Source organism: Paraburkholderia sp. GAS448 (assembly GCF_050435685.1).
GTDB lineage: Bacteria > Pseudomonadota > Gammaproteobacteria > Burkholderiales > Burkholderiaceae > Paraburkholderia.
Map to the genome: position 1 here is coordinate 56,462 of NZ_JBNDKT010000002.1, position 461,373 is coordinate 517,834.

Below are 461,373 nucleotides of genomic sequence, written 5' to 3' on the forward strand. Positions count from 1 at the left end.
CTGAAAGTGGCCCGGGAAGCGGGGCCTAGAACTTCGCGCGGATACCGACGCCAAACGTGTCGCCGCTCGACTGACGGCTGATGTGGTCGTACAGGTAGGCCGCGTAGACATCGGTGCGTTTGGAGAGCGGGTAGTCGTAGCCGACCGCCGCCGTTTGACGCGTCTGGTCGAGACCGCCCGAGTCACGCGAGTAAGCATACGACGCCATGATCGTGCCCGGCCCCGCCGGCACGGTCACGCCGCCCTGCGCGGTATTGACGTGCCAGCCGCTGATCTGCTGGTTGTTCGACGTGTACATGTACTGGCCGTAAAGCTTCACGAACTTGAAGTCATACGACAGGCCAAGCTGGCCGACGCCCTGGCTCTTCATCCCCGTCACGAGACTGTCCAGGTCCCCCGGGCTGTTGTTGAAGTTCACGTATTGATAGACGCCCGTCGCCGCGAACGCACCATGGAAGTACAGGAACTGCGCGCTGTACTTCTTCGCACCGTTCTGGCCGGCCGTGTTGCCGAGCGCGTACATTACGTTGCCGCTCAGGCCGTTGAAGTTCGGCGTCGAATACTGCACCGCGTTGTTCCAGCCCGAATCACCGACGACGCCCTGGTCCGTCGTGTATGTCGGGAACGTGCCGAGTCCGAGGTACACGTGGTACACCATCGGCGAGAAGACGTACGAGTCGATGAACGGATTGAAGAGGATCGTCGAGACGAACAGGTCCGTCGTCAGGCGGCCTGCCGTCAGCGTGCCGTAGGGCGACTCGATGCCGACGTACGCGTTGCGGGAGAACATCGTGTCGCCTGTGAAGCGTCCATATTGACCGTTCTGCGCGCGGAAGAACCCTTCGAGGGTGAAGATCGCCTTATAGCCGCCACCTAGATCTTCTGCGCCTTTCATGCCCCAGTACGACGTCGACATCCCGCCGCCGGACACCTGCCACGCACGCTCGCCGCCAGGGAATTTCTGCGCACCAACCCATTCGTCGACCTGACCGTAAAGCTGAACGCTCGACTGCGCAAAAGCGGTCGATGCGCCTGCCAGGAGGCCGGCAATGACACTTGCCTTGAGCGTTGTTCTCAGCGCGCGGCTGACGTTTGTATTCATGAATTCTCCAGTCTTGTCAAAAGTGTGCGTGGCTGGCGCGATGGGTGGCTCGCGCGAACTGTTGTAGTTGTCCGTCAGGTCGTCGAGCTGATCTGGGTCAGTGAGCGGAGACCATCTTTGCGGACCATTTTTATGAAAAGAAATATGGCTGGTTATTGCCGGTATATGAGCCGGGTTAGTTTCGTCGAATAACGTCCTGCTAAAGCACGCTCGTACGATTGGCGGGCCGCAAGTCTACATGCCGTCCAGCGCCTGCGGACGCGGCCGGGGTGACTGGAAACGGCTACGGGTGGTTGAATGCGCGGCTCCAGTCGCATCGCCGCAACAGGAGGCGCGGTCTCGTGCGCGAGGCGTCCGCACTGCCCGATTTTTCACAAAAGTGTGGCGCGCGCGCGTCAATCCAGCGGCCGGGTGCCGACATGAAGGCGCGGCGAGACGGTTAGATCGACAGAGATGACGACGTCAGCTAACAGGAACGCGCAATCGGCATTGCCGTCAGGTTGGGAGGAAGCGAGACTGGAAGGACGAAACTGGCGGGGCGGCTAACCTGGCGGCAGCCTGAGTGGAAGCAGCAGCGGAGTAGCGAAGTGGTGAGTTGTCCGACGGCGAACCGCCTGGGCTGGCAGGATCAGACGAATCAGTTGCTTCAGTTGCGATAGGTCGAAGGCGCTGGCGGCCTTTGAACGTCATCTGGCGGATGCGGGATCGGGCGGGCCGCGCCTCGCTCCTCGTTGTAGCGGGCAACGTCTGCCCGGATCGAACCCGCGCGGACGATGGGTGCATTGGCCGGCGGCCGCGGCACAGGGCGTCCTTCGGTGCTTACAGGCGTGATCGCGCCGGCGTAACGCATGCCGTCATCCGGGTGCCACGATCGATCCTGACCGGCCATTCGCGGCGGCGAGCCATGACCCGCGCCATAAGCGGGGCCGTTGAGAGCGCGTTGCCCGTGTACATTCCGATCCGCCGGTGCGCCGCGATCAGACGGCATGCCGTACCAGCGTCCACCTGCCCGGGCATCCTGATGTGACCGCGCATAGTTGCCGGAGCCACCGCCATGCATGCCGTCAGCGGCATGCGGCACCGGCGCAGGTTTCGCATGGGCGAACGAGACCAGGGCTGCGACAAGCGCGCCCAACACCCAGTGCCTCCTGTTCGAATACCCTGCTTCCACGATAGTCAACCTGCCCGACGATGCGCCACGGATTCGCCTTCGAGCGTCGACGAAACCGTTTTGAAACTAGCGCGACCGGCGCGCAACAATTACGCCGTCCGATATTCCAATAGCCGTTGTGCAGTAATTTATGGGCGGCTCCAAATCGTGTCGAGCCAAAAAGTGTTATGCCTGGGGAAGGGTTGTAACACCGTGTTACCGCTAGGTTTTTTCGGGAAAATGCCCGCCATTCATCGATAAGGACTACCGGAAGATGCGCGCGCAGCGACCGCAAATGACGCTCGGTAAATCCGACCGGCGCGATTGCACAGACCGAAATCGGAACAATTGAGCAGACTAAAAGCGTGGCACGGCCGCATGCGCATTCCGCATTAATCGATTCTTCAAATGAATTTGCATATTTAATCGACTTCGCCGGACAATAGATGTTTTCATAACACCCACTGGCCGCACGGCCTGCGCGCACGGCAGCCGCGCATGTCAGCGTTTGCAGGCCGCACTGAACACACCGCTTCGAGATTTCCAGATGGCTCGCCCAAAACTGCTTCCCGACAACTTCACCCTGTGCCTCGTGGGCACCGTCATCCTGGCGAGCCTCTTGCCCGTTCAGGGCGAGGCCGCCGTTGGGTTCAACTGGCTGACGAACATTGCCGTCGGTCTGCTGTTTTTCCTGCATGGCGCGAAGCTGTCACGCGAAGCGATCGTGGCGGGCGCGACGCACTGGCGATTGCATCTGGTTGTGCTGCTCAGCACGTTCGCGTTGTTTCCGCTGCTCGGCCTCGCGCTTAAACCGCTCCTTTCGCCGCTCGTCACGCCGGCGCTCTACGCGGGGATTCTCTTCCTCTGCACCCTGCCATCGACGGTCCAGTCGTCCATCGCGTTCACGTCGATTGCCAAAGGCAACGTGCCCGCCGCCGTATGCAGCGCGTCGGCATCGAGCCTGCTCGGCATCTTCATCACTCCGGCACTCGTGAGCCTCGTGGTCACGAATCAGGCTGCGGGGGGCACCTCGGCCTGGCATACGGTATGGAACATCGTGCTGCAACTGCTGGTGCCGTTCGTGGCCGGGCAATTGCTGCGCCCGGTGATCGGCGGGTGGATCGAACGCAATCGCGGCGTGCTGAAATTCGTCGACCAGGGGTCGATCCTGCTGGTGGTCTATGCGGCGTTCAGCGAGGCAGTCAACGAAGGCCTGTGGCATCACATCCCGCTCGCCGCGTTGGCCGGCCTGCTCGTGGTCTGCGCGGTGCTGCTGGCGCTCGCGCTCGGCATCACCATGTTCGTGAGCAAACGGCTCGGCTTCAATCGCGCTGACCAGATCACCATCATCTTCTGCGGTTCGAAAAAAAGCCTCGCGGCGGGCGTGCCGATGGCGAAGGTGATCTTCGCGTCGCACGCGGTCGGTGCGGTGGTGCTGCCGCTGATGCTGTTCCATCAGATCCAGCTGATGGTATGCGCCGCACTCGCGCAACGCTGGGGCGCGCGCGACATGGGTAACGAACAACGCACCACCAGCAAGGAACGCGCACCCGCTGCGGTTGCGCGCCGCTGAATGCGCGGATGCATCGAACGACAGATCCATAGCCTCTCCTCCGCGTGATCAGACAAAAGCCGCCTCGTGCGGCTTTTTTTGCTATTTCACGCTGGAACGCGCGCGCCGTCTGCCTGGCCAGGTGGCATAGTCGCACGCACCATATCAGGGCAACGCGTCATTAAATATTCATTTAATTTGTGCGCATCACGGCCGATAAGGCGGCCACTTCCCTCGTTTTCGGCAGCCGCTCATGTCCGTCCGCCCGTCCCCCGACTCATCCGCACCGAGCATCGAAGATCTGATCGCCCGGCGTAGCCTGTCGGCGGTGTTTCAGCCGATCGTCGACTTCGACAACGGCGCGATTCTCGGCTACGAGGGGCTGATTCGCGGGCCGGCAGGCACGTCGGTCGAAACGCCCTACGCGCTTTTTGCACAGGCGGCCATCGAAGGCTGCGGGATTGCACTGGAGCGGGCCGCCGCGCGCACCTGCCTCGAAGCCTTCGCGCTCCTGAAGTGCGAAGGCAAGCTGTTTCTCAACTTCAGCGCAGGCGCCATGCGGGACCTCGCGGCTGCGCGCGACAGCACGCTCGCGCTGCTGCATCATGCGGGCGTCAACCCGGGGCGGATCGTGATCGAGCTGACCGAGCAGAGCGCGATTCCCGACTTCAGCAATTTTCTGCCTGTGATCGCGGCGTTACGCACGGCCGGCGCACAGTTCGCGCTCGACGACTACGGCACCGCGAACGCCAGCATGAACCTGTGGGTCCGCCTGCAGCCGGACGTCGTGAAGATCGACCGCTTCTTCATCCATGACATCGCCAGCGATCCGCTCAAGTTCGAAGCCGTGCGGGCCATGCAGCACTTCGCAAACGCGAGCGGCGCGAAGCTCGTCGCGGAAGGCATCGAGAACGAGGCCGACCTGATCGTCGTGCGCGACATGGGCATCGGCTGTGGACAGGGCTATTTCTTCGGTAGGCCCAACGCGCAGCCGGCGCGCCTCATCGCCGACGAGGCCAGTCAGGCCATCCGCGCCCACCACATCGCCGTGTTCCCGGAAACGACGCGCACGCTGGGCGCGTCGCCTTCAGGCGGCATGGCGTCGGAAAAAATGCTAGTGCATGCGCCCGCGCTGCCGCGCCAGGCGACGAACAACGACGTGCTCGAACTCTTCAACCGTCTTCCGGCTCTGCACGCCGTCGCGGTCGTGGAGCGCGACGAGCCAATCGCCCTGATCAACCGCCGTTCGTTCATGGACCGCTACGCGCTGCCGTATCATCGTGAGCTCTTCGGCAAGCGCCCGTGCCTGCTGTTTGCGAACGCGTCGCCGGTCGTCATCGAGAAATCGATGACCGTCGAGCAGATGGCGAAGCTCCTGGCCAGCGACGACCAGCGCTATCTCGCCGATGGTTTCGTCATCACGGACAACGGCCGATACGCCGGCCTCGGCACCGGAGAAAAGCTCGTGCGCGCCGTCACCGAGGTGCGCATCGAAGCGGCGCGCTACGCGAACCCGCTGACGTTCCTGCCGGGCAACATTCCGATCAGCTCGCATATCGCGCGGCTCGTCAGCAATGACGCGGTGTTCTACGCGTGTTACGTCGACCTGAACGACTTCAAGCCATTCAACGACGAATACGGCTACTGGCAGGGCGACGAAGTCCTGAAGTTCGCGGCCGCCGTACTCGCCGAGGTGTGCGATCCGACGCGCGACTTTCTCGGTCACGTCGGAGGCGACGACTTCCTGATCCTGTTCCAGAGCGACGACTGGCGCGAACGCGCGTTGCGCGCGATTCACGCTTTCAACGAAGGCGCCCGGCGTTTCTACGCACCGGCCGACCGGCTAGCCGGCGGCATTCACGGCGAAGACCGGCGCGGCAATGCGACGTTCTTCAGCTTCGTCACGATGGCGGTCGGCGGCGTGTGCGTGAACCCCAGGAACAACACGGCGCACTGCACGAGCGAAGAGATCGCTTCGGTTGCGGCGCTCGCGAAGCGCCGCGCCAAGCAGGATCCGTCGGGTTTCGTACTGATCGACGAAAGCGAAAGCGATGCCTTGCTGCGCGGACGCATCGACGCTGCCGACGTGCTGATCGATTGATACGCACAGGCGTTCGCCGCAGGTTCACGCGCTATCGCTGAGCCGAGCGCATCGGGCCGACAGAACAACATCAAGCTGACACGACTTTCCTGCATCGTAGGGGTCCGGTCGTGGACATCCACTTTCCTGTGCCCCATGCGCGGCTACCGCACGGCATTGCGCGAGGCGGTGGCGATTTTCCGGATAGCGGCGGCGCAGGCAATGCGCGAGGAGTCGCTCCAGTCGCGACAAAGCGGGTTCCGATGCGCAGTTTAGTTTATTTTACTAAACAAATAATAATGGAACGCAGCCACTAAGTACGGGTATTTACGCGTATCAAACAGGCGTACCGAGGGTTTTGCCCGGTCCTTTTTACTATACAATCACCGGACTCGGAAACACCTGCGGCCTCCCTCGGTGGCCGACGCGAATACATGGGGACAACCATCCGTGACGTCGCGCGCGCGGCCAGCGTGTCGATCGGCACCGTCTCACGAGCACTGAAAAACCAGCCCGGTCTGTCGGACGCCACGCGTCTGCGCGTCGTCGAGACCGCGCGCCGGCTCGGCTACGACGCGGCGCAACTGCGCCCGCGCATCCGCCGGCTCACGTTTCTCCTGCATCGCCAGCACAACAACTTTGCGGTCAGCCCGTTCTTCTCGCACGTGCTCCACGGCGTCGAGGATGCCTGCCGCGAACGCGGCATCGTGCCGTCTGTCCTGACCGCCGGGCCGACCGAAGACGTCGTCCAGCAGATGCGGCTGCACGCGCCCGACGCAGTGGCCGTCGCCGGTTTCGTCGAGCCGGAAACGCTCGCGACGCTCGTCGCGATGCAGCGCCCGCTGGTGCTGATCGACCTGTGGGCACCCGGCCTGCGGTCGGTGAACCTCGACAACGTCGGCGGCGCCGCGCTCGCCATGCAGCATCTGTTCGCGCAGAAGCGCACGCGTATTGCCTTCATCGGCGGCTCGCTCGCGCACTTCAGCATCGCCCAGCGCGCGCTCGGTTACCGGCGTGCGTTCTTCGAAGCGGGGCTGCTGTTCGACCCGTCGCTCGAAGTGCCGATCGACGCCGGCCTCGACCCCGACGCCGGCGCCGCACTCGCGATGGCGCGTCTGCTCGACGCCCCCGGGCCGCGCCCGGATGCCGTGTTCGCCTACAACGACGCCGCCGCGCTCGCCGCCATGCGCGTGTGCCTCGCGCGCGGCGTGCGCGTCCCTGAAGACATCGCCATCATCGGCTTCGACGATATTCCCGCCGCAAGCCACTCCGTGCCGCCGCTGTCGACCATCTCCATCGACAAGGAAGCGCTTGGCCGGCGCGGCGTCGAGCTGCTGCTCGAAGACGCACCTGCCGAAACAGAAGTCCGCCTGCCTGTCCATCTCATTGTCCGTGCCAGCACCTCGGTGAAAAAGCCATGAAGCAGCCCGACCTGAATCACGCCAATCCGCATGCGGGAGAACCTGTACCCGTGCCGCCCGTCGCCAGTTACCGCGAGCGCAACTTCCTGCTCTCGCACATCCAGGACACCCTGCGCTTCTATGCGCCGAACGTGCTGGACCCGAGCGGCGGCTTCTTCCACTTCTTCCGCGACGACGGTTCGGTCTACAACCGCACGACGCGCCACCTCGTCAGCAGTTGCCGCTACGTGTTCAACTATGCGATGGCGTATCGTCAGTTCGGCGACCCGCAGCATCTCGAATACGCACGCCACGGCCTGCGCTTCCTGCACGATGCGCACTGGGATGCGCACCACGAAGGCTATGACTGGGAAGTCGACTGGCGCGACGGCCACAAGCGCGCGCTCGATTCGACGCGCCACTGCTACGGCCTGGCATTCGTGCTGCTCGCGTATTCGCATGCGGCGATGGCCGGCATCGAAGAAGCGAGGCCAATGATCGGCGCGACCTTCGAGCTGATGGAGCATCGCTTCTGGGACGCCGCCGCGGGCTTATACGCCGACGAGGCAAGCGCCGACTGGCGCGTGTCCAGCTATCGTGGCCAGAACGCGAACATGCACACCACCGAGGCGCTCCTCGCCGCGTATGAAGCGACCGGCCACCTCGTGTATCTGGATCGCGCGGAGCGGGTCGCGTCGAACATCACGTTGCGGCAGGCGAAGCTGTCGCAAGGGCTCGTGTGGGAACACTTTCACGCGGACTGGTCCGTCGACTGGCACTACAACGAAGAGGACAGTTCGAACATCTTCCGTCCGTGGGGCTTCCAGCCAGGCCACCAGACCGAATGGGCGAAGCTGCTGCTGATCCTGGAGCGCCACCGTCCGTTGCCGTGGCTGTTGCCGCGCGCGATCGAACTGTTCGACGCCGCGATGGCGCACGCATGGGACGAGGACCACGGCGGCCTCTACTACGGCTTCGGCCCGGACCGCACCGTGTGCGACCACGACAAGTATTTCTGGGTGCAGGCCGAAACCTTCGCGACAGCGGCGCTGCTCGGCAAACGCACCGGCAACGAACGCTTCTGGGACTGGTACGACGAGATCTGGCGTTATAGCTGGGCGCATTTCGTCGACCACAGGTACGGCGCGTGGTATCGCATCCTCACCTGCGACAACCGCAAGTACAGCGATGAGAAAAGCCCCGCCGGCAAGACCGACTATCACACCATGGGCGCATGCTACGAAGTGCTGATGCATGCACTGCCGGGCACGGACGCCCCTTCTGACTCCGCACGGTGACCAACATGACCGCAAGCACGGAATTCCCGCTTTTCGTTTCGGCCGGCGACATCCTCACCGACCTTGTGCGTACCGACGATTCGCGCTGGCTATCGGTGCCAGGCGGCGCCGGCTGGAACGTCGCACGCGCCGTCGCGCGGCTCGGGCTGCGCACGGCTTCGGTCGGCGCGCTCGGCAAGGACTACTTCTCCGATGCAATCTGGAACGCCAGCGTCGCGGCCGATCTCGACATGCGCTTCATGCAGCGCGTCGAACGTTCGCCGCTTCTCGCCGTGGTTCACGAGACACATCCGCCGACCTACTTCTTCATGGGCGACAACAGCGCCGATCTCGCCTTCGATCCGTCGCTGCTGCCGGCCGGGTGGATGGACCAGGTCAGGTGGGCGCACTTCGGCTGTATCAGCCTCGTGCGCCAGCCGCTCGGCGATACGCTTGCAAAACTCGCCGCCGATCTGCGCGCGCGTGGCGTGAAGATCAGCTTCGACCCGAATTACCGCAACCTGATGGAGCACGGCTACGAGCCGATCCTGCGCAGGATGGCCGCGCTCGCCGATCTCATCAAGGTATCCGACGAAGACCTGCGGCTCCTGTTCAAGACCAGCGGCGAAGCCAGCGCGCTCGCGCAACTGCGCACGCTGAATCCCGCCGCGAACGTGCTCGTCACGCGCGGCCCGGAGACGGCGACGCTATACGTCGGCGACAGCACCTTCGAAGGCCGCCCGCCGCGCGTCGAGGTGGTGGACACGGTCGGCGCGGGTGATGCGTCGATCGGCGGCCTGCTGTTCAGTCTGATGAGCGCGCCGCAACGCAAGTGGCCCGAGCATCTCGCGTTTGCGCTGGCGGCGGGGGCGGCGGCATGCCGTCATTCGGGCGCGCATTCGCCGACGCTCGATGAGGTCGTCGCGTTGCTGGAAGGGTGAAGCCGGCGTCACTTCGCACAGCGGGAAGCGGTCAGGGCGCCGCGTGATTTCCTGCCCCTGATGACGGTGAAGGACGCGCCTCCCGCGCGTCCTTGAACACAAGTCATGAAACGTTCTTTATTGCACGACGGTAGGCCGTCAATCTGCGTGCTACGATGGAATCTCCCCCTTGCAGGAGTTGCATCATGGAGGACGTCACCTACACGAAAGGAATCTACACCGCGACCGCGGCGGTCCGGCCGGTAGATGACGGCCTGTACCGGGGCGTGGTTTCTCTCGCGCGCGACGACGGCGACGAGCAGGAGAACACCCTCTACGAGGTCGAAGCCACCTCGGCCACTCCGGAGGAAGCGCTCGAAGAAGCCAAGGCGCTCGCGCATCGCATCCTCGGCGAAATCGAATTCTAGGCGCGAACTCCACGCGCCAGTACCGGTCACAAATTCATGCAGACACGGCGCCGCGGCTAACGTCAACATGCGGCGCCATCCCCGGACGAAACCGGCTGGAGGCGAAGATGGCTGAACAGCTCTTCCTCTACGGCGTATATGCGATCCATGTGCGCCCGCTCGAACTACAGGGCGCGCGCTGGGACGCGGAATACGAAATACGGCATCGCGACAAGCCGGTGCAACCGTGGACCACGGTCGGCGGCGACGACGGTTACGGCGATGCGACCGAAGCGGTCGAGTCCGCACACCGCCAGGCTGTCGCCGACATCGATCACGGCGCCGGCATTCCCAAACCTCGCGCGTTTCCCTGAGCGTCTGTTTCGCCACGTGTCTGGCTGAGCGGCTCACTGATAGCTGTTGACGGCTAAACCGCCACACCTGCATCGCGCTCGCCCGATCGGCGCGGACCCTGGCGTGCTACGCTTTGCGCGTTTGCCACCCCACCGTCCACCCCACCGAAACGCGATGGCCCTCGATACGTCAGACCGCCCACGCAGCCCGGAGTCCACCGCCGCCGCACAACCGCGCCCAGGGCGCGAACGTATTCGCAGGCTGCAAACCGGCTCACGGGTCGTCATCGCGCATGGTCTGCCGATGCCGCTCTGGCAGGATCTCTATCACCGTGCGCTGGTGATCAGCTGGCCGGTATTCTTTGCGTCGCTGGCCTGCCTGTTCCTGCTGCTCAATACCGTCTTCGCGACGCTCTACCTGCTCGGCCACGCGGCCATCGCCAACCAGGCGCCGCAAGGCTTCGCCGGCGCGTTCTTCTTCAGCGTCGAAACGCTGGCGACGGTTGGATACGGCGACATGCATCCGCAAACCGTCTACGGGCACCTCATTGCCACGCTGGAGATTTTCATCGGGATGTCGGGCATCGCGCTCGCCACGGGCCTGATATTCGCCCGCTTCTCGCGGCCGCGCGCGAAAATCATCTTCGCCCGCTATGCCATCGTGCGGCCAATCGACGGTCGCATGACGCTGATGGTGCGCGCCGCCAACGCCCGTCAGAATGTGATCGCGGAAGCGCAGGCCAAGCTGCGGCTGATGCGCCATGAGACGACGTTCGAAGGCTTTTCGATGCGCAAGATTCACGACCTGAAGCTCGTGCGCGACCAGCATCCAATGTTTCTGCTGGGCTGGAACCTGATGCACATCATCGACGAAGAAAGCCCGTTATTCGGCGAAACCGCCGAGACGCTCGAAAAATGCGACGCATCGCTGCTCATCACCATCGAAGGCACGGACGAAACCACGTCGCAGACGATGGCCGCGCGGCATTCCTGGTCCAACAGCGAGATCCGCTGGCAGCATCGCTACGTGGACGTGCTGCTCGAAAAGGATGGCGTGAGCCACATCGACTACTCGCATTTCGATGAAGTCGTGCCCCTCGAACCGCACGAAATGCACACAGCGGACGAGTCGCAGGCAATGCACCCCTGAGGCCACACCCGCCGCGCCTGCCGCTCTTTGCCGCTACTTCTTGAGCGCGGCAATTTCTCTTTGTTCGACCGCCAGCGCCCGCGCATGTCCATCGCGCGATACCGCGCGTTCCACATAGTCGCCGAAGCGGCCCTTCGGCTCCAGCAGCTTCGCCATGAAGGCGATCTGCAGCGTGCCGGCGAGCAGCAGGTCGGCGGCGCTGAAACGCTCGCCCAGCAACCACTCGCCTTCTTCGAGCGCGGTTTCGATCGCCTGCTGCACGCGATCGAAATCACCCCAGCCGAAGCTGAACGTATTACCGGGCGACCCGGTCATTTTCTCGGCCATCGCCGGTTCGAGACAGCCAGGCGTGAAAAAGAGCCACTGCAGGAAACGGCCGCGCAACGGATCGTCGAGCGTCGCGCCGAGACCGGCCGCCGGGAATTTGTCGGCGAGATACAGCAGCACCGCACCGGATTCCGAGACGTGCACGCCGTTGTCGTCGAGCGCGGGCAGCTTGGTCATCGGATTGAGGTGACGGAATGCCGGGGAGCCCTGTTCGCCCGCACGGATGTTGACGTGCTCGATGTGGTACGGCGCGCCGATCTCCTCCAGCATCCACAGCGCACGGAAGGCACGCGTTTTCGGCCAGTAATAGAGTTTCATGGTCGGCTCCCAATGCGTTAGGACGCCCTCAGCGTAACGCAACCCCGGCACCCGCGGTAGAACTCACTCAAAACCCCACCGAAAACGCAGGGCGGCTCGCGCGATCAGTGACTTGCCCCCTTCAGTTAGCAATAAATTTCTCCTATCGGCGCTGAAAAATAGAGGCTCTTTCGTTGCGAAGCCGCTGTGGCGTTGCCCCGTTCGCGCGAGACCAAAACAAGGAGACTTCCCCGATGACCGCACGACTGCCTGTCGACGGCACCCCCGCCCTCGCCGATTACCGTCTTTCCGACAATCTGACCGCCACCCGCGGCCGCATCTTCCTGACCGGCACCCAGGCGCTCGTGCGCCTCGCGCTGATGCAGCGCGCGCTCGACCGTGAGCATGGCCTGAACACCGCCGGTTTCATCAGCGGCTATCGCGGCTCGCCGCTCGGCATGGTCGACCAGCAGTTGTGGAAGGCGACGAAACTGCTCGCCGCCAGCGACATCCGCTTCCTGCCCGCGATCAACGAAGAACTCGGCGGCACCGCCGTGCTCGGCACACAGCGGGTCGAGTCGGACCCGGAGCGCACCGTCGAAGGCGTGTTTGCGATGTGGTACGGCAAAGGCCCGGGCGTCGACCGCGCGGGCGACGCGCTGAAGCACGGCAACGCGTACGGCTCATCGCAGCATGGCGGCGTACTGGTGGTAGCGGGCGACGACCACGGCTGCGTGTCTTCGTCGATGCCGCATCAGAGCGACTTCGCCTTGATGGCGTGGCACATGCCGGTGGTGAATCCGTCGAACATCGCGGACATGCTCGAATTCGGCCTCTACGGCTGGGCGCTGTCGCGCTTCTCCGGCGCATGGGTCGGCTACAAGGCGATTTCGGAGACGGTCGAATCGGGTTCGACCGTCGACCTGGACGCGCTGCAAACCGAATGGACCATTCCAGCGGATTTCCAGCCGCCCGCCGATGGTCTGCACAACCGCTGGCCCGACCTGCCGAGCCTGTCGATCGAAGCGCGGCTCGAAGCCAAGCTGAATGCCGTGCGGCACTTTGCGCGCACCAACAGCATCGACAAATGGATCGCACCGAGCCCGCATGCGAATGTCGGCATCGTGACCTGCGGCAAGGCCCACCTCGACCTGATGGAAGCGCTGCGGCGGCTCGACGTCACCGTCGCCGATCTGGAAGCGGCGGGCGTGCGGATCTACAAGGTCGGCCTGTCGTTCCCGCTCGAAATGACGCGCATCGACAGGTTCGTCGAAGGTCTGTCGGAAGTGCTGGTGATCGAGGAGAAAGGCCCCGTCATCGAACAGCAGATCAAGGACTATCTGTACAACCGCCGCGAAGGCGCACGTCCCGCCGTGCTCGGCAAGTATGCCGAAGACGGCTCGTTGCTGCTGTCGTCGCTAGGCGAACTGCGGCCATCGCGCGTCCTGCCGGTGTTCGCGAACTGGCTCGCGCGGCACAAGCCCGCGCTCGACCGTCGTGAGCGCGTGGTCGATCTGGTGGCGCCGCAGATTCTGTCGAACGCGGCCGACGCCGTAAAGCGCACGCCGTACTTCTGCTCGGGTTGCCCGCACAACACATCGACGAAGGTGCCCGAAGGCTCGATCGCACAGGCCGGCATCGGCTGCCACTTCATGGCGTCGTGGATGGAGCGCGATACGACAGGACTCATCCAGATGGGCGGCGAGGGCGTCGACTGGGCGTCGCATTCGATGTTCACGAAGACGCGCCACGTGTTCCAGAACCTCGGCGACGGCACGTACTTCCATTCAGGCATCCTTGCGATCCGTCAGGCGGTCGCGGCCAGGACCACGATCACCTACAAGATTCTCTACAACGATGCGGTCGCGATGACGGGCGGCCAGCCGGTGGACGGCAGCATCTCGGTGCCGCAGATTGCTCGGCAGGTGGAAGCCGAAGGCGTGTCGAAATTCGTCGTCGTAAGCGACGAGCCGGAAAAGTATGACGGCCACCACGACCTCTTTCCGAAGGGCACGACGTTCCACCATCGCAGCGAGCTCGACGCGGTGCAGCGCCAGTTACGCGACATCGACGGCGTGACGGTCCTCATCTACGACCAGACCTGCGCGGCAGAAAAGCGTCGCCGCAGGAAGAAAGGCGAATTCCCCGATCCGGACAAGCGTCTCTTCATCAACGAGGCCGTCTGTGAAGGCTGTGGCGATTGCGGCGTGCAATCGAACTGCCTGTCGGTCGAGCCGCTCGAGACGACGCTCGGCCGCAAGCGCCGCATCGATCAGTCGTCGTGCAACAAGGATTACTCGTGCGTGAACGGCTTCTGCCCGAGTTTCGTGACGGTCGAAGGCGGCAAGCTGAAGAAGGCCGCAGGCGCCGCATTCGACCCGGCCGCGCTCGCGAAGAAGATCGCGGCACTGCCCACGCCGGCGACGCATCTCGACGCCGCCCCGTACGACATCCTCGTGACGGGCGTCGGCGGCACGGGGGTTGTGACGGTCGGTGCGCTGATCAGCATGGCTGCGCACCTCGAAGGCAAGAGCGCTTCCGTGCTGGACTTCATGGGCTTCGCGCAGAAGGGGGGCTCGGTGCTGTCGTTCGTGCGTTTCGCCGCGCGCGACGAGTGGCTCAACCAGGTGCGTATCGATACGCAGCAGGCCGACGTGCTGCTCGCGTGCGACATGGTGGTCGGCGCGAGCGGCGATGCGCTGCAGACCGTGCGCCACGGCCGCACGCGCATCGTCGTGAACACGCATGCGATTCCGAACGCGTCGTTCGTGCAGAATCCCGATGCGAACCTGCACGCGGACGCCCTGATCGACAAGATGCGTCATGCAGCAGGGGATGAACGTCTGTCGACGTGCGATGCGCAGGCGCTCGCCAGCCGCTTCCTCGGCGACACGATCGGCGCGAACATCCTGATGCTCGGTTTCGCGTGGCAACTCGGCCTCGTGCCGGTGTCGTTCGAGGCGCTGACGCGGGCGATCGAACTGAACAACGTCGCGGTCGAAGCGAACAAGCTGGCGTTCGCGATCGGCCGCGTCGCGGCGGCGGATCCTGCGGCGCTCGATGCGCTGCTGCAAACGCGTGCCGATGCGATTGCATTACCGTTCTCGGTCCCCAGCGACTCGGCGCGCGATGTCGATGCCGTGATCGCCGATCGTGAAACACGTCTGGCGGCTTACGGTGGCGCAGCATACGTCAAGCGCTTCCGCGCGCTGGTCGACAAGGTACGCGCGGCGGAGCAGCGGGCTTCGGGCGCCGCAGACAAACCGGCCAGCGAACCGCTGACGCGCGCAGTCGCTACAACGTTCTTCAAGCTGCTCGCGGTCAAGGACGAGTACGAAGTCGCGCGTCTTTATGCGGACGGCTCGTTCAGGCGCGCAATCGAAGCGCAGTTCGAAGGCGTTGCTGGCCGCGACTTCCGCATCGGCTTCAACATGGCGCCGCCGACCGTGACGCGCGCCGCCCACGGCGAGCGTCCGAAGAAGGTGAAGTTCGGCCAGTGGATGTGGCCGGTGCTCGGCGGCCTCGCGAAGGTCCGCGCGCTGCGCGGCACGCCGCTCGATCCGTTCGGCCGCTCGCTGGAACGCCGGATGGAACGTGCGCTGGCGACAGACTACGAAGCAACGACCGAAGCCCTGCTGCGCGTGCTGACGCCCGCCACGATGGACGAAGCAGTCGAGTTCGCGCAGGTCATGCAGCGCGTGCGCGGCTATGGTCCGGTGAAGCTGAACAGTCTGGTCGCTGCGAAAGCACGTGAGCGTTCGGCGAGCCGTGCGCTGAACATCGAGCCCGCAACGTCCGCAGTCGTGCAGGCAGCGCTCGCGCAGATGCGTGGCAGCGGTGCGTTGAGCGGCATTCCGGTGGTGGTAACGAAGTGAGCCAGCGTTTATGGACCGCGCGCAGACCGGGTTGCCGGATTCAGGAGCTCTCGCGTACAACGAGTTCAAAACCCAGGTCGACCACCGGTTCGGCCACCGGCTCGCCCCTGATCATCGCAAGTAGCATGAGCGCGGCGCGGCGACCGACTTCGGCGCGAGGCGTGCGGATCGTCGTCAGGCGCGGGAACGAATGGGCCGATCCGGGCAGGTCGTTGAAGCCAACCATCGCGACGTTGCCCGGCACGGACACGCCGCGGCGCAGCGCCTCGAGTAGCGCGCCTTGCGCCAGGTCGTCGTTGCCAAAGAAAATGCCGTCGACGTCCGGGCGCCGCTCCATGATCTGCGCGAACAGGTCGCAGCCGAGTCCGATCGAGGACGGTGCCGGCGACAGAAACTCGAGCGCGGGGTCGTACAACCCCGCCTTTTGCAGCGTCCGGCGAAAGCCCTCGCCACGCTGCATGATCCGCGGGTCAAGTTGCGCCGCGACGAACGCGTTGCGGGTGCGGCCGCGCGCGATCAGGTGTTCGGCGGCGGTCTGGCCGGCGCTCACCTGCGCGAAGCCAACGCAATACACGCCGGGGCCGCGTGAGAGTTCCATGATATGAACACAGGGCACGCCACTCGCATCGATCATGCGCCACGCCGCTTCGGTGCATTCGGACCCGGTCACGATCATGCCGCTTGGCGGGGAGGCGAGATAATGGCGGATCAGGTCTTCCTGGTCCTCGCGCGCGTAATGCGAGTTGCCGATCAGGATCTCGAAACCGTGCGGCCTGAGCACGCGGTGAATCGACTCGAGCACATCGACGAAAACGAGATTGGACAGCGATGGGACAAGCACCGCGACCACCTCGCTGCGCGCGGACGCGAGTGCCCGTGCCGCCGCATTGGTCACATAGCCCAGTTCCTGCGCCGCGTCCCGGACGCGTTGCACGAGTTCCTGCGCGACCGTGTTGACGCCGCGCAATGCGCGCGACGCGGTGATTGTGCTCACCCCGGCGCGGCGCGCAACCTCTTCAAGCGTCGGGCGACCAGTACCTCGGGTTTTCCTGCGTGTCGAATTTGCCATAAGACGTCTAGGATAGCGCTACCTCTGCTGTTATACAAAGGTTCGACGCAAGAAGTAGAAAAAGCCTGCTGCAGAGCTGTCGACAACTGGATCGGCCGTGAACGGCCGGTTTCTTCGGGCAGCAAAGATAGCGCTGTCTTAAGACATGGATGAGGTTGAATTGAACGAGATGATGTCTGCAATGGTGGTGATGGGCGTGGCCGGCTGTGGCAAAAGCAGCGTTGCAGCGGCGCTGGCGAAGCAAATCGGCGGGTACCTGATCGAAGGCGACGAGTTCCATCCGGCAGCGAACGTTGCGAAGATGCGCGCCGGCATCCCGCTTGGTGACGTTGACAGGGCCGGCTGGCTGGAGCGGCTCGCGAGCGAACTCAGCCGTGCGCTCATGGCGCATGAGCGGCCTGTATTGGCATGCTCAGCGCTCAAGCGCCGCTATCGCGAGCGGCTCCGCCAGGCTGTGCCGGGGCTCGGTTTTCTGTTCCTGAATCTGCCGCGTGAGGTTGCTGCAAGGCGCGTTGCCGGGCGCGGCAATCATTTCATGCCGGCCACGCTGGTCGCCAGCCAGTTTGCCGACCTCGAAGCGCCACTTGATGAACCCTTGACACTCACGGTCGACGCCACGTTGCCGCTCACCGGAATTACCCGGGTGGCGACTGCCTGGTGCGAGACTCGCAATCCGTTCCAGATTGCTTCGGTCGCTTGAGATAGCGCTATCTTATTTTTGCCTGCCCGCACCATACCGAAATCGGGAAACAGCGGACCTCTAACCTCGGGGATCACTATGTCTGGCTTGCCCAGCAACATTTCTTTACTGCTCGACGCGCTGATTGCGATCGTCGGGCTCATCCTGCTGATTACGCGCTTCAGGATTCATCCCTTTATCGCGCTCACGCTGGCGGCCGGCTTCGTCGGCCTGACATCCGGCATGCCGGTCGCGAAGATCATGCAGTCGTTCCAGGACGGGTTCGGCGGCGTACTGGGCTTTGTCGGCATTGTTCTCGGGCTTGGCACCATGCTGGGCAAGATGATGGCCGAGTCCGGCGGAGCGGACCAGATTGCGCGCACCCTGGTGGGCGCGTTCGGCCGGGAGCGGGTGCAATGGGCGATGATGTGCGCCGCCTTTCTGGTCGGCATTCCGCTGTTCTTCGAGATCGGCTTCGTGCTGCTGATTCCGCTGGTCTTCATTGTGGCGAGGCGTACCGGCGTGCCGTTGATCAAGGTCGGCGTGCCGTTGCTCGCGGGGCTCTCGGTCGTCCACGGACTGGTGCCGCCTCACCCCGGGCCGCTGCTGGCAATCGGCGTATTTGGCGCCGACATCGGCAAGACCATCTTTTATGGCCTGATCGTCGGCCTGCCGACGGCAATCATCGCTGGCCCGCTGTTCGGTTCGTTCATCGCCAGATACGTTCCGGGTTCGCCGTCGCAGGAATTGCTCGACCAGTTGGCGCACGAGTCCGAAGCCCGGGATCTGCCGGGTTTCACCGTGACGCTGGCGACAGTGCTGCTGCCCGTCTTCCTGATGCTGCTCAAGACGTTTGCGGATATCGTCCTCGACCAACACAGCACCTTGCGTGTCTGGATGGACATGATCGGCCATCCGATCACCGCCTTGCTCGTCGCGCTGCTGCTTTCCCTGTACACCTTCGGCGCCGCGCGCGGTTTCGACGCGAAACAGGTGCTGAAGTTTGTCGACGCCAGCCTCGCACCGGTGGCCGCGATCATTCTGATCATCGGCGCCGGTGGTGGCTTCAAGCAGATGCTCGTAGCAAGCGGTGTGGGTGACGCGATTGGCCAGATGGCGGTGCACGCGCACATTTCGCCGATCCTGCTTGCGTGGCTTGTCGCGGCAGTGATCCGGGTGGCGACGGGATCCGCAACCGTAGCGACAATCACCGGCGCCGGCATCGTTGCCCCGGTGGTGGCCATGGTGCCGGGCGTCAACCGCGAACTGCTGGTGCTTGCAACCGGCGCAGGTTCGCTGATTCTGTCGCATGTCAACGATGCAGGCTTCTGGCTCGTCAAGCAGTACTTCAACATGACGGTCGCCGAAACCTTCAAGACGTGGACGGTGATGGAAACCATCGTCTCCATCGTCGCGATCATTCTGATCATGACCCTGTCAGTGTTCGTCTGAGTTTCCTGTTTGCCTCCGCCCAGAGACCGAAAGAACAGTAAAGCGGAGCTTTTTTTACCAACCGGATTAGAACCAGGAGGAGACGCACTCTTGAAAAAATCCAACAAATCCATATCATCAGCTATGCTAAATAAATCACTTAAAACAGGTTTGGCGCGAGCAGGGGCAAACTTTTCCGACGTGCGATGGCCGGCCAAGGTCGCAGGCATTTCCCTGCTTGCGCTCGTCGGTGTCGGACCGGGCATGGCGCACGCACAGAGCAGCGTGACGATCTATGGGATCGTCGACAGTGGCTTCACCTACACCAGCAATCAGGGCGGCAAGAGTCTGATTCAGGCGACGGCGGGCAATCAGCAGGGCTCGCGCTGGGGCTTCAAGGGCACCGAGGATCTGGGTGACGGCCTGCACGCGATTTTCCGGCTCGAAAACGGCTTTGACACCTACAGCGGCGCGCTGAAACAGGGCGGTCGCCTGTTCGGTCGTGGCGCATGGGTCGGCCTCAGCAGTGACACCTGGGGTGCTGTCACCGCCGGTCGCCAGTTCAATCCGGTCCAGGACTACCTGTCCAACGACGGCGTCGGCAACTTTACGCAGTTCGGCAACATCCTGTATGACAACGATGACCTGAACAATACTTTCCGCTCCGACAATTCAGTCAAATACACCTCGCCACGGATCAAGGGGCTGCAGGCCGAGGCGCTCTACGCATTCTCGAACGACACGAGCGCGGCGAACAACCGTAGCTGGAGCGTCGGAGCCCAGTACGCGAACGGTCCGCTGCGCATCGATGCAGCCTACGCACTGCTGGACCACCCCGGCCTGAACACCACCGGCGCGATTCCGTCGGATAACTACTACCCGACCTCGGTGGTCTCGAACGTGCAGCGTCAGGAGATCTGGGGCGTCGGCGGCGCATACACGATCGGCGCACTGACCGTTGCGCTGCTCCACACGCAGTCGAACTTCGAGATGCCGACCGGCAACAAAGACTTTTCGAACTACGAGGCGAGTGCCCAATACTGGGCGACGCCCGCCTGGCAACTCGGTGTGGGCTACGACTTTACGACCGTGCACCAGTCGGCCAGTGGCAACGCGAAGTATCACCAGATTGGCGGCAACGCGAGCTACTACCTGTCCAAGCGCACTGACCTGTATCTGAACGTGATCTACATGCATGGCAGTGGCGGGGCCGCGTGGATCAACGGCCTGTCGAATCCTTCGTCAACCGGCATCCAGACCGCCGCGATCGCGGGCATCCTGCACCGGTTCTGATGCGCCCGTCCTCAATCTGCAAAGAAGAGTCTCATCATGAAAATTGAACGAACCAAACCGGCTGCGACGGCCGGCAAACTGAAAGCGATCGCGTTACTGGTCCAGGCGCTCTGTGCAACCGTTGCCTATGCAGCCGTTCCGCCGCCCGTCGACGCCCCAACGGTGGCGGACCAGCGCGCGGATGCCTTGATCCAGCAGATGACTCAGGACGAACTGATTCAACTGGTGCATGGCCTCTATGGGCGGTATGCGAAGAGCCCGCTGATGCCGTCGGGCATCATCGCCGGCATTCCGCGCCTCGGTATTCCGGACCAGGTGGAGTCGGATGCGGGTCTGGGCATCCGGTCTCTGCTCGACAAGACCAATGGGCTGCCGGTTCGCGGCGTGGACACCGGAGCGGCAACACCGTTGCCGTCGGGGCTGGCGACTGCCTCGACCTGGAATCCGCAGCGTGCCTTCGATGGTGGCGCGATGATCGGCGAGGAAGCACACAGGCTCGGCTCCAATGTTCTGCTGGGCGGCGGGACAGACCTGGCGCGTGACCCGCGCAATGGTCGCAACTTCGAATATGCCGGTGAAGATCCGTTGCTCGCTGGCACGATGGTCGGCGCGGCGATTGCCGGCATCCAGAGCCGCCACGTGATCGCGACCATCAAGCATTACGCGCTCAACGATCAGGAGGCGAACCGCTTCAACGTCAGTTCGAACATCGACTGGACCGCCGCGCGCGAATCGGACCTGCTTGCGTTCGAGCTCGCGATCGAAAAAGGCGATCCCGGTTCGGTGATGTGCTCGTACAACAAGGTCAACACGGTCTGGGCGTGCTCGAGCGATATGCTGCTGAACCGGATCCTGAAGGACGACTGGCATTTCAAGGGCTATGTGATGTCGGACTGGGGCGCGGTTCACGATGTCAAGGATGCGTTGAACGGCCTCGACCAGGAGTCCGGAGAATCGTTCGACAAGGACAACGGTGGTCCGTTCTTCGGCGACAAGCTGAAGCAGGCACTGGCAGACGGCACCGTGCCGGAGAGCCGCCTGAAGGACATGGCGCATCGGATCCTGCGCACCATGTACGCCAAGGGTGTATTCGACAACCCGCCGTCGCTGCGCCCGATCGATGTCGCCGCGGATGCCACGATTGCTCAGGCCGACGAGGAGGAAGGGATCGTACTGCTGAAAAATGCCGCACAGCAACTGCCGCTCGCCCCCGGCCATACGATTGCGGTGATCGGTTCGCACGCGGACGCAGGCGTGCTGTCGGGCGGCGGTTCATCGCAGGTCTGGCCGGTCGGTGGTCCCGCCGTTGGACAGGGCGGCTATTCGTTCCCGAATCCGGTGATCTACGATCCGTCGTCGCCGCTCAAGGCTATCGGGGCGAAGGCTGGCAGCGAGACCACGGTGCGTTACGACGACGGCGCGGACCCCGCGAGAGCGGCTGAACTGGCGAAGCGTGCCGACGTTGCGATCGTATTCGCCCACCAGTGGAGCGCCGAAACACTGGACAATGCGACCGACCTGTTGTTGCCTGATCAGCAAAACGAACTGATTGCGCAGGTGGCCGCCGCGAATCCGCATACGGTCGTCGTGCTGGAAACCGGCAATCCGGTACTGATGCCGTGGCTGTCGAAGGTGAGCGCGGTTATCGAGGCATGGTATCCGGGCGCGAAAGGCGGCGAGGCGATTGCGAACGTACTGTATGGCGACGTCAATCCATCCGGGCGTCTGCCGGTCACATTCCCAGCCAGCGTCGCCCAGTTGCCGCGCCCCGCAATCGCGCCTGACGCGGCCGTCGACTACAACATCGAGGGCGCAGCAGTTGGCTACAGGTGGCATGAGCAAACCACCCAGAAGCCACTGTTTCCGTTCGGCTTCGGCCTGTCGTATTCGACCTTTGGGTATTCGAAAGCCAGTATGCACGGCGACTCGCGCGGATTGACGGTCAGCTTCAACGTGACCAACACGGGCAAGCGCGACGGCAAGGAAACCGCGCAGGTCTACATGGGCCTGCCGGCTGCAGCCCACGCGCCAGGGCGGCTTGCCGGGTTCCAGAAGATCGACTTGAAGGCGGGAGAAACGAAGCGGGTGTCCGTCGACATCGACCCGCGCCTGTTCGCATCGTTTGACAAGAACGCGGGGCAATGGCGAGTCCGGGCAGGCACTTATCCGGTCTATCTCGGTTCGTCTTCCGGCGACCTGAAGCTCGTCCAGTCGGTCAGTCTGACCGACCGCCGCTTCGGTCCTTGACGACCTGGTCACGTCGAAGGGTTCTCGGGCGGCCGCTGCGGGTAACTTGCGGGTAACTAGATCAACGCGCCGGCGGTAACGACTTCATCGGTTTCGTGATGCCAGTCGATATCGCCGCATAGCACGCACGCCTTGTCGCCGACCCGCGTCGCGATCGACAGCGTCACGCACAGCGTCGCTTCATTGATCGACAGATACGGCCGCGTGACCTGTACGCGCTGCGGCTCGCGGATCGCCGCGCGGAAGTAAGGCCGTCGCAGCCAGCTCGCCCCCTTCGCATCCGACAGCGGAAGAAAGCGCGACATCTGCACGGCACGGTCGGCCCGCAGCACGACGTTGCGCTCCGACTGCCGGCCGTTCTCGTCGAGCAGGAAGCAGCGTGCAGCATGGTCGAGAGACAGGAAATTCCAGCACACCTCGTCGAGCGGTTCGCCCGCAGACAGGCGGTCGGCCGCGCGCTCGAAGGCCCGCACATACGGCGCAAGACGTGACGCGTCACGCTTTTCGCGCATTTCGGTCAGCGCCCGGTTGCGTTCGGTGAGCCCGCCAATCAGCGCGGCGCTCGTCGAGGCGTCGGCCATTGCTGCGCTTGGCCTGCCGAAGAAGAAGCCCTGCACGAAGTCCGCATCGCACGAGAGCGCCATGTGCGCCTCGCTCTCGGTCTCGATGCCTTCGATCAGCACGAGCTTGCCCGCCTCATGCAGCAACGACACGAGCCCCGGCAGGATCGACGAACCCTGCGGCCTGATCGCACCGGGCGCGAGCAGCGAACGGTCGAGCTTTACGATATCCGGATTCAGTTGCCAGACGCGCTCGACGTTCGAATGACCCGCGCCGAAATCGTCGAGCGCGATCAGGAAGCCGCGGTCGCGGAACTGGCGCACCGCTTCGGCGAGACGTTCGAGATCGTCCGCACGCTGCTCGAGCACTTCGAGCACGATGCGCCGCGGCGGCAGATCGAGGCGGCGCAGGTTCGCGAGCAGCGCGGCGGCGTGATACGGATCGGTCAGCGCGCCCGGATGCACGTTCAGGAACAGCCATTCCTTTTCCGCGCCAAGCGCCTTGAAGTTCTCGAGATGCAGCGCCTGCGCAAGCCGGTCGACCTGCAGCACGTCGCCCAGACGCGCGGCCTGGCCGAACACATCGAGCGGCGAAACCGGCCGGTCGAGCGAATCGTGCGCGCGCAGCAAGCCTTCGTAGCCAATCGCACGCATGTGCGACAGACTAAAGACAGGCTGGAAGACACTGGTGAGTTCCAGATCCCCGTGTTGCGTCGAATAACGTTGCAGGCCCGAGGTAAAACTCACCTCAAACCCGTGCGGCGCGGCGGCCGACCTGTCCTGCTGGGCAATGCTCATGCAATCCTCTCACGCGAGAGCGAGGCTTCCAGTCGAGGAACGACCGGGGAGGCTCCTTTCTCAAAATGTGCGTCATCGATATCACTTAAGCAAGCTCCATGCGCACGGTCGACCACGTATCGCGTTAATTCGCGCGCCAGCTTGCAGCGACGGTAAACGGCATGCGTCGAGCAGGGGCGCAAAACGCACCATGCCGGTGCAGCATGGCGCGCCGACGGGCAGCGGCCCATGTGCATCCGATGCGCGCTTCGCCCCGGATTGCTTGCACGTCGGGCTACACTTCGGACTTGTGCCTTCCTGTCGGACGAGCCTCCGCGCGCGCCTGCGGCGCTGCCAGCGAACGTCGCGCGGCTTCTTCCGAACCAAGCCTGATGGAAATCGTTTTCACCGTCCTCATCCTGCTGCTCGCGGTTGCCAGTTCGGGCATCCTGATCCGGCTCCTGCCTGTCAAAGCGCCGCTGCCGCTCGTGCAGATCGCCATCGGCGCACTGCTGGCGTGGCCGGAACTCGGGCTGCATGTCACCTTCGACCCGGGCATCTTCATGGTGCTGTTCATCCCGCCGCTGCTGTTCGCGGACGGCTGGCGCATCCCGAAGCGCGAGTTCTTCATGCAACGCCGCGCGATCCTGATGCTCGCGCTCGGTCTTGTGTTCATGACGGTGCTCGCCATCGGCTACTTCGTTCATGCGCTGGTGCCGTCGATCTCGCTGCCGGTCGCATTCGCGCTCGCCGCCGTCCTGTCGCCCACCGACGCGGTTGCGCTGACCGGCATCGCTGGCAAGGGCAGGATTGCGCCGCAGCTGATGCATATCCTCGAAGGCGAGGCGCTGATGAACGACGCGTCCGGCCTCGTCGCGCTCAAGTTCGCGATTGCCGCGGCGTTGACCGGCGTGTTCTCGCTGCGCGACGCGTCGATCAGCTTCGTCATCATCGCGGCCGGCGGCCTCGCGACGGGCGCAGCGGTCAGCTGGCTCTTCAGCGTCGTGTCGGCGCGCTTCCTGAATGTTACGAGCGAAGGGGACCCCGCACCCGGTGTCGTGATGACGCTGCTGATTCCCTTCGCCGCCTACCTGTTCGCCGAGCATCTGGGCTGCTCGGGCATTCTCGCGGCCGTCGCCGCCGGCATGATGATGAACTACGCGAGCATCGCGCACGCGGGGCCCGTCGCGTCGCGTGTGCGTGGCGCCAGTACGTGGACGATGATCGAGTTCGTCTTCAACGGGATGGTCTTCATCCTGCTCGGCCTGCAGTTTCCGCACATTCTTGGCGAGGCGCTGCTCGACGCGCATCACACCAGCGACGTGCAGGCCTTGCGACTCATCGGCTATGTCGCGACGGTGCTGCTCGCGCTGTATGCGCTGCGCTTCGTGTGGGTGTGGTTGTTACGCTGGTTCGCGAGCCGTGGCGCGGCACGCCAGGGCGTCACCAACGCGGTGCCTGGGTTGCGGACGGTCGCAATCATGACCGTCGCCGGCGTGCGCGGCGCGGTGACGCTCGCAGGCGTGCTGTCATTGCCGGTCGCGTTACCGGATGGTCAGGCGCTGCCGGGTCGGGAGGTGGCGATCTTCATCGCGTCGGGGGTGATTCTCGCGTCGCTGCTGGTGGCGGTCGTCGCGCTGCCGCTGCTTACGCGTGGCTCGCGCCGTGGCCGCGATCCGCACGCCGCCGAAGAGAAGCATGCGCGCACGCTCGCCGCCCAGGCCGCCATTCGCGCGGTCGACAACCTGCATGAAACAGCCGGCGCCGATCTCGACGAATCGGCGTCCGCGTACGCCGCAGATGTGACCGCGCGCGTGATGGATATTTACCGCCGGCGTCTCGCCACGCTCGATGACAACGAGAAACCCAGCGAACTCGCACGCCGCGCCGAAGCGCTGGAATTGCAGATGCGGCTCGCCGCAATGCGCGCGGAACGTGCGGTATTCCTGTCGTTGCGCACCGAGCAGAAAATCAACGATGAAACGCTGACGCGGCTGATGCGGGAAGTGGATCTGTCGGAGATGGCGTTGACGAACCGTGGGCGGGCGCGAACCTGAGGTGACGTGAGAGGCACCAACGCTCAGACAGCTGCCTGTTGCGCCGGCTTGCGCCGCAGCAGCGCGTAAAGAATGATCGCGCCGAACGTCGCGGTACCGATGCCGCCCAGCCCAAAACCACCCAGCTTCAGTGAAAAGTCGCCCGCGCCCAGCACGAGCGTGACGGCCGCGACAATGAGGTTGCGGTTATCGGAGAAATCGACCCGGTTGACGACCCAGATGCGCGCGCCCGTCACCGCAATCAACCCGAACACCACGATCGACACGCCGCCAAGCACAGGGCCCGGAATCGTCTGGATCACCGCGCCGAACTTCGGCGAGAAGCCGAGCACGAGCGCAATCACCGCAGCGATCACGAACACGAGCGTCGAGTAGATTTTCGTGACCGCCATCACGCCGATGTTTTCCGCGTAGGTGGTGACGCCAGTGCCGCCCGCGAGACCGGAGACGATCGTCGCGAGGCCGTCGCCAATGAACGCGCGGCCAATATAACGATCGAGGTTCTGCCCCGTCATCGCGCTCACGGCCTTGATGTGGCCGAGGTTTTCCGCGACGAGGATGACGGCGACCGGTGCGAGCAGCGTCATCGCCTGCGCGTTGAAAACCGGTGCCGTGAAGTGCGGCATGCCGAGCCACGCCGCGTTCGCGACAATCGTGAAATCGATCGGTTTGCCCATGCCCAGACCGTTCGTCACGATGGCATAGATCACGTAGGCAATCAGCAAACCGACGAGAATCAGGAGACGCTGCAACATGCCGCGCGCGAACACCGCCACCGCTCCGACGCACAGCACCGTCAACAGCGCCATCCACGAATCGAAGGCACTCCCGCTGACACCCTTTACCGCGATCGGCGCAAGGTTCAGCCCGATCACCGCGACGATGGCGCCGGTGACGACGGGCGGCATCAGCGTCTCGATCCACTTCGTGCCGACCGCCGACACGATCAGGCCGATGATCGAGTACACGACACCGCACGCGATGATCCCGCCAAGCGCGACCGGAATATTCATGTTCGGCCCATGCCCGCTGTAGCCGGTCACGGCGATGACGAGGCCGATGAACGAGAAGCTCGAACCGAGATAGCTCGGCACCCGGCCGCCGACGAGCACGAAGAACAGCAGCGTGCCGATACCCGACATGAAAATGCAAAGGTTCGGATCGAAACCCATCAGAAGCGGGGCAAGCACAGTCGAGCCGAACATTGCGACGACGTGCTGGATACCGAGCGCGAACATCTGCGGCCAGGCGAGCCGCTCCTCTGTGCCGACCACGCGGCCTTCGATCGCTTGTGACTGGACACGCCAGCGGGGAAAGTAGGAATCGGCCATAGCAGGAGGTCTCCTTTGTCGACGTATATCTGGGACGCGCCGCTGACGGCGCTGTTCTGGAATTACGCGCGAGTGTACGGAGAGGGGCGCACGCTGACAAGCCGGAGCGTCGGGTTCGCCCCTGTGAAGCTCATGCCGCGCGCTCCACCAGCCTGAAGCGCCGGTCCTGGCGGCCGCGGGCGCGCGGCCGGGCCGAGGCCGCTATCGTTTCACGCCGGATTTCGACTGAGTCACTGGTTGCTCGCCGCGCGTGCCGCAGATCAGCGCCACGCCGGCCGCGGCGGTGGCGCGCAGCGACGCTCGCGTATCGCCGGCGCGCGAGCGCAGCGCAAGGCTGTGCAGGATCGCCGAGGCCACTCTGGCGAGCACCGCTGGATCAGCGGCTGGGTCGAGTTCGCCCTGCGCCTGCGCGAGCTTGAGACGCTTCTCAAACGCACGATCGAAGGTGCGCAGCCCATCTGCCAGTCTGGCGCGAACATCGGCATCGAGCTTCGACTCCACCGTCGCGGTGCCGATCAGGAAGCAGCCGCGTGGCGCCTCGCCTGCCGGCAGATAGAGCGCGAGCGCGGTGTCATAGACGCGCTGCAGCGCCCGCGGCAGCGGCCGATCGCCGCCGAGTGCAGCTTCCATCGCGTGCAGGCCGGCTTCGACATAGCGATCCAGCGTGCTCAGGTAGAGCGCGTGCTTGTCGCCGAAAGCGCCGTACAGGCTCGGCCGGTTCATGCCGGTCGCCTCGCTCAGCGCGTCGAGTGACGTTCCTGAGTAGCCGCCCTGCCAGAACGCATCCCTCGCACTCGCGATGGCCTCGTCCGGATCGTACGCACGGGGACGGCCGCGCGTTCTCCTTTCAGTTTTTGTACCGCTATGCATAAAAATAGTCTGGCGCCGTTGATTTTTGTTCACTATAGTACAAAAACAATCGAAACAGACTGGAGACGTCCAAATGGATCTGTATTTCGCCCCGCTCGCCTGCTCGCTCGCCACCCGGATTGCCCTGTACGAAGCCGGTGCGCAAGCCGGATTCATCCAGGTGGACACGAAGCGCAAGCGGCTGCGCGACGGCTCCGATTTCTATCCCGTCAATGCGTTGGGACAGGTGCCCGCTTTGCGCACTGACGAAGGCTGGCTGCTTACCGAAAACACGGCGATCATGCCGTACGTCGCCGATCAGTTTCCGTCCGCGCAACTCGCGCCGCCCGCGGGTACGGCGGAGCGTGCGAAGCTGCAGCAGTGGCTAGGCTTTATCAGCACGGAATTGCACAAGGCGGTGTTTGTGCCGTTGCTCGATCCGCAGGCACCCGCCGATGTCGGGGACTACACGCGCCGCAAGGTTGCATTGCGCCTCGGCGTCCTGCAGAAACATCTCGACAAACGGGAGTTTCTGCTCGACAGTTTCACGGTGGCGGACGGCTATCTGTTCACCGTGCTGAACTGGGCGCAGTATTCCGGCGTGGACCTGTCGCAATGGCCGGCTGTCGATGCGTACTACAGACGAGTCGCGCAACGTCCAGTCGTAGCCAGTGCACTGGCCGAAGAAGTCGCCCTGCATCGCGAAGAACTTGCCCGGCAGAGCGCCGAAGCTTGACGATGTCATACCGGCCGGCGATGACGGCAAGACGTCATCGCCAGGCCGACATGCCCACCCGTCAGCCGTCACGTCGCGCCAGCGAAAATACCGCGACGGCCGTTTTCAGTTGCCTCGCCTGATCGGCCATCGATCCCGCGGCTGCAGCCGCCTGTTCCACCAGTGCGGCATTTTGCTGGGTGACTTCGTCCATCTGCGCCACGGCGCGGTTCACCTGGTCGATGCCCGTGCTCTGCTCATTCGACGCCGCCGAAATCTCACCCATGATGTCCGTCACGCGCTGCACGGCGTGCGTCACTTCGGCCATCGTCGCGCCCGCGCGCTCGGCAAGGATCGCGCCGCTGTCGACGCGCGCCGTCGAAGTTTCGATCAACGCCTTGATCTCCTTCGCCGATACCGCGCTGCGTTGTGCAAGCGAGCGAACCTCGCCCGCAACCACTGCGAAGCCGCGCCCTTGTTCACCCGCGCGCGCCGCTTCTACGGCTGCGTTGAGCGCAAGAATATTCGTCTGGAATGCGATGCTTTCGATCACGGCGATGATATCCGTCATCCGCTTCGAACCGGTGGCCAGCTCGCGCATCGTCGCGACGACGTCGCCGACGAGACCGCTACCGCGCACAGCCACTTCAGATGCGTCATGTGCAACGCCGCTTGCCTGCTGCGCGTTGTCCGCGTTCTGCCGCACGGTCGCGGTGAGCTGTTCCATGCTCGATGCCGTTTCTTCGAGCGAGGCTGCCTGCTCTTCGGTGCGCTGTGAAAGGTCCGCATTGCCCTGCGCGATCTCACCCGACGCGAGCAGGATCGACTCACTCGATTCGCTGATGCCCCCGACAATGCCCGCCAGCCGTTCGCGCATATTCGCGAGCGCGAACAGCAGACTCGCGTTGTCGCCCGCACGGGTCGCGACACCCACCGTCAGGTCACCGGCGGCGATGCGGTTCGCGATGTCCACCGCGTGGTCGGGCTCGCCGCCCAACTGCCGCGACAGACGCCGCGCGATCAGCCACGCGAGCAGAATGCCCGCGGCCATCGAAGCGAACACCAGCAAGCTCATCACGACAAGCATCCGGCGATATCCGGCCGACGCCTGGTCCTGCGCGTCACTGGCCTCCCTGCGGCGATAGTCGATCACCGCAACGATACGTTCGCGCATCGCGACGCTCGCGGCGATCGCACGGCGCACCAGCTCCGCGTTATCGACGCCCACGGGTATCGGCTCGATCCCGATCTGCTGATGCACGACTGCCTCCCACGCGGCGCTCTTCCTGAGGACTTCGTCCTGAAGCTTGCGGCCTTCTTCGGTAGTGACGGTCACGCGATAGTGATCGAACGCTTCATGCATATTCTTCAGCGAAGCAACGATCTCTTCCTTCAGATGCTGGCGACCGGCGTCATCAGCCGCGTAGCCGAGATTGGCCGCCGCGAGGTCCGCGTCGATCTTGTTGCGATTCGCTTCTTCCATCCAGTAGAGACCATCCATGTGCTGGTCGCAGATGGCCTCGGTGACGGCGTGCATCGACGACAGCGTCGTCAGTCCGGTTACGCCCACCACGACGCCAAAGGCGATCACGATGGCAAACGCCAGCATCAACTTTCTCAACACGGTCATGCGGTCGAACCACTTCATGTCGCCATCCTTTGTCGGGCCGGAATCGGAAAATGTCTCGCGACGCTGCGTGCCAGGTGATGGCGCGCGCATCGGTTCGGACAGCTCGTTTACGGCGTCGTCCTGACGTGGCTTGACGTACTGATGGTGGGAATAAGCTGGGCTGGATGGGCGTTGAATGCGCAATGAAAGCGGAGATACTGGCGCGCGCTATGTCTCGCTCACTTCGGAATCGTCTGATGTATAAGCATTCTGAAAGTACCTACACTGTTCCGCAGGCTGCTTAGTCCATTAGTAGCGCTAGCAAATGCTGTAACTCTCCGACTCGCCGTTCACGTTCCCCGACGTGAACGGCTTTTTTTGTGCCAATTGATAGGCACGGCATGGTCATCAAACCACCCTCGCTCGCCGCCAGCCGTGGATATCCGCCGATGTCCGTTAGTGTTCAGGATTGTCCGGCAGTAACGGCGTCGATGCCGGGATCGCGGCCGCCCCTACCCAGTCGGCTGATCGACGGCTTGCGGTTCCTCGGCGCGCGCTTCCACCGGCCACACGACTACGCGGTTACGTCCGGCATCCTTTGCTTCGTAGAGCGCCGTATCGGCTGCATTGACGAACGCACGACACGTACTGAAGCGCTGACGCTCGGTGCTGGCGATGCCGATGCTGATCGTCAGCACGTGGTGCGCGCTCGCGACATGCCGCATGTCGAGCGACTGCACGGCCGCGCGGATCTGCTCGGCGATGCGCATGGCGCCTGCCTCGCCGGTGTTCGGCAGCAGTGCCACAAACTCCTCGCCGCCGTAGCGCGCCGCACTATCCCCCGGACGGCGCACATGGCCCGCGATGCAGCGCGCCACGGCAACCAGGGCATCGTCGCCGGCGGAGTGGCCGTAGAGGTCGTTGAAGCCCTTGAAGTTGTCGACGTCGATCAACAACATCGAAAGCGGTCGTGCGCTGCGTTGCGTACGCCGCCATTCGGCTTCGACGATCTCCTCGAATGCGCGCCGGTTATTCAGGCCTGTCAGACCGTCGGTGCGCGCCAGCATGCGCAGCTCCTCTTCCACCGCGATGCGCCTGCGCAATTGCTGCGCGAACAGCACGGCAAGCGCGACCAGCGCGACATCGACCGCCGCGATCAGCGAACCGATAATCCAGGCGCGGCGCCGCCATTCGGTATAGATATCCCGCGTCGCGATCGCCACGTCGAGAATCATCGGGTAGCCCGCGATGTGACGGAACGCATACCAGCGCGCCACGCCGTCGAGGGCGGCCGTGCCAAAGAAGTCGCCGTTCGGAGCCTCGGTAAAGCGCGTGTAGTTCGCCGTGCCGTGCAGGCTGCGGCCCGGGATTTTCGCGTCGTACGGACGGCGCATCAGCATCGTGCCGTCGGCAAGCATCAACGCCATCGAGCCGCCTTCGCCCAGATTCACGCCGTCGAACAGCTTGCGGAAGTAATTCAGCCGCATCGTACCCACGACGACACCTGCGAAACTGCCATCCGGATGCGACAGCCGACGGCTCAACGCGATGCTGATTGTGCCGCTGGAGACCCTCGGCATGAACGGATGACTGACATACAGCCCGACCGTGGGCGACGCGCGCTGGACCTGGAAGTAATCGCGATCGGCGACGTTGACGTGGCGCGGCGGCACCGCCTGCGAATCGACGATGATGTCGCCCTTCTCGTTCACCACCAGCAGCGACCCCAGGTCCTTGGCGGTCGCCGAGCGGTCGAACAGAACCATCTGCCGGATCGGCGGCGGCAACTCCATCACACCGGGCTGCCGGAGCCCTTCGATCACCGCCTGCAGCGACAGGTCATAGATGTCCAGATTGCGCGACGTGTCGCGCTCGACCAGCAGCGACACGTTGAACGCAGACTCCTGCGCGCGGCGCAACGCATCCTTGCGCATCTCGAACAGCACCCACACCGAAATCGCGAGGATGGCGGCAGCAAGCACGAGACTGATGACGATCACAGCGTTCGGTCGGCGGGTCACCATGTTTAGATCTGTTAGGGAAACCGCGGGACGGCGGGCTCGTTGTAGGGGCGTCGGTTTCGACTGCGCCCGATACCAGGACATCCGGCAAGCCGGAAGCGAGCGACGCGTGCCATGCTGCAATCCGACAGCCTACCGGTAGCCGGCGTCCGCCAATTGGCCGGATAGAGCCGTCTTTTTCAGGTTCTTCGCTGTTTAACGGCATGTTCGCGACTTTTCTTGATCCACCGTGATTTTCGTCAGGGGATTGCGGAACCCGGCGCGCGGACTCGCCTTGCACGCCGTGCCCAGCCTTCGGCGCATGTTGCGCAACGCCAGCTAATCTGATGGCGAACGTGCGGTGCATCGGCCTCGCCAACACCGTGCCCTGAAACCCTGCCTTGCTTTTCCGGTTCGAGTCGCGGCACGATACGCCGACATCCCTGTTGCCTTTACGGCGCCCGCACGCGGGCTATCTCGAGGAAAAATACAATGCGGTTTGACCTGTTGAAGGGCGTTCTTCCGCTCAATCGCGCCGGGGCTTGGCGCGATGCCCTCGCTGGCGTGACCCTGGCGTCAATGAACATCCCGCAAGTGCTGGGTTATGCGCGCATCGCGGGGATGCCCGCGGTGACCGGTCTTTACACCGTGTTTCTGCCACTCGTGGCGTTCGCCATTTTCGGAGCATCCCGCCACCTTGTCGTGGCCGCCGACTCGGCGACAGCGACCATCGTCGCGAGCCGGCTCGCAACGATGGCGCCAACCGGAAGCGCCAGCTACGTCGTGCTCGCCGGCACGGTCGCGCTTCTGACAGCCGCGCTTCTGCTGCTGGCGCGAATCTTCAGGCTGGGGTTCCTCGCCGACTTCCTTTCCCGCACCGTGCTGCTCGGCTTTCTTGCCGGTGTGGGCGTGCAGGTCGGCATCGCGATGATGGGCGACATGCTGGGCCTCGCGGTGCACTCGTCCCGCACCCTGGACCAGATCGGACTGATCGTCCGGCAACTGGACCATGTACAGCTCGCCACACTCGCGATTTCAGTCGTGGTGGTGAGCTGCATTCTGGGTTTCAGGCATTACCTGCCGCGCCTGCCCGTGTCGCTCTTTGCCGTCGTCGGCGGGATCGCTGCGAGCTATGCCTACGATTTTGCCGGCCACGGCATCGCTGTCATCGGACCCGTAGCGGGCGGCCTGCCGTCCCTGCACGTGCCGCTTCCCGGCTGGCAGGAAACGCTGGACCTCGTGCCGGTAGCGGCTTCCTGCTTCGTGATGATCATCGCGCAGAGCGCAGCTGCAGGCCGCGTCTTCGCGGAGCGCTATCACGAGCGCTTCGATGGGGACGCCGACATCATGGGTCTGGCGGCGGCCAATGCGGCTGCCGCGCTAAGCGGGGCGTTCGTCGTCAACGGCAGTCCGACGCAGACTGCGATGGCCGAACGCGCGGGTGCACGCAGCCAGTTCGCGCAACTTACTTTCGCCGGCGTCGTGGTGGTGGTGCTGCTGTTTCTGAGCGGATCGCTGCAGTACCTGCCGCATTGCTTGCTTGCCGCCATCGTCTTCACGATCGCGGTGGGGCTCGTCAACGTGAAAAGCCTTTGGGCTATTCGCCACGAGAGTCCAGGCGAATTCACGCTGGCGCTCGTCACGGCTGCCGCTGTCGTGTTCATGGGCGTCGAGCACGGGATCCTGCTGGCGGTCGCGCTATCGCTCATGCGACATGTGCGGCATAGCTACCGCCCGCACACCATGATGCTCGCACCTGGCTCCGACGGACGCTGGCTGCCGGTCCCCGCCATAGCCGGCACCGAGACCGCGTCGGGATTGATCGTCTACCGGTTCGGGGCGGATCTGTTCTTCGCGAATGACCATCTGTTCGTCGACGAAGTGCGACAGCTCATCGACCGTGCGCCAGCTCCCGTGCGCTGGTTCCTGGTCGATGCGGGCGCCGTTACGGATCTGGATTATTCGGCGGCCCGGTCGGTGGGCGACCTGTGCAACGAGCTGACGCAACGCGGCATCGTCGTGATTTTTGCGCGGGTCAACGTGTACCTGCGCGCCGACATGGACCGGCATGGCATCACGGGGACGATCGGCGAGAAGCATATCTTCCAGACACTGCACGAGGCACTCGCCGCAGTGGACGCGGCCCCTGCGATGCAGCACGCGGGTGAGGCGTAGGACCACCCGCGACCACCCGCGACGGATTTTTCCCGCTCACGCGTTTAACGAGAAACGGAGCCGGTTGTGTCGTCGTGCCGGCGCGGCCCGCTCACTATCGCCCGGCTGTCGTCGTGTATTGACCGCGAAACCGCTGGTTACCCCCACGCGTAAGACCGGTAGCTCGCACAACGCATTGGACAGGATTGAAGCAGGCGTGAAAACGCACTCAGGGAGCCGCGCGAAGTGAAGAAGATTTGTGTCGCCCGTCAATCGTACAGGGCGTCGCGGCGTGAGTTGGTCACGCGGCGAATGCTGCGGGACCGCGCGTCTTGAGCGAACGGGATCCCGATGCGGAACTGATGGCGCGGGTTGGTACACAGGACCCGGTCGCGGTTCGCACGCTCGTCGCGCGCAAGCTGCCGCGCCTGCTCGCGCTCGCCACGCGCATGTTGGGAGATCGTATGGAAGCTGAAGACGTCGCGCAGGAGGCCTTCGTGCGAATCTGGAAACAGGCGCCGAGCTGGCGCGAAGGCGAAGCCAGATTCGATACGTGGCTGCACCGTGTTGCGCTGAATCTCTGTTACGACCGGTTGCGCGGACAACGTGAAGAGCCGGTCGCCGAAATGCCGGATCAAGCCGATCCAGCCGCATCCCCCGAGGTTCAGTTCGAAAACCGCGCCCGCGACGAACAGATTCGCGTTGCGCTGGCAGCATTGCCCGCAAGGCAGCGCGAAGCGCTCGTGCTGAACTACTACCAGGAACTGTCGAACATCGAAGCAGCCGCCTTGATGGGCATCACCGTCGATGCGCTGGAAAGCCTGCTCGCGCGCGCCCGTCGCAACCTGCGCGCCCAGCTGGCGGGGAGCGGCTTTCGCGAGGACAAATCATGACACCCGAAAGATTCCACACCATCGTCGAAGCCTACGGCGCCGATCCACGTCGCTGGCCGGAACAGGAGCGCGCGGCAGCGCAGGCGTGGGCGGCCGCGCATCGCGCCGAGGCTGACGCGGCGCTCGCCGAATCGGCGAGCGTCGACGCGTGGCTTGCCTGTGACGAAATCGCGCCGCCGGATCGCGCACTTCAGCAGCGCATCGTTGCCGGCGCGCCGGCGCGGCGTGCGCCGTGGTACCGCCACAGGATGTGGTGGTCGGGCGCGGCGCTCGCGGGCGTAGGGTTGACGGGCGGTCTCGCCGGTGCGTTTGCAGTGTCGTTCTTCTTACTGGCTGGCGCGACGTCGCCGGTGCACGACTCGTCTTATCTAACCACGGGCTTCGGCGGATCGACCGCCGACTGGAGCGGCGAATGAACGGCGGACGATGGAAGTTCCTGCTGGTGGGCTCGCTGGTGCTCAATGTGTTTCTGCTTGGCGCGATTGCCGGCGGGGCATACCAGTGGTTCGCCGCACACCGGCCGTCGGGCGTGGCGGTGGCCCAGCAACGGGCGCTGCGCTTCGCCGCCGGGGATCTGTCGGCTGAGCGCCAGGAGGCGTTCATCGACGGTCTGACGGAAGCACGACGGGAGGGGCGGCAGTTCGCGCGCGAGGGCCGTGAGGGCCGTCGCGAGGTGCTGCGCCTGCTCGCCGCACCGCAACTCGACCGCGCGGCGCTGGATGCCGCGCTGGCCCGCACGCGGGCCGCCGACAGCGCGCTGCGGGCGCAGGTCGAAAGCAGCGTCGCGGATTTCGCCGCCTCGCTTACGCCGGAGGAGCGGGTCAAATTCGCCGACAGCCTCAAACAGCGCGGGCAATGGCGCGAGCCGCAACCGGCCGTCGCTGCGAGCCAGCCCGCCGGCCAGTAAATCTTTTCGCCTGGCGCGACGGAATTTTCGGCGCGTGTCGTTTAAAGGAATATCCAACGCCTGAAGAGAACGGCATGGCCATTTCATCAAACGACAATGCCGCGGCTATCGCGCTGAACCGCTTCGGTCTCGGCGCGCGCCCGGACGACGCGCCGCCTCGCGAGCCAAAGGCGTGGCTGCTCGCGCAGTTCGACCAGTATCAACCGCGGTCTGCCGCATGGGCGAACCAGCCGACTGCGGCGTCACTTGCAACCGGACTTGCCCAGCAACGTCAGCAGAAGCTGCAAAGCTCGCAGAGCTCGCAAACCCCGCAGACTCCGCCGGATCAGCAAAACGCCAGCACCGGCCAGGCGGCTGACGCGACTGCAAGGCAGGCCGCCAACAAGGCCCTTCGCGAGGAAGTGCGCGACGTGTATCGCTCGGCAGTGAACGCACGCGTCAACAGCGCGCTGACCACGCCTGCGCCGTTCGTCGAGCGGCTCGTGCACTTCTGGGCGAATCACTTCGCGGTATCCGGCGACAAGCCCGCCGTCGCCGCGCTGGCGGGTGCGTTCGAGGCAGAGGCCATTCGTCCGCATGTGCTGGGCCGGTTCGAAGACATGCTCGTCGCAGTGGAACGCCATCCGGCCATGCAGGTGTTTCTGGATCAGACACGCTCGGTCGGCCCCGACAGCATGGCGGCGATGCGTGCCGCAGAGCGTAACCCGGAGCGCAAGCGCGGTCTGAACGAGAACCTCGCGCGCGAAATCATGGAACTGCACACGCTCGGCGTGCGCAGCGGCTACACGCAGGACGATGTGACGGAGTTCGCCCGCGCGTTGACCGGCTGGAGTGTTGCCGGCGTTCAAGGGCCGCAGCCGCCTGGCGCCACGCCAGGCGAATACGTATTCCGTGCGGCGCTGCACGAACCCGGTTCGCGGACCATCATGGACCGGCGCTACGACCAGTCTGGCGAGAATCAGGCGCTGGCGATCCTGCACGACCTCGCTGCGTCGCCTTCGACCGCGCAGCATATCGGCGGCAAGCTCGCGCGCCACTTCGCGGCCGACAATCCGCCCGCCGGTTTGAGCGACCGACTCGCGGACGCGTTCAGGCGCAGCGGCGGCGATCTGCCGACCGTCTATCGGGCGCTGCTCGATGCGCCGGAAGCCTGGACCCCGGTTGCCGTGAAGTTCAAAACCCCGTGGGAGTGGGCGATTTCGTCGCTGCGCGGCCTCGGCTGGCAAGACACCGGCAACCTTCAGGCCGCGCCGCTCCTGACGCAACTTGGCCAGCCCGTCTGGCGACCGGGATCGCCCGCCGGCTACGACGACATCGCGGCAAGCTGGGCCGCGCCCGACGCCCTCGTGCGCCGCGTCGAAGTCGCCCAGCGCCTCGCCGCGCGTGTCGGCGACCAGCTCGATGCGCGCGCGCTTGGACAGATGCTGCTGTGCGGTTCGCTCAGCCCGGCGACCGGAGCCGCGGTGTCGCGCGCGGAAAGCGCGTCGACCGCGATTGCGCTGTTGCTGGTCTCGCCGGACTTTCAACGGAGATGAACGTCATGCTGTCACGCCGCAGATTCTTGAGCTTTGCCGCTGCCGGCGCGGGGGCCATCCTCGCGTCTTCGCACATCGCGTTCGCCAGCGTTCAGACCGAACGCCGCTTCGTCTTCGTGATCCAGCGCGGCGCAGCCGACGGGCTGAACATCGTCGTGCCGTACGCCGAACCGGACTACGCGAAACTGCGCGGCGCGCTTGCTATCGATGCGTCAACCGCGACGAGACTCGACGGCACGTTTGCGCTGCATCCTTCGCTCGCGCAGACCGCGAAGATGTATGCGGATGGCGAGGCGCTGTTCGTGCACGCGGTGGCGTCGCCGTATCGCGACCGTTCGCACTTCGACGGACAGAACGTGCTGGAAACGGGCGGCGCATCGCCTTATCAGGTGAAGGACGGCTGGCTGAACCGGCTGGTCGCGCTGATGCCAGCCAGCCGCGAAAGCGCCATTGCGTTCGCGCCCACCGTACCGATGGCCTTGCGCGGCAAGGCGGAAGTGACGTCTTATGCGCCCTCCGCGTTACCTCCGGCGCCCGACGATCTGCTCATGCGGGTGTCCCAACTCTACGAACAGGATGCGCAATTGCGCCCCCTGTGGGAATCGGCGATGACCGCGCGCGGGCTGGCGGGTGACGCCGGTGCACGCCAGGATCCAGCGAGCCTTGGCAAGCTCGCAGCCAGCTTTCTTGCGCGCGACGACGGTCCGCGCATCGCGATGATCGAGACCGGTGGCTGGGACACCCATAGCGCGCAGAATGCGCGCCTCGCGAATCAGCTGAAAGCGCTCGACACGATGCTCGCGGCACTGCGCGACGGCATGGGTCCGTTGTGGAACAAAACCACCGTGCTGGTCGCCACCGAGTTCGGCAGAACCGCCGCGGCCAATGGCACAGGCGGCACTGATCACGGCACGGGTTCGGTTGCGATGTTGATCGGTGGCGCGGTCGCTGGTGGACGTGTGCTTGCCGACTGGCCTGGCCTGAAACCTGGCGAACTCTACGAAGCGCGTGACCTCAAGCCTACGACGTCACTCGACGCACTGATCTCCGGCGCAGCGGGCGAGAGCCTCGGGATCGATCCTCATCGAACTGCGGCGGCGCTCTTTGGACAGGCAGGGGCGACGCGTCCGTTGACTGGGCTGGTGCGCGCGTGAAGTCTGGTTGGCCTATCGAGCGTACGTCGTCTACATAAAACATCAACGGGAGTGGCAATGAAAATCAGAGGTGCTTTCAGCACTGTCTTTCTTTGGAGTTTGTGTGCGGGGTCGCTGAGCGCGTGCGTAGTTGAGCCCGCGCGACCGCCTCAACCGGAGCCCGTTGTCGAAGTCGTGCCGGTCGCGCCCGCCCCCGGCTATCACTGGGTCAAAGGACACTACCGCTGGGAAGGCAATCATTGGGCGTGGATTCGCGGGCACTGGGCGCCAGACTGGCGACGCGCCTTAGCGCATTGCCCGGGGAGACAGCGGAACGTCGTGCGAGCTGCAAACCAGGCTCAGAGCCGGGTCCGCAGAGCCGCCCAGCCTAGAGGCGTCGGTTGATGAAATCAGCGCCGCAGGAGCGAGCAGGTTGTTGCCGCTTGCGGCAACAACCTTGAAGAGCACAGCTCTGTTCGGTCAGAGCTAACAGGTGCTCTGCAATGTGTTTGCTGAAATGGGACTTCATTTTTCAAAGCGCGGCCTAAAACCTCATTCAACGAGCGACGGCGAAATTAATTTCCTTTGCTTTCAGACTGTTACGTCATCATCCAGAGCGCTGGGGCGAGACTGGCACGCCCCGTGCATATGTAGCTGCGAGCGCAAACAAATCGTGCTCTTCCCAACCCGAACCGAAGCAAATCAAGGAGATTTATCATGACCTCGCTGATGATCAAAGACCTGTCCCTCGACAAAGAACTTAGCCGCAAGGAAATGACCGCAGTAAGCGGCGGCAGCGTGTTCCAGAACAACGGCGTCAACGCTATCGCCAATGGCGGCGGCTTCTCGTTCGCCAGCCCCAACGTCATTACGGCGCCCGTCACCCAGGTCGATGCATCGACAAAGACGTACGTCGATCTGACCAACGTTTCCAATACGATCAATAATCTCGGCGGCCAGGTTCTGGCGAAGCAGTTTTAAGCTTCGTCAATACTTTCCGAAGGAGAACGCGTCACAGGGGTATGGGTTCCGTTGCAGCGGTTCCCATCAACGTAAGTTCTCCTCACGGGCATGTCAGGTGCTCGTCCAGGCCCGTCCCTCGCAGGGGCGGGCTTTTCTTATTTCTTATTGCACGCTTTTCGGTGTGTGCGGGACCGAAACGGAGCCGTGCAACCACGTGACGATGGTGGCATGACCGTGGTCTCTCATCGCAAATCCCACTCTCGCCCGCGCACATCTGCGACGTTCTGCATTCGGCCTGACGCATGCCGATAATGTTCGCCTGGCCCCTCCCACCCGTTTTCTGAAGCGCGTATGCACGCTCGGCTTCGGTCAGGGCAAAACGCCCGCTTGCCATGTCACAGCCTTACTCGCATCGGCCGCGCTCAAGTCTTATGGCACGACGACTGAAGAGCACGAGTTCTGTTCGGTCAGAGCTAACAGGTGCTCTGCAATGTGTTTGCTGAAACATGACTTCATTTTTCAAAGCGCGTCCTGAAACCTCACTCAAAGAGTTCCAGCGAAATTAATTTCCTTTGTTTTCAGTCTGTTACGTCACCCATGAGGCCACTGGGTCGCGCCTGGCACGCCCCGTGCATATGTAGCTGCGAGCGCAAACAAATCGTGCTCTTCCCGAACCCAAGCAAATCACGGAGATTTATCATGACCTCGCTGATGATCAAAGACCTGTCCCTCGACAAAGAACTTAGCCGCAAGGAAATGACCGCAGTAAGCGGCGGCAGCGTATTCCAGAACAACGGCGTCAACGCTATTGCCAATGGCGCCGGCTTCTCGTTCGCCAGCCCGAATGTCATTACGGCGCCCGTCACCCAGGTCGACGCATCGACAAAGACGTACGTCGATCTGACCACGCTTAACAATTCGATCAATAACCTCGGCGGCCAGGTTCTGGCGAAGCAGTTTTAAGCTTCGTCAATCATTTCCGAAGGAGAAGGCGTCACAGGGGTATGGGTTCCGTTGCGACGGTTCCCATCAACGTCAGTTCTCCTCATGGGCATGTCAGGTGCTCGTCCAGGCCCGTCCCTCGCAGGGACGGGCTTTTCTTATTGCACGCTTTTCGGCGTGTTCGAAGCCGAACCGGGGTTGTGCAACCGCGTGACGATGGTGGGATGACCATATTCTGTCAACGACGTGTGTGTTGTCGGATGCTCGTGCCTGGTGGGAATCTGTCGGACAACGGGCGAGAGGCGCGACGAAAGCTCCTTCTGCCATCTTCTGAAACGCTTCTGCACGCATGGCATCGGTCAGGGCAATACGTCTGCGAGCCACGTCACAGCCTTATTCACATCGGCGGCGCTCAATCCTGCCGCCGCGACGACCGGTTGGTACGGCCCTGTTCGATCAACGCAAACAGTTGCCCAGCAATGTGTTTGCTCAAACAAGACTTCATTTTTTCCCGACGCAGCCTGAAACCTGATTCCGAGAGCGCCGGCGAAATTAATCTCCCTTGTTTTCAGTCTCTTACGTCATTTATCGGGCCACTGGGTCGCGTCTGGCACACCCCGTGCATATGTACCTGCGAGCGCAAACAAATCGTGCTCTTCCCAACCTGAACCGAAGCAAATCAAGGAGATTTATCATGACCTCGCTGATGATCAAAGACCTGTCCCTCGACAAAGAACTTAGCCGCAAGGAAATGACCGCCGTCAGCGGCGGCAGCGTATTCCAGAACAATGGCGTCAACGCTATTGCCAATGGCGGCGGCTTCTCATTCGCCAGCCCCAACGTCATTACGGCGCCCGTGACCCAGGTCGATGCATCGACGAAGACGTACCTCGATCTGACCACCGTTTCCAATTCGATCAATAACCTCGGCGGCCAGGTTCTGGCGAAGCAGATTTAACTTTCGTCAATCATTTCCGAAGGAGAACGCGTTACGGGGGGATGGGTTCCGTTGCAGTGGTTCCCACAAACGTCAGTTTTCCTCATGAGTATGTCAGGTACTCGTCAAAGCCCGTCCTTCTCAAGGACGGGCTTTTTTATCGCACGCGCTCTTTTGGCGTGTACGAGGGTACGGTTGAGCAGTCTTTCGGGCTTGGGACTCGACAATGTCGATGATCGTGGTGATCTGCCCTGGAATTTTCGGACCAGGCGAAACTTTAGGTGAGATGGGTGAAAAGCGAAAAAACGGGGTGTGGCGAGGGCTACACGACGCGGGTTAGAGGCAAATCACCTGTAACCCTTTGAATTTCCTAGTGCGGAGGGCTACTGAACTGTTGTAAAAACGCAAATCAGATACGCCGACTTTTCTACGATGGCTTTCTAGCGTGCCCCGTTCGCTGCCCCCAACACCTCAACGCTGCGAAAGCGACCGCGTCGCCGGACCATCGGGATTCGAACAGAATCATCAGTTGACTGCTTTCGGGTGCATGCTTACACGCATAGCGCGAGCGTCCCACAGGGCGTGATGCTGATGGCCATGCTCGGAAAAATACTCGTCTAGTCGAGCTGAGCTTAGCTTAGTCCAGATGTTCTCGTGCCGCCACCCCAGAGGAAGTCCGCCCCCAATCAAGCTTTCCAGCAATTGCAGGTCGCCTTCGAAGTCATAGCAGACAACGGGACGGTCTTGACGGGAGAAGCGTCCCAGCCACTCTTGCACCTCTCGCCGCAGCTCCAGATATGGCATGGACCGCCCCGCCGGCGTACCGAGTTGCGGCATCACGACTTCCCGCACAAAGTCGCTGCAGCGGGACTGGTCGAACTCACTCGATTCGCCGTAGAACTCGGCACCATTTTCGGCAACAAGTGCGATGCTAATCAGCTCTCGGTGTTGCAAGTGAGTGAATTCGGTGTCTACAAATACGCGCATGTTCAGCTCTGTTAAATGAATGGTCGTCACTGCACAGGTTCGTCATCGACGACATCGGCATTGATACGTACCAACGCCCCCCGATAGTCGGCCGCGTGAAGTTTGGGTGCAATGGCGTGCAGTTTTCGTGTGCCAGACGGGCCAGCCGTCTTGATACGTATCAAGATGGCCTCCATCCAGTCATCGCGCCGCCCGATAACGTCGACGCTGATACGCATCGACGTCCAGTCGATAGCCGACCGCTGAAACCCGCGTGTCGCAGCGGGCAGTTCTCGGCGGCCAGTCTGGGATTCGAACGTCCTTACCCGCCAAAAGCAGCCCTTCCACCACTGGGACATTTCTCCTAGCGCCGTCTTTCATGGACCGCACACGCTGCAGTCCTCAGTCGACACAATCGACGCTAGCAAAAGTCCGATTCGTGGGTCGTTATGCTGCAACCGCCAACCCGAAATCAGGAATACCACGCTCGAGACGCTTCCGTCCGCCGCCCGTGAGCCCAAAGGTTTTGCCCTCGTCAGTGGTCTCTACGAATTCGCATTGCGCGAGCAGTAACAGCGCCTGGCGCAGCCGGAACCGGGCAAGCCCCAGGTCTACCTCCGGGATAGCACCCTTCGCAGTGACCCGCTCCAGGCCGTTCTCGCCGATAGTGAAGACGAACCGGTTGCGCCCGTCGCGCGCCTGAATGGTCCGGTCGCGTGCGACCGTGAAATGCAGAAGCACGACATAGAACTGGACGATGTGCGCGAGAAACGCGGCCGGCCGCTCATCCTCGAAGCGTTCGAGCACGCCCCGCAGCGCCTCGAACGACAGCCGGTCGACGGGCGGTACAGTCTGCAGGACATACGGATTGGACAAAAGCTGTCGAGCCTCCACCGCGCAGTACACAAGCGCCTTGTAGGCCTCGACCAGAGCTTCGTCTTCCTGTGGCGTGCGCTGGCCGAAATTGCACACCCTCAGCAGTCGGCCGAGCACCTCCTCGACGCGCAATTCAGGCACCTTGAGCCCCGCCTCGTAAAAAGTCTTTGCGGTGCCTCGCAGCTTGTCGAGATGCGCAACGTAGCTGCTCGCACGCGTCCGGTGCTCTTCGGGCAGCGAGCGCTCCATGCGCTCGCCAAGGCCTTCGGCACACGCCACGATGTCGCGGCGCGGGCGCTCATCCACCACGGCGTCATGAATCCAGCTCGCGACGTTGCGCGAGAGGCTGTCGAGGGCCAGCCGGGACAGTTCCTTCAGCTGCACGTTCATCCACCAGCCGTGAACCTCGTCGAGGCCTTCGAGATTCACTGGCACGCCTTGAAGCGTCGCGCCGCGCGCCATCGTGTACCGAATCGCGTCGACTTCGATGCCTCGCTGTAGCCCGGGCTCGCTCGGGCTGCTCTGTTCCGCTTCCAGCGCTCGCAGCACCAGCGCGATGCCGTTACACCGGTACTGCACCTTTGCGCCCGTGATGTCCTCGCTCACCTCCGGGTAATAGGCTCTCGCAAACACCTGCCGTTCCTGCTGCGACGGCGTGCGCACGTCCAGGAGGTCGCCCATCTCCGCGACCTCGTCGCGGCACGTCGTCACCTTGTTGAGATTGGCGAGCCAGTCGTACCATTTCGACCCGGCGATGGCCGTATCGTATGCGTCTGCGAGCTTCTCCCCGGCATCGGTCAGGATGTACGTGCCACGCTCGGCACGGCTTCCCCTGATGAAAGCCAGACCACCCTCGAGACTCGGACGGTACTGTACCGGCGTCAGATAGTGCGCGCCCGGGTCCGCGACCTCGGCCGTAGGGTCCGCCTCAAGCAGCTTGGCGACTCGCTCGCTCGGAATCTTTTCAAAGCTCAGGGTCACCCGACTGTTGTCAGCCGGAAAGCGTCGGTTCCTGCCGGCGAGTCCCCGGACATCCTTCATCCTGTTGTACCAGGTGAGAAGCAGCTGGATTTTTTCCAGACCGGCTTTCGACAGCGCCGGGATATCCGGATTCGGTGTCGACCTGGCCGTGTCTTCAATGCGGCGAATCATCCAGCAGATGGCCGAATAGATGCGCACGAACTCGACCACATTGTTGATGCCGGGAAACACGCTGCGGTAAAAGGCTTCGATGAGCGCACCCGTGCCGAGCGGGTCGGCAGCGTCCGTGTCGTCCACCAATTGTGTGTAATGCGGCGCGGTGAGCATCGAGTTACCCCTTGTATCGGCCTGCGAGGCCTTTCTTTGCCAGTTCAGCCTTGTCCAGCCCCGAAAACAGCGCGCGCTGGCAGTTGGTGCACAGCGCCGCGCGGCGCGAAACGATGTCATTCAGCTCACTCGGCTTGATGGCGACATAGCAGCACGGGCACGCCGTCGACTTTGCCTGCAGGTTGCCGAATACTTTGTCCCGTGAGGTCCTGTGCTGCCGAACCGCGCGAAATACGCTCTCGAACTCGCGGGGGATATACGGCTTTTCGGCGGGCTTGTTGACCACAATCTCGATGAGGTCCTCGAGCTGCTTCGTGAGCGTCAGACACATAGCGATGACCTGACCGCTCGTCGCGACATTCTCATGGTCCGCCGACGGCACCCGCTCGAACCACCGGGAATGGAGTGCCATGCGCGCCAGTTCCTCGATTTCGTCCGCTGGCACAGCACGGCGCGCGACCCGCTCCAGGGCTTCCTTGACGGCCTGAAGCGACGAATCCTGGTGGTAATGGGCGGCACAGCACGCCATTGCGCAGAAAAATGGCAGCAGCTTCTCGCGGTTTTGCGTGCTGTAGTCGAACTTCGAGTAGCGCGCGAGCCAGCCGTCGATGACGAGCAGCTCCCACGGCACATTCGGGTCAGCCTTGCGCGGCTGATTGTGCGCCAGCGCGCGCTTGAGCACCGCGCAGCCTGCCAGTTCCACAATCATCGGCACGATGGCCGACTGGGCATCCAGCTCAAGCGCGCGCGGCAGGCTTGCGACGAACTTCTGGAACAGCGCATTGCCCGCTTCTTCCACGCGCGCCTGGTCGGAATCCGCATCGTCGTCGTCGTCGTACTCGGCCCGGTCGCTCATGAGCAACTTCAGCCGCGGCGTGCCCCCAGCAGCGGCGTCTTTCGGCTTGCTTTCTTTCCGCGCGTCGCCGGAGGATGCATCGCCAATCGGCAGCTCGCCCGTCAGGTCAGAATTCACCCAGCGCAACGCAGCCTCGAGCGACACCCGAGTCACCGAGGCCGAAGCGCCCAGTGGCGTGAGGTCTTCGAATCCGCGCCGCCACTCCTCGTAGCTCAGGGACTGGCGAGGAATGCCTGAATCGTCATCATGCGCGCCCCCCCTGGTGCGCCCTTCCGGCGTGGACTGCGGCTGCTTCATGCCAAGCGTCTGCACCCACGTGAAAATCGCGCCCATGTCGGCGATGTTGAATTCGCCGGCACGCATGCGGTTCGCCGCTCGAAGGAGCTTGCGTTCTGCATCCGTTGCCGTGAGCTGCAGTTCGACGTTCAGCCACCCGGACGCACTGAACTCCCCGCCCGTCAGCACCACGCGCAAAGCGCGCGTACTCTCAAGGTCGTCGGTCACCCTGACGTCGAACGCGCCCCGTCCAGCCAGCCGAACGTTGGGGACGGTCTTGAGGCACTGCTCCGCCTCCCAGATGGCCAAGGTGACCTGCATCTCGCCGGGCGCAGGTGTGACCGTCCCCACGATGTGCTGCGACGCACGCCACGTCGCCTGCACAGCGGGATGGCGCGCGGTGAGCGACATCGACCTGAAGTCGCACGGCACGTATGCTTTCGGTTCGATGGCTGTCCATGTAAAAGGCGTTTCGGCGAGGCGACGCACGAGCGCCAATTCGACGTTGGTCGTGCTCTCGAGGCTCTGCGAAGTCGCGTTGACCGAACCCGTCATGACCAGCACGCCGTCTCCGGCCTGCAGCTCGAAGCACTTTGCATGCGGGAATCGGTAGCTATCCTCCGTCTCAGCGACGACGTATTCGACGGGCTCGACGAAGCAGGTCAACGACTCTTCGAACGGCGCATGCGCCGTGACGCGGCTGATGCCCACCCGGATGTTGAACGCACGGACGGCGGCAGCGAGGTTCTGTACGGGCTCGCCGGACGGCGAGTGATAGGGAGACAGCACCGTCAGCGTCTCGGGCCGCTTCAGCCTGTCTGCGAGCACTGCAAACTGGTCGGCGGCCGGCTGGTTCAGCGTGTGGACTAGCCAGGTGGTGCGCGCGTACTCGTCGATATCGCCGGCGGCCGTATGCAGTGCCCGCGCGCGGCGCTCATAGGCGCGCAGAATCGCCGCATTCTCCGGCGCGAACTCGTACTTGCCGAGAAGCGCCTCGACGAACCCCGCGAACTCGCCGAAGACGGCGGGCTCGCGATACGACGACACCGCGTCGACCACCTCCAGATTCTTGCCGTGCCCCGAAAGCGTGAGGTTCGCGCTCGACACCATCAGGTGGTCGTGCTGCCCGTCCTCCATGTACACGAGCTTCGGGTGGAAGACCGCGGAGCCTTCCATGTTGACGGGGATGACCCGGTAGGCGTTGCCCGCATGGAGGCACGTGGCCTCCTCCGTCGACTTGCACGCCTCGCGCGCGTCGACCAGCACGTCTATCTGTTCGCACCCGCAATTGCGCAGGGCTGGCAGGACGAATGTCTCGAACCAGGAAATGCTGAAGGTGTAAGTGGTGAAAAGCGCGCGGCGAGGCTTCGCCTCATGGATAAGCGACAACAATGTCTTCTGCATAACCCCGGTCCCCGGGCGGCTCCTCTGTCGGAAGCAGTCCACGTTTACTTAAATAGCAGCTTCTCGCATAGCCACTCGTAATGTAACGCAAACAGGCTACCTACGGTCGTGGCTGACGCCGACCGAATTCGTCAAGACCCACCCAATTGCGCCATCATCGTCACGACTCCGGTCGTCCTCTTCGTCCAGCGGCTCGACCCGCCACGCGACCGGGCTGTGCTCCTAGTGAGAACACGACTCCCGTTACCCTCTGCATTTGGTGGTTAGGCACCTTTTGCCGGGTGATTCATTCCCGCTGGTCGCGCCGAAAACTTGCACCAGCCCCCATGGCCGGCAACTGGCAGAGGAGAAAAACTGGTACGTATTCGAATTAGGAACTTCCGGTCTGTTTGCTGCGTATTCGACGGACATCGTACACATCGCCCCAAACGCGCTTTCGTTCAAATACCCGTCCTCCGGGTTGAGGGTAAGGAACACGACGGAACACAACCTCCAGAAATCCATCGCTTCCTGAACGATTGCGACGACAGCGAAGTACCGTTATATGCGGGGCGGTGCACCTGTGTCGTGAAGAACAGGATGCGCACGTCCACCGGTCTGGGTCCGTTTCAAAAGCGACGCGTCGCAGTAGCCGCGCTTTCGTTCCGCCCTGGAGGAATTGTCGCTCGCGAGTTTCGACAATTGTGCTCCTCTTTGCGAATCTTATCGAGATGCCGCAAGTCGCCGAGAGGGAATGATTGGTCGCCCACGTCTCGGCTCGCGCAGGACTGCGGCATGTGACGTCACCCTGGTGGCTTCATTTCTCACGGCCACCCGTCGCGCCGACGGAATGCGGATGATTGTCCAGTTTTGCGACGATTTTCGCATGGCTGTCGAAAACTAAAACACGCGACCAAAGCATGTACACACTCCGGATGACGGGCTATCTTCCACTGGATTTAGCGGGAAAGCGGTTTTGCCCGCTTATATGTAAAAGGAGGATTCGTACTATGCCGCGGAGCACCCTGCTGCCATCAAACAGAGCCGTCGCGCTAGCCGATATCATCAAAATGACACGAGAAGCCACGGCGCTCATCCCCGAACTCCGCAGGAACCTCAGAATCCGCGAGCCGAGAAAAATGGCGCCCAGCTTCACGTGCTCGGACATCGCGGACCTATCCGGGATAGCAAAGGTCGATGAGCTTAACCTACGCCGGGTCCATTACCTGGCCAAACATCCCGACAGAGAATATCCCTCCGGCACCATCGCTGAGCCGGAGGGCCACCGGGTATTCACCGTGAAGGAGGTCGGCGACTGGGTCCAACAGCTATCTGCCGATTACCAAAAGCGCCGGACCCATCGGGCTGCGCATACTAGTGGACCTCTCGGAAATGTACTTGCGGTGTCCAGGCATCGAGGCGACGCGTCGCAAACCACCACCGCGATGTGTCTTGCCCAAGGCCTGACCCTGCTCGGTCGCGAAGTCCTCGTTGTGGACCTCGACCCAGAGCAGTCGCTCACCGAAATGTGCGGACTGTATCCGGAACTCATCGACGCAAAGGACACTGTATCGCGCTTCATTGACGACCCTGCGATGGACGGTGGGCTTGCCTGCGTGATTCGCGGGAAGACCTACTGGGATAGGCTCCACGTCATTCCAGCGCACCCGGGACTCCAGTGTGCTGAGTGGCGACTCGCGAGGATACGGATGGAGGTGCCCGGTTCTTCTGGCTATGCAACTCTTCTGCGTGAGGGTTTGGCAACCCTTCGAAAGCGGTACGACTACATTATCGTGGGCACGGCACCGGGGCTGACTTACCTGAATCTGAATGCGCTGGTGGCTGCCGACGCCTACGTCATCTCCCTCGTTCCGGAAAATCTCCACCGCTTGAGCGCGAGTTCATTTTCGCCATTGTTTTACCCCGTTGGCAGGTCAGCACTGAAGCAGGCGCGGAAAACGCGCCCGTTCAAACTTGAGACGGTGCTGTTGTCCAATGTTAGCGACAGGCCCGACGAAACAGAACTGCGAAATCGCGCGCTGGTACAAGATATGTTTGGTAGCAGGCTGAAAGTAATCGAAGGCCCTGCAAGGCCTCACCAGGGCAGGGACGAATTCTATGAATCGACCGTATTCGACCTCCGTCAAACCTACGCCGAGTATGACTCCGTATTCAATTGGGCGACCAGATTACGCAGAAATTGCCGGATCAAGGCCTCACTGGCATATACAGAAATATCTTTTCGCCAGCACAACAATGACGTCGGATTGACTTCGCGGTACGATCAGTTGCCAGCCCAGCGATTGACCGGGAAGTACGTCGGGTTCAGCGCAACCCAGTCCGGCTTGCCCTGGCTTTTAACGATGCGCGTACGGTCGTTCGAGCAAAGCACGATCAGGGCACGTTGCACAGCAGCCTTGGTCATTCCAAAGTTCGGCGCGAAACTCAGCAGATCCTTCAGCTTGACCATGCCTTCGCCAGTACGGCGTGCCGCATCGAACAGAACTCCTTCCAGGTACGTCGCATCCTCGTGCTCGCGCGGTACCTGCGGGGTTTCCGGCTTCGGCAGAAATCGCAATTTATATTGCTCCGTGTACCAGCGGCCGATGGCGGCAGCACGCTCCACGGTTTCATCCGAGATATCACCTGGCAACTGCTCGAATACGTGCATGCCAGCGGCCATGCGCTGGATGTTCTCCGGCTGGCGCGCAGCGTGTTCCGGCAGATACTGCAAATCACCGCCAGGCAGCCCCCGGACTCGGTATTCTTCACGGATGACCTTCAGGCCGAATGTCGCTTTCGGCGAGAAACGAACCGACGCGCGCGACATGCGACCGTGTATGATTTCCCACCACACGTAGAGCAGGTGGTTCGCTTGGTCATCCCACTGGCTCGTATCGATCGGCACGAGATTGAGGTCCACCGGATCGCCGGCATACTCAGCGAACTGGGTGCGCGTGGCGAGACCCACAGTACGCATACGGGTACCGTACTTTTCGTCGACTTGCTGACGAACGTGCGGTTGCGTCAGCACCAAGCTCATGAAGCGCGGTTCGTGCAGGACATGGCGACCCGTCGTCGTACGCTCAACGGAGAAGGTCTGACCGTCGTACAGTTGATTACGGACGTTTGCGTAGCGAGTCATGGAGCCCGTTTGCGCCGACGAAAATTCATCGTCGATTTCATTTGCGATCGAGTATTTCGCCATGCACTTGATGATGACCGGCATAGTCGCGTTGTGCACCACATGCGTTTCGATTCGATCATCACTCTCGGGCTTTTCGAGCTGGTCACGCTGGAACTGAAGCATCCGCGCGAATGCCGCATTCTTTACCTCGGTCTTACCGCAACCGGAATTGCCGCTCACCATCGTGTTGATGCCGAACACACCCATGTGGCCATTCGGCGAGATCATGCTCGCGACCGGGTTCGCGTATGCAATACCAGCATGCAGTACGACCGGACCGGCAACATTGGACGGGATGCGGACAACCGAATGCTGTGCATCGTAGAGCGAGCGCATCTTGGTTTCGAGAGCGTCACTCGGGAAACGGTTGACGTCGGGCAGATGGAAGCCGTGCATATAACGATTCATGCCGCCTCCAGCATCGAACGGACGTCGGAAGCGCGGAAGTACCAGCGGCGACCGAAGCGGTGCGGCTTTAGGCCGTGAAAGTCGCCTTTCTGCGAAATCGCTTTGCGGATAGTCTGTGCTTGGCAGCGCAGATAGTCGGCGGTTTCGTCAACAGTCCAATTCGGCATGGACAGGAACGCCGGCGGGTTAGCCGGCGGCGACGGGAAGACTACGGCCGTGTGATCGACGGGGAGGGCGCGAGGGCGATCAGCCCCCATTACCGGATTGAAGAGATTCATTTTCCTTCTCCAGGTCGCGAACGAGAGACGGTTCGCTGGACGTCGGGTCACTCATGTCGATCTAGCTGGATCGGCGATGACCTGGATACGGAAGATATTTGCCCTTGCGCAGAAAATCGCGCCGATGTCGCTTAGCGACTGTTAGCGACGTTAGGCGACGTCGCCACCAGCTCTTTTTCTAGATGTAGCTCCGTCCTTGCGCCGGCGTAGCCGGGCACCAAGCGCGTCTTTGCTGATCGAATTGATACAGGGACGACCTGACGAATCATGGTCGTTGTATTCAAGGCCACCATTTTTCGAGATGGTGGTTGTAAATGGCGGAAACTCATCGAGTGCGAGTTGCTTGAGCCGTAGCCACACATCTGCCGTTTCCATGCTGCCGTTTGCATCCGTGATGGCCTGGTCGATGGCGGGCTCCAGCAGGTCACGACGCTGCTTTATCCGCCTGACTTTGGGCCCGGGGTCACCGTCAGATTGCAAATCCGTCCCAGCAGTGACGGGGTGCAATGAGTCCTCTGGCAAACGAAGCAAATCGTGCGCGATGCCTTCGCGATTCAGAAAAGCGAAGAGCTCGTTGCGCTCGAACCCCAGATGCTTGACCCATTGAGCCTCTGCTGGATCGAACAGCGGCGGCATACCAGCAGGCTCTTTAAGATTTGGCTCCAACCGTCCTTCAAGATGCGCCAGTAAAAAACCTTCGTCATCGCATGCGATCCGTTCGACAACCATCATTGCCCGATGCTGGTCTTCCGCATCTAAACGTACGGCCATGCCAGTGGCTAACCAGTTACGCCACTTCGGCGCTTTGCTGCCCGCCTCAAGCAAATGAAAGTGTAAGGTCGATGCAGCTCGCCATCGACAACCCGTTTCTTTCAGAAAACTCTCCAAGAAATCAAGCGGGATGTTCATGAGGTGATCGCTTTGATTCTCGCTTTCCCGACATGGACGGAAAGAGGAAACATATGCTTCGATAGCTGTCGTCAACTGATCTGGGATAATGCATCGCCTAGCTATTGCATCTATCGCCTCGTACAACTTGACGCACCGAGGAGGAACATTCGACTCCGCGCCTCTCTCTCGCTGTGGTGTTTTCATGAGCTTCATGTTCAAACTATTCCTGATGTACTAATAGCGAGATTGCCACATACAGCATCTATACGACGGCATTGGCAACCTCGGCATGGTGGGCATCCTCGCTTGTAAGCCGCATCATCGCCGCGCGGACTGCCGCCAAATTTTGCGCGAGTCGGATCAGATGTAATCCGCTCGGGCCTCTCACTGCCGACAGCCAATTCTGAACGGTTCTCTCGCTTGCCCCGGTCATGCGCGCCAGCTTCTTCGCAGCGTGTCTCGAATCCCCCACTTCCTGTTTCAGTGTAACCGCGATAGCAAACGCGTATTCGCTGTCATTGATCCTTTTCAGCTCGCCCGGCAACTCTTTGGGTGTTTCCCGCAACATCTTTCCGCCCCCCGAAAGTATATTGTTTCCGACCTCAATGTGAATGGCGACGGGGCGCGCGGAACTTGAAGAGCAACGGTCTCCAGAGAAGCGGGGAATGCGGTGATCCGACGGGTGCGGACAAATCGTGCGGTAGATGCCGGCGGCAGGGAACGTGCTGCTGCCTACGTCCGTATGTCCACTGCGGTCGAAAAAAGCGTCGTGCCGATCTGGTCGTCGTCGAAATCTCGCGGACGTCGAGCGAGGACATCCAGAGCGGCCTGCTGGAAGCCTACGAGCAAGGTACATTCAGGGGCGAAGAACTGCTGCGTGTGCGCACGCGGATCAGCAAGCGAGCCACAAGCGATCTACACACTCAGCAATTCGCCCACTCGTCACGTCCGAGAGCTTCAGCGGGCGCAGTTCGGCCAGAGCGCCGGGCCGGGTCATGCCCTTGCCATGCTTTTTGGGGCGGCATGCTGCGGGTGATCGTGGTAATGGCGCTCGCTCCAGAACAGTTTGCGGCTGTCGACGTACTCATCCCAAGCCTCGCCGGACGTGACGTCGCGTCGCTGTAGCGGGAGAAGAGCCCTGCCATCGCAACGTCCACGTAGCTCGAAAAAATCCGCAACCCCTCGCGCAGCATAGAGCTTACTGGGCCCCCTATCTGTGAACTTCGTTGACAGCCGGGGCTCTCGGATTCAGCTTTAGGGGCGTCGGGCCGCTTTCTCGCATCGCCGAAAATCCGTGCCCGCTACGCCAGGGGAGGTGCCCATGCCGCTCACCGATCTGGAAGTTCGCCGGGCTACACCACGAACGAAGACGTATCGGATTTCGGACGGTCGCGGAATGTATCTCGAGATCGCACCCACCGGGGGAAAGTACTGGCGCCTCAAATACCGTTTCCTCGACCGCGAGAAGCGGCTGGCGCTTGGCGTCTACCCTGACGTCACACTCGCCCATGCTCGCCGCAAGCGCGACGAGGCGCGTGCGATGTTGGCAGACGGTGTTGATCCAGGACAGGCTAAGAAAGAAAAGAAGCGCTTGGCCCGGCTGAACGCGGCGACGACCTTCGAGGCGGTCGCGCTGGAGTGGTTCGACAGACAGGCTCCAGGTTGGGCGGCAAGCCATTCCGAGAAGATCATGGGGCGCCTGACGAAGGACTTGTTCCCGTGGCTTGGCTCGCGGCCCATTGCGGACATCACTCCGCCGGAAGTATTCGAAGTGCTACGTCGGGCCGAGTCGCGAGGGGCTCACGATACCGCGCATCGGCTCCATCAGAACTGCGGTCAGGTCTTCCGCTACGCCGTTGCGACCGGGCGTGCGACCCGCGATGTCAGCGCCGACCTACGCGGCGCGCTGCGACCGAATCGGCATACTCATTTCGCGTCGATCACGGATCCCGTAAAGGTCGGTGAGATGCTCCGCGCCTTTGATGGCTTTTCGGGCACGCTTGTCGTACGCGCTGCCCTGCGGTTAGCGCCGTTGTTGTTCGTGCGGCCCGGCGAGCTGAGGCTGGCCCAATGGGCGGAGATTGACCTCGAGCAGGGCCAATGGCGCTATACCGTTTCCAAGACGAAGACTGAGCATCTGGTGCCGCTTGCTACCCAGGCAGTCCAGATGCTGAGAGAATTGCAGGCGCTCACCTGCCAATGGCGCTACGTTTTCCCGGGCCGCGATCGCAAAAAGCCGATGAGCGGTGCGGCGATCAATGCCGCGCTTCAACGACTCGGTTACGACACGAAAACGGAAATCACCGGCCATGGTTTTCGCGCAATGGCGCGCACGATTCTGCATGAGCGTCTCCGCTTCGCTGCCGACGTCATCGAGCACCAACTGGCCCACCGCGTACCCGGTGCGCTTGGTAACGCCTACAACCGCACCCGCTTTATCGAGGATCGGATCGCGATGATGCAGGCTTGGGCAGATTACCTGGATCGGCTTAAAGTGGGTGGATATAGGGCCGAAGCGGCCGAGAAACGTTCGAGGCGGGCGAATTTTTGCGTCACCATGTGACGGCAATTGGTGGAGGCGATGCCATGAGCACGCTAACTGTCACCGCGCGGGGCCGCGTGACGCTTACGAAAGAGGTATTGCAGCGCCTGGGCATCGAGCCCGGCGGGAAGGTGGAGCTGCATCTGCTGCCGAATGGCCGCGCCGAGTTGCGGGCCCGCACGCACGAAGAGCTCCTTCCGGGATCTGCGGGGCATCCTGAAGAGCAGGACAAACGGCGCTCGATTGAGCATTCGGCAAATCAACGAGGCGATAGCCGAAGCCGGCCTTGCATTGCCGGACAACGACAACAAGCGTGACAACAGCGCATCTGACCCGCGCGAACCGTAAGCGGTCCCACAGCTCGCCCGGCAGAGCGATCTATATGGATTGGCGTGTACCAAATCCGGTTACATGGCGGTTACACGGACCGCAGAAACAGAAAAGGGTTACAGGAAAAACACCTGTAACCCTTTGATTTCACTGGTGGAGCGGATGAGGATCGAACTCACGACCTTCGCATTGCGAACGCGACGCTCTCCCAGCTGAGCTACCGCCCCACGACGCGTCGATTCTAGCACAAGGTTTTTTTCTTTTGCGACGCTCAGCTACGCCGCCAGAAGTCACTTCAACGGCGCGCCGGCGAGCACCCAGTCCACCACCGTGCGGATATCCGCATCGCTCATTGCCGGGTGCGACGGCATCGGAATCGCGCCCCAGACGCCTGAGCCGCCGTCCTTCACCTTCTTCGACAGTTTTCCCGGCGCCTGCGGATCGCCCTTGTACTTGCCGGCGATCTGCTGGAACGATGGCCCGACGAGCTTGCGGTCGACCGCGTGGCATCCCATGCACGCGTTGCTGCGGGCGATGGTCATCCCGCGCGGAGCATCGGCAGCAAAAGCGGCCGTCGATGCCGCGACGTACAGCCCCAATCCGATACACGCGGCCGGCACGCCGCGCTTCAAACGAACCACCCCCTTCATTGGCTCGCCTTCGGATTGCCCGGCTGCACGGAATTAGAATTCGTGACCGGCGCGGGCGCCTGCGTCTCGAGCGGATGCGAACTCACCGACGAATCCGGCACCGCGCCGGTCGTGGCTTCTTCAGATGGCGGCTGCGAGGCGCCCGGCGCACTCGCCGACGAAGCTGCCGCAGCGTTCGCCGCCGCGGCTTCCTGTGGCTGAATGTACTGGAACACCTTCACCACCTGCGCGACCCCCATCACACGGCTCGCGACATCGGAGCCGCGATTGCCTTCGTCGACGGTCACAAGCCCCATCAGATAGATATTGCTGCGTTCGCTGACCACCTTGAAGTTGTTCGCCGAGATGCCCTTCTCCGCGATCAGTGCCGATTTGACCCGGCCTTCAAGATACGTATCGTTGGTGCGCGACGAGAACGAACTTGCCGGCGCCACGGCCAGTTCGTTGACGATCGCGTTCACGTTGTTGATATTGCGCACGACCGCCTCGGCCTTCTGCTTGTACGTGTCGCTCGGCACTTCACCGGTGATGAGGACGCGCCGGTTGAATACCGCGACGTTGACGTGCGATGCGTCTGGCACGTTATCGTTGATCTGCGACAACGCCTTGACCTGGATTTCCCGATCTTCGGTCTGCGCGCCAAGCGTGCGCCGGTCGGTCGCGACCATCGCGCCGCCGCCCGCTGCGCCCGCCAGGGCCAGCACGCAACCCTGCAATGTCGCCGCCAGTCCGGCAGCCAGGCCAACCACCAGCGTGGTCCTCGCAAGCGTGTTCTTGACGCGGTTTGCGCTCATCAACCTGTTCCCCTTCGAAATTAGTCTTCACCCAGCAACATGGCATCGATGCCGTCGCACAGGCAATGGATGGTTAGCAAATGCACTTCCTGAATGCGCGCCGTACGATCGGAAGGTACGCAGATTTGAATATCGGTATCTGTCAGCACTTCGTTCATCCGTCCGCCGCCCTTGCCGGTCAGCGCGACGACGATCATCTCGCGTTCATGCGCGTCTTCGATCGCGGCCAGCACGTTCGCCGAATTACCCGACGTAGTGATCGCGAGCAACACGTCGCCGGGCTGGCCGAGCGCACGCACCTGCTTCGAAAAAATCTGCTCAAACGAATAGTCGTTGGCAATTGCGGTGAGAACCGACGAATCGGTGCTCAGCGCAATCGCCGGCAGACCAGGGCGCTCACGCTCAAAGCGGCCAATCAGTTCGGCCGCGAAGTGTTGCGCGTCCGCTGCCGAACCGCCGTTACCGCACGCGAGAATGCGATTGCCATTGGCAAGCGCGGCGAACATCGTGTCGACCGCTGCGGCGATCGGCATCGACAGGGTTTCAAGTGCTTCGAGTTTGACTGCCGCACTGTCGCGGAAGTGCTGTTGAATGCGTTCGACTGACATCGAGTCTCTATCTTGTGCCGCAAGGTTGGTACTGCGACGAGGCCGCAGCGCACGCGGCGTGTGTGTAACGACCTAAAGGGCTTCGGACGTGCAGGCAGCCCCGTTGCGTGTCCGGCGTCGCACGACCCCGTAACGGCCAGCACGCGTCCGCAAGTTTAGCGTACTCACGCGAGCGTCCGGAACGTACGTTCACACTTCATCGGCACGAAACGCGTCGCGCAGCCATACGAGCCTGCCCGCTTCGAACGCGACGACGTCGAAGCGGCACGCGGCCGTACCCGCTGTTCGCGTCATCAGGTAGTGCTGTGCGGCATGCACGATCTTCCGGCGCTTCTGCCAGCCGATACTCGACGCCGCACCACCGTAGCCACGCCGACTGCGGGCACGCACCTCGACGAAGACCAGCGTGCCGTCGCGCTCGCGCATCACGAGATCGAGTTCGCCGCCCCGGCACAACACATTGCGAGCGACGAAGCGCAGACGTTGACGCCGCAGGAACTCCAGCGCACGCGCCTCGAACGCCGCTCCGACGTCATTGGACCTGCCGTATCCCGAAAAGTTGTCAGGAGCTGGGCCACTGGCAGTGGCGACCGATGTGCCGCGCGCCGGCTCCGGTGCGCGGACCGCTGCGTGGCACAATGTCGGCCTTGTTCTGTCTGTCTGCGTCTTCTGCCTCATGACTCCTCTCTTCGAACTCGCGCAAGGGCAGCAATATCCCGCGGCCGCGCTGTATGTAGTGGCGACGCCGATCGGCAACGTCGCCGACATCACGGTGCGCGCATTGCACGTGCTCGGACTGGTGGACCGGATCGCCGCCGAAGACACGCGCAACACAGGACAACTGCTCGCGCGTTATGGCATCTCGAAGCCGCTTGTGGCTGTGCATCAGCATAACGAGCGGGCAGCCGCGCAGCGTGTAATCGAGCATCTGCAGGCGGGCGAACGCGTGGCGTATGTCTCTGACGCAGGCACGCCCGGCATTTCGGATCCTGGCGCGAAACTCGTCGACGCCGTGCGCGACGCTGGCCTGCCTGTCATTCCGCTGCCCGGGCCGAGCGCGCTCGCAACCGCACTGAGCGCCGCCGGCGACTGGGTCGAGACGTTTTCGTTTCTTGGCTTCCTGCCTTCGAAAGCCAGGCAACGAGCGGCCACGCTTCAGCAACTCGCCGCTCACCCGCACGCGATGGTGTTCTATGAAGCACCGCATCGCATCATAGAAACCGTGCGGGCCCTCGCCGACGCATTGGGTGGCGAACGCAGGCTGCTGATTGCACGCGAGTTGACGAAGTTACACGAGGCGCTGCACCGGTGCACCCTGGCCGAAGGGCCAACGTGGCTCGAGGCCGATCCCAACCGTCAGCGCGGCGAATTTGTGCTGGTAGTGGAAGGCGCCAGACCTGAGACGGCGGGCGAAACGGATCACGATGCGCTGCTTGGCATCCTGATGGAGGAAATGTCGGTGAGCAGTGCAGCGAAGGTGGCCGCGGCTATCACGGGTGCATCGCGCAACGCGCTTTACACGCGCGCTCTCGCGCTCAGAAAAGACTAAGGGCCGCACGCAGCGGCCCTTCCCCAGTCACAACCGGTTGGCGGACGGATCGTTTAGATCTCGCCATCGGCTATCAATGCATCCGGCAGACAACGCGCCGCCGGTCTTCCCTTACTTATCTGAGTTCGAATTCGACGCCAGCGTCTCGTTGATTTCGGTCTTCGCTTCCTGCTGCGAAAGCCCTTCGATTTTCACGCGCGCCGTGCCGAGATGCTGCATGCCAATGGCCTTGGCGGCCGCATACGACAGGTCGATCACGCGACTGCGGACGTACGGGCCACGGTCGTTGATCCGCACGACAACCGAGCGCGAAGTGTCAGGATTCGTTACGCGGACGTACGAGCCGAGCGGCAGCGTCTTGTGTGCCGCCGTGAGGGCGTGCATGTCGTAGCGTTCGCCGTTCGCAGTGCGGCGGCCATGGAAGAACCGGCCGTACCAGGAAGCGCGGCCCGTCTGTTGGAAATCGGAAACGTCGGGGCCCTTGTCGGAGAGCGGTTCGGCGTTGGCAAGCAACGTGCCGTTCGCGTCGCCCGACGTGCCCGTACCCGCGCCGTACGCCTGAGGCGCACCGGTGCCCACCAGACGTGCACCCTTTGTGGGCAGCGACGCGCCGCCGGTCTGTTCGGCCGGGCCAGGGGGCATCGCGCACCCTGTCAGCACTAAAAAGGCAAAAAGACTCCCGATACGTCGAGTTAGTCGAACATTCATAAGACGTTTTTTCGTTGTCGAGCCGCATCTCGCAGCCAGTGGCTACGGATTGCATGCGACTCCGGCGGCCAAGGCAAAGCAAAACGCTGCGCTATGCGCAGAGCTTCGAAAGCCCGGATGCGACACACTCTGCCGCTACCGCACGGTTAGTTTTCACGTCTGGCGCAACCTGTCCCCGGCAGCCTGACCAGACCCCACAAGCCGCCATCGAACGTGGCAATCACATTCTTGCGCCCCGAACACAGGACGCAGGAACAGCGGCGTAGGCCCCATCCAGCAGCACGGCAGCAAGGCCGTTGCAGACGCGTTGCGCCTGGCTGGACAAGACGTGCGCATCGACCGCAGTCGATGCGTGATCTGCCGTCGAACACCGACGGCACTTACTTGATGGCGATCAATTCAGCCACCCCAAAAAAGGGTGACACATCGCCTGTTGACAGCACGATTTCCGTGCACGATGAGGCCATTATACCCAAAACAGTTTTTCGGGATGGCGAGCGACCCAAAACCTTGATTCATTTTCACTATTGATGCAAAAATGAGCATTACCTATCCGCCATTCGGCACATGGGCGGCGGGCGACGGCGGCCGGTACAATCAGGACTTTTGCAGCGTTGCGTCGTCCTCATGAAAGTCACTCTCATCCCTGTTACCCCGTTCCAGCAGAACAGTTCGCTGCTCGTCTGCGAGTCGAGCGGGCGCGCCGCGATCGTCGACCCCGGCGGTGACCTCGACGTGATCCAGGCTGAGGTTGCGCGCCAGAACGTGACCGTCGAGAAGGTGCTGCTCACGCACGGTCACATCGACCATTGCGCTGGCGCGAAGACACTCGCCGCGCACTACGGCGTGCAGATCGAGGGCCCGCATGAAGACGAGCGCTTCTGGATCGATCAGCTGCCGGCGCAAAGCGCGCGCTTTGGCTTTCCGGCCGCGGAGGCTTTCGAGCCGGACCGGTGGCTCCAGGATGGCGAATCGGTCCAGTTCGGCCACGAGATGCTCGAGGTCTACCATTGCCCCGGCCACACGCCCGGCCACGTGATCTTCTTTAGCCGCGCGCATCGGCTTGCGCTGGTCGGCGATGTGCTGTTTGCCGGCTCGATCGGACGTACCGATTTCCCACGGGGCAATCACGGCGACCTGGTCCGCGCGATCCGCGAAAAGCTCTGGCCCCTCGGCGACGATGTGACCTTCGTGCCCGGCCACGGGCCAACGTCGACCTTCGGCGCCGAGCGGCGCACGAACCCTTACGTCGCAGACGGAGCCGGCGCATGACCGATGAAATCTATGTGAGCACTGACGTCGAAGCGGACGGCCCGATTCCGGGCCCGCACTCGATGCTCAGCTTCGCGTCGGCGGCTTACACCGCTGACAAAAAGCTCGTCGCCACGTTCTCCGCCAATCTCGAATTGCTGGACGGCGCTGCGCCGCATCCGGTACAGGCCGCGTGGTGGCAAACGCAACCCGATGCGTGGGCCGCCTGCCGCAAGGACCTTCAGAAACCCGACGCGGCGCTCAATACCTACGTCGAATGGGTCGAGGCGCTGCCCGGCAAGCCGGTGTTCGTTGCGATGCCGGCCGGCTTCGATTTCACCTTCATGTTCTGGTACATGATGCGCTTTACCGGCCGCTGCCCGTTTTCCTGGTCCGCGCTCGACATCAAGACGCTCGCGTTCGCCATGACCGGCCTGCCGTACCGGAAGTGCATCAAGCCGCGCCTTCCGAAGCACTGGTTCGACGATCACCCCCACACCCACGTCGCGCTCGACGACGCAATCGAGCAGGGCGCGCTCTTCTGCAACATGCTGGCGGAATTGCGGACCACGCAACAAGCGCGCGTGATCGACGAAGATGGGGACGGCTCAGGACAAAAAGCCGCCGGCGAACCGGCAAATTAGGGAATCTCGCTCGTCGGGAGCGTTTTACATTGCGTTTCGTTTTCGCGACCTCTACCATTCAGCTTCAGGAACCTGGCGAAGCAAACGGAGGCGCAGTTGACACTCGATACGTTCTCTCAAAAAATCCTGCGCCTTTTGCAGCTCGACGCACGCCGTTCCGTGCAGGAGATCTCCGACCAGGTCGGCCTGTCCAGCACGCCCTGCTGGCGGCGCATCAAGGACATGGAGCAGTCCGGCGTGATCCAGCGGTACACGGCTTTGCTGGATCGCGAAAAGCTCGGGCTGCACGTCTGCGCGCTTGCGCATATCCATCTGACACGGCACACCGAAGGCGGGGTCGAGCAGTTCGAACGGGAAATCGCGACGTGTCCGGAGGTGACGGAGTGCTACAGCACCACCGGCGAATCCGACTACATCCTCAAGATCGTCGCCCCGGACATCAAGGCTTACGACACGTTCCTGCACGATCGCATCTTCAAGATTCCCGCTGTGGCGCAGGTTCGCACAAGCGTCGTGCTGCGCGAAATCAAGTTCGATACGCAACTGCCGCTCTAGTCCGCCTGGCGTAACCGCTCCGCCCGAAACAACCGAAACCCGCCCGGCACGCGGACGCCCCCTACGCTCAGTCTGCCTCGTGCCGTTCCTGTACAGGCAGGCTCGCGCCCGACGCGCCTGAGATACCCGACTCGCTGGCGGCGCCGGACGCTCCTGGCGGCGCCAGCGCCCGGACCACGCTCAGCCGGCGCGCACCCAGTTCGCGCTTTAGTCCGGCCACATCGAGACGCGCCAGTAGTTGCGCATCCGTTTCCCGAACATCGCCTGTTGGCGGCTGCAGGGTGACCTCTACGTCGAGACCGGTGCTCAGATAATGCAGATTGACCGCTAGCGGCTTTGCACCGTGGGCAGCAAGTGCCGCCTCAACATTCGCGACAATCCGCTCGCGCGGCGGCAAATTGACCGGAGGTCGCGCCAACGCGTCGTTCTCTGGATCCACGTGAATCAACGCATCCAGTACGCGGTTGTCGGTCAGAACACGCGCCCTTGCCGACTCGGCAATGTAATGCCCTTCCGACACCGAGATCATCGGATCGACCAGGATATGCGCATCGATCAGCGCAAGGTCGCCGGTCTTGCGGGTTCGCAGTTCATGCACGTCGCGCACGCCGGGAGTTGCCATCAGGAGGGCACGCACGTCGGCGGCTGAAGTCTCGTCCAGCGCGCGGTCGGACAGATCCTGTAGCGCATCCCAGCCGAAGGTCCATCCCATGCGCGCGACCATGAAGCCGACGATCGCTGCCGCAATCGGATCGAGCAGGCGTACGCCAGCCAGGCTGCCGACGATCCCGAGCGCGACCACCAGCGACGAAGCCGCGTCCGAGCGCGCGTGCCACGCGTTGGCAATCAGCATGGCGGAGCGCACGCGCTGCGCTTCGCGCAGCATGTAACGAAAGAGGCCCTCTTTAGAGACAAGCACCAGCACTGCCACCGCGAGCGCACTCACATGGACGGCAGGAATATCGCCGAGATTGGCGAGCCGCGTACCGGCGCGCCACAACATTCCGACGCCAACCGAGATCAGCAGTCCACCAAGGAATAGCGAGGCCACCGTTTCGTACCGACTGTGCCCGTAATTGTGATCGGCGTCGGGCTTCGCCCCGCTGTGACGGTTCGCAAATAGAACGACAAAATCGGAAACGAGATCGGCAAGCGAATGGATCCCGTCGGCGACAAGTGCCTGCGAGTGCGCAAACACGCCGATGATGACTTGCAGCGCCATCAATATCGCGTTCAACACGATACTGACCCACGTGGTCCGGCGCGCGACTTGATGTTTTTCTGTGGAAGGTTCGGCGGCAACGAAAGACATACGAGGGCAAATGGGTTATTCGATGCTGTCATTCTACCGGGCTGAAGGTTGAAATGCCGGTCGCCCTCGAAAAATTCCCTTTTAAATCAGCCTGTTATAAAAACACGAAGCATTCGCATTCCACTTTCCAGGAAACCGCGCTGCTCGTCGGGAAATCCTGGCCCGTCCGGCGAATAATAAAAAACCGCGCTCCTTGTGGTAGCGCGGTTCTTTGCAGCGGTTGCGGCTTTCCGGTTCTCAGGCGAAACGGCAACCCCTGAATATTCTTTATTTCGAGATCAGAAACTTTTCCCGATCCTTGCCCGCAATCCAGCGGGGCGGTTTGCCACGGCCGGACCATGTGCTGCCGCTGTCCGGATCGCGATATTTCGGCGCCACGCCAGCGCGCGGACGACCCGCCTTCGCAGCCTTGCCACGGCCGCCACCGAGTTCGGTAAGCGTAATGCCGTAGTCGGCCATTTTCTGCTTGATTTCGTTCAGCACTTCCGCATATTCGCGCGACTTTGCTTCTTCGATCTGCTTTTCCAGCTTCTCTCGCTGCGCGAGTAGTTCCTTGTAGGAAGACATAGGTTCCCTTGTGGTTCGGTTAAATGACTGCTGGTCTCAGTGCCGGCTTGCCATTTGAAGATGTTCATGCCTCGGAATTTGCTGGCGAGATTAACACAAAATCGAAACTGGAGAAAAGCCGCAACCAAAAATTATTATGTCCCGTTTCAAAAGAGTTCGCGCACCGCCTTCTCAGGCAAGCACTTTTCATTTCGCGGGAATTCATCGTTTTCCGAAAAACCCTTACCGACTCTTATAAATATCTCGTTAGAATTATCAAATCATGAAAATTAATCTGTTTTTTTAACAAAAACATTTCACGGCATGAGAGTTTTCTCATTTCATCCACGCGTGGAGCGCTACTATCGAGATACATCGCGGCACAAATCAGTGTTTTCCCGATGCAACAGAGTTAATCCGCGTGACGCTCGATGCAATCAGCCAGCGCCTCATGCAAGGATGACGAATCCATTTTCGGCGCATCAAAGATGAAGCGCGCCCGCTGACCGCCGATTTTCAGATCGGCTCCATAACGGTCGATGCCCGCCAGGTCCAGCTCCCCGCCGCGCCGGGGATGCCGATCAAAGAATTCAGTGAGCACCCCTTCTTCTTCGAAGGAAAGCGGTTCGAGGGGATCGAGTTCATCCGCGTCGAGCCAGCCCATCGCCCCAAAGCCACCGATATAGCGCATGCGCTCCAGCGAAAGAACCCAGAAAGTGAAATCGCCGAGCATGAGATAGCGTTCAGCATCCGGGTGATAGCGCAGATAGCGCCGCGCGATTTCCAGCGCCGGCTCGACCGGTTCGAACGAACCCAGCAGCGTGACCCGCTGACCGCTCAGCACATCGCCATCCGGCGCATGCACGATCAGAAAACCGGAGCGCGGATCCGCCTGCAGATTGCGCGTGTGCTCGGCAAGCCGGCTGACGAGGATGGTGGGCCGATGCCGTGCATCCGGTGCGAACGGCAGCACCGACGGATACGGATAACCCTCCGGCTGGCGCGAGTGCGTGGCAAGCGTACCGGCGGCAGCCTGATGCAACAGATGCAGCGGAGCGTGAGCGGGGAGTTTCAAGCGGAAGGCCTCGACGGTGGACGGTAGCGAACAACGGCATCGCACGGCACGGCGTCGTGAGGCGGCCGCACGGCATCGTCGCGTTCATGTAGAAGTAGATATTAGTTCAGGGCCTTCCAGCATGGGATCGATCGGTTCGATAGAATCGACATTTCGCTTTCAGCGCGCTTTCTTTTTCAGCGAGATTTCAGTGTCCGATCGCCCCTCCGATTTCGCTACGCTTCCCGCCGCCCACGCCAGTCTGCCAGTCGCCGCGCGTCGGCGCGCCCGCTACGCGACGATGGCGCTCTTTTTCGTTGCCGGCATGATGTACGCATCGTGGGGGGTGCACGTCCCTACAGTGCGCGACCGCTTTCATCTCAATCCGGCGTTGTTGTCGTTCGCGCTGCTTGCGGTCGCGGTCGGCTCGATTGCCGCGATGGCGCTCAATGCGAAGTGGATTGCACGCGTCGGCACGCGGCGCGCGTGCCTCGCGGGCGGCCTGACCATGGCCGTCTGCGGCGCGCTGATCCTGGTCGTGCCGGCTTACTGGCTGTTGCTCGTCGTGCTTGCCGTGTTCGGCGCCGCCATGGCGACGCTCGATGTCGCGATGAACGCCGAGGCAAGCGCCGTCGAGGAGGCACTCGGGCGGCCCATCATGTCGGCCCTGCACGGCATGTTCAGCATCGGCGGGATGGCCGGGGCGGCGGTCGGCGGCGCGCTGCTTTCGCGCGGGATGGCGCCCGCTGTGCATCTGCTGCTCGCCGCGCTGCTCAGTGCGCTGGTTCTGCTGATTGCCTGCCCCTCAGTGCTGCCGCACGTGCCGCACCACGAACGTCCGGATGCCGGCATGCCGCGCGCGAACCGCTGGCGCTCGCCTGCGCTGTGGGCACTTGGCGGGATCGCGCTCATTGCGCTCATCGCCGAAGGTGCGATGTACGACTGGGCCACCGTCTATATGCGCGATGTCGTCGTCTCGACGCCTGCTCTCGCGAGCGCCGCGTACGCGGCGTTTTCGGGCGGCATGGCCGCGGCCCGTTTCGCCGGCGACGCGGTGCGCGCCCGCTTCGGCGCGCCGCAACTGATCATGGCGAGCGCATCGCTCGCCTGCGCGGGGATGATCGGCGCACTGCTGCTGCCGTATCCGGTCGCGGCGCTGACCGGATTCACGCTGATGGGTCTCGGTCTCGCGAACATGATGCCGGTGCTGTTCGCAGCCGCGGCGCGCGTCGACGGCATTCATGCGGCTGAAGGCCTCGCGCACGTCGCGGGGCTCGCCTACTTCGGGCTGATGCTCGGGCCAGTGATTATCGGCGGCGTCGCGCAGGTGACGAACCTGTCCATCGGCCTGTCGGTTGTCGCGGCGTGCTCAGCGCTGATCGCAGTCACGGGGCCGAAGGTGCTGCGGTGGCTGAAGCTTTGATGTGATTGTCGCGCCGAACGCTTTGCCGGCACATGACGAGTCGGGTGCCGAAAGTCATTGGCCGGCTTTGCAGACTGCCTCAAGCGGCACGGGGTTGCGGATGAAATCGCGATGATCGGTGTCTTCATACGCGCGATCATCGCGAGACTGTTTCGGAAGTAGTACTGCTCAACAAACAGCAATGTTGCGTGCGTGTCCACCACCGGCAACGCCAGATCAAACCGGCGCAAACGATTGCGCCTGCACTTCCCGCGTAAAAGCGCCGACACCCGCGTGTTACGCAGACAGACCATGCCAGACAGGCAATACATCCAGGTTTCTGCAATCCAGCCGCCCTGCATGTAGCGTGAGCGTCCTGCCCGCAGAACAAAAAGGCACGCGAAGCTTGCGCCTCGCGTGCCCTTGATGACTTTGCGAAGACCAGGCGAACCCGGTCTCCCCGCTAGCCGGTATTACATCTTCACTACGTCGAGCAGCGTCTTCTTGCCTGCCTTGTAGTTGTACAGCGAGATCACGCCGTGCTGAAGGTCACCCTTCGAGTCGAACGTGGTTTCACCGATCACGCCCTTGTAGTCCGTGCTCGGCATTGCTGCCAGGATCTTCGCCGGATCGGTCGAGTTCGCACGCTTCATGGCGTCGACGATGATGTACACAGCGTCATACGTGAACGGAGCGTAAATCTGGATCGGCTGACCGAAACGCTTCTGATACTTCGCGAGGAACGCTGCGCCGCCCGACATCTTCTCGAGCGCCATACCGGCTTCCGAGCAGACGATGTTGTCGGTTGCGTCGCCAGCGAGGTCCGACAGCTTGTCGGTACACACGCCGTCGCCTGCCAGCACCTTCGCGCGCAGGCCGAGCTGCTTGGCCTGCTTGGCGAACGGGCCGCCGGTGGCGTCCATGCCGCCGTACATGATCGCGTCCGGGTTTTCGCCCTTGATCTTCGTCAGAATTGCGCGGAAGTCGACTGCCTTGTCGTTCGTCGCGTCATGCGACACCACGTTCAGGCCGAGCGACTTGGCGGTCTTCTCGAATTCGTTTGCCAGACCCTGGCCGTAAGCGGTCGAGTCGTCGACGATCGCGACGCTCTTCACCTTCATGGTCTTGGACGCGTAGTTAGCGAGTGCCGGACCTTGTTGCGCATCGGTCGCCACGACGCGGTACGTCGTCTTGAAGCCCTGTTGCGTGTAAGCCGGGTTCGTTGCCGACGGCGAGATCTGCACGATGCCTGCATCGCTATAGATCTTCGAAGCCGGGATTGACGTGCCCGAGTTCAGGTGGCCAACCACTGCCACGACCTTGTCGTCAACCAGCTTCTGTGCAACCTGCGTAGCCGTACGCGGGTCGGCCGCATCGTCCTGCGCGTCCAGTTCCAGCGTGACCTTCTGGCCGCCGATCGTCAGGCCCTTCGCGTTGATTTCTTCAACGGCGAGGCGGGCGCCGTTTTCATTGTCCTTACCCAGGTGGGCGATACCGCCAGTCAGCGGCGCAACGTGACCGATCTTGACGACCGTGTCCGCCGCAGCCGATGTTGCCAACGTCGCGAACAGCATCGCCGCAGCGGCGATCGGCAACAGCTTTTGAATCTTGATGTTCATGTAAGTCTCCAGTTTCGGTCCCAAAAACAACGTAATCGCCCTGTGTCCCCGCTTCCTGCACGTGTCGTTACATCCCGTGGACGATCACGCCGGCTGCATCGTTCATGCACTTGGCAAGTACGTCAGCCAGTCTGTTTTTGGCAGGCGGCTAGCCGTACTTGCGCGCAAGTGTAGGCCATCAAATTAATTTGTGGGATTTTTTTGAGAAAGTGGGAACACTACTAATAGCGTTTATCCCACGAGCCCGTATCCAGGCCCGGTCTGTCACGCGGAAACCGCCAGCCCATGCGGGTTTCCGCTAAGTGAAGGTTTCTTCTAAAAGGGCTGCCGGAAGATGCCTAAGGGTCTGTATTTTCAATATCTTTATTGATTTGAACGAGCATGAAATGGCCGCTGTTAGTCTGCAGCAACGGCGAATTTCCCTGCTGCCGCACGCCATTCGTCGTGCCGTTGATCGACCAGCCCGGCAGCGGTCAGACCGTCACCGCGCTGCCGTTCGCGCGTTGCCCCACCCACAACGGCAGATTGATGCCGTCGGCAGGCGTCGACCCACCCTGCCGAAGCGACCTGCGGCGGAAAAATGAAAAGTTGTTTCAATCCGCTTGCGGGAAGCGCCAGGCCACGGCGGACTCGCACGCAAGGTCGAACGCCACTGCAACGCCGGACGTTTGGTGGCAAACTGACCGGCTGCATTTCGCATCAACCGCTTCATCATTCGTTCAAGGAGATCGACGTGAGCGTAACTTCCCGATGGATCGACATCGCCGCTGGCAATGACAGCTTCGAGGGCTACCTGGCGCTGCCGAAGGGCGGCAAAGGGCCGGCCGTCATCATCATTCAGGAGATCTTCGGTGTGAACAGCCATATCCGCTCGGTCGCCGACCAGTACGCTCAGGATGGCTATATCGCCCTTGCACCGGATATCTTCTGGCGCACGCAGCCGCGTGTCGAACTGACCTACGCGGGCGCCGACCGCGACAAGGGTATCGAGATCCTGCAAAAGACCAACGTGGACCTCGCCGTTGCAGACATCGGCGCGAGCGCGCAGGCGTTGCGCGCCCTGCCCGAGGTAGCCGGCAAGGTGGCGGCGATCGGCTACTGCTTCGGTGGCCGCCTTGCGTATCTGGCGGCGGCACAGGGCACGGTCGACGGCGCAGTGGCCTACTACGGCGGCGGCATCCAGAACCACCTCGATCTGGCCGCGCAAATCAAGGTACCGATGCAGTTCCATTACGCTGAACTCGATCACGGCATTCCGCTCGACGCAGTGGGTCAGGTGAAAGAACGTTTCGCCGGTCGCGACGACGCCGAATTCCATCTGTATCCGAATGCCGATCATGGCTTCAATTGTCCGGACCGCGCTTCATACAATCAGCACGCCGCTGCGCTCGCACACGGCCGCACGCTGACGTTCCTCGGCGAACGCCTGTAAGCTGCAATCCATCAGCACGCGGCGTGCGCACACGGCGCCGCGTGTATCCGGGGATGCGTCTGGTCTTACGCGTCGCCGGAACAATGACACAAAAAATGCGGCCGGTGCTCATCTGGCTGTCACGGCGACGTCACACGCATTGCATCTAACGTGTCGGCAAAAACACTCAACCGCGGGGGCGCATCCGTCGTGCAATCAGACTATCTGTCCCATGACGCCATCGGCCTTGCCGAACTCTTGCGAAAAGGCGAAGTCAGCGCGCGCGAATTGCTGGACACTGCGATCTCGCGCGCCGAAGCGGTCAACCCCGCGATCAATGCACTGATATTGAAGGACTACGATGCGGCCCGTCAGCGCGCATCGAACCACGGCGCGAACGGTGCAGATGGTGCGAACGGTGCGGAACATGGGCCGTTCGCTGGCGTGCCGTATCTGATGAAGGATCTCGGCGCACCGGTTGCCGGCTTGCGAATGACCATGGGCAGCCGTCACTACCGCTACTATGTTCCCACGGAAGACGCGCCTATCGTCACGCTGACGAAGGCGGCCGGCTTCAACATCTTCGGCAAGACGAGCACGCCGGAAATCGGGCAGATGCCCTACACCGAGCCCGAACTGTTCGGTCCGTGCCGTAATCCATGGAGCCTCGATCACACGCCGGGCGGCTCGAGCGGCGGTGCAGCGGCAGCCGTCGCGGCAGGCATCGTGCCGATCGCGCACGCGTCCGACGGCGGCGGCTCGATCCGCATTCCCGCCTCATGCTGCGGCCTGTTCGGACTCAAGCCGTCGCGCAGCCGGCAACCGCCAGCAGCCGTGAAAATGCCAGGCGAACTCGGCGTCGACCACGCGGTGTCGCGCAGCGTGCGCGATAGCGCGTTGCTGCTCGATCTCACCGGCGGCAACGCAGCACTCCCGCATGGCGCGCCCGGCACGTTTCTCAGCGCAACCGGCGAGCCGTGCAAACCGTTGCACATCGCCTACGTAACCGATCCCATGCTGGCACCAACCCTGTCGGCCGATGTACGCGCCGCGCTCGAAGATGCCGCGCAGCTCGCGACATCGCTCGGGCATCGCGTCGAACCTGTTTCGCTCGGCATCGACTTCGAAGCCGTCCGGCAGCCGTTCCTCACGATCTGGTCGGTTGTGGCGGAAGACATCGTGCTGAATGCCGAACGTGTGACGGGCCGCAAGCCGCTGCGAACCGAGTTCGAGATTTCGACGTGGGCGATGGCGCATATCGGCCGCAAGCTCGGCGAGCGCGCACTGCCCGCGGCACTTGAAGAGCAACGCCGCGTCACGGTCAAGGTGGCCGATCTGCTGACGCGCTATGACGTGATCCTGTGTGCAACGCTCGCCGGCGCGCCGATCAAGATCGGCGAAATGCTGCCCACCCAGTTCGAACGGATGCAGATGCGCGCGGTCACCGCCATGCCGATCGAAGCGCTGATGAAGAAGATGCTGGAAGAAGCGTCGAACAAGGCGTTCGCATGGGCGGGCTGCACCGAGCTGTTCAATCTGACCGGGCAGCCGGCGATGTCGGTGCCGCTCTACTGGAACGCGCGCGGCCTGCCGGTCGGCGTGCAGTTTGCGACTCGCGACGGTGGCGAGGCCACGCTATTTCGCCTCGCCGCGCAGCTCGAGGCGGCACGTCCGTGGTTCGACCGGCGGCCGCCGCTCATGCAGGCTCGCGCGTGATCAGGCTGGCTTGCGCCGCGCGTCGAGATCGACGTGGCGCATCGCCGGAATGCAGGCCACCGCGATGATCGACAGCGTAAGGCCAGCCATCACGTAGTACGTCGGCGCAAGCGGTGAACCGGTCGTTTTGATGAGCCACGTGACGAAGAATGGACCGAAGCCGCCGAACAGCATGACCGCGAGGTTGTACGCGATCGAGAGCCCTGTCGAGCGCACGTTTGCCGGATACAGTTCGGCGATCATCGCGCCGAACGGGCCGTAATACCCCGCCAGCGTGACCGACAGGATCGCCTCCACGAGAATCAGCTTCGACACGCTCGGCGCGCCAGCGAGCCATGAAAAGAGTGGATAGATCAACACCAGCGTAATGATCAGCGACCACAGCGAAAGCCCCTTGCGCCCCCTGCGGTCCGACCATGCGCCCGCGATCGGCGAAAGCACCATCAACAGCAGATTGCCGACGATCACCGCGTAGAACGACTGCGCGTAGGGCAGTTTCAGCTCCTTGACGGCGAAGGTGGGCAGATAGCTGATCAGCACGTAGATCGTCACAGTCAGCGCGATCACGGAACCGAGCCCGCAGAAGATTTCGCGGCTATGGCCAGTGAAGACCTCCCTGAGCGTCGCACGGCGTGCGGTCTGCCTCGCGTGCAGAAATGCCTCCGAGTCAGCGAGATTGCGCCGGATATAGAAGCCGATCGGTCCAATGATCAGACCGACGATGAAGGGCACCCGCCAGCCCCACCATCTGAGCGCCTCGGGTGAGAGACCTCGCGTCACCAGCGCACCGACCACCGCGCCAAGCAGCAGTGCCGCCGCCTGGCTTGCCATCTGGAAGCTGCCGTAAAAGCCGCGCCTCGAGAACGGTGCGGCTTCGATCAAAAGGGCGGTCGCACTGCCGAACTCGCCGCCCGCCGAGAAACCCTGCAGCAAACGGCCTAGCACGATCAGGATCGGCGCGGCGATGCCGATTGCCGAATAAGGCGGCGCAAGTGCGAGCACGAGGATGCCAAGGGTCATCAACGCAATGACGAGGGACAAGGCCGCCTTGCGCCCGGCTCGATCGGCATAAAGCCCGAGGACAATGCCGCCGACCGGCCGCATGAAAAACGCGACCCCGAAGGTCGCGGTTGCGCGGAGCAACGACGAATAATCGTTGTCGGAGGGGAAGAACAGTTCGGCGATGACAACCGTCAGAAAGCCGAATACCGTGAAGTCGTACCACTCGAGCGCGTTGCCGATGACGGCCGCGATGACCGCCTTTGTATTAAGGCTTCTGGACGCTGCTGACATCAGGATCTCCGGCCTGTGTAACGTGTCCCGGCATGGACGAACGGCGGCCATCAGGGCAACCCGGCAATGCGCGCCTCGTCCGGGTGCCATGCGAGTTTAGAGATCGTTGTAACCGTTTTCAAGACACAAAAAAGCGCCGGACGCATTCCGCGACCGGCGCTTTCGTGACGAACGGAAGAGGGCAGCATGTCATGCTGCACCGCCTTTTCGGACGAGACGCAGCATGAATGCGCTTCTTCGGACTATCAGGCCTTCTTGTTATATGCGCTGCACCATCCCGTGCTGGCAACCTGCTTGCCGGGGAACATCGGGCATCCGGCATAGGCGTCGGTAGGCTTGCCCTGAAAGAAGCTGCAGTTGCCACAGCTCTGGCCTGGGACGAATTTCGTGAACTTCGCCTTGTCGACCTTGCTTGCGTCGCTCTTGTAGCCGAGCGCCACAGCGGTCGGATCGGTTTCGGCTACCTTGGGTGCGTCGGCGAACGCCTGGCGGGACAGAGCGAGCGTCGACGCAACGCCGATGCTCGTAATCAAAAACGCACGACGGGATGACTTCATGGGGACTCACTCCATGTTATTGAACTGAACGCCGTTGGAACGACAGCGGTTCCCCAAGAATAACAATGAAGCGGCCGCCCGGGTTCCTTCAAATGCCTGGAATAAGCGAATCCGCACGGAAGCGCCTGCGCGCGGAACTCGCGCCCGGCGCAGCAGGGGACGCGCCCTCAGCCGCGTCCCGCCACTTCGCAGACGCGCTGCGCAATCGCGAGACACGCCGTCAATCCCGGCGATTCGATGCCGAAAAGGTTGACGAGACCGCGCACACCGTGCGCAGCCGCCCCCTGGATCAGAAAGTCCGCGGGCGGCTCACCGGGCCCGGAGAGCTTTGGACGAATACCGGCATAGGCGGGCTGCAGCGCATCGTCCGGGAGTTGCGGCCAGTAGGCCCGGATTGCGGCGTAAAAGGCTTCAGCGCGACGCGGATCGACATCGTAGTTGAGACTGTCGACCCATTCGACGTCCGGACCAAAGCGCGCCTGGCCGCCGAGATCGATGGTCAGATGAACACCAAGCCCCGCGTCGTTCGGCATCGGATAGATCAGGCGGCTAAACGGCGCGCGGCCGGACACGCTGAAGTAATTGCCGCGCGCGAGATAGAGCGGTGGAACGTGACGGGCGTCGAGCCCACGGATCCGGCACGCCAGCGCATTTGCCTGCAGACCGGCACTGTTGATGACGCAGGCGGCGCTGATCGTGGTAGGCGCCGCGCCGCCGACTTTCACGACGAAGCGTCCGTTGTTCGCCTCGATCGCTTCGACGGGCGCGTGGAACGCGCACACTGCGCCATCGCGCTCGGCGTCGCCCTGGATGGCGAGCATCAGTTGATGACTGTCGACGATACCCGTCTGCGGCGAGTACACCGCCTCGACGCATTGCAGCGCAGGTTCGAGCGCCTGCGCTTCTTCGCCGCTGATCCGTATCAGGTCGAGCACGCCGTTTTCCTTGCCGCGCGCCAGAATGCCCTCGAGTTGCGGAATCTGGTTGCGCGCCGTCGCGACAAGAAGTTTGCCGCAGCGCTGGTGGGGCACGCCGTGTGCCGCGCAGTATTCGTAGAGCATTTCGCGACCGCGCACGCAAAGCGTTGCCTTCAACGAGCCACGTGGGTAGTAGAGTCCCGCGTGTATCACTTCGCTGTTGCGAGAACTGGTGCCGACGCCAATCGCTTCGGCCGACTCCAGTACGATCACCTCACGGCCGCGCGCCGCCAGCGCGCGTGCCACGGCGAGTCCGACGACTCCTGCGCCGATCACTACACATTCGATCTGATCCATGTCCCTTGACGCGGTCTGAAGCCCCGCGCACTGCCTCGTCGACCCGCTGAGTTTTAAAAACAGGATGCCGCCGTTTTGCGCTGCATACCGCTCGTTGTCGTACGTATCTGCTCCACTTAAGCAAATTGTACGACGCCGCTCCGGAGCAGAATGCCCGCAGTCTCCCGGCTGCGGGCATTCTTTTTACGAGGCCCTTTCGGCCGGACTGCGGTGCGGCGTCAGTTCCGGGCTGTGCCTTCGTCAATCGGGCGGTGACGTTGCGTACTGACGATGTCCGACGTGGCATCGGCGCGCGCAGCCGGGCCGGGCTGCTGCGGCGCGGCTGCTGCGGGGCGATACGACGGTTCAGCGCCATCGCCGCCTGCGAAAGCAGGCGCAGCAACAACAGCCGAAAACAGCAGGGCAAAAGAAGTGGTTCTCATGGGGACTCCTGAAGTCGTTGAATGAGCGCCTGATGCGCGAACGCATCGGCATTGCATGGAGAGTTAGTGTATTCACTGACTATTAAAATTCCATCCCGATTGAGGCAACTTACTATTGTTATTCAAGCAACAATGACGAGTCGATTCACCTCGTTTTGAGGACGCAATCGGCTTTCATAGACGAAAAAAAACCGCCCGCAGGCGGTTTCCAGGGAATGACGGCCTTAAGCGGAGGCAAAATCCACGGAAATACTCAAAATCCGATGGGTTTGCGTCGTGCGGCATGATCGAGCCGGATATCATCCGCCGCGATATGGTCACGTCCGCTGATGCGTGCGGCGCCAAAACCATTCAGGATCGCGCGCCGCATTTCGCGGGGTGAGGCGCGGGCGAGCGCATCGAGCGTCAAATCGCCAAGCTCGGCCGGAAACCGCTGCCCCCAGGCGTGCGCCGAACGGATTTCATCGTAAATCGACTGCGCGATGCGTCGCGCACCTTCACGGTCAGGCGGCGGGATCTCGTACACATTCATCCGGTTCAGAATCGGCTCCGGAATGCTGCGCTCGTCGTTGGCTGTCGCGATCCAGATCACGTGGCCGGCGTTGATCGGCACCTCGGCGAATTCGTCGATGAAGGTCTGCGCGGTGTCGTGTTCCAGCAGCGCGTAGAGCGCCCCGAGCGGATCGTATTGCGAGTCGCCGGTGGCCTTGTCGATTTCGTCGACCGCGATCACCGGGTTGGCGTAACTGCCATGCACCAGCGCGTCGAACACCTTGCCAGGCTTCGCGTTCTTCCATTGCGACGACGCACCCGACAGGATCCATCCTGCCGTCAGCGAACTCATCGCGACGTAGTGATACGACGTGCCGAGGAGCCGCGACAACTGCTTCGCAAAGTGCGTCTTGCCGATGCCCGGATCGCCGAGCAGCAGGATCGGCATCAGCTCGAGCCGGTCTTCCGTTTCGAGGCACAGCGCGACCTGGCGGCGCACATCGTCGAGTGGCTCGGAGAAGTTGGGGAGCGCGCCGATCAGGTCGTCGATCGACGGCATCCGGTTCGGCTTCACGCAAAAACGCAGATTGCCGACCTTCAGCATCTTTTCATAGGTGGCGCGCAAGGCATCGCTTGCCCCTTCGCCCAGATCGTTCAGCGCCGTCTCGACCCGATCGAGGTCGTACACCTGGCTGAACGACGCCACCGCGATTTCCTGTCTGACCATGGCTGTCGTCATAGCTCACCCCGTTTTTTTTTGATGTGCCGGATTTACCCGCGAGTCCTGTGTGCGCCTGCATCTTCCTGCCCGTTCCCGCCGAAGCGACATTGGCAAAACATCGCTTCCGAATTCAGTGTATCGATGCAATATTCACTTGCAAGCGAGCAGCCATGCGGGTCTGCTGCTAACACCGCGCGGCCCCGCGAAACGACCCGCGACGGTCCGTTTTCACCCGCGGACCGGCCGCCGCTGAACGTCGGAATGCTTGAACCGGCGCGGCTGTATCCCCTTCTGGGATGGAGCATGGCTGAACCCGCCCCCCACTCCGGTGTCAGAAATCTTTTGCCCGTTCCAGCGTAAGATGGGCTTCAGCCCGACCAGGTGGATGAAGCCGCCTCCGGAGACACGATATGTGGAAAACCAGCGTCGTTGCCGTGCTTTTCGGCACCTCGGCACTGTTGGCTCATGCACAGCAGCGCCCCGCGCAGCAGGCGGTGCATTGGGAGTTGCAGGTGATGAACGACGGCCAGCAGGTCGACGCTTTCGACGGTACGACAACCGTAGGCCAGGCGCGCACGGACACGCATCATCATGTCGTCACGCACAACGTCGGCTGCAAGGATGCGCCCGGCGGCAGCATTGACCTGTCGCGCACGCTGACCGTTTCGCCGACACAGGCTAGCGCCACCGACATCACACTCGCCATCGACGCTCAGGAAACGCTCGAGGACCCCAGAGCGAGGCAGACCGACACGGGCTGCAAGTTGCCGCCGCAGCCGCGCCTGGTGTCGGCGAGTCATCCGGGCCTGACGGTGCCGGCCGGCCAGTGGGTCAGCTGGACGATCGTCGACAAAGATCCGACGCTGGTCTACCAGGTGCGCGCGAGTCTCGCCACCAATCCATGACATCGATGAAGAAAGACCTGGACAACCCGGCATGCGAAACCCCGAAGAACTGATCCTCGATCGCGCACACCCCAAAGATTTCATCGCAGTGAGCTGGAACCTGCACAAGGGCCGCTCACCACTCGGTTTTCAGGCGTGGCAGGCGATGCAGCGTTGGGTCCAGTCGACCCACGCCGACGCCTACTTCCTTCAGGAAGCGATGGCGCGACGCATGCCTTCACCGGTGCTGTCATCGACCTTTGGCGCGCCGCTCGGCGACCCCGCCGACGACATCTGGCATTGTCAGGCGACCGAAATCGCGCGAGCGCTGGAGCTGGAAATCGCGCTCGGGCCGAACGTGTTCAAGCCGTCGTGGCGGCACGGCAATGCCATCCTGTCGCCGCACCCGCTGGACCTGGGCGGTCGGTGGGACATTTCCGCACACCGTTTCGAGCGGCGCGGGTTGCTCGTCGCGCGCGCGACGTTTGGCGGGCACTCCGTCACCTTGCTGTGCGCCCATCTCGCACTGACGCGCGCCGCGCGGTTGCGTCAGATGAACTGGATCGCGCACTGGATCGCGAAGGAAGCGCCGCAGGGTCCGCTGGTACTCGCGGGCGACTTCAACGACTGGCGCAACGACTCGGTGCCCCTCTTCGGCGAACATGGCTTGCACGAAGTGGCCACGTTGCTGGGCGAACCCGCCCGTACGTTTCCCGCGTTTTCGCCGGCACTCGCGCTCGACAAGATGTTCGTGCGCGACATGAAGCCGATCGAGTGGATTCAGCCCACCCAGGAAACGGCGTGGCTGTCGGATCATTTGCCGTATATGGCGCGGCTGCAGGTGGGATAGGGCAGGGTCGTCCGATGGACGTCCACGGTTCCGACGGCGTGTCGACGTCGACGTGAGCCGTAGAGGCCCTCAATCAAAACCTTGCTGGCACCCACTTCAGGACACCCGAGATTTCCTCGCCGGGCATCAGCACGCAACCGCCTACGTGCTCCCGCGTTTCGCTCGACAGGTTGAAGCAGTCGGTCGTGTTGGACACGGGCTCGACACACAGCAACGCCTCGCTCGCAGGCGCAAACACCACCATCTGCCCAAACTTCGCGTCAGCGATCAGCGTCACCTCGCGCCGTTCCTCCGGCCACGCGATCACCGCCTCGCGCCCCCAGCCAGTGAAGTTGTTATCCAGATCGAAGGCATCCGCCAACATCCCTTCGCGTAGCGCTTCGACGGCAGGATGGGCGCCGAGATGCGTCGGCAGCACGGCCGGATCGGCATGCCACATCGCAGCGACGGAAGCCGTCACGCGCGTGTCCCGTGTTCGCGGATAGTAGGGGTGATGGCCCATGCCGAATGGCATCGGCCCGTCGTCGAGATTGCGCGCCGATAGCGTCACATGCAGTGCGTCTCCGATCAGTTCTATCTGCTGCCGCGCGCTATAGCGGAACGGCCAGTCGCCCGTGACCCTGGGATCCGGCGTGTGATCCAGATCCAGTTGAACCGATGACGCCGTGCGGGCACCGACTTGCCAGGCGCGCCGCCAGGCATGACCGTGCAGCGCGTGAGCGAACGTGTTTCCGTCGCCCGCCAGATCGATCGGGCGGCCGTCGAACTCGAAGCGCGCGTTGCGGATGCGGTTGCAATAGGGAAAGAGGGGAAAGCTCGCCATCTGCAAGGGGTCGCGCGCGGCGAGCGCCGCGCGAGTGGCCGGGCGCAGCCAGTGAAGGAGCCCCTCGCCGGTTCGCTCGTAGTACGCCGCAATCGAGCCGCCCACCTGCGGCGCCACCCGCAATTCGGTTCGGCCGCTGCGAAGCGCGATCAGCGAAGGATCGTCGAGCCACGCATCGTTCGATGCATCCGGCCGGACCGGATTGAGGGAAACATTGCGCATGGTGATATCGAAGGCTGTTGAGGCGCCCTGGTCGTCTCCGGTGACGTGCTGCGCGTCGCGCGCAGGCGGCGCACTCTGAAAGTCCGCGCCCGAGAATCGCACGCTGAAGCGTATCCCGTCAATATTATTAGTAATAATCAGAATCAATAGTGGTCCATAGAACACGGCTTCGAAGCCCACAATTGCCGGGTTAGCGCGCGTTGCCCGGTGCATATTATTAGTGGTACCGTCAGAGCGCCGGCGCCCTCCGCGCCCTCTGCTTTCGCCGCGCGTTCGACGCGGCCTCCTCAATGAAAAAATCGACTCAACGCCGTCCCACGATGACCGACATCGCCAAGCTCACCGGCGTGTCGCAATCAACTGTCTCGCTCGTCCTGAACAACGCCACCGGCGCCAAATTCTCCGAAGCCACCCGCGACAAGGTGCTGAAGGCCGCGCACGACCTCGGCTACCGGCTGTCGGCCCGTGAAACATTGCCCGCCTCGAAGGACGAACGCCGCCTGATCGTCTATCTGGCCGACGAAATCTCGACCAGCCCGCACCCGGTGGTCAACATCGACGGCGCGCGCGACGCCGCCTTCGCGAGCGGCAAGATGCTCGCCGTCTACTCGACGCACGGCAATGCCGAGATCGAGCAGCAGGTGCTCGAGGCGGCGCTCGCCAGCCCCAACGTGTTCGGCGTGATCTACGCGACGGTCTACACCCGCAAGGTCACGCTGCCGGCGGCGCTGTCGAAGGTCCCGACCGTGCTGCTGAACTGCTACACGAGCGAAGGCGGGCTGTCGTCGGTCGTACCGGCCGAAGTGGCGGGCGGTCACGTCGCAACCGAATATCTGCTGCGCGCCGGTCACCGCCGCATCGGGTACATCAATGGCGAACCGTGGCAGGACGCCGCGAAGGATCGCCTGAAGGGCTACCGCACCGCGCTCGCCACCGCTGACCTGCCGTTCGCAGCGGAGCTCGTGCGCGACGGCGACTGGAGTTCCGGCACCGGCTTCGAGCAGACGCTGTCGCTGATGCGCGAAGCCAATCCGCCGACCGCCATCTTCTGCGCGAACGACCTGATGGCGCTAGGCGCCATCGAGGCGCTGAAACAACTCGGCCACCGCGTGCCGGAGGACGTTTCGGTGCTCGGCTACGACGACCAGGAAATCGCCCGCCACACCCATCCGCCGCTTTCCACGGTCGTGCTCCCGAACTACGAACTGGGCCGCTGGGCGGTGGAAACGTTATTGCAGGAAGAACACAACCGCGCGGCGGGCGCTCCGGTGCGCCACCGCATGGTGAAGCTCGACGGACCGCTCGTCGAACGCGCGTCGGTTAGGGTAATTACTGAAGCAAAACAGCCAGCAACTAATATTATTAGTGATTGACCAATAATAATTTGTGATGAAATAATCGCCACACCCGGTCGACGTGGCGCCGACCTCGACGGCCGGCGCAGGCAACACAAAAGCTACTAAACCTGGTACTGGAGGAAGACATGACGTCGCTTGAATTGCAGGCGCGTTCGCAGCGGGTTCGTCCGCTCGCCGGAACGCTTTTGGCACTGGCACTCGGCTTTGGCATCGCAACGGCGCACGCCGACGATGCACTGCCCAAACTCCCCACCAAAACCCCACTGAAGGTCGGCTTCGCGCAGACCGAAAGCAATAACCCGTGGCGTCTCGCGGAAACGAAAAGCTTCAAGGAAATCGCCGCCAAGTGCGGCTGGCAGGTGGTGATGACGGATGCCAACGGCTCGAACTCGAAGCAGGTATCGGACATCCAGAACATGATTGCGCAGCACGTCGATCTGCTCGTGTTCCCGCCGCGTGAAGAAAAGCCGCTCGCACCGGTTGTCCTGCAGGCGAAAAAGGCCGGCATTCCGGTGATTCTGGTCGACCGCAACGTCGATCAGTCGGTCGCGAAGGCAGGCCGCGACTACATCACGTTCATCGGCTCGGACTTCATCGACCAGGGTCATCGCGCCGCTGACTGGCTCGTCAAGGCAACCGGCGGCAAGGCGAAGATCATCGAGCTGGAAGGCACCACCGGCGCGTCGGCGGCGAACGACCGCAAGAAGGGCTTCGACGAGATCATCGCGAAGAACCCAGGCATGGAGATCATCGCCTCGCAAAGCGGCGATTTCGCGCGCGACAAGGGTCGTCAGGTGATGGAAACGCTGCTGCAGGCGCATCCGGACGTCACGGCCGTGTACGCGCACAACGACGAAATGGCGCTGGGCGCGATCGCGGCGATCAAGGCTGCGGGCAAGCAGCCGGGCAAGGACATCCAGATCGTGACGATCGACGGCACGAAGGGCGGCATGGATGCTATCGCCGCCGGCGAACTGGGTGCAAGCGTGCAGTCGAGCCCGTTCTTCGGCCCGCTCGCCTGCGATGTGGCGCAGCGCTATGCGAAGGGCGAAACGATCCCGGTCTGGGTGAAGGTGTCGGACCGCTTCTACGACAAGAGCAACGTCAAGGAAAACATGCAGTACGGGTATTGAGCAGGTGCCGGGCCGCCGCATGCGGTTCGGGCAGGGGCTGAATCCGGGCGCTGTCGCACCCGGTTGACGTGAAGGGTTCGAAGCGGCGTGCCCGTCTGGCGCGTGCCGTCGCTTCGCTTTGTCATGTCGATCCAGGGTGATACCCGCTCCCATGCATCAGGAGGACATACGTGACCCACACCGGCAGCCAGATGCCAGCGTCCAGCCTCATCCGCCCGCCGCTGCTGGAGATGCAGGACATCCAGATCAGCTTCGGCGGCGTCCCCGCATTGCGTCACGCCCAGCTGAGTGTCGCGGCGGGCGAAGTGCATGCGCTGATCGGCCAGAACGGCGCAGGCAAGTCGACGATGATCAAGATCCTGACGGGCGCCTACCGGCGCTCGGGTGGGATCATCCGTTTCGAAGGGCGCGAGATCGACTTCCGCACGCCCAAGGAAGCGCGCGAAGCGGGCATCAGCACGATCTATCAGGAGATCAATCTGGTGCCGTTCCGCTCGGTCGCGGAGAACATCTTTCTCGGACGCGAGCCGCGCCGCTTCGGACTGATCGACTGGCGCGCCGTGCAGCAACGCGCCGCCGCGCTGCTCGAGTCGTTCGGCTTGCAGATCGATGTGAAGAAACCCGTCGGCAGCTATTCGACTGCGATCCAGCAGATGGTGGCGCTCGCGCGCGCGGTGTCGTCGGACGCGAAGATGGTGATCATGGACGAATCCACCTCGTCGCTCGACGAGCGCGAAGTGGAGTTGCTCTTTAACGTCGTGCGCAAGCTGCGCGACGACGGCCGCGCGGTGATTTTCGTCTCGCACCGGCTCGATGAACTGTATGCGCTGTGCGATCGCGTCACCGTGATGCGCGACGGTCAGACGGTCGCGCAAAGCGCGATGGCCGACATGGGCAAGCTGCAACTCGTCACGACGATGCTCGGCCGCACGCTCGCCGCCGTCGTACAGGACGACAGCGCCGCCCGCGAGGCCAATCTCGCGCGCCGCGGCTCGCAGACCCTCTCGGCGCACCATCTCGCCCTGCATCCCAAGGTCAGCGACGTATCGCTCGACGTGCACGCGGGCGAAGCGGTCGGCCTCGCCGGCCTGCTCGGCTCCGGTCGCACGGAGACGATGCGGCTGCTGTTCGGCGCCGACCCTGTGGCGCAAGGCACACTGGAAATCGACGGCAAGCCCGTGGCGCTGAAGTCGCCGCAGGACGCAATCGCGCGCGGCCTCGCTTATCTGACCGAAGACCGCAAGGCCGAGGGCATCGTTCCGGAACTGTCGGTGCGCGACAACCTCACGCTCGTCTGCCTGCGCACGCTGTCGAAGCACGGCATCGTCGACGTGAAGCGTCAGCAGGCGATCGTCGAGCGCTTCATCGCGTCGCTTGGCATCAAGCTGCGCTCGCCGGATCAACCGATCCGCGAACTGTCCGGCGGCAATCAGCAGAAGGTGCTGCTCGCGCGCTGGCTCGCCACGCAACCGAAGCTGCTGTTGCTCGACGAACCCACGCGCGGCATCGACGTCGGCGCGAAAGCCGATGTTGCGAAAATCGTGCGCGAGCTGCGCGATTCGGGGCTGGCGGTCTTGCTGTCCGCCTCGGAACTGGAAGAACTGACCGCCGTGGCCGATCGCGCCGTCGTGATCCGCGACGGCCGCACGGTTGCCCAACTGAACGGTACCGAAATGAGCGAGGCTTCGATCATGGATGCCATTGCGTACGGCAGCGAAGGCCACTCGCAACTGGCCGAAGCGGTGAACGCGGCACACCTCGATGACGCGCCGGAGGGCGGTCGCCATGGCTCATGAGTCGCTGCGCAACGTCGCCGCACCGCTGCCCGCACCCGCCACGGCCACGGTGTCCGCATCCGACGGCAAGACGCGCGCGCGTCGACGCATCGCGATCCAGCGCGAGATCATCGTGCTGCTCGCGATGCTCGTCTTCAACCTGATTTTCACACCGCACTTCTGGTCGCTGCAGACCTTCAACGTCAACCTGACTCAGGTGGTGACGATCGTGATCGTCGGCATCGGCATGACGCTGGTGGTCGCGACGGGTGGGATCGATCTGTCGGTGGGCGCATCGATGGCGATTTCGGGTGCACTCGCGCCGATGCTGTTCATGAACATCGCGGGGCCGACGGGCGTGGCGCTCGCCTTTGTGCTGCCGGTACTGGCCGCTGCGGTTTGCGGCGTGTTCAACGGCCTGCTGGTCACGCGATTATCGGTGCAGCCAATCGTCGCGACGCTGGTGCTGTTCATTGCGGGACGCGGAATCGCGCAGGTGGTCACCGACGGCAGCCTGCAGGCGTTCGACAACCCGGCCTTCCAGTGGATCGCGCTCGGCAAGGTCGGCGGCGTGCCGTTTCAGGTGCTGCTGATGTTCGCGCTGGTGAGTCTTTTCGTGTGGATCGTGCGCAAGACGCTGTTCGGCCAGTATCTGCTCGTCACCGGCGGCAACGAGAAGGCCGCGTACCTGTGCGGCGTGCCGACCGCACGCGTGAAGCTGATTGCCTACACGGTGTGCGCGGCGCTGGCGGGCCTCGCCGGCCTGATCTCGATTTCGGTGAATTCGTCTTCGGACGCGAACGTAGTCGGGCTCGGCATCGAACTCGATGCGATCGCCGCGGTGGCCGTCGGCGGCACGGCGCTGACGGGCGGCAAGGCGTACATCGGCGGCACGCTGATCGGTGCCCTGATCATCCAGTTGCTGCGTTATACCCTGCTCGCGCATGGCATTCCCGATGCGGCGGCGCTCGTCGTGAAGGCGGCCATCATCATTGCCGCCGTGTATGTGCAGCGGCGCTCGCGCTGACCTCCCACGAGATTCGATTGCGATGAAAAAGAACCTTCCGATCCTGCTCGCACTCATTGCCCTCATTGTGCTTGGGCTCGTGCGCTACGAGCATTTCGCGTCCGCGTACAACATCACTTCGTTCTGGCGGTACAACTCGATGTTCGCGCTGATTTCCGTCGGCATGGCGTTCGTCATCATCACGGGCGGCATCGATCTGTCGGTAGGCACGGTGGCCGCCCTTTCCAGCGTCGTCGCGGCGCTGGTGAGCCCGTATGGCGGCTGGATCGCGGTGCTCGCAGGCGCAGCAGCCGGGCTTGCGGTGGGCGTGCTGAACGGACTCGTGATCACAAGGCTCAAGATCCTGCCGTTCATCACGACGCTCGCGACGAGCCTGGGTGCACACGGCGTCGCGCTCCTGCTCGGGCGCAACGACGCGGTGTCGATTTCGGCGGAGTCGAATTTCGGCAACTTCGGCCAGGGCGATCTGTTCGGCTTGCCCATTCCGGGGCTCGTCGCGCTCGCCGCTGCGGTGATCGGCTGGCTCGCGCTGCGCAGCACACGCTTCGGACGGCATTCGCTCGCGATCGGCGGCAGCGAGGAAGCCGCACGCCTGATGGGGTTGAACGTCGACCGCACGCTCGTCGCCGCGTATGCGGCGAGCGGGCTGCTGGCCGGACTCGCCGGGGTGATACTCGCCGCCCAGTTCGGCGCGGGACAGCCTAACGAGGGCGTCGGCTGGGAGCTGTTCGCGATCTCGGCCGTGGTGCTCGGCGGTACGCTGCTCACGGGAGGCGAAGGGTCGATCGCGATGACCATCGCAGGCGTGCTGCTGCTCGGACTGGTGTTCAACCTGCTCAACTTCGAGAACGGGCTGGGGTTTATCAGCCTGTCGGCGTACTGGCAGTCGGTGATTCGCGGCGTGTTTCTGCTGCTCGTGATCGTGCTGCAGGCGCGCGTGCTGAAGCAGCGCGGCGGCAAGCGGAGTGCGGCGGCGAGTTGAACGAGCGTCGCCTCGTTCCTGTCGAGGCGACGCCTGCAGGGAAAATCCGCAGCAAGCACAGTAAAATTGCGCTTTCCTTCCCGCGCGCCCGATGACCCTCGGGCTTCGTCCTGCGAAACGACATGTCCTATCACTATCTCCCGATCCTGCTGCAGATCGCCGTCGTCTACCTGGTCGCGGCAATGAGTCCGGGGCCGAACTTCTTCATGATCACCCAGTTGTCGCTCGCGGGCCGGCGGCGGCTGGGCGCGGCGTCGGCGCTCGGCGTCGGCACCGCATCGACAATCTGGGCGGCCCTCGCGATGCTCGGTCTTGCCACCGTTCTGCAAAAGATCGACTGGCTGTACAACGGCATCCGCATCGGGGGCGCCGTGTACCTGATCTATTTTGGCTTCAAGCTGCTGCGAGCCAGCGCGCAGCGCGGCGAAACACCGGTCATCGCGGACACGCCGCCGCCTGCGGCCGATTCCGCCGCCCACTTCCGCGCGTGGCGCACGGGCCTCGTCACCTGCCTCACGAATCCGAAATCGTGCGTGTTCTGGACCAGCGTCTTCGCGACGACGTTTCCGCAGCACGCGCCGCTGTGGTTCTACGGCGTGGTGCTGGCGATGATCTCAACGCTCTCGGCGGGCTGGTACGGCAGCGTCGCGCTGATGTTCGCCACCGAGCGCACGCAGCGCGGCTATCGCCGCCTGCGTCGGCCGATCGACGGGCTGTGCGGTGCGGTGCTCGTCGGCCTGGGGGCAAAGCTGGCGGCTGAAAGCTGAGCCGGCCGCGGCGGTGGACACGTTGACCTGCCGTCAGCAGGGTCAATGCTGCGGCGCATCGCGGGATTCGGTATCATCGACGCGTCGCTGTACGAGCGAGCGCCCCGTCAGCGCTGGCTCCAGACGCCGGATGGCCGCCTCCGCTGCGCGGTTTGCGCGCCTCCCTCGCACTTTTGCTGCACTCCTGGCCGCACCTTGCTGCGCTTGCGTTCCAGACCTCCGCACCTGCCGTACCCGGTGCCGGAAAAGCCTACGAAACCTGTTTGAAACCTGTTTGACCGCGCGCAAAACGCCGCGCCGCCACCCTTCGGAAGCAGGCGCGGTAAAATGGCGGATTGCGCATCGTTCGCAGCAGGCGGCTTTGCGCTCTTTCGCCCTTGCTGTGCTGGCCGGCGCGTTTGTCCAGCAGCCCCTGTTTTCGCACTATCCCAGAAGCCATGAGCAACCTGAATCCACAAACCGTCCTGAGCGTCCATCACTGGACCGATACGCTTTTCAGCTTCACCTGCACGCGCGATGCGTCCTTCCGCTTCGAAAACGGCCAGTTCACGATGGTGGGCCTCGAAGTCGAAGGCAAGCCGCTGATCCGTGCGTACAGCATGGCGAGCGCGAACTACGAAGAAAACCTCGAATTCCTGAGCATCAAGGTGCAGGACGGCCCGCTGACGTCGCGGCTGCAGCATCTGAAGGTCGGCGACCAGGTCCTGATCGGCAAGAAGCCCACCGGCACGCTGATGGCCGACAACCTTCTGCCCGGCAAGACGCTGTGGCTGCTGTCGACCGGCACCGGCCTCGCGCCGTTCATGTCGATCATCAAGGACCCGGACGTCTACGACCGCTACGAGAAAGTGGTGCTCACGCACACCTGCCGTTTCGTCGACGAACTCGCGTACAAGGAATACATCACTGACCACCTGCCGGAGCACGAGCATCTGGGCGACCTGATCCAGGAAAAGCTGGTGTACTACCCGACGGTGACGCGTGAGGTATTCCAGAACCGCGGCCGTATCACCGAACTGATCGAAACGAAGAAATTGTTCGAAGACCTCGATCTGCCGCATTTCTCGCTCGAAAACGACCGCGTGATGCTCTGCGGCAGCCCGCACATGCTGCGCGACACGCGCGAACTGCTGGACAGCCTGGGTTTCCAGGAAGGCAGCAATAACAAGCCTGGCCACTACGTCATCGAGAAGGCGTTCGTGGGCTAACCTGGCCTCACGCTGGCCTCCCATTAGTTGCCAGCCTGCAACACACAAAACCGGAGCGCGATGCTCCGGTTTTTGTTTTCCGGACGTGAATGTCTTCCGGAAACTACAACTGACGCCATTTTCCACCTGGCGCTCCTGCCTTTATTTGCGCCTGTTTTTCGCACTCCGCCCCTAAAACCTGCAGGCAATGTGCATATATCCGCGCCAGCCGGTTTTACGTTACAAATTCGCGCCTGACACTTACCTTGATCTGTCAGCATTCTTCCTACACGCCTCGCCGGCACACTTGTCAACCATTGCGTGAAAAAGCAGCGCTAACCCTTGGTGGGCCTGCATTTTTTCTTTTTTTTGAGATATCATCGCCGCGCAGCATCGAGAGCAGAACAAAGGTGCCAGAACACCGGCTTTCTTGTTACCGAATGTAAATTTCGTTACGTCTGAGCGTAGCGATTATCCGTCGCGCGGACGTCGCGCCGGACCCATCGAGAGGTCGGAGGCTCGCACCAGCGCCTCTGTTTCCGGGTGGTCGACGCGCGCACGGTTAGCTGTCGAAGCCGCTTCCTGAGAGGGAGAGTCATGGATACGTCGATTGTCATACCGATTAACGCGAATACGCCCCTTCCCGTCGCGCGGGACGCCTTCGGCATGGCCGCGCCCGACCTTCCTGACGTTTCCTCCCCCGCTGTTTCCCTCACCGCTCCCCTGTATCGGTCAAACGACGATGCGCCGCCCGCCGCCGGGCGCGAACTCGCGCGCCTGCGAGCCCGTGTCCGCGAACTCGCCGGCGAGCTGGCCCACGCGCAGGAGGCGGCGCGCCGCCATCTGGCGCGCGAACTGCATGACGGCGTCGGCGCGGAGCTGACCGCCACGCGCTTTGCGCTGGCAAGCGTCGACACCTGGCTGCCCGCCGATGCCCCCGCCCAATGCGCAGCCGCGCTCGACGTGGCGAACCGTTCGCTCGATGCGGTGTGCGACGCGACCCGGCGCGCCGTGGCGGAACTGCACGGTCCGCAGTTGGATGCAGGCATCGTCGGCGCCTTGTCGCAATGGGTCGAGGACTTCGCCGGGCGCACCGGGCTGCGCACCAGTCTCATCTGCGCGGCCGATGTGCGGCTGACCTATTTATCGGCCGATGCCGCACTGGCCGTCTTCCGCGTCGCACAGGAGGCGCTGAACAACGTCGCGAAACACGCGCAGGCGTCGGGCGCGAATGTGCGCCTCGAAACCAGCCGCCGGTATCTGACACTCGTGATCAGCGACGACGGCTCCGGCCTGCCGTCCCGTGGACGGCAACGCCCGGGTCACCGTGGCTGCTTCGGGATTACCGGCATGCGCGCTCGCTGCGAGACATTCGATGGCAAGCTGCGCGTCTCGGGCGGTGGGACCGGACGCAGCGGCAGATCGAAACACGCTCGCGGCACCACCGTGAGCGCCCGCTTTGCGTGGGACGCGATGCTGACGGCCGTGCCGTCGGCCACGCGCCGTGTCCAGTCATCCTGAGCCGTCAACCATGAGCCTGCGCATCCTGATCGCTGAAGACCATATCGTGGTCCGCCAGGGCGTCCGCCAGTTGCTGATCGATCGCAAAGTTGCGCATGAAGTCGCCGAGGCTGAAAGCGGCGGCGAGGCGCTCATGAGCGTCGCGAAACATGCATACGACGTGGTCCTGCTGGACATCTCGCTGCCCGACATGAACGGTGTCGAGGTGCTCAAGCGCATCAAGCGCAAGGTGCCGCGCCTGCCGGTGCTGATGTTCTCGATGTACCGCGAGGATCAGTACGCGGTCCGGGCGCTCAAGGCTGGCGCATCGGGTTATCTGTCGAAGACGGTCGATGCTGCGCAGATGATCGCCGCGATCCAGCAGGTCGCGGCGGGCCGGAAGTACGTGAGCCCGGCGATGGCCGAGGCGCTTGCCGATTACGTCTCGTTCGACGGCGAACAGCTGCCGCATGAGAAACTCTCCGACCGCGAGTACCAGACGCTGTGCATGCTCGCGTCCGGCAAGCGCCTGACCGACATCGCGAATACGCTGTCGCTGTCGGTGAAGACGGTCAGCGTGTACCGGACGCGTCTGCTCGAAAAGATGAAGCTCAGCAATAATGCCGAGCTGACGTTCTATGTGATGAGCAACCGGCTCGTCGACCTTAATCCGACAATGGCCGGCTAACGGTCCGGTTCAGCCCGTCAAGATCGCGTAGTCGATCGCGCAATCGATGACGCAATCAAATGTGCGCGGATCCTGACCCGTCAGCCAGATTACTTCCCACCGATCTGCAAAGCGCCTTGAGCGGAATCTGTTTTCGCCGCGGCTTGTCTCGAAAGCACATGCCCCAGAATCGGGGCGATCCGGCAGTTTCCAGTTCCGCGCATAGCAGCTTCTGCTGCGCAGTTCCAGAGGAATCCGTATACGCATCCGCTAGAATCGAGGGTTTTCCCGGCATTCGGTGCGCAAATACGCGTGCTTCACAGAGACCTCGCCAATGTCCCTCTTTCGCAAGAAAAACGTCGAACACATGCTCGCCGGCGCGCAAAGCGCTGGACTCAAAAAGGCGCTGGGCGCGCTCGATCTGACTTTCCTCGGTGTTGGCGCCATCATCGGCACCGGTATCTTCGTGTTGACCGGCACCGGTGCAGTAGAGGCCGGCCCGGCGCTGATGGTTTCCTTCCTGATTGCGGCTGTTGCCTGCGGCTTTGCCGCGCTGGCTTATGCCGAGTTCGCCTCGACGATTCCGGTCGCCGGCTCGATCTACACCTATTCGTACGCGACGCTCGGCGAACTGGCCGCGTGGATCATCGGCTGGGACCTGATGCTCGAGTACGGGCTCGCGACGTCGGCGGTGTCGGTGGGCTGGTCGGGCTATCTGCAATCGTTGCTGGAGGGGTTCGGGCTGTCGCTGCCGGTCGCGCTGACGGCGGCCCCGGGCGCGCTGCCGGGACACGAAACGCTCTTCAACCTGCCTGCGTTTCTAGTGATGATGGCCATTACGACGCTGCTGTCGATTGGCGTGCGGGAGTCGACGCGCGTGAACAACATCATGGTTGCCATCAAGGTGGTGGTCGTGTTGCTGGTGATCGCGGTTGGGGTGTTCCACGTCACGCCGGCGAACTGGCATCCGTTTATGCCGAACGGCTGGCATGGCGTTTTCGGCGCGGCGGCGGTGATGTTCTTTGCGTTTATCGGCTTCGACTCGGTGTCGTCGGCAGCAGAGGAAGTGAAGAATCCGAAACGCGATCTGCCGATCGGCATCATCGCTTCACTGGGTGTTTGCGCCGTGCTGTATGTGGCGGTAGCCGCGGTGGTGACGGGCATCGTGCCGTCGGCGCAGTTCGCCAATATTTCGCACCCCGTGTCATATGCGTTGCAGGTTGCAGGACAGAAGTGGGTTGCCGGATTCATCGATCTCGGCGCCGTGCTGGGCATGCTGACCGTGATTCTCGTGATGGGCTATGGGCAGACGCGGGTGATTTTCGCGATGTCGCGGGATGGGTTGCTGCCTGCGGCACTGTCGCGCGTGCATCCACGGTTTGCTACGCCGTTCCTGACGACGTGGATCGTCGGGATCTTTTTCGGGCTGATCGGCGCCCTCGTGCCACTGAATGTGCTCGCTGAACTGATCAATATCGGTACGCTCGCGGCATTCTCGATGGTTTCCATTGCTGTGCTGATCTTGCGGCGGACGCATCCGGATTTGCCACGGGCGTTTCGCTGTCCCGGTGTCCCGGTTGTGCCTGTGCTTGCTGTTGCTTCCTGTCTTTTTCTTATGGCTAACCTCCAGCTCATTACCTGGGTCGCGTTCCTGATCTGGTTGCTGATCGGGATGGTTGTCTATTTTGGTTATTCAAGGCGGTATTCCAGGCTCGCGCATGGAGGGAAGTAAGGGAGTTTTTTGTCCTTCGGACGAGGGGTAAAAAGAAAGCAGCGACCCCTAATAGCCCCTGCCCCCGATTTGTGCTTTACTTTTCGCTGCAAGCATAAAAAACAACCAGAACCGTACGAACCTCACAGCAGGGCAGTCGGAACAGGTAGTGGAAAAATGTGAGCTTCGTGCTGGTCTCGATCCCCCCAAAGGAGACAGTCCATGGCGATCAGCATCAGTCTGACGGTGAACGGCACACCCGTGACCACCGAAGTCGAGCCTCACATCCTGCTTGTCCAGTTTCTCCGCGATCAGCTACGCCTCACCGGCACCCACATCGGCTGCGACACCGCCCAGTGCGGTGCCTGCACCGTCCACCTGAACGGCCGCGCGATCAAGTCGTGCAACATGCTCGCCGTGCAGGCCGACGGCGCCGATGTCACCACGATCGAAGGCCTCGCCGTCAACGGCGAACTCCATCCGATGCAGGCCGCGTTTCGCAACTGCCACGGCCTCCAGTGCGGCTTCTGCACGCCAGGTATGGTGATGAGCGCAACCGCGCTGGTCCAGAGTCACCCCGATGCCACCGAGGCCGACGTGCGTCAGCAACTCGACGGCAACCTCTGCCGCTGCACGGGCTATCACAACATCGTGAAGGCTGTGCTCGAAGGCGCCGCCGGCATGAAGTCGGGCGCGAGCGCAAACGCGACCGCCAAAGCCACCGCCTGAGGAGCCCACGATGAACGCACCCGATTCGCACAGCCTCATCGGCGCCTCCGTCAAGCGTAAGGAAGATTATCGCTTCCTCACCGGCAACGGCCAGTACACCGATGACATCGTTCTGCCGCAGCAGACTTACGCCGTGTTCCTGCGCTCGCCGCATGCCCACGCGCGCATCAAGAGCATCGACACCGCCGCCGCGAAGAAATCGCCCGGCGTCGTCGCCATCTTCACCGGCGCAGACCTCGCAACGGACAACGTCGGCGGCCTGCCGTGCGGCTGGTTGATCCACAGCATCGACGGCAAGCCGATGAACGAGCCGCCGCATCCTGTGATTGCGCATACGAAGGTCCGCCATGTCGGCGACCAGGTCGCGCTCGTGATCGCGGATTCGGTGAAAGCGGCCAAAGATGCCCTCGAACTGATCGACGTCGACTACGACGTGCTGCCCGCGGCCGTCGACACGGCGCACGCCGCCGACCCCGGCCAGCCGGCCGTCCACGACGAAGTGCCCGACAACGTCTGCTACAACTGGGGCCATGGCGACAAGGCCGCCACCGACGCCGCCTTCGCCAAAGCCGCCCACGTCACCGCCCTCGACATCATCAATAACCGTCTGATCCCGAACGCGATCGAGCCGCGCGCCGTCAATGCGAACTGGTCGCCGCAGGACGACAGCTACACGGTCTACGTCGCGAACCAGAACCCGCACGTCGAGCGGCTCCTGATGGCGGCGTTCGTGCTCGCGCTGCCGGAATCGAAGGTGCGGGTCATCGCACCCGATGTCGGTGGCGGCTTCGGCTCCAAGATATTTCTCTATGCCGAGGATGTCGCACTGACGTGGGCCTCGAAAAAGATCCGGCGTCCCATCAAGTGGACCGCGGAGCGTTCGGAAGCCTTCGTTTCCGACGCGCACGGCCGGGATCACGTGACGAAGGCCGAACTCGCGATGGACGCCGACGGCAAATTCCTCGCGATGCGCGTCCACACGATCGCGAACATGGGTGCTTACCTGTCGACGTTCGCCTCCAGCGTACCGACGATCCTGTACGCGACGCTGCTCGCCGGCCAGTACGCGACGCCCGCGATCTACGCCGAGGTCAAGGCGGTGTTCACGAACACGGTGCCCGTCGATGCCTATCGCGGCGCGGGCCGTCCGGAAGCGACGTACGTGGTCGAGCGGCTCGTCGAAACCGCCGCGCGCGAGATGAAGCTCGATCCGGCCGAAATCCGCCGGCGCAACTTCATCCGCACGTTCCCGCACGCAACGCCCGTGGGTCTCACCTACGACACCGGAGACTACGAAACCTGCCTCGCCCGTGCGCTCGAACTTGCGGACGTCAAAGGCTTCGAGGCGCGCAAACAGGAATCGCAGAAGAATGGCAAGCTGCGCGGACTGGGCTACTCGTGCTACATCGAGGCTTGCGGCCTCGCGCCATCGAACATCGCAGGTGCGCTGGGTGCGCGGGCAGGGCTCTTCGAAGTCGGCGAGATCCGCGTGCATCCGACCGGCTCGGTCACGGTTTTCACCGGCTCGCACAGTCACGGTCAGGGACATGAAACGACCTTCGCACAGGTCGTCGCGGACCGGCTCGGCATTCCGCTCGAAAACGTCGAGGTCGTGCACGGCGACACCGGACGCATTCCGTTCGGCATGGGCACGTATGGCTCACGCTCGATTGCGGTGGGCGGTTCGGCGATCATGAAGGCGCTCGACAAGATCGAGTCGAAAGCCAAAAAGATCGCCGCGCATCTGCTCGAAGCCGCGGCCGAGGACATTGAATTCAAGGACGGCGTATTCCGCGTCGCAGGCACGGACCGCACCAAGGCGTTCGCCGATATCTCGCTTGCCGCATACGTGCCGCATAACTATCCGCTCGACAAGCTCGAACCGGGCCTCGACGAAAGCGCGTTCTACGATCCGACCAACTTCACCTACCCGGCCGGCGCGTACATCTGCGAAGTCGAAGTCGATCCGGATACCGGCGAGAGCCAGATCCAGAAATTCACCGCCGTCGACGACTTCGGCAATGTGATCAATCCGATGATCGTCGAAGGCCAGGTGCATGGCGGCCTTGGGCAGGGCATCGGCCAGGCGATGCTCGAGCGCTGCGTGTACGACAACGAAAGCGGCCAGTTGCTCTCCGGTTCCTACATGGATTACGCGATGCCACGCGCATCCGATCTGCCGGACTTCACCGTCGAAACCGCCAAAGGCACGCCGTGCACGCACAACCCGCTCGGCGTGAAAGGCTGCGGCGAAGCGGGCGCGATCGGCTCGCCGCCGGCGGTGATCAACTCGATCATCGACGCGCTCGCGCCGCTTGGCGTGACCGACCTGCAAATGCCGGCGACACCGCATCGCGTGTGGTCCGCGATCCGCGCCGCGCAAAACCCGAAGACGTAAGCGGAGGAAGCCGACATGTATGCATTCGACTATCAACGCGCGGCCGATGCGAAGGCCGCCGTCGCGGCGCGCAACGCGGACAGCGACGCGAGGTACCTCGCGGGCGGCCAGAGCCTGCTGCCCACCATGCGCCTGCGTCTCGCGCAACCCTCGCAGCTGATCGACGTCACGCGAATCGCCGCGCTGAAAGAGATCAAGGTGGACGCGAAGACGGTGACCGTGGGTGCCGCTGTTTGCCACGCCGATGTCGGCAGCCATGCCGACATCCGGCGCGTGCTACCGGGGCTCGCGGGCCTTGCCGCAGGTATCGGCGACCGGCAGGTGCGCGCGCTCGGCACGATCGGCGGATCGCTCGCCAACAACGATCCGGCGGCATGCTATCCGGCCGCCGCGCTCGGACTCGGCGCAACGATCGTGACCGACCGGCGACGCATCACCGCCGACGATTTCTTCGTCGGCATGTACGAAACGGCGCTGGAGCCTGACGAACTGATCACCGCAGTCGAGTTCCCGATACCCGAGCGTAGCGCGTACGAGAAATTCAACAATCCAGCGTCGCACTTCGCACTGGTCGGCGTTTTCGTCGCTAAAGGCGCGGACGGCGTGCGGGTGGCCGTGACGGGCGCGGCGGCGTCGGTGTTCCGCGCGACGGAGCTGGAGACTGCGCTCGCCGCGAACTTCGCGCCGGCGGCAGCGCGGGCCGTAACCGTTTCCGCCGATGACCTCAACACCGACATGCACGCGAGCGCCGAATATCGCGCGCATCTGATTCCGGTGCTTGCGGCGCGGGCCGTAGCGAAGGCGAACGGCGCCTGACGACGCGGATTGCCGCGCGACGATCGACGTTCACTTCACGTCACACGTCGATCGCCGCGCGTCATTCGCCATGCGCCGCCGGCGCAATGACTGTGGCCCGGCGTATCCGGGCCATTCGCCTTACCGCTGTGCAGGAACACCATGCAGCCTGATTCAATCGACGCCACCCTCCACCAGCTCACCGCGCAGGGCTACTTTGCGAGCCGGGAACTCGCGACCGCGCTCTACCTCGCGTTGCGCATGGAGCGGCCGCTCTTCGTCGAAGGCGAACCTGGGGTTGGCAAGACCGAACTCGCGAAGGCCGCAGCCGGCATGCTTGGCACGACGATGCTTCGGCTGCAATGCTATGAAGGCCTCGATACCGCAAGCGCGCTGTATGAATGGGACTACCCGCGCCAGATCATGGCGCTGCGCCTCGCCGAAGCCGCCGGCGAGCGCCCCGATAACGACACGCTCTACCGCGGTGAATTCCTCCTGAAGCGGCCGCTATTGCAGGCGCTGATGCCCGACGAGCACAACCCCGGCGCGCGCCGCGTGCTGCTGATCGACGAGATCGACCGCGCCGACGAACCGTTCGAAGCGTTCCTGCTCGAACTGCTTTCGGATTTTCAGGTGTCGATTCCCGAATACGGCACGGTGCGCGCGGAACGGCCGCCGCTTGTCGTGATGACGTCGAACCGCACGCGCGAAGTCCACGACGCGCTGAAACGCCGCTGCCTGTATCAGTGGATCGGCTATCCGGACCGTGACCGCGAACTGGCGATCGTCGCGGCGCGCGCCCCGGAAACCTCCACCGACCTGCAGCGGCGCGCGGTCGACTTCGTGCATCGTCTGCGCGGCATGGACCTGTTCAAGGCGCCGGGAATCGCTGAAACGATCGACTGGTGCCGCGCGCTCGCGGTGTTGTCAGTCACCGAACTTGATCCGCAATCGGTGCAGAACACGCTAGGCGTGCTGCTCAAGTACCAGGACGACCTGGCGCGCATCGACGCTGAACAGATCGCCCAATGCCTCGCGGTGCCGGAATGACGACAATGCCCCGCAAGCCAGAACCTGGCATGCCCACGGCAGCCACCTCGCGCGATCTTGCAGCCGCCGTGGCCGCGATTGCCACACCCGGCGCCTCGTCCGCCTCGTCCGCCGATACGCCGACGCTCGCACGCAACGTCGTGCACTTCGTACGCGTGCTGCGTGGCGCCGGTTTGCCGATGTCCCCCGCCCAGGCGGTGGACGCGCTCGCGGCGCTGCGCTGGATCGACCTCGGCCGCCGCGACGATGTGCGCGCCGCGCTCGCCGCGCTGCTCGTCTGTGCCCCCGACGAGCGCGAACTGTTCGACGCCGCGTTCGACCTCTTCTGGCGCGATCCCGACTGGGAAGGCAAGCTGCGCGCCTTGCTGCTGCCGAAGGTACTCAACGGCATGCCGCCTCCGCGCCGCAACAACCGGCTCGCCGACGCGCTCGCCGTACGTTCGCCGCTGTCGAAGCAAGGCCACAGGAACCAGGAGACCGAACAGCAGGAACTGCACGCGCACATCACCTTCAGCGCGGAAGAGCGTCTGCGCCATCGCGACTTCGACACGCTCACCGCCGACGAATGGCGCACCCTTCGCCATGTGATTCGCGGCCAGCGCCTGCCGCTCGCGACTGAGCCGACGCGCCGCCTGAAGGCGTCGTCACGCGGCACTCACGCGGACCTGCGCGCAAGCGCGCGCCACGCCGTGCGGGCAGGCGGCGACTGGACTGTCTGGAAATACCGCAAAGCCGTCGAGCGCAAACCGCCGCTCGTGTTGCTGCTCGATATCTCCGGCTCGATGAGCAGCTACTCGCGCGCCGTGCTGTATTTCTGCCACGCGTTGCTGCAGTCACGCGAACGCCTGCAGGTGTTTCTGTTTGGCACACGTCTCACCAACGTGACCCGCACGCTGCGCGAACGCGATCCTGACGTCGCGATTGCGGCGATCGCCGGGCAGGTTGTGGACTGGTCTGGCGGCACGCGCATCGGCGCGGCGCTCGCCGAATTCAACCGGCGCTGGGCACGGCGTGTGCTGACCGGCAGGGCAACCGCTTTGCTCGTGACCGACGGCCTCGATCACGAAGCCATCGATGTGCTCGACACCGAAATGGCCCGCCTGCATCGCTTCGCACACCGCGTGGTCTGGCTCAATCCGCTCCTGCGCTACAGCGGTTTCGCGCCGAAGGCGCGTGGCGTGCAGGCGATGCTGCCGCATGTCGACGCGCATCGCCCGGTCCATAATCTGGAGAGCCTCGCTGCATTCGGCCGCGATCTTGCGCTGTTGACGAGCGCGCCCCGCGCCACCAGAACGGCCACGATACAAGGAGAAGGCTGCCGATGGAACTGACCGAAAGTTATACGCTGCCCGTTTCGCAACTGCGAGCGTGGGAGGCGCTGAACGACACGGCGATCCTGCGGGCGTCGATTCCGGGCTGCGACAGCATCGACCCCGATGGCGAAAACGGCTACGCAGTGGTGCTGAGCGCATCGGTCGGGCCGGTAAAGGCGCGCTTCAAGGGCCGCATGGAGCTGAAGGACATCGACGCGCCGCACACCTACACGATCGTCTTCGAAGGTCAGGGCGGCGTGGCCGGCTTCGGCAAGGGCACGACACATGTCACGCTCGAACCCGACGGCGACGACGCGACGAAGCTGTCGTACACCGCGACCGCGCAGGTCGGCGGCAAGCTCGCGCAGATCGGCTCGCGCCTCGTCGATGGCGCGGCCCGCAAGCTCGCCGGAGAGTTTTTCAAACGCTTCACCGCGCAGGTAACGGGCGAAGGAGCCGCGGACAGCACGGCCGCCGATACCCCTACCGCAGTTGCGGCCACAGCCGAACCGCTAGAATCGTCTGTTACGCCGGATACCGCGTCCGGCGAAGATCAGACGAAAAGGAAGAAATCATGGACAGCGTGGATCTCGAAGTCCTGAAATCCAGTGCACGCTGGCTCGAGCAGGGACATCGCGCACTGCTGGTGACGGTGGTGAAAACATGGGGCTCGTCGCCGCGTCCCGAGGGTGCGATGCTCGCCGTGCGCGACGACGGTCTCGTGGTCGGCTCGGTTTCGGGCGGCTGCATCGAAGACGACCTGATCGACCGCGTACGCCAGAGCGGCATCGAGCAGACCCTACCCGAAGCGGTCAAATACGGCATCACGGCGGAAGAGGCGCATCGCTTCGGCCTGCCCTGCGGCGGCACGATCCAGCTCGTGCTCGAACCGCTCTCGAAGGACAGCGGCATCGCCGAACTGTGCGAGGCGGTGGAAAACGGGCAACTGGTTGCGCGCACCGTGGACATGACGACGGGTGCTGCGCGCCTCGACCCGGCGCTCGCCACCGACGGTGTCGATTTCGACGAAAAGCGTCTCCTGACGATTCACGGTCCGCGCTACCGCATGCTCGTGATCGGCGCAGGACAGTTGTCGCGCTATCTGTGCCAGATCGCAGTCGGGCTCGATTATCAGGTGACAGTCTGCGATCCGCGCGAGGAATACACCGACGAGTGGAATATCCCCGGTACCAGGATCGTCCGCACGATGCCCGACGACACCGTGCTCGACATGAAGCTCGACGAGCGCTGCGCCGTGATTGCGCTGACGCACGATCCGAAGCTCGATGACCTCGCGCTGATGGAAGCATTGAAAACGCCGGCGTTCTACGTGGGCGCGCTGGGCTCGCGGCGCAATAATGCGGCGCGGCGCGAACGGCTCAAGGAGTTCGATCTGAACGACGCCGAACTGGCGCGGCTGCACGGGCCGGTGGGCATCTACATCGGCAGCCGCACGCCGCCGGAGATCGCCGTGTCGATTCTGGCCGAGGTTACCGCGGCAAAGAACGGCGTCTCGCTGCCGACGCTGCTGCAGGTAGAAGGCGCGAAGGCCGCACGGGAAGTGGCCGCGAGCGGCGGTGCTGCCTGCAGCGTCTGACGGAAGCAACAGCAGACAGGAAAACGGCGCGATCACGCGTCGCGCCGTTCAGCGAGCGTTCATCCATGTGGCCCGCGATAACAGAGGGGGCCTACATCAGCCCGGCCACCACCGCCGCCGCGACCGACCCGAGCACCAGTACGACGCCGACCGTGCGTCGCCTGTTCAATTCGGTCCACAGCAGCACGCCCGTCAGCGACAGCAGGACCAGGCTGCCCGCGATTGTATCGATGAACAGCACCCAGCCGATACTGAGCCCAACCCCGCGGTGAAGGTTGGTCAACACGCCGAGAAACGAGTTCTCCGAGCGCTTGACCGCCACGTAGCCGTTGCCGACCCAGTATTCGGCCTGCACACTCTGTTTCGGGCCCAGGATACCCACCTGCCAGAATTCAGGCTGCACGACGCTGTGGTCGCCCCACGCGACAGGATGCGACGGCTCGCGGCGCGGCCTGCCCGGTTTGCCATCGATCTTCAGCTCACCTTTGAGCCAGTTGGCCATGTCCATTGGCGACTTGAAGCTGCCACCCGCCGGCAGCGCGATCTGCAACTGCTCGACCTGCGGCTCACCCGTCGACACCTTCAACGGCCCCGCACGGTGGTTCAGCAAAAAGCCGCTGGACCCGAACATCAGCCCGAGCACGGCGCCCCACAGCCCGACCCAGCCGTGCACCTTGCGCAGCCATTTGATGAACGTCGCGCGCCGCGACCGCTGCTTGCGGGTCGCCTGCTGTGCATCGTCCATCAGTGGGTGAGGTAGCTCTGCGGCCAATCCGCTGTAGCCCGTCGCGCGCGCATCCGCGGCAGATTGTCGGTCGAAAGTTTCAGGCGCGTTCACATCGGGCTCCAGATGCAGTTTGTTAATGACACACAGCCAGCACGCGCACGTCATCGCATGACGCGTCGCTGGCATTGAATGGGATGAATTGGGTTGACGGGCGGGCGGAAACGGTACGGCGGCCACATCCGGCAAAGGCGGGCGGGCTGGCTGTCACAGAGAAGAAATGCGACAGTGGCTGGCGATGCCCTTCAAATGAGAATGGATATCATTACACAAGCAGGCGATTTTCTCAATCGACCGCTCTTGCGCAACGGTGCACGCGAATTACGATTGATGACAGGGAGCGACAGGGACACCGACCGCAGGTTGAATGCCACTTCTATCGCAATGCGCGATGGCCGCTTGACATTGGGTCGGGCGCACCTTTAATTATCAGGAACCCTCAATGAAGTTCGTCTGGATGCCTGAACACGCCATGCGCTACTTCCTGCCCCTCTGCATCATGACACTCGGTTGTTGCTTCAGCGCCGGCGCCGCGGCCTCCAGCCAGCCGGCCCAACCGCTCGAGCCATACGTCAACGAGGGCGAAACGCAGACTTTCACCGTCAACGACGACGGCTCTTTCACCAAACTCGATTCGATGACGCTGCTGGTGAACAACGAGGCGGGTGTGGCACGGGTCGCACAGCAGTACATCTGGTTCAACCGCAACATGGCCAACGTCGAGATCGTCGAGGCGTACACGACCGGCGCGGATGGTGCGCGCCACGACGTGCGCTCGGACCAGATCCGTGACGTGCAGGAAGCCCGCTCATTCGACGCACCGATGTTTCAGGACATCCAGGAAAAGGTGATTGTGTTCCCGGCGGTCGAACCCGGCACCCGTGTTCATTTGACGTACAGAAAAACGCAGAAGGTACCGATCGTACCGGGCCATTTCAGCGACTTCACGCCGCCCGATCTCGCGCCGACGCACAACTTCAAACTGATCTACAACCTGCCCGCGGGCAAACCGCTTTACGCCGACGCGCGCGGCTTCTCGACAATCGCGCCGGTGACGGAAGATGGCCGCACGCGCTACGAATTCCGTTATGAAAAGGCCCATTTCAGCCGGCTCGAATACGGCTCGGTTGCGTACGTGACGTACGGCGACCGGCTGATGGTGTCGACGTTTCCCGACTATGCGTCATTCGCTGCAACCTACCGCGCGTCGGCAGTCGACCCGAGCGCGACCGACCCATCCGTCGTCCGGCTCGCCCGCACGCTCACCGCGAACGACGCCACGCCGCACGCCAAAGCGAAGACGCTCTACGACTGGGTGCGCAAGAACGTGCGCTACGTGGCGGTGAACGTCGGTCGCGGCGCGGTCGTGCCGCATCGGGCAAGCGACGTCCTGGCGTATCGCTATGGCGACTGCAAGGATCACGTCTCACTGTATGGCGCGCTACTGGATGCGGTCGGCATCCCCAACGAACCGGCGCTGATCAGCAGCGGCACGATCTATTCGCTGCCGTCCGTGCCCGGCTACGGCGTCATCAATCACGTCATTAACTGGTTGCCCGGCGAGCAGTTGTACGCCGACTCGACAGCGCCGAATGTCGAATTCGGCTTCCTGCCGTCGACCGACATGAACCGGCCCGCGTTGCTCGTCAACCAAGGCGTGCTCGCGCGCACGCCGCCGACGGCGCCCATGACGCGCAGCACGGATCTCGCGATCACCGTGCAGCCGGACGGCTCCGCGACCTTCGTCTACACGCTGGAAACCGCCGGCTGGGCCGCGGAGCAGGGCCGCACGCTGCTGCGCCTGCAGACGCCCGCGCAGCGCGAGGAATCGCTGCAGGCGGAATTGCGCAACGCCAACCTGCGCGGCGCGGCGACGCTCTCCACCAGCAACCTCGCAGCAACCGACGGCCCGCTGTCGATCACGATGCGCGGCACGCTGGAGGGCCTCGTCGTTCCGGGCGCGGCGGCGTCGATTCCTGCATTGACGAGCTTTGCCGGCGGCTTCGAATCCGATACGCGCTACTGGCTCGGCGAGCGGCAGCGAACCCAGCCATTCGTCTGCCGCAACATCGAACTGCACGAACGCGCGCAGATCACCTTGCCGCCGAATTTCCGCGTGCTCGACGTGCCGGGACCCGCGCAGACGCAGGACCGCTTCCTCGACTTCCGCTCCCAGTACACGTTCGATGCGCAGACCAACATCATCAACGTGTCGCGCGACGGCAGCACGCATTTCGACAGCGACGTCTGTTCACCCGAAGAATTCGCGCAGATGCGCCCCGCGATGGAAGCGGTCGGACGCGACGTGCGGGCGGAGGTGATCGTGCGGTCCAGTCTCGATGGCGCGAGCGTCGCATCCCGCTTGCCATAAGCTGGATGCGGTGGGCGTGACGGCGACGGTCGCCGAAGCCAGCAAAGCCAACGCGGCCACCGATGCCGCCGCCGTGTGTTCCGACGCCGGCAGATCGCCTACACCAGCCAGAGCGGTCCTTCCTGCATCGCACCGAGTTGCTCGCGCAGTTCGAGGATCCGGTCTTCCCAGTAGCGCTGCGTGTTGAACCACGGAAACGCAGCCGGAAATGCCGGATCGTCCCAACGGCGCGCGAGCCACGCCGAGTAGTGAATGAGCCGCAACGTACGCAGCGCCTCGATCAGATGCAGTTCGCGCGGCTCGAATTCGCAGAAGTCTTCGTAGCCCGCGAGCAGATCGGTCAGCGCCCGCGAGGCCTCCGCACGCTCTCCCGGCAGCAGCAGCCAGAGATCCTGCACGGCCGGTCCCATGCGGCTGTCGTCGAAGTCGACGAAATGCGGGCCCGCGTCGGTCCACAGCATGTTGCTCGGATGACAGTCGCCGTGCATGCGCAGCGCGCGCACGTCCCCGGCGCGCTCGAAAGCGCGCTCGACACCTTCCAGCGCCAGATTCACCACCGTTTCCCATGCCGTGCGAACGTCGTCCGGAACAAAGCGATGCGAGAGCAGATAGTCGCGCGGTTCGAAGCCGAAGGTATGGATGTCGAGCGTAGGCCGCGCGATGTAGTTTTGCGTCTGGCCCACCGCGTGAATGCGTCCGATAAAGCGCCCGAGCCACTCGAGCGTGTCACGCCGGTCCAGATCGGGTGCACGCCCGCCGCGCCGCTCGAAAATGGCGAGGCGAAAGCCACCGAACGTATGCAGCGTCCTGCCTTCGAATGCGCGAGCCGGCACGGCAGGAATCTCGCGCGCGGCAAGGTCCGCCACGAACGCGTGCTCTTCGAGTATCGCCTCGTCGGTCCAGCGCTCGGGCCGGTAGAACTTCGCGACAACCGGCGGGCCGTCTTCGACGCCCACCTGAAAGACGCGGTTTTCGTAGCTGTTGAGGGCCAGCATGCGGCCATCGGTGCGCTGGCCAGCGGTGCTCAGTACGCCGTCGATGGCGTCGAGCACGCATTCCGGTGTGAGCCGGGCGAAAGGCGCGGTGCTTGAAGCAGCGCCCTCTTGATCAGGAGTGTCGTCGTTCATGCCCGCATTGTGCGCCGCCCCGTCCACAATGACGAGAGCGTGACGAGAGCGGCCGCACCCCGCCCGGCCCTCAGGTGGGCAGCGGTGCGCGCACAACCCGCGTTCAGTGCATCTGCGCACTCGCCGGGCGCACCTGCTCGCCCGTATCGATCAGATCTTCAAGAAAGAAGGGTTCAGTATTCAACTGGAGCGACGCACCGGGTTCGCCGGCGTACCACGCCACCATGGCCATGTCGCCGAGAATGCGCATGACGATGCCGCGCGCGCCTTGTGGCACGGCGATGTGCACGGATCGGACAATAGAACCGATTTGCATGATATTTCCCCGTTCTCTCTTTGCCGGCTTGGATAGAGCGCCGGTCATGTGGCGATAAAACGCGCCGCCTCGCCGCAAACGTTGCGCGCGCACCTAAACCTGAATCGCGTGATACGCGTAGAGGATGTAGCCATTGTTCCCGTTTTGGACAGCGCGGGAAAGCGAAAAAAAAGGGCAAAACGCCCTTCGCTTCGGTCAATCCACTTACGAAACGTCAACTTGTAACACCTCGTAACAGCCCCATCATAAACCCTGCGGCCAATGATCCCAAAATTGCGCATCGGGACTACGATACGCGCTATATTCCTGTCGCGCATGCCGGGCCCAGCCAACGTCCGCGCGAAGTCCGCCGCGCAGGCGGCAGAGCCAGCCCGGCCCCCACCGACCCGACAAAAAAAGCAGCGCCGTTCCATGTGGATCGTTCGACTTGCGCTCCGGCGCCCGTACACGTTCGTCGTGCTTGCCCTGCTGTTGATGATCGTCGGTCCGCTGACGATCCTGCGCACGCCTACCGACATCTTCCCCAATATCGACATTCCGGTTCTGTCGGTCATCTGGACGTACACCGGCCTGCCCGCCGACGAGATGGAAAAGCGCATCGTGCTGAACTACGAGCGCGGGCTGTCGGTGGCGGTGAACGATATCGAGCACGTCGAATCAACATCACTGAACGGTATCGCGGTCGTCAAGATCTTCTTTCAGCCGCACGCGAATATCGACGAAGCGCTCGCTGAAGTCACCGCGCTGTCGCAAACGCAGTTGCGCTCGCTGCCCCCGGGCATCACGCCGCCGTTCATCCTGCGCTACAACGCGTCGACGGTGCCGATCCTGCGATTGTCGCTGTCGTCGCCGTCACTGACCGAGCAGGAGCTGTTCGACTTCGGCAACAACTTCCTGAAGACGCAGCTCGCCACGGTGCCGGGCGCGTCGGCGCCGCTGCCGTACGGTGGCAAGCAGCGCCAGATCATGGTCGACATCGACTCGCGCAAGCTGCAGGAGCGCAACCTGTCGCCAATGGACGTGGTCAACGCGATCACCGCGCAGAACCTGATCCTGCCGTCGGGCACGGCAAAAATCGGCTCCACGGAATATTCGATTCAGATGAACGCGAGCCCCGATTCGCTCGCCGGCCTGAACAACATCCCGATCAAGTCCACCGCCAACGGCACCGTGTATGTCCGCGACGTCGCGCACGTACGCGACGGCTACCAGCCGCAGACCAACATCGTGCGCGTCAACGGCCAGCGCGCGTCGCTGCTGACGATCAACAAGAGCGGCAATACGTCGACGCTGGAGATCGTCGACCGCATCAAGACCATGATGCCGGTGCTGCGCAATCTCGTGCCCGAATCGCTGAACATCGATCCGGTGGCGGACCAGTCGCTGTTCGTGCGCGCCTCGGTGCAGGGCGTACTGCGCGAGGCGCTGATCGCGGCCGGGCTGACCGGGCTCATGATCCTGCTGTTCCTCGGCAACTGGCGCGCCACGCTGATCATTGCGGTATCGATTCCGCTGTCGATGATCACGTCGATCATTGCGCTCTCCGCGCTCGGCGAAACGATCAACATCATGACGCTCGGCGGCCTCGCCCTCGCGGTCGGGATCCTGGTGGACGACGCCACCGTTGCGATCGAAAACATCAGCCATCAGCTGGAGCAGGGCAAGAACCTGGAGCAGGCGATTCTCGATGGCGCGCATCAGATCGCGATCCCGACTCTCGTCTCCACGCTGTCGATCTGTATCGTGTTCGTACCGATGTTCCTGCTGACGGGGGTCGCACACTACCTGTTCATTCCGCTTGCCGAAGCCGTCGTGTTTGCGATGCTGGCTTCGTATTTCTTTTCGCGCACGCTCGTGCCGACGCTCGCGAAGTACCTGCTGCGCAATCACCACCGTCCGCAGGACATGCACGCGAGCGCGGCCACCCGCAATCCGTTCATGCGCGTGCATCTCGCGTTTGAACGCGGATTTGCGCGGCTGCGCGAGCGCTATCGTCTGTTTCTGGAAGCCCGGGTCGCCAAGCCCGGCGTGTTCGTCATCGCGTTTCTGGCGTGCTGCGGGGCGTCGATGCTGCTGATGCCGTTCCTCGGCCGCGACTTCTTTCCGCAGGTGGACGCGGGCGTGATCGCCCTGCATCTGCGCGCGAAAACCGGCATGCGGGTGGAGGAAACAGCCGTCGTCACCGATCGCGTCGATACGCGTATCCGTCAGCTGATTGCGCCCGGCGAGCTGCATTCGATCATCGACAACATTGGCCTGCCGGTATCCGGGATCAACCTGTCGTACAGCAACACGGGCGTGATCGGTTCATCGGACGCCGACGTGCTGATCACGCTGAACGAAGATCATCACCCGACCGCCGACTACGTCCGCACGCTGCGCCGCACGCTTTCCGACGAGTTCCCGGGCGTCCAGTTCGCCTTCCTGCCGGCCGACATCGTCAGTCAGACGCTCAACTTCGGTATGCCTTCACCGATCGATATCCAGATCGTCGGGCGCGACGTCGAAGGCAACCGCGCGTTCGCCGCGCACCTCCTGAGCCGGCTGCGCAGCGTGCCAGGTCTCGCCGATGCACGCATCCAGCAGCCATCCGACCTGCCGCGCATCTTCATCGACGTCGACCGCACACGCGCACAGCAGGCCGGCTTCACGCAGAAGGACGTCGCAAGCGACCTGCTGATCACCCTGTCCGGCAGCCAGCAGACCACGCCGACGTTCTGGCTGAATCCGAAGAACGGAGTCAGCTACAACGTGATTACCGAAGCGCCTCAATACACGATCGACTCGCTGCAGGCGCTCGCCAATATTCCGCTGAACGCGAACGGCAAGACCAACATCCTCGGCTCGCTCGCGACGATGCGCCGCGAATCCGGCAACGCGGTCATCAACCACTACAACGCGCAGACCACGATCGATATCTACGGCACCCCCGACGGCCGCGATCTCGGCGCAATCTCCGACGACATCAACAAGATCGTCGGCGAAACAAAGGCGGATCTGCCGCGAGGCTCGACGATCCAGGTGCGCGGCCAGGTGCAGACGATGAACGACTCGTTCTCCGGCCTCTTCACGGGCCTCGTCTTCGCGATCGTGCTGGTGTATCTGCTGATTGTGGTGAATTTTCAGTCATGGCTCGATCCGTTCATCATCATCACCGCGCTGCCTGGTGCGCTGGCGGGAATCGTCTGGATGCTGTTTCTCACCCACACCACACTGTCGATTCCAGCGCTCACCGGCGCGATCATGTGTATCGGCATCGCGACGGCCAACTCGATTCTGGTGATCAGCTTCGCGCGCGAGCAGTTGCTCGAACACGGCGATGCGGCGCGCGCGGCCATCGAGGCGGGCTTCACGCGTTTCCGTCCGGTGCTGATGACGGCGCTCGCGATGATGATCGGCATGGTGCCGATGGCGATCGGTCTCGGTGAAGGCGGCGAACAGAACGCGCCGCTCGGCCGCGCCGTGATCGGCGGTCTGGCGATCGGCACGCTCGCGACGCTGATTTTCGTGCCGGTGGTGTTTTCGCTGATCTATCGCAGGCTCGCGGCGCGCCGCCTGCGCGCTGCTGAACACGTAGTACAAAAACATCCTGATGTGGGGCACTGATGGAAGGGGAGCGGGAAGGAATGCAGGAAGTGAAACATCCTGAGCGTCCTGACGATTCCGCGCCGGTAGCGGCAAAGCCGCAACGCGCGCGCTGGGCAATCGTGGTGGCGGTCATCGTCGTGCTGGGGCTGGCGGTGCAGGGCATCTGGTCGCGCCACAGCGCGCACGCCGCGCTCGAACGCGATGCCGAGCATGCGGGCCAGACGAGCGTCGAAGTCGTGCGTCCGCAGAAGTCGAACGCGGCGCTCGATCTGGTATTGCCCGGCAATGTGCAGGCCTTTCTCGACACGCCGATCTACGCGCGTACCAACGGCTATCTGAAGAAGTGGTACGCCGATATCGGCGCGCATGTGAAAGCGGGTCAGTTGCTTGCTGAAATCGATACGCCCGAAGTCGACGACCAGTTGCGCGCCGCGCGCGCCGACCTCGAGAATGCGCAGGCGAACTACGCGCTGTCGAAAACGACCGCGGACCGCTGGACCGACATGCTGAAAAGCAATTCGGTGTCCAAACAGGAAACCGACGAAAAGGTCGGCGACATGCTCGCGAAGAAGGCGACGCTCGATGCCGCGCGCTTCAACGTCGCGCGCCTCGAAAAGACCCAGTCGTTCCAGAAAGTCTTTGCGCCGTTCGACGGCATCGTGACGGCGCGTAATGTCGACGTCGGTGCGTTGATCGATGCGGGCAGCGCGGGCGGGCCGGCGAAGGAGCTGTTTCATGTGGCGCAGGCGGACCGGCTGCGGGTCTACGTCAGTGTGCCGCAGGCCTATGCACAGCAGGTTCAGGTCCAGCAGGGCGCATTTCTGACCCTGCCGGAAACGCCTGCAAGGCACTACCCGGGCAAGGTCGCGCGCACCGCGGGCTCGGTCGATCTGCAGCAACGGACGATGCTCGTCGAGGTCGACGTCGACAACCGCAACGGCGATCTGTTGCCGGGCGCTTATGCGCAGGTGCATTTCGCGCTTGGTGCGGGTGCCGCGCCGTTCACGCTGCCGGGCAACACGTTCCTGTTCCGTCCGGATGGCGTGAAGGTCGCGACGGTCAACGCGGCAAATCGTGTGAAGCTCGTGCCCGTTTCGCTCGGGACCGATTTCGGCACGCGGGTCGCCGTCACGTCCGGTCTGCATGGCGACGAACAGGTCATCCTGAATCCGCAGGATTCGATCGTCGATGGTGCGCCGGTGCGTATCGTTGCGTCGAAAGCGGGGGCCGCGAACGTCGCAAGTAGCGCGAGCGCCGCAGCCATGGCGAACGGGGCCGGCGCATCCGCCGCGCAGGAATCGGCAACCGGCGACACATCGTCAGGGAAGGCCGCGCAGTGAGTACGCGATTTCACCGTTCACGGGCTCTGCCGCGCTTTTCGTTATCGGCGATGGCGGTTGCATGCCTGCTCGCGGGCTGCACTGTCGGTCCGGACTACGTGCACCCGAAGGACACCATCGCCGCGACGTTCAAGGAACTCGACGGCACTGGCTGGAAGCCCGCGCAACCGGCCGACCTTGGCTCCCGCGGCGCGTGGTGGGAGGTCTACGGCGACAGCGAACTGAACGCGCTCGAAGCGCGCGTCGGCAGCGAGAACCAGAACGTGCAGGCTGCGCAGGCACGTTTTCGTGCCGCGCGTGCCAGCGTCGCGCAGTTCCGCTCGAGCTTCTTCCCCGTCGTTTCCGCAGCCGCCGATTATTCGCGGGCGCGCACGTCCCAAAATGTTCGCTTCAAGTCGACCGCGGGCTTCACGCTGAACGACTACCTCGTGCAGGCGGATGCGTCATGGGAACCCGATCTGTGGGGCCGCGTATCGCGCAGCGTCGAAGGCGCGAAAGCCGGCGCGCAGGCCAGTGCCGCCGATGCGCAGTCCGCGTTGCTGTCGATGCAGGCAGAACTTGCAACCGACTACTTCGAACTGCGCGGCATCGATCAGGAACATCAACTGCTCGACAACACGATCGCGGCCTACCGCGATGCGCTCGATCTGACGCAGCATCGGCGCGCAGGCGGCATCGCCACCGATGCCGACGTCGCCCAGGCGGAGACCCAGCTACGCACGACCGAAGCTCAGGCGATCGATCTGGACGCGCAGCGTGCGCAGCTGGAGCATGCCATCGCGATCCTCACCGGTCAGAGCCCGTCCACATTCGCGCTGCCGGTCGCGCCGCTCGTGGCGGTGCCGGTCGTCGCACCCGCGGGCGTACCCTCGGCGCTGCTCGAACGCCGGCCGGACATTGCTGCCGCCGAACGCACGATGGCCCAGACGAACGCGCAGATAGGCGTCGCCACAGCGGCGTTCTTTCCGAACCTGATCCTTTCGGTGACAGGCGGCCTCGAAGCCACCGATTACAGCCAGTGGCTGCTCGCGCCGGCACGTTTCTGGTCCCTGGGGCCGTCGATCGCGTACACGCTCCTCGACTTCGGCGGACGTGCGGCGGTCAAGGAAGAAGCGAAGGCGCATTACGACGAAAGCGTCGCGAACTATCGTCAGACCGTGCTGACTGCATTCGGCGACGTCGAGGACAATCTAGCCGCGCTGCGCGTGCTGGAACAGGAAGCACACGCGCAGGACGAAGCGGTGAAAGCGGCCGAGCGCGCGCTCGCCGTCATATCCAACCGCTACAAGAACGGCGCCATCACGTACCTCGACGTGGTCGTCGCGCAGACGACCGCGCTCTCCAACGAACGTCAGGCCGTGACGCTCGCGCGCCGGCGGATGGCTGCGAGCGTCGCGCTGATCAAGGCACTGGGAGGCGGCTGGGACGCGTCGCAACTGCCCACCGACGAGCAGCTCGTGCACCCCGAAGCGCCCGTCAGCACGCCGGCCACGCACGGCTAGCGAAGCGCTGATGGAGCGTCCAGGGATTCGACCTGGGCCCGGTTGAACGACGCCTTGGCCCCAAACGGCGTATCGTAAGGGTTTTTACTTATCGGGAGCCCCGTTTGTGAGCGCATCGCCGGAACCCGGCCGGAAGGATTCTCCGGATGTTCCTTCGCCTGACACTTCGTCCGTCTCCTCTTCGTCCCGCGCGGCGCCTGGCGCCAGTATTCCTTACCTCGAACGCGGCACTCGCGCTTACTGGCGCGCCAGCCTCGCGCTGCTGTTCGCCGGCTACGCAACGTTCTCGCTGCTTTACTGCGTACAACCGCTCTTGCCCGCCTTCTCGGCGACCTTCGGCGTCAGCCCCGCGCAAAGCAGCTTCTCGCTCTCGCTTACCACCGCCGCGCTTGCTCTCGCGATCTTCGTGGCGGGTTTCGTGTCGGAAGGCTGGAGCCGCCATCGGCTGATGACGGCCTCGCTCACCGCATCGTCGGTGCTGACGCTGGCCGTCGCGTTCGCGCCGCACTGGCACCAGCTGCTGGTATTGCGCGCGCTCGAAGGGCTCGCGCTCGGCGGTGTCCCGGCCGTCGCGATGGCCTATCTCGCGGAAGAAGTCCATCCCGATGGGCTGGGGCTCGCGATGGGTCTGTACGTCGGCGGCACGGCGATCGGCGGGATGGCGGGACGCGTGATCACCGGCATCGTCGCTGATCTGTTCGGCTGGCGCGCGTCGATTGCGACGATCGGCGTGCTCGGCATTCTGTCGATGCTCGCGTTTCGCGCGCTGCTGCCGCCGTCGCGCCATTTCGTGCCGCGCCGCGGGCTTGGCTTCGCGCATCACCGTTCCGCGCTGGCCAGGCATCTGGCCACTCCCGGCCTGCCGGTCCTGTTCCTGATGGCGTTCGTACTGATGGGCAGCTTCGTCACGCTGTACAACTATATTGGCTACCGGCTCCTCGCGCCGCCCTACCAGCTGAGCCAGACGGCGATCGGCGCGATTTTCGTCGTGTACCTGACGGGCGTGGTCGCTTCCCCGCTGTCGGGTCGCATGGCCGATACGTTCGGTCGCGCACGCGTGCTGATCGCGAGCCTCGTCCTTATGCTGACTGGACTCGCGCTGACGATGCTGCATCCGATTGCAGCCATTGCCGGTGGTATTGCGTGCGTGACCTTTGGATTTTTTGCGGGACATGCGGTGGCAAGCGGCTGGGTCGGCCGGATGGCCAGGGTGGCCAAGGGCCAGGCCGCTGCGCTATATCTGCTTGCGTACTACCTCGGGTCGAGCATCGTCGGGTCGTACGGCGGGCATGTCTGGGCAGCGCATGGCTGGAACGGCGTCGCCTCGCTGGTCGCACTGCTCCTCCTGTGCGGAATCGTGGCGGCCTGGTGGCTGCGTGTCCAGGAACGCGCAGCGGCGGCGTGAAGCTGATTCAGATGCGCACAGGTAGATTGGGCCGGTGAATCGCCTTTCGCTACCCGCCGATGTTCATTTCGAAAGAACTCCGTAAGCAGCCGTCAGACTTTTTTGTGGTCGCTTCAAACAGCTGCCGGATGCGCCAAGCCTCGCCCAGCAAAGCTGCAGCTATGCGCAATGCACCGCTGCAGCGCCGCATTGCGGCATCACGCCCGTCGAACCGTCGCCTATACTCGAATCAAACCTCATAGCCGCGCCACATCAGAAATACAGCGGCTTGCTGCGTGAGTGATATCCATGGAGACGAGCATGACGACCTACTTCACGATCGCCGATTTCATTCTGGTCATTCCAATGGCTCTTGCTGGCGCTCTCTTTCTTGGCGCCTGCCCCTGCGCAACTGAATTCAGGCACAACGTCCTGCGCGTGATTGGGGCATTGCTGGGAGTGGGCGTGGCGATCCTGCTCGTCGAAGGCTTGCCCGCCCTGGTGTAGCGAAGCAGGTGCGATGAGGCGGCAGGCCTTGGTCCGTTGCCTCAACGTGTATTTTTCACCGTCACCGGTCCGCTGAACTGGCGCACGACGCTGCGGAAGTAGGCGGCTTCACGCGCTTCGTCGGCGGGTGTAGCCGCCTCGCGTGCAAGCGCGGGGAGGGCGGTCCACGGAAGCGTCGGATGCTGATGGTGCATTCGATGCAGGTGATGGTTCATCAGTATCCCTTGCCACACTCGCGCGACGCGGAAGTTACGCGCTCGCCCGGGTTCGTCCAGTGCAACGTCGTAATGCGGCAGATTGTCCGCCAGCGACAGCCATACGCCCCGCAAATACATCGTCGCCGCGAGCACCGGCCACCAGACTCCGTACAGATAGAACGCGCACGCATATAGCGCGAGGGTCACCAGCCAGTCGCGCCGCGTGCGCTGCCGACGCGCGGGATCGGTCGCAAAGCAGGTAAAGAGCCGCTCTACATCGGCGCCCACCGGCCCTTGCGCACCGACCGTCCGGGCGACCAGCGCGCGGGCGGATTTCACGGGCAGGAAGGCCAACAGCGGAAGCAGGAGTTCACCGACGTAGAAACCGCCGAGCAGACGGAAGTAGTACGTGAGCCGCGTGCGCCAGCGCGGCCCGTCGCCCTCGTGAACGTCGGGGCGGTCGTACGGTTCACGCGTGAAGCGATGGTGCATCAGATGGCCAAAGCGCACTGCATCGAACGGTAATGACAGCACGATCGCCAGCGTGCGTGCGACGTTCTCGTTGAGACGGCGATCCGCGAAAAGCTGTCCGTGAATCGCTTCGTGAATCAGCCCCCAGTGAGTAGGTGTCAACACGACGATGGGCGCGATCAGCCATAGCGCCGGCGCGCCCCACAGACGCAGCAAAAACGGCAGCCCCGCCAGCTCCACTGCCGCCGCCAGCGAAACGGCGACGATCAGCATGAGATTCGTGCGCGAGCTGATCGCGGCTCGCCTTGCCGTGCGGCGCACAGGCGGCGCGACAGGTCCTTCCGGTTCCGCATTGGCGGCGCCACGTGATTCCATCTTCCCTCCGTCGATACGACACTGGCAGCGAACTTATCAGTGCCTCATGACAGCGGGAAGAATGAAGCTGCCGAACGCCTCCAAAGAAAAAAGCCGCCTTACGGCGACTTTCCTTGCGTGCACACCAACCGCAACGCAACGCTCAAACGTGCTGGTCGGTCGACGGCTTTTCCCACAGGTTGATGCCGCCCTCCGTCGCGTGGCGATCGATCTCGGCCAGTTCCTCTTTCGAGAATTCGAGATTCTTCAGCGCACCGACGTTCTCGCGCACCTGCTCCGGCTTGCTCGCACCGATCAGGGCCGACGTCACGCGGCCACCCCGCAGCGCCCATGCAAGCGCCATCTGCGCAAGGCTCTGGCCGCGCCGCTGCGCAATGTCGTTCAGCTTGCGCACGTGCTCGATGTTTTGCGCGCTCAGATGCTCCGCCTTCAGCGATCCGCCGCCCGGCTTGTTGACGCGCGCATCGTCCGGCACGCCGTTCAGATACTTGCCGGTGAGAAGTCCCTGCGCGAGCGGCGTGAAGGCGATGCTGCCCGTGCCGAGTTCGTCGAGCGTATCGAGCAGTTCATGCTCCACCCAGCGGTTCAGCATGTTGTACGCCGGTTGGTGGATCAGGAGCGGCACCTTGTATTCACCCAGCAGCTTCGCCATCTCGCGCGTCTTTGCCGCCGAGTACGACGAAATGCCGATGTACAGCGCCTTACCCTGCTGCACGGCGATAGCGAGCGCGCCGGCGGTTTCTTCGAGCGGCGTGTCGGCATCGAAGCGATGCGAATAGAAGATGTCGACGTAATCGAGCCCCATGCGCTGCAGGCTCTGATCGAGACTCGCAAGCACATACTTGCGCGAGCCGCCGCCCTGGCCGTAGGGACCGGGCCACATGTCCCAGCCGGCCTTCGACGAAATCAGCAGTTCGTCGCGATAGGGTTTGAAATCGTCCTTGAAGTGGCGCCCGAAGTTCGTTTCGGCGCTGCCGTACGGCGGCCCGTAGTTGTTCGCCAGATCGAAGTGCGTGATGCCGAGATCGAAGGCTGTGCGCAGGATGTCGCGCTGCGTCGACAGCGGCGTCGTGTCGCCGAAGTTGTGCCACAGGCCGAGCGACAGTGCCGGCAGCTTGAGCCCCGACTTGCCGCAAACGCGGTATTGCATGTCCGAATAGCGTTCAGAAGCTGCTTCGTAGGCCATTGCGTAATTTCCTTGATAGATGCACGAGAAAAGGTCATCGACGATTGTTGCGCGATGACATCGCCGCACCACGCCGCCCAGCCATAAGCGGGACGTTGTGGTGCGGCGCAAAATGCTGAACTGTCTATGTTAGCCAATCGACGGGCGGCATGCAGCGGCCCAGAATGCGGGACGAAGCATGGACGCGACTGCGTCGCTCCAATACACTCCGGCGACCAGCTTTAATGATGAGGGATTTTCATGACCAGAGCGATTTCGTTCGCATTGATCGTCGGGGGCGTTGTGCTGCTGTATTTTGGCGGCCAGTCGTTTCATTCGTTCAGTAACGAGGTCTCGCGCGTGTTCACCGGTGCGCCGACCAACAAGACCATCTACCTGATCGCAGGCGGCGTGGTCGCGACACTGGCCGGGCTCACCGGTCTCGTGGTGTCCGGCAAGCGCTAGACGAGGCACGAAGGCGCCCGATCCGCGCTGAAACGCATCGCGACTTCCCGGCGCTACCCGCAACGCCACTTCAGAACGCCACTTCAGGCATCGATGCAGAACGTGAACCCGGCAGCGGCACGTTGCTCGCACCGTGGTACGTGAACACGAGCGAAAACTTGATGTCGTCGGTGATGTTTTTGCCCGCCGAATGCAGTGTGTTGCAGTGGAAGAACACGACGTCGCCCGTCTGCAGTTCCGGTGAAATCGCGGTCTGGATGAGTGCCTGATTTTCAGGCAGATCGGCGCGAAAAAATTTCGCCTGGTCGAAGCGATCGGACGTGAACGGCACGGTGTGCGACTGCGGCACTAACCAAAGCGCTCCGTTGTCGACGGTTTCCGGTCCCAGCGCAAGCCATACCGACACCAGATCGTCCCGCTCAAACGACCAGTAACGCACATCGCGATGCCAGCCGGTCAGGCTACCGTACGCCGGGTGCTTGCTCATCATGCAGTTGTGGTGGGCACGCGAAAGCCGCGGCTCTTCGCCGAAATACAGTTCCATCCAGCCGCGGATTTCCGGCGCCGTCGCCCATTCGCGATACATCTGATCGCGGGAATACGCATCCAGCAGACGGCGCACCGTGTGGCCGCCCGGTGCATGTTTCGAGTCCGGCGCGCCGGGATAACGCAGATCCGCCTCGAACTCGAGCGGCGCGGCGGCTTCCTCCAACTGCTGCTGCGCAGTGGCCTTCATCGCGGCACAACGTTCGGGCGAAACGAGTCCCGGCACGACGACGAAGCCACGTTCCCGCAGCATCTGGACCTGTTCCTTTTTTGAATGGACTGACATGGATGTTCCGTTTCGACTGGCTAATACCGGATTGTAAAACGTACCTGATCGTGCTGGGCTTCGTTTCGGGTGCCGGGCTCCGGTGCATTGCACGCCAAATGGGCAATTCGTGCACGGAAAGCGACCGCAAAGGGATCGATCAATGCCTTGGGCGACGATTGCCGCGAGGGTAAAACCGACTTTCGGGCGTCACGAATCGCGTGTAGCCTGACCGCATGTTGATCGCGATTCCCGCAATTCCCTTGCGCGCAAGGCCTCTTCGGGCCACAGCCGCCGCATCCCGCCTGTTTTCCGGCTTCCCTGTCGTCCACGCTGGCACATTTGGTGCTGCTTACAGCGCACTCTCCCGTCGGACGCCCTCATACCTTTCGCTGAAGCCATGCACACCCTGTTAAGCACCCGCCTCACCCACGCGGCGCTCAAAGCGGCGCGTCCAGCGCGGCGCCACGTTGTCCGCGCACTGCGTCACCACTCGGCGCGCACGCGCGCGCTGGCCGAACAATGGCGCGACGCAAAGCCGGTCGACGGCATTCGCACGTGGTTTCATTCGTTTTTTGCGGCACTGCGTGTGAAGAGTGGTTCGCACCGCTTCTCGCTGCGAACGCTGTTGAGAAAGCCGACTACGCTGCGTACCCTGAACGCGCGCCCGACGGCTGTCCCGCACAGCACCAGCCGCCGTCCACGCAGGATCTCGGTCACCAGCACGGGCTGGTTCGCGTTTGCCACTCGCTGAGCTCCCATCGCATCGGGCCGTGTGAGCGGGCCGTAGCCCCCGCACCAGGCCCGTTGCTCATGCGCAATCGCAAATAATGCGGGCCGCCTCTTCATCGAGTTGCGAAGTCAGCGCGGCGTCGATCTGCGAATGCGCGGCCGCGGGCGTCTGCGATTGACACGCCGCCTCGCGCAGCAAAGGGAGGTGTGGTTGTTGTAACTCCCCCAACAGCAAGAAAAAACCCCGCACGGCGCAAGGCCGGCGGGGTTTGTTTTTACATGAAACGGGAACGGGGCGTACTCAGGCGAGCGCGACGACCGGTTCTGTCCCTGCAGCTTCGGCAAGGGCAAGCGCCTTGTCGGTTGCTTCCCACGAGAATTCCGGCTCTTCACGGCCGAAGTGACCATAGGCGGCGGTCTTTTCGTAGACCGGGCGCAGCAGGTCGAGCATCTGGATGATGCCCTTCGGGCGCAGGTCGAAGTGTTCCTGCACGAGACGCGTGATCGTCGCATCCGACACGCGGCCAGTGCCAAACGTGTTGACCATCACCGAGGTCGGTTGCGCAACGCCGATCGCGTAGGACACCTGGATCAGGCAGCGCGTTGCCAGGCCGGCGGCCACGATGTTTTTCGCGACATAACGGCCGGCGTAAGCTGCCGAACGGTCGACCTTCGACGGATCCTTGCCCGAGAACGCGCCGCCGCCGTGCGGCGCGGCGCCGCCGTACGTATCGACGATGATCTTGCGGCCCGTCAGACCGCAGTCGCCTTGCGGGCCGCCGATCACAAACCGGCCGGTCGGGTTCACGAGGAACTTGATGTCGCCCTTGATCAGTTCGGCCGGCAGCGTCGGCTTGATGACTTCTTCGATCACCGCCTCGCGCAGCGTCGACAGTTCGATGTCCGGCGAATGTTGCGTCGACAGCACGACGGTGTCGATCGAATGCGGCTTGCCGTCGACGTAGCGCACGGTGACCTGCGACTTCGCGTCCGGACGCAGCCACGGCAGACGGCCGTCGCGGCGCAGGTTCGCCTGGCGCTCGACCAGACGGTGCGACAGGTGGATCGGCAGCGGCATCAGTTCGGGCGTTTCATCGCACGCGTAGCCGAACATCAGGCCCTGGTCGCCAGCGCCCTGATCGAGGTTGTTGTCGTGTGCGCGGTCCACGCCCTGAGCGATGTCCGGCGACTGCTTGTCGTAAGCGACGAGCACCGCGCAGCCGCGGTAGTCGATGCCGTAGTCGGTGTTGTCGTAGCCGATGCGCTTGATCGTTTCGCGCGCGACCTGGATGTAGTCGACGTTGGCCGTGGTGGTGATTTCACCTGCAAGCACGACGAGACCCGTGTTGCACAGCGTTTCAGCCGCAACACGCGAGTATTTGTCCTGCTTCAGGATGGCGTCGAGGATAGCGTCCGAGATCTGGTCAGCGACCTTGTCGGGATGGCCTTCGGAAACGGATTCGGAGGTAAAGAGGTAATCGTTTGCCACGTTGCAGACTCCTGTTGTGTGGTTACGGTTGAGTTTCACGTAGCCAGCTTCGGGAGCCTGAAGCGGCGACGCTTTAGCGGATTTCCTGACCGCCGGGCCCCACCACACATGGTTGGCGCCCACCGGCTTCGCCCCGCAAGTTGTCTATTAACTCGGCGAAGCCCTTATTATAGCGACTTCCTTCAAAAGTCACAGAGTATCTACGAGTGCGGTATTACGTCATGTTCCCCGGGTTTCTGAAGATCGCACTGTGCGGCGCCGCCCACCGGGAGGCGGCATGCTGAGCCACCTCGGCGCGAAGTTCGCCATCGGGCTCCTGAAACTGTTCGCATTGTTGCCTTACGGCCTTGTCGCGCGGTTCGGCGACGGCCTCGGCTGGCTGCTCTATCAGATCCCGAGCCGGCGCAAACGTGTTGTTCACATCAATCTGAAGCTGTGTTTCCCGGAGTGGAACGACGAGCGCCGCGAAGACGTTGCACAGAAGCACTTCCGGCATGCGATCCGCAGCTACCTGGAGCGGAGCGTACAGTGGTTCGGCTCAGCGAAGAAGCTCGAGAAGCTGGTGCAGGTCGACAGTGCGATCGATCTTGACGATCCTGATCTGCCGCCGACGCTCTTTCTCGGCTTCCACTTTGTTGGCATCGAGGCCGGCTCGATCTTCCTGAACTACTCGTTGCACCGGACCTGCGGCTCGCTGTACCAGCCGATGTCGAATCCGGAATTCGAAGCGATCGCAAAGGCCGCGCGCGGACGTTTCGGCGCCGAAATGGCGAGCCGCGCCGACAGCGCCCGCATCGTGCTGCGCTGGCTGCGCGACCGCAAGCCGGTGATGCTCGGCGCGGACATGGACTACGGCACGCGCAACTCGACGTTCGTACCCTTCTTCGGCGTACCGACCTGCACGCTAACCGCAGTCGGCCGGCTCGCGAAAGTCGGTCACGCGCAGGTGGTGCCGTTCATCGGCGAGGTGCTGCCGAACTACAAGGGCTATCGTCTCAAGGTGTTCAAGCCGTGGGACAACTATCCGACCGGCGACGACGACCTCGACGCGCGTCGCATGAACGCCTTCCTTGAAGAGCAGATTCCGCACATGCCTGAGCAGTATTACTGGGTGCACAAACGCTTCAAGACGCGCCCACCTGGCGAGTCCGGCTTTTATTGAGCCGTGGTTGCTACTGATCGAACGCTTCTGCCGGGCCCGGTTGACGGGCTCATCCAACAGGCCATCGACGCGCGCGCCCGCGCGTCCCTTACAATAGTGGGATGAAACTCAAATTCACCAAAATGCACGGCGCGGGCAACGACTTTGTCGTGCTCGATGGCTACACGCAGCCCGTCTCGCTGACGGCGGCGCAAGTGCGCGCGCTCGCTGACCGGCATTTCGGCATCGGCGCCGATCAGTTGTTGCTGGTCGAACGACCGACCATCGATGGTGTCGATTTCCGCTATCGCATCTTTAACTGCGACGGCGGTGAAGTCGAACATTGCGGCAACGGTGCGCGTTGCTTCGTGAAATTCGTGCGCGACGCGCGCCTGACCGATCTGAGCACCGTGCGCGTCCAGGTGCAGAACGGCATCGCCACACTGACGATGCAGGACAATGGTGAAGTGGTCGTCGACATGGGCAGCCCGGTGTTCGAACCGGCGCGCGTGCCATTCGCCAGGAACGGCCTCGAAGGACGCCGTGAAGGCAACGACACACTCTGGCCGCTCGAGGTGAACGGCGCGACGCGCTGGATTTCGGCCGTCTCGATGGGCAATCCGCACGCGGTGCAGGTCGTCGAGGACGTCGAGTCGTTTCCGGTTCTGGTCGACGGCCCGGTCATCGAGAAGCACGCGCGCTTCCCACAGAAGGTGAATGCCGGCTTCATGCAGATCGTCGGGCGCAGCGAGATCAAGCTCCGTGTCTTCGAGCGCGGCGCAGGCGAGACGCTCGCGTGCGGTACCGGTGCGTGCGCAGCGGTCGCCGCCGGGATTCGCCGCGGGCTGCTCGATTCGCCGGTCACGGTGCACACGCACGGCGGCGCACTGACGATTTCGTGGGACGGCGCACGCAACGAAGCCGCACCGCTTCTGATGGCCGGCCCCGCTACGACCGTCTTCGAAGGCGAGATCGAACTCGCGAAACCGGCCGCAATCTGACCTTGTTTACCGACACACCCAAGCCCCCGCGCATCTCCCAAGCCGAAACCATGAACGATCGCGAAGTTGCAGAATATCTGCTCGCCAACCCCGAATTCTTTGCTGAACACGCGGAAATGCTCGCCACCATCCGGCTCGCCAACCCGCACGGGAAGGCGGCTGTCTCGCTGCAGGAGCGGCAGATGGACATGTTGCGCGACAAGAACAAGCATCTCGAACGGCGTCTTGCCGAACTGCTGCGCTACGGTCACGAAAACGACAGCATCGCCGCGAAATTCAGCCGCTGGACGACCCGCGTGATGTCCGAGCGCGATCCGCACGCCCTGCCGCGGACCATTTCGAACGGCCTGCGCGAAGTGTTCGACGTGCCCCAGGCGGCACTGCGCGTGTGGGACGTCGCCGAGGCTTATGCGCACGCTGATTTCGCCCGTCACGTCGGTGAAGAAGTGCGGATTTTCGCCAACAGTCTCGCCACGCCGTACTGCGGCGCGAATACCGGCTTCGAAGCGGCGCAGTGGCTCGCGCCTGTCGTGAGCGCGGTACCGGACGGCGCGTCTTCGGACGAAGAACCGCCGGCTGGCACCGACGGTTCGATCGCGCTCCTCGCGCTGCGCGACCCGGAAGCAACCGAAGACGCCGGCGCGTTCGGCCTGCTTGTCATGGGCTCGCCGGATCCGCGCCGCTTTCACGACGGCATGGCCACCGATTTCCTGACGCAGATCGGCGCGCTCGCGAGCGCCGCGCTCAGCCGTCTGTTGCCGCGCTAATCCGGTCTCACCCTCACGTGACCCTCGCCGACCCCATCGCCGCTTACCTGTCGAGCCTCGAGCACGAACGGCGGTTGTCGGCGCACACGCTGCGCGGCTACACACACGAACTCGACGAACTGAAGAAGCTTGCCAACGGCCGGCCCCTCGACATGCTCACCGCAACGGACATCCGCGGCGCGGTTTCGCGTGCGCATGCGGGCGGCCTGTCGGCGCGCTCCATCAGTCACCGCCTGTCGTCGTGGCGAGCTTTTTACCGCTGGCTGGCCGGCCGGATCGATCTGCCAGTAAATCCGGTCGCAACCGTACGCGCACCGAAGCAGGCAAAAACGCTGCCGAAAGCGCTTTCGGTCGACGACGCCCACACGCTGATGGAAGCGCCCTCCGGCGCGACCGCCGAAGGCCTGCGCGATCACGCCATGCTGGAGTTGTTCTACTCGTCCGGTTTACGTCTGTCGGAGCTTGTGGGACTCGACGTCGCGTTCGCCGATGCCGACGGGTACCGTTCGGCGGGATGGCTCAAGCTCGATGCCACTGAAGTCGAAGTGCTCGGCAAAGGTAACCGGCGTCGCGTCGTGCCGGTTGGCAGCAAGGCGCTCGACGCGTTACGCGCGTGGCTCGACGCGCGCCTCGAGTTTGTGAAGCATGATCCGCATCCGCTGTTTCTGTCGGTACGCGGCAACCGGATGTCGCCGAACGTGGTGCGGGATCGCGTGAAGCGTGCCGCCATGAAGGCGGGCATTCCCGCGAACGTACACCCGCACGTGTTGCGTCACTCGTTCGCGACGCACGTACTGCAATCGAGTGGCGACCTGCGCGCCGTGCAGGAGTTGCTCGGCCACGCCAGCATCACGGCGACCCAGGTTTATACGGCGCTCGATTTCCAGCATCTGGCGCGCGTCTACGATCAGGCGCATCCGCGCGCAAAAAAGCGCGACTAATACAGTTTTCATCACGACGGCGCCAAAGCGGTCGCCGCCCAGGGAATCTCACACGCCGCAGACCCAACGGACTTTCCGTGCTGTGCGGCCTTTGGCTCCCCTTTTGATTCCCGATATCCCGAATCCCTCGCGAAGTTAAACCATGAATACCGTTACGCTGAAACCGTCGAAAGAGAAATCGCTGCTGCGCCGCCATCCGTGGATCTATGCGAACGCGATCGAGCGCATCGACGGCAAGCCGGAAGCCGGTGTCACCGTCATCGTCCGGGCGCACGACGGCCGCTTTCTGGCGCGCGCGGCGTACAGTCCGCATTCGCAGATTCGCTCGCGCGTCTGGAGCTTCGACGAAGCTGAACCCATCGATCACGCGTTCTTCAAGCGTCGCGTGCAACGCGCGCTTGCCCACCGCCGCGCGATGGTGCACAACACCGGCGCCGTGCGGCTCATCTTCGGCGAAGCGGATGGCCTGCCGGGCCTGATCGTCGACTACTACATCGCCGACGACGCCACACAGCGCGGCCAGCTGGTCTGCCAGTTCATGGCGGCGGGCGTCGAAGCGTGGAAGGAGGCGATTGTCGGCGCGCTCACCGGCGCGACCGGTTGCCCGAACGTGTATGAGCGCTCGGACGTGTCGATCCGCGAGAAGGAAGGCCTCGAACAGACGACCGGCGTGCTGGCCGGCGACGTACCGTCGGGCACGCTGATCGCCAGCGAAAACGGCGTGCGCTATCACGTCGACGTGCACAACGGCCACAAGACCGGCTTCTACGTCGACCAGCGCGATAACCGCGCGCTGGTCCAGGAACTCGCGCAGGACCGCGACGTGCTCAACTGCTTCTGCTACACCGGCGGCTTTTCGCTTGCCGCACTCAAGGGCGGCGCGAAGCGGGTGGTCTCGATCGATTCGTCGGGCGAAGCGCTGGCGCTGGCGCAGCAGAACGTCGTGGCCAACGGTTTTGACGCTGCTCGCGCCACGTGGCTCGACGCCGACGCATTCAAGACGCTGCGGCGGCTCTACGACGAAGGTGAGCGTTTCGACCTGATCGTGCTCGATCCGCCGAAATTCGCGCCGTCGCGTGAACACGTGGACCGCGCGGCGCGCGCCTACAAGGACATCAACCTGACCGGCCTCAAGCTGTTGCGCCCGGGCGGCCTGCTGTTCACCTATTCGTGTTCCGGCGCGATCGATGCCGAACTGTTCCAGAACATCGTCGCGAGCGCGGCGTCCGACGCGCGCGTCGACGCCCGGATCCTGAAACGCCTCGGCGCGGGCGTCGATCATCCGCTGCTGACGGCGTTCCCCGAAGGCGAGTATCTGAAAGGCCTATTGTTGCAAATCGCCTGATCGCCCATAGTTTCGGTTTATTTCCCGCTCTCGCGGCAGGGCTTCAGGCCTGTCCCGAGCGGCGGCTCGACAGATATGTTTCAATAGCTGACCCGATTGAGCGGCCGCCTGAAGCGGCCCCGCACCCGATTCCCGCATTTAAACAGGCGATAAACATGATTCCCGTCACCATCCTGACCGGCTTTCTCGGCAGCGGCAAAACCACGCTGCTCAAGCGCATCCTGAACGAAAAGCACGGCATGAAAATCGCCGTGATCGAAAACGAGTTCGGCGAAGAAAACATCGACAACGAAATTCTCGTGCAGGACGTCAACGAACAGATCATCCAGATGAGCAATGGCTGCATCTGCTGCACGATCCGCGGGGATCTGGCGCGCGTGCTGGGCGATCTGGCCGCGAAAAAGCAGGCCGGCGAGCTGGATTTCGACCGCGTCGTGATCGAAACGACGGGTCTCGCGAACCCGGGCCCGGTGGCGCAGACGTTCTTCATGGATAACCAGATCGCCGACGAATTCCTGCTCGACGCAATTATCACGCTGGTCGACGCGAAGCACGCCGACCAGCAGCTCGATGAGCACGAAGTCGTGCAGCGCCAGGTGGGTTTCGCCGATCGTCTGTTCATTACGAAGGCCGATCTGGTCGACGAACAGGCGATTGGCGATCTGCGCCATCGCCTGCTGCACATGAACCCGAAGGCGGCGATCAGGGTCGTCAATTTCGGCGAAGCCGAAATCAAGGAAATCTTCGACCTGCGCGGCTTCAACCTGAACGCGAAGCTCGAGATCGATCCGGACTTCCTCGCCGAAGACGACCATGACCACGCGCACCACGATCATGACCATGATCACGATCACGAGAATTGCGATCATGAAGGGCATGACCACGGCAATCACCATCACGCGCACCACGACGACAAGATCAAGTCGTTCGTCTACCGCAGCGAACGCCCGTTCGACCCGAACCGCCTCGAAGATTTCCTCGGCGGCATCCTGCAGATATACGGCGAGCGCCTGCTACGCTACAAGGGCGTGCTGTACATGAAGGGCGTCGACCGCAAGGTGGTGTTCCAGGGTGTGCACCAGATGATGGGCAGCGATCTGGCATCGAAGTGGCAGCCGATCGAAAAGAAGAACAGCAAGATGGTGTTCATCGGCATCGAACTGCCGCAGGACCTGATCACCGACGGCCTGGACGCCTGCCTCGCCTGAGCCTCGAGGCGAAATGCGGCCCGATTCTGGCGATCGGGCCCGCTGAATAGTCGGCACCTGTGAAAAGCACGTGAAAACCCTGCTGCGAGAATACGTGCACGACCATCGCTTTTTGGTCGTCGGCGCGTTATATTTTCACGATAACGATGAATGCAGCAGGGTTTTACCCCGGTTGCCGTGCCGGATTGTGATTCAGTTACAATACGTGCCCACTGGAGAATGACAACGAATTGCCCGGACCGCGCAGCCCGTGCCGGGTATGCCGGGTGTGAAACGAGGCGCCGGAAAATCTCATCCGGAAATGACGCCGACACGCCGGTATCGGGGAGCGCGTTGCCGGTAGAAGTAATGCCTCAGGAGCATCTGAAGACCGGTTTCCAGAGGAGTTCGGCCCCGCATCGGCGCCTTCGGCGTCACGACAGCCCACCGTCCGTGTTCGCCGGCGCTCAGTTGAGCGTCAATCGAGGCGTCGTTGCGGGCAACACGAAAGAGCGGGCAATACGTACGAGTTTTGCCTCACATTGAAGAAGCAAGCCAGATGACGACGAAACGACTCTTGACCGAAGCCGAAATCCTGAAGATGAGCGACAAGGATTACATGAATGAGGATCAGCTCGCTTTCTTCAAGAACAAGCTCGAACAGCTGCAGGCGGAAATTCTCCGCAATGCGGGCCAGACAACCGAAAACCTGCGCGAAACCGTGATCGTGCCCGACCCGGCCGATCGCGCGACGATCGAGGAAGAGCATGCGCTCGAACTGCGCACGCGCGACCGCGAACGCAAGCTGCTGAAGAAGGTCCAGCAGTCGCTCGCACGGATCGAATCGGGCGATTACGGCTGGTGCGAAGAAACCGGCGAGCCGATCGGCATTCCGCGTATGCTCGCACGACCCACGGCTACCCTGTCGCTCGAAGCGCAGGAGCGCCGCGAACTGCGCCAGAAGCTGTTCGGCGACTGACCGCCCCGCGGCGCGGCTTCGGCCTGCGCCCCAAAACGCTGCTTCGTCGCGAGGCGCACGGTGTTCCGTGCGCTTTTTTCTTTTGAAGCGTGCACGCTTCCTGTTTTGACCCCACCTCTTCTGCGTTTTTTCCGCGCCTGCCCGTTCGGCCGACTCTTGATATGCCGACGCACGCCCTAAAATAAACTCGACATGCGTTGCACGAGCGCGCGCCGTGTCGTTTCTGCTGCGGCGTCGCGCCCCGTCCGCTTACCCGGATTCAAGTGGTGGCGCAGTAGCGCTACTGCGTCCTTCCCGTTTTGCAAAAGGAACGCATATGGAGCAATTTCACGGCACGACGATCGTTTCCGTGCGGCGCGGCGACAAGGTCGCGCTAGGCGGTGACGGCCAGGTAACGCTTGGCAATATCGTCATGAAGGGCGGCGCGAAAAAAGTCCGGCGCATCTATAACGGCAAGGTGCTGGTCGGTTTCGCCGGCGGCACAGCCGACGCCTTCTCGCTGCTCGACCGGTTCGAGGCAAAACTCGAAAAGCACCAGGGCAACCTCACGCGCGCCGCCGTCGAACTCGCCAAAGACTGGCGCACCGACCGCATGCTGCGTCGCCTCGAAGCCATGCTGATCGCGGCCGACGCCAGCACCACGCTCGTCATCACCGGTAACGGCGACGTCCTCGATCCCGAAGGCGGCATCTGCGCAATCGGCTCGGGCGGCGCATACGCACAGGCCGCGGCGAAGGCGCTCGCTGACAACACGGATCTTTCGCCGCGCGAGATCGTCGAAAAGTCGCTGGAGATTGCTGGCGACATGTGTATCTACACGAACCACAACCGCGTCATCGAGACGATCGAGTAAGGACCCACGATGAGCACAATGACCCCCGCCGAGATCGTCTCGGAGCTGGATAAACACATTATTGGCCAGGACCGGGCGAAAAAGGCAGTCGCGGTGGCACTGCGCAACCGCTGGCGCCGTCAGCAGGTCGGCGAGCCGCTGCGCCAGGAAATCACGCCCAAGAACATCCTGATGATCGGGCCGACGGGCGTCGGCAAAACGGAAATCGCGCGTCGTCTGGCAAAGCTTGCCGACGCGCCGTTCATCAAGATCGAGGCCACCAAGTTCACCGAAGTCGGCTATGTGGGCCGCGACGTGGACAGCATCGTGCGCGACCTGATGGAAATCTCCATCAAGCAGACGCGCGAAACCGAAATGCGCAAGGTCCGCACGAAGGCCGAAGATCAGGCCGAAGACCGCATTCTCGACATCCTGCTGCCCACCGCGCGTCCGGTCGGTTTCGGCGCGAGTTCGAGCGCCGCCGATACGGCCGACGAAGGCAGCACCACGCGCCAGACGTTCCGCAAGCGTCTGCGCGAGGGGCTCCTCGACGACAAGGAAATCGAACTCGACGTCGAGCAGCCGCAGATCGGCATGGACATCATGGGGCCACCGGGCATGGAAGACATGACCGAACAGATCCGGTCGATGTTCGCGAACCTGGGCGGCGGCAAGAAGACGCGTCGCAAGCTGAAGGTCAAGGAAGCGTTGAAGCTGCTCACCGACGAGGAAGCAGGCAAGATGCTGAACGACGAAGAGGTGAAGGCGAAGGCCGTGCAGAACGTCGAGCAGAACGGCATCGTGTTCCTGGACGAAATCGACAAGATCGCGTCGCGCAATGAAGCGGGCGGTGGTGAAGTGTCGCGTCAGGGTGTGCAGCGCGACCTGCTGCCGCTCGTCGAAGGCACGACAATCAACACGAAGTACGGGATGGTGAAAACCGATCACGTCCTGTTCATCGCGAGCGGTGCGTTCCATCTGGCGAAGCCGAGCGATCTGATTCCCGAACTGCAGGGGCGTTTTCCGATTCGCGTCGAACTGGATTCGTTGTCGGTGAAGGATTTCGAATCGATCCTCGTCGCGACCGACGCAAGCCTCGTCAAGCAGTATCAGGCCCTGCTCGCCACTGAAGACGTGCATCTGGACTTCGCCGACGACGGCATCCGCCGGCTCGCCGAAATTGCCTTTTCGGTCAACGAGAAAACGGAAAACATCGGCGCGCGGCGCCTGTACACGGTAATCGAAAAACTGCTCGAAGAAGTCTCGTTCGCAGCCGGCAATCATGCCGGCACGAGGGTCATGATCGATGCGGCGTATGTCGATCGCGCGCTAAACGAAGTCGCTGGCGATGAAGACCTGTCGCGCTACGTGCTGTGACCTGACCACGTTGAAGCACTGATTGCCTCGCCAGTTCACCGGGTGAAACGAAACAGGCGGCCTCTTGTGGGGCCGCCTGTTTTCACATCAACCGTCAGTTCCCGACCGACTGCCTCACTGCCTCACTGTCGCACAGGCCGCTTCGCCAGCTTGCGCTGCAGCGTGCGGCGATGCATGTTCAGTGCGCGTGCGGTCGCGGAAATGTTGCCGCCGTTGTCCGCCAGCACCCGCTGGATGTGCTCCCACTCAAGCCGGGCAACCGACAGCGGCGTCGGATTCTCGAGCGCCTCTTCCGCCTGCGACGCGCTCGCTTCGCTTTGGAGCGCTGCCAGAATGGTCTCGACGTTCGCCGGCTTGGCCAGATAGTTATCGGCGCCATCCTTGACCGCCTGCACCGCGGTCGCGATGCTCGCATAGCCCGTCAGCACCAGCATTCGCGCATCAGGCTGCAGGTCGCGCAACGGCGCCACCAGGTTCAGGCCTGAGTCGTTGCCGAGATGCAGGTCGACGGTGATCTGGCCGAATTTCTGCTGGTTCGCCAGCTTGATCGCCTCGTCGGCGTTGTGCGCTTCGGCAACGGTGTAGCCGCGGCGGGTCAGGCCGCGCGCGAGGATGCCGGAGAACACTTCGTCGTCGTCGATGACCAGAAAATTCATGTCGCTCATGCCTGTTTCTCCGTATTGGAAGACGCCAAACCGGTCCGGTTCGCGCCCGATTGACCGGCGGCCGCAAGCGGCAGCCGCAGCACCGCGCGGGTGCCGCGCGGTTTTGTATCGGTGACATCGTTCAGTTCGATCGATCCGCCCAGTCGCGCGGCGGCCGAAAACGCCAGATATAGCCCGACGCCGTGCCCGCCCTGCGTGCTGTCGACCGGCATCGCGCCCAGCGAGTGGCGCAACGACGCCGGGATGCCCGGTCCGGCATCGCACACCTCGAACTCGATCTGCTCGCCGGACGCCGTGAGCTTCGCCGCAAGCGTCACATGATCACGGCTTGCGCGCGCAGCATTGTCGAGCAGGATCGTCAGAATCTGGCTGACCGCGACGGTATCGTCAAGGCTGACATGGTCGGGCGGTGTGCCGACGCGCTCGAACCTGACGTGCGGATGGCGCAGACGCCATTGCTCGGCGAACGACGCGAGCCACTCGCCCACTGTCTGCCGGTCTGCCGGCGCCGACGCACGGCTACGCAGTCGCGCGAGCGCCGACGTGCATAGCGTCATCTGCTGCTCGAGCAGTGCAATATCGGCGGAATAGGGGGCAAGGCCCTTGTCGGTGCTGGCGGCATCGCGCAACTCCTCGGCGAGCATCGCGATTGTCGACAACGGCGTGCCGATTTCATGCGCGACCGTGGCCGCCTGCACGCCGAGCGCGACAGCCCGCTCGTCGCGCAAAAGACGCTGCTGCGCTTCGCCCAGCGCCGCGTCGCGCAGGCGCAACGCACGCGACATTCGCGCGACGAACCACGCGATCAACCCCACGCTCACCATGAAGTTCACCCACATGCCAGCGCGGTAATAGTCGAACAGGTTCGCCGGATTGTCGAGATTGAGCGGCACCGAATCGAAGCTGAGTACCGCGTAACAGGCGACGGCGAACGCCGCAAGCCATGCCATCAGGTACCAGGGCAACACCGCCGCGGCAATCGCCAACGACGGCAGATAGAGCGTGACGAACGGGTTGGTCGTGCCGCCCGACAGAAACAGCAGCGCCGACAACGCGCCGAGGTCCACCCAGATCTGCCCGAACAGTTCGAGATTGGATTCCGGTTTCTGGCGCGACACGCGAATCCATGTCAGGGCGTTGAACACCACCTCCAGCCCGATGACGAGCAGCATCGCGGGCAGCGGCAAGAGCACGCCGAAAAAGATCTGCACGGCCGCGATCGTGCCGAGCTGGCCGATGATGGCGAAGCTGCGCAGCCAGAAGAGATGTCCGAGGTTGACCCGGCCAGTAGTGGTGATGCGTTGCATCCCGCCAGTTTACCCGTTGAAGGCCGTCTGATTCGCGTTGCGTTCAGTCTCGGACGGTGTCCGGGCTCCGTCCGGCCAGTTGCGCGCGGGCGATTTCCTCCGCGAGGCATTCCGGGCACAGGCAGCCGCGGCCGGCTTCCAGCCGTTCTGCGGGCAGGGCCGGCATCGACCGGCACCAGCATTCGGACGCTTGATCGCCCCTGCCGCAATCGAACGAGCGGCCGCAGCGCGGGCACCGCGCGCGACCTACCCCCTGCGAAGAGGAACCAGACAGGTTCATGGCGAAAATGTGAAACCGGTTTCGGGGATGCTGACCATATTGCCACGTCTCGCGCGTCGGCAGAAGGCGGCAGCCCAATCACCCTGAACTTCGGACAAAATCGCCGGCCCAAAGCACCTGAACCTCGACTGCCGTCCGCGCTCTGGACCGTCGTTTGCGCGGTGCGGGAAGACGTCTGCGCCGGCCGCGAGGGCACATGTCGAAATCCCTGTTGCAGCGCGCCAGTCCTGTACAATTCGCCCTTGTTTCAACTGTCCTGTGCCTGATCTTGCCGCCATGTCCGAGCTCCCAGACCTTTCGCAGATTGCGCCCACCCTGAAGGCCGAAATTCTGGCCGAGGCGCTGCCCTACATTCGCCAGTATCACGGCAAGACCGTGGTCATCAAATACGGCGGCAACGCAATGACCGAGGAGCGCCTGAAGCAAGGCTTCGCGCGCGACGTCATTCTGCTGAAGCTGGTCGGCATCAACCCGGTGATCGTGCACGGCGGCGGCCCGCAGATCGACCAGGCGCTCAAGAAGATCGGCAAGCAGGGCACCTTCATTCAGGGCATGCGCGTCACCGACGAAGAGACGATGGAAGTCGTCGAATGGGTGCTCGGCGGCGAAGTGCAGCAGGACATCGTCACGCTGATCAATCACTTCGGCGGCCATGCGGTCGGTCTGACGGGCAAGGACGGCGGCCTCATCCATGCACGCAAGATGCTGATGCCGGATCGCGACAACCCCGGCCAGTATGTCGACATCGGTCAGGTCGGCGAAGTCGAGGCGATCAACCCGGCGGTTGTGAAAGCACTGCAGGACGACGCGTTCATCCCGGTCATCTCGCCAATCGGCTTCGGTGAAGACGGTCTGTCGTACAACATCAACGCGGATCTGGTCGCGGGCAAGCTGGCGGTCGTGCTGAACGCCGAAAAGCTCGTCATGATGACCAACATCCCGGGTGTGATGGACAAGGCGGGCAATCTGCTGACCGATCTGTCGGCGCGCGAAATCGATTCGCTGTTTGCCGATGGCACGATCTCGGGCGGCATGCTGCCGAAGATCTCGTCGGCGCTCGACGCGGCCAAGAGCGGTGTGCGTTCGGTGCACATCATCGACGGCCGCATTGAACATTCTGTGCTGCTCGAAATCCTCACCGAACAGCCGTTCGGTACGATGATCCGTTCGCATTGAGCGCATCATGAAACACGGTGCGCGTCACGCGCGCGCCGTGCAGCGCCTCGCGCCGCCGCTCGATGGATGCGGCGCGAGCGCAATCCACCACCGGCCCGCGGTGCGGCCCCACTTCCCTGCATGATGCGCTCTCCCCGTTCCAGACGCCGCCGGCCGCATATCGATGCGGGCACGCCGGTCTGGCTGTTCGACCTCGACAACACGCTGCACCACGCGTCGCACGCGATTTTCCCGGCCATCAATCAGGCGATGACGCAGTACATCATCGATGCATTGCAGGTCGATCGCGACAAGGCGAACCTGCTGCGCACCGGCTACACGCAGCGCTACGGCGCGGCGCTACTCGGCCTCACGCGTCACCATCCGGTCGATCCGCACGACTTTCTGAAGGTCGTGCACACGTTTGCCGACCTGCGCGCGATGCTGCGGGCCGAACGCGGTCTTGCGCGGCTCATCGCCGCGCTGCCTGGCCGCAAGATCGTGCTGACCAACGCGCCTGAAGCGTATGCGCGTGCGGTGCTCGAAGAGCTGCACATCGAGCGGCTGTTCGAGCGCGTGATCGCAATCGAACATATGCGCGACCGGCGCGGCTGGCGTGCGAAGCCCGATCCGACCATGCTGCGCCGGGCGATGCGCGAGGCGCACGTGAAACTCGCCGACGCCATCCTCGTCGAAGACACGCGCGGGCATCTGAAGCGCTACCGGCGACTCGGCATCCGCACGGTATGGATCACCGGCCATCTGCCGACGCCGGTCCGGGTGGACGGCATGCGCGCACGTCGACCGGGCACTGGCCGTCCGCACTATGTCGACAGAAGCATTCGTTCGTTAAAATCATTGCGATCGGGCACCCGCTCGGGGCGACTGAAGAGGCGACAGACATGCAGCCGATTGACAGGCATGACCCGGCAGTAGAAGACCAGCCACACGCCAGCAGCACCCGTGCGCCGCGCCTGAAACCCGGTGAACGGCGCATCCATATCCTCCAGACACTCGCCACGATGCTGGAGGCGCCGAAGAACGAAAAGATCACGACAGCGGCGCTGGCTGCGCGGCTCGGCGTATCGGAGGCCGCGCTTTACCGGCATTTCGCCAGCAAGGCGCAGATGTTCGAAGGGCTGATCGAGTTCATCGAACAGTCGATCTTCGGCCTCGTCAACCAGATCGTCGACAAGGAGCCGAACGGCATCCTTCAGGCCCGAGCCATCGCGTTGATGTTGCTCAACTTTTCTGCAAAAAATCCCGGCATGACCCGCGTGCTCACGTGTGAGGCGCTTGTCGGCGAGCACGAGCGGCTGACCGAACGCGTCCACCAGATGCTAGAGCGCGTCGAGGCGTCGCTCAAGCAGTGTCTGCGGCTCGGCATGATGGACGCCAACACGCAGACCGATAACGCCGCCGTCCCCCTGCCGGCGGACTACGACCCTGTGATCCGCGCGAGTCTCCTGATCAGCTATATCATCGGTCGATGGCATCGCTACGTGCGTAGCGGCTTTGGCCGTCAACCCGGCGAACATGCCGATGCGCAATTGCGGTTGATTCTTCAGTAGGCCGTTCAGTATTTCGGGATCTGAGTGTGCAGTCTTTTGCAACGATGCGATGCGATGCAGGGCACCCGCCCCGGCACGCATTCAACATGGTGGAGAAGAAACACTATGAACCGTACTATCCTGTCTGCCCTGCCGCCTGGCCTTTCGTCGCTGTCCGCCCACTGGGGATGGCTTTTGATCCGTGGCATCTCGGCCATCCTGTTCGGTATTCTCGCCTTCACGTGGCCCGGCTTCACTATTACGTCGCTGGCGATTGTCTGGGGCGCCTACGCGATCGTCGACGGACTCTTCGCGCTCGCCTACGGCATACGCGGCAAGACGCGGCGCTGGACCTACGCCTTCCTCGGCCTGATCGGCATCGCCGCCGGGTTGATCGCGATGCTCTGGCCTAACGAGACGGCCATCATCCTCGTGCTGATCATCGGCTGGTGGGCGGTCGTCGCGGGTATCTTCGAGATCATCTATGCGATTCAGAACCGCCGCGCAAATGCACATCCCTGGCTCGTCGGGCTCTCGGGGCTGCTGTCGCTCGTGTTCGGCCTGTTTGTCGTCAGCCACCCGGGCGCCGGCGCGGTGTCGCTGGTCTGGCTGATCGGCACCTATGCGATCTTCTACGGCGTTTTGATGATCGTTGCGGCGATCCAGCTGCGGCGTTTCCGCAACCGGACCTGACGCTCGCGAGCGGCGTGCGTCGGACATCTTCAGGAAAGCTGCCCTGTCGCCCGCACGGGCAATGGGACAGTCGCGCACGCCGCTGTCCCGGAAACTTTTCCGCTATACTTTGCCCCTGATTGCAACATTCGATGCTGCAATCCACTGCTGTAACCGAATGCAGTGACCCACGCGCCGATTTGCTGACTCGATTGCGGGCGCGCGAACCTGCCGGGAATCATCCCCGGGTTCACTATAAATGCGGCTAAAGAGGTCGTCAGCCGCGCAACGCTTCGTCTCTCCGCGCATCGCCGACGCCGTTTTAGCCGCCCAGTTGTCGTTGACAGGCGGAATGAATGGAATCGATCGGGATCGTCGCTCCACAAAAAATGCATTTCTCTGAGCCGCTGCTCATGCAGAACGGCAGCTCGCTTGCCGGTTACGATCTGATGGTCGAAACCTACGGCACGCTCAATGCCGCGCGCAGCAATGCCGTGCTGGTGTGTCACGCGCTCAACGCGTCGCATCACGTTGCGGGTGTCTATGAGGACGATCCGAAGAACGTCGGCTGGTGGGACAACATGGTGGGCCCAGGCAAACCGCTCGATACGAACCGCTTCTTCGTGATCGGCGTGAACAACCTCGGCTCGTGCTTCGGCTCGACCGGCCCGATGAGTATCAATCCGACGACGCAACAGCCGTATGGCGCAAGCTTTCCGGTCGTCACCGTCGAAGACTGGGTGAACGCTCAGGCGCGGGTTGCCGACGCGTTCGGCATCGAGCGCTTCGCGGCCGTGATGGGCGGCAGCCTTGGCGGCATGCAGGCGCTCGCGTGGAGCCTGATGTATCCAGAGCGCGTCGACCATTGCATCGTGGTCGCCTCCACACCCAAGCTGTCTGCGCAGAACATCGCGTTCAATGAAGTGGCGCGCTCGGCGATCCTGTCGGATCCGGACTTCCACGGCGGCAACTACTACGCGCACGGCGTGAAACCGAAGCGGGGCCTGCGCGTGGCGCGGATGATCGGCCACATCACCTATCTGTCGGACGACGACATGGCCGCGAAGTTCGGCCGGGCGCTGCGCCGTGCGGAAGGCGCGCTTGACGCCTACAACTTCAACTTCGACGTCGAGTTCGAAGTGGAGTCGTACCTGCGCTATCAGGGCGACAAGTTCGCCGACTACTTCGACGCCAACACCTACCTGCTGATCACCCGCGCGCTGGACTATTTCGATCCTGCGAAAGCCTTCGATGGCGACCTCACCGCAGCACTCGCGCATACGACGGCGAAATACCTCATCGCCAGCTTTTCGACCGACTGGCGTTTCGCGCCGGCCCGCTCCCGCGAACTGGTGAAGGCGCTGCTCGATCACAAGCGCACGGTGACCTACGCGGAAATCGACGCGCCGCACGGCCACGACGCCTTCCTGCTCGACGACGCGCGCTATCACAATCTGATGCGTGCCTACTACGAACGCATTGCCACCGAGGTGAACGCATGAACCAGCGCGCTCTCGATTATCTTGCGACGCGCCCCGACTTCCGCGCGATCGCCCGCTGGGTCGAGCCGCGCTCGACCGTGCTCGATCTCGGTTGCGGCGACGGCTCGCTGCTGTCGCTCCTGACCGAAGAACTCGAAGTGTCGGGCTATGGCATCGAGATCAACGATGCCGGCGTACTCGCGTCGACAAAAAACGGCGTCAACGTGATCCAGCAGAATCTGGAAGACGGCCTGCGCCTCTTCGAAGACGGGAGCTTCGATTTCGCAATCCTGTCGCAGACGCTGCAGACCATTCATCAGACGGCCGCGATCCTGCGTGAGACCGTGCGGGTCGGCAAGGAATGCATCGTGTCGTTTCCGAATTTCGGCTACTGGCCGCACCGGCTGTCGGTGCTGCAGGGTCGGATGCCCGTATCGAAATCGCTGCCGTTCCAGTGGCACAACACGCCGAACGTGCGCGTGCTGACGATCAAGGATTTCGAGGCCCTCGCGCCGGAAGTCGGCATCGAGATTCTCGACCGCGTCGTGCTGCACGGCGGCCAGGCAGTGCGGTGGGGCGAGAACTGGCGTGGTAGTCTTGCGGTCTATCGCGTCAAGAAAAGCTAACGCAAGCCATACACATGTCGAACCCGCCACACGAGGCGCCTGCACTTACCGCTCACGAAGAACATCCCGGCTGGCGCGCGTTTCTCAACGCGCACATGCTGATCTGCGTCTTCCTCGGCTTCACGTCGGGGTTGCCGCTATTCACGCTCGTCTACCTGGTGCAGGCGTGGCTGCGCTCCGAAGGCGTCAATCTGAAGGAGATCGGCCTCTTTGCGCTGATCCAGTTCCCCTACACCTGGAAATTCGTCTGGGCACCGCTGATGGACCGCTATATCCCGCGTCTGCCAGGCTGGCAGCCGGGGCGACGGCGTGGCTGGATGCTCGTCACGCAGATTCTCGTCGCGGGTGCGATCGCGGCGCTGGGCTTCGTGTCGCCGCGTGATTCAATCTGGACCGTCGCGGCGCTGACCGCGCTCGTCGCGTTCTTCGGCGCGAGCCAGGACATCGTGATCGACGCCTACCGGCGCGAACTGCTCACCGATACGCAGCAGGGTCTCGGCAACGCGGTCCATGTGAACGCCTACAAGATCGCGGCGCTGATACCGGGATCGCTCGCCTTGATCCTGTCGGATCATCTGCCATGGACCACCGTCTTCATCGTGACGGGTGCGTTCATGCTGCCGGGGATGATCATGACGCTCGTCGTCAGCGAACCCGAAGTGCACGGCGCGCCGCCCAAAAACCTGCGCGATGCGATCGTGCTGCCGTTCCGCGAATTCATCCTGCGCGACGGTTGGCGCGGCGCGCTGTTCGTGCTCGGTTTCATCTTCCTGTACAAGCTCGGCGACACGATGGCCACCACCCTGTCGACCTCGTTCTTTCTCGACATCGGCTTTTCGCGCACGGAGATCGGCGTCATCGCGAAGACGACGGCGTTCGGCGCGAGTCTCGCGGGCGGCATCGTCGGCGGGATCTGGATGATGCGCATCGGCATTGGTCGCGGGCTGTGGATTTTTGGCATCCTGCAGATGCTGTCGACGCTTGGCTTCGCGTGGCTCGCGCAACTTGGGCCGGCTTCGCCGTCGCTGGGCGTGATCTACGATTTTGCGGTCGCGGCGAGTCAGGGCGTGACGACGCTGCTGTCGTGGATCGGAGTCGACTGGACCGTGCAACTCGATCCGCGCGCAGTCGCGCTGGCGCTTGTCTACGGGCTCGAGACCTTCGCGACCGGCCTGACGATGGCGGCCTTCACCGCATACATCGCGAGCACGACCGATCCGCGTTACACGGCTACGCAGTTCGCGCTGTTCACGAGCCTCGCTTCCGTGCCACGAACATTGGCGTCGGCGGCAAGCGGGTATGTGGTCGCCCAGATCGGCTGGTTCGAATACTTCCTGGCGTGTACCGCGCTTGCGCTGCCCGGCATGCTGCTTCTGTTCAGGATCGCACCGTGGAGAAGCCAGTCGTGACGGCGCTCGCACCGCTTTGCGCGGCGGCGCGAGGCCGGCCGCGCGTGAATCAACCAGCGCTGCGTGCAATCATGTACCGCCGGGTGTGCGCCGCGCTCGCGCTAGCCTGGGCCTGTGTCGGCGGCACGCTCGCTCTGCAAGGAACCGCCCGCGCGACCGAAACACTTGCACCGGCCCCCGCGAACACCAACGCGACCGTGAGCGCGCCTGAAAGCGGTGGCGCTCCTGCTGCCAGACCTGGAATCGCCGTGTCCGGCACGTTGCCCGCATCCGGCGCGGCGCCGGCCTCGACACCCACGCCGGCCCAGCAGACCCCATACGGCCCCAGTCCGACGATTCGTTATGGCGGCCTCGCGGTGTTCCGCAACCTGATCCCGTCGCCAATGCTCGAATCGCAGGCCACCGCCGAATTCGACGAAATCGTGCGAGGCGCGGATCACGCGAACAGTCTTTATCCTGCCACCGACGCGCGCGTGAAACGCGTCCGCTCAACCACCGACGCGCTGATTCCCTATTCGCTGAAGTGGAACGAACGCGCGAAGAACTGGAAGTGGGATGTCGCCGTGGTCCGCTCACCGGACATCCGGATGTACTGCCTGCCCGGCGGCAAGATCGTCGTGTACAGCGGCCTGCTGGACCGCGTGCGCCTGAACGACAACGAACTCGGGATGCTGCTCGGCCACGAGATCGCACACGCGCTGCGCGAGCATGCACGCGAACGCCTGGGTGAGCAGCAGGCCGCGCAACTCGGATCTGGATCGATTCCGCAATTGTTCGGCCTGGCCGATCTGGGTGCGGCGCCGCTCGGCATCGGTTCGCAGCTGCTTGAAATGAAATATGAGAGCACCGACGAAACCGAAGCCGACGTGATCGGCAGCGATATCGCGTCGCGCGCGGGCTTCGATCCGCGCGCGGCAGTCACGCTGTGGGACAAGCTCGCGGCAGCGACGCACAGCAATCGCAACCAGGGCTTCATCTACGTTCACCCGTACACGCCAGTACGTCGCGCCGACATCGTGAAGCGTCTGCCGGACATGCTGCCGCTCTACGCCAAGGCCACCGGCAGGACGGTCGACGCGCTACCAGACTACGCCGGCATCGGCCGTCCGCGGCGCAAGCTGGCGGGCGACTAGAGCGCCAGCTTGCGCCCTGACGCGGGTCAAGGCAGGTTGCAGCGACCCGCGCGTGTCGACTTGCGCGTGTCGACTTTAACGGCCTGCCGGATGATCGTAGTCGACGGTCAGTGGTGCGTGGTCGCTGAACTTGATATCGCGGAAGATGTCGGTGCGCTTCGCCTTGCTGGCGATGCCCGGCGTCGCGATCTGATAATCGATCCGCCACCCGACGTTCTTCGCATACGCCTGGCCGCGATTGCTCCACCACGTGTACTGCTCCGGGCGTGGATCGAGCGTGCGGAATACGTCGACGTAACCGACGTCGTCGAACAGCTTCGTCAGCCACGCGCGCTCTTCCGGCAGACAACCTGAGTTCTTCTGGTTGCCCTTCCAGTTCTTGATGTCGATTTCCTTGTGGACGATGTTCACATCGCCGCACACAATCACTTCGCGCTCCTTGCGCAGCGCGTCGAGGTGCGGCATAAAGATGTCCATGAAGCGGTACTTCGCCTGTTGCCGCTCGTCGCCGCTCGACCCCGAAGGCACGTACACTGACACCACCGACAGATTCCCGAAGCGCGCTTCGACATAGCGCCCTTCCGCATCGAACTCCTCGCTGCCGAAGCCGATCACGACTTCGTCCGGCTCGCCGCGCGTGTAGACGCCCGCGCCGCTGTAACCCTTTTTCACCGCATGCTGAAAGTAGCCGGTGTAGCCGTGCGGCGCCAGGAACTCAGGCGTCATGTCGTCCTGAGAGCACTTGATTTCCTGCACACAGAGCACGTCCGCGTTCTGTTCGCGGAACCAGTCGAAGAAGCCTTTCTTTGCAGCCGAACGGATGCCGTTCAGATTGGCGGTAATCACACGCAACATATCGTTCCCTTCCTGTTTGATTGATCTGATCCGGTGGCCGGCACTCCGGTGGCCGGCACTCCGGTGGCCGGCACTCCGGCTGACGGCAGTCCGGTGGCCGGCATCAGGAACACAGTTTTATTCGACTTTCACACCCTTGAGCGATTCCTTCGCCGCAGGAAACTCCAGCTTCAACGATTCGAACGTTCGCAGCAGCAGTTCGGCAACCATCAGGTTGCGGTGCGTCTTTGAATCCGCCGGGATCACATACCATGGCGCATATTCGGTCGACGTCGCCGCCAGAGCGTCCTGATACGCGCCTTGATACGCGTCCCAATGCTTGCGCGCATCCAGATCGGCGACGTCGAACTTCCAGTGCTTCGTCGGATCGTCGATGCGTGCCTGCAGACGGCTGCGCTGCTCGTCCTTCGAAATGTGCAGCATGCATTTGACGATCGTCGTGCCCGTGTCCGCAAGCAATGCCTCGAACTCGCGGATGTGGCGATGACGTCTCGTACGCTCGTTGGCGTCGATGGTGCCCAGCACCGTCGGCACGAGGACGTCTTCGTAGTGACTGCGGTTGAAGATCGTCAACTCACCGGCGGCCGGTGCCTGTGAATGAACGCGCCACAGAAAATCATGCGCGGCTTCGACAGGTGTCGGCGCCTTGAACGCCACGATGCGCAAGCCGAGCGGGTCGACGTCGTGAAAGACCGCGCGAATCGTCCCATCCTTGCCACTCGTATCCATTCCCTGCAGCACCAGCAGCACGCGCTGCACGCGCTGCGCATGCAGACGCTCCTGCAAACCGTCGAGCTGTGTGCCGATAGTCGCGAGGCGCTCCCGGTCGGACTCCTTCGAACCGGTCGAAAACGGCTTCACAGCCGGATCGAAATCGCTCAGCGCGAACTTCGCTGCCTTTTTCCCCTCGTCGAAATACGGCACGCGGAAGTCGTCGAGCTCAGGTTTCTTCGCCATGCTTGTTCTCCTCGCGTTGTGCATCAAACGGTCGCCAGCAAGCGCGCCGGTAGAAACGAATTCAGAAACGAAACGGGCCGCTGCCTCACCTTCGCTCCGGCAACAGCCCGTCATGGCCGAAGGCATGCCACGGTGGCACACCTGCGGAAACGGCTTCGACTTCCGACTTCTATCAGGACAGCTTCTTCTTCAGCAGTTCGTTGACCTGCTGCGGATTGGCCTTGCCCCTGGTCGCCTTCATCGCCTGACCGATCAGCGCGTTGAACGCCTTTTCCTTGCCGGCGCGGAATTCCTCAACCGACTTCGGGTTCGCCGCAAGTACTTCGTCGATGATCGCCTCGAGCGCGCCCGTATCCGAGATCTGCTTCAGACCCTTGGCTTCGATGATGCGATCGGCAGCGGCTTCGTCGGTGGCCTTCTCTTCCCAGATCGCGAGGAAGATCTCCTTCGCGATCTTGTTCGAAATCGTGCTGTCTGCGATGCGTTGCAGCAGCAGCGCGAGTTGCGCGGCCGAGACCGGGCTTTGTGCGATGTCCAGACCTTCGCGATTCAGTTGCGACGACACTTCGCCCATCAGCCAGTTTGCTGCCACCTTCGCCTGCGCCGCGCCGACCTTCGAGACCACGGCCTCGTAATACTCGGCCGTTGCCTTGCTCGACGTCAGCACGCCAGCGTCGTACGGCGTGAGGCCATACTGCTCGACAAAGCGCGCCTGGATCGCCGCCGGCAGTTCCGGCATCTCGCCCTTCACGCGCTCGATCCACGCCGCGTCGATCACGAGCGGCATCAGATCCGGATCGGGGAAATAGCGGTAGTCGTGCGCGTCTTCCTTGCTGCGCATCGAACGTGTTTCGCGCTTGTCCGGATCGTACAGACGCGTTTCCTGGACCACCGTGCCACCGTCTTCGATCAGCTCGATCTGGCGGCGCACTTCGTACTGGATCGCCTCTTCGAGGAAGCGGAACGAGTTCAGGTTCTTGATCTCGGCGCGCGTGCCGAACTCTTTCTGACCGACCGGCCGCACCGACACGTTCGCGTCGCAGCGAAACGACCCTTCCTGCATGTTGCCGTCGCAGATACCGAGCCACACGACGAGCGCATGCAACGACTTCGCATACGCGACCGCCTCGGCGGCGCTGCGCATTTCCGGCTCGGTAACGATCTCGAGCAGCGGCGTGCCGGCGCGATTCAGGTCGATGCCGGTCATGCCGGCGAAGTCTTCGTGCAAGGACTTGCCCGCATCCTCTTCGAGGTGCGCGCGGGTGAGATTGACGGTCTTTTCGTACGCTTCCTTACCGGCCTTTTCGTTGGCAGGCACCTGAATCGTGATCTGCCCGCCCTGCACGACCGGGATCTCGTACTGGCTGATCTGATAGCCCTTCGGCAGGTCAGGGTAGAAATAATTCTTGCGCGCGAAAATGCTGCGCGGCGCGACCTTTGCGCCAATCGCGAGGCCAAAACGGATGGCGCGCTCAACCGCGCCACGATTCATCACCGGCAGCGTGCCCGGTAGCGCGAGATCGACCGGGCTCGCCTGCGTGTTCGGCGCGGCGCCGAACTGCGTCGCGGTACCGGAGAAAATCTTGGAGACCGTCGACAGCTGCGCGTGCGTCTCAAGACCGATTACGACTTCCCACTGCATGTTCATACTCCCGCCGGTGCCTTGCGATGCCAGTCGGTCGCGCGCTGGAACGCGTCCGCGACCTGCAGCATCCGGGCTTCATTGAAATAGTTGCCGATGATCTGCAGACCGACCGGACGCTGCGCATTCGCGCCCGCGCCGAAGCCGCACGGCACGCTCATGCCCGGCAGCCCCGCGAGGCTCACCGACAGCGTGTAGATATCCGCGAGATACATCTGCACCGGGTCGTCGCCCTTGGCGCCGATATCCCACGCGACCGACGGCGACACCGGCCCCATGATCACGTCGCACTGTTTGAACGCTTCCTGGAAATCCTGCGCGATGATGCGGCGAATCTTCTGCGCCTGCAGGTAGTAGGCGTCGTAGTAGCCGTGCGACAGCACGTACGCGCCGACCAGAATGCGGCGCTTCACTTCCGGACCGAAGCCTTCCGCGCGCGACTTCTTGTACATGTCGAGCAGATCGCGATACTCAGCCGCGCGATGGCCGTAGCGCACGCCATCGAAACGCGACAGGTTCGACGACGCTTCGGCCGGGGCGATCACATAGTAGACGGGAATCGACAGCTCGGTTTTCGGCAGCGACACTTCGACGAGACTGGCGCCGAGCGCCTCGTATTGCTTAAGTGCAGCGTCGATCGAGGCGCGCACGTCGTCGGCGAGGCCCGCGCCGAAATACTCCTTCGGCAGACCGATACGCAGACCGGCGAGCGGCCTGCCGGCGGCATCGGCCGACCACGGCTGGCCAAGATAACGCGTGTAGTCTTCGTCGTCGCGCGTGAGGCTCGTCGAATCGCGTTCGTCGAAGCCCGCCATCGCGTTCAGGAGCGTCGCGCAATCGGTGGCCGTCTGCGCGAACGGGCCTCCCTGATCGAGCGACGAAGCAAACGCGATCATGCCGTAGCGCGACACGCGGCCGTACGTCGGCTTGATGCCGGTCACGCCGCTGAATGCTGCCGGCTGACGGATCGAGCCACCGGTGTCCGTGCCGGTCGCGGCAGGCGCGAGACGGGCAGCCACGGCCGCGGCCGATCCACCCGACGAGCCGCCCGGCACCGCCTTGCGATCCCACGGATTCTGCACCGGGCCGAAGTACGAATTTTCGTTCGACGAACCCATCGCGAATTCGTCCATGTTTGTCTTGCCAAGGCACACCATGCCGGCGCGCTCCAGCCGGTCGACGACAGTCGCATCGAACGGGCTTTCGTAATTTGCGAGCATCTTCGAGCCGGCGGTCGAGCGCCAGCCGCGCGTGACGAACACGTCCTTGTGCGCCACTGGCAGGCCGGTCAACGGGCCGGCGTTGCCGTTGGCGAGGCGCACGTCGGCAGCTTTCGCCTGCGCGAGCGTGAGTTCAGGGTCGACCTGAATGAACGCGTTCAGGCCCTTGTCTGCGTCGATGCGGCGCAAATACGCCTGCGCAAGTTCGACGGCGGAGCATTCCTTCGCATCGAGCGCAGCGCGCAGTTCGGTCAAGCTTTTTTCATGCATTGCGTTATTCCTGGAGAGCGCGACAGCGCGCTCTGGCGCTGTCGTGGAGGCGGTCGGCTGCCCGCCGGCGGCCGCGCCACAAGTACTGGTACTGGCGAAAAGCACGCACGCGGAGTTCGCCGCAGCGGCTTATTCAATGACCTTCGGCACCAGATACAGACCTTCCTGCACGGCCGGCGCCGGGCGCTGGAATTCCTCCCGGCGCACCGTTTCGGTCACCGCGTCGTCGCGCAGGCGCAGCGCGACGTCTTCAATCTGCTCGATGGGATGCGCGAGCGGCGCAATGCCGGTGGTATCGATCGCCTGCATCTGCTCGACAAGGCCGAAGAAATCGTTGAGTTGGGCAAGCGTGTGCTCCGCGTCGGCGTCGGGCAATTCGAGCCGGGCGAGATGTGCGATGCGTTTCACATCGGTCAGGGTCAGGGCCATGCAGTCACCGGAAAAAAGACGTGGGCTGCTGCAGCGCGAAAAAACAGTGCTGCGACAGCAGGTTACAACAGTGGAGCGAACCTTCGAAAAGGGGGTGGCAATGGCAAAAAGTGCCATCTGTTTCCTTCAAATCCAGCAAAATTATAAGGTATCATTACGCGTTCGACCCAAACCCGGACCGACTTGGCAAGGCCTTTCTGGACATTTTCCAGAGTGAACTGAGCGGCCTTGCCCGGCCTCCGGTAGATTCCCTCGCAGCTTCAGCCCCTGTGGTGAGCCTTTGTGGCACGTTCCCGCACGATCTGAAGCTGTTATTTTTCCGCTGCCCACCTGCGCGTACCGCGCGAGGCGCGGCCCCCAGCGAGACAGGATTTTTGAATGTTCGGTTTTTTGCGTAGCTACTTTTCCAACGATCTGGCCATTGACCTCGGCACCGCCAACACGCTCATCTACATGCGCGGCAAAGGCATCGTCCTCGACGAACCTTCGGTCGTTTCCATCCGCCAGGAAGGCGGTCCCAACGGCAAGAAGACCATCCAGGCGGTCGGTAAGGAAGCCAAGCAGATGCTGGGCAAGGTGCCGGGCAACATCGAGGCGATCCGCCCGATGAAAGACGGCGTGATCGCCGACTTCACCGTCACCGAACAGATGATCAAGCAGTTCATCAAGACCGCTCACGAATCCCGCATGTTCTCCCCGTCGCCCCGCATCATCATCTGCGTGCCGTGCGGTTCGACCCAGGTGGAACGCCGCGCGATCAAGGAAGCCGCCCATGGCGCAGGCGCCTCGCAGGTCTATCTCATCGAAGAGCCGATGGCGGCCGCGATCGGCGCCGGCCTGCCGGTGTCGGAAGCGACGGGCTCGATGGTCGTCGACATCGGCGGCGGCACGACGGAAGTCGGCGTGATCTCGCTGGGCGGCATCGTGTACAAGGGCTCGGTGCGCGTCGGCGGCGACAAGTTTGACGAAGCCATCGTCAACTATATCCGCCGCAACTACGGCATGCTGATCGGCGAACAGACCGCCGAAGCAATCAAGAAGGAAATCGGCTCCGCTTTCCCGGGCTCGGAAGTCAAGGAAATGGAAGTGAAGGGCCGCAATCTGTCGGAAGGCATTCCGCGCAGCTTCACGATCTCCAGCAACGAAATCCTCGAAGCCCTTACCGATCCGCTGAACCAGATCGTGTCGTCGGTGAAAATCGCGCTTGAACAGACGCCGCCGGAACTAGGCGCCGACATCGCCGAACGCGGCATGATGCTGACGGGCGGCGGTGCGCTTCTGCGCGATCTGGACCGCCTGCTCGCAGAAGAAACCGGCCTGCCGGTGCTCGTCGCCGAAGACCCGCTGACCTGCGTCGTGCGCGGTTCGGGCATGGCGCTCGAACGCATGGACAAGCTCGGCAGCATCTTCTCGTACGAGTGAGCGAGTCCACCTTGCGAGTTCATCTTGATTAAAGCGGCGCGGATCAACCGGCTGGCCAACCCAGCCGCCGCCGCCCGCCAGGCGCTCATCTGACGCGCCGCAGCCTCACCCACCACGCTCACACCCCCGGCGCCGACCATGGAATACAGTCCGCCGCCCCTGTTCAGGCAAGGCCCCTCGGCACTCGCACGACTGATCTTCTTCGTCGTGCTGGCGCTTGCCCTGCTGATTTCCGACGCACGCTTCCGAACGCTCGAGATCGTTCGCGGCGTCCTCGGCGCGGGCCTTTATCCGTTGCAGCGCGCCGCGCTCGTGCCGCGCGATCTCGTCATTGACGCCGCCGATCTTGCCGTCACCAGCACGACGCTGCGTCGCGAGAATGACAAGCTGCGTGCGCGCAATCTCCAGCTTTCGCTGCAAGCCAACCAGGTCGCGGCATTGGGTGCTGAAAACGGGCATCTGCGTGCGCTGCTTGAGCTGTCGCAGCGCGCCACGACGCAATCGATCCCCGCCGAAATCCAGTACGACACCCGCGATCCGTTCACGCAGAAGGTTGTCATCGGTCGCGGTTCGCAGCACGGCATCATGAACGGCTCGCCGGTCGTCAACGAAGACGGCGTGATCGGTCAGGTCACGCGTGTTTTCCCGCTGCAATCGGAAGTCACCTTGCTGACCGACAAGGATCAGGCGGTGCCCGTACAGATCGTGCGAACCGGCTTGCGCAGCGTGATCTACGGCACGCCGAAGGGCGACTCGCTCGACCTGCGCTTCGTGCCGATCAGCGCCGACGTGCTGGCCGGCGACGAACTCGTGACGAGCGGTCTCGATGGCGTCTATCCGCCGGGCCTGCCGGTGGCGAAGGTCGTGCGGGTCGACAAGCAGGCGGATACCGCGTTTGCACGGGTTATCTGCGTGCCGGTCGCCCAGGTGCGCGGTGCGCGCCATTTGCTGGTGCTGCACTATGTGAGCGACGTGCCGCCGCGGCCCGCCGAGCCCGATCCTGTCGCCACAGCGAAAGACGCGAAGGCGAAGAAGAGCGCCAAACCGGCGGCAGAGAAGGGTGGCGACAAGGCTGCCGACAAAGGCACCGACAAGGGCGGCGCAAAACCGGCGGAAAAACCCGCTGAAAAGAACGCTGCGAAAGCCACAGAGAAAAGCGCGAAGGCTCAGCCGGCCACGCCGGCGTCAGCTGGCGCAAAGGCGAAGAGCGCCCAGGGGGCGAAGCCATGAACCGCCCGCAATACATCCTGCAGCCGGTCAATCCATACTTCATCGCGTTTAGCCTTGCGGCTGCGTTCCTGCTGAACATGATGCCGTGGGGCCGGCTCATCGGCGTGCCGGATTTCGTCGCGCTGGTGTTGCTGTTCTGGAATGTGCACCAGCCGCGCAAGGTCGGCATGGGCATCGCATTTTTACTCGGCCTGCTGATGGACGTGCACAACGCGAGCCTGCTCGGCGAGCACGCACTGGCCTACACGCTGCTGTCGTACGGCGCGATCACGATCCACCGTCGCGTGCTGTGGATGTCGCTCGGTGTGCAGGCTTTCGCCGTGATGCCGCTCCTGGTCGGCGCGCAGCTCGTGCCGTTCGTCACCCGTCTGCTGACGGGCGCCGCGTTCCCAGGATGGGGTTATCTGATCGACGGTTTCGTCGAAGCTGCCCTGTGGCCCGTCGCGAGCGTATTGTTGCTGATGCCGCAGCGCCGTCCGGCCGATCCGGACGATACCCGGCCCATCTAGGCCGAACCACGCGTCGGGGGCTCGATTGAACACGTTCTCCTCCTGCCGGCTCGACGCGCAACGCTTACGCTTTCCGCCCGCAGCCATTCGCGGGCACGCATCACCTGACGGCCGCTGCGCGACCATTTGTATAGAAGCATGACCGAATTCAAGGACACACAGCAGCAGCTTACGAAGTTCCGACTGCGGGTCGCCGCGGCGGGCCTGTTCGTGTTCGTCTGCTTTGGGCTGATTGGTTTTCGTTTCCTGTTCCTGCAGGTCTGGCACTACAGCAAATATTCGCTGCAGGCCGACGAAAACCGCATTTCAGTCGCACCGATCGTACCGAACCGCGGCATCATCACCGACCGTAACGGCGTCGTGCTCGCGAAGAACTATTCGGCATATACGCTCGAAATCACCCCGTCGAAGCTGAATGACTCGCTCGAAAACGTGATCGACAATCTGGCAACCGTCATCTCGATCGACGCGCGCGACCGTCGCCGTTTCAAGAAGCTGCAGGAAGACTCCAAGAACTTCGAGAGCCTGCCGATCCGAACGCGCCTCACCGACGACGAAGTCGCGCGTTTCACTGCGCAGCGCTTCCGCTTCCCGGGCGTCGAAGTGCGCGCGCGCCTGTTCCGTCAATACCCCCTCGGTCCGACGGCGGCGCACGTGATTGGTTACATCGGGCGCATTTCGCAGCGCGACCAGGAGCGCATCGACGATGCGAGCGACCAGAACGACAGCGATTCGGATCACTACGATCCGCGTCTGGACGCGAACAACTACAAGGGCACCGACTACATCGGCAAGATCGGCGTCGAGCAGAGCTACGAGACCGAACTGCACGGGCTGACCGGCTTCGAAGAAGTCGAGGTGACCGCCGGTGGACGCCCGGTGCGCACACTGTCGCGCACCCAGGCGACGCCGGGCAACAATCTGGTGCTGTCGCTCGACATCGGGCTGCAGCAGGTCGCCGAGCAGGCATTTGCAGGCCGGCGCGGTGCGCTGGTCGCAATCGAGCCCGCGACGGGCGACGTGCTCGCGTTCGTCTCGGCGCCGAGCTTCGACCCGAATTCGTTCGTCGACGGCATCGACCAGCAGACCTGGGACGATCTCAACAATTCGCCGGACCACCCACTGCTGAATCGTCCGCTGCACGGTACGTATCCGCCGGGCTCCACCTACAAGCCGTTCATGGCGCTCGCCGCGCTGTCGCTGCACAAGCGCACGCCTGGCTGGGGTTTTCAGGATCCGGGCTCCTATACGTTCGGCGGCCACACGTTCCGCAACGACGTGCCGCAGGGTCAGGGCTGGATCGACATGAACCGCGCGATCATGGTGTCGAACGACACCTATTTCTACATGCTCGCGCACGATCTCGGCGTCAACGCAATCGCGAACTTCATGAAGCCGTGGGGCTTCGGCCAGATCACCGGCATCGACATTGCCGGCGAAGCGCGCGGTATCCTGCCATCGACCGACTGGAAGAAAAAAGCGTATCGCAAGCCGGAGCAGCAGCGTTGGTACGAGGGCGAGACGATCAGTCTCGGGATCGGCCAGGGCTACAACTCGTACACGATCCTGCAGCTTGCGCACGCAACGGCCACGCTCGCCAACAACGGGGTCGTAATGAAGCCCCACCTCGTGAAGGAAGTCGAGAATCCGATCAACCACGACACCCGCCTGACCGTGCCGAAGGACGACGGCCGGATCAACGTGGCGCAGCAGGACATCGACGTCATCAAGCGCGGGATGGAAAACGTCACGTCAAACCCGTCCGGCACGGCGTACCAGGTATTCCGCAATGCGGCGTACACGGTGGCAGGCAAGACTGGGACGGCGCAGGTCTTTTCGCTGCAGGGTGCGAAGTACCATGGCCACGCGCTGGCCGAACATCTGCGCGACCACGCGCTCTTCATCGCGTTCGCGCCTGCCGAGAATCCGAAGATCGCGGTCGCGCTGATCGTCGAAAACGGCGGCTGGGGCGCACAGGCAGCGGGGCCGATCGCACGACGTGTGCTCGACTACTATCTGCTCGAGCGGCAGAAGCCGGGCGCCGAAGCGGCGGCAGTGGAGGCAGCCGCCTCGGCGACGGAAGACGCATCTGCACCCGTGATCGGCGCGGCACCGGCAGCGCAGGAATCCATTATGCCGGTCACCGTGGCAGCAGGTTTCAAGGCGTTGCCGCCCCCTCCGGGCGCGCCGGTGAAGCCAAAGCCTGATGCCGCCGCTTCTTCAACGGATGCAACAGCCGCGTCCGGCGCCGCCGCTGCGTCGGCACCGGGCGCAGGCGGCCCTGTGGCCCGTGCAGTGGGTGCTTCGGCTACTCCGGCAAGCGGCCGTGCCGCAAAGGGCGCGTCCGCTGTGGCCACTGCATCGGCACCAGTCGTAACCAAAGCACCCCACAAGCCGCCGCGCGCGCCCCGTCCGGCCAGCGACGAATCCCCGACGGCCGCCGCGCCGTCACGCGACAACGGCATCGCGCCGACGTCGCCAAAACTGCCGGTTTCCGGCGGCATCGACGAGTAAGGAGAAAGGCATGCAATTCGACAAGCGCGCCTGGCTCGACCGCATCAAGAGTCTGTTTCTGGGCTTCGACCGGCCGCTGGCGCTGATCGTTTTTCTGCTCCTGTGCGTCGGTATCGTGACACTTTATAGCGCGACGCTCGATATGCCCGGCAAGGTCGAGGATCAGCTGCGCAACATCATGCTGACCTTCGCGCTGATGTGGGCGCTCGCCAATGTGCCACCGACGACGCTGATGCGCTTCGCCGTGCCGCTCTACACGTTCGGCATTGCGCTACTGATCGCAGTGGCGCTATTCGGCCTCACGCGCAAAGGGGCAAAACGCTGGATCAATGTAGGCGTCGTCATCCAGCCGTCCGAGATCATGAAGATCGCCACGCCGCTGATGCTCGCGTGGTACTACCAGCGACGCGAGGGCGTGGTGCGCTGGTACGACTACATAGTCGGCCTTCTGATTCTCGCAGTGCCCGTCGGACTGATCGCGAAGCAGCCGGACCTCGGTACCGCGGTGCTGGTGTTCGCGGCCGGCTTTTTCGTGATCTACTTCGCCGGACTGAGTTTCAAGCTGATCGTGCCGGTACTGATTGCGGGGGTGATCGCGGTGACTTCGATCGCCGCGTTCCAGGACAAGATCTGCCAGCCGGAAGTCAACTGGCCGCTGATGCATGATTACCAGAAGCACCGCATCTGTACGCTCCTCGATCCGACCTCGGATCCGCTAGGCAAGGGCTTCCATACGATTCAGGCGGTCATTGCCATCGGCTCGGGTGGGCCGATCGGCAAGGGCTGGATGAAGGGCACGCAAGCTCACCTCGAGTTCATCCCCGAAAAACACACCGACTTCATTTTCGCGGTGTTCTCGGAGGAGTTCGGTCTGGCGGGGGGGATCGTGTTGCTTACCCTGTACATGTTGCTGATCGCGCGGGGCCTCTACATCGCAGCGAATGGCGCAACGCTGTTCGGCCGATTGCTGGCAGGCTCGCTCACGATGGCGTTTTTCACCTACGCGTTCGTGAACATCGGAATGGTGAGCGGGATCCTGCCGGTGGTCGGCGTCCCGCTGCCCTTCATGAGCTACGGCGGCACGGCCCTCATCACACTGGGCGTCGCGATCGGCCTCATCATGAGTGTCGCGCGACAGAAGCGGCTCATGCAAAGCTGAAGCCGCATCGCACAGCGGAGTTCCGGCCTGAGCGCCGGAACCGCGCACGTGGCGCTGGTCACTGCGGCTTCGCCTCGTGTTGCTGCTGCAATTGCGAGGTGAGCTGCTGGTACTTGAGACGCGCCGCCGGATCGCCCTGCGCCGCAGCGGCGGCATAGTAAGCCCGCGCAACATTGAGATTGCGCGCGACCCCGTCGCCTCCGCGCTCGTAGAACGAGCCCGTCACATACTGCGCCGTCATGTCGCCACCTTCAGCCGCTTTCTTGTACCAGTAAAACGCCTGCTGGTTGTCGCGCGATGTGCCGCGACCGTCGAGGAACTGGTTCGCAAGCGCCAGTTCGGCCTGCACATGGCCCTGCTTCGCAGCCTTCAGGAACCACATGTGCGCCTCCGCCGGATCGCGGCCGACGAACTCACCATCGTCATACATCCTGCCGTACACATACTGCGCGTGCGACATGTCCGCGTCGGCGGCCTTGCGCAGCCACTTCTTGCCTTCGTCGACGTTGGCAGTAGTGCCTTCTCCGTTCAGCAGCATCATCGCGTAATTGAACTCAGCGAGCCGGCTGCCGTGCTCGGCGGCCTTACGGAACTCCGACAGCGCGGCGCCCAGGTTGCCGGCGTTGTAGTCGGCGACCGCGGTCTGCGTTTCAGCGTCGACGGCTTTCGGCGACTGCAGGGTCTGGGCGTGCACCAGTGCCGGTGCTGCGACGCTCGCCGCCACGGCTACGCAGGCTGCGGCACGCGCAAGTGAAAGTGAAATGCGTGTCATGACCGTACCTCCTGCAGCGCCTGCCGGGTTGCGCGCAGCATCCACATGACGTCGGCCGCGAGCGCGATGAAGCTGAAACCTTCCGTGCGATGTTGCCGTGCACTGGCGACATCCATCGCGAATATGCCGGCAGCGACATGCGCGCGACGCGCCACGTCCGCGATGCGTGCGATCGCGGCCACCACGTCCGGGTGCTTCGGATCGCCCAGATGCCCCAGGCTCGCAGCCAGATCGGCGGGACCGATGAACAGGCAGTCGATACCCGGCGTCGCGGCGATCTGGTCGATGTTCTCCAGCGCGTGCGCCGACTCGATCTGCACGATCGTCGCAATCTGCGCATTGGCGTTCTGCACATAGTCGCGCCGCATCCCATATGCCGCCGCGCGGACCGCGCCGGCGACACCGCGCATGCCATCGCCCGCAGCGGTCGGATACTGCGTCAGACGGACCGCATGCGCCGCTTCGTCAGCGGACTCGATATTGGGGAACATCAACGTGCGCGCGCCTGCGTCCAGCACGCGCTTGACGAGCCAGGACTCGCTGGCGGGCAGCCTCACGACCGGCTCGGTCGGCAGATGCGCCGCGGCGATCGCGCGCAGCTGGCCGGTGACGTCGACGCTGTCATTCGGCGAGTGCTCCATGTCGATCAGCAGCCAGTCGAAACCGGCGTGCGCGAGCGCCTCGGCAGCCGTGTCGCTGCCAAGCGACAGCCACAGCCCGAACAGCGGATCAGGATCCTTCAGTCGTTGCTTGAGGGGATTGGTGAAGGTGCTCATCGCCGCGCCCCCCGATGGCGCGGCGCGCCGCCTGAAGTGCGGATGGAAGCATGGGCGGTGCGGCGGGCACGGCGCGCGCTTCGCAGTACGGTGAACGGCATGTCTCGCTCCGTTTGGTTGTCGAAACGATCATACCGTGACAATAACGCGTTCGTTCAGTCGCGAACGACGTCGGCCCAGCAGTTCGGCGTTTCGTACAGGCGCACGCGGTGAAGACGCAGGTTCACCCCGTAGTGGGCATCGTAGACGTTCGCGAGAATGTCGAACGCGACGGCAGCCAGATTTTCGACGGTCGGGATGCGGTCGAGCACAACCGTCTTGTGACCCGGCATCGACTCCAGGAAGCCGCGCACCGGCGCATCGCCTTCATAGACGAGAAATGCGTGATCCCACAGGTCGACGAGGTGTTCGTTGGCGAGCGACTTCACGTCGGCAAAATCCATCACCATGCCGCGATCCGGCGCACCTTCGGTCTCGACGAGGTCGCCCTGCAGCGTGATTTCGAGCACGTAGCGATGCCCGTGCAGATTACGGCACTGGCTGCGGTGATCGGGAATGCGGTGGCCCGCGTCGAATTCGAGTTTTCGGGTAATCGTCAGCACGGCGGATCAGGGAATGTTCAGGTACTTGTGGGTCTGCATCGACAGACGCCATTGCGGATGGCGTTTGCACCAGTCGATCGCGAGCTTCGTGTTGATGTCGCGCGATGGGCCATCCATCGGTTGCACGAGGAAATATTCGAAGTCGAGCTTCGCGTAGTCGGACAGGCGCTGGTTGTCCTGCGGGATCACGACTTTCAGCTCGTTGCCTTTCGTCACGACGAGCGGCGCGTCGGCCTTCGGGCTCACGCAGATCCAGTCGATGGTTTCCAGCACGGGCAGCGAGCCGTTGGTTTCGATGGCGATTTCGAAGCCGGCAGCGTGCAACGCGTCGACGAACGGCGGGTCGATCTGCAGCATCGGTTCGCCACCGGTGCACACGACAAAACGCTCGCCTTCGCCTTCCGGCCATAGCGACGCGATCTTCGCGACGAGTTCTTCGGCGGTACGGTACTTGCCGCCGTTCTCGCCATCGGTGCCGACGAAGTCGGTATCGCAGAAGCGACAGACGGCCTCAGCGCGATCTTCCTCCCGGCCCGACCACAGGTTGCAGCCGGCAAAGCGGCAAAACACGGCCGGACGCCCGGCGTTCGCGCCTTCGCCCTGCAATGTGTAGAAGATTTCCTTGACCGCGTACGTCATGCTGCTTTCTGCCTGAGGTTTCCTGGATAGGTGTATCACGAAGCGGGTTCATTTGTGCGCCGCCTTCGTCTGTTGCCTTTATACGGGTTCCGTCACTTTCTCGCCGGCGAGATACGCTTCGTAGCCACGCTTGCGCAGCTTGCACGCCGGACATTCGCCGCAGCCGAAACCCCAGGCGTGCAATTCGGCTCGCTCGCCGACATAGCATGTATGTGTTTCGACGCGAATCAGCTCAACCAGCTCGTCGCCACCCAGTTGCTGCGCGAGACGCCACGTGTCGGCCTTGTCGAGCCACATCAGCGGTGTCTCGAGCAGGAAGCGGCTGTCCATGCCGAGATTCAACGCAACCTGCAGCGCTTTCATCGTATCGTCGCGGCAATCGGGATAGCCCGAAAAGTCCGTCTCGCACATGCCGCCCACCAGCACCTGAAGCCCGCGCCGATAGGCAATCGCGGCGGCGATCGTCATGAACATCAGGTTACGGCCCGGCACGAACGTGTTCGGCAAACCGCTTGCGGCGGCTTCGATCTGGATTTCGCGCGTCATCGCCGTATCGCTGATCGAGCCAAGCACCGAAAGATCGATCATGTGATCGTCGCCGAGGCGCTCGCCCCATACCGGAAATGTCCGCGCGATCGCGCTGCGAAAGCCCTCGCGGCATTCGAGTTCGACTCGATGTCGCTGACCGTAGTCGAAACCGAGTGTCTCAACCGTTTCATATCGTTCGAGCGCCCACGCGAGGCAGGTGGCCGAGTCCTGACCACCGGAGAACAGCACGAGCGCGCTACGTTTAGCGTCTGTCCGGGTCACCGTGAAACTCCGTGAATGATGAGTGCCCGCGTGGGGCCGCGCGGTGTGAGCCATGCGGCGACAGGACGTGGGGCGGCACTGAGCCCGCATCGAGCCAGCTCAGGCAGTATAGGCCGCGCCATCCGCATGCAGAGTCGCCGGGCACTTATACCGCTGATCGTCAGGCAGAGCGTGTCGCGCAACGCGCGGCACCGACACCGAAGACGAAAAAGGACTTGTCGTTAGAACGTGGCAAGTCCTTGAACTAACGTGATTTTATCATGCGACGCAGCATGCCGCCGACCGCCCGGATCACGGTGAATCCCGTACCGCAAAGCACCACAAAAACAGAAAGCCCCAGGAATCTTGCGATTTCCTGGGGCTAAATTCTGGTGGCCTGGGACGGAATCGAACCATCGACACGCGGATTTTCAATCCGCTGCTCTACCAACTGAGCTACCGGGCCAACGAAGAAGCGAAAGTATATCAAAGTGAACCGCTCGCCTCAAGCCCCCTCGTCAAAATTTATCGACAACCGCCTCGGGGACTCATTGCGCGCGGCCTTCGCGCCACCTGCATATCGCCGTTCATTCACCCTTGTTCTTGCCGAGATCGACGCCGAGCTGCTTCAGCTTGCGATACAGGTGCGTGCGCTCAAGCCCGGTCTTTTCGGCGACGCGCGTCATGCTGCCGTTCTCGCGTGCGAGGTGATATTCGAAGTAGGCGCGTTCGAACGCATCGCGCGCGTCGCGCAACGGGATATCGAACGAGATCGATGCGGTTTGCGCAGACAGCGCGCCACCGAGCATGCCTTCGGCCGGCATCATCGGCAACGCGGCAGCCGAGGCCACCGCCGACGCGCCCACTGGCAAGACCGGCTTTGCCGCGACACCACCCGCTGGCGGCGCCGCATTGCCGCGTGCGAGCCCCTGCTCGACCGCCTTCAGCAGTTTCTGCAATGCAATCGGCTTCTCGAGGAAGTTGAGCGCACCGATCTTCGTCGCTTCGACGGCCGTATCGATCGTCGCGTGACCGGACATCATGATGACCGGCATCGTCAGTTGCCCTTGCGCGGCCCACTCTTTCAACAAGGTGACGCCATCGGTGTCCGGCATCCAGATGTCGAGCAGCACCAGATCAGGGGCCTGACGCAAACGGAAGTCGCGCGCTTCCTGCGCGTTTTCCGCGGCCTCTACGACGTGTCCTTCGTCGCTCAGGATCTCCGAGAGCAATTCCCGGATGCCCATTTCATCATCTACTACCAGGATGGTTGCCATTTAAGCTGCCCTTGTCTGCACTGTTGCTTTTGTTCCGTGCGATGCACCACCGCGTGTTGCCCGCGGCTCAGTTCCGGGTGCCGCCTCATCGTCTGCCAGTTGGAGGAAGAGGATCGAAATCTGCGCACCTTCGATCACATCGCCCGCCTTCATGCGGTTGCGAATGTCGATGCGCGCGCCATGTTCGTCGACGATCTTCTTGACCATGGCCAGACCGAGGCCTGTTCCTTTGGCCTTGGTCGTCACGTAAGGTTCGAATGCACGCGTCAGGATACGTGCGGGGAAGCCCGGTCCGTTGTCCGATATGGTCAGGCGGACTGCAACGCGCGCTTTGCCTTCCGCGTCAGGATCGCCATATTCTACTGTCCTCGTCTCGAGCACCACGCGCTGATGTTCGACTTCCGAGACGGCATCCTGCGCATTCTGCAGCAGGTTGTGGATCACCTGGCGCAATTGCGTCGCATCACCGCGAATCACCGGCAGGTTCGGCGCCAGTTCCACCGCAATCGCGCTCTTGCCTTCCTCGATACCGTAGAGCGTGAGCACCTCGCTCACCAGGTCGTTGAGTTGCAGATTCGCGAGCACCGCCGGCGGCGTGCGCGCATAGTCGCGGAAACTGTCAACCATCTGCTTCATCGCTGCGACCTGGTTGACGATCGTGGTCGCGCCGCGCTTCAGCACATCGGCGTCCGACGGTGCGAGCTTGTCGGAGAGTTTCATCTGCAGACGTTCAGCCGACAGCTGGATCGGCGTAAGCGGATTCTTGATCTCGTGCGCAAGACGACGTGCAACCTCACCCCAGGCGATCGAGCGCTGTGCCGAGATCACGTCGGAGATATCGTCGAACACGACGACGTGACCCGACGTCTGAACATCCTCCGCATCGCTGTCGGTCGCTGCGACGAGCCGCGCGCCGCGCACGAGCAGCGTCAGCGGTTCGGGTTCGCCGGCTACCTGCACCGAGACCTGCTGCTGCCAGTGACCACGGTCGTCGTGGCCTTCGCCGCTTGCCGCTTCGCGGTCGGCGAAGGCCTTGCGCACCATCACGCCGAACTCGGCGAGCACGCCAATGTTATCCAGCGACGAGCCAAGCATCGCCTGGAAGGGCTGGCGGAAGATGCGCTCCGCACCGCGATTCGCAGTGGTCAGCCGGAACTGCCGGTCGAACACGAACACGCCCGCGGTCAGGTTGGCAAGAATGCTTTCCAGATACGCCTTCGAGTGTTCAAGTGCGATGCGATTATTCTCGACCGCCGCACGCGCCTCGGAGAGCTGGCGCGTCATCGCATTAAACGACTGCGTGAGGAAGCCGAGTTCGTCGCGCGACTTGATTTCGCGCTTCGGCGTGTAGTCGCCTTCAGTTACTTCCTTGGTACCCTGCGCGAGCAGGAAGAGCGGCCGCGCAAGCTGATTGCCGAGCGCGAGCGCAAGCATCATCGCGATGAACGTCGCGAGGAACAGCGCGAGCGTCAGCGTGCCGATATACATCTTGCGCAGCCCCGTGCGGCCGAGCGCCTTCTCCTGATATTCGCGATAGGCGCGCTGCACCGCGTCCGCGTTACGCGCAAGCGTTGGCGAAACAGGTTGCGAGAGTTGCAGGAAACGTTCAGCCGGCTGCAGCAGCGACGCGTTCGAATCGGGAATGCGCTGCACGATGCGCAATCGCAATGCGCCTTTCGCCCCGCGCGCTTGCGGATCGCCATCCACTTCACCTTCGATTGCTGCGAAGCCACGCCCGCGCGCCTGTTCGATCATCAAGGGAGTGGGCAGGTCGGTCGGCACGAGCGACGCGTAGTTGCTCGCGGCCTGCGCGACGACGTGCATCTCAGGCGTCGCGCCGGACATGCTGCGCACAGGTTCGACGATGGTCGCGTCCTGCACACCGAACTGGTCGCGCAGACGCAGCAACGTAAGCGTCGTGCCGGATGAATCAGCGCTCGCGAGCTGCTCGGCCATCAGACGGCCCTTGGTCTGCAGATCCGAGAGCGACGCGTCAAGCATGCCACGCCCGAGATTCAGCCCTGAGGTGAGCGCGGTTTCGACGTTCACGTCGAACCACGATTCGATACTGCGCGACACGAACTGATACGACACAATGTAAATGATCCCGCCCGGCACGACGCCGACGAGCGCAAAGAAAAACGCGAGCTTCGCGAGTAGCCGTGTGCCGAACTTGCCCTTGCGCAATCGCGAGATGATGACCACGACGAGCACCGCCACGATCAGCATGAAGATCAGCGCGACCGCAACGTTGGCCGCGTAAAGCCACTGATAGTAGCGATCGAAGAACTCGGTGTTCGCGCTCGCGGCGGCGAGCAGCACGAGCAGCAGAACGGCGGTGACGGCCACCGTCGACACCATCACGCGCACGATGATGCCGGTCAAGCTCGGAGCCTGGCGCACTCTATTTAGCACGTTCGGTCACCGTGAAGGTAAAGCGCTTCCAGTCGGAAGAGAGGTTCCAGTCGCGGTTGTTGACCGCGTCGATCTGGAACGGCTTGGGCATCAGCGCGACATCGAGTTGCATGCGCACGGAAGCGTTATACGTTTCACCGGCACGCACCTGGCTGCGATCGATCACATGCCACGACGTGACGTGCTTGATCACCGACAACGCGTCTTTCAACGTGCTGAAGCCAAGTTGCAGGCCGCCGCTCGACACGCGGTATTCGCGCGTCAGCGGCTGGAACGACAGACGGATGCTTTGGGAGACGCTCACGGGTTGCTCGTCGAACCAGTACCACCGCGGACGACTGAGTTCGAAATCGGTGGTGAAATAAAGCGGAATGCCCTTATTGACGGCATCTTCGAGGCTACTGTTCAGTTCGAAGTCAAAGCGGGCGTCGAGGCTCCAGCCGTTGTTATCCGATTCCAGCGACGCGCGCTGCACGGCAATCGAGTCGGCCCACGCGGGCCCGGCTGCGCTCAGGCAAACGGCCAGCGCAATCCAGAGCACGGCCGCAAGCCGAAGCGGAAAGAAGCGTTTGATGGTCACCGTTTCTGAAAGCGCGCGTAGAAAAATCCGTCGTGGTCTGAATTCGAGGCGGTGTCCTGCCCGGCACGCAGTTCGGCCGATGCTCCAGCTGGCGCGCGGGCGGCCGTGGGCAACAGTTGCCCCGGCGCGTCCAATCGTACCGCATCTTGGTGCGTGCTTCCAAACCACGTCGCCTGCAACTCACCTTCTTCCGGAAAGATCGAGCACGTAACGTAGAGCAACTCGCCGCCTGTTTCCACGAGGGGCCAGAGCGCTTCGAGAATGCGCCGCTGCTCTGCGACGAGCGCGGGGATATCGGCCGCACGACGCAGCCAGCGGATATCCGGATGGCGACGGACGATACCCGATGCAGAACACGGTACGTCCGCCAGAATGCGGTCGAACGGCTGGCCGTCGTACCACTTTTCAGGGTTGCCGGCGTCGCCGATGCGCACATCGGCGACAAGACCCAGGCGCTGCAGATTCTCGCCAATACGCCGTGCACGCGACGCATCGCTTTCGAGCGCAATGAGCTCGATGTCGGCCAGCTCCAGCAGGTGGCCGGTCTTGCCGCCGGGCGCGGCGCAGGCATCCAGCACGCGCATACCGTCGCGCACGCCGATACATTGGGCAGCGATTTGTGCGCCGGCATCCTGCACCGACACGACGCCCTCGCTAAAGCCGGGGATACGATCGACCGACATCGGCACATCGAGCCGCACTGCGTGTTCGCCGGTCTGGGTCGCGGCGATGTGATGGCCCTGCAGCACTCGCAGATAATCCGCGACGGTCGAGCGACGCGCGTTGACGCGCAGCGTAAGCGGCCCTTGCTCGTTGCCTGAAGCAAGGATGGCCTGCCAGTTTTCCGGCCACGCCCGCTGAACCGAATCGATCCACCACTGCGGATAATTCCAGTGAGCGACATCATCCGTGTGGACAGTGGCCAGCAAGCCCTCGCGTTCGCGCAAAAAACGTCGCAGCACGGCGTTGACAAGGCCCTTTGCAAAGGCGAACTCGCGTCGTGCGCCGATCGCATTGACCGCCTGGTCGACGACCGTGAACGGCGTATAAGCCGCCGATTCATCTTCATCGACGAGCAAGGCAAGCGCGCATGCGAGCACATGGCCGACGTGCGGCGGTGGTGCCTTGCGCACCAGTTGCACGACGAGCGCTTCAGCGGTAGCCAGACGCCGCATGGTCCGGTAGGCAATGTCCTGCACCGCGCCGCGCGCCGCTGCAGCGGCGCCCTCGGGTGCGGACATGAATACGCTCTGCAGCGCAGCGGGCAATGCAGCGCCAAGGCGCACCGCGCCGACAGCCTGCGCGGCGCAGTCAAGCGCAAAGCCCAGCGACTCCGGCGCGAGATGCAGGGTCGACAAACGGGGCCCGCGCGCATGCGGCGGTTTCGAAACAGGGCGCTCAGAAGGCTTTGAAGTCATGTACAAGACAAAGGCAGGCCTCGCAGGTCGCGTGGCACAAACGAGACATTGTAGCTTGGGCCGCCGGGTGGCCCTGCGCTTCGCGTCGAGCCCGGGTCGGCGCCCCCTCGTACGAACGAAAAAGGGCGAACCTCGCGGCTCGCCCTTGGGCAGACAGGAGGAGGCGCCGGCGACGGCACCCCGGGGCACCCCGGGCACCCGCCGTTAGTCGAAACGTCCGGTGCGCGCCATCTCCATCAGACGTGCGATGCGCTCCTCGGTCGCCGGGTGGGTCGAGAACAGGTTCGCGATCCCGCCGCCCGAAAGCGGATTCATGATCATCATCTGCGCTGTCGCGGGATGCGCTTCAGCCGCTGCAAACGGGATACCGGCTGCGTAACGGTGAATCTTGTCGAGTGCCGACGCAAGCGCCTGCGGGTCGCCCGAAATCTTCGCGCCACCCCGATCCGCCTCGAACTCGCGGGCGCGGGAAATCGCCATCTGGATCAGCGCACCGGCGATCGGCGCCAGAATCGCAACCGCGATGCTTGCGATCGGATTGGCCCGCCGGCCGCTTTCATCGCGACCGCCGAAGAATATCGCGAAATTGGCCAGCGCGGAGATCGCACCCGCCATCGTCGCCGAGACCGTAGAGATCAGGATGTCGCGATGCTTCACATGGGACAGTTCATGCGCCATCACGCCACGCATTTCCCGCTCGGAGAGCACGCGAAGAATACCCGTGGTGGCTGCAACAGCCGCGTGTTCCGGATTCCGGCCGGTGGCAAATGCATTCGGCGCGTCCTCGTTGATCAGGTAGACCTTCGGCATTGGCAGTTCGGCGCGTGTGGCAAGCTCACGCACCATCCTGTAAAACTGTGGCGCGCTCGTCTCGTCGACTTCCTGCGCGTTGTACATGCGTAGGACCATCTTGTCCGAGAACCAGTAGGAGAAGAAATTCATCCCGAGCGCCACGAGGAATGCGAGCATCATGCCCCGCGATCCGCCGATCATGCCGCCAATCACGACGAAAAGGGCCGTAATCGCGGCCATTAGCATCGCGGTTTTCACCCAGTTGAACATGTCCGTTTGCTCCTTGCCCCTAATGTGAGTTCGCTCTTGACGTCACCTGTTGGTGACGGTCAATTGTAAGCATTTTGTTAGATAGGGGCGAACATGGAAAATTCAATCACCGTGACGCGGTGGCAAGTTTGACGCCCAGACCGACAAAAGCGCTACCGACACCGCGGTCGAGCCACTTTTTGACAGCCGGCTTGCCGGAGAAGCGCTGCGTGACGCTGCCCGCGATCCACGCGACAAAGCTGTTCCACACCGTGCTCATCACGACGAACACCGCGCCGAGCGTCAGGAATGCAAGCGCCTTGTGCTCGCTGCCTGTGGTGACGAACTGCGGGAAAAACGACACGAAGAACAGCACGACCTTTGGATTCAGCACGTTGGTCCAGAAACCTTGCAGGAACAGCTGACGCAAGGATTTCGGTGCACCTGCGGCGCGCGAGGGCGCACCTGACGCAGCGACTGGCTCAGTCGCCGGTTTCGCGAAGATCAGGCGCACGCCAAGGTAAATCAGGTAGATCGCGCCCACAAACTTGATCACTGTGAACGCCGCCGCCGATGCCGCGAGCAAGGCTGTCAGGCCGAACGCGCAAGCCAGAGAATGCACGCAGCAGCCCGCGGAAATACCGAGCGCCGACATCAGCCCTGCACGGCGCCCCTGCGCGACACTACGCCCGACGATATAGGCTGTATCGGGTCCCGGCGTCACGTTCAGCAGAAAAACCGCAACGACGAAGAAGGCGAAATGGGTGATGCCGAACATTTGAAATCCTCAGGCGCACAGTCGATTCACAGACGATTCTAACGCGCCGCGAGGCTGCAGCGGCAGTTGGCCGAACGGTCTATGGCGCAGTCGTGCCCACCGTTTTACGATGCTTCGGGCAGTTTGAACCGCTGACCAGCGGAAAGCGGCGCGCCAGCCAGAAATTCGCGCGCAGGGAGACGCTTGCCACCGGGCTTCTGCAATTGCACGAGGCGCAGCGCGCCTTCGCCACTTGCGACCACGACGCCCTCCGCAGACACATCGAGGATCGTGCCAGGCGCGGCCTCACGCGGTGTATCGACCACTTCGGCGCCCCAGATCTTGAGCGCGGTGCCGTCGTCGAGCGTCACTACGCCGCCGGGGAACGGGTCGAACGCGCGGATCCGGCGAGCCAGTTCGACCGCTGGACGCCGCCAGTCGAGCGCGGCTTCGTGCTTGCCGATTTTCTCGGCGTAAGTGGCGCCTTCAGCCGGTTGAGGCGTCGCGGCAAGGCTGCCCGTGCGCTCCAGTTCGATCAGTGCATCGACGATCAGCTTCGCGCCCGCCTGCGCGAGGCGGTCGTGAAGCGTGGCGGTGGTGTCGTCAGGACGGATCGGCGTGCGGGCTTCGGAGATCATCGCGCCGGTGTCGAGGCCGACATCCATTTGCATCAGCGTGATGCCGGTTTCCGCGTCGCCGGCTTCGATCGCTCGGTGGATCGGCGCGGCGCCGCGCCAACGCGGCAGCAACGAAGCGTGGATGTTGATGCAGCCATGGGGGGGAATATCGAGCACTTCCTGCGGCAGCAGCAACCCGTACGCGGCGACCACCATGACGTCGTGGGGTGTCGTATGCAACTGTTCCATCGCGGCAGCAGCTTCAACCGGGTATTTGCCGTTGCGGCGCAGCGACGGCGGCTGCGCGACGGTCAGGCCGTGTTCCTGCGCGAAGCGTTTGACCGGACTTGCCTGTAGTTTCATGCCGCGGCCGGCTGGCCGGTCGGGTTGGGTGAGCACGAGCGGAACCGGGAAACCGGCCGCGTGAATTGCCGCCAGCGCCTCGGCGGCGAACTCAGGCGTGCCGGCAAAAATAACGCGCAACGAATGGGTCATGAACGGGAGAGTTAGCAGGAAGGACGCGCGTTACATCGCATGCGCGAGCTTCTTCATCTTGCTCTTGATGCGCGTCTGCTTGAGCGGTGACAGGTACTCGACGAACACGCGGCCCATCAGGTGATCCATTTCGTGCTGAACGCAGACGGCGAGAAGGCCTTCACAGTCGAGCTCGAAGGTCTCGCCCTTCTCGTTGAGCGCCCGCACGCGCACCTTCTCGGCACGTTCCACATTGTCGTAGATGCCCGGCACCGACAGACAGCCTTCTTCGGAGAGCTTTCTCTCGTCGCTCGACCAGATGATTTCCGGGTTGATAAACGCGCGAAGTTCGTCGTGTGTTTCCGAAATGTCGATCACGATCACGCGCACATGCTCGTCGACCTGCGTTGCAGCCAGTCCGACGCCCGGGGCGGCGTACATCGTTTCGGCCATGTCGGCGACAAGCTTGCGAATGCGATCGTTGACCACATCCACGGGCTTCGCAATCTTGTGCAGCCGCTTGTCCGGGTAATTGAGGATGTTCAGTAAAGCCATGGTCCTGAGTTGAATGAGTGAGCGCTGCGCACTCCGGCGCGCCATGCTGCTGGCCGCCTGGCCAGCTTGTGGGCCCATCGCGTTATGCGGAGGATATGCGGTCGAACCGGTTCGATTCAACGCGCCGCCGGCACACAGACGGAAGGCGCGCGGGCAGACGCAGCGCTGCTTATTTCGGATGATGAAAATTTTAGCATGGCGACCGCCTCCCCGCTGGCCGCAAAAGGACTGATACGCGATGCACACATTGCCAATGACCGATGATGAACTCGCCGCGTGGCTGCGGCTATCGATGGCGCGAGGGCTGAAGCCCGCCCCATTGCGCTCGCTGCTTGACGCGTTTGGCCTGCCGGCCGCGCTTCTTGGCCAGACGTTCGCGGCGATAGCGGCAATCACCAATGAGGCCACCGCACGCGCTGTACTCGCCGCTCCAGATCCCGGTTTCGACAACCACCTCGCTAACGTCCTCAGATGGCGCGACGAGCGTGGCAATGAAGTACTGACACTGGGTGATCCGGCTTATCCGCCCGCCCTGCTCACGATGACCGATCCGCCGCCGCTGCTTTATGCGAAAGGATGCCTCGATTTGCTCCACACCCGCAGCGTTGCCATCGTAGGAAGCCGCAGCGCCACACCGCAAGGTGTCGAAGACGCTCGCCGGTTCGCGCGGGCGCTGTCGGACGCGGGGCTCGCAGTGGTCTCCGGGCTTGCGCTCGGCATCGACGCCGCTGCGCATCGTGGCGCGCTGTGCGGTGCAGGCAGCACGATTGCGGTAATAGGCACCGGCGCCGACGTCGTTTATCCGGCCGTCCATCATCAGCTTGCCCATGAGATCGCTGCAGCAGGCGCGATCGTGTCGGAGTGGCCGCTCGGCACGTCTGCCCGCTCCGCGCATTTCCCACAACGCAACCGGCTGATCGCCGGCCTGTCGAGCGGTGTGCTGATCGTGGAAGCCGCGATGCGATCGGGCTCGCTCATCACGGCTCGTCTCGCGAATGAAATGGGGCGGGATGTGTTCGCCATCCCCGGTTCCATCCATGCACCGCTTGCGCGCGGATGTCACCGGATGATCAAACAGGGCGCAAAGCTCGTCGAAACACCGGAAGAGGTGCTCGAAGAACTGGGCTGGGCTGTCCGGTCCGTCGCACCGGCGCCTGGAGAAGTGGTGTCACCCGCCTCGTCGTTGACGCCGGATGCGAAGCGCCTGCTGGACGCGTTGGGTCATTCGCCTGCCACGCTTGAAATCCTCGCTGTCCGCACCGAGATGGAAGAGGCAGCGCTTCAGGGCACATTGCTGCAGCTTGAACTGGGCGGCCATCTCACCGCATTACCGGGCGGCCGATTCGTGCGGGCGAACCGCAATTGACGGCGCGCCATGCTACATTCGCGCCAAAGCACCTGATAAAAGTACGCAAGGAACCACCATGCCCGCGCTGAATCTCGACACCGACGCAGACCGGATCGCCGAGCGCGTCAATAACCACGACACGCTGTTCGTTGCCTGTCTGTGCGCGGAATGGTGCGGCACCTGCAGGGAATATAGAGAAGCTTTCGACCGCCTTGCGGACCGGCATCCGGATATCTGCTTCGCGTGGATAGACATCGAAACGCACGCCGACCGCTTCGACGATCTCGACGTGGAGAATTTTCCGACGGTCCTGATCGAAGATGCCGTCACCACGCGCTTTTTTGGCACGGTGTTGCCGCAAGCTGCCATCGTCGAACGCATGCTTTCCGATCTCTACGGCCTGCCGGGCATGACCGGAGCGCCGAAGCTGCGGCCGGCTCTGACTGTTGCCTGACGCTCCGGTGGTAAGCAGCGGGCACGTAGCGTCATCACGCATTTACGGGAGCCGGCGGAGGTCCGGCGAGTATCGCCGGACAGGCGGCACTGGCCTTGCTTGCGGCAGGGCTGCGCGCTTGCCGGACACACAGGCACCCACTTATGATGAGCCGCTTTTTTACGCACACGAGTCGACGTTTCCGCGCTGTGTGCTATAAAGCGGTCGTTAAAGGGTCATAAACCCGGATCCACATACCCACATCCAGTCATGTCCAAAGCATTGATCATCGCCGAAAAGCCTTCCGTCGCGAACGACATCGCGCGGGCTTTGGGCGGGTTTACCAAGCATGACGAATACTACGAAAGCGACGCGTACGTCCTTTCGTCGGCGGTCGGCCACCTGCTCGAAATCGCAGCGCCCGAAGAATACGAGGTCAAGCGCGGCAAATGGAGTTTCGCCAATCTGCCCGTCATCCCCCCACATTTCGACCTGAACCCGATCGCAAAAAGCGAATCGCGGCTCAAGGTGCTCACAAAGCTGCTAAAGCGCAAAGACATCGACCGCCTGATTAACGCATGTGACGCGGGGCGCGAGGGCGAGCTGATTTTCCGTTTGATTGCACAGCACGCGAAAGCCAAACAGCCGGTCCAGCGCCTCTGGCTGCAGTCGATGACGCCCGCCGCGATCCGCGAAGGGTTTGCCCGTCTGCGTAGCGACGAGGAAATGCAGCCGCTCGCCGACGCCGCGCGCTGCCGTTCCGAGGCCGACTGGCTGGTCGGCATCAACGGCACGCGAGCGATGACAGCCTTCAATAGCAAGGGCGGCGGCTTCTTCCTGACCACTGTCGGGCGGGTGCAGACGCCGACGCTGTCGATCGTCGTTGAGCGCGAAGAAAAGATTCGCCGGTTCGTGCCGCGCGACTACTGGGAAGTGAAAGCAGAGTTCGTCTGCGCGAGCGGCTTCTACGAAGGCCGCTGGTTCGACCCGAAGTTCAAGCGCGACGAGTTCGATCCGGAGAAACGCGATTCGCGCCTCTGGAGCCTGCCGGCCGCCGAAACGATTGTCGCCGCCTGTCGCGGCCAGATCGGCAGGGTGTCGGAAGAATCGAAGCCGTCCACACAGCTGTCCCCGGCGCTGTTCGACCTGACGAGCCTGCAGCGCGAGGCCAACGGCCGCTTCGGCTTTTCGGCGAAAAATACGCTCGGGCTCGCCCAGGCGCTGTATGAAAAGCACAAGGTGCTTACGTATCCGCGTACCGACGCCCGCGCCCTGCCGGAAGACTATATCGAGACGGTGAAGAGCACGCTCGACATGCTGAAGGAGAGCAACAATTACCTGCCGTTCGCGAAGCAGGTGCTCGACAAGGGCTGGGTGAAGCCGAACAAGCGCATCTTCGACAATTCGAAGATCAGCGACCACTTCGCAATCATCCCGACGCTACAGGCGCCGAAGTCGCTGTCCGAGCCCGAGCAGAAGCTGTATGACCTGGTCGTGAAGCGCTTCCTCGCCGTGTTCTTCCCGGCCGCCGAATACAAAGTGACGACGCGGATCACGGAAGTGGTCGGCCATCACTTCAAGACCGAGGGCAAGGTACTGGTTGAACCGGGCTGGCTGCAGGTCTACGGCCGCGAGATTAGCGGTGAAGACGCGAACCTCGTACCGGTTCAGAAAGACGAAAAGGTCAAGACCGACAAGATCGCCGCCCAGCAACTGGTGACCAAACCGCCCGCACGCTACAACGAAGCGACTTTACTGTCGGCGATGGAAGGCGCAGGCAAGCTGGTCGAAGACGACGAGTTGCGCGAGGCGATGGCAGCCAAGGGTCTGGGCACGCCAGCCACGCGCGCCGCCATTATCGAAGGGCTTCTTGGCGAAAAGTACCTGATCCGCGAAGGGCGCGATCTGATTCCGACCGCCAAGGCATTCCAGCTGACGACGCTGCTGCGCGGACTCGGCGTCGAGGAACTTACGGCCCCCGAACTCACGGGCGAATGGGAGCACAAGCTGGCACAGATGGAGCGCGGCCACCTCAAGCGCGACGCTTTCATGCAGGAAATCGCTCGCATGACGCAGACCATCGTCAAGCGCGCGAAGGAATACGACTCCGACACGATCCCAGGCGATTACGCAACGCTCGAAACGCCTTGCCCCAACTGCGGCGGCCAGGTGAAGGAAAACTATCGGCGCTTTGCATGTTCGAAGTGCGAGTTCTCGATCTCGAAGATTCCGGGCGGCCGCCAGTTCGAAATCGCGGAAGTTGAAGAGTTGCTGCAAAACAAGACGATCGGTCCGCTGTCGGGTTTCCGCAGCAAGATGGGCCGGCCGTTCTCAGCGATCCTTAAACTTGCTTTCGACGACGAGACGAAGAACTACAAGCTCGAATTCGACTTCGGTCAGGATCAGGGTGGCGAAGACGGCGAACCGCCTGACTTCTCCGAGCAGGAACCGGTTGGTGCATGCCCGAAGTGCAAAGGGCGCGTATTCGAGCACGGCATGAGTTACGTTTGCGAGAACTCAGTGGCCAATCCGAAGACGTGCGACTTCCGCTCGGGCAAAGTGATCCTGCAACAGGAAATTGGTCGCGATCAGATGGCGAAGCTGTTGGAAGAAGGACGTACGGATCTGTTGACGAACTTCAAGTCGTCGCGCACCGGCCGCAACTTCAAGGCGTTCCTCGTCAAGCAGAGCGACGGCAAGATCGGTTTCGAATTCGAGAAGAAGGAGCCGTCGGCGAAAACCGCTGCGAAGACCGCAGCCAAAACAGCGGGGAAAACCAAGGTCGAACTGGAAACGGAAGAAGTCGGCGCAACGGCGAAGACCGCTCCAGCCAAAAAGGCGGCGGCGAAAACCGCTGCAAGTAAAACGACCGCAACCAAAACCGCTGCGGCCAGGAAGGCTCCGGCGAAGAAAGCGGCCGTGCGCAAGACTGGTTCGTAATACACGTTACCGGTCCTCGCTCCTGGCAGGTGATAAAAAAGGCGCAGCCGTGGGACTCACGGCTGCGCCTTTTTCTTTGCGCCCACTTTCACTTTGCCACCATCGACAGGCGTGCAGGCCGCACAACGTGCACGGCAGCGCCTGGCGCTTCCCGCCCGGGCGTTACAGCGGCGACAGAGCCGTCGGCCTGGGTCGCACCGCTGTCTTGGGTGGCTTGGGCGCTGGCAGTTCGCTATCGAGCAGGCTCGACCGCGGCTCGGCACCGTCAAACGCTTCCGGCGCCATCGACTCCGACGACGGTGCGATGGCGAGCGCAGAAGGCTGGACCAGACCGTCCTTGATCCACTGTTCGCCCAGTTTGCTATTCGGCGTCTGGCTGAAATGCTCGACGAGGTGATCGATGAACGTACGCACCTTCGCCGGCAGATGGCGACGGCTCGGGTAGGCGATATTGATCTCGACCTGCGGCAGCCGGTAATCGCCGAGAAGGCGCACAAGCTTGCCGCGCGTCGTATCACGTCCAATCAGATAGCTTGGCAGGATCGCGATGCCCATACCGAGCAGCGCGAACTGGCGCAGCATTTCCGTATTGTTCGCGACGATCACGTTCGTCGGACGCACACGCACCTCGCCGTCTGGCCCCGTGAAGACCCGTTCATCGCCCCAGTATTCGGACGGCAGACTCAGGCAGGGATGCTCCAGCAGTTGCTCAGGACGCGTCGGCGTGCCGTGCTTCTCGAGATAGGCGGGGGTCGCGCAGACCGTCATGCAACCGGTTGTCAGGCGCCGCGTGACAATGCTCGCGCTGCGCATGTGCCGCGCGATCACGACGCCGACGTCGAAGCCTTCCTCGACGAGGTCGACCTGCCGGTCGACGAGCGTCACGTCCGGCACGACCTTCGGATAGCGCTCGGCGTACGTCTGCAGCACGGGCGCCAGGTTGTGCAGACCGAATACGACTGGCGCTACGATACGCAGCGTGCCGACAGGCTCGTGATTTCGCGCCACCACCATCTGCTCGACGTCTTCCAGCTCGTCGAGAATCTGGCGGGCGCGTTCCAGGTAGACCTGACCCGATTCAGTCAGAGACAGGCTGCGGGTTGTACGGTTGAGCAGTCGCGTGCCGAGGCGACCCTCGAGGTCGGCAACGTGCCGGGTTGCGACTGCATTGGAGATATCCATCGCGCTGGCTGCGCGGGCAAAACTACCGAGATCCGCCACCCGGACGAAAACTCGCATCGACTGCAAATGATCCATAAGACAACTCCTGCCGTGTTACAGCTTCTATCTACCCAGTAAGAGGCGAAGCGAACTGCGAATTCTCCTCCGACTCTGAAGATCGTGCAGAAGTTGCCTTGAAACGCCCCATTTTCATAAAAATTGTGCGACTGTGCCTTTCAGCGTAAGTGACGCTCAGCTATTGTTCCGCATAAGGAAACAATATGCTGCACCGCAGCTACGACTGTCTACGAGCAGGAAACAGAGAAAGATAACCTCTGCCTATCGCAGTGCCAGGAGAAGGGGGCCAAACCAGTCCGGAAATGCTGCGTAAACGTAAAAAGACCGCCTTCCGGCGGTCTTTTTACGAAGCGAGTACTCACGTCATCAGGCGGCGAGGCGTTCTTCCAGAGTCGCGCGTGTCTCGCCCAGCGCCTGCGGCAACCCGTGCTGCAGCGTGTCAAAGAGTTCCGCATGCAGGGCGAGTTCATCACGCCATGCCGCGTCGTCAACCGAGATGACTTCTTCGAACTGCTCGCGGCTGAAATTCAGACCGCGCCAGTCGATATCGTCATACCCGGGCGACACACCGAATGCATGCTCATCCCCTTGCGCCGAACCTTCGATGCGCCCGACCATCCAGCGCAGCACGCGCATGTTCTCGCCGAAGCCCGGCCACGCGAACTTGCCATCCGCGCCCTTGCGGAACCAGTTCACGCAGAAAATCTTCGGCAGCTTCGCGTTCAGTTGCCCGAGCCGCTCGCCCACCTTGAGCCAGTGGCCGAAATAGTCGCTCATGTTGTAGCCGCAGAACGGCAGCATCGCAAACGGGTCGCGTCGCACGACGCCCTGCTGGCCCGCTGCGGCAGCCGTTGTCTCCGAACCCATAGTCGCGGCCATGTACACACCTTCGACCCAGTTGCGCGCCTCGGTGACGAGTGGCACGGTCGTCGAGCGGCGGCCACCGAAGATGAATGCGTCGATCGGCACGCCGGCCGGATTCTCCCAATCGGCGTCGATCGACGGGCATTGCGATGCCGGTGCCGTGAAACGCGCATTCGGGTGCGCCGCCTTACGGCCGCTTTCCTTTGCGATGGCGGGCGTCCAGTCCTTGCCCTGCCAGTCGATCAGGTGTGCCGGCGGCTCGTCGGTCATGCCTTCCCACCAGACATCCCCATCGTCGGTCAGCGCAACGTTCGTGAAAATCACGTTTTTCTTCAGTGTCGCCATCGCGTTGAAGTTCGTCTTCTCGCTCGTACCCGGCGCGACGCCAAAGTAGCCGGCTTCCGGGTTGATCGCGTACAGGCGCCCGTCCTTGCCCGGCTTGATCCACGCGATGTCATCGCCGATCGTCGAGATGCTCCAGCCGCTCATTCCTTCCGGCGGAATCAACATCGCGAAGTTGGTCTTGCCGCAGGCCGACGGGAACGCCGCCGCAACGTGATACTTGCGCCCTTCCGGCGACGTCACGCCGAGAATCAGCATGTGCTCGGCAAGCCAGCCTTCATCGCGGCCCATCGTCGACGCGATGCGCAGCGCAAAGCACTTCTTGCCAAGCAGCGCGTTGCCGCCATAGCCCGAGCCGTAGCTCCAGATCTCGCGCGCCTCAGGAAAATGGACGATATATTTGGTGCTGTTGCACGGCCACGGCACGTCCTTCGCGCCGGCGGCGAGGGGCGCCCCGACCGAGTGCACGCACGGCACAAACTCACCATCCTCACCCAGCACGTCGTACACCTTGCGACCCATACGGGTCATGATGCGCATGTTAGTCACCACGTACGGGCTGTCGCTCAGCTCGACGCCGATATGCGCGATCGGCGAGCCCAGCGGGCCCATCGAGAACGGCACGACGTACATCGTGCGGCCACGCATCGCGCCTTCAAAGAGACCGTCGAGCGTCGAGCGCATCTCGGCCGGCGCGATCCAGTTGTTGGTCGGGCCAGCATCTTCGCGGCGCTCCGAGCAGATGAAGGTGCGGTCCTCGACCCGTGCGACGTCCGATGGATCCGAGCAGGCCAGGTACGAATTCGGCCGCTTCGCCGGATTGAGCTTTTTCAGCGTGCCCGCTTCGACCATCTGCGCGCACAGCTGGTCGTACTCCTCTTGCGAGCCGTCGCACCACACGACGCGCTCCGGCTTCGTCAGTGCAGCGACGCGCTGAACCCATTCGATCAATTTTCGGTGTTTGACCCAGGCCGGCGCCTCTACGGCCGGGTTACCCGTAAATGCTGGATGATTCATCGAGCTGTCTCCGTCGTGTTATTGAAAGAAAAACGGTACCAGCCCATCGACGCTGCTTGCGAGAGGCGTCCAATCCTCGCGTGCCACCTTCGCGGCGCGCCCGATTGTGCATGTCGTCGCGGGCCAACCAGCTTGCTGTTCGAAACCGTCTGTAAAGCGGCTTGCATCGATTGGCAACAAACTGTTAAAAACGAGGTAAATCTTGTCTGCAGTTCGCGGGGCCGTTCTGGCCCCTTGTTTTGCAGGGCATCCAACCAAACCAGCATGGACGTTCATTCACATGTTGGGACTTTAAGCTTATCACTCCGTTCCGCACCGACACGTGCGCCGCAAAACACAAAAGCCATGAAGATTGCCATCCTCGACGATTACCAGGACGCCGTTCGCAAACTCGATTGTTTCCAGATGCTGGCCGACCATGAGGTCAAGGTTTTCAACAATACCGTCCGCGGTCTCGGGCAACTGGCAAGCCGCCTTTCCGAAGTCGATGCTCTTGTCCTGATTCGCGAACGCACCCGCATCAGCTCCCAACTCCTCGACAAGCTGCCGCATCTGCGCATGATCAGCCAGACCGGCAAAGCGTCGAGCCACATCGAAATGGCGGCGTGTACCGAGCGCGGCATTGCCGTGCTGGAAGGCACCGGCTCGCCGATCGCGCCCGCCGAACTGACGTGGGCCCTCATCATGGCCGCGCAACGACGCATTCCGCAATACGTGGCAAACCTTAAGCAAGGGGCCTGGCAGCAGTCGGGGCTGAAGACGTCGGCGCTGCCGCCGAACTTCGGTCTGGGCACCGTGCTGCGCGGCCAGACGCTGGGCATCTGGGGCTATGGCAAGATCGGCCGCCTGGTCGCCGGTTATGGCAAGGCATTCGGCATGAATGTAATGGTCTGGGGCCGCGAACATTCGCGGGAAGCGGCAAAGGCGGACGGTTATGGCGTTGCGGAAAGCCGCGAAGCGCTTTTCGAGCAAAGCGACGTGCTGTCGCTGCATCTGCGCCTGCACGACGATACGCGTGGCATCGTCACGCAGGAAGATCTGATGCGCATGAAACCCACTGCGTTGTTCGTCAACACGAGCCGGGCGGAACTGCTGGAAGAAAACGCGCTGATGGGCGCGCTGTCGCACAACCGGCCTGGCATGGTCGCCATCGACGTGTACGAAAGCGAGCCGATCCTCCAGGGATACAGCCTGTTGCGCATGGAGAACGTGATCTGCACGCCGCACATCGGCTATGTGGAGCGCGAAAGCTACGAGCTGTATTTCGGCGCGGCGTTCAGGAACATCCTCGCGTTCGACAACGGCGACATGTCCAGCGTCGCGAACCCGGAAGCCATGCAGGGCGGACGGCGGCGCTAGAGATCATCGCCGAATCCTTGTCGCGCGGCGCGTGGGTGTGTACGTGCGCCCGCGTCAATCGTGTGCTGCAGCCACCAGCACGTCCGGCATGCGCTGCAGGAATTGCTCGGCGTCTGCGCGTCCGAGGTTGTAGGCATGCTGCATCTGCGACGGGCTCGTGTAGTCCCAGCTCGAGATCGGCACCTTGCGGGACGGTTGAACATAGAGACGCTGTTGCGTCCCGTGCGGCACGACGAACATCTGCGGCCGCGGGTAGAGCCGCGTGACCATCACGAGCACCGTGCCAGGCGTTTCGTCGAGCGCACCGACCGGCACATTGTCGACCATCCCGCCATCGAGCACCGGCCGGCCATTGCGGCGCAAAACCGGTGTGAAAGGCGGGGTGCTCGACGATTGCAGAATCAGGTCGGCGAGCTCCTCGACAGTCGAACAATCCTGCGCACGGACGAATTCCGGATGGAAACCGAGTGTCTGACCGAGCGTCGGGTGCAGCGTCTTGCGGACGTATTTCTCGATGTTGTACGCGATCAGGCCCGCCGCAACCGCACTGCGCGCACCCAGCCAGCGCGGCAGATGCGAAACGCCGACGCGGATCTCCGGCGCGTGCGAGAGCTTCGAGAACTTTTCGCCGTAGATATCGAGGAGCGCCTGACGGTAGATCCGATAGTGCGGAAACACCGACTGGCCGCGCAACAGGTTGCCCCAGTAGGCGTTTTTCGTGTTCGCGCGTAGCGCGTTCTCGTAGTAGCGCATCACCCAGTCGGAATCACGCGTGTAGAGCATGCACGCGGTTGCGGCGCCCGCCGATATGCCTGCGATGACGCGCGGCCGGATGTCCAGCTCCGGCTGGATGACATCCCAGAAGCCCGCCTGCCACCAGCAGCGATTGCCGCCGCCTGCGAATACGACCTGATCGAACATTGTTGCTGTTTCCTTCGGATGCGGCACGCCGGACGCGCCCGGCGGCAAAGTGCGCGGTGGCTGTCGTCAGTCGAGCAGCGCGTAGGTGGTGGTGGCGTGGACGGCCATCCGGCCGTCATCGTCGAACAGCTCGACTTCACCAAAGACAAGATTGCGCCCGAGGCGCAGCACACGCGCCGTGATCAGCACATCTCCCTTGCGGACGGCGCGCATGAAACTGATGTTGAGCGACACGGTGGTCATCGGCTTGAAGCCGCCAAGGGCGGCGCAAATGGCGACGACCATCGCCGTATCGGCGGCCGCCATGAAGACCTGGCCGCAAATGACACCGCCCGAGTGACGCAGCTCGCCAGAGAACGGCAGGCGCAGTGTTGCGCTCGCTTCGTCGACTTTTACTGGTGTGAGCGTGAGCGAGCGAACCCATGGCGCGAGCACGCGGTCGAGAAGTTCGCGAATTGCGTTGTCGTCCATCGTTTGCCCCCAAGTTCGGGCCGCGCGATGCGATGCGCGACGTGTTGTGGCGTCATGATACCGGGAGCGCGTGGAGGGTGCGTTTCGGGTATACGTCGAAGGGCTGGGCGTCGGCGCTTCTCGCTTCTACTACCTGGCGGAGATGTCGAATCTTTTAAGAAATCTGCGAAAGGGGCTTGGCAAGTCTCAAAAACTTCTGCATAATTCGCAGTCTGTTGGGGGCGTTAGCTCAGTTGGTAGAGCAGCGGACTCTTAATCCGTAGGTCGAGTGTTCGAGTCACTCACGCCCCACCAAAGAATCTGAAAGGCCGGTCAGCGAAAGCTGACCGGCCTTTTTCTTTTCCGCCGCCGACGCCCATTCCCGCCCACGCCTAGGTCAACGCCAGAAACCGCCCAAGACAAGGATTGCGGTTCCCCAGCGACCACACCAGCACCTCCTCGATCATCGGCGCATCGACAAACGGGCGGAACACCACACCAGCGAGCCGCGCCTTGCGCATCGACGCCGGCACCAGCGCGACTCCGACGCCTTCATCGACAAGGCTCAGCACCGTCTGCTGCAACTGCACCTCGAAGCGGATATCCGGCTCGAAGCCACCCAACTGGCAATGGTCGACGATCGCGGCGCGCGGCGTCGGCGCCACTTCAGCGGAAGCCATCACAAATGAGTCCGACGCCAGCTGCGCAATCTTCAACAGACGCGCACGGGCACCCGCGTCTGTCACGCGGCGGTGAATCGACTTCACTGCCTCCAGACGGTCGCATTCGGCAGAACACCGATGCCGCACGCGACGATGGCCGTGCCACCCCTCTCGATGCCGTCGAAGCACTCATCGACCGCGACAGGGTACATAGGCGGGATTCGCTCGCGACACCGGCATCCTTGCCACATTTCAAATTATAGTTATATTATGACTAGATACATTTGTACTAGCCAACACTCATGGTCCGTCACTCCCCGCTGGCGCTGGCTATCCTCGCGATGCTCACCGAAGCGCCAATGCATCCGTACCGCATGCAGCAGCTCATCAAGGCCCGCGGCGATGACGAGGTCATTAACGTCCGGCAGCGCAACAGCCTCTATCAGACGATCGATCGCCTGCTGCGCGGCGACCTGATCGCAGTCCGCGAAACGGGGCGCGATGGCGCGTTTCCCGAACGGACGGTCTACGAAATCACCGATGCCGGCCGCGACACCAGCCGTCTGTGGCTGCGCGAACAGCTCGCGCAGCCCGCCCGCGAGTTTCCCGCCTTCCCTGCGGCACTGGCTTTCCTGCCGCTGCTGTCGCCTGAAGACGTCTGCCGGCAGCTCGATACCCGCATCGGATCGCTTGAACGGGAACTGGCGCGCGTCCGCGCCGCGCGGGACGGCGCCCTCGCCCGACAGGTGCCGCGCCTCTTCCTGCTGGAAGTGGAATTGATCATCGCGACGCTCGCGGCCGAACTCGAGTGGGTACGTGGCATCGTCGCGGATCTGAAGACGGGGAACATCACATGGAGCGAGGCGTGGCTCAACGAAGTCGCTGCACGCTTTGCGCTACCGGCAGAGGATGCCTCCTGCAATCCCGACAAGGTTGCGCCACCCACCTGATACATGGAGAACGAAGGCATGCGCCGCTCATCACTCAAGATCATCATCATCGGCGCTGGAACGGGCGGGCTGTGCCTCGCGCACGGTCTGCGCCAGGCTGGCATCGACGTGGAGGTGTACGAGCGCGACCGCACGAGGGTCGACGGCCTGCAGGGTTACCGGGTCGGCATCGATGAACGGGGTGTCGCGTCGCTCAAGTCTTGCCTGCCGCCGGAGCTGTTCGAGACGTTTCTGGCAACGTGTGCACGCACGCCGGGTCACTTCAACATCCTGACCGAGCGAATGACAGAACTCCTCTCAGTACCGCTGAACGGCGAGGCGATGAGCGGCGGGAAGTCGGTAAGCCGCATGACGTTGCGTCAGGTGCTGTTGACGGGCCTCGAAGAACACGTCCATTTCGACCGAACGTTCAGTGCGTACGAACAGCACGCGGACGGTCGCGTGACCGCGCATTTCGCCGACGGCACGCACGCCACGGCCGATCTCCTGATCGGCGCGGATGGCGCACGCTCGAAAGTGCGCCGGCAATTGCTGCCTCACGCCAGACTCGAAAATACCGGCATCGTCGGCATGGCCGCCAAAGTGCCGATGACTCAGGCGTCGCGTGCGTTGCTGCCGCCTAAGGTGCTGGACGGCATCACGCTGGTCAACGCACCAAAGGGCATCGGAGCGATCCTGCACGTGATGGAATTCCCGTGGAGTGTGAACGGCGAGAAGCGTCAGCCGAACGAGAAGAACGGCATCGGCGGCAACGACGCCGAATTGATCGCGCGCTGGCCAGGTCTTCTCTACGACAACACCCGCGACTATCTGATGTGGGCCGTGTGGGGCGCGCTGCGCAATCTGCCGGCGAATCCGAAGAAGCTCGAACAGCCTGCGCTGCTCGCACTGGCCACCGAGATCACCGACGGCTGGCATCCGAACCTGCGCGCGTTGATTCGCGCGTCCGATCCGGCGACTGCGTTCGCAATCGATATCCGCACTTCATTACCCGTCGCGCCGTGGGCGACCTCGAACGTGACCGTGCTGGGCGACGCGGTGCACCTGATGACGCCAGGACGCGGCGTGGGTGCGAACACCGCTTTGCGCGACGCAGCGTTGCTTGCGTCGCGGGTACACGATGCCGCCAGGGGGACGATGTCACTGCACGAGGCGGTCGCCGGGTACGAAGCGGAAATGCGCCGTTACGGCTTCCACGCGGTAGCGGAATCGCGCAAGCAGTTCGACGAACGCGATCCGATCCATCGGCCGGTGGTCGGGCGCGTGGCGCTCGGCGCGATGCGCACCGGCCTGCGAGTGGTGAACAACGTGCCGCTGCTCAAGCGCCGCATGATCGCCGCGGAACACCGGTTCCGCGGAATCGACCAGACGCCGCAAGGGCACTAGCGAGCGCTAGAGCAGATGTTACTTCGGCGAGACGTCGATGTTGCCGAAGTACTTCTGGGCCAGCGTCTTCACGGTGCCATCGGCCTGCACCCTGGCGATCGCCGTATCCAGCTGCTTCTTCAATTCGGCGTCACCCTTGCGGATACCGAACGCGATACCACTGCCCAGGATCTTGTCGTCACGCACGGGCTGGCCAACGAACGCAAAGTCCTTGCCGTCCGGACGCGACAGGAAACCCGTCTGTCCTGCCGGCGCAAGCACGAGCGTCGCGTCGAGGCGACCGGCAACGAGGTCGGCATAGACCTGGTTCTGATCCTGATACGGCACGACGGTGACGCCCGCCGGTTCCCAATGCGCCTTAGCGAACGTCTCCTGAATCGAAGCCTGCAGCACGCCTACGCGCTTGCCCTTCAGCGATTCGGGCGTCGGCAGCAGGCCGCTGCCGTTGTGCGCGATCAGCTGGGTCGGCACGCGGTAAATGATGTTGGTGAAATCGATCGCCTGACGACGCTTCTCCGTCGCGTTCATCGCCGAATTGATCGCGTCGAACTTGCGGCCCTGCAGCGCAGGGATCAAACCGTCGAACGACGTCTCGACCCACGAGCACTTCAGATGCGCACTCGCGCAGACAGCGTTGCCGATGTCGATATCGAAGCCCTGCAACTCGCCGTTAGCGCCCTTCGATTCGAACGGCGGATATTGGGCTTCAAGGCCGAAGCGCAGCGTCGATGCATCGGCTGCGATGGCCGACACCGATGCGAAAGCGCATGCCAGCGCCAGCAGGTTCCTGAGCAACTTCATGGATGATCTCCTTCCCGTTGATAGCGTTAGTTTGTTGTGACGTCTGACGGCGTCGCAATGCGTTTATGCGTCAGCACCGGCAGACGTTCGCGCACGGCATCCAGCACCGACGATCCAAGGGTCGCGGTGGCGAAGCCGGGTTCGTCGTCGAGTCGCGCGAGGACTTCGCCCCACGGTCCGACGATCATACTGTGACCAAAAGTGCGCCAGCCATTCGGGTGTGTACCGCATTGGCCCGATGCCAGCACATACGCCTGATTCTCGACGGCCCGCGCGCGCAGCAGCAGTTCCCAGTGCGCGAGGCCCGTCGTGTGAGTAAAAGCGGCAGGCACTGCGATGACATCGGCAGCCGGTCCCGCGCGATACAGTTCAGGAAAGCGCAGGTCGTAGCAGACCGACAGGCGCAGATTGCCGAACGGTCCATGCGCCGTGCCGACGCTGTCACCGCCCACCATCGTGTCGCCTTCCGCATGTTGCTCGGTGCCCTGGCTGAAGCTGAACAGATGGATCTTGTCGTAACGGGCGCGGCACTCGCCCGAGGGGTCGAATAGCAACGCGGTGTTGTACGCATGCGTGCCGACCTGAGGACCGTGGTCCGGCCGGATCGGCACGGTGCCGCCGATCAGCCACGTGCCCGTTTCGTGCGCCAGTTGCGCGAGTGCCTGCTGGATCGGCCCGTCGCCGAACGGTTCTGCAAGCGCGACGCGTTGTGCTTCGTCGTTGCCGATCCAGCAGAAGTATTCCGGCAGGCTCACGAGCGTCGCGCCCGCGCGCGCCGCCTCCGTCACCCAGTGACGCGCCTCTTCCAGATTGCGTGCGACATCGTCGGTGCTGCTCATCTGCACGACGGCGGCGGTGAGGGTCTTGTCCATCTGCGTCATCGCGCGCTCCTCAGATCGAGCACAGCCGGCGCGCGCCTTCGATCAGCGTCGCGTCGTCCTTCGAAAAGCTCAGGCGGATCAGGCCGGAATCTGTGCCGTCGGTATAGAAGGCCGAGAGCGGAATCGTCGCGACCTGCGCGTCACGGATCAGGCGCAGCACGAAATCGCTTTCGCTTTCGTCGGAGAAACTGCGGAAACGCGCGAGCAGGAAGAAGCTGCCTTCGCTCGGCAGCAGTTCGAAGCGCGACTCGCGCAATGCGTGTGTCAACAGGTCCCGCTTCTGCTGATAGAACGCGGAAAGACCCAGATAGCTTTCCGGGTTTTTCAGCGCGTCAGCGAACGCGTATTGCATCGGCGTATCGGCGGAAAACACCATGAACTGGTGGACCTTGCGGATCTCGTCCATCAGCGCGGCGGGGGCGAGGCAGTAGCCTACGCGCCAGCCGGTCACGTGATACGACTTGCCGAACGACGACACGATCACGCTGCGCTCCGCGAGTTCGCGGTGGCACGCCATGCTCTGATGCTTCGCGCCGTCGAACACGACGTGTTCGTACACTTCGTCGGACAGAATCACGATATCCGTATTGCGCGTGACGGCTTTCAGGCGCTCGATGTCGGCATCGCTGAAAATCGTCGCGGTTGGATTGTGCGGGGTGTTGATGATGATCATGCGGGTCTTCGGCGTGATGGCCGCGGAGACCTCATCCCAGTTCACACGGAAGTCCGTCAGCGAGAGCTTGATCGGCACCGGGGTCGCGCCCTGCAGCCGCACGATCGGGGCATAGCTGTCGAACGACGGCTCGAAGTAGATCACCTCATCGCCCGGATGAACCAGCGCGCTGATCGTCGAATACAGGCCTTCGCTCGCGCTCGCAATCACGGTCACTTCGCTCGACGCGTCGTAGCGCACGCCGTACAGCGCTTCCACCTTGTTCGCGAGCGCCTCACGCAATGCGCGGATGCCGGCCATTGGCGCGTACTGGTTATGACCTGCGCGCATGGCTTCTGCCACGCCGTCGACGAGCTTCGCGTCCGGCGCGAAATTCGGCGCGCCTTGCGACAGGTTCAGCGCATCGTGTTCGGCGGCGAGCTGGCCGATGACGGTGAAGATTGTCGTGCCCACGTCGGGCAGTTTCGAGCGTGCTTGCATGGCGCTCTGCATGAGGGTTCCTCCATCGGGCTGCATGTCGATGGGGCGCTCTTTTGATAACGGCCCCATCCTGTTATGCGGATTAGGCATCAGCCAATACGCAGCCACAATCGAAAGTTTGTCATGCGCAGCATGCGTTTACGTCATGCCGGGCGTCGCGCGTGCGCTGGGGCGGGGCGGAGAAGGCGCTGCGCGGCTTGAGAAACTGAGGGGGTCAGATTGCACCCGACAGGCAAGTTGCAGCAGACAGCTTTCGATAAGCCGACGCGCGCGAGGCGCACCGGCCAGACCTCACTCGTCCATCAAGCGGACTTTCACCTTCTTGCCCTTCACCTTGCCGGCGCTGAGCTTGCGCAGCGCATCGCGCGCGATACCGCGCTCGACCGCCACGTAGGTCGAGAATTCCGTCACGTTGATCTTGCCGATCTGCGTGCCGGCAAAGCCCGCTTCACCGGTCAGTGCGCCGAGCACATCGCCGGGACGGATCTTTTCCTTGCGGCCGCCAAGAATCTGTAGCGTCTCCATCGGCGGCAAAAGGGGTTCGTTGCTGGCGGCCGTCAATTCCGAAACCGGATGCCATTCGACTTCGCGGCCCTTCGACTGCTCGATGCTGCCCACGCGTCCCATCTCGTTCATGCTCGCGAGACTCAGTGCCCAGCCGTCCTGATCGGCGCGTCCGGTACGGCCGATGCGGTGCACATGCACCTCCGGATCCGGCGTGACGTCCACGTTGATCACGGCTTCCAGCTGCGCGATGTCGAGGCCGCGCGCCGCAACGTCGGTTGCAACGAGCACCGAGCAGCTACGGTTCGCGAACTGGATCAGCACCTGATCGCGTTCGCGCTGGTCGAGTTCGCCGTGCAGCGCGAGCGCGTGAAAGCCCTGCGCGACCAGCACGTCGAGCAGATCGCGGCACTGCTGTTTCGTATTGCAGAACGCGATGGTGCTGACCGGCCGGAAGTGGTTCAGCAAAAGACCGACGGTATGCAGACGATCGTTCTCCGTCACTTCGTAGAAGCGCTGGCGGATCTTGCTGTCGTCGTGACGCTCTTCGAGCTTGACGTCCTTTGGATTGCGCAGGAACTGCTGGCTGAGCTTGCCGATACCGTCCGGATACGTCGCGGAAAAGAGCAGCGTCTGACGCTCTTTCGGGCACTGGCGCGCAACCGTCGCGATGTCGTCGAAGAAACCCATGTCGAGCATGCGATCGGCTTCATCGAGGACGAGCGTGTTCAGCGCCTTCAGATCGAGGCTGCCGCGCTCCAGGTGATCCATGATCCGTCCCGGCGTGCCGACAATGATATGCGCGCCGTGTTCGAGGCTCGCGGTCTGCGGACGCATCGGCGTACCGCCGCACAGCGTCAGCACCTTGATGTTTTCCTCGGCGCGCGCGAGACGGCGGATTTCCTGCGTCACCTGATCGGCCAGTTCGCGCGTCGGGCACAGCACCATCGACTGCACGGCGAAGTTGCGCACGTCGAGGCGCGCCAGCAACGCCAGCGCGAACGCGGCGGTCTTGCCACTGCCGGTTTTCGCCTGCGCGATCAGATCCTGGCCGGCGAGCGCGACTGGCAGGCTGGCGGCCTGGATCGGCGTCATCTCGAGGTAGCCGAGCTGCGTGAGGTTGGCCAGCATCGCTGGGGGCAGCGGCAGCTGACTGAATGGGGCGGGGGTCGGTTTGGTCATGGTGTCTTTCGATGTCGGTGAGCGTTCGATGGATTACTGGAGCGGACGGCCTTCGATCTGCTCGTAGACGATCGTGCCGTCGTCCGCATCGAAACGTTCGACATAATTGCGCGCGCCGCACATCGGGCAGCGAAACAGGAGCCCCTGCCCTTCATTTTTGATCACGACGTCCGACTGTTCCCACTGCGCGCCGCACGACTGGTTTCTACACGTAAACATCATTGATTCTCCTGCCCGATCCGGTTGTCTGTTGAGCCTCGCCACGCGTGCGAAGCTGAAGCCGCGCGCGGATTTCGTGGTGCGTCATCCTGAAAGCCCGGCAGTTTCGCACGAATCGCTTCCGCGAAACCGGTTTTGGCGGGTTTTGCGCGGATTTGCCATGCATTGCCGGAAATCTGGCAGCGGTTGCGCTCTTCATTTGTCTGCGACTGGCTCGATGCACGTACTAGACCACAAATCGTCGGCCGAAGTGCCATCGTCGAAAGACAGGCACCTCGCGGGTCACCTGGGAAATCGAACAGATCGCCGATTCGTGCCGTCTGACGGTCATCCATGATCAGTTGCGCGACGAAGCCAATCCCGAGCTGTACGGCGGCTGGCCGATGGTGCTCTCCGGTCTCAAGACGCTCCTCGAGACGGGCGAAACGCTGACTACGCCAGGATCGTTGCAATACGCGCCGCACCAGAAATAGGCCGCCTGAGGTCCAGGTGGGAAAACCGGAGTCTGGTGATGATGACGAGCGTCAACGCACGCGACGCGCTGCGCTGCGTTCGTCAATCACTCGATGGTGATCTGTCAGTGCGTCACGCGCAGGTCGGATTCCAGCGGGCTGAGAGCGTGCCGGTTGGTCATCGACTCCTTCAACGTCTCCGAGGGACGCTTGCCGAAAAGCTTGCGGTAATCCGTCGCGAACTGGCTCAGATGCCAGAAACCCCAGGCTGCCGCCACATCCTGCACCGACCGCGCCGCCTCGCACAGTTCGCGTCGTGCGCCGTTCAGGCGGATCGTACGCAGATAGGTCGCCGGTGCCATGCCGAGCACGTCCTGAAAGCAGTATTGCAGCGTCCTGCGGCTCACGTGCAGTTTCTCGCATAACTCCGGCACGCCAACCGGCCGCTCGCGATTCGCCAACACATATTCGCGCGCTTCGGAGACGATCCAGTGCCGACGCGGCTTCGTCGGTATTGCGCCCGCTTCCGCGTGAGGCTGGGCGTAGAGATCGAACAGCGAAGCCAGCACCGACGACTGCAGACTGTCGCGTGCAAAGCCCGTCAACGGCGCCCTGCTGTTCGCGCCGTCATCGAGGATCTGGCGCAAGGATGCGCACAGGCGCGCCTTGTGCACCTCACCGATCTGGACAACCTCTGTTTCCGGAAGAGGGTGGATCAACTCCGGATGCTCGACCTCGGCCGCATACCGGCGAAGTACCTCGCCCGTCACCACCACGCCGAAAATCTCATAGCCCGCCGGCGTGATCAGTTCGAATTCGATGCCCCCCGGACGGAAGGCAATCGCGCCGTCGTCGATGACATTCGCGTCGATGCGCCCCGGCACATCGCGACGCACGGGAACGCCAAACCAGTATGCGTCCGACGGCACCTCGCAGCTTTGCCGCAGCGTGTGGCTCGTCGTCTCGCAGAAAACATGCATGTGATCCAGCGACAACTCCGTCAGCGTGCCGATGAAAGCGCCCGCGGTGAGTTGATCGTAGGTCTGGCTCCAGCCTTGCAGGTTGCGGGCCTGTTCGTCGGCATCGTGCGCGACGCAGGTCTGCACGCGTGTGCTGTCGCCGCGCGTCGTTTGCGCGGATGAAGTATCGACGACAGGAAGATGACTCGTCATGCCTGAAGTGCCTGGAAACTCAATCGCGACCTGAAACGCAAATCCCATGCCGTGCGCCTGGACGCTCGTCTGCGAGCGCCCGCGCTCAGGTGCTGTTCCAGTCCTGAACAGTTAAACGCGCGCTGTTCAGAAACGGCGCGCTCCTTGTGAGCAGCTTGAACACTCGTGGCGGCATGCGCCATGAAGGTGCCTGCCGCACCCGCATGATTCACGCCGGAAAGCTCACTGGCACGCTTCTGGCGTATGCGGTTCGCGGCCAGCGATTCAAGCGCCGACGACAAATCATCACACACATGTGAGGAGCACACAGATGAACCATGCAGAGATGCAGTTCCTGAACGTCGAATTCCCGTACAAAAAGCAGTATGGCAATTTCATCGGCGGCGAATGGGTAGCGCCCGTCGGTGGCGAATACTTCGACAACATCTCGCCGATCACCGGCGAGCCGTTCACGTCGATCCCCCGTTCACGCGAAGCCGATATCGAACTCGCGCTCGACGCCGCGCATCGTGCGAAGGTCGCCTGGGGCAAGACCTCGACCACCGATCGCGCGAACATCCTGAACCGCATCGCCGATCGCATGGAAGCGAACCTGCAGCGTATCGCCGTCGCTGAAACCATCGACAACGGCAAGCCGCTGCGTGAAACGATGGCCGCCGACATCCCGCTCGCCATCGATCACTTCCGCTACTTCGCGGGCTGTGTGCGTGCGCAGGAAGGTTCGATCTCCGAGATCGATGGCGACACGGTGGCGTATCACTTCCATGAACCGCTTGGCGTGGTCGGCCAGATCATTCCGTGGAATTTCCCGATCCTGATGGCGGTATGGAAGCTCGCGCCCGCGCTGGCCGCCGGCAACTGCGTCGTGCTCAAGCCCGCCGAGCAGACTCCGGCGTCGATTCTCGTGCTGATGGAGTTGATCCATGACCTGCTGCCGCCGGGCGTGTTGAACATCGTCAACGGCTTTGGTCTGGAAGCCGGCAAGCCGCTCGCGTCGAACAGGCGCATCGCCAAGATCGCCTTCACCGGTGAAACGACGACCGGCCGGCTGATCATGCAGTACGCGAGCCAGAACATCATTCCGGTGACGCTCGAACTCGGCGGCAAGAGCCCGAACATCTTCTTCGCCGATGTGATCGACCACGACGACAGCTACTTCGACAAGGCGCTCGAAGGCTTCGCGATGTTCGCGCTGAATCAGGGTGAAGTGTGCACGTGCCCGTCACGCGTGCTGATCGACGAACAGATCTACGACCGCTTCATGGAACGCGCGCTCAAGCGTGTTGCCGCCATCACGCAGGGGCATCCGCTCGACACAAAGACGATGATCGGCGCGCAGGCTTCACAGGAGCAGCTCGAGAAGATCCTGTCGTATGTCGATCTTGGCCGGCAGGAAGGCGCGGAATGCCTGATCGGCGGGGAGCGCAACACGCTCCCCGGTGAGCTGAGCAAGGGCTACTACGTGAAGCCGACCGTGTTCCGTGGCCACAACAAGATGCGCATCTTCCAGGAAGAGATCTTCGGACCGGTCGTTTCCGTGACGACGTTCAGGACCGAGGAAGAAGCGCTGGAGATCGCCAACGACACGCTCTACGGTCTCGGTGCCGGCGTCTGGACCCGCGACGGCACGCGCGCCTATCGCTTCGGCCGGCAGATCCAGGCCGGGCGTGTGTGGACCAACTGCTATCACGCGTATCCGGCGCACGCGGCGTTTGGCGGCTACAAGCAGTCGGGCATCGGTCGCGAGAACCACAAGATGATGCTCGACCACTACCAGCAAACGAAGAACCTCCTCGTCAGCTACAGCGAGAAGCCGCTCGGCTTCTTCTAAAGCAGTGCTCCTGTTGGGCGGCCCGCTTCAAGCGGTCCGCCCTTTTTTCGAGGAAACATCATGCCAGACGAAGTCGAAGTTGCGCGCGTGGTCGCGACGCCCGCAGCTGTCGCGCTGATTCAGTCACTGGGCGCCCAGCACGGGGCGCTCATCTTTCATCAATCCGGCGGGTGTTGCGACGGCAGCGCGCCGATGTGCTTTCCGTCGACGGAGTTCATGGTCGGCAGCTCAGACGTACGACTCGGGACGATTGCCGGCGTGCCGTTCTACATGAGCGAATCGCAGTTCGAGTACTGGCAGCACACGCAATTGATCATTGATGTCGTTCCCGGGACCGGCGGCATGTTTTCACTGGAGCGGCCTACAGGGATGCGCTTTCTCACCCGCTCCCGCCTGTTCGAGGATGCGGAGAACGCATGGCTTGAGAAGCACCCTGTTGAACATGCGGGGGCTTGAGCCTGTCAGTCTGATGGCGGCGCCGGAATCTCCGCGGCTTCCGGCTCTGCGTGCCCCAGCAGCGCGTCGCTGTCATCCTTCAGACCAACACCGGTAAGACCGAGCTGGCGTGCATGCGTCAGCAGATAGTGGAGCTTGTGGGCGGCCGCGTCGTAGTTCAAACCTTCGGGACGCACGTTGGAAATGCAGTTGCGCTGCGCGTCGCTGCAACCGACTTTCGGCGCATACGTCAGGTAGATTCCGAGACTGTCCGGCGAACTGAGGCCCGGCCGCTCGCCGATCAGCATCACGACAAGCTTCGTCTTCAGAATTTCGCCGATCTCGTCGCCGAGTGCCACGCGAGCTTGCCGTGCCACGACGACGGGTCCGATCGTCCAGTCCGTGAGGCGCAAACGTACGGCGTTCAAAAGCGGAATCGATTGTTTCGACGCAGCGAATGCCGACAAACCATCGGCAATGACAAAGACCACTTCGGGCGGCTCTAGCGTCACCTGCATGAGTGCTTCGCGGCTCTCCTCTGACAGACGTCGCCCCAGATCCGGCCGCCTCAGATAGTGCTCGCGATCGGGCGCCGCGCTATGGACGTCGAGTGTAGTGAAGGCGTGGGTGCGCAACTGTTCATGCAGCATGTCGGCGTCAAGCGGATGATGCACGGCGTCACGCGCCTGTGCATGCGACAGGTTGAACGCGAGCAACGGCGCAGTCGGCAGACTGTTTCCCGCGCGGCCCAACGCGATGCGTGCGTTCGTGAACTGGCGCAACGCATTCCATGGATTCTTTTCGAGGAAGTCGCTCATGCGATGTCCGCTCCTATCCATTCGCGTGCGCCTTCGAGCAGCGGCTGACGCGGCGACGCACTCAGCAATACGCCGTGCGCATCGGTGATCTGCATCGATTCCAGCCATTCTTCGAACTCGGGCGCACGTCGCAGACCGAGTACATCACGCACGTACAGCGCGTCATGGAACGACGTGCTCTGGTAGTTGAGCATCACATCGTCCGCGCCCGGGATGCCCATGATGAAGTTGATGCCCGCGACACCGAGCAGCGTCAGGAGGTTATCCATATCGTCCTGATCGGCTTCTGCGTGATTCGTGTAACAGATGTCGCAGCCCATCGGCACGCCGAGCAGCTTGCCGCAGAAGTGATCTTCGAGCCCTGCGCGCGTGATCTGCTTGCCGTCGTACAGATACTCCGGGCCGATAAAGCCGACCACCGTATTCACCAGAAACGGATTGAACTTGCGCGCAACCGCATACGCGCGCACTTCGCACGTCTGCTGGTCGACGCCATGATGCGCATTTGCCGACAGCGCACTGCCCTGCCCCGTTTCGAAATACATCAGGTTTTCGCCGACCGTGCCGCGCTTGAGCGATAACCCTGCTTCGTACGCTTCCTGCAACAGCGCGAGCGTGATGCCGAAGCCCGCGTTGGCTTTCTCCGTTCCTGCAATCGACTGGAACACCAGATCCACCGGCGCGCCCTTTTCGATGGCGGAAATGGTGTTGGTGACGTGCGTCAGCACGCATGCCTGAGTCGGCACCTGATAGCGTTCGCGGAACCCGTCCACCATGCGCAGCAGCGTCATGATCGCGGCCAGACTGTCGGTAGCGGGATTGATGCCGATCATCGCGTCGCCGCAGCCGTACATCAGACCGTCGAGCATCGATGCGGCGATACCTTTGACGTCATCCGTCGGATGATTGGGTTGCAGGCGCACCGACATGTGGCCCGCTAAGCCGACCGTATTGCGAAAGCGCGTGATCACCGGCCGCTTGCGCGCTGTCGCGATCAGATCCTGATTGCGCATCAACTTCGATACAGCCGCGACCATTTCAGGCGTCAGGCCCGCCGTGATCCGTGTCAGCGCGGCTGTATCAGTCGTGCTCGACAGCAACCAGTTGCGGAAATCCCCGACCGTCAGATGCGCGATTTCGGCGAAGGCTTCCGGCGAATGGTCGTCAACGATCAGCCTTGTGACCTCGTCGCTCTCATACGGGATCAGCGCCTGATTGAGGAACGTGCGCAGCGGCACTTCCGCAAGCGCCATTTTCGCGGCGACGCGTTCTTCTTCACTAGCCGCCGCCACCCCGGCGAGCTGATCGCCAGACCTCAGCGGGCTCGCCTTCGCCATCAGTGTTTTCAGATCGGCGAACCGGTAGGTGCGGCTGCCGATCGTCTCTGTATAGCTCATATCGGATGCTCCATCGCCACTACCAGGGTAGCGGCTTCGCCTGTGGCGTCAGTCCTCTAGCAGAACGTCGGCCTGCGCCACTTCGCGCTGCTGCCGCGTCAACAGGAAGTAGACGTAGCCGAGCGCAAGAAAGATCGCGAACACGATCGCCACCAGGAAGTTGAAGTACACCATCGTTGCCAGCGAGATCACCGCCGCCACCAGCGCGAACGCCGGGAAGAACGGGAACAGGGGCGCGCGGAACGGCCGCTCCATGTCCGGCTGCGTGCGGCGCAGCTTGAACAGCGACAACATGCTGATGATGTACATCACAATAGCGCCAAAAACCGACATCGTCACGATGTTCGCAGTCAGCGTCTGGCCGCCGAACTGGATCAGTTCGTCGCTATAGATCGCCGCGATGCCGACCACGCCGCCCGCCAGAATCGCGCGATGCGGCGTCTTGAAGCGCGGATGCACCTTCGACAGAAACTCGGGTAGATAGCCCGCACGGGCGAGCGCGAAGATCTGCCGCGAATAGCCGAGAATAATGCCGTGGAACGACGCGACAAGGCCGAACAGACCGAGCCACACGAGCATGTGCATCCAGCCGCTGTTCGCACCGACGATGAATTTCATCGCCTGCGGTAGCGGGTCGTTGATGTTGGCGAGTTTGGTCCAGTCGCCTGCCGCACCGGCGAATACCATCACGCCGACCGCCAGCGCGACGAGCGTCAGGATGCCCGCGATGTAGGCGATCGGGATCGAGCGTTTTGGGTCTTTCGCTTCCTCGGCGGCCATCGCGACACCTTCGATCGCGAGGAAAAACCAGATTGCAAATGGAATGGCCGCCAGCATGCCGCTGAATGAGCCGAGGCTGAAGTGTTCCGCGCCCGACCAGCCGCCCTTCGTGAAGTTCGACCACTCGAAGCCCGGTGACACGACGCCCATGAAGACCACCAGCTCGAAGATTGCCAGCAACGTGACGCACAATTCGAACGCCGCCGCGATCTGCACCCCGACGATATTGAGCGCCATGAAGACGAGATAGGCGCCCATGGCCGCGTGTTTCGGATCGAGGCCGGAGAACTGGACGTGCAGATAGGCGCCGATCGCGAGTGCGATGGCGGGCGGTGCGAACACGAATTCGACGAGCGTCGCCGCACCGGCGAGATAGCCGCCAGTCGGGCCGAATGCCTGGCGCGCGTAGGCGAACGGGCCGCCGGCGTGCGGAATCGACGTGGTGAGTTCGGTGAAGCTGAAGATGAACGTGGTGTACATCGCGGCGATAAAGAGCGCCGTGATGATGAAGCCGAGCGTGCCGGCGCTGGCCCAGCCGTAACTCCAGCCGAAGTATTCTCCGGAAATGACGAGGCCGACGGCGATGCCCCAGAGCTGCCAGGTGCCCAGGGTCTGCTTCAGTTCGTGATGGATCGCTTTGCTCATTTGCGGGCCTTTTGAGGTTGGTTCCATCGGGTTCCGCGGGTTTTCGCTGTTTTCCGCGGGGTCACCCCGTGCGACCCGTTGCGAACAGGGTTCAGCCGATCGTAGCGAGTCATTAATCCAGGCGTTATCGAAAATCGGCAAATGTGGGGGTCGTCGCCAGACAACATGAGCGAAGACTCCGTGAATTCCGGCTTTTCTGGCAGCGAGGCTCCACGCCGATTTGCGCGCTTTGGTGCGGAAGAGCCTCCGCGACTCGACCTCTACGCGGGCGTTGCGCCCGTGAGAAAATCCACGACTTGCGAAAACGACGGGCGACGGGCACATGGCAGCGATAGGTGAATTCGAACTTATTCCCCCGGACCAATGGCTTTTCCCCGGGCATGCCGACGTGGTGGGCGCCATGCGTCGGGCGGAGGCGTGGTTTCAGGCTCACGAGACCTACGAAGGTGCCGAGCGGAGCATCGAGGAATTCGTCCGGCAGTGGGCGTTGCGGCGCCTGCTTGACGCTTACCGATATCCCGCGGAATGGATCGGCGAGCGCATCGTCATCGACGAGCCGGTCAGGATGGGCTCGACCCAAAAGGAAGCCGATATCTCGATCAGGAATTCCAGTCGACGCACCTTCCTGTATGTCGGGACCAAAAAGCGCGGAGTACCCAACGACGAATTCAAGGAGGCTGAACGCCAGCTGGAAACGTATCTGGCGTCCACTCATACAGCCACCATCGGCCTGATCACCGATGGCGATCGAGTGAGGACGTTGCGGAAGAAAATCGATCCAGGCGGCTTTGAACTTATCGCCGATCTTCCTTCATACGGGCTCGAGACGCGCTACAAGGTTCAACTGGTACGAGAGATGCCGGAGCAGGGCGAGGGACGAAGCACGGGACTGAAGCTTCTCAATGCTGACTTCGAACGCGTTCTATTCGATTGCCACAGCGCAGCCCGCGATGTCGACGGGTTGCATGCGGATGAGGCGTTAGACGAGATCTGCAAGATCATTTATACGAAAGTCTATGACGAACGGCAGACCGCGAAACAGCCGGTCGGTACCCCTTTCGCGTTTCAGGCTTATGGCGCCAGCAACGCGTCCGAAGTTGCCTCCGATATTCGAGTCCTCTATGACGAGGCTCGCGCAGCCGATCTGGACATCAACACCGAACGCATCCCAGGATATGAGCGGTCAAGAGGTGTCTTCAGGTCACAGATAAGGCTGTCGGATTCAGCCTTGTATCGCGTGGTTGAGCGGCTGCAAGAGTTTTCTCTCGTGGACAGTCAAGCCGACATCAAAGGCCGCGCATTCCAGAAAGTGCTGGGGCCCGCGATCCGGGCTGGCATGGGTCAGTATTTCACGCCTGATCCGATCGTGGAGCTTGCCGTCGGGTTAATTCAACCCAAGGCCGATGAATTGATCCTTGATCCGTTCTGTGGGTCAGGCCATTTCTTGACGAAAGCGTCGCAATACGTAGTCCGCGAGCAAGGAAGAACATTGGCTCCGCATGATCTGCATGAGTTCAAGTGCTTTCACTTGCACGGTATTGAGAAATCGGATCGCATGGTCCGCATCGCGATGACCGACATGATGCTCAACGATGACGGGCACACCAACATCCGGAACCAGGACGCGCTCCTGAGTTTCGACAACTATCCGGACATTACCGCTCTGCGTCGCAACGGGCGCGCCGATCCAGCGGTTTTCGATGTGATACTGACCAATCCTCCTTTCGGCAGCATCATGCGGCAAGAGACGATGGAGATGATGGGAAGATTCGAGCTTGGACATAAAAAGAAGTCGCTTCCGCTGGAAATTCTCGGCCTGGAGCGCAGCCTGCAATTCTTGCGACCGGGCGGACGGATGGCAATCGTATTGCCTGAACATCTGATGAAGGGGAAAAGCGCCTTGTTTGTCCGAAAATGGCTTGAGGGCGTCGCACGATTGAAGGGGATCTTTTTCTTCCCGGAGGAGGCTTTTACTCCTTATGGGGCGCTGGTAAAGACCTGCCTCTGTATCGTGCAGCGATTGAAAGAGGATGAGCGACCCTCCGGTTCGGATAAGACATTCCTCTGTGAGATTGAGAATCTGGGCTACGACGCCACGGGCCGGCCCGAGGCTGGATCGGAAATTCAGGCCGCCATGTTGGCCTTCCATCAAGAGGTGCCCTGGCAATGAAACGACTCGTCAAATCACTTCGTGAGTTGCAGGCCGCCGGCCGATGGGATATTGACTTCCACTTACCGCCGGAGGGCATCAAGTCTTTTCCTGCGGATACCCTGTGCCGCGTCGACGAAGTCGCCGATGTAGCGAAAGACAAAAGAGATCCGACCAGGCTGCCAGACGTTCCATTTCAGTATCTGGACATTTCAAGCGTAGATGTCGCAACGGGATCTGTAGCAAATCCTCAAGACCTGGAAGGGGCAGAGGCGCCGTCTCGTGCGAGAAAGGTCGTGCGAGCGTTCGATATATTGATCTCGACATGTCGCCCTACGCGGGGTGCGATTGCCGTCGTGCCCCGAAAATATCACGACCAGATTGCGTCCACTGGTTTTTCAGTCGTTCGAGCTCACGACGATGTCAATCCGTTTTATCTGCATTTTGCGCTTCGGTTGCCCAGTACTCTTGAGCAATTCCGAAAGTGGAGTACCGGGTCGAGTTATCCTGCAATTCTTGACGAGGACGTTGCAAAGACATTGATTCCTGTCCCGTCGGCTGAAGAACAGGACAGGATAGCGCTGTTGGTAGTCCAGGCTTTGGACGCACGCGACCAGGCCATTCGAAAAGCCAACTATGCCTGGAATCGGACACTGGGCGAAATTACGTCCCGCCTGAGCGGCAGTGCGGTTATGCCAGACGCCATGGAAAAAGCGGAGTCCGGGAGCGTACCGATCACCACTGCCGATATTCAGGAGACGATTCGATCGCTACCCGAGCTGACGATCGATGGCCGCAACACGAGCACGGAAGCGCAGGCAGTTTTGATCTGACAGATTCGATTTTTGAAGGGAAGTCGAATTCGTCGTCAGGGAGTTGAGGAATTTAAGTGCTTATGTGATTTGCGTCGGCGAGCGCGTGCGAATTCCGCAGGATTTGGAATCTGTTTTCGCTGAGATGCGGATGATGGGCATTTTTTATGATGATCCGGGGATTGTGGCGGAGGCGAAGTTGAGGTCGAGGGCGGGGGTTGTGTTGCCCAGGCCGGTGGAGGTGGTGGCGCCGGTTGGTTTGACGTCGATTGCCGGCGGGCAGTACGCGGTTTTGAGGCACAAGGGACCGTATGGAGATATGCGCGCGGCGTATCAGTGGCTTTATGGGGAGTGGCTTGTGCAGTCGGGCAGGGAGGCGGCGGATGCGCCTTGCTTTGAGGAATATTTGAATAATCCGAAGGAGACTGCGCCTGGCGAGCTGTTGACGGATATTTGTTTGCCGTTGCTGTAGGCGATGGCCAGGACCGATTGGAAGCGTCCACGATTTTCATCGACCGTGTAGGGATCTCCCGCGCGCTCCATGGATTCGCCTCTCAGGCCGATGACTCGAAAAGCGCGATTCGCGATTGATCGTCGCATCCGGGTTGAAGTGCGCATAGGAGAGCTTACCATCACACTTGCCTGAACTGATCAAACAAAAAACCCGGCCTGAGCCGGGTCTTTTTGCGTGGACGCAGATGATCGCTTTTGCCGTGTCGCCTTCCACGGACAACTGTAGATGGATACAAAAGGTGAGAAAGAGGGCCTTGCTGGCAAAGGACTTGCGGGGGATGCGCACCCATAAAGCGAGAAAGCGGGACGCATAAAATGAGAAATTTCGCCCGCGGCCATCTCGAACCGGGTGCAAAGCGAGTGGCTGATTGAACCTGTCCCATCAGCGGACGGTGGTCGCGCACGCGCGCAGATTTCGAAAAACTGCGCTTAAAGTAAGCAAATTCTAGCGATTTTCGCGGGTGATGGGAATCTGCTGGATGTGCGCCGACGACCCTTCCCTATCCCCTCTGAGGCCAGCGATTTCGATGGTGGGTCAAGGCGGCCGCGGGCGCCCGTCTCGACCCGACATGGAGGGCACCCATGAAATCGACCCGCCTTTGTCTTGCCTGCGGCAACGCGTTCGTGCCGCTGCGGCATGTTCCCCATCAGCGATATTGCTCCTCGAAGGTTTGTCAGCGCGCCCGTCGTCGCGACTGGCAGCGCAACCAGCTCCGTAACGACAGCGACTATCGCGACAACCAGGCCCGCGCCCAAGCGAAATGGCGTGCGGACCACTCGAGCTACTGGCGCGAATATCGAGCTGCGCATCCCGCGTATCGTGAGCGCAACCGCAGTATGCAGCGGTCGCGCAATGCGCGACGGGGCTCCAGGCCAGTTGCAAAGATGGACGTCATCAGGCTCCCGCAGCCGCTGGACTCTGGCTTCTATCTGCTATCGCACGCGAACAATTCCGGCGTTGCCAAAATGAACGCGTGGACCGTTCACATCGCCGTGCTGTCTGCGCCGACAGCGCCACCGACGTGATTGCAAAGAGATGACCTGATACGCATCGGTGTACGGCCTGCTACCTTTGCCATGTCGCCGTTCGCTTTCGAACGCGACCTTCTGATGTGAAGCCGCGACGCTTGCATCCGGCGCACCCTTGCGCCCGGTGCCTGCCGCGTGTCCGTCTCTGAGTTGCGGGGTGGAGCATGTCATTCAATAACGCGGATGCACCGGTCGTCGCCAGTTCGTCTGCCGGGCGCGCAGCGGAGTATGTCCGCATGTCGACCGAACACCAGCAGTATTCGACCGAGAATCAGCGCGACCGGATTCGGGACTACGCTGCCCGCCGCGGATTCCAAATCGTCCGCACATATGCCGATGAGGGTAAAAGCGGTCTTCGAATTGACGGCCGGCAGGCACTGCAGAATCTCATTGCCGATGTGGTCAATGGCAACGCCGACTTCAGCGTCATCCTCGTCTATGACGTGAGTCGTTGGGGGCGGTTCCAGGACGCCGACGAGAGCGCGTATTACGAGTACATCTGCCGCCGCGCTGGCATCCAGGTTGCGTACTGCGCCGAGCAGTTCGAGAACGACGGCTCACCTGTCTCGACTATTGTTAAAGGGGTAAAACGGGCCATGGCCGGCGAATACAGCCGTGAGCTGTCGGCGAAGGTGTTTGCCGGCCAGTGCCGTTTGATTGAGATGGGTTTCCGGCAAGGAGGGCCGGCTGGCTATGGACTGCGCCGCGTGCTGGTCGACGACCACGGTCTCATGAAAGCAGAATTGCGGCGCGGTGAGCATAAAAGCCTGCAGACGGACCGGGTAATTCTCATGCCGGGACCGGAAAGCGAGGTGCGAACCGTCAACCTAATCTACGACTGGTTTATCGACGGGTCGCTCGATGAATACGAAATTGCCGCGCGTCTGAACGGCATGCGCGTGCGGACTGACCTTGACCGGGAATGGACTCGAGCCACGGTACGGGAGGTATTGACCAACGAGAAGTACATCGGCAACAACGTGTACAACCGTGTGTCGTTCAAACTCAAGAAGATGCGCGTGACCAACACACCTGACATGTGGATTCGAAAGGAAGGCGCATTTCAGGCCATCGTGCCGAGCGAGACGTTCTACACCGCTCAGGGCATCATGCGAGCACGAGCGCGTCGCTATTCGAACGAGGAGCTAATCGAGCGGCTGCGCAACCTGTACCGAAGTCGTGGGTTTCTGTCGGGTGTTGTGATTGATGAAACCGACGGCATGCCATCTACGTCGGTTTATGTGTATCGTTTCGGAAGCCTGATTCGTGCCTATCAGACCGTCGGTTTTACACCTGGCCGGGACTATCGTTACATCGAAACCAACCGCTTCCTCCGGCAACTGCATCCAGAAATCGTCGCGCAAACGGAAACAAAAATCGCGGATTTGGGCGGCACGGTAATGCGCGACGCCGCAACCGACCTGCTGACGGTCAACGACGAGTTCACAACCTGCATCGTGCTCGCGCGCTGTCAGGCGCATGACAATGGTCGCAATCACTGGAAGGTGCGCTTCGATACCAGCCTCTTGCCGGACATCACGGTTGCCGTGCGGCTCGACCAGACGAATGAATCGACCCTCGACTACTACCTGCTGCCACACCTGGATTTTTGCCAACAGCGCATCCATCTGGCAGACCAGAATCCCATCGAGTTTGAGAGCTATCGCTTCGATACGCTGGATTACCTCTATGGCATGGCCGAACGCGCCCGTCTCAGGAGAGTAGCGTGAATACGCGGCAGCAGACCGGAGAAATCCGGATGGTCCCCGTCTCCCAGATTGAAGTTCTCAATCCGCGAGAACGGAATGGTCGCGTTTTCAAGGAAATCGTCGACAACATCAAGACCATCGGTCTCAAAAAGCCTATCGTCGTCACGCCGCGAGCCACGGCTAGCGGCATAGAAAAATATCTGCTTGTGTGCGGCGAGGGGCGACTGAAAGCGTTCCGCACGCTCGGGGAAACGACTATTCCCGCACTCGTGGTGAGCGTCAGCGATGAGGACGCGTTCGTCATGAGTCTGACGGAAAACATTGCGCGCAGACAGTGTCGTCCCATCGAACGGCTTGCCGGCATCCGGCTATTGCAGCAGCAAGGGTATGCGCCGAAGGTCATAGCCGAAAAAACAGGTCTCACGTCGACTTACGTTCACGGCATCCTGACGCTGCTGCATCAAGGGGAAGAGAGACTGGTGGTTGCGGTGGAGAAAGGCCTCGTTCCTCTGAACGCCGCCCTCACGATTGTCGGCGCCGGTGACGACGACGCTGAAATACAGGCGGCACTCCAGGAGGCCTACGAGTCAGGCAAATTGCGGGGCAAGCAGCTGATGAACGCTCGCCGTGTTATCGAGCGCAGAAAGACGCTCGGGAGAAGCGCCACGCGCAATATGACCCGCAAGTCAGCGGCCGTCACGACATCGAGTCTCGTACGTACATATGAGCGCGAGGTAGAGCGTCAGAAATCCATGGTCAGGAAGGCCGAATTCACACAACAGCGTCTGCTGTTTGTCGTCGGTGCACTGAGACAACTGTTTGCCGATGAGAACTTCATCAACCTGCTGCGCGCAGAGGGACTGGCCAGCCTGCCGAAATATCTTGCCGAACGCGTCTGGCCGAACGGGAGTGTTACATGACTGGCGTCACTCTTGGATTCATCCCCGAGCCGTTGTCAGTGCCAGTCTGCAACATCCTGCCTTCGCGCAGGATACCGGCGCCCGTGGTCGAATCGCGAAAATACAAACAGATAAGAACCTCCATTGAGGAGGTAGGCCTCATCGAACCGCTCTCCGTAACGGCTGCGGACCAGTCTTCCGGGCAACATGTTCTCCTGGACGGCCATCTACGCTTACACGCTATCCAGGACCTGGGGCAAGAGCGCGTCGCTTGTCTTGTCGCGACCGATGACGAAAGCTACACCTATAACAACCGTGTCAATCGCCTTTCGACAATTCAGGAGCACTATATGATACGGCGCGTAGTCGATAAAGGCGTATCGCCTGAACGATTGGCGAAGGCTCTTTCTGTGGATGTATCGCTGATTATAAAGAAGATGTCGCTCCTCGACGGTGTATGCCCAGAGGCGGCCGAACTTCTCGGCGACCGGCAGTTCTCGCCGGAGCTGGTTCGCGCAATTCGCAAAATGAAGCCGACGCGGCAGGTGGAATGCGTCGAGCTGATGGTGGCCGCGAATAATGTGACCGTCTCCTACGCCGAGGCATTGTTGGTGGCCACGCCTGCGGCGCTCCTTGTAGAAGGCAAGAAGCCAAGCAAACTGACCGGCGTTAGCCCGGAGCAAATGGCAAAAATGGAGCGGGAGATGAGCAATCTGCAGGTCCAGTACAAGCTCGTGGAGCAGACTTACGGGCAGGACGTGCTGAATCTGGTTCTTGCGAAAGGTTATCTCGCCAAACTTCTCGAAAATGAATCTGCACGACAATATGTTGCCCAGCGCCATCCGGACTTGATGAGTGAGTTCGAGTCCATCATTGCAACCGTTTCACTGGACCAGCAGCAATTCAGCGCGGCACTCTAGCCGAGCACCGATGTTGAGGCTGGATACCTCAGCTCGCGCTTTCGATACCATCGAGGTGCGTAAGCAGCGAACAGTGCCAAACAGTCATTTTCTGTTATTCGGGAAAAAGCCATTTCCGAGTTTCAGCCTCAATTGCAGCCTTTTTTTCCGAATCTGCGGTGGTGGTAAGGAAGCAGCCGTCAATGTTTATTCGATGTGCAGTAGTGCAGGCGCTCTGCAGACATCATGTCCAACGCAATGGTGCATGCTCGAATCTTGCGCGTATCAGCAATTTCCCCTTGTGCGTCTGCCACCTTTAGGGCCTCGTACTGCAGGTCGTGAATTTGTTCGAAAGATTGAGTTATCTGGCGAGCCGCTCCGTCAAGTTTCTGCGATGCGGCTACGCCGCCGATGAAACCCCAACCGGCAGCTATGACTGATAGCGCCGTTAAGACGGACGTGACTACGACGGTCAATCCGTCTCGGTACTCTTCGAAAGCAGTTTTGACAAGCCAAAGGACGGTTAGAACAACCACTATCCAAGGTGCAGTTAAATCGGGGGTATTGTGCTCAATCGAATGGACGGCCGACATGGTCTGAGCAGCGGTTTCGCTCATCCGCTGAATCCCATAAAGGTTCGTCATCAGCGGATTGTCGATGTTGCAAACAATCGTCTTCGGAGGACGCGCGCCTATTATCGTGTCGCATAAGCAGTAGATGGCCGCCGCAAGATTGGCAACAGCTAAAGAGCGCCAATCCCATACGAAGTGCCATGCATTCGCAACAGCTTTGCAGACGACTTTAATCGACATCTTTCAGGAGCCTGTAAGCAAAACCGTTATATCGGCCCCTATCGCGGAAAATTGAGGATTTGACCAACTACAGACCTTGGCGAACCCCTGCCGTTGCAGTCGCAGGCTGCGCTGCGAATGTCGATATTCGCTCTGGTTGACTGGAACCGACGCTCATACGACTCGCCGCGGATGCAGCTCGAACACGCGATGGCGACGCTGGCCGAACGCGACGGAGATGTCGGCGCGCTCACCTGCATCAGCTCGAAGGACCTATCGGGCACGTGCCGCTTTCTGCTGGTTGCGGAGCTTTGTGTGAAGCACGGTCGTCCGGAACACGGGCTCGCATGGGCCGAGCGCGGCATCACGGAGTCAGGCCAAAGCATTGGCCAGCGTCTGCTCGACTTCTGCATCGACGCGTATCTGCGGTGCAGCGAATTCGACAAGGCCGATGCCTATGCGTGGCGACGTTTCGAGATGCGTCCGACCCTTGATGAGCTCTTTCGCTGGCACCCCATAGATGCGGCCGAGGTCGCCCGCGACCGAGGCCTTTGCAAACGCGTTGCCGGCAGCAAACGACGAAACCCAACCTGTCTAACCACTTGCTATAAAAACAGCCCCTCTAAACGTGAAACTTGACAAAACTTGACAGCAGCCGAGTCTCCGCATATTCTTTGTTCACCATGCTAAACATCCCCTTCATCGAGAGCCGTATGCGCCGCCTAGGTCTTACTCAGACCCAGTTGGCGGTCAATTGCGAGGTAAGCCGTGAGGCAGTATCTGGCTGGTTGGCCGGTCGCTATGGCCCGCGGCCATCCCTACTTCAGCGGATGGCCGATGCTCTGCAGGCGACTGTGGACGAAGTGCTTCTCCCGGTTGAACTGCCCGCGAGCCCGGTGATTGCGTACCGGACTGTCAAGAACCAAGAGGTATCCGCGGACGCGATGAAGTCTGCGCATTCTGTCGCCAAGCACCTGCGCCAGCTCCTACCGTACATGGCAAAAGGTCCGCGCTTTGAGCCGCCCACGTTGCGTGTTCCTTCGAGCGATTATGCTTTCGTCCAACGATGCGTTCGTCGTCTTCGCCATTCCATCAAGCTGAACGAGAAGCAGCCAGTCACCATCGAAGACTTGGTGCTGCTGCATGAGAACTTCGGTTCCTTCATCGTTCCGGTGCTGTGGGGCGGGGACATGCACGGACACGAGAATGCCCTTAATGTCTATCTGCCGGATTCCAAGACGTCGTGGGTGCTACTGAATCTCAACTGTAAGACTGACGACGCTAGATTTTGGCTTGCGCACGAACTCGGCCATTGCTACAGCCTTCCGACGTTGCAGGGAAATGACGGGGAAAAGTTTGCAGAGCGCTTCGCTGCTGCACTGCTGTTCCCGGAAGCTGTCGCGCGTGAAATTCTTGCAGAAGTGCGAGCGTCGGACGCGCCCATGCGCATTGTTGAGACAGTGGCCAAGGAACGGCGCATTTCGGTAATCACGGTCGTTCGAGAGTTGGACCGCGCGGCTTCAGCGTCTGGCGACGAACCAACCGGGCTCGACACACCTAAGTTTTACGAAGGATGGAATGCACAACGCTGCGAATTTGCATCGTTGGCCCAAGACCTGTTCGGCAACGACGAGCCATCCGCATTGCAATACGTCGAGGTCGCGGAAAAGTTTTTCCGCACGGATGTCTTCTCAGCTCTGCGAGGCTTACAAGCCGCGGAGGGTAAAGCGTCGGCATCGTTCGTCGCTGGCGCGCTGAACATGAATGTCATCGACGCGATTGATTTGGCTCGTGCGTTGGCTTCTCGCGATGCGGTCTAGTTGAGATTGGACACCGCTCGCTCGTCGAAGTGGACGAAATACCGGTCTTCCCAACCCCTCGGCAGTTCTTCTTCGTAGTTGAGCCAGTCTTTTACCAGTGCTAGCCGATGTTCGCGCTTGATACGCCCACAGCGCTCGAGTTCTGCAACGATATCGACGGTACTGAAGACGTCAAATTGCAGAGTTCGAGCGACGTGGGTCAGTGGCCATTCGTCGGTAGCAATTGCTGCGTTCAGCACATCGGCCGTCGCCAGTGCTGTCAAGTCCGCATCTGAAAGCTCTCGAAGGCCGATGTTCTCTCTCGCGCAATAAGCCGTGAGGAGAGAGTAAGCCTGTGCTTCGAGGGTCTTGCGAGCTCTATTCACAAGCGTGGAGTTTTTCGCGTCCAACGTAATAGTGGCCGCATTCATCTCCTCCTTGTGCGCGGCAGTATCAATCCACGTATACTTTCTGCGAAGCTTCTTGCTCCGCCAGAACTCGTCGTTGAGTTCTTGGCAGATGAGCAATTCAGGACCATCGTCGTGAGGGCCGAGCATCGGGCGTACGTCCGTGAAGTACAGCCGTAAATAGCAGTTCGTGTCAACGATGACTCGGGGACGGTTTGTGGTCATAGAACTTCGATATTTCTCGCTTTCAGTAATGCGCTGATTAAAAGGGCTGTCAATTCTAACCTACCAGTCGAGAAGTCGGAGTCCAACTCCGGTACGCAAACTTTTACCGCGGAACTAGCACATCTCCGGTGAAAATCGCCGCAAATCGAACTGACCAACTTGCGAGGCTGAAGACATTGCCGAAGAGGTGAATAGGCTTGTGCTGTCTCCAGTCCGGCAGATTGAATGCTCGCTGAACCGCCGATACACATTGAGTTTTGCCGGCGCGCCAGAAACTGGCCTGTCAACAGGTGTTCGGGCATTCAGCAGAAGGCGGGAGTCGCGTCGCCCGCCCGGAAGCGTGGTGAGGGTGGGACGGTTGGAGGGTTCTTCAGAAACGCGAGGCGCCACGCCCATCGGGCGGTAGCGGGACTCAAGACGCGCAGTGTGGCACCACCCGCCCTGGTCAGCAAGACCTCGACCAAGGATTCAGTTCCGGTTCTGGTAGTGGATGACGTAAGCGATGAACGTCCGTTTGCCATCGAACGGGGGCGTGACAAGAGCCTCGCGTGAGGCACGCCTTGCTGACCAGGGCGGGTGACTGGCGCTTGCATTCACGAGGAGGCGCGTCGCATCGCCGGCTTCCTTGTACATCGGGAGATGTCGCCCGACTAAACAATGTAAGCCGACTCGGCTGGAGACATCCGCGCCGCCCCGGGGCGCCGGAAGTCCGCTGACGAAGAAGCTTGCCAGTCTTGGGCTGCACTCGCCCGGCTATCTCAATTACAGAGTCTATAGATATTAGGTCATGCTGCGGCCGGAGATAATTTCCTGCCTCCAGTGGTTGTTCTTCGCGTCGGTCAAGCGGAATGCGATGCAGAGTACAAGTTGCGGTGATGTAGGGTATGCGTGCCGGCGACGCAGGGTACAAGCTGCGCCGATGCGGAGTACAAGTCGCACAATCCGCGTCCGAAGCGAATACCCATGATGGAGACTTGCCGTATCGAATCCCAACTGCTCTAGCTTGATGAGTTCAATAGGACCGACCTTCACGCCGACGGCATCTCCCAGTGCGCTTAGGTTGTCTGCGAGGTCAAGGAGTTGCGCAGCGAGCCGGTTAGCTTTACTGAGAAGTGGCTGTTCTTTCGCGCCCTTTCTTCGAGCAACACCGAACGCTCGGGTTCAAAGAAGATGAGAAAACCTTACCAGTTGTCATACGGTTCCTATCGAGCGCCCTACTTGTCAATTTTCGTGTGCAAACGACGCAAAGAGCCCGACCATACGACGCCGTTCAAAAATCACCTTGGATTGCTTCATTATCTCAGGCTGGTGTGTACCGACCCGAGAGTGCATGGTCTGAGCGTGTTCAAGCCGGAGCCAATGGGGGACTATCGCGCGAAATCTCCGAAGCTCGATTGGCTGCTCAAGCAGCTCTCCGAAATCAGGGCGAAGGGCGAGAAGGCAATCGTCTTTTGCGAGTTCCGAGAGATTCAGCGACTTCTGCAGCACTACATCGAAGCCGAGTTCACCTATCGTCCCGACATCATTAACGGGGACACGAGTGCATCGTCGACTCACGTCGCCAGTCGGCAAAAGCGAATCAAAGCCTTTCAAGACGCGCCAGGCTTCGGTGTCCTAGTGCTTTCGCCCGTCGCCGTCGGGTTCGGAGTCAACATCCAGGCGGCAAACCACGTTGTTCACTACTCGCGTACCTGGAATCCGGCCAAGGAGGACCAGGCGACCGACCGCGCGTACCGCATCAATCAGAAGAAGCCGGTCTACGTCTACTATCCAACTGTTTGGGCGGACGATTTCACGACGTTCGATGTCAGGCTTGACCAGCTGCTTGCCCACAAGAGAGGGCTATCAGAGGACATGCTCAACGGCGCGGGGGACGTGGCACCGGGCGATTTCAATATCGCAGACGTTGTGCCGCACTCACAGAGCGACGGCTTGGATGAACGCATCACTCTGGACATGGCACTTCGCATGGGCTGGCAGCATTTCGAGTGTCTTGTTGGCGCGCTTTGGAGCAAACGTGGGCCCGACTGCTATCGGACGCCGGGCACAAATGACAACGGCGTCGACGTCGTCGCCATTGACGACAATCGAGGTCAGCTTATTCAAGCCAAGACCAGCGGAATTGACGGGACGAAACTGGGATGGGACGCCGTCAAGGAGGTCGTGGCGGGCGAAGCGTTCTACCGGCGTCGGCACCCGAACGTGTCGTTTGAAAAGGTCTGCGTCACAAATCAGTTCTTCAATACGCAGGCACATGAGAGCGCGAATTTGAACTCGGTCGAGCTGCTTGACCAGACGCATCTCGGGGACCTGCTTCGAGCGCATGAAACGACCATGCTCGAGGTAGAGCGGATGCTGTTCGCCGAATGGGAATCAGCGGACGCCCTGAGTTGAATTGCGGGACGACACGGTTGCGTTCGAAAGCGCGTCAGCTCGCAATCCAGCAGACCCCGCACAATCTGGTGTCAGGTGCTATCACGTGGCAGGTGATGATGACTTGCCGCGAGGTTTGCTGGTGCGCTGTCTCGGATAAGAGTGCCGAAGCTTCAGGTCCGGCAAAACTGCATCAGGCTACGGTCGCCGCCAGCCTGGGTCGCAGCGCATTGACCATGGCGTTGGCCATCTTCAGGAGCCAAGTCATCTGTTCTGCGTCCGTTTCTGGGCCTCCGTGCGGCTTGTACTCCACAACCAGTACACCAACGACGCGGTCGCTGTCTTCCGTTACATCCTTGATGTCAAACCGGACGGAGTGACCGAGTTCACTCTCCAGGGCGGATTGGTCCTCGAGGAGCGTCTGCATGAAAGCCCGCCCTTCGGGGCCCTTGAACTTCACCATGACTGCGGCACGGCGATTCTCGCGGAAAGCGACCAGACCACTTGCAACCGGGCCCGGGAGGTCCATGCGAACCCAGTTGTTGCCGCCGTGCCGAGGCGGTGTCTGGTCCGGGTGGTCGAAGCGAACCTCGTTGATAAACATGTTCCAGAATGCCTTGTTCTGCTCGCGCGAGGCACTTCCGGCTGCGCCCGAGTCCGCGCCATCCCTTTCGATTACTCTATCGTCGACAGGTGACGGGACGACCGGTTCGACGGCGGACGCCTCACGGCCGCCATTCACAAACACCTCACGTCGAACGAGCTCCGTCTGCACTGGCACATTGGGGACAATGAGTGTGCGTCCGCGGGCGTCGCGGTAAAGGCGGATTTCGAGAAGCGCGAGCCGCGCGAGCACGCCGCCCTGGTTCGCCAGCAGATTCTTCAGCGCATGCAGGTCGCTTCGAATCCCGTCGCCGGCGATGGCGAGCAGAAAGTCGCCACGGCGCAGTGACTCATTAACCGCGTCGACGAACCGGGCTTCATCGAGCTCAGGAAAAGCTTCGCTGGCAGCCTTGAATATCGGATTCTCCCCGGTCAAACCGCGCGTGTGCTTGAGCTTGGCTTCGAGGTCCGAGTAAGTCAGCCGGGACATCAGCGATGCATATTCAAAGAGTTGCGCCACAACTTCGCGTCGTGAACCCGGGTTTCGCCAGAGCTTGCACTCAATCAGGACGAGACGCCCGGTCGGGGACACACCCAGCAGGTCGACAAAGACGTTGGATGCGCCATACCGGAGAGGATACTCACGGCACAGCGGGATAAATGCTTCACCATGGCCGAACATTTCGGCCATCGGAAACAAGGCTGCATGTTGAAACAGCTTTTGCTGCAACCAGTCCTCGTCGTGGCCGGCTGACAGCGAAACGCGTTTAAATCCGATGAAGCCGGTGGCCTCGTGCTCTTCGAGAAACACTGTCATGCTAACCTGCTCCCGTCAGTGGGGCCAAGGAGCTTCTAACAAAGTCCAAGTCCCTCTAAACCAGCTCCTGGAAAACGGCAGGAGTATCCGTGGTTGTCCGATGTTTCGCTGCAAACCCTGCTGGCGCGAAATAGCTCAGTGCTCTGTGCCTCAGGACGGGACAAGTGAGATGTTGAGCAGACAGCGTGGCTGCTGAAGACGGCCAATGCCTTAGTCGACGCTCTACATATTCGTCTCGGTAACCTCGCATGCTAATAGCATGTTGAGAGACGCGCCCGTACTGCAGTCACAACGCCCTACTCGATGCGGGCATCCGTGCCGAGAAGCACTAATGCCCGTTTCAGCCCGTCAATCTCCTCCGATAACGACCGAACGGTAGTTTCTTTCGCTTGTTCGCTTTTCTGAGCCCTAATTAGGGACCGAAGGACCGGTGTGATGTGCTGCGCGACCTGCTCATCTCGAGTAAGCGGCTTTCGCGCAATAGGCGCGAGCTGCGGCGGTTGGGACTCATACAGCGGTGCGCTGGGTGCCTGCTCCAGAAATGCCGCAGCTTCCCGAAGCACAGTAAGAATGGCCTCCCGATTACCTGACCGCGTGTTGATTACTTTGGGACTTGGATGCGCGCACGCAAAGAGACGCAAATCTGGCCGCAAGGCGGCGACCTGTGGCTGCGCCTGCTGAGCGTTTTTCCCCATGAAGACAACGGCACGCAGCTTTGGCAACATCTGAATGAGCCGTGGAAGCGGCTTCAATCCTTGCTCTAGGTCGTGTGGCGTTGCTGCGCGAATGCGTGCGCCATCCCCTATGTACCAAGGCACTACGTTCCAAAGTAGTGTGCGGGTTCGCGGAATGCACGCATCCTGGTGAAGCAGGAACATGTTCTTCGCCGTCTCGTCCGGATTATTGCGCGAGACGAACGTCGAAGCGACAGCGCGAGCGCCCGGTGCCTCCAGAAGAAATAGCATCTCTGCGTCGATGCCGGCGTCCCACGGGTCGAAATCTGGAATCTCTGCGCCAGGGCCAGCCTCAAGACGTAGCTCTTCCACGTATGCCGTCAGCGGAGCGACGTGAGGTTCATACAGTTGCCGAATGCGTGTTGCTTTCACGGTCACATCGCCAAGCGACTTCGGTCGGTCGACGTTCTCCTGGCGATGCTCCATCGCTCCTTCCTCGTTGTATCGTTGGTCACAGCTCGCCTGCTATTAGGCCACAGCACCGGCAGCCAAGTCATCTAACATCGGTACTGGCAGGCTTTCGCCCATTGCTGCGGTTAGGGCGGCGCTGTGGACGCGCTCACGCAATACGACGTTCCAGCTCTCATCACGATGTTGCACCATGGCGAACCACGAGACAGGAGTCAACTGGCCCTCGAAGCGTAAATCCCGAAATTAGAATGCGGCAACGTGAGATTGGCCGTCTCGCGATGGCAGTCACCTAGTCACCGGATACCTTCCCGATGGACCTCATCCATCACCATCGCTCATCAAGGCACGCATAAAACCTGCCCCGCAAAGCAAACCATTTTTGCAGATTTGCGGATATCGGGAAATAGCTCTGAGACGTACCCGGTCAGCGATGTTGTACGCGTTGTACTGGTCATCGGTCATGCTCTACGGCGTTACAGGCGCCACATACGAGCGCACGGCTTGAAAGCCTTATTCTCTTTCCTGAGTCCGTTGCTACGAGCGCAAAAGACCGGTCAGTCGGCTCATAGCTTTCGACCGATTTCGCCAGCATCGAAAGCGTCGCGCAACCCCGCGATTGGTGTTAGTTCAGGCCGCAATGAAGCTAAACAGCCCAGGTTTAGAGGGCTTTCAGGCTGCCTTGCCGAGCAGAGGGTCGTCTCGGCCGCACGGTGTGCCGCTCTTAAGCAGGCCTTGCAGACGCGCGATACGGGCGTGTTGTGTTGGCGCCAATGCCAGACTTGCGGCGAGCTGCTCAACTCGCGCGCGCCAGTAGTCAATGCCAAGGACGCCCGTAACGCCAGGCACGCGCAACACATGTTCAAGATGCGTGATGGCGTCGTCAACAGTCTTTCCAGTGTATGGGCTGGTAACGCGTGGCACCTGCTCGATGCGGTTCGCATTCGGAGATTTCGATGCACTGAGGTTTTTTCGCTTCATCATTCGCCTGTAGTGGGGCAACGATTGCGATTCTCAGACGGAAAAGGGACACTCCCTGTCCCTGCTGTACGCGCATCACTTCGCAGCCCGGCTGTACCGTTTTGCCAGTTTCCGGTATTCAGCTGCGAACTCATCTCGCAGGTACGCGGGCTCGAGGATTTCGACGCATGCGCCCAGCGAGCGCAGCCACCAGCGGAGCTTCAGACTCGGAACAACGGTGCCCGATATGACCGTGCGGCCGTCTTCCAGCGCGCCGACCTCCTGGTCAGCCGACATCCTCGATTCGAGCAGCTGATTGCCCGAGTTCCCGTCGAATGCGAGCCGCAGCCATACCTTTGGCTCGGTCAGGAAATTGAACGCCTGCTCGTTATCAATGTACCCGCGCAGTTTGAAGTCGTCCGGATACCTGAATCCCTGACCTGACTCACGTGCCGACTGCATCCGGTCAAGCCGGTACAAGGTCCGCAGCGCATTGAGTTTGCCCTTGAGCGGGTCGGGTGCGAAATCAGGCTGCTGCGCAACGAGATACATCACGCCCGCTGATTCAACCAGGGCAAGTGGCCAAAGGCGCTTTTCGTTGAGTTCACCTTTCCCGGGATAGGCTGGCTGATAGCGAACGAACAGCTCACGCTCGAAGAACGTCGCAGTTGTGATGGCGGTGAAGATGTCGTCGCGCACCTTTGGGCGCTGCAGTGCGAATGCGCCGTCGACAGAGTCGACCTTGTCTGGCCACGCGCGATACAGGCGATTCTCGGCCTTTTCCTGTGACAGCCGAACCTCGGCTGCGCGAAAGAGCGGGTCTATGTCCTTTACGATGGCTTTGGGCAGCTTGCTGGCTGCCATGCGCTCGAGCATGTGGAAAGCGACCGCTTCGGACGCGGCCATGAGCGCGACAGTGTCGTGCGCGCCGGCTAGCCAGGGCGTACGCTGCCATCTGATTTCCCGCTCACCAGGGTTTTGCATCGAGATGGCCATGCGGCTCGCTTCGAGGGCCTCTAGCCGACGGCGGACTTTCCTTGCGTACTCGATGACGTGGCCGCGCTCTGTGAGCTGGCGAATGACCTCAGGCGTCGACATCCACTGGTTTTTGTGTTGGGACGTGGGCAATATCTTCAGGATGGCCTCGTCCAGGCTGTTGGTCATGTTGCTCTCCCCGTTGGAAATACTTGTGCAGTTTAGTGGATGCAGGGACAAAAAATGTCCCTATCTGCAGGCATAATCCTGGAAATAGTTGTATCCGCAACATAAACATAAACTAGGGACGAAATGACCAGAGACCGCGAAATGACCACCAGTCTTAGCGAGCGCTTTCCGATTGGTAGCCTGGAATATCGACTTAGCCGGTTCAACGCAAAGGAGCGTTTCGCGCTCATCCAGCGCGTGCTTGGCGTCACGTTTGTGCCGCACGCCGACTTCATGGCCGAGGTGCTGGCGAAGTGCAATATCACCACCAGGCCTGAGAACGTTTTCTGCGCGATGGATTTTCATTTGGACTGGCTATACGCCGCCTTGATGAACGAGAACCTGGTCGAAGGCGAACCGATGCCTCTGGCTGCGGGTGAGAGCGACTACTTTCCCGTTACTGGAAAGCAGCAGGACGCGGATTTCGTCATGTGTTTCACCGATAAGGCCTGTAACGGTGCTCCGCCGGTCACACATCTGCTACTCATCGAGGCCAAAGGCGTCGGAAGCTGGGACACGCAGCAGATTTCCAGCAAGTTCAACCAGTACCGGGCCATGCGTCCTGCGTTCGCGCGCAATCCGAACGTCACGCCGCGGCTCATCCTGATGTCACAGAAGGACCCGGAACAAAATCGGACTCGCCAGAATAGTGAATTTCTGGGAGAGCTACAGGGGTTCAGGGATTTCGGCATGCCAGTCTGGGTTCACCTTCCCATGGAAAAGACGCTAAGCGTCGTCCGGTGCAATGATGACGGCACGCCGAACGGAAAGACGCCGACGCACTGGAAGCTGGAGAGCCGGTGAACACGGGCCGTGCCGCACCTGATGGCACCAAGGAGCCGGAGAAACGCTTGGAACCTGAGAACAAGTTGACGCGTACTTTCCGTCTGTCGAAGTCGAAAATCATGGCGGGGCTGCAATGCCACAAGCGCCTCTGGCTTCAGACACACAGGCCGGAACTCTGCAAGGTTTCCGAAGAGAGCGAGCATATTTTCCGCATGGGGCATCTATTCGGTGACCTGGCACGCTCACTCATGGGGCAAGGAGAGCTTATCGGACACGAGCGGGATATCGCCCGCGCACTCGATGAAACGCCCGCCGCCCTGGCGCGCGCCCAGCTTCAGGGAACGCTCGTGTTCGAGCCAGCCTTCGCACACTATGAGGTGTGCGCGCGTGCCGATGGCTTTGAGCCCTACGGTGACGGCTGGCATATGCGGGAGGTCAAGGCTGCGACTTCGGACAAGGACTATTTCTATGTCGACTGCGCCGTTCAGGTCTGGGTTGCCGAGGGCGCGGGGTATCCGGTCAGGCAGGTCTCTCTCGGCATTGTGAACAATCGGTTCGTGTATCCGGGAAGTGGGCTGTATGACGGGCTCCTGCGGGAACTGGACGCGACGGAGCCCGTCGCGAGGCTCAAACCTTCTATCGGGCGCATCGTTGTTCAGTTGCAGGCCATGCTCGCCGGCGACGAGCCGGACATCCGGACGGGTGAGCACTGCACGAATCCATACGAGTGCCCCTTCATCGAGCACTGTCGCAGCCAGGAGCCGCCGCAGCTGGAGTATCCGGTCGAAATCTTCCACTTCGCCACGGCTCGCAGGCTGCGAAGGGCGGGCTACACGGATGCTCTCACGGTCCCCGTTGCCGAAGTGAAGCAGCCGCGAGACCTCCGCATCCTGCACGCGACACGCACCGGGATACCATTCCTCGACAAGGAATTCATGCAGGAGCTGGTAGCGCTTCCTTATCCGCGCCACTTTCTCGACTTCGAGACGCTGCAGTCGTCTGTACCGCTCTGGGCAGGCACGCGACCGTTCCAGCAGATTCCCTTCCAGTGGTCCTGCCACACTGAGACTGCTCCCGGCGTTTTCACGCATGAAGAATTTCTTGATGTCTCAGGCGAGTTGCCAGTCAGGGCATTTGCTGAAACGCTTCTGCGGGTGCTGGGCACCCACGGGGCTGTCCTCGTGTACTCGGCATTCGAGCGCACGCAACTGAAGGGGCTATACGAGCTGTTGCCGCACTTGCGGCCTGCGCTGAGCGCCCTAGTACCGCGGCTGGTCGACCTGCTGCCCTATGCACGACTGGGCTACTACCATCCAGAGATGAAAGGCTCCTGGTCCATCAAGCAGGTCTTGCCCACGGTATGCCCCGACCTCGGCTACTCCGACCTGCAGGAGGTCGCCGACGGCCGGGCCGCGCAACGCGCATGGTGGGAAGCGTCGGACCCGGCGACGCCTGAGACCCGGCGAGATGAGTTGCGCAACAAGATGCTGCGTTACTGTCACCGGGACACGCTGGCGATGGTTGCCGTTTATCGTGCATTTACGCTCGCGCGGCAGGTGAGCGCAGCCGAGTTAGGCGAAACAACAGGCGCAATCGCGCAGTGAAAGGACCTCAGATGGTTGATGAGTCGAAGTATGAGCAGGCGGTGCAATGGCTTCGCGAAGCAGATGGCCTGCTCATTACCGCCGGCGCGGGCATGGGCGTCGATTCCGGGCTGCCGGATTTTCGGGGGACAGAAGGTTTCTGGCGAGCGTACCCGGCGCTACAGCAGCGGGGTATTACCTTCGAAGAGATGGCTAACCCGGCGCACTTCGAGCAATTGCCTGAGCTAGCGTGGGGCTTCTATGGCCATCGGCTCAAGCTGTATCGTGAGACGCAGCCACACGAGGGTTTTGCCATTTTGCGTCGCTGGGCCGCTCGCGTGTCGCGCGGCGCATTCGTCTTCACAAGCAATGTGGACGGCCAATTCCAGAAGGCCCGATTCCCAGATGACCGCATCGAGGAGTGTCACGGAACCATTCATTCACTGCAGTGCGTCACGCCGTGCCGAAATGTGACGTGGCCCGCCGATGGGTTTGCCCCCCACATCGACCCGGCAACATCGACACTGCAGAACGCGCTGCCGCGGTGTCCTGCATGCGGAGCGCTCGCGCGGCCAAACATACTGATGTTCAGCGACTATGGCTGGATAGAGGAGCCGTCGCAGGCTCAACGCGCACGGCTACAGGCCTGGTATGCCTCGGTGCCGCGCGTCGTGGTGGTAGAGCTAGGCGCAGGCAAGGCGCTGCCGACGGTGCGCAGGTTCGGAGAGCGCATGGCCCGCCATCGGCTGGTTCGCATTAACGCGCGGGAGGCCGGCACGGCGTCGCAGCACGGTTTCGGATTCGAGGGAGGCGCACTCGAAGTGCTAAAGCAACTCGACGCCCGGCTGGCGGGGTGCTGACCACGTCAGGCGCAGACGCCAATGCGGCATTTGCCGTGTCTATTGTTGCGCGCTAGCCGACTCAAAAATGTCGCTTCTACCGCCGCGCTGGCGCCGAAAGCAATCGGAACAGACTAGGTCGCATGCTGGTCGAAAAGCGCGCCGGTGGGTGGCGTTGCCGGCCACTACGCCGCGCTTCACGCAGTCGCCGGCGCCGTCGGAGCCCGTATCCAGGAGGCCGCCGATGGTCGAGTCTCAGTTTCCCGGCTCCACGTCAAGCTAAAAGTGAACGCGCAGCATAAGCCCGGTCGAAGATGTCTTCCAGAACCGGGTGAACTCCTCGCAGCCCCTCGACCACGGCGCTAGCCCACTCAAAATACTCCCGCTTGCGCTCGACGGCCCAGTCTGCCGGCGGGCTAGCCGCGATGTCCCGCAGGTTGCAAATCTTGTCGGCTAGCTTGACCAATTTGGCCCTCGCGCTAACGTGCGGCGCGTGCTCGACCTGACGACGCTTTCGCTCCTCCTTCGGCAGCGACTTGTCGTCCGTTACCTCGGCGACGATGTCCGCGACATCTTGCCCGAACATCTCCGCCAGCTCTCGTAACGACGTCTCCGTGTCTTCGATAGTATCGTGAAGCACGGCGGCAACCAAAACGCTTTCGTCGTCGACGTCCCCTTCATTTGCAAGCACATTCGCCAATGCGATTGGGTGGTTGATGTAGGGCGATGCATCACCGTCTTTACGCCGCTGATTGCGGTGTTTATCGGCAGCGAAAGCCATTGCCTTAATGACATTGTTCAAGAGGGACCTCTCTACTATGAAAGACCCGGTGAGCCGCGCATCTGGAACGGCCCTTTTACCCGGTGTGTGGTATTAGTCTCGCCCCTTGCGAGGCAATATCCTAGTCCGCGCCGCCATAGGCCCAAACCGGCCATCGGGCAACGCAAAGGCGCGCAAGGTCAGCGGAGCGCGTGTCGATATCTGCACGAGTGAAAGCCGGCGCCTTGGTAGCTCCTGCTGCAGCCAACGATTTAGTCATCTCGTAGCCTGAGGAACGATAGAGTTTTTCGTCTTTCATCTTGGTTTCTACCGCCTGATTGTTGCATGAGGAGTTCAGTGCGCTCTCGAGGAGCGTTAAGTTACCAAGTCGATGGATGTGGCCGACATACGCTTCTGCCGTCGCAAACCCATGCGCACGCACCCCGAACGAAGGCTCCTGCGGAAGGACATGCTCTACGGTCTGCCCTGAACGGACAAGGTCCACCAACTGCTGCAATTCGACCCCCCCGCTGCCAATCGCAACCCGCTGCTCCTCTTCTGCGGCACTAAGAATGCGTAGCACCCCGGGATTTCGGTAGATATCTTCCGTCGCCAGACGAGACTCGAACATTCCATCATCCATGAATTTGGCTACGAACCACTGTAGGTAGTCCGCGATTTGCGTCAATGGCAAATCAGCCGAATCACGGGTGAGGTTGAGGATGTCCGCTTGCGGATTTGTGCCTCGCAACTTGAAAACACGAAGGTCCGCGATTTCAATCATCTGAAGCAGCGACAGGTTAATATTCTCGTATGCGCACTCTCTCAAAACGCCTCGCATTGCAAGACGTGTCGTCAGTGGGTAGAGCGTTGCGGCGACGTCACCGACGACAAATAGCATATAAAGCTCTTTGTCAACACGGGTTTGTTCAATTAAAGCGCGCAACGCAGCGAAGAAGTCCGCCAAATCTGCAACGTAATGCCGGATAAATGCATCGAGCTTTGCAGTGTCGTTTCGGAGAAGCTTCAGTGTCGGCTTAAGGAAAGATTCGAGTACGGTTTCCGAGGACGCGTTGTAGTCGAATCCAATCGAACTCGCGTGCCCGTCTACGTTGAAAGCAAAGTAGTGATATCGAAAAACATCGTCTTCCCGGAACGTATTTCGATTCACAAGGCGAATTTGGTAGCCATCTTGCGCTGCCAAGCCCTTGATAAGGCTATAGTCGCGAAATGCTGCCCCGAAACGCTCGGCCACAAACTCGTCAAGCTCCCCGACGAGGAATCGATTTGAATAGTAAATGAGAAGGCTTTTTGCAATGTCCATCTTAGACAGCGGCACTCCACGGTCATTCACTGACTGGAACATGCGGATTGCCTTACCCTCTTCGGCTTCGATGAACTCAAGCACTTCAAGCTGCCCGATGTTCACCAACCACTTTTGTATCGCGCTCTCACCTCCGGCGTCTTTGATAGCCTTGACTCGTTGCCGAATCCAGCCATGAGCGTCTTTCAGCCGGACCTGGCCCTCGGTGGCAGGAGGCGGATTTTCGTCTTCGAGCATTCCGGAAAAGTAGGCCTGGTTGTCGCCGAGGACTGTAAATTTCGGACCATGCACCGGATGGCGAAGAAACGTCGACCGATAGTAAGTCTTGACCTCTCCCTCGGGAAGAGCGCCTACCATGGCATCCAGCAACATCGTCAACGTAGTTAGCCGCTGTTGCCCGTCCACGACCTTGAAGCGGTCCTTGGCCGCGCCTGCCGACAAGATGAACGTCCCGAGGTAATGGCTCCCACCCATCTCCATTGCTTCCAGGATGTCGTCGAAGAGGTCATCTACGTTTGTGGTACTCCACGCATAGTCTCGCTGATACGGAGGAATTTCTAAGCTCTTGCCAGTGAAAAAATGCTCAATTGTTCTCGTACTCACATTTGCCTCTGGATTTTCTTTTGACGTTCACACTTACTCAAAAAAGCGAATTCTGGCAACGCCCGCCGTACGTTGCGCGCCTACTTGTGCGGCGAAGAAGTGGTGCGCTAACTGCGTGTGCGGTGGATACCGCTAATGCATTTTGACCGCATTGCTGGAAGCACGACCTTACTGGTCCCATCGCCGTCGCAGCGTTGCAATCCTGGCGTCTGACCGAAGGGGTTTACCATCCGGTCCGCACAATGCCACTGAGCCATCCGGGAGACCGAAAACGGATTCAATTTGCCGTTTGATGCTACCAATACTCGCATCAGCACGTGCCGCGCGGTAACGCGCCGGAGATTCGATTCTGAACCCCTTAAGGTCCACGTCGTCTCCCTCGGGCAAGGCCTCTTCGGTATCTTCAATAACTACGGCCGCCGCCTCCGAATCGTCTTCATCGAAGGACTGGAGAGAACTGACGTCACCCTCTGACTGAGCTTCGACAATAGACCAGGTGCGTGCGTCCTCAGGAACCCACAGGTTTCCGTTCTCAAGGTGATATACCATCGCCGATTCGCGGGTCGAAATATAGTCGCTCAGTCGCGACCGAGCGCCCGGCAGGCGAGACAGTTCCGCTTGAAGCGCCTGAAGAATCGAAATTGGACCGACCACGCCGATGAAGTCCGAGTTAGTCATCTCGTGGAAGTTGAAACTTACTGTCGCGTGAACGTAAATAGTGGCGCGCATGCCCGGGTTGTTGCCTGCGAGCGAGGCTAGCGTGCGCCGTATGGTTCGCATCCGCTCAAGGTCGGAGACGCTATCGGTGTCAATCTCGACGGTCGGAATGGCTTCCGAACTCTTCTTGAAATTAAGTTCACTGGCCGCCTTCGTGGTCATGGTCTCTCTCGCAAATATATGCACGGCGCGTAAGAAGTCGCCGCTAGCACTCTGTGGTTTTTACATTACCGTTGAATTAACGGCATAACCGTCGATTCCTTTAGACTCGCGACACAATTGGTCCCGTCTGCAGGAGAACAACAACGCGACGTGTTCATTTGGCAGCACCGACGCGTAGCCGCCGAACTACATCAGCAAGGACTTCACGTTGCGTTCAGTGAACAGCGAGAACGCGCTTGATGCGTTATCAACCTTTGGAATTGCAACCTAATTGTCGATGCGTCAAGCGCACAGTGTGAAGGTCAAGCTCCCTTCGGCAGTGCGGCAATGTGGTAATGACGAGCCTGCCACTACTGTGAAAGGGCGCTCCAGCGCCCTTGGTCCTTTCTGCGCCGACCCACTTTGGATGTATGTCCATTCAAGACGTGGTGGCACGGTATTTTCATACCGTCCCCTCACACTCTCGGCAACAACGTCATCTTTCGCTGGCTCTTCTTCAAGTCTCATTTCCCTCGCCATCTCACCCTCATCAGCCGGCGGCTGACAATCAGGGCATAGCACCGCAATTTCCCTGTCCTTGACCACGCGCACTGACGCCAGCCATGGCTTGCTGACGTCCTCCAACTCGCCGATATAAAGCGCGTAGTGTGGTAGCGTCCGCTCTACTGGGCTCTGACACTGCGAGCAGGTCGCGACCATGTGAAACGGCTGATAGACCGGGTTCAATCCCTTAACTATGCGCGGCTCCAACTTTTGCCAGCATTGCTGGCTGCAGAACTGCAGTTCCTGGAGTTCGTACAAGACCGAGATGGTAATCTGGCCATCAACCTTGGCGACTTTCTGGGTGCGGCTGTAGAACGCGTGATAGGTCGAGCTCAGGGATTCACCGCATGCATAGCACTTGACCATCACCGCCTCACTGCCCTGCAGCAGTCATTCCCAAAGAGTACAGTCATCATTCTGGCCGCTCTGTTTGACTTCCTCATGGACGTGCAAGCAGTTCCAGCAATGCGCAAACAATGCGCGGTGCACCCCTGAAGCCTTCGTAGCCTTCGCGTTCACGAACCGAGACCATGGCATCCATCGCCTTGTACGCCAGGCCGTCTCCATTGAGGATGAGATTTTCAAGCCTATCGAGGTCGATGGTGAGTTCGCGCGTGCCGCTTTCCCGAAGCTTTACATAGCGGTCGAGCGCTTCCGTCCAATACGAATCATCGGCCCAATGGTACTCGCGGCTCTTGGTTGTCTCGCGCTGTACGGCAACCTTGATGGGCTCAATCAGGTGCGCGTCGTTTGGATGATTCAGCACCTCATCGAGTTTCTCGACTGGCACCAGATGCACAGCCTGGGATTCCCACCCCATGTCGGCGGGCGTTCCATCTACGCGCCTCGCCAGGTAGTAGCGTGTATAGGTCAGTGAACGGGATGAATCTGCAAGAAATCCCGTGATTTCCACTTTCAGGCCAGATTCTTCGTAGGCCTCCCGGATAGCGTTCGCCTGCCTCGGGAGCACTTTCTCGACTCGTCCCTTGGGAAATGTCGCCGTGTAGCCTGCGTAGCCATTGGACGGCGTCACCACCCAGACGCGACCGTCTGGTTCAATGGTGACGACACCGGCTGCTTCTTTCTTGCCAGCGGGGCATACGAACGCGGGCTCATCGAACTCCAGTTGCCCCGGAACCGGCGCCCATCCTTCTGACGTCTGGGGCGCCGACCACGAACTGAGGGCTACGCCGTTCAGTACACAAGGCATCGGCCCGCCGGGCGTGACAGTCGCGACGGCTTTGGCGTCCAACCAGGTGCCCAGCGTCGTAGGCTTACTCGGGCTCTTGAGCACTACAGGCTTGCCATGTTCATCGGGGTGCGGGTGGTAAGTTGTGGTCATAGATAGCGCTGTTCAGTGTGTGAGGCCGAGCGGCTCAAGCTGATTCAACTGCAACGCGCGACCTGAGACCGGCAGGTAGAGCCAGCGCTCCTTAACCGCTCTACCCGAGCATTGCTCAATGGCCTGAGCATAGGCGGATAGCTGTGGGCCGTGCTCCAGAGCGAGCGCGTCATCATGACTTGTGCCGCCTGGATTCGACTTGTGGTCTATGAGGACCCATCCATCGGGTGTATCCAGCAGCATATCGATACGGCCTCTCAGTCGTGTTCCGTCCGGCCGGTTGGCCTCGACGGGCACCTCCACGCGAATCGTGCCACCTGGCCAGCGCTCTTGCAGCCAGTCGAAGAATGCTTGTAGCTGGGCGATGACCGCGGTCTTGTCGACCACGTGTGCCATTCCCCACGCGCTGAGGATGCGCTCGACATCAGCGTCTTGGACTATTCCTGTCACACCCGCGCGAGCGATACAGAGGTGCATTGCGCTTCCGAGTACGTCCATTTCGACGTTGGCAGTAATTGCGACGCGCACGCCAACCGGTTCGGACTTGAGGACTTGATAAAGTCCACCTTCGGCATCACTCGGTCGATACCAGAGAGGCGGTGCATCGCTAACTGGCGCCGCCACGTACCAGCTACATATCGACTCGTCCCGCGCAAGTGGCACGACAATTTCAGCGGCCTTCCAGGCTCCAGATTTTCGGAGAATGGTCCGCTCGTCTGGAAGCACGACTGGACCAGTATCACCGAAGAGCAGGTCACCCGCCCCAACTTCATCAACCCAGTCTCGATTGACGCCTCGACTCCGCTGGCACGTGACAACTACGTTTACGTCGCGTGCACGTGTCATGCTGACATACAGCAGGCGCTTGTTCTCGGCGAGCGCATCCGCAACCATCATCTGGCCGATAGCGCTTGCCTCGGCATTGACGGCTGACTGGGGTTGCGTCCGCCTGCCCCAGGTCTTCGGCCAGAAATGCACGAAGCGATTTTCCAGTGGGCGCTCGGGATTGAACTCGCCGTCGGTGCGCGCGCGAACGCCCCAGAGCGCACTTCTCGCTGCTGTTCCGAGGGATGTGAGAATGACGACGGGCCACTCAAGCCCTTTTGCTCCATGGTGGGTCATCACGCTGACGGCATCGTCGGCGGTTGCGGCGCGGTCGTCGGCCTGACCGTCGGCTAGTGTGTCGAGCCAGAGCAACAGCCCGCTAACGGTAGCTGGACGTCTGGCGGCGATGCACTCGTCTTCATAGGCAGCACCGAGGTCCATCAAGGCTTCGACGTTGCCGATTCGGCTCCTTGCCTGATGGGGCGAGGTCGACCATTGGCTTGCAACACGGGCGACGTGCGACTCGGCCTTCGCGAGTCGCAGCGCCTCCCGCGGCGTCAGGGCGGCGAGGCTTGGCCGCAATGTCTCCAGACGAACGAGAAGCGGATGCGCGTCGTGCCCCACGGCTTTCCACTGGGCTGGGCTTGCGTCCTCCCTGGATAGATACTCGAGCCGGTCGCCGAGCCACTCCTGGGCCGGGACACCATCAGCGAGGGACAATATCAGCGCAGACGCGACAGTGTCCCCCGCGTCGAGCAGGCGTCGGAGGCACGCAAGGACGAAAATGGCTTCGGCCGTGCCAAGAAGTCCGGCTCTTGGACTCGCGGACGGCACTCCCCATTGCGTCAGCGAAGTTACTGCAAGTTCAACCTGGTCGTTCGTGCGGCACAGGACCGCGATATCGCCCGGGCGAACGGGCCGTTCCTGTTGGGTTTGCCGGTCGACGACTTTCAGCTCCGACTGGAGCAGCTCGCTGACCGCCTGTCCCAGCGCGAGATAGTCAGACTCGTTGTTCCCGCTTTCGAAGTTCCAGTAAAAGAGCGCCGGTTGCCCTGCGATGTCATCCCGGGATGGCTGCAGGTGCACTTGTTGTGGTTGCAATTCCGGAAGAAACGTGGAGCCGAAGACGGCATTCGTGAGGGATACGAGCGACGGGGTTGAGCGCCGGGAGGTGGTCAATGGCTCTCCCAGCTTTCCGCCCCAACCCTCAATAGCCGCCAGAATGCCTGCGATGAGCCGGGCGTCGGTGCCACGGAATCCGTAGATGGCCTGCTTCGGGTCGCCAACCCAGACCGAGCGCCTGGCCAGTTTGGCGAGTTCCACGAAAAGCGCCAGCTGCAGCGGACTCGTATCCTGAAATTCGTCGACCATCACAAGGTCGAGCTCGTCGGCCAACGCCTTGCGGACGTCCTCGTTCTTGCGGATGGCCTCAAGCAGCAGAACCTCCTGGTCGCCAAAGTCCACTGCGCCCATCACGCGCTTGGTTTCGGCATAGGTGTCGAGCGTCATGGCCGCCAGGTCGAACACCAGTTCAAGATAGGAGCGCACGTCCTCGTGGAATTCAGGATGCGATTCGTGAGCCTGGGCAGCTTCCGAGACGGGGGTGATGGCCGCACGAACTGCCGCACCGGCATTCAACTTGCAAGCCGCAATCCAGTCCGGCCAGCTCCAGCGCCCGTCACGAAAGCACCGCTCGAGACGCTCCAGCTCCCGGTGACCGTTCAGGAGGTTTTGGGCGATATTTCCGCCCGCGGCCTCAGTCGTTGCTATATGCAGCGACACGTCCTGCAGCGCCTTCGTCAAGGCGCCAGAGAGTGCTTTTGTCGGGTCGCTGCTGGTCGAAGGCGCCGGCCAGTTCGCCAGCATCAGGTCGGCGTTCCGACGACCCATTTTTCTCAACTCGTCCGCGGAAATATCGTTATTCCTCGCGGCGTTAACCACTTCCTCAATCTGCGCAGACCACTCCGCATGGTCGATTCCGAACCTGGTGGTCAGCGTCACGAGCCTTTCCCGCCCGGATTCGTCGAGCGTCTCCGCAAGTGATGTCGCCAGCAGACGACTGGCCTGACCTTCACTCAGGACGGTCTGGTCTGGGGATAGCCCTATCTCGAAGCAGAAGCGCTTCAGCAACTGGCCGCACACGCTATTGACCGTACCGAGCTTTGCCTGTCCGATGGCAGTGGCAAGTCCGATTTCGCCTTTGTTCAAGAGCCATGAGCGGGCGCGTTCGCGCAACTCAGTTGCCGCCTTGACCGTGAACGTGGTTGCGAGGACGGCGTGCGGCCGTGCTTCCCCTGACCCGAGTGCCTCGGCGAGCGTCGACGTGAGCTTGTAGGTCTTGCCGCTACCGGCGCCTGCACTTATGAATTCGATGTTATTCATTACTCCCAGCCCCCGAGCAGCACCATATAGTCCTTGTCCCACGTATTCGGCCCGTTCACCGGCAGCGTGCCCTCCGGTCCCTTGAAATCTTCCCCGCTGCCAACCGGAACGACGTCGATGTGACCAGCAGCCCATTGGTTGGCGCGCCAGGCCCAACTTGCCTTTGCCTGCTCAATGAGACTTGCGGTTGCGCCCAGAGGTGGCGTCCGAACCTGGGCGGTTGGCATAACGTCGGAGGCACTGACGTACATCGCGCCAGTCTCCAGAATGAAATAACCCAGCGCCGCCGGCGCCACGCCGTCTTGCCGCTGGTACAGCGACGAGTAGAGCGCCAGCTGAAGATGCTGCCCATCGAGCAGTGCTTGGGCATAACGCTTGTCACCGCGCCATTTCATATCCAGCGCTACTGTCTTGCCTCCCGCAAGTTCGACGAGGAGGTCGATTTTGCCGACAAGCGACACGTGGCTGAGCTGCCCCGCGACAGGCAGCTCGGTGTGGACACGGATAGCGTTCGCCGCGCGCAGATGGCGCATCATCGAACGGATTGCATGCTCGCATACACTCCTGAATCGTTGCAGGCCGACCCCGGCACCGTGCATCAGCAAGACCGCGCCCTCAGTCCGCAGGAGGGAATCGACGTTGTCCCGGAACCACGTCACTGCCTGCTCGTCGGTCCAGTTCAGGCTGTGCGCCTGCTGAAAAAGCTTCTCGAAAACCCGATGCGCGAGCGTGCCGAGGAGATTGTTGCCGTCTCTTGCCTCAAGTATCGAGGCCGGACGCATACGTGCGATGCGCTTGAACGCGTAGAGCGCGGGAACATTGAACAGCTCCGACATGGACGTGTACGACTGGTCCGTCGTCGGCAGCGGAATCGGTTCATCGAGGTCGAGCGCCTGAGGTGCTGGAGGCAACGCGGTGTGTCGGAGGTTCTTCGAGAGCGTCCCGACGAACTCACGCGCCACTTGCACGTCAAGGTCGAAAAGGTGCTGCTTCAGGTCGGGCCAAAGTTTCAGCAGCAGTTGCCGAACGGGGTGCTCCTCAGCCCCTGGCGGCGGCAGAACCATGATAAACCGCCGCCTCGCGGCCAGCAGTGGACGAAGCCACTGCCGGGACAATAGCTCCAGTTCACGCTGCGGGTTTCGCACCTCTACGCCGAGGTTGTTGAGTGTATCGAGTTCCAACTTCGTCCATTGAAGCGGTAGCGGTAACTGCGGCGTCGACGGCATCCACCAGATGACCTCGTCGGCCGACTCGATGCACGCTGCAGTGTCCGACTCGGCCCGAAGGCAGCCCACCTGCGTCGGCGCAAACGGATTTCCTGCACTCGCTGGCGTTGCGTGCTCCAGAAGCTGTTCAACCATGCGCGGTGCGATGGTAGGAGCGCCCTGGTTCTTCAGTTCAAGCAGGCCATCCCGAACTGCCGCGCATTGCTTTATTGCAGCGCCGAGCGTTGCGTTCAGCGGGCCATTGTCCGCGAGTCTTTTGCGCAGCGCGTCGGCCAGCTTCTCGACCCGCACCAGCAGCGCATCGACTGGCGCGCCAGCAGCACGATTCCAGCGCTCCCCCTCGAGCCAGAAAGCGATGTCCTCGAGTATGGCATCGCCGTTTTCCGTGACGCGGATTTCCTGCTTCGCTGACTCCCACGCCCCACCGCCGATACCCGGCTGCTCTGCCACAGCTTTCGCGAGCCGGACGCGTGCCTTCCGTTGGAAGGGACCGATGGGATGAGAAAGAAACTCGACAAGGCGTCCGACATCAACCGGGTCCCAGCACATTTCAAGCGCCAACCCCAGAGCCTGCAAGGCGGGACGCAGGCTACTGACGTCCCGAAAGCCGCTGCTGGTGCCACCCGTCGCCATCATCGTCGCGTCTACCGAGTCACCGTCTGACTCGCACACGAGAAGCCGGTCGGTCGGCGTGTGGCGGCAATATGCACTGAGCCAATGCTCAGCGGCCTCTCGGGTCGACGCCTGAACAAGCACGACACTGCCGTCAGCAATCGGGCTCACGAGAGGCCGAAAGTCCCCCTGCGTAACTGCGTCGAGTGCGCATTTTTGAAGTTCGCGAAGCAATCCCTCGCCCTGAGGCTCGGGCTGCCACTCCCTGACGTCCGGCAGGCGCGAGAGGACCTCGCGCCAGACACGCGGGAAGCTGTCCAGCGGGTCGATGAGCAGCACCGATTCGATTGGCGTCTGCCCGGTTTCGAGCACCGCCAGTACGGCAGCGAGGCGCTCCGCTGGCCCGGGTGGGATGTTGCCACTGGCAATCTGCTCGACCTCCGCCATGTCCAGCAGTCTTCGGGGACTGCCTGCGGGTGCGGTCCCATCCCAGCCCCCGAGGCGCCACTCGTCGCGCCAGGAAACAAGTTTGGCGCTCGCGCCGACGCCATCTGCTTCGAGCGAACGACTGTAGAACCGGGCCTGCCCGCTTTGCCTGCGCAGATGCCCAAGGTAGCTCGTAACGCGCTGCGCGGTGCTCACCTCCGGACGGCTCAGCCCCAGCCAGGTTTCGAGAAGCCCGAGCAGGCCCATGGGTCCGACGACCGGACGGTCCAGGGCGTCCTGACGGGAGGGACCCAGTCGACTGTCCAGGTTCAGTCCAAGAGTGATATGCATGAGTGGTCTCGAGTAAGACAGTTTTTGAACAACGCTCGTTATAGCATCGTCATCAGCGCATGGACGCGAATTTCGAGGTTGCGCAGGCCGACAGTTGCAGACTCTGGTTCCACGCATCCGAAAAACTCCGCTCGACGCGGTTCCGGGTCAATCAGAAAATTCCTTTCATACTGACGCCATCGCTCCTGGGGCAGCATGCTTTCCGGTGAAACGACCTGAAACGCGGTCCCAATCGCGATGAACACATCGTCGCCGGTCATCTCGTGTTGCATACGATGCAGGTTGACGTACTCCGGTGCCGCTTCGTGGAAGAACACCACACCCGGTTTGACTGTTTCCGCCGCTCCACATTGTGGGCAGGCGGTGTCGAGGCGGTACTCCTCCCCGCTTTTAGGGAAGCGGAGGTCGCACAACGTACAAAGCATTGAATGCATGTCACCGTGAAGGTGGATGACGTGCTGCGCGCCAGCCTGCTCAAGCAAATCGTCGATGTTCTGCGTGATGAGTCGGACCCGCTCAGTTCCCCACATGCTCTGCCAGGCAGCGAGAATGCGGTGCGCATCGTTTGGGCGCGCATCTCGCTTCTCGGAGATTCTCTGGTTGTAGAAGCGGAAGACCGCCTCCCGGTTCCGGCGCCAAGTCAGGAAGTTGCAAACCTCGTCGATGCTCTCCTGACTCCAGATACCGTCGCCGGTACGGAATGTCGGAATGCCGCTCTCAGCGGACAGCCCTGCTCCTGAAAACACATACAGACGCGGACCAGCGAAGTGCTGCACAGATGACACTGTTCATCCTCCGAGGGGAATGCAGTTTGGCGCGGGACGCGCCCGGGAGTATATCGATTCACGTACGAACGTTTTGGGGCCGGGGCGTGACATACGCTGCGTCACCCTGGCGTGCACACCTCTGTCGTCATTTGTGTCCATTCCAGATGGGGTCCGGGTCGTCGTCCCATGAGGGAGCGAATTCCACGTCTTTCCATTTCGGGTGGCTTCTGTCGAATGGCGTGCCAGGGCCTTCTCGAGGGCGGTCGTGGCGATATATCCATCCTGGCAGCCTGGAATTCAACATTTCCTCGTAGCGCGCCATAAATTCAGCGGTCGACATGCGCGGCGCATAACGAAGGAACTCACGACCCTCAAGCTCGCAGTCTGGCGTCCATATCTGCCACGTGTACTTGTAGAACCTCGGTGGCGTTCTGGGCAGGTCGCCCAGACAAAACCACAGTGCGTCGGGGCGGGTTCGCTCCCAGTTTTCTCGGGTGGGTGGTCGCATGGCAGGTCAGTTGTTTGATTCGGACTTTAGCGCACAAGAAGCTTAAGGCTCAATGACATTAATCGTCATCGGCGCATCGGATGAGAGCCATCAATTGATTGCCCTTTCCGAATACCTGAAGGTGAGAGTCGAATGTCCTGTCCAATTGGGGATTGTAGATTCCGACCATTCTGCCGCCCACGTAGGCGAACTGTTTCCCCTGACCGAGGGTCTGGATACGGCCAACAATTCTCGACGAACCGTCACGAATATAGGTTGTGCTCACAACGCCTCCAGCCTGTTGTCTTGCTGATTAGAAGTTGTCCGCCCAGCGGCCCCAGAAGCCGGATTCATCGTGGTGCGCGTTCTTCATGGCAATCTGCAGCGTGACGACATAGAACCGGACGTCGTGGAAGCGCATCGTGCCGTCCGGATACTCGAGAAACGCCTGAACCTTGCGATACTGGTTATCGGCTTCGTCGAACGGAACATTGATGAAAATTTCCCCGGCATACGAACGCATTACTGTCTCGGACGCGACCTGTCCACACTCACGCCACTCAATGCTTTCGTTGTCGAGCCAATGGATGATGCGCGAGCGACTATCCAGATTCCGGTAGTCTGCACGGTGAGGACGCTGCGTTTTCAGGAACTCGAGATAAAGCACGTCCCGCTTTAGCTTCCGGGCAATTGCATCAATATGTTCAAGGAGTTGTGGCATGGCATTTCATCCGTGGGTCGCTGGCGGAAGGGTTTGTCCTTGCGGCGTCATTCACTCGAGGACGTAGTTCATCGCCGCGGCACACGTTGGGCATAGCGTGCGTATCCCGCCGCCATCCTTGTGTCTGCGCAGCATCGCCGCCTGACTACACCGTTCGCATGTGTTTCGACTCAGGCCTTCTGCTGTGGCAACCCACTCCTGGACCCTGTCCGCAACAGAGCCCCGGAGATAGACACGCAAACTACCCAGCTTCTCTTTCACGCATACGACTTGAAGGTCGGATATCCGCGCTTCAGTCTCAAGCTTGCCCGACAGCTCGTCGATGATTCGGTACCAGCCATCATCACATTCGAACCGGCACGCGCCCGAATAACGGGGCTCCAGCGAACGGTAGAGAGCCGGGTAGCTCGCGACGAGCATGTTCTCGAGTTTTGGGTTCATTGCTGTACGATTGGTCAATGGAGGACTGGCCGTGCTTCGTTATTGACGCCGTACGGCACGTGGCCGGTGGCCACGAGCTGCGAGGCTGACTCACAGTTGCGTACGTGGTCGTCGAAGAAGATGTCGGGCCTGAACTTGGCCAGAAAACGTGCCTTGTCCTTGCCTCCGAGGAACATGGCTTCGTCCACCGTGACACCCCATGCCATCAACGTGCGAATCGCCCGCTCATGCGCCGGCGAGCTACGGGCAGTCACCAGAGCCGTCCGTACTCGGCCCCGTGACCCGCGGCGGCTTCGCAGCTCACACAGGGCAGCAAGAAATGGCTTCAGCGGACCGGGAGAGAGCGGCGAGCGCGCATGACGCGCCTCGTGGTCGTTGAACTCCTGTAGCTGCCGCTGCCTGAAAACGCGCTCGGCTTCGTCACTGAACAGGACCGAATCTCCGTCGAACGCGATGCGCAGCTCCCCGTCGTCCTGCGTGGGAGGCACGCCCGGAGCCGGATAGACCCGGGCAGCCGGGAACCCGGCTGCCATCGCGTCGTTAACATCCGGCGCATGGGCCGAAAGAAACAGACTGGCCTCGAGCGGTGCGAGGTAACCGTGGGGCTTTGCACCGCCCGTGAAAATGGCCCGGCAGATTGCCAGTCCATGATGCCGAGCCGACGCAACCACCCTGAGGCCGGTGACCGGGTCATTGCGCGACAGGATGGCAACCTCGACTTCGTTGCTGTCACCGCTATTGAAGCCCAGGAGCTTGCGTACCAGCGCAAAGGCGACACCGGGGCTTGCGGGGATATCCAGGCGCGCGGCCTGAAGCGCGCAATACGCCGAGTGGTCGTCCTCCCTGAATACCTGGTTTTCTGCCTCAAAGTCGAAGAGCGCTCGTGCGGAAACAGCGATGGTGATTTTTGTGCTCGAAGTCATAGGTCTCTCCTGTGGCTGAACACCATGATGCAGGGCAATTGGGACAAAAAGCGTCCGCATCGGCAGATAGAATCATCGCTACAGAGACGCCGGACAACCCCTCCTCAACCGAAGCCCAGCATGACGACCTCAAGCCTTGATGAAGCGATTCTTCGCATCCTGCCAACTGACAGGGACCTGGAACCGTGGATGGACGTCGACGATGAAGCACGGAGCCTTCGTGTTCACCAGTAACGTCGATGGTCAGTTCCAGAAGGCGGGCTTTGATGCGCGATGCATTGTGGAATGCCATGGAACCATCCACCGTCTTCAATGCGTCGAAGCATGTACCGATGAGACCTGGCCAGCTGACGACTTCACGCCCATCGTCAACGAGACGACCTGTCTGCTCGAAAACGAAATGCCGAGGTGTCCGCATTGCAATGGTCTCGCGCGGCCGAACATTCTGATGTTTGGGGACTGGCAATGGGTGGAGAAGCACGCGGACAGGCAGGAGAGACGGCTTGCAACCTGGCTTGAGTCCGTTGACCGACTTGTCGTTGTGGAAATGGGGGCTGGCCGGGCTTTACCGACCGTCAGGCGCTTTAGCGAGCGCCACGGACCCCGCGTCATCCGCATCAATCCGCGTGAATACGCGATACCGAAAGCCGTGGGTTTGGGTATCTCGGCAGGTGCGTCAGAAGCACTTCAGTTACTTGACAACGTGCTCGGTGGCAACGCGTAACTCAAGCGAGTAAAGAAACAAAGAAGTTGGTCGTTAATAGCAATCGTTGACGGAGTAGTGAGGCATATCGAAAGTATGTCGAGGCACAAGAGACGACCGGCGGGTAGTGACCGGGCTCACGGTTTCCACGAAAGATATCGGAGAACTGCAATTGGGAACGAGAGAAGGCAGGAAACGCATTAGCACCGCGAGTGGCAGGGCACAGTTTGAGTATTGTGGAGACACAAACACCGGAATCGAAGTGTTCTACGGGGAGAGGCTGCAGTTTTCTGGTCGCGCAAGCTCAGAGACTATCCATGCGCTTGTGGCTGAGTTCGCGTCGAGACCTGGTCCGGTCTATGTTGGGACTAGCTTCGATACCCCCGCACTTGGCACTATTGGTGACTGGTTGCTATCACGTGAAAAGCAGAACCTCGCGTGCTATCTAATTCCAGTGCTGGCAGACCTTGGATTGGGAGCATATGAAACGGGCAATCGTCGGTTCTCGTTCAGCAGGCCCGATGACCACGCACATGCAAATACTTCAGACACAAAGACACCGTTGATACCGACTGAGAGTTTCGACGGTGGGTCGCTGGCAACAGAGGCCGGAAAAATGATGTCGCGTATTGCCGAAGAAGTGACTAGGCTTGTGCTGTCTCCAGTCCAGCAGATTGAATGCTCGCTGTCTCACTTCGCCAGCGCCGAAGCATTGCGTTGCCGATTGGGTGAATGGAGTCTCCCCGAAAAAGGCGAGTTCGTTGTGTATCGTTTCCAGACCGAAGCACCAGAAGCATTCCACACTGCATTTCCCGAGAGCACAGCTCGCACCTTCAATCTTAGCCGCAAGAATGAACTGATGGATGATAGCGACACGCTCTATGTCGGAAGTTCAAGAGACTTCGCGAGCAGGCTTCAGCAGCATTTCGGCTTTGGGCACGAGGGGACATATGCACTTCATCTGAAGCGCTGGGTTCCGGAATCGCTGTGCCATACGCCGCTGGTACTCGAGTATTGGACAGTTCGGGATAGCAAACAGGTGCGTTCCGACGTGCTCCAAACTTTAGAGGACTACCTGTGGGACCATAGTCGACCTATATTCGGACGGCGCGGCTCGAGATAGCGGCGCTGGATAACTGGATAGCGCCGCGTGACCTGCCCCCATGGTGGCCAACCGGCTCTGCCGACAATTGAGAGCGCCGTCGCCAGGTCTTTCGACTGCGGCACGGCATCAGGAAAGCAGCTCCACGGGAGCCGGAATTGCTGGTCCGCTGGCCAGAGTCGTGCGACGCCTGGCCAGCTTCACCCTGCGAGGATACGGCCCGGCAAGCGGACCTGCATGCCCGCGGCACGCATCACCCCGGGAGCGAGTAGTGCCGTCGCTCGGTAACGGCACCGACGTGACGGAAGGTCATCCATTCGGACAAAGCTGCACCAAGCCGTTCCGTCAGTTACGAGCGTTCCAGCCTTTCGCGACTCTGACGTACACACTTGCGACGAGGACAGTCACTGCGCCTGCCACAAAAGCGATAGCGTGTGACTTGAGATATTCCATCGGGCCGGGAAACATATCACGCTCCTTGAAATGCTTGTCCGCACTCGGCACAAAACCGGGACGCGCGTTCATTCCGCGCGCCGCAGGATGGGCACGCCTTGGTGTGAGCCTCGACGATGGCCTTCTGGCGCATGTAGGCGAGTTGAATGACACATGGCACAGTGACCCGATAGGCCGGACTGGCCATGTCTGCCAACGTCCATACGCCAGTCACAACCCAGCCGATGGGGCCGAGCAGCACGCCGATGGTACGCGCGACCGTTGCATTCACGGCAAGGGGAAGTCCCCGACCAAGCAGCGCCTTCGATACGGCATTGGCCACAATTAGTGAGAGCTTGTAGGTGGCGAACCCGCCCATGCGGCCCGCGGCAATGAACGCAGCACCCGCCGCAGGTTTAAGCATCGAAAGGTCCGACACGTTCAGTTCTTTCAACACCGCAGCCCGTTCCTCCGGGGACATCTTCTCGAACGAGTCGCGGAGAATTTTGCGAAGAATGCCGTCCTCGACAACGAGGAGGTCATCCTTCTTGTCGAACGCGACCTTCAGGTGCGAGGCCACATCCTTGACAACTTCGTCGTAAGCGATGGTCGTACCCGCGTCAGGAAGAACCTTGTCCAGTAGCGTGCCGAAGGGAATGCTGTTGCGAACATCGCGGTAAACGTTGGTCAGCGTGTTGCCACCGAACGAGCAAATTTCCTGCCCGATGAGACCCCGGTCGAACTCTGAATAGACCCTACGCTCCTTGCACTTGACCAGTCTCGCGCAAGCGTCTTTAGTCAAAGATATACGGCCCTTGCCGCTATCGGTGATGTAGTCGACAAGAATGTCCAGGTCGGCGATGTCCGACTGTGCGAGCAACAGTGCGAGGTTGCCGGGGTTCTTGATGAAGTCGTCGCTCATTGGGTTAGCCTGGCGTTTGTAGTTCCGAGAATGCTGCAGATGGTCAGCAGCGCGGGTAAATGAGAGTTGGTGACGCCGTCAATTCGAAATGGAATCGATGCAGCGGTCGTCGATATCGACATTTTTGTCGCGTGCCGGAAATCCCTCACCTCCTGAGAAACCTTGGGGTCCCGTTCGTCTTCGACAGTATTGAGCAGTCTGCCAACGCGCAAGGCCGCTTCCGCGACGCGCTGAGAAGTAGTCGAATCCATGCCCTGGAGCTCCGCTGCCAACGCGGTAAACGTCGAATCCCTCAGAGCCTGCTGAAACGTCAACATTCCGCTTCCCAGGCTGGCCCAGTCTTGAGGCCTCATCAGCAAGATTGCTGGTGGGACTCCGACTGCGTCCGCGAGTCGGCAGATAATGTCCAGGTCAGGATTCGCTGGCGTTTCGTCAACTCTTCCACCAAGGTACTTTGCCAAGGTTGACCTGCCCATTCCGGCGCGCTCGGCCAGCTGCGTTTGCGACAGTGCATCCAGCGCCCCGTCTTCATCTTCGGACGCAACCCGCATGCTGCGTCGCAGAGCTTCCACGAAGCATCGCGAGACGTCGCGGAAGGTGGTGCTTTCTTCTATTTCTTCGGTCACAGCGTCCTCCGTCTTGTTGGATGAGAGTCTAGGGGAAAGCGGTTGCTTGCTCCAACAAAACTTGTCTGCGGCGGTGAACACCATTAGGTTGCATAACGCCATTCGGAGTGGTAGAACGCGGGCGCAAACCCGGCATGGCCAGAAACGCCGCAGGTGTGGACTACACATGTCTATGCAGATAGACAAGGTTTCAGAATCGGCGTGGTGAGCGAAAGGTTGTCGTGTCATAGTACGCTGGCTATCCGGGGACGAGCCTGTTCGACGCCTTGCATACGCAACGTTGGCGAGCATCTGTACGCACAGGCAACGCGCGGAAAAAATCGTGACCATTCACTACATCTCGTGGTTCGGCGTTACTGTAGCTCTGGCGGGTGGAGGTATGGCGCTTTTCACCAGGAGTTTGCGTCGCAGGCCTGGCCAAGCACGCTCGAATACCCTTCGTTTTAAGGACACGCTAATGTTTCAAGACTCCCAAAGCAAACTGCCTGAAGCAAAGCAGTCGTTACCCCATGCCATCGTGCTTGGCGATGATGTCCAGCGGCCCGGCGTCCGCATTGCTCCCCTTACGGACGAAGAGCGATATCGGCAGGCGAAGGCATTGCCAGGTGATTCAATGTTGATTTCCAGGCTGAGCGCAGGACTGCAGGCCGCTCCCTCGTTGCTCGTCGAGGAGGGGCATCGCGGCAAACGCCTGATGGAAGTTGTCATCAACGGCGACCTCGTTCGGGCCAAAGACGGTATCGGTCTCCGGGCATGGACTGTGGACGCGAACAACCAAATCTCGGAACACGCAAAGCTTTTCGAAGCCGATAAGTTGCAGACGATGGTCAATGCTGCTGCGGTCTGGCAAGTGGCATCGGTCGTCGTAGCTCAGAAGCACCTGGCTGATATCTCCGCCAAGTTGGACGACATTCGCAAGGGTGTTCAGGACGTCTCGGATTTCCTCAACGAGGAGCGCCGCGCCAAGGTCACAGGAACTTACGAATATCTCGCGCAGGCCGCATCAACCATCAGCAAGGGCGAGCTATCACCAGCAATTCGTACAGAACTCGAGAGCTGCGACCGTGAACTGATTCAGGTCCAGCACCATCTGCAGCAGGAATTGCTTCGGCGGTGCGAGCAACCCGTCGAGCACAAGGAGACGTTCGGAACCGAGGACCTCCAAAAGGACACTGTGACCAAGTATGAGCAGCTCAAAGACCTTGCGAAGGACCTGCGTCTCACCCTGAAGACGCGTGCGCTGGCTTGGTATGTGCTGTCGCTTTACCCCGGGGAACCGGCGCTGAAGCTGGCTCGCATGGAGCGTCTGCTGCACACTGCTGAAGAGGTCGAGGCTCACCTGCGAACCATTGAAGCGAGTGCTGAGCGTGACTGCCGGAACTTCTCCTCTATCTGGAATAACGGCACCACGTTGGCCATTCGCAAGACCAATGTGCGCGAAGCGGCTCAGGCGCTGTCTGACGACCTGGTTACCGGTGCCCACGAGGCAAAGAAGGACGTTCTGGCATCTGACGCGCTCCTTTTGACGCACGACAAACCTACATACCTTGTGTTCGAGGTAGAGGATGGATGCATCGGCGAGCTTCGGATGTGTGCGAGCTAACGCGGACGCGAACCACCAGAGCTAACCCGCCCTTATTGACGCACATCGCGATTGAGGAAGCGCTGGACGAAATAACGACCGGTCACCGACGAGCGGTACCGCGGGACCGGCTCACATACATGGGCCTCTAGCTCGAATAGTCGCGGCGAGAGTGGGCACGCTGACTGAAGCATCAGTCAGCTCATGGTTATCGTTGATGCGACCCGCCGATTCACATCGAGGCTCAGCGGCGCGCCGGGGACTGGCTCATCGGCGCGCATTCGGGCATACGCCGCTATACGGGAGTTGCGCAGTCCGCTTCGGGACCCCAATGAGGCCGGACTGTTTGTGGAGGGCAATTCAGAAACATGGAGCGATATGCCAATCGGGCGGTAGCGGGACTCAAGACGTCCGGTGCAGCACCGCCCGCCCTGGTCAGCCAAATGTCGACTGCGGATTCAGTCCCGGTGGCATTCGCAACGACCGTCCGGTTGCCATCGCACGGGAGGGTGAGAACAGACCCGCGTGAGGCGCGCCTGGCTGACCAGGACCGGTGACTGCCGTTCGCATTCTCCAGCAAATACGCCGCGTCGCGGTTTTCCTCGAACCTCCGGCGATGTCGCGCGACAAAACAATGCAGGCAGACTCGGTCGGAGGTATCCGCGCGGTCTTGGAGCACCGGGAGTCAGCTGACGGAGAAGTTCGCCGGCCCTGGGCTGCACTCGCCCGGCTATCTCGATTACTGAGTCTATAGATATTAGGCAACGCGGCAGCCCGCAATAACTCCGTGAGCCCCCTGGTTGTTTTTCGCGTCAGCTACGCGGAATGCGATGCAGAGTACAAGCTGCCGCGATGCGCGGTACAAGTGCCAGCGATGTACGGTACAAGCGACGCCGATGCACAGTGCAAGTCGCGCAATCTGTAGCCGGTGCGAATATCTACCCTGCTTTTCCGGGATATTTCAGAAAGTAGCGCTGCGAGGCTCATTTACATGGTTTCGTGGCCGTGCTGCGCGCATATACACAGGTATCACCAACCTGCATGTGTTCGCCATGACCAGACCAGATTCGCGCTGCCAGCATTCCCCGGCTTACCGTCCGAGCCGCCTGTGCATTTCGCGGCGCGCGCCTTCCAGATTACATGAAGCCCGCTTCGCTGACGCCGCGGTGTCGTGGACAACGATGATAGACATCGTCCAGCTCACGGAGCAACAAAATGACTAGGTTGCAGCCGACAAGGCATCCAGGGGGCAAAGTCGCTGAACTGCGCGCTCTAGGGAAGCGCACGGCCGACGCGGCACTTACTGCTGCTCCCGACCAGCAGATGACTGTAATCGGTGCGGCGAAGCAGCTCCTGGACATCGCCGACGGACTCGAACGTCGGAAAAAGAAAGCGCTCGAGCAACCGGCGGTCGCCGAACTTCCCGCGAATGCCACTGCGGACGAAATTCACCATTCGCGGCGGCGACAGGCTACCCGCATGGGCTCGGACGTCTATTTGCCGGGCTGGTCCGCATCGGCGCGGGCGCTGCCGAACGCGTTTCTCCGTTCTGCCCTGTTTTCGGCGGGGCGAAGCGTGCAGACCGACAACGCGAACCTGCTCGCGGGTCGCTCGACATGTCTGGCGGCTGAAGAGAAAATTGCCACGTTCAAGAACACGACCGTGATGTCCAGCGGGTACGGCCTTTGTCAGTTCGACAGGTTGGTCTACTCAACCTGCCTCGATTACTACCGCGAGGTACCTCTTTGCCCAGAAGAGAGCCTCCTGTATGAGCGAACCACTTTTTACGAGTTCGCACGCCGGATGGGAAACAAATACAGCGCAAAGACGCACAGGGCCATTCGGGCGAGCCTGCTTCGCCTGAGCTTTGCCCAGGTGCGCGTTCGCCACGAGCGCATGGACATCGAGGTGCCGAAGCTGCTGTCAGTGAAATTCGAGGACGGCGGGTCTGTTGAGGATTTCAAAGGCAGTGATGTGCTGCTGCTTCGGGTCACCGCATCCGTGGCGGAACTATTCGGGGCGGGCTCGTGGACAGCCGTCGACAATGAAGCTGCGAGATATGATGGACTGAGAGGATGGCTCGCAAACTTCTATGCGGGGCACGCTCATCCGAAGCCGCTGTCAGTTGAGCTGTTGCATCGGCTCTCCGGATACGAGTCCAACAAGAGGAATTTCAGGGTCGGTCTGGTTCGCGCGCTGGAAAGGCTCAAGGACCTAGACACACCCGCATGCAGCCGGGTGGCGAGCTATCATTTCTCCGAAGACGGTACGACGATTTACGTCGTCCGTTCCGCATGGGTGGCATGACGCAGTGATTGGCGACGTAAGGATTATTGCTCGCGCCATGACCCGCCGGCGACGCACGTAGTCGCGACGTCAAAGTCATCATGTCGTGTCTGACTATGAGGCCGGATACTGGGGAGGGATTGCAGTGGAGTCGAGAATTAACGCGAGAGGCCAGACTACTGTGCCGGCTGCAGTCAGAAAGGCACTCGGTGCAAAGCCCGGTGCACGACTGACCTAGGTGCTCATGCCAGACGGATGTGTCCTGGTTCGTGCGAAGTCGAGGTCCATTCTCGAACTGGCCGGAATCCTGAAGTCGGGCTCCACAGTCGATATCGAACAGATGAGTCCGTGGCGCGATTGAAAGCAGCGCCATCGACGGCCAGCCCGGCTATGAGGGACCACAGCGCTGCCTCGTCAAACCACGAGATGGAGTCCGAGCTATCCACTGCAGCCCCGCCGGATGCACAGGAAGTCGTCGTTCCCGGCATAGCTCATCTGAGCAGCAGCATGACAATGACTGCGACGGCGAACGCAGCTGCCAGAATTGAGACGCTCCCACCGAACCATATAGCGACGCGGTCCTTCTCGTCTTACCTCCTTGTGGTCCGGACGGCGGTCGGCTAGCTGAACCATGGCGCCACGCTGGCGTTCGCCTTGACCGCGTGGCGTCACAAAGCGGTGAAGCCACGTGCTGCGTGGTCATCATCTGCTCCCGGTTTGCTACATATCGTCAACATCGCGCCGGCCTAGGATACGTCCCGGATATTCTGGAACTGCCGCTGCGCCAGCTCGCTAGTGTTCCGGCGCAGCCCAGACTCCCGGCGGCGCCGCAGCCGAAATGTCGAAGTCGATGTCGAGCGGGTAGTGTCGAAGTAGTGTTACAGCGAGTTCTCGAATTTCGCGGCGGCTGGCTGCGTCGTCGGAAGACGCGAGCATCTGCAACAGCTCTCGGGTATCAGTAACGGCTTTCGTGCGCTCATGTGGAGTCGTCATCATCAGCTCCCTCAAGCAGACGTTCGGTGACGTCGGTATACGACGTCACCTCGTACAGTTCGCACCACCGCATCCAGACGTACTCCACATTCAATGACGAGCCTTTCCTGCCGACCAGCTCATAAATTCGGCCCGTCTGAGTCGTACCCTGCATGGCGACCGGGTCGAACGTCACTATCGGGGAACTGACGCGCCCCGACCAATCAAACATGTCTACGCCAACAAAATGCCGGCTCCCATCCTCCGTTTCGAATATGCGCCATCGAGACAACGGAATCCTCGGCAATTCGGAAGCGGGGCGTGGTTTCCAGATAGGCATCACAGTCTCCTGGTGGTGGAAAGTCATACCCTTCGGTTCTGTCGTATGGGCCGGGCGGCACTATGCGCGAGCCCAACCATGTCCCGAGCGGCGCATACATCGCCGGTCGGAACACGCAGGGAGTTCGACGTATCGCTCGCCCTCTCATGGCGTCAACGATGCGGGCACAAACAGGTCGTGCCCTGCTCTCGCTCCGATAACTGCCAGTCGCCCCAGGTCTACGATGCGGACCAGGCCGCCACGCGCATTTCCGCCTGGAAGCTGCAGGGCGCCGACAAGCTCAATGCCGGACAGCAACTTCGACAATGCCGACGACTTCGTGCCCATGCCGCGCGCCAGGTCCGCAAGAGGCACATACGTTTGCCGGAAGGCGAGCAGTTGATGAGGCAGCACAACACGGCATGACTGGCCGCGGAGCACAATCGACTGTGAATCGAGCAGGCCGCGTTCTATCCAATGCGAGATGCTTTCCCACTTCCAGCCGGTGAACTTGGACAACTGCTGAATCGACATACCCGCTTCGAGTAGCGGTGTGCCGAAGTACGCCGCGACGTCGTCGCGGCGAAAGGCCATGTCGCCGAGTCGTCGGCCGCGAACGACCGCTTTTATCTTGCCTTCATCGATTGCCCGCATCAGGTTCTGGATGGCCTGGCGGTCGCCCATGCGTCGACTGGTGAATGCTGACCACAGGACTCTCTCGTCCTCGGCTGCTGCAGCCGGCTCGGCTGCGTCGCGAATGCGCTCGAACAGTCCCACCACCGAGCCGCGTTCGACCTGGCCTCCCTTGAGGATGTCCTGGCGCCAGTTGACGTCAGAACGAATGACGCCGGCGGCCATCATGTGTTCCAGCACGGACGATGGCGCTCCGGCCAGTTCGCACGCCTGCGCGCACGTCATCCATTCACCGCGCCACGCCTGGACACGGGATACTTCGGCGCGCGGAATTTCATAGAGCTGGCCGCGGGTTCCGGCGCGACGCGTGCGGTATCCACACTCGCCAACCTGGACGGCCTTGTGAAGCCGCGATACGCTGACGCCGATGGCGCTAGCCGCGTCTGGAGCACGCATGTATTCGGTCGCGTCCTCCGCGATGGCTTTCGCCGAGTCGAGCCCGAGGATACCGTCGAACCGTGCGGCAGCGACTTCGATGATGATTTTGAGAAACGGCTCGAGGGCTGTGCCCTGACAGAGCTTGCGCAGGTCGATGTACCAGCGGCCGAGCAGCGTGTTGAGCGTTCGTGCCTCGGGCTTGCCTGTTGCGATACGCGTCTCGACGTGGGCACTGAAGCCCGCTGGCCAGTCAGCGAGCAAAGCTTCGAGGGGTTCCAGAAAATCGACAGCCTCGGCAATGGATTTCGGTAGCGCAACGCTCCGGCGAGGTGCCGGCATTGTCGGGTCGGCGTACAGACAGAGCGTGCCGACGACCTGAACCAGAGTATTGATGTCCGCGCCACGCAGGTCTGGCTCGATGCCCCCCGACTGTTTGCCTGCACTCGCAATCAACGTCGACAACCACTGCTGGGAGCGGGTTGCCGGAATACGAGGAAGCATACGCAGTTCGTGACCGCAATCGCACCGGTCGATGTGATACCGATGCGGCGACAGCGACTCACCGCAATCGCTGCATCTGTCGACCAGCTGAATACGGTGATGAGGACACGCTGTGGCATACGTGTGCTCCCAGTAATGACGCAGCCAGGGCTCGTCCGCGAGGCAGTCCGGACAGACAGCGTCGTTCTGGGCGCGATGCAGGCGACCCCAGCTACGGCAGACCGCTTCCTGCCCGCTCGCCAGATGCGCCCATTCGCTTTCGAGGCCAAGCTGTCCGGCGACAAAATCAGCATGTCCCAGCAGCGCGCTGCGAGTGCGCTGGACGCCGGCAATTCCTGCCAGTTCACGCCAGTTGGACAGCACGTTGTCGGCCGTGAGGCTGCGGTAGTAGCCGAATCCCGATTCGCCTTCCCGCGGCGCGTATGTTACGACAAGGCTCATTGGGCACCTCCGGAGTGTTCATGGATGACGGGAACAGCGAGGTCGTTGTCGTTCATCACCTGCACAAAGGCCTGGTGAAGCGCAGCAGGCGCGACACCTGACTGCATGGCATCCGGATTTTCGAACGCCCGGAAGTGGCGCGAGCCTGCGGACTCGATTGCATTCGCTGCTGCCTGGCAGTCGGCGAACGTGAGTGTTCGCGGCGATTCGTACGCCATCTGGCTCGCCAGCTCCTGCATGAAACGGCTCAGCACGCCAATCAGTCCGCCGGTCAGGAGGTAGCACTGGTACCCGAGCGCTCGCACCGGCAGGTCTATTGGATAGCCGGATTCGCGAAACTGATTCTCGTAGGTCGCTACGCAGCTTTGGAATGCCGCCATGTTTTCCGGGATGCGGGAGTCATAAGGCAAAAGCAGACGGCGAGCCGACGTGCGCGTACGTAGCTGCTCGTTGTGCTCGAACAGACGCTCGAGGCGCGGCACGCCGAACAGAAAGACCGTCAGGTTGTGCGAGTCGGCCAATGTCTTGAACCAATCTCCAGCCGAACGCGGCGGCACGCGCGCACCCGGTTCGACAAGGTGACTCGCTTCCTCGAACATCACGACCCGTGTGCTGGCAAGTTTCAGTTGCTCCAGCATGCGGTTCCCCATCGCGCCGGACGTGATGCTGCGCTGCACCGGCAAGCCGAGTGCAGTGAGTACGCTCGAAGGCAGCAGCAGTGGTGACACGGGCGTCGGCACGGGGACGACGAGTACCGGCACATGGCGCCGCCCGTCGACCTTCGTTTCCGGAAAGGCCAGCTTAAGTGCATTGATGAGCATTGACTTGCCGACGCGCGACGGTCCCATGACGCGCTCGATTCGGCTCGCCGCTCCGTCCATGGCGTCCTCGATGCGCCGCTTGAGCGGTTTGAATTGTTCGAGGAAAAGCGGGTGCGGAAGTACGCAGCTTTCGATAGCTTTGCGCAGTTGCTTCGCGGGCGTCATCAAAGTAAATCTCCGCTGTTACGGTCCAGGAAGGGAAGCAGGGGCACGTCGTCGAGCATCGGACTGACGGGTGGCATGGCAGCCGGCGGTGCATCCGAACCTGCGTTTGACCTACCCTTTGTTGGCGGAGGCGCCGGGCGCGGCTGCCGGGCTGCGCGCCCGATGGCTTGGGCCTCTTTCTCCCGGCGCGCGGTTTCGCGATTGCGCTCGTATTTGCCTGGCTTTTTGCGCTTGGGTGCAAGAGAGTCGGCCACGACGGCTTCATGCATGTCCTGGTCAAACTTCTCGGCCTGGGGCACCGGTTTGAAACCAGACTTGTGGCTTGCGAACTGCTCCTTCGCTTCCTTGAAGGACCAGGCCGGAGTCTCCGGTCTCAGGTGCTCAAACGGCAACGCAATAAGCGGAAGGTCGTCACCCTCGTAGATGTAGACATGTCGAAAATCGTCGGGGTTGAAAAGCACGTGAAGCATCCGTTCTTCCCCATACTTTCCAATCAAGGCCTCAATTTCGTCATCCTTGTAGTGCAGCCCATCTATGGTGATGCCTGTCTTTCGGCTCAGCCGGCGCTCCGTGTGTTCGTAAAGCGCCGCCAGCCATTCAGCACGCGATGGCGGAAGGGAAATGGCGAAGCATGAGTCCTCGAAATATTTCCAACGCTCGGCTGGCGTGTCCCCCTTTGGCAACCCCGTGAGGACGACGTCCCACTGCAGACGCTCAAGCGGGTTGTGAATCCACTTTTCGTAGTACCAGCGGACAATCCGGCGCTCAAGCTCGTCGAGCGTCGGGAGATTGTCACCCAGCGCAATCGGGTCACGCTGTCCGTCCTTACCGTCCATGCGAGTGCATCCCGCCAGCCCTTCCAGCGCTTCCTTAAGCGAGCGGTTCAGACGCTCAATGAAGGGCTTCTCGTGTCCGGCTCTTGCCCTGCAGTGCTTGACATCAACACCGAGCTTTTCCAGGTTCTGGATGCGACTTCTTTTGTTCTCCGGGCCGTTATCGAAGACAAGCTGCCCAGGCGTGCCGCACACGTTCATGTCGCGGTCAACACCCATTTCCTTGAAGCGCTTCAGCTTGATGGGCGCCATGTACATCTCCACGCACGCGAGTGTGTCGGCATCGACAGGAGCACCCACAACCAGACGCCACCCGAGCGGATAGCTTGTGCAGCAGTCAATGGCGTGCACGAGATAAACCACGCTCGTTATTCCACTCGGCGTCTGGCAGACGAACGGCAGGTGCACGGCATCCTGTTCAACCCGCTCGAAAGGGGCTTCGGCACGGATGCGCTTCTTGGCGAATGATTTGCCGGCAACGGCGTCCTCCGGCAGCATCCGGTTGTGCTCGGGGTCGGGGCTAAGGCGCAGGACGGTCTTTTTCACGTACTGGACGCTTATCGGAGCAGCGTCCGCAGAGAGGACGGTGCCGTGTACGGTGCGGTTGACATAGTCGGCCAACCCTCTCAGAGACCACCGGGACATTGGCACCAGGTAATGTTGCTCGGCTGCGATGCTTATCGTGCTATCAACTTCCTGGGGGTACCGCGGCACACGATTACCCTTGTTTTTGTCGCCCCGAAGAACCGGCAGGCCGGCCATATCGGACTTTCTGTAGCGGTACATCGTCGTCAGCGGCGGAAACGGATGCGGATGCGAGGCCGCTTCCTGACCGTGCTCATCTGCCGCGAGCCGGTACGCCTGCCGAAAGCTGAGGCCGCGCTGCTTCTGGATAGCCTGGATGCGACGAAGCGCCTCGCGGATGAGCCGGCTTCGTTCATGAAGCGCCTTGTCGTCCGGTTGTGCCGCTAGACTGAAACGGGGCTTGCCGGCGCGAAGCACAGCCAGCTTGCCGTCGTGAATGTCTGCAAGGATGTCCGTCATCTCGACGTACCTATCCTTGCGCTCCGCGACGTCGAATACCTTGATGCATCCACCCCGCGGATTCGGGTCAAGGACTTCCAGGTAAGCATTGTGATTCCTGGGCGGAGCGAGCCGGTCGTGAAGGAGCAGCGCGCGGTTCATTTTTCTACTCCTTCGAGCAGGCAGAGATGGCCCAGGTCGCCATACGCGAGGGATAGCTCGAGCGTGCCGCAGATGGTGTGGTGTACGAGGTCGCCAGCGAGCACGCCACTGACCAGCAGGACTGGAACCAGACCGGGTGAAAGTGCGAGGTCTGAGCAGAGCGTGCGCAACGAGAGAGCACTGTCCTGGCAACGGCGTGTGACGCGTTCGACGAGTTCGTCTGTCAGGTAGAAGCTGACCTGGTGCGCGGCCTGCTTGAGCGCCCGGGAATTCATCCGTACGGGATGCGCCGTGTTCGCCGGAAGGACCACGGTGCGAAGCGGATAGCCGTTCGCGGCGAGAATTGGACGGGCGCGGGCGACCTTGTCCCAATAGACATCATCTCCCTCGTAACCCTCAGCCTTGACCTCCACGGCGTGACGCAGACCGTCCTGCCAGTCGACACTGAAGTCGACCGTGTAGAACTTCGGGCCAGGTACATCGCGATGTCTGAGCCAGGCGCTGCGCACGGCCTCTTTCGTGAACAGCAGGCGCTGGTCAATCAGGTCAACGGAAAAAGGCTGTGGCTGAAAGGCCCTGACGCGCGGGTCAATCGCCAGAAGATGCGCGACGAATCGTTCGGCATCGGATTCGACGATGAGGTGGCCGTCTGCTTTCTCGCAGTACGTGCCGAACTTCGCCTTGCCGTATGTTGAGGCCGTGTGACGGATACCGGTGTTGGCTGTGCTCAGGTGGCCGCGACGGCCATAGGATGCGGGCGGGCGGCTCATGGTGTGCCTCCGTCCGCGGCGGGCGGTAATTGCGCGTCCTGACCACGCGTCGTGAAGCGCGCGAGGATTCGGGCGAAGGTGAGCCAGTCTGGGAAATCTGTAGTGCGGTTTCTGTTCAGCATCATGCAGTCACTTGAGCTATCGACTGCATCACTTACGGCGGGATTTTCGGGAAATTTAGCAGGCTTTTTGCCGACATTACACGCAAAAAACGGGAAGGCGACTGATGCGTGAAGAATTTTTCCAGTGAAATTTTTTTTTGCGTTACGCGCGTGTAACGCCAGCGTTACACGGTGTAGTAGCGGCATCACAAGACATCGAAAGACGATGCCGCGGCGGTGGAGATAAGGCGCATAGTAACGGGGATTTGCGTTGCTGAACGGCGGGCCAACACGGCGAAAAGAACCAGATTTCTGGTCGTGAGGGACGGGGAAAAGTCGGGTGTCCGAACCCGAGCGCCGCAACGGGTCACCGGCGACAGCTGACCACCCAGGACAAGGGGCACCGATGTCCATCAAGGTGACGAAGGCACAAATACACTCCCTCACCTTCCACCGGACTCCACCCAACTGCGTTCTACAGAAGATGACCTGTCTCATCGCCCGCTCCTGCGTCGTCCCCCTCATCCCTTGCGCGGGTCAAGACGGCGATGACAGGTTCATTCTCTTCAGCTGCAAACATGAACAGCAGCGGCATCCGGCTGAACCAATGGGTGCATAACTGCGCATTCTCACGGAGGTTGAGAATTCTCAAATGCCATGAGAATTCGGATGCCCCAAAGTTCGCGGTCCCGCGGCACGCAACGCTTTTGCAGCATTTCCAGCATCTCCTCGGACGTGCCCACACGCAGGAGAGCCAGTCGGTCGCCTGGCGGCACGTACTGAAGACGTGACAGCACACATTGCCGACAAGTGTGTGTTCGAACACTTCGCGTTAGGGCTATCCTCCGTTTCATCGCCGGCGAAAACGTGGAGTCGGCGCGACCATCGCCACTTGCGGCTAAACGTATTTCTCGCCATACTGCAAGTTACTGACTGGTACTCGGTTGCAGTGGTATCCGATGCTGTCATTGCAAGTACCCACCACTGCGACATTGCTCACACTGGGTGCATCGCTTGGCATTCAGTCGCCAAATCCGAAGCAGGATAAACGACATCGGCACGCCCCGGTGTCCGACTTCCCACGCTAGCAAAATCCTCCCCGGTGTCTATCGTTCCGCGGCTTTTGGATTGGTATGGCGCAACGATGCAGCGAATCCTATTGAGAACCCGCGTGACATAGGCTCGTTGCGAACACGTCGCTGTTTTTGGATGTTACAGGCGCGACATTTGTCACATCGACTTTAGCTCATCCCACCCAAAAGACAAGGGACTTTTTGTGAGCGAGGCAGATACGCTGTGGGCGGAGTTGGCTTCTCGAGTTATCCGCGTCGCGCTTGAACGCAAGGGCGTCAGCTATGCGGAGCTTGCCGATACGTTGACTTCCATCGGAGTGCAGGAAACTGAGCGCTCGCTCATCTCCCGCGTCTCACGCGGGACCGTCAAATTGACTCTGCTCTTACAAATCATCGACGTGACCCGCGCTCTTCCTCCGCGCTTGTGGATTGATGCGGTCAGAATCCGCGGCACGTGGGAAGACCGTGCACAGGCCGTCGTCGCAGCAGAATTGGCTCAGAAACCATGGGTCACGCCGCAAAAATTGCTGAGGCTTCTTGCGGACATTGGCGCCGACATCAACGAGAAAGCGCTCATTCCGCAGATGTCATCAGGCGCAATACCTCTCTCCCGCTTTCTCCAGTGCATTGTCGCACTCGGAAGTTCGAGTCTCGACCGGTATATCGACTTTCCCGACCTCGTGTCAGCAGTCCGCCCACCCCCAGATGACGGCATGGCCGAGTGAGGCTACCGTCGGTTGCGCTTGCCTTTCCGCCATCGTCTACTAGACTTATAGCGTGATACATTTGTAGCGAATCTAGCCGCCGATTCCGCACGTACCCATTGTGGCTGCAAGGACGGCTCCCGCTGCGCGATGCGTTTGGTCGGGCGACTGCGACCTCGGCGTCAACGAGCTACGACGGCCGTCTGGAAAGCTGCGCCCATAAACGCGCTCGATTTGGCAACACTGTCCGCGACTACCACAACGGGGCGAGCTTGTAGCCTGGTTGACCCGGTTCAGTGGGACAAGGATGCGCATTACACGTTGTTCGAATGGTGCGCGACGTACCGAGTGGAAGCTTGTCTTAACGTTGCGACCGAAGTCCTCGCTGCACATATGGCGATTGTCCAGCACTCGGAACAAGCGAGCCGAACTGAAATCTCGATACGGGAGACGTAGCGATGCCTATCTGGAAAATCGCACCGGTCAGCGAAGAACCAGAGGTCTCACTATTGCAATGGTGCATCCTCGAAACCTCAGACGGGTCCAGACATTTCGTCGGGCAAGACCAGCGTGACTGTACAGGCCGTGTTAGCTCGGCGGTTTTTCTGTTCGACCCGATTGCCCTCCGAGGCACGACGCGCTCCGGCCGTGTCTACCAGCTGGTTGGGACGAAGGGGTGGGAGAATCACGCGCAGTACGTCTGGAGCAGATGGTGCGAAGTCAACAACGTGACGTCATACACCGACGTCACTGAGCGGATGCTATCGGGAGCACAGACATGACGACGCCTGATGAGCGCACCAAAGCAGTCGTGGAGACTCGGAGCTTCCTGCAATTGCTCGCAGCGGAGGATGAAGTCACTATCCCGGGGCTCGTCCGGACAGTCGCGACCGGCCTACTCAGACACTATCCACTGGATGTGGACCTGGACGTGTCTGCTTCGGCGCTGCCGGAAGTTTGGGCTAATCCAAAGTGTAGATGAGCACGACTGAAAACAGATTAATGTCGTATCTTGAGGATGCACCAATGGAACATCCGACGCACAGTCAATGCCGGACCTCTCCGATGCTAAAGACGGCCGGGTTGACAAGATTTATTACCCCGCCGCTGGCGGCCAATCGCTTGGCTGGAACGAAGCGACCGACCAACAATGGAATGAGCTTGTTGTCATCCTGTCGAGCTCGACGCTGGACCTGCGAAACGGAAGCGAACGGCCTGTATAGCTTGGAGCCAAGGCACACACTATCCGCGGGTGACCATGAAACCGCAACTGACACTTGGCGAACGCATTGCGCAGCAGGCGCTTGAAAGCAGGTGCGAGATGGTCGCATCCGGTGAACTGCTGCCAGAGGCAGACTTCAAACGATGTCTCGGCGTCAGCCAAAAGCGCCTCGCCCGCATGCTGGCAGATGGCAGCGTCTTTGGCATAGACGTCGAGGGCACCACCTATTTCCCGGCTCTTCTCGGCGACGTGCGGTTGAACCGCAAGCGATTGCAGGTAGTCTGCAAAATTATTGTGCCAGCCCCACCAGAGTGCCGACTAGATTACCTGTCGTCACCACGAGGCTCCTTCGGCAGCCGAAGCCCGCTACAGATGCTCGATGGCGACAACGACTTCAAACGTCTGCGACAGGCGGCTGCGGCGTGGGCAGCCGAGTACTCGCGCACTGCCGTCAAAATGTATGAGGGTGAACACGAAACCGAGCCAAAGGATGTTGGCCCGCTGTACACGGCGGCTGCAGAGATTGACCCGCGGAGACCACTGTGGGACCGCGCCTCTGAAGCGCTTCACGCGCACGGATACGAGTGGCCACTTGGCCCGTATCCGTGCGCCCGGAAATTTTCCCTATTCGTTGAACGCCAAACGGCGGGATATTCCACGCCGATTCCGGAAGCTTGCGTGCAAATTACCACGCACAGTGAATTCATTCGGGTCCGAATCATAGCTGCTCCCGGGACTTCGCTCGACTCAGAAACGGTGCGGGTCAGCAAGCACACGACATTTATTGACGTAGCGAAACGAGTCATCACCTATCTTCGCAAGCGCTAAGCGCAGGCCGTGCGCTTGGATTTCCTTCCCATTCCAGGAGGTCCTCACCATGTTGCGAGTTACAGTTGAACTGTGGCCATTTGGCGACCTCGGCCTCCTTCAGGATGCCAATCATCTGTTCTTCGTTGAATCGCTTTTTCATTGCCGTTCCCCTTTGGAACGGACTCTACACCGTCATCGTACTAATCCCGGGGGCAGGTCAGCATCGGGAAGCCCCTACGACGCGGCCGCTCCTGTGCAATTTGCGGCTGACGCTCCCTCGGGCGTCTTAAGGCAGCGAAGACGGCGCTTAGTGCGCTGCTGCTAATTGCACTGTGGGGCGGGTACGCGGCGCGCCGGGCTCGGTCCGGCACGGCACGCAGTCAGCCTCTCGATTTCAATATTGGCTACGTCCACCCCAGCTTGGGCACCGTCGCGCATCGATACATCCTGTGCCTGCACCTGTAAGACGCTGATGACTCGCTCGAGGGCCCCTCTAGCTTCCTTGAGAGCTTTCAGGTCATCTTTGCGGATTCCAATGTCGACCAGCACAGTGCCGAGACAATATTGAGCCTTCGCCCAGTCCAACGGTGTTCGCTCTCTGCTCAGGGCTGTGAGCGCCGCTCGGCAGGCATCTGCGGCCTGAACACGCTGCGCCATGTCGTCATCCAATCGGGCGAGCGTCGCGAGGGTGATGCCGAGATTGCTTTGGATTCTTGCCCAGACAACCGGTGTTCGAGCCTGCGTGTACTCATCGAGGGCGGCGTGGAATGCGGTCGCGGCCTCACGTAGGCGGTCGGCGTCGCCATCTCGTTCCCCAAGACGAAGCAGGGCGATGCCCAGGTTCTGTTGTGCCTGTGCTGAAGTCAACGGTACCCCTTTGTCTGCATACTCCGTAACGGCCTCCCGACAGACATCAACGGCTTCGACCATGTGCGCCGTGCCGCTTTCCCGTTGGCCAAGAACGCTAAGGGCGTTGCAAAGATTTTCCTCAGCGTCAGAGCTCAGGAGTGGCCTTCCGTGTGATTCGCTCGTCCACTCCTTACGGGCAGCCCGGAAGGCCGCAACGGCTTCCTCCGCTCGCTTTGTTCCTGATTCACGCTCGGCGAGCGTGAGCAGCGCTATTCCTAGCCCGTTTAGCATCAACGCAGAGGTAAAAGGGTTCTGTTGGACGGCGCTTTGGTTCAGAGTCTCACTGAAGATTCCAACCGCTTCCTCCAGCAATGCCGTTCCCGCCTGGGCCGCTCCGAGCATCACGAGGGCGTCGGCGAGTTTTCCGCGAAGTTGCGCACGTTCGAGCTGTTCACGTTCAAGGGGCGCTTCCGTCCGAACTTCAACCAAGAGAGCTTCCCGGTAGTTCGCAATAGCCTCGGCGAGGTCTTCACTATTTCCACTCTGCTCTGCCAAGAGGACTAGGGAATCCGCGAGTATCACTCGGACGGCGGCTAATGTTTCGGGCTTCCACTGGCCGGCATGTCCTGTTCGTTCGTCGACTAGCGTTCGTAGTGTCACGATGAAGGGCTCGAGCTTGTCGGCATCGTAGGCGCCCGACTGAGCCACGAACTGCGCAAGTTGTTTCGCGATTAGGAGCCTGAGCACGACTGCAAGGTCTTCCCAGAAGAGTTTGGGAAGCGCGCCACCTCCCTCTGCTTGGTACATTACCTTCGCGTATGCCGGCTTGAGGTTCGGCGCCACCGCCCAGTTCAGCATCGGAGAGTCTTTGCCGTCCAACCTGGGCACCACCTTTCCCCATAAGAGAATCTGCGCGCCCGTTTTGCGCAGGTAGTCTTGCGCCTGCGTTTCGCCAGCCGTGGCATCGACTCCTTTCTGGCTGATGCGTCTCCCGAGTACGTACACATGCACCGCTGGGATTTCCTCTAGCGACGCTTCCACAAGCCGTTCCGCTCGCCTGTCATTGTCGTCGGACAGCCTTGCGATAACAATGCTGTACTCGCCTGGTTTGGCATGAGGGAGCGTGGGCTGGCTGACCCAGTCCACGAACTCGTTCAAGACCGGCCACTCACGAACCCTCGCCCAATTTGACCAGACGAACGGAACGACTACCACGAGAAGAATCAAGGCCACCTTGGCTCCCGCCGACCCGATGCGGGCGCGCAGCATGGCGTAGAGTTGCTCTTTCCAATCTGAGAGTCCGACAGCCTCTGGACGCGCGGGCAAAGGCGCCGGTGCCGCTTCCGGAGTCGACGCTACTGGTTTCTTCTCCGGCTTGGTTCTAGGATTCCGTGGAACGGCCTTTCTGCCGTCCTTTCGGGGAGCACCTCGTTGTATGGGTCGCTTGTCCATGCAGTCACCGTCAGTCCGGTTTTCCGTCTGAGCACCAGCTTTCAAGCTAGCACTTCGACCCCTCGAATGCCATCTAGGTGACCGCCGGGGTTTTCCAGCAGACGCTCGCAATCAGAAGAAATGCCCGGCGGGAACGGACTGGGTGTCGCTGCATTCAGTCTCCGAAAACGGTTGCGACAACGGATATGGTGGCGGTCTCAAATGTGAAGTGCAACACGATGTCTCGTATAAGCTGCCATGCAGCGTGGACCGCCTCAATGCTTGGCGAGGAGGTCCGCCACCACGCGCAGCACTTCCGGATGATGCACCATGCCCAGATGGCTCACGTCCGCGACCTCGATGTTGCGGTGATACGTTGACTCGGTCGAGACGCATCCCTCCCACGCAACAATTCCGTCCGTTTTCGAGTAGACCGAAGCGCACGGGACAGACGTAGCAGCATCGGAGCGCAGCGTCGATGTGTGGCTCATTGGCGATATACCGCTGCTCAGCATGTTCAGCAGCCATCCGGCGTGAGTGGCGTCTGAGTTGTCGGCAACAGGTGTCGCCAGCGTGATGACCTGACGCACCAGTTCCGGATATTTCGCGGCCAGCTGACGGGCATAGATACCGCCAAAGCTCCAGCCGACCAGAGAAACCGAACGCCGATGCAACGCATGTATTTGTTTCAGATGGTCACTCAGGAGTTCGAGCATCAGGTCATGGTCGGCACTCGGTCCCAAATTGACGCCCTGCTCCCAATCGTGGACTTCGTAGCCCAGTTGCTGCAGGCGCCTGCGCAGGTCCGACGTCGCGGCCCCGCTGGCACCCAGGCCGGGAAATACGAGTACTGGATGGCCGTCACCTGGCGGCAGCGGGACAGCCAGCGGGGCCATACCGGCGACGTAGTCAACCGCCGCGCGGAGCGGTTCGAGAACGAGAAGTGTTGCAGACGGTGGCGTGAGTTCAACGCTTTTCATTGCATCTCCAAGGGCGCACGTATGCGCGGCACCTTAAGTATGCGCCATTATTGATGCGTTGCAGCATAAATATAAGATGTCAGAGCCCAAACGCCACTGTTGTAGTTCAAGCACACCGCTTCATACTGGGTGGGAGCCAGCAGCGTGTGTAGGGCTGCAAGTGCGTGAAATTTGTATTTGACTTCCCCGAAACTGCAGCTATGATGGAACCCATATTGCTGCGGTGCAGCATGTTAATTGGGCGACATACGGCCCTATTTTTTTGGAGTCGACCATGACCACCCTCGTCCCGGAACAAACGATTAGTGCAACCAAAGCGAGCTTCGACACAGCCTTCGGTCTTGCGACCACGGCTTTTAAGGCGTTCGAAAAACTCGTCGAACTCAATGCGCAGACGGTCAAGACGACGCTCGCCGAGGCGCAAGAATTCGCTGCCAAGTCCGTTATTGGCAAAGAGCCGCAAGCAGTTTTTGCAGTTCAGACAAACCAGCTGCAGACCGGCGTTCAAAAGGCGCAGGCCTACTGGACGCACGTGAACGAAATCGTGTCGAGCACCCAGGCTGAATTCAAGGCGGCGGCCAAAACGGTCTTCAAACAGCCCTCATTTGACGCGAAGGCGTGGTTCGACAACCTGTCGAAAAATGCACTGCCGGGCGGTGACGCGATTGCGGCCATCTGGAAGTCGAGTTTCGGCGCGGTGGGCGAGAAAGCGAGCACGGCGGTTACGGTCGTCACGAAGCCGACTAAGAAGGTTGCTGAAAACGCTGCTGGCGACGCGTAGTGCTCGCTGGCGCGTGGAGACCTTAGCACTGTGCCGAAAAAGCTTGCGACGAGCGCGACGACGTACGTTCCAGGTTGAGTAGAAGAGAGGGGAAGTCTCAATTTTTTGCAAGTTGCAAGCGAGAGACATAGGGTTTATACTTAGTTCGTCTCCTCCATGTCTCCTCCTGATATGGATTCAACCCGCCGCCTGGCGGGTTTCTTTTTGGTGCGCGGAGCGTGCGCAACGGCTTGGGCACCCGCAGTCCAACGCGGCGACTCGTTCATACGAATGCCTGGCGCAACCATCGTTCGACGAAGCCGTTGACCGGGCGTGAAATTGGCTGCGGTGAAGCGACGACCGGCTGCCCAGGTATTCGCGGAATCGATGCCGCTCAATTGTAGGGTCCAAGCTGCTTCAGCGTTTCCCACTGCGCCAGGCCACTGCAGCGATGCCGGCCCGCGAACGTATCGCCCCCCGCGCAGTCCCTATTGGTAACGACGAAAGCCTCCCGCTGACTCATCCATTTCATGCGGCTCACCATGCGTTCCACGTTCATCAAATGGCTGTTTATCGTCTACCTGCCCGGCAGCGGGACGTTGTACTCGATAGGGATACTGGCGCTATTCCCCTTTGTCGCGAGGTCCGGCCGCTACCGGCTTGCGGCGCAGTGGTGTCGTGCACTGGTTGTTGTGATGCGCTGGCTACCCGGCACTACTTGTTCCACGGACAGAGGTTCGGCGGCCTCCCGCGCCGCAGTCACCATGTAGGGGGTTGCATGACAGGGCGACGGGCAGGGATTCGATAGCCGGGGCGGTCGAAATTTGCACCGGTGTTGATTCTTGTGCCCACGCCCACATGTGTTGGTGTTGAGTAACGACAGCAGGCAAGCTGATAAGCATGACAAAACCTGAATTTATTGAGCCCGACAGTGCGCGTCCAGACTTGCTGTGTTACCTCGTCGCGATTGCAGCGGCATCGTACGCTCTAACTCAAGAATGGCGCGTGGACCATGTTGTTGAATGCTGCCGCGGGTGGCTAGCGAAGAACCAGCTGGCCATGCACTGGCTCGACCGGGTCCGAATTGGCCAACTTGCTCTGAAGATTGCAGATAAAGACTTGCTAGAGGCCGGGGTCGCGGTTCGTCTGTCTAGTGTTAACGCGCTCTTCACCAGTGAGATGGAACTCAACGGCTCGAGCACGATGGTGCAGAGGATGATGACGCTTTGCCACGACGCACTTTGAGCACATCGCAGCTGCAGCTTGTAGCAGCGGCTTTCATGTAGCGGGCAAAAGCGACCGGGTCTGCTTGAGAAGCGCGTGCGACGCGGCAAACTCATTACGTCCAGCCATGGTAAGTGCGGCGTGGCCGGTGCGCGCGAACAGCTCGTCATCGGACGTTGCGACCGCATTCAAACCGAGACCAGGATGGTCGTATCGGCGAAAGGACGCGAGCATTTCGAACGCATCGAATCGCCAGTCCTGAGGACCTGCCCAGGCTAGAATCTCGGCGGCGGCTGCCAGTTGTCGGGTGGCTGCGATGAATTCAGAGCGTTCCATGACATCTGTCTCCTTGCAAGTCGCCGTCGGCGATTGTTCTGGGAGTTTAGCGTAGGTCTTTGACGGCGCCAGGGATGCAGAGCACGTGCCCTAAAAGGGGCGCGGTTGGGTTGGTCTGGGATGCTCAATGCCCGCGCGCGACGCGCATGTTACGGCATCGGACCCTTCGGTGGTCTTGCTGCTAACCACCGGGCAGCCCTCGCGGGCCCATGGCGCGCGTGGGAGGAACCGGACGGAGTACATCGCTCATCCTACGGAAGTGTGGCTCTATGGCCGCACACCAGCCCACCTACCAGTTTGAATCGCGAACGCCGCGATTCAACGCGGCGAACTCGCGACCGCCGTCAAAATGTGGCTAACCATGCTGTTCGGCCTGATGCCGCTATACCCTGGTGTGTCGTGGCGAAGCCATCCCGGCGGTGCGCAGGGTGGCATGCTTGCAGCGCGCGCAGCGGCCCGCAGTGCACGACTTTCATGACGCAGGAATCCCGGTCGCATTCACACATTGCGCGCACCCCGGTGCTCGGCTGTATCGCCCAGCCCATCTTGAGAAGCCAGATTGAATGAAGGCCCGTGCGTCTCAGGCATAGAAGCAAAAAAGCCCCTCAGACTTCCGTCGCGAGGGGCTTTCTTTTCAGTGGTCCGGTTTAGAGCGCGGCGTCCTTCAGCTTCTTGAGCGGGCGTACTTTCAGACGCACCGAAGCAGGCTTCGCGGCAAACCACTTGTCTTCACCCGTGAACGGGTCCTTGCCGAAGCGCTTCTTCTTTGCCGGCACGTCCTGAGCAACAACCTTCAGCAGACCCGGCAGCGTGAACTCCTTCGCGCCCTTCTTGTGGACCGACGCGAGCACCGTTTCTTCCAGAGCGGCCATCAAAGCCTTCGCCGCTTTCGGCTCGACACCTGCGCGCTCGGCAAGATGGGTGGTGAGCGAAGCCTTCGTGAACGAATCCTTGATGGGCTTCAGCGGGGTGGCAGCAACCGCCTTCTTCGTGGCAGGAGTCGCCGCCTTCTTCACCGTCGGCGCCTTCGCCTTTTTCTCGACCGGAGTCACCGCTTTCTTCGGAGCCGGCTTTGCTGCAGCTTTCGTTGCACTCGGTGTTGCCATAGATTCCTCGTCATTGGTCAAAGGTTGGCCTGAGACCCTTGCCTTTGCGTAGTCACCGACAATACGCAAAGGTCTAAATCCTCAGGCTGGCGCTAGCGTAGCAACTCGGATTTGAATCTGCAACGGGCGAGGCCCTAAAACAAGGGGTTTGGTGCCGAGTTGACGCGAAAACAACGACCTGTACCCCTCCGCGGAAGACTGCGCCCGCGTAAGCGACTATGCGAAAGGGTTTGAAGCACGGGCAAGAGGAGCTAACCTCTCGCGCGAGCCCAGCGTCGGGTGTGCTAGTGTTTCTCGTGTCGGACGTGGGAACCATGCTCGGCGTGTGTATCGCCGGCGCTGGCATCGCCCAGGTGATGGAGATTGGCGTCGAGCAGGTAATGCGTGACGGCTTGCTCGAGGGGCTCTTCCCGGACTGGTCGGACGAAAGATTCGCTGTATGCGCTCTTTCCCTTCCGGCGCCATCGAGCTGGGAAAGTTGAGGCTTCGTTAATTTCTGCCTCGAGTCATCGTCGTCAGCGGCACCTGCTGCGCACCGTCAGATAAGCCTCCGAGCGCAAAAGCTTAGACGCGCACGTCATAGCGACCATGACGATTAATATCAAAGGTGCACACGGGAGCTCAGGGCGGACGCGAAGGCGAGTACAGTTCTCCGTGAGGTCGAGGGCGCACTGCTTGCAGGTGCCGGCATTCTAAAACTGGCAGGCGACGACACCGAGGCTCACTATTGACGCTGACCGCGTGCAAGCGGGGTGCCCGCAAACGGGTCATCACGCCAATCCACGCCGGCCCCGGGGGACCGAGTTGTGGGCGCCACCTTTGGGGACAATTCAAAGTGTTCGATGGATTGCCCCGCGCTCCTAGCCTGCATAAGCCATTGAGGCATTTCCCCTTCGCCGGACCAAGTGTTTCCGGTCGCACTGCGGTATCGCACTGTTGTCTGTTCTGATTGCTCGCGCGCTATTGCTGAAGCCAGGTCTTCTGGCCTGATGCCAAACTCGTCCATGCGATGGCGGAGATAAGCAATCATGCTGTCTCGCTTACGTTCGTCCATAAAATCTTCCTTCTTTAAGGCAATTGCTTGGCGACTATTGAGCGCCGCTTGTGGAGAATCGCACCGTACGCACATTGCGCCGAAGTAACGAGGTAATCATGCCGGTGGCAGGCTGCCGCGTTTTGGGAAGAGCGGGAACGGGCGCAAGCGGTCTTTCTGAATGGAGAACCAGGAAGCCGGTTCTTCAATGTCGTATTTGGGCGTCTGGAGTTGTACAGAACCTTCGGCGACCTGTGAACCTATAGCCGTAGTATGCGCGCCCATGGCATAGTGCGCTCGGTTACTCGACAACTCAGGGAGTCTATATGGCAACACTAGAACAAATCCGGGCAAAAATGAAGCAATTACAGGTGCAGGCTGACGCATTGATTTCAAAGAAAGCCCACGCGGCTATAAACCAAATCCGAGCATTGATGTTGAAGCACGGTTTGACGACAGACGACATTGAAGCTCACACCGGCGCAGCGACGGGCGGCACAAAACGTGGACCGGAGCCTGGCGCGAAGCGAACCGGTAAGTCGGCGGTTACCGCGGTGAAAAAGCCGGCCACCAGCGTGAAAGGAAAACTGCCGCCAAAGTACATCAACCCCAAAACCGGCGAAACGTGGAGCGGTCATGCACGTCCCCCGGCGTGGATTGCTAACGTCAAGGACCGCACCAAATTCCTGATTGCAAGTGGTGCTAACGCAGTACCCGCAGCGAGCGCGGGTGCTGTGAGTAAATCGAAGAGTGCGACTAGGAAGGCCTCGGCGGCCGCTGGCACAACTGCTCACAAGGGGCAGCAGAAGGGGCCGCAGCCGGCCAAGTATCGTGACCCCAAGTCGGGCGCGACCTGGAGTGGGCGTGGTCGGGCGCCGGCTTGGTTGGCTGGTTCCAGGGACCTCAGCAAGTTTCTGATTGACGGCGCCAGTACGGTGGCGGGTACGGGCGCGGCGAGCAAGCCGAAAGCCGTCGCAAAAAAGCCCGCGAAAAAGACGCCGGTAGCGAAGAAGGCAGCGGTGAAGAAATCGGTTGTCGCCAAAAGGGTCGTTTCGAAGCCGGGTGTCGCGGAGGCACCGGAAGCGGCGGCTGCTCAGGCGACCGTGTAAGCGAGCACGCAGAGCTCGGTTCTCGTTGCGTCGACAGGAGCGATTGTCGTGGCTTACCGCTAACAGGCCCGCAATGCGTCGAGACGGGCGGCGCATTTTGCATTCGAACCACCGCGCTTGTAGGCTTGTGCCGCCTTCGCGCGGTCTGGGACAACGTCGCCAGGAACGCGCCTCTCCCAGAGCCCCTCCCAGTACAAGCCAAGGTTGTATGCGGCAGCCCGGTGTCCAAGCTCCAGGGCCGTGGCATACATGTCCTTGGCTATCTCGAGGTCGGTGTCCATGCCGCGACCAAGCCGTGCACTGTCCGCGAGAGCTGCTGCCGCCAGGCCTCGCAGAGGCTCGCTCGCCGTATCGTCCTTCAGCACGTCGCCCAGAATGACGTGCCCGGCCTCGTAATCCGCTGGCCCATCTGTCTCGGTTACAAGAGACAGCGCAAGGGCGACCCGAAGGGAAGGATGCCGGTGAGGGCCAACCCGTTCAATCAGACGCCGGCCGAGGTAAGGCGCCCCCGGCAGCGGGCTTGTGAGCAGGCCGTTCGCAATGGCCGCGATAGATTCAAGTGAAAGAAATCCGACCTTGTTTGCCGACACAACGTGCCGGAAGAACTTCTCCACGTCGAGAGACGGGTCGCACTGGCGAAGTTGTGCCCACTCACGTTCAATTTGGCCCAACCAGCTGGAATCTACAGACATCAGATTATGCGTCCTGTGGTGAGCGATGGGGACGATGATACCTCACCTCTACTGTCGCCTGATGTCCCACGCATGGCGAGGCCGAATTCGTCGGAGCTTGAGGCGGACACTGGTATGTACGGTTACCGCTGCGATTGGAGCAGCAGAGATTTTTTCCGCCGCCCCCTATTTGCCCCGCATGCCGACATTCGACTGGACCAGCAGAGTGGGTCGCAAATCGTTGCTGCCGAAACATTTTTGTAATTGGAAAGCATCGTCAGTCCGACGTCGGCGTGTGGGTCGATATTGTGGTGGCACTAACACTAAGGCGGCCTTTAGCTAATCGCGTCCGGCGAACAAGGGCCGATTGGCCTGCTGTCGGTCGCGGCTTGGGCAGGGAACCTTCTCGAATTAATCGCTTGACTGTCCAACACGTAGCGGGTGTGAGACCGGGACCGCAGGTCCAAAAAATCCTCACGCATTGGGTATTTCTTCAGATAAACGGCATAGCCGATGACTGGCGTCAATATAATTCCATCCTGACTTGAATGAACTGGTCTTAACCAGAAGAAAAATAATGTTTGATATCATTTTCGGAACCGCACACGCTATCTATCTCGCCGGTGCCCTTGTCGGAAGCGTCATCCTGTGGCCGGACCAGACCTACCCTCTGCACAAGGCACCCGAAGAACGGGAAATCGTGGAAGTCGTAGGCTTCCATCCGCAGTGGTACAAGGCTGACTCGAAGTGTCACTACAGTGGCCTTCTGGTGCCGTACGTGCGCGATTGGCCCGAAACCGTGCGCCGCGGACAGGAAGAAGTAGTTTTGCCGCCGGACCTCGATAACACCGCAGGTCATGCGGTCATCCTGGACCAGAAAAGTTGCCCGGGTAAGGAAAACGAACAGGTTTTCCTGGTCGATGCGGTGGAGCGCAACTTTGGCTTTCTGGGCGCCGGAGCCGACTTCCACTTCGACAACCCGGACGAACAGAAGCCGGAGAATCGCCCCAAATGGCTGCCGCAAGTGATGCAGCGCGTTCAGCGAGTGGGCGAGCATGATACGACTGCGAAGGACCTCTTCAACACGGTCATGGCACTGGAAAAGACGCGCGCAGAGAAGGCCCGGGCAGCTGCGGCAGCGTCCGGAGTAGGCTCAACCAGCGCACCGGTAGCAGCAGGACAGGACTCGTCCAGCGCATCGCAGGTAGCGAGCGCGCCGTCGACTTCGACGACCCAACCGGTCGCAGCGACACCGGCCTCGGCGACGGCACAGACGAATTAATTCGCTCAACACCTCTAGCCAGCACCCTTACCCTTGAAGAAAGCAAGGCACTGGTTGTTAATTTTTAGAAAGTGAGGCGAGGTAGCGGTGGTGTGTAACCTCCGCATACCTGGTTCATAGATATCTTGGGGGCAAAAGGATGCCGCGGGGGACATTTGCAGCCGTGAAGGAGCGCAAAGCGTGTCGAAGACAAGTGCTCCGAGAAAATGCCATGGTCCGGGGTGTTGGCCCATGAGCATCACCACGACTTCCGAAACGCTCGGCCATGACCTCCAGCTAGTTCTGCGAGGTGTGCGGGCGGCGCTTGACGCCGGGGAATTCGACCGGGCAAACGAGCTTGCTCAATCGCTTCTTGGCCTCGCCAAGGCCGCAGAGAATACGCCTATGGAGGCGCAGGCGCTGGCGTGCCTGGCACACTGTGACCGCTTGGCGTTCCGGTTGCGACGCGCGGCAGATACAAGCCAACGCGCGGTCCACCTGTTTCAAGCAGCGGGCGACATCGCAGGCGAGATAGACGCGCTGAATACGCTCGGCCACTCGTCCATCATGCTCGGTCGCGACTTTGAGGCGGTCGAGGCTGCATTGTTGGGTGTCAAGTTGGCCGAGAGGCACGGCTCGAATCAGCAAATAGCCTTGGCGTACAACTACCTGGGCGTCGCGTGCACGTGGGGCGGGAACTTCGCAGAAGCGGACGACGCCTTTGCGCAGGCCACGGAGATGGCGCTTCGTTCGGGGCCGGAACTCAGCACCTACCAGCCGCGCCTGAACCGGGCGTGGGCAGAGAAGATGCGTCTTGCGAGGGACCGCTACGAGTTGGGATTGACGGTGGACCTCGGGCAACTACGTCTCCTGGTCGCGAAATATCGGGACATGGAAGAAGCCGGAACGGCATTTTTCCTGGCGAAAGGGTTCCACCTAACGGGGTTAATTCTGTCGTGCCTGGTGGCGGGGTTCTTGGAGTGCTGGCGCGGCGATACCAGTGCGGCGGAAGCCGAACTACAGTCCGCGCGAAAGTATCTAGCCAGGCTTGGCTTCACAACGTGGCTGAACGCCTACGCCGACTGGCTCGAAGCTGAGGTTGCCTGCGTCAGACAGGACTATTCGATGGCATGTACACTGCTCGCACGCATGACCGAGGTATCGAGCAGGGGCGACCATGAGCAGTTGGCCAGCATTGGGTACCTGTTCTTACACCACGTCTACGAAACTCAAGGGCAGAGTCATCTGGCGCGCCAAGCGCTATGCAACCTACGGCTTCTCGAGAGGCGAGTGCGTGCGGATAGTCTCGCTAGCCGTGCGCGCGTGGTCGGGTGGCAACTGACTGCACGCGAGTCGGAGGCGCACCTGCATAAGCTGAAAGAGAGTTCCCGGCAGTTCGAGCGTTGGTCCCTAGAAGATGCGTTGACTGGCATCGCAAACAGACGGTGCTTTGAGCAGCGTCTGTCGAGTGAACTGCGACGGATATCCGAGACGGGGCAAGACCTGAGCATCGCGTTCATCGACATTGACGGATTCAAGACCATCAACGACACGTTCGGTCACGCTGTTGGAGACCGTGTTCTCAAGGCGCTGGCAGCTATCTTCTCGGCACACGTCCGCGAACACGACCTGTCGGCCCGCTTGGCGGGCGACGAATTCGTCGTCATGCTGACGCGCACGGATACAGAGAGGGCAACAAAGATTTGCGAGCGAATTGCCTTGGCAGTGCGCGACTTTGACTGGGAGCCAATCGCGCTCAACCTGCGCGTGTCAATCAGCATGGGCGTCGCCGAGGCCAGGGAGGGCGATACAATCGACTCGCTGCTGCACCGCAGTGACGTCTCAATGTACACCGACAAGAGGGATGGCGGCGGTGAACCCGTCGCGCTTGCAGTGGATGAGTCCAAGGGATGAAGATGGATAGGGTTCCCGCATGTGCCTCCCGTCGTGCCACCGTACGAGCTCGCGGGCTTGGCCAATTCGCTTGATTGCTACCTGGGGTCGGCGATGCGCATCGTCGGCTTTCCGCCTTGGATGGGTCGCCGACCTTCGGCCTTATTCTTCTCGCGCAAAATCGCCAAGGGTACCCAGAAATTTGAGACGGCGTCATTGCCAGCCATCTCACCTCAGATGAACTTCTTTCCAGCACGACGTACCTCCACGTGGCAATATGAGGCAGCATTCAGTTGATTCGCCGAAAGTTTTTCGACCTTGGTCCGCTCGAATCCGACATGGAACGCGCATCGCGCGCTTCCTTGCTGATAGTTTCAAATTGAGCCGCAAAGTCGGGATTCCGCTCGTTCAACCAGCGGGCCACACGTTCATTGCCGACGAGTGTTGCAATATAAGCAACTGACACTGTCAGATGCAGATGCTCGATGCCATACCTTTCGTCAGTCTGGGCCACGGTCGCCTGAAGCGTAGCGAGTTCACGCTCGAGCTTCGCAAGCTGCTCTACGACTTCATTGCCCGATTCCCTACGCGCATCGGCCCCATGTTCGAGCTGCTCCGGCGCAGTGGCAGCGACAATCGCCCTCGCAAAGGCTGACGTGAAGTTTCCCTGCCCGCACATAAGCTCAACAGCCTCCACTTGCCGCAGAGGTTTCATCAACTTTAGCGCATCGAAAGTTGTCGCAGGACAGGCTTTGTCGGCAAGCAACGCTGCCGTCTCATGCGATATTCCATCAAGCAGGCTCGCCCTGCGCTTAACCGTATCGACCTCGATACCTAGCACCAGCGCAATCCGTTCACGTGGCACCCCATGTTCGATTGCCTTCGCAATCATGCGCGCGTCCTGCGCCGACGTCAGCCGGCTGATGTGCTTGTTGTACGTGTACGCTTCATCATCTGTCGCGATGAGGCACAAGGCCTCATTCAGACCCAGACGTTGCATGGCTTCCACCCGCAGCCTGCCATCCAGAATGCGAAACGCCTTTCCGGTACCGTTGATGCGTACCACAATCAGCGGCTCGACGAGGCCAATGGCGGCGATAGAGGCCAGAATCTGCAGGAATTTCTGGCCCGAGGTAGCAGTTTTCGGCAGCGCTCTAGACGAGTCCAGCGCATCCAGCTGCAACATGACAGGCTGGCTCTCGAATGCAGCCTTTAAAGGGTGTGCAGTCAGCTTGTCCATGGTTGCCCCTCAGCGCGAATACGCTCATCGAGAACGCGGGGAAGAGTCGTGAGTCCCTCCTGCTCAAGAAGGCCGACGAATCCCTCTTCGCGCATCAGCTGACGTAGCGCATGGACGATGAATAGCAACCGTGCATGGGTGACTTCGACCCGCTTCGCCAGTACTCTCTGCCGGTCACTTTCCCGCATATACAGACGCCTCAGTTGGTCCGGTGCCAGTTCGCGGAGCCGTGGGGCAGCGCGCCCCTTTCCGACAGGCAGTGCTTTTCCTCCCGACCTCGCGCGACGGCTCAACAATTTGCGGACAACTGCGAGCTGGTGGCCCTTTAATGTTCCATCCTCGTATGCATCCACCAGCGCTGACTGCACGTCCGCGTCATTGGCGCGTGCAATATGCATAGCGATAGCGATGGGGATGGTTCCGGCTTCGACCGCTGTGATGAGTCGTTCTTCCCCATGGTCGAGGAGAAACATCAGGTTTTCCAGATAAGCAACCGACAGGCCTACCTTCTCCGCAATAACGCTGTCCGTGTACCCAGCCGTTCGCAGGCTTTGAATGTTCCTGAGTAACTCCAGGGTGGAGTGGTTCCGTCTCGCAATATTTTCCACCAGGCTCATGACGAGGCACTCATCTTCTGTCCTATCAATAACGTGTGCGGGGATGGTGTCATGACCCAGGGCTTGCACCGCTTCGAGTCGTCCCTGGCCGCAAACCAGGTCAAAGACTACCGTGTCGCCGGAGGATGCTCGACGGCTAACCGTTATCGGCTTCTTTAATCCCACTGTCGCAATGCTGTCCATAATTGCCTGCTTTTGACGCTTGCTGCGGCTCCTCGGATTAAGCACTCGAATCTGCTGTACCAGGATATCTGCGATTGGGCTGAGAGGATTGGTTTCCATCGAATGCCTCCATGCGAGTCCGCGCTGTCAGTTGAAGCAAAATGCTTTCGTCCGGATAGCGGAACATTTCGAAAGATTCACTACTGCCGCTGCGGACTGACAGCGAGAATTCGTAACCGGGGACCAAACTGCCACGTGGGAAAACATAGAAATCGAGCGGAGTTTCAAATGCCGAGTCCAGCCGCAATACGACGAGAAGGTCAGGTGACGAGTAGGTTGGCCAGCGCACTCTCCAGCGCGGACCACGACGGTCGTAATGCAGAATTAGGCGAACAGCGAATCGGATGACCAGTTCGTCGTCGACACGAATGGTAGTTTCGTCCATAGACATGTCTACCCGGTGGCCGAGAGCTGTCAGGGCCTCAGTCGTATTTCGGATACACCCTTGCTGGGCGGCCCGCGAAGCGCGAAAGACTTCAGGGCCGGCGCTGTGCGAGTTCGGCTCATATCCGACTCGCGCGTACGCGTTGTTAATGCTGCCGAACCGCAGGGCATACGTCTTTCCTGCGGGCATTCCCGGCGCCCTATCGATTTCCTTGGCGCTCACTACATCAGCGGAACGCACGAAATCGCTCAGTCTTTTCAGAATCTCGTCGTCGCTGAGATTTTGTGTCCGGTTCGTCCGAATTCTCTCCGCGGCGTCGAACATCGCCCGGTCGACAAGGGGTGGAAACGCGCCTACTGAACGAGTCCAATCTGAGTACGGATTCCTTTGCCAATTTGCGTTTAGTTTCTTTGATGTCCTGGCGTAGACATTGGTTCCGACGTATTTTTCGCTGCTTAGAATGTCAGTAATGTGTTGTGGGTTCCAGGGGCGACCGTGCGCGTTACAAATACCGAACGCGTTCAGCCTGTCCGCAATCCGTCTGCACCCAACTCCCTGACAAACGTACCAATCGTAGATGCGACGAACAAGCGCCACTTCGTGTTCGTCACCTGGCGTCACGATAACTCTGTCTGTCTGGATGCTTTTGTGCTCCCGCTGGAGCAGAGGGCCCTTGACTGTTCCATCTGAGTCGACCAGTACTCGCTGCAAGCCATATCCGGGAGCTGCGCCCTGCCAGAAGCCTCGCTCGGCAAGTCGACATTGGCCGATAAAGACCTTCCGGGAGAGTTCGCGGCTGTATTCCCCCGCCATAGCTCGCTTGAGCGTCTTCATCAGCGTCGCTGACGCGCTGCCGTCCCATGCGAACTGTTCTGCGCAATACACCACCTGTACACCTGCCTTCCGGCACATGTATTCGTAGTGCGCGCTCTCGTCAACATCTTGAAAACGTCCCCAGCGGCTCACGTCATAAACAAGTACAACGCTGAATGCATGGTTATCTGCCAGTGCGTCGTGGAGCAGCTGAAGTAGAGCTGGCCGCCCTTTAAGTGTCACACCGCTTTTTCCCGCGTCCTCGTAGGTGGCGACGACGGAGATTCCCTGTAATGCAGCAAACTCAGCGATGGCCAGCTTCTGGTTCTCGGTTGAGTACTGCTGATGGTCGGTCGACATGCGCACATACTGCGCCGCGAGCCTGCCGGAAAGGGAGGTCGATGTACCAACCGCTTGCCACATTCCCGTCTCCTGTATGGCGAGGTAATTAGTGATAGCTTGGCGGTGGCCTAAGTCAAGGCGGACAGACGTCAGTGCTCGACTGTTTCAGTTAGGGCCCCAACCGAATGGCCTACCAGTGCTCGAAGCGACCGCATAAAAATATATCTATAGACGGTCATGACCCTAATGTGCATGCGCGTATGTGGTTACAGACATAGAGTCGAACTCCGACGCTGCACATTTTTGGGCTGCGTTTTCTGCGCCGGTTGTGAAACCAAAAAATATGCGTCCCGAGCGTCGCCATGCGCGCGCAATAAGGACCCAGCATCCGCTCGCCCTCTGGGGACAAATAGTCGCCAGCGCAAAGACCCGTATGCGCTCACATGAATTGTCGCGGAGCTCCGGGGCGCCTCAACTCATGACACGGCAAGGACCTAGGTACCTGCTGTAATATCAACGAACCAGGGGGACTTCTATGCGCTACTCGGCCCAGATTCAAGCGGACTATCGCAAGTTCGTACGCATGTTTGGCGCGGGACCGACCGTACTATGAGCATCGACTGGCGGCATGATTGCCGTCACTTTTGCTCCGCGACGATGGCGTGCGCAAATCGAGCTGTATCGTTATCCGCGTAACCGAAGCTGTCAGCTCGGAGCGCGTGCAATTATCGGCAACTGACGAATGGACTTTTGGATTCAACCTTGTGCGCAGTGTGCTGAGCTCTACGGGAAGTCGGCCGCCGAGCCTCCGCACCAAGACCTCATGCTCGACGGCGTCCGCTCAGAGGAGGGTGCACGATTAGAAGAGCACTACAGTTGTGTTCGGTGCTACGGAGTGTTTGCGCGAATTCTTGCGGGGCCACCGACAATGCAGACTTGGATGCTGCTGAACGCCGCCCAGCATTAACGTAACGCTTGCTCAAACTCGAAACGGCGCGAGGCCCTCGCGGCTAGACGGCTCCAAATCGGATGGGCCGCCGCGAAGGGTGCAATGCGAAGAAAATCATGTGACGGCGCGCATCGCGTTCAACCACAAAAACCCACCGGTCTATTTTGTGTTTCACCGGTGCGAACGCCGAGAGTTTTTTGAATGGGCAATTACGCTATGCGGTCGGAACGCGCTGTAGCCGGAATCGATATAGGTGGCGACCGGAAAGGAAATCATCTGGTTATCCTGCGCGGCACCCAGATTGTGTGCAACCTCCGCAAGGAGGCGCCGGAGCATATGCTCGAAAAGTGCCTCCAGTTTGAGGTTCCAGTGGTCGGTATTGATGCACTCTGTCGGTGGCGAATTGGCGAGGCCGGAAGGCAAGCTGAGAAAGCGCTTGCACGGCAACGAATCTTTTCGTTTGCCACCCCGACTCGTGAACTGGTCATGGCGAGTAAAAGCGGATTCTACGGATGGATGTTCAACGGCGAGAGGGTATATGACGCATTCGCCCCACACTTTCCTCTTTTCAAGAACGGTGGAGAAATTGGGGGCCGGCTGTGCTTTGAGACGTTTCCCCACGCAATAACTTGTGCATTCTTTGGGAAGGAAGTCGCATCTGCGAAGAAAAAGGGAACTCAGCGCCGGGAAATCCTCCAACGTGAGGGAGTTGAAATAACGTCACTGAGGTCTATCGATGACGTTGATGCGGCGCTGTGTGCGTTGACGGCGAATTATTTACTTGAGGGACGAGTCGATGTGTATGGCGATGAGCCAGGGGGATTCATTGTGGTCCCACGCTTCCTGCGGCCAAAGTAGAAGACATCAAGTCACACCTTCCCGCGATTGAACTGGCACGCCTGGCGCGGCCGAACCGGCAAGTGTCCCTTGGGTACGTCTGGCACCAATTTTGAATTCGCTCACAAGCGACCGCGGTTTAATCACGGCAATCACCTTCAAGGAGGAGCGGTGCATCTGACACGACATCTGGCATTGCTGCTATCACTGACAGCTTTGGGTTCAACCGGAGCATGGGCGAGCGATATTCAATGTGCAACCACGCGACAACCGGCTGAGCGCGTCATATGCGACCACGCCATCCTGAACAATGAGTACGACGATATCTTCGCGCAACAGCGGGCTCTGCTGAGCAGTGGGAAGCTCTCGCGCGAACAACTCGCCCGGTGGAGGCAATCGCGGAGCGCCTGCACCGACGTCCACTGTATCGACCGCGTATTTGTTCGGTGGGCGGTGATGGCCAAGTCTGTCGAAACCACTTCTCGCGCTGCAGTGGCTCCGGTTATGGCCTCGGCTACTGCCATGGCTCCTGTCGGACCTGCTTCGGAACCAATCGCCCTTCCCGCTTCCCAAGCGTTGCCGACATCGGAAGCGTCTCTGGTGCGCCAAGGGAGTGCCGCGGGCGTGACGCTTCCAAAACCCGTGGAGACACAAGCCTCTTCGCCTACGGCCGCTTCTGCTCCTTCTAGCGAAAGTGAATCCCGTAGCACGACTGGCATGAGCGCCGGCCTGATGACGGCCTTGCTTGTCGCGGTTGGATTCGGCGCTCTCTTCCGACGCCGAAGGAGGAGCGGTGGAAGTACCGGGGAACCACCAAGTAATGTTCGCGGCAAGGACAAGCCTTGAGCGGACCGCATTGACGGGTATGGAGCGCGGCGACGCAGTGTTGTGATTTTTGGTGATACGCCGCTTTAGTCAATGCGCTAGCCTTTTCTAGCGCGACCGTGGCATATTGCGGCCACAATCATACGGAGGTCACCTGATGGCAACAACTTTGGAAGCAGTGCAGGCCAAGATGAAAAAACTGCAAGCGCAGGCGGATGCGCTTATTGCAAAGCAATCGTCGGGCGTCATCGAAAAGATTCGCGAGTTGATGGCGAAGCACGGCCTAACCACCGCTGACATTGACGCGCACGTTGGCGGCAAGCAGCGCGCCACGAAGGCAGTTGCTAAGACCATGAGCAAAGGCAGCGCTGCTGCGGTCAAGTATCGCGACCCGAAGAGTGGTGCAACCTGGACCGGACACGGCCGGGCTCCAAGTTGGATTGCCGCCGCGAAGAACCGAGACAAATTCCTGGTTGACGGAAGTACGGCGACAACGAAACCGGTTTCTGTTAGCAAAGCGAAGGCGGCTGGCAATTATGTCCGCGGGCCGCAGCCGGCGATGTACCAGGACCCAAAGTCGGGCGCGACGTGGAGTGGACGCGGCCGCGCGCCGGCGTGGATTGCCGAAGCCAAAGACAGGAGTAAGTTCCTGATTGCAGGTGGTGTTGAAGCAACTGTTGCGACGAACGCAGCTGTTGTGAGCAAGACGAAGGCTGCGGTGAAGAAGGTCTCGAAGGCAGTTGGTGCGACTTCAACCAAGGGTCAGCCGAAAGGTCCGCAGCCGGCTAAGTATCGCGACCCGAAGTCTGGCGCGACTTGGAGCGGACGCGGTCCGGCTCCGGTGTGGTTGGCTTCGGCGAAAGACCGCAGCAAGTTTCTGATTGATGGCAGCGGCTCGGCGGCCGATTCGAAACCGACGGTCACGAAGGCTGTTGCGAAGAAGGCCCCGACGGTGAAGAAAACTGCTGACAAGAAGGCCGTCAGCGCGAAGGTGCCGGCGGAAAAAGCGCCGCGCAAGAGCGCGGCCGTGCCCGCTTCGGAGGCCACAGTCGAGTCTGGCGCAGAGTTGACGACCTAAACTTAGTTGTCAGGTCCCCGGTGGACCAGCGATTTTCTGGTTCCCCCGGGTACACCAAACCGACGACGTTTTATTGCGCCTGTGCTGCCTGACGTTGCGCGGCTTGCTGTTGAGCGTGCTGCTTCGCAAGGTGCCTGCCGACCATGCAGCCACCGACCGCACCAACGACAGCGTGGTGCCCCGCATAATGCCCAGCGACCCCGCCTACCACCGCGCCCTTGAGGCAGCCCGCGGCGTTTGCCGTGCCTGCCGTTACGAAGGCCAGCGTCGTTGCAATCAAGGCGACTCTTATCGGGCTAGCTTTCATTCGAAGATACTCTGAGGTTGGATTTTTCGGATGTGGCGCTTTCCGGTGTCGTTTCAATACCCCCGCCAATCACGACGCTCGCGCCACTCGTGCTCACGCCATTCCTGGCGGCGCCATTCACGTTCACGCCACTCGCGACGTTCGCGCCATTCGCGGGCTCGCCAGTCGTCGTCGCCGCCGTACGCGACGGCGACAGGTGCGGGAGCATACACGACGGGCGGTGGCGGTGCGTACACTGGCTCTGCCGGCGCATACACGGCTCCGGGGATGCCCAATCCGATGGCGACGTCGACGTGTGCCGATGCTGCTGTTGATGCCGCCAGAACCGCCAGACCAAGTGCCGCGCCAAGTATCTTCTTGTTCATCTTCGCTACTCCTCGCACATTCGAGTGCAATGTCAGTGACTACGGCTCGGAGTGTAAGGAGCGATGTCGGACACATGTGAAACGGCGGTGCGAGATTCGTAACGCGGGATTACGAGTGCTTCCTTTGCAGCCCAGGATGCGCTCAGCGCGGTAACGCCCTTCCCACGAGTTCGACGCCTGCTGCGGTCACGTCAACGGTACGTGCGTTGCCGATGACAGAGTGGTCGCGTAGCGGCGAAGCGCAAGCATTCGTTAGGCGAGCACGCCAGCTACAAACATACGCTTCTCATCGCTCCGAGATGCACGTCCATTAGCTTCGAGTGACGGCCGAGATGACGCCAGATTGCGATTTATTCTCACTCTAGTGTGCGGTAACGAACATTCCGTAGGTGGCCGTCGAATACGTTCGCAGAGCACCGAATCGAGTTTTCCTTCAACGCAGCACGTGCAAAGCTTGCACCTAGCGACGATGCTTTGCAGGAGAAATGGGTTCAAGTGCCAGGCAGTTGCGGGAGCCGTATTGAATGGTGCTACGTACTCGCGAGGCTGACCAGCCGGGGACTGTTGAAAGCAGCCACCTTGTTGGCATTGGTGCGAATTCCACGTCATACCCCCGGCAGATATTGCGATATTTGTGGCAATCGAGAACTAACAGAAGGAGGCCCGCGATGTCAGATTCCATTTCAAACGACGACGCTGTGAATGGCGTCCGAGTTGTAGCCGACGAACTCAAGAACTTTGTAATCCTGTCGTCAAACGGTCAACTGGACTTACCCGGGGTGTCGACGAGTCAAAATGTGCAGCGAATCGTCCAGGCTGCCGTGGATGGAAAGCCTGAAAACGGTCTAGTCCTGTATTTCCACGGAGGTTTGACTTCAAGGGCTGCGGGGCCCAACAATGCGACTCTCCTCAAAAACTCCTACTACGTCGAAGCTGCAACCTATCCGGTCTTCTTCGTTTGGGAGTCAGGGTTCGGCGAAACGCTAGACGACTTGCTACAAAAGATGCTGACGCAAATTGCTGGCGAGAAACTCTTCCAATCGTTGAGAAAATGGCTGCCACATTGGGTGAAGAGCCATCCGGAACATCCGTTGTCTGAAGAGGCAGCCGGCTACGTCCTCAGGCGTGATGGACTCGAAGAACAAATCAGAGCCGATATAGCTAGCGACCCAGAATTTCAGAACGCGTTGCGGGAAGTCTTTCAGGTCGCCTCGGGAACTCAGTTGGGGTTCCAGACTAATGTCGCTGTGCTACCCGACAAGGCTGCGCTGGAACAAATGTTTGGGCCCGCCGACGTTAGTTTCACATCAGAATCTGCATGGAACAACGTCAAAACATGGCACTATTTCGCTGGAATTGTTGTCAACCTCCTACGTCGCATTGCACATCATAGAACTCATGGGACCGAGCCAACGGTAGTGGAGGAGATTCTCTCTGCGGTCTATCTGAATTCCGTCGGCGCCGACATTTGGAAACAAATGAAAGATGCGACGGCAAACGCTTTTGGAAGTGAGAGCCGCGCAGGCACCACGTTGCTGGAGACCCTTAGTGACCATGCGTCCTCCGGAAAGGCCTTTGAAAAGGTGACGCTTATTGGGCATAGCGCTGGCGCTATCTACATTAGCAATTTTATAAAAAATGCGAGCAAGATTCTGCCGAATCTCACATATGACGTGATTTTTCTTGCTCCGGCCATTAGACATGACGAGTTCGCGACCATGCTTGGCAGCCACCAACAAGCGGTCAGAAATTTCAGGATGTTCTCAATGTCTGACGCGTACGAGACAGAAGACCATCTCGTTAACGACGTGTACGTTCGCTCATTACTCTACTTCATCGCTGGCGTGCTGGAAAAGGATGAGCTTGAGGATATGCCGCTCCTAGGCATGCAGCGATATTTGAACGATACGGGCACATTCAACGGGTCAGAGTTTCCTGCTGTGGACACGGACCGCCGGTTTCTCACAGCGGTGCCGAATCGGACGGCTTGGTCGGTCTCACCCACCAATGCACCCGAAGGCCTTCGTACCGCTGCGAGGCAGCATGGAGGGTTTGCTCTCGAGGCAGAAACGAAGGCGAGCATTGTTTATATCCTCAAAGAGGGTTTCGGTTCATAGGGCGTTGAGCACAAGAAGTGCTGGCGGAGAGAGCTGTGACGTTCGGTTGAGTTTGGCCACGGAGCATTGGCAATGCTGGTCTTGAATAGCCAGCACATCCACAAAACAGGTCCGTGGCACAACTCCACAGTTCATAGCCCTTCTATAGGCGACGCGCTGTAGGGTATGGCAGCAATCATGCAGTATTTCAGGCGCGATGGGCGTCAGGTCTCACGCGACATGCATCATTCCGACAAGACGCAAACTCGCTCAAGCGGCCCGCAGCCGCAATCGAAGCGTTTATGTTGGCGAACAGACGCAACGGAGCTTCTCCTCGGTGGTTGCGCAAGACAGTAAGGTGGTACCCTTACAATGCAGCATCGAGCTGTCAAGTCAAGCGCCGCTAATCGGAGCAAACCGAAGTGCTGACGTTCTCGCAAAATGATTGACTGACCTCTGCTACAGCCAAGCGTCCGAACGTGATTGACTGCGTTATAAAAAATGCCAATGCAATTAGGCTTCGGGGGGAGGATATGAACGGTTTGGTATGCGTATTTTCAAATAAGGCTCTTCCGGGCCTCAGCAAACTCGGCCATACTTTCGAGTCTGCCGAGGCGCGCGCCCACAAGCTATCCACCGCAGGCATTCCGCACTCTTATAACGTGGCGTTCTCGATTCACGTTGAAGACGCGTTATTAGTCAAGTCGCGTGTAAAACGAGCCTTGCACAAATTCCGCGCGGAAAAGGAGTTCTTTTGTTGCTCTCCGTTGATTGCTGCGACGGCGCTACGGGAGGCAGTAGCCGCACTGGAGGACAACGCTCGCGCATCGGAGCCGTCCAAATGCGTGCAGGAGGCACAGCTCAGTCAGGGAATACGTACTGACCGCGCGCGCGGCCCTTGGCCTCCGAAGGACTCATGCACGGTGGCGAGTCCTACGCTCGACGAACCTCTCAGTCTCGAGGCTGCTGACGACGAGCCCGTTCAGCGCCGAGGTGTTATCGCATGGCACCTGACCGACCACAGCACGGAGATTTAGCCGATGACTACGGCCACCCGCCACTGGAAGAAGATAGAATTGCCGCCAGTGAGCGCCTTAGTCGACCACAGGTCCTGGGGACTGCTGCGGCGAAGCTTAGAAGGAAATGCCTCTTGGGACATCCTCAAAGGCGCGCCGAACGAACTGCAGCACTTGGTGCTCGCCGCGCCGTGCGCGGTCGCCCTGTGGCTCCGGCGTTTTCGCCCGGACCTGCTCGCGCGGCCCACGCTCCACATCGTTGTCGCCGATGCCGATTGCTGCGGGATTGACTGCGTGGACTCCGGAAAGTGGTACCAGTTCATTCCGTTGCTCGCCAATGCACCGTGCCTTCGTGTGACGGTCGAATTCTTGAGTCGCGTTCCCGCGCGACGAACACGGCACCCGAATACATGCACGATTACCCCCCTCTTCGAGCGTGCACACCTGCTCCAGTCTGCGACGATTTTTGACTCCAAGCTTGGCGCGGCGGTTGAACAGTGCAGCGAGAGGGCAATTGACCTAGTGTTCTGCTTCACCCCTGATTTCGGGCATCGGTCGACTGAGTGGTTCGCGGAGACCGAACTGCCTGCCGCAGTGAGGTTAGGCATTCCGGTTGGCTTCGCTGCCCAATCGAAAGCGGAATTTTTTGAGAATCAGTGGCTTGTCGACGCCTACGGATACGCAACCTGCGGGCGTCCGGTCGAGAATCCGTTCGATTACGTCATGGGCGACTACTGTGACGACCTCTCTCCGCGGCATGCTCACATATTGTGGGCTCTCAATCCGCGCCTACCTGACTACGGGTTTGCCCCAGATGCCTACCGCCTCGCCCAGTTCGCCGACTACCACGCGTGGCTGGATGATAAGGGCTTTGAGTTTGGGCGCAGTGCGCAGTTCGCCGTTCCCGGCGAGCGTATTGAGGAGCTAGAACTCGAAGGAGAGGACTCGACCGTCTTTCTCGCCAACGGCATGATTGTCAATATGCATAACGGCGAATGCGGTCAAGTTGTCTGGGACCTTGGCCAGCACCATTACTTTGAACCGGCGGTCTGCTTGTCGGACGGGGTTCTCTCGTCATATCCAGAAAATCCAAAATTCTCGTTCGAGCGCGCCCTCTGGTCCGTGGAAGCGTCCAAAGAGGCCTCGTTCACCCTTGAAGTGCTTCAGGAAGTGAGCGCGACAAAGTCGAGTTGGTGGCTGCCCACTAGCTCGTATTTCAAGCTGATTTCCCTGCTTCCCGGTGTGACACCGGACGATAAGCATGTCATAGACTTGATGCGAGAATCAGTCAACCGTGCGTGGGACATGAGGGACCTACTCTCGACGCCCGTGAAGCTCGCGCTTGCTGACCTAGAGCCCTACGTCGTCAAGCCAGACCAGAAAAAAGAAACGTCGGGGGCTCGCGCTATATTCCGAGCCCTACGCTCAGGCCGTGACGCCGAGGCGTTTCGTGAATTGAAGCTTCGCTCTGACCTCATCAATGCGCGTTCCACCTCGAAAAGCACGCCCGCGATTGAGGCGGCTGCGGCCGGTCAGCGCGATATGCTCCAATTCTTGGTCGAAAAGCGTGCAGACATGAAGGCGTCCGACGAAATGGGCTACACCGCTCTGCATGTCGCGGCAGAGGGCGGGCAACTCGCTTGCGTGCGGCTACTGCTGCGCTCAGGTATCGACGTGGACGCGAGAACACATTTGGGATGGACGGCTCTGGGCCTAGCGCTGGAGGCTTACAAACGGGACCCTCTGCTAGAGGTGCACCTCGAGATAGCACGCGTGCTCATCCATGCAGGAGCGATATCCGACGCCCCGCCCGAGCAACCGCCCGTGTCGGTGCCCGCGGGACCGGACACTCCTGCCGAACCAATGACACCGGCCGACGCCGCCGAATCCAAACCTCACCAACATATGCTTCGCATGCATCGTGAGTCAGGCGGTCGGCCTTAGTCAAACCCGTGCAAAATGCGGAGTTGGTGAAATGCGTCGCGACGTGATTTGGTTCCTTGCCGACTGGACGGTCGGCTCGTGACATTTACAGCCCGAACGCAATACGTCCCAGTGCTGAACTGCGAGACTGGAAGATAGCCGGCAAAAGAGCGTTGTTGGAAAGGCGGGGACAAAGGATGTCGCAAACCGAACCAGCGATGTGCGCCGCGAGTGCATCAAGGGCGCTTTCTGCTTTGGCATCAAGCCGTTGGGCCACGTGCCAACGATTTAGCAACAGCATTTGCCAATCAAAATCGGGGATAAGTTTGGCGGCGCTGAAAAGCAATTGGGCTCGTAGGATAGTGCGGCGCCGTCCCTGTTTAGGGGTGTTACTGACGTCGATAGCTGTCTGCACTTTACGTTCGCAATTGCGGCTAGCTCTTCGGCGTGTATCGGACCTATGTGGCATCTTCAAAGTCGGGAAAGGGCTACCGAATGCCCTGCAAATTTTCGCCGTTTACCGTAACAGTGCCGGCTCGAAGTCTCTGCCAGACGAAAAGTCCGCCTATTGCCACAGCACGAAGGGGAACGGAAAGGACCAGGCCGCATATGTACAAGGGAACCCGCCACACGAGAGCCAACTGGAGCTACAAGGGAACTTCCGCACTTTCACCGAATTTCGGCTCAGAGGAGGAATGCCGCGCTCTGCTAGCCAAGTGCCGCGAGGTGTTTATTTCACGACGGCTTCTGGATGAACTTGACTTTCACCAGCTTGCCATCACGAAGGGAAAGCCCACTCTAACGGCGGTGTTTGGGGCACGTATCCGCAACGCTCGTCGTACGCTCGATGACAAACGCGTACCGGAGCGAGTGGTTTTCGCCCTTCCGGCCTATCTGTTTATGGCGCCAAAATTCGGAGGACTCCTCGCGCGTATCTCGCGACGTGAGCGCGGAGAGATGCCCGATGAACTTAAGGACCTGCACGCATTTCTGAAGGCGCAAGCTCTCGAACCCGTCGTCCCGACGACGCGGACCCTCATTCACGTCACAAAAGACGGCAAACGTACTCCGTTTACTACATCCGCACCGCCAGTCGGACATGGGCGCCGACGACGACCTGCGTCTGTCACTGTTGCGCCTGCTTCAGGTGAACCGGAGAAACAGAAAGCTTCGCGTCAAGTCTCTGACGCGGGGCCATCTGCTCTCGCGCTGGCATTGCAGACCGCTCTCTCCTTGCAACAGCAAAAAAAACGAAGTGAGCCCGAGCGATAGACGCTCAGTTAAGATGCAGTATCTTCCAGCTTCATAAGGTTGTGGCCTTGAAGGCCTCCGAAGTTTTTCCCGAAAAAGGAAATCCCGCTGCGCGATTCAGATTGCATAAACGGGAAGCGCAACATTGCCGTTGAGGTATTAAGTGAACGACTACGATAACGAAACAGACGTGCCTGTTCCCGAGATGAACTTGTTTTCAGGCAACGTCCCAATAAAAGATGCACTTAATCAGTTGCGACTTCGTCTGCTGGACCTGACCAGCAGAAACCGACTTCTCAACTTCAAGCCCACGGCCGGCAAATCGCTGCAATTCGTCCAATGCAGTCCAGAGGTCGTCTGCAACCGGCTAATTGATACTCCCAACGTGGCGATGGTGACGCTCACGGGCGTTCCGGAACCTGAGCGCGCTGCATGGGTGACGAAAGGTGGGCGGCTCACTCGCCCCGATGCCCGTGACTATGCCTCAACTGTGGGCATTCCGACGACTTACGAGTTGCCGCAAGGCAATATGAAACTGCCTGCAACGGCCGCGTCGGGGGCGCAAATGCGCGCACTCTTCTACGCAGAAGACCTGGCGCTGCATTGCCGCAAGATTGAGCGCGAAGCCAAACTGGCAATCGAGGAAACTGGCGCCAATATGCTTTATCTCGTTTTGGGCTTCCTTGAATACCCTGAAGCCGAAAACAGCGACAAGTTGTATCGCGCGCCACTATTGAGCTTGCCGGTGCGGTTGGAGCGCACGACTAAAGGCAAATACGACGTCTACTGCATCGTATATACAGGCGAGGAACTGACAGAGAACATCTCGCTTCGCGAGAAAGTTAAGCGCGACTTCGGGCTGTCATTGCCGGCATTCAACGAAGAATCGCTTTCCCTTTCCGGCTATCTTGAAGCAGTCGAAGAGGCTATTGACCATCTGCCGCGCTGGAGCGTGAAGCGAATGGCGACGCTAACGCTGCTTTCGTTCGCCACAATGCTGCTTGTCCGGGAACTAAGCCCGGAAAACTGGCCTACCCAGGAAGGGGAGTCCTCGCTGCTTACGCACCCTGTAGTAAAGCGGGTGTTCGAAGGCGGACGCGGCACCGATGCGGACGGCGATGACGCGCAATATGCGACCGATTATGCGGTCGACGACCATAAGCTGGCCAACCTTCCGGTCATCTACGACTGTGACTCGTCTCAGCACTCCGCACTGATTGACGCTATTGAAGGCAAGCACGGCGTTATCGAAGGACCTCCCGGCACGGGCAAATCGCAGACCATTACGAATCTGATTGCAACGGCCCTGTTTATGGGCAAGCGCGTCCTTTTCATGTCCGAAAAGCTGGCCGCGCTTCAAGTCGTGAAGACCCGCCTTGAGCAAGCCGGCCTGGAAGCGTTCGTCCTTGAGCTCCACAGCAACAAGACAAACAAAAAACGCGTTCTCGAAGACCTCGAGACGCGCATCAATTTCAGGCCGCGGCTTCCCGACGGCCTAGAAGACCTCGTCAAGACGGTTGAGACGAAACGCTCTGAGCTCAAGACCTACGCGGACATGCTCAACGGTGTCCACGGCAATGTTCAAGGGCTCACCGTTTATCAAGTGATGTGGCGCGCGGAACGCTATCGGCAGAAATGTGATGCATCCGCGAAAGTGGCAGAAGACCTGCTCTATTACGGTGCGCCCGCGACGGGACAGAGTGAGTTTCAGGTGCTCGCCGACCTCCTGAGCTATGCGGCGAAGCAGTTCGTAGAGGTCGACGGCCGCAAGCCGGACCATCCCTGGTGGGGCTTCTATCCGGAGGTCCTGCAACCGGGCGATGAAGTGCGACTCGAGCGATTGCTCACACGACACATTCAGGACTGTGAGACTTTCGCCCAGGCGTTGTCCGACGCGTCGACGTTCCTCGGCACAGGAACTCCGGTCAGCGAGTCTGGTAGCAATGCTGCAACGTTGTTGTCGAGTCTAGCCGCCATCGCCCCGGGCTCCCCCGATGACGTCGCCTATGGCGCGCTGCCTCGAATCTTCACGAAGGATGACCCCTACGGCGAAACGGCCGAGCAGACACTAAATCAGATTCACATGCGCCTTGCCGAGATGGCCTTGCAATCGCAGGCAGGCGCTAGCAACTGGACCGCTACCACGCCGCCGGGTGACGCAGATATAGAGACGTTACATGAGCACATCAAGCTTCTCGACTACTGGGAAGTGAGCCAGACGAGGCTTCGCGAGTTCCTCACCACGCCGGCGCTCATCCGTGCACGCGTCGCTCAGGCCGAGCACGGATTGAAAGAACTCGCCGCGCTATTTCACATCGCGAAAATAGAGGTGCCTTTCTCGAAGGAAGGATTCGCCAAGCTATCCGCCATGCTTACGGTAGCAGAATCTGCGACCGACTCTCAGTTCCGTTTCAGACATCCTTCGCTGCTGGAGCCCAACGCAGCCGCGACATTGCGGGCGGCTGCCGTCACGTTCGCTGAGCTTGAGGCGGCGCGCGAGGCACTCGATGCGAAGCTGTACCTTGATACGGTTCCTGATGATGCCACCCTGAAACAGGCTATCGATACGCTTCGAGAGGGGCCGACCTGGTATCGGTGGGCACAGAGTCCCTGGCGAAAGGCTCTCGCAGTGCATGAGCGCCTTTGCAGAGCAAAAAAGCAGAAGCTCACCAGCGCGGCACGGCTTGCCGAACTTGAAGCGCTGCGCAAGTACCAGAACCACCAGGTCGCCTGGTCAACCAACGAAGTTGTCACGCGACTGGCGGGCCCATTCTATCTGGCCGCCAACACGCCCTTCGAAGAGCTGGCGCTGACCTCCGAATGGCTGATTGACGCGCAGCGAACCCTCAAGCTTGCCGATGTGGAGCCACGGCTGTTCGACGCCCTTACTATCGACGTCTCCCAGATTGCGGCGCTTCGGGTCGTCAAAGATAAGGCTAGTACGGCTCTGAAGAACATCGCAAGCCTCGACGAACTGATGGGCACGGTGCTGCCACATACGTCGCTGTCATTGATGCAGTTCCAGCAATCCTCGTTTGCCGCCGAGCGAATCTCCCTCGCCTCGGTCATCGCGGCTGACATGGAAAAGGTCGGTACGTTTTTCGGGGGGAAGCTTTCTCCCGATATCGCGATGGAAAACGCGGTAGCCTCGGTCCGGGCCGCTCACAAGCTGGAAGGTCTGCGTCAGGCGCTTTCACGCGATGAGCACGCGCGCAACCTTCTGGCAGAGCATCTGCGTGGCGCTTACACCGACCTGGAGCCGCTGTTTGGCGCGCTTACCTACGGTCGCCTCGTCAAGCAGGCGCGCCTGCCTGAGAGCGTTGAGTCTGTGCTGCTTGCAGCCGCAAGCGCGGAGAACTACGTCCGGCTGTCCGGCCTCACTCGCGCAATTCAAGCGGGGTGGACTGCGCTGGATATTTTTTCTGAGCAAATGGCTGCCCTCGGGGCTTTCAATCTGGTCGAGTGGGCAGGCGGGGAGGCGGGCGACCCCCTGCAGTACGCGACGGAACTATCCGCGCGAGCGACGAGTGCTCTGGAAGCGTTCGACGAGTTGCTGCCTTGGGTCCAGTACTTCCAGCTACGTGCAGACATCAAGGCGAAAGAGTTGATTCCGTTCGTCGAGCTCATGGAGGCTTCGCGAGTTCCGCCTGCGCATCTTACGCAAGTATTCGGATACCGGTTCTACGCCTCTATCGCGCACACGCTGTTTCGTGAGTATCCCGAGCTCAGTCGCTTCAGTGGTACCCGCCATTCGACGGTTCGCAAGGAATTCGGTGACCTGGACCGGGAGCTTATCCGCTTGCGAGGACAACAGGTGGCAGCACGCTGCCGGACGCATTCGGCTCCGCCAGCGGGTAACGCAGGCGCGCGGGTGGATGACAAGACCGAGATGGAGCTCCTGCGCTACCTGATACCCCAAAGCCGCCCGCGAGTTCCGGTTCGAAAGATGCTCCAGAAGGCCGGGCGTGCCATACAGGCGTTGAAGCCCTGCTTCATGATGGGACCGCAGGCCGTCGCGCAGTTTCTAAAACCTGGCACCATCAGTTTTGACCTCATCTTGATGGACGAGGCCTCCCAGCTGAAACCAGAGGAAGCGATTGGAGCTATCGCGCGCGGCACGCAACTTATTGTTGTTGGAGACCCGAAGCAATTGCCGCCGACGACGTTCTTTTCCCGTATGGGCCAAACGCCTGACGACGATGGTTCGGCGCAGATTGCTGCTGTCGATGCAGAGTCCATCCTCGACGTGATGATTGGTCACTTCCGGCCAGTGCGCACGCTGAAATTCCACTACCGGTCGCGGCACGAGTCGCTTATCGCTTTCTCGAACGCGGAGTTCTACCGTGGAAACCTGGTGGTGTTCCCGTCGCCTTATCCCAACGGCAAAGCGCTGGGCTTGCGTTACCACTATGTCTCCGACGGCGTCTACGAAAACCAGATGAATCAGGTGGAGGCGGCGCGCGTAGTAGACGCTGTCGTCGACCATATCCTGACCCGCCCCGAAGATTCGTTGGGGGTTGTGACGCTGAACGTCAAACAACGTGACCTCATCGACGAACTGCTCACAGAGCGCATTCGTCAGATGCCCAAGGCTGACGAGTACAAGAAGGAATGGGTGTCGCGAGGCATGGAACTCTTCGTAAAGAACCTGGAAAACGTCCAAGGTGACGAGCGTGACCGCATCATCATTTCGACCACGTTTGGTAAGCCGAGAAACACTTCCGTGGTCCGGCAGAACTTCGGTCCGATTAGCCGGGAAGGCGGCTGGCGTCGATTGAACGTCCTGTTCACCCGCGCGCGGAAGTCGGTGGCTGTGTTTAGCTCGATGCAACCCGAAGACATCGTGTCGGACGAAAAGACACCGGCGGGCACGAAGGCGCTTCGGAACTACCTTACCTACGCCCGCAACGGCGTTTTGACGACTGAGGTGGATACGGGGCTCGAGCCGGATAGTGACTTCGAGGTGGCGGTCATCGATTTTCTGAAGAGCAAGGGATATGAGGTAACGCCGCAACTCGGCGTTGCAGGCTTCCGCATTGATATCGCAGTGCGGCACCCGGACTATCCTTCGACATATCTCGCGGCGGTGGAGTGCGACGGCGCCAGCTATCACACGGGAGTCTCGGTGCGCGACCGGGACCGCATCCGCCAGGAGATTCTGGAGAGTCTTGGCTGGCACGGGAAAATCTATCGCATCTGGAGCACCTCGTGGTTCAGGTCGCCGCGGGTCGAAGCCGAGAAGCTGGTCGCGTTTCTCGAATCGTTGCGGCATGTCGAAGTGCCTGTGGAGTTCCGGCAGGCTCCGGAAGAGTCTCCGCGCGTCGCTGCTGCATCACTGCCAAACGCCGCAACGGTCAGCCCAGTACAGACTCCCAGCCTACCTATCCTTGATGACGTCGACGACGCAGACGACTTCGAGATTGAAGTGGGAGACCTTGTGACTTACAGCCCAGCCGACAAGCCGAACGAGGCACTGACGATTCGTATTACAGCGCACAAGACAGACTTTGCCCAAGGTTTTATTGCACAGCACACCCCGCTGGCACAAACGCTTATCGGTGCGACTGCGGGTGAGACGGTCGTACTGCGCGTCCCCGCAATGCCAACGCAGGCCCTTATCATCCATGAGGTTAAGCGTGACCGAAACGACGCTGCGGCATAAAGTGTCCGAAAGCTGGAGCGCGCGCTATTCGGCTTTCGGAATCGTTGCCATTCTCTCGCCTAGTCGCGCGAGTGGCAGTACTCAAGCGGACGAGGCATGGGCGCCAGTACAGGAGCAGCGGCTTGCCAGCCAGCAGTTCGCCAACAGCATGGACGCGTGGGCCAACAACATGCAGGCGGTCAATGCGCGGCAGCCGCAGACAGTCCATCTGACCGGTCCCAGCGTCCACTGGACCTCCACCAGTTTGGGTAATACCGTCAACACAAATTGCAACTGAGCATGCAGCGGTGCCAGGCGGTCCGGAGCCGACACCACGGGAATAGCGGGTGAGTCGTGAATGCAGTTTGGGTCGCCAGTGCCGGCAACATATCGAGCACCGCATGATGGCGTTCATGGGAAGTCCTTCATGACTAGGCCGTCCGCAGCTACAGTTAATCTTTCCGAGCTCAATATCATCCCGTGACCACCGTCGATTTCCATCAGATTCGAGCAGAGCCGAGGAGCAAGCGCGACTCGTTTGAAGCTCTATGCGTACTGTTGTTCCAGCTCGCGACAACCACGACATCCAGTGACAAATTCGTCCCACTCCGAGGTGACGGTGGCGATGGAGGTGTGGAAGCGTATTTCGAGGCCGCGTCGGGTGACGTTTGCGGGTTACAGGCAAAGTACTTCTTTCAGTTGGGCTCTAGCGAATTCTCGCAAATAAAGAGTTCATACCGCACGGCGTTGGAAAACTATCCGACACTTAAGGAATACCACCTCTACATCCCATTTGACCTGACCGGCATACGTTCGGGTGGACGACGGGGAACGAGTGAGACCTCCCGGTTCAATGCATGGAAGGCTGAGGAGGAAGCTGCATCAGCCGCGAAGGGGCGACGAATCCAAATAATTCTTGTCGCCGGTGCTGAGGTTTTGCGTAAGCTGTTATCAATCGACAGCAACGGCGGGGTCCGCAGATATTGGTTCAATGACTCCGTGTTGCCGGAGCGTCAGATTGCGAACGGTATCGAACAGGCGAAGGCATTTGCAGGTCCTCGGTTCTCCTCGCTTCTTGATGTGGAAACCGAAGCACACCTGGCGCTGGATTTCTTCGGACGCGTCGCGTCCCCGGATGAATGGGTGCGCAGCAACGTGTCTCGGTTCCGCTCGGAATTCGCGGGCCTCCTAAAGCGCGGGAAAGATGTGTTTTCGTGCTTGAGCGTTGACGATTGCACGTCAGCAATCGCGACTCTCTCTGTCATCGTCGATTTGCTCACGGAGAGCCGCACCCTCAGGTTTGTAGGTCATCTTGTGGACAAGCTACAAGACGCTCTTCGCACCCTCCTGTCGTTGGCCGAAGAGGCAGAGCGGCGACAGTATCAGGAATTCTGCGATAAGCACGGACCGGAAAAAGACACGCCAAGCTTCCGACAGTTTCAAGCTGAATACATGGTTGCCTTCCCTGCAGGCAATCTTGACGCGAGCCGCGATGCGGTTAAGGACATCACTGACCTGAGTAGGCTGCTGGAGACTCCTGCAGTGCGAGCGTCGACAGCAAGGTCTCTGTTGCTGGAAGGGCCACCGGGTGTCGGGAAAACACACGCACTTGTAAGCGCGGCACAGCGGAGACTCGACTCAGGTGGTTATTCGCTTGTGGTTTTCGGAGACGACTTCTCGGGCGGTGAGCCTTGGGAGGTTATCCGAACCAAACTGGGCTTCGGTGGGGGAGTCAGTCGAGATGAATTGTTCGAATGCCTTTCTGCTTGCGCGTACTCGACAGGCCTGCCGTTCGTCATTTTTATCGACGCGCTCAACGAGAGTCCCAATGCGGCCCGCTGGAAAGACAAGCTTCCTGAGTTCTTGACGCAGCTGGACCCGTACCCCCAACTTCTCGTCTGTGTTTCTACACGAGACACATATCGCGACTTGGTTGTGGACGCTCGTTTTCCGGGATTCGCCTTCAAACATCGTGGATTTGACGGTCGGCAGGTCGAAGCGTTAGAGGCATTTTGTGCAGCTTACGGACTGAAACAGGAAATCACCCCCTTGTTTTCCGATGAGGTCAGCAATCCGCTGCTGCTCCATCTCGCATGCAAAACCGTCAAGGCGAAGGGCGGTGAATCTTTGGATTTGTCAGCACCGGGCTTCACAGACCTGTTCGAAGGGTACATGGCCCTCTGTACCTCTGCGATTCGGGCCCGGCTTGGATTTTCGAATCCGGCCAATCAAGTTCGGCGCTGCATGCTTGCGATATCGCAAGCGTGGACATCAGAGTCTGGAGAAGGCGTCGACTATGCGGCGGCTGCGGCGTCGTTAATCCCAATCCTGGCCGACGAGATTACACCCGGGGTGATGCTAGACGAAATGCGCCGGGAGGGCCTGCTGATGCTGACTGAGGATGGCGACGACAACTGGTCCGTTCGTTTCGGCTACCAAAAGTATGGTGACTATCTCAAAGCAATAAACCTTCTTGAACGCTGCACGGCGGACGGTTCGCTTGATGTCTCCCAGCTTCGGGGTGAACTGGGCCGTCTCCTTCCCCGAGACGCGGGGCTACTGGAGGCTGTCGCGGCAATACTTCCCGAGCGCGCAGGCATTGAGATAACCGACGCCTCGCTTGCGGTCAACGAAGAAGCCGCTAGCGCCGCATTGGTTGAGAGCATCGTCTGGCGTTCGCGTAACAGCGTTTCGCATGCGACCACGGAAGCGTTTCGCCGTTGTCTGTTTTCGCATGGCCTTTGGGAGAAAGTGTATGAGACCGCATTCAAAGTGTCACTGCTGCCAGACTACGGCTTGAACGCGGATTGGTTGCATCGGCTCTTTGGCAGTCAGATTCTGGTCTCACGTGATGCTTACCTATCTAGAACGCTGTATCGTTCCTATGACGGGAACGGCGTCGTCAGGTCGATACTGGAGGCGGCACTCCGGGCCGATATTGCTCGATGGCCGGAGGAGAGCCGGCGACTTCTATGCATTGTCCTCATGTGGGCAACGAGTTGCGCCGACCGCCGTGTGCGCGACCACGCCACGAAGGGCCTGACACGTGTTTTTAACCTTTATCCTTTCCTCGCCGGGCAAATCGCGAACCTGGTGGAAGAGTCTGACGACGACTACATAATTGAGTCGTTCACACTGGCTGTCTACAGCGCGTGCCTCCTGGCAGGAGAGCGGCAAGCCGACTTCGTAGGCATGCTGGATGAATTGGCGGCGCCTGCCTTCGGGATTGCAAACATAACGGTGCGTGAGACAGTAAGGATGCTTGCTGCGCAGCTTGCAATGACCATGCAGCTTCTGCCCGATGTCGTGACCCGCGTAGACACATTTCGCGTTCCGCTCGAAATGCCGGAACGCTGGCCTCGTTACGTTGATGCAGAGGCGATGACCAAGATTGAACATCTGCCTGGCAATATGAAGCTTGGCGGTGACATGGGAACCGATTTCTGGCGGTACGTCGTTTTGTCGAAGCTCCGAAGGTTCGACCTGGCCGCAGCGGGAATATCTACAGAGAACGTTGCTTCGTGGATGATGCTCGAGGCAATCAAGGTGGGATACCCAGGAGAAAACAACCTTGCGGTGAGCTATGACCGTGAGATTCAGAATGTTTACGGCTTTGGTCGCGCACGCGCGGGTCACGCGGAACGGCTAGGAAAGAAATACTATTGGATAGCTTTACACCGTCTCGTGGGAATCTTGGCAAGAAACGTCCCGCTGAAAGCCACCTACGGTTCCGAGCCGCCGCTTGCTGATGAGGATTTCTGGAACATCGAGTTGCGGAAGGTTGACGTCACCGACGTTCGAGATATCTCCGAGTTCAAATCATACCCAGAGACCGTTTTGGGAGATGCCCGCTATCCGTTTCCCGACGCCTCGACGATAAGCGATATCGCCTGGCTTGACCATGGCGACCTCACGTCCCACGAGCACTGTCTTCAACGCACATCCCCAGACGGGCGGGAATGGGTGTGCATCTCGTTCTACGCAACGGACAACGAGCGCGAAGACGATGCTGATTTCGGTACTAGCAAGCACCGGTACGTGACGGTGGATTACGCGTGCGTAATAATTTCGGCAGAGCGGAGTGTCAGCAAGCGGTTTTTGACCGAGACACATGCGTTCAACTCTCAAGGAAATCACTGTTATAGGGCTTTCTTTGCTGAATACCCTCGGTCGGCACCGTTTAAGCAGTGTGTGGCTCAGGAGCACGTATATCTCGGGTCGAACGGTCTTCTGTCCGCTGAAGTTGAATTGATGAGAGGTAGAGAGTGGGACTACGACTACGCCTCCGATGAGCGGCAGGCGAACCTCCATGTTCCCGCGCCAGCATTCATCGAGCATCTCGATTTGACTTGGGACAAACAGTCCGGTTGGAGAGACCGCAGTGGAGAGCTTGCCGCGTTCTATCTGGATGCGGAACGACGTTATGGACTTTATCTGCGCCGCGACCTGCTATGTCGATTTCTGTCGGATACACGACAGCATCTCTTATATGCGCGTTTCCACAACCGGGGCAGAATGGATGGCGCGAGCGTTGACGCGTGGTCCTATCTCCGCTACGACGGCGAAACGTTCAGCTTACTGCATGAATCGTTTGACCGTTATCGCCCTTAAGCATTTCGATGAGTAGGGCCATAAATAGCGGCGTGCTACGCCACGCCGTGATGTCTGGTGTTGACTACCGCGCATAGTACGCGTGACCATTGGGACCACCTCAAACGGGAGGGCACTGCATGGCACTTTTAAGAAACCTCCTGGGGTTCTTGGGACTGAAATCCCGGCCCGCACGTGCGCCGGGGCCTCGGCCCGTGCCGGAGATTCCGCCTCCGAAAGTGACTGCCAGAACGCCTGTCGAGCGTGACGCAAAGCCAGTCCGTCTCCCATCCAAGTTTGACGACTTGGTGGATTTCGGGCTGGCGCAACACTCGCCCAATAAGCACTGGTCTGTCGGTTACTGGGACCCGGGTCCGGACGCTTCGCAGAAGCGACCAAGAAGTGTCCGGCTTCGCGACAATACGACTGGTCGGATTGTCGCCACAGTCAACAATCTGCAGCGACCTTTCTCAGTTGACGTCTCTGACACGGGCGTTTTCGGGGTGAATGACGCCGGGCAGGCTTCGGAGCTTTCCTCCAGGCTGGTGATTTTCGATTCGACGGGCACGCAGGTGTATGGACGCGTGTACAGGGCGAATCTAGCTGGCTTCAGTATCTCGCCGTGCGGCCGGTACGTCGCAAGTCAGACCTGCAATTCAGCCAACGAGGACAGCTTCATCCTCGAGATACATGACGTCACGCAGCAGCGTGTGCTTGCGTCGTGCACACCTGTAGCAGGTTGGAGCTCGGAATACACGTTTGACACCGAACACGGTGAACTCAAACGCGTTTTCGCGAAAATCAACCACCTCGGGAAATTCGCATACTCTCCGACGGGGGAGTTTCTCGACGCGAAGAAATTCATGACCACACGCCTCACCAAAGGCGACCCGTGGACGCGAATCCGAGCGGCAGGCGAACTGGTCCAGGCGGACGGGTCCGATAAGGCACTCCAGCGCGCGTTCGGTGTTGTTGACGCAACGATTGCGACTTTCCAGCCGGGGCAAGACGATAGATGGCTGGCGGGCGGCTATCGCCTCAAGGGCGAGTTGCTGGAAAAGATGAACAGGCCCGCCGAAGCAATTGAGGCTTACCGCGCCGCACTTGGCCTCGATTCAAAGATTGGCGTCAAGAAGAAGCTTGCCGCGCTGGAAAAGACTGCGTCGCATCAAACGCTGTTGGAGAAAGGAACTGAGCAGCGCGGGGATAGCTCGCCGCGGTCAGACTGAGACTTACCCTGAAGCGGTCATGAGTACGCAGGCGGCGTCGGTGATGATGACCATCAAGGGGGGCACCCTACGAGATTGGTCGGGGGGACGGGATATGAAGGAGCGAGGCGATGACGGATGATGCGCCGTTTGGCGGCTACATGCTTGACACGAATGTATTCAACGATTTTCTTGATGGTCGCATCGACGCTAATCGATTGAAAGGGCACAAACTTTTCGCGACGCACATTCAGCGGGATGAAATCAACAAGACGCGCGACGACGCCCGACGCGAGGCGCTGTTAGCAAGTTTCGCGGAATTAACGACAGGTATCTCTCCGACATCTTCTGCGGTTGCGGGCATTTCTGTGGCTGGTGCGGCCTGCCCCGCAGCGTCTACAAGCGTCGTGCCGACCGAGTGTGGCGTCTGGGGTGTGTCAGAGTGGGGGCAGGCGAAGTGGCGTTCGGAGCGCACGCAGTTTGAAGCGCTTCGAGAGGAACTCGACGGAAGAAACCGTGGCAAGCCCAACAATGTGCAAGACGTGCTGATAGCGGAAACCGCGTTGCAAAATAAAATGACACTGTTGACGAGGGATGCGGACCTTCGATTCGTGGCAGAGAAATTTGGTGTGCTTTGTGCGGACGCTACAGAATTATTCGGAGGAACGGGGAACCCCTCTCCGGAGCCATCCTGAGCTCCTTCAAAGAAGTCAGTCAGCTCCGATTTCACACGCAAAAGAACACCGGTGCTGCCAGTCGCGACCATCCCTTCGGCAAACTCGCCGGCACATTGAACGGAGCGCCGGCCAACTCGCCGTCTTCCACCTATTCGGCCGTTTGCGCCGGCTGATGCCAAAGGTCTTGCTTGAGCAGCACATCGTCATAGAGGAATGCCCACTGGCCGCGCAGCAGCTGTGGAGCAGTTCACGACGCCTGCAAACAAGTTGGCAACCGGGCGGAGCATGGCGCCGCGCCTGCCGTGTGGTCGTCGTCGGTAAGGTTGGCGACAGCTCGGTCAGGCCATTGACTCCGGCGCGCGCCGGGATGCGGGGCTGGTCCAGAACGCGCCACGAAGGCGCTCGGGGCTCGGCGGTGCCGGTGGCTTTGCAGCCGTGGCGCCAATCCGGCCACACAGCGAAATTTTGCGACCGCTCGTACCGAGCCGTTTGACTATTTCGGCAAGCGTCCCGTCGGCTTGCCACTCTTCAAAGCGGCGGCGGCAAGTCGGCGGCGACGGATTCACGAAAGACGAAACCTTCCGACGGGAAAAGAAAGCCCCGAGGGCTTTCTTTTTGGGGAATCCGCGGCATGAGCCACGGCGCGCCTATACCAGGAGGGAAGACGCGTTCCGCAGCGACTCAACCCCTGCGATTGCTCTCTACACTAGGGGTCGCGACGCGGTTTTTCTTGCTAAAACCGAGTGCCACAGTGAAAGCGTTCCGCGCCCCGTCCAGGAAGGCTTTGCGGGGATTTTGACTCCCTCCGCGGAACGCTTCTACGAGAGGTCGCGGAACGCTTTCATTTGGTGCGAACACACGCAGCCGCCTCCATCGCGTCGCTAACTCCACCGTCACCGACTTCGCCAGATTCCACGTTTTGCCGACATCGGCCTGCAAGGCATGGGGGGAGACGCTGACTCACGCATAAATTCAAGCTATTAATGCAAAAAGACCCATAAGTTTCTCAGCTTATGGGTCCGTTTTTCTCAGGTTATGAGCCTATCTACAACAACGCTCAAACGTCAATATTCCCCGCCCGCAACGCGTTCGACTCGATGAACGCCCGCCGCGGCTCAACATCGTCACCCATCAACGTAGTGAAAATGCCGTCGGCAGCAATCGCATCCTCAATCTGCACGCGCAACAACCGCCGCACATTCGGATCCATCGTCGTTTCCCAAAGCTGCGCGGGGTTCATCTCACCCAACCCCTTATAGCGCTGCTTCGAAACATTCCGCTCAGCATCGGCAATCAGCCACTTCATGGCGCTCTTGAAGTCGGTAACAGCCATGCTCCGCTCTCCGCGCTTGATCACCGCTCCATTGCCGATCAAACCCTTGAACGTATTAGCCGTATTCAAAAGCTGCTGATAGTCTGCAGTCAACTGAAACTCTTCATCGAGCACAGAAACCTTCTGATTCCCGTGATGCGTCCTCGACACCTTCAGCGACCGCATCTCCCTCACCGGGTCATACATCGCAGTCACCGTCACCTCAGGCTTCAACGCATCATCGCGCAGCTTGGCCTCGAGCGCCTTCGCAGAAGCCTCAGCAAAAGCCTCACTGGAAAGATCGATCGTCACGCCATCCATAACGGCCTCGAGCGCTCCTGCGTCATACAACCGGCTCAACCGGTCAACCACAGCCTGTGCCAACAGATAAGACCGAGCCAGTTCACCCAACGCATCCCCAGCAATCGGCGTAGCCCCTTCCGAAGCCAGAAGCTCAGACCCGTTGAGAGCAAGCTTCAACATGTGCGCATTCAGCTCGGACGCATCCTTCAGATACCGCTCATCCTTCCCGGCCTTCACCTTATACAAAGGCGGCTGCGCAATATAGATATACCCGCGCTCGATCATCTCCGGCATCTGCCGATAGAAGAACGTGAGTAGCAGCGTCCGGATGTGCGCGCCGTCCACGTCAGCATCGGTCATGATGATGATCCGGTGATAACGCAGCTTGTCGAGGTTGTAATCCTCCTTACCGATCCCGCAACCCAGCGCGGTAATCAGCGTCACGATCTGCTCCGAAGAAAGCAGCTTGTCATAGCGCGCCTTCTCGACGTTCAGCACCTTGCCGCGCAGCGGCAAGATCGCCTGAAACTTCCGGTCACGCCCCTGCTTCGCCGACCCGCCTGCCGAGTCACCCTCGACGATATAGATCTCCGACTTCGCCGGATCCTTCTCCTGACAGTCAGCGAGCTTGCCCGGCAGACCCACGCCATCGAGCACACCCTTGCGACGCGTCATTTCACGCGCCTTGCGCGCCGCATCCCGCGCCCGCGCGGCATCGACAATCTTGCCGCAAATAATCTTCGCGTCGTTCGGCGTTTCCAGCAGGAATTCTTCGAGCGCTTTCGCCACCACATCCTCAACCGGCGCACGCACTTCCGACGACACCAGCTTGTCCTTCGTCTGCGCGCTGAACTTCGGCTCCGGCACCTTCACCGACAGCACGCACGAAAGCCCTTCACGCATGTCATCGCCGGACGTCTCGACCTTCGCCTTCTTCGCAATCTCGTGATCGGCAATGTACTTGTTCATCACGCGCGTCATCGCCGCACGCAACCCGGTCAGGTGAGTGCCGCCATCGCGCTGCGGAATGTTGTTCGTGAAGCACAGCACATTTTCGTTGTAGCTGTCGTTCCACTGCATCGCCACTTCGACGCCCACGCCATCCTTCTCGCCGCTCACGTGGAAAATGGTCGGATGCAGGACGCTCTTCGTCTTGTTGATGTACTCGACAAAACCCTTCACGCCGCCGACGAACGCGAAATCGTCTTCCTTGCCCGTGCGCTGATCCGTCAGGCGGATCCGCACGCCATTATTCAGAAACGACAGTTCGCGGATACGCTTCGCGAGAATGTCGTAGTGGTACTCGACGTTGCCGAAGATGGTCTCGTCGGCCATGAAGTGCACTTCGGTGCCGCGGTTTTCGGTCTCACCGACTACCTGGATCGGCGACACGCGCTCGCCGTTCACTTCTTCGATCACGCGGTTCTGCGGAACACCGCGGTGAAACTCCATGAAGTGCTTCTTGCCATCGCGGCGCACGACGAGGCGCAGCCACGAAGAGAGCGCGTTCACGCACGACACGCCCACACCGTGCAGGCCGCCCGACACCTTGTAGCTGTTCTGGTCGAACTTGCCGCCGGCGTGCAGCTCGGTCATCACGATTTCAGCGGCACTGCGCTTTGGATCGTGCTTGTCGTCGAGCTTGATGCCGGTGGGCACGCCACGGCCGTTGTCGGTGATCGAGATGGAGTTATCCGCGTGAATGATCACCTGGATGTCATTACAGTGCCCCGCGAGGGCTTCGTCGATCGAGTTGTCGAGCACCTCGAACACGAGGTGATGCAGACCGGTACCGTCCGACGTATCGCCGATGTACATCCCGGGCCGCTTGCGCACTGCCTCCAGACCTTCGAGGATCTGAATGGATGAGGCGCCGTAGCTGTTATCGGGTTGCGAATTGTTCGTATCAGTCATGGATTTTTTCCGGTTCTGCGTTACTGCTTCGTTACTGCTCGGGACTTTTCAAAACACCATAAAAACGCCAAAGGGGCACTGCGCCCCTTGGTGTCTTCTTGTTGTCGAACGCGTCAGATGCGCATCGGCATCACTACGTACTTGAATTCGTCGTTCTCAGGAATCGTGATCAGCGCGCTCGAACTGGCGTCGCCGAGGCTCACCTGCAGCATGTCGACCTTCAGGTTCGCGAGCACGTCGAGCAGATACGTGACGTTGAACCCGATATCGACGCTGTCGCCGTCGTAAGCGATTTCCAGTTCTTCCTGCGCCTCTTCCTGGTCGGCGTTGGTGGACATGATCTTCAACTGGCCCGGCTCGATGATGCAGCGCACGCCCTTGAATTTGTCCGAGGTCAGAATCGCGGCACGCTGCAGCGAGCGTTGCAACTCTTCGCGGCCGATCACAAACGTATTCTTGTGCGACTTCGGAATCACGCGCTGGAAGTCGGGGAACTTGCCTTCCACCAGCTTCGACACCAGTTCGACCTGGCCAAAGGTGAACTTCACCTGGGTAGGCGCGATGTCGATCTTCAGCACGTCGTCGATGTCTTCCAGGAGACGCTGCAGCTCGAGAATCGTTTTGCGCGGGATGATCACTTCCTGACGCGGAAACGAGCCTTCAATCTTCATCGACGAGAACGCCAGACGGTGGCCGTCGGTCGCGACTGCCATCAGCTGGTCGCCGTCCACCACCAGCAGCATGCCATTCAGGTAGTAGCGGATGTCCTGCTGCGCCATCGCGAAGTGGACCATGCCGAGCAACTGGCGGAACGTTTTCTGGGGAACCGAAAGGTTCGCGCCGAAGTCTTTTGCCTGAGCGACCGTCGGAAACTCGTCGGCGGCGAGCGTCTGGAGCGCAAAGCGGCTCTTGCCGGATTGCACCGTGAGACGCTTGTCGGACAGGGTCAGGCTCACCTGGCCTTCCGGCATGGCGCGCAGGATGTCGAGCAGCTTGCGCGCCGCGACCGTGGTAGCGACGGATTCACCGCCGACACCGAAATCGGCGTGCGTGGTGATCTGAAGCTCGAGGTCCGTCGACAGGAACGACACGTCAGGGCCGTTCTTGGTAATCAGCAAATTGGCGAGGATCGGCAACGTATGGCGGCGTTCGACGATGCCGCTCACAGTTTGCAGCGGCCTGAGGAGGTTATCGCGTTCGGTCTTGACCAGTTGCATAGAGTTCCTTCGTTGATGTGACGGCCTGCGCGCCTCGTCCGGCAGCTGTATTGCGCGTGGCCCCGCCCCCCGCTGGCTGGCGCCACGCTGCGCCAGTCACGGCGTGAAATCCGCCCGCGGCCGCCGGGCGGTTAAACCTGTATTGTGCCTGAAAACGGAACCGCTCCACTAAATTGGGGGCGAGTTGCGAAATAAACAGATCGAATTTACCGGGTCGCCCGCTCAACCTTTGAGTGTTTGCTCTAAAACGTGCAACTCGTGGTTCAGCTGGGCATCCTTGCTGCGCTCGTCGGCAATCTTGCGCACCGCATGCAGCACCGTGGTGTGATCCCGCCCCCCAAACAGCTCGCCAATTTCCGGCAGACTCTTCTGCGTCAGCTCCTTCGCCAGGTACATCGCAATCTGGCGCGGCCGCGCGATGTTCGCCGGTCGCTTCTTCGAATACATGTCGGCGACCTTGATGTTGTAAAAGTCAGCGACCGTCTTCTGTATGTTTTCGACAGAAATCTGCCGGTTCTGAACGGTTAGCAGGTCTTTTAGCGCTTCTTTCGTCAGCTCGATCGAGATTTCGCGGCCGTGGAACTTTGAATACGCGAGGATCTTGCGCAGCGCGCCTTCCAGTTCGCGCACATTCGAACGCAGATGCTTGGCGACGAAGAACGCGACATCTTCGTTCAGGCTCACGCCCTCCGACTGCGCCTTGCGCATCAGGATCGCGACGCGCATTTCCAGCTCGGGCGGCTCGATCGCGACCGTCAGGCCGGAGTCGAAGCGCGAGATCAGGCGGTCGTCGATGCCCGAGATTTCCTTCGGGTATGTGTCGCTAGTGATGATCACCTGCGCCTTGTTCGCGACCAGCGCTTCGAACGCGTAGAAGAACTCTTCCTGCGTGCGGGACTTGCCGGAAAAGAACTGGATATCGTCGATCAGCAGCAGGTCGAGCGAGTGGTAGTAGCGCTTGAAGTCGTCGAACGCCTTGCGCTGGTAGGCCTTCACCACGTCCGATACGTATTGCTCGGCGTGAATATAGCGGATCCGCGCGCCGGCCTTGTCCATCAGCAGCTGGTTGCCGATCGCATGAATCAGGTGAGTCTTGCCAAGGCCCACACCGCCGTAAAGGAACAGCGGGTTGTATGAGATGCCCGGATTGTCAGCGACCTGGATCGCCGCGGCGCGTGCCAGCTGGTTCGCCTTGCCGGTCACGAAGTTATCAAAGGTGAGCACGGGGTTCAGCTTCGAACGCTCGTACATCGAGTCGTTTTCACTGTTGCCTGCGCTCGGGCCCAAACCCGGGCGCCACGTGCGGCGGGCAGCGGCGGCTTCGTTTGCGTCGAGGCTCGGAAGGTCGAGGTCGGCGCCGTCGTCGGCGGTATGCGTCGCGGTGGCGTGTGCGGCATGGGCGCCCGCACGGGCGGCGTGCGCGGCCTGGACGGCGCCCACTGCGGCGTCCACGGCTGCCGCGCCGGAATTCATCGGCATCGTGCGCGGCTGCGGCGCGGGTGCGCGCATGCCGGCCTTGGGATCGAGAACGAACTGGACATCGACCGGCGCTTGCCAGAAATCGCGTGCCAGATCAGCGATGCGACCCGAAAACTGGCTTTTCACCCAATCGAGCTTGAAGCGGTTAGGCGCGGCAATGCACAAGGTATTTGCATCGGCGTCGAAGGCGACCGGGGCCAACGGTTTGATCCACGTCACGTACTGCTGGGGCGTGAGCTCACGCTCTAGCAGTGCGGAACAGTGTTGCCAGAAATCATTCATCGAGTTGCTATAGTTTTGTGCACAGCGGCCCGCGGCCGCCCTTGTCGCGCCTCCCACCGGAGGCGCGACAAGGCCCGGTACAGCCGAGCGGACAGGCTCCAGGTGCTTGTGCCACAAGGGTTTGCGGAGGGCAAGCGAGCCGGAGCGGCGTGCATGATTTTTGGGAAGTAAGGCGAGATTCTACCGCCAAACAACGCCGCGAAGGGAGTTATCCACAGGGACCGATCAATGACGGGGCGCATGTCCAACCTGTGGAACACCTCTCTAAACTATTGACGACCAAGAGAAAACCGGTTTAAATAGCGGGTTCCGCGAAAACCAATTTTTGAACCACCGGCCATTGCACTTTCCGCGATGCTCGCGCGGTTAATTCTCTGCAAAGTGAGAGCAACATGAAACGTACTTACCAACCTTCCGTGACGCGCCGCAAGCGCACCCATGGCTTCCGCGTTCGCATGAAGACCGCCGGTGGCCGCAAAGTGATCAACGCACGCCGCGCGAAGGGCCGCAAGCGCCTCGCCATCTAAGGCTGACGCGCTGTTGCGACGATTGCGCGCTATGTCCGACGCCCGCATTGCGGGAACGGCTGGGGCGCCGCAGCAGGGCTCAGTTCCGTTGCGAGCGCAAGCCGCCTTTCCCAAAGCCGCAAGGCTACTGAAAACGGATGAATTTTCATCCGTTTTTCGTTTGCGCCCGTGGCGCCGGTCTGCTTATTTCGTCGTCTACGGTCGTCCGACGGGCAACGAAGCGCGCCTCGGCCTCGTGATCGGCAAGAAATATGCGCCGCGCGCGGTCACCCGCAATCTGGTGCGCCGCATCGCGCGCGAAGCCTTCCGGCTGCGGCGCGCGGAGTTCGGGGGCTGGGATGTGCTGCTTCGCCTGCACACTAAGTTCGACAGGAAAGCGATGCCCGCCGCTTCGTCACCGTCGCTGAAAACGTTGTGCAAGAGCGAGATCGAAGCACTGCTCGACAAAGCGGCTCGCGAAATCGCGCGCCGTCAGGCGCCGCCGGCAGAAATGCCCGCGACGGAATGACGCTTTCGCGGCCTGTCTGCGGTAGGGTCGACTGCCACTCTATGTAGCGCGGCGCAGGCTGGCCGCACTTGCCATGCAAACGGTACTTTTCGCGTTATTGCGTTTCTACAAGGTTGCCGTGAGCCCCCTGCTCGGCAACCGGTGCCGTTTTTACCCTTCCTGTTCGGATTACGCGCGCGAAGCAATCCAGTATCATGGCGCCGCGCGCGGTACTTACCTCGCCGCCAGGCGCCTGTGCCGCTGCCATCCGTTTTCTGCGGGCGGCATCGATCTTGTCCCGCCTCCCACTTCTGAAAAGCGCTGACGCGCCGTTCCATCGACACTGAGACAACGCATGGATATTAAACGCACCGTCCTATGGGTCATCTTCTTCATGTCAGCGGTCATGCTGTTCGACAACTGGCAACGCGACCACGGACGCCCGTCGATGTTCTTCCCGAACACGTCGGTGACGAAGACCGCTCCAGGCGCCGCGCCTGGCACGGCGGCATCTGGCACCCCGTCCGTCGATCTGCCGCAGGCCAGCACGGCTGCCGCCCCGGGTGGCGCGACCGCGCCCGCTGCGCAGACGTCGCAGCTGGTCAGTTTCCGCACCGACGTCTATTCCGGCCAGATCGATACGCGTGGCGGCACGCTGTCGAAGCTGTCGCTGGTGAAGGAAGGCGACGGCAAGCAGCCTGACCAGTACATCACGCTGTTCGACCACACTGCGAGCCACACGTATCTGGCGCGCACAGGTCTGCTCGGTGGCGATTTCCCGAACCACAACGATATCTTCACGCCTGTCGCCGGTCAGCCGACCGAGTTGCCGGCCGATGCGAAGTCGTTCCAGTTGAGCTTCGAGTCGCCGGTTCGCGGTGGCGTGAAGGTCGTGAAGACCTACACATTCACGCGCGGCAGCTATGTGATCGGCGTCGACACGAAGATCGTCAACGTCGGCACAACGCCGGTGTCGCCGACCCTGTATATGGAACTCGTGCGTGACAGCCAGCCGGTCGAAACGCCGCGCTTCTCGCACACGTTCATCGGGCCGGCTGTCTACACGGACCAGCATCACTTCCAGAAGATCGATTTCAGCGACATCGACAAGAACAAGGCGAACTACGCGACGGCGGCCGACAACGGCTGGATCGCGATGGTGCAGCATTACTTCGCGTCAGCCTGGATTCCCCAGCAGGGCGCGAAGCGCGACATCTATGTCGAGAAGATCGATCCGTCGCTGTATCGCGTCGGCGTGAAGCAGCCGGTGTCGACGATCCAGCCGGGGCAGTCGGTTACCGTGTCGTCGCGCCTCTTCGCCGGTCCGGAAGAAGAGCGCAATCTGGAAACCATCGCGCCGGGTCTGGAACTCGTGAAGGACTACGGCTATGTGACGATCATCGCCAAGCCGCTCTTCTGGCTGCTCGAAAAGATCCACAGCTATGTCGGCAACTGGGGCTGGTCGATCGTGCTGCTGACGGTCCTCATCAAGGCCGTGTTCTTCCCGCTGTCGGCGGCGAGCTACAAGTCGATGGCGCGCATGAAAGCGATCACGCCGCGCATGCAGGCGCTGCGCGAACGCTTCAAGGGCGATCCGCAGAAGATGAACGCCGCGCTCATGGAGCTGTACAAGACCGAGAAGGTGAATCCGTTCGGCGGCTGTCTGCCGGTCGTGATCCAGATTCCGGTGTTCATCTCGCTGTACTGGGTGCTGCTGTCGTCGGTGGAAATGCGCGGTGCGCCGTGGATTCTGTGGATTCAGGATCTGTCGCAGCAGGATCCGTACTTCATCCTGCCGGTGCTGATGGCCGTCTCGATGTTCCTGCAGACGAGGCTGAACCCGACCCCGCCGGATCCGGTTCAGGCCAAGATGATGATGTTCATGCCGATCGCGTTCTCGGTCATGTTCTTCTTCTTCCCGGCTGGCCTCGTGCTGTACTACGTGGTCAACAACGTGCTGTCGATCGCGCAGCAGTACTACATCACGCGGATGATGGGTCAGAGCAAGACCAAGAAAGCCGCCTGATGCCAGTTTGAGTGAACGGCGCGGACTTCCGGTCCGTTCACCACGAGAATGAGAAAGCCGCCCGGTTTGCGCCGGACGGCTTTTTTTGCGGGTTCTGTATGCGGCTGCGCGCTACCGGCGGCGACGCAGAACGGCGCGAATCGCTCGAGGGCCATCGGAAAACCTCTCAGATATTCGCACCGCTTGTGGTTTCCTCGCGCCCGGCTTCGAGCACCGGGAAGGCCCGCGTTACAATGCCTGGCGCCGCACGATCTCCGCTCGCGGCCACCTCTTGGTCCTGTTTCTTCGATCCGCCACCATGCTCTCCAACGACTCCGATCCGATTGTTGCCATCGCCACTGCACCCGGTCGCGGAGGAATCGGCGTCGTGCGGATCTCGTTTGGCCGCGCCGGCGAGGCCGCCGCCGCGCCGCTGATGCAGGCTCTCACCGGCCAGTTGCTGGCACTGCGGCATGCGAGCTACGTGCCGTTCCTCGACGGCGGCGGCAATGCGCTCGACCGCGGCATCGCCCTGTATTTCCCGGCGCCGAATTCGTACACCGGTGAGCATGTTCTGGAACTGCAGGGACACGGCGGCCCGATCGTGCTGCAACTCCTGCTGCAACGCTGTATCGATGCCGGCCGCGCCTTCGGCCTGCGGCTTGCCGAACCGGGCGAGTTCACACGGCGCGCCTTTCTCAACGACAAGCTCGATCTCGCGCAGGCCGAAGCAGTCGCCGACCTGATCGAGGCAAGTACCGAGGCGGCCGCACGCTCGGCGAGCCGTTCGCTCGACGGCGCGTTTTCGCGCGACATCCACGCGCTCGTCGACGAGGTCATCACGTTGCGGATGCTGGTCGAAGCGACGCTTGATTTCCCGGAAGAAGAAATCGACTTTCTCGAAGCCGCCGATGCCCGCGGCAAGCTCGCGCGCATTCGCGAGCGGCTTGCACACGTGCTCGGCGAAGCACGCCAGGGGGCGCTGCTGCGCGAAGGTTTATCGGTGGTACTGGCGGGGCAGCCGAACGTCGGCAAATCGTCGCTGCTGAACGCGCTTGCGGGCGCGGAACTGGCGATCGTCACGCCGATCGCCGGCACGACGCGCGACAAGGTCACGCAGACCATCCAGATCGAAGGCATCCCGCTACATATGATCGACACGGCAGGGCTGCGCGAAACGCAGGACGAGGTCGAGAAGATCGGCATCGAGCGGACATGGGGTGAGATCGAACGCGCCGATGTCGTGCTGCATCTGCTCGATGCTCGCGTCGGCATGACAGACGAGGACGTGAACATTGCGGCGCGTTTTCCGCAAGGCGTGCCCGTCGTGCGCGTGTTGAATAAGACCGATCTGACGGATGTCGGACCATCAGTCAACACGATCGACGATGTCGCGGGTGCGGATCTGCGTGAAGTCCGGCTTTCGGCTAAAAAGGGCGATGGGATCACGCTGCTGCGGGCGGAACTGCTACGCATCGCCGGATGGCAGGCGGGCGCCGAGAGCGTGTATCTGGCGCGCGAGCGTCATCTGATTGCGCTGCGCGCTGCGCAGGAGCATCTCGCAATGGCCGCGCAGCACGCGGATCAAAATGCGCAGGCACTCGATCTTTTCGCCGAAGAGTTGCGGCTGGCGCAGGAGCAGCTGAATTCGATCACGGGTGAGTTTACTTCCGATGATCTTCTGGGGGTGATTTTTAGTCGATTTTGTATCGGGAAGTGATGGCTCGGGGGACATCCACTCGATCCAGGGCGCCAATCCCCCACTTTTTAAGGCAAATTAGCTGACCATTGCTATACTGCCGGCAGCGGTTATGAACCTGCAGAACGCGAATTTTTCGGTACACAGCGCGATGCGATTCCCAACCCCGCCAGTCTCGTGTACCAACGATAAGAAATGCCTAGAGCCGCCGTCCCCCTCACCGAAACGCAGATACGTGCCCTCGAGCCGCGCCGGACGCGCTACTCCATCGCAGACGGCAACGGCCTCGTTCTTGAGATCATGCCGACCGGAAACAAGATCTGGCGTTTCCGTTATTCCCTCAACGGTGCACGTCAGCCCACCGTCACCATCGGCGACTACCGACTGATCTCGCTGCGGGTTGCGCGCGAGAAAGCGCGGAAGTACGCCGCGATCGTCGCTGAGGGTGTTTCGCCGGTTTCCGCCGCACGGCAGGACCGCGGCGCCGAGAAGCGCGTCGACGTCCTGAGGGACGCCGCAGAGCTATACCTGAGCGCTGCAATGGTGAAGAAGTCCGAGGAATATCAACGCACGGCGCAGCGGGCGCTCGAAAAGGACGTAATACCAGCGATTGGAAACAAACTGATCCGCGACGTGACGGCAGAAGACGTTCTGGCAGTATGTGACCGGATCAAGGGCCGGGGCTCACCGAAGATGGCGCTACATACCCGCAACGTGGTCAAACGGCTCTACGAGTTTCTGATCGCACGTCAACTGGCGACCACAAACCCCGCGCAGGTCATCCCGGCCCGATTCATCGCAACCCCGGAGAGCCGTACCCGTGTCCTCACACGAGGCGAGATCGGTTCGATGCTGCGGGCGATCTACGCATCGGGCATCCGGAGACCGCTGAAGCTGGCGTTGCATCTGCTGGTGCTTACGATGGTCAGGAAAACCGAGCTGATCGAGTCGACCTGGAGCGAATTCGATCTCGACACAGCGATCTGGAAAATCCCGGCGTCGCGAATGAAGAACGACCGCGAACACTGGGTCTACTTATCTCGCCAGGCGGTGGCCGTGCTCCGAGAACTCCGGGCGACGAAGGCCAGCCCGACGTTTGTTTTCCCGACGGTGAGAGGGGCGGACCGGCCGATAAGCAGGAGCACACTCAATCAGGCCGTGAAAGCGCTCGGCCTCGAGTTTGAACATTTCGTCTTGCACGATTTCAGACGCACCGCTTCGACACATCTACACGAAGCGGGCCAGCCTTCCGACGCGATCGAAAAGGCTCTGGCATATACCGTCAAAGAAACGAAAGGCGGCAATAACGTCTCGGCGTTCGCCTCCGAGCGCCGTCGGATGCTGCAGCTATGGGCTGATTTTGTGGAAGCACAGATTGACGGCGTCCGAGAGGTGCCTGTCGGCCAATCGCGAGACGCGTCCTGACGTTTGCCGCGCGTGACCCACAAGGGCGATCACACCGCCCCGGCTTGCGATCGGCAAGTGCACCTTTTATGGTACACAGCACATTCAATAAACCCATCCAACCCTTTCCAGACAAGGAAATTAGATCGTCTCACAAGGTTACATGCTGGAACCACTCGGGCAACGATAGCGGGAACTGAAGCTAACCTACCCAGATTCCCCATCGGAATCGCTGATGCTGCGGTAGAAGCCCGGCCGGCCGCGCTGGCTGCCAGCCGAAGCCTCTGACGAAGGGTCGATTTCCCCGCCACACAGTGTCGTCAATACAAGGCTAAGCGCCATCAAGCCGAAGATCGCCAGAAAGTACCCCATCCACGAAAAGGTAAAGTCCATGCGCGCCTCCCAGAGGCCTTAGCACTTGCGCGATGTCAGCTCAATGATGCCGGAGGCTGCGCCACGGATGGCGCCAGTCGATCCGTCGCGGATGCTGGCCCGGTTCATGCTCGTGGAGTCGATGCTCCTGCCAGAGTTCGTCTGAGAAAAGGAATGCGACGATCAGCAAGGGCACGACCAGAAACACGCCCAGAATCAGGTGCTCGATCACGATAGTCTCCAGATCGTTAGATGTCCGCCATTTCATTGTAGGCGTCTCGCGAATGCGTGCATTGCGGGGAACCACTCACTGCACTATCGAAATGCCCGGCCACCGGTTTCATATGCCGCATGGACACATCGCGCCTCTCAGGGCAATGAGCACGGATCTCTTTTCGACCGCGGTTTAGCCGCTTCCGACGCGCGCTCCATTAACCCGGAAACTGCATCACGTAGATCAGGCATCCTTTTTATTCTGCATCCACACCTATACCCACGTATTTTCCCCCCGACTGCCAAACAAGTTTATGTGCAGTGCACCAAGCAGGTTGATTTCGTAGCAATTCACTTAATTAGTACAATCGATTTACCCGGTAGATTCACGCTAAAGCACACCAGGTATAGCGCGTCGTAAATTCCTGGGTGCTTCTTCAACTGTCAAAAATCGTATGGGTTTACGCTGATCCGCAGGCCCTAAATCGCCCTGTCGCGGCTGCGACAATTCGCCGCTGTTGCGAACGCACACAAGATGTGCTTGTGTCGAGCGCCGGTTCTTCTAAAGTGAGAGTTGCGGGTGTTCCCTTGAAGTTAAATACATAGCTAACCTGAGCAAAACCCGCACGGAGGCAGAACATGAAAATGCGTATCGCTGTTCTTTTCGCAATCGCAGGACTGGCCGCCGTTTCTGCGGCGCAGGCGCAGGATGTCGTCATCAAGCCGCAGCAGACGATCCAGTTCAGGCCTAATGCGTATGGGTGTCTGTCGAAGGATAAATTCGACGCCGCCGACCAGCATGCCCAGGCGGGCGAGCAACAGAAGATGCAGGAATTCTTCTCCGGTTATCAGTGCCTCTCGACCCCGGAAAACGCCAATTTCCGTGTAGTGCGCGTCGTGGGTCACGACGTCGAGTTCGTGAATGCCGGCAATGCCGACACTCAGGGACTCTGGACCAACGACCGCTTTATCAAGCAATAACCGGTTTCTGCCTCGCGCAGAAAAAGCGGGTAACGAAATGCCCGTCCTTTAATGGACGGGCGATCATGCGCGTGTTTAAAAAATGGCCTGGCATTTTTGCCCGGCCATTTTTTCGCCTATTGCCGCGGCGTAACCAGCAAAAAAAGCCGATGCGCTTAGAACACGCATCGGCATGACGCCTTCTCGCTAGCGCAGGTACATCAAATCAATGCGAATCGCGCGGCACTGGCGCGCCGCTCGAGCCAACCAGGAAGTCGAGATCCGCGCCCTGATCGGCCTGAAGCACGTGTTCGACGTAGAGCTTGTAATAACCACGTTTCGGCAGCTCGGGCGCCTGCCACGCGGTTCGACGGCGCTCGAGTTCTTCGTCGGAGACATCGAGATGCAGGCGTCGCGCTTCGACATCGAGTTCGATCATGTCGCCGGTTTTCACGAGTGCGAGCGGGCCGCCTGCCGCTGCTTCCGGCGACACATGCAACACCACCGCGCCATACGCGGTGCCGCTCATGCGGCCGTCCGAGATGCGGACCATGTCCGTGATGCCTTTTTGCAGCACCTTCTTCGGCAGCGGCATGTTGCCCACTTCAGCGAAACCCGGATAGCCCTTCGGGCCTGCGCCCTTGAGCACCATGATGCAGTGCTCGTCGATATCGAGTGAATCGTCATCGACCTTCGCGTGCAGCTCTTCGATGTTTTCGAATACCACCGCGCGTCCACGGTGCTTCAAAAGCTTCGCCGTGGCCGCCGACGGCTTGATCACCGCGCCATTTGGCGCGAGGTTGCCCTTGAGCACCGCAATGCCAGCCTTAGGCTTGAAGGGCTCGGCAAACGTCGTGATGACCTTCTCGTCGTGATTGGGTGCGTTGCGTACGTTCTCCCAGATCGTCCTGCCGTTGACTGTCAGCGCATCGCGATGCAGCAGGCCCTGTTCGCCAAGCTGTTTCAGCACGGCGGGCAGGCCGCCCGCGTAATAGAAGTCCTCCATCAGGTATTCCCCCGACGGCTGCAGATTCACGAGGCACGGCACGTTCGAACCCAGTTCCCAGTCTTCCAGCGACAGCTCGACGCCGATCCGTTTCGCCAGTGCGATCAGATGCACGACCGCATTGGTCGAGCCACCGATCGCGGCGTTGGTGCGGATTGCGTTTTCGAACGCCTCGCGCGTGAGGATCTTGTCCATCGTCAGGTCTTCGCGGACCATGTCGACGATACGCCGGCCAGCGAGATGCGCCAGCACCTGACGCCGCGCATCGACCGCGGGAATCGCCGCGTTGTGCGGCAACCCCATGCCTAGCGATTCGACCATCGACGCCATCGTCGAAGCGGTGCCCATCGTCATGCAGTGGCCGCGCGAGCGGTTCATGCACGATTCGGCCTCGGTGAATTCTTCCTGCGTCATCGTGCCGGCACGCACTTCCTCGGACATCTGCCACACGCCCGTGCCGGAGCCGATGTTCTTGCCGCGAAAGCGGCCATTCAGCATCGGGCCGCCAGATACCGCCAACGCGGGCAGATTGCACGACGCCGCGCCCATCAGCAGCGCGGGCGTGGTCTTGTCGCAGCCGACCAGCAGGATCACGCCATCCATCGGATTGCCGCGAATTGATTCCTCGACATCCATCGACGCGAGATTGCGAAACAACATGGCTGTCGGGCGCAGATTCGTTTCGCCCAGCGACATCACCGGAAACTCCAGCGGAAAGCCGCCGGCCTCGTAGACGCCTTTCTTCACATACTCCGCCAGCTCGCGAAAGTGTGCGTTGCACGGCGTAAGTTCCGACCAGGTGTTGCAGATTCCGATCACCGGGCGTCCGTCGAATTCATCGTGCGGAATGCCCTGGTTCTTCATCCACGAGCGATGCAGAAATCCATCGCGGTCCTTCAGCCCAAACCACGCCTGGCTGCGTAGCGGCTTACTGGTCTTGCTTGAATCAGCCATGAATACTCCTGTCTTTTGTCTTACATGCCTGGCGCGTGGTCAATCGCTCAGTGCACACGCTTGCTGCGCCGGAATTGATCAAACAGTACCGCTAGCAGCAGGATTCCGCCACGAATCAGGTATTGATAGAACGTCGGCACGTTCATCAGGCTCATCGCGTCCTGCACCGAGCCCATGATCAACACACCGACGAGAACGCCGGAAATCGTCGCCACGCCGCCCGTGAGCGACACGCCGCCGAGCACGCACGCCGAAATCACGCCCAGTTCGAGCCCGACTGAAGTCTTCGGATCGCCGAGGCTCATCCGCGACGCGAGCATCACGCCCGCAAAGCCGGTCACGAGCCCTTGCAGAATGAAAACGGTGATCTTGATACGCGTGACGGGCAAACCCGCCAGCAACGCCGCTTCGCCGTTGCCGCCCACGGCCAGCACGTTCTTGCCGAACACCGTCTTTTTCAGCAGGAAGCCGAACAGCACGAAGCCGACGATGTTGCTCCAGATCGGATACGAGATCCCGAGGAAGGAACCGCCGCCAAGCTCGAAGAAACGCTCTTCGGAGATCATCACCGCGTCGCCGTTCGACGTGATGAATGCCAGGCCGCGCACGACCTCCATCATCGCCAGCGTGACGATCAGCGAATTGATCTTGTAGCGCGCAACCAGCACGCCGTTCACCAGCCCGACCGCGCCGCCGGCGAGCACGCCCGCCAGCACGCCGAACAGCACGCTATGGGTCGCGGTGATCAACGTCGACGCGACGACACCTGAAAATGCGACGATCGATGCCACCGAAAGATCCACTTCGCCGAGCGCAAGCACGAACATCATCGTGACGGAGATCGAGCCGATCAGCGTCACCGACAGCAGCAGCCCCTGGATATTGCGTGAGCTGATGAATCCTGGCACCGTGAACGACAGCACGGTGAACAGGATCACGAACACCATCACGATGCCGGACCTGTTGATGAGATCCCACATGCGTGCCGCGCGCGCGCCGATGCCCGCGGAGGCGCCCGACGGATTGGGCACGGGTGAGTTGGTCGATTGTGTTTGCATGTTGTCTGTTCCTGATTCGATTGCCCGAAAGGCGCGTCAGCGCGGCAGCGCGAGCTTGATCAGCGCATCGGGCGTGGCCTGCGCTTTCGGCAGGTCGCCGACGATGCGGCCTTCCTTCATCACCAGCACGCGATCGGTGACGCCAATCACTTCCGCGAGGTCGCTGGACACGACGATCACCGTGCGGCCCGCCTCAGCCAACGCATACAGCAGGCCGTAGATTTCGCTACGCGCACCGACGTCGATGCCGCGCGTCGGCTCGTCCATCAGGAACACGTCGATTTCTTCCGCGAGCCAGCGCGACAGGATGACCTTCTGCTGGTTGCCGCCCGAGAGCGTGCCGATCGGCGTTTCACCGCTGCGCGTCTTGATGGCGAGCTTCGCGATGAATTCCTTCGCCGTCTGCGCCTCCTTACGGCCGTTCAGCACGTTGAAGCGGCTGAAGTGGCGGCGGCAACTGATATTCAGGTTGTCCGAGACCGACGCAATCGACACGATGCCTTCCTGCTTGCGATCCTCCGGACACAAGGCGACACCCGCGCGCACCGCATCGCGCGGCGTCGAGAAACGCACGCGCCGCCCCTTGAGGGTGATCTCGCCGGCGCTCGGTCTGACCGCGCCGTAGATGAGCTTCATCAGTTCAGAGCGGCCGGCACCAACCAGCCCGAAAAAGCCCACGATCTCGCCGGCCCGCGCCGCGAACGAAGCCGGCTCCGACAAACCCGGACCCATCAGATCCTTCACCTCGAGCTGAGTCGCGCCCATTTCGCGCGAGCGGTAGCCGTACACGTCGCTGATCGAACGGCCGACCATGCAGCTGATCAGCTGGTCGCGATCGAGTCCGTCTACCGCTTCGAACGTCTCGATCCGGCGCCCGTCACGGAACACCGTCACGCGATCGCACAGCTCGTAGACTTCGTCCATCCGGTGCGTGACGTAGATGATGGCGCGGCCTTCCGCTTTCAGCGCGCGGATGATGCGGAACAACTGCTCCGTTTCGCGCGACGACAACGAACTCGTCGGTTCGTCGAACGCAATCACGCGCGCGTCGCGCATCAGCGCCTTGCCGATTTCTATCATCTGCCGCTGGCCGATCGAAAGATGCTTCACCTGCATCGCCGGATCGATCTTCTCGCCGAGCCGGTCGAGTTCATGGATCGCACGTTTGACGAGCGCCTTCTCGTCGAGCACGCCGAAGCGGTTCGGCAGGGCACCCAGCATCAGGTTTTCCGCGACCGTCAGTTCCGGCACGAGATGCAGTTCCTGATAGATGATCGCGATGCCGGCTTCGATCGCTGCCTTGGTCGTCGTGAACTGCCGCGCAACATCATTCAGCCGCAACGTGCCGGACTCAGGCTGGTTGACGCCCGACAGCACCTTTAACAGTGTCGACTTGCCCGCGCCGTTTTCTCCCATCAGCCCGTGCACTTCGCCACACCGCACGCCAAGCGAAACCTGGTCGAGCGCGAGCACGCCCGGAAAGCGCACCGTGATGCCGTCGAGCCGCAGCCATGGACCGGAAGCGGGCGAGGGCGAAGTTGCCGCAGCCGCTTCTTCTTGTGGTAAAGCCGTCATCGAATGCCTCTTGCTGGAGGAGGTGAAGCCGGCACGCGGACAGTCATGGCCATCCGCGCACCGCTCACCTCACACGTGCCTGTGCCGCTTTAGATGCCGAGTTCCTGACGCACCTGTTGCCAGTTGCCGCGCACCATCAGCTTGCCGGTGGTCTGCGTATCGGCGGGCGGCTGCTTGCCCGTCTTGATCCACTCGATGAGGTTTTCCGTGCTCTGCTTGCCGTGGTTCGTCGAGCTGACAGCGATCGTTCCGTAGAAGCCCGTCGGCTCCTTCTTCTGGAATTCGGCGAACGCTTCGCCCGCGCCGTTGATGCCCACGCCGATCACATCCGCCGACGGAATATGCAGTTGCTCGGTCGCGCGCACGCCGCCGAGCACGCTTTCTTCGTTCAGCGCGAAGACCACCCACTTCTTGATATTCGGATGCTGCGCGAGCACCGGCGACGACGCGTTGAAGCCGCCTTCGTCATCGGTCGTCTTTTGCGGGGCATCGAAGATGTTCTCCTTCTTGAAGCCGTTTGCCAGCAGCGATTGCGTTGCGCCATCGGTGCGCAGCTTCGCGGTCGGCAGTTCGTAGTTCGTGATGCGCAGCGCGCCGACTTCTTCCGGCTTCCAGCCGCGACGCTTCATTTCATCGGAGATCGCCTGACCGACCTGATTGCCGATCTTGAAGGCCGACATGCCGAGGTGCGGCACGTCCGCCAGCGGCTTGCCGGAGGAGTCGACGAGCTGGTCGTCGACGGTGACGAACTTCATGTTGTAGCGCTTCGCACGCGCCTCGATGGCCGGTCCGAGGCGCACGTCGGGGGCGCAGATCACGAAGCCTTTTGCGCCCTGGGCGCCGAGGTTGTCGATTGCGGCCAGAACCTTTTCGCCGTCGGGCGTGCCGATGTTCACCACCGAGAAGTTTTCCTTCTGGCCGAGGGCGGACGCGGCTTTCTGTTCGTTGATGAACCACGCCTGTTCCGGCATCTTCACGAGGAAGCCGACTTTCAGCGGCTCGTCCGCATGCGCCGACATATGCGCGGCGAACGGAGCGGCGAGGGCGGCAGCGGCCATCGCAGACAGGGTCAAACGGCGAAGCTTGAGATTCATTCGTGTCTCCTGAAGTTATCAAAGCTGCGGGTACTTCGTGTTTTTGCAGCCGGTCGATGCAGGCGCGTGCGGATCCGGGTGCCCGCCAGCGCAGGTTTGCCACGTCATGGCCGATGGTGCGTCGTGCTTCAGCCCGCGACGTAAGCGGTCTTGACCGTCGTGTAGAACTCCGCGGCATACGCGCCCTGTTCGCGCGGTCCGTAACTCGAGCCTTTGCGACCGCCGAACGGCACGTGGTAGTCGATGCCCGCGGTTGGCAGATTCACCATCACCATGCCGGTCTGGCTGTGGCGCCGGAAATGCCGCGCGTATTTCAGCGACTGCGTACAGATGCCCGCGCACAGGCCAAACGGCGTGTCGTTGGCGAGATGCAGTGCGTGCTCGTAGTCGTCGGCGGGAAGCACAACGGCGAGCGGACCAAAAATCTCCTCGCGTGCGATCCGCTGCGCTGACTCACCGATGAACAGCGCCGGCTCGAGAAAGTAGCCGCGCGTTGCCCGTTCCAGCCGGCGACCGCCCGCCACCAGTTCCGCGCCTTCTTCGCGACCGACGTTCAGGTAGTCCTGCGTCACTGCGAGCTGCTGTTCGTTGGCGACCGGCCCGATGTCGGTGCCGTGCTTCAGCGCGTGATCGACGGAAAGCGACGCAAGCTTCGCCTTCAACGCGTCGACGAAAGGTTCGAACACGCCGCGCTCGACGATCAGCCGCGATGAAGCCGTACAACGCTGTCCGGTAGAGACGAACGCACCGTTCAGCGCCGCATCGACGGCGGTCTCCAGATTCGCGTCCGCCAGCACGACGAGCGGGTTCTTGCCGCCCATCTCGAGTTGCACGCGGGCCTGCCGCGCGGCCGCCGACTGCAGCACACGTGTGCCGGTCTCGACCGAGCCCGTGAAGCTGATCGCGTGCACGAGCGGGTGAGCGACGATCCGTTCGCCGACCTGCCGGCCGCTGCCCATGACGAGATTGAAGACGCCCGCCGGCAACCCCGCGCGATTGATGATCCCCGCCAGCGCCGCCGCGCAGGCTGGAACCGTTTCGGCCGGCTTGAACACGACGCAGTTGCCATAGGCGAGGGCCGGTGCAATCTTCCATGCCGGAATTGCGAGCGGGAAATTCCATGGCGCGATGATCCCGATGACGCCGACCGGCTCCCGCGTCACGTCGATGTCGATTCCGGCGCGCACCGATGCGCGATGTTCCCCCGGAATGCGCAGCGCCTCGCCGGCGAAAAACCTGAAGATCTGGCCGGCGCGCGTCGCTTCTGCGATCGCCTCCGGCAGGGTCTTGCCTTCCTCGCGCGCCAGCAGGCGGCCAAGTTCGTCCTTGCGGGCGAGAATCTCACTGCCGATCGCATCCAGTGCGTCGGCCCGCCGCTGGATCGAAGCGAGTGACCACTCACGAAACGCGGCGCTTGCAGCCTCGATGGCCGCATCGGTCTGCCGGGCGTCGGCGCGGGCATATTCGCCGATCGGATTGTCGAGATCCGATGGATTCAGCGAGAGCCCCGTCGTCGCACCGGTTTCCCAGGCACCATTGATGTAGTGCCGGAACGGACCAGATACGAGAGGAAACAGAGGGGCTAGGAGATCGCGATTCATCGCTGCGCAGTGCGGCCGTCCGGTGAAAGTTCACGAATGGTATGAGCCGCCGCAATAACTTTCCAATCCCTTTTTAGGCCATCGCAATATCGTTTCTGGTATGGCATCATCGAAGCTGGCTCAGCGGGTACGGCCCTTTACCGCCAGGTCTTTTGCCGACACCCCCAGATCACCGCACGAAACAACGGAGCGGGACATCCATGACACGCAGCTACTCGAACTGGTTCGTCCGCGCGCGGCTCAAGACCCGACAGCTGTTACTGCTCGCCGCAATGGAGGAAGAGGGTAACGTCCGGCGCGCCGCCGACGTGCTCGGCATGACGCAGCCCGCGGCGTCCCGATTGCTGAAGGAACTGGAGGACATGCTGGGCGTGAGTCTCTTCGACCGGACGCCGCACGGCATGCACGCCACCCTGTACGGCGAGGTGATGATTCGCCACGCGCGGATGGTGCTGTCAAACCTGAGTCACGCGCATGATGAAATATCGGCATTGCGGGCCGGACTCGCCGGGCAGGTGCGTATCGGCGTGATCGCGACGGCAGCCGCGACAATGGCGCCGCGCGCGATAGCCAGCGTGAAGGCGCGCTATCCGCAGTTGCAGATCTGGGTGCAGGTCGAAACATCGGATGTGATGCTGCCGCGTGTGGCGGAGGGCGAACTGGATATCATGATCGGCCGGGTGCTCGAACGGCAGGACCAGTTAAAGACGGAGGTCCGCTACGAACCGCTCGCCGATGAGCCGTTATGTGTGGTCGCGCGGCCCGGCCATCCGCTCGAAGGCGAGGCGGGGCTGACGTTGCGCGGCATCGTCAACGCTAGCTGGGTGCTGCATCCGCCCGGCAGCGTGCTGCGGCACCGGTTCGATATGATCTTTTCGCAGATCGGACTGAATCCGCCGCAAAACGTGGTCAATACGAACAATTTTCTGGCGATCTCGAGCCTGCTTTTGCAGAGTGACATGTTGGCCGTGTTGCCTGACGAGGTCGCGCGACAGTACCAGCAATACGGCGTGCTGAAGCGCCTGCCGATCGACTTGCCGTGCAGGATGGACGCATTCGGTATCATCACGCGCCAGTCGCATCTGCTTTCGCCGGCGGCGTCGGTGGTACTCGACGCGCTGCGCGAGGCCGCCGCCGAGGTGTACGGCACGCCGTTCGATGCCACCGCGGCGACCTGAAAATCGCTGCTTAACCCTTATTCTGAAAGGGCCGCCGAAGCGGCCCTTGATCCTGCATGGCTCTAAAATCGACGATTTACAAGGCGGAACTCCAGATCGCCAACATGGACCGGCACTACTATGCCGACCATCAGCTGACCATCGCGCGCCACCCGTCTGAAACCGACGAGCGGATGATGGTCCGCGTCGCCGCGTTCGCGCTCTTCGCGCACGAGCGGCTCGAATTCTGCAAGGGGCTGTCGGATACCGATGAGCCCGATCTCTGGCAAAAGGACCTGACCGGCGCCATCGAAACCTGGATCGACGTCGGTCAGCCGGACGAGCGACGCATCGCGAAGGCGAGCGGTCGCGCGAACGAGGTGATCGTGATTGCGTATGCGGGCCGAACCTCCGATATCTGGTGGCAGGGCGTGCGCAGCAAGGTCGAGCGTCTGCGGAATGTGACGGTTTGGTCGCTGGGCGAAGGCGTCGCCGAGGCCCTTGGCGGTCTCGCCGAACGGACGATGCGCCTGCAATGCACGGTGCAGGACGGCGCCGCGTGGCTCGGCAGCACCGAAGCCGATCCGGTGCCGATCGAGTGGACCGTGTTGAAGGCGCCGGCCAGCGTTTGAGCGCGTCACCGGCTCAGTGGCGCGCAGCGGAACCCAGCGGGGCTTGGCGCCCCAGCTACAGGGACGTCTCGCGCGCCGCTTCGGGTGGCCCTTTCAGTTCGACCATATTGCCTTCCGGGTCGAACAGATACAGCGAAGGGCCATAGCCGTCCGCACCGTATCGCAATGCCGGCTCGCCAGGCCGCGCCCCGTGGGCGGTGAGATGCGCCTTGAGCGCGTCGGCGTCGAACGGCTCGATGCGCAGGCACAGATGATCCATATTGCATCCCGCGCCCGGCGCGCCGCTCTCCGGACGATCGATCTTCCCGCCGACCTTCAGCAGGTCGATCAGCGAGCGCCCGGCGCGTAACTGGGTGAGTCCGAGATCCGCCTGTTCCTTCTCCACGCTGCAGCCAAGCACATCGCGGTAAAAGCGGGTCATCGCATCGAGATCGGCGGTCCTGATCACGACGTGGTCGATCTCACGAATGTGAAACTTCATGGAAAAGCCTCCTTCGTCCGGTTCTTCATGCCGTTGGCGGGCAGTCTACGAGTGTAGGAGGAAGACGAGGCGGGCGCTAATGCCGCTGGATGGCTCGGGCGGATGACTGCATGCTGGTTGTCTGCCGATTTCCAGCCGTTGTCCGAGGTGCTGTATGCGAGGTTGTCCGGTAAGCAGGCGAAAAAAAGCCCGCTCACAGGGAGCGGGCTGAATCCATATCAGGAGGAGACATGGAGGAGACAGGAACAACTATACACAACGGGTTGGTGCGACGCAATAACTTTTTAAGGGAAAACCCGAGGCGATGGCGATTTGTCGCACTCTCCTGGGATTCGACCCCAGCAATTGCCGGCTAACCCGGGCGGCCCAATGACAGAGCAAGAACCGGAGCGTACTGTAAGGTTCTGCGGACTACATTAGGACCATCGAAACCGTCCTGTCGAGAACGCCATGAACGCCACACAACCCACCTGGTCCACGGACGCCGAGCGCTGGACCGCCCTCACCGAACGCGACGCCCAGGCTGACGGCGTGTTCTTTTACGCCGTCCGCACGACAGGGGTGTTTTGCCGGCCGTCGTGCGCATCGCGCCCGCCGCGCCGTGAAAACGTCGAATTTTTCGTTACCGCAGACGAAGCGCGCGCCGCGGGTTATCGCGACTGCAAACGCTGCCAGCCCGGCGGCCTCCCGCGCGAGCTCGACATCGTGAACCGCGCCTGCGCGGCACTCGATGCCGACCCTCAGCAACGTCTCACGCTCGCCCAGCTGAGCGAAGCAGTGCACGTCAGCCCGTTTCATCTGCAGAGACTGTTCAAGCGCGTAACGGGCGTGTCGCCGCGCGAGTATCAGGCCGCGCAGCGTGGCGCGGCGCTGCGCGACGCCCTGCAGCGCGGCACCGACGTCACCCGCGCAACCGTTGACGCGGGCTTCAGTTCGCCATCACGGATGTACGACAACGCGCCAGCCGAACTGGGTATGAAGCCGTCGGCCTACCGCCGCAAGGGCGAGGGGCTCACCGTACGCTACGCCAGCGCGTCGACGTCGCTTGGCTTCGTGCTCATCGCGGCGACGGACAAGGGCATCTGCAAGATCGCCTTCGGTGATGAGGTCGCCGGGCTGGTCGACGACCTGCGCGGCGAATTCGCGAATGCCGAACTGATCGACGATCCGCTGGAGCTCGCGCCGTTCGTCCGGCAGATCGACGCCTATCTGCACGGTACACGCCAGCATTTCGACCTGCCGCTCGATATCGCCGCCACCGCCTTCAAACTGCGGGTCTGGGACGCCTTGCGGCGCATTCCCTACGGCGAGACGCGCAGCTATTCCGATATCGCCGAAACCGTCGGTTCACCGCGCGCGGTACGTGCTGTCGCCAGCGCCTGCGCGACCAATCCGCTAGCGCTCGCGATTCCGTGTCACCGTGTCGTGCAGAAGGGCGGTGCGCTCGCGGGCTACCGCTGGGGCCTGCCGCGCAAGGCAGCGCTGCTCGACACTGAAGCTCGCCACACGGGCGCTGCAGCCACTGCGCCTGCAGAAACCAACGATCTGGATCACGTCGCTTGAGCACCCTTACGCCCATTCCGTCCGCAACGTCCGTCGCTTCTCTCGAACTGTCGTTCAAACCGCCTTTCGACTGGCCGCGCATCCTGCGTTTCTTCGCGGGACGCGCGACACCGGGCGTCGAAGCGGTCGAAGACAGCGCGTACCGTCGCGCAATCGTGTGGGCCGGCGACAGCGGCACGCTGACCGTCCGTCTGCATCCGAAGAAGCGCTGCATCGTCGCCACGCTCGAAGGTGAGGTCGGCCGGCATGCCGAGGCGCTCGCCGCGCCCATCGCGCGCATGTTCGACCTGCACGCCGATCCAGCGGCGATCCGCTCGCACTTCGCCAGCGACCCGTGGCTTGCGCCGCTCGTCGAAGCCGCGCCGGGTCTGCGCGTGCCGGGCGCCTGGTCCGGCTTCGAACTGGTAGTCCGGGCAATCGTCGGCCAGCAGGTCAGCGTGAAGGCGGCCACCACGATCATCGGCCGGCTCGTGCAGCGCGCCGGACAGCGCATCGAAGGCCATGCGCACGAGCGCACCGCCTGGCGCTTTCCGACGCCGGCGGCACTGGCTGCCGTCGATCTGGCGCAGATCGGCATGCCTGGCAAACGGGTGGCCGCGTTGCAGGGCTTTGCGCAGGCGGTGGCCTCGGGCGCGGTGCCCATCGACCGCGCCCATGACGCCGATATCGACGCGATGGCATTGCGTGCCGCGCTGCTCGCGTTGCCCGGCATCGGGCCGTGGACGGTCGAATACGTCGCGATGCGCGCATGGCGCGATGCCGATGCGTGGCCGGCGTGGGACCTGGTGCTGATGCAGTCGATTGCCGCGCGCGACCCGGCGCTCGTCCGTCCAACCCAGCAACGCACACGCACGGACACATGGCGGCCATGGCGCGCGTATGCCGCCATGCACCTGTGGAATGAGGTCGCGGACCGCGCGGGAGGGGCGCGCGGCGGTTGACGGGCGTCGTGAAAACGGCGCTCCCAGGGTAGTCCCGGAGACGCGGAATCGGCCGCCGAAGCGGCCTCAAGCAGGGGTTGTGGCGAGATGTTAAAGTGCCCGCTACTGAAAATTCCGCCGATCGTTGTCGGCCGCACAAAGCGCCGATAGCGCACGACCTGCATCAATGCCCAACACGACACCTCTCCGCACGACCGACGCCTTTTCGCACCGCCTGTCCGTGCTGACATCCGGCCCGCAGCGCGACGCGCTGACGGCCGGTCTGCGCGGCATCGAAAAGGAAAGCCTGCGTGTGACGCACGATGGCCAGCTCGCGACGACGCCGCATCCGCGCGCGCTGGGCTCCGCCCTGACGCACCCGTCGCTGACCACCGACTATTCGGAAGCGTTGCTCGAACTGATCACGCCGGCCGAACACGACGTCTCCATCACGCTGGAAAAACTCGATGAGCTGCATCGTTTCGTCTACGCAGAACTCGGCGACGAGATTCTCTGGAACAACTCGATGCCAGGCCTCTTGCCCGCCGACGACGAGATCCCGATCGCGCACTACGGCACGTCCAACATCGGCAAGCTGAAGTATGTGTACCGCGCCGGTCTGGCGCTGCGCTATGGGCGCACGATGCAATGCATCGCGGGCATTCACTACAACTATTCGCTGAACGAAGAAGTGTGGCGCGTGCTTCACGCGGATCAGCAGTCCACGGCGAGCCCCGTCGATTTCCAGTCGGAACGCTACCTTGCACTGATCCGCAATTTCCGCCGCACGAACTGGCTGTTGATGTACCTGTTCGGCGCATCGCCGGCACTCGATCGCCGCTTCCTGCGCGACCGTGCACATACGCTCGAAACCTTCGACGCCGACACGTTCTATCGTCCGCACGCGACGAGCCTGCGGATGAGCGATCTCGGCTATTCGAACACCACTGCGCAGGCCGCGCTGCATGCCGACTACGACACGCTGCCGGGCTACCTCGATGCACTCGCAAAAGCGGTCAGCCAGCCCTATCCGCCGTACGAGGCGATCGGCACGCTGCGCGACGGCGAGTGGGTGCAGATCAACACCAACGTGCTGCAGATCGAAAACGAGTTCTATTCGACGATCCGGCCAAAGCGGATCACTTATCCTGGCGAGCGTCCGCTGCATGCACTCGCCGCGCGCGGTGTGCAGTACGTCGAAGTGCGCTGCATGGATATCGATCCGTTTGAGCCGATCGGAATCTCGCTCGAAACGTCGCGCTTTCTCGATGCCTATCTGCTGGTCTGCGCGCTCGACGACAGCGCATTGCTGCCGCCGGCTGCCTATGCCGAAGCCAACGCTAACTTTGGCCGCGTCACGATGGAAGGGCGCAAGCCGGGTCTGGAACTCACGCGCGAGGGACGCGACATCCCCATGCTCGACTGGGCCCACGAACTCTTCACGAAGATCGACAGCGCCGCGGCAACACTCGACGCATTGCACGGCGACGACTCGCACGCTCGTGCCGTCGCGACGCAACGCGCAAAGCTCGCCGATGTATCGTTGACGCCGTCGGCACGCGTACTGGAGACAATGCGCGACAGGCAGCAGAGCTTCCTGCAATTCGGCCTCGAGCAGAGCGAAGCGCATGCCGCTCATTTCCGCTCGCGTCCGCTGGCCGTCGACGAACAGCAGGCGTTCGCTGAGCTTGCGGCAAAGTCGCTCGAAGAGCAGGCGAGGCTCGAGCGCGATGAAGTCGGCTCGTTCGATGCATTCGTCGCTGCCTATCGCGCGTACACGTTGAATCGCTTCAGCGTGTGATCCTGCAGGCAATCGTTGTACGAAAGAGGGCAGCGTGATGCTGCCTTTTTCATTTCGGCATGGCGCGCCATCCTTCATTGGCACGGTCACCGCTACGCGATCAGCAACTGCCACACGCCGTCGATCGGCAAAATCTCCGCGACGTGATGTAGATCAAAAGTGTGCATGAAACGTCGTCGGCCTTGATCGGTCAAACTTTCATGACATACGATCGGGCCGCGATGAAATGGACCCGACGCGCAACCATGGCAGGGAGCGACGCGATGAAAAAAGGTCTGTTGGCTGTGCTATGCGTGCTGGCCGCGGGGTGCTCGACACGCGGCCAGGTTGACCCCGACACGATGCAGATCGCGACCGCACCGCTTACCTGCGCGAACAAGGCCCAATGCGATCTGTGGTGGAAGCGCGCGCAGGCGTGGGTCACACAGGTTTCAACCTATGAGGTTCAAACCGTCAGCGATACGCTGATCCAGACCGCCGGGCCCGATGGCGGCAAACGCGCGCTGGCGTACCAGATCACGCTGACACCCAATAGCGACGGCACCGCAACGATCGGCTTCGCCGCGCACTGCGATAGTTCGCTCGGCTGCAAACCGAATCCATGGCAAGCGGGAGCCGATTTCAAGCAGTTCGTGAGAGGCACTACGGCGGGTGTTACACCGCAGTCACCGGTGTCCGCTCCTTCTGCAGCGAACCCCAGTGATACAGCGGGCGCTCAATCGGCCCGTCCGTCGTCGACAGGCGAGCCTCTCTCCCAGTAGCCGGCGCTTCGCCGCCGCCCCGCAACCGCACGCGGCGGCGAACGAGGCTAGTGCCCCATGGACGGACCGCCGACTTTGCGCGGCTTCGTGATCCAGACAAGGCCCGCCAGCACAAGAAACGCGAGGCAGGAAATCCGGAAGAAGTCGTTGGTCGCCATCATGTAGGCCTGCTGCGTGACGATCTCGTTCAGTTGCGCCGTTGCCCCTGAACCGGACATGCCGAGACTCGTCAGGGCATCACGATATGCAGTCGTGTTCTGCGAATAAGCGTTCACCGATTCCGCCAGCACCGCGTGGTGATAGATCGTGTCGTTCTCCCAAAACGTCGTGCTGATCGCCGTGCCGATTGCCCCCGACAGTGTCCGCAGAAAGTTCGACAGGCCTGACGCGCTCGCGAGCCGCTCGTCCGGGACGCTTGAAAGCGTGATGGTCGTCATCGGCACGAAGAAGCATGCGACGCCGATCCCCTGCACCAGCCGCGGCCAGATCACGTGATTGAAGGGTACGTCGAGCGTGAAGCTCGAGTTCCAGAACGACACGAACGCGAATACCAGAAACGCGCAACTTGCGACCATCCGCAGGTTGAGCCGATGCATGTTGCGGCCGATCAACGGCGAGAGCACCAGCGCGAGCAGCCCGACCGGCGCGGTCGCGAGGCCGGCGATCCCAGGCGTGTAGCCCATCACGGTCTGCAGCCACAGCGGAAAGATCACCACCGAGCCGAAAAACGCCATGAAGCCGAACGAGATGATCAGCGCGCCGAGCGCGAAGTTGCGGTCCTTGAAGAGCGACAGGTCGACGACCGGTTCCTTCTCCGTCATTTCCCAGACGAGCATGAACGCTATTGACACCACCGCAATGATCGCCAGCACGACGATGAACGTCGAGTTGAACCAGTCGCGGTCCTTGCCGAGGTCGAGCACCATCTGCAGACACGACACGCCGATCACGAGCAACGCAAGACCGACTGCGTCGATACGCTGCTTCGTGGTCTTCGTTTCGCGGCCACGCAGCAGCAGGAACGCACAGGTCGCCGAAAAGAGGCCGATCGGCACATTGATGTAGAAGATCCACGGCCAGGTGAAGTTGTCGGTGATCCAGCCACCCATCACAGGCCCGAAGATCGGTGCGCAGATCACCGTCATCGCCCACAGGCCGAGCGCGAGGCCGCGCTTTTCCGGCGGGTATGAGCGCATCAGGATCGTCTGCGAAAGCGGCACCATCGGACCGGAGACGAGCCCCTGAAGCAGCCGGAAAGCGATCAGCGATTCGAAGTTCTGCGCGAAGCCGCACAGCGCCGATGCGACCGTAAAGAGCAGCACCGACAGCGTAAAGAGCCGCACCTCGCCGACCCGCCGCGCCAGCCAGCCGGTCAGCGGCACGGCTATCGCCGACGCCACCGAATACGACGAAATCACCCAGGTGCCTTCGCTCGTCGCGACACCGAGGCTGCCGGAAATAGTCGGCACCGCGACGTTCGCGATCGACGTATCGAGCACTTCCATGAAGGTGCCGAGCGCAAGACCCACGGTGAGCAGCGCCAGCGTACCGCCGGCGAGCGGCGCCGGGGCAGCGGGTGGGGCGGAGGCGTCGGCAGTTGTCATCGCTGTCATGTATCGATCTCCTTGTCGCGCAGAAAGCTTGCCGCGGCATGCTTGTCAGCCCGTCAAACCCACTCTGACGATGCATCTTGCATGCTACGACACCTTCTGCCCAGACAGATAAATGCCTGTGTTGCGGCGCCCAAGGAGCGCCGTGTATCTATTCGTTCTTGTCTGCGGCCGATGAACCGGCGAGTGGCGCGGGTAGCGCAACTTCGCCGCATCCTGAGTCACCGGCCGGGCCGTTCGCAATGAAGCGGGCAAGCAAATCGATCAGCGTTGCGAGGTCCGCGTCGGAAAAACCGCGCAGCTGTTCGTTCAGCACCGTGGCGCCGATACCCGGCAACACTTTCGCGGCGTCCGTGCCTTGTGGCGTCAGCTGGAGCTCGACCATGCGGCGGTCGGCATCGCTACGGCTTCGTACGATAAAACCCTTTTTTTCCAGCCGGTCGAGCATCCGCGTCATCGAACCGCTGTCGTACGACATGGCTCGCGACAGCTCATACGGCGTATGCGCCCGGCCGCATGACAGCAGGAGGATCACAGTAATTTGCGAAGACGTCAGCCCGAGGGGCTCGACCGCCTGATCCATCCGCTCGGCGAGTACATTGCGCGCTCTGGAGAGGTAATAGCCGAGACTCGCCTCGAGGCGGATCTCGTTGGGATCGTAAGGGCCATCGCTCATCGGAAATCGCCAGAAGGCATCGGGAGCCGTTGCCGAATTTTATCTGCCTGGGCAGGCAAGTCAATCTGGTTCTGCATCGGACCCCTCGACAAAAAACAACAGTCAATCAGACATGACGCGAAGTATCTTGAAATTTAATTGCATAGTCAATATTATGACAGGCAATGAGTTACGCGCGATCTGCGCTGTCACGAGACCATGTTCTGACCGATTGAACGGCAACGGCATCCGCCGGTGCCAAAAGGATTTCCGCGATGCTGTACCTGAAAAACACCCTCGGCGGCCTGGGCCGCTCCCTGACTGGCTCTGCGCTCCGCCCTTTCCAGGGACCGCATCGCTGGTGGAAGCTGGCGCTGTACGCGGCCATATTTGTCTTGCCGGGTGGGTCGATCGCGGTCTTGCTGTTCGCATGGGCTGGAAATCGTCGCGACGGCCGCTCCGCACGCGAACGCGCCGCTGTGCCGGTCGCATTGCTGACCTCCACGGCAACGGCCAAAGGCACGGCAGCCGTCATCTCCAGTTGCCAGAGTCGCGCCGATGCGCCGCCCTGCCGGGCCGCTGCGGGCAAGCAGGCTCGCCAGAGTTGCGACGCTCGCAGCTAGAAGCACAGTCGCCGCGCACGGCCGACGGTAACGCGACGTAACCGTCCCGACACCGTCGGTAACACACCTTCCGCATCCATCGCATTACCCTTTCAGTTTTCCGTATCGCGCGCATTGCGTGCGCTACCATCACGGGCATCGCGCACATTGCGTGACCGCCTGCACCGGCGGTTCGCAGCGATTCCGTCGCGCGAACGCTGGACCGAAAGGAATTCATTGCATGCTGTTTGAACACACCACGCGCCCGCTCGTGGCCGCGCCTCGTGCCCTCACGCTCGCCGCCGCTGCGGCGACGTTAGCAGTTGCACTTGCCGGTTGCGCGGTGGGCCCCGACTACAAGCGTCCGGCTGTCTCAGTCCCCGAGTCGTACAAGGAAGCGGCTGACGGCTGGAAAGTTGCGCAGCCAGCCGACCAGAACGATCGCGGCGCGTGGTGGACCATCTATAACGATCCCCAACTGAACGCGCTCCAGGACAAGCTCAACCAGTCGAACCAGACCGTTGCGCAGTTCGCCGCCGCTTACCGGCAGGCGCGCGCGCTCGTCGGCGAAGCACGTGCGGCGTATTTCCCGGTGATCAGCGCGGCTGCAAGCGAGACACGGCAGGGCTCGTCGTCGCACGTCAACTCGAGTTCGACGTCAGGCGCGAGTCCAAGCTCGATCGGCAATAGCTATAACCTCAACCTCGACGCCACCTGGGAGCCGGACCTGTGGGGCAAGGTGAGCCGCTCGGTCAGCTCCGGGCAGGCTGGCCAGCAAGGCGCTGCCGCGGATCTGGCCAACGCCCGTCTGTCCGCGCAGGCGACACTCGCGCAGACCTACTTTTCATTGCGCTCGCTGGACGCAACCCAGAAGCTGCTCGACGACACCGTCGAGGCCTACACCCGCTCGCTGCAACTCACAAAAAATCAGTACGCGCAGGGCACCGTCGCGCGCTCGGACGTGATCCAGGCGCAGACCCAGCTGCAATCCGCGCAGGCCGCGGCGATCGAGAACGGTGTCGCGCGCGCGCAGGACGAGCACGCCATTGCGGTACTGGTCGGCGAACCGGCTTCGACATTCTCGATTCCGCCGTCGCCGCTCGTTGCCACGCCGCCGGCTGTGCCCGCGCAGTTGCCCTCCGCGCTGCTCGAACGCCGGCCCGATATCGCGTCGGCGGAACGCAAGGCTGCGGCGGCAAACGAGCAGATCGGCGTGGCGATTGCGGCATTTTTTCCGACACTGACGCTGTCGGCCACGGGTGGTTTCGAAAGCTCGGTGCTCTCGCAGTTGCTGACGGCGCCGTCGCGCTTCTGGACGCTCGGTCCGCAACTCGCTGCCACGATCTTCGATGCCGGCCTGCGCAAGGCGCAGACCGACGCCGCCCGCGCGACCTACGACCAGGACGTCGCCGCCTACCGGCAAACCGTGCTGGCCGCGTTCCAGGATGTCGAGGACAACCTTGCGTCACTGCGCATCCTCGCGCAGGAAATCGTCGTGCAGCAGCAGGCCGTCGATTCGGCGCGTCAGGCGCGCGATATTGTCCTGAATCAGTACAAGGCCGGCACAGTCGGTTACGTCAACGTGCTGACGGCGCAGACTACCGCGTTCGTCGCGGAGCAGAAACTCGCGAACATCGCAGGGCAGCGCATGGTGTCGTCGGTGGGGCTTGTCAAGGCGCTTGGCGGCGGCTGGGATGCTTCGCAGATGGATCGCGAGACGGGTGACGTCGCCGCGCCGGCGCCCATACCGCAGACGGTCGCGCAGAAATCGGACTCCGCGCAGAAATAGCGATGGATCAGGAGGTGGTGCGGCAGTAACCGCCGCCCCTGATGCCTGACAATGTCATCGTCGCGAGCGTCGCGCCGCCGCTCAACGAATGAAGGTAAGCGCTACAGTGTCCGGCCCAGTGCGCCGGCCGAGCAGATTCAACAGTCCCGCAAGATTGTCGTGTTGTTCCGGCGCGGCGCTCGCCGTGCCCTGAAACGACGTCCCCGCCTGCTGCACGATGCCGTGACCGTCGAGCATCAGCGGTCCCTTCAGCGTCGACAGATCGACCGTCGATCTCATGCCCTCCGCCTGAAGCACCACCTGATACGACCCGAGCGGCTTGACCAGCGACACGCGCGAACTCATGTCGTTCAGCGTGACGGTGAGCCTGCCGAACGCTTCCTTGTCAAACATGCGCAGATCGGTCCATGCAAGGCGCACGTCACCCTGCAGATCGAGCGTATTGAACGGAGCGCCGAGACCAGCAAGCAAGGACGCCGGCACGGCGATGCCGCCGCCTGTGATGGTCGCGCCTCGTGCGGCAGCATCGACGGTAACAGCGTCCGGCATCGCGTCGGTCTGACGCATCTGCATACGCACGCGGCCCGTGAAAAGCGGCCAGAACGCAGTGCGCCATTCGATTCGGCCCGGCAGCAGCGTCGCACCGGACGGATCGTCACCTGCGGCGAGCATCAACGTCGCCGAGCCGTTCCACAACGAACCGTCCGGATCGACGAGATTCACGTGACCGTGCGTGGCCTTCGCGAATTGCGGTGTGATCCACGCGGCAGGCAGCATCACGAGCAGCACCGTGCCGCTCGACAATACGGCGACGAGCGCCCACGGCAGCGCAGCGCCCAAAAGGCGGATCCAGAAAATCATGCGGTTTCGTGCCGAGGCGCGTTCATCGGGCCGTGGACGGCTGCAAAGATGCCGTCAGATCGACCTGGCCGTCGTCCTTCAGCGCGCTCACGTGCGCCTCGACGACCTGCACCTTGAATTGCCGCCGGGCGTCGTCGAGCCAGGCGGTCCACGCCGGAAACGACGCATTCTTCATCTGGATCTGCACCGCATTGCCAAGCACCTGCACCTGCGTCGCGGCAAGGCCGTGATCGGTCAGCGAGGCGGTCAGTGCGTCTTTTAGCGCACCGCCCGTGGGCGCCACACCCTGCGTCACTGCGGACAGCGCACGCGCCTCGTTCGCCTGCGCGGTCATCTGCGCGAGCTGGCGCTGCAGGGCGGGCAGCGTATCGCGCAGACGCGCACGGCCTTCCTGCGCCGGTGCCCACAGCACCGACCATGCGACTACCACAGCCACCGCCGCGCCGCCCCACGTCAGCAGCGTCTTTTCGCGCGTCGTGCGCGCGTCCCAGAATCCGGCCCAGGTCTGTCCCAGTGCTGTTTTCATTGTCCGTTCCTGATCGTCCACTTGCCGGTATTGCTGTCGATCGCGCCGTTCAGGCCATTGCGCGCAAGGCGCCGGCCCAGATCAGGATCGACCTTCACTTCGGGCTTGAAGGTCACTTCGAGGCGCCGGTCGTGATAGTCCAGTGCCGCGAGCCCGTTCACCGGAATCGGACCCAGCGAACGCGCGAGCCCGTCCGCCAGCGACAGGAAATCGCCCGGCGACAGTTCACCCGCCGCTACGCGCAGTTGCTGAAGCTGGCGCGACATCTGGTCGGGGGCATCGAGCACGACGGTGGTTTTCGGAAAGGCGTTGAGCAGCAACTCGGTCATCTGCGTCGTGATGGCATCGCGCTGGCGCGCAAGCATCAGCCACTGCAGGTTCGCACCGACTATCGCCACCACGAGCGAGGCAATCGCCAGCAGCAGCGGTACACGCAGACGCCGCAGCGTCGCGCGGTCGAGGCGCCATGGCTGGGAGGCAAACTCGAACTGGCACAGATCGAAGCGGCATTCGAGCGCGCGGCGCGCCAGCGTCTCGAACGGCAACGGCTGCGCGCCGCCCAGATGCGCCTCTATATTTGACGCGAGGCGCGGCTCGTTGCCGGGCACCTCCGTGAGCGAATAAAGCGTAGTGGGAGCGGCGCCCGCCAGCGCGGCAAGAGTCGCACGAACGCTGGCCGCCGGCACGGCGAGCCCTTCGCCCAGCGCGCCGCGCACGATCGCAAGTTCGACGCTGGGCGCGGCGGTTTCCATCGCGGCATCGATGAGCAGCGCCGGGGCCGTCGATACCACGGTGCCGAGCACGGCGGCAACGACGGGCGCAACCGGTGTGTCCACCAAGCCTGCACCCGCCACTGCTGTCGCCAGCAGGTCGGCACCGGCATCCGCCGTGGCGGTGATCGCCTCAGCGGGGAGTGTCGCGCCGGCCGCTGCTTCCGGCAGACAGCGCGTAACCGGCACCGCGCTTATGTTGCGATGGCCGGCTGCATGAAAGCCTTCCAGGATGAACCTGAACCAGCCACGATCGATCACGGCGAGCACCTGCCGCCGCCCGGCGAGCGGTAGCGGATCGAGCGCGATGTGACAGGTCTGCGGATCCTGGATCAGCTGATCCTCGACGACGTTCGGCAGCGCCTGGCGCAACCGCGGGCCTTTGAGCGGCGGCACGGCGGCGGCGATCATCAGCAGATCGCGCGCGGCAACCATCAGCACGGTCGACGACGCGCGCGGCAGCAGCGGCAACGCCGAGCGACCGGCGCGTTGCGTGCGGCCCGCCTTGTCGAGCAACAGGAACGGCATTTCCGGCAACTGCCATTCCTGCGAAGGCACCACCGGGTCACGCGGCGGCAGAAGGACGATCAGGGTGCTCAAAGGCCACTCTCTCCGGGAAGGACGTTATTCATAGCTGGTCGCGCACACGCACGATACGCGTCGTGTGCGTCAGTGAATCGCGATAGATGAGCGTCGTGCGGTCCACTTCCGCGCGCTCGTGCTGCACGCGACCGTGAATCAGAAAATAGCTCGTGTTCACGTCGAGCTGGCTCGGGTCGAGGGCCGCGATCTGCACGCCCGCGCCTTGCAACGCCAGTTGTACGTCACCGATGTTATGAAAGAACACCGTCGCGCGACGCGCAACGAAGGCCTGCGCGCTCGACAGGTTCATCCCCGGGACAATAGCAGCGATGACTTCGGCGGGAGCGGTGTTCATGTTGACGGCCGAAGTCGTCGGCAGGACGGTCACGAAAGGGCGCAGGCGCGCGACCATTTCGGACGTGAAGCCCGGAACATCGAGCAGCGAGTCGACGCTCGTCATCTGGAGCGGCGCGACGGGGGAGTTGTCGTCACTGTCGTCGAGACCCGGTTTGTCGGTGAAATTGCCGCCGCCGATTGCACCGCCTTGCAACGTCGTGGTCGTACTGGTGGTGGTCTGCGTCTGGAAGCGCGTCGCGGATTGCGCGAGGCTCGCGCGCAGTTGGACTGCGGTGTTTTTTGCCAGCTGGCCATTGACACCCAGGAGCGCGAGGAGGCGCTGGAACGCTTCGATCTGTTGGATATTCAGCTGGAGCGCGCCGGGCGCCGGACTCGATACGAGATTGCGCAGGTTGAATTTGGCCTGGGCGTCTTCGATCGATCCCGACAGCCAGGTTTCCGCACCCTGCTCGGCGCCGCCTTCACCGATCTGGCCCAGAAAGTCGGACAGGCGTGTTTTTGCGATTGGCACGCCCCAGATGCCACCGAGGTAAGTGACCCCGGCGGAGGTGTCGCCCTCAGAACGGAGGATCAGGCGCGTCCAGTCTAGCGCGCCCCTTGCTACCCATTGGGCCTGAGAGAGGAGGCGCTGGTTCTCGATTCTTCTGATTTGCACCTGCTGGCGCCAGAGCATGCCCGAGACCAGGATTGCGGAGAGTGCTACTACTAGCAGGGCGGTGATGATGGCTGCGCCGGCGGTTTTGGTTCTTTTCTGGAATTGATGTTTTGGTGCCTTTCCTTGTTTTGCTTCTGGTTTATTAGCGTTGCCCCTGTGCGGGGCGGCACCTACTTTTCTTTGTCTTGCCAAAGAAAAGTAGGCAAAAGAAAGGCGCCGAAAGCTCGTCCTTTCTCGATGGGTCGCTGACCGGGAATGGCAACCCATGAAGTGTCGCCCTCGCAAGGGATTCGACATTGGTCCGACGCCAGACCGTCCCTCGCACAGTACTTCCCGTGACAAGGCCGTCATCCATCCCACTCCGCACTGCGTGCGTCGTGGAAGGGTCCGCGTGGCAGCGGAGAAGGGCGCGCTGTGTGTGTGCGCAACGCAAAACAACCCGGGCGAAACGGCGCGACGGTAAAGCTCGCCGAAACGGCTCGCAAGATCGCCAGGAATGTTCGCCAGGCCCGCGAGACGAAGCAACGTGAGAGAAATTCCGGAGAGGCGCCACCCACCAAAACGGCGAGCGTGATCGTCACAATTTTTCATGTGAGACGCGCCGCGAAGCGAAACACTGCACGACACGCAAGATGGCGGCCAGGGAACGTTACGCCGGTCGGCGACGCGCGCAGCGCGGAGTCGGATGGATGATGGCCTTGTCACAGGAAGTACTGTGCGAGGGACGGTCTGGCGTCGGACCAATGTCGTTTCCTTGCGAGGGCGACACTTCATGGGTTGCCATTCCCGGGTGGTCAAGCGCGCGGGAAGAGACGCGTCTTCGGCGCCTTTCTTTTGCCTACTTTTCTTTGGCAAGGACAAAGAAAAGTAGGTGCCGCCCCGCACAGGGGCAACACTAATAAACCAGAAGCAAAACAAGGAAAGGCACCAAACAAAAAACCCACGAAAGACAGCAAACAACAAAACAGAACCAAAGCACCGCGCAAGCGAAGAACCCAACTTCATCATCATTCTCCGACAAGAAACACGCGCGTCACAGGCCGCGCCAACCCCTTGCCTCCGATGCTCACTTCAAGCCCGGTAACAGATCGCTGCAAAGGCGCATTCCCCAACTGCGGCACCTTGAGATTATTGTCGTTCTGCGTGATGGCGGATTGCACATCATTCATCTGCGAGGTCCAGCCGACCTTCGGCACATAAGCCCGCGCCGAGATCGCACCCACACCGCCCATCAACGGCACCACGCTCCAGTCCGCATTTTCGCCACCGCGCAAGGCACGCCGCAACTCACCCACATTCCCCAACGGCGGCGACGCAGACCGGATCACACGTCCATCGGCGATCCGATACCGCACAACCTGCAGCCGCGGTGCCGTGCCCGGCATATCCAGCGCACGCACGATCTGCAGCACGCTGCCGCCAATCGATACTGCCGCCTCGCCCGCTTCATCGTCCGAGGTCGCCTGCCGCGCATCGATCCGCATCTGGTCGAACAGTTGCGCAAAGACGCGTTCGTCTTCCATCGCGCTGGTAATCATCTGCCGGCCACGCACAATCTGGTCCAGCCCTCGCCACGACAGCACAGCAATCACCGCCAGGATCGCAATTGCAACCAGCAATTCGATCAGCGTGAACCCCCGCACGCGGCGAGGCAGACCTCCGCGGCGAGCCGCACCGCACTTACAGCGACCGGCTGGTTTCATTCGCGATCACCGTAACCATCTGGGCGAGATTGCCGGAACGCCCTGGCGTCGTCACCGATACTTCGACGCGCCTAAACACCGGGTTCGGCGTCGCGCTCACGCGCTCCGTGCAGATCAGTTGCATGTTGCCCTGCGAGCAGTCGAAACTCTGTGAGCCGACCTCCGGCCACGCGTGTGCAAGCCGCAACTGCGCGAGTGTGTTGTCGGCGCTCCAGCCGGCCAGCATCCGCCGATGCAGATCGGCCTCGCTCGTCGCAAGACTGCCTACCGCACGCAGCGACGCCGCCAGCGCCACCGCGATGATCGCAAGCGCGACAAGCACTTCGATCATCGTAAAGCCGCGCGACGCCGCGGCGCGAGCCGAACCGGACGTGCGGCGGCGCATCTCAACGCACCTCATAGCGGCCATTACCCGTGCCGACGATCGTCGCGCTCCCCGCGGACGAAAACAGCGTCACCTGCACGGGCGCGTCGATGCTTTCCGTACCGAATACGACGCGATCCGCACGCTGCTCCGAACCGGGATAGCTGATCGCCACCCCCGTTACGCCACCTTCCCAGTGGCGCGGTCCCAGCAGATCGTCACGCAGCGGACGCCAGCCGTCATCGCTGCGCAGATCGAAACGGAAACCCCCTTCGAGCGGCAGCCAGGCGATGGGCCGCGCGCGCACCTGCGCTTCATCGCCGGCGGATTCGAACAGCAGCGCGAGACGTTGCGCTTCTTCGTTCAGATCCGTGCGCGGATTGCGCGTCAGCGACAGCGATGCCAGCGACACCAGCAGGCCGGCAATCACCAGCACCACCAGCATTTCCAGCAGCGTAAAACCGGCCGTACGCTTACGGCTGCGCGGCATCGGAGGCATCGCCTTCATTAAAGTCAGCCGGCTACTGCCACGAACCCACGTCCGCGTCGTTGCCCTCGCCGCCAGGCTTGCCGTCGGCGCCATAGCTGAATACGTCGATCTCGCTGTGAACGCCCGGGTTCAGGTATTGATACGCATTGCCCCACGGATCGTTAGGCAGGCGTTCGAGATAGCCGCCCTCCTTCCAGTTGTTCGGCACCGGATCCGTCGACGGCTTTTCGACCAGCGCGCGCAATCCCTGCTCCTGAGTCGGGTAACGGCCATTGTCGAGGCGATAGAGCTTCAACGCCTGCATCACCGTGCCGATGTCCTGCTTCGCGGCAACACGTCGCGCCTCGTCCGGGCGGCTCATGATCTTCGGCACGATCAGCGCGGCGAGAATGCCGAGAATCGCGATCACCACCATGATTTCGATCAACGTGAACCCGCGTTGACGGCGGGCGCCCGGTCCGGCGATTTCAGTGCGGCGTGTGGTCCACATCTGCATAGCTTGCTACCTCGTTCCAGAAAAAGTATCGATGCAACGGGCGACGCCCGGTGCAGTGAATATGCTGCGTGCCACCTGCCGGGTCTACGCCCGGCGGCTCATTTTAATGTCATGGAGTTGAAGGGTTTCAACTCAACGCAAATTTCACATTAATACGTACAATGAAGCGCATGAACGCACTCCAAGTCCGCCTGTTGTCGCTCGCGCTTTTCGCTGTCTTCTGCGCGACGCTCACCTACTGGATCGTCACGCTCACCGCGCATCGGCCTGGCCCCGCGGCTGCGGCTGCGCGCGCCCCGGTTTCGGTCGAGCAGGCGGAGACGCTGTTCGGTGGCCAGCTTACGCGCAGTGCCAATCAGGACGTGCATCTCTTCGGCATCCTCTCACTCAGGGAAGGCGCCGCAGCCATCATCAGCACCGGCGGCGAACCGCCGCGCGCCATCACGCTTGGCAGCACGATCATGCAGGGCGCGAAACTCTACGAAGTCCGGCCGCGCTCGATCATCATCGATCGCAATGGCGCACATTCCGAAGTGTTCCTCCCTGCCAACGCGCCCGGTCCCACGATCTACGTACGCTGAATTTTTCACGCGGCGTGACTGCCGCCGCGCAAGCCCTTCCGTTTCGCTCTTATTGCACCAGGTTATTCAGCTCGATGATTGGCATCATCACCGCCAGCACGATCACGAGCACCACGCCACCCATCGCAAGAATCAGCAACGGCTCGAGCAGACTCGTCAGAAACATCGTGCGCCGCTCAAGCTCGCGCGCTTCGCCTTCGGCGGCGCGGTCGAGCATCGTCGTCACATCGCCGGTTGCTTCGCCCGAGCGGATCAGGTGAACCAGCACCGGCGGAAACGTCTTCGTATTGCCCAATGCGCGCGATAACGACGTGCCTTCACGTACCCGCACGATCGCGTCATCGATGTTGCCGCGCATTGCCTTGTTGCTGAGCGTCTCGCTGGCGGCCTGCAGCGCGCGCAGGATCGGCACGCCAGCCGCCGTCAGAATACCGAGCGTGCTCGCGAAGCGCACCGTGTTATAGCCGCGCACGAGCTTGCCGAGCAGCGGGGCGGTCAGCAGCCACCGGTCGAATGCAAGGCGCGGCCCGGCTTGCGCGAGAATCGAGCGCACCACATACGCCACCACGACGAGCGCAATCAACACGGCCCACCACCAGTTCCGCACGAAACCGGACAGCGCCATCATCATCACGGTGAGAATCGGCAGTTGCTGCTTCGTGCTCGCGAAGACGTTCACGACCTGCGGCACGACATAGCTCAACAGAAACGTGACGATGCCGAACGCGATGATCGTCACGACCGTCGGGTACGTGAAGGCGAGCACGATCTTCTGCTTCAGCGCATTGCGCTGTTCGATGTAGTCGGCAAGGCGCGACAGCACGAGACCGAGCTTGCCGGTATGCTCGCCCGCCGATACCAGCGCGCGATAGATCTCGGGAAAATCGCGCGGATGCTGCGCCAGCGCGTTCGCGAGCGAATGGCCGCCGAGCACTTCGGCACGGATCGCCGCCATCAGTTCGCGAATGTAGTCGCGCTCGGACTGCTCGGTGAGCACGGAAAGCGCTTCGCCGAGCGGCAACCCGGCGATCAGGAGGCTCGCCAGCTGGCGCGTGAGAATCGCCTGTTCGCGCTGCGACAGGCGCCGCCCGAGCGCCAGACGCTGATTGCGTTGCCCGCGCGTGCGCGTCGCTGCCGGTTCGACGACGAGCGGCGTCAGACCCTGCGTGCGCAACTGTGTGCGGGCACCGCGCGCGCTGTCCGCATCGAGGACGCCTTTTTGCGCCTTGCCGGCTGCATCGATCGCTTCGAAGCGGAAGGCTGGCATGCGCTTACACTCCGCCCGTGACGCGGATCACTTCTTCCAGCGACGTCATGCCCGATGCGAGCCAGCGGTCGCCGTCCTCGCGCAGTGTCCGCATACCCTGCGCGCGGCCCGCTGCGAGAATCTCCGCATCGGCGGCGTTACGGTGGATCAGCGAGCGGATATGCTCGTCGATCAGCAGCAGTTCATACACGCCGCGCCGTCCCGCATAGCCGGAATGCCCGCATTTTTCGCAGCCGACGGGATGCCAGCGGGCGTGTCCTTTGTGCTCGCCGGTTTCGTCGTCGCCATCTTCGACACGCTCTTCCCTGCACACCGGACACAGCCTGCGCACGAGCCGCTGCGCCAGCACGCCGAGCAGCGACGACGCCAGCAGATACGGCTCGACGCCCATATCGGTCAGACGCGTGACGGCCGACGCGGCGTCGTTCGTGTGTAGCGTCGCCAGCACGAGGTGGCCCGTCAGCGAGGCCTGCACGGCAATCTGCGCGGTTTCCAGATCGCGGATTTCACCGATCATGATGACGTCCGGATCCTGACGCAGAATCGAGCGCAGCGCCCGCGCAAAGGTCATGCCGATCCGTTCGTTGACCTGCGTCTGGCCAATGCCGGAGAGGTCGTATTCGATCGGATCCTCGACCGTCATGATGTTGGTCGTCGCGGTTTCGAGCCGCGACATCGATGCATATAACGTGGTCGTCTTGCCCGAACCGGTCGGGCCGGTGACGAGCACGATGCCGTGCGGCCGGCTGATCAGCCTGTCGAATTTCGCGAGCGTGTCGATGGCCATGCCGAGCGCCTCGAGATTCAGGCGGGTCGCATCCTTTTCCAGCAGACGCAGCACCGCGCGTTCGCCATGTCCGGTCGGCAGCGTGGAGACGCGCACGTCCACCGGCCGGCCGCCGACGCGCAGCGTGATCCGGCCATCCTGCGGCAGACGTTTTTCAGCGATATCGAGCTGCGCCATGATCTTGATCCGCGAGATCAGCGCGCCGTGCAGCGCCTTTTTCGGCCGCACGACATCGCGCAGCGTGCCGTCGACGCGAAACCGTACCACCGACGCATTTTCGAACGGCTCGATATGGATATCCGAGGCCTGCTCGCGCGCCGCCTGGGTCAGCAGCGCGTTGATCATGCGGATGATCGGCGCGTCGTCTTCCGATTCGAGCAGATCCTCGACTTCGGGAATCTCCTGCATCAAACGCGACAGATCGACTTCACCTTCAACTTCACCGACCACCTGCGCCGCGCTGCCATCCTGACGTGCGTAGGCCTGATTGATCGCCTGGGCGAGCTCGTCGGCGGGAATCCGCATCACCGACAGCGCGCCAAAATTGCGTGCGACTTCAGCCAGCGCAGCGTCGGTCGTCCGTTCGCTGATCCAGACTTCGAGACCGTCCGCGTGCTGATGCGCGACGAGAATCTGCCCGCTCTTCGCGAAGCCATACGGTACGAGCCGGGCGGCGAGCGGCGAGGGCGCCTCGCGTACACCCCTCTCCGGATGGACCGGATCGTTGGGAGTGGCCTGCGCGCCCGCCTGCGTCACGGATGGGCTCCTGGCGATGCGGTGCTTCCGGCCGCGCCGCTCGCCGGAACGGCGGGCTGCGCCAACGCCTGCTGGCGCCGCATCTGGTTCAGATCGAACAGGTTCATCTCGGGCGAGCCACCCTGGCTCGGGCCGACCGGCATCGGCGGCACCACCGGATCGTCCTTGTCCTTGATCAGGTTGTTGTCCGACCTGTACGCGCCCTGCACGCCCTGGATGTAATCGTAGCGGTTCGCCGTCACGGCCTGCGCGATATTGCGGTCGGTAATGATCACGGGGCGCAGGAATACCAGCAGGTTGGTCTTGGTGCGGCTCTTCGCTTCCGAGCGGAACAGCTGGCCGATCCACGGGATGTCGCCCAGCAGCGGAACCTTGCTGTTGCTCACCTGGTAGTTATCCTGCATCAGGCCACCGAGCACGATGATCTCGCCGTTATCGGCGAGCACCGTCGACTGGATCGAACGCTTGGTGAATTCCGGGCCCGCCGGGTTGGTCGCAGCGTTGTTCGTGCCGTTCACGATTGCCGAGTCCTCGGTGTAAAGCTGCAGCTTGAGAATCCCGCCGTCGGTGATTTGCGGTTTGACGTGCAGCGTCAGACCGACGTCGATGCGGTCGAAGGTATTGAACGCCGCGCTTGTGGCGCCGCTCGTCAGGTTCGAATACGAACCGGTCTGGATCGGCACGTTCGTGCCGACCACGATCTTGGCTTCCTCATTGTCGAGCGTGATGAGGTTAGGTGTCGACAGTATGTTCGCGTCGTTGGACTGGGCGAGTGCCTGCACCAGGGCGCCGAGCCCCTGTACGCCGAACAGGTTGTGTATCCAGCCGATATTGAGCCCCTGCGACAGGCCCGCCAGCGCCGCGGGGGTGCCACCGGTTCCTGCCGCCGCCGCAGTCAGATTGACGATGCTGTTGCCGACGCCGCCTGCTGTCAGGTTGGTACCGGCAAAGAGGTCGCCGTTCTGGACCTGCCACTGGATCCCGAGATTGGCACTTGTCGTCGCACTCAGCTCGACGATCAGCGCTTCGATATAGACCTGTGCGCGCCGGGCGTCGAGCTGGTCGATCACCGCCCGCAGGTTCCGGTACACCGGGTCCGACGCCGTGATGATCAGTGAGTTGGTGGCCGCGTCCGCCTGGATCATCCCGCCTGGCGGGTTGTCCTCGCTCTTCTTGTCGCCGAGAAGACCCGCGTTGCCGAGACCCCCGCCGCTCGAGCCAGATGCGCCACCACCGCCCATCGACGAGGACGACGATGAGCTGCTGAGCCCCGAAGGCAGCGGCGGCGTGCCCGCAGTTCCCGTCGAGTAATTGCTCCCCCCCGTCGAGCCGCCGCTCTGGTTGAATGAATTCGCGTCGTTCGAACTGGCCGACGAACCGGTACCGGTGTCGCCACCTTTACCCAGCATCCCGCGCAAGGTCTTGGCAAGCGAGACCGCATCCGCATTGCGCAGCGGCACGACGTGCATGTTGCCGGGCTGCGCGGTCGGTGCGTCGAGCTTCTGCGCAAGCGTCTTCGCCGCTGCAAGCCGTGCGGCATTCGAAGCGCGCAGCAGGAGCGAATTGGTGCGTGCGTCGGCGGTGACGGATACCTTGAGGGTCGTGTCCGCGCTGCCGATGGCGCCCGGATCCAGCATTCTGGAAAGCTGCGTGGCGATATCCAGTGCGTTCGCGTTCTTCAGCGGCACAACTTCGACCTGCTGCCCGGCAGCCGTATCCACGCCCGCAATGATCTGCGCGATGCGCCGTACATTATCGGCGTAGTCCGTCACGACCAATGTGTTGTTCGCGGGATACGCAGCAATCGTATTGTTCGGCGAGATCAGCGGACGCAGCACCGGCAGCAGATTGTTCGCCGATTCATTTCTCAGCTGGAAAACCTGCGTGACGACCTGATCGCCGCGTGCCGCCGGCTCATTGCCAACGTAGGTCGGCACGCCTTGCAGTTTCGCGTCCGCTTCGGGTACGACCTTCAGTACGCCGTGGTCCTGGACCAGTGCGAAGCCCTGCATCCGCAAAGCGGATTGCAAGGTCTTGAGCGCCTGGTCCTCAGGGACCGCGTTCTCGGACACGAGATTCAGTTGCCCCTTCACCCGAGGGTCGACGATGATCGTTTTGCCAGTTGCCGCACCGATCGCTCTCGCGACCTGATCGATGTCGGCGTTGACGAAGTTGAGGGTCACCTGTGCGTGAGCAAGCTGCGAGGTGATCAACCCGGCAATCAGCAGCGCCGTCGCGACGCGACGCAGAGCCATACGGTTTCTTCTCATGGAGTGTTATGTCGATGCCGACGGCAGTCGCCGCCGACGGTCATGCGCAGTGGACATCCTGGCCGGGCGCAACCCCTTCGCCCTGACGTGTCCCGGGGATCGCGGATGCAGGCCGCCCGATGTCCGAAAAATTTGAACAGTAGCAGCTTTTCATGTCGGAATTGTCACAAAAGGGCTCGGCTCCGTGAGTTCTTTCTGGAATTCGACGCATCCGTCATATTACTGAAAGCATCGCACGCAAGCCACCGCAAACGACACCCCAGGCAAAACGCGGATCCCTGTTCAGCATTTTTATGTCGGTTAGCCAACTTTGACGCTTGACGTGCTGCCAGTATCATACGGACGGTTCGAAGCAATAGCTCAATGCAGCGGACACGGGTTTTCCCGATATCGGGCGTCGTCTTGCAAGCTGGTTGCAGGGTCGCCTCTTCACTTTTTTACTTAGTGATCTTGACCGATGAGACAGGCCGTCGTCACTGTTGTCGTGGGATTGTGCGCGTGGTTCGCCGCCGCGTCCGCACGCGCCGACTGTTTCGACGAGGCCGCCGGCTATCAGAAGGTCAATCCGCTGATCCTGCGCGCAATTGCATGGCAGGAGTCGCACAACCGGCCCGACGCGCTCCACAAGAACGCCAATGGTTCGACGGACTACGGCCTGATGCAGATCAATTCGATCCATCTTGCCACGCTGTCCCAGTACGGCATTTCTACCGGAACGCTGATGGAGCCATGTAAGAATGTCTACATCGCGGCCTGGCATCTGCGTCAGAAGATGAACAAGTACGGTAACACCTGGCAGGCAGTCGGTGCATATCATTCAGAGACACCGTTACTGCGCGACCACTACTCGAAGCAGATCGCAGGCATCCTGGAAAAGTGGAACCTGCTGCGGACCACCCGCTGATCCAATCTCCTCAGGCATAAGCCCACGCTCCAGCAGATGCGGGCAGGCGGCGCCGTCGCGTTTGATGCACAATGCGGCTTCGTGCTGCCATCGGCCTGCATCCTGTTTGCGCCAGGCATGCCCCTTTCTTCCCATGTTTTCCGTACTGCGATGAACCAGCCGCCACTGCCCGTCACCGTGCTCTCCGGTTTTGTGGGCGCGGGCAAGACCACGCTCCTCAAGCACATCCTTGCGAACCGCGCAGGCCTGCGCGTCGCGGCGATCGTCAAGGATCTCGCCGCGGTCAATATCGACGCGACGCTGGTACGCGACGCCGCCACCCGGTCGCAAGCCGGGGAGCAGCGGATCGAGATGTCCAACGGCTGCATCTGCTGCACCCTGCGCGACGACCTGCTGACCGACATCCGCCGTCTGGCCGGCGAGCAGCGTTTCGACGCGATCCTCGTCGAATCGAACGGTGTCGCCGAACCGATGTCGGTCGCCGAATCCTTCACCTTTGCCGACGGCGACGGCATGCCGCTCTCCGATGTCGCGCGGCTCGACACGATGGTGACTGTGATCGACGCGTCCAGCTTTCTGCGCGACTACGCTCGCGCCGATGCGCTCACGGAGCTTGGTATCGCCGCGAGCGAAGAGGACGATCGCACGCTCGTCGAACTGCTGGTCGAACAGGTGGAGTTCTGCGATGTGCTCGTCGTGAACAAGGCGGATCTGGTCAGCGCCGACGATCTCACGCGTTTGCAGCGCATCCTCGCGCGCATCAATCCACGCGCGGTGCAGGTAGTGAGCCGCTTTGGCGACGTGCCGCTTACCGAGGTACTCAATACGAAGCGATTCGATTTCGATGAGGCTTCGGGTTCACCGGGCTGGCTCGTTGCGCTGAATGAACATCCAGGGCACGAAAACCACATTGAAGCCGATGAATTCGGCATTGGGAATTTCATCTATCGCGCCCGCAGGCCGTTTCATCCGGAACGTCTGTGGACGTTGCTGCATCAGGAATGGAAGGGCGTGCTGCGCAGCAAGGGTTTCTTCTGGCTTGCGACGCGCAACGACGTTGGCGGCTCGCTTTCGCAGGCGGGCGGTGCATGCCGGCATGGTCCGGCGGGCATGTGGTGGGCTGCGCAGGATCGCAGCGAGTGGCCAGACGGCGACGACGAACTGATGGCTGAAATTGCCGCCGACTGGTATGGCGACCTCGACGATTTCACGATCGGCGACCGTCGCCAGGAACTGGTGATGATCGGCATCGACATCGATCCCGCCACGTGGCGCGCAAAGCTGGATGCGTGTCTGTTGACCGACGATGAACATGCTTTGGGCGTTGACGCATGGCAGCAATTTGCCGATCCGTTCCCGGCATGGGACTTCGATCCGGAAGACGACCACGATGCCGGCGAGGATGAAACTGGCCATCACCACCACCATGATCACGGTCATGGACATCACCGTCACTAAACCGGCGCACGCCGGCCAGTTGAATAAACCTCGCGGTAGACACGGCTAAAAAACTTGCCGCAGGCATGCATCGATCAAACGATCGCGCCTTGCCGGCCGAGTTGCCTTAGCGCGCAATCACGCAAACGCCTGGGTAAACAGCGCCGCTAACGCCAGCGCAAACCCAGGCTCAAACAAAAACGCGGACGAAAAAAAACCCGCCTGTGGCGGGCGTCAACAACAAAGCACAAGGTGCTTAGCGCTTGTTGACTGCGTCCTTGAACGCCTTGCCAGCCGTGAACTTGACAGTCTTCGCGGCCGGGATCTTGATGGTTTCACCGGTCTTCGGGTTACGGCCCGTACGTGCCGCACGCTTGCCCGAACCGAAGCTGCCAAAGCCGATCAACTGGACTGCGTCACCCTTCGATACGGCCTTCTTGATTACTTCAAGCAGCGTGTCCAGCGTTTCGCCGGTTTGAGCTTTGCTGGCGCCCGTCTGACCTGCGACGGCGTCGATCAGTTCCTGTTTGTTCATTAAGGTTCCTTTCTGGTTTAGGTTGACACGAACAGCGCGAACGCGCCGATTATACGTGCGCGTGCCGCGCCGTCGAGCAGCGACGGTGCCGGAACGCTCCGGACAAACGCGCCGCGCAGCATACTACGCGACGGCCGTGCTGCCGCTTCCCTGTGCGGCGCTTGCTATGATAGCGCAGCGCAAACCCAATCAGGACAAGGGTTTCGAAGAATTACTCGGTTCTTTGCCTTATCCAGTAAGGTTTCGGCGGATTTGGGGTTTGAGGCCACCGAAGCAGGTGCGCCAACTGCCCTGAAAGGCCCGCCAGCGTTGGTTTTTGCCAACGCTTCCGTCCTCACGTATTGCCGTGTAACCCTTGTAACAGGGGCTTTCTGCACTGGCGAACCTGGCTTCGAACGCTCATTTTTACCCTCATGACCGAGCCGCTGACTCCTGCCAATCTTGCTTTTCGCGACAACGGCACCCCCTTCTCGCCGCACTACGACGACATCTATCACAGCGCGGTAGGCGGCCTCGCGCAGGCCGAACACGTGTTTCTCCGCGGCAACGACCTGCCTGAACGATGGCAGGGCAGACGGGTTTTCACGGTGATGGAAACCGGCTTCGGCATGGGCATCAACTTTCTGATGACCTGGGCAGCGTGGCGAGCCGATCCCGCTCGTTGCGAACGTCTGCATTTCGTGTCGACCGAAAAACACCCCTTTTTGCAGGCGGATCTGCGTCGTGCATACGAAGCGACCGTTGCGGATGCATCGATCGCCACGCTTGCGCAGACGCTCGCCGATGCGTGGCCAACACTTGTGCCCGGCACGCACCGGCTCGAATTCGAAGGTGGGCGCATCACGCTGACGCTCGTCTTTGGCGATGCAACAGAAACGTTGCCGTCGCTCTGGTTACGCGCCGACGCGTTCTATCTCGATGGCTTTGCTCCCGCAAAAAATCCTGAATTGTGGACACCGACCATCTTCAAACAGCTCGCCCGGATCGCGGGCGATGGCGCCACCTTCGCCACTTATACAAGTGCCGGCGACGTAAAACGCGCGCTCCAGGCCACCGGCTTCGAGTATAAAAAAGTCGATGGCTTCGGCTGGAAACGCGCGATGCTGGTCGGCCACTTTGCGCCCCGCTGGCGGGTACGGCGACATGAACCGCCGTTGCCGCTCGCCGTCGGCGAACGTCATGCGATCGTGATCGGCACCGGCCTCGCCGGCTGTGCAGTGATCGAACGACTCGCTGCACGCGGCTGGCGAGTGACCGCACTGGAGCGTCACAACGCGCTAGCGCGCGACGCGTCGGGTAATCCGGCAGGCGTGTTTCATCCGATGCTTTCGCGAGACGACAGCGTCGCGTCACGCATCACGCGAGCCGGCTTTCTCTACGCGTTGCAGCGCTGGAGTACGCTCGAACGCGCAGGTCGACCACTGACACGCGGTCCAGAGGGCCTGCTTCAGCTAGCCGCCAGCGACGCAGAATCGCGAGCGATGGCCGAGGCACTCGCGTCGTTTGCCTATCCGCCGGACTACGTTGTGCCGATGTCGCGCGAAGAGGCGCGACGTATCGCCCACATCGACGTGGCAAACGGTGGCTGGTTTTTTCCGCGCGGCGGCTGGCTCGATCCCGCGACGCTTTGCGCGGCACAATGCGCCGCTGCGGGCGGGCAACTTGAACGACGCTTCGGTGTGCAGGTGTCGCGCATCGAACGATCCGGCGAAGACTGGGATGTATTCGACGACGCTAACCAGCTCGTCGCTCGCGCGCCCGTTGTCATCGTTGCGAACGCGCACGACGCCGCGCGCGTCGCGGGTCTCAACTATGCGTCGACGCGTAGCGTACGCGGCCAGTTGACGGTTTTGCCCGCGGGCATCGTGTCAGGTTTGCACATTCCGGTGATCGGGGAGGGTTACGCGGTACCGCTAGCCAATGGCATCACGCTTACCGGCGCGACCTACGATATCGACGATCCCGACCCTTCGCTGCGCACACCCGGTCACGCCGAAAATCTTGCGCGTATCGCGCAGATGCTGCCGACGCTCAACGGTGCGATCGACCCGCAGCAAATCGCCATGCTGGGCGGACGCGTTGCGTTTCGCTGCGTCGCGAGCGACCGTCTGCCGATGATCGGCACGCTCGCTGACGAAAAAGCGGCCGCGCTTGAAGCCGACCGTCTGCGCGGCGCCTGGCCACTCGATCTCCCGCGCGCCAACGGTATGCACGGAGCGTTCGCCTACGGTTCACGCGGTCTTGTATGGGCCGCACTGGGGGCGGAACTCATCGCCTCGCAAATCGAAGGGGAGCCGTGGCCCATCGAACGGGATCTCTGCGAAGCGATCGACCCTGCGCGCTTTCTTCTTAGGGCATTACGTCAAGGCAGCGTCCGCTGACCAGGAAAAGTTATCCACGCGAGGCTGTGGATAACACCAGGGAAAGCAGGCGCAACTCATGTGGAATCGATGTGGACGTAAACGGGGTAACTCGCGCGCCCCTGGTCGGGTCCAAAAAGTTGTTCTCAGCAGCACGCGCCGGCCACACACGCTGTGCATCCGGTTATGCGTTCTGCAAACGACTGATTCCTCTTGGTAAACCGATGTTATCCACAGAAACGCAGTGCCCTTGTTAACTATTACTACGTATACATACAGGTAAACATGTAAACCAAAGGCTAGCCCGCCCTCCATCGGCAAGAAGGACGGGCTGCAAACCGCCGTTTCGCGAAAACGAAATGCAGCCAGCCTGCGTACATCGATGCGACTACGTCTGTCTGTTCACTGCCGCACAGTTCTCTACCAACGGTCGTTTTTTCCTGCTCCAGCGAAGATGACGTAAGTTTTTACCGCTTTGCGCGCACGTTGCAGCGTTTTCGGTCGAGTACGAAAAAGCTATGGCACAATCGCCGTTCCTCACGCGCATGCCTTGCTTGACCAGCGTGCGCAACAACGGAACGGTTACCCGTCGACAACAATCTGATTCACAGGTCGACGGCGTTCATACAGACGTGTCTGGCAAGCTTTAACGCCGCGCGCAGACTCGCCGCTCGCAGTCCTGTGGTTCCTGCGCGTTCGTTCAGTTTTCACCCGATCGTTCAACTCGCAACGCTGGTTGGCGCAACGTGCTTATCCCGTCGCCGGCGTTTCCGCCGGTTCGCGCTGCCTGGCGTTGCTGCAAAAGGAGAAGCCACCACGATGAAGTCGGCGTTTTCATTTTTTCCAGCCTGGCCACTCGCGCCCGACGCAATTTTCTGGGCCGGTCTCGCGCTGCTCGCGGCCGGTCTGTGCGGCGAACTCTGCTATCGCGCATGGCGTCTGCCGCGTATTTCCGGTTACGCGGTGATTGGCCTGATCGCCGGTTCAGCAGGTTTCGGTGTGATCGACGCAGATGCCGCAAAGGCGGCCCGCCCGTTGCTCGATGTCGCACTCGGTCTGCTGCTTTTCGAACTCGGCAGCCGGCTCGATCTGCGCTGGATTCGCCGCAATCCCTGGTTGATCCTGTCGAGCATTGCTGAAGCAACGCTGACATTTATCCTTGTCCTGGCCGTTCTGCTGTTTCTGCACGTGTCGACCATGGTGGCGATGGTGCTCGCGGCCATCGCGATGGCCACTTCACCCGCGATGGTGATTCAGCTCAAGACGGAGCTGCGCGCCGAGGGCCAGGTGACCCAACGTCTGATGACATTGACCGCACTCAACAGCATGTACGCCGTGGTGATTGAAAAGCTCGCATCAGGCTGGCTGCATCAGGAGATTTACGGCAATGTGCTCGCCACGATCCTGCAACCGCTTTATCTGCTGATCGGTTCGCTGGTGCTTGCGTACGCACTTGCGCGCGCCTGCAATTTTTTCTATCGACGGATGAACATGCAGGACGAGCATTCGTTCGTCGCGCTGTTCGGTCTCGTACTGCTGGCTATTGCGATCGCCCATCTGTTCAAACTGTCGACGATCCTGAGCCTGCTTGCCGCTGGCATCATCGTGAAAAATCTCGAAGCGCGTCCGCAGTTGTGGCCGCAGCATTTCGGCACCGCCGGCTGGCTGCTCACGGTGATTCTGTTCGTGCTGACGCTGACGACGTTCGAATGGCGACACATTGCGCTCGGCGGCGTGGCTGCGCTCGGGCTGATCTTGGCGCGCCTTGTCGGCAAACTGGTCGGCGTGCTGGCGTTCGCGAAACCGAGCGGACTGAACTGGAAGCAGGGCATGGCGCTTGGGTTGTCGCTTTCGCCCATGTCCGCGCTCGCGTATCTGCTCGTCGACGACACCTACGATCTTTATCCGAATTTCGATCCGCTGCTGCGCGCCGTCGTGATGTGCTCGATCGTCGTGCTGCAGCTTGTGGGGCCATGGCTTGTCTACCGCAGTCTCGCGCTGGTCGGCGAGCGGCGCGAAGAATAGGCGGTCGCACTTTTTCACCACCCGGCATTGAATACGGCCGAACGGATCCACGCGACCGGTCGGGCGAGCCAGTTACCAGGGGACGCCATGTCACTCGAACCCTTTGTCGATTCGAAACCGTTCACCTTCGGTATCGAACTCGAAATGCAGATCGTCAACACTCACGACTATGATCTGACCAAAGCCGCTTCCGATCTGCTGCGGCTCATCAAGGACGAAAAGATTCCCGGCAACATCACGCCGGAAATCACCGAAAGCATGATCGAGCTGTCGACGGGCATCTGTACGTCGCACGAACAGGCATTGACCGATCTGCGCACGATCCGCGACACGCTCGTCGCCGCGGCCGACCGGCTGAACGTCGGACTGTGCGGCGGCGGAACACACCCATTCCAGCAATGGAGCGAGCGGCAAATCGTCGATACGCCGCGCTTTCAGTACCTGTCCGAGTTGTACGGCTATCTCGCGAAGCAGTTCACGGTGTTCGGCCAGCACGTGCATATCGGCTGTCCGGATCCCAACAGCGCGCTGTTTTTGCTGCATTCGATGTCGCGTTTCATTCCGCACTTCATCGCGCTGTCTGCTTCCTCGCCGTTCGTGCAGGGCGTGGACACCGGTTTTCATTCCGCACGCCTGAATTCGGTGTTCGCCTTTCCGCTGTCGGGCCGCGCCCCGTTCGTGCTGACGTGGGACAGCTTCGAAGAATACTTTTCGAAGATGGTCCACACGGGCGTGGTGAACAGCATGAAGGATTTTTACTGGGATATCCGGCCGAAACCCGGCTTCGGCACCATCGAAGTGCGCGTGATGGATACGCCGATGTCAGTTGATCGCGCCGCGGCGATCGCCTGCTACATCCAGACGCTGGCACGCCATCTGTTGCTTGACAAACCCCTCACGCCGAAAGAAGACGATTACCTCGTCTACACCTTCAACCGTTTCGAGGCGTGCCGGTTTGGCCTCGCAGGCACCTGCATCGATCCGCAGACCGGCGAGCGCCGGACGATTTCCGAAGACATCATTGCGACGCTGGAGCGGATTGCGCCGCACGCCGATGTGCTGGGCTCCGGTAAGGCATTGCAAGAGATCGGCACGATCGCGCGCGGACAGGTCAACGATGCGACCTGGTTGCGCGGCGTATTTGCCGAAGAAAAGTCGCTTCACGAGGCCGTGCGGCAACAATGTCTGCAATGGCGGGCGTAACTTCCGACCTCGGGCCGTCACGTTCTTCGAAGAAACCCGCCATTTGCGGGTTTTTTTTCGTTTCTTCATTCCCAGCAACAGATCCCTAAGGTTTTTCTAATGTTTACGTATACATATGTAGTAATAGTTAACAAGCATCGGCTTCCCCTGTGGACAACTGAAGTTTTTCCAGCAAAGTCAATGCTCTGCGTAAACTACAACTACGCGGATCGTGAGTGCATCGGGCGCCGGAAGTCCGGATAACTTCCGCTGCCCTGGATGCCTGGACTGACGTTATCAAGAATCCGCACACACGCTGTCCCAGCAGATATTCAGAGGTTATCCACAACTCTCACTGGATAACTTAGCTGTACGATTGGCCGCTCTCGCATAGAATGTCGGTTTTAGCGCTGTAGCTTGGTTGATCGTCACAGCGTTAAATGGAGAGCATCGCTGCACAACATGTCGGAACAGGCATGTCGGGCAGGGTATTTTTGAGATAGTAAAATCGGCCCGCCTGATCCCCGGGCGGGGCGGCCACACGCAGGCTGGCGGCGTGATTTGCCACCCGACGGCCGACTACACAGCGACATGCTGTCAATAACGAACGAAAGACTATGAGCGAAGGCGTATACGGCGAGCAGGCAACCGGGCGGGTGACCCACAGCCTGCTGCGACTGAGCACGGCCATGCGGAGTCAGGCATGGGAATGGGCGGAAGGCGCGGGTCTCACCCCGACCCAGGGTGAAATTCTTGTGTTGCTGATGCAACGCAAGGGACCGATGCGTCTCGGCGAGATCGCGCGTGAAACGGCACTGACCGCCGCGACAACGAGCGATGCCGTGAGCACGCTCGAAGGCAAGGGCCTCGTCGAAAAGCGCCGCGCGCTGGACGACGGTCGGGCGCTGGCTGTGCGACTGACCGCACGCGGCCGCACGGCGGCGAAGCGCGCCGCGCAGTGGCCGGATTTCCTGTCGAAGGCGGTTGGCGCGCTGCGCGACGAGGAGCAGGCGGTGCTGTATCGAACGCTGCTCAAGACGATCCGCCAGCTGGAAGCGCAGGAACATATCCCGCCGCACCGGATGTGCCTGACCTGTACGCACCTCGAACCCAGCAAGAATCCGAAGAAGACGCCGCACCATTGCGCGCTGCTCGATCTGGATATGGGCGATACGGATCTGCGTCTCGATTGCTCGGTGCATGAAACCGCCGATGTCGCCACGCAGAAAAAGGTCTGGAAGATCTTCGCGCAGTAAGGCCGACTCCGCTAAACTGCAAGGCCGGATCGGGTCGAGGGCCGTGTTGGGTGCCTTCAGGCCGTCCGGTCTTGCCGTGACGTGACTTCCTTTGTCAGGAAGCTGTCACACGCGTCTCTTTAGTCAACCTCGAGGGCGAGGATGTGCCGATGAATCAGGAAGTTCTGGCCATTCGACATGTGCACTTCGAGGATCTGGGCAGCCTCGAACGCGTGCTCGGCGAACGCAGCCGGCCGGTTCGCTATCTCGATGTCGGCTTTGCTCGTATCGAGGCGCCGGATCCCGTCGTCCCGTCGCTGATGGTCGTGCTCGGCGGCCCGATCAACGCGTGCGACGACGAACGCTATCCAACGCTCGTGCCGCTCGTGTCGATGATCGAAAGACGCATTGCTGCCGGGTTGCCGACCCTCGGTATCTGCCTCGGGGCTCAACTGATCGCGCGCGTACTGGGCGCAAAAGTCTATCGGGCGGCGCAGTCCGAGATCGGCTGGAGTCCGCTGACGCTCACCGATGCCGGGCGCGCATCGCCGGTCCGTCATCTGGACGGTGCGCAGACGTCGATGCTGCACTGGCACGGCGATACCTTCGATCTGCCCAACGGCGCGACGCGGCTTGCATCGACGCCAGCCTGCGAAAATCAGGCTTTCTCGTGGGGCAATCACGTGCTGGGCTTGCAATGTCATCCGGAAATCCGCGCCGATCGCTTTGAACCCTGGCTCATTGGCCATGCCGCGGAGATCGGCGGCAGTGAAGGCGTCGGTGTCCTTCAACTGCGTGCGGATACGGCGCGGCTCGGTCCGCGTCTCGAAGAAGCGGCCCGCAAAATGTTCACCGAATGGCTGGATCAGGTTGAGGGAAAGGTGTGAGCGAGGCGATTTATCGGGTCGACGCGGTACTGACCGGCATCGTTGCGCCGCTTGGCGACAAAGGCAAGCTCAGTGCGATCGGCAAATTGCCGGTCGAAGGGCGCGTGTGGCTTGGCGAGACCGGTCTTGAAGGCGACCAGCAGGCTGAACGTAAGCACCACGGCGGACCAGAAATGGCGCTGCACCATTACCCGTTCGATCACTACGCGCTTTGGCGCGACGAATGGGCTGCGGCAACCGTTGGTGCGGCTGTCTCGACGCGGCTCGACGCCCGTGGCGCGTTCGGCGAAAACCTCAGCACATCTGGAATGACCGAGGCGACGGTGTGCGTTGGCGACGTGTATCGCATCGGCGGCTCGCTCGTGCAGATTTCCCAGCCGAGGCAGCCGTGCTGGAAGCTCAATGTACGTTTCGATCGGGACGACATGTCGCGCCGTGTGCAGGACACACGTCGTACCGGCTGGTATTACCGCGTGCTCGAAGCCGGTGAAATCGGCGCCGGCGATTCGATCGAGCGGCTTGCGCGCCCTCATCCGGCGTGGACCGTCGAGCGTCTGCTACGCGTGCTTTATGTCGATCGCGACGATCATGCGGCGCTCGAAGACATGGCGAATCTCGAAACGCTGACATCGTCCTGGCGCGCGATTGCGTCGAAGCGCCTCGCGAGCGGCAAAGTCGAATCGTGGGCAAGCCGTCTCGACACGCCGTCCAGCCAGCCGTCCAGCAAGAAGCAGGTCGCGTAGTTCGACGATTCAGTTTGGCTGCGGTCTGTCTGGGCCATGCGCCCAGCGGTAAATCGGGCACGGTGCTATCCTCGTTCGCTCTTCGGCTCTTCCTTCGCGAGAATCCCATGAGCGCGCTTTTTTCTCCGCTCACGCTGCGTAGCGTGACGCTTCGGAACCGCATCGTCGTGTCCCCGATGTGCCAGTATTCCGCCGAGCGTGGCGAGGCAAACGAGTGGCACATGATCCATCTTGGTCATCTTGCGCTGTCGGGTGCCGGTCTGCTGTGCATCGAGGCAACTTCCGTCGAACCCGACGGACGCATTACGCCAGGAGATCTAGGCTTGTGGGACGACGTCACCGAAGCGGCACTCAAGCCGGTTCTTGCGGCAATCCGCAAGCATTCTCACATTCCCGTAGCGATGCAGCTATCGCACGCGGGGCGCAAGGCGTCGAGTCATGTGCCATGGGAAGGCGGTCAGCTGATTCCGGTTTCGGAAGGCGGCTGGTTGCCGCATGCGCCGTCGTCGCTGCCGCACAAGGCGGGCGAAGAGCCGCCGCTCGCACTGGATACTGCGGGGCTGAACCGGATCCGGGAGGCGTTCGCCGCTTCGACCCGGCGGGCCGCGCGTCTCGGCATCGATGCGATCGAGGTGCACGCCGCGCATGGTTATCTGCTGCATCAATTCCTGTCGCCGCTAGCCAATCAGCGTACCGACGACTACGGCGGCTCGCGTGAAAACCGCATGCGGTTCCCGCTGGAAATCATCGACATCGTGCGCGCGGCCTTTCCGGCCGACAAACCCGTCGGCGTGCGTGTGTCGGCAACCGACTGGGTCGACGGCGGCTGGACCCTCGACGACACGATTGCCTTCGCGCACGAACTGAAAAAGCGTGGCTGCGACTGGATCGACGTGTCGTCCGGTGGTGTATCGCCGCTGCAGAAGATTCCGCTCGAACCTGGCTATCAGGTGCCGTTCGCGGACGCGGTGAAGGAAGCGACGGGTATGACGACGGTCGCGGTCGGCCTCATCACCGATCCGCAGCATGCCAACGATCTGATCGAAAAGGGCAACGCCGACATGATCGCGATGGCGCGCGCGATGCTCTACGATCCACGCTGGCCATGGCACGCTGCAGCGCAACTCGGCGCGACCGTCGAAGCACCACCGCAATACTGGCGTTCGCAACCGCGCGACCAGAAAGCGCTATTCGGTGAGACCACGTTAGGGCAGCGTTGAAGACGCAGCACCCCGATAGTGTGACTGCTTCTTTCAAGGTTGAACGAAGCCGTCTCTAACGTGTACGATGCCGGTTGTGGCGCACGAGCGTCGCAGGACCACGCGGCGCCGTCAAGGCGCCGCGTTTGCTATCCGCGTCGGAAAAAGTCGGCTGGTTCAAGATGCCAGGAGTGGCGACAGTCGGATGTTCAGCTCCAGTTCTTCACAAGGATTCATTCAATGAGTTCACGCAGGATCGTCGTGCGCCGCTCGGGTGTGCACGGCAAAGGCGTGTTTGCCGCGGAAGCGATCGCAGCCGGCGAGCGCCTGATCGAATACAAGGGTGAGCGGATCTCGTGGAAAGAAGCTTTGCGACGTCATCCTCACAACCCTGAGGAACCGAATCACACGTTTTACTTCGCACTGGATAGCGGACATGTGATCGACGGCAAGGTCGACGGTAACAGTGCGCGCTGGATCAACCATTCGTGTGCGCCGAACTGCGAAGCGGAAGAAATCGACGGGCACGTGTACATCCACGCGCTGCGCGAGATCGAAGCTGGCGAAGAACTGTTCTATGACTACGGTCTTGTGATCGACGCGCGTCAGACGAAGAAACTCAAGCGCGAATACGAGTGCCGCTGCGGCGCGCGTAAATGTCGTGGCACGATGCTGGCCGCCCCTGACAAGACCGATAAGAAAGCAAAGAAGAAGAAATGATCTGGGCGGGCTGCAACGTGATGCAGCCCGGCACACAGTCACATATCGATCGGCGCGTGATGCGCCGATTTTTTTGGAGCGCGCCGCGCTGTATCGCGTTTGTCGGTCGCGCTGGCAGTGACGAGCGGGATCCGCACGATGAAACGTGCGCCGCCGTCGGGTGCGTCTTCGTAATGCACGCTGCCCCCGTGCAGCACCATGATGTCATGGACGATTGCGAGCCCAAGTCCGGCGCCACCGTCAACGCTGGTGTCGCTTTGTCCATCGCCGCGGAAGAAGCGTTTGAAGAGCTCGGCCTGCTGCTTCGGCGCCACGCCCGCGCCGTTGTCCTCGACGGCGATTTCGGCCATCGGCTTCCCGTCTGTCTCGGTCTGCGATACCGTGACGGTGATGCGTCCGCCGTCGAAGCGGGAGGGCGGCACGTACTTCAATGCGTTATCGAGCAGGTTCGCGATCACTTCGTGCAGGAGCACCGGATTGCCGCGCGCGATCAACGGCTGATCGTTGGCTGGATCGTCGAGACGCTGGAAGCCGAGGTCGATATGAACTCCCAGCGCGCGCGGCACCCATTCGGCGCCGGTTTCGAACGCGAGCGCGGCCATGTCGACGTTTACGAAGCGGGCGGCCTGTTCACCTGGCTCCGCGCGCGCCAGCGAAAGCAGCTGGTTGGACAGGCGCACCGCACGATCCGCGGCCGCGCGCAGTTCATGCACGGCGGCAAGCACCTGTTTCGGTTCGCGCGCGACAGCCGCCTGTTCGGCGTGCAGTTTCACGGCGGTGAGCGGCGTGCGCAGTTGATGCGCGGCATCCGCGATGAATTTGCGCTGCGCGTCGAGCGCGGTTTTGAGGCGGTCGAGCAGTGCGTTCAGTGCGCCTGTGAGCGGCCGGATTTCGACCGGCACGAAAGTCTCGTCGACGGGCTCGAGCGACGTGTGCGTCTGCCGGTTCAGTGAATCGGCCAGATCGGTCAGCGGGTTGAGCTGCTGGTTCACGACGCGCCACACGATCACCCAGCCGGCCAGCAGCAACAGCAGCAGCGGCATCATGATCGCGACGAGAAATTCGGCGGCGATGCGGAAGCGGTGATGGACTGGCTGACCGACCTCGACAACGATCGGATTGCCGTTTGGCTGATCGACCCGCACCTGCGCGACGCGCACGCTGGTGCCTTCGTGCTGTGTCTCGAACACATACGCATAGTGCATGCGACGCACGCTGGTGCCCTGCAGAGGCAGTTTCGGATCACCGGCGATTTCCGTTTCGCCATTGCTGATCCGGTAGACCAGTTGTTCGACCGGATCCGAGAACATCGCCTGCGCGAGCGGTGGCACGGTGACCCGCACATCCGGTCCGGCGATCTGCACCTGCCTCGAGATAGCGGTGGCAAGGTCGGCCAGCGACCGGTCGACGACATGCTGCGTGTACTGCCATGCAAGCCAGTAAGCGATGAGCCCGCTCATCAGCGCGAGCAGCGAAAGAGGAGCAGCGAGGCGGCGCAGCAAAGAGCGCCGCAGGCTGGTCGCGACCGGATGGGACATGGTCGAACGCGCGAAGAGTATCAACTGCGGATCAGGTCCCCCTGATCCGCGGAAAGTGGCCGGAGGTCAGCGTACCTTGCATCGGATGCAGACGGGTGCGGATAAATGCCGACGCGCTGGCGAACAACTCCGGCCGTGTCTGGTCAGTCCGTTTGAAACGAGGTCTAACCAGTTCCACCAGGCTCCAACAGCTTCACGCGGCCTGACGGATTTCCTGCAACAGATAACCGAAACCGCGCACCGTGACGATTTCCACGCGGCAGGCTTCGAGCTTTTTACGCACGCGGTGCACGTAGACTTCGATTGCCGTATCGCCGAGATCGCCGCCGAAATGCGTCAGATGATCCTGCAGTTGCGCCTTGCTGACCACACGGCCGTGGCGCAGCAGCAGCATTTCGAGCACTGCGAATTCGCGCGGCGACAGTTCGAGCGGCTTGTCGTCGTTGAAGATGCGACGGTCGACGCCCGACAGGCGCACGCCGCCCAGCGATACTTCCGGACGCGGCATGTCGCCGTGCGGGCCGCTGCGGCGCATCACGGCGCGGATACGCGCTTCGAGTTCGGCGGGTTCGAACGGCTTCAGCATGTAGTCGTCGGCGCCGGAGTTCAAACCTTGAACACGGTCGTTCAGTTCGTCGCGCGCGGTCAGCACGATCACTGGCGTGTGACGGTTGCTCTGGCGGAAGCGCGAGAGCAGCGTCATGCCGTCGATGCCGGGCAGGCCCAGATCGAGGATCACGAGTTCGTGCCGGTTCTGCGTCAGAGCCTGTTCGGCGAAGATGCCGTCGTGGACCATGTCGACCGTGAAGCCGGCTTGTTCGAGGCTGCTTTGGATGCCGCGTGCGATGGGGCGGTCATCTTCGATCAGAAGGAGTCGCATGGATTTCGCTCAAGTACAATGGGTTAGGCGTATCAGGCACTCGGTTCGCCGGGGCGCCTGCTGCACAAGCGATGCGGGCCCGCCGCACCATGCGGCCATCGAGTGATCACGAAAGTCATGTCCGATATTACGATCAACGAACTTGAAGCCGCGATCAACTTCTGGCGCAGCCGCTCACCTTCGAGCGGCGACGAACTCAGCTTGTGCAAGGAGGCAAGCGCGCTCTCCAAGCCGTATGCGCAGATGATTGTACAGCGTCAGACCAGGCTGTCACCGGAAGGTTTGGACGCAGCCGCGCGCGAAGCGTGGGATTCTTACGTGCGCCTTAAAAATGGCCTGTAGAAGTGAAGGTTTGCCCGCCTGAATACCTGCAAAACGCTTTCATTATAGGCGTTAGCCGGGTTTTCCTCCTGACCCTGACCCTGGTTTAAGCGCCCTGCATGGATTTCGCCACTTCGTCGATAAAACGGGCCAGCTTGATATCGCGTTCTGTGACGCCGTCTGCTTCGTGCGTCGACAGCGTGATTTCCACCTTGTTGTAGACGTTGAACCACTCCGGATGGTGGTCCATTTCCTGCGCCTTGATCGCGACGCGCGTCATGAAACCGAACGCCTCGTTGAAGTCGGCGAACTGGTACTGGCGCTGGATCGCATCGCGTCCCCTGGCAGCCTGCCAGCCGTTGAGCTGGCCGATTTGCGTCGAGCGCTCTTCGGAAGTCAGTTTGTGGATCATCGCGGTTACCTCTTGTGCTGGTGTGGATGCGCGCGCGCCGGCCATACCGACGACACGTTCCGCGCGAAATGCATGCATTGCGCTATTTTTTCACGGATGCCTACTCGCTGCTCAGGAGCGGTTTGCTGATCATAAGCGCGCTTGCCCGAGACGACACCAGTGGCGGTGACCTTTACGGCGTTGGGGTTCGCCACGTCGCGGATCAGGCGGGATTGGACTGTGTATCCGCAGAGGCAGGCGCACGGCGGCGTGCGGACGTTGCTTGCGGTGAGCGTGGCGGAGCCGCACGTGCATGCAGTCTGCGAAGCTGGGCTTGATCAGCAGTGGCGTACGGCTGGACAGAGTGTGGAAGCCGCCCGGCTCCTTAAGACCGTCGGGCTAGCCGGAACTCGCGGGAAACTGCGCGCGAAGCTCGTTGAGGTAGGCCGCAAGTTCGAGATCCAGTCTGGAGGGCTTGTGCTCAATGTCCCAGGTAGTGAGCCAGACGGAGACGGTTCGCCAAACGTTTTGCCAGCGAGGATGATGGTCGCGACGCTCGATTTCAGCTGTTGCCTTCCACATAAACGCCATGGCATCCTGGAAAGACGCAAATTCGAAATTGCAATGGAGTTCGCAGCGCTGGCGGCCTGCAGCGTTCGGAAGATCGGAGACAACCGATTTCCACCCCGGAAGATGTTGCAGTCCATCTTGCAGTTCAATCACATCGAGTTCCCGAATCTTTAGCGCTGGCGTCGGGTAGCGGATCACGTCTTTCGAGAGTCGCACAAAGCCAAGCTCCTCCATTTGCGTTAAAAGCACCTGGAGATCAGCCTCCCACCTTTCATCACGCAACTCGAGGCCCTGGAATCGCGCGAGTTCGTGGATGGGCTCAGGGAAAGCATCGGGTGTCGGCATGGGCGTTTTTGATAAAAGCACGGGAATAATGTGGATTTTTGATTTGATGGCGTGGCGAATCTCGTTACGCACCCAATCGTTCTTGTTATCGATTCGACGTCTACTGTTTTCGTCTGCCGTTGACAGCCACGTTGGCCCGATCACGGGTATTAAAAGTGTTGCGGAAGCCAGCGCCTGATTGATTTTATCGGCCCAGTCGTTGGAAATCCGAATCGACCCTGTGTCGATGAAGACACTTTGCGCACCAAATGTGCGTGCAATGCTTGCCGAAAGCCAGCGAGACGCGGCGGAACTGTCGACTCGTCGATAACTGATGAACGCCAGAGCCTCTTTAGAAGCCACAATGTCTTCCCTGTGTTTTTCTGTTATTGCTGCAGGCTGCCTGTGTTAATCAGGAATGCATTAGCGCATTTGTCAGGTCGATTCATAAAAGCACCCTTTCTGAAATGGAGGCTTGCAGCATGGATGAATATAGGCATACTCAACTAAACGGTCCAAAAATTACCCAAATCTACGTCGTAAATCCGCGCCGGCGTCCGCAGTGCTTGCAGCGATTTGATTTATAGAAGCCAATATGCTGCTTGTAAAGGCGAGAGACTCGTTGCACTCCCCGCCTTGAGGAGCGCGGTCTGCGGGTTTCGAGGCCTGTTTCGAACTGCTCCTTTAGTTTCGCGGTGTTTGCGGTCGACATGATCTTGCGCTTTGCAGCAGGGTTCGAAGGGGCGCAAAGCTGGCTTGATATACATAATTTATGCAACAATCATGCATCAATATAGAGATTGGCGCGGAGAATCATCATGCTGGAACTCGATCACTTCGATCTCGCGCTGCTGGAAGTGCTGCAGCGCTTCGGACGCGCCACACATCAACAGCTCGGCGAGCAGGTACCGCTGTCGCCCTCGCAGATCGGCCGGCGGCTCCAGCGGCTGGAGGCGGCGGGGGTGATCGATGGTTACCGGGTTGTATTGCGGCCCGAAAAGCTCGGGCTGGGTGTGACCGCGTTCACCAGTTTGAAGCTCAAGCATCATGGCGACTCGATCATCGAGCAGTTCCAGCAGCAGCTCGACGTGCTGCCCGAGGTGCTGGAGTGCCATGCGGTGGTAGGCGACGCGGACTACCTGTTGCGTATCGTGGCGCCGGATCTGAATGCGCTGTCGTCGTTCGTGATGAAGAAGCTGATGCGCGTGCCGGGTGTCGACAGCGTGCGTTCGAACATCGTGCTGACGACCTTCAAACGCAACGGGCCGCTGCCGCTCGGCCATCTCGCGCCGGGCGCCTCCACCGCGTGAAGTACGGCGGGTAGTGATGGCGCCGGCTGGCTCAGGCCACCCTCAGCGGTTCGCTATCGGGGTTGAGCAGGTCGACATAAGCGACTGCGACGAGATCCGACTCAGGCACGCCCAGCTTCGCAAACAACGCGTGCGCTTCGGCTTCGCCGCCTTCTTCGTCGTCATCCTGCGCGAGCAGGACTTCGAGTTCGACGAAGTCTCCCAGACCGTCGACCCGATCCAGATGAATCCGCGTGCGTCCGGTGATATAGACGTGGCGCTCCTTCGTGACGATGCCGCGTGTCGTGAGGGCGGTGGCAAGCAGCGAGTGCATCGCTTCGGCGTTGGTGACCGGACTGCGCGTGTAGTACGACGCTTTCGGGCCATCCCGGTCGTCGCGCTGATAGAAGATCAACTCGGCTGGCGTGCCGTCGTCGAACTGGCGCAGTTTCAGGCGGCCGCGCGGCACGTCATAGAAGAAGTCCTGCTGGCGAAAGATCAGCGGCGCTTCCGGCGCAAGCTGGGCGGCGCGTTCGCGGAGTTGGTCGAATTGCCGGGCGCGGGCTTTGATCTCGATGTTGCGTGCCATGTGAGGCTCCAGTCGAAGGATAGGGCGGCGGCAGCTTCAGATGCAGCATGGAAGCGAGCCGGAATTGACCAGCGAAAACCGGTTGAAAGGTAGCGAACGCTGCGATGCGCAAAACACCAATCTAGCAAAAAGCGCGTGACGGTGTCGTTACGTCAGCGAACAGACATGCGGCCGCTGTCATGAGTGCGGCTCATATCGTCGCCGATCGCGTTCACAGCGTCCATTGCTGCTCGATCAGCTTCAGCGCGGCGGCGATTGCCGGTTCGTCCTTGCGGCCGGCGAGGGTGATGAAGGTGAGCTCGGTCGGCACCGTGATGCCTTCGATGATCGTCAGCGCATGGGCGTGGGCCTCGGCGATGGCGGTCGCGTCGCGGGCCAGCGTCAGGCCGACGCCCGATTTGACGAGATCGAGCATCGACGGTTCCTGGTCGACTTCGGCCACCTTCACCGGTTTCACGCCGGCTTCGTCGAACAGATGCGACAGCAGGCGGTTATGCGCTGAGGCGGGCGGCGTCCAGATCCATGGCAGCGCGGCGAGGGCGCGCCAGTCACGCGCGCCTTTCACGCGGTCTTTCCAGCCGGCCGGCGCAAGCACCCGATACTGGAAATGGGTGAGCGTGACTGCGTGAAACGCCAGCTCGCCGCGGCGGTCGTCTTCCGCCGGCTGGCCAATGTAGTAGCCGACGTCGAGTTCGCGCGCGCGGATCTGGTCGAGTACCCAGCCGGACATGCCGTGCCGCAGCGCGGTTTCGATATGCGGCCAGGTTTCGACGAGCTGCTTCAGGAAACCGCCAAGACGCAGAAATTCCGGGTCGAGGATCGTTCCGATTCGCAGCCGGCCGCGCACTTCGTGACGCAGCGTGGCGGCGGCCCGCTGCACGTCGCTGGCGGCGGCGAGCGCGCGTTCGGCGTGCGGCAGCAGCGCCTGACCGTCACGGGTGAGCGTCAGTCCGTGCGAAGTTCGCGTGAACAGGGTCACGCCCAGCGTTTCCTGCAGATGCTTGATCTGCAGGCTGACGGCGGGTTGGGTCAGATGCAGCTGCACGGCCGCGCGCGTGAGATTGCCCTCGCGCGCGACCGTGGCGAATGCCCGGAGCAGAGTCAGGTCCATATCCTGATATTAGCGCGCCTTATACCGCAATTGAGCATTACTCATTGGATTTCGTGGCTCCTGCGCGATTACGCTTGGGGCAAGTCGCGAGAGACGGCCGCGAACTACGTTATTCATCGAAGAGGACATCATGAGCGAGACAGATCAGAATCAGGCGCGCGTGCGCGCGCTGACGCACGTCATTAACGGCCACGCCATCGAAGGCACGAGCGACCGCTTTGCCGACGTGTTCAATCCCGCGCTCGGAAGCGTGAGCGCGCGCGTGCCGCTTGCGAGCGTCGCCGAAGTCGATGCGGCAGTCGCTGCCGCGAACGCCGCGTTCCCGGCCTGGAGCGAAACCGCCCCGATCAAGCGGGCTCGTGTGCTGTTCAAGTTCAAGGAACTGCTCGACCGTCACCATGACGAACTTGCCGAGCTGATCACGCGCGAGCATGGCAAGGTGTTTTCCGATGCGAAGGGCGAGGTGATGCGCGGCATCGAGATCGTCGAATTCGCTTGCGGCATTCCGAACCTGTTGAAGACCGACTTCACCGACCAGATCGGTGGGGGCATCGACAACTGGAATCTCCGTCAGCCGCTGGGTGTGGTCGCAGGTATCACGCCGTTCAATTTTCCGATGATGGTGCCGTGCTGGATGTTCCCGGTCGCAATCGCGTGCGGGAATACGTTTGTGCTGAAGCCGTCGGAGCGTGACCCGTCCGCGTCGATCCGGCTTGCCGAATTGCTGAAGGAAGCGGGGCTACCCGATGGCGTGTTCAATGTCGTGCACGGCGACAAGGTGGCGGTCGATGCGCTGCTTGCGCATCCGGACGTGAGCGCGTTGTCGTTTGTCGGCTCGACACCGATTGCCGAATACATCTACACGGAAGGCACGAAGCGCGGCAAGCGTGTGCAGGCGCTGGGCGGCGCAAAGAATCACCTGGTCGTGATGCCGGACGCCGATCTCGATCAGGCCGTCGATGCGTTGATCGGTGCGGCTTATGGGTCTGCCGGCGAGCGCTGCATGGCGATCTCGGTGGCTGTTGCGGTGGGGCATATCGCCGACGAGTTGATCGAACGTCTCACGCCGCGGGTGAAGACCTTGAAGATCCGCAACGGGATGGATCGCGAGGCTGAGATGGGGCCGCTGGTTACCGCTGCGCATCGCGCGAAGGTGGCGGGTTATATCGATGCGGGTGTGGCTGCGGGCGCGAAGCTGGTGATCGACGGGCGAGGGCATCAGGTTGACGGTCACGAGCAGGGATTCTTCCTTGGCGGAACGCTGTTCGATGACGTGCAGACTGATATGACGATCTATCGTGAAGAGATTTTTGGGCCTGTGCTGTGTGTTGTTCGGGTGCCGGATTTTGCTTCTGCTGTTGAACTCATCAATTCGAATGAGTTTGCCAATGGAGTGTCGTTGTTTACCTCCGATGGAGGTGTGGCCCGTGCGTTCTCGCGGCAGATCCAGATCGGGATGGTGGGGATCAATGTGCCGATTCCTGTGCCGATGGCCTGGCATTCCTTTGGTGGGTGGAAGCGGTCGCTGTTTGGGGATCATCATGCCTACGGCGAAGAGGGTGTGAGGTTCTATACGAGGTACAAGAGCATCATGCAGCGCTGGCCGGATAGTATTGCCAAGGGGGCTGAGTTCACCATGCCGGTGGCCAGGTAAGGGTCCGGGGCGTCCTTGCGAAAGAGAAGCAGGTGCCGCCCCGTACAGGGACAACGCTGATAAACCAAAAGCAGATCAAGGAAAGGCGTCGAAAAATAAAGAACCCCGAACGGTGGCCCGTCAAGGAGACAGAGGGTGAGCACGACAAATCAGGACGCAGGAAAAAGCCGCACGCTGGAAGGCGAATACGACTACATCGTGATAGGCGCAGGCACAGCAGGCTGCGTGCTCGCCAACCGCCTGACGGAAGACCCGAAGGTCACCGTGCTGTTACTGGAAGCCGGCGGCAAGGACGACTACCACTGGATCCACGTCCCGGTAGGCTACCTCTACTGCATAGGCAACCCGCGCACGGACTGGCTCTACAAAACCCGCGAAGAACCGGGCCTGAACGGCCGCGCATTGTCATACCCACGTGGACGCGTGCTGGGCGGTAGTTCGTCGATCAACGGCATGATCTACATGCGCGGTCAGCGCGAAGACTACGACGAATGGGCGCGCTTGACTGACGACCCATCGTGGGCATGGGACTCCGTCCTTCCCATCTTCAAACGCAGCGAGGACTATCACGGGGGCGCCAGCGAATCGCATGGCGCAGGCGGCCCCTGGCGCGTAGAGAAACAGCGCCTGAAGTGGAAGATCCTCGAGACCTTCGCGCAGGCCGCGCAGCAAACCGGCATCCCCGCCACCGATGACTTCAACCGCGGCGACAACACCGGCGTCGGCTACTTCGATGTCAACCAGAAGCGCGGCATCCGCTGGAATGCCTCGAAGGCCTTTCTGCGTCCCGCACAACAACGTCCGAATCTCACGGTGATCACCGGCGCGCTGACAGAGAGACTCGTCTTCGAAAACCGTCGCTGTGTCGGCGTCGAGTACCGTGGCGGCGGCACCGACTACTTCGCGAAAGCGCGCTGCGAAGTCGTGCTGAGTGCGGGCGCCGTCAACTCGCCACAGCTGCTCGAACTGTCCGGCATCGGTAACGGCGCGCGTCTGCAGAACCTTGGCCTGGACGTCGTGCACGATCTGCGTGGTGTCGGCGAAAACCTGCAGGATCATCTTCAGCTACGCATGGCGTACAAGGTCGACGGCGTGCGTACGCTCAACACGGCGTCCGCGCACTGGTGGGGCAAACTGATGATCGGCCTGCAGTACCTGCTGACGCAGAGCGGACCGATGTCGATGGCGCCGTCGCAACTGGGCGCGTTCGCGAAGTCCGATGCCGGGGACCGTTCGCTCACGCGTCCCGATCTCCAGTACCACGTGCAGCCACTGTCGCTCGATCGTTTCGGCGAGCCGTTGCATCGCTTCAATGCGTTCACCGCATCGGTGTGTCATCTTCGTCCGACATCGCGCGGCAGCATCCACATCGAATCGCGCGATCCGAATGCGCCCCCGTTGATCGCTCCGAACTACCTCTCGACCGACTACGATCGCCACGTCGCCGTCAACGCGTTGCGGCTTACACGACGCATCGCCGCGGCGCCCGCGCTCGCCCGCTATCGGCCAGAAGAAATCCTGCCCGGCATCCAGTTCCAGACGGAAGAAGAACTGCAGCAGGCGGCAGGCAACGTGGGCACGACGATCTTCCATCCGGTGGGCACCTGCCGCATGGGCAGCGTCGACGACCCCGGGGCGGTGGTCGATAGCAGGCTGCGCGTGATCGGTGTCGATGGATTGCGCGTCGTCGACGCATCAGTCATGCCCAACATCACGTCGGGCAATACGAACTCGCCGACCCTGATGATCGCCGAGCGCGCAAGCGACATGATCCGCGCGGATCGCCGCGCGCGTCTTGCCGGTCTCGAAACGGAGACACACCGTCCGCCGTCGATGTCGATTGCATGACACGCAATAGTCATGCGTGATTCCTGTGACAGGTGCGCATAAAACACTAAGTGCAAATCCCAATGAATGCGCTGCATCATTGGCGAGACAATGGCATCCGTGCTGCGTGGTGCGGCAGGGACTGCCGTCCGGATTGGTGCACCACGCAACGAGCGACACGGGGGTGTCGTCATAAAACGTCGCGCAGCCTCACGCGCGGAAGATCGTAGTGGTTCGCCTTACTCCGTACGGAAGGGAACATGATTCTCGGCGACACGATTCTCGAAACGCGCGGGCTGACCAGGGAATTCAAGGGGTTTACCGCTGTGAGCGGTGTGAACCTGCGCGTATGCCGTGGTTCCATCCATGCGTTGATCGGACCGAATGGTGCGGGCAAGACAACCTGCTTCAACCTGCTGACAAAGTTTCTCGAACCGACAGCGGGACAGATCGTATTCAACGGCGTCGATATCACAGGTGAGCGTCCTGCGCAGATCGCGCGGCGGGGCATCATCCGGTCGTTTCAGATTTCCGCTGTATTTCCGCATCTGACGGCATTGCAGAATGTGCGCATCGGGCTGCAACGCTCGCTGGGCACCGCGTTTCACTTCTGGAGGAGCGAGCGCACACTGCGTCAACTCGACGACCGCGCGATGGATCTGCTCACGCAGGTCGGCCTGACGGATTTCGCCGATACACCGACTGTCGAACTGTCATACGGCCGCAAGCGCGCGCTCGAAATCGCCACGACGCTCGCGATGGAGCCCGAACTGATGCTGCTCGACGAACCGACCCAGGGCATGGGTCACGAGGATGTCGATCGGGTCACGGCTCTCATCAAGAAAGTATCGACCGGCCGCACGATCCTGATGGTCGAACACAACATGAATGTCATCGCCGGCATCTCCGACACCATTACGGTCCTGCAACGCGGCGAAGTGCTGGCCGAAGGCAGCTATGCCGACGTGTCGAAGAATCCGCTCGTGATGCAGGCCTATATGGGCAGCGCCGACGCCACCCTTGCCGGAGCGCACGCATGAATACGATTGCGGAGCGCGAGAGCGCCGAAGTGAGCGGTGCGGCGGGCGTCGTGCCTGCGCTGGAGATTGCCGGTCTGCAAGCGTGGTATGGCGAATCCCACATTCTGCATGGCGTGGATCTGACGGTGAACCCGGGGGAAGTCGTCACGCTGCTGGGTCGCAACGGCGCTGGCCGCACGACGACGATGCGCGCGATCATGGGCCTGACCGGTCGCCGCACCGGTTCGATCCAGATCGCCGGCCGCGAAACGATTGCGATGCCCACCCACAAGATAGCCCACTGCGGCATCGGCTATTGCCCGGAAGAGCGCGGCATCTTTTCGAGCCTGTCGTGCGAGGAAAACCTGCTGTTGCCGCCGCCTGTCGGCGACGCTGCGCACGCGATGCCGCTCGAAGAAATCTATTCGATGTTTCCGAACCTGAAGGAGCGACGTGCAAGTCAGGGCACACGTCTTTCGGGTGGCGAGCAGCAGATGCTGGCGGTCGCGCGCATCCTGCGCACGGGCGCGAACCTGTTACTGCTCGATGAGATTTCCGAAGGCCTCGCACCCGTCATCGTGCAGGCACTCGCACGCATGATCATGACGCTGAAGTCGCGCGGCTACACGATCGTGATGGTCGAACAGAATTTCCGGTTTGCGGCACCGCTCGCTGACCGTTTTTACGTGATGGAACACGGCCGTATCGTCGAGCATTTCGGCGCAGGGGAGCTCGAAAGCAAGATGCCGGTTCTGCACGATCTGCTGGGCGTCTGAACCGAACGCGACATTGCCTCTGATAACAATGTAGGGAACCAAGGAGACGGGAATGAAAATGAAGACACTCGCGCGACTTTCGTCATTCTGCTTCGCGGCAGCCGCAAGCGCCGCACTGACGATGGGCAACGCGTGGGCAGCCGACGATGCGGTGAAGATCGGGTTCATCACCGACATGTCGGGCCTTTATGCGGACATCGACGGCCCGGGCGGCCTCGAAGCGATTCGCATGGCAGTCGCCGACTTCGGCGGCAAGGTGAACGGCAAGCCCATCACCGTCGTGTATGCCGATCACCAGAACAAGGCGGACATCGCGGCATCGCGTGCACGTGAATGGATCGACCGGGATGGAGTCAACGCGATCATTGGCGGCACGAATTCGGCGACGGCGCTTTCGACCAGCCAGGTCGCCGGCGAAAAGAAGATTCCGTATATCAACATCGGCGCCGGTGCCGATACCCTGACCAACGAGCAGTGCACCCCGTACACGGTTCACTACGCGTACGACACGATGGCGCTTGCCAAGGGCACGGGTTCCGCGGTGACGAAGCAGGGCGGCAAGACGTGGTACTTCCTCACGGCCGACTACGCGTTCGGCAAGGCGCTGGAAAAGAACACCTCGGATGTGGTGAAGGTGACCGGCGGCCAGGTGCTCGGCGCGGTGCGGCATCCGCTGTCGGCGTCGGACTTCTCGTCGTTCCTGTTACAGGCGCAAGGATCGAAGGCGCAGGTGCTCGGCCTTGCGAATGCAGGAGGAGACACGATCAATTCGATCAAGGCCGCGAAGGAATTCGGCGTGACGAAGACGATGAAGATCGCTGCCTTGCTCGTGTTTATCGACGATATCCACAGCCTGGGTCTCGAGACGACACAAGGCCTCGTGCTGACCGACAGCTGGTACTGGAACAAGGACGCCAACACGCGCAAGTGGGCGGAGCGGTACTTCGACAAGATGAAGAAGATGCCGTCCAGCCTGCAGGCCGCTGACTATTCCGCGACGACGACCTACCTGAAGGCGGTGCAGGCGGTTGGCTCGACGGATCCCGACAAGGTGATGGCCCAACTGAAGAAGCAGAAGATCGACGACTTCTATGCGAAGGGTTATATCCGTCAGGATGGCAGCATGATCCACGACATGTACCTGATGCAGGTGAAGACGCCGGCGGAATCGAAGGAGCCGTGGGACTACTACAAGATCACCGCGACCATCCCTGGCGAGCAGGCGTTCACCACCAAGGCGGAGTCGCGCTGCGCATTGTGGAAGTAAGCGTCGGCTGACGCCCGCCGTGTGGCGGGCGCGGCTGACGGAACCGTCGCGTGTATCCCGCGCAAGCGGGATGCATGCTGACGCCCGACGGCCCGCGCGCGCCGACCGGTTCGCGCGTCTAACGATCTCAACTGGACGACGGGTTTAATGGATATCTTTGGCATTCCGCTGCCGGCGATGCTGAGCCAGTTGCTGCTCGGGCTCGTGAACGGCTCGTTCTACGCGATTCTGAGCCTCGGGCTCGCGGTGATCTTCGGCCTGCTCAACGTGATCAACTTCGCGCACGGAGCGTTGTTCATGCTCGGCGCGATGCTCACGTGGATGGGCCTGTCGTATTTCGGCCTGCCGTACTGGGTGATGCTGGTGCTCGCACCGCTCGTCGTCGGACTGTTCGGTGTCTTCATCGAGCGGACAATGTTGCGCTGGCTGTACCGGCTCGATCACCTCTATGGGCTCCTGCTGACGTTCGGTCTCACGCTGGTCGTCGAAGGCGTGTTCCGGTCGATCTATGGTTCTTCCGGACAACCCTATGACGTGCCGTCGGCGTTGTCGGGGGCGACCAATCTGGGCTTCATGTTTCTGCCGAACTATCGCGCGTGGGTGGTGCTGGCGTCGCTGGTCGTCTGTTTCGCAACGTGGTTCGTCATCGAAAAGACGCGGCTTGGCGCGTACCTGCGCGCAGGCACGGAAAACCCGAAACTGGTCGAGGCATTCGGCGTCAACGTGCCGCTGATGGTGACGCTCACTTACGGCTTCGGCGTCGCACTCGCGGCGTTTGCGGGCGTGCTCGCCGCACCGGTGATCCAGGTGTCGCCGTTGATGGGCCAGCCGATGATCATCACCGTCTTCGCCGTCGTCGTGATCGGCGGGATGGGTTCGATCATGGGTTCGATCCTCACCGGCCTGATGCTCGGTGTGATCGAAGGGCTCACGCGTGTGTTCTATCCGGAAGCGTCCGCGACCGTCGTTTTCGTGATCATGGCGCTCGTCCTGCTGGTGCGTCCGGCGGGCCTCTTCGGCAAGGAAAAATGATGCAGAGAAAAGCGCTTTACGGTCTGCTGCTGATCGTGCTCATCGTCGCGCCGTTCGTCGGCGCCTATCCGGTGTTCGTGATGAAGGTGCTGTGCTTTGCACTCTTCGCGGCTGCATTCAATCTGTTGATCGGCTACACCGGACTGCTGTCGTTCGGTCACGCGATGTTTCTCGCGAGCGCCGGGTACACCACCGGCTATGCAATCCAGGCACTCGGCTTGTCGCCGGAACTGGGCGTGCTCGCGGGAACCGCTGCGGCGACGATGCTAGGGCTTGTCGTCGGACTGTTCGCGATCCGGCGGCAGGGCATCTACTTCGCCATGGTGACGCTGGCGCTCGCGCAGCTGGTGTACTTCGTGTTTCTGCAGGCGCCGTTCACGCATGGCGAAGACGGCCTGCAAGGCGTGCCGCGCGGCAAGCTGTTCGGCGTGCTCAGCCTGGCTCCGGATCTGACGCTGTACTACGTCGTGCTGGTCGTGATGGTGCTGGCGTTCCTGCTGATCGTGCGGATCGTGCATTCGCCGTTTGGCCAGGTGCTGATCGCGATCAAGGAGAACGAGCCGCGTGCGATCTCGCTTGGCTACGACACCGATCGCTTCAAGCTGCTGGCCTTCATTCTGTCCGCGGGGATTGCGGGTCTCGCGGGTTCGATGAAGGTGCTCGTGCTTGGCTTCGAGACACTCGGCGATGCGTACTGGACGATGTCGGGACTGGTGGTTCTGATGACGCTCGTGGGCGGTATGGGCACGCTGTTCGGGCCGCTGGTGGGTGCGGCGCTGATCGTGGCGCTCGAAGATCGGCTCGGCGATATCGGCGCGTCGCTGGCGTCGCGAACTGGGGTCGACTGGTTCAACTCGCTTGGCGAGTCGGCGACGATCGTCACGGGTTTGATTTTCATTGCGTGCGTGCTGGCGTTCCGGCGCGGTATCGTCGGCGAGATCGTTGCGCGCGTCCGGCCGCTGCGGGCGTGACGTTGTAAATTGATTCCGTATCCGGATTGATCGAATCTGTTATCGCGCCTCGTCACCGTTTGCAGAATCCGCTTTTAAACGCGTAATTGCGCCCCAATTTGGTGCTGCGCTGCACCACTAGGGTAAATGCTAGTTGTCTGGTGAATCGGGGTTGTTTAATCTTCACGCAGTTCTGAAGCACCGGCAACACGAAATTTGCAGGTGGAGAACGAGGAGACATGAGGCACAAAGTGCCCAAGACGAAAGCGCTGTTGGATTGATATCCAACAGCGCTTTTTATTTGTGCCTTCACAATTCCCGATCCGTTTTTTCGCTTTTCTCAAGTTAATTCCCCCACCTTTCATTACGCTTTTCCGCCTGGATTTCCGGCTTGCGGATGCTTGCAAAACGCTTGCCGCGCGTGGCTCGCGTCCGCTAAACTCGCCATTCGCCGACCGTGTGGTCGGCGTTTTAATCGACGAATTTAAGTCACGTAAATAAGCCACGCAAACAAGCCACGCAAATGAGCCACGCAAATGAGCGCGGATAACACGGGGCGACAGAGGAGCGCAATGAAGTCGGCAATGCGGTGGATTAGCGCGGCGAGCGTCGCGGTTGGCGTGACGGCGGCATGGAGCAGCCATGCATGGGCAGATGTGAAAATCGGCGTTACCGTGTCGGCAACCGGTCCGGCGGCCTCGCTCGGTATTCCGGAAAAGAACACGATCGCGTTGCTGCCGAAGGAAGTCGCCGGGCAGAAAATCGACTACATCGTGCTCGACGACGCTACAGATTCCACCCAGGCCGTCAAGAACGCCCGCAAGCTCACAAGCGAAGAACACGTCGACGCGATGGTCGGCTCGACGGTGGTGCCGAACTCGCTCGCCATGATCGACGTCGCCTCGGAAACGTCCACGCCGATGATTTCGATGGCCGCGGCTGCGTCGATCGTCGAACCGATGGACGCGAAGCGCGCATGGGTCTTGAAAACGCCCCAGAACGACATTCTGATGGCCACGGCGATCGCGCAGCACATGTCGAATCACGGCGTGAAGACGGTGGCCTTCATCGGCTTCTCGGACGCGTACGGCGAGAGCTGGTTCAAGGAGTTCAGCAAGGCCGCGGATCTCGCGAAGATCAAGATCGTCGCGAACGAGCGCTTTGCGCGCAACGATGCGTCGGTGACGGGGCAGGTGCTCAAGATGATGTCGCAGAACCCGGATGCCGTGCTGATCGCCGGCGCGGGCACGCCGGCCGCATTGCCGCAGAAGACGCTGAAAGAGCGCGGCTACAAGGGCAAGTACTACCAGACGCACGGCGTCGCGAATAACGACTTCCTGCGCGTGTGCGGCAAGGATTGCGAAGGCACGTATCTGCCTGCCGGCCCGCTGCTGGTTGCCGACCAGCTGCCTGATTCGAACTCCGTAAAGAAGCCCGCGCTGACTTACAAGCGCGCGTATGAGGCCGCGTATGGGGCGGGCTCGGTATCGACCTTCGGCGGCCACGCATGGGACGCAGGCCTGCTTCTGCAGCGCGCGATCCCGATTGCACTGAAGAAAGGCCAGCCAGGCACGCCGGCGTTCCGTGAAGCGCTGCGCGCAGCGCTCGAAGATACGAAGGACATGCCGGCTTCACATGGCATCTTCAACATGAGCGGTAACGACCATTCGGGCCTCGATCAACGGGCGCGCGTGATGGTTGAGATCGTCGACGGCAAGTGGAAGCTGGCCGCCGATTAAGCTAAGGCGAGATAGCGATGTGAACCGGAGAAAAAGGCACGTGCAGTTGGACGTGCCTTTTTTTCTGGCTGCGTGAAATGCACTTGTGCCATCAGTGTGGCGCGAACAGCAGGGGATTCATACACAAGCGGCGAGGCGATTTTCGTCGAGCAGGGAAAACCATGCTAGGCATGCCGAAAGCCGAAAACTAGATTCAGAAGCCCGGCCCGCGAGCCGGATTACACGATACGCGACGACGCGTTTGGAGACAGGCATGAAAACAACAAGGAAGTGGGTGCGCGCAGGCCTCGCAGCGGCGCTGGTGTGCGGCGCGACCGCAGCGAGCGCGCAGGTCAAGATCGGTGTGACGTTGTCGGCGACGGGGCCTGCGGCATCGCTCGGGATTCCCGAGAAGAACACGATCGCGTTGCTGCCGAAGGAGATTGGCGGCAAGAGCGTGGAGTACATCGTGCTGGACGATGCATCCGATACCAGCCATGCCGTGCAGAACACACGCAAGCTGATCGATGAGGATCACGTCGACGCAATCATCGGCTCGACCGTGACGCCGAATTCGCTCGCGATGCTCGACGCTGCTTCGCAAGGCAAGACGCCGATGATCTCGATGGCGGCCTCCGCGGCGATCATCTCGCCGATGGACGCCAAACGCGCCTGGGCGTTCAAGACGCCGCAGAACGACAGCCTGATGGCCGACGCGATCGCCGCGTACATGGAGAAGCATGGCGTCAAGACGGTCGGCTTCATCGGCTTTTCGGACGCGTATGGCGAGAACTGGTACACCGTGTTCAATGCGGCCGCGAATGCGCACCATCTGAAGCTGGTGTCGAATGAGCGCTACAACCGCACGGATGCATCGGTGACAGGCCAGGTGCTGAAGATCGTCGGCTCGAACCCGGACGCGGTGCTGATCGCCGGCTCGGGCACACCGGCCGCTTTGCCTGCGAAGACGCTGAAGGAGCGCGGCTACAAGGGCAAGGTCTATCAGACGCACGGCGTGGCGAACAATGACTTCCTGCGCGTGTGCGGCAAGGATTGCGAAGGCGAACTGCTGCCGGCTGGCCCGATCCTCGTGACCGAGCAACTGCCGGATTCGAACCCGGTGAAGAAGTCGTCGGAAACGTACAAGAGCGCCTACGAGAAGGCCTACGGAGCAGGCACGCTGTCGACGTTCGGCGGTCACGCATGGGACGCCGGCCAGATGCTGCAACGAGCGATTCCCGAGGCGCTGAAGAAAGGGCAGCCCGGTACGGAGGCGTTCCGTGAAGCGCTGCGTGCATCGCTCGAAAACCTGAAGGACCTGCCGGTTTCGCACGGCATCATGAACACCACGACGACCGATCACAACGGCCTCGATGATCGCGCTCGCGTGATGGTCGAGATCGTCGACGGCAAGTGGAAGCTCCAGAACGACTAAATAGTAAGCGCCTTTCGCGCACGCAGCGGTGGCGACGCCGCTTCGACATTCTGTTCGATCACAATAGCGACGACCGCCGCGCCTTACCCGGGCGCGGCGGTCGCGTTTCAGGGCAGGGGTGAATTACTCACTCCGAAGACAAGGCCGTTTTCCGGTTTCGATTACGACGCTCCAGAGGAAGTATGGATCTATCAATAGCGGCGATCCTCGCTCAGGACGGGATCACGACCGGCGCAATCTACGCGTTGCTCGCGCTTGCGCTGGTGCTGGTGTTTTCCGTGACGCGGGTGATCTTCATCCCGCAGGGTGAGTTCGTTTCATACGGCGCGCTGACGCTCGCCGCACTGCAGTCGCAGAAATTTCCGGCGACCTGCTGGCTGCTGATCGCGATGGGCGCGGCATGCTTCGTCGTCGAGACGGCAGGGCTCGTGCGGCATCCGGAGCGGCGTCGTCATGTGCCGCGCACGCTTGTCATGCTGGCCGGCAGGTACCTTCTGTTTCCCATCGCAGTGTATGCGGTCACGCGCGGCGTATTCATGCAGCCGCTGCCGATGATCGTGCAGATCGCGCTCACGCTCCTGATCGTGATTCCGATGGGGCCGTTCGTGTACCGGCTTGTGTATGAACCGATCGCCGAAGCGACGACGCTGCTGTTGCTGATCGTCGCGGTCGCCGTGCACTTCGCGATGGTGGGCCTCGGGCTCGTGATGTTCGGCGCGGAAGGTTCGCGCACTACGGCGTTCACCGACGCCAACTTCAATATCGGCAGCCTGTCGGTTTCGGGGCAGAGCTTGTGGGTGGTCGGCACGGCGATCGTGCTGATCGCGGCGCTCTATCTGTATTTCGACCGTACGATCTCCGGCAAGGCGTTGCGTGCGACTTCGGTGAACCGGCTCGGCGCGCGTCTCGTCGGCATCGGCACGACACAGGCCGGGCGGCTCGCGTTCACGCTTGCAGCAGGTCTTGGCGTGCTGTGCGGCATCCTCGTCGCGCCGCTGACCACCATTTACTACGACTCAGGCTTCCTGATCGGCCTTAAGGGCTTCGTCGGCGCGATTATCGGTGGGCTCGTCAGCTATCCGCTGGCGGCGGCCGGCTCGATTCTCGTCGGCCTGCTGGAGTCGTATTCCTCGTTCTGGGCGAGTGCCTATAAGGAAGTGATCGTGTTCACGTTGATCATCCCGGTGTTGCTGTGGCGCAGCCTGGCGAGCCCGCACGCGGAAGAGGACGAGGAGTGACACGATGAAACGGATCATGCAAAACAGATTCTTCTGGCTGTTCCTCGGGGTGCTGTTTGCGCTGCCGGTCCTGCCGCAGCCGATTCGCGTACCGGAGTACTGGGTCACGCTGCTCAACTACATCGGACTGTATTCGATTGTTGCCATCGGACTCGTGCTCCTGACCGGTATCGGCGGGATGACGAGCTTCGGGCAGGCGGCGTTCGTCGGTGTCGGCGCCTATACGACGGCGTATCTGACGACGCAGTTCGGCGTCTCGCCATGGCTCGCGCTGATCGCGGGTGTCGTGCTGACGGGCTTGATTGCGCTCGTGCTCGGGGGTGTGACGATGCGGTTGTCGGGACACTTCCTGCCGCTCGGAACGATCGCGTGGGGGCTCGCGCTGTTCTTCCTGTTCGGCAATCTCGACATGCTCGGCAAGTACGACGGCATCAACGGTATCCCGGTGTTAAACGTATTTGGCATCAATCTGGAGTCGGGCCGGCATATTTATTACCTGATCTGGGCTGTCGTGCTCGGCGCGGTGATCTCTGTTCAGAATCTGCTTAACAGTCGACCGGGACGCGCGATTCGGGCGCTGCGTGGTGGCGGCTCCATGGCTGAGGCGATGGGCGTCAACACCGCATGGATGCGCGTGGTGATCTTTGTCTACGCGGCGGTTCTCGCGGCGATTTCCGGCTTTCTGTACGCGCATCTGCAGCGAGCCGTGAACCCGACGCCATTTGGCCTGAATCACGGTATCGAGTTCCTGTTCATGGCGGTGGTTGGCGGGGTGTCTCACGTTTGGGGTGCGGTACTCGGCGCGGCGATTTTGACCGTGCTGCAGGACTATCTGCAAACGCTGTTGCCGAAGCTGCTCGGCGAGAACGGCAATTTCGAAGTGATCGTCTTCGGCATTCTGATGGTGCTGCTGCTGCAGTACGCGCGGCAGGGCGTCTGGCCGTTCGTCGCACGCTTCTTTCCGCGCGGCCCGCGCGCACATGTGCCGGACGATGCCGAGCCATTGCCGCAGCGCAGCAAGCCGGCAGCAGGGGAGACGCTTTTGACGGTCAAAAAGGCGCGCAAGCAGTTCGGCGGGCTGATCGCAGTGAATGACGTCAGCTTCGAGGTGAAGGCTGGTCAGATCATCGGATTGATCGGCCCTAACGGCGCGGGCAAGTCGACAACGTTCAACCTCGTCACGGGCGTCTTGCAGGCGACCAGTGGAGAAGTCAGTTTCCGCGGAGAAAGGATCGATTCGCTGAGCTCACGTGAAATCGTGAGGCGCGGCATCGGGCGCACGTTTCAGCACGTCAAGCTTCTGCCCGGGATGACAGTCCTCGAGAACGTTGCGATCGGCGCACATCTGCGTGGCCATGCAGGCGTCTGGCGCAGCGTCGCAAGGCTCAACGGAGAGGAGGAGGCGCGACTGATGGCGGAAGCGGCGAGACAGATTCGTCGCGTGGGACTCGAGCAGCATATGTATGACGAAGCCGGCAGTCTCGCGCTCGGGCAGCAACGGATTCTGGAAATCGCTCGAGCGCTGTGCTGCGATCCGACGCTGCTTCTGCTTGACGAGCCAGCGGCAGGACTCCGGTATCAGGAAAAGCAACAACTGGCCGTCCTTTTGCGGAAGCTGAAAGAAGAGGGGATGAGCGTGCTGCTGGTCGAACACGACATGGATTTTGTGATGAACCTGACCGATCGGCTGGTGGTGATGGAGTTTGGGACACGGATCGCGGAAGGTCTGCCGCAGGATGTGCAGAAGGATCCGGCAGTGCTGGAAGCCTATCTTGGCGGGGTGGAATGATGACGCAGAGTACAACGGCGGATTCCGCCACGCCGATTCTCGACGTTACGGGGTTGTCTGTTCGTTACGGAAAGGTTGAGGCATTGCACGGCGCTTGCATCAAGGTGCGGCCCGGACAGATCGTTTCGGTGATCGGACCGAACGGCGCGGGCAAGTCCACGCTGCTCAACGCGATCATGGGGGCGCTGCCGGTGATCGGACATACGAAGGGCGCGATCGTTTACCGAGGTGAAGACGTCAGTGCTGTGCCGGTCGAGAAACGCGTTGCGCGTGGGATGTGCCTTGTGCCGGAGAAGCGGGAGCTGTTTTCGACGATGACCGTCGAGGACAATCTGGTGCTTGGCGCATATCGCCGCAAGCGCGCGGGCGAGCGCAACTACCAGGATCAGCTTGAGCCGGTGTTCACGCTGTTTCCCCGGTTGAAAGAGCGGCGGAAACAGGCCGCTGGCACGTTGTCGGGTGGAGAGCGGCAGATGCTGGCGGTGGGCCGGGCGCTGATGGGCAAGCCCGATCTGTTGATGCTCGATGAGCCGAGCCTTGGGCTTGCGCCGCTGATCGTAAAGGAGATCTTCCATATCATCAGTGCGCTCCGGCAAACGGGCGTCGCCACCTTACTGATCGAACAGAACGCGCGCGCGGCCCTGCAAATATCTGACTACGGATACGTGCTGGAGACCGGCGAACTTGCACTCGAGGGCGCCGCCGCGGATCTTGCGCAGAATTCGCGGGTCATCGAGACCTATCTGGGATTGGCGAAAAAGGTCGCGTAGGTCTCTCGAAGCGCTCCCATCTGTCTCGTTAAAGCGGTGTGTTTCACGTGAAACACACCGCTTTTTTATTGCTGGCCGAACGGACGAAATTCGGGCCAAAAGCGAACCCGTTATAATTCGCCCATACATTTTCCTCAGAAAGGCTCACGCGGCGCACTCGGCGTGAGATCCGCGATGCTTTATCCCACAGAGTTTGACGTAATTGTCGTCGGCGGCGGTCATGCCGGCACCGAAGCCGCACTGGCTTCCGCGCGCATGGGCGCAAAAACGCTCCTGCTGACGCACAACATCGAGACCCTCGGTCAGATGAGTTGCAATCCATCGATCGGCGGCATTGGCAAGGGCCATCTGGTCAAGGAAGTCGATGCGCTGGGCGGCGCAATGGCTGCAGCAACCGACGAGGGCGGCATTCAGTTCCGCATCCTCAATTCGTCGAAGGGGCCGGCGGTTCGCGCAACGCGTGCGCAGGCCGATCGTCTGCTTTACAAACAGGCTATCCGGCATCGTCTGGAGAATCAGCCGAACCTGTGGCTGTTCCAACAGGCAGTCGACGATCTGATGGTGGAAGGCGATCGCGTGGTGGGTGCAGTGACGCAGGTCGGGATTCGTTTCCGCTCTCGCGCTGTGGTGCTCACTGCCGGGACGTTTCTGGACGGCAAGATTCACGTCGGTCTGAACAACTATACCGGCGGGCGGGCAGGTGATCCTGCTTCGGTGTCGTTGTCCGCCCGGCTGAAGGAGTTGAAGCTGCCGCAGGGGCGGCTCAAGACGGGTACGCCGCCGCGGATTGATGGCCGTACGATCGATTTCTCGAAGCTTGAAGAGCAACCCGGCGATCTGGATCCGGTGCCGGTGTTTTCCTTTCTCGGCCGCGTCGAGCAACACCCGCGACAGGTGCCGTGCTGGGTGACGCACACGAACGGGCGCACGCATGACATCATTCGCGGCGGTCTCGATCGGTCGCCAATGTACACGGGCGTGATCGAAGGGGTAGGGCCCCGGTATTGTCCGTCGATCGAGGACAAGATTCATCGGTTCGCCTCGAAGGAGTCGCACCAGATCTTCCTGGAGCCGGAAGGGCTGACGACCAACGAGTTTTATCCGAACGGCATCTCGACGAGCCTACCTTTTGATGTGCAGCTGGAACTCGTGCGTTCGATGCGCGGGCTGGAGCACGCGCACATCCTGCGCCCTGGATATGCGATTGAATACGATTACTTCGATCCTCGCGGGCTAAAGGCCTCGCTGGAAACAAAGGTCATCGACGGCTTGTTCTTCGCCGGCCAGATCAATGGCACAACGGGCTACGAGGAAGCGGCCGCCCAAGGATTGCTCGCGGGCATCAACGCGGGCTTGCAGGTCCAAGGCAAGGACGCCTGGTGTCCGCGGCGGGATCAGGCTTATCTCGGTGTGCTGGTCGACGATCTGGTGACGCGCGGCGTGTCGGAGCCTTACCGGATGTTCACCAGCCGGGCCGAATATCGATTGAGTCTCCGTGAAGACAACGCCGATATGCGTCTGACAGAGATCGGTCGTGAACTTGGGGTAGTGGACGACGGCCGCTGGGATGCATTCAGCCGCAAGCGCGATGCTGTTTCACGTGAAACAGAGCGCCTCCGTACGACGTGGGTCAATCCTAAGACTTTATCGGCCGATAAAGCGACAGTGCTGCTCGGCAAGCCGATCGATCACGAATACAGCCTCGCTGAGCTGCTACGGCGCCCTGGCGTCACGTACGACGGCGTCTGCGGTTTGCTCGAGGGAAACTGTGGGCCCACCGAAGCCTTGGCCGACGACAATGTTCTATTGGCGCAGATCAAGGAGCAGATCGAGATTGGCGTCAAATATCAGGGCTACATCGAACGTCAAGCGGGCGAAATCGAGCGCAACGAGGCGCACGAAAATACACGCCTGCCGGAAGGTTTGGACTATGCCGAAGTTCGCGGCCTGTCGTTTGAAGCGCGTCAGAAGCTGACGCAGTTCCGGCCGGAGACGATCGGGCAGGCATCGCGTATTTCCGGCATTACGCCGGCCGCAATTTCGTTGCTGATGGTTCATTTGAAACGCGGCCTGGGGCGCCGCTCGACAAAACCGGCCGGCAAGGGCACCGACAGTACGCCGGTGGCCCAATGACCGCAAGGCAAAGAAGCTTCGGTGGGAATGACACCCGTGAGTCTTTGGCCACACTGCTGGCCGAGGGCGCACGCGAACTTGGCCTCGATCTGGGCATCGAGCAGCAGGAAAAGCTGCTCGACTATGTCGCGTTGCTCGCCAAATGGAACGCGGTGTACAACCTGACGGCGATCCGTGATCTCCGACAGATGCTGATCCAGCACATTCTCGATTCCCTCTCGATCGTGCCGCACCTTGCTGGGCGTGGTCCTTCGTCGGTGCTCGATGTGGGCTCGGGCGGCGGATTGCCTGGTATCGTCCTCGCCATCGTGCTGCCGGACTGGGCTGTCACGCTGAACGACATCGTGCATAAGAAAACCGCCTTTCAGTCCCAGGCGAAGGCCGAGTTGGGTCTCGCGAATCTGTCGGTCGTGACCGGACGGGTCGAAACATTGAAGCCCGGGGTCGAGGTCCCGGCTAAATTCGATGTAATCGTGTCGCGCGCGTTCGCAGAGCTCTCGGATTTCGTTACACTGGCCCGTCATCTCGTCGCGGAGCAGGGTGCGATCTGGGCGATGAAGGGTGTACGTCCTGACGGCGAGATAGAGCGGCTACCGGCCGGCGCGCACGTGAATCAGGTTATCCGGCTCACAGTGCCGTCGCTCGATGCAGAGCGGCACCTCGTCGAAGTAGCGCTGGGCGTCTGACTGTAGAGACACCGTCACGTCATTCCAATCATTCAAAGCAGCAAAAGGGACACACCAACGATGGCAAAAATCTTCTGTGTTGCGAACCAGAAGGGCGGCGTCGGTAAGACGACGACAGCAGTCAATCTCGCCGCGAGCCTCGTATCACAGGGACAGCGGGTCCTGCTCATCGATCTGGATCCGCAGGGCAATGCCACGATGGGCAGCGGCGTCGACAAGGCCGCATGCGAATACACGGTGTACGAGGTGCTGGTGGACGGCGTCACGGTTGCGGATGCACGCGTGAAGCCCGAGGGCGTTTCGTATGATGTATTGCCAGCCAATCGCGAACTTGCCGGCGCAGAAGTAGAGCTGGTCACCGTTGTGAATCGCGAGCGCCAGCTGAAAGACGCGCTCGCGCTTGTCGCCGGTGACTACGACTTTGTCCTGATTGACTGCCCCCCGGCGCTATCCCTTTTGACGCTCAACGGCCTGTGCGCTGCCCATGGCGTGGTGATCCCGATGCAGTGCGAGTACTTCGCGCTCGAAGGCCTCTCGGATCTCGTCAACACGATCAAGCAGGTGCACGCGAACCTGAACCGCGATTTGAAAGTGATTGGCTTGCTGCGCGTGATGTTTGATCCGCGCATCACGTTGCAACAGCAGGTCTCCGACCAGCTGAAAGAGCATTTTGGTGACAAGGTGTTTGACGTCGTGATCCCGCGCAATGTGCGCCTTGCGGAAGCGCCAAGCTACGGCTTGCCGGGCGTCGTATTCGACAGGGCGTCGCGGGGCGCTCAGGCGTACGTTCAGTTCGGTGCGGAAATGATCGAGCGGGTGCGGGCGCTGTAGCGTGCGAACAGGGACGTAGAGTGGGGAAACAAGGTGGCGAACAAGGCAGCACTCAAGGCGGATCGAGGAAGCATGATGAACGCAGTGGCTAGAAAGAAGGGATTGGGCCGGGGGCTCGAGGCATTGCTGGGCGGAAGCGCGGATATCACCGAAGCGGTGAAGATCAACGGCGCGCCCCACGTGTTGCCCCTCGACAAATTGCAGGCCGGAAAGTATCAGCCGCGTATGCGGATGGATGAAGGCGCATTGCAGGAACTCGCCGCGAGCATTCGCGCGCAGGGGCTGATGCAACCGATCCTCGTGCGGCCGATATCTGCGGACATGTACGAAATCATCGCTGGCGAGCGTCGGTTCCGCGCCGCACGTCTCGCCGGACTCGACGAAGTGCCGGTGCTGGTGAAAGAGGTGCCGGACCAGGCCGCCGCGGCCATGGCGCTTATCGAGAACATCCAGCGCGAGGATCTGAATCCGCTGGAAGAAGCGCAGGGCATCCAGCGTCTGCTCGACGAATTCCATTTCACGCATGAGCAGGCGGCGGAGTCGGTGGGTCGTTCGCGTAGCGCGGTGTCGAACCTGCTGCGCCTGCTAAATCTCGCGGCGCCTGTGCAGACCATGCTGCTGGCCGGCGATCTCGACATGGGGCACGCTCGGGCACTGCTCGCCGTCGACGGCGCGACGCAGATCACGCTCGCGAATCAGGTTATCAACAAGCGGATGTCGGTGCGTGAGACCGAAAAGCTGGTAACTACGACGACGAAGGCCGCGCCCGCCGTGAAGGCGCGCGCGACCAATGATGGCGGTCGTGACACGCGGCGTCTGGAGGAGGAACTCTCCGATCTCCTCGCAGCCACGGTGAAGATCAAGCTGGGCCGGCGTGGGCGAGGGCAGGTGCTCGTCGACTTCGGCGACCTCGACGCGCTCGAAGGCATCCTTGTGCGTCTTCGCGGCAACGCAACTGCCTGAACGCCCGCAATCGTGCCGGTAGCGGAGCGCACATCCAAGGCGCCTGGAAAAGTCCTGCGCGGGCTGCTCGCTTTCGCCGCAAAAGAGCCGGTGTTATCCGTGCTCGTCGTTGCGCTGATCGCACTACAATGCCTGCATCCGCGTCCGTGGACTACGCTGCCGGCGCTGGTCGACTGGCAAACAGTCTTGACACTGACAGGACTCCTGATATTGACGAAGGCTGTCGAATCTTCAGGATTCCTGATGTGGATGGCGCACCGTGTCGTGCATCGCATTCAGTCCGAACGCGGACTGGCTTATCTGATGATCGGCCTTGCGGCAGCCCTGTCGACGCTGCTGACCAATGACGTTGCGCTTTTCGTCGTCGTGCCGCTGACGCTTTCGCTGCACAAGCTGACACCGTTGCCGATCCGCCGCCTCGTCATTTTTATCGCGCTTGCGGTGAATGCTGGCTCCATCCTGACGCCTCTTGGCAACCCGCAGAATCTGTTCCTGTGGCAAACAAGCGGGGTGTCGTTCATCCGCTTTGTGTGGGCGCTTGGCCCGCTTTGCGCCGCGCTGATGGTGATGCTTTATTTGCTGACAGCCGCGGCGTTCCGGGCGAAACCGCTCGATCTGTCGAAAGATGTGGAGCCGCATCCCGTCGACCGGCCGCTCGTTGGCGTCGCCGCGCTGCTGTTCGTCGCCTTTGTGCTGCTCGCCGATGTGCATCATGCCGGCATCGGAGTCGCCGGCGTCGGAATCGGTTTTCTGCTATGGCGCAGCAAGATCGTGCTGAAAATCGACTGGCTGCTGCTGCTGATCTTCGTGTTCATGTTCATCGTACTGCGCAGTGTCGCCGCGCTGCCCTGGGTGCAGGAGGTGATCGGACAGATCGGGCTCCAGACGCCGCTGCGCGCGTATGCCGCCGGTGCGATTCTGTCTCAGGGCATCAGCAACGTTCCCGCAGCGATCATGCTCGCCGAGTTCACAAAAGACTGGCGCGCACTCGCGTTCGGTGTGAGCGTCGGCGGTTTCGGTATCGCCATTGGTTCGCTTGCCAATCTGATCGCCGTGCGGCTTTCGAAAGAGCGGGGCATGTGGCTGCAATTCCATCTGTTTTCGATGCCATTCTGGATCGCGAGCGGCATCGTGGGTGGCTGGCTTCTGTTGCATTTATGACACGCGTGAACAGCGTCTGACGACGTCGCAAAAGCCCCCGCAAGAGATCACTCAAGCCAGCCAATTCCGCCTTGCCGCGACCGCCTTACAGTTCCAGTGTCTACTGCCGTAGACGACCACTTTTCGCATCATGGAGGCTCGTTTCACGAGGGTTATTGGTCGACTTAAAGTCTTGAATTGCCTGCAACTATCGCTTACAATCGCCCGGATTTATTTGCTAGGCAACCCCGTAAGCGCTGCGTAAGCTCGCGGACTGAACAGGACTCTGCGGAACACTGCGATGGTGGCTCAATCGTCGAATAAGACGCCGGACGAAGGGCACGACGAACACCGCGCAGCACGCTCCGTTTCAGGTGCGTCCGCCGGTCAGCACGCAATGCAAGACGATGCGTGGGATGTCGAGCAGCAAGATAACAATATCGTTCCGCTCACGCGGGCCGAAGCTGAAAAGCTGTTTGGTCCGAACGTGAGTCGTCCATCGCGCGTTACACCTTTCCGGGTCGTGGCAGCGCAAATGGTTTTGTCCCTGGGTGCGACGCTGTTGTGGTGGCTGTTCTACAAGCCGCCGGGTGATGCTGCGCTGTCCGCATTCCTGGGAGGGGCGATCTGCTGGGTGCCCGGTGCGATGTTCGCGGCACGTCTGAGAACGCTGAGTGGCGCCGAAACAGTGATGAGCTGGATGATCGGCGAAGCGCTCAAGATGGGAGCCACGATCGCGATGTTTGTTGCCATCGCTTTCTGGTATCACGACGTACGCTGGGTGCCGCTGCTCGTGACTTACCTCATCGCGCTGAAGACGTACTGGATCGCGCTGGCCTGGCGGTGAAGTAGAAAAGAATAGAGGCTGACGCACGGCGTCAGTATCAGAGACGCGGATTCGACACGATCCGCGTTGGCGTGTTCCCGCAATGCTGTATTGCGGCGGGAGTGGCCAGAGACGATTTTCGACAATTTGGGTGGCATTAACGATATGGCAGCTAGCGAAGGCACGCGCGCTCTGGATCCGTCCGAGTACATCGCGCACCACTTGCAGAATTTTTCCACTGCACACCAGACGTCGATTTTCGACATTCACGTGTGGAATCTGGATACCCTTTTCTGGTCGATCGTTTGCGGTCTGGCCACCATTCTGATTCTGCATCTCGCTGCCCGCAAGGCGACGTCCGGCGTGCCGGGCCGCTTCCAGTGCGCAGTCGAAATGCTGGTCGAGATGGTCGAAGATCAATCGAAGGCGATGATTCACGGCAGCCGTGTTTTCATCGCTCCCCTCGCGCTGACCGTGTTCGTCTGGGTCGCGCTGATGAACTCCCTCGACTTCATTCCTGTCGACCTGCCAGGTCGCGTGATCGGCTGGCTGGGTCTCTCCGAAGCCATTCCTCATCACCGCATCGTGCCGACCGCCGACCTCAACGGCACGCTCGGCATCGCGCTCGGCGTGTTCGTGCTGATGATTTACTACAACTTCAAGATCAAAGGCGCCGGCGGCTTCGTGCATGAACTGCTGTCCGCGCCGTTCGGTGCGCATCCGCTGCTGTGGATTCCGAACCTCGCACTGAACATCATCGAGTTCGTCGCGAAAACGGTTTCGCTCGGCATGCGGTTGTTCGGCAACATGTACGCCGGCGAACTGCTGTTCCTGCTGATTGCCCTGCTCGGCAGCATGTGGGGTTTCGGCGCGGACCTCACGGTCCTCGGCTTCATCGGTCACGTGATCGCGGGTACGGTCTGGGCGATCTTCCACATTCTGATCGTCCTGCTGCAAGCGTTCATTTTCATGATGCTGACCCTGGTGTACATCGGCCAGGCGCACGACACCCACTAACGCGGTGTGTCGACCAGAAGAATCGTTTTAGTTTTTCAGCTTTTCATTAAATCCCAGTTCCAAAGTCTTTTCACAAAGGAGTGATCATGCAAGCTTTCATCGCCAACATCCAGGGTCTGACCGCCATCGGTATCGGCATCATCATCGGCCTGGGTGCAATCGGCGCCTGTATCGGTATCGGCCTGATGGGCGGCAAGTATATTGAAGCGTGCGCCCGCCAGCCGGAACTGATGAACCCGCTGCAAACCAAGATGTTCCTGCTGGCTGGTCTGATCGATGCGGCGTTCCTGATTGGCGTTGGTGTGGCAATGCTGTTTGCGTTCGCGAACCCGCTGCTGTCGAAGCTGGCAGGCTGAGGTTCCTCGGAAGTTTGCGCCTGACCTATAACGGATAAGGGCGCAGGGCGGAACGGGTGCTCGGGCGCTGATCGACGACAGAATCGATGAGCGCCTTACCGTTTCGATTTCCGATATCGCAACGTTTAAGGAAACACCGTGAATCTCAACGCAACCCTGTTTGCGCAAATGGTCGTGTTCCTGATCCTCGCGTGGTTCACGATGAAGTTCGTGTGGCCGCCGCTGATCAACGCCATCGACGAGCGCGCGAAGAAGATCGCCGATGGTCTGTCGGCCGCTGAAAAGGGCAAGGCAGAACTCGAAGCTGCTCATAAGCGCGTCGACCAGGAACTGGCACAGGCTCGCAACGATGGTCAGCAACGTATCGCTGAAGCCGAAAAGCGCGCAGTATCAGTAGCTGATGAAATCAAGGCCCAGGCACAAGCCGAAGCAGCCCGAATCGTTGCGCAGGCCAAGGCCGACGCCGAGCAGCAGGTCGTGAAGGCGCGTGAAGCGCTGCGCGGCGAAGTGGCCGTCCTCGCTGTGAAGGGCGCCGAGCAGATCCTGAAGCGCGAAGTCGACCAGGCGGCTCACGCTGACCTGCTGAATCAACTGAAAGCCGAGCTCTGATCATGGCCGAACTTGCAACCATCGCCCGTCCGTACGCAGAAGCGCTGTTTGGCGTGGCCGAAGCTGGTGACATCGCCGCCTGGTCCACGCTCGTGCAGGAGCTGGCACAGGTTGCGCGTCTGCCCGAAGTGCTGTCGGTCGCCACGAGCCCGAAAGTAAGCCGCGCGCAGGTCAGCGATCTGCTGCTCTCCGCGGTGAAGTCGCCGCTGAAGGACAACGCGCAGGCGAAGAATTTCGTGCAGATGCTGGTCGACAATCATCGTCTGCAGCTGCTGCCGGAAATCGCCACGCAGTTCGAAGAGTTGAAAAATGCCCGCGAAGGGGCGGCCGATGTGCTGATCGTCAGCGCATTCCCGCTCGAAGGCGCGCAATTGAACGACCTCGTCGCAAGTCTCGAACGCAAGTTCAAGCGTAAGCTGAAGCCGACGGTTGAAGTCGACCCGTCGCTGATCGGCGGCGTGCGCGTGACGATCGGCGACGAAGTGCTCGATACCTCGGTCCGCGCGCGGCTCGCCAGCATGCAGACGGTTTTGACCGCCTGAAGCGCTTACGCGGCTGGCACGCAACAGAATTGACTATCAGGAGCGAATAATGCAACTCAATCCCTCTGAGATCAGCGAACTGATCAAGAGCCGGATCCAGGGCCTTGAAGCGAGCGCAGACGTTCGCAACCAGGGCACCGTGATCTCCGTGACCGACGGTATCGTGCGTATCCACGGCCTGTCGGAAGTGATGCAGGGCGAAATGCTCGAATTCCCGGGCAACACCTTCGGCCTCGCGCTGAACCTCGAGCGCGACTCGGTCGGCGCCGTGATTCTGGGTGAGTACGAACACATTTCGGAAGGCGACATCGTCAAGACGACGGGTCGCATTCTTGAAGTGCCGGTGGGTCCGGAACTGGTCGGCCGCGTGGTCGACACGCTAGGCAATCCGATCGACGGCAAGGGCCCGATCAACGCGAAGATGAGCGACGCAATCGAAAAGATTGCTCCGGGGGTGATCTGGCGTAAGTCGGTGTCGGAACCGGTTCAAACGGGTCTGAAATCGATCGACGCGATGGTGCCGATCGGCCGCGGGCAGCGTGAGCTGATCATCGGCGACCGTCAGTGCGGCAAGACCGCAGTCGCTGTCGATACGATCATCAACCAGAAGGGCAAGAACCTCATCTGTATCTACGTTGCGATCGGCCAGAAGGCATCGTCGATCATGAATGTGGTGCGGAAGCTCGAAGAAACGGGCGCGCTGGAGTACACGATCGTCGTCTCGGCTTCGGCTTCGGACTCGGCTGCGACGCAGTACCTCGCACCGTACGCCGGCTGCACGATGGGCGAATACTTCCGCGATCGTGGTCAGGACGCGCTGATCATTTACGACGATTTGACCAAGCAAGCCTGGGCATACCGTCAGATCTCGCTGCTGCTGCGCCGCCCGCCGGGCCGCGAAGCCTATCCGGGCGACGTGTTCTATCTGCACTCGCGTCTGCTCGAGCGTGCTGCTCGCGTGTCGGAAGAATACGTCGAGAAGTTCACGAACGGCGAAGTCAAGGGCAAGAGCGGCTCGCTGACGGCACTGCCGGTCATCGAAACGCAGGCAGGCGACGTGACCGCATTCGTTCCGACGAACGTGATCTCGATTACCGACGGCCAGATTTTCCTGGAAACCGACCTTTTCAACGCAGGTATCCGCCCGGCTATTAACGCTGGTGTGTCGGTGTCGCGCGTTGGTGGTGCGGCACAGACGAAGGTCGTGAAGAAGCTGTCGGGCGGTATTCGTACCGACCTCGCACAGTACCGTGAACTCGCGGCATTCGCGCAGTTCGCTTCGGACCTCGACGAAGCGACCCGCAAGCAGCTGGAGCGCGGTCGCCGCGTGACGGAACTGCTCAAGCAGCCGCAATATCAGCCGCTGCAGGTGTGGGAACTGGCTGTCGCGCTGTTCGCCGCAAACAACGGCTACCTCGACGACCTCGAAGTCTCCCAGGTTCTGCCGTTCGAGAAGGGCCTGCGCGAGTTCCTGAAGTCGAGCCACGCTGACCTGATCAAGCGCATCGAAGACAACAAGGACTTGTCGAAGGACGACGAGGGACTGCTGCATACGGCCCTCAAGAACTTCAAGAAGTCCGGCGCTTACTGATCCGCGAGTGACCCGCAAGGCATAAACGGACCTTGAAGCGGCGCGGGCCGCATGCAAATGCCCCCGCGCTGCTTCGATCAAGGAGCAAGCAATGGCTGGAATGAAGGAAATTCGCGGCAAGATCAAGAGCGTGCAAAACACGCGAAAGATCACGAAAGCGATGGAGATGGTGGCCGCATCGAAGATGCGCCGCGCTCAGGAGCGCATGCGCGCTGCTCGCCCGTATGCCGACAAGGTCCGCGACATCGCCGCGCACATGAGCCTGGCGAACTCCGAGTATCGCCACCCATTCATGGTGGCGAACGACGACGCGAAGAAGGCAGGCCTCATCCTTGTCACGACAGACAAGGGGCTGTGTGGCGGCATGAACACGAACGTGCTGCGCGCTTCGCTCCAGAGGCTGAAGGAGCTCGAAGCTGCCGGCAAGACGGTCGAAGCAACGGCAATCGGCTCGAGGGGCCTCGGTTTTCTGAACCGTCTGCGTGCGAATGTGGTGTCCGACGTCGTGCAGCTGGGCGATACGCCGCACCTCGAAAGGCTGATCGGCGCTGTGAAGGTGCAGCTCGACCTGTACTCGGAAGGCAAGATTTCCGCGGTGTACCTCGCGTACACGCGCTTCATCAACACGATGAAGCAGGAGCCGGTGATCGAGCAACTGCTGCCGCTGTCGGCAGCAGACTTCGAGCGCAAAGACGAAGCCGTCGGCGAAGCTACGCCGAAGACGTCGTGGGACTACATATACGAGCCGGACGCACAGGCAGTGGTGGATGAACTGCTCGTGCGTTATGTCGAAGCGCTGGTCTATCAGGCCGTCGCGGAAAACATGGCATCGGAGCAGTCGGCACGGATGGTCGCGATGAAGGCCGCTTCGGACAACGCGAAGACGGTCATCAACGAACTGCAGCTCGTCTACAACAAGAGCCGCCAGGCCGCGATCACGAAGGAACTGTCGGAAATCGTCGGTGGCGCCGCAGCAGTCTGACCGTGACGGTCTGAGCATGCGGGCATGCGCCTACTGGCGAGTCCACCGAAACTGCGCCCTTGCGCGAGTGAAGAATTGAGTATCTAAAGGAAATGCGATGAGTACTACTGCTTTGGTAGAAGGCAAGATCGTACAGTGCATCGGCGCGGTGATCGACGTGGAATTCCCGCGTGAAACCATGCCGAAGATCTACGACGCGCTCATTCTCGAAGGTTCGGAACTGACCCTCGAAGTCCAGCAGCAGCTGGGCGACGGCGTTGTCCGTACCATCTGTCTGGGTGCTTCGGACGGTCTGCGCCGTGGCACGGTGGTGAAGAACACCGGCAATCCGATCAGCGTGCCGGTCGGCAAGCCGACCCTCGGCCGGATCATGGACGTGCTGGGCCGTCCGATCGACGAAGCCGGTCCGATCAACTCGGACGTCGTGCGCGGCATTCACCAGAAGGCTCCGGCCTTCGACGAACTGTCGCCGTCGACCGAACTGCTCGAAACCGGCATCAAGGTCATCGACCTGATCTGCCCGTTCGCGAAGGGCGGCAAGGTCGGTCTGTTCGGCGGTGCAGGCGTCGGCAAGACCGTGAACATGATGGAACTCATCAATAACATCGCGAAGGAACACGGCGGTTACTCCGTGTTCGCCGGTGTTGGCGAGCGTACCCGTGAAGGGAACGACTTCTATCATGAAATGAAGGACTCGAACGTTCTCGACAAGGTCGCGCTGGTGTACGGCCAGATGAACGAGCCGCCGGGCAACCGTCTGCGCGTCGCGCTGACCGGTCTGACAATGGCTGAGCACTTCCGTGACGAAGGCCTCGACGTGCTGTTCTTCGTCGACAACATCTACCGTTTCACGCTGGCCGGTACCGAAGTGTCGGCACTGCTCGGCCGTATGCCGTCGGCAGTGGGCTATCAGCCGACGCTGGCTGAAGAAATGGGCAAGCTGCAAGAGCGTATTACGTCGACCAAGACTGGCTCGATCACGTCGGTGCAGGCTGTGTACGTCCCTGCGGATGACTTGACCGACCCGTCGCCGGCTACGACCTTCGGCCACCTTGACGCAACCGTTGTGTTGTCGCGTGACATCGCATCGCTCGGTATCTACCCGGCAGTCGACCCGCTCGATTCGACCTCGCGTCAGATCGACCCGAACGTGATCGGCGAAGAGCACTACTCGATCACGCGCAGCGTGCAGCAAACGCTGCAGCGTTACAAGGAACTGCGCGACATTATCGCGATTCTGGGTATGGACGAACTGTCGCCAGAAGACAAGCTGCTGGTCGCACGCGCTCGTAAGATCCAGCGTTTCCTGTCGCAGCCGTTCCACGTTGCTGAAGTGTTCACGGGCTCGCCGGGCAAGTACGTGCCGCTGAAGGAAACGATCCGCGGCTTCAAGATGATCGTCGAAGGTGAGTGCGATCATCTGCCGGAACAGGCCTTCTACATGGTCGGCACGATCGACGAAGCCTTCGAAAAGGCCAAGAAGATCCAGTAAAGGTCGGGTGTAACGAAGCGGGCGCCGGGCTCGCGCGCGATGGCTACTCAAATGGTAGCGCGTTGTGCAAACCCGGCGCCCTCGTAATACGCTCAACCAGGAGTCGATATGGCAACCATTAAAGTAGACGTCGTCAGCGCGGAAGAGGAGATCTTCTCGGGCCAGGCGAAATTCGTCGCGCTCCCGGGCGAAGCGGGTGAGCTTGGCATTCTGCCTGGCCACACGCCGCTCATCACGCGGATTCGTCCTGGTGCGGTGCGCATCGAAGCTGAAAACGGCGAAGAAGAGTTTGTGTTCGTCGCCGGTGGCATTCTCGAAATTCAGCCGGGTGCAGTGACGGTTCTGGCCGACACGGCAATCCGCGGCAAGGATCTCGACGAAGCCAAGGCCGAAGCGGCTCGCAAGCGTGCGGAAGAAGCGCTGCAGAACACGGGTTCGAACCTCGAGTACGCGACTGCGCAAGCGGAACTCGCCTACGCGACGGCTCAACTCGCTGCAATCCAGCGTCTGCGCAAGCTGCGCGGTCAGCGCTAAATCTGCCGCCGCGAAAGTTGAAGAGAAAGGCAGCCCTTGCGGGCTGCTTTTTTTTGATCTGAACTTGACGTTTACGGAAAGGTCAGCAAAATCACGTGTCAGGTGCAGCGCCTATGCTGCGGGTAAGACTTGATGCCCTCCGGTCACAGGCCGATGGCACAATCGGTTTCAAATTCATTTCAATAGAGCGACGTTCCGCTCACGGAGACGACACCATGGCAACGCAAGCTGGAGGCGAGGGCGCCCTCATCGAACCGAAGGACGGCCTCTCGTACGTACGTGGCTCGACGGAGATTCCGCTCAGCGAGGCAACCGTCGGGCAGTTTCTGCTGGATACCGCGCAGCGCTTTCCGGACAGACCCGCTGTGGTGTTTCGCGAGCAGGGCATTCGCTGGACATGGAAGGAGTTCGCCGACGAAGTCGACGTGTTCGCTGCGGGCCTGCTTGCGCTTGGCATTCAGACTGGCGACCGGGTCGGGATCTGGTCGCCGAACCGGGTGGAATGGCTTCTGACACAGTTTGCGACTGCGCGTATCGGCGCGGTGCTCGTCAACATCAATCCAGCCTACCGGCTTGCCGAACTTGAATACGCGCTGAACAAGGTGGGTTGCAAGGCGATCATTGCGGCAGAGCGCTTCAAGACGTCGATGTATCTGGAGATGCTGAAGGAGCTCGCTCCCGAGCTGGCAACGCATGCCCCCGGTGATCTGCATGCGGCGCGCCTGCCAGATCTGCGGATCGTCATCCGTATGTGCGACACCGAAACGCCGGGGATGCTGACGTTTTCCGACGTGATCGAGCAAGGTCGTGTGACACTCGACGTCGCGAAGCTCGATACGATTGGCGCCACACTTTCGCCGAACGACCCGATCAACATCCAGTTTACGAGCGGCACGACGGGCAATCCGAAAGGTGCGACGCTCACCCATCGCAATGTCGTGAACAATGCCCGCTACATCGCGATGGCGATGTGCCTGACCGAACAGGACGGGCTCTGCATTCCGGTGCCGCTGTACCACTGCTTCGGCATGGTGCTGGCGGTGCTCGCCTCCGTGTCTGTCGGCGCAAACATGGTGTTCCCGGGTGAGGCGTTTGACCCGGCCGCGACCCTCGCCGCCGTCGCCGAAGAAAAGTGCACGGCGCTGCACGGCGTGCCGACCATGTTCATCGCCGAACTCGACCATCCGGATTTCGCTTCCTTTGATCTCACGCGTTTGCGCACGGGCATCATGGCTGGCTCACCGTGCCCGATCGAGACGATGAAAAAGGTCGTATCGAAGATGCACCTCGCGGAGATCACGATCGCGTACGGCATGACGGAGACAAGCCCCGTGTCGTTCCAGAGTTCGACTACGGACCCGCTCGACAAGCGCACGACGACGGTCGGCCGCATCCAGCCCCATCTCGAGGTGAAGATCGTCGATGCACTGGGCGACGTCGTTCCCGTTGGAGAGACGGGGGAGTTGTGCACCAGAGGCTACTCGGTCATGCAGGGCTACTGGGGCGACGAGGCGAAGACGCGCGAGAGCATCATCGACGGCTGGATGCACACCGGCGACCTGGCGACGATCGACGCCGAGGGTTACTGCAATATCGTCGGTCGCCTGAAGGACATGTTGATTCGTGGTGGGGAAAATATCTATCCGCGCGAGATCGAGGAATTTCTGTTTCGCCATCCGAAGATCCAGAGTGTTCAGGTGTTTGGCGTGCCGGACGCGAAGTACGGTGAGGAAGTGTGCGCGTGGATCGTGCTACGTCAGGGCGAGCGGGCGACTGCCGAGGAAATACAGGAGTTTTGCCGTGGGCAGATTGCACACTACAAGGTGCCGAAGCACATCCGCTTTGTCGACGAACTCCCCATGACTGTGACCGGTAAGGTGCAGAAGTTCGTCATGCGTGAGCGCATGATCAATGAGCTGAAGGTAACTGAGCAGAAAACCGCGTGAGTATGACGAGGCTCTGTGCGCATCGCGCACAGAGCTCTCTCAACAGCTGGGGACGGCAAACGCTCGCAGAAAAAACCGGTGCCTTGTGGGAGCGGCAAACCCGGCTTGCAAACGTTTGGCGAGGCGAAAAAAAAGCGGGCCTGGAGCCCGCTAAAAACCACACGCTACGGGGTTAGCGCGAGGAGACCAATGAAGGAACCGACTGGGACGACGCCATGCTGGTAGCAGCGCCGGCCACGGCCCCAGCAGGGATGCCCCTTGTCAGGGCTTCGGCCATAGCCGACCGGCGTGGTGCATCGTATCCGCTCACACTACGCACCCAGCCACATCCGTGTTGAAACCGTTGAAGGGCATTGTGGGCGAATTACTCTAGTAGCGCGGTAACAAAGTGTTTCAGGTTGTAACGTCCGCCAGATAAGGCTCTGCGGGATTTCTTTCCGATCGGAAACCGGTTGCGCGCAATTCTTACCGAACCAAAACACCTCTCGCGCCGCCCCACAGTGGGCGGCTGACCTGATGCATACTGCGCTGTTTTCGGCGGTAAAGTTATAAGAAAAAACCGCACTCGAAACCGCCTGGAACCCAGTCGAATGGGGATTCACGCGGGCGCGGTTACGGCCCTAACTACGAGACGCTCACGATGAACGAACGTGCCACGTTGCAGCGCATCCTCGAACGCGATCGCGTGATTGCGGTGGTTGGATTGTCGAAACGGCCGCATCGCCCGAGCTATTCGGTATCGGCTTACATGCAGTCGCGCGGTTACAGGATTGTGCCGATCAATCCCGCCTACTCCAACGACACCGCCGGCGTGCTGGGCGAACGCTGCTTCGCGACGCTCACCGAAGCGGTGGAAGCGCTGGCCGAGGAAGGGTTGTCGATCGGTCTGGTGAATGTATTTCGCCGGCCAGAAGAAGTGCTGCCGGTCGCCGACGAGGCCGTCCGGATCAAGGCACGGTCGCTGTGGCTGCAACTCGGCGTGATCAACTACGTTGCCGCCGAACACGCCGAGGCGGCGGGCCTCGATGTCGCGATGGACCTGTGCGTGAAGATTGAGCACGCGCGTATTCTCGGTGCCACCCACCACCTGGATTCGTCGGCGCCGCGTATTCCGCGGCCCTGACGAACCCGCTCGCGCCTTATCCCTGCGGCACGGGCGCCTGCCTTACTTCAGCCATTTGTCCTGGATCGCCTGATACTCGCCGGTTGCGCGCGCCAGGTGCAGCCACTGGTCGACATACTGCTGGAAGGCCACGTCGCCGCGCGGCACCAGCCATGCCTTTTCGCCGTACTGGAACGGCTTGTCCGGATGAACCGAGCACAGGCCCGGATTCAGCTTCTGTTGCAGCAGGGTTTCCGATGCATCCGTGACCATCACGTCGGCCTTGCCCGCAAGAATCTGTTTGAACACCGTCACGTTGTCCGGATAGACCGTCAGGTTCGCGTGCGGGAAAAACTGCCTGGCGAATTTCTCGTTGGTGCCGCCCGGATTGACGATGACGCGCGTGGATGGCTGGTCGATCTGCGCGACGGTCTGGTACTTGCTGACGTCGTCACACCGTACGATCGGCGTTTTGCCGTCGATCATGTATGCCTCGGTGAAGAACGCACGCTTTTGCCGGTCGAGCGTGGTCGATACGCCGCCGATCCCGATGTCGCATTTAGCGACGAAGTCGTTCATCAGGTTCGACCACGACGTTTTGACGAACTCCGCCTTAACGCCTAGCGAGTGCGCGAGCGACTCGGCCATGTCGATATCGATGCCTTCGAACTGGCCGTCCGGCTTGTAGAGCGAGTACGGCTTGTAGTCGCCGGTCGTGCAGGCGCGCAGTGTGCCGCTCGCGATGACTTCGTCGAGGCGCGATGCGGGCGCGCTCGCGGGGCTGGCCGTCTGGGCGTGGGCAGCGCCGGCGCAGAGCAGGGCGCCGAGCAATGCAAGTGCGGCTTTCTTCATCAGGTCTCCTTGAACGCGGTTTATTGACTGGTATGGCCGCTGATCCTAGTCCGGTAATCCGGGCTTGATAAGTCAGGTAAGGCCGGATTCCCAACATGGCGAACTCGCGCCGCGTCGAACGGTTTCACCGCGGCACCGCAAAACCGCACAGCGTTTATTGCCAGCATCGAGCACGATGCCGGCAGCGGCGTCCGGTAAAATACCCCTTTGCCTTCAGTCGCCCGCAACGTGGTCAATACTCTCCTGAACGACACCTTCCTGCGCGCGCTCATGCGCCAGCCGACCGAGTACACGCCGATCTGGCTGATGCGCCAGGCGGGCCGCTACCTGCCGGAGTACAACGCCGCGCGTAGTCGCGCGGGCAGCTTTCTCGGCCTCGCGAAGAATCCCGATTACGCGACGGAAGTCACGTTGCAGCCGCTCGATCGCTATCCGCTCGACGCAGCGATCCTGTTTTCCGACATCCTGACCATTCCCGACGCGATGGGTCTCGGCCTCGATTTTCAGGTCGGCGAAGGTCCGAAATTCGCGCGCCCGGTCCGCACGGAAGACGACGTCGCGCGCCTCGCGGTGCCGGACATCGATGCTACGCTGCGCTACGTCACCGACGCCGTCAGCCAGATCCGCCGCTCGCTGATCGATGCCCAGGGCCGCCAGCGCGTGCCGCTCATCGGCTTCTCGGGCAGCCCGTGGACGCTCGCGTGCTATATGGTCGAAGGCGGCGGCTCGGACGACTTCCGCACGGTGAAATCGATGCTGTACGCGCGTCCGGATCTGATGCATCGCATCCTTGACGTGAACGCGAAGGCCGTTGCCGCCTATCTGAACGCCCAGATCGAAGCCGGCGCGCAGGCTGTGATGATTTTCGATACATGGGGCGGCGCGCTTGCCGACGGAATCTATCAGCGTTTCTCGCTGCACTACATCCAGCAGGTTGTCGCGCAGCTCAAGCGCGAACACGATGGCGTAAAGGTGCCCGTGATCACCTTCACGAAGGGCGGGGGCCTGTGGCTCGAAGAAATCGCCGCGACTGGGGTCGATGCCGTTGGGCTCGACTGGACGGTGAATCTCGCGAAGGCGCGCGAGCGTGTGGCCGGCAAGGTTGCGCTGCAAGGCAATATCGACCCGTCGGTACTGTTCGCGCCGCCGTCGACGATTCGCATCGAGGCGCGCGCCGTGCTCGACAGCTACGGCAACCACCCAGGCCATGTGTTCAACCTGGGCCACGGAATCTCGCAGTTTACGCCGCCGGAGCATGTCGCCGAACTGGTCGATGAAGTGCATCGCCACAGCCGCGCGATTCGTGCCGGCCACCTCTCCGCACCCGCTTCCCCGACGTGACAAATTTGTTGCACTGCGGTGAACTGGGCTCTCGGCCTAAGGATGAAAAGCGGGTAAAGGGGCCGTCGTGCGGCCTTCCTGCAGTTGTCAAGACTTGACTTATGCACATTCGTCTCGTTGCGGCGCAGTAGAGGGTGGCAACACTGTTTTGTGCCCGCAAGTTGCATGCGCATTCGTTCTGCGCCTTGACTGGCAAGGCTTCTGGCGACTCTCCGGGAAATGTGCGGAAACCCACAGAACGACGGCGCGGCGCGGTTTTCCGGCCATCCACGCAGAGTTCTCAACAAAGTTATCCACAGGCGTTCGAGCCCATTGCAATTGTTCAGCGGAATCAAAAACCTGGCGTGGAAAGCGAAGTTTTACTTTAACTTCGACGCTGGCCGTCCTGCCCCGTGGGGGTCACCGGTCTTTTGCCATTCCGGAGCGGTAGCAACTTGAACAGTGTCTTTGTCCGCGTCGCGCTGGATCACCCACTGCCGACCCTCTTCGACTACCGGTGTGACGTCGTCCCGCCGCCAGTGCCTGGCATGCTTGTCAGTGTGCCGTTCGGCAAGCGGGACATGGTTGGGCTCGTTTGCGACGTGACCGCCCAGAGCGACGTGCCGGCCGAGCGCGTCCGGGCGGTCAATGCTGTCTGCTCCGCCTGTCCGCCACTGTCGGCGGAGTGGCTCGCACTCGCGGCATTCGCCGCGGATTATTACCAGCGCAGCCTCGGTGAGGTGGCGTTGCCCGGCTTGCCGCAGGCGTTGCGCGATGCCGCGCGCTGGAGCCGCCTGCTCGCGCCGGAGGAGCGCTACCGGTTGTTGCCCGCTGGACGGGAGGCGTTACCCGGCGCGATACCGGCAAGAGCGCACGCGCTGCGCCGTCTTGCAGATGCCGTCATCGAAGCCGGCTCGCTCCTGGCCGCCGACGCCCGTGCCCTTCACCCCAAGGCGATTGCGACGCTCGATTCGTGGCAGGAGCAAGGCTGGGTCGCGCTCGACGTCATCGAAGCGGCCGATGTGCGCGAAGCTGGGGCCAAAGAATCATCGGCCGTAACGCTGCCCACGCTTACCGAAGAGCAGACCGCTGCCGTCGAGGCGATCGGCGCCGCTGACGGCTTCGCTCCCTTTCTGCTGCATGGCGTAACGGGCAGCGGCAAGACCGAGGTGTATCTGCGCGCGCTGGCCGAACTGCTCGCGGCGCAACCGGACGCCCAGGCGCTCGTCCTCGTTCCGGAAATCAACCTCACACCGCAATTCGAGGCCGCGTTCCGCGCCCGCTTTGCGGCGCTCGACGGTGTCGCGATCGTCACGCTGCACAGCGGCCTTGCCGAAGGCGAGCGCGCGCGGCACTGGTTCGCCGCGCACGCGGGCCGCGCGCGCATCGTGCTGGGCACCCGGCTCGCGGTGCTGGCGTCGCTGCCGAAGCTGGCGATGATCGTCGTCGATGAAGAACACGATCCGGCCTACAAGCAGCAGGAAGGGTTGCGCTATTCAGCGCGCGATCTCGCGATCTGGCGCGCCAAGCAGCTTGGCATTCCGGTCGTGCTCGGCTCGGCGACGCCGTCGCTGGAAAGCTGGTGGCAGGCCGATCAGGGCCGCTACACGCGGCTCACGCTGTCGCGCCGCGCCGTGGCCGAAGCCGTGCTGCCTGCGATCAAGCTCATCGATCTGGAAGAGGAGCACCGGCGCGGGCGCGCGTCGGTGGATGGCTTGTCCGGGCCACTTATTGCGGCGCTGAAAACGCGTCTCGAGCGCGGCGAACAAAGCCTCGTGTTTCTCAACCGGCGCGGCTACGCGCCCGTGCTGTCGTGCGACGCCTGCGGCTGGGTGGCCGGCTGTCCGCGTTGCAGCGCGTACGTCGTGCTGCACAAGCCGGAGCGCGCGATGCGCTGCCATCACTGCGGATGGGAGTCGCGCATTCCGCGCTCGTGTCCGGATTGCGGCAACGTCGATATCGCGCCGCTCGGACGCGGCACCCAGCGCGTCGAAGAAACGCTCGCCGCGGCGGTTCCGGGTGCACGCGTGCTGCGCATCGATGCCGACAGCACCCGGCGCAAGGGCAGTGCGCAGGCGCTTTTTTCGGACGTGCACGCGGGCGAAGTCGACATCCTTGTCGGCACGCAGATGATTGCGAAAGGGCATGATTTCCAGCGCGTGTCGCTGGTCGGTGTGCTCAATGCCGACACGGCGCTGTTCTCGCACGACTTCCGGGCGAGCGAGCGGCTCTTCGCGCAGCTGATGCAGGTGAGCGGTCGCGCTGGCCGCGCCGGGCTGCCGGGAGACGTGCTGGTGCAGACGCGCTATCCGCGTCACGCGCTGTATCACGCGTTGGCCCGGCACGATTACGTCGGCTTCGCGAAGTCACAACTCGCAGAACGCCGCGATGCCCATCTGCCGCCCTTCGTCTATCAGGCGCTGTTGCGCGCCGAAGGCCGCACGCTCGAGGCTGCGCTGGCGTTCCTCCAGCAGGCGGCGGCCGTTCTGTCAGAGATTCCGGCGGCCGAACGTGTGACGGTGTATGACGCCGTGCCGCTGACGATCGTCAAGGTGATGCACGTGCACCGCGCGCAGCTGTTGATCGAAAGCGCTTCGCGAGCCGCGCTGCAGGCGACCTTGCACGCCTGGCAACCCATGTTGCGCACGCTCAAAGGGGTGCTGCGCTGGAACCTCGAAGTCGATCCGCTCGATATCTGATGCGATCGGGCTCGTAAATCCTTTTAAGTCATAAAGATAGAGCGAAAGGTCGTTTCGTTTTCCTCATCCGCTCGACTATATTTCGCCGGATCGGCGCGGCTTTTCACAACAATCTCAATCCGACCAACATCTTCGCGCCGACGCACCTCAACTTCCGGGGCCTTGCGATGAGCGATACCAACCACAGCTTGCCGTCAGGCGGGCATCCAGCCAACACAGACAAAGATCGCGGCGCCCACGTCACGCACCGTGGCGGCGGTCTCTTTTCAACTGAAGACTGGTGGGCAGTCTGGGTCGGCCTGCTGGTCATTGTGATCGCCTGGGCGCTGTTCGCCTCGGGCAGCAGTATCAAATGGCTCGCAGTGGCGCCCGCCAAATGGTCGAGCATCGGCGCGGCGGGCGCGGATTTCGTCAAACACCTGCCGAACTACGTCGCGCTTTTCCTCGTGTTCGCCGTGCTGTTCGGCGTGAGCCTCGTGGCGCTCCGACAGAAGGTCGCGCATTTCCTGCCGTCGTTCCTGATCCTCTTCATCGCGTCGGTGTTGATCTTCCATCTTGGGGCGTGGGTGAACGCGGCGAAGTACAACCTGGAGCCGCCGCTGGTTGCGCTGGCGCTCGGACTCGTCATCTCGAACGTGTTCCGCTTGCCGGAATGGTTTTCAGCGGGCTTGCGCGTCGAGTTCTACATCAAGGTCGGTATCGTGCTGCTCGGTGCAACCTTGCCCTTCACGCTGCTGGTGTGGGCCGGACCTGTCGCGGTCGGGCAGGCGACCATCGTGTCGTTGGTCACGTTCTTCGTCATCTTCTTTTCCGCCACGGCATTCGGTCTCGACAAGCGCTTCGCCGCCGTGCTCGGTGTAGGCGGCGCCGTCTGCGGCGTATCGGCGGCGATTGCGATTGCCGGTGCGGTGCGTGCGAAGCGCGAGCAGGCATCGGTGGCGATCACCCTCGTGATTCTGTGGGCGATCGTGATGATCTTCGTCTTGCCGTTCGCGTCGCGCTCGCTCGGATTGTCGACGGGCGTGGCCGGCGCATGGATCGGCACGTCAGAGTTTGCCGATGCGGCGGGTATCGCCGCGGCGCAGGCTTACGGCGACTTTGCGAAGAGCGCGGCGGGCGCGATTGCCGGCGCGCCTGAGGCGTCGCTCCAGGCGTTCACGCTGATGAAGGTGGTGGGCCGCGATATCTGGATCGGCATCTGGGCGTTCCTGCTGGCCATCGTCGCGACGACGCGCTGGGAAACCGAAGACAGCGGCGTCAAGGCGAAAGCGAACGCGGGCGAAATCTGGGCACGCTTCCCGAAGTTCGTGATTGGTTTTGTGATCGCGTCGGCGCTCGTGACATGGATCGCGAGCCACTATTCGCTCGCAGACTACCGCAAGGTCGTCACGCCGGAATTCGTCGCACCGATTACCGCGCTGCGTACGTGGGCGTTCATCTTCTGCTTCTTCAGCATTGGGCTCACGACACGCGTGCGCTCGCTGACGGCCACTGGCATCAAGCCGTTCCTCGCGTTCACGGCGGGCGTGGTGGTCAATATTGCCATCGGCTACGTGCTGTCCGCGCACGTGTTCGCGTCGTACTGGAATAGCCTGGGGCAGGGATCGTGAGCACGGTCTCGCGCGGCATCGAAGACACCGCGGCGTTCCTTGCCGCGTGCCGTCCCTGCTGCGCGGGGTGCCGGCACCGCGCAGACGATCGACATTCGCTGGAGCAGAGCATTCCTGGCCTCGCGGTACTCGGTTCAGGGTTTGGCGCCAGTGTCGCGGCGAGCAGGCTGTGTCGTCTGCACGACCGGCTTGTTTCGCCCGACGACAGCTGCAGCCAGTTCACCCCAACTGACTGATCTCGCGCTGGCTCGCGCGTTCGCGCAGCCAGCTCACACTCGCCGCCTGGTGCGCGGCAACACAGGGGCACATCCCGCCCCGACGCAGACACCGCTCAGGACATATCCTTCGCCGGACTCTCCGTCCCCGTGTTGATGCGCGCGGGTTCCATCTCCTTCGCCGCCGAACAGGACGCGCCGCGGATAAAAAAGACGGCGCACAGCGCGCACATCATCCAGATTCCGCTCACCACCAGCCACTTTTCCATTTCGCCCGCCTTTTCGTCGCGCACCTGGTCCCGGGTGCATGACTGTATATCGGCGCGAGCGGCGATTCGATAAGGGTATGGGCGAAAAGATTATTCCCAGGGAAAATACCGATCGCAACCGGGCGCGGCCCGCGCCGCGCCGAGCGGCGCAAACCCCCGCCGCGTAAGGCCCGACGAAGGGTGCAACCTGTCTCCGAATGCGGTTGCACCTTTTTATTGGGAGGCGTACGATTCGGCCAACTTTCTAGTCTTTTCGCCGATGTCAATCGGCATTCGAAGGAAACATGGCGAGCACTACTCTTGGCGTCAAAGTCGACGACCTCCTCCGTTCCCGGCTGAAAGAAGCCGCCACGCGCCTCGAGCGCACGCCGCACTGGCTGATCAAGCAGGCCATCTTCGCGTACCTCGAAAAGATCGAACATGGCCAACTGCCCGCTGAACTCTCGGGTCTGAGCGGCTCGGCCGATCTGGCCGACGGCGCGGCCGTCGAGTCGGACGAAGAAGGTGCGTCGCATCCGTTCCTCGAATTCGCCCAGAACGTGCAGCCGCAATCGGTGCTGCGTGCGGCGATCACGGCGGCGTATCGCCGGCCGGAGCCGGAATGTTTGCCGTTCCTGCTCGGTCAGGCGCGTCTGCCGGCGAATCTCGCGGGCGACGTGCAGGCGATGGCCGCGAAGCTCGTCGAGACGCTGCGCGCCAAGAGCAAGGGTGGCGGCGTCGAAGGGCTGATCCACGAATTCTCGCTGTCGAGCCAGGAGGGCGTCGCGCTGATGTGTCTCGCCGAAGCGCTGCTGCGCATTCCGGATCGTGCGACCCGCGATGCGCTGATCCGCGACAAGATCAGCAAGGGCGACTGGAAATCCCATGTGGGCCAGGCGCCGTCGCTGTTCGTCAACGCTGCGACGTGGGGCTTGATGATCACCGGCAAGCTGGTGACGACCAATAGCGAAACGGGGCTTTCGTCGGCGCTCACGCGTCTGATCGGCAAGGGCGGCGAGCCGTTGATCAGAAAGGGTGTCGACATGGCGATGCGCCTCATGGGCGAGCAGTTCGTCACCGGCGAGAACATCTCCGAAGCACTCGCAAACAGCCGCAAGTACGAAGCACGCGGCTTCCGCTATTCGTACGACATGCTCGGCGAGGCCGCGACAACCGAAGCCGACGCACAGCGCTACTACGCGTCGTACGAGCAGGCGATCCACGCGATCGGCAAGGCCGCGGGCGGCCGCGGTATCTACGAAGGCCCGGGCATCTCGATCAAGCTGTCGGCGCTGCATGCACGATATTCGCGCTCGCAGCAGGAACGCACGATGAACGAGCTGCTGCCGCGTGTGCGCTCGCTCGCGATCCTCGCGCGTCGCTACGACATCGGCCTGAACATCGACGCCGAAGAAGCCGACCGCCTCGAAATTTCGCTCGATCTACTGGAAGCGCTGTGCTTCGATCCGGAGCTGGCCGGCTGGAACGGTATCGGTTTTGTCGTGCAGGGCTACCAGAAGCGCTGCCCGTTCGTGATCGATTACCTGATCGATCTAGCGCGCCGCAGCCGCCATCGCATCATGGTCCGGCTGGTGAAGGGCGCGTACTGGGATACGGAAATCAAGCGTGCCCAGGTGGATGGCCTCGAAGGCTATCCGGTGTACACCCGCAAGATCTACACGGACGTGTCGTACCTCGCCTGCGCGAAGAAGCTGCTCGGCGCGCCCGACGCGGTCTATCCGCAGTTCGCTACACACAACGCGCATACGCTGTCGGCGATCTATCACCTCGCGGGCCAGAACTACTATCCTGGCCAGTACGAGTTCCAGTGCCTGCACGGCATGGGCGAGCCGCTGTATGAAGAAGTCACCGGCCGCGACAAGCTGAACCGTCCGTGCCGCGTGTACGCGCCGGTCGGCACGCACGAAACGCTGCTCGCGTACCTCGTGCGCCGTTTGCTGGAGAACGGTGCGAACACGTCGTTCGTGAACCGCATCGCCGACGAAACCGTGCCCATCAACGACCTGATCGCCGATCCGGTCGAGGAAGCGTCGAAGATCGTGCCGCCTGGCGCACCGCACGCGAAGATCCCGCTGCCGCGCAACCTGTTTGGCGCGGAGCGTGCCAATTCGATGGGCCTCGACCTGTCGAACGAACATCGGCTGGCGTCGCTGTCGTCGGCATTGCTGGCGAGTGCGCATCATCCGTGGCGCGCGGCGCCGATGCTCGAAAGCGATGAAATCACCGGTGGCGCTGCGCGCGACGTGCGCAATCCGGCCGATCATCGTGACCTCGTCGGCACGGTTGTCGAAGCCACGCCCGAGCACGTGAGCGCCGCGCTGTCGCACGCTGTCGCCGCCGCGCCGATCTGGCAGGCGACGCCGGTCGAAGCGCGCGCCGATTGTCTCGCGCGCGCCGCCGATCTCCTCGAGGCGCAGATGCATACGCTGATGGGCCTGGTCGTGCGTGAGGCAGGCAAGTCGCTGCCGAACGCCGTGGCGGAGATCCGCGAAGCGATCGACTTCCTGCGCTACTACTCGACGCAGATTCGCACCGAGTTCTCGAACGATACGCATCGCCCGCTCGGTCCGGTCGTGTGTATCAGCCCGTGGAACTTCCCGCTGGCGATTTTCATGGGGCAGGTGGCCGCGGCGCTCGCCGCCGGCAATACCGTGCTCGCCAAGCCTGCCGAGCAGACGCCGCTGATCGCCGCGCAAGCCGTTCGCATCCTGCGCGAGGCGGGCGTGCCGGCGGGGGCCGTGCAACTGCTGCCGGGTGACGGCGAAACGGTCGGCGCCGCGCTGGTGGCCGATGCGCGCACGCGCGCCGTGATGTTCACCGGCTCGACGGAAGTCGCGCGCCTGATCAACAAGACGCTGTCCTCCAGATTGGACGCCGACGGAAAGCCGATTCCGCTGATCGCGGAAACCGGCGGCCAGAACGCGATGATCGTCGATTCGTCGGCGCTCGCCGAGCAGGTGGTCGCGGACGTGCTGCAGTCGTCTTTCGACTCGGCCGGTCAACGGTGTTCCGCGCTGCGCGTTCTCTGTCTACAGGACGACATCGCCGATCGCACGCTCGAAATGCTGACGGGTGCGATGGGCGAACTGGCGGTGGGCAATCCGGATCGTCTGTCGATCGACGTCGGTCCGGTGATCGACGCGGACGCGAAGCGTGGCATCGACGTGCACATCGCGGCGATGCGCGAGAAGGGTCGCAAGGTCGTTCAGCTGCCGATGCCGGAAGGCTGCGCGCCGGGCACATTCGTGCCGCCGACGCTGATCGAACTCGACAGCATCGACGAACTGAAACGCGAGGTGTTCGGCCCGGTGCTGCACGTGGTGCGTTATCGCCGCAGTGCGCTCGACAGGCTGCTCGACCAGATCCGCACGACGGGCTACGGCCTGACGCTCGGCGTCCACACGCGGATCGACGAAACGATCGCGCATGTGATCAGCCGCGCGCATGTGGGCAACATTTATGTGAACCGCAACGTGATCGGTGCGGTGGTGGGCGTACAACCGTTCGGCGGCGAAGGCCTGTCGGGTACGGGCCCGAAGGCGGGCGGCGCGCTGTACCTGCAGCGCCTGCTGGCGAAGCGTCCGGCCGGTTTGCCGAAGTCGCTCGCGGCGGCGCTGATGGTCGATGCGCCGTCTTCGTCCCAGAACGGGCCGTCCCAAAACGGGCCGTCCCAAAATGCGAACGGAATCGGCGACAATCCGACTTCCGCGCTGACGGCACTGCGCGACTGGCTGATCGGCGAAGGACAGCCGGCGCTGGCGGCGCGGTGCGACGGTTATCTGTCGCACGTGCTGGCGGGGGCGACGGCGGTGTTGCCGGGACCGACCGGTGAGCGCAACACGTACACGCTGGGCGCACGCGGCACGGTGCTGTGCGTGGCGTCGACCGCTGGCGGCGCGCGTGCGCAGTTCGCGGCCGTGCTGGCGACGGGCAACCAGGCGCTCTTCGAAGGCGCGGCAGGCGAGCAGCTGGTCGCCGCGTTGCCCGCAGGGTTGAAGCAGTACGCAAGCGTGCGCAAGAGCGCCGATGCTGCCTTCGATGCAGTGCTCTTCGAAGGCGACAGCGACGAACTGCTTGCGCTCGTCAAGGAAGTCGCGAAACGTCCGGGGCCGATCGTCTCGGTGCAGGGCGTGGCGGCACGCGCGCTGGAAAGCGGCGATGAAGACTACGCACTTGAACGTCTGTTGACGGAACGTTCAGTCAGCGTAAATACGGCAGCAGCAGGCGGCAATGCGAATTTGATGACGATCGGCTGAGCGAACCTCGACGGTCAATTCAATAAAACGGAAGCGGCACGGCGACCCCGAAGCCGCTCCACTTACACCTGGTACCATGGAGAAGCTATGCAACACACGATGAAAGGGCTGGCAGGCGCGACGCTCGTCGCAGTCATGTCGCTGGCGGGGACCGCACAGGCGCAACAGGCTGAAGACGTGAAGATCGGCTTTGCCGGTCCGATGACGGGCGCTCAGGCGCACTACGGCAAGGACTTCCAGAACGGCATCACGCTGGCCGTGGAAGACATGAACGCAACCAAGCCGGTGATCGGCGGCAAGCCGGTTCGCTTCGTGCTGGACGCAGCCGACGACCAGGCTGACCCGCGCACGGGTACGACGGTCGCACAGAAGCTCGTCGACGACGGCATCAAGGGCATGCTGGGCCACTTCAACTCCGGTACGACGATTCCGGCATCGCGCATCTACGCGAACGCAGGCATCCCGCAAATCGCGATGGCGACCGCGCCCGAGTACACGCAACAGGGCTTCAAGACGACGTTCCGCATGATGACCTCCGACACGCAGCAAGGCTCGGTGGCTGGCACGTTCGCGGTGAAGAACCTGGGTGTGAAGAAGATCGCGATCGTCGACGACCGCACGGCTTACGGCCAGGGTCTGGCTGACCAGTTTGAAAAGGCGGCCAAGGCAGCGGGCGCCACGATCGTCGCGCGCGAATACACGAACGACAAGGCAGTCGACTTCAAGGCGATTCTGACGAAGCTGAAGTCGGCCAATCCGGATCTGGTGTACTACGGTGGCGCGGATTCGCAGGCGGGCCCGATGGTCAAGCAGATGAAGACGCTTGGCATGAAGTCGCCGCTGATGGCTGGCGAAATGGTCAAGACGGACACGTTCGTGAAGATCGCGGGCGACTCGGCAAACGGCACGGTGGCTTCGCTGGCTGGCCTGCCGCTGGACGAAATGCCGGGCGGCAAGGACTACGTCGCGAAGTACAAGAAGCGCTTCAACGAGGACGTGCAGACGTACTCGCCGTACGCTTACGACGGCGCGATGGCCATGTTCAACGCGATGAAGAAGGCGAACTCGACGGATCCGGCAAAGTACCTGCCGCTGCTCGCGCAGACGTCGATGCCGGCAGTGACGTCGAAGGACCTCGCGTATGACCCGAAGGGCGACCTGAAGAACGGCGGCATCACGCTGTACAAGGTTGTCGACGGCAAGTGGACGACGCTGCAAAGCGTCGGCGGCAAGTAAGCAGTTCGATGCTTGCGCGTTCCGCGCTGCTGGAAGTGAAAAAGCCCCGCAAAAAAGCGGGGCTTTTTTTATCACCGTGCGGCACTGCCGTGCCGGGGGCGCCGCAAATTACGTTTCCCCGCGCATTTTCCGACCCTGGTCGCGGATCTGTTCGAGCGTCGCGCCGGGCGTACTTGCTTCCTGCGGCATGCGGATCTCGATCAGCGCGGCGCGCCTGGCCGCCCGTGCCCGTTCAAAGGCAGGCAGGAAATCCTCAGTCCGCTCAACGAGTTCGCCATGCGCGCCGAACGAGCGCGCGAACGCCACGAAATCCGGATTCGTCAGACCCGTGCCGTGCACGCGCCCCGGATAGTGCCGCTCCTGATGCATGCGGATCGTGCCGTAGTGGCTGTTGTTCACGACGATGAAGATCACGTGCAGATCGTATTGCATCGCCGTGGCGAGTTCCTGGCCTGCCATCATGAAGCAGCCATCGCCTGCGAGCGCGACGACCGCGCGTTCCGGATACATCGATTTCGCCGCGATCGCGGCCGGCACGCCGTAGCCCATGGCGCCGCTCGTCGGCGCAAGTTGCGAGCGGAAATGCCGATACGAAAAATGCCGATGCAGCCAGGTTGCGTAGTTGCCCGCGCCGTTCGTGAGGATCGCGTCGTCTGGAAGATGGGCACGCAACTGCTGGATGACTTCGCCCATCTGCACGTCGCCTGGGATCGTGCGGGGCTTGCGCCAGTCGAGATACGCGCGGTGTGCTTCTTCCGCCGAACCGGCCCAGGCGGGCGTCGCCGATGGTTTCAGGTCAGCCAGCATTTCGGCAAGTTCAGGCATGCCTGAGACGATCGGCAGATCGGCTGCATACACGCGCCCCAGTTCTTCCGCGCTCTGGTGCACGTGCACGAGTGTCTGTTTTGTCTTCGGGATATCGAGCAGCGTGTAGCCGTTCGTGGTGGCCTCGCCCAGGCGCGGGCCGATTGCGAGCAACAGGTCCGCATCGCGGATGCGCTGCGCGAGCGCCGGATTGATACCCAGGCCGACGTCGCCCGCATAGTTCGGATGTTCGTTGTCGAGCGTGTCCTGATAGCGGAACGCAAGCCCGACCGGCAACTGCCAGTTCTCGACGAAGCGCCGGAAATCCGTGCACGCCGTCGTGGTCCAGCCGCTGCCGCCCGCGATCACCATCGGCCGCTTCGCGGCTTCGAGCAACTGCCGCAACTGCCCGATCTGCGCCTTCGACGGCGACGCGGCAACGCGGTGATACTTCGGCGCGCCGGGGACGACGGGACAGACATCGCTCAATACGTCTTCGGGAAGCGAAAGGACGACGGGCCCAGGCCGACCCGACGTCGCGGTATGAAACGCATGGCTCAGATATTCGGGAATGCGGCGCGGGTCGTCGATCTGGGCAACCCACTTCGCCATCTGACCGAACATGCGTCGGTAGTCGATTTCCTGGAACGCCTCGCGATCGAGGTGCTCGCGCGCGCACTGGCCGATCAGCAGGATCATCGGCGTCGAATCCTGAAACGCCGTGTGCACGCCGATCGAAGCATGCGTGGCGCCTGGTCCGCGCGTGACGAGCGCGACCCCCGGCCGGCCCGTCAGCTTGCCGACGGCTTCGGCCATATTGGCTGCTGCCGCTTCATGCCGGCAGACGATTGTCTGGATGCGTTCAGTTTCGTCGTGCAGTGAATCGAGTACAGCAAGAAAGCTTTCGCCGGGCACACAGAAGACGCGTTCGACGCCATGCGTGAGCAACGCATCGACGACGAGGCGTGCGCCGGTGGTGATGGAGCGGGTGGAGTCGGTGGAATCTGAAACGTTCGGCAGCGGCATTGCGAAGAAGCCTCCAGTCTGGTCTCTGGTCGGAAGAAAAGGGCTCCGACAGCTTACGCCGACTGGCCGCCCGATGTCACGGACCGAGGCTTGCGCCGCGCATCAACGGGAGCTCGCCGTAGCGCGGGTCTCAACAGATGAACGCCTCAGCATTCGACGATATTGACCGCCAGCCCACCGCGCGACGTTTCCTTGTATTTGGTCTTCATGTCGGCGCCGGTTTCGCGCATCGTCTTGATGACGGAGTCGAGCGACACGTAGTGGCTGCCGTCGCCGCGCAGCGCCATCCGTGCAGCGTTGACCGCTTTCACGGAAGCCATCGCATTGCGTTCGATGCATGGAATCTGCACCATCCCGCCGACCGGATCGCAGGTCAGGCCGAGATTGTGTTCCATGCCGATTTCGGCGGCGTTCTCGACCTGCAACGGCGTGCCGCCCATCACGGCGGCGAGCGCGCCCGCCGCCATCGAGCACGCGACGCCCACCTCACCCTGGCATCCCACTTCGGCGCCGGAGATCGACGCGTTTAGCTTGTACAGAATGCCGATCGCGGCGGCGGTCATCAGAAAATCGATCACGCCCTGCTCGTTCGAACCGGGCATGAAGCGCGTGTAGTAATGCAGCACCGCTGGAATGATGCCTGCGGCGCCATTGGTCGGCGCAGTGACGACGCGGCCGCCGGCAGCGTTTTCCTCATTGACCGCGATCGCGTACAGATTGATCCAGTCGACCATCGAAAGGGGATCGCGTAACGCCAGTTCCGGATTGCCCGAGAGCGAGCGATAAAGCTGTGGCGCGCGCCGTTTCACCTTAAACGGGCCCGGCAGCGTGCCGTCCGCATCCGGATTGCCGATACCGCAGCCACGGGCGACACACGACTGCATCACGTCCCAGATCTTCATCAGACCTGTGCGCGTTTCCTCTTCGGTATGCCAGACGCGCTCGTTTTCCCACATCAGCTGCGCGATCGACTTGCCGGTCGATGCGCACATCGCGAGCATTTCATCGCCGGTGCGAAACGGGTGCGGCAGCCGCTCGACGGCGCTCAGCACCTTCGTATTCGGCGCGCCTGCGGTCACGACAAAGCCGCCGCCCACCGACAGATACGTCGCTTCGCGCAGCGTTGCGCCCTGTGCGTCGAACGCGTGGAGCTTCATGCCGTTCGGATGCTCGGCGAGCGCCTGACGATAGAACGCGATGTGTTGCTTTTGCACGAACGGAATATCGTGCTTGCCGAGCAGCGCGAGCGTGCCCGTCGTGCGAACCGCTTCGAGTCGTTGCGCGATCGTGTCCGGATTGACCGTATCGGGCGCGTCGCCGAGCAGGCCGAGCATGACACCGCGATCCGTGCCGTGGCCTTTGCCGGTCGCGCCGAGCGAGCCATACAGCTCGCATTTCACCGACGCGGTGGCGTTCAGCAGCCCGTCGCGTTCGAGCCCCTGGGCGAACATCAAGGCCGCACGCATCGGACCAACGGTATGCGAACTGGACGGACCGATGCCGATTTTGAAGAGATCGAACACGCTGACTGCCATTACTGCTCCTGCATATAGAAAGATCGGTTTAGCGCGCCGCTAGCGGCAGGCACACGGCGAGCCACGCGGGCGGCGTCGGTGCCAGTTGCAGCGCGACCGGTGTGAAGCGCCCGTCGAGACGCGCAGCGAGGTGAAACAGCTCCGTTGCGTTCTTCGGATCCCACTGACCCGAATAACCGGGCAAGCCCGCTTCGCGACGTTTCGCATCGAACGGCACATCCGAATGCACAAATTCTTCATGCGTCTTCGTACCCATCGCGTACGGCGTCAGCCAGTCCAGCGCCGCGGCCAGCGTTGCGCCATTTGGCGCTTTTTCGTTCAGCCAGTTGCGGTTGTGGCGGCGCGCGGCAAGCGCGGCTGTCACGAGCGGCTGGAGATCGTAAGTCACGTAATGCAGCGCATCACGCTCGGCGAAATCGATAGTCGAGCCGTCAGGCGCGATGTTGTCGCCGATGTGCTCCACGAAGAGTCGCTGCGCCGCATTGATCATCTTGCGGTTGTCGAGGGTGAATGCCGCCATCGCAATGAGTTTGACCCGATGACTCTGCCAGTTGTTTCGGAACGTGCCTTTCAGCGGTCGAGGTTGCGCGTCGATCTGTGCGATGTAGCCATTTGCGAATTTCGTCAGGAACGCCATCGTTGCGTTGCGGGTTTTCACGGGCAACGCGCTGGCGGTCATGTCGTAGGCGAGGATGAGGCCTTCGAAACGTGTTTCGTCGATCGGATTGAAGTTCGGCTGATAGGTCGTCACCCATGCGTACAGCAGGCGGTCGACCAGTTTCAGGAAGCGGTCGTCGCTGGTTGCGCGCCACGCGAGCGCGGCGTCGCGAAGCAGATCGAGATCCTTTTCCGCTTCGACGCTCTGGTCGTAGATCCCTTCGTGCGGCAACGTGCCTTCGGTATGCAGCTTTTCGACCGCCTTCGACTGGTCGTTCAGATGGGACAGCACGTTGGCGACCAGCGCCTTCACGCCGGGATCGGCGTTGGTGCGTTCACTGGTTTGCAGTGCGGGTGCTGCACAGAAATTCATCGCTGCGCGCGCTTGCTGCAGCGGCAGCATGAGCGAGCCGCAGGCCACGAGCAGGGTTGCCAGCGATGCGCTGGCTGACCGTCGTGAGCGCGTCCCCGCTGCGTTTATCCGGCGTTGCATCAATCGCACCTTTCGCGCCATGCGAAACTCCTTCGTTAGGCTCATTTGGTGTGTGATGTTAGCCGTTCCGGGGCGCGAACGACAGAATTGCCCGTTGGCCGCGTGCAGCCTAATGACAGCACGCGGCTTAAGACAGCGACGTCGAGCTTACGCGTAATCCGCCACCGGCACGCACGAGCAGAACAGGTTGCGGTCGCCGTAGACGTTGTCGGCACGGCCAACCGGCGGCCAGTACTTCTTCGCGACCAGCGACGGCAACGGATACGCTGCGGTTTCACGCGCATAAGCATGCTTCCAGTCGTCGGCCACGACGACCGCCGCGGTGTGCGGCGCATGCTTGAGCGGATTGTCCTCACGATCGGCGCGACCTTCCTCGACCGCGCGGATTTCGTCGCGGATCGCAATCATCGCTTCGATGAAGCGGTCGAGTTCTTCCTTCGATTCCGACTCGGTCGGCTCGACCATCAGCGTGCCCGGCACCGGGAAGCTCATGGTCGGCGCGTGGAAGCCGTAATCCATCAGCCGCTTGGCGACGTCGTCGACGCTGATGCCGCTCGTTTCCTTGATCGGACGCAGATCGAGAATGCATTCGTGCGCGACGAGTCCGCCCGGGCCCGAATACAGCACCGGATAGTGCGACGCGAGCTTCTTCGCGACGTAGTTCGCGTTGAGGATCGCGGTTTCGGTTGCTGCGGTGAGGTTCCTCGCGCCCATCATCGCGATGTACATCCACGAGATCGGCAGGATCGACGCCGAGCCGTAAGGCGCGGCCGAAACGGCGCCGATTCCGTTCGCATCGCGCTCATAGCCCGACGACGTCTGGTTCGGCAGGAACTTCGCCAGATGCGCGCCGACCGCGACCGGACCGACGCCCGGTCCGCCGCCGCCGTGCGGAATGCAGAAAGTCTTGTGCAGGTTCAGGTGCGACACGTCGCCACCAAACTGGCCAGGCGCCGTGAGACCGACCATCGCGTTCATGTTCGCGCCGTCGACATAAACCTGGCCGCCGTGCGCATGCACGATCTCGCAGATTTCGCGGACGTTCTGCTCGAACACGCCGTGCGTCGACGGATACGTGATCATGATCGCTGCGAGCTTGTCAGCGTGCTGCGCGGCCTTGGCCTTCAGGTCTTCGATGTCGACGTTGCCTTGCGCGTCGCAGGCAACCACGACGACCTGCATGCCGGCCATCTGCGCTGAAGCCGGGTTGGTGCCGTGCGCCGAAGCCGGAATCAGACAGACGTTGCGATGACCTTCACCGCGCGAAGCGTGATACGCGTGGATGATCAGCAGGCCGGCGTATTCGCCTTGCGAGCCGGCGTTCGGTTGCAGCGAGACAGCGGCGTAACCGGTGGCGGCGACCAGCATCTGCTCGAGCTGATCGATCATTTCGCGGTAGCCGACGGTTTGTTCTGCCGGCGCGAACGGGTGAATCTGACCGAATTCCGGCCACGTGACCGGCAGCATTTCCGACGTCGCGTTCAGCTTCATCGTGCACGAGCCGAGCGGGATCATCGAGCGGTCGAGCGCGAGGTCCTTGTCCGACAGGCTGCGCAGATAGCGCAGCATTTCCGTTTCCGAATGGTGACGGTTGAATACGTGATGCGTCAGATACGCGCTCGTGCGTTCGAGCGAAGCCGGCACCGACGAAGCGTTCGACGCGCTCAGTGCGGCGTCGAGTGCATCGACTTGCGGGACGTCGCTGGCAAACGCCGCCTGCGCGAACACGGCCAGCAGATCGGCGAGATCGCTGCGCTTCGTGGTTTCATCGATCGAGATACCGACGCGCGCGTCGCTCACCTGACGCAGGTTGATGCGCCTCGCCGCTGCGGCGTCGAGCAATGCCTGAGTGCGTGCGCCGGTTTCGAACGTGAGCGTGTCGAAGAAGGTGTCGTTGACGAGCCTGTAACCGAGCTGCTTCGCACCTTCGGCGAGCAGGGCAGCGATGCGGTTCACGCGCAGCGCGATCGTCTTGAGGCCGTGCGGGCCGTGGTAGACCGCGTACATGCTCGCCATGATCGCGAGCAGCGCCTGTGCCGTACACACATTCGAGGTCGCCTTTTCGCGGCGGATGTGCTGTTCGCGCGTCTGCAGCGCGAGACGCAGCGCCGGATTGCCTTGCGCATCGACAGTCACGCCGACGAGACGGCCCGGCATCTGACGCTTGAACTCGTCGCGCACGGCGAGATAGGCCGCGTGCGGGCCGCCGAAACCGACCGGCACGCCGAAGCGCTGCGTATTGCCGACGGCAACATCCGCGCCCCATTCGCCCGGCGGCGTGAGCACGGTGAGCGCGAGCAGGTCGGCGGCGACGACCACGTGGCCACCCGCCGCGTGAATCGCGTCAGCCAGCGCGCGGTAGTCGCGCACATCGCCGTTCACGCCCGGATATTGCAGCAGCACGCCGAATGCATTCGCGCTCGCGGCGTCGGCGGCCGGGCCGACCTTCACCTCGATACCGACCGGCTTCGCACGCGTCTGCACGACTTCGATGGTTTGCGGCAGCACGTCGTCGGCGACGTAGAACACGTTCCACTTCGGCTTGCCGACGCGTTGCAGCAGCGTCATCGCTTCGGCGGCGGCGGTGGCCTCGTCGAGCAGCGAGGCGTTGGAAATCGACAGGCCGGTCAGGTCGATGATCATCTGCTGGAAGTTCAGCAGCGCTTCCAGACGGCCTTGCGAGATTTCCGGCTGGTACGGCGTGTACGCGGTGTACCACGCCGGATTTTCGAGCACGTTACGCAGGATGACCGTCGGCGTGTGCGCGTTGTAGTAGCCCTGTCCGATGTAGGAGCGGAACACCTGGTTCTTGTCCGCCAGATCGCGCAGCGCGGCCAGCGCTTCGGCTTCGCTCTTCGGCTGGGCGAAGGGGCCGAGCGGCAGCGGTTCGCTGCGGCGGATCGTCTTCGGAATGACCGCGTCGATCAGCGCGGCGCGCGATGCGAAGCCGAGCGCTTCGAGCATCGCCTGCTGATCGGCGGAATCCGGGCCGATGTGCCGTTCGGCGAAGGCGTCGTGCACTTCGAGCGCGGCGAGCGAGAGAGGGGTGCGGTTCATCAGACGATCCGGGTGTTCGAGCTTCATGGGTGTTCCTGGTGGTGCGGCCGTCCCGTGTGCTGGACCGGCCAGCCGGGTGGACGCCGCACCTGACGGTTAAAGAATTACGCGCCGATGGACTTCGAGTAGGCGTCGGCGTCGATCAGACGGTCGGTGGCAGCGCCCGCGGCCGGCTTGATCTTGAAGAGCCAGCTTTCGTACGGCGCGCCGTTGACGGAGTCCGGCGTGTCGGCGAGCGACGTGTTCGCCTCGACGATCTCGCCTGCGACCGGTGCGTAGATGTCCGAGGCGGCTTTCACCGACTCGATCACCGCGACGGCGTCGCCGGCGGCGACCGTCTTGCCGGCTTCCGGCAGTTCGAGGAAAACGATGTCGCCGAGCGCTTCCTGCGCGTGGTCGGTGATGCCGACCGTCAGCGTGCCGTCCGCTTCAGTGCGGACCCATTCGTGCGATTCGGTGTATTTCAGATCGGCCGGGATGCTCATCGGATGCTCCTGTTGCGTATTGTTCGTGTTGCTGGAAGAGGGAGACGCGCGCGCCGGTCCGGCTCAGGCGACGAGCACTTTGCCGTTGCGCACGAATGGCAGTTTTACCACGCTTGCGGGCAGGGCCTTGTCGCGGATCTGCACATGGACGACGTCGCCCGGCTGCACGCCCTTCGGCACGCGCGCGAAGGCGATCGATTCCTGCATGGTCGGCGAGAACGTGCCGCTCGTGATTTCGCCGTCGCCGTGCGGCGTGACGACCTTCTGATGGGCGCGCAGCACGCCGCCTGCCTTGCCGTTTTCCTTCTGCAGGATCAGGCCGACGAACGAGGCTTGCGAGCCTTGCGCTTCCAGCTTCGGGCGGCCGACGAAGGCGCGCGGGTTCACCAGGTCGACCGTCCACGCGAGGCCGGCGTCGAGCGGCGAGACGTTGTCGTCCATGTCCTGGCCGTATAGATTCATGCCTGCTTCGAGGCGCAGCGTGTCGCGCGCGCCGAGGCCCGCCGGGCGCACACCGGTGGCGGCAAGCGCGTTCCACAGCGCTTCGACGTGGGTGGCCGGAACGATGATTTCGAAGCCGTCTTCGCCGGTGTAACCGGTGCGGGCGACGGTCAGCTCGCCAAAGGCAGTATCGGCGACGCGTGCTGCATTGAAGGGTTTCAGCGATTCGGTGGCTGCGCGCGCGTCCGGCACGGTTTGCCAGACTTTTTCGCGGGCGTTCGGACCTTGTACGGCGACGATCGCGAAGTCGCGGCGCGGCGCAATCGTCAGACCGTAGCCGCCTTCGGCATTGAGCTGGTTGAACCAGGCGATGTCCTTCTCCGCCGTGCCTGCGTTGACGACGACGCGGAAGTGGTCTTCGCCGAAGTAGTACACGATCAGATCGTCGATCACGCCGCCGTTCGGGTTCAACAGACACGAATAGAGCGCGCGGCCCGGCGTCTGCAGTTTGGCGACGTTGTTCGCGAGCGCGAATTCGAAAAAGGCACGCACCCGCTCGCCCGTGAAGTCGACGACGCACATGTGCGACACGTCGAACATGCCCGCATCGGTACGCACCGCGCGGTGTTCGTCGATCTGCGAGCCGTAGTTGACGGGCATGTCCCAGCCGCCGAAATCGACCATGCGTGCGTTCAGCGCGCGATGGGTGGCGTGGAGCGGGGTGTGTTTGAGTTCGGTCATGGGGCCTCGGGCGTCTCGCGAAACAAAAAAGGCCATGCGGCGAACATCCTCGCGGCCTTGTGCCTGCGAGCGATTCGATGCATGCCCCCTCTGTCCTCGATACCTGAGAGATTGCGCTGCCGTGAGCCAGTCACGACGAACGCGCGCCCCTTCGGTGGGCAGCCTGCCGGTCGTATTGCGACGGGCTACTGCCGCTCTCCAGAGTGCGAAAAACCGGTGTCTGCCATTGCGTTGCAGACGGATTCTTCGACGCGGTCGGTCCTTTTGCCTGAGAGTTTGCGGGTGTGCCCCTTCGGCGGCGCTGGCTGCGTGTGAACAACAGACGGCGCGCTCTCCCGACGCGTGCGGCGAATGTACGCGAGGCCCCGGGGCTTGTCAAATTGCGACACGCGGCGCGTGTGGGCGGTGCGTGAGCCGGCGGTTGCGTCAAAAATCGCGCGCCGGTAGCGGGAACGAAAAAGGGCGCGAGGAGTGCCTCGCGCCCTTCCTTAAGCTGCCATGCAGCAATCAGGCATTTTTAGCCGATTGCGTGGGCGGCGGAATCGAGTTCCTGATTCAGGACGCGCTGTTCGTCGCCGGAAAGGCCGCCGCCGTGTTGCGCCGCCATGTCGTGGGCTTCCTGGCGGATCACGTCGAGGCGGTGATGGAATGCGCCGCCTTGGGGCGGCGGATAGTAACCCTGATTCACGCGCATGTCGACGCGGTGGCTCAGATTATCGATGCGTTCGTTGACTTGATCGAAGCGCTGCACCGCCATTTCGTGTCCATTAGGGCGCGGCTGGGCGGTCTGCTGCGGAGTGACCACGCACGCAGCCAGTGAGCAAACCAGCGCGCAGCAGGCGAGTGCGCGAAGCAAACGAGGCATTCCATTCTCCCTTTGATTGAGTTGATACGGTCTAGAACGCCGGGCTCGCATCGTTCGATGACGGCCCGGTCGCGCTTGTTTGTAACGATTTATTCCTTTCGGGATCGTCAGATGGTGCTTAGACGATGCTCACGTGACACGCGCCGGGTGCATCACCCAGCGCGGCTGAACGGCAGCCGACGACCTTCTTCGGCACTCTGGTTGGCCAGCTCGATGATCGTCATGACGTCGACCGCGTCCCCGGCGCTGACCGGGAACGGCACGCCGTCGTGGATTGCCGCCGCGAGCGAGCGGTAGAAATCGGCGTACGCGCCGTCGCGCGTCGGCAGCGGGCGTTCGACTTCCTGATCGCCGTCGAGCAGGCGCAGCACGCCCGGTTCGTTGCCGGCGCCGAACTCGACATGGCCCGGCCGCAGCCCCGCCTTCAGCTGGTCTTCCTGGGTGTCGAGGCCGTGCTTCACATAGCTGCCGCGCGTGCCGTGAATCGCGAAACGCGGCGGCGCGATGGCTACCAGGGCGCTCGCATGCAGCACCACTTCGTGCTCCGCATAGCCGAGTTGCAGATGAACGTAGTCCGGCGCGCTGCCTTCGTCGCGATGGATTTTCACGGTCGCGTTCACCGTCTGCGGCACGCCGAAGAGCGTCAGCGCCTGGTCGATCAGGTGCGGGCCGAGATCGAACAGAAGGCCGCCGCCGCGCGTCGCGTCCTCGCGCCAGCGCTGCCGGACATACGGGCGGAAGCGGTCGAAATGCGACTCGTAATGCGTGATCCGGCCAAGCTCGCCGCTTGCGACGAGATCGCGCACGGTCAGGAAGTCGCCATCCCAGCGCCGGTTGTGGAAGGGGGCGAACACGAGATTTTTCTGACGTGCGAGGTCGGCGAGGGTGCGGGCTTCGGCCGCCGTCAACGTGACGGGCTTGTCGACCACCACATGTTTGCCTGCTTCGAGCACGCGCTTCGCGAGGTCGAAATGCGTGTCGTTGGGCGTCGCAATGACAACGCATTCGATGTCGGTGAGCGCGAGCAGTGCGTCGAGGTCCGGCACGATCGCCGCCTGGGGATAATCGGCACGGGCCTTGTCCGGCTGGCCCGTTGCGATCGCCGCGACGCTCGCGCGGCCGCAATTGTCGATGACGGGCGCGTGGAACGTCGCGCCGGCGAATCCGTAGCCCATCAGACCGGTTTTCAGCGATGAAGTCATGCAAGCTCTTCCTGCAATAAACGGCACGCGGCGGGGGCGGCGCGCAACGTCCTAATTGTGGCACGGGCGCGCCTTTGACACCGGGTCATCCGTGTTAACATCGCGGGTCTCGCGCTGGTGGTCGATCCCGAATGCGCGCCGCACTTGATGTTGCCGCGCACCGGCCACACTGCCGCGCCGCCTGTCCCTGGGCCGTCCGTTGCCGACGCGCCCCTCAACCGCAATACCATCCACTGACGATGTCCGCAGGCCTGAACTCCGCCCAAAGCGAAGCGGTGCGCTATCTTGATGGTCCGTGTCTCGTGCTCGCCGGCGCGGGTAGCGGCAAGACGCGCGTCATTACGCAAAAGATCGCGCACCTCATCGAAGCCAAAGGTTTCGAACCGCGCCATATCGCCGCCGTCACCTTCACGAACAAGGCTGCCGCGGAAATGCGCGAGCGCGTCGGCAAGCTGCTCGAAGGCAAGGTGCTGACGACGCCCGGCAAGGAAGGCCGCAAGGTGCCCGTCAACCAGCTGACCGTGTGCACGTTTCACTCGCTCGGCGTGCAGATCCTGCGCCAGGAGGCGGAGCACGTCGGCCTCAAGCCGCAGTTCTCGATCATGGATTCCGACGACTGCTTCGGCATGATCCAGGAGCAGGTCGGCTCGACGGACAAGGGTTTCATCCGCAAGATCCAGTCGATCATTTCGCTGTGGAAGAACGGCCTGATCATGCCGGAAGAGGCGATTGCGATTGCGGCCAACGAGGACGAGCATCAGGCCGCGATCGTCTACCGCAACTACGTCGCGACGCTGCACGCCTACCAGGCCGTCGATTTCGACGACCTGATCCGGCTGCCTGCCGAACTCTTCGCGAACAACGAGCAGGTGCGCGACCGCTGGCAGAACAAGCTGCGCTATCTGCTGATCGACGAGTATCAGGACACGAACGCGTGCCAGTACGAGTTGCTCAAGCAGCTCGCCGGCCCGCGCGCCGCGTTCACGGCGGTGGGCGACGACGATCAGGCCATCTACGGCTGGCGCGGCGCGACACTCGAAAACCTCGCGCAGCTCGGCAAGGATTTCCCGAAGTTGCACGTGATCAAGCTTGAACAGAACTATCGTTCGACGGTGCGTATCCTGACCGCCGCGAACAATGTGATCGCGAACAATCCGAAGCTCTTCGAGAAGAAGCTGTGGTCCGAGCACGGCATGGGCGATACGATCACCGTCACGCCCTGCAACGACGAAGAGCACGAAGCCGAATCGGTGGTGTTCAGGCTGTCGGCGCACAAGTTCGAGCGGCGCGCGCAGTTTCGCGATTACGCCATTCTGTATCGCGGGAATTTTCAGGCGCGCATCTTCGAACAGGTGCTGCGGCGCGAACGGATTCCGTATGTGCTGTCGGGCGGCCAGTCGTTTTTCGACAAGGCTGAAATCAAGGACATCTGCGCGTATCTGCGCCTGATCGCCAATGCCGATGACGATCCCGCGTTCATCCGCGCGATCACGACGCCGCGTCGCGGGGTGGGCAACACGACGCTCGAGGCGCTGGGTTCGTTTGCGGGGCAGGCGAAGGTGTCACTGTTTGAAGCGGTGTTCATGGGCGGCATCGAGGCGCGGCTGTCGGCGCGTCAGGTCGAACCGCTGCGGACCTTCTGCGATTTCATGCAGCGTCTCACCGATCGCGCCGAAAAGGACGCCGCGACCACCGTGCTCGACGACCTGATGGACGCAATCCACTACGAGGCGTACCTGTACGACGCTTTCGACGAACGCCAGGCGCAGTCGAAGTGGCAGAACGTGCTCGAGTTTCTCGAATGGCTGAAGCGCAAGGGCACGAAGCCCGAGCCTGCGGCTGGCAGCGAAGCCACCGGTTACGACAACGCCGACGGCCTGGCCGACACCGGCAAGAACCTGCTGGGCCTGATCCAGACGGTCGCGCTGATGTCGATGCTCGAAGGCAAGGACGAGGACCCGGATGCAGTGCGTCTGTCGACCGTGCATGCGTCGAAGGGCCTCGAATATCCGCACGTGTTTCTGGTGGGTGTCGAGGAAGGGATCATGCCGCATCGCGGCGGCTCGGACGACGCGCCGATCGACGACGGCCGCATCGAGGAAGAGCGCCGGCTGATGTACGTCGCGATCACGCGGGCGCAGCGCAGCCTGCATCTGAACTGGTGCAAGAAGCGAAAGCGCGCGCGGGAGACCGTGGTGTGCGAGCCGTCGCGCTTCATTCCCGAAATGGGCCTCGATGACGCACCGCCGCCGACGCCGGAAGAAGCGCCGATGTCGCCGAAAGACCGGCTCGCGAGCCTGAAGGCGCTGTTGCAGAAGCCGTGAGCGTCGTCCGTGCAGGCACAAAAAATCCCTGCGGCGCTTGCGGCGCGCGCAGGGATTTTCGATTTTCGCTTCGGCCCGGCGGCTCTTTTCCTGACCGAAGCCCCGCCGGTTATTTCACCGCGCTGACCATGTAGTCGACGGCGGCCTTCACGTCGGCGTCCGACGCGGTCGAGCCACCCTTCGGCGGCATGGCGCCCTTGCCGTGCAACGCGTAGTTGTAGACGGTGTCCATCGGATCCTTCAGACGCGGCGCCCACGCTTCCTTGTCGCCGAACTTCGGTGCGTTGAGCACGCCAGCGGCGTGGCACGCCTGGCAAACCTGCGTGTACAACGCCTTGCCGGCCTGCGATGCGTCCGCGCTTTGCGTCGCGCCCGCGGCGGGAGCGGCAGCCTGCGGAATGCTGGCCATGGCGGCCATCGCGGCGGCCGCCTGCGCTGCGCCCGTGTCGGACGCCCCGGCTGCGGCGGCGGGCGCTGCACCGGAAGCCGCCGCGGCGCCCGAAGCGCCGGCAGCCGGCACAGGCGGATCGGCGAAGTTCGCCCCCGCGTTGTTCGCCATATAGGCGACGGCGCGGCCGATTTCGTAATCGCTAAAGTCGTCGGGGCTTGTGCCGCCGCGCGCGGGCATCGCACCCTTGCCGGTGAGCGCGGTGTGCCAGAGCGTGTCGAAACCCTGTGCGATGCGTGGCGCCCAGTCGGCGGTATTGGTGAATTTCGGCGCGCCGGCGGTGCCCGCGGCGTGGCACGCCGAGCAGACGGCCTTGTAGACTTCCTCGCCGGTCCTGTAGACGCGGGGTGCGTTGGCGTCGCGAATCTCGACCTGGGCGAGCGGCGCGATACGCTGGGCGACGACGGTATCGTTGAGGCTGTCAGTACCGGCGCCAGTGCGGGTCGAATTGTCGACGTAGTAGGCGAGCATGACGATGATGATGATCGGTACAGCGAACCCGGCAATGACGGCAGCGATGAGCTGTGCGGGTGTTTTGATCGGATTTCCGTGGGGTGCTTCGCTCATGCTTGTCTCGTCTCCGGGGATATTGTGAGCGGTACAGCGTGACGGCAACGACCTGTTCTATTAATGCGAGAACGATTATAGACGCAACGTTTCGGCGGCGGCGAGCGGCGGGGAAGCTCTTCAGCAGGCGTTTACCCGCATCGCGGGGCACCGCCGCTGGGCGATCGCGAGCGCCTTCGCCGGTACGGGGCCGGCGTAAGGGCCCCCTCGGTGGACGTGTCACGGGAAACCGGGTATCCTCTCGGTCTCGCTTGGGCGCTGCTTTGTTTGATTTTGCAGCGCTTTTTGCCGAATGCGCCCGTAGCTCAATGGATAGAGTACTGCCCTCCGAAGGCAGGGGTTGCTGGTTCGATCCCAGCCGGGCGCGCCATCTGGTTTTCCGTAGAAATCCCCTGAAATCCTGAAAAGCCTCGCCGGATAAGGCGTTGCGGGATATTTGCGTCCGGGGAAAGCCGAGCAAATCCGAGAAAATCCGGCGGTCGCATGTGCCCGGCGGTGTACCCCAAAATGGCTTTCCCTCAATTCTGATTTTGGGGTACACCATGGGACAGCTCACCGACCTGCAGATCAAGAATGCTGAGCCTCGCGAGAAGGGATATTTCTTGGCGGATGGCGATGGGCTGTACCTTCGGGTTCGTCAGACGCGTAAGGTCTGGTTGTACCGCTACAAGCGCGACGGAAAAGAGATCAAGTTAGGGCTCGGCCGATACCCCATCGTTTCGCTTGCAGCGGCTCGTCGAAAGGCCCGTGACGAAATGGAGCGGCGAGCAGACGGGATCGACCCCAAAGAGGCTCGACGCGATAAGCGGGAGCGAGAGCAGGCGGCTCGGCTCAACACGTTTGAATTGATGTTGCGGGCATGGCATAAGGCGTCGGAAAAGGATCGCCAATGGTCCGCCGGTTACGCTGAGAAAATAATCCGCTACCTCGAATTGCACGTGTTTCCTTGGGTGGGTCAACTTCCGGTGGGGGATATCAAGCCGACCGAAGTTGTGCGCTGTCTTTATCGCATCAAAGAGCGCGGCAATCTTGAGACCGCGATGCGAGTACGCGAGACGATTCAGCATGTGTACCAGTACGCGGTGGATGCCGGTGTTTTGGAACCCGCCAGGAATTTTGTGAATAACCGTACCGGCGGACTCCCCGCAGTACGTAGCCGCCATTACCCTGCTATCACCGACCCGGAGCGGCTTGGACAGTTGCTGCGCGATATCCGTGCCTACAACGGGCATGTCGTCACTCGTGCGGCGTTGCAGCTTGCTCCGTTGCTTTTCCAGAGACCCGGTCAGTTGCGTTTTGCTCACTGGGAAGACATCGATCTTGACGACGGGATCTGGAACTGCCCGCCGGAAAAGATGAAGATGCGGGAGTGGAAGAAAAGGGATAGCCGCACGCCAGCGCATTTGGTGCCGCTTCCGTCACAGGCCATGGGAGATTCTGAGGGATTTGCATCCGCTAACCGGGCCGAGCGGGCCGATCTTCCGCAGCATGGCCAAGCGCTCTGAGGCGACTCGCTATATGAGCGAGAACACGATCAACAGTGCGCTGGGTTACGACACCAAAGAACAGATTACCGGCCATGGCTTTCGCGCGACGGCCCGGACGCTGATTCGGGAATATCTCGGGTGGGACAAAGAGGTGATCGAGCGTCATCTAGCTCACGCGTCGAGCGAGGAGTTGGGCGATAGTTAACCCTTAACCCCTTACCCAGTACACCTCTCCCCGTTTTTTTCGATCCTAGCCGGGGCCAATAGAGACACGACCGAAGAATCTACGCTTCCCTTCCTCCTCCTTCACTCACTCACTGCAGCAGCCACCGCCGCGCCTGCCCGGCGAAGGATTCGCTGACTAGTCCCTCGCAGCCGGCCACGGTTCGGGCGGTCGGTTTTCAGCCGCCTTATCCCCGTTGCCTGCGAAAAATTAACGAAGTTAACATCTCGTGCGGTACCCAAAATCCAAAGACTGAGGCAGAGCCTGCGCAACGGCACAACGTGCGGCGGCTTACCTGAACCGCTGGCCGGGTACGTTATAGCAGGTCGCAACTGAGTTCGATGAGATCCCTGACCGTGGATTTTTCATTGAACATCATGACGTCGATGATCGAAAGATAGGGGACAAAAGCTGCCCCGAACTGCCGATACTCAATGGGTTTCGACTGCAAAAATTTGAGCGTCAATCCGTTGCGCTTGAACTCGTCCTTGTCATATAGCGACCGTCCCCCAATCGAATTGATGTACGTGTCCGCATCCAGTGCGTTGCAGATCGCGATGACCTTGTCGCTCCCGCGCAATGCATGATCGATGGGCAGCATCGACGACACCAGAATCGGGGTGGCGATTTCCAGATAGGCACAGGTCTGGTCGATGGAATTGCGGATAAACGCAAACAGGTTAAGCTCCGCTAACATCACTACCTGTTCGACCAATGCAAATACCGGATCGAAATGCGGTGCCTTGCGATAGGCTTCGCTGAGATGGTTGAGAAACTTTCGCTTGTTGAAATCGGCTGAGACCCGCCGCTCGACAACATTCAAATAGTCTGAGTCTTTTTTCAGTGGAATCGAAAATGTCTCGTCCCTGCCGCCTTTCAGGAATCGATTGCGGTTAATCCAGCCTTTCTTCGTGTACTGGATGTTGTCGTACACGACGAATTGGTCTACTGCTTTGATTAGCTGGAAGTACCCGATATACGGAAAGAAGTAAGGCTGCATAATAGCGACCCGTTTGGGTGCGCTTGCGACGCGCCCCGTCGTCGCCGGGCGTGTGAGTTCCTCGTCCGGCGTGACGAAGCGGCCCGCATCCCCGTTTGCGCGTTGCGATTCAATAGGACGATGTGGCATTGCAATTTGCGCTCAAGGTCCGCCGGATCGTGGCAGCGTGCAGTCGGGCGAGTGCCAGTACCGATACGACCCGTTCGACCATTGCTACGTCGACACGCGCACCTGTTGGCAACTGCAGCATCACCGCCGCAAGGCGCTCAGAGACGGGCATCCGGCCGTTGTCCTGTGCTTCACGAAGAGCAGAAGGAACGCACGTGTACGAGGCGGTCGACTGGCTGTCTCTCACCTCGATGTTTTCGGCTCGAAAGGCGGCGACGAGCTCTCGGGTAGTAAGTCCAAACTCAGCTTCGTCGATTTCGCAAGTGACGCATTGGTGGTTGCTGTGCTCGACCTGCGCAGGAATCCGCAGCCGGACGCCTGGAATATCGGCGAGCCGCTGCTGATATGCGCGAAAAATCTTGTCGTTGTGTTCCTGGTGGGTGGTCAGTTCGTCCAGGTTCAGGAGTGCAATAGCGGCTTGCGCTTCGGACATGCGGCCATTGCCCGTCTTGACCACAGGCACGAAGTGCCCCCGTCCGTAATTACCGCGAATGTTGCGGACCTTGGCCGCTAGCGCGTCATCGTTGGTACAGATGCAGCCGCCTTCGGTCGCACTCAGCAAATCCTCGGAGTGCAGCGAGAAAATCTCTATTCGACCGAAACCTCCCAGCGGCGCACCGTTCATGCGGCAACCCAGCGCCTGCGCCGAGTCGAAATACAAGGCGACTCCGGCGCGCTCACTCAGCGTCTGAAGCGCAGCGACCTCGCAGGCGTCTCCTCCCACATTGCTCGCCAAAATCGCGGCGACACCCGGTCCCAGGAATGGTTCAACCTGCACTGCAGTGAGGCCGGCGGTCCGCGGGTCGACATCGCAAAATAGCGGCTCGAGCCCCGCCATCCTCACAGACCCGACGACCGCGGCGTTTGACCACGCCGGCAAAATGATCTTACCTTTTAACTCCTGCGCTTGCGTCGCGATACTGAGGGCAATCATCCCGTTGGTTATGCAGATCGCGTGCTTCACCTGCAGCAACGTGGCAAGCCTCGCTTCGAGTTGTTGCGCCAACGGGCCATGATTGGTGTAGTACTGCCGCTCGAAGATGTCCCGGAACACGGACTCATAGCGACTCCAGCTGGGAAAATAGTGTTGTCCGAATTGCAGCGGTTGGCTCAGTTGCGGCGTTCCACCGAGAATCGCAAGGCTGTCCACGTTTGACCTCCCTGGGTTCATTTTTTAATCCGCTCAAGGATGTCATCAGCGTTTGCTTGAATCAGATCCAGCAAAGCGACGATTGAATTGATGTCGTCGTCACTGACGAAATGCCCGCACGGCAAACAAAGGAATCGTTCCGAAAGCCGGTCAGTCAATGACATGTCTGCGAAGATCGTTTCATAGCCGACCTCCATCTGATGCAATGGCGGCGCGTAGTAAGCGCGCACCAGCATGTTCTCGGCGTGTAGTAATTCGATAGTTTGACCGCGGTCCAAGGGCCAGTCATCGAGCAGCTCGATCACGATGTTTTTATAGCCGCAGCGTTCACGCTCGTCGAACTCAACAAGGCGCACGCCGGGAACGGCGCTAAGCAATCGCCTGTAGGTTTCGTAGCGCTGCTTGTTTCTCCCTACCTGCGCCTCGGCATCATCGAGTGCGGCTAGCGCCATGGCTGCGTGTATTTCGTTCTGGGCGGCGTTGATACCTGTCACGCTATCAGAGCCTGAAAAGGATGTACCGGTGTCGCGGACCAGTGCGAGCCGGGAGGCAAGCTCGTGATCGTTGGTCGTTACATAGCCACCTTCGAAGGCATTCAGGAATTTACTCGACTGCATGGAGAAACACTCGGCGTGACCAAACGAGCCGGTATAGCGTCCCTTATAGCTGGAATACGCGGCCTCGACAGAGTCGAAAACGAGAGGAATGCGAGTCTCCGCCGACAACTGTTCAAGGCCGCCAACGTCACAGCCGTTGATAATAGGATGGACCCCCAGTAATAGCGCGGTATTTTCGTTGATACACGGGCGTACCGTCTCCGCCGTCACGCAAAGTAGCCTTTCGTCGACTTCACAAAAGTGAGGTGTAAGACCTGCCCAGGCGACGCAATCAGCCAGACGGCGATACGTCAGCGAGGGCATCACGACCTCGGTCTTTCCGGGCAGCGCCAGACATTTAATCGCTAACACAACTGCCCAGAAGCCGCCACATACGGCAACGCAATATTTCGTCTGATGGAATTCGGCGAGACGTTGTTCAAGCAGGCTTACGGCTGAAGCGTGCCCCGTATATCGTCCAGTGGCGAAGATCGTCTTCGAATAATCCAGAAAGCGTTCGATGTCCGGCCGAACCAGATTGGAAATTGAGCGCGGTATCTCGAACAACGGCGCAGCGCCAAACAGTGCGAGATCTTGCGTATGGACTTTAGTGGACATGGTCAGTGACGCGGCAGCTTGCCGTGATCGAGACGGGATGACGGTTGTATCAGGAGGGCACGACGCGTTGCGGACTCCGCTTACACCGGGTGGGCCGCCCGGCGGCGCAGCAGGACGTCGTAACGGTAATGAGCAGAATAGTATTCCGAGGGCATCGTCGAGAATTGCGCGTCCCATCCGGCATCGGCAACCAGCGAGGCGAATTCCTTTCGGGTGCGCCAGATGCCGATCTGCGCTTGTGGGTCGACGAGCTCACGCGGATCCGGTTCACGTGGTGCGTAAAATTTCGCGGCGCGGTCGCGGTCAGGCAAGTTGCCAATAAAGATCGACTCGACGTTCACAAACCGGTCGTGCAGCAACTGCAAGCTCTCTTGCGCATCCTCTTGCGAGAAATAGGCGAAGCTGCCGTAGCACAAAACCTTCGTGAACCGTTCGGGTGCTGGCTCAACACGCAGGTATGCGGCCGCGCTTCCGGCGGTGAACGTAAAGCGCGGCGCATCGGCGAAATAGTTGTTCGCTACTTCGATCAGGTATTCCGAAATATCCACGCCAACCAGAGCCGCGCATGATTCGAACAGGCGCTGTGACAGCGCGCCGTTACCGCAGGCGAGATCCAGCACAACGTCGTTCGCGCATAACGCCAGATTTTGCTTGATCGTATCGACGATCATGTCAATGTGCGACTCGGGTACAGGTTTGCCATTCACGGTACGTTTAATCTGGCCCCAGAAGTCATCTGGCGCGCAGTTCCTCGCGTGCCTGTCGTAGTCGACGACGGTGGGATAGTCGCGCTGCGTGCTATGCATATGAGTTGTCATCGGGATTGCTCCGACCGGTTTGGTGGTTGGCGATTTAGTTCGCGCGGCGATTGCGCTCTGCGCAGGCCAGAATTACCTCGATGATCCGTTCCTGGTCGCTCTCCTCCAACGCTGGGAAGATCGGCAGGCATAGGACCTGCTGCGACAGCGCAGTGGCGACCGGCAGATTGTGGGCGCCAGCAGAGGACAGACCGCGATACATCGGAAATTCGCTGATGAGCGGATAGAAATACCGGCGCGCGGCAATTTGATGAGCACGAAGTTCGGCGTAAAGATCGTCGCGGCTGACGGGAAACGCAGGAGTCACGAGGATCGGGAAATACGCGTAATTCTGGGTGCAATGCTTGGGCACACAGTGCATCGTCAGCCCAGGTACATTGTGAAACGCCCTTCGGTAGCGCGCATCGATGCGCGCGCGTTGCGCTCCGACATGATCCATGTGCTTCAGTTGCAGCAACCCGAACGCAGCCTGTACTTCATTCATCTTCCCGTTGATGCCGGGCGCCACGACGGTTGTTTCATTCACAAAGCCGAAATTCTTCAGGTTGTCGATTCGACGTTTGGTTTTTTCGTCGCGGCAGACAATGGCACCCCCTTCGAATGTATTGAAGACCTTGGTGCCATGAAAACTGAGCACCGACATGTCGCCGTATTCGAGGACGGACCTGCCACGAATACGGACCCCGAATGCGTGTGCTGCATCATAGATGACGCGCAGACCGTACGTGTCGGCGATTGCTTCGATCCGTTCTACATCGCAGGGATTGGCGTACACGTGCACTGGAAGGAGAGCCGTAGTCTGTGGCGTAATCGCGGCCTCGATCTTTCCCGGATCGAGGTTCATGCTGACAGGGTCGATATCGGCAAACACCGGCTTGATGCCGTTCCAGTGCAACGCATGGGTCGTAGCCACGAAACTGAACGGAGTGGTGATCACCTCGCCCGTGATCTTCATCGACTGCAACGCCGTAATCAGCGCGAGCGTGCCGTTGGAGAATAGCGACAGATGTTCGACGCCAAGATAGTCGCACAGCTGCTGTTCGAGCTGTTGATGGAATACGCCGTTATTCGTTACCCATTTGCGGTCCCAGATTTCTTGCAGATACGGCTGAAACTCCTCAAGCGGTGGCAGGTAAGGTTGCGTCACAGGAATCAGCCCACGCGGCAAGTCTCCTGTTGCCGGCCTGGTCTGTCCGACGGACGTACCATGTCCCGATGCGTCCTGCGTCGTCGGGAAACCGGACAGATGGCCGTTGGCAAACAGGGTATTCGTTGTCATGTACGGGGCCGCGGTAGAAGTCGTGTTATGTCTGAGCCGATGAGCGGGAAGACATTGCCTTCGCTCGGAGGCGAAGGCGGCATGTTGCAAGTCTGTCACCGCAGCATATGAGGCGATCGGTGAATTAGCAGGGCGAATACACGCCAATTCGACCAAAAGGATGTCCGCGGGCCTGACTGCCAGGCGCATCCTTCCCGCGCATTCGCCGTCACCGCCTTCGACGCACGCTATTCAGTTCGGGAATGCGGGCGCGGGCCCCTTCGCGAAGAGAAAGAGCGGTTCTCGCCCGTTGCAGCCCCAGGTGTCGGGGTCAATGTCGCCGAGCACCGTTGTGTGCGGGTACAGATCGCCATTTAACCCGGTCGCGCGGAAGCGATCGATAAGGTCCGCTCCGAAAAGGCGCACATGGTCGGCCTGGCCAAAATAGCGCGTGGCAAAAGGCCCTGACGGGGCGATGTAAAGCTCAAACGTCTGCCTGAGTATCGGCGAATAGGGTGTTTGCGCAACGAGATATCCTCCCGGAGCGAGGCAACGGGCAAGCTCGGCAAGTGCCGTGTCTGGCCGGTCGACGTGCTCCAGCACGTGGTTGCAGAAGATCAGATCGAAGTAGTCGTCAGGGAAATCGATTCGCTCGACGTTGATCTTCCGATGGTCCGGCTTCTGCGGGGACAAATCGCCAGTAACGTATTCGAAGGGCTGCAATGCGCTGAATTTCCGCTCAAGCCCCGCTTCGGGTGCAATGTGCAGAACGCGCTTCCGGGAGATGTCCTTGAGAATCTGCGCCCGATCGAGATAGAGCCAGAGATGCCGCTCACGGTCATTGCAGTAGCAATTCGGGCACAGGTGGTTTTCCAGAGTAGAGCCGACCGCACCCATTTGTCGCATGAACTCGCGGTCACTTCTTGCCTCTGGGTGCGGTATCCAGCCTCCCACCGGGTTTTCGCATACGGCGCAGAATTTCTGCGCCTGCGCAGTGCCTTTCCTTCGAGCTGTAACCCGCGCTGTCAGGGCTTCGCGCGCATGTGCGAGATCCGACTGGAACTGGCTCGATTCCAGCAGTTCGAGCGGGTTGAGTTCGACCAGCTCGTCCAGATTAGCGGCGAGACGTGCGATTTCAGGCAACGATATGGTCCAGGGCGCATACAACCTCCCCAGTTGCCGCTTCACACCTTCGAGCGCAGCGCCACTCAGTCGTCCTGCCGCTGCTTCGCTGCGCACGATCAGTTCCCATTCATAGAGCCCTGCGCTGAAATGCGGACTATGCTGGTTGGAGGCTTGATCCGCGTGCTGTCTGAATGCACTCAGGTATCCGCCAACTGCGATAATGGGCGCCTGCTCGGCCGCGTTCAGGTAGGTGGCGACGTCGCCCAGGTAGTTAAGAGGCCGCGAATGATAATGGAAGATCCGCGCAGGGTCGAACCGTTCGCGATCGAGCATCACGTTGCTCGGCTCACCGATGAAGTTATTCAACTGGCAGACCATGTGCTCCACCAGGAAAGCGCGGTCGATGCGCGCGGTATGGCCATCTGCGAGCAGGCGCGGCGGCGCTGACGTCACCTGGTCGTTGGTGTCGATGAATACTCGCTCGTGGAAGGCTAGTACCGAATCCGTGTCGGCTTGCAGCGCCGCGACGAGCGTTTCGACCGATTTAGGCAGCAGGATGTCGTCATCGAAGAGGAACTTGACATATTTTCCCTTTGCGCGTTCCCACAGTGCCTGGAGGTTGCGCGATCCTTTCTGAAAGCCGTGATGAAAATACTGAATGCGCGGATCATCAAGGCCTTCGACGGTTCCCCGCAGGATTCCATCGAGAGTGTCATCACCTACGAGAATCTCGATGTCAGTGAAGGTCTGGTTCTGTGCGCTTGTAATCGCACGCACGAGGTACTGCGTCTTGTACGCAGGTATCAGGATACTGACCGTTGCCATTAAATCGAACTCTCCCGTATTCAGTCTGGATGTGGGCCTCGAGCCTTCAGTCGGCGGCAGCCTGTTCAGTAGCTTGTGCGCGAGCAGGGTGAGCGGAGCCTTTCAGCGATGCGTGGAGACTAACGCTGATTGTTGCGTTCTGATTCGGGGAACAGACCGCCATTTAGCGGGCATTTCGCGCGACGGGGTGCGAAAGCCCCGTCAAGGGAACTCGCCCCTTCATTCCAGTTTTGTTCGCATCGACGTCCCGCCCCGGTTTGCTGAAGGGGCGGACGTCATTGCAGCGTTGGCGCCGCCAATCCGGTTGTAGCGCATGCCCGTCAGGAGCCGGTCAGAACAGTGCGCCGAATAACGACCATTTACGCGGCCTTATCCATCGATCAGGAGTGGCCTGTCGCACCCAGAATATGCGGCAATGTCCAATCATCGCGGACGCGCGGCTGTGCCCCGTGGCATTGTCCGACTGTCGGGATGGCGGCCGCGTGCGGTTCTGCGCGTCGCCCGCCCTTACCGATACGGGCGCGCCCCGATGACGCTGGACCATTCGCCTTCCCTGGATTCCCCTTTATGAAGCCCATTCGACTGGTTTGCGGCACCCGTGGATCCTATGACGACTTCGCGCAGAAGACCGCATTGGGGCGTTCGCTCTCGCATTGTCGCTACCGGAATCCGCCGCAGCTTCTCCTGTTCGACAACAACAAGGCCGGCCTTTCCTCGATTTACAACCACGCGATCCAGCAGGCGACGAAAGACCCCGCGATCCTGGTTTTCATTCACGACGATATCTACCTGTCCGACTTCTTCTGGATGGACAGGATTCGTGAGGCGGTCGAAAAGTTCGATGTGGTCGGTCTGGCGGGCAACACGCGCCGCGTCCCGCGCCAACCGGCCTGGATTTTTGTCGATGCGGCTTTCACGCGCGACGAGCCGCGCTTCTTCAGCGGCGTGGTGGGGCATGGCAACGGGTTTCCGTGCAGCGATGTCTCGATGTATGGACCGTCAGGACTGGAGTGCAAGCTCCTCGACGGCCTGCTGCTAGCGGCCGATAGCGCGCGCCTGATCGAAGCCGGTTTGGGTTTCGACGAGCAGTTCGCATTTCACTTTTACGACATGGATTTCTGCCGGCAGGCCGAACTGAAAGGCTTGAAGATGGGCACGTGGCCCATCAGCGTTATCCATGAAAGCGGTGGCGCATTCGGCACGCCCGCCTGGCGTGACGCGTATCAGCGCTACCTGCAGAAATACACGGACTAGTCATACGCAACTCGAGCGACCTGATCAGCTATCCTATCGATACGACGCGACGCTCAGGTGCTCAACCATATCGATGCGCTAAGGCGATGAGGATGGACAAAGCCAATGGACAGACTGGGCGACAAAGATTGCGCGGACGTTAGCGGCGGGCAAGGCGCGCCGCTGCCTGCGCTCGTCGTCGCCGCGCCTGCGACCGTTGCCGCATTGCTTGAGACTGCTTTTGCGCACCATCGGACAGGGCGGACGAATGACGCTGCGGTGCTCTACCGTCAGATCCTGGTCGTCGAGCCGGAACACGCCGACGCGATGCATTTTCTCGGTCTGCTCCTGTGCGATACGGGCGAGCACGCCACCGGCCTCGAATTGATCCAGCAGTCGATCCTCCTGCAGCCCGACGCGACGTATTTCAGCAACCTGGGCAATGTGCTGGGAAGACAGGGCCAACACGATGCTGCCATCGCCGCGTATCGCGAAGCACTTGCGCGCCGGCCTGACTATGTCGAAGCGCACAACAATCTCGGCAATGCACTGCGCATCGCGGCCGACCCACTCGGCGCAATGGAAAGCTGCGCGAATGCGCTCGCCTTGCAGCCGGACTACGTGGAAGCCTGGAGCAATCTGGGCGATGCACTCACGGATCACGGTAGCTTCGACGCTGCGATGAAAAGCTACGCCAAGGCACTCGGGTTGCGTCCGGACTATGCCGAGGCGCACAACAATCTCGGCAACCTGTTCGAAAAGCAGGGCCGGCTCGATGAGGCAACGGCGTGCTATCGGAAGGCGATCGCGTTAAAACCCGGTGTAGCAGCGATGCACAACAATCTGGGTAACGTGCTGCGTGACCAGGGCCTTCTCGATGATGCTGTTGCCTGCTTTCGCGAGGCAATCGCGCTCGACGCAAACCAGCTTCAGGCACACAGTAATCTGCTGCTGCAACTGAACCTGCTTCCGCACGCATCTGTGGACGAGCAGTTCGACGCCGCGCGCCGCTTCGGCGAGCAGCAGATCGCGCGAGCCCGTCCCTTCGTGCACGAGTCCCGCGCGGGCGACTTGACGCGTCGGCTGCGCGTCGGCTTCGTGTCCGGCGATCTGAACACGCATCCTGTTGGCTTCTTCCTGGAAAGCGTGGTTGCTCATCTGGACAAGGCGCGATTCGAACTGGTCGCCTACGTGACTCGACTGCACGAAGATGCCCTGACGGCCCGTCTCAAGCCACATTTTTCCGCATGGCATCGGCTGGCCGGTCAGCACGATGAAGCCTGCGCGAAGCGGATCCGTGCGGACGGTATCGACATCCTCGTCGACCTGTCCGGGCATACGAATCACAACCGGCTTCCGATGTTCGCATGGAAGCCAGCACCGGTTCAGGTGAGCTGGCTGGGTTACTTCGCAACCACAGGGTTGCGCGCGATCGACTATATCCTCGGCGATCGCCATGTATTGCCGGATGCCGAGGCGGCGCACTTCGTCGAGCAGCCCTGGCGCCTGCCGGACAGCTATGTCTGCTTTACGCCGCCAGTGCCGGAAGTCCAGATCGGCACGTTGCCGGTGCTGGGTAGCGGCACGCTGACGTTCGGTTGTTTCAACCATCTCGTCAAACTGAACGACGCTGTCATCGAGTTGTGGGCACGTGTGCTGCGCGCGGTCCCGGAATCGCGGCTTTTTCTCAAGACAAGGCAGCTTGGCGATTCATCCATGCGGCGCGCCATGTCGGCTCGATTCGCCGCTCTTGGCATCGATGACGCGCGCCTGACGCTAGAAGGGGCGTCGCCGCGTACTGGATTGCTCGCGGCCTACAACCGTGTGGACATTGCGCTGGACCCGTTCCCGTATCCGGGCGGCACGACCACCCTTGAAGCGTTGTGGATGGGGGTGCCGGTACTCACTCGCCGTGGCGACCGGTTTCTGTCGCACATCGGCGAAAGCATTCTGCACAACGTGGGCCTCGCGCAGTGGATCGCCCGCGACAACGACGACTACGTCGAAAAAGCAGTATCTTTCGCCGCCGCTCATGACTACCTCAAGCGTCTGAGGGCGGGCTTGCGCCAGCAACTTCACAGCTCGCCGCTGTGCGATGCAGCGCGCTTCGCGCGCAACCTGGAAGCGGCATTCCGGGGCATGTGGCGCCAGTACGTTGCGGGTGCGCAGGCCGGTCTGCACCCTCAAGCGGTTGCCCAACAAGTCGTTAATACAGAGCGACACCTACCAGAGAAGGCCCCGAATCACGCGGGGCACATTTCACCATGAACGACCTCGGTAATCACGACCCGTCACCGCTCGAAGGCGGCGGTGTCTCCTGGCAGCGTATGCCGGCGCCGGCGATCTTCGCCGCAACGCCCGCGCCGCTCGCGGTGCCGGTGGAAACCATGCTCCAGACCGCGCTCGAACTTCATCAGGCTGATCGCCTGGACGAGGCCGAGACGCTGTACCGGCAGATTCTCTCGACCCACCCGGACCATGCGGACGCACAGCACCTGCTGGGGCTTATCGCGCATCAATTCGGGCAATACGACACCGCCTCCGAGCTGATCATGGCGGCGATCGCCCGCAACCCGCAGGCGATCTACTACTACAACCTTGGCAACGTCATGCAGACGCACAATCGGCCTGCAGCCGCGGCCGAGTGTTTCCGCCAGGCGTTGGCGCTGCAGCCGGACTATGTCGACGCGCATAACAATCTTGGCAATGCGCTGCGGGCCCTCAAGGAGTATGAAGCGGCGGCGCAGGCGTTTTGCGACGTCCTCAGCCTGCAGCCGGAGCACGGGCAGGCATACAACAACCTCGCGAACACGCTGATGGAACTCGACGAACTCGATGCCGCTATCGAGGCATACCGTCAAGCGATTTCGCTGCGACCGGATTTCGCCGCGCCGCGCAGCAATCTGCTGTTCGCTCTGAACTATAGACACGACCTGTCGGTAGCAGAGTACCTGGACGAGGCGCAGCGCTTTGCGCAAAGCGCTGGCGCCCAGGTGAAACCCTGGTCGGACTGGCTGGTGGATACCGGAGCGCGAACCACACGGCCGTTGCGCGTCGGCGTCGTCTCGGGCGATCTGAAGAAGCACCCGGTCGGGTACTTTCTGGAAAGCGTCGTAGCGAATCTTGATCCGGCGCGCGTCGAACTCTTCGCCTACCCGACGCGCGTGCGGGAAGACGAACTGACGTACCGCATCATGCCGCGCTTTGCCGCATGGACGAGCATTGCCGGCATGAGCGACGAAGCGGCCGCGCGGAGGATTCGCGACGACCGCATCGACGTGCTCATCGATGCGTCGGGCCACACCACGTACAACCGTTTGCCACTCTTCGCGCGCAAGCCCGCGCCGGTACAGGTGAGCTGGCCCGGCTATTTTGCCAGCACGGGTTTGCGCACGATCGACTATGTGCTCGGCGACCGTCACGTGCTGCCCGCTGCGGAAGAAGCGCACTTCGTCGAGAAGCCGTGGCGCCTGCCTGACAGCTACCTGTGCTTCACGCCGCCGCGCGATGACATCAAGGTCGGGCCGCTGCCGATGCTCGCCAACGGCCACGTGACGTTCGGATGCTTCGGCAAGCTGACGAAGGTGAGCGACCCCGTCATCGCCGTATGGTCCCGCCTGCTGCTGTCGGTACCGGGATCGCGCCTGTTCCTCAAGGCTGAACACCTCGACGTCGCGCACGTCCGCGAGGCAGTCGTCCGTCGTTTCGCCGCTCATGGAATCGCTGCTTCGCGATTGATCCTGGAAGGCCATTCGCCCCGCGGCGAATATCTGGCAGCGTTCAATCGCGTCGACATCACGCTAAGCCCGTTTCCGTATGCGGGCGGTACCACGACGGCTGAAGGCTTGTGGATGGGCGTGCCGGTGCTATGTCGCCGCGGCGACCGCTTCCTGTCGCACATCTGCGAAAGCCTGTTGCACTCGGCTGGTCTCGGCGGCTGGATTGCCGACAACGATGAAGACTATATCGCCCGGGCAGTAGCCTTTGCCGATGATAGCGAACGCCTGAGCGCACTGCGCGCGGGTCTGCGCGAGCAGGTGCTCGCGTCGCCGCTGTGCGATGCACCGCGGTTTGCGAAGAATCTCGAGAGCGCGCTTCACGGGATGTGGGCCCAACACATCGCCAGTGTGGAAGCGACGCAATGAACGCAGACTCGATCCTGATTACCGGCGGCGCCGGCTTTCTTGGCTCGCACCTGTGCGACCGGCTGGTGCGCGCCGGCCACGACGTGATGTGCGTCGACAATTTTCATACCGGCAGCAAGCAGAACATCCAGCATCTGATCGGCGAGGTGAACTTCGAGCTGATCCGCCACGATGTGTGGCTGCCCCTCTACGTCGAGGCGGACCGCGTGTTCAACATGGCCTGTCCGGCGAGTCCCGTGCACTATCAGAGCGATCCCGTTTCCACCGTGAAGACGGCGGTCCTCGGCGCGATCAACATGCTGGGGCTAGCCAAACGCTGCAGTGCGCGGATCCTGCAAGCGTCGACGAGCGAGGTCTACGGCGATGCGCAGCAGCATCCGCAGCAGGAAAGTTACTGGGGCAACGTGAATCCGAACGGACCGCGCGCCTGCTATGACGAAGGAAAGCGTTGCGCCGAAACGCTGTTTTTCGACTATCACCGGCAGCACGGCGTCGACATCCGGATCGTGCGGATCTTCAACACCTATGGACCGCGCATGCGCCCCGACGATGGCCGCGTCGTGTCGAACTTCATCATGCAGGCATTGAAGGGCGAGCCGATCACGCTATACGGCGATGGCAGCCAGACCCGCTCGTTCTGCTACGTCGATGATCTGGTCGAAGGGTTGCTGCGGATGATGGACCAGGACGACGAAGTCGGTCCGGTGAATGTCGGCAATCCGTCGGAAATTACGATCCGGGAACTGGCGGAAACGGTGCTGCGTCTGACCGGCTCGAAGAGCCGTCTCGTGTACCGCCCGCTTCCCCCGGACGATCCTGTTCAACGTCGGCCCGACATCTCGAAGGCGCGCCGGCATCTCGACTGGCAGCCCGGCATTGGACTCGAAGACGGTCTGAAGGAGACCATCGCATATTTCAGGAGGGTGGTGACATCATGAGTCTCGATATGGTGGCAGCGAGCTGCCCGGTTTGCGCTCACTTTGTCGCAGCCCGCTTTTTTCCGGCCGGCGAGCAAACCCTGGCGACGCTCGCCTGGCCCACGTCGGCCGACGCCGCACGCGCGTTGCCGCGCCATGCGCAGGACTTCGTCCAATGTCCGGCCTGTTCGCATGTCTGGAATCACAAATTCCGTTACGAAGCGATTCCCTACGAGAGCAATCCGAACCGGATGTTCAACAACGGCTCGATCTGGAAAGGCCACCTCGCTAACACGCGCGATTTGCTGTTGAACCGGCTGGCCGATGCGCCGCTCGTCGTCGAGATCGGTTGCGGCGAAGGGCATTTCGTGCGCGGGCTCGCGCAGGCGCGCGAGGCGGGCCGTTTTGTCGGCTTCGATCCGAACGCGAGCCCCGAAACGGGCAACGGTGTCGAGTTTCATGCGCGGCTGTTCGAGCCGCTCGTCGACATGGCTGCTTTCACGCCCGATGCCGTCGTGATTCGTCACGTGCTCGAACACCTCACCGAACCGGCGAAGCTGCTGGAAGCGCTTGCGTGGGGCGCGACCATGCAGGGCAAGGAATGCTGGCTGTTCGCCGAAGTGCCGTGTATTGACCGTGTCTTCGAAACCAGCCGGCTCGCCGATTTCTTCTACGAGCACGTGTCGCACTTCACCACCGAGTCGTTCCGTGCGCTGATGTCGCGTGCGGGCGAGGTCGTCACGCTCGAACACGGCTACGACGGCGAAGTTGTCTACGCGCTTGTCAGGCTCGGCGTCTCTACGCAGTCGCGCGTACGTGCGGAAGCCGCGGCCCGTTTCGCCGCGCGCACGGTGACAAGCCGCAAGACGATCGCGCAGCAACTGTCGGCGATTTCGGCATCGGGCAAACGCGTCGCAATCTGGGGAGGGACCGGGAAGGCCGCAGCCTTCATCCATCAATTCGGCGCCGACGCCCTGCGTTTTCCACTGGTTGTCGACTCTGATCCGCACAAGGCTGGCACCTACGTGCCGGGAACCGGGCAGCAGATCCAGTACCGCGACGTGCTGAAGGACGCTGCGGTCGATGTGATTGTGATACCCACGCAGTGGCGGGCGCGTGACATCATCGCTGAGATGTCACGCGAAGGAATCACCGTGCAGGACGTGATGATCGAGCACGACGGTGAACTCGTGAGCTTCGGCGCAGCCTCCCACCCCTATTGACGAACCGGACGGTGCGGCGGGAGGCGTTTCCGTGCGCCGCCCCCGACAGACCCATGCAAGATATTTCCCACTCCCTGAAGGCGGCGCTGGCGCATCACCGGTCCGGCGAACTGGCCGAGGCGAAGAGGCTGTACGAGCAGATCCTGCAGGCGCAGCCGGAGCATCCGGATGCGCTGCATTACCTGGGGCTGCTGGCCTGTCAGGTGCAGCAGCACGAGGTGGGCATCACGCTGATGGAGCGCTCGATCGCGGTGCAGGCGCAGCCCCAGCCGGCGTATTACAACAATCTGGGCAACATGCTGATGGAGCGTGGGCGGCTGGCGCAGGCGATCGAGCATTACCGGCGGGCGGTGTCGTTAAAACCGGATTACCCGGAGGCGCACAACAACCTGGGCAACGCGCTGCGCGAGGCGCGGCAGCCACAGGCATCGATGCTCAGCTGCGCGCAGGCGATCGAGCTGCGCCCGGGGTACGCGGAGGCCTACAACAACCTGGGCAACGCGCTGCAGGACCTGGGTGAGCTGGAGGCAGCGGCGGCCAGCTATGGCAAGGCGGTGGCGCTGCGGCCGGCGTATGCGCAGGCGCACAACAACCTGGGCAACGTGCAGCGGGCGCAGGGGCGGCGCGATGAGGCGATCGAAAGCTACCGGCAGGCGGTGTCGCTGATGCCGCAGCTGCGGATGGCGCATCACAGCCTGGGGCTGGCGCTGCGCGAGCGCGGCGCGCTGGCGGAGGCGATCGGGAGCCTGCGCCGCGGGCTGGGTGGAGAGGACGCGAACGCGCACAACAGTCTGGGTTGCGCGCTGCGCGACGCGGGCGAACTCGAAGAGGCGGTGACGCAGTTCGAGGCGGCCGTTGCGCTGGATCCGAAGCTGGCAATCGCGCACTGCAACCTGGGGGGCGCGTTGAGGCGCCAGAAGAAATACGACGCGGCAATCGTGTCGTGCCAGCGCGCGCTCGAACTCGACCCCCGGCTGGGCGAGGCGTACAGCAATCTGGGCAATGCGTACCACGAACTCCAAAAGCACGAGGCGGCCGAGCTGAGTTACCGCTATGCGCTCGAACTCAACCCTGACGATGCCGCCGTGCAAGACGAGCTGACGACGGTGCTGCTCAAGCAGGAGAAGCTCGAAGAAGCGATGGTGAGCAGCAACAAGGCCATGTCGCTCGTCACGCCGACCGCGCGGATGTACATCAATCTCGGTGACATCCTGCGCGCGCAAGGCGACGTCGATAGATCGGCCGCAGTTTACCGCCAGGCGATCCAGCTTGCGCCAGATCGACTGGATGCCTATAACCGCCTGCTGTTCAATCTCGCGGGTTCACCGAATACCTCGGTGGAAGCGTTCCGTGAAGAAGCGGTCCGTTTGGGCGACTTGATGGCCGAACACGCGAGGCCCTGGCGTCATTCGCCGCCCGTGAGCGGCGAGGCGCGCCCGCTGCGGGTGGGCTTCATGTCCGGCGACCTGAGATTGCACCCGATCGGCATCTTTCTCGAATCTGTCTGCGCGCACCTCAACTCTGCGCGCGTACAACTGGTCGCCTATTCGACCTGCGAGATCGAAGACGACATCACTGCGCGCCTCAAGCCGTATTTTTCCGGGTGGCACGCGCTGCATCACCTGAGCACTGAAGCGGCCGCGCAAAAGGTCTACGACGATCGAATCGATATCCTGGTCGATCTGTCCGGACATACGGGCTTCACCGGAATTCCAGTTTTCGCGTGGAAGCCGGCGCCGGTACAGGTGACGTGGATCGGTTTTTTTGCGACCACGGGCTGCAAGGCCATTGACTATGTCCTGGGGGACCGTCACGTGTTGCCGGAGTCCGAGGCATCGCACTTCGTGGAGAAGCCCTGGCGCCTGCCGGACAGCTATCTGTGTTTCACGCCGCCCGAGCCCGAGGTGAAGATCGGGCCGCTGCCGATGCTCACGAATGACGGCGTGACCTTTGGCTGCTTTGGCAAGCATATCAAGCTGAACGATAACGTCATTGCCGTTTGGTCCCGCCTGTTGCATGCGGTGTCCGGCTCGCGGCTGTTCCTGAAGTCGCCGGGGAGCAATGTGAAAGACATCTGGCGCTCGACGGTGAAACGCTTTGCGTCACATGGCATCGAGGCGGGGCGGCTGATTCTTGAAGCCGGCTCGCCCCGTGCGGAGTATCTCAATGCCTACAATCGCGTGGACATCACGCTGAGCCCGTTTCCCTATCCGGGGGGCACCACGACTGCCGAAGCCCTCTGGATGGGCTCGCCGGTGCTGTGCATGAAAGGCGACCGGTTCGTCACCCACATCTGCGAGAGCCTCCTGCACACGGCGGGTCTCGAAGACTGGATCGCCGAAAACGAGGAGGACTACATCGCCAGGGCCGTGGCGTTCTCTGCGGACCGCGAGCGTCTGCGCGCGCTGCGAACGGGCCTGCGCGCGCAGGTGCTGGCCTCGCCGCTATGCGATGCACAGCGTTTCGCCCGCAATCTCGAGGACGCCTTCCAGGGCATGTGGGCCCAGTACTGCGCCGGTGTCGCAGAAGCAGCCACTGAGGCGTGACTGAATGGAGCGTTGGCGAGAGGGCGTGTGATTGTCCTTGAACGCCGTGCTAAAGAGCCATGCAAGAGATATCGGAATCCCTGAAGGCGGCGCTGGCGCATCACCGGTCCGGCGAACTGGCCGAGGCGAAGAGGCTGTACGAGCAGATCCTGCAGGCGCAGCCGGAGCATCCGGATGCGCTGCATTACCTGGGGCTGCTGGCCTGTCAGGTGCAGCAGCACGAGGTGGGCATCACGCTGATGGAGCGCTCGATCGCGGTGCAGGCGCAGCCCCAGCCGGCGTATTACAACAATCTGGGCAACATGCTGATGGAGCGTGGGCGGCTGGCGCAGGCGATCGAGCATTACCGGCGGGCGGTGTCGTTAAAACCGGATTACCCGGAGGCGCACAACAACCTGGGCAACGCGCTGCGCGAGGCGCGGCAGCCACAGGCATCGATGCTCAGCTGCGCGCAGGCGATCGAGCTGCGCCCGGGGTACGCGGAGGCCTACAACAACCTGGGCAACGCGCTGCAGGACCTGGGTGAGCTGGAGGCAGCGGCGGCCAGCTATGGCAAGGCGGTGGCGCTGCGGCCGGCGTATGCGCAGGCGCACAACAACCTGGGCAACGTGCAGCGGGCGCAGGGGCGGCGCGATGAGGCGATCGAAAGCTACCGGCAGGCGGTGTCGCTGATGCCGCAGCTGCGGATGGCGCATCACAGCCTGGGGCTGGCGCTGCGCGAGCGCGGCGCGCTGGCGGAGGCGATCGGGAGCCTGCGCCGCGGGCTGGGTGGAGAGGACGCGAACGCGCACAACAGTCTGGGTTGCGCGCTGCGCGACGCGGGCGAACTCGAAGAGGCGGTGACGCAGTTCGAGGCGGCCGTTGCGCTGGATCCGAAGCTGGCAATCGCGCACTGCAACCTGGGGGGCGCGTTGAGGCGCCAGAAGAAATACGACGTGGCGATCGTGTCGTGCCAGCGCGCGCTCGAACTCGATCCCCGGCTGGGCGAGGCGTACAGCAATCTGGGCAATGCGTACCACGAACTCCAAAAGCATGAGGCGGCCGAGCTGAGTTACCGCCATGCGCTCGAGCTCAACCCTGACGATGCCGTCATGCACCACAATCTCGCGGTTCTGCTCGTCGAGCAGCGCAAGCTTGAAGAGGCGCTGGCGAGTTGTCGCAAGGCGCTGTTACTGGACGGGGCGGCGGCTATACATGCCACGCATGGCGACATTCTTCACACACTCGGGCAGCATGAGGCTGCAGTTGACGCCTATCTCGAAGCACTCGAACGGGGTTTCCGGGCAGTCAATATGTACTACACGCTGATGTTCAGCATGACGTCCGTTGCGCGGTTTTCGCCTGAGACGGTGCGCGGTTATGCGGCCCGGTTTGGCGAGCGGGCAGCCGAAGACGCGCGACCCTGGCATCACGTGCCGGCGAGCACGGAGGTCACGCGGCCGCTGCGCGTGGGGTTTGTCTCCGGCGATCTGAAGTGCCACCCTGTTGCCTTTTTCCTCGAAAATGTCGTGGCGCACCTGAATCGGGAGCGCGTGCAACTGGTCGCCTACTCGACGCATGCCTTCGTGGATCAAATGACCGTGCGCCTCAAGCCCCGTTTCGAGCGGTGGCACGACGTGAGCGGTATGCCTGACGACGCCTGCGCGAATCTCATTCGTGCCGATCGCATCGACATCCTGGTCGATCTGTCAGGGCATACCGCATACAGCCGGCTGTCGGTGTTTGCCTGGAAACCGGCTCCGGTGCAGGTGACCTGGCTTGGCTTTTTCGCGACCACGGGCCTCGAGGCGATTGACTATATTCTGGCGGACCGTCATGTGTTGCCGGAGTCCGAAGCGTCGCACTTCGTGGAGAAGCCCTGGCGCCTGCCTGACAGCTATCTGTGCTTTGCGCCGCCCGAGCCGGAAATCGCGATCGGCTCGCTGCCCGCGTCGCAAAATGGATTCGTCACGTTCGGCTGTCTGAATAGCGCCGACAAGATCGGCGATTCAGTGGTTGCGCTCTGGTCACGTGTGCTGCATGCGGTGCCCGGCTCACGTCTGCTTTTGAAGGCGAGTCAGTTTATGAGGCCGACGGGGCGCAGCGTAATGACCGAACGGTTTGGGGCGCATGGCATTGCCAACGAGCGCCTCTTGCTGGAGGGCTTCACGACGCGGACTGCACATCTCGAGACATACAACCGCGTCGATCTCGCGCTCGATCCATTTCCGTATCCGGGCGGCACGACGAGCGTGGAGAGCCTGTGGATGGGCGTACCGGTGCTCACGCGCCGCGGCGACCGGTTTCTGTCACACGTGGGCGAAACGATTGCTCACACCGCGGGTATGGCAGACTGGATTGCCGCAGACGACGATGATTACATCTCCAAAGCCGTGGCGTTCTCTGCGGACCGCGAGCGTCTGCGCGCGCTGAGAGCGGGCTTGCGCGAGCAGCTTCTGGCATCGCCGCTATGCGATGCCGCGCGCTTCGCGCGCAATCTGGAAGAGGCTTTCGAAGGAATGTGGAAGAGGTACATCGCCGGGGCTCCGGACGGAACTTGACGGCGTGCTGTGCGTCGGCAGACCCTGGGCGGCGGGTCGCTGCGCATGCGCGTCCCGCCGACGCACAAAAAAAAGCCGCATGACTGCGGCTTTCCAGGACACCTCTAACATTCCCCATTCGATGGATGGGGTATTCACTGCGTCATGCCAGATTCCGTTGCGGCGCGCGCCGTCGGTACTTCAAAGCATCGCCGTCGAGTGATACTTGCTCACGGATTCGAGACGCCGTATCGCGCGATTGTGATGCTCCTCGAGATTCTCCTTGCCGGCCTTGATCTGCTCCGTGACTGCACGGTCGATTTGCTGGATTTCGCGGATCATGGCGAGTGCTTCCTCCGGCTGCCCGGGCTGCAGGGACATCAACAGGGCCGAGCGCTCGTCACCCAGCGCCGCCGCCTTCACCCAATCGCCCTGCGCGACGGCGGTTTTGAGTGCGTGCGTCAACGTGAGGGCGCGGCGAAGCGAATTGCTTTCCATTCTTCTTTCCACTCCTGAAAGTCGATCGTGACAGGTGCCGTTTCGTTACTTGTTGGTGGCGAGCGTGCCGGCGCTGCTCGTACCGCCAAACAGCTGGGTCAGATATGTTGTATTGCTCTGCATCTGCGCCATCAGGGTGTTGAGCGCCGTGAACTGGGCGTTGTATTGCGCGGTCAACGAGTTCTGATAGTTTGTGAGCTGGGTACTCTGATCCTGCAGGCTCGACAGGTCGTTATTCAAAAACTGCGTGCGCTGGTCGATGACGCCGGTCGTCTCCGTGTACGGCGTGAGGAAGTCATTCAACGATGCACCGATGCCGTTCGTCGAGTTGAACACGGCAGCTACCGCCGAACTGTTCGACGTCAATGCCGTTTGCAACGCCGTGCTGTCGACCTTGATCGTGCCGTCCGGCTGCAGATTCAGACCCAGCGAGGACAGGCTGTACGTCTTGCTGCCTGAGCTCACGCCAGCGCTGATGAGGCTGGCGATACCGTTCGTGATCGAATTCAGCATGGCATCGCCGAGCAGCGGGCCCGCTGTCGCAGCGTTTCCGCCGCTCGCCGCCGTATACGAACTCAGTCCCGACGCAGTGGTGATCACGTTGTTGTACGCCGTCACGAAACTATTGATCGCCGTGGTAATGCCCGTCGTATCCTGCGCAAGCGTCAGCGTCTGCTGTTGATTGACAGCAGCCGACGTCAGGTTCAGCGTCACGCCGGGCAGTGCACTGGAGATTGAGTTCGTTGCGCTGGTGACAGTATTGCCGTCAATCTTGACCGAGGCGTCCGCGGCCGCCGTTACCGTCGTGTAGCCCGTCGCCAGCGCCTGGTTGAGACCGCTCGTCGCCGAGAGCGAAACCGTGTTGGCGGCGCCGGTCGAATTCGACGACACCACCAGGTGCTGACCGTCCGCCGCATTGACGACCGTTGCCGTGACTCCGGGATTGCTGCTCGACGCGTTGATGTTTGCGGCGATGGTGGAAAGCGTGTCCGTCGCTGACACGCTGATCTGCATCGAGCCAGTAGTGCCCAGGCCGACGGTCAGCGTGCCGGAGCCGAAATTTTGGGTGGAGGTGAAAGCCTGCGACGAAATCGAGTTGGCCGTCGCAATGCTGGACACCAGAATGGTGTGGGTGCCCGCTGCCGCGCCGGTCGTCGTGGTCGCTGTCAGGCCTGAACCGCTTGCAGTGGCGCTCAGTTGCCCCAGGGTGGAGCCGTCCGAGAGACCGCTCAATGAAGTTTGAAGCGCAGACAACGCAGACTTGATCTGCCCGATTGCGGTCAGTTCGGTATTGTCGCTTGTCTGGGCGTTGCTGATGGCCGTCGACTGGCCGACAGTCTTCGAAGTGACTAAAGCCGATACGAGAGAACTGACATCGAGCGATGATTTGGTCGAACCGGCGATGATGGACTGAGCCGCCTGTGCGAGCTGGCTGCTGATACTGGAGGCGGTCGTCGATGTCGTAGTGGCGGTCATTCAGAAACTCCGGTCGTCGATTCGAAGTAGCAGATTTGTGCTCGTTATAAATGCATGACGGGAGGCGTGCCTCCCGGTTACACGGCGATGCGCCTGAGTACCGGAGCCGCTTGCTGCTGCAGCTCCGGCCAGACAGCGGCGCGTTGATGCGCGCCGCTTGCCAGTCATGCTTACTGGAGCAGCTTCAGAACCTGCTGCGGCAGCGAGTTCGCCTGAGCCAGCACCGAGATGCCAGCCTGTTGCAGCACCTGTGCCTTGCTCAGGTTCGCCGTTTCCTGTGCGAAGTTGGCGTCGGTAATCTGCGATTCTGCCGCGCTCATGTTGGTCGATTCCGTTTCCGTCGTCGAAATCGCCTGGGTGATCGTGTTCTGCTGTGCACCCAGAGTTGCCTGGAAGGTATTCACGCTGGCGAGCGCGGTATCGATCGAGGTCATCGCCGTTTGTGCCAATGCAGCTGTCGACACGGAGAGCGCGTTGACGCCGAGGCCGGTCGAATTCCACACGGTGGCGCCGAAGCTCAGCGCGGTTTGTTGACCTGCAAATGCACCAATCTGGAAGTTCACCGTGCTCGCGCCCGACAGGACTGCCGTGCCGTTGAACGTGGTTTGTGACGCGATGCGGGTGATGTCGGCAAGACGCGTTTGAACTTCGGCGTCCAGGTTCGACAGCGCAGCGGAGTTCAGCGAACCGTCACCGGCTTGAACTGCCAGCTGGCGGATACGTTGCAGGTCGGCGACGGTCGAAGCAAGCGCGCCGTTGGCCGTTTGCACCATCGAGACCGCGTTGTTCGCGTTGGAGACGCCCTGGTTCAGCGCGTTGATCATCGCCGTTTGCGACGTCGCGATTGCGTTGCCTGCTGCGTCGTCAGCTGCAGTGTTGATACGCTTGCCCGACGAGAGGCGGTTGATCGCCTGCGACAGCGCGCTTTGCGAACCCGAGATATTGGTCTGTGCCGTCAGCGACAGAAGATTGGTGTTTATGCTCAGCATTTGCATCCTCTTTTGGAAAACGCCTCGGAAATAGGCTGTTTCGGTCCAGGCGTCGCGCTTGTTGATGAGTGGCGCCGCCTTTTCTGGTTGTCGGCGAGATCAGACGAAAACTTTAGGGGCTATTTGAAAATGGGGGTTCGAACTCATTGGCGGGAGCCGCATGGCGCATGACGTCGAGGTCCTGGCGGCGATCGAATCACGCTGCGGCCGAGGGGCGACGTCGAGGCTGTCCGCTGCGAGCGTCGGCAATGCGGCGTATTCTTGACGCTCTTGAGGCATATTGCGTGTGGAGGCGTCATGCAGAAACGCACTATCGGAAGCTCTTCGCTACAGGTCGCGCCGCTGGTATTCGGCGGAAACGTGTTCGGCTGGACCGCCGATGAAGCCACTTCATTCTCGATTCTCGACGCCTTTGTCGATGCCGGGCTCGACTTCATCGATACCGCGGACGTTTACTCCGCGTGGGTGCCGGGCCACCAGGGCGGCGAGTCGGAAACCATCATCGGCAAGTGGCTGAAGAAAAGTGGCAAGCGCGACAAGGTTGTGCTCGCGACGAAAGTGGGGATGCTCGCAGCGCGCAAAGGCCTGTCCGGCGGCAATATCCAGGCAGCGGTCGAAGATTCGCTGCGCCGCCTGCAAACCGACTATGTCGATGTCTATTTTTCTCACCTTGACGATGCGGATACGCCGCTCGCGGAGACCCTCGGTGCTTATCAGCGCCTGATCGAGGTGGGCAAGGTGCGTGTGATCGGAGCGTCGAACTACAGCGGCGCGCGCCTTGAAGAGGCGCTCTCGGTCGCGCAGCAGCACGGGTTGCCCAAATACCAGTTGATCCAGCCCGAATACAACCTGTACGATCGCGCAGCCTACGAAAGCGACGTCGAACCGGTTGCTCAGGCGCACCGGCTGGGCGTCGTGACCTACTACAGCCTCGCAAGCGGTTTCCTGTCCGGGAAATACCGGTCTGGCGCGGATCTGGGTAAAAGCGCACGGGGCAGCCGCGTCGAAAAATACCTCAACGAGCGCGGCACTCGCATCCTCGAAGCGCTCGACGACGTCGCCGGCCGGCATCACAGCACCCCCGCGACGGTGTCGCTCGCATGGCTGATCGCGCGGCCGAGCGTGACGGCACCGATCGCGAGCGCGACGTCGGTTGAACAGCTGAAAAGTCTTGCCGCAGCGGTCCATCTGACGCTTAGCGACGCCGATATCCGCCAGTTGAACGACGCAAGTGCCTGAGCCAAAGCGCTAAAACGGTGGTCGGCACGATATTTTCCTGATATCATCGGGAGTGAATTGAGATCTTTGCCTGTTTCGTGGTCGATTTGTAGTCAAAGTCGGCGGCGAAGTGGGCATCAGACGCGGCGCTGCATTGTGCGTCTGCCCGCGTTTCGCGGTGAACTCCCCACCTCTCTTTTCCGGCCTCCGTGGCCGCTTTGCCTCTCGTTTTCGTCCATGGTTTCGTTTGCCTGTTATTGGCCATGTATCGAAACGACCGGAGTGCCGGCGCGTGAGCGGGTTGCCGCCACGCAATTAACCGTATCAAGCGATTTAGTTAGGAATTACATGACGACGATTCTTCTGAAAGAAAACGAGCCGTTCGAAGTGGCGATCCGCCGCTTTCGTCGCGCTATCGAAAAGAATGGCCTGATCGCCGAGCTGCGTGAGCGCCAATCGTATGAAAAGCCGACGACGGCGCGTAAGCGCAAGAAAGCAGCAGCTGTGAAGCGCTTGCACAAGCGCCTGCGCAGCCAGCAGCTGCCGAAAAAGCTGCACTAAGCAAGCTTTCCGGTATGGCCAGACGGCGGTGACGCTTCGAAAGAAGCGTCACCGCCGTTTTGTTTCGGCAGCGCGAAAGCGGGCACCGGCAGGCGTCCGCGCGCAGAGTTCTGCAACTTCGCGTTCTGCGATGGACCACCTGCCGCGAGGCACAGCGTCCGTTCAGATGCGCCTCGATATCGGACCGCTCTTTATGTGCTCCGCGGACAGCGAGAACTGGCGGGCGATCGAACTGAGCCGCTCCTACCATTCCCATGTGCCTAACGCGTCGTGAACGTTTTGCAGGCAGCTAAGCAATTCAACGGTGGTGGCGTCGTAAATGTTGATACGTGCGCGAAAGAGTGCTTTCTTCAATGCCGCGATACCGATGTCCATGTAGGCCGGCACGACCCAGAGCGGTAAAAACGTAGCGGCCGGTTTTGCGGGCGCGCAATTTTGACATGAAGCGAAGTCGCTTGCAGCGACGCGGTACTTCGCAGGGCCTTCTGCATAAGGCTTTCGGGAGGCGGCCTTGAGGAGGACGGGATTGTCCCGAGCATCGAGGGTAACCCGTTAAACAACTGTATAAAAAGCAACTGCGACACGAATCGTCAGTTTTCAGGCGACCGTGCGTTTGCGCCCTTTTTTGCCGAGCGAGGCACACCGGGCGCGGCACTCGCAAGTCTGCTCATGATCGTTGACCATGCCTATGGCCTGCATGAACGAGTAGCAGATCGTCGTCCCGACGAACTTGCAGCCATATCGTTTCAGCGCCTTGCTGAGAGCATCCGAAATCTCTGTCGACGCTGGCGCCTCCTTGTACGACGCCCAGTTGTTCTGGAGCGGGGTCTGGTCGACGAAGGACCACACGAAATTGGCAAGCGAGCCGTGCTCCGCCTGGATCTGCTGCACGGCGCGCGCATTGGTGACAGCCGACTCGAGTTTCCCGCGATGGCGCACGATGGCGGCGTCCAGCACCAGGGCGTCGATCTGTTTCGGCGTGAAGCCTGCGACCTTGTCGATATTGAAGTCTGCGAACGCACGACGGTAACCTTCACGCTTGTTCAAGATCGTCGACCAGGACAATCCGGCCTGTGCGCCTTCCAGCACGAGCATTTCGAACAGGTGCTGGTCGTTCCGCGAGGGCACGCCCCATTCTGTATCGTGGTACTGCGCGAGCGCTTCGCTCGTCGCCCAGTTGCATCGATGTTTCACTTTCCGGCTCCTGCGAGTGGGATGTGAAGGAGATCACGCGCGTGTGTGTTGCCGCCGACACGGCTACGCAAGAATAGCCGAACGGATGCGCGCCGCCACCTGGCCAGACGGCCGATTGCCGGATCGAGGCGAACCCGATACGCTTTGCAGCACTTACTCTAACGAACGCATTCGATGACTCAAAACTATTTCATTGTCGGTGTCGACGGCGGTGGTTCCGGCACGAGGCTCGTGTTGGGCGATGCGCGTGGCGCAGAACTCGCACAGGCTATGGGTGGCCCATCCGGGCTCGGACTCGGTGTCCAACGCGCGTGGCAGTCCATCGAGTCCGCGTGCCGCGACGCGTTCACGCGCGCCGGACGCGAATTCGACTGGTCGCGTTGCGTCCTCGGTTGTGGACTGGCGGGCGTGAACAACCGTGACTGGCTCGCCGCCTTCCACGCGCACGCGCCGACACTCGCGGGCCTGGCCGTTGAAAGCGACGCGTACACCACGCTCCTCGGCGCGCACGGCGAAGCCCATGGCGTGGTCGTGGCGCTCGGAACGGGAAGTGTGGCGGCGTCGGCCGATGGAGAAGGACCGTGGCGCATCGCGAGCGGTTACGGGTTTCCGTCCGGCGACGAGGCAAGCGGTGCATGGTTGGGATTGCGCGCCATCGTTCACGCGCAGCAGGCGCTCGATAACCGGGTGCCGCAGGACGCGTTTTCGCAGGCTCTCCTTGAACACGTCGGCGCCAGCGACAGGGACAACCTGATCGTGTGGCTGTGCGAGGCTAACCAGACCGCCTATGCGGGCCTTGCGCCCATTGTGCTCGCGCACAGCGGGCATCCGTTCGCAGCCCGTTTGCTAGTCGAGGCGGGCGTCGAGATCGCGAAAATGATCGACGCACTGGACCCGTCCGGAACGCTTCCTGTCGCGCTGTGCGGCGGCCTGGGCGAACCGCTGCGGCCCTATGTGCCGCAATCGTATCGTCCCCGGCTGCGCGCACCGCTCGCCGATTCGGCACACGGCGCCCTGCAGCTCGCACAGCGTGAAGCGGCGCACCTCCTGTCGACATCCAGCGGCGCAACGGGCGTCAGGGGTGACGCGATTGAACGCTAAAATAGCTCCTCTGATGCTGCCCGGCTGCCTGCAAAATGTATAAAGTCATCGCCACCGATCTCGACGGAACCCTCCTCAACAGCGACCACCAGGTCGATCCGTTCACCGTATCCACAGTGCGCGCGCTGGAGGCGCAGGGTACGCATTTCGTGATCGCGACGGGACGCCACTACTGCGATGTCGCCGGAATCCGCGATGTGCTCGGCATCCGCCCCTATCTGGTTACGTCGAACGGCGCACGGGTGCATGGGCCGGACAACGCATTGATCCACGCAAGCGATCTGCCGCCGGATATCGTGCGGCGCCTCGTGTATCCGCACGTCGCCGGCGAACACGGGCGGGTGATCGTGAATCTCTTCGCCGACGAGGCATGGCTTATCGATCGCGATGCGCCAGAACTCCTGCGCTTCCATCAGGATTCGGGCTTCACATACGAAGTGACGAACCTTCGTCAGCACGATGGCAGCGATATCGCGAAGGTGCTTTATATCGGCGAGCCTGCTGATCTGGCGCAGGTCGCAGCGAATCTCGAGCGCGAGTTTGGCGACAAGCTCTACGTGACCTATTCGCTACCCGACTGTCTTGAGGTGATGACAGCGAATGTATCGAAGGGGCGCGCACTGCAGGTCGTGCTGGACCGTCTGGGCGTCGACGCGGCTCTCTGCGTCGCGTTCGGCGACAACATGAATGATATCGATCTGCTCGAAACGGCTGGGCATCCGTTCATGATGAACAACGCCAATCCTGATCTCATCACGCGTCTGCCGAACGTGCCGCGTATCGGCAACAACTTCGAGGCGGGCGTTGCGCATCATCTGCGCAAGCTGTTCGCGATGGACGGCGCGGTGACGTCATAGGTCTCCGGCTACCTGAACCGGTGTGACGCAGCGACACTCACCGCGCCACGCAAGCCGGCTTGCGGCGGCGATCGGCCGTGGAACCAACCGCCGCCGTGTGCGCGATTGAGGCGCTTATCCGTGCCAGCCGTAGCCACGGTCCCCGCGAGCGTCCCAGCCGCCCCGGTCGTTGCGTTCATTGTCGTAGCGGCGATGGTCACCGCGGTCCCAGCGTTGCTGATCCCAGTCACGGTGGTCCCAGCCGCCGCGATTCCAGCCGGGATGATCGTATACCGGTTGGGGCGCTGCATAGACCGGTGCCGGTTGTACATAGACCGGCGCAGGAGCACCCAGCGAGAGACCGATGTTCAGATCCGTATGTGCCTCGGCGACACCGCACGCGCCGGCGGCAAGACCTGCAGCAACGAGCAGATGAGTAACGATGCGTTTCATGGTTCTTCTCCTGTCTCGCGACATAGTTGTCGCACAGGTTCAATCTACGCATCCGGGAAGGGTTCGACTGCGACCAGATGTTACGGAGTGCAAGCGTCGATGCGAGCTGCGCTAATGGTGCGGTCTGCAGGAGCCGTTGGGAGATACATCGATAAGCAGTGCATCGCGCGTCCCTCAAGGGGTTCAGCCAGCACGCACAGAGCGGGTGCGAGGTCGTCGGGTCGCGGCGAGCGCATCAAGGTAAGCGACACTTACATTTGTGCCATTCATTAATGTTCGCGATTGCCTTCCCCGTCTCGCGAACCGTTGAGCAGGTAGCGTAGCAAGCAGAACGGGCGCCGAAGCGCCCGTTCACGGATACAGATCGCGATGTCTGCCCGAAAAGCGGACACCAGAAAAGTGCGGTCCTAGTTCAAAACCGGAGCAGTCTGGCGTTCATCCGCAACGAGCGGGTACACCACGCCCGCGATCACAGCGCCGAGGAGCGGCGCGATCCAGAACAGCCACAACTGGTCGACCGCAGCACCACCTGCAAAAAGCGCTGGCCCTGTCGAACGCGCTGGATTGACGGACGTATTTGTCACCGGAATCGATATCAGATGGATGAGCGTGAGGCAGAAGCCGATGGCGATGGGTGCAAAGCCAGCGGGCGCGCGTCGATCCGTGGCACCGAGGATCACGAACAGGAAGAAACCCGTCATCACGACCTCGCAGATGAACGCGGAAATCATCGAGTAGTGGCCCGGGGAACGATCGCCGTAACCATTGCTGGCGAACCCGCTGGCTACGAGATCAAAACCGGGCTTGCCCGACGCGATCAGCGAGAGCACGAAGGCGCCGAGCACTGCGCCGACGACCTGCGCCGCGATGTACGGCACGAGATGCCGTGCCGGAAAGCGGCCGGCAACCGTCAAGCCGACACTCACCGCCGGATTCAGATGACATCCGGAAATGTGACCGATGGCATAGGCCATCGTCAGGACAGTAAGGCCGAATGCGAGCGAAACGCCCACGAAGCCGATGCCGAGCCCATGAGCCGGCCCGGCGAAGCTGGCGGCAAGCACGGCGCTGCCGCAGCCGCCGAGCACCAGCCAGAAAGTGCCGAAGAGCTCGGCTGCGACACGTTTTGACAACTGCATATACGTATTCCTGAAAATTCGCTTGAAAAATTCGCCTGAAAAAGTTCGAGACGGGAAGCGGAGCGGCGACCTGCCGACGCGCACCGCCGTGCCCGATTCTAGACAAACGATCAACGCAACGTGGTCAAGAATTGTCAATTCCGAGCAGGTCGCTTCGATTATTTCGGAGAAAGAGTCACACGATTTAAAAGTCACCCGGTGCTTAATTATTATCAGAGGATTTCTTGATATGCAGGTGTAATTCGCATTGCGAATTTCTTTATTTGCGGCTAATCTCCGATCGAATGACACCTAGAAAAGGGCAGAGACCAAAATGTCACAATACGCAGATCTGAAGGTTCAGATTGCGAAGCTCCAGGCGCAGGCCGAGGAAGCGCGGCGCACTGAACTCGTGAACGTCATTGCCGAGATCCGGACCAAGATCGTCGAGTACGGTCTGTCCGCCCAGGACCTCGGATTTGCCGCGGCAGCGCGGCGTGGGCGGCCTCCAAAGAAGGCGCCATTGCCGCCGCGCTATCAGGATCCGAAGACGGGCAGTACGTGGAGCGGCCGGGGCAAGCCGCCAAAATGGATCGCGGGCAAGAATCGCGAGCGGTTCCTGATCGAGCCGTAATCAACCGACCGTGTGAAAGCTCTCTGAAGGCATGTGGGGCAAATCAATCCTTTTTGTGCCCCTTTTGCGCCAATAAAAAAGGCTGCCTTTAAAGGCAGCCTTTTTGTCGATGGCGGGTGGTTTTTCCGATTTTCGAATCGCGCAAACGATTCACCTGGCAAAGTTACGCGCAATTAGAGCGCAACACCTAGCCGACCGCTACGCGACGCAGTATCGGGCGGCGCGTTTCTTCAACGAGTGCCGTATAGCCGTCCACGTAATTCTGCGCCATCGTTTTCGAGCTGAAGCGACGTTCGAACTGCGCGCGAATTTCGCTGCGCGATAGTTCGTCGATCCGCTGCAGCGCCGCGACCGCGCCTTGCACGTCTTCGCAGATGAAGCCGGTCACACCGTGGTCGATCACCTCAGGCACCGAGCCGCGGTTGAACGCGATGACCGGCGCACCGCATGCCATCGACTCGATCATCACAAGCCCGAACGGTTCGGACCAGTCGATAGGAAATAGCAGCGCCTTCGCGCCCGACAGAAACTCGGGCTTCTGCGCTTCGGTGATCTCGCCGACGAACTCGACGTGCGCCTGCGACAACAGAGGTTCGATTTCCGTCTTGAAGTATTCCTGGTCAGCCTTGTCCACCTTGGCGGCGATCTTCAGCGGCAGGCCGCTCTGGGCAGCGATCCTGATGGCTGTATCGACGCGTTTCTCAGGACAGATACGGCCGAGGAACGCCAGATACTCTGGCTTTTTGTGAGCTTGCGGCGTCAGCAGCTGCTCCGGCAGGCCGTGATAGATCGTGTTGAGCCAGTTCGCCTGTGGCAGCGGCTGCCGTTGTGAATCGGAAATCGACACCACCGGGACGTTGGAGAACGCGTCGAACACCGGCTGCAGTTCTGGCAGATCGAGACGGCCGTGCAGCGTGGTGACAAACGGCGTGTCGAGCGTAGAGAACAGCGGGAAGGGCAGATAGTCGAGATGGAAGTGCAGCACATCGAACTTGTGGGCGACCTGGCGTACCTTCTCCATCATCAACACATGCGGCGCCATCGCGTCGCGCACCGTCGGATCAAGACGCAGCGCGCGCGGCCAGCAGGCTTCGAGATCCGCCGAAGTGACCGAGTCGCCGCTTGCGAAGAGCGTCACATCGTGGCCGAGATCGACAAGCGCTTCGGTGAGGTAGGACACAACGCGCTCCGTGCCGCCGTAAAATTTCGGCGGGACAGCTTCATAAAGCGGCGCAATCTGTGCGATTCGCATGCGGTTCTCCTTGTTCAGAAAGGCTTCGCGCAACGGCGCTCAGGTCGAGCGACACGCAAATGCCTGGTCGGGCGGGTGAGCTTCTTTTGGTCGCCACACGAGGAACATGCCCGAACCGGATCGGGTTATCCCTGACGTTCATTATCAGGATCGGCCGCCGCATTTCGAGGTATTTTTCAAACGCTTAATGTTGTTACAGCGCGATACACGCCCTGTAACGGGGCTGTACTGGAGGTGGAAAACCCTTGCCAGTAAAGGCGTTCAGCCACTTCGGAGGACATCCTGCGGAGCAGCAGGCGAGAGCCCGGGTCGATCTATCACGCATATCTTGCAGCGTGACGAAAACGCTCTATAATCCCGGCGAATTCTTCTCCACGCCGCCCGGTGCGGCAAAAATTCCCCGCAAAATCCCCACGTTGTCCGGTTTGTAGGAAAAATTCCTACAGTATTAATGGAGTTTTCCGTCAGAACGACGGGGCGTCTTTCCGATTTCCGTTCGTATTCCCTTTGGACACAATGCTGGCAAGACCATAAACGGGCCGTTCGTGCGTTTGTCATGCATGCGAGCGAGCAAACGTTTCCGCAAGACCAGACCAAGCCAGATCGACACTCGGGGGAATGATGAGCGCAACAAGCGAAATGCTCAGTGAGATCAGAGAAGTTAACCTGTCTTATCTGTTGCTGGCCCAGCGCCTTCTTCGCGAGGACAAGCCCATGGGAATGTTCCGCATGGGCATTTCAGATCAGCTGGCCGACGTGCTGACGAATCTGTCGCTCGCGCAGACCGTCAAGCTGGCCGCATCGAACCAGGTGCTATGCCGCTTCAGGTTCGATGACCACGCGATTCTTTCGTCGCTTGCCGACAAGGGCAAGCAGGGCGCCATTGCCCAGGCCCATTCCGCGATCCTGATGGCGAGCCAGCCGACCGAGCAGATCGGTTGACGCCCGCTTCACACCCCACTCAATCCAGCAGCATCGCGGGAAAAGAGGCGGATGGCACATAAAAGCGTGGTGATGGAAGTCAGGGAAATCACCCTGGCGATCGAACTGATCGAACTCGGCGCGCGTTTGCAACTGCTCGAGGCGGAAACGAGCCTGTCGCGCGACCGGCTGATCAAGCTCTACAAGGAGCTGAAGGGCGCGTCGCCGCCCAAAGGCATGCTGCCCTTCTCGACCGACTGGTTCATGACATGGCAGCCAAACATCCACTCGTCGCTGTTCTATAACGTCTACCGGTTCATGAGCGTGCAGGGCGGCTGCGAGACGATCCAGTCGATCGTGAAGAGCTACCGGCTGTATATGGAGCACGTCCAGTTGCAGAGCGACGAGCCCGTGTTGAGCCTGACGCGCGCATGGACGTTAGTGCGCTTCTTCGACTCCGGCATGTTGCAGATGACGCCGTGCTCGCGCTGTCGTGGGCATTTTGTCGCGCATGCGCATGATCCGCGGCATGGTTTCGTCTGCGGATTGTGTCAACCGCCTTCGCGGGCGGGCAAGACCAAAAAGGCCGCCGACGCGAAGGCCCGTGCCGCCGACGATGTGGTGCTGGTCGCCTGAACCGGCGGCTTGCCGATCGCCCGGCAGGCCGCACCGCGCCTTGCTGTGCTCCGCTGGTATACACCGGGGGCGCCAGCCCCTTTTCCCCCAAAGTTTTCTGCCCGCCTGCCGTAAACCAGTTTAACGACGGTCTCCCGTCGCTTCTTTGTGAGGGCTCGGCAGTGTTGATTTTCGTGGGAACACTCGTAACGCTGTTGTCCGTCTTCGGCGGCTATGTGCTGGAAGGCGGCCATCTTGCCGCGCTGTTGCAGCCCGTCGAAGTGCTGATGATCGTGGGTGCGGGCGTTGGCTCATTCATTCTCGGCAACGGGATGAAGACGATCAAGGCCACGCTTCGCGTGATCCCGTCGCTTTTCAAAGGCGCCAAGTACAACAAGGACGTCTACATGGAGCTGATGGCGCTCCTGTACGTGCTGCTCGCGAAGGCGCGCAAGGAAGGCACGCTGACGCTCGAGGCCGACATCGACGATCCGTCGAAGAGCCCGATCTTCACACAGTATCCGAAGATCCTCGCAGACCAGCACATCGTTGAATTCCTGACCGACTACCTGCGGCTGATGGTCGGCGGCAACATGAACGCGTTCGAAATCGAAAGCCTCATGGACGAGGAAATCGAAACACACCATCACGAAGGCGAGGCTCCGGCCCACGCGCTCACCAAGGTCGGCGATGCGATGCCGGCCTTCGGGATCGTCGCCGCCGTGATGGGCGTGGTCCACACGATGGCGTCCGCCGACAAGCCGCCTGCCGTGCTCGGCGAGATGATCGCCCAGGCGCTCGTCGGCACCTTCCTCGGGATTCTGCTTGCCTACGGGCTGATCGGACCGCTCGCGAGCGTCGCTGAACAGCGCGTGACCGAGTCGACCAAGATGTTCCAGTGCATCAAGGTGACGATTCTCGCCAGCCTGAACGGCTATGCGCCGGCGATCGCCGTCGAGTTCGGCCGCAAGGTGCTCTTCTCGACCGAACGCCCGTCGTTCACCGAGCTGGAAGAGCACGTGCGCCGCGTGAAGGCGAAGTAAGGCACGGGCCGGGGATCAGCCGATGAGTAAGGACAAGGACCGCGCAATTGTCGTCAAGCGCTCGGCGCCGCCGAAGAAAGGCCATCACGGGGGCGCGTGGAAGCTTGCCTATGCGGACTTCATGACCGCAATGATGGCGTTCTTCCTGCTGATGTGGCTGCTGAGTTCGGCCTCGACGGTGCAGTTGAAGGGCATTGCGGATTACTTCAACCAGCCGCTGAAAGTCACGCTGTGGGGCGGCGATCGCAGCGCAGTGGATTCGAGCGTCGTGAAGGGCGGCGGCCGCGACATCTCGACCGACAGGGAAGGCATTACCCGTCAGACCGACGGTTCGATTGTGCGCGCCGAGCACAGCGAAGCGCACAACGACGACGAAGCGCTCAAACAGATGCAGGGCTCGCTCGAGCGCCGCGAGCAGGTTCGTCTGCATGACCTTCAGGTGAAGCTGATGGCCGCGATCGAAGCGAATCCGGTGCTGCGCCAGTTCAAGCAGCAGATCCGGATCGATTCGACGCTGACGGGCCTGCGCATCGAGATCGTCGACTCGCAGAAGCGGCCGATGTTCGCGACCGCGGAGGACGTCGTCGAGCCGTACATGCGCGACATTCTGCGTGCGATCGGCAGCACGCTGAACGACGTGCCTAACCGCATCGTCGTGCAGGGGCACACCGACGCGGTCCAGTACGCGGGCGGCGAGAAGGGCTACAGCAACTGGGAGTTGTCGGCGGATCGGGCGAATGCCTCGCGCCGCGAGCTGATCGCGGGCGGCATGGATGAAGCGAAAGTGCTGCGCGTGCTGGGTCTCGCATCGACGCAGAACCTGAACAAGGCCGACCCGATGGATCCGGAGAACCGCCGGATCAGCATCATCGTGCTGAACAAGCGGTCGGAAGAGGCATTGACGCGCGACGATACGACGACCACCACGTTGTCCAACGACGCTGCGGGCTCGAAGCCGCTTCTGGACAGTATCGCGCAACCGGCGGCGGTTGCCCCGAAGCCGGCGACGGCGACGCAGTAAAGGAACGCAGTTGTCCGGCCACGTTCGCGCCGCCGGCGCGGCGCAGCAGGCGAGGCAACTTAAAGTGAGCGCAACGAGGTTTTCATGATCAGGCACATTCTGGCAATCGACGATTCGGCAGCGATGCGGGAGATTCTCTCCGCGACGCTGACGGCGGCCGGCTATCAGGTGACGCTCGCGGCCGACGGCGAAGAGGGACTGGAGAACGCGCTCGCGATTCCCTTCGACCTCGTGCTGACGGACCAGCATATGCCGCGCCGATGCGGTCTCGATCTGATTGCCGCGCTGCGCGACAACCCTGCATACCAGGCGACGCCCATTCTTGTACTGACGACCGAATCCGGTGACACGTTCAAGGCGGCGGCGCGCGACGCAGGTGCGACCGGCTGGATCGAAAAGCCACTCGACCCCGACATGCTGACCGAACTGGTTGCGGCGCTTGCCGCACCCAGCGACGTCTGAGCGGCAACAAGCTAATGCGCAAACCGGCCCCAGCCCAGACAGATCTCTCGCGGTGAACCAGGCATGACACTCGACATCACTCAGTTCTATCAGACGTTCTTCGACGAAGCGGACGAACTGCTCGCGCAGATGGAGCAGCTGCTGCTCAATCTCGACATCGGCCGCCCCGATCCCGAAGACCTCGCAGCGATTTTCCGCGCGGCGCACTCGATCAAGGGCGGCGCGGCGACCTTCGGCTTCACCGCGTTGACGGAAACGACGCACATCCTCGAATCGCTGCTCGACCGCGCGCGCAACAACGAACTCGTGCTGCGCAAGGACATGATCGACACGTTCCTCGAAACCAAGGACGTGCTCTCCGGCCAGCTGGCGGACTACCGCGCGAGCGCCGAGCCGGACGCGGCGGTGGCGAAGGCGATCTGCGCACGTCTCGAATATCTCTATAACGAAAGCCGCGGAGTGCTGCCCGCCGGCGCGACGCCGCCGGCTAATGCGGCGCCCGCACCGGCCGCCGCACCGGCCGCCGCTCCAGCCGCCGCTCCAGCCGCCGCCGTTGCCGTTGCCGCCGCCGCGCCGGAAGCGCCGCAAGGCGCGCGGCCGCCCGAGCACGTGGTCGAGCAGGCCGTGCAGGCAGCGGGCGAATGGAACGAAGCTGAACCGACCGTCACGGGTGGACAGGGCGGCCCGCATCTGAAGATTACGCTACGGGGAGTAGGTGAGAAGGACCAGGAACTGCTGACGGAAGAACTCGGCAACCTGGGTCGTATCGTCGGGCAGGTGAAGACAGGCAGCGATCTCACGCTGTGGCTCGACTCCGATGTATCGTCCGACGACATCGTCGCCGTGTGCTGTTTCGTGATCGACGAAAGTCAGATCGTGATCGGCCGCGGCGCAGCGCCAGTGGATGAGACGCAGGAGGGCGAACCTGGAGCGCCCGAAGCCGCGCCTCCTGCACCGGCGTTCGCAGAAAGCACGGCAGGCGGCGGCGCGGGGGCGCCGTCCGCGGCAGTGTCAGACAATGCGGCGCCGGCTCCGGCCGCGCCGCCCGCAGCCAGCGTTGCACTGGCGGCGCCTGCCGCAGCGCCGGCCGCCAGTGCAGCGGCGGCAACCGCAGCAGCGGCGCCCGCAGCCCCGGCCGCACCCGCTGAAACCGAACGCAAGGCTGCGGCCCGTCCGGCAGCGGCCGCCAGCGCGGAAGGCAGCTCGATCCGCGTCGGCGTTGAAAAGGTAGACCAGCTGATCAACCTCGTCGGGGAACTGGTGATCACGCAGGCGATGCTGGCGGAGACCACCAGCACCTTCGACCCGGCGTTGCACGACCGCCTCTTCAACGGCATGGCGCAGCTCGAGCGCAATGCGCGCGATCTGCAGGAAGCGGTGATGTCGATCCGCATGATGCCGATGGATTACGTCTTCAGCCGCTTCCCGCGCCTCGTGCGCGATCTCGCGGCGAAGCTCGGCAAGGAGGTCGAACTCGTCACCTTCGGTCAGGCGACCGAACTCGACAAGAGCCTCATCGAACGCATCATCGATCCGCTGACCCACCTCGTGCGCAACAGTCTCGATCACGGCATCGAGACGGTGGAAGCACGGCGTGCGGCAGGCAAGGATTCGACCGGACAGCTCGTGCTGTCGGCCGCGCATCATGGCGGCAACATCGTGATCGAAGTCAGCGACGACGGCGCGGGCCTGCGTCGCGACAAGATTCTCGCCAAGGCGGCGAAGCAGGGCATGCAGGTCAGCGAAACCATGACCGATGAAGAAGTCTGGAACCTGATCTTCCTGCCGGGCTTCTCGACTGCCGAACAGGTCACGGACGTGTCGGGCCGCGGTGTCGGCATGGACGTGGTGAAGCGCAACATCCAGTCGATGGGCGGTCACGTCGAAATCACGTCGCACGCGGGCAAGGGCAGCACCACGCGCATCGTGTTGCCGCTTACGCTGGCGATTCTCGACGGCATGTCGGTGAAGGTGGGCAGCGAAATTTTCATCCTGCCGCTCAACTTCGTGATGGAGTCGCTGCAACCGCGGGCCGAAGACATCTATACGGTCGCCAACGGCGAGCGCGTGGTGCGCGTGCGCGGTGAATATCTGCCGCTCGTCGCGCTGCACGAAGTGTTCTCCGTCGACGACGCCAAGGCCGAACCGACTCAAGGCATCGTCACGATCATGCAGACCGAAGGACGCCGCTTTGCGATGCTGATCGACGAGCTCGTCGGCCAGCAGCAGGTGGTGGTGAAGAATCTGGAAACGAACTACCGCAAGGTGCACGGCATTTCTGCCGCGACCATTCTCGGCGACGGCAGTGTCGCGCTGATCGTGGACGTGGCAGCGCTTAACCGCGAAACCCGTGCAGCGCACGGTGCCCTGAACAACCTCTCTTAACCTTTATTCAACCCAACCGTTTGGGGGCTAACGTGGCAGAAGTCCAATCCATCAATTCGACCGTGAGCGGCGCGAATGGCCGCCGCGATGCGGGGCAGGCCGACGCCGGCGGCCAGGAGTTTCTGGTCTTCACGCTCGGCGCGGAAGAGTACGGCATCGACATCCTGAAAGTGCAGGAAATCCGCGGCTACGACAGCGTGACGCGCATCGCGAACGCGCCTGAATTCATCAAGGGCGTGATCAACCTGCGCGGCATCATCGTGCCGATCGTCGACATGCGGATCAAGTTCCATCTCGGCCGTGTCGAGTACGACCATCAGACCGTCGTGATCATCCTGAACGTTGCGCATCGCGTCGTCGGCATGGTGGTGGATGGCGTGTCCGACGTGCTCACGCTCGCGACCGACCAGATCATGCCCGCCCCGGAATTCGGCGCGACGTTGACGACCGAGTATCTGACCGGCCTCGGCACGGTCGACGGCCGCATGCTGATCCTGATGGACATCGAAAAGCTGATGACCAGCCGGGAAATGGCGCTGATTGAAAACCTCGGCGCCTAAGCGCCAGTTCACAGGTATCAAGGAGAAATAGCGATGCTCGGCAAGTTGTCGATCCGCACTTCGCTGACGGCGGTGGGCGTCGTTCTGGTCGCGTTGACCGTGGTGGTCGGCGCGCTCGGACTGACTGCGCTCAATCGCGCGAGCCAGTCACTCGACTCGATCGCCCGCGGCGATCTGGTCGCCATCCACTCGCTCGACGACGCCGCGTCGTATATGTTGCGCTCACGCGTTACCCTCAACCGTTTCGATGCGATGACCGCCGCCGGCAAGACGGACGACGCGAAGAAGGTTTTCGAGCGGGCGCAGTTTCTGCTCAACAAGTCGAACGAAGCGTGGCAGGACTATCTGAACACGCCGAAGACAGGTGTCGATCAGGCGCTGCTCGACGAACTGGTGGCACGCCGCGCGGCGGTGATGCGCGATGGCGTCGATCCGGAGTTCGCGGCGCTGCGCGCGAACGATCTGGTGGCTTATCACGCGATCGCCGACACGAAAATCAGCCCGATGTTCGTTGCCTACGACGAGGCCGCGACGCCGGTCGTCAAGGCGTTGCAACAGCGCGCCATCGATGAGCAGGCCGCGTCGCAGTCGAACATCTCGACGATAACGGCGCTGATCATCGGCGTCACGGTGCTGGCACTCGTGATGATCGTGCTGATCCGCTTCGCGTTGCGCGGCCTGATCGTGCAGCCGCTCAACGATGCGGTCGATGCGTTCGAACGCATCGCGTCGGGCGATCTGACGCAGCACGTCGAAGTCTCCAGCAGCAACGAAATCGGCCGTCTCTTCAGTGCGATCAAGCGGATGCAGGAGAGCCTCGCGACGATGGTCAAGGCCGTGCATGGGAGCACCGGCTCGATCGATACCGGCGCGCGCGAAATCGCGATGGGCAACACGGATCTCTCGCAGCGCACTGAGCAGCAGGCAGCTTCGCTGCAGCAGACCGCATCGAGCATGGAGCAGCTCACCGGCACGGTGCGCCAGAACGCCGAGAACGCGCGCCAGGCGAGCCAGCTGGCCGTCAATGCGTCGGACATCGCGACGCGCGGCGGCGAGGTGGTGGGCGAGGTCGTCAGCACGATGCAGGACATCGCGAAGAGCTCGAACAAGGTCGTCGACATCATCGGCGTGATCGAAGGCATCGCGTTCCAGACCAACATCCTCGCGCTGAACGCCGCCGTCGAAGCGGCGCGCGCGGGCGAACAGGGCCGCGGCTTCGCCGTGGTGGCGGGCGAAGTACGGAGCCTCGCGCAGCGCAGCGCAAGCGCGGCGAAGGAAATCAAGGAGCTGATCGGCGATTCGACCGACAAGGTGCAGAGCGGTTCGCTGCTGGTGGGCCGTGCCGGTACGACCATGGATGAGATCGTGCAGGCCGTGCGCCGTGTGACCGACATCATGGGCGAGATCAGCGCGGCGTCGGAAGAGCAGTCGACCGGCATCGAGCAGGTCAATCGCGCCGTCGTGCAGATGGACGAGGTCACGCAGCAGAATGCGGCCCTCGTCGAGGAAGCCGCGGCGGCTGCAGCGTCGCTCGAAGAACAGACGCGTCACCTGCAGACCGTGGTTGGCGCGTGGCGGGTGACGGGCGGTCTGCATGAAGCGCGCGGCGGCTCCGTGGCGCAGCAGGGGGCTTCATCCGGCGTGCGTGCGCGCAGCGGCGGCGTGAGGCCGTCCCGCGCAGCTGCCGCGCCGGCAGCGCACGCGGCACAGACGACGCATGCCCAGGCACACGGCCAGCCGCAAGCGACGCAGCAGGCGGGCGGGACCCATACCCAGGCCACGCAGGCAGGCGCGCCGGCCGCGAAAGCGGAAGGCGCGACGCGCACGGAACCGGTGCTGAGGTCGAAGAAGGTATCCGCAGGCCCAGGTGAGCCGGCTACGCGCCCGGCCTCGCCCGTGACCACCTCAGCCGGCTCGGACGCCGACTGGGAAACGTTCTAGGAAATGGCAGGCAGTCATGATGTCAACGCGCGCACAGCAGCAGCAGCGGCCCGAGCGGGCCGACGCCGGCCGCTCCGGCGACCCGGGACGTGACTTCGAGTTTACGTCGGCGGATTTCGCGCGCATTCGCGAACTGATCTATCGCAGCGCAGGCATTTCGCTGTCGGATCACAAGCGCGATATGGCGTACAGCCGTCTCGCACGGCGTCTTCGCGCCCGCAATATCGACAGCTTCAAGGAATATCTCGACCGGCTCGAATCGGATCAGGACCCCGCCGAGTGGGAAGCGTTCACGAACGCGCTCACGACCAACCTCACAGCGTTTTTCCGCGAGGCGCATCATTTCCCGATCCTCGCCGGGTTCGTGAAGAAGCGGCAGGGGCCGGTATCGGTGTGGTGCTCCGCGGCGTCGACGGGCGAGGAGCCGTATTCGATCGCGATGACGCTGATCGAAGCGCTCGGCGACAGCGCCGCGCGCCAGGCGAGCGTGCATGCCACCGACATCGACACCCAGGTGCTCGCGAAGGGCGAAGCGGGCATGTACCAGTTCGAGCAGGTGAAGCACCTGTCGCCGGAACGGCTGAAGCGCTTCTTCCTCAAGGGAACCGGCGCGCATGCGGGGATGGTGAAGGTGCGTCCCGAAGTGCGCGCGATGATCCGCTTCGAGCAACTGAACCTGACTGACCGCGACTATGCGTTGCGCACGCAGTTCGACGCGATTTTCTGTCGCAACGTGATGATCTATTTCGACAAACCGACCCAGGCGCAGGTGCTGGCGCGCTTCGAGCCGCTGGTGAAGCCGGGCGGTCTGCTGTTCGCGGGCCACTCGGAAAACTTCACCTACGTCACGGAGGCGTTTCGCCTGCGCGGTCAGACGGTCTACGAACTGACGCGCGACGCTGGTGGCGCGCGTGCCTCGTCGCTCGCGGCAGCGGGCGCCGAGAAGAAATCGATGGGTGAGATGAGCGTATGAGCAGCACCTTGCCGATCGCGACCAATCTGTATTTTGACAACCACTTCAAGCGCTCCGGCGTGAAGCTGCTGCCCAACGAGTTCTACACGACCAGTGAGGACATGGTGCTCGTCACCGTGCTCGGCTCATGCGTGGCGGCGTGCATCCAGGACCGGACGGCGGGCATCGGCGGCATGAATCACTTCATGCTGCCCGACGACGGCGCTGACGTCGTGCAGGCCGCATCGGACTCGATGCGCTATGGCGCGTATGCCATGGAAGTGCTGATCAACGAACTGATCAAGGCCGGTGGCCGGCGCGAACGCTTTGAAGCCAAGGTGTTCGGCGGCGCAGCGGTGCTCGCGGGCATGACGACGATGAACATCGGCGACCGCAATTCGGAGTTCGTGCGCCGTTATCTGGCGCTCGAAAAAATCCGCATCACGGCCGAAGACCTGCAGGGCGGGCATCCGCGCAAGGTCGCGTTCATGCCGCGCACCGGCCAGGTGATGGTAAAGAAGCTGCGTCTGCAGCACGATCAAGGGGTGGCCGAACGGGAACAGGCGCTCGCCCGGCAGACTGCCGACGAGCGCGCCCAGCGGCTTGCGCGGGCGCGCGAACGCGTGGAACTGTTCGCCGCACCGGCGGGCTCGAGCGCCAGGCCGCGCATCGAACTGTTCGGGGCGGCAGGCGCCGCGCCGGCGACGCCAGGCACGAAGCCGCGCGCCGAACTGTTCGGCGCGAGTGCCCGCCCCGCCAACCAGAACAACGCCAGGACTACAGAGGAGGCGTGACAGCTGTGCAAAAAATCAAGGTATTGTGTGTCGACGATTCAGCGCTCATTCGCAGCCTGATGACGGAAATCATCAACAGCCAGCCGGACATGACGGTCGTCGCAACTGCGCCGGATCCGCTCGTCGCACGTGATCTCATCAAACAGCACAACCCGGACGTGCTCACGCTCGACGTCGAAATGCCGCGCATGGACGGCCTCGACTTCCTCGAGAAGCTGATGCGCCTGCGGCCGATGCCGGTCGTGATGGTGTCGTCGCTGACCGAGCGCGGCTCGGAAATCACGCTGCGCGCACTCGAACTCGGCGCAGTCGATTTCGTGACGAAGCCCAAGGTCGGTATTCGTGACGGCATGCTCGACTACTCCGAAAAGCTGGCCGACAAGATTCGCGCGGCGGCCCGCGCCCGCGTGCGCCAGGCCGCGCCCGTGCAGCATGCGGGCGGGCCGGCGGGGCACGCAGCGCCCGCACCCGCGCCGCTTTTCAACAATCCGCTCGTCAGTACGGAGAAGCTGATCATCGTCGGCGCATCGACGGGGGGCACCGAAGCGATCCGCGAAGTGCTGGTACCGCTGCCGCCCGATGCACCCGCCGTGCTGATCGCGCAGCATATGCCGCCTGGGTTTACGAAATCTTTCGCGCAACGCCTTAATGGTTTGTGCAGGATTACCGTTAAAGAGGCAGAGCACGGCGAACGCGTGCTGCCGGGACATGCCTATATCGCACCTGGCCATGCTCACCTGTTGCTTGCACGCAGCGGCGCGAACTATATTGCACACCTGTCCGACGACCCGCCGGTCAACCGGCACCGTCCGTCCGTCGACGTGCTGTTCCGTTCGGCCGCGCAGCATGCGGGCAAGAACGCGGTTGGCGTCATCCTCACGGGGATGGGGCGCGACGGCGCGGCCGGGCTGCTGGACATGAAAAAGGCGGGCGCCTATACGCTTGCGCAGGACGAAGCGAGCTGCATCGTGTTCGGCATGCCGCGCGAGGCCATTGCGCTCGGCGCTGCCGACGAGATCGCGTCGCTGCCGGAGATGAGCCGGCGCGTCATGGCGCGTCTTGCATCGATGGGCGATCGCGTGCAGCGGGTATGATGCGCGGCTGAAATTGAATGAAAAATGTGCGGACACGCGCCGCATCATCTGGATAAGCGAAAGGGAGTTGAAATGGATAAGGGAATGAAGATTCTGGTTGTGGACGACTTCCCGACGATGCGTCGGATCGTTCGCAATCTGTTGAAGGAACTCGGCTACTCGAACGTCGACGAGGCGGAAGACGGCATGGCGGGCCTCGCGCGTCTGCGCAGCGGCACCTACGAGTTCGTGATCTCCGACTGGAACATGCCGAACCTCGACGGCCTCGCGATGCTGAAGGAAATCCGCGCCGACGCAAGCCTCACGCACCTGCCGGTGCTGATGGTCACGGCCGAGTCGAAGAAGGAGAACATCATCGCGGCGGCGCAGGCTGGTGCAAGCGGCTATGTGGTCAAGCCGTTCACTGCGGCGACCCTCGACGAGAAGCTCAACAAGATTCTCGAGAAGATGGCGAAGACCGGGAGCTGATGTGGACGAGCCGACCAACGCGCCAGTCGCCGAGCCGAGAGACGACGGCGGCGACCTCACGACCGACCGCATTCTTGCCCGTATCGGGCAACTGACGCGCACGCTGCGCGACTCGATGCGCGAACTCGGCCTCGACAAACATGTGGAGCGTGCGGCCGAAGCCGTGCCCGACGCTCGCGACCGCCTCAAGTACATCGCGACGATGACCGAGCAGGCGGCCGAGAAGGTGTTGAGCGCGATCGAAGTCGCCAAGCCGATCCAGGAGCAGCTGCAGCGCGATGCGGGCGAGCTCGACGCGCGCTGGGAGCAATGGTATGCCGCGCCGATCGAGCGCGACGAAGTGCGCGCGTTGATGAACGACACGCGCACGTTCCTGCGCGGGCTGCCCGAAGCGACCACGGCAACCAGTGCGCAGTTGCTCGAAATCATGCTGGCGCAGGACTTCCAGGATCTGACCGGACAGGTCATCAAGAAGATCACGGACGTCGTGTACCTGATCGAGCAGCAATTGCTCGGCGTGCTGGTCGAGAACATCGCTATGGAACGCCGCGAACAGTTCGCGGCGAACGCGGCGGCGCTGGCTGCCGAGCCTTCGTCGACCGGCAGTCCGGCCAGCCTCCTCAACGGTCCGCAGATCAACCCGGAAGGCAAGGCCGACGTGATGCAGGACCAGGGGCAGGTCGACGATCTGCTGGCAAGCCTCGGGTTCTGATCCGGGACGTTCCGAAGGTGCTTTGAAATAAACCGCAGGCATACTACGACGACATGACGTGATCGCGCGAGTCACCGCGCGATCACGGGCAGGATTCCGATGCCGCCATGGCACGCGTATCGCGTGCCATGGCGGTCGCCGAAAGGGGGAGTCTGTAATGTCGAGTTCGAGTCGCCTCACGCGCGCCGTCACGTCGACGGTGCTTGCATTGTGCGGGTCTGTACCGGCCATCCAGTCCGCGCATGCGGAGCTGGGCGGCAGCCCGATGACAACGCCCGCAAGCGCTTCCCTGTCCTTGCGTTCGGCGCAGGCGGTCTCTTCAGCCGTCACCCGTTCCGCTTCTTCTGCTGCCCCGGCTGCTTCGTCCACTTCGAGCGCCGCACCCGCCACCCCCGCTAGCTTTACCATCCGCGAGACGACCCTCGGCAACGGAACCGTCGTGCGCGAGTACGTCACGTCGACGGGGACGGTCTTCGGCATCGCGTGGCAGGGACCGCAAATGCCCGACCTGTCGGCGCTGCTCGGCGGCTATTTTCAGCAGTACGTCGATGGCGTGAAAGCCGCGCGCGCGGCCTATGGGCGGCGCGGCGCAGTCGCCGTCGATCAGGACACGCTCGTCGTGCGCTCCGGCGGCCACATGGGGGCGTTCGCAGGTCAGGCGTGGCTGCCGCGGGCCTTGCCGGCCGGAGTTAGCGGTCAGGACATTCAGTGATCCCTCGACAACCGGGAGATGAACCGTGCGATTCGCAACGAAGCTCATCGGATGGCTGCAGTTCGCGGGCGTGGCCGCGCTGGTGTCGATCCTCGCCGCGTGCGGTGGCGGAGGGGGCGACAGCGGCAATTCCAGCTCGAGCGACAACGGCATCAGTTCGCTGCCGGCCGGGCCGACCCAGCAGCCGATTCCCGTGGGTGCCGCGAATACCGTTGCGATCACCGTCGACAAGGGCCTTGGCAACCTCATCAACATTCCGACCGTCAGCGTGACCGTGTGCGTGCCGGGTACGAGCACCTGCCAGACGATCGACCACGTCCAGCTGGACACCGGCTCATACGGGCTGCGCGTGGTCAATACGGCGCTCAATGCAACGCTCGCGTCCGGACTGACCCCGCTGACCGTCAATGGCTCCCAGCAGCTCGCCGAGTGTACGCAGTTCGCTGACGGTTTCACCTGGGGCACGGTCCGCAGCGCGGACGTGATCGTGGGCCAGAAGCTCGCGAGCGGCATTCCGATCCAGGTGGTCGGCGATCTGACGACGGTGCCCGCCGGCTGCACCGGCGCGGCCGAAAACACGGTCGCCCAGTTGCGTGTGAAAGGGATACTCGGCGTTGGGGTGGCACCGTACGATTGCGGCACCGTCTGCCAGAATCCGTCCTTCAGCAACTATTTCGGCTGTGCAAACGGTAGCTGCACGGCCGTGGGGGTTTCGACCGCGCAGCAGGTCGCAAACCCGGTGCCGAAATTCACCGGCGACAACAATGGCCTGATTGTCCAGCTGCCACCGGTACCGAACACCGGCGCGCCATCGGCGGCAGGGACGCTGGTGTTCGGCATCGGTACCCAGAGCAACAACCCGTTGTCTGCAGCGCAGACGTTCACCTCGAACGCGGCCGGCGATCTCGTCAATAGCACGTTCAACAGCGTGACCGTGTCGGCGTTGTTCGACACCGGCTCGAACGGCTACTTCTTCAACGACACGTCGCTCACGGTCTGCGGCAGCAACGAGCCAGGTTTCTACTGCCCGGCGACCGCGCAGACCCGTTCCGCAACCGTGCGCGGCAGCAACAGCTCGACGGCAACCATCACGATGAGCATCGTGAGTGCCGCGACGCTGGTGTCGAACGGCAGCAATTACGCCTTCAACACCCTCGCGGGTCCCGGCATCAACGCGACTTCGGTCGACTTTGGCCTGCCGTTCTTCTTCGGCCGCTACGTGTACTACGGGATGGACCAGCAGGCGAGCGGCGGCCAGGCGCCGTTCATCGCGTTCTGATGTCCTCGCCCCTCCATCCGCCGAAATGCCCCCCTTTCCCTGGCTTTATCCGCCGATCGTCGCTCGACTTCTGCGGGAATAATCGCTCTCACTGAAAAAGGGCATGTTGCCCCGATCACCCGGAGAGCGTCTTGGCAGAGGATAGCGACCTCGAAAAAACCGAATCAGCCACTCCCAGGCGCCTCGACAAGGCGCGGGAAGAGGGGCAGGTTGCGCGTTCGAGGGAGCTGTCGACCTTCGCGCTCCTCGCCGCGGGTTTTTACGGCGTCTGGGGTCTGTCCGGCACGATCGGCTATCACATGCAGACGATGCTGCGCACCGCGTTCACGTTCGACCATACGACCGTGTTCGAGACGCGCCGGATGCTGATCGGCGCCGGCGTGGCGGGTCGCGAAGGGCTGTCCGCGCTGTGGCCGATCCTCGCCCTGACCGGCGCCGCGGCGCTGCTCGCGCCGCTGGCGCTGGGCGGCTGGCTGATCTCCGCGAAGTCGCTGGAGCCGAACTTCAGCCGGCTGGACCCGATTGCCGGACTCGGCCGTATGTTTTCGATCAACGGCCCGATCCAGCTCGGCCTGTCGGTGGCCAAGACACTGGTTGTCGGCGTCATTGGCGCGACGGCGATCTGGCAGCGGCGCGACGAAATCCTCGCGCTTGCCACCCAGCCCCTGCTGGCGGCACTGTCCAACGCGTTCCACCTGATCGCGGTCTGCTGCGGCATGACGGTGGCGGGCATGTTCCTTGTTGCAGCGCTCGACGTGCCATACCAGATCTGGACGTTCCACAAGAAGTTGCGCATGACCAAGGAAGAAGTGAAACGCGAACATCGCGAAAACGAAGGCGATCCGCACGTCAAAGGCCGGATCCGGCAGCAACAGCGTGCGATGGCGCGGCGCCGGATGATGCGTGAGGTGCCGAAGGCGGACGTCGTCGTGACCAACCCGACGCACTTTGCCGTCGCGCTGCAGTACACGGACGGCGAGATGCGTGCGCCGAAGGTCATCGCGAAGGGTGTGAACCTCGTCGCGGCACGTATCCGCGAACTCGCCACCGAACACAACGTGCCGCTGCTCGAAGCGCCGCCGCTCGCCCGTGCGCTCTATCACAACGTGGAACTCGACAAGGAGATCCCGGGGCCGCTGTACGGCGCGGTCGCCGAGGTGCTCGCGTGGGTTTATCAGCTGCGCCGCTTCAGGGAAGACGGCGGCGAGAAACCTGTTGCACCGACAGAACTCGATGTCCCCGCCGACCTCGACAAGGGCGGCGTGCCGGACGAAGAAGCAGAAGAGGAAGCCGCCGACGCGCTCGGCAACGACGACGAAGGCAAGGGAGCCTCAGCATGAACGCACGCGTGGGGTTTCTCTCCCGACGACCTGATGCTCTGAGCGGCACCAACCTGCGCGCGCTCGCCGGTCCGGTGCTGATCTGCATGATCCTCGGCATGATGATCCTGCCGTTGCCACCCTTCTTGCTGGATCTGCTGTTCACGTTCAACATCGCGCTGTCGGTGATGGTGCTGCTCGTCAGTATGTACACGATGAAGCCGCTCGACTTCGCGGCCTTCCCGAGCGTGCTGCTGTTTTCCACCTTGCTGCGCCTGTCGCTGAACGTCGCTTCGACCCGAGTCGTGCTGCTCGAGGGCCATACCGGCCCGGACGCCGCGGGCCAGGTGATCGAGTCGTTCGGTCATTTCCTCGTGGGCGGCAACTTCGCGGTCGGTATCGTCGTCTTCATCATCCTGATGGTGATCAACTTCATGGTGATCACGAAGGGTGCGGGCCGGATCGCCGAAGTGTCCGCGCGCTTCACGCTCGACGCGATGCCCGGCAAGCAGATGGCGATCGACGCAGACCTGAATGCCGGTCTCATCAACGAGGAACAGGCGCGCAAGCGCCGCTCCGAAATCGCGCAGGAAGCCGAGTTCTACGGCTCGATGGACGGTGCGAGCAAGTTCGTGCGCGGCGATGCGATAGCGGGCCTGCTCATCATGGTGATCAACATCATCGGCGGCCTGATCGTCGGGATGGTGCAGCACAACATGGATTTCGCGGCCGCCGGCAAGAACTACACACTGCTGACGATCGGTGACGGTCTCGTCGCGCAGATCCCGTCGCTCGTGATTTCGACGGCGGCGGGTGTGATCGTGTCGCGCGTGGCGACCAACGAAGACATCGGTACGCAGCTGACTGGCCAGCTTTTCGCGAATCCTCGCGTACTGCTGATCACCGGCAGCATTCTGGTCCTGATGGGTCTGATTCCAGGCATGCCGCACTTCGCGTTCCTGGTGCTGGGCGGCGGCGCAATCCAGTGGGGCCGCGTGATGAAGAAGCGTGCGGCGCAAAGCAGGACCGCCGCGGCACTCGTCGACGTCGCGCCGGCGGCGCTTACGCCGGCCGAAACCACCGAGGCCAGCTGGGACGACGTGACGATGATCGACACGCTCGGACTCGAAGTCGGCTACCGCCTGATCCCGCTCGTCGACAAGAACTCCGACGGTGAGCTGCTCAAGCGTATCAAAAGCATCCGTAAGAAGTTCGCGCAGGAAATCGGCTTCTTGCCGCCGGTCATCCATATTCGCGACAACCTGGAACTGCGGCCTAACGGTTACCGGATCGCGCTGAAGGGTGTCGAAGTGGGCGTCGGCGAAGCGTATCCGGGGCAGTGGCTCGCCATCAATCCGGGCCAGGTGACGGCCGCGCTGCCGGGCAGCCCGACCCAGGATCCGGCGTTTGGCCTGCCGGCGGTCTGGATCGATACGAACCTGCGGGAACAGGCGCAGGTGTACGGCTACACGGTGGTCGATTCGAGCACGGTGGTGGCGACGCACCTGAATCACCTCGTCGTGACGCATGCGTCGGAACTGCTTGGCCGCCAGGAGGTGCAGTCGCTCGTCGAGCGGATGCAGAAATCCACGCCGTCGCTCGTCGACGACCTGGTGCCGAAGACCGTGTCGCTCACGACGCTGCAAAAGGTGCTGCAGAACCTGCTGGAAGAAGGCGTGCCGATCCGCGACATGCGCACGATTCTCGAAGCACTCTCCGAATCCGCCCCGAAGGTCACCGATGCGCACGATCTCACGGCGCTGGTGCGTCTCGCACTCGGCCGCGCGATTACGCAGCAGTGGTTCCCGGGCACCGGCGACATGCAGGTGATGGGACTCGACGCGAATCTCGAGCGCGTGCTGTCGCAGGCGCTCTCCACGGGCGCCAATCCGGGCCTCGAACCGGGCCTCGCAAACACGCTGCTCACGGAAACGCAGAAAGCGATGACGCGTCAGCAGAATCTTGGCCTCGCGCCGGTGATGCTTGTCCAGCACGCGCTGCGTCCTATGCTCGCGCGCTTCCTGCGCCGCAGCCTGCCGCAGTTGAAGGTGCTCTCGTATGCGGAAGTGCCCGACACGCGGCATGTTCGCGTCGTCAACGTGATCGGCGCCTGACGCCGCCCGTTCCCTTTCCGTTTCTTCTCCGTCTGCAACCGGTAGCCTGCGGCGTCGCGCCGCCAGCTGCCGCCGGCCGGTCCGGGATGCCGGTCCGCTTTTCAGGCGCCGTGCGCCGCCGGCGCGATTCCGGGCTCCCTCGCGGGGAATCGGCGGAGCATGGGACACGGTTTAACGGACCGCTTACCGGGCCCGTACCGCGCCTCCGAATGCCCGAATTGCCTCCCTTTCTCCTCCCTTATCCACCGATGGCGGCTGGACGTCTTTCGCAATAATTGCTCTCAATGGGAAGCGGTATGTTGCCGGTCCGTTAAGCTCATCGGGAGTCAAGCTTGAACATTCGCAAATTCGTCGGTGCAACGAGCCGTGACGCACTGCGTCTCGTCCGCGAGGCATTGGGCTCCGATGCAGTCGTATTGTCGAACCGGGCGATCGAGGACGGCACCGTTGAAATCGTCGCGCTCGCCGACAGCGATCTCGCTGCAATCTCACCCAAGGGTGGAGAAGGCGCGGGCTTTGGCGGCGGCTTCGGCGCAGGGGCGGGCGGCAACGGCAACAGCAACAGCAACAGCACGAGCGATAGCAACAACGGCGGCAGCCACGGTGGCAACCAAAGTAGCAACACGGCAGGCGGCGGGTTCAGCAGCGGCTTCGGCGTCGGCAGCACCTCAGGCTACGGTGCAGGCAGTGCGAATCCGGGAGCGGGCGCGAGCCTCACGACGGGCGCGAGCGCAGCGCCGCTGACGCGTCCGGCCGCGCCGCCGATGCAGGCGAATCCGTACGCAAGCGGCGGCATGCCCGACGTGTTCTCGTCGGTGTTCGGCGCGAGCCCGGAAGCCGGCACGGAACGGATGTCGGCCAGCAATATGGACGGCGCTTCGCAGGAGGCCGGTACGCTGTCCGTCGGAGCTTCGCATGCCTCAGCGGCAGGCGCATCCGCGTCGCGATCGGGCGAAGACGCACGCGTGGAAATCCGCTCCGACGCGCGTCTCGAAGGTCGTCCGGGCGCGCGCCTCGACGCTCACGCGGCTCGGCCGGAAAGTCGCCCTGACGCACGTATCGAAGTGCGGTCGGAGATGCGGCCCGAAGCTCGACCGGAACCACGCTTCGAAGCGCGGCCCGAAGCACGACCCGACATCCGCAGCGACATCCGCGTCGACAGGCCGGTGACCGCACCGCCGCCCGCTATCCCGTCGGCGCCGGCCCGTCCGCGCACGATGGCCGAAACGAATCCATGGCTGATCGATCACGCACGCCGCATTGCTGCGCAGGACGTCGTGCATACGGCAAAGCCCGTGATGACCCCCTCTGCAGCGATGGCTCGCTGCCTTGGCGCGACGGTCGACCGGCAGGAATCCGCCGACGACGAGGCCACGCCCGACTGGGCGCGCGAGGCTGCCCAGCTGGCCGCACGCCGCGCCTCGCAGCGCGTCGCGCCGGCGGTGCAGGCCGACGTCAACGCCTCGCCTGATGCCCGCAAGGGCGGGACGACCCCGCTCGCCGGCCTGCCGGCAAGCGCGGCGGCCGCCGTGACGGAGTCGATCAAGGCCCGCATGGAGCAGATCGTCAACGAAACGGTGATGAACGAGCTGGCGTCGATGCGCGGCATGATGGAAGAGCAGTTCACCGGTCTCCTCTGGGCCGATCACCAGCGCCGCAGCCCGACGCACGCTGGGCTGACGAAGCATCTGTTCGCCGCCGGCTTTTCCGCGCAGCTCGTGCGGATGATGGTCGAAAACCTGCCGAAGGTAGAGAACATGGAGGCGGGTATGGAGTGGGTTCACTCCGTGCTCGAATCGAACCTGCCGGTGATCGAAAACGAAGACGCGCTGATGGACCGCGGCGGCGTATTCGCGCTGACGGGCCCGACGGGCGTCGGCAAGACGACGACGACGGCGAAGCTTGCAGCGCGCTGCGTGATGCGCTTCGGCGCGAGCAAGGTCGCGCTGCTGACGACCGACAGCTACCGGATCGGCGGCCACGAACAACTGCGCATTTTCGGCAAGATCCTCGGCGTCTCGGTGCATGCGGTGAAAGACGGCGCGGACCTGCAACTGGCGCTGACGGAGCTGCGCAACAAGCACATCGTGCTGATCGACACGATCGGCATGAGCCAGCGCGACCGCTCGGTGTCCGATCAGATCGCGATGCTGTGTGGCGCCGGCCAGCCGGTGCAGCGCCTGCTGTTGCTGAACGCGACAAGCCACGGCGACACGCTCAACGAAGTCGTGCAGGCCTATCAGGCTTCGCCGGACAAGGAGCCGCTCGCTGGCGTCATCCTGACCAAGCTCGACGAGGCGACCAACCTCGGCAGCGTGC

At 61.8% G+C, this 461,373-nt stretch carries 387 protein-coding genes, 4 tRNA genes, 6 pseudogenes and 2 riboswitches (1 of these 399 running past the window's edge); of the genes and pseudogenes, 229 read left to right on the forward strand and 168 right to left on the reverse strand.

The genetic code is table 11. The features are described 5' to 3' along the window. Positions 1–25: 25 nt before the first annotated feature. Positions 26–1,102 carry a porin gene (locus P3T23_RS03920; protein ID WP_429314895.1) on the reverse strand — a complete coding sequence of 359 codons (1,077 nt, stop codon included), beginning with the start codon at positions 1,100–1,102 and terminating at the stop codon, positions 26–28. 646 nt (positions 1,103–1,748) lie between these two features. After that, positions 1,749–2,240: a hypothetical protein gene (locus tag P3T23_RS03925; RefSeq protein WP_429314896.1), complete on the reverse strand. Its 492-nt coding sequence runs from the start codon at positions 2,238–2,240 to the stop codon at positions 1,749–1,751. A 559-nt stretch (positions 2,241–2,799) separates the two neighbouring features. Between P3T23_RS03925 and P3T23_RS03930 the strand changes: the two genes are divergently transcribed. The 8 genes from P3T23_RS03930 (at position 2,800) to P3T23_RS03965 (ending at position 11,391) form a co-directional block, all read left to right on the forward strand. After that, positions 2,800–3,825 (forward strand): bile acid:sodium symporter family protein, encoded by a 1,026-nt coding sequence (locus P3T23_RS03930; protein ID WP_429314897.1) that lies wholly within the window; start codon positions 2,800–2,802, stop codon positions 3,823–3,825. A gap of 232 nt (positions 3,826–4,057) precedes the next feature. Then, entirely contained in the window at positions 4,058–5,905 is a 1,848-nt protein-coding gene (locus P3T23_RS03935; RefSeq protein WP_429314898.1) for an EAL domain-containing protein, read from the forward strand. A gap of 413 nt (positions 5,906–6,318) precedes the next feature. Continuing rightward, positions 6,319–7,305: a LacI family DNA-binding transcriptional regulator gene (locus P3T23_RS03940; RefSeq protein ID WP_429314899.1), complete on the forward strand. Its 987-nt coding sequence runs from the start codon at positions 6,319–6,321 to the stop codon at positions 7,303–7,305. Beyond that, entirely contained in the window at positions 7,302–8,582 is a 1,281-nt protein-coding gene (locus tag P3T23_RS03945; RefSeq protein ID WP_429314900.1) for an AGE family epimerase/isomerase, read from the forward strand. Before P3T23_RS03940 ends, P3T23_RS03945 begins: the two co-directional genes overlap by 4 nt. A 5-nt stretch (positions 8,583–8,587) precedes the next feature. After that, on the forward strand, positions 8,588–9,502 hold the full coding sequence (locus P3T23_RS03950) for a carbohydrate kinase family protein (RefSeq protein WP_429314901.1): 915 nt from the start codon (positions 8,588–8,590) through the stop codon (positions 9,500–9,502). A gap of 185 nt (positions 9,503–9,687) precedes the next feature. Then, positions 9,688–9,909 (forward strand): hypothetical protein, encoded by a 222-nt coding sequence (locus tag P3T23_RS03955; protein WP_429314902.1) that lies wholly within the window; start codon positions 9,688–9,690, stop codon positions 9,907–9,909. A 107-nt stretch (positions 9,910–10,016) separates the two neighbouring features. Beyond that, the gene (locus P3T23_RS03960) at positions 10,017–10,262 is read left to right on the forward strand and encodes a hypothetical protein (protein WP_429314903.1); all 246 of its coding nucleotides are present in this window, start codon (positions 10,017–10,019) and stop codon (positions 10,260–10,262) included. A gap of 154 nt (positions 10,263–10,416) precedes the next feature. Continuing rightward, positions 10,417–11,391 carry an ion channel gene (locus P3T23_RS03965; RefSeq protein WP_429314904.1) on the forward strand — a complete coding sequence of 325 codons (975 nt, stop codon included), beginning with the start codon at positions 10,417–10,419 and terminating at the stop codon, positions 11,389–11,391. Positions 11,392–11,424: 33 nt separating this feature from the next. Here the strand turns inward: P3T23_RS03965 and P3T23_RS03970 are convergent, their stop codons facing one another. Continuing rightward, on the reverse strand, positions 11,425–12,036 hold the full coding sequence (locus tag P3T23_RS03970) for a glutathione S-transferase family protein (RefSeq protein ID WP_429314905.1): 612 nt from the start codon (positions 12,034–12,036) through the stop codon (positions 11,425–11,427). 233 nt (positions 12,037–12,269) lie between these two features. Between P3T23_RS03970 and P3T23_RS03975 the strand changes: the two genes are divergently transcribed. Beyond that, positions 12,270–15,890, forward strand: coding sequence for an indolepyruvate ferredoxin oxidoreductase family protein (locus P3T23_RS03975; RefSeq protein WP_429314906.1), 3,621 nt, complete (start codon positions 12,270–12,272; stop codon positions 15,888–15,890). Positions 15,891–15,930: 40 nt separating this feature from the next. Here P3T23_RS03975 and P3T23_RS03980 read toward each other — a convergent pair whose 3' ends face one another. After that, on the reverse strand, positions 15,931–16,959 hold the full coding sequence (locus P3T23_RS03980) for a LacI family DNA-binding transcriptional regulator (protein ID WP_429314907.1): 1,029 nt from the start codon (positions 16,957–16,959) through the stop codon (positions 15,931–15,933). A gap of 169 nt (positions 16,960–17,128) precedes the next feature. Between P3T23_RS03980 and P3T23_RS03985 the strand changes: the two genes are divergently transcribed. The 4 genes from P3T23_RS03985 (at position 17,129) to P3T23_RS04000 (ending at position 22,609) form a co-directional block, all read left to right on the forward strand. Next, positions 17,129–17,659, forward strand: coding sequence for a gluconokinase (locus P3T23_RS03985; RefSeq protein WP_429315338.1), 531 nt, complete (start codon positions 17,129–17,131; stop codon positions 17,657–17,659). Between the two features lie 78 nt (positions 17,660–17,737). After that, a complete protein-coding gene (locus P3T23_RS03990; RefSeq protein WP_429314908.1) occupies positions 17,738–19,090 on the forward strand; it encodes a GntP family permease in 1,353 nt (450 codons plus the stop codon). A gap of 180 nt (positions 19,091–19,270) precedes the next feature. Beyond that, positions 19,271–20,362 carry a porin gene (locus tag P3T23_RS03995; RefSeq protein ID WP_429314909.1) on the forward strand — a complete coding sequence of 364 codons (1,092 nt, stop codon included), beginning with the start codon at positions 19,271–19,273 and terminating at the stop codon, positions 20,360–20,362. A 36-nt stretch (positions 20,363–20,398) separates the two neighbouring features. Then, the gene (locus tag P3T23_RS04000; protein WP_429314910.1) at positions 20,399–22,609 is read left to right on the forward strand and encodes a beta-glucosidase; all 2,211 of its coding nucleotides are present in this window, start codon (positions 20,399–20,401) and stop codon (positions 22,607–22,609) included. Between the two features lie 56 nt (positions 22,610–22,665). On the opposite strand, the gene P3T23_RS04005 is transcribed toward P3T23_RS04000, so the two are convergent. Continuing rightward, the gene (locus tag P3T23_RS04005; RefSeq protein ID WP_429314911.1) at positions 22,666–23,967 is read right to left on the reverse strand and encodes an EAL domain-containing protein; all 1,302 of its coding nucleotides are present in this window, start codon (positions 23,965–23,967) and stop codon (positions 22,666–22,668) included. Positions 23,968–24,338: 371 nt separating this feature from the next. Between P3T23_RS04005 and P3T23_RS04010 the strand changes: the two genes are divergently transcribed. Next, positions 24,339–26,003, forward strand: coding sequence for a Na+/H+ antiporter (locus P3T23_RS04010; RefSeq protein ID WP_429314912.1), 1,665 nt, complete (start codon positions 24,339–24,341; stop codon positions 26,001–26,003). Between the two features lie 23 nt (positions 26,004–26,026). Here P3T23_RS04010 and P3T23_RS04015 read toward each other — a convergent pair whose 3' ends face one another. Both P3T23_RS04015 and P3T23_RS04020 read right to left on the reverse strand, forming a co-directional pair. Further along, the gene (locus P3T23_RS04015) at positions 26,027–27,334 is read right to left on the reverse strand and encodes a solute carrier family 23 protein (protein ID WP_429314913.1); all 1,308 of its coding nucleotides are present in this window, start codon (positions 27,332–27,334) and stop codon (positions 26,027–26,029) included. Positions 27,335–27,535: 201 nt separating this feature from the next. Next, positions 27,536–28,360: a TetR/AcrR family transcriptional regulator gene (locus P3T23_RS04020; RefSeq protein ID WP_429314914.1), complete on the reverse strand. Its 825-nt coding sequence runs from the start codon at positions 28,358–28,360 to the stop codon at positions 27,536–27,538. Here P3T23_RS04020 and P3T23_RS04025 point away from each other — a divergent pair. Further along, positions 28,278–28,919, forward strand: a complete 642-nt coding sequence (locus P3T23_RS04025; protein WP_429314915.1) for a glutathione binding-like protein — start codon at positions 28,278–28,280, stop codon at positions 28,917–28,919. The two genes, P3T23_RS04020 and P3T23_RS04025, sit on opposite strands and share 83 nt — an antisense overlap. A 61-nt stretch (positions 28,920–28,980) precedes the next feature. Here the strand turns inward: P3T23_RS04025 and P3T23_RS04030 are convergent, their stop codons facing one another. Both P3T23_RS04030 and P3T23_RS04035 read right to left on the reverse strand, forming a co-directional pair. Then, positions 28,981–30,546, reverse strand: a complete 1,566-nt coding sequence (locus P3T23_RS04030; RefSeq protein WP_429314916.1) for a methyl-accepting chemotaxis protein — start codon at positions 30,544–30,546, stop codon at positions 28,981–28,983. Positions 30,547–31,019: 473 nt separating this feature from the next. After that, positions 31,020–32,531 (reverse strand): sensor domain-containing diguanylate cyclase, encoded by a 1,512-nt coding sequence (locus P3T23_RS04035; RefSeq protein ID WP_429314917.1) that lies wholly within the window; start codon positions 32,529–32,531, stop codon positions 31,020–31,022. Positions 32,532–32,999: 468 nt separating this feature from the next. Here P3T23_RS04035 and P3T23_RS04040 point away from each other — a divergent pair, with 468 nt between their 5' ends. The 10 genes and pseudogenes from P3T23_RS04040 (at position 33,000) to P3T23_RS04085 (ending at position 41,992) form a co-directional block, all read left to right on the forward strand. Beyond that, positions 33,000–34,682 (forward strand): SulP family inorganic anion transporter, encoded by a 1,683-nt coding sequence (locus P3T23_RS04040; protein WP_429314918.1) that lies wholly within the window; start codon positions 33,000–33,002, stop codon positions 34,680–34,682. A gap of 311 nt (positions 34,683–34,993) precedes the next feature. After that, complete coding sequence (locus tag P3T23_RS04045) at positions 34,994–35,554, forward strand: RNA polymerase sigma factor (RefSeq protein WP_429314919.1); 561 nt, start codon at positions 34,994–34,996, stop codon at positions 35,552–35,554. After that, positions 35,551–35,970: a hypothetical protein gene (locus P3T23_RS04050; protein ID WP_429314920.1), complete on the forward strand. Its 420-nt coding sequence runs from the start codon at positions 35,551–35,553 to the stop codon at positions 35,968–35,970. The genes P3T23_RS04045 and P3T23_RS04050 overlap by 4 nt, the downstream gene beginning before the upstream one ends. Further along, a complete protein-coding gene (locus tag P3T23_RS04055; protein ID WP_429314921.1) occupies positions 35,967–36,461 on the forward strand; it encodes a periplasmic heavy metal sensor in 495 nt (164 codons plus the stop codon). Before P3T23_RS04050 ends, P3T23_RS04055 begins: the two co-directional genes overlap by 4 nt. 74 nt (positions 36,462–36,535) lie before the next feature. Further along, positions 36,536–37,996 carry a DUF1800 domain-containing protein gene (locus P3T23_RS04060; protein WP_429314922.1) on the forward strand — a complete coding sequence of 487 codons (1,461 nt, stop codon included), beginning with the start codon at positions 36,536–36,538 and terminating at the stop codon, positions 37,994–37,996. 5 nt (positions 37,997–38,001) lie between these two features. Beyond that, positions 38,002–39,150, forward strand: a complete 1,149-nt coding sequence (locus P3T23_RS04065; RefSeq protein WP_429314923.1) for a DUF1501 domain-containing protein — start codon at positions 38,002–38,004, stop codon at positions 39,148–39,150. Positions 39,151–39,207: 57 nt separating this feature from the next. Continuing rightward, positions 39,208–39,426, forward strand: a pseudogene (locus tag P3T23_RS04070) (YXWGXW repeat-containing protein); the annotation flags it as partial. A 420-nt stretch (positions 39,427–39,846) separates the two neighbouring features. Next, positions 39,847–40,110, forward strand: a complete 264-nt coding sequence (locus tag P3T23_RS04075; protein ID WP_429314924.1) for a hypothetical protein — start codon at positions 39,847–39,849, stop codon at positions 40,108–40,110. A 681-nt stretch (positions 40,111–40,791) separates the two neighbouring features. Next, entirely contained in the window at positions 40,792–41,055 is a 264-nt protein-coding gene (locus P3T23_RS04080; RefSeq protein ID WP_429314925.1) for a hypothetical protein, read from the forward strand. Between the two features lie 673 nt (positions 41,056–41,728). Continuing rightward, the gene (locus P3T23_RS04085) at positions 41,729–41,992 is read left to right on the forward strand and encodes a hypothetical protein (protein WP_429314926.1); all 264 of its coding nucleotides are present in this window, start codon (positions 41,729–41,731) and stop codon (positions 41,990–41,992) included. Positions 41,993–42,496: 504 nt separating this feature from the next. Here the strand turns inward: P3T23_RS04085 and P3T23_RS04090 are convergent. From P3T23_RS04090 to P3T23_RS04105, 4 genes are all read right to left on the reverse strand, one after another. Next, the gene (locus tag P3T23_RS04090; protein WP_429314927.1) at positions 42,497–42,988 is read right to left on the reverse strand and encodes a hypothetical protein; all 492 of its coding nucleotides are present in this window, start codon (positions 42,986–42,988) and stop codon (positions 42,497–42,499) included. Next, a complete protein-coding gene (locus tag P3T23_RS04095) occupies positions 42,985–43,176 on the reverse strand; it encodes a hypothetical protein (RefSeq protein WP_429314928.1) in 192 nt (63 codons plus the stop codon). Before P3T23_RS04095 ends, P3T23_RS04090 begins: the two co-directional genes overlap by 4 nt. 208 nt (positions 43,177–43,384) lie before the next feature. Then, on the reverse strand, positions 43,385–45,121 hold the full coding sequence (locus P3T23_RS04100; protein ID WP_429314929.1) for a hypothetical protein: 1,737 nt from the start codon (positions 45,119–45,121) through the stop codon (positions 43,385–43,387). Positions 45,122–45,125: 4 nt separating this feature from the next. Continuing rightward, the gene (locus P3T23_RS04105) at positions 45,126–47,642 is read right to left on the reverse strand and encodes a hypothetical protein (protein ID WP_429314930.1); all 2,517 of its coding nucleotides are present in this window, start codon (positions 47,640–47,642) and stop codon (positions 45,126–45,128) included. A 1,133-nt stretch (positions 47,643–48,775) separates the two neighbouring features. On the opposite strand from P3T23_RS04105, the pseudogene P3T23_RS04110 reads away from it, so the two are divergent. Beyond that, a pseudogene (locus tag P3T23_RS04110) lies at positions 48,776–49,504 on the forward strand (ParA family protein); the annotation flags it as partial. A 416-nt stretch (positions 49,505–49,920) separates the two neighbouring features. Here P3T23_RS04110 and P3T23_RS04115 read toward each other — a convergent pair. The 4 genes from P3T23_RS04115 to P3T23_RS04130 form a co-directional block, all read right to left on the reverse strand. After that, positions 49,921–51,030 (reverse strand): DUF3987 domain-containing protein, encoded by a 1,110-nt coding sequence (locus P3T23_RS04115; protein ID WP_429314931.1) that lies wholly within the window; start codon positions 51,028–51,030, stop codon positions 49,921–49,923. 197 nt (positions 51,031–51,227) lie between these two features. Continuing rightward, the gene (locus P3T23_RS04120; protein ID WP_429314932.1) at positions 51,228–51,509 is read right to left on the reverse strand and encodes a helix-turn-helix domain-containing protein; all 282 of its coding nucleotides are present in this window, start codon (positions 51,507–51,509) and stop codon (positions 51,228–51,230) included. 150 nt (positions 51,510–51,659) lie between these two features. After that, positions 51,660–52,418, reverse strand: coding sequence for a hypothetical protein (locus P3T23_RS04125; protein WP_429314933.1), 759 nt, complete (start codon positions 52,416–52,418; stop codon positions 51,660–51,662). 244 nt (positions 52,419–52,662) lie between these two features. Continuing rightward, on the reverse strand, positions 52,663–52,968 hold the full coding sequence (locus P3T23_RS04130; RefSeq protein WP_429314934.1) for a hypothetical protein: 306 nt from the start codon (positions 52,966–52,968) through the stop codon (positions 52,663–52,665). A 753-nt stretch (positions 52,969–53,721) separates the two neighbouring features. Between P3T23_RS04130 and P3T23_RS04135 the strand changes: the two genes are divergently transcribed. Together P3T23_RS04135 and P3T23_RS04140 are read left to right on the forward strand one after the other, a co-directional pair. Further along, the gene (locus P3T23_RS04135; protein WP_429314935.1) at positions 53,722–54,963 is read left to right on the forward strand and encodes a tyrosine-type recombinase/integrase; all 1,242 of its coding nucleotides are present in this window, start codon (positions 53,722–53,724) and stop codon (positions 54,961–54,963) included. Between the two features lie 23 nt (positions 54,964–54,986). After that, on the forward strand, positions 54,987–55,259 hold the full coding sequence (locus P3T23_RS04140) for an AbrB/MazE/SpoVT family DNA-binding domain-containing protein (RefSeq protein ID WP_429314936.1): 273 nt from the start codon (positions 54,987–54,989) through the stop codon (positions 55,257–55,259). A 164-nt stretch (positions 55,260–55,423) separates the two neighbouring features. Here the strand turns inward: P3T23_RS04140 and P3T23_RS04145 are convergent. The 5 genes from P3T23_RS04145 to P3T23_RS04165 all read right to left on the reverse strand — a co-directional run bounded on the left by P3T23_RS04145 (position 55,424) and on the right by P3T23_RS04165 (position 58,002). Continuing rightward, positions 55,424–55,499 (reverse strand) — tRNA-Ala (locus P3T23_RS04145). A gap of 63 nt (positions 55,500–55,562) precedes the next feature. After that, positions 55,563–55,922, reverse strand: a complete 360-nt coding sequence (locus P3T23_RS04150; protein WP_429314937.1) for a c-type cytochrome — start codon at positions 55,920–55,922, stop codon at positions 55,563–55,565. Continuing rightward, positions 55,919–56,716 (reverse strand): BON domain-containing protein, encoded by a 798-nt coding sequence (locus P3T23_RS04155; protein ID WP_429314938.1) that lies wholly within the window; start codon positions 56,714–56,716, stop codon positions 55,919–55,921. The genes P3T23_RS04150 and P3T23_RS04155 overlap by 4 nt, the downstream gene beginning before the upstream one ends. A 20-nt stretch (positions 56,717–56,736) precedes the next feature. Next, the gene (locus P3T23_RS04160; RefSeq protein WP_429314939.1) at positions 56,737–57,324 is read right to left on the reverse strand and encodes a phosphoheptose isomerase; all 588 of its coding nucleotides are present in this window, start codon (positions 57,322–57,324) and stop codon (positions 56,737–56,739) included. 189 nt (positions 57,325–57,513) lie between these two features. Further along, complete coding sequence (locus P3T23_RS04165; RefSeq protein ID WP_429314940.1) at positions 57,514–58,002, reverse strand: YraN family protein; 489 nt, start codon at positions 58,000–58,002, stop codon at positions 57,514–57,516. Here P3T23_RS04165 and rsmI point away from each other — a divergent pair. After that, a complete protein-coding gene (gene rsmI / locus P3T23_RS04170; protein ID WP_429314941.1) occupies positions 58,001–58,873 on the forward strand; it encodes a 16S rRNA (cytidine(1402)-2'-O)-methyltransferase in 873 nt (290 codons plus the stop codon). The two genes, P3T23_RS04165 and rsmI, sit on opposite strands and share 2 nt — an antisense overlap. 111 nt (positions 58,874–58,984) lie before the next feature. Here rsmI and P3T23_RS04175 read toward each other — a convergent pair whose 3' ends face one another. Beyond that, positions 58,985–59,581 carry a septal ring lytic transglycosylase RlpA family protein gene (locus P3T23_RS04175; RefSeq protein ID WP_429314942.1) on the reverse strand — a complete coding sequence of 199 codons (597 nt, stop codon included), beginning with the start codon at positions 59,579–59,581 and terminating at the stop codon, positions 58,985–58,987. A gap of 627 nt (positions 59,582–60,208) precedes the next feature. Here P3T23_RS04175 and P3T23_RS04180 point away from each other — a divergent pair. The 3 genes from P3T23_RS04180 to P3T23_RS04190 all read left to right on the forward strand — a co-directional run bounded on the left by P3T23_RS04180 (position 60,209) and on the right by P3T23_RS04190 (position 62,031). Beyond that, positions 60,209–60,853, forward strand: coding sequence for an MBL fold metallo-hydrolase (locus tag P3T23_RS04180; protein WP_429314943.1), 645 nt, complete (start codon positions 60,209–60,211; stop codon positions 60,851–60,853). Beyond that, entirely contained in the window at positions 60,850–61,476 is a 627-nt protein-coding gene (locus P3T23_RS04185; RefSeq protein WP_429314944.1) for an exonuclease, read from the forward strand. The genes P3T23_RS04180 and P3T23_RS04185 overlap by 4 nt, the downstream gene beginning before the upstream one ends. 96 nt (positions 61,477–61,572) lie before the next feature. Beyond that, entirely contained in the window at positions 61,573–62,031 is a 459-nt protein-coding gene (locus tag P3T23_RS04190) for an Lrp/AsnC family transcriptional regulator (protein ID WP_429255023.1), read from the forward strand. Positions 62,032–62,098: 67 nt separating this feature from the next. Here the strand turns inward: P3T23_RS04190 and P3T23_RS04195 are convergent, their stop codons facing one another. Further along, entirely contained in the window at positions 62,099–63,343 is a 1,245-nt protein-coding gene (locus P3T23_RS04195; RefSeq protein WP_429314945.1) for a cation diffusion facilitator family transporter, read from the reverse strand. Between the two features lie 267 nt (positions 63,344–63,610). Further along, complete coding sequence (locus P3T23_RS04200) at positions 63,611–63,910, reverse strand: H-NS family nucleoid-associated regulatory protein (RefSeq protein WP_133661545.1); 300 nt, start codon at positions 63,908–63,910, stop codon at positions 63,611–63,613. Positions 63,911–63,933: 23 nt separating this feature from the next. Between P3T23_RS04200 and P3T23_RS04205 the strand changes: the two genes are divergently transcribed. Then, positions 63,934–64,176, forward strand: a complete 243-nt coding sequence (locus tag P3T23_RS04205; RefSeq protein ID WP_429314946.1) for a hypothetical protein — start codon at positions 63,934–63,936, stop codon at positions 64,174–64,176. Positions 64,177–64,301: 125 nt separating this feature from the next. Here the strand turns inward: P3T23_RS04205 and P3T23_RS04210 are convergent, their stop codons facing one another. Further along, positions 64,302–64,964: a HugZ family protein gene (locus tag P3T23_RS04210; RefSeq protein WP_429314947.1), complete on the reverse strand. Its 663-nt coding sequence runs from the start codon at positions 64,962–64,964 to the stop codon at positions 64,302–64,304. A gap of 190 nt (positions 64,965–65,154) precedes the next feature. Here P3T23_RS04210 and P3T23_RS04215 point away from each other — a divergent pair, with 190 nt between their 5' ends. After that, complete coding sequence (locus tag P3T23_RS04215; RefSeq protein WP_429314948.1) at positions 65,155–66,366, forward strand: MFS transporter; 1,212 nt, start codon at positions 65,155–65,157, stop codon at positions 66,364–66,366. 452 nt (positions 66,367–66,818) lie between these two features. Here P3T23_RS04215 and P3T23_RS04220 read toward each other — a convergent pair whose 3' ends face one another. Beyond that, positions 66,819–67,964, reverse strand: a complete 1,146-nt coding sequence (locus P3T23_RS04220; protein WP_429314949.1) for a branched-chain amino acid ABC transporter substrate-binding protein — start codon at positions 67,962–67,964, stop codon at positions 66,819–66,821. 381 nt (positions 67,965–68,345) lie between these two features. Between P3T23_RS04220 and P3T23_RS04225 the strand changes: the two genes are divergently transcribed. The 3 genes from P3T23_RS04225 (at position 68,346) to P3T23_RS04235 (ending at position 71,091) form a co-directional block, all read left to right on the forward strand. Beyond that, a complete protein-coding gene (locus P3T23_RS04225) occupies positions 68,346–68,741 on the forward strand; it encodes a hypothetical protein (protein ID WP_429314950.1) in 396 nt (131 codons plus the stop codon). After that, positions 68,698–69,396, forward strand: coding sequence for a dienelactone hydrolase family protein (locus P3T23_RS04230; protein ID WP_429314951.1), 699 nt, complete (start codon positions 68,698–68,700; stop codon positions 69,394–69,396). The genes P3T23_RS04225 and P3T23_RS04230 overlap by 44 nt, the downstream gene beginning before the upstream one ends. 189 nt (positions 69,397–69,585) lie before the next feature. Further along, positions 69,586–71,091, forward strand: coding sequence for an amidase (locus P3T23_RS04235; RefSeq protein ID WP_429314952.1), 1,506 nt, complete (start codon positions 69,586–69,588; stop codon positions 71,089–71,091). Here the strand turns inward: P3T23_RS04235 and P3T23_RS04240 are convergent, their stop codons facing one another. From P3T23_RS04240 to P3T23_RS04260, 5 genes are all read right to left on the reverse strand, one after another. Next, the gene (locus P3T23_RS04240) at positions 71,092–72,384 is read right to left on the reverse strand and encodes an MFS transporter (RefSeq protein WP_429314953.1); all 1,293 of its coding nucleotides are present in this window, start codon (positions 72,382–72,384) and stop codon (positions 71,092–71,094) included. A 245-nt stretch (positions 72,385–72,629) separates the two neighbouring features. Further along, entirely contained in the window at positions 72,630–72,941 is a 312-nt protein-coding gene (locus tag P3T23_RS04245) for a high-potential iron-sulfur protein (protein ID WP_429314954.1), read from the reverse strand. 167 nt (positions 72,942–73,108) lie between these two features. Further along, on the reverse strand, positions 73,109–74,215 hold the full coding sequence (locus P3T23_RS04250; RefSeq protein ID WP_429314955.1) for an NAD(P)/FAD-dependent oxidoreductase: 1,107 nt from the start codon (positions 74,213–74,215) through the stop codon (positions 73,109–73,111). A 218-nt stretch (positions 74,216–74,433) separates the two neighbouring features. After that, on the reverse strand, positions 74,434–74,637 hold the full coding sequence (locus tag P3T23_RS04255) for a hypothetical protein (RefSeq protein ID WP_429314956.1): 204 nt from the start codon (positions 74,635–74,637) through the stop codon (positions 74,434–74,436). Positions 74,638–74,890: 253 nt separating this feature from the next. Next, on the reverse strand, positions 74,891–75,868 hold the full coding sequence (locus P3T23_RS04260; RefSeq protein ID WP_429314957.1) for an AAA family ATPase: 978 nt from the start codon (positions 75,866–75,868) through the stop codon (positions 74,891–74,893). Between the two features lie 392 nt (positions 75,869–76,260). Between P3T23_RS04260 and P3T23_RS04265 the strand changes: the two genes are divergently transcribed. Then, positions 76,261–76,755 (forward strand): hypothetical protein, encoded by a 495-nt coding sequence (locus tag P3T23_RS04265; protein ID WP_429314958.1) that lies wholly within the window; start codon positions 76,261–76,263, stop codon positions 76,753–76,755. Positions 76,756–76,786: 31 nt separating this feature from the next. Beyond that, entirely contained in the window at positions 76,787–77,584 is a 798-nt protein-coding gene (locus P3T23_RS04270; RefSeq protein ID WP_429314959.1) for an endonuclease/exonuclease/phosphatase family protein, read from the forward strand. Positions 77,585–77,657: 73 nt separating this feature from the next. On the opposite strand, the gene P3T23_RS04275 is transcribed toward P3T23_RS04270, so the two are convergent. Then, positions 77,658–78,629 carry an aldose 1-epimerase gene (locus tag P3T23_RS04275; protein ID WP_429314960.1) on the reverse strand — a complete coding sequence of 324 codons (972 nt, stop codon included), beginning with the start codon at positions 78,627–78,629 and terminating at the stop codon, positions 77,658–77,660. A gap of 320 nt (positions 78,630–78,949) precedes the next feature. Between P3T23_RS04275 and P3T23_RS04280 the strand changes: the two genes are divergently transcribed. The 17 genes from P3T23_RS04280 (at position 78,950) to P3T23_RS04360 (ending at position 98,618) form a co-directional block, all read left to right on the forward strand. Next, positions 78,950–80,002, forward strand: a complete 1,053-nt coding sequence (locus P3T23_RS04280; RefSeq protein ID WP_429315339.1) for a LacI family DNA-binding transcriptional regulator — start codon at positions 78,950–78,952, stop codon at positions 80,000–80,002. A 110-nt stretch (positions 80,003–80,112) separates the two neighbouring features. Beyond that, a complete protein-coding gene (locus P3T23_RS04285) occupies positions 80,113–81,120 on the forward strand; it encodes an ABC transporter substrate-binding protein (protein ID WP_429314961.1) in 1,008 nt (335 codons plus the stop codon). Between the two features lie 230 nt (positions 81,121–81,350). Continuing rightward, positions 81,351–82,916: a sugar ABC transporter ATP-binding protein gene (locus P3T23_RS04290; RefSeq protein ID WP_429315340.1), complete on the forward strand. Its 1,566-nt coding sequence runs from the start codon at positions 81,351–81,353 to the stop codon at positions 82,914–82,916. Further along, positions 82,906–83,922: an ABC transporter permease gene (locus P3T23_RS04295; RefSeq protein ID WP_429314962.1), complete on the forward strand. Its 1,017-nt coding sequence runs from the start codon at positions 82,906–82,908 to the stop codon at positions 83,920–83,922. The genes P3T23_RS04290 and P3T23_RS04295 overlap by 11 nt, the downstream gene beginning before the upstream one ends. A 22-nt stretch (positions 83,923–83,944) precedes the next feature. After that, complete coding sequence (locus P3T23_RS04300; RefSeq protein ID WP_429314963.1) at positions 83,945–84,904, forward strand: ABC transporter permease; 960 nt, start codon at positions 83,945–83,947, stop codon at positions 84,902–84,904. A gap of 122 nt (positions 84,905–85,026) precedes the next feature. After that, positions 85,027–85,671: a LysE family translocator gene (locus P3T23_RS04305; protein WP_429314964.1), complete on the forward strand. Its 645-nt coding sequence runs from the start codon at positions 85,027–85,029 to the stop codon at positions 85,669–85,671. 437 nt (positions 85,672–86,108) lie between these two features. Then, positions 86,109–86,879: a ferredoxin--NADP reductase gene (locus P3T23_RS04310; protein WP_429314965.1), complete on the forward strand. Its 771-nt coding sequence runs from the start codon at positions 86,109–86,111 to the stop codon at positions 86,877–86,879. A gap of 576 nt (positions 86,880–87,455) precedes the next feature. Then, the gene (locus P3T23_RS04315) at positions 87,456–88,379 is read left to right on the forward strand and encodes a sensor histidine kinase (RefSeq protein ID WP_429314966.1); all 924 of its coding nucleotides are present in this window, start codon (positions 87,456–87,458) and stop codon (positions 88,377–88,379) included. Between the two features lie 10 nt (positions 88,380–88,389). After that, positions 88,390–89,046, forward strand: coding sequence for a response regulator transcription factor RqpR (rqpR, locus tag P3T23_RS04320; RefSeq protein ID WP_429314967.1), 657 nt, complete (start codon positions 88,390–88,392; stop codon positions 89,044–89,046). Between the two features lie 313 nt (positions 89,047–89,359). Beyond that, positions 89,360–90,757 carry an amino acid permease gene (locus P3T23_RS04325; RefSeq protein ID WP_429314968.1) on the forward strand — a complete coding sequence of 466 codons (1,398 nt, stop codon included), beginning with the start codon at positions 89,360–89,362 and terminating at the stop codon, positions 90,755–90,757. A 201-nt stretch (positions 90,758–90,958) separates the two neighbouring features. Further along, positions 90,959–91,465, forward strand: a complete 507-nt coding sequence (locus tag P3T23_RS04330; RefSeq protein ID WP_429314969.1) for a (2Fe-2S)-binding protein — start codon at positions 90,959–90,961, stop codon at positions 91,463–91,465. A gap of 10 nt (positions 91,466–91,475) precedes the next feature. Then, a complete protein-coding gene (locus tag P3T23_RS04335; protein ID WP_429314970.1) occupies positions 91,476–93,863 on the forward strand; it encodes a xanthine dehydrogenase family protein molybdopterin-binding subunit in 2,388 nt (795 codons plus the stop codon). A gap of 15 nt (positions 93,864–93,878) precedes the next feature. Beyond that, positions 93,879–94,679, forward strand: coding sequence for an FAD binding domain-containing protein (locus P3T23_RS04340; protein ID WP_429314971.1), 801 nt, complete (start codon positions 93,879–93,881; stop codon positions 94,677–94,679). A 141-nt stretch (positions 94,680–94,820) separates the two neighbouring features. Next, positions 94,821–95,708, forward strand: coding sequence for an AAA family ATPase (locus P3T23_RS04345; protein ID WP_429314972.1), 888 nt, complete (start codon positions 94,821–94,823; stop codon positions 95,706–95,708). Beyond that, entirely contained in the window at positions 95,705–97,039 is a 1,335-nt protein-coding gene (locus tag P3T23_RS04350) for a vWA domain-containing protein (RefSeq protein ID WP_429314973.1), read from the forward strand. Before P3T23_RS04345 ends, P3T23_RS04350 begins: the two co-directional genes overlap by 4 nt. Further along, positions 97,030–97,623, forward strand: a complete 594-nt coding sequence (locus P3T23_RS04355) for a CoxG family protein (protein ID WP_429314974.1) — start codon at positions 97,030–97,032, stop codon at positions 97,621–97,623. Before P3T23_RS04350 ends, P3T23_RS04355 begins: the two co-directional genes overlap by 10 nt. Then, positions 97,596–98,618, forward strand: a complete 1,023-nt coding sequence (locus P3T23_RS04360; RefSeq protein WP_429314975.1) for an XdhC family protein — start codon at positions 97,596–97,598, stop codon at positions 98,616–98,618. The genes P3T23_RS04355 and P3T23_RS04360 overlap by 28 nt, the downstream gene beginning before the upstream one ends. A gap of 91 nt (positions 98,619–98,709) precedes the next feature. Here P3T23_RS04360 and P3T23_RS04365 read toward each other — a convergent pair whose 3' ends face one another. Further along, positions 98,710–99,456: a PepSY-associated TM helix domain-containing protein gene (locus P3T23_RS04365; protein ID WP_429314976.1), complete on the reverse strand. Its 747-nt coding sequence runs from the start codon at positions 99,454–99,456 to the stop codon at positions 98,710–98,712. A 418-nt stretch (positions 99,457–99,874) separates the two neighbouring features. On the opposite strand from P3T23_RS04365, the gene P3T23_RS04370 reads away from it, so the two are divergent. Continuing rightward, positions 99,875–101,773: a DUF3857 domain-containing transglutaminase family protein gene (locus tag P3T23_RS04370; RefSeq protein ID WP_429315341.1), complete on the forward strand. Its 1,899-nt coding sequence runs from the start codon at positions 99,875–99,877 to the stop codon at positions 101,771–101,773. A gap of 98 nt (positions 101,774–101,871) precedes the next feature. On the opposite strand, the gene P3T23_RS04375 is transcribed toward P3T23_RS04370, so the two are convergent. After that, complete coding sequence (locus tag P3T23_RS04375; protein WP_429314977.1) at positions 101,872–102,900, reverse strand: serine/threonine protein kinase; 1,029 nt, start codon at positions 102,898–102,900, stop codon at positions 101,872–101,874. Positions 102,901–103,003: 103 nt separating this feature from the next. Further along, positions 103,004–103,216, reverse strand: coding sequence for a hypothetical protein (locus tag P3T23_RS04380; RefSeq protein WP_133661514.1), 213 nt, complete (start codon positions 103,214–103,216; stop codon positions 103,004–103,006). Positions 103,217–103,627: 411 nt separating this feature from the next. On the opposite strand from P3T23_RS04380, the gene P3T23_RS04385 reads away from it, so the two are divergent. From P3T23_RS04385 to P3T23_RS04405, 5 genes are all read left to right on the forward strand, one after another. Then, complete coding sequence (locus P3T23_RS04385; protein WP_429314978.1) at positions 103,628–106,822, forward strand: efflux RND transporter permease subunit; 3,195 nt, start codon at positions 103,628–103,630, stop codon at positions 106,820–106,822. A 29-nt stretch (positions 106,823–106,851) separates the two neighbouring features. Continuing rightward, positions 106,852–108,144 (forward strand): efflux RND transporter periplasmic adaptor subunit, encoded by a 1,293-nt coding sequence (locus P3T23_RS04390; RefSeq protein WP_429314979.1) that lies wholly within the window; start codon positions 106,852–106,854, stop codon positions 108,142–108,144. Between the two features lie 50 nt (positions 108,145–108,194). After that, positions 108,195–109,646 carry an efflux transporter outer membrane subunit gene (locus P3T23_RS04395; RefSeq protein ID WP_429315342.1) on the forward strand — a complete coding sequence of 484 codons (1,452 nt, stop codon included), beginning with the start codon at positions 108,195–108,197 and terminating at the stop codon, positions 109,644–109,646. A 208-nt stretch (positions 109,647–109,854) separates the two neighbouring features. Further along, a complete protein-coding gene (locus P3T23_RS04400; protein WP_429315343.1) occupies positions 109,855–111,051 on the forward strand; it encodes an MFS transporter in 1,197 nt (398 codons plus the stop codon). Between the two features lie 300 nt (positions 111,052–111,351). Continuing rightward, a complete protein-coding gene (locus P3T23_RS04405) occupies positions 111,352–111,537 on the forward strand; it encodes a hypothetical protein (RefSeq protein ID WP_133661509.1) in 186 nt (61 codons plus the stop codon). Positions 111,538–111,578: 41 nt separating this feature from the next. On the opposite strand, the gene P3T23_RS04410 is transcribed toward P3T23_RS04405, so the two are convergent. Both P3T23_RS04410 and mgrA read right to left on the reverse strand, forming a co-directional pair. Further along, on the reverse strand, positions 111,579–112,580 hold the full coding sequence (locus tag P3T23_RS04410; protein WP_429314980.1) for a fatty acid desaturase family protein: 1,002 nt from the start codon (positions 112,578–112,580) through the stop codon (positions 111,579–111,581). A 142-nt stretch (positions 112,581–112,722) separates the two neighbouring features. Then, positions 112,723–113,766, reverse strand: coding sequence for an L-glyceraldehyde 3-phosphate reductase (gene mgrA / locus P3T23_RS04415; protein WP_429314981.1), 1,044 nt, complete (start codon positions 113,764–113,766; stop codon positions 112,723–112,725). Between the two features lie 240 nt (positions 113,767–114,006). Here mgrA and P3T23_RS04420 point away from each other — a divergent pair, with 240 nt between their 5' ends. Further along, entirely contained in the window at positions 114,007–114,210 is a 204-nt protein-coding gene (locus tag P3T23_RS04420; RefSeq protein ID WP_429314982.1) for a DUF3185 family protein, read from the forward strand. A 70-nt stretch (positions 114,211–114,280) separates the two neighbouring features. Here P3T23_RS04420 and P3T23_RS04425 read toward each other — a convergent pair whose 3' ends face one another. Further along, complete coding sequence (locus P3T23_RS04425; RefSeq protein WP_429314983.1) at positions 114,281–115,042, reverse strand: phytanoyl-CoA dioxygenase family protein; 762 nt, start codon at positions 115,040–115,042, stop codon at positions 114,281–114,283. 379 nt (positions 115,043–115,421) lie between these two features. Between P3T23_RS04425 and P3T23_RS04430 the strand changes: the two genes are divergently transcribed. Continuing rightward, positions 115,422–115,775 carry a hypothetical protein gene (locus P3T23_RS04430; RefSeq protein ID WP_429314984.1) on the forward strand — a complete coding sequence of 118 codons (354 nt, stop codon included), beginning with the start codon at positions 115,422–115,424 and terminating at the stop codon, positions 115,773–115,775. 279 nt (positions 115,776–116,054) lie between these two features. On the opposite strand, the gene metK is transcribed toward P3T23_RS04430, so the two are convergent. Next, entirely contained in the window at positions 116,055–117,242 is a 1,188-nt protein-coding gene (gene metK, locus P3T23_RS04435) for a methionine adenosyltransferase (protein ID WP_429314985.1), read from the reverse strand. 277 nt (positions 117,243–117,519) lie between these two features. Between metK and P3T23_RS04440 the strand changes: the two genes are divergently transcribed. From P3T23_RS04440 to hslU, 9 genes are all read left to right on the forward strand, one after another. Beyond that, positions 117,520–118,404 carry a lipid A biosynthesis lauroyl acyltransferase gene (locus P3T23_RS04440; protein ID WP_429314986.1) on the forward strand — a complete coding sequence of 295 codons (885 nt, stop codon included), beginning with the start codon at positions 117,520–117,522 and terminating at the stop codon, positions 118,402–118,404. Between the two features lie 101 nt (positions 118,405–118,505). After that, positions 118,506–119,384 carry a diaminopimelate epimerase gene (dapF, locus tag P3T23_RS04445; RefSeq protein ID WP_429314987.1) on the forward strand — a complete coding sequence of 293 codons (879 nt, stop codon included), beginning with the start codon at positions 118,506–118,508 and terminating at the stop codon, positions 119,382–119,384. A 50-nt stretch (positions 119,385–119,434) separates the two neighbouring features. After that, positions 119,435–120,151: a DUF484 family protein gene (locus P3T23_RS04450; RefSeq protein WP_429314988.1), complete on the forward strand. Its 717-nt coding sequence runs from the start codon at positions 119,435–119,437 to the stop codon at positions 120,149–120,151. A 17-nt stretch (positions 120,152–120,168) separates the two neighbouring features. After that, positions 120,169–121,092: a tyrosine recombinase XerC gene (gene xerC / locus P3T23_RS04455; RefSeq protein ID WP_429314989.1), complete on the forward strand. Its 924-nt coding sequence runs from the start codon at positions 120,169–120,171 to the stop codon at positions 121,090–121,092. Positions 121,093–121,234: 142 nt separating this feature from the next. Next, positions 121,235–122,437: a class I SAM-dependent rRNA methyltransferase gene (locus P3T23_RS04460; protein WP_429314990.1), complete on the forward strand. Its 1,203-nt coding sequence runs from the start codon at positions 121,235–121,237 to the stop codon at positions 122,435–122,437. A 155-nt stretch (positions 122,438–122,592) separates the two neighbouring features. Beyond that, positions 122,593–123,645 (forward strand): CobW family GTP-binding protein, encoded by a 1,053-nt coding sequence (locus P3T23_RS04465; protein ID WP_429314991.1) that lies wholly within the window; start codon positions 122,593–122,595, stop codon positions 123,643–123,645. Positions 123,646–124,183: 538 nt separating this feature from the next. After that, the gene (gene dksA / locus P3T23_RS04470) at positions 124,184–124,603 is read left to right on the forward strand and encodes an RNA polymerase-binding protein DksA (RefSeq protein ID WP_074301082.1); all 420 of its coding nucleotides are present in this window, start codon (positions 124,184–124,186) and stop codon (positions 124,601–124,603) included. Between the two features lie 316 nt (positions 124,604–124,919). Beyond that, positions 124,920–125,456 (forward strand): ATP-dependent protease subunit HslV, encoded by a 537-nt coding sequence (hslV, locus tag P3T23_RS04475; RefSeq protein WP_429314992.1) that lies wholly within the window; start codon positions 124,920–124,922, stop codon positions 125,454–125,456. Positions 125,457–125,465: 9 nt separating this feature from the next. Then, on the forward strand, positions 125,466–126,812 hold the full coding sequence (gene hslU / locus P3T23_RS04480; protein ID WP_429314993.1) for an ATP-dependent protease ATPase subunit HslU: 1,347 nt from the start codon (positions 125,466–125,468) through the stop codon (positions 126,810–126,812). A 122-nt stretch (positions 126,813–126,934) separates the two neighbouring features. On the opposite strand, the gene P3T23_RS04485 is transcribed toward hslU, so the two are convergent. From P3T23_RS04485 to P3T23_RS04495, 3 genes are read right to left on the reverse strand one after another with little or no spacing between them, the layout of a single operon-like run. Next, positions 126,935–127,477 carry a response regulator transcription factor gene (locus P3T23_RS04485; protein WP_429314994.1) on the reverse strand — a complete coding sequence of 181 codons (543 nt, stop codon included), beginning with the start codon at positions 127,475–127,477 and terminating at the stop codon, positions 126,935–126,937. Next, entirely contained in the window at positions 127,474–128,784 is a 1,311-nt protein-coding gene (locus tag P3T23_RS04490) for an ATP-binding protein (RefSeq protein WP_429314995.1), read from the reverse strand. Before P3T23_RS04490 ends, P3T23_RS04485 begins: the two co-directional genes overlap by 4 nt. A gap of 43 nt (positions 128,785–128,827) precedes the next feature. After that, entirely contained in the window at positions 128,828–129,064 is a 237-nt protein-coding gene (locus P3T23_RS04495; protein ID WP_429314996.1) for a cysteine-rich CWC family protein, read from the reverse strand. A gap of 276 nt (positions 129,065–129,340) precedes the next feature. Between P3T23_RS04495 and argB the strand changes: the two genes are divergently transcribed. The 8 genes from argB to P3T23_RS04535 all read left to right on the forward strand — a co-directional run bounded on the left by argB (position 129,341) and on the right by P3T23_RS04535 (position 137,090). Further along, complete coding sequence (gene argB, locus P3T23_RS04500) at positions 129,341–130,240, forward strand: acetylglutamate kinase (RefSeq protein ID WP_133661492.1); 900 nt, start codon at positions 129,341–129,343, stop codon at positions 130,238–130,240. Between the two features lie 123 nt (positions 130,241–130,363). Then, complete coding sequence (locus P3T23_RS04505) at positions 130,364–131,155, forward strand: pyrimidine 5'-nucleotidase (protein WP_429315344.1); 792 nt, start codon at positions 130,364–130,366, stop codon at positions 131,153–131,155. Beyond that, a complete protein-coding gene (gene slmA, locus P3T23_RS04510; RefSeq protein WP_429314997.1) occupies positions 131,122–131,790 on the forward strand; it encodes a nucleoid occlusion factor SlmA in 669 nt (222 codons plus the stop codon). The genes P3T23_RS04505 and slmA overlap by 34 nt, the downstream gene beginning before the upstream one ends. A gap of 105 nt (positions 131,791–131,895) precedes the next feature. After that, positions 131,896–132,462 carry an HdeD family acid-resistance protein gene (locus P3T23_RS04515; RefSeq protein WP_429314998.1) on the forward strand — a complete coding sequence of 189 codons (567 nt, stop codon included), beginning with the start codon at positions 131,896–131,898 and terminating at the stop codon, positions 132,460–132,462. A gap of 335 nt (positions 132,463–132,797) precedes the next feature. Beyond that, on the forward strand, positions 132,798–133,943 hold the full coding sequence (gene metX / locus P3T23_RS04520; RefSeq protein ID WP_429314999.1) for a homoserine O-succinyltransferase MetX: 1,146 nt from the start codon (positions 132,798–132,800) through the stop codon (positions 133,941–133,943). Next, entirely contained in the window at positions 133,940–134,548 is a 609-nt protein-coding gene (metW, locus tag P3T23_RS04525) for a methionine biosynthesis protein MetW (RefSeq protein WP_429315000.1), read from the forward strand. Before metX ends, metW begins: the two co-directional genes overlap by 4 nt. A gap of 14 nt (positions 134,549–134,562) precedes the next feature. Next, positions 134,563–135,957 carry an AmpG family muropeptide MFS transporter gene (locus P3T23_RS04530; protein WP_429315001.1) on the forward strand — a complete coding sequence of 465 codons (1,395 nt, stop codon included), beginning with the start codon at positions 134,563–134,565 and terminating at the stop codon, positions 135,955–135,957. Continuing rightward, complete coding sequence (locus P3T23_RS04535) at positions 135,939–137,090, forward strand: M48 family metalloprotease (RefSeq protein WP_429315002.1); 1,152 nt, start codon at positions 135,939–135,941, stop codon at positions 137,088–137,090. Before P3T23_RS04530 ends, P3T23_RS04535 begins: the two co-directional genes overlap by 19 nt. Positions 137,091–137,165: 75 nt before the next feature. On the opposite strand, the gene P3T23_RS04540 is transcribed toward P3T23_RS04535, so the two are convergent. From P3T23_RS04540 to gatC, 5 genes are all read right to left on the reverse strand, one after another. Then, entirely contained in the window at positions 137,166–137,945 is a 780-nt protein-coding gene (locus P3T23_RS04540) for an exodeoxyribonuclease III (RefSeq protein WP_429315003.1), read from the reverse strand. A gap of 117 nt (positions 137,946–138,062) precedes the next feature. Beyond that, positions 138,063–138,902: a PPK2 family polyphosphate kinase gene (locus P3T23_RS04545; protein WP_429315004.1), complete on the reverse strand. Its 840-nt coding sequence runs from the start codon at positions 138,900–138,902 to the stop codon at positions 138,063–138,065. 172 nt (positions 138,903–139,074) lie between these two features. Continuing rightward, complete coding sequence (gene gatB / locus P3T23_RS04550; protein ID WP_429315005.1) at positions 139,075–140,550, reverse strand: Asp-tRNA(Asn)/Glu-tRNA(Gln) amidotransferase subunit GatB; 1,476 nt, start codon at positions 140,548–140,550, stop codon at positions 139,075–139,077. Continuing rightward, on the reverse strand, positions 140,547–142,034 hold the full coding sequence (gatA, locus tag P3T23_RS04555; RefSeq protein ID WP_429315006.1) for an Asp-tRNA(Asn)/Glu-tRNA(Gln) amidotransferase subunit GatA: 1,488 nt from the start codon (positions 142,032–142,034) through the stop codon (positions 140,547–140,549). The genes gatB and gatA overlap by 4 nt, the downstream gene beginning before the upstream one ends. Positions 142,035–142,163: 129 nt before the next feature. Further along, entirely contained in the window at positions 142,164–142,463 is a 300-nt protein-coding gene (gene gatC / locus P3T23_RS04560; RefSeq protein WP_429315345.1) for an Asp-tRNA(Asn)/Glu-tRNA(Gln) amidotransferase subunit GatC, read from the reverse strand. Between the two features lie 378 nt (positions 142,464–142,841). On the opposite strand from gatC, the gene P3T23_RS04565 reads away from it, so the two are divergent. From P3T23_RS04565 to rodA, 5 genes are all read left to right on the forward strand, one after another. After that, positions 142,842–143,885, forward strand: coding sequence for a rod shape-determining protein (locus P3T23_RS04565; RefSeq protein WP_004189550.1), 1,044 nt, complete (start codon positions 142,842–142,844; stop codon positions 143,883–143,885). A gap of 138 nt (positions 143,886–144,023) precedes the next feature. Next, on the forward strand, positions 144,024–145,115 hold the full coding sequence (gene mreC, locus P3T23_RS04570) for a rod shape-determining protein MreC (protein ID WP_429315007.1): 1,092 nt from the start codon (positions 144,024–144,026) through the stop codon (positions 145,113–145,115). Beyond that, the gene (mreD, locus tag P3T23_RS04575) at positions 145,112–145,624 is read left to right on the forward strand and encodes a rod shape-determining protein MreD (RefSeq protein WP_133661480.1); all 513 of its coding nucleotides are present in this window, start codon (positions 145,112–145,114) and stop codon (positions 145,622–145,624) included. The genes mreC and mreD overlap by 4 nt, the downstream gene beginning before the upstream one ends. A gap of 138 nt (positions 145,625–145,762) precedes the next feature. Beyond that, the gene (gene mrdA / locus P3T23_RS04580; RefSeq protein ID WP_429315008.1) at positions 145,763–148,138 is read left to right on the forward strand and encodes a penicillin-binding protein 2; all 2,376 of its coding nucleotides are present in this window, start codon (positions 145,763–145,765) and stop codon (positions 148,136–148,138) included. 10 nt (positions 148,139–148,148) lie between these two features. Then, positions 148,149–149,297, forward strand: coding sequence for a rod shape-determining protein RodA (gene rodA / locus P3T23_RS04585; protein ID WP_429315009.1), 1,149 nt, complete (start codon positions 148,149–148,151; stop codon positions 149,295–149,297). Positions 149,298–149,355: 58 nt separating this feature from the next. Here the strand turns inward: rodA and P3T23_RS04590 are convergent, their stop codons facing one another. From P3T23_RS04590 to def, 14 genes are all read right to left on the reverse strand, one after another. After that, positions 149,356–150,069: a tetratricopeptide repeat protein gene (locus tag P3T23_RS04590; RefSeq protein ID WP_429315010.1), complete on the reverse strand. Its 714-nt coding sequence runs from the start codon at positions 150,067–150,069 to the stop codon at positions 149,356–149,358. Next, positions 150,066–150,845 (reverse strand): HpcH/HpaI aldolase family protein, encoded by a 780-nt coding sequence (locus P3T23_RS04595; protein ID WP_429315011.1) that lies wholly within the window; start codon positions 150,843–150,845, stop codon positions 150,066–150,068. The genes P3T23_RS04590 and P3T23_RS04595 overlap by 4 nt, the downstream gene beginning before the upstream one ends. 155 nt (positions 150,846–151,000) lie before the next feature. Continuing rightward, the gene (gene queD / locus P3T23_RS04600) at positions 151,001–151,444 is read right to left on the reverse strand and encodes a 6-carboxytetrahydropterin synthase QueD (RefSeq protein WP_133664064.1); all 444 of its coding nucleotides are present in this window, start codon (positions 151,442–151,444) and stop codon (positions 151,001–151,003) included. A gap of 9 nt (positions 151,445–151,453) precedes the next feature. Beyond that, entirely contained in the window at positions 151,454–152,086 is a 633-nt protein-coding gene (gene queE / locus P3T23_RS04605) for a 7-carboxy-7-deazaguanine synthase (protein WP_429315012.1), read from the reverse strand. Between the two features lie 78 nt (positions 152,087–152,164). Next, on the reverse strand, positions 152,165–152,896 hold the full coding sequence (queC, locus tag P3T23_RS04610) for a 7-cyano-7-deazaguanine synthase QueC (protein WP_429315013.1): 732 nt from the start codon (positions 152,894–152,896) through the stop codon (positions 152,165–152,167). Between the two features lie 369 nt (positions 152,897–153,265). Further along, a tRNA-Phe gene (locus P3T23_RS04615) sits at positions 153,266–153,341 on the reverse strand. Positions 153,342–153,462: 121 nt separating this feature from the next. Continuing rightward, positions 153,463–154,152 carry a response regulator transcription factor EsaR gene (gene esaR, locus P3T23_RS04620; protein ID WP_429315014.1) on the reverse strand — a complete coding sequence of 230 codons (690 nt, stop codon included), beginning with the start codon at positions 154,150–154,152 and terminating at the stop codon, positions 153,463–153,465. Then, positions 154,153–156,567 (reverse strand): ATP-binding protein, encoded by a 2,415-nt coding sequence (locus P3T23_RS04625; RefSeq protein ID WP_429315015.1) that lies wholly within the window; start codon positions 156,565–156,567, stop codon positions 154,153–154,155. It lies immediately after the preceding gene. Continuing rightward, the gene (locus tag P3T23_RS04630; RefSeq protein ID WP_429315016.1) at positions 156,557–157,147 is read right to left on the reverse strand and encodes a DUF4390 domain-containing protein; all 591 of its coding nucleotides are present in this window, start codon (positions 157,145–157,147) and stop codon (positions 156,557–156,559) included. Before P3T23_RS04630 ends, P3T23_RS04625 begins: the two co-directional genes overlap by 11 nt. Further along, complete coding sequence (gene rsmB / locus P3T23_RS04635) at positions 157,144–158,565, reverse strand: 16S rRNA (cytosine(967)-C(5))-methyltransferase RsmB (RefSeq protein ID WP_429315017.1); 1,422 nt, start codon at positions 158,563–158,565, stop codon at positions 157,144–157,146. Before rsmB ends, P3T23_RS04630 begins: the two co-directional genes overlap by 4 nt. A 204-nt stretch (positions 158,566–158,769) precedes the next feature. Then, positions 158,770–159,627 (reverse strand): zinc metalloprotease HtpX, encoded by an 858-nt coding sequence (htpX, locus tag P3T23_RS04640; protein WP_429315018.1) that lies wholly within the window; start codon positions 159,625–159,627, stop codon positions 158,770–158,772. 106 nt (positions 159,628–159,733) lie between these two features. Beyond that, complete coding sequence (locus P3T23_RS04645) at positions 159,734–160,384, reverse strand: LysE family translocator (RefSeq protein ID WP_429315019.1); 651 nt, start codon at positions 160,382–160,384, stop codon at positions 159,734–159,736. Between the two features lie 104 nt (positions 160,385–160,488). Then, positions 160,489–161,475, reverse strand: a complete 987-nt coding sequence (gene fmt / locus P3T23_RS04650; RefSeq protein WP_429315020.1) for a methionyl-tRNA formyltransferase — start codon at positions 161,473–161,475, stop codon at positions 160,489–160,491. A 30-nt stretch (positions 161,476–161,505) separates the two neighbouring features. Further along, entirely contained in the window at positions 161,506–162,009 is a 504-nt protein-coding gene (gene def, locus P3T23_RS04655; protein ID WP_429315346.1) for a peptide deformylase, read from the reverse strand. A gap of 238 nt (positions 162,010–162,247) precedes the next feature. Between def and dprA the strand changes: the two genes are divergently transcribed. The 3 genes from dprA (at position 162,248) to P3T23_RS04670 (ending at position 166,730) form a co-directional block, all read left to right on the forward strand. Beyond that, positions 162,248–163,375, forward strand: coding sequence for a DNA-processing protein DprA (dprA, locus tag P3T23_RS04660; protein WP_429315021.1), 1,128 nt, complete (start codon positions 162,248–162,250; stop codon positions 163,373–163,375). Between the two features lie 58 nt (positions 163,376–163,433). Continuing rightward, positions 163,434–163,811: a thioredoxin family protein gene (locus P3T23_RS04665; protein WP_429315022.1), complete on the forward strand. Its 378-nt coding sequence runs from the start codon at positions 163,434–163,436 to the stop codon at positions 163,809–163,811. 249 nt (positions 163,812–164,060) lie between these two features. After that, positions 164,061–166,730 carry a DNA topoisomerase III gene (locus P3T23_RS04670; RefSeq protein ID WP_429315023.1) on the forward strand — a complete coding sequence of 890 codons (2,670 nt, stop codon included), beginning with the start codon at positions 164,061–164,063 and terminating at the stop codon, positions 166,728–166,730. A 162-nt stretch (positions 166,731–166,892) separates the two neighbouring features. Here the strand turns inward: P3T23_RS04670 and P3T23_RS04675 are convergent, their stop codons facing one another. After that, positions 166,893–167,987 (reverse strand): LysR family transcriptional regulator, encoded by a 1,095-nt coding sequence (locus P3T23_RS04675; RefSeq protein ID WP_429315024.1) that lies wholly within the window; start codon positions 167,985–167,987, stop codon positions 166,893–166,895. 348 nt (positions 167,988–168,335) lie between these two features. Continuing rightward, the gene (locus tag P3T23_RS04680) at positions 168,336–170,192 is read right to left on the reverse strand and encodes a phosphoenolpyruvate carboxykinase (GTP) (RefSeq protein WP_429315025.1); all 1,857 of its coding nucleotides are present in this window, start codon (positions 170,190–170,192) and stop codon (positions 168,336–168,338) included. A gap of 345 nt (positions 170,193–170,537) precedes the next feature. Here P3T23_RS04680 and P3T23_RS04685 point away from each other — a divergent pair, with 345 nt between their 5' ends. Then, the gene (locus P3T23_RS04685) at positions 170,538–171,551 is read left to right on the forward strand and encodes a D-2-hydroxyacid dehydrogenase family protein (RefSeq protein ID WP_429315347.1); all 1,014 of its coding nucleotides are present in this window, start codon (positions 170,538–170,540) and stop codon (positions 171,549–171,551) included. Between the two features lie 54 nt (positions 171,552–171,605). On the opposite strand, the gene P3T23_RS04690 is transcribed toward P3T23_RS04685, so the two are convergent. Together P3T23_RS04690 and P3T23_RS04695 are read right to left on the reverse strand one after the other, a co-directional pair. Continuing rightward, positions 171,606–172,472 (reverse strand): patatin-like phospholipase family protein, encoded by an 867-nt coding sequence (locus P3T23_RS04690; protein WP_429315026.1) that lies wholly within the window; start codon positions 172,470–172,472, stop codon positions 171,606–171,608. A 66-nt stretch (positions 172,473–172,538) separates the two neighbouring features. Continuing rightward, on the reverse strand, positions 172,539–172,943 hold the full coding sequence (locus P3T23_RS04695; protein WP_429315027.1) for a PaaI family thioesterase: 405 nt from the start codon (positions 172,941–172,943) through the stop codon (positions 172,539–172,541). Between the two features lie 218 nt (positions 172,944–173,161). Between P3T23_RS04695 and P3T23_RS04700 the strand changes: the two genes are divergently transcribed. Further along, positions 173,162–173,237, forward strand: a tRNA-Lys gene (locus P3T23_RS04700). Between the two features lie 77 nt (positions 173,238–173,314). On the opposite strand, the pseudogene P3T23_RS04705 reads toward P3T23_RS04700, so the two are convergent. Then, positions 173,315–173,653, reverse strand: a pseudogene (locus P3T23_RS04705) (LysR family substrate-binding domain-containing protein); the annotation flags it as partial. Between the two features lie 233 nt (positions 173,654–173,886). Here P3T23_RS04705 and P3T23_RS04710 point away from each other — a divergent pair. Together P3T23_RS04710 and P3T23_RS04715 are read left to right on the forward strand one after the other, a co-directional pair. Further along, entirely contained in the window at positions 173,887–174,534 is a 648-nt protein-coding gene (locus P3T23_RS04710; RefSeq protein WP_429315028.1) for a PadR family transcriptional regulator, read from the forward strand. Positions 174,535–174,552: 18 nt separating this feature from the next. Continuing rightward, positions 174,553–175,920: an FAD-dependent oxidoreductase gene (locus P3T23_RS04715; protein WP_429315029.1), complete on the forward strand. Its 1,368-nt coding sequence runs from the start codon at positions 174,553–174,555 to the stop codon at positions 175,918–175,920. An 18-nt stretch (positions 175,921–175,938) separates the two neighbouring features. Here the strand turns inward: P3T23_RS04715 and P3T23_RS04720 are convergent, their stop codons facing one another. The 5 genes from P3T23_RS04720 to P3T23_RS04740 form a co-directional block, all read right to left on the reverse strand. Next, the gene (locus tag P3T23_RS04720; RefSeq protein WP_429315030.1) at positions 175,939–176,721 is read right to left on the reverse strand and encodes an ABC transporter substrate-binding protein; all 783 of its coding nucleotides are present in this window, start codon (positions 176,719–176,721) and stop codon (positions 175,939–175,941) included. 26 nt (positions 176,722–176,747) lie between these two features. Beyond that, a complete protein-coding gene (locus P3T23_RS04725; RefSeq protein WP_429315031.1) occupies positions 176,748–177,602 on the reverse strand; it encodes a carbon-nitrogen hydrolase family protein in 855 nt (284 codons plus the stop codon). A gap of 10 nt (positions 177,603–177,612) precedes the next feature. After that, a complete protein-coding gene (locus P3T23_RS04730; RefSeq protein ID WP_429315032.1) occupies positions 177,613–178,767 on the reverse strand; it encodes a pyridoxal phosphate-dependent aminotransferase in 1,155 nt (384 codons plus the stop codon). Between the two features lie 279 nt (positions 178,768–179,046). After that, positions 179,047–180,441 carry an ATP-dependent RNA helicase DbpA gene (dbpA, locus tag P3T23_RS04735; protein WP_429315033.1) on the reverse strand — a complete coding sequence of 465 codons (1,395 nt, stop codon included), beginning with the start codon at positions 180,439–180,441 and terminating at the stop codon, positions 179,047–179,049. Positions 180,442–180,474: 33 nt separating this feature from the next. After that, positions 180,475–180,660, reverse strand: a complete 186-nt coding sequence (locus tag P3T23_RS04740; RefSeq protein WP_429315348.1) for a hypothetical protein — start codon at positions 180,658–180,660, stop codon at positions 180,475–180,477. A 275-nt stretch (positions 180,661–180,935) separates the two neighbouring features. Between P3T23_RS04740 and P3T23_RS04745 the strand changes: the two are divergent. Then, positions 180,936–181,133: pseudogene (locus P3T23_RS04745) on the forward strand (hypothetical protein); the annotation flags it as partial. A gap of 104 nt (positions 181,134–181,237) precedes the next feature. Here P3T23_RS04745 and P3T23_RS04750 read toward each other — a convergent pair. Continuing rightward, a complete protein-coding gene (locus tag P3T23_RS04750) occupies positions 181,238–182,284 on the reverse strand; it encodes a helix-turn-helix domain-containing protein (protein ID WP_429315349.1) in 1,047 nt (348 codons plus the stop codon). A 310-nt stretch (positions 182,285–182,594) separates the two neighbouring features. On the opposite strand from P3T23_RS04750, the gene adh reads away from it, so the two are divergent. Together adh and P3T23_RS04760 are read left to right on the forward strand one after the other, a co-directional pair. Next, positions 182,595–184,115: an aldehyde dehydrogenase gene (gene adh, locus P3T23_RS04755; RefSeq protein ID WP_429315034.1), complete on the forward strand. Its 1,521-nt coding sequence runs from the start codon at positions 182,595–182,597 to the stop codon at positions 184,113–184,115. 60 nt (positions 184,116–184,175) lie between these two features. Further along, on the forward strand, positions 184,176–184,571 hold the full coding sequence (locus P3T23_RS04760; RefSeq protein WP_429315035.1) for a DUF779 domain-containing protein: 396 nt from the start codon (positions 184,176–184,178) through the stop codon (positions 184,569–184,571). Positions 184,572–184,576: 5 nt separating this feature from the next. Here the strand turns inward: P3T23_RS04760 and eutC are convergent, their stop codons facing one another. From eutC to eat, 3 genes are read right to left on the reverse strand one after another with little or no spacing between them, the layout of a single operon-like run. Next, positions 184,577–185,368, reverse strand: a complete 792-nt coding sequence (eutC, locus tag P3T23_RS04765; RefSeq protein ID WP_429315036.1) for an ethanolamine ammonia-lyase subunit EutC — start codon at positions 185,366–185,368, stop codon at positions 184,577–184,579. Then, positions 185,365–186,765 carry an ethanolamine ammonia-lyase subunit EutB gene (locus tag P3T23_RS04770; RefSeq protein ID WP_429315037.1) on the reverse strand — a complete coding sequence of 467 codons (1,401 nt, stop codon included), beginning with the start codon at positions 186,763–186,765 and terminating at the stop codon, positions 185,365–185,367. The genes eutC and P3T23_RS04770 overlap by 4 nt, the downstream gene beginning before the upstream one ends. Before the next feature lie 48 nt (positions 186,766–186,813). Next, positions 186,814–188,217, reverse strand: coding sequence for an ethanolamine permease (gene eat / locus P3T23_RS04775; protein WP_429315038.1), 1,404 nt, complete (start codon positions 188,215–188,217; stop codon positions 186,814–186,816). Positions 188,218–188,512: 295 nt separating this feature from the next. Here eat and P3T23_RS04780 point away from each other — a divergent pair, with 295 nt between their 5' ends. The 7 genes and pseudogenes from P3T23_RS04780 (at position 188,513) to P3T23_RS04810 (ending at position 196,221) form a co-directional block, all read left to right on the forward strand. Continuing rightward, the gene (locus P3T23_RS04780) at positions 188,513–190,360 is read left to right on the forward strand and encodes a restriction endonuclease subunit M (protein ID WP_429315039.1); all 1,848 of its coding nucleotides are present in this window, start codon (positions 188,513–188,515) and stop codon (positions 190,358–190,360) included. Then, positions 190,357–191,172, forward strand: coding sequence for a restriction endonuclease subunit S (locus P3T23_RS04785; protein WP_429315040.1), 816 nt, complete (start codon positions 190,357–190,359; stop codon positions 191,170–191,172). The genes P3T23_RS04780 and P3T23_RS04785 overlap by 4 nt, the downstream gene beginning before the upstream one ends. 25 nt (positions 191,173–191,197) lie before the next feature. Next, positions 191,198–191,623, forward strand: a pseudogene (locus tag P3T23_RS04790) (AraC family transcriptional regulator); the annotation flags it as partial. Positions 191,624–192,246: 623 nt separating this feature from the next. Then, positions 192,247–192,690: a hypothetical protein gene (locus P3T23_RS04795; RefSeq protein ID WP_429315041.1), complete on the forward strand. Its 444-nt coding sequence runs from the start codon at positions 192,247–192,249 to the stop codon at positions 192,688–192,690. Between the two features lie 167 nt (positions 192,691–192,857). Further along, positions 192,858–194,423: a recombinase family protein gene (locus P3T23_RS04800; RefSeq protein WP_429315042.1), complete on the forward strand. Its 1,566-nt coding sequence runs from the start codon at positions 192,858–192,860 to the stop codon at positions 194,421–194,423. A gap of 29 nt (positions 194,424–194,452) precedes the next feature. Next, entirely contained in the window at positions 194,453–195,322 is an 870-nt protein-coding gene (locus P3T23_RS04805) for a plasmid partitioning protein RepB C-terminal domain-containing protein (RefSeq protein WP_429315350.1), read from the forward strand. After that, positions 195,319–196,221: a plasmid partitioning protein RepB C-terminal domain-containing protein gene (locus P3T23_RS04810; protein ID WP_429315043.1), complete on the forward strand. Its 903-nt coding sequence runs from the start codon at positions 195,319–195,321 to the stop codon at positions 196,219–196,221. The genes P3T23_RS04805 and P3T23_RS04810 overlap by 4 nt, the downstream gene beginning before the upstream one ends. 179 nt (positions 196,222–196,400) lie before the next feature. On the opposite strand, the gene P3T23_RS04815 is transcribed toward P3T23_RS04810, so the two are convergent. Then, positions 196,401–197,012, reverse strand: a complete 612-nt coding sequence (locus tag P3T23_RS04815) for a hypothetical protein (protein WP_429315044.1) — start codon at positions 197,010–197,012, stop codon at positions 196,401–196,403. A 171-nt stretch (positions 197,013–197,183) separates the two neighbouring features. On the opposite strand from P3T23_RS04815, the gene P3T23_RS04820 reads away from it, so the two are divergent. Next, the gene (locus tag P3T23_RS04820; RefSeq protein ID WP_429315045.1) at positions 197,184–197,630 is read left to right on the forward strand and encodes a hypothetical protein; all 447 of its coding nucleotides are present in this window, start codon (positions 197,184–197,186) and stop codon (positions 197,628–197,630) included. 44 nt (positions 197,631–197,674) lie between these two features. Continuing rightward, complete coding sequence (locus P3T23_RS04825) at positions 197,675–198,811, forward strand: ImmA/IrrE family metallo-endopeptidase (RefSeq protein WP_429315351.1); 1,137 nt, start codon at positions 197,675–197,677, stop codon at positions 198,809–198,811. Here the strand turns inward: P3T23_RS04825 and P3T23_RS04830 are convergent. After that, a complete protein-coding gene (locus P3T23_RS04830; RefSeq protein WP_429315046.1) occupies positions 198,808–199,422 on the reverse strand; it encodes a hypothetical protein in 615 nt (204 codons plus the stop codon). The two genes, P3T23_RS04825 and P3T23_RS04830, sit on opposite strands and share 4 nt — an antisense overlap. Before the next feature lie 1,080 nt (positions 199,423–200,502). Here P3T23_RS04830 and P3T23_RS04835 point away from each other — a divergent pair. Continuing rightward, positions 200,503–201,816 carry a helicase-related protein gene (locus P3T23_RS04835; protein WP_429315047.1) on the forward strand — a complete coding sequence of 438 codons (1,314 nt, stop codon included), beginning with the start codon at positions 200,503–200,505 and terminating at the stop codon, positions 201,814–201,816. Positions 201,817–201,988: 172 nt separating this feature from the next. Here the strand turns inward: P3T23_RS04835 and P3T23_RS04840 are convergent, their stop codons facing one another. The 3 genes from P3T23_RS04840 to P3T23_RS04850 form a co-directional block, all read right to left on the reverse strand. Beyond that, a complete protein-coding gene (locus tag P3T23_RS04840) occupies positions 201,989–203,215 on the reverse strand; it encodes a hypothetical protein (protein WP_429315048.1) in 1,227 nt (408 codons plus the stop codon). A 296-nt stretch (positions 203,216–203,511) separates the two neighbouring features. Beyond that, complete coding sequence (locus P3T23_RS04845) at positions 203,512–204,375, reverse strand: uracil-DNA glycosylase (protein WP_429315049.1); 864 nt, start codon at positions 204,373–204,375, stop codon at positions 203,512–203,514. 1,038 nt (positions 204,376–205,413) lie between these two features. Then, positions 205,414–206,481 carry a helix-turn-helix transcriptional regulator gene (locus P3T23_RS04850; protein ID WP_429315050.1) on the reverse strand — a complete coding sequence of 356 codons (1,068 nt, stop codon included), beginning with the start codon at positions 206,479–206,481 and terminating at the stop codon, positions 205,414–205,416. Positions 206,482–206,622: 141 nt separating this feature from the next. On the opposite strand from P3T23_RS04850, the gene P3T23_RS04855 reads away from it, so the two are divergent. Genes P3T23_RS04855 through P3T23_RS04865 form a run of 3 tightly spaced genes read left to right on the forward strand, consistent with a single transcriptional unit; the run spans position 206,623 to position 209,749 of the window. Further along, complete coding sequence (locus P3T23_RS04855) at positions 206,623–207,324, forward strand: hypothetical protein (protein ID WP_429315051.1); 702 nt, start codon at positions 206,623–206,625, stop codon at positions 207,322–207,324. A 47-nt stretch (positions 207,325–207,371) separates the two neighbouring features. Beyond that, positions 207,372–208,910, forward strand: coding sequence for a DUF2779 domain-containing protein (locus tag P3T23_RS04860; RefSeq protein WP_429315052.1), 1,539 nt, complete (start codon positions 207,372–207,374; stop codon positions 208,908–208,910). An 11-nt stretch (positions 208,911–208,921) separates the two neighbouring features. Continuing rightward, positions 208,922–209,749 carry an SIR2 family NAD-dependent protein deacylase gene (locus tag P3T23_RS04865; protein ID WP_429315053.1) on the forward strand — a complete coding sequence of 276 codons (828 nt, stop codon included), beginning with the start codon at positions 208,922–208,924 and terminating at the stop codon, positions 209,747–209,749. 253 nt (positions 209,750–210,002) lie between these two features. Here P3T23_RS04865 and P3T23_RS04870 read toward each other — a convergent pair whose 3' ends face one another. The 11 genes from P3T23_RS04870 to P3T23_RS04920 all read right to left on the reverse strand — a co-directional run bounded on the left by P3T23_RS04870 (position 210,003) and on the right by P3T23_RS04920 (position 224,340). Further along, positions 210,003–210,509 carry an HD domain-containing protein gene (locus tag P3T23_RS04870; RefSeq protein ID WP_429315352.1) on the reverse strand — a complete coding sequence of 169 codons (507 nt, stop codon included), beginning with the start codon at positions 210,507–210,509 and terminating at the stop codon, positions 210,003–210,005. 121 nt (positions 210,510–210,630) lie between these two features. Then, positions 210,631–212,415 carry a DUF262 domain-containing protein gene (locus P3T23_RS04875; protein ID WP_429315054.1) on the reverse strand — a complete coding sequence of 595 codons (1,785 nt, stop codon included), beginning with the start codon at positions 212,413–212,415 and terminating at the stop codon, positions 210,631–210,633. A 168-nt stretch (positions 212,416–212,583) separates the two neighbouring features. After that, positions 212,584–213,294, reverse strand: a complete 711-nt coding sequence (locus tag P3T23_RS04880) for a hypothetical protein (RefSeq protein WP_429315055.1) — start codon at positions 213,292–213,294, stop codon at positions 212,584–212,586. 282 nt (positions 213,295–213,576) lie between these two features. Then, entirely contained in the window at positions 213,577–214,203 is a 627-nt protein-coding gene (locus P3T23_RS04885; protein WP_429315056.1) for a hypothetical protein, read from the reverse strand. Between the two features lie 73 nt (positions 214,204–214,276). Beyond that, positions 214,277–215,179 (reverse strand): NUDIX hydrolase, encoded by a 903-nt coding sequence (locus tag P3T23_RS04890; protein ID WP_429315057.1) that lies wholly within the window; start codon positions 215,177–215,179, stop codon positions 214,277–214,279. A gap of 12 nt (positions 215,180–215,191) precedes the next feature. Continuing rightward, a complete protein-coding gene (locus P3T23_RS04895) occupies positions 215,192–218,386 on the reverse strand; it encodes a UvrD-helicase domain-containing protein (RefSeq protein ID WP_429315353.1) in 3,195 nt (1,064 codons plus the stop codon). Then, a complete protein-coding gene (locus P3T23_RS04900) occupies positions 218,386–221,001 on the reverse strand; it encodes a PD-(D/E)XK nuclease family protein (protein WP_429315058.1) in 2,616 nt (871 codons plus the stop codon). The genes P3T23_RS04895 and P3T23_RS04900 overlap by 1 nt, the downstream gene beginning before the upstream one ends. 38 nt (positions 221,002–221,039) lie before the next feature. Further along, positions 221,040–221,786, reverse strand: coding sequence for an SIR2 family NAD-dependent protein deacylase (locus P3T23_RS04905; protein ID WP_429315059.1), 747 nt, complete (start codon positions 221,784–221,786; stop codon positions 221,040–221,042). Between the two features lie 782 nt (positions 221,787–222,568). Further along, entirely contained in the window at positions 222,569–222,976 is a 408-nt protein-coding gene (locus P3T23_RS04910) for a hypothetical protein (RefSeq protein WP_429315060.1), read from the reverse strand. A 51-nt stretch (positions 222,977–223,027) separates the two neighbouring features. Further along, on the reverse strand, positions 223,028–223,417 hold the full coding sequence (locus tag P3T23_RS04915; protein WP_429315061.1) for a hypothetical protein: 390 nt from the start codon (positions 223,415–223,417) through the stop codon (positions 223,028–223,030). A 14-nt stretch (positions 223,418–223,431) separates the two neighbouring features. Beyond that, a complete protein-coding gene (locus tag P3T23_RS04920) occupies positions 223,432–224,340 on the reverse strand; it encodes a 5'-nucleotidase (RefSeq protein ID WP_429315062.1) in 909 nt (302 codons plus the stop codon). A gap of 202 nt (positions 224,341–224,542) precedes the next feature. Here P3T23_RS04920 and P3T23_RS04925 point away from each other — a divergent pair, with 202 nt between their 5' ends. Both P3T23_RS04925 and P3T23_RS04930 read left to right on the forward strand, forming a co-directional pair. Further along, complete coding sequence (locus tag P3T23_RS04925; RefSeq protein WP_429315063.1) at positions 224,543–225,064, forward strand: SIR2 family NAD-dependent protein deacylase; 522 nt, start codon at positions 224,543–224,545, stop codon at positions 225,062–225,064. A gap of 106 nt (positions 225,065–225,170) precedes the next feature. After that, the gene (locus tag P3T23_RS04930) at positions 225,171–226,166 is read left to right on the forward strand and encodes a hypothetical protein (RefSeq protein WP_429315064.1); all 996 of its coding nucleotides are present in this window, start codon (positions 225,171–225,173) and stop codon (positions 226,164–226,166) included. A gap of 448 nt (positions 226,167–226,614) precedes the next feature. Here P3T23_RS04930 and P3T23_RS04935 read toward each other — a convergent pair whose 3' ends face one another. Then, a complete protein-coding gene (locus P3T23_RS04935; protein WP_429315065.1) occupies positions 226,615–227,499 on the reverse strand; it encodes a ubiquinol-cytochrome C chaperone family protein in 885 nt (294 codons plus the stop codon). After that, positions 227,496–228,125, reverse strand: coding sequence for a helix-turn-helix domain-containing protein (locus P3T23_RS04940; RefSeq protein WP_429315066.1), 630 nt, complete (start codon positions 228,123–228,125; stop codon positions 227,496–227,498). Before P3T23_RS04940 ends, P3T23_RS04935 begins: the two co-directional genes overlap by 4 nt. A 322-nt stretch (positions 228,126–228,447) precedes the next feature. Here P3T23_RS04940 and P3T23_RS04945 point away from each other — a divergent pair, with 322 nt between their 5' ends. Beyond that, positions 228,448–229,728, forward strand: coding sequence for a hypothetical protein (locus P3T23_RS04945; RefSeq protein WP_429315067.1), 1,281 nt, complete (start codon positions 228,448–228,450; stop codon positions 229,726–229,728). Positions 229,729–231,030: 1,302 nt separating this feature from the next. Beyond that, complete coding sequence (trfA, locus tag P3T23_RS04950; RefSeq protein ID WP_429315354.1) at positions 231,031–232,014, forward strand: plasmid replication initiator TrfA; 984 nt, start codon at positions 231,031–231,033, stop codon at positions 232,012–232,014. A gap of 771 nt (positions 232,015–232,785) precedes the next feature. Here the strand turns inward: trfA and P3T23_RS04955 are convergent. From P3T23_RS04955 to P3T23_RS04985, 7 genes are all read right to left on the reverse strand, one after another. Further along, positions 232,786–232,986 (reverse strand): BPSL0761 family protein, encoded by a 201-nt coding sequence (locus P3T23_RS04955; RefSeq protein WP_429315068.1) that lies wholly within the window; start codon positions 232,984–232,986, stop codon positions 232,786–232,788. Next, positions 232,970–233,305 (reverse strand): hypothetical protein, encoded by a 336-nt coding sequence (locus tag P3T23_RS04960; protein ID WP_429315069.1) that lies wholly within the window; start codon positions 233,303–233,305, stop codon positions 232,970–232,972. The genes P3T23_RS04955 and P3T23_RS04960 overlap by 17 nt, the downstream gene beginning before the upstream one ends. Positions 233,306–233,449: 144 nt before the next feature. Continuing rightward, positions 233,450–235,297, reverse strand: a complete 1,848-nt coding sequence (locus tag P3T23_RS04965) for a hypothetical protein (protein WP_429315070.1) — start codon at positions 235,295–235,297, stop codon at positions 233,450–233,452. Beyond that, a complete protein-coding gene (locus P3T23_RS04970; protein ID WP_429315071.1) occupies positions 235,294–236,283 on the reverse strand; it encodes an ATP-binding protein in 990 nt (329 codons plus the stop codon). The genes P3T23_RS04965 and P3T23_RS04970 overlap by 4 nt, the downstream gene beginning before the upstream one ends. Further along, positions 236,283–238,301 (reverse strand): Mu transposase C-terminal domain-containing protein, encoded by a 2,019-nt coding sequence (locus P3T23_RS04975; RefSeq protein ID WP_429315072.1) that lies wholly within the window; start codon positions 238,299–238,301, stop codon positions 236,283–236,285. Before P3T23_RS04975 ends, P3T23_RS04970 begins: the two co-directional genes overlap by 1 nt. Continuing rightward, complete coding sequence (locus P3T23_RS04980) at positions 238,298–239,071, reverse strand: hypothetical protein (protein ID WP_429315073.1); 774 nt, start codon at positions 239,069–239,071, stop codon at positions 238,298–238,300. Before P3T23_RS04980 ends, P3T23_RS04975 begins: the two co-directional genes overlap by 4 nt. Next, positions 239,068–239,670, reverse strand: coding sequence for a hypothetical protein (locus P3T23_RS04985; RefSeq protein WP_429315074.1), 603 nt, complete (start codon positions 239,668–239,670; stop codon positions 239,068–239,070). The genes P3T23_RS04980 and P3T23_RS04985 overlap by 4 nt, the downstream gene beginning before the upstream one ends. A 778-nt stretch (positions 239,671–240,448) precedes the next feature. Between P3T23_RS04985 and P3T23_RS04990 the strand changes: the two genes are divergently transcribed. From P3T23_RS04990 to P3T23_RS05000, 3 genes are all read left to right on the forward strand, one after another. After that, positions 240,449–240,970 carry a DUF6471 domain-containing protein gene (locus P3T23_RS04990; RefSeq protein ID WP_429315075.1) on the forward strand — a complete coding sequence of 174 codons (522 nt, stop codon included), beginning with the start codon at positions 240,449–240,451 and terminating at the stop codon, positions 240,968–240,970. A gap of 757 nt (positions 240,971–241,727) precedes the next feature. Next, positions 241,728–241,931: a BPSL0761 family protein gene (locus P3T23_RS04995; protein ID WP_429315076.1), complete on the forward strand. Its 204-nt coding sequence runs from the start codon at positions 241,728–241,730 to the stop codon at positions 241,929–241,931. 276 nt (positions 241,932–242,207) lie between these two features. Continuing rightward, complete coding sequence (locus P3T23_RS05000) at positions 242,208–242,999, forward strand: hypothetical protein (protein WP_429315077.1); 792 nt, start codon at positions 242,208–242,210, stop codon at positions 242,997–242,999. Positions 243,000–243,302: 303 nt separating this feature from the next. Here P3T23_RS05000 and P3T23_RS05005 read toward each other — a convergent pair whose 3' ends face one another. Both P3T23_RS05005 and P3T23_RS05010 read right to left on the reverse strand, forming a co-directional pair. Then, positions 243,303–245,099, reverse strand: coding sequence for a hypothetical protein (locus P3T23_RS05005; RefSeq protein WP_429315078.1), 1,797 nt, complete (start codon positions 245,097–245,099; stop codon positions 243,303–243,305). A gap of 437 nt (positions 245,100–245,536) precedes the next feature. Further along, on the reverse strand, positions 245,537–246,241 hold the full coding sequence (locus P3T23_RS05010) for an esterase/lipase family protein (RefSeq protein ID WP_429315079.1): 705 nt from the start codon (positions 246,239–246,241) through the stop codon (positions 245,537–245,539). Between the two features lie 274 nt (positions 246,242–246,515). Here P3T23_RS05010 and P3T23_RS05015 point away from each other — a divergent pair, with 274 nt between their 5' ends. From P3T23_RS05015 to P3T23_RS05025, 3 genes and pseudogenes are all read left to right on the forward strand, one after another. Then, the gene (locus P3T23_RS05015) at positions 246,516–247,022 is read left to right on the forward strand and encodes a phasin family protein (RefSeq protein WP_429315080.1); all 507 of its coding nucleotides are present in this window, start codon (positions 246,516–246,518) and stop codon (positions 247,020–247,022) included. A gap of 521 nt (positions 247,023–247,543) precedes the next feature. Next, positions 247,544–247,732: pseudogene (locus tag P3T23_RS05020) on the forward strand (lysophospholipid acyltransferase family protein); the annotation flags it as partial. A gap of 169 nt (positions 247,733–247,901) precedes the next feature. Then, positions 247,902–248,246 (forward strand): hypothetical protein, encoded by a 345-nt coding sequence (locus P3T23_RS05025; RefSeq protein ID WP_429315081.1) that lies wholly within the window; start codon positions 247,902–247,904, stop codon positions 248,244–248,246. Between the two features lie 33 nt (positions 248,247–248,279). On the opposite strand, the gene P3T23_RS05030 is transcribed toward P3T23_RS05025, so the two are convergent. Both P3T23_RS05030 and P3T23_RS05035 read right to left on the reverse strand, forming a co-directional pair. Next, a complete protein-coding gene (locus tag P3T23_RS05030) occupies positions 248,280–248,561 on the reverse strand; it encodes a hypothetical protein (protein WP_429315082.1) in 282 nt (93 codons plus the stop codon). Positions 248,562–249,208: 647 nt separating this feature from the next. Continuing rightward, positions 249,209–249,667, reverse strand: coding sequence for an HU family DNA-binding protein (locus P3T23_RS05035; protein ID WP_429315083.1), 459 nt, complete (start codon positions 249,665–249,667; stop codon positions 249,209–249,211). A gap of 281 nt (positions 249,668–249,948) precedes the next feature. Between P3T23_RS05035 and P3T23_RS05040 the strand changes: the two genes are divergently transcribed. Next, positions 249,949–250,149 carry a hypothetical protein gene (locus P3T23_RS05040; RefSeq protein WP_429315084.1) on the forward strand — a complete coding sequence of 67 codons (201 nt, stop codon included), beginning with the start codon at positions 249,949–249,951 and terminating at the stop codon, positions 250,147–250,149. 242 nt (positions 250,150–250,391) lie between these two features. Here P3T23_RS05040 and P3T23_RS05045 read toward each other — a convergent pair whose 3' ends face one another. Next, positions 250,392–250,721, reverse strand: coding sequence for an H-NS family nucleoid-associated regulatory protein (locus tag P3T23_RS05045; protein ID WP_429315085.1), 330 nt, complete (start codon positions 250,719–250,721; stop codon positions 250,392–250,394). A gap of 305 nt (positions 250,722–251,026) precedes the next feature. Here P3T23_RS05045 and P3T23_RS05050 point away from each other — a divergent pair, with 305 nt between their 5' ends. Further along, on the forward strand, positions 251,027–251,809 hold the full coding sequence (locus tag P3T23_RS05050; RefSeq protein ID WP_429315086.1) for an H-NS family nucleoid-associated regulatory protein: 783 nt from the start codon (positions 251,027–251,029) through the stop codon (positions 251,807–251,809). A gap of 59 nt (positions 251,810–251,868) precedes the next feature. Here P3T23_RS05050 and P3T23_RS05055 read toward each other — a convergent pair whose 3' ends face one another. Then, complete coding sequence (locus P3T23_RS05055; protein WP_429315087.1) at positions 251,869–252,501, reverse strand: sel1 repeat family protein; 633 nt, start codon at positions 252,499–252,501, stop codon at positions 251,869–251,871. A gap of 523 nt (positions 252,502–253,024) precedes the next feature. Here P3T23_RS05055 and P3T23_RS05060 point away from each other — a divergent pair. After that, on the forward strand, positions 253,025–253,762 hold the full coding sequence (locus P3T23_RS05060; RefSeq protein WP_429315088.1) for a hypothetical protein: 738 nt from the start codon (positions 253,025–253,027) through the stop codon (positions 253,760–253,762). Between the two features lie 231 nt (positions 253,763–253,993). Next, positions 253,994–255,655 (forward strand): diguanylate cyclase, encoded by a 1,662-nt coding sequence (locus P3T23_RS05065; protein WP_429315089.1) that lies wholly within the window; start codon positions 253,994–253,996, stop codon positions 255,653–255,655. A 268-nt stretch (positions 255,656–255,923) separates the two neighbouring features. On the opposite strand, the gene P3T23_RS05070 is transcribed toward P3T23_RS05065, so the two are convergent. The 3 genes from P3T23_RS05070 to P3T23_RS05080 are packed head-to-tail and all read right to left on the reverse strand — an operon-like array spanning position 255,924 to position 259,334. Beyond that, entirely contained in the window at positions 255,924–256,874 is a 951-nt protein-coding gene (locus tag P3T23_RS05070) for a plasmid partitioning protein RepB C-terminal domain-containing protein (protein ID WP_429315090.1), read from the reverse strand. Next, positions 256,862–257,773, reverse strand: a complete 912-nt coding sequence (locus P3T23_RS05075; protein WP_429315091.1) for a plasmid partitioning protein RepB C-terminal domain-containing protein — start codon at positions 257,771–257,773, stop codon at positions 256,862–256,864. The genes P3T23_RS05070 and P3T23_RS05075 overlap by 13 nt, the downstream gene beginning before the upstream one ends. Continuing rightward, positions 257,712–259,334: a recombinase family protein gene (locus P3T23_RS05080; RefSeq protein WP_429315092.1), complete on the reverse strand. Its 1,623-nt coding sequence runs from the start codon at positions 259,332–259,334 to the stop codon at positions 257,712–257,714. The genes P3T23_RS05075 and P3T23_RS05080 overlap by 62 nt, the downstream gene beginning before the upstream one ends. A 1,069-nt stretch (positions 259,335–260,403) precedes the next feature. Here P3T23_RS05080 and P3T23_RS05085 point away from each other — a divergent pair. Together P3T23_RS05085 and P3T23_RS05090 are read left to right on the forward strand one after the other, a co-directional pair. After that, positions 260,404–261,060 carry a DUF429 domain-containing protein gene (locus P3T23_RS05085; RefSeq protein ID WP_429315093.1) on the forward strand — a complete coding sequence of 219 codons (657 nt, stop codon included), beginning with the start codon at positions 260,404–260,406 and terminating at the stop codon, positions 261,058–261,060. Between the two features lie 961 nt (positions 261,061–262,021). Further along, a complete protein-coding gene (locus P3T23_RS05090; protein WP_429315094.1) occupies positions 262,022–262,942 on the forward strand; it encodes an H-NS family nucleoid-associated regulatory protein in 921 nt (306 codons plus the stop codon). Between the two features lie 70 nt (positions 262,943–263,012). Here P3T23_RS05090 and P3T23_RS05095 read toward each other — a convergent pair whose 3' ends face one another. Beyond that, positions 263,013–263,249: a hypothetical protein gene (locus P3T23_RS05095; protein ID WP_429315095.1), complete on the reverse strand. Its 237-nt coding sequence runs from the start codon at positions 263,247–263,249 to the stop codon at positions 263,013–263,015. Between the two features lie 53 nt (positions 263,250–263,302). Next, on the reverse strand, positions 263,303–263,614 hold the full coding sequence (locus P3T23_RS05100) for a hypothetical protein (protein ID WP_172170550.1): 312 nt from the start codon (positions 263,612–263,614) through the stop codon (positions 263,303–263,305). Positions 263,615–264,282: 668 nt separating this feature from the next. On the opposite strand from P3T23_RS05100, the gene P3T23_RS05105 reads away from it, so the two are divergent. The 3 genes from P3T23_RS05105 to P3T23_RS05115 all read left to right on the forward strand — a co-directional run bounded on the left by P3T23_RS05105 (position 264,283) and on the right by P3T23_RS05115 (position 268,670). Beyond that, entirely contained in the window at positions 264,283–265,731 is a 1,449-nt protein-coding gene (locus tag P3T23_RS05105; protein WP_429315096.1) for a hypothetical protein, read from the forward strand. A 512-nt stretch (positions 265,732–266,243) separates the two neighbouring features. After that, positions 266,244–266,747 (forward strand): GIY-YIG nuclease family protein, encoded by a 504-nt coding sequence (locus tag P3T23_RS05110; RefSeq protein ID WP_429315097.1) that lies wholly within the window; start codon positions 266,244–266,246, stop codon positions 266,745–266,747. Positions 266,748–266,750: 3 nt separating this feature from the next. Next, positions 266,751–268,670, forward strand: coding sequence for an ankyrin repeat domain-containing protein (locus tag P3T23_RS05115; protein ID WP_429315098.1), 1,920 nt, complete (start codon positions 266,751–266,753; stop codon positions 268,668–268,670). A gap of 85 nt (positions 268,671–268,755) precedes the next feature. Here the strand turns inward: P3T23_RS05115 and P3T23_RS05120 are convergent, their stop codons facing one another. After that, positions 268,756–268,995 carry a hypothetical protein gene (locus tag P3T23_RS05120; protein WP_429315099.1) on the reverse strand — a complete coding sequence of 80 codons (240 nt, stop codon included), beginning with the start codon at positions 268,993–268,995 and terminating at the stop codon, positions 268,756–268,758. Positions 268,996–269,258: 263 nt separating this feature from the next. Between P3T23_RS05120 and P3T23_RS05125 the strand changes: the two genes are divergently transcribed. The 6 genes from P3T23_RS05125 (at position 269,259) to P3T23_RS05150 (ending at position 282,034) form a co-directional block, all read left to right on the forward strand. Further along, a complete protein-coding gene (locus P3T23_RS05125; protein WP_429315100.1) occupies positions 269,259–269,921 on the forward strand; it encodes a hypothetical protein in 663 nt (220 codons plus the stop codon). Positions 269,922–270,063: 142 nt separating this feature from the next. Then, the gene (locus tag P3T23_RS05130; protein WP_429315101.1) at positions 270,064–275,562 is read left to right on the forward strand and encodes a DUF4011 domain-containing protein; all 5,499 of its coding nucleotides are present in this window, start codon (positions 270,064–270,066) and stop codon (positions 275,560–275,562) included. Then, positions 275,537–275,839 (forward strand): hypothetical protein, encoded by a 303-nt coding sequence (locus P3T23_RS05135; protein ID WP_429315102.1) that lies wholly within the window; start codon positions 275,537–275,539, stop codon positions 275,837–275,839. Before P3T23_RS05130 ends, P3T23_RS05135 begins: the two co-directional genes overlap by 26 nt. 335 nt (positions 275,840–276,174) lie before the next feature. Continuing rightward, complete coding sequence (locus P3T23_RS05140) at positions 276,175–280,152, forward strand: ATP-binding protein (RefSeq protein ID WP_429315103.1); 3,978 nt, start codon at positions 276,175–276,177, stop codon at positions 280,150–280,152. A gap of 119 nt (positions 280,153–280,271) precedes the next feature. Further along, positions 280,272–281,360 carry a hypothetical protein gene (locus P3T23_RS05145; RefSeq protein WP_429315104.1) on the forward strand — a complete coding sequence of 363 codons (1,089 nt, stop codon included), beginning with the start codon at positions 280,272–280,274 and terminating at the stop codon, positions 281,358–281,360. Between the two features lie 110 nt (positions 281,361–281,470). Continuing rightward, on the forward strand, positions 281,471–282,034 hold the full coding sequence (locus P3T23_RS05150) for a type II toxin-antitoxin system VapC family toxin (RefSeq protein WP_429315105.1): 564 nt from the start codon (positions 281,471–281,473) through the stop codon (positions 282,032–282,034). A gap of 1,039 nt (positions 282,035–283,073) precedes the next feature. Here P3T23_RS05150 and gyrB read toward each other — a convergent pair. The 3 genes from gyrB to dnaA form a co-directional block, all read right to left on the reverse strand. Then, positions 283,074–285,545, reverse strand: coding sequence for a DNA topoisomerase (ATP-hydrolyzing) subunit B (gyrB, locus tag P3T23_RS05155; protein ID WP_429315106.1), 2,472 nt, complete (start codon positions 285,543–285,545; stop codon positions 283,074–283,076). Positions 285,546–285,658: 113 nt separating this feature from the next. Next, positions 285,659–286,762 (reverse strand): DNA polymerase III subunit beta, encoded by a 1,104-nt coding sequence (dnaN, locus tag P3T23_RS05160; RefSeq protein ID WP_429315107.1) that lies wholly within the window; start codon positions 286,760–286,762, stop codon positions 285,659–285,661. A 222-nt stretch (positions 286,763–286,984) separates the two neighbouring features. Next, entirely contained in the window at positions 286,985–288,523 is a 1,539-nt protein-coding gene (gene dnaA, locus P3T23_RS05165; protein ID WP_429315108.1) for a chromosomal replication initiator protein DnaA, read from the reverse strand. A gap of 392 nt (positions 288,524–288,915) precedes the next feature. On the opposite strand from dnaA, the gene rpmH reads away from it, so the two are divergent. The 6 genes from rpmH (at position 288,916) to P3T23_RS05195 (ending at position 294,666) form a co-directional block, all read left to right on the forward strand. Next, entirely contained in the window at positions 288,916–289,050 is a 135-nt protein-coding gene (rpmH, locus tag P3T23_RS05170) for a 50S ribosomal protein L34 (RefSeq protein ID WP_004198824.1), read from the forward strand. Positions 289,051–289,081: 31 nt separating this feature from the next. After that, on the forward strand, positions 289,082–289,558 hold the full coding sequence (gene rnpA, locus P3T23_RS05175; RefSeq protein WP_429315109.1) for a ribonuclease P protein component: 477 nt from the start codon (positions 289,082–289,084) through the stop codon (positions 289,556–289,558). Between the two features lie 73 nt (positions 289,559–289,631). Beyond that, the gene (gene yidD / locus P3T23_RS05180; RefSeq protein WP_133649746.1) at positions 289,632–289,862 is read left to right on the forward strand and encodes a membrane protein insertion efficiency factor YidD; all 231 of its coding nucleotides are present in this window, start codon (positions 289,632–289,634) and stop codon (positions 289,860–289,862) included. A gap of 30 nt (positions 289,863–289,892) precedes the next feature. After that, positions 289,893–291,563, forward strand: coding sequence for a membrane protein insertase YidC (gene yidC, locus P3T23_RS05185; protein WP_429315110.1), 1,671 nt, complete (start codon positions 289,893–289,895; stop codon positions 291,561–291,563). Positions 291,564–291,861: 298 nt separating this feature from the next. Beyond that, positions 291,862–293,262 (forward strand): tRNA uridine-5-carboxymethylaminomethyl(34) synthesis GTPase MnmE, encoded by a 1,401-nt coding sequence (gene mnmE / locus P3T23_RS05190; RefSeq protein WP_429315111.1) that lies wholly within the window; start codon positions 291,862–291,864, stop codon positions 293,260–293,262. A 174-nt stretch (positions 293,263–293,436) separates the two neighbouring features. Continuing rightward, complete coding sequence (locus tag P3T23_RS05195) at positions 293,437–294,666, forward strand: tyrosine-type recombinase/integrase (protein ID WP_429315112.1); 1,230 nt, start codon at positions 293,437–293,439, stop codon at positions 294,664–294,666. 186 nt (positions 294,667–294,852) lie between these two features. Here the strand turns inward: P3T23_RS05195 and P3T23_RS05200 are convergent, their stop codons facing one another. Together P3T23_RS05200 and P3T23_RS05205 are read right to left on the reverse strand one after the other, a co-directional pair. Further along, positions 294,853–295,038 carry a hypothetical protein gene (locus P3T23_RS05200; protein ID WP_429315113.1) on the reverse strand — a complete coding sequence of 62 codons (186 nt, stop codon included), beginning with the start codon at positions 295,036–295,038 and terminating at the stop codon, positions 294,853–294,855. 40 nt (positions 295,039–295,078) lie between these two features. After that, entirely contained in the window at positions 295,079–295,249 is a 171-nt protein-coding gene (locus P3T23_RS05205) for a hypothetical protein (protein ID WP_429315114.1), read from the reverse strand. 620 nt (positions 295,250–295,869) lie between these two features. Between P3T23_RS05205 and sap1 the strand changes: the two genes are divergently transcribed. Then, the gene (gene sap1, locus P3T23_RS05210; protein WP_429315115.1) at positions 295,870–296,211 is read left to right on the forward strand and encodes a surface attachment protein Sap1; all 342 of its coding nucleotides are present in this window, start codon (positions 295,870–295,872) and stop codon (positions 296,209–296,211) included. Between the two features lie 205 nt (positions 296,212–296,416). Here sap1 and P3T23_RS05215 read toward each other — a convergent pair whose 3' ends face one another. The 5 genes from P3T23_RS05215 to P3T23_RS05235 all read right to left on the reverse strand — a co-directional run bounded on the left by P3T23_RS05215 (position 296,417) and on the right by P3T23_RS05235 (position 303,478). After that, a complete protein-coding gene (locus tag P3T23_RS05215) occupies positions 296,417–298,150 on the reverse strand; it encodes an IlvD/Edd family dehydratase (RefSeq protein WP_429315116.1) in 1,734 nt (577 codons plus the stop codon). A 47-nt stretch (positions 298,151–298,197) separates the two neighbouring features. Further along, a complete protein-coding gene (gene araH, locus P3T23_RS05220) occupies positions 298,198–299,208 on the reverse strand; it encodes an L-arabinose ABC transporter permease AraH (RefSeq protein ID WP_429315117.1) in 1,011 nt (336 codons plus the stop codon). A gap of 36 nt (positions 299,209–299,244) precedes the next feature. Continuing rightward, positions 299,245–300,783, reverse strand: a complete 1,539-nt coding sequence (gene araG / locus P3T23_RS05225) for an L-arabinose ABC transporter ATP-binding protein AraG (RefSeq protein ID WP_429315118.1) — start codon at positions 300,781–300,783, stop codon at positions 299,245–299,247. A gap of 89 nt (positions 300,784–300,872) precedes the next feature. Then, positions 300,873–301,877 (reverse strand): arabinose ABC transporter substrate-binding protein, encoded by a 1,005-nt coding sequence (locus P3T23_RS05230; RefSeq protein ID WP_133661436.1) that lies wholly within the window; start codon positions 301,875–301,877, stop codon positions 300,873–300,875. A gap of 128 nt (positions 301,878–302,005) precedes the next feature. Further along, positions 302,006–303,478: an aldehyde dehydrogenase family protein gene (locus P3T23_RS05235; protein ID WP_429315119.1), complete on the reverse strand. Its 1,473-nt coding sequence runs from the start codon at positions 303,476–303,478 to the stop codon at positions 302,006–302,008. A gap of 200 nt (positions 303,479–303,678) precedes the next feature. Between P3T23_RS05235 and P3T23_RS05240 the strand changes: the two genes are divergently transcribed. After that, positions 303,679–304,656, forward strand: a complete 978-nt coding sequence (locus tag P3T23_RS05240) for a LysR family transcriptional regulator (protein WP_429315120.1) — start codon at positions 303,679–303,681, stop codon at positions 304,654–304,656. A 56-nt stretch (positions 304,657–304,712) separates the two neighbouring features. Next, positions 304,713–305,267 (forward strand): YaeQ family protein, encoded by a 555-nt coding sequence (locus P3T23_RS05245; RefSeq protein ID WP_429315121.1) that lies wholly within the window; start codon positions 304,713–304,715, stop codon positions 305,265–305,267. Positions 305,268–305,322: 55 nt separating this feature from the next. Here P3T23_RS05245 and P3T23_RS05250 read toward each other — a convergent pair whose 3' ends face one another. Further along, a complete protein-coding gene (locus P3T23_RS05250; RefSeq protein WP_429315122.1) occupies positions 305,323–305,748 on the reverse strand; it encodes a VOC family protein in 426 nt (141 codons plus the stop codon). 450 nt (positions 305,749–306,198) lie between these two features. Here P3T23_RS05250 and ada point away from each other — a divergent pair, with 450 nt between their 5' ends. The 4 genes from ada (at position 306,199) to P3T23_RS05270 (ending at position 310,793) form a co-directional block, all read left to right on the forward strand. Beyond that, entirely contained in the window at positions 306,199–307,311 is a 1,113-nt protein-coding gene (gene ada, locus P3T23_RS05255; protein WP_429315123.1) for a bifunctional DNA-binding transcriptional regulator/O6-methylguanine-DNA methyltransferase Ada, read from the forward strand. Then, positions 307,308–308,252, forward strand: coding sequence for a DNA-3-methyladenine glycosylase family protein (locus tag P3T23_RS05260; protein WP_429315124.1), 945 nt, complete (start codon positions 307,308–307,310; stop codon positions 308,250–308,252). Before ada ends, P3T23_RS05260 begins: the two co-directional genes overlap by 4 nt. A gap of 166 nt (positions 308,253–308,418) precedes the next feature. After that, positions 308,419–310,032: a glutamate--cysteine ligase gene (gene gshA, locus P3T23_RS05265; RefSeq protein ID WP_429315125.1), complete on the forward strand. Its 1,614-nt coding sequence runs from the start codon at positions 308,419–308,421 to the stop codon at positions 310,030–310,032. A gap of 263 nt (positions 310,033–310,295) precedes the next feature. Next, on the forward strand, positions 310,296–310,793 hold the full coding sequence (locus P3T23_RS05270) for a hypothetical protein (protein WP_429315126.1): 498 nt from the start codon (positions 310,296–310,298) through the stop codon (positions 310,791–310,793). A 47-nt stretch (positions 310,794–310,840) separates the two neighbouring features. On the opposite strand, the gene P3T23_RS05275 is transcribed toward P3T23_RS05270, so the two are convergent. Both P3T23_RS05275 and P3T23_RS05280 read right to left on the reverse strand, forming a co-directional pair. After that, positions 310,841–312,406 carry a DHA2 family efflux MFS transporter permease subunit gene (locus P3T23_RS05275; protein ID WP_429315127.1) on the reverse strand — a complete coding sequence of 522 codons (1,566 nt, stop codon included), beginning with the start codon at positions 312,404–312,406 and terminating at the stop codon, positions 310,841–310,843. Between the two features lie 148 nt (positions 312,407–312,554). After that, the gene (locus P3T23_RS05280; RefSeq protein ID WP_429315128.1) at positions 312,555–313,079 is read right to left on the reverse strand and encodes a MarR family winged helix-turn-helix transcriptional regulator; all 525 of its coding nucleotides are present in this window, start codon (positions 313,077–313,079) and stop codon (positions 312,555–312,557) included. Positions 313,080–313,333: 254 nt separating this feature from the next. Between P3T23_RS05280 and P3T23_RS05285 the strand changes: the two genes are divergently transcribed. Both P3T23_RS05285 and P3T23_RS05290 read left to right on the forward strand, forming a co-directional pair. Then, positions 313,334–313,681 (forward strand): hypothetical protein, encoded by a 348-nt coding sequence (locus tag P3T23_RS05285; RefSeq protein WP_429315129.1) that lies wholly within the window; start codon positions 313,334–313,336, stop codon positions 313,679–313,681. 220 nt (positions 313,682–313,901) lie between these two features. After that, positions 313,902–315,449, forward strand: coding sequence for an efflux transporter outer membrane subunit (locus tag P3T23_RS05290; RefSeq protein ID WP_429315130.1), 1,548 nt, complete (start codon positions 313,902–313,904; stop codon positions 315,447–315,449). Positions 315,450–315,530: 81 nt separating this feature from the next. Here the strand turns inward: P3T23_RS05290 and P3T23_RS05295 are convergent, their stop codons facing one another. The 8 genes from P3T23_RS05295 to gspG form a co-directional block, all read right to left on the reverse strand. Continuing rightward, complete coding sequence (locus P3T23_RS05295; RefSeq protein ID WP_429315131.1) at positions 315,531–316,310, reverse strand: type II secretion system protein N; 780 nt, start codon at positions 316,308–316,310, stop codon at positions 315,531–315,533. 22 nt (positions 316,311–316,332) lie between these two features. Then, the gene (locus tag P3T23_RS05300) at positions 316,333–316,836 is read right to left on the reverse strand and encodes a type II secretion system protein M (RefSeq protein ID WP_429315132.1); all 504 of its coding nucleotides are present in this window, start codon (positions 316,834–316,836) and stop codon (positions 316,333–316,335) included. Then, positions 316,833–318,206 carry a type II secretion system protein GspL gene (gspL, locus tag P3T23_RS05305; RefSeq protein ID WP_429315133.1) on the reverse strand — a complete coding sequence of 458 codons (1,374 nt, stop codon included), beginning with the start codon at positions 318,204–318,206 and terminating at the stop codon, positions 316,833–316,835. The genes P3T23_RS05300 and gspL overlap by 4 nt, the downstream gene beginning before the upstream one ends. Before the next feature lie 28 nt (positions 318,207–318,234). Then, positions 318,235–319,551, reverse strand: coding sequence for a type II secretion system minor pseudopilin GspK (gene gspK / locus P3T23_RS05310; RefSeq protein WP_429315355.1), 1,317 nt, complete (start codon positions 319,549–319,551; stop codon positions 318,235–318,237). Positions 319,552–320,207: 656 nt separating this feature from the next. Continuing rightward, the gene (locus P3T23_RS05315; RefSeq protein WP_429315134.1) at positions 320,208–320,903 is read right to left on the reverse strand and encodes a PulJ/GspJ family protein; all 696 of its coding nucleotides are present in this window, start codon (positions 320,901–320,903) and stop codon (positions 320,208–320,210) included. Continuing rightward, a complete protein-coding gene (gspI, locus tag P3T23_RS05320) occupies positions 320,881–321,288 on the reverse strand; it encodes a type II secretion system minor pseudopilin GspI (protein ID WP_429315135.1) in 408 nt (135 codons plus the stop codon). The genes P3T23_RS05315 and gspI overlap by 23 nt, the downstream gene beginning before the upstream one ends. Position 321,289: 1 nt before the next feature. Further along, positions 321,290–321,775, reverse strand: a complete 486-nt coding sequence (locus P3T23_RS05325) for a GspH/FimT family pseudopilin (RefSeq protein WP_429315136.1) — start codon at positions 321,773–321,775, stop codon at positions 321,290–321,292. Between the two features lie 13 nt (positions 321,776–321,788). Further along, positions 321,789–322,253 (reverse strand): type II secretion system major pseudopilin GspG, encoded by a 465-nt coding sequence (gene gspG, locus P3T23_RS05330; RefSeq protein ID WP_429315137.1) that lies wholly within the window; start codon positions 322,251–322,253, stop codon positions 321,789–321,791. A 170-nt stretch (positions 322,254–322,423) separates the two neighbouring features. Here gspG and P3T23_RS05335 point away from each other — a divergent pair, with 170 nt between their 5' ends. Continuing rightward, positions 322,424–322,834, forward strand: coding sequence for a type II secretion system protein N (locus tag P3T23_RS05335; RefSeq protein WP_429315138.1), 411 nt, complete (start codon positions 322,424–322,426; stop codon positions 322,832–322,834). 49 nt (positions 322,835–322,883) lie between these two features. On the opposite strand, the gene gspF is transcribed toward P3T23_RS05335, so the two are convergent. From gspF to gspD, 3 genes are read right to left on the reverse strand one after another with little or no spacing between them, the layout of a single operon-like run. After that, complete coding sequence (gspF, locus tag P3T23_RS05340) at positions 322,884–324,101, reverse strand: type II secretion system inner membrane protein GspF (RefSeq protein ID WP_429315139.1); 1,218 nt, start codon at positions 324,099–324,101, stop codon at positions 322,884–322,886. Between the two features lie 4 nt (positions 324,102–324,105). Continuing rightward, on the reverse strand, positions 324,106–325,644 hold the full coding sequence (gene gspE, locus P3T23_RS05345; protein WP_429315140.1) for a type II secretion system ATPase GspE: 1,539 nt from the start codon (positions 325,642–325,644) through the stop codon (positions 324,106–324,108). Continuing rightward, on the reverse strand, positions 325,641–327,914 hold the full coding sequence (gene gspD / locus P3T23_RS05350; RefSeq protein ID WP_429315141.1) for a type II secretion system secretin GspD: 2,274 nt from the start codon (positions 327,912–327,914) through the stop codon (positions 325,641–325,643). The genes gspE and gspD overlap by 4 nt, the downstream gene beginning before the upstream one ends. Positions 327,915–328,371: 457 nt before the next feature. Here gspD and P3T23_RS05355 point away from each other — a divergent pair, with 457 nt between their 5' ends. After that, positions 328,372–328,818, forward strand: coding sequence for a lytic transglycosylase domain-containing protein (locus tag P3T23_RS05355; protein ID WP_429315142.1), 447 nt, complete (start codon positions 328,372–328,374; stop codon positions 328,816–328,818). Positions 328,819–328,968: 150 nt separating this feature from the next. After that, complete coding sequence (locus P3T23_RS05360) at positions 328,969–330,276, forward strand: GTP-binding protein (RefSeq protein WP_429315356.1); 1,308 nt, start codon at positions 328,969–328,971, stop codon at positions 330,274–330,276. A gap of 235 nt (positions 330,277–330,511) precedes the next feature. Here the strand turns inward: P3T23_RS05360 and P3T23_RS05365 are convergent, their stop codons facing one another. Further along, positions 330,512–330,790, reverse strand: coding sequence for an HU family DNA-binding protein (locus P3T23_RS05365; RefSeq protein ID WP_074262967.1), 279 nt, complete (start codon positions 330,788–330,790; stop codon positions 330,512–330,514). Positions 330,791–331,203: 413 nt separating this feature from the next. On the opposite strand from P3T23_RS05365, the gene mnmC reads away from it, so the two are divergent. The 8 genes from mnmC to P3T23_RS05405 all read left to right on the forward strand — a co-directional run bounded on the left by mnmC (position 331,204) and on the right by P3T23_RS05405 (position 341,141). Further along, the gene (gene mnmC, locus P3T23_RS05370; RefSeq protein WP_429315143.1) at positions 331,204–333,171 is read left to right on the forward strand and encodes a bifunctional tRNA (5-methylaminomethyl-2-thiouridine)(34)-methyltransferase MnmD/FAD-dependent 5-carboxymethylaminomethyl-2-thiouridine(34) oxidoreductase MnmC; all 1,968 of its coding nucleotides are present in this window, start codon (positions 331,204–331,206) and stop codon (positions 333,169–333,171) included. 798 nt (positions 333,172–333,969) lie between these two features. Then, positions 333,970–335,175 (forward strand): cation:proton antiporter, encoded by a 1,206-nt coding sequence (locus P3T23_RS05375; RefSeq protein ID WP_429315144.1) that lies wholly within the window; start codon positions 333,970–333,972, stop codon positions 335,173–335,175. 87 nt (positions 335,176–335,262) lie between these two features. After that, complete coding sequence (locus P3T23_RS05380; RefSeq protein WP_429315145.1) at positions 335,263–336,378, forward strand: YbdK family carboxylate-amine ligase; 1,116 nt, start codon at positions 335,263–335,265, stop codon at positions 336,376–336,378. A 596-nt stretch (positions 336,379–336,974) separates the two neighbouring features. Further along, positions 336,975–337,613: a MarR family winged helix-turn-helix transcriptional regulator gene (locus P3T23_RS05385; protein WP_429315146.1), complete on the forward strand. Its 639-nt coding sequence runs from the start codon at positions 336,975–336,977 to the stop codon at positions 337,611–337,613. A gap of 149 nt (positions 337,614–337,762) precedes the next feature. After that, a complete protein-coding gene (locus P3T23_RS05390; protein WP_429315147.1) occupies positions 337,763–338,479 on the forward strand; it encodes a glutamine amidotransferase in 717 nt (238 codons plus the stop codon). After that, positions 338,476–339,222, forward strand: a complete 747-nt coding sequence (locus P3T23_RS05395; RefSeq protein ID WP_429315148.1) for an MOSC domain-containing protein — start codon at positions 338,476–338,478, stop codon at positions 339,220–339,222. Before P3T23_RS05390 ends, P3T23_RS05395 begins: the two co-directional genes overlap by 4 nt. 107 nt (positions 339,223–339,329) lie before the next feature. Then, positions 339,330–340,442: an NADH:flavin oxidoreductase/NADH oxidase gene (locus P3T23_RS05400; protein WP_429315149.1), complete on the forward strand. Its 1,113-nt coding sequence runs from the start codon at positions 339,330–339,332 to the stop codon at positions 340,440–340,442. A gap of 219 nt (positions 340,443–340,661) precedes the next feature. Beyond that, positions 340,662–341,141, forward strand: coding sequence for an SET domain-containing protein (locus P3T23_RS05405; protein ID WP_133661403.1), 480 nt, complete (start codon positions 340,662–340,664; stop codon positions 341,139–341,141). Between the two features lie 38 nt (positions 341,142–341,179). On the opposite strand, the gene P3T23_RS05410 is transcribed toward P3T23_RS05405, so the two are convergent. After that, a complete protein-coding gene (locus P3T23_RS05410; protein WP_429315150.1) occupies positions 341,180–342,679 on the reverse strand; it encodes a sensor histidine kinase N-terminal domain-containing protein in 1,500 nt (499 codons plus the stop codon). 193 nt (positions 342,680–342,872) lie between these two features. Next, positions 342,873–343,559 (reverse strand): response regulator transcription factor, encoded by a 687-nt coding sequence (locus P3T23_RS05415; RefSeq protein ID WP_133661401.1) that lies wholly within the window; start codon positions 343,557–343,559, stop codon positions 342,873–342,875. A 117-nt stretch (positions 343,560–343,676) separates the two neighbouring features. Here P3T23_RS05415 and P3T23_RS05420 point away from each other — a divergent pair, with 117 nt between their 5' ends. Then, positions 343,677–343,901, forward strand: a complete 225-nt coding sequence (locus P3T23_RS05420) for a DUF3717 domain-containing protein (RefSeq protein ID WP_133661400.1) — start codon at positions 343,677–343,679, stop codon at positions 343,899–343,901. An 85-nt stretch (positions 343,902–343,986) separates the two neighbouring features. Here the strand turns inward: P3T23_RS05420 and P3T23_RS05425 are convergent, their stop codons facing one another. Beyond that, a complete protein-coding gene (locus tag P3T23_RS05425; RefSeq protein ID WP_429315357.1) occupies positions 343,987–344,337 on the reverse strand; it encodes a 4a-hydroxytetrahydrobiopterin dehydratase in 351 nt (116 codons plus the stop codon). A gap of 333 nt (positions 344,338–344,670) precedes the next feature. Beyond that, complete coding sequence (locus tag P3T23_RS05430; RefSeq protein ID WP_429315151.1) at positions 344,671–345,528, reverse strand: 4a-hydroxytetrahydrobiopterin dehydratase; 858 nt, start codon at positions 345,526–345,528, stop codon at positions 344,671–344,673. Positions 345,529–345,983: 455 nt separating this feature from the next. On the opposite strand from P3T23_RS05430, the gene P3T23_RS05435 reads away from it, so the two are divergent. Continuing rightward, positions 345,984–346,475 carry an Lrp/AsnC family transcriptional regulator gene (locus P3T23_RS05435; RefSeq protein WP_429315152.1) on the forward strand — a complete coding sequence of 164 codons (492 nt, stop codon included), beginning with the start codon at positions 345,984–345,986 and terminating at the stop codon, positions 346,473–346,475. A 31-nt stretch (positions 346,476–346,506) separates the two neighbouring features. Here the strand turns inward: P3T23_RS05435 and P3T23_RS05440 are convergent, their stop codons facing one another. Together P3T23_RS05440 and P3T23_RS05445 are read right to left on the reverse strand one after the other, a co-directional pair. Beyond that, positions 346,507–347,043 carry a class IV adenylate cyclase gene (locus tag P3T23_RS05440; RefSeq protein ID WP_429315153.1) on the reverse strand — a complete coding sequence of 179 codons (537 nt, stop codon included), beginning with the start codon at positions 347,041–347,043 and terminating at the stop codon, positions 346,507–346,509. Between the two features lie 211 nt (positions 347,044–347,254). Then, positions 347,255–348,154: a LysR family transcriptional regulator gene (locus tag P3T23_RS05445; RefSeq protein WP_429315154.1), complete on the reverse strand. Its 900-nt coding sequence runs from the start codon at positions 348,152–348,154 to the stop codon at positions 347,255–347,257. Positions 348,155–348,284: 130 nt separating this feature from the next. On the opposite strand from P3T23_RS05445, the gene P3T23_RS05450 reads away from it, so the two are divergent. The 28 genes from P3T23_RS05450 to P3T23_RS05585 all read left to right on the forward strand — a co-directional run bounded on the left by P3T23_RS05450 (position 348,285) and on the right by P3T23_RS05585 (position 380,400). After that, positions 348,285–349,808, forward strand: coding sequence for a CoA-acylating methylmalonate-semialdehyde dehydrogenase (locus P3T23_RS05450; RefSeq protein ID WP_429315155.1), 1,524 nt, complete (start codon positions 348,285–348,287; stop codon positions 349,806–349,808). Between the two features lie 135 nt (positions 349,809–349,943). Further along, a complete protein-coding gene (locus tag P3T23_RS05455) occupies positions 349,944–351,656 on the forward strand; it encodes a GMC family oxidoreductase (RefSeq protein WP_429315156.1) in 1,713 nt (570 codons plus the stop codon). 239 nt (positions 351,657–351,895) lie between these two features. Further along, the gene (locus P3T23_RS05460) at positions 351,896–352,675 is read left to right on the forward strand and encodes an ABC transporter ATP-binding protein (protein ID WP_429315157.1); all 780 of its coding nucleotides are present in this window, start codon (positions 351,896–351,898) and stop codon (positions 352,673–352,675) included. Continuing rightward, positions 352,672–353,430: an ABC transporter ATP-binding protein gene (locus tag P3T23_RS05465; RefSeq protein ID WP_429315158.1), complete on the forward strand. Its 759-nt coding sequence runs from the start codon at positions 352,672–352,674 to the stop codon at positions 353,428–353,430. The genes P3T23_RS05460 and P3T23_RS05465 overlap by 4 nt, the downstream gene beginning before the upstream one ends. Positions 353,431–353,482: 52 nt before the next feature. Then, positions 353,483–354,697: an ABC transporter substrate-binding protein gene (locus P3T23_RS05470; RefSeq protein ID WP_429315159.1), complete on the forward strand. Its 1,215-nt coding sequence runs from the start codon at positions 353,483–353,485 to the stop codon at positions 354,695–354,697. A gap of 147 nt (positions 354,698–354,844) precedes the next feature. After that, positions 354,845–355,729 carry a branched-chain amino acid ABC transporter permease gene (locus tag P3T23_RS05475; protein ID WP_429315160.1) on the forward strand — a complete coding sequence of 295 codons (885 nt, stop codon included), beginning with the start codon at positions 354,845–354,847 and terminating at the stop codon, positions 355,727–355,729. Beyond that, the gene (locus P3T23_RS05480) at positions 355,729–356,700 is read left to right on the forward strand and encodes a branched-chain amino acid ABC transporter permease (protein WP_429315358.1); all 972 of its coding nucleotides are present in this window, start codon (positions 355,729–355,731) and stop codon (positions 356,698–356,700) included. The genes P3T23_RS05475 and P3T23_RS05480 overlap by 1 nt, the downstream gene beginning before the upstream one ends. Positions 356,701–357,251: 551 nt before the next feature. Then, complete coding sequence (locus P3T23_RS05485; protein WP_429315161.1) at positions 357,252–358,418, forward strand: ABC transporter substrate-binding protein; 1,167 nt, start codon at positions 357,252–357,254, stop codon at positions 358,416–358,418. Positions 358,419–358,671: 253 nt separating this feature from the next. After that, the gene (locus P3T23_RS05490; RefSeq protein WP_429315162.1) at positions 358,672–359,832 is read left to right on the forward strand and encodes an ABC transporter substrate-binding protein; all 1,161 of its coding nucleotides are present in this window, start codon (positions 358,672–358,674) and stop codon (positions 359,830–359,832) included. 182 nt (positions 359,833–360,014) lie between these two features. Further along, a complete protein-coding gene (locus tag P3T23_RS05495) occupies positions 360,015–361,070 on the forward strand; it encodes a branched-chain amino acid ABC transporter permease (protein WP_429315163.1) in 1,056 nt (351 codons plus the stop codon). 4 nt (positions 361,071–361,074) lie between these two features. After that, positions 361,075–362,859 (forward strand): ABC transporter permease subunit, encoded by a 1,785-nt coding sequence (locus tag P3T23_RS05500; protein ID WP_429315164.1) that lies wholly within the window; start codon positions 361,075–361,077, stop codon positions 362,857–362,859. Further along, positions 362,859–363,629 carry an ABC transporter ATP-binding protein gene (locus P3T23_RS05505; RefSeq protein ID WP_429315165.1) on the forward strand — a complete coding sequence of 257 codons (771 nt, stop codon included), beginning with the start codon at positions 362,859–362,861 and terminating at the stop codon, positions 363,627–363,629. The genes P3T23_RS05500 and P3T23_RS05505 overlap by 1 nt, the downstream gene beginning before the upstream one ends. Positions 363,630–363,803: 174 nt before the next feature. Then, entirely contained in the window at positions 363,804–365,762 is a 1,959-nt protein-coding gene (gene mnmG, locus P3T23_RS05510) for a tRNA uridine-5-carboxymethylaminomethyl(34) synthesis enzyme MnmG (RefSeq protein ID WP_429315166.1), read from the forward strand. After that, entirely contained in the window at positions 365,759–366,448 is a 690-nt protein-coding gene (gene rsmG, locus P3T23_RS05515; protein ID WP_429315167.1) for a 16S rRNA (guanine(527)-N(7))-methyltransferase RsmG, read from the forward strand. Before mnmG ends, rsmG begins: the two co-directional genes overlap by 4 nt. Before the next feature lie 60 nt (positions 366,449–366,508). Further along, on the forward strand, positions 366,509–367,279 hold the full coding sequence (locus P3T23_RS05520) for a ParA family protein (RefSeq protein ID WP_429315168.1): 771 nt from the start codon (positions 366,509–366,511) through the stop codon (positions 367,277–367,279). A gap of 75 nt (positions 367,280–367,354) precedes the next feature. Next, positions 367,355–368,242 (forward strand): ParB/RepB/Spo0J family partition protein, encoded by an 888-nt coding sequence (locus P3T23_RS05525; protein ID WP_429315169.1) that lies wholly within the window; start codon positions 367,355–367,357, stop codon positions 368,240–368,242. 54 nt (positions 368,243–368,296) lie between these two features. Then, positions 368,297–369,403 (forward strand): SLC13 family permease, encoded by a 1,107-nt coding sequence (locus tag P3T23_RS05530; protein WP_429315359.1) that lies wholly within the window; start codon positions 368,297–368,299, stop codon positions 369,401–369,403. A gap of 280 nt (positions 369,404–369,683) precedes the next feature. After that, the gene (locus P3T23_RS05535; protein ID WP_429315170.1) at positions 369,684–370,229 is read left to right on the forward strand and encodes an ATP synthase subunit I; all 546 of its coding nucleotides are present in this window, start codon (positions 369,684–369,686) and stop codon (positions 370,227–370,229) included. Positions 370,230–370,373: 144 nt separating this feature from the next. Continuing rightward, positions 370,374–371,225 carry a F0F1 ATP synthase subunit A gene (gene atpB / locus P3T23_RS05540; RefSeq protein ID WP_429315171.1) on the forward strand — a complete coding sequence of 284 codons (852 nt, stop codon included), beginning with the start codon at positions 370,374–370,376 and terminating at the stop codon, positions 371,223–371,225. An 86-nt stretch (positions 371,226–371,311) separates the two neighbouring features. After that, entirely contained in the window at positions 371,312–371,581 is a 270-nt protein-coding gene (atpE, locus tag P3T23_RS05545) for a F0F1 ATP synthase subunit C (protein ID WP_007180033.1), read from the forward strand. A 138-nt stretch (positions 371,582–371,719) separates the two neighbouring features. Then, positions 371,720–372,190: a F0F1 ATP synthase subunit B gene (locus P3T23_RS05550; RefSeq protein ID WP_429315172.1), complete on the forward strand. Its 471-nt coding sequence runs from the start codon at positions 371,720–371,722 to the stop codon at positions 372,188–372,190. Between the two features lie 2 nt (positions 372,191–372,192). Next, on the forward strand, positions 372,193–372,732 hold the full coding sequence (locus tag P3T23_RS05555; protein WP_429315173.1) for a F0F1 ATP synthase subunit delta: 540 nt from the start codon (positions 372,193–372,195) through the stop codon (positions 372,730–372,732). 49 nt (positions 372,733–372,781) lie between these two features. Continuing rightward, on the forward strand, positions 372,782–374,323 hold the full coding sequence (gene atpA / locus P3T23_RS05560) for a F0F1 ATP synthase subunit alpha (protein WP_429315174.1): 1,542 nt from the start codon (positions 372,782–372,784) through the stop codon (positions 374,321–374,323). Between the two features lie 91 nt (positions 374,324–374,414). Beyond that, positions 374,415–375,305: a F0F1 ATP synthase subunit gamma gene (atpG, locus tag P3T23_RS05565; protein ID WP_429315175.1), complete on the forward strand. Its 891-nt coding sequence runs from the start codon at positions 374,415–374,417 to the stop codon at positions 375,303–375,305. A gap of 97 nt (positions 375,306–375,402) precedes the next feature. Next, on the forward strand, positions 375,403–376,797 hold the full coding sequence (atpD, locus tag P3T23_RS05570; RefSeq protein WP_429315176.1) for a F0F1 ATP synthase subunit beta: 1,395 nt from the start codon (positions 375,403–375,405) through the stop codon (positions 376,795–376,797). Positions 376,798–376,905: 108 nt separating this feature from the next. Beyond that, a complete protein-coding gene (locus tag P3T23_RS05575) occupies positions 376,906–377,331 on the forward strand; it encodes a F0F1 ATP synthase subunit epsilon (protein WP_429315177.1) in 426 nt (141 codons plus the stop codon). 215 nt (positions 377,332–377,546) lie between these two features. Further along, complete coding sequence (locus P3T23_RS05580; RefSeq protein WP_429315178.1) at positions 377,547–379,277, forward strand: AMP-binding protein; 1,731 nt, start codon at positions 377,547–377,549, stop codon at positions 379,275–379,277. A 640-nt stretch (positions 379,278–379,917) separates the two neighbouring features. Beyond that, positions 379,918–380,400 carry a CoA-binding protein gene (locus P3T23_RS05585; RefSeq protein WP_429315179.1) on the forward strand — a complete coding sequence of 161 codons (483 nt, stop codon included), beginning with the start codon at positions 379,918–379,920 and terminating at the stop codon, positions 380,398–380,400. Positions 380,401–380,442: 42 nt separating this feature from the next. On the opposite strand, the gene P3T23_RS05590 is transcribed toward P3T23_RS05585, so the two are convergent. Further along, complete coding sequence (locus tag P3T23_RS05590) at positions 380,443–381,231, reverse strand: transporter substrate-binding domain-containing protein (protein WP_429315180.1); 789 nt, start codon at positions 381,229–381,231, stop codon at positions 380,443–380,445. Between the two features lie 228 nt (positions 381,232–381,459). Here P3T23_RS05590 and hemE point away from each other — a divergent pair, with 228 nt between their 5' ends. The 3 genes from hemE (at position 381,460) to P3T23_RS05605 (ending at position 386,860) form a co-directional block, all read left to right on the forward strand. Beyond that, complete coding sequence (hemE, locus tag P3T23_RS05595; protein WP_429315181.1) at positions 381,460–382,572, forward strand: uroporphyrinogen decarboxylase; 1,113 nt, start codon at positions 381,460–381,462, stop codon at positions 382,570–382,572. A gap of 434 nt (positions 382,573–383,006) precedes the next feature. Next, a complete protein-coding gene (locus P3T23_RS05600; protein ID WP_429315182.1) occupies positions 383,007–385,250 on the forward strand; it encodes a primosomal protein N' in 2,244 nt (747 codons plus the stop codon). Between the two features lie 167 nt (positions 385,251–385,417). Further along, positions 385,418–386,860: a YeiH family protein gene (locus tag P3T23_RS05605; protein ID WP_429315183.1), complete on the forward strand. Its 1,443-nt coding sequence runs from the start codon at positions 385,418–385,420 to the stop codon at positions 386,858–386,860. A 331-nt stretch (positions 386,861–387,191) separates the two neighbouring features. Here the strand turns inward: P3T23_RS05605 and P3T23_RS05610 are convergent, their stop codons facing one another. Continuing rightward, positions 387,192–387,344 carry a hypothetical protein gene (locus tag P3T23_RS05610; RefSeq protein WP_429315184.1) on the reverse strand — a complete coding sequence of 51 codons (153 nt, stop codon included), beginning with the start codon at positions 387,342–387,344 and terminating at the stop codon, positions 387,192–387,194. Positions 387,345–387,628: 284 nt separating this feature from the next. On the opposite strand from P3T23_RS05610, the gene putA reads away from it, so the two are divergent. Continuing rightward, positions 387,629–391,600, forward strand: a complete 3,972-nt coding sequence (gene putA, locus P3T23_RS05615; protein WP_429315185.1) for a trifunctional transcriptional regulator/proline dehydrogenase/L-glutamate gamma-semialdehyde dehydrogenase — start codon at positions 387,629–387,631, stop codon at positions 391,598–391,600. Between the two features lie 87 nt (positions 391,601–391,687). Beyond that, positions 391,688–392,836, forward strand: a complete 1,149-nt coding sequence (locus P3T23_RS05620; protein WP_429315186.1) for a branched-chain amino acid ABC transporter substrate-binding protein — start codon at positions 391,688–391,690, stop codon at positions 392,834–392,836. A 108-nt stretch (positions 392,837–392,944) separates the two neighbouring features. Here the strand turns inward: P3T23_RS05620 and P3T23_RS05625 are convergent, their stop codons facing one another. The 8 genes from P3T23_RS05625 to P3T23_RS05660 all read right to left on the reverse strand — a co-directional run bounded on the left by P3T23_RS05625 (position 392,945) and on the right by P3T23_RS05660 (position 404,142). Next, on the reverse strand, positions 392,945–394,666 hold the full coding sequence (locus P3T23_RS05625; protein ID WP_429315187.1) for a thiamine pyrophosphate-binding protein: 1,722 nt from the start codon (positions 394,664–394,666) through the stop codon (positions 392,945–392,947). Between the two features lie 146 nt (positions 394,667–394,812). Beyond that, a complete protein-coding gene (locus P3T23_RS05630; protein WP_429315188.1) occupies positions 394,813–396,201 on the reverse strand; it encodes an L-serine ammonia-lyase in 1,389 nt (462 codons plus the stop codon). Positions 396,202–396,229: 28 nt separating this feature from the next. After that, a complete protein-coding gene (locus tag P3T23_RS05635; protein WP_429315189.1) occupies positions 396,230–397,372 on the reverse strand; it encodes an alginate lyase family protein in 1,143 nt (380 codons plus the stop codon). Positions 397,373–397,498: 126 nt separating this feature from the next. Further along, complete coding sequence (gcvP, locus tag P3T23_RS05640) at positions 397,499–400,435, reverse strand: aminomethyl-transferring glycine dehydrogenase (protein WP_429315190.1); 2,937 nt, start codon at positions 400,433–400,435, stop codon at positions 397,499–397,501. A 77-nt stretch (positions 400,436–400,512) separates the two neighbouring features. Next, complete coding sequence (gene gcvH, locus P3T23_RS05645) at positions 400,513–400,893, reverse strand: glycine cleavage system protein GcvH (protein WP_133661361.1); 381 nt, start codon at positions 400,891–400,893, stop codon at positions 400,513–400,515. A 63-nt stretch (positions 400,894–400,956) separates the two neighbouring features. After that, entirely contained in the window at positions 400,957–402,075 is a 1,119-nt protein-coding gene (gene gcvT / locus P3T23_RS05650) for a glycine cleavage system aminomethyltransferase GcvT (protein WP_429315191.1), read from the reverse strand. Positions 402,076–402,155: 80 nt separating this feature from the next. Further along, a riboswitch (glycine riboswitch) is annotated at positions 402,156–402,287 on the reverse strand. 34 nt (positions 402,288–402,321) lie between these two features. Beyond that, a riboswitch (glycine riboswitch) is annotated at positions 402,322–402,423 on the reverse strand. 169 nt (positions 402,424–402,592) lie between these two features. Then, entirely contained in the window at positions 402,593–402,940 is a 348-nt protein-coding gene (locus P3T23_RS05655; RefSeq protein ID WP_429315192.1) for a hypothetical protein, read from the reverse strand. A 152-nt stretch (positions 402,941–403,092) separates the two neighbouring features. Further along, entirely contained in the window at positions 403,093–404,142 is a 1,050-nt protein-coding gene (locus tag P3T23_RS05660; RefSeq protein WP_429315193.1) for an oxidoreductase, read from the reverse strand. Between the two features lie 239 nt (positions 404,143–404,381). Here P3T23_RS05660 and P3T23_RS05665 point away from each other — a divergent pair, with 239 nt between their 5' ends. Continuing rightward, positions 404,382–406,466 (forward strand): UvrD-helicase domain-containing protein, encoded by a 2,085-nt coding sequence (locus P3T23_RS05665; protein WP_429315194.1) that lies wholly within the window; start codon positions 404,382–404,384, stop codon positions 406,464–406,466. Between the two features lie 109 nt (positions 406,467–406,575). Here the strand turns inward: P3T23_RS05665 and P3T23_RS05670 are convergent, their stop codons facing one another. Further along, positions 406,576–407,481, reverse strand: coding sequence for a c-type cytochrome (locus tag P3T23_RS05670; RefSeq protein WP_429315195.1), 906 nt, complete (start codon positions 407,479–407,481; stop codon positions 406,576–406,578). 294 nt (positions 407,482–407,775) lie between these two features. Here P3T23_RS05670 and P3T23_RS05675 point away from each other — a divergent pair. The 3 genes from P3T23_RS05675 (at position 407,776) to P3T23_RS05685 (ending at position 409,173) form a co-directional block, all read left to right on the forward strand. Beyond that, positions 407,776–407,851 (forward strand) — tRNA-Arg (locus tag P3T23_RS05675). A gap of 172 nt (positions 407,852–408,023) precedes the next feature. Next, entirely contained in the window at positions 408,024–408,986 is a 963-nt protein-coding gene (locus P3T23_RS05680) for a tyrosine-type recombinase/integrase (protein WP_429315196.1), read from the forward strand. 13 nt (positions 408,987–408,999) lie between these two features. After that, on the forward strand, positions 409,000–409,173 hold the full coding sequence (locus P3T23_RS05685; protein WP_429315197.1) for a hypothetical protein: 174 nt from the start codon (positions 409,000–409,002) through the stop codon (positions 409,171–409,173). Between the two features lie 334 nt (positions 409,174–409,507). On the opposite strand, the gene P3T23_RS05690 is transcribed toward P3T23_RS05685, so the two are convergent. From P3T23_RS05690 to P3T23_RS05715, 6 genes are all read right to left on the reverse strand, one after another. Further along, positions 409,508–410,320, reverse strand: a complete 813-nt coding sequence (locus tag P3T23_RS05690; protein ID WP_429315198.1) for a WbqC family protein — start codon at positions 410,318–410,320, stop codon at positions 409,508–409,510. After that, positions 410,301–411,509, reverse strand: a complete 1,209-nt coding sequence (locus P3T23_RS05695; protein ID WP_429315199.1) for a DegT/DnrJ/EryC1/StrS family aminotransferase — start codon at positions 411,507–411,509, stop codon at positions 410,301–410,303. The genes P3T23_RS05690 and P3T23_RS05695 overlap by 20 nt, the downstream gene beginning before the upstream one ends. A gap of 17 nt (positions 411,510–411,526) precedes the next feature. Further along, complete coding sequence (locus P3T23_RS05700; protein ID WP_429315200.1) at positions 411,527–412,723, reverse strand: DegT/DnrJ/EryC1/StrS family aminotransferase; 1,197 nt, start codon at positions 412,721–412,723, stop codon at positions 411,527–411,529. Between the two features lie 80 nt (positions 412,724–412,803). Continuing rightward, positions 412,804–413,394, reverse strand: coding sequence for a class I SAM-dependent methyltransferase (locus tag P3T23_RS05705; RefSeq protein ID WP_429315201.1), 591 nt, complete (start codon positions 413,392–413,394; stop codon positions 412,804–412,806). Positions 413,395–413,575: 181 nt separating this feature from the next. Continuing rightward, positions 413,576–414,820, reverse strand: coding sequence for a DegT/DnrJ/EryC1/StrS family aminotransferase (locus P3T23_RS05710; protein ID WP_429315202.1), 1,245 nt, complete (start codon positions 414,818–414,820; stop codon positions 413,576–413,578). Positions 414,821–415,051: 231 nt separating this feature from the next. Further along, on the reverse strand, positions 415,052–416,749 hold the full coding sequence (locus P3T23_RS05715; protein WP_429315203.1) for a glycosyltransferase: 1,698 nt from the start codon (positions 416,747–416,749) through the stop codon (positions 415,052–415,054). 567 nt (positions 416,750–417,316) lie between these two features. Between P3T23_RS05715 and P3T23_RS05720 the strand changes: the two genes are divergently transcribed. From P3T23_RS05720 to P3T23_RS05750, 7 genes are all read left to right on the forward strand, one after another. Continuing rightward, a complete protein-coding gene (locus P3T23_RS05720) occupies positions 417,317–418,003 on the forward strand; it encodes a glycosyltransferase family 2 protein (protein WP_429315204.1) in 687 nt (228 codons plus the stop codon). 105 nt (positions 418,004–418,108) lie between these two features. Then, positions 418,109–420,250, forward strand: coding sequence for a tetratricopeptide repeat protein (locus tag P3T23_RS05725; protein ID WP_429315205.1), 2,142 nt, complete (start codon positions 418,109–418,111; stop codon positions 420,248–420,250). A gap of 59 nt (positions 420,251–420,309) precedes the next feature. Next, positions 420,310–422,127 (forward strand): tetratricopeptide repeat protein, encoded by a 1,818-nt coding sequence (locus tag P3T23_RS05730; RefSeq protein ID WP_429315360.1) that lies wholly within the window; start codon positions 420,310–420,312, stop codon positions 422,125–422,127. Further along, positions 422,124–423,065 (forward strand): UDP-glucuronic acid decarboxylase family protein, encoded by a 942-nt coding sequence (locus P3T23_RS05735; RefSeq protein ID WP_429315206.1) that lies wholly within the window; start codon positions 422,124–422,126, stop codon positions 423,063–423,065. Before P3T23_RS05730 ends, P3T23_RS05735 begins: the two co-directional genes overlap by 4 nt. After that, the gene (locus P3T23_RS05740) at positions 423,062–424,267 is read left to right on the forward strand and encodes a class I SAM-dependent methyltransferase (protein ID WP_429315207.1); all 1,206 of its coding nucleotides are present in this window, start codon (positions 423,062–423,064) and stop codon (positions 424,265–424,267) included. The genes P3T23_RS05735 and P3T23_RS05740 overlap by 4 nt, the downstream gene beginning before the upstream one ends. Positions 424,268–424,320: 53 nt before the next feature. Continuing rightward, positions 424,321–426,813, forward strand: coding sequence for a tetratricopeptide repeat protein (locus P3T23_RS05745; RefSeq protein WP_429315208.1), 2,493 nt, complete (start codon positions 424,321–424,323; stop codon positions 426,811–426,813). Between the two features lie 59 nt (positions 426,814–426,872). Then, the gene (locus tag P3T23_RS05750; RefSeq protein WP_429315209.1) at positions 426,873–429,353 is read left to right on the forward strand and encodes a tetratricopeptide repeat protein; all 2,481 of its coding nucleotides are present in this window, start codon (positions 426,873–426,875) and stop codon (positions 429,351–429,353) included. Positions 429,354–429,533: 180 nt separating this feature from the next. Here P3T23_RS05750 and P3T23_RS05755 read toward each other — a convergent pair whose 3' ends face one another. From P3T23_RS05755 to P3T23_RS05765, 3 genes are all read right to left on the reverse strand, one after another. Next, positions 429,534–429,830 (reverse strand): flagellar protein FliT, encoded by a 297-nt coding sequence (locus P3T23_RS05755; protein WP_429315210.1) that lies wholly within the window; start codon positions 429,828–429,830, stop codon positions 429,534–429,536. A 45-nt stretch (positions 429,831–429,875) separates the two neighbouring features. After that, positions 429,876–431,306, reverse strand: a complete 1,431-nt coding sequence (fliD, locus tag P3T23_RS05760) for a flagellar filament capping protein FliD (protein WP_429315211.1) — start codon at positions 431,304–431,306, stop codon at positions 429,876–429,878. Between the two features lie 170 nt (positions 431,307–431,476). Further along, positions 431,477–432,295, reverse strand: coding sequence for a flagellin domain-containing protein (locus P3T23_RS05765; RefSeq protein WP_429315212.1), 819 nt, complete (start codon positions 432,293–432,295; stop codon positions 431,477–431,479). 297 nt (positions 432,296–432,592) lie between these two features. Between P3T23_RS05765 and P3T23_RS05770 the strand changes: the two genes are divergently transcribed. Beyond that, complete coding sequence (locus P3T23_RS05770) at positions 432,593–433,534, forward strand: aldo/keto reductase (RefSeq protein WP_429315213.1); 942 nt, start codon at positions 432,593–432,595, stop codon at positions 433,532–433,534. Positions 433,535–433,861: 327 nt separating this feature from the next. Beyond that, a complete protein-coding gene (rpsU, locus tag P3T23_RS05775) occupies positions 433,862–434,074 on the forward strand; it encodes a 30S ribosomal protein S21 (protein WP_074262890.1) in 213 nt (70 codons plus the stop codon). Positions 434,075–434,671: 597 nt separating this feature from the next. Here the strand turns inward: rpsU and P3T23_RS05780 are convergent. Beyond that, positions 434,672–435,268 (reverse strand): DNA-3-methyladenine glycosylase I, encoded by a 597-nt coding sequence (locus tag P3T23_RS05780; RefSeq protein ID WP_429315214.1) that lies wholly within the window; start codon positions 435,266–435,268, stop codon positions 434,672–434,674. A gap of 174 nt (positions 435,269–435,442) precedes the next feature. On the opposite strand from P3T23_RS05780, the gene P3T23_RS05785 reads away from it, so the two are divergent. Further along, positions 435,443–436,369: a BadF/BadG/BcrA/BcrD ATPase family protein gene (locus tag P3T23_RS05785; protein ID WP_429315215.1), complete on the forward strand. Its 927-nt coding sequence runs from the start codon at positions 435,443–435,445 to the stop codon at positions 436,367–436,369. A 35-nt stretch (positions 436,370–436,404) separates the two neighbouring features. Next, positions 436,405–437,226, forward strand: coding sequence for a Cof-type HAD-IIB family hydrolase (locus P3T23_RS05790; protein ID WP_429315216.1), 822 nt, complete (start codon positions 436,405–436,407; stop codon positions 437,224–437,226). A 114-nt stretch (positions 437,227–437,340) separates the two neighbouring features. Here P3T23_RS05790 and P3T23_RS05795 read toward each other — a convergent pair whose 3' ends face one another. Next, on the reverse strand, positions 437,341–437,658 hold the full coding sequence (locus tag P3T23_RS05795) for a PXPV repeat protein (protein ID WP_429315217.1): 318 nt from the start codon (positions 437,656–437,658) through the stop codon (positions 437,341–437,343). Between the two features lie 407 nt (positions 437,659–438,065). Beyond that, positions 438,066–438,797: an aquaporin Z gene (gene aqpZ / locus P3T23_RS05800; protein ID WP_429315218.1), complete on the reverse strand. Its 732-nt coding sequence runs from the start codon at positions 438,795–438,797 to the stop codon at positions 438,066–438,068. 313 nt (positions 438,798–439,110) lie between these two features. Here aqpZ and P3T23_RS05805 point away from each other — a divergent pair, with 313 nt between their 5' ends. After that, positions 439,111–439,410: an H-NS histone family protein gene (locus P3T23_RS05805; protein WP_429315219.1), complete on the forward strand. Its 300-nt coding sequence runs from the start codon at positions 439,111–439,113 to the stop codon at positions 439,408–439,410. Positions 439,411–439,597: 187 nt separating this feature from the next. On the opposite strand, the gene P3T23_RS05810 is transcribed toward P3T23_RS05805, so the two are convergent. Next, positions 439,598–440,662 (reverse strand): glycosyltransferase family 4 protein, encoded by a 1,065-nt coding sequence (locus tag P3T23_RS05810; protein WP_429315220.1) that lies wholly within the window; start codon positions 440,660–440,662, stop codon positions 439,598–439,600. 621 nt (positions 440,663–441,283) lie between these two features. On the opposite strand from P3T23_RS05810, the gene flhD reads away from it, so the two are divergent. The 18 genes from flhD to flhF all read left to right on the forward strand — a co-directional run. Then, positions 441,284–441,604: a flagellar transcriptional regulator FlhD gene (gene flhD / locus P3T23_RS05815; protein ID WP_429315221.1), complete on the forward strand. Its 321-nt coding sequence runs from the start codon at positions 441,284–441,286 to the stop codon at positions 441,602–441,604. 51 nt (positions 441,605–441,655) lie between these two features. Then, on the forward strand, positions 441,656–442,219 hold the full coding sequence (flhC, locus tag P3T23_RS05820) for a flagellar transcriptional regulator FlhC (protein ID WP_429315222.1): 564 nt from the start codon (positions 441,656–441,658) through the stop codon (positions 442,217–442,219). 161 nt (positions 442,220–442,380) lie between these two features. Further along, positions 442,381–443,241 carry a flagellar motor stator protein MotA gene (motA, locus tag P3T23_RS05825; RefSeq protein ID WP_133661332.1) on the forward strand — a complete coding sequence of 287 codons (861 nt, stop codon included), beginning with the start codon at positions 442,381–442,383 and terminating at the stop codon, positions 443,239–443,241. Positions 443,242–443,263: 22 nt separating this feature from the next. Beyond that, the gene (gene motB, locus P3T23_RS05830) at positions 443,264–444,262 is read left to right on the forward strand and encodes a flagellar motor protein MotB (RefSeq protein ID WP_429315223.1); all 999 of its coding nucleotides are present in this window, start codon (positions 443,264–443,266) and stop codon (positions 444,260–444,262) included. An 84-nt stretch (positions 444,263–444,346) separates the two neighbouring features. Next, positions 444,347–444,724 (forward strand): response regulator, encoded by a 378-nt coding sequence (locus P3T23_RS05835; protein ID WP_429315224.1) that lies wholly within the window; start codon positions 444,347–444,349, stop codon positions 444,722–444,724. Between the two features lie 63 nt (positions 444,725–444,787). Further along, positions 444,788–447,109 (forward strand): chemotaxis protein CheA, encoded by a 2,322-nt coding sequence (cheA, locus tag P3T23_RS05840; RefSeq protein ID WP_429315225.1) that lies wholly within the window; start codon positions 444,788–444,790, stop codon positions 447,107–447,109. A gap of 32 nt (positions 447,110–447,141) precedes the next feature. Beyond that, on the forward strand, positions 447,142–447,669 hold the full coding sequence (locus P3T23_RS05845) for a chemotaxis protein CheW (RefSeq protein WP_429315226.1): 528 nt from the start codon (positions 447,142–447,144) through the stop codon (positions 447,667–447,669). Between the two features lie 33 nt (positions 447,670–447,702). Continuing rightward, positions 447,703–449,610 carry a methyl-accepting chemotaxis protein gene (locus tag P3T23_RS05850; RefSeq protein ID WP_429315227.1) on the forward strand — a complete coding sequence of 636 codons (1,908 nt, stop codon included), beginning with the start codon at positions 447,703–447,705 and terminating at the stop codon, positions 449,608–449,610. A gap of 16 nt (positions 449,611–449,626) precedes the next feature. After that, a complete protein-coding gene (locus tag P3T23_RS05855; RefSeq protein ID WP_429315228.1) occupies positions 449,627–450,583 on the forward strand; it encodes a CheR family methyltransferase in 957 nt (318 codons plus the stop codon). Then, the gene (gene cheD, locus P3T23_RS05860) at positions 450,580–451,356 is read left to right on the forward strand and encodes a chemoreceptor glutamine deamidase CheD (protein WP_429315229.1); all 777 of its coding nucleotides are present in this window, start codon (positions 450,580–450,582) and stop codon (positions 451,354–451,356) included. The genes P3T23_RS05855 and cheD overlap by 4 nt, the downstream gene beginning before the upstream one ends. Positions 451,357–451,361: 5 nt before the next feature. Next, positions 451,362–452,450, forward strand: a complete 1,089-nt coding sequence (locus P3T23_RS05865; protein ID WP_429315230.1) for a protein-glutamate methylesterase/protein-glutamine glutaminase — start codon at positions 451,362–451,364, stop codon at positions 452,448–452,450. Positions 452,451–452,522: 72 nt separating this feature from the next. After that, positions 452,523–452,918, forward strand: coding sequence for a chemotaxis response regulator CheY (gene cheY / locus P3T23_RS05870; RefSeq protein ID WP_429315231.1), 396 nt, complete (start codon positions 452,523–452,525; stop codon positions 452,916–452,918). Position 452,919: 1 nt separating this feature from the next. Further along, positions 452,920–453,630, forward strand: coding sequence for a protein phosphatase CheZ (gene cheZ / locus P3T23_RS05875; RefSeq protein ID WP_429315232.1), 711 nt, complete (start codon positions 452,920–452,922; stop codon positions 453,628–453,630). A 157-nt stretch (positions 453,631–453,787) separates the two neighbouring features. Beyond that, the gene (locus P3T23_RS05880; protein WP_429315233.1) at positions 453,788–454,342 is read left to right on the forward strand and encodes a DUF2844 domain-containing protein; all 555 of its coding nucleotides are present in this window, start codon (positions 453,788–453,790) and stop codon (positions 454,340–454,342) included. 25 nt (positions 454,343–454,367) lie between these two features. Continuing rightward, a complete protein-coding gene (locus tag P3T23_RS05885; RefSeq protein ID WP_429315234.1) occupies positions 454,368–455,621 on the forward strand; it encodes a DUF3443 domain-containing protein in 1,254 nt (417 codons plus the stop codon). A 131-nt stretch (positions 455,622–455,752) separates the two neighbouring features. Beyond that, complete coding sequence (gene flhB / locus P3T23_RS05890) at positions 455,753–456,961, forward strand: flagellar biosynthesis protein FlhB (RefSeq protein ID WP_429315235.1); 1,209 nt, start codon at positions 455,753–455,755, stop codon at positions 456,959–456,961. Further along, positions 456,958–459,054, forward strand: a complete 2,097-nt coding sequence (gene flhA / locus P3T23_RS05895) for a flagellar biosynthesis protein FlhA (RefSeq protein WP_429315236.1) — start codon at positions 456,958–456,960, stop codon at positions 459,052–459,054. Before flhB ends, flhA begins: the two co-directional genes overlap by 4 nt. Before the next feature lie 332 nt (positions 459,055–459,386). Beyond that, positions 459,387–461,373, forward strand: partial view of a flagellar biosynthesis protein FlhF gene (flhF, locus tag P3T23_RS05900; protein ID WP_429315237.1) — the 5' portion only. 224 nt of this gene lie beyond the right edge of the window; the window shows 1,987 of its 2,211 coding nt (coding positions 1–1,987); the start codon lies at positions 459,387–459,389; its stop codon lies beyond the right edge, outside the window.

Excerpts from the sequence above, each read along its gene's own strand:
- P3T23_RS05125 (WP_429315100.1), top strand. The coding sequence starts at position 269,259 with ATGTACAAGGGAACCCGCCACACGAGAGCCAACTGGAGCTACAAGGGA.
- P3T23_RS04085 (WP_429314926.1), top strand. The coding sequence starts at position 41,729 with ATGACCTCGCTGATGATCAAAGACCTGTCCCTCGACAAAGAACTTAGC.
- P3T23_RS05730 (WP_429315360.1), top strand. The coding sequence starts at position 420,310 with ATGCCGGCGCCGGCGATCTTCGCCGCAACGCCCGCGCCGCTCGCGGTG.
- htpX (WP_429315018.1), bottom strand. The coding sequence starts at position 159,627 with ATGTTCAACTGGGTGAAAACCGCGATGCTAATGGCCGCGATTACGGCC.
- P3T23_RS05690 (WP_429315198.1), bottom strand. The coding sequence starts at position 410,320 with ATGCCACATCGTCCTATTGAATCGCAACGCGCAAACGGGGATGCGGGC.
- P3T23_RS04695 (WP_429315027.1), bottom strand. The coding sequence starts at position 172,943 with ATGGACGACAACGCAATTCGCGAACTTCTCGACCGCGTGCTCGCGCCA.
- P3T23_RS04385 (WP_429314978.1), top strand. The coding sequence starts at position 103,628 with ATGTGGATCGTTCGACTTGCGCTCCGGCGCCCGTACACGTTCGTCGTG.
- rsmI (WP_429314941.1), top strand. The coding sequence starts at position 58,001 with ATGACTCCTCTCTTCGAACTCGCGCAAGGGCAGCAATATCCCGCGGCC.
- atpE (WP_007180033.1), top strand. The coding sequence starts at position 371,312 with ATGCAAGCTTTCATCGCCAACATCCAGGGTCTGACCGCCATCGGTATC.
- rnpA (WP_429315109.1), top strand. The coding sequence starts at position 289,082 with ATGTCCGACGCCCGCATTGCGGGAACGGCTGGGGCGCCGCAGCAGGGC.
- P3T23_RS05700 (WP_429315200.1), bottom strand. The coding sequence starts at position 412,723 with ATGTCCACTAAAGTCCATACGCAAGATCTCGCACTGTTTGGCGCTGCG.
- P3T23_RS04985 (WP_429315074.1), bottom strand. The coding sequence starts at position 239,670 with ATGAGACAGGTCATCTTCTGTAGAACGCAGTTGGGTGGAGTCCGGTGG.
- P3T23_RS05575 (WP_429315177.1), top strand. The coding sequence starts at position 376,906 with ATGGCAACCATTAAAGTAGACGTCGTCAGCGCGGAAGAGGAGATCTTC.
- P3T23_RS04995 (WP_429315076.1), top strand. The coding sequence starts at position 241,728 with ATGACGACGCCTGATGAGCGCACCAAAGCAGTCGTGGAGACTCGGAGC.
- motB (WP_429315223.1), top strand. The coding sequence starts at position 443,264 with ATGAGTAAGGACAAGGACCGCGCAATTGTCGTCAAGCGCTCGGCGCCG.
- P3T23_RS04340 (WP_429314971.1), top strand. The coding sequence starts at position 93,879 with ATGTATGCATTCGACTATCAACGCGCGGCCGATGCGAAGGCCGCCGTC.
- P3T23_RS05035 (WP_429315083.1), bottom strand. The coding sequence starts at position 249,667 with ATGGCAACACCGAGTGCAACGAAAGCTGCAGCAAAGCCGGCTCCGAAG.
- P3T23_RS04890 (WP_429315057.1), bottom strand. The coding sequence starts at position 215,179 with ATGACCACAACTTACCACCCGCACCCCGATGAACATGGCAAGCCTGTA.
- P3T23_RS04005 (WP_429314911.1), bottom strand. The coding sequence starts at position 23,967 with ATGAGCATTGCCCAGCAGGACAGGTCGGCCGCCGCGCCGCACGGGTTT.
- P3T23_RS05230 (WP_133661436.1), bottom strand. The coding sequence starts at position 301,877 with ATGAATCTCAAGCTTCGCCGTTTGACCCTGTCTGCGATGGCCGCTGCC.
- P3T23_RS05235 (WP_429315119.1), bottom strand. The coding sequence starts at position 303,478 with ATGAATCGCGATCTCCTAGCCCCTCTGTTTCCTCTCGTATCTGGTCCG.
- P3T23_RS04120 (WP_429314932.1), bottom strand. The coding sequence starts at position 51,509 with ATGAATCTCTTCAATCCGGTAATGGGGGCTGATCGCCCTCGCGCCCTC.
- P3T23_RS05405 (WP_133661403.1), top strand. The coding sequence starts at position 340,662 with ATGAGTTCACGCAGGATCGTCGTGCGCCGCTCGGGTGTGCACGGCAAA.
- P3T23_RS04925 (WP_429315063.1), top strand. The coding sequence starts at position 224,543 with ATGAAGCACGGAGCCTTCGTGTTCACCAGTAACGTCGATGGTCAGTTC.
- P3T23_RS05475 (WP_429315160.1), top strand. The coding sequence starts at position 354,845 with ATGGATATCTTTGGCATTCCGCTGCCGGCGATGCTGAGCCAGTTGCTG.
- mreC (WP_429315007.1), top strand. The coding sequence starts at position 144,024 with ATGGAATACAGTCCGCCGCCCCTGTTCAGGCAAGGCCCCTCGGCACTC.
- P3T23_RS04870 (WP_429315352.1), bottom strand. The coding sequence starts at position 210,509 with ATGGCTTTCGCTGCCGATAAACACCGCAATCAGCGGCGTAAAGACGGT.
- P3T23_RS04540 (WP_429315003.1), bottom strand. The coding sequence starts at position 137,945 with ATGTTGCGTGTGATTACCGCCAATCTGAACGGCATCCGTTCGGCTGCA.
- P3T23_RS05045 (WP_429315085.1), bottom strand. The coding sequence starts at position 250,721 with ATGGACGAACGTAAGCGAGACAGCATGATTGCTTATCTCCGCCATCGC.
- P3T23_RS05585 (WP_429315179.1), top strand. The coding sequence starts at position 379,918 with ATGAACGAACGTGCCACGTTGCAGCGCATCCTCGAACGCGATCGCGTG.
- P3T23_RS05470 (WP_429315159.1), top strand. The coding sequence starts at position 353,483 with ATGAAAATGAAGACACTCGCGCGACTTTCGTCATTCTGCTTCGCGGCA.
- P3T23_RS04030 (WP_429314916.1), bottom strand. The coding sequence starts at position 30,546 with ATGAAGTGGTTCGACCGCATGACCGTGTTGAGAAAGTTGATGCTGGCG.
- P3T23_RS03935 (WP_429314898.1), top strand. The coding sequence starts at position 4,058 with ATGTCCGTCCGCCCGTCCCCCGACTCATCCGCACCGAGCATCGAAGAT.
- P3T23_RS04195 (WP_429314945.1), bottom strand. The coding sequence starts at position 63,343 with ATGTCTTTCGTTGCCGCCGAACCTTCCACAGAAAAACATCAAGTCGCG.
- P3T23_RS04285 (WP_429314961.1), top strand. The coding sequence starts at position 80,113 with ATGACGTCGCTTGAATTGCAGGCGCGTTCGCAGCGGGTTCGTCCGCTC.
- P3T23_RS05080 (WP_429315092.1), bottom strand. The coding sequence starts at position 259,334 with ATGTGGCAAGCGGTTGGTACATCGACCTCCCTTTCCGGCAGGCTCGCG.
- P3T23_RS04740 (WP_429315348.1), bottom strand. The coding sequence starts at position 180,660 with ATGTTTACGTGTAGAAACCAGTCGTGCGGCGCGCAGTGGGAACAGTCG.
- P3T23_RS05680 (WP_429315196.1), top strand. The coding sequence starts at position 408,024 with ATGGGACAGCTCACCGACCTGCAGATCAAGAATGCTGAGCCTCGCGAG.
- P3T23_RS05535 (WP_429315170.1), top strand. The coding sequence starts at position 369,684 with ATGGTGGCTCAATCGTCGAATAAGACGCCGGACGAAGGGCACGACGAA.
- gcvH (WP_133661361.1), bottom strand. The coding sequence starts at position 400,893 with ATGAGCATCCCGGCCGATCTGAAATACACCGAATCGCACGAATGGGTC.
- P3T23_RS04915 (WP_429315061.1), bottom strand. The coding sequence starts at position 223,417 with ATGAACCCAAAACTCGAGAACATGCTCGTCGCGAGCTACCCGGCTCTC.
- P3T23_RS04185 (WP_429314944.1), top strand. The coding sequence starts at position 60,850 with ATGACCGATGAAATCTATGTGAGCACTGACGTCGAAGCGGACGGCCCG.
- mrdA (WP_429315008.1), top strand. The coding sequence starts at position 145,763 with ATGACCGAATTCAAGGACACACAGCAGCAGCTTACGAAGTTCCGACTG.
- P3T23_RS04025 (WP_429314915.1), top strand. The coding sequence starts at position 28,278 with ATGGATCTGTATTTCGCCCCGCTCGCCTGCTCGCTCGCCACCCGGATT.
- P3T23_RS05360 (WP_429315356.1), top strand. The coding sequence starts at position 328,969 with ATGAACCAGCCGCCACTGCCCGTCACCGTGCTCTCCGGTTTTGTGGGC.
- P3T23_RS04175 (WP_429314942.1), bottom strand. The coding sequence starts at position 59,581 with ATGAATGTTCGACTAACTCGACGTATCGGGAGTCTTTTTGCCTTTTTA.
- P3T23_RS05755 (WP_429315210.1), bottom strand. The coding sequence starts at position 429,830 with ATGGAAAGCAATTCGCTTCGCCGCGCCCTCACGTTGACGCACGCACTC.
- P3T23_RS05735 (WP_429315206.1), top strand. The coding sequence starts at position 422,124 with ATGAACGCAGACTCGATCCTGATTACCGGCGGCGCCGGCTTTCTTGGC.
- queE (WP_429315012.1), bottom strand. The coding sequence starts at position 152,086 with ATGACGTACGCGGTCAAGGAAATCTTCTACACATTGCAGGGCGAAGGC.
- mnmE (WP_429315111.1), top strand. The coding sequence starts at position 291,862 with ATGCTCTCCAACGACTCCGATCCGATTGTTGCCATCGCCACTGCACCC.
- P3T23_RS03920 (WP_429314895.1), bottom strand. The coding sequence starts at position 1,102 with ATGAATACAAACGTCAGCCGCGCGCTGAGAACAACGCTCAAGGCAAGT.
- P3T23_RS05740 (WP_429315207.1), top strand. The coding sequence starts at position 423,062 with ATGAGTCTCGATATGGTGGCAGCGAGCTGCCCGGTTTGCGCTCACTTT.
- P3T23_RS04780 (WP_429315039.1), top strand. The coding sequence starts at position 188,513 with ATGGCAGCGATAGGTGAATTCGAACTTATTCCCCCGGACCAATGGCTT.
- P3T23_RS05460 (WP_429315157.1), top strand. The coding sequence starts at position 351,896 with ATGATTCTCGGCGACACGATTCTCGAAACGCGCGGGCTGACCAGGGAA.
- P3T23_RS04250 (WP_429314955.1), bottom strand. The coding sequence starts at position 74,215 with ATGGATCAGATCGAATGTGTAGTGATCGGCGCAGGAGTCGTCGGACTC.
- P3T23_RS04265 (WP_429314958.1), top strand. The coding sequence starts at position 76,261 with ATGTGGAAAACCAGCGTCGTTGCCGTGCTTTTCGGCACCTCGGCACTG.
- P3T23_RS04055 (WP_429314921.1), top strand. The coding sequence starts at position 35,967 with ATGAACGGCGGACGATGGAAGTTCCTGCTGGTGGGCTCGCTGGTGCTC.
- P3T23_RS05685 (WP_429315197.1), top strand. The coding sequence starts at position 409,000 with ATGAGCGAGAACACGATCAACAGTGCGCTGGGTTACGACACCAAAGAA.
- P3T23_RS04200 (WP_133661545.1), bottom strand. The coding sequence starts at position 63,910 with ATGTCTTCCTACAAGGAACTACTCGCGCAGCGAGAGAAGCTGGAAAAG.
- yidD (WP_133649746.1), top strand. The coding sequence starts at position 289,632 with ATGCAAACGGTACTTTTCGCGTTATTGCGTTTCTACAAGGTTGCCGTG.
- slmA (WP_429314997.1), top strand. The coding sequence starts at position 131,122 with ATGCAGCCGATTGACAGGCATGACCCGGCAGTAGAAGACCAGCCACAC.
- P3T23_RS05245 (WP_429315121.1), top strand. The coding sequence starts at position 304,713 with ATGGCTCTAAAATCGACGATTTACAAGGCGGAACTCCAGATCGCCAAC.
- P3T23_RS03950 (WP_429314901.1), top strand. The coding sequence starts at position 8,588 with ATGACCGCAAGCACGGAATTCCCGCTTTTCGTTTCGGCCGGCGACATC.
- P3T23_RS04370 (WP_429315341.1), top strand. The coding sequence starts at position 99,875 with ATGCGCTACTTCCTGCCCCTCTGCATCATGACACTCGGTTGTTGCTTC.
- gatA (WP_429315006.1), bottom strand. The coding sequence starts at position 142,034 with ATGCATGAAAAAAGCTTGACCGAACTGCGCGCTGCGCTCGATGCGAAG.
- mreD (WP_133661480.1), top strand. The coding sequence starts at position 145,112 with ATGAACCGCCCGCAATACATCCTGCAGCCGGTCAATCCATACTTCATC.
- P3T23_RS05495 (WP_429315163.1), top strand. The coding sequence starts at position 360,015 with ATGGATCTATCAATAGCGGCGATCCTCGCTCAGGACGGGATCACGACC.
- P3T23_RS05745 (WP_429315208.1), top strand. The coding sequence starts at position 424,321 with ATGCAAGATATTTCCCACTCCCTGAAGGCGGCGCTGGCGCATCACCGG.
- fmt (WP_429315020.1), bottom strand. The coding sequence starts at position 161,475 with ATGACCCATTCGTTGCGCGTTATTTTTGCCGGCACGCCTGAGTTCGCC.
- P3T23_RS04855 (WP_429315051.1), top strand. The coding sequence starts at position 206,623 with ATGACCACCAGTCTTAGCGAGCGCTTTCCGATTGGTAGCCTGGAATAT.
- P3T23_RS04355 (WP_429314974.1), top strand. The coding sequence starts at position 97,030 with ATGGAACTGACCGAAAGTTATACGCTGCCCGTTTCGCAACTGCGAGCG.
- P3T23_RS04240 (WP_429314953.1), bottom strand. The coding sequence starts at position 72,384 with ATGTCAGCAGCGTCCAGAAGCCTTAATACAAAGGCGGTCATCGCGGCC.
- P3T23_RS05850 (WP_429315227.1), top strand. The coding sequence starts at position 447,703 with ATGCTCGGCAAGTTGTCGATCCGCACTTCGCTGACGGCGGTGGGCGTC.
- P3T23_RS05625 (WP_429315187.1), bottom strand. The coding sequence starts at position 394,666 with ATGCCGCTGCCGAACGTTTCAGATTCCACCGACTCCACCCGCTCCATC.
- P3T23_RS05445 (WP_429315154.1), bottom strand. The coding sequence starts at position 348,154 with ATGGACCTGACTCTGCTCCGGGCATTCGCCACGGTCGCGCGCGAGGGC.
- hslV (WP_429314992.1), top strand. The coding sequence starts at position 124,920 with ATGGAGCAATTTCACGGCACGACGATCGTTTCCGTGCGGCGCGGCGAC.
- P3T23_RS05670 (WP_429315195.1), bottom strand. The coding sequence starts at position 407,481 with ATGAGCGAAGCACCCCACGGAAATCCGATCAAAACACCCGCACAGCTC.
- P3T23_RS04130 (WP_429314934.1), bottom strand. The coding sequence starts at position 52,968 with ATGTTGCGGGAAACACCCAAAGAGTTGCCGGGCGAGCTGAAAAGGATC.
- P3T23_RS05630 (WP_429315188.1), bottom strand. The coding sequence starts at position 396,201 with ATGGCAGTCAGCGTGTTCGATCTCTTCAAAATCGGCATCGGTCCGTCC.
- rodA (WP_429315009.1), top strand. The coding sequence starts at position 148,149 with ATGCAATTCGACAAGCGCGCCTGGCTCGACCGCATCAAGAGTCTGTTT.
- P3T23_RS05275 (WP_429315127.1), bottom strand. The coding sequence starts at position 312,406 with ATGACAGCGATGACAACTGCCGACGCCTCCGCCCCACCCGCTGCCCCG.
- P3T23_RS04485 (WP_429314994.1), bottom strand. The coding sequence starts at position 127,477 with ATGAGCGACATGAATTTTCTGGTCATCGACGACGACGAAGTGTTCTCC.
- atpG (WP_429315175.1), top strand. The coding sequence starts at position 374,415 with ATGGCTGGAATGAAGGAAATTCGCGGCAAGATCAAGAGCGTGCAAAAC.
- def (WP_429315346.1), bottom strand. The coding sequence starts at position 162,009 with ATGGCTTTACTGAACATCCTCAATTACCCGGACAAGCGGCTGCACAAG.
- P3T23_RS04430 (WP_429314984.1), top strand. The coding sequence starts at position 115,422 with ATGCACACCCTGTTAAGCACCCGCCTCACCCACGCGGCGCTCAAAGCG.
- P3T23_RS05070 (WP_429315090.1), bottom strand. The coding sequence starts at position 256,874 with ATGGACAAGCTGACTGCACACCCTTTAAAGGCTGCATTCGAGAGCCAG.
- P3T23_RS04565 (WP_004189550.1), top strand. The coding sequence starts at position 142,842 with ATGTTCGGTTTTTTGCGTAGCTACTTTTCCAACGATCTGGCCATTGAC.
- P3T23_RS05325 (WP_429315136.1), bottom strand. The coding sequence starts at position 321,775 with ATGAAGGCGATGCCTCCGATGCCGCGCAGCCGTAAGCGTACGGCCGGT.
- P3T23_RS04690 (WP_429315026.1), bottom strand. The coding sequence starts at position 172,472 with ATGTTCGATCAGGTCGTATTCGCAGGCGGCGGCAATCGCTGCTGGTGG.
- flhD (WP_429315221.1), top strand. The coding sequence starts at position 441,284 with ATGAGCGCAACAAGCGAAATGCTCAGTGAGATCAGAGAAGTTAACCTG.
- rsmG (WP_429315167.1), top strand. The coding sequence starts at position 365,759 with ATGACCGCAAGGCAAAGAAGCTTCGGTGGGAATGACACCCGTGAGTCT.
- P3T23_RS05090 (WP_429315094.1), top strand. The coding sequence starts at position 262,022 with ATGGCAACAACTTTGGAAGCAGTGCAGGCCAAGATGAAAAAACTGCAA.
- aqpZ (WP_429315218.1), bottom strand. The coding sequence starts at position 438,797 with ATGCAGTTGTCAAAACGTGTCGCAGCCGAGCTCTTCGGCACTTTCTGG.
- P3T23_RS05280 (WP_429315128.1), bottom strand. The coding sequence starts at position 313,079 with ATGAGCGATGGCCCTTACGATCCCAACGAGATCCGCCTCGAGGCGAGT.
- P3T23_RS05215 (WP_429315116.1), bottom strand. The coding sequence starts at position 298,150 with ATGGCTGATTCAAGCAAGACCAGTAAGCCGCTACGCAGCCAGGCGTGG.
- P3T23_RS04205 (WP_429314946.1), top strand. The coding sequence starts at position 63,934 with ATGACTGCTGGTCTCAGTGCCGGCTTGCCATTTGAAGATGTTCATGCC.
- P3T23_RS04220 (WP_429314949.1), bottom strand. The coding sequence starts at position 67,964 with ATGAACATCAAGATTCAAAAGCTGTTGCCGATCGCCGCTGCGGCGATG.
- P3T23_RS04275 (WP_429314960.1), bottom strand. The coding sequence starts at position 78,629 with ATGCGCAATGTTTCCCTCAATCCGGTCCGGCCGGATGCATCGAACGAT.
- P3T23_RS05105 (WP_429315096.1), top strand. The coding sequence starts at position 264,283 with ATGTCAGATTCCATTTCAAACGACGACGCTGTGAATGGCGTCCGAGTT.
- P3T23_RS05715 (WP_429315203.1), bottom strand. The coding sequence starts at position 416,749 with ATGGCAACGGTCAGTATCCTGATACCTGCGTACAAGACGCAGTACCTC.
- mnmC (WP_429315143.1), top strand. The coding sequence starts at position 331,204 with ATGACCGAGCCGCTGACTCCTGCCAATCTTGCTTTTCGCGACAACGGC.
- P3T23_RS04100 (WP_429314929.1), bottom strand. The coding sequence starts at position 45,121 with ATGCTCACCGCGCCGCATTACACACAATTGGTGGACGACACGGACGCT.
- P3T23_RS04920 (WP_429315062.1), bottom strand. The coding sequence starts at position 224,340 with ATGACTTCGAGCACAAAAATCACCATCGCTGTTTCCGCACGAGCGCTC.
- rqpR (WP_429314967.1), top strand. The coding sequence starts at position 88,390 with ATGAGCCTGCGCATCCTGATCGCTGAAGACCATATCGTGGTCCGCCAG.
- atpD (WP_429315176.1), top strand. The coding sequence starts at position 375,403 with ATGAGTACTACTGCTTTGGTAGAAGGCAAGATCGTACAGTGCATCGGC.
- P3T23_RS05115 (WP_429315098.1), top strand. The coding sequence starts at position 266,751 with ATGACTACGGCCACCCGCCACTGGAAGAAGATAGAATTGCCGCCAGTG.
- P3T23_RS05750 (WP_429315209.1), top strand. The coding sequence starts at position 426,873 with ATGCAAGAGATATCGGAATCCCTGAAGGCGGCGCTGGCGCATCACCGG.
- P3T23_RS05620 (WP_429315186.1), top strand. The coding sequence starts at position 391,688 with ATGCAACACACGATGAAAGGGCTGGCAGGCGCGACGCTCGTCGCAGTC.
- P3T23_RS04160 (WP_429314939.1), bottom strand. The coding sequence starts at position 57,324 with ATGTCAGTCGAACGCATTCAACAGCACTTCCGCGACAGTGCGGCAGTC.
- P3T23_RS05100 (WP_172170550.1), bottom strand. The coding sequence starts at position 263,614 with ATGAACAAGAAGATACTTGGCGCGGCACTTGGTCTGGCGGTTCTGGCG.
- P3T23_RS05770 (WP_429315213.1), top strand. The coding sequence starts at position 432,593 with ATGCAGAAACGCACTATCGGAAGCTCTTCGCTACAGGTCGCGCCGCTG.
- dksA (WP_074301082.1), top strand. The coding sequence starts at position 124,184 with ATGACGACGAAACGACTCTTGACCGAAGCCGAAATCCTGAAGATGAGC.
- P3T23_RS05765 (WP_429315212.1), bottom strand. The coding sequence starts at position 432,295 with ATGCTGAGCATAAACACCAATCTTCTGTCGCTGACGGCACAGACCAAT.
- P3T23_RS04080 (WP_429314925.1), top strand. The coding sequence starts at position 40,792 with ATGACCTCGCTGATGATCAAAGACCTGTCCCTCGACAAAGAACTTAGC.
- P3T23_RS04300 (WP_429314963.1), top strand. The coding sequence starts at position 83,945 with ATGAAAAAGAACCTTCCGATCCTGCTCGCACTCATTGCCCTCATTGTG.
- eat (WP_429315038.1), bottom strand. The coding sequence starts at position 188,217 with ATGGAACCAACCTCAAAAGGCCCGCAAATGAGCAAAGCGATCCATCAC.
- P3T23_RS05295 (WP_429315131.1), bottom strand. The coding sequence starts at position 316,310 with ATGATTTTCTGGATCCGCCTTTTGGGCGCTGCGCTGCCGTGGGCGCTC.
- araG (WP_429315118.1), bottom strand. The coding sequence starts at position 300,783 with ATGACGGCTTTACCACAAGAAGAAGCGGCTGCGGCAACTTCGCCCTCG.
- cheY (WP_429315231.1), top strand. The coding sequence starts at position 452,523 with ATGGATAAGGGAATGAAGATTCTGGTTGTGGACGACTTCCCGACGATG.
- gatB (WP_429315005.1), bottom strand. The coding sequence starts at position 140,550 with ATGAACATGCAGTGGGAAGTCGTAATCGGTCTTGAGACGCACGCGCAG.
- P3T23_RS04680 (WP_429315025.1), bottom strand. The coding sequence starts at position 170,192 with ATGAATCATCCAGCATTTACGGGTAACCCGGCCGTAGAGGCGCCGGCC.
- P3T23_RS05835 (WP_429315224.1), top strand. The coding sequence starts at position 444,347 with ATGATCAGGCACATTCTGGCAATCGACGATTCGGCAGCGATGCGGGAG.
- P3T23_RS04865 (WP_429315053.1), top strand. The coding sequence starts at position 208,922 with ATGGTTGATGAGTCGAAGTATGAGCAGGCGGTGCAATGGCTTCGCGAA.
- cheA (WP_429315225.1), top strand. The coding sequence starts at position 444,788 with ATGACACTCGACATCACTCAGTTCTATCAGACGTTCTTCGACGAAGCG.
- P3T23_RS05025 (WP_429315081.1), top strand. The coding sequence starts at position 247,902 with ATGACAAAACCTGAATTTATTGAGCCCGACAGTGCGCGTCCAGACTTG.
- P3T23_RS05590 (WP_429315180.1), bottom strand. The coding sequence starts at position 381,231 with ATGAAGAAAGCCGCACTTGCATTGCTCGGCGCCCTGCTCTGCGCCGGC.
- P3T23_RS04800 (WP_429315042.1), top strand. The coding sequence starts at position 192,858 with ATGTCATTCAATAACGCGGATGCACCGGTCGTCGCCAGTTCGTCTGCC.
- P3T23_RS05480 (WP_429315358.1), top strand. The coding sequence starts at position 355,729 with ATGCAGAGAAAAGCGCTTTACGGTCTGCTGCTGATCGTGCTCATCGTC.
- P3T23_RS03965 (WP_429314904.1), top strand. The coding sequence starts at position 10,417 with ATGGCCCTCGATACGTCAGACCGCCCACGCAGCCCGGAGTCCACCGCC.
- P3T23_RS04410 (WP_429314980.1), bottom strand. The coding sequence starts at position 112,580 with ATGGAATCACGTGGCGCCGCCAATGCGGAACCGGAAGGACCTGTCGCG.
- gcvP (WP_429315190.1), bottom strand. The coding sequence starts at position 400,435 with ATGAAGCTCGAACACCCGGATCGTCTGATGAACCGCACCCCTCTCTCG.
- metX (WP_429314999.1), top strand. The coding sequence starts at position 132,798 with ATGGAATCGATCGGGATCGTCGCTCCACAAAAAATGCATTTCTCTGAG.
- P3T23_RS05710 (WP_429315202.1), bottom strand. The coding sequence starts at position 414,820 with ATGACAACGAATACCCTGTTTGCCAACGGCCATCTGTCCGGTTTCCCG.
- P3T23_RS04180 (WP_429314943.1), top strand. The coding sequence starts at position 60,209 with ATGAAAGTCACTCTCATCCCTGTTACCCCGTTCCAGCAGAACAGTTCG.
- P3T23_RS04505 (WP_429315344.1), top strand. The coding sequence starts at position 130,364 with ATGCGCTCTCCCCGTTCCAGACGCCGCCGGCCGCATATCGATGCGGGC.
- P3T23_RS04450 (WP_429314988.1), top strand. The coding sequence starts at position 119,435 with ATGAACGATCGCGAAGTTGCAGAATATCTGCTCGCCAACCCCGAATTC.
- P3T23_RS04330 (WP_429314969.1), top strand. The coding sequence starts at position 90,959 with ATGGCGATCAGCATCAGTCTGACGGTGAACGGCACACCCGTGACCACC.
- P3T23_RS04645 (WP_429315019.1), bottom strand. The coding sequence starts at position 160,384 with ATGTTCGGCATCACCCATTTCGCCTTCTTCGTCGTTGCGGTTTTTCTG.
- atpB (WP_429315171.1), top strand. The coding sequence starts at position 370,374 with ATGGCAGCTAGCGAAGGCACGCGCGCTCTGGATCCGTCCGAGTACATC.
- rpsU (WP_074262890.1), top strand. The coding sequence starts at position 433,862 with ATGACGACGATTCTTCTGAAAGAAAACGAGCCGTTCGAAGTGGCGATC.
- P3T23_RS05240 (WP_429315120.1), top strand. The coding sequence starts at position 303,679 with ATGACACGCAGCTACTCGAACTGGTTCGTCCGCGCGCGGCTCAAGACC.
- P3T23_RS04395 (WP_429315342.1), top strand. The coding sequence starts at position 108,195 with ATGGCGGTTGCATGCCTGCTCGCGGGCTGCACTGTCGGTCCGGACTAC.
- P3T23_RS05610 (WP_429315184.1), bottom strand. The coding sequence starts at position 387,344 with ATGGAAAAGTGGCTGGTGGTGAGCGGAATCTGGATGATGTGCGCGCTG.
- trfA (WP_429315354.1), top strand. The coding sequence starts at position 231,031 with ATGACTGTAATCGGTGCGGCGAAGCAGCTCCTGGACATCGCCGACGGA.
- cheD (WP_429315229.1), top strand. The coding sequence starts at position 450,580 with ATGAGCAGCACCTTGCCGATCGCGACCAATCTGTATTTTGACAACCAC.
- rpmH (WP_004198824.1), top strand. The coding sequence starts at position 288,916 with ATGAAACGTACTTACCAACCTTCCGTGACGCGCCGCAAGCGCACCCAT.
- P3T23_RS05420 (WP_133661400.1), top strand. The coding sequence starts at position 343,677 with ATGTCCGATATTACGATCAACGAACTTGAAGCCGCGATCAACTTCTGG.
- P3T23_RS04895 (WP_429315353.1), bottom strand. The coding sequence starts at position 218,386 with ATGAATAACATCGAATTCATAAGTGCAGGCGCCGGTAGCGGCAAGACC.
- P3T23_RS04140 (WP_429314936.1), top strand. The coding sequence starts at position 54,987 with ATGAGCACGCTAACTGTCACCGCGCGGGGCCGCGTGACGCTTACGAAA.
- P3T23_RS04840 (WP_429315048.1), bottom strand. The coding sequence starts at position 203,215 with ATGACAGTGTTTCTCGAAGAGCACGAGGCCACCGGCTTCATCGGATTT.
- P3T23_RS05365 (WP_074262967.1), bottom strand. The coding sequence starts at position 330,790 with ATGAACAAACAGGAACTGATCGACGCCGTCGCAGGTCAGACGGGCGCC.
- P3T23_RS05015 (WP_429315080.1), top strand. The coding sequence starts at position 246,516 with ATGACCACCCTCGTCCCGGAACAAACGATTAGTGCAACCAAAGCGAGC.
- gspD (WP_429315141.1), bottom strand. The coding sequence starts at position 327,914 with ATGAGAAGAAACCGTATGGCTCTGCGTCGCGTCGCGACGGCGCTGCTG.
- P3T23_RS05065 (WP_429315089.1), top strand. The coding sequence starts at position 253,994 with ATGAGCATCACCACGACTTCCGAAACGCTCGGCCATGACCTCCAGCTA.
- P3T23_RS04900 (WP_429315058.1), bottom strand. The coding sequence starts at position 221,001 with ATGCATATCACTCTTGGACTGAACCTGGACAGTCGACTGGGTCCCTCC.
- P3T23_RS04980 (WP_429315073.1), bottom strand. The coding sequence starts at position 239,071 with ATGAGCCGCCCGCCCGCATCCTATGGCCGTCGCGGCCACCTGAGCACA.
- P3T23_RS03990 (WP_429314908.1), top strand. The coding sequence starts at position 17,738 with ATGTCTGGCTTGCCCAGCAACATTTCTTTACTGCTCGACGCGCTGATT.
- P3T23_RS04595 (WP_429315011.1), bottom strand. The coding sequence starts at position 150,845 with ATGAGCACCTTCACCAATCCCCTCAAGCAACGACTGAAGGATCCTGAT.
- P3T23_RS05355 (WP_429315142.1), top strand. The coding sequence starts at position 328,372 with ATGAGACAGGCCGTCGTCACTGTTGTCGTGGGATTGTGCGCGTGGTTC.
- mgrA (WP_429314981.1), bottom strand. The coding sequence starts at position 113,766 with ATGGCCTACGAAGCAGCTTCTGAACGCTATTCGGACATGCAATACCGC.
- P3T23_RS05390 (WP_429315147.1), top strand. The coding sequence starts at position 337,763 with ATGAATCAGGAAGTTCTGGCCATTCGACATGTGCACTTCGAGGATCTG.
- P3T23_RS05005 (WP_429315078.1), bottom strand. The coding sequence starts at position 245,099 with ATGCTGCGCGCCCGCATCGGGTCGGCGGGAGCCAAGGTGGCCTTGATT.
- P3T23_RS03980 (WP_429314907.1), bottom strand. The coding sequence starts at position 16,959 with ATGGCAAATTCGACACGCAGGAAAACCCGAGGTACTGGTCGCCCGACG.
- P3T23_RS05520 (WP_429315168.1), top strand. The coding sequence starts at position 366,509 with ATGGCAAAAATCTTCTGTGTTGCGAACCAGAAGGGCGGCGTCGGTAAG.
- P3T23_RS05605 (WP_429315183.1), top strand. The coding sequence starts at position 385,418 with ATGAGCGATACCAACCACAGCTTGCCGTCAGGCGGGCATCCAGCCAAC.
- P3T23_RS05465 (WP_429315158.1), top strand. The coding sequence starts at position 352,672 with ATGAATACGATTGCGGAGCGCGAGAGCGCCGAAGTGAGCGGTGCGGCG.
- P3T23_RS04885 (WP_429315056.1), bottom strand. The coding sequence starts at position 214,203 with ATGGTCAAGTGCTATGCATGCGGTGAATCCCTGAGCTCGACCTATCAC.
- ada (WP_429315123.1), top strand. The coding sequence starts at position 306,199 with ATGAACGCCACACAACCCACCTGGTCCACGGACGCCGAGCGCTGGACC.
- P3T23_RS05300 (WP_429315132.1), bottom strand. The coding sequence starts at position 316,836 with ATGAAAACAGCACTGGGACAGACCTGGGCCGGATTCTGGGACGCGCGC.
- P3T23_RS04495 (WP_429314996.1), bottom strand. The coding sequence starts at position 129,064 with ATGAACCTGTCTGGTTCCTCTTCGCAGGGGGTAGGTCGCGCGCGGTGC.
- P3T23_RS05705 (WP_429315201.1), bottom strand. The coding sequence starts at position 413,394 with ATGATCGTCGATACGATCAAGCAAAATCTGGCGTTATGCGCGAACGAC.
- gspG (WP_429315137.1), bottom strand. The coding sequence starts at position 322,253 with ATGCAGATGTGGACCACACGCCGCACTGAAATCGCCGGACCGGGCGCC.
- P3T23_RS04315 (WP_429314966.1), top strand. The coding sequence starts at position 87,456 with ATGGATACGTCGATTGTCATACCGATTAACGCGAATACGCCCCTTCCC.
- P3T23_RS05290 (WP_429315130.1), top strand. The coding sequence starts at position 313,902 with ATGCTGTTTGAACACACCACGCGCCCGCTCGTGGCCGCGCCTCGTGCC.
- P3T23_RS04290 (WP_429315340.1), top strand. The coding sequence starts at position 81,351 with ATGCAGGACATCCAGATCAGCTTCGGCGGCGTCCCCGCATTGCGTCAC.
- P3T23_RS04380 (WP_133661514.1), bottom strand. The coding sequence starts at position 103,216 with ATGCAAATCGGTTCTATTGTCCGATCCGTGCACATCGCCGTGCCACAA.
- hslU (WP_429314993.1), top strand. The coding sequence starts at position 125,466 with ATGAGCACAATGACCCCCGCCGAGATCGTCTCGGAGCTGGATAAACAC.
- P3T23_RS05285 (WP_429315129.1), top strand. The coding sequence starts at position 313,334 with ATGCTGTACCTGAAAAACACCCTCGGCGGCCTGGGCCGCTCCCTGACT.
- P3T23_RS04675 (WP_429315024.1), bottom strand. The coding sequence starts at position 167,987 with ATGGATCATTTGCAGTCGATGCGAGTTTTCGTCCGGGTGGCGGATCTC.
- P3T23_RS05000 (WP_429315077.1), top strand. The coding sequence starts at position 242,208 with ATGAAACCGCAACTGACACTTGGCGAACGCATTGCGCAGCAGGCGCTT.
- P3T23_RS03930 (WP_429314897.1), top strand. The coding sequence starts at position 2,800 with ATGGCTCGCCCAAAACTGCTTCCCGACAACTTCACCCTGTGCCTCGTG.
- gspI (WP_429315135.1), bottom strand. The coding sequence starts at position 321,288 with ATGCGCCGCCGCACGTCCGGTTCGGCTCGCGCCGCGGCGTCGCGCGGC.
- adh (WP_429315034.1), top strand. The coding sequence starts at position 182,595 with ATGAACCATGCAGAGATGCAGTTCCTGAACGTCGAATTCCCGTACAAA.
- P3T23_RS04955 (WP_429315068.1), bottom strand. The coding sequence starts at position 232,986 with ATGACGACTCCACATGAGCGCACGAAAGCCGTTACTGATACCCGAGAG.
- P3T23_RS05200 (WP_429315113.1), bottom strand. The coding sequence starts at position 295,038 with ATGGACTTTACCTTTTCGTGGATGGGGTACTTTCTGGCGATCTTCGGC.
- P3T23_RS03955 (WP_429314902.1), top strand. The coding sequence starts at position 9,688 with ATGGAGGACGTCACCTACACGAAAGGAATCTACACCGCGACCGCGGCG.
- P3T23_RS03945 (WP_429314900.1), top strand. The coding sequence starts at position 7,302 with ATGAAGCAGCCCGACCTGAATCACGCCAATCCGCATGCGGGAGAACCT.
- P3T23_RS05250 (WP_429315122.1), bottom strand. The coding sequence starts at position 305,748 with ATGAAGTTTCACATTCGTGAGATCGACCACGTCGTGATCAGGACCGCC.
- eutC (WP_429315036.1), bottom strand. The coding sequence starts at position 185,368 with ATGAGCGACTTCCTCGAAAAGAATCCATGGAATGCGTTGCGCCAGTTC.
- P3T23_RS05440 (WP_429315153.1), bottom strand. The coding sequence starts at position 347,043 with ATGGCACGCAACATCGAGATCAAAGCCCGCGCCCGGCAATTCGACCAA.
- P3T23_RS05030 (WP_429315082.1), bottom strand. The coding sequence starts at position 248,561 with ATGGAACGCTCTGAATTCATCGCAGCCACCCGACAACTGGCAGCCGCC.
- P3T23_RS05500 (WP_429315164.1), top strand. The coding sequence starts at position 361,075 with ATGAAACGGATCATGCAAAACAGATTCTTCTGGCTGTTCCTCGGGGTG.
- P3T23_RS05810 (WP_429315220.1), bottom strand. The coding sequence starts at position 440,662 with ATGCGAATCGCACAGATTGCGCCGCTTTATGAAGCTGTCCCGCCGAAA.
- P3T23_RS04670 (WP_429315023.1), top strand. The coding sequence starts at position 164,061 with ATGTCCAAAGCATTGATCATCGCCGAAAAGCCTTCCGTCGCGAACGAC.
- P3T23_RS04960 (WP_429315069.1), bottom strand. The coding sequence starts at position 233,305 with ATGCCTATCTGGAAACCACGCCCCGCTTCCGAATTGCCGAGGATTCCG.
- P3T23_RS04820 (WP_429315045.1), top strand. The coding sequence starts at position 197,184 with ATGCAGCTCGAACACGCGATGGCGACGCTGGCCGAACGCGACGGAGAT.
- P3T23_RS05505 (WP_429315165.1), top strand. The coding sequence starts at position 362,859 with ATGACGCAGAGTACAACGGCGGATTCCGCCACGCCGATTCTCGACGTT.
- P3T23_RS04310 (WP_429314965.1), top strand. The coding sequence starts at position 86,109 with ATGAGCAACCTGAATCCACAAACCGTCCTGAGCGTCCATCACTGGACC.
- P3T23_RS05580 (WP_429315178.1), top strand. The coding sequence starts at position 377,547 with ATGGCAACGCAAGCTGGAGGCGAGGGCGCCCTCATCGAACCGAAGGAC.
- P3T23_RS05145 (WP_429315104.1), top strand. The coding sequence starts at position 280,272 with ATGGCACTTTTAAGAAACCTCCTGGGGTTCTTGGGACTGAAATCCCGG.
- P3T23_RS04880 (WP_429315055.1), bottom strand. The coding sequence starts at position 213,294 with ATGACCACGAAGGCGGCCAGTGAACTTAATTTCAAGAAGAGTTCGGAA.
- P3T23_RS04035 (WP_429314917.1), bottom strand. The coding sequence starts at position 32,531 with ATGGTGACCCGCCGACCGAACGCTGTGATCGTCATCAGTCTCGTGCTT.
- rsmB (WP_429315017.1), bottom strand. The coding sequence starts at position 158,565 with ATGACTTCAAAGCCTTCTGAGCGCCCTGTTTCGAAACCGCCGCATGCG.
- metW (WP_429315000.1), top strand. The coding sequence starts at position 133,940 with ATGAACCAGCGCGCTCTCGATTATCTTGCGACGCGCCCCGACTTCCGC.
- P3T23_RS04975 (WP_429315072.1), bottom strand. The coding sequence starts at position 238,301 with ATGAACCGCGCGCTGCTCCTTCACGACCGGCTCGCTCCGCCCAGGAAT.
- P3T23_RS04225 (WP_429314950.1), top strand. The coding sequence starts at position 68,346 with ATGAAATGGCCGCTGTTAGTCTGCAGCAACGGCGAATTTCCCTGCTGC.
- putA (WP_429315185.1), top strand. The coding sequence starts at position 387,629 with ATGGCGAGCACTACTCTTGGCGTCAAAGTCGACGACCTCCTCCGTTCC.
- P3T23_RS04590 (WP_429315010.1), bottom strand. The coding sequence starts at position 150,069 with ATGACACGCATTTCACTTTCACTTGCGCGTGCCGCAGCCTGCGTAGCC.
- argB (WP_133661492.1), top strand. The coding sequence starts at position 129,341 with ATGTCCGAGCTCCCAGACCTTTCGCAGATTGCGCCCACCCTGAAGGCC.
- P3T23_RS04750 (WP_429315349.1), bottom strand. The coding sequence starts at position 182,284 with ATGACGAGTCATCTTCCTGTCGTCGATACTTCATCCGCGCAAACGACG.
- P3T23_RS05555 (WP_429315173.1), top strand. The coding sequence starts at position 372,193 with ATGGCCGAACTTGCAACCATCGCCCGTCCGTACGCAGAAGCGCTGTTT.
- P3T23_RS04165 (WP_429314940.1), bottom strand. The coding sequence starts at position 58,002 with ATGAGGCAGAAGACGCAGACAGACAGAACAAGGCCGACATTGTGCCAC.
- P3T23_RS05075 (WP_429315091.1), bottom strand. The coding sequence starts at position 257,773 with ATGGAAACCAATCCTCTCAGCCCAATCGCAGATATCCTGGTACAGCAG.
- P3T23_RS04305 (WP_429314964.1), top strand. The coding sequence starts at position 85,027 with ATGTCCTATCACTATCTCCCGATCCTGCTGCAGATCGCCGTCGTCTAC.
- P3T23_RS04770 (WP_429315037.1), bottom strand. The coding sequence starts at position 186,765 with ATGAGCTATACAGAGACGATCGGCAGCCGCACCTACCGGTTCGCCGAT.
- P3T23_RS04075 (WP_429314924.1), top strand. The coding sequence starts at position 39,847 with ATGACCTCGCTGATGATCAAAGACCTGTCCCTCGACAAAGAACTTAGC.
- P3T23_RS05415 (WP_133661401.1), bottom strand. The coding sequence starts at position 343,559 with ATGCGACTCCTTCTGATCGAAGATGACCGCCCCATCGCACGCGGCATC.
- P3T23_RS05725 (WP_429315205.1), top strand. The coding sequence starts at position 418,109 with ATGGACAGACTGGGCGACAAAGATTGCGCGGACGTTAGCGGCGGGCAA.
- P3T23_RS04260 (WP_429314957.1), bottom strand. The coding sequence starts at position 75,868 with ATGACGACAGCCATGGTCAGACAGGAAATCGCGGTGGCGTCGTTCAGC.
- P3T23_RS05655 (WP_429315192.1), bottom strand. The coding sequence starts at position 402,940 with ATGCCTCGTTTGCTTCGCGCACTCGCCTGCTGCGCGCTGGTTTGCTCA.
- P3T23_RS04810 (WP_429315043.1), top strand. The coding sequence starts at position 195,319 with ATGACTGGCGTCACTCTTGGATTCATCCCCGAGCCGTTGTCAGTGCCA.
- P3T23_RS05380 (WP_429315145.1), top strand. The coding sequence starts at position 335,263 with ATGTCACTCGAACCCTTTGTCGATTCGAAACCGTTCACCTTCGGTATC.
- fliD (WP_429315211.1), bottom strand. The coding sequence starts at position 431,306 with ATGACCGCCACTACGACATCGACGACCGCCTCCAGTATCAGCAGCCAG.
- P3T23_RS04965 (WP_429315070.1), bottom strand. The coding sequence starts at position 235,297 with ATGAGCCTTGTCGTAACATACGCGCCGCGGGAAGGCGAATCGGGATTC.
- P3T23_RS05790 (WP_429315216.1), top strand. The coding sequence starts at position 436,405 with ATGTATAAAGTCATCGCCACCGATCTCGACGGAACCCTCCTCAACAGC.
- P3T23_RS04270 (WP_429314959.1), top strand. The coding sequence starts at position 76,787 with ATGCGAAACCCCGAAGAACTGATCCTCGATCGCGCACACCCCAAAGAT.
- P3T23_RS04295 (WP_429314962.1), top strand. The coding sequence starts at position 82,906 with ATGGCTCATGAGTCGCTGCGCAACGTCGCCGCACCGCTGCCCGCACCC.
- P3T23_RS05385 (WP_429315146.1), top strand. The coding sequence starts at position 336,975 with ATGAGCGAAGGCGTATACGGCGAGCAGGCAACCGGGCGGGTGACCCAC.
- P3T23_RS04715 (WP_429315029.1), top strand. The coding sequence starts at position 174,553 with ATGCGCCGCTCATCACTCAAGATCATCATCATCGGCGCTGGAACGGGC.
- P3T23_RS04325 (WP_429314968.1), top strand. The coding sequence starts at position 89,360 with ATGTCCCTCTTTCGCAAGAAAAACGTCGAACACATGCTCGCCGGCGCG.
- flhC (WP_429315222.1), top strand. The coding sequence starts at position 441,656 with ATGGCACATAAAAGCGTGGTGATGGAAGTCAGGGAAATCACCCTGGCG.
- P3T23_RS05785 (WP_429315215.1), top strand. The coding sequence starts at position 435,443 with ATGACTCAAAACTATTTCATTGTCGGTGTCGACGGCGGTGGTTCCGGC.
- P3T23_RS04795 (WP_429315041.1), top strand. The coding sequence starts at position 192,247 with ATGAAATCGACCCGCCTTTGTCTTGCCTGCGGCAACGCGTTCGTGCCG.
- P3T23_RS04805 (WP_429315350.1), top strand. The coding sequence starts at position 194,453 with ATGGTCCCCGTCTCCCAGATTGAAGTTCTCAATCCGCGAGAACGGAAT.
- P3T23_RS04255 (WP_429314956.1), bottom strand. The coding sequence starts at position 74,637 with ATGAGAACCACTTCTTTTGCCCTGCTGTTTTCGGCTGTTGTTGCTGCG.
- P3T23_RS04060 (WP_429314922.1), top strand. The coding sequence starts at position 36,536 with ATGGCCATTTCATCAAACGACAATGCCGCGGCTATCGCGCTGAACCGC.
- P3T23_RS05720 (WP_429315204.1), top strand. The coding sequence starts at position 417,317 with ATGAAGCCCATTCGACTGGTTTGCGGCACCCGTGGATCCTATGACGAC.
- P3T23_RS03940 (WP_429314899.1), top strand. The coding sequence starts at position 6,319 with ATGGGGACAACCATCCGTGACGTCGCGCGCGCGGCCAGCGTGTCGATC.
- P3T23_RS03970 (WP_429314905.1), bottom strand. The coding sequence starts at position 12,036 with ATGAAACTCTATTACTGGCCGAAAACGCGTGCCTTCCGTGCGCTGTGG.
- P3T23_RS04040 (WP_429314918.1), top strand. The coding sequence starts at position 33,000 with ATGCGGTTTGACCTGTTGAAGGGCGTTCTTCCGCTCAATCGCGCCGGG.
- gyrB (WP_429315106.1), bottom strand. The coding sequence starts at position 285,545 with ATGACTGATACGAACAATTCGCAACCCGATAACAGCTACGGCGCCTCA.
- P3T23_RS05410 (WP_429315150.1), bottom strand. The coding sequence starts at position 342,679 with ATGTCCCATCCGGTCGCGACCAGCCTGCGGCGCTCTTTGCTGCGCCGC.
- P3T23_RS04345 (WP_429314972.1), top strand. The coding sequence starts at position 94,821 with ATGCAGCCTGATTCAATCGACGCCACCCTCCACCAGCTCACCGCGCAG.
- P3T23_RS05490 (WP_429315162.1), top strand. The coding sequence starts at position 358,672 with ATGAAAACAACAAGGAAGTGGGTGCGCGCAGGCCTCGCAGCGGCGCTG.
- P3T23_RS04125 (WP_429314933.1), bottom strand. The coding sequence starts at position 52,418 with ATGAACATCCCGCTTGATTTCTTGGAGAGTTTTCTGAAAGAAACGGGT.
- gcvT (WP_429315191.1), bottom strand. The coding sequence starts at position 402,075 with ATGACCGAACTCAAACACACCCCGCTCCACGCCACCCATCGCGCGCTG.
- P3T23_RS04115 (WP_429314931.1), bottom strand. The coding sequence starts at position 51,030 with ATGGGTGTGTTCGGCATCAACACGATGGTGAGCGGCAATTCCGGTTGC.
- P3T23_RS05525 (WP_429315169.1), top strand. The coding sequence starts at position 367,355 with ATGAACGCAGTGGCTAGAAAGAAGGGATTGGGCCGGGGGCTCGAGGCA.
- P3T23_RS05805 (WP_429315219.1), top strand. The coding sequence starts at position 439,111 with ATGTCACAATACGCAGATCTGAAGGTTCAGATTGCGAAGCTCCAGGCG.
- P3T23_RS05375 (WP_429315144.1), top strand. The coding sequence starts at position 333,970 with ATGAAGTCGGCGTTTTCATTTTTTCCAGCCTGGCCACTCGCGCCCGAC.
- P3T23_RS04335 (WP_429314970.1), top strand. The coding sequence starts at position 91,476 with ATGAACGCACCCGATTCGCACAGCCTCATCGGCGCCTCCGTCAAGCGT.
- P3T23_RS04825 (WP_429315351.1), top strand. The coding sequence starts at position 197,675 with ATGCTAAACATCCCCTTCATCGAGAGCCGTATGCGCCGCCTAGGTCTT.
- P3T23_RS04280 (WP_429315339.1), top strand. The coding sequence starts at position 78,950 with ATGACCGACATCGCCAAGCTCACCGGCGTGTCGCAATCAACTGTCTCG.
- gatC (WP_429315345.1), bottom strand. The coding sequence starts at position 142,463 with ATGGCCCTGACCCTGACCGATGTGAAACGCATCGCACATCTCGCCCGG.
- P3T23_RS04910 (WP_429315060.1), bottom strand. The coding sequence starts at position 222,976 with ATGCCACAACTCCTTGAACATATTGATGCAATTGCCCGGAAGCTAAAG.
- P3T23_RS05665 (WP_429315194.1), top strand. The coding sequence starts at position 404,382 with ATGTCCGCAGGCCTGAACTCCGCCCAAAGCGAAGCGGTGCGCTATCTT.
- P3T23_RS05335 (WP_429315138.1), top strand. The coding sequence starts at position 322,424 with ATGAACGCACTCCAAGTCCGCCTGTTGTCGCTCGCGCTTTTCGCTGTC.
- P3T23_RS05660 (WP_429315193.1), bottom strand. The coding sequence starts at position 404,142 with ATGACTTCATCGCTGAAAACCGGTCTGATGGGCTACGGATTCGCCGGC.
- araH (WP_429315117.1), bottom strand. The coding sequence starts at position 299,208 with ATGCAAACACAATCGACCAACTCACCCGTGCCCAATCCGTCGGGCGCC.
- P3T23_RS04020 (WP_429314914.1), bottom strand. The coding sequence starts at position 28,360 with ATGAATCCGGCTTGCGCACCGGCTTCGTACAGGGCAATCCGGGTGGCG.
- P3T23_RS05315 (WP_429315134.1), bottom strand. The coding sequence starts at position 320,903 with ATGAAACCAGCCGGTCGCTGTAAGTGCGGTGCGGCTCGCCGCGGAGGT.
- P3T23_RS04135 (WP_429314935.1), top strand. The coding sequence starts at position 53,722 with ATGCCGCTCACCGATCTGGAAGTTCGCCGGGCTACACCACGAACGAAG.
- P3T23_RS03975 (WP_429314906.1), top strand. The coding sequence starts at position 12,270 with ATGACCGCACGACTGCCTGTCGACGGCACCCCCGCCCTCGCCGATTAC.
- P3T23_RS05050 (WP_429315086.1), top strand. The coding sequence starts at position 251,027 with ATGGCAACACTAGAACAAATCCGGGCAAAAATGAAGCAATTACAGGTG.
- P3T23_RS03985 (WP_429315338.1), top strand. The coding sequence starts at position 17,129 with ATGATGTCTGCAATGGTGGTGATGGGCGTGGCCGGCTGTGGCAAAAGC.
- P3T23_RS04000 (WP_429314910.1), top strand. The coding sequence starts at position 20,399 with ATGAAAATTGAACGAACCAAACCGGCTGCGACGGCCGGCAAACTGAAA.
- P3T23_RS04830 (WP_429315046.1), bottom strand. The coding sequence starts at position 199,422 with ATGACCACAAACCGTCCCCGAGTCATCGTTGACACGAACTGCTATTTA.
- P3T23_RS04010 (WP_429314912.1), top strand. The coding sequence starts at position 24,339 with ATGGAAATCGTTTTCACCGTCCTCATCCTGCTGCTCGCGGTTGCCAGT.
- P3T23_RS04530 (WP_429315001.1), top strand. The coding sequence starts at position 134,563 with ATGTCGAACCCGCCACACGAGGCGCCTGCACTTACCGCTCACGAAGAA.
- P3T23_RS03960 (WP_429314903.1), top strand. The coding sequence starts at position 10,017 with ATGGCTGAACAGCTCTTCCTCTACGGCGTATATGCGATCCATGTGCGC.
- P3T23_RS05855 (WP_429315228.1), top strand. The coding sequence starts at position 449,627 with ATGATGTCAACGCGCGCACAGCAGCAGCAGCGGCCCGAGCGGGCCGAC.
- esaR (WP_429315014.1), bottom strand. The coding sequence starts at position 154,152 with ATGGCAACCATCCTGGTAGTAGATGATGAAATGGGCATCCGGGAATTG.
- P3T23_RS04420 (WP_429314982.1), top strand. The coding sequence starts at position 114,007 with ATGACCAGAGCGATTTCGTTCGCATTGATCGTCGGGGGCGTTGTGCTG.
- dbpA (WP_429315033.1), bottom strand. The coding sequence starts at position 180,441 with ATGACCAAACCGACCCCCGCCCCATTCAGTCAGCTGCCGCTGCCCCCA.
- P3T23_RS05095 (WP_429315095.1), bottom strand. The coding sequence starts at position 263,249 with ATGAAAGCTAGCCCGATAAGAGTCGCCTTGATTGCAACGACGCTGGCC.
- dprA (WP_429315021.1), top strand. The coding sequence starts at position 162,248 with ATGCACACATTGCCAATGACCGATGATGAACTCGCCGCGTGGCTGCGG.
- sap1 (WP_429315115.1), top strand. The coding sequence starts at position 295,870 with ATGAAAATGCGTATCGCTGTTCTTTTCGCAATCGCAGGACTGGCCGCC.
- P3T23_RS04425 (WP_429314983.1), bottom strand. The coding sequence starts at position 115,042 with ATGTCAGTCCATTCAAAAAAGGAACAGGTCCAGATGCTGCGGGAACGT.
- P3T23_RS05195 (WP_429315112.1), top strand. The coding sequence starts at position 293,437 with ATGCCTAGAGCCGCCGTCCCCCTCACCGAAACGCAGATACGTGCCCTC.
- P3T23_RS05010 (WP_429315079.1), bottom strand. The coding sequence starts at position 246,241 with ATGAAAAGCGTTGAACTCACGCCACCGTCTGCAACACTTCTCGTTCTC.
- P3T23_RS05450 (WP_429315155.1), top strand. The coding sequence starts at position 348,285 with ATGAGCGAGACAGATCAGAATCAGGCGCGCGTGCGCGCGCTGACGCAC.
- P3T23_RS04685 (WP_429315347.1), top strand. The coding sequence starts at position 170,538 with ATGAAGATTGCCATCCTCGACGATTACCAGGACGCCGTTCGCAAACTC.
- P3T23_RS04095 (WP_429314928.1), bottom strand. The coding sequence starts at position 43,176 with ATGCGTATCAGCGTCGACGTTATCGGGCGGCGCGATGACTGGATGGAG.
- P3T23_RS04050 (WP_429314920.1), top strand. The coding sequence starts at position 35,551 with ATGACACCCGAAAGATTCCACACCATCGTCGAAGCCTACGGCGCCGAT.
- P3T23_RS04850 (WP_429315050.1), bottom strand. The coding sequence starts at position 206,481 with ATGACCAACAGCCTGGACGAGGCCATCCTGAAGATATTGCCCACGTCC.
- P3T23_RS04515 (WP_429314998.1), top strand. The coding sequence starts at position 131,896 with ATGAACCGTACTATCCTGTCTGCCCTGCCGCCTGGCCTTTCGTCGCTG.
- P3T23_RS04465 (WP_429314991.1), top strand. The coding sequence starts at position 122,593 with ATGATTCCCGTCACCATCCTGACCGGCTTTCTCGGCAGCGGCAAAACC.
- P3T23_RS04845 (WP_429315049.1), bottom strand. The coding sequence starts at position 204,375 with ATGGAGCATCGCCAGGAGAACGTCGACCGACCGAAGTCGCTTGGCGAT.
- atpA (WP_429315174.1), top strand. The coding sequence starts at position 372,782 with ATGCAACTCAATCCCTCTGAGATCAGCGAACTGATCAAGAGCCGGATC.
- P3T23_RS04785 (WP_429315040.1), top strand. The coding sequence starts at position 190,357 with ATGAAACGACTCGTCAAATCACTTCGTGAGTTGCAGGCCGCCGGCCGA.
- mnmG (WP_429315166.1), top strand. The coding sequence starts at position 363,804 with ATGCTTTATCCCACAGAGTTTGACGTAATTGTCGTCGGCGGCGGTCAT.
- dnaN (WP_429315107.1), bottom strand. The coding sequence starts at position 286,762 with ATGCAACTGGTCAAGACCGAACGCGATAACCTCCTCAGGCCGCTGCAA.
- gshA (WP_429315125.1), top strand. The coding sequence starts at position 308,419 with ATGCCCAACACGACACCTCTCCGCACGACCGACGCCTTTTCGCACCGC.
- P3T23_RS05635 (WP_429315189.1), bottom strand. The coding sequence starts at position 397,372 with ATGGCGCGAAAGGTGCGATTGATGCAACGCCGGATAAACGCAGCGGGG.
- gspF (WP_429315139.1), bottom strand. The coding sequence starts at position 324,101 with ATGCCAGCCTTCCGCTTCGAAGCGATCGATGCAGCCGGCAAGGCGCAA.
- P3T23_RS04665 (WP_429315022.1), top strand. The coding sequence starts at position 163,434 with ATGCCCGCGCTGAATCTCGACACCGACGCAGACCGGATCGCCGAGCGC.
- P3T23_RS04815 (WP_429315044.1), bottom strand. The coding sequence starts at position 197,012 with ATGTCGATTAAAGTCGTCTGCAAAGCTGTTGCGAATGCATGGCACTTC.
- P3T23_RS04015 (WP_429314913.1), bottom strand. The coding sequence starts at position 27,334 with ATGGCCGATTCCTACTTTCCCCGCTGGCGTGTCCAGTCACAAGCGATC.
- P3T23_RS05085 (WP_429315093.1), top strand. The coding sequence starts at position 260,404 with ATGGGCAATTACGCTATGCGGTCGGAACGCGCTGTAGCCGGAATCGAT.
- P3T23_RS05425 (WP_429315357.1), bottom strand. The coding sequence starts at position 344,337 with ATGGCCGGCGCGCGCGCATCCACACCAGCACAAGAGGTAACCGCGATG.
- P3T23_RS04150 (WP_429314937.1), bottom strand. The coding sequence starts at position 55,922 with ATGAAGGGGGTGGTTCGTTTGAAGCGCGGCGTGCCGGCCGCGTGTATC.
- P3T23_RS04245 (WP_429314954.1), bottom strand. The coding sequence starts at position 72,941 with ATGAAGTCATCCCGTCGTGCGTTTTTGATTACGAGCATCGGCGTTGCG.
- P3T23_RS04725 (WP_429315031.1), bottom strand. The coding sequence starts at position 177,602 with ATGACGCAGATGGACAAGACCCTCACCGCCGCCGTCGTGCAGATGAGC.
- yidC (WP_429315110.1), top strand. The coding sequence starts at position 289,893 with ATGGATATTAAACGCACCGTCCTATGGGTCATCTTCTTCATGTCAGCG.
- dapF (WP_429314987.1), top strand. The coding sequence starts at position 118,506 with ATGAAACTCAAATTCACCAAAATGCACGGCGCGGGCAACGACTTTGTC.
- P3T23_RS05110 (WP_429315097.1), top strand. The coding sequence starts at position 266,244 with ATGAACGGTTTGGTATGCGTATTTTCAAATAAGGCTCTTCCGGGCCTC.
- P3T23_RS05435 (WP_429315152.1), top strand. The coding sequence starts at position 345,984 with ATGCTGGAACTCGATCACTTCGATCTCGCGCTGCTGGAAGTGCTGCAG.
- dnaA (WP_429315108.1), bottom strand. The coding sequence starts at position 288,523 with ATGAATGATTTCTGGCAACACTGTTCCGCACTGCTAGAGCGTGAGCTC.
- P3T23_RS04405 (WP_133661509.1), top strand. The coding sequence starts at position 111,352 with ATGACGACCTACTTCACGATCGCCGATTTCATTCTGGTCATTCCAATG.
- P3T23_RS04970 (WP_429315071.1), bottom strand. The coding sequence starts at position 236,283 with ATGACGCCCGCGAAGCAACTGCGCAAAGCTATCGAAAGCTGCGTACTT.
- P3T23_RS05055 (WP_429315087.1), bottom strand. The coding sequence starts at position 252,501 with ATGTCTGTAGATTCCAGCTGGTTGGGCCAAATTGAACGTGAGTGGGCA.
- P3T23_RS04350 (WP_429314973.1), top strand. The coding sequence starts at position 95,705 with ATGACGACAATGCCCCGCAAGCCAGAACCTGGCATGCCCACGGCAGCC.
- P3T23_RS04360 (WP_429314975.1), top strand. The coding sequence starts at position 97,596 with ATGGACAGCGTGGATCTCGAAGTCCTGAAATCCAGTGCACGCTGGCTC.
- P3T23_RS04545 (WP_429315004.1), bottom strand. The coding sequence starts at position 138,902 with ATGGCGAAGAAACCTGAGCTCGACGACTTCCGCGTGCCGTATTTCGAC.
- P3T23_RS05880 (WP_429315233.1), top strand. The coding sequence starts at position 453,788 with ATGTCGAGTTCGAGTCGCCTCACGCGCGCCGTCACGTCGACGGTGCTT.
- P3T23_RS05795 (WP_429315217.1), bottom strand. The coding sequence starts at position 437,658 with ATGAAACGCATCGTTACTCATCTGCTCGTTGCTGCAGGTCTTGCCGCC.
- P3T23_RS04720 (WP_429315030.1), bottom strand. The coding sequence starts at position 176,721 with ATGAAGTTGCTCAGGAACCTGCTGGCGCTGGCATGCGCTTTCGCATCG.
- P3T23_RS04155 (WP_429314938.1), bottom strand. The coding sequence starts at position 56,716 with ATGAGCGCAAACCGCGTCAAGAACACGCTTGCGAGGACCACGCTGGTG.
- P3T23_RS04065 (WP_429314923.1), top strand. The coding sequence starts at position 38,002 with ATGCTGTCACGCCGCAGATTCTTGAGCTTTGCCGCTGCCGGCGCGGGG.
- P3T23_RS04935 (WP_429315065.1), bottom strand. The coding sequence starts at position 227,499 with ATGAGCGACGACTTCATCAAGAACCCCGGCAACCTCGCACTGTTGCTC.
- P3T23_RS04760 (WP_429315035.1), top strand. The coding sequence starts at position 184,176 with ATGCCAGACGAAGTCGAAGTTGCGCGCGTGGTCGCGACGCCCGCAGCT.
- gspK (WP_429315355.1), bottom strand. The coding sequence starts at position 319,551 with ATGACGGCCTTGTCACGGGAAGTACTGTGCGAGGGACGGTCTGGCGTC.
- P3T23_RS05150 (WP_429315105.1), top strand. The coding sequence starts at position 281,471 with ATGACGGATGATGCGCCGTTTGGCGGCTACATGCTTGACACGAATGTA.
- P3T23_RS04730 (WP_429315032.1), bottom strand. The coding sequence starts at position 178,767 with ATGCAGAGCGCCATGCAAGCACGCTCGAAACTGCCCGACGTGGGCACG.
- flhA (WP_429315236.1), top strand. The coding sequence starts at position 456,958 with ATGAACGCACGCGTGGGGTTTCTCTCCCGACGACCTGATGCTCTGAGC.
- P3T23_RS05485 (WP_429315161.1), top strand. The coding sequence starts at position 357,252 with ATGAAGTCGGCAATGCGGTGGATTAGCGCGGCGAGCGTCGCGGTTGGC.
- P3T23_RS04375 (WP_429314977.1), bottom strand. The coding sequence starts at position 102,900 with ATGAACGACGACACTCCTGATCAAGAGGGCGCTGCTTCAAGCACCGCG.
- P3T23_RS04490 (WP_429314995.1), bottom strand. The coding sequence starts at position 128,784 with ATGCAACGCATCACCACTACTGGCCGGGTCAACCTCGGACATCTCTTC.
- P3T23_RS04710 (WP_429315028.1), top strand. The coding sequence starts at position 173,887 with ATGGTCCGTCACTCCCCGCTGGCGCTGGCTATCCTCGCGATGCTCACC.
- P3T23_RS04440 (WP_429314986.1), top strand. The coding sequence starts at position 117,520 with ATGCTGAGCCACCTCGGCGCGAAGTTCGCCATCGGGCTCCTGAAACTG.
- P3T23_RS04460 (WP_429314990.1), top strand. The coding sequence starts at position 121,235 with ATGAATACCGTTACGCTGAAACCGTCGAAAGAGAAATCGCTGCTGCGC.
- P3T23_RS05400 (WP_429315149.1), top strand. The coding sequence starts at position 339,330 with ATGAGCGCGCTTTTTTCTCCGCTCACGCTGCGTAGCGTGACGCTTCGG.
- P3T23_RS05270 (WP_429315126.1), top strand. The coding sequence starts at position 310,296 with ATGAAAAAAGGTCTGTTGGCTGTGCTATGCGTGCTGGCCGCGGGGTGC.